This is a genomic window from Paracoccus sp. TD-10 (assembly GCF_048270675.1).
GTDB lineage: Bacteria > Pseudomonadota > Alphaproteobacteria > Rhodobacterales > Rhodobacteraceae > Paracoccus > Paracoccus pantotrophus.
On the sequence record NZ_CP182420.1, the window covers coordinates 111,571 to 556,922 of the forward strand.

Consider the following 445,352-nt stretch of genomic DNA (forward strand, 5'->3'; position numbering starts at 1 on the left):
GCCGCAAGACGGCGCAGTTCGAAACCGCGGCCCCCGACCCGGCGACGGGCGAGATGGTCAAGTCCACCACCGAAATGCCCTATGACTACCTGCATGTCATCCCGCCGCAGCGCGCGCCCGAGGTAATCCGGCAGTCGGGCCTGTCCTGGGCGGACAAATGGACCGACCAGGGCTGGGTCGAATGCGACATGAAGACCCTGCGCCATCTGCGCTACCCGGAAATCTTCGCGCTTGGCGACGTGGCGGGCGTGCCCAAGGGCAAGACCGCGGCCTCGGTGAAATGGCAGGTTCCGGTGATCGAGGACCACCTGATCGCCAGCCTGCAAGGGCGCGAGGGGACCGAGGTCTATGACGGCTATACCTCCTGCCCGCTCATCACCCGCGTCGGCCGCGCGATGCTGGTCGAGTTCGATTATCACAACAACCTGGTTCCCTCTTTCCCCGGCGTCATCGCGCCGCTGGAAGAGCTGTGGATCAGCTGGTTGATGAAGGAGGTGGCGCTGAAGGCCACCTATAACGCCATGCTGCGCGGCCGGGCCTGACAGGGGAAGCATCATGAAAGAACTGACATTCGGCACGGTGATCGCGGTCTTCGAGGAAATCTTCGGCCGCGGCCTGTTCTGGACCATGGTCCCGCTCGCCGTGCTGGTCACGCTGGCCTATTTTTACGTGCTGATTCGAGACCGGGCGATGTCGATGCGCAAATTCCTCTGGGCGCAGCTTTCCATGCCTTTCGGCGCGGTGCTGGCGGTGATCTTCGTCCAGCAGATGACGCATTCCGGCCTGCGCGACATCGGCGGACCGGTCGACGTGATCGTGCTTCTGGGCGTGGCGGTGCTGGGCGCGGTGGGCAGCGCCATCCTGATCTATACCATCCAGTCGCTGCTGCGGCCTTCGCGGTCTGGGCAGAATTCCTGATCCGGGACGCAAGTGCGGGGCGATCGCGCTTCGGGATCGCCCTGCGCCTGGCTTGTCAGCTGAAGGCCCGCGCCAGCATCCAGGCCACGGATAGCGCCAGGACCAGGGCCATGCCGCGGTTGAACGCCCGCAGCCGGCCCTGTCCGACCCTTGCCCCGCCCCAGGCCCATGCGGCAAGCGAAAGCCAGCAGATCGCGCCGAAAAGCGCCGCGAACGCCGCCAGCCCCGTCGCCGGATCGGCCAGCGGCATCACGAAGGTCGAGAGCGAGGACAAGACCGCCAGCCAGGCCTTGGGGTTCAGCCCCTGCACCAGGACGCCGGACCAGAAGCCGGGCGCGGCCGTCGCTGCCGGACCGCTCCACTCGACCCGGCCGTCGCCGCGCAGCAGCCGCCAGGCCAGCCACAGCAGATAGGCCGCGCCGGCCAGCGTCATGGGCCGGGACAGCGCCAGGATCCAGCCGGTTCCCGCCAGCAGCCCGGCACCAAAACCCAGCAGCAGCATCAGGAAGCCCGCGGTCGCCCCGCTGACGAAACCCAGTGCCCGGCGCGGACCGAACCGCGCGCCAATCATGGCGCCGATGATATTGACCGGCCCCGGCGTGGCCGAGGCCGCCAGGGCGAAACCGGCTATCGCCAGCAGGGCCTGCGGCTCGGCCATGGTCAGCGCAGTAGCGGCAGCCGGCCGCAGATCCGGTCCACCGCCTTGCGCGCGCCTGCCAGCAGGATGGCCTGCGGCGCGTGATCCGCCAGCGGCGCGGCGGCGATGCGGGCGGCATAGTCGGAATAGTCCCGCGCCTCGAAGGCGGCGCGCATATAGGCCAGCCGCAGCGGCAAGGTTTCGGCCTGGGCGAAAAGGCCGGGCAGCTCCGGCAACGGCGCGCCTAGCACCGGCAGGGGAACGGTGGTGATGCCCGGCAAGGCGATGCCGTCGCTCGTGGCGGTGGCCGCGCCCAGCAGGTCGGGACGCAGCCGGCCCAGGCTCATGCCCAGGACGGCGGCGAAATTGGCTTTGAGCCCCAACGGCAGGTCTGCGGCCAGGATGATGACGGGTTTCAATGGCATGGCGGTTCCTTTCCCGGTCTCCGTGCCATGGATCGAGCGGGCAAGGATTGGACGAAATCGACCTGCTAATGCCGCAGCAGCGCGCCGGGGGTGACGCCCAGGTGACGGCGGAATTGCCGGATCAGATGCGCCTGGTCGCAAAACCCCGCCGCGACCGCGGCCTCGGCGGCGGGCACGCCCTCCAGCAGCAGCCGGCGGGCATGGCCGATGCGGGCCTGCAGGACATGGGCATGCGGCGTCAGCCCGGTGGCCCGCCGCATGCTGCGGATCAGATAGGACGGGTTCAGCCCCACCCCGGCGGCCAGTTCGGCAAGGGTCAGCGCCTCGCCCGCCGCGACCCCGGCGGCGATCCGCGCCCGCACCGCCCGGATCGCCGCGGGCTCATCCCCTGCCGGGCGCAATTCGGCCCGGCCGTATTGGCCGAAGGCCAGCGCCAGGGCCCTATACGCGGCCTCCTCCGCCGCAAGGCGCCAGTCGGGGCCGGGCGGGGCATTCAGGCAATGGGCCAGATGCGCCAGGGCCCGGCCCAGCCGCGACCCGCGGTCGCGCGGGGCAATGGTGGCAAAGCCGCGCAAATGCCGCAGGCCCAGCACGGCGCGGACCGCCGCCTCGGAGGCGTAAAGCATGGTATAGCGCACCCGGTCGGCGGCGGCATGCCCGGTATGCGGTTCCTCGGGGTTCATCAGCGACAGGGTGCCGGCCGGCAGCACCATGGTCTCGCCCCGGCAGACATAGCCGCCCGCGCCTTCGGCGATGGCGCCGATGGCAAAGCCCTCATGCGCATGGCGGCCGAAGGTCTGGTGGCTGAAGGCGGCCTCGAACAGTTCGATGCCGTGATGCCAGCCAAGGTGGTGATAACGGTTTGCTTGCATGGCGTCTGTCGGGACAGGGAACGCGGTCGGACCCCCGCCGGGGAATAGGGCAACCATCCCGGCAAGGCCAGCCGCCGGCGCGGTGGCTCAGGTGCGGAACACCCGATAGACCGCCGGGATGACCAGAACCGTCAGCAGGGTCGAGGAGATCAGCCCGAAGAACAGCGAGATCGCCAGCCCCTGAAAAATCGGATCGGTCAGGATCACCGCCGCCCCGATCATCGCCGCCAGCGCCGTCAGCAGGATCGGCCGGAAGCGCACGGCGCCCGCATCGATCAGCACCTCGGTCAGCGGCCGGCCGGTGCTGTCGTGGCGGATGAAATCCACCAGCAGGATCGAATTGCGCACAATGATCCCGGCCAGCGCGATGAAGCCGATCATCGAGGGCGCCGAGAAGGGCGCGCCGAACAGCCAATGCCCGCCCAGGATTCCGATGAAGGTCAGGGGCACCGGCGTCAGGATCACCAGCGGCAGCCGGAAGCTGCCGAACTGCGCCACCACCAGGATATAGATGCCCAGCAGCGCCACCGCGAAGGCCCCGCCCATGTCGCGGAACGTGACCCAGGTCACTTCCCATTCGCCGTCCCACAGCAAGGTGCTGGCGCTGTCATCCTCGGGCTGGCCGCGCAGCCGGATCTCGGGCTTGGGCAGGCCGGCCCAGTCCTGCGCCTCCAGCGCATCCCTGACCGCCATCATGCCGTAAAGCGGCGCCTCGAAGTCGCCGGCGAGTTCCGCAGTCACCATCTCGGCTGGCCGGCCGTTGTGGCGGAACAGGATATGCGAGGCGTCCTCATCCTCGATCCGCACCACGTCGCCCAGTTCGACCACGCCGCGATTGCCGGGCAGCAGATCGGCCGGGATCGGCGTGGTCAGGAAATCCTCGCCCGGCACGCGCTGGTCGCGGGGCCGTTCGACCCGGATCGGGATCGGCGCCCGCCCCTCGCCCCGATGCGAATAGCCAACCGTGGTCGAGCCGTTCAGGATGGCGATGCTGTCGAAGACATCCGATTCCGCCACGCCGTAGAAATCCAGGTCGTCGGGCGAGATCAGCACCCGCAGCCGCGGCGCGGCATCACCCCAGGAATTGTCCACGTCGACGATGAAGGGGACCGAACGGAAGGCCGCCTCGACCTTTTCGCCCACCGCGCGGCGGGTTTCCGGGTCGGGACCATAGATCTCGGCCAGCAGCGTCGCCATCACCGGCGGGCCGGGCGGGGGTTCCACCACCTTCAGCACCGTGCCCTCGGGCAGCGGCAGCGCCTGGATGCGCGCGCGCAGGTCCAGCGCGATCTGGTGGCTCGAACGGTCGCGGTCGTGCTTGGCGGACAGGTTGACCGCCACCTCGCCCTGGTGCGGCTGGGTGCGATAGAAGGAATGCCGCACCAAGCCGTTGAAATTGAACGGCGCCGCGGCGGCGGCATGGGTCTGGACCGAGACCACTTCGGGCAGTTCCATCGCCACCCCGGCCACGGCCTGGGCCACGGCATCCGTGGTCTCGACCGCCGCGCCCTCGGGCAGGTCGATGGTCACGGACAGTTCCGACTTGTTGTCGAAGGGCAGCAGCTTCACCGTCACGTCGCGGGTATAGAACAGCGCGAGCGAGCCGAAGGTCAGCACGATCACCCCGCCCAGGAACAGCCAGGCCCGGCCCTTGCTGGCCAGCACCGGCCGGGCGATGGCGGCATAGGTCCGGCCCAGCCGGCCGCCCTGCCCCTCGGCCTCGTGATGCAGCGGCGCGCGGCCGGCGACCTTCAGCATCAGCCAGGGCGTGACCGTCACCGCGACGAAGAAGGAAAAGATCATCGCCACCGAGGCGTTCGAGGGGATCGGGCTCATGTAAGGCCCCATCATCCCCGAAACGAACAGCATCGGCAGCAGCGCCACCACCACGGTCAGCGTGGCGACAATGGTGGGGTTGCCGACCTCGATCACCGCCTCGATGGCGGTTTCGCGGCGGTCGGTGTCGCCCATGCCCCAATGCCGCGCGATGTTCTCGATCACCACGATGGCGTCGTCGACCAGGATGCCGATCGAGAAGATCAGCGCGAACAGGCTGACCCGGTTCAGCGTATAGCCCATGATCCAGGACGCGAACAGCGTCAGCAGGATCGTCACCGGGATCACCACCGCCACCACCAGCGCCTCGCGCCGGCCGATGGCCAGCCAGACCAGCGCGATGATCGACAGCGTCGCCAGGCCCAGGTGGTAAAGCAGCTCGTTGGCCTTTTCGTTGGCCGTCTCGCCATAGTCGCGGGTGATCTCGACCTGCATGTCGTCGGGGATCAGCGTGCCTTGCAGCGCCTCGGCGCGGTGCAGGATCGCCTCGGCCACGGTGACGGCATTGGCGCCGGCGCGCTTGGCCAGCGCCAGCGTCACCGCCGGACGCCGGCCGGAATCGCGGGTAAGGGTGGCGACCAGCGCCTCGGCCGTGTCGCCGACGAAGCCCAGATCAGCCACGTCGCGGACATAGACCGGGCGGCCGTCGCGGGCGGTCAGCACCAGGTTGCCGATCTCATCGGGGCTGCGTAGGGTCTCGCCCGCGACCAGCATCACCTGCCGGCCGTCCTCGCGGACCATCCCCGCCGGCAGGGCGCGGTTGGCGCCCTGGACCTTGCCGGCCAGCTGTTGCAGCGTGATGCCGTAAAGCGCCAGCCGGGCGGGATCGGGGGCGACGCGGATCGCCTCCTCGGTTTCGCCGATCAGATAGGTCAGGCCGACATCGTCGATCTTGGCCAGTTCGGTGCGCAATTCGCGGGCAATGCGGGTCAGTTCGGCCGCCGTCACCCGTTCCGCCGCATCGGGTCGGGCCGAAAGCGTCAGCGCCACGATGGCCACGTCGTCGATGCCTCGGCCCACCACCTGCGGCTCGGGGATGCCCTGGGGGATGCGGTCCATATTGGCGCGCAGCTTGTCATGCACGCGCAGCACCGCCGCATCCGAGGAGGTGCCGACCAGGAAGCGCGCCGTCACCAGCACGCCATCGTCCTGGGTCTGGGAATAGATATGCTCGACCCCGTCGATGCCCTTGACGATGGTCTCCAGCGGCTCGGTCACCAGCTTGACCGCATCCTCGGCCCTGAGGCCGGGGGCCTGGACGCGGATGTCCACCATGGGGACCGAGATCTGCGGCTCTTCCTCGCGCGGCAGGCTGATCAGCGCGATCAGCCCGAAGGCCAGCGCCGCGATCAGGAACAGCGGCGTCAAGGGCGAGGTGATGAAGCCACGCGTCAGCCAGCCGGCCAGGCCGGGGCTGCGGGGGGGATCGCCGGGGGTGTTCATGGAACGATCACCGTTTCCCCCGGCACAAGGCCGGTCAGGATCTCGACCATCTCCACGCCGTCCCGGACCAGGGTTTCGCCGGTCAGCACCGCCCGCCGCACCTCGCCCGAGACACCGGCCACGCTAACGAAATCGACGCCGGCGCGGGTCGTCACCGCCGCGGCCGGCACCAGCAGCGCCCGGCGCTGGCCCACCGGCAGCTCCACCGCGACGCGCGCGCCGACAAAGGCGTCGGGCAGACGGTCGACCTCGACATCGGCCTGCACCCGGCCGCCCTGGATCAGCGGATAGATCTTGGCCAGCCGGCCCGTGGCGGCCCTGCCGCCCGCGGCGATCTGGATCTCGGCCCCTTCGGCAAGGTAGGCGGCATGGCGCTCGGGCACCGACAGGCGCAGGAAAAAGCCGCCGCCGCCCAGGCTCGCCACCACCTCGCCCGGCATCACCACCGAGCCGCGCACCGCCGGCACGCCCAGCACCAGGCCCGAGACCGGGGCCAGCACCGCGCCCTCGGCCTGCTGCTGCTCGACCACCGCGCGCTCGGCCTCGGCCGCGGCGATCTGGCCGCGGATCACATCGACGGCGGTCTGCAACTGCTCGACCCGCTGCTGCGAGGCCGCGCCGCGCTGCACCAGCGACTGCCCGCGCGCAAGATCGGATTCCGATTCGGCCAGCTGCGCCCGCAAGGCCGCGATCCGCGAGCCGAAGGCCGCGATCTGGAAGGCGATCTTGTCGTCGCGGACGGTGGCAAGCGTGGCCCCGGCCTCGACGCGATCCCCCTCGCTGACCAGCAGTTCCACGACCGTGCCGCCGATGCGCGCCCGCGCCGGGATGGTGTCGCGGGCCTCGACCGTGCCGTAGACGGCCTTCATCTCGGGCACCGCGCTCCAGTCCAGGATCAGCGGCTCGGCCCGCGCCGGCCCGGTGGCGACAAGCGCGACAAGCAGCAGCAATCGCATGGGTCGAACTTTCAGAAGGCGCAGCCGGGTTTGATGCCGAGCTTGCGGAAGATCATGGCCGCCGGGCAGAAGCCGGTAAAGGCGGATTGCAGCAGGTTCGCGCCGACAAAGACCGTCAGCCAGACGAACAGGGGCGACACCCAGACGGTCAACACGACGGAAAGCAGGACCATGAACCCTGCAAAGGCAAGAATGATGCGGTCAAGTGTCATCGGAAAACTCCAGAACAGCCGATTGCCGATAGTATATACATATCTTCGTATAATACGTTTCAAGGGGAAAGTCCTTGCCGATGCCGCAGAATCGGCTGGCGGCCCCTGCGACATTTCGCCTTGGCGCCGGTTCAGGCCGCCGGCGCGCGCCATATGCGGCCATCTGCAGGATCAGATCAGCCGGCAGATCGCGCGGGCCCGGCCCCGGATGCAGGGGCTCCGCCACGGCAGGGCCCCTGCATCCGGATCATCTGCGCGGACCGACAAATGCTTGGGCGGCACCGCCGCGCATCCTAGAAATCCTTGGCGCGATAGCTGTCATGGCAGGCCTTGCAGGTCGCACCGACCTTGCCGACGGCGGGGGCAAGCGCCTCCTGCCCCTCGCCGGCGACGCCCTGCAGCGCGGCGACCGCCTCGCGGAAGGCCATGCCCTTGGCACGGTAATCCTCGGTCTGTTCCCAGATCGCCGGCAGGGCGCGGGTCTTGCCGGCCAGCTCGGCATTCGAGGTTCCCGGCATCAGCAGGTCGTCATGCAGATATTCCGACAGCAGCTTGAGATCGCCGGCCAGCGCCCGTGCCCGTTCGGCGTCATAGGGCGCCTTGCCCTGCGCCATGGCCGCCAGCCCGCCCATCTCCAGGTTGACCAGGCTGAAATAGCCGATGCGCGCGGCGGCAATATCGCCGGGCTCGGCAGCCTGGGCCAGGGCGGGAACGGACAGGGCGGCGGCGGCCAGAAGGATCTTGTGCATGAAAATCACCTTTTGCTTGCGTTTGAGGGCTTGCTGATGCGTTTTATGTAAATTGCCGTAACATTCGGATTTTCGAAGATTAATGCGGCAAACTGTCGCGATGCCGGCTACTGAAAGACCGATGGGGCGTGCATCTTGACCGTATATTCGCAATAATGTAGCTATGGTGCATGAGCGTCGATGTCAGCATAGATCCCGAAAGCATGCGCGCAGCCGCCGACGAGGCCAGCGACCTTCTGAAATCGCTTGGCAACCGTCATCGGCTGCTGATCCTGTGCCAGCTGGTAGAGGGCGAGAAATCCGTGGGCCAGCTTGCGGAATTCCTGGGCATCCGCGATTCCACCGTGTCGCAGCATCTGGCGCTTCTGCGCCGGGACAAGATCATCCTCGGCCGGCGCGAAGGGCAGACGATCTGGTATCGGATCGAAAGCCAGCCTGCCCGCAAGGTCATGGAAGTGCTCTACGACATCTTCTGCGGCACCCAGGACTGATCCGGCAGCCGCCGGGCCAGCACCCGATGCCGCGCAGCCTGCGGATAGCCCGGCGATGCGGGCTCGGCTTCGACTGCCCAGGCCCGGGCAATCTTCCTCGCGGGCGCCCGGCCCATTGCCATGCCGCGGGCCGGGCTCATGCCCTGCCGGCGGCCGGCTGCTGCCGGCACAGGGCATAGAATGCCCGCACCCGCATGCCCGAACGGCACCAGCCCAGCACCGGCCCCCCGGCCTCGGCCAGGATGCAACGGAACGCCGCGATCTGGCCGGCCGAAGGCTGGCCGGAAACCGGAATATGGCGCGCGGTCAGGCCAAGGCGCGCGGCCGCGGCAGCGATGGTGGCGAAATCGGGCTGGCCACGCTCCTCGCCATCGGGGCGAACGCAGACCAGCACCCGGAACCCCGCCCCCGCGACCGCCGGCAGGTCTTCGGGGCAAAGCTGGCCGGTGGCCGAGAACCGGTCGTCGATCTTGCGAATCCGCGGCTTGCCGCGCCGTCGAAAGGGCCACATTCATGCCCCCTGCCGATCGGCGGCAGAACGGGCCGCGGCCCATCGCTGCCCTGTTTTGACGATTGCGATTCCAGCGGCCATTGTTGCGGAGAAGAGGACGGGTTCTGGGCGGATGAGGCCGATGGCGGGGATGGCGCCGCCGGGGCAGAATCCCGAGAGCCCCCAGCCCAGGCCGAACAGCGCCGATCCGCCGACCAGGGCCGGGTCGATGTCGCGCCGCTCGGGCAGGTGGAAGCGCAGCGCCAGCACCGGCGCCGGCCGGCGCAGCACCAGCCGGTAGCCCGGCAGGGCCACCGCCAGCGCGCCGCCCATCACGAAGGCCAGGGACGGATCCCAGGCCCCGGCAATGTCGAAGAAATTCAGAACCTTCGCAGGGTTGGCCATGCCCGAGACCGCAATCCCCGCGCCAAAGACCAGCCCGATCAGCAAGGCCGACAGCAAGACCATCTCAGAACCCTCCCGCAAGATGGCGCGTGGCATAGACCGTGGCCCCGGTCGCCAGCATGAAGCTCAGCGTCGCCACCAGCGAGCGCGCCGACAGCCGCGCCAGCCCGCAGACCCCGTGGCCCGAGGTGCAGCCGCCGCCATAGCTGACCCCGATCCCGACCATGAGCCCGCTGAGCGCCGTCCAGCCCAGCGGCACCGGGCTGGAGAAATCCACCGCGACCCCGCCCAGCCGCACCAGCAGCAAGGGCGCCGCCACCGCGCCGGCCAGGAAGGCCAGCCGCCAGCCGCCGCCCGGCGCGAAGGCCCCGGCCAGGATCCCGGTCATGCCGGCGATGCGGCCGTGCAGCGCCATCAGCAGCACCGCCGCCAGCCCGACCAGCCCGCCGCCCAGCAGCGATTGCACAGGGGTGAACTCGGTGGTGAACGCGGTCATGCCCCGCCTCCGTCTTGATGATCCCCGTTCCCGCGGTCGCCAGCTTCGCGCCCCCCGCCTTCCAGGCCGCGGGTGATGCCCGGCAGCGCCCAGACCGGGCAGAAGCGCAGCGCCGCGGTCGCCAGCAGCACCAGCCCGGCCAGCGCCGCCGCCCCGCTCCATGCCGGCGACAGCCCGGCCAGCAAGGCCAAGAGCACCAGCCCGATGCCCAGCACCAGCCGCAGCGCCCGCTCGGCGGTTCCGATATTGATCCGCATCCTTCCTCCTCCGCCTCAGTCCCAGGGCGCCTGCAGCAGGTCCAGCGGGATCTTCAGGTAGCGCCGGCCGTTCGCCTCCGGCGCGGGCAGCCGGCCGGCATTGGTGTTGACCTGCAGCGCATGCAGGATCAGCTTGGGCATCGGCAGGGTGCGGTCGCGCGCCTGCCGCGCCGCCACGAACGCGGCCTCGGTGCGGTATCGCGCCATGTGGCTGTTCCTGGCCTTCTGCTCGGCCACGGTCGATTCCCAGGCCGGCGCCCGCCCGCCCTGGCAATAGTCGTGGCCGGTGAAGACCCGCGTCGCGTCCGGCAAGGCCAGGATCGCCTGGATCGAGCGCCACAGCGCATGCGCGTCGCCGCCGGGGAAATCCGCCCGCGCCGTGCCGCTGTCGGGCATGAACAGCGTGTCATGCACGAAGGCCGCGTCGCCGATCACATAGGAGATCGAGGCCAGGGTATGGCCGGGCGAGAACAGCACCCGCGCCGGGATCGAGCCGAGGCGGAAGGTCTCGCCCTCGGCGAAAAGCTTGTCCCATTGCGAGCCGTCGGCGGGAAAGTCCGGCCAGTTGTAGAATTCCTTCCACAGTTTCTGCACCTCGACCACCTTCTCGCCGATGGCGGTGGGGGCGCCGGTCCTGCGCCTGAGATAATCGGCGGCCGAGAAATGGTCGGCATGGGGATGGGTGTCGAGGATCCATTCCAGCGCGTAGCCCTTCTCGGCGATGAAGGCGAGGATGCGGTCGGCCTCGATGGTGGCGGTGGCGCCGGATTTCTCGTCATAGTCCAGCACCGGGTCGATGACCGCGCATTGGCCGGTCGCCGGATCGGCCACCACATATTGCACCGAGCCGGTGCGCGCCTCGTAGAAGCCGGTCACTTCGGGCGCGGGTGCCAGGGCCGCCGGGCCCGCATCGGAACCGGGTTCGGCCTGCGGTTCGGCCTGCGGTTCGGAACGGGTGGCGGGCCGGGTGTCGGAACCGGGATCGAGATCGAGATCGAGATCGGGTGTCGAGACCGGGCCGGCGGCCGAGGTCGGGGCATGGCGCATCGAATACTCCTCCTGCACGCAGATCGCGCGTCGCAATAAAGCATATTCAAGTATGCGAATATATGCAAGGCCGCCGGAGGGGGATGCGTCGTGTTGCCCCGCTGCATCCATGCGCTTCGTCATCCATGCATCCTTCCGAAGATAACGTGTCGCCTGATCCGACGCGAACCACAAAGACATCGCCATGTGCGAATCTGAACGGCCTTTGCGGCATCCGCCCTCGGCCAGCGGCGGGGGCGTCGGCCCTCCTGCCCGGCTTGCCTGCGCCCTGGCGGTGGCGGCCGCGCTTCTGTGGTTGCCCCCAGGCCGGCATCCTGGCCGTCGCGGTGGCCGGGATCGGCGCGGGAACCGGCGCGGCCTCGCTGGCGGGGCCGGCGCTCGGCGTGCTGGCGCTGGGGCGCCTGCGCGCGGGGCTCGAGGCGCTTGGCGGCAGGCTGGCCTGACGCGCGGCGCCGGCCCGGCTGTCGGAGCTGCGCGGCCGGGCGGTGGCGGCGCTTTCGGCGCGCTCGCCGCTCGATGCCGGGCGCATGCCCTCGGGCGAGGCGGCAAGCATCGTCACCGAACAGGCCGAGGCCGTCATGCCCTGGCTGGCGCGGTTTCGGCCCGCGCGGCTGAAGGCGGCGGTGCTGCCCCTGGTCATCCTCTTGGCGATCCTGCCCCTGTCCTGGACGGCGGTACTGGTGCTGCTGGTGGCGCTGCCGGTGTTTTCGGTCTTCATGGTGCTGGTCGGCTGGAAGGCCAAGGCGGCGAGCAAGGCGCAGATGGTCGAGGTCGGCGGCATGAACGCCTTCCTGCTGGACCGGCTCCGCGGCATGGCGACCATCCGCAGCCTGGGCGCCTTCGAGGCGACGGCGCTGCGCGTCAGGGCCGATGCGGAATCGCTGCGCGCGCGGATCATGGCGGTCTTGCGCATCGCCTTCCTGACCTCGGCGGCTGGAGCTTTTCGCGGCGCTCGGCGTGGCGATGGTCGCGGTCTATATCGGTTTTCACCTGCTGGGCGCCCTGCCCTTTGGCGCCTGGGGCGACAAGCTGACGCTGGCCGAGGGCCTGTTCATCCTGCTGCTGGCGCCGGCCTTTTTCGAGCCTTTGCGCGAATTGTCGGCGGCCTGGCACGACAAGGCGGCGGGCGAGGCCGGGATGGCCGCCTTGCAACGGGCGGCCGCGCCGGGGATGGCGCTGCCCGGCGCCGAGGCCGAGGCCGCCGCCCCGCCAACCGCCGCCGCCATGGCGCTGCGCCTCGAGGATCTGCGCTTTCGCCATGCCGGCGCGGCGGAACCCGGCGCCGCGCTCAGCCTGACCGTCGCGCCGGGCGAGCGCGTGGCGCTGGTCGGCCCCAGCGGCTCGGGCAAATCGACGCTGCTTTCGCTGATCGCCGGCCTAGCCGCGCCCGATTCGGGGCGGATCGAGATCGACGGCCGGCTGCTCGACACGTAAGCCGCCGCCGCATTGCGCGCCCGAATGGCCTGGATCGGCCAGGCTCCGCATATCTTCGCCGGCTCGCTGGCGCAGAATGTCACGCTGGGCCGGAGCCTGGACGCCCCCGACAGCCTGCCACAGGCGCTGCACATGGCCCGGCTGGACCAGGTCGCGGCCCGGCGCGGCAGCGCCCCGGTGGGCGAGGGCGGCACCGGCCTGTCCGGCGGACAGGCGCGGCGGCTGGCGCTGGCGCGGGTGGCCGCGACACCGCAGGCCGGGCTGATCCTGGCGGATGAGCCGACCGCGCATCTCGACGCTGCCACGGCGGCCGAGATCACCGAGGGGCTGCTGGCGTTGGCCCGGGGACACACGCTGATCGTGGCGACGCATGACCCGGAACTGGCGGCGCGGATGGACCGCATCATCCGGCTGGACGGCATCGGGATGGAGACGGCGGCATGAGGCGGCTGGTCCGAGACATGGCGCCGGTGCTGGCGCTGTTCGCCGCCGAAGGGCGGCGCCGGCTGTGGACGGGGCGGCGCCGGCGGCGGTAACGGTGCTGGCGGGCATCGCGCTTTTGGGCCTGTCGGGCTGGTTCATTACCGCCACCGCCATTGCCGGGCTGACCACGGCCACGGCGCTGGCCTTCGACGTGTTCATGCCCTCCTCGGGTATCCGGCTGCTGGCGCTGGGGCGCACGGCGGCGCGCTATGGCGAGCGGCTGGTGACGCATGACGCGACGCTGGCCGTGCTGGCGGGCCTGCGCGGCTGCTGTTCCGGCTGACCGTGGATATCGACGCGCTCGACGTGCTTTACCTGCGGGTGCTGGCGCCCCCGGCTGCGGCCTTGGCCACGGCGCTGGCGGTGGGGCTGGCCCTGGGGCTGATGCAGCCGCTGTTGGGGCTGGCGGTCTTTGCCTTCCTCGTCGCGGCCGGGATCGGGCTGGTGCTGGCCGCGGGCCATGCGGCCGGGCTGGGGATGCGCCGCCGCGCCCAGATGACCGAGACCCTGCGCGCCCGCACCATCGACCTGATGCAGGGCCAGACCGAACTGGTCATGGCCGCCCGGCTGGGCGCGCAGCGCCGGGCCATCGCCGATGCGGATGCGAGGCTGGCCGCGGCCGAGGACCGGCTGAACCGCATCGACAGCTGGGCGGGCTTCGGCTACCTGGCCTCGGAACACCAGAAGATGAAGCTCGCCGCCATCGAGGGCATGTGGGAAACCCAGCCGGCGCCGGCCTCCTTCACCCTGGTCGGCATCCCCGACATGGAGGAGCGGACCAACCACTACGCCATCCACATTCCCTGGGTGATGGGCCTGATCGGCACCCGCTCGCTGACGCAGGAAATTCCCGGCATCCTGGAGCTGGTGGACAAGGCCGAGGACCGCATCCGCAACGGCATCATCGCCTATGACGCCCTGCAGGACTATCGCGCCGCACCCTCGCGCGATGCGGTGCCGCCCGAATCGGTGCGGGCCTTCGAAGAGCATGGTGACGACATGGGCTATGCGCTGCTGCTGACCAAATATGTCGAGGATCCGCGCGGCGCGACCGAGGAACAGATCGCCCAGGCGGCCTGGGATACCGTGCCGCATGTGCCGACGCTGTTCTGGGCCTTCCGCATCATGGTGGGCATCGGCTTCGTCAACATGGCGCTGATGGCGGCCTTTGTGATGGTTTCGGCCCGCGGCACGATCACGCGCCGGCCCTGCCCTGGATCGCCGCCGAGGCCGGCTGGATCGTGGCCGAGTTCGGCCGCCAGCCCTGGAGCATCGAGGGCGTGTTGCCCACGGTCGCCGCCGCCTCGTCGCTGACGGTGCCGACAGTTCTGTTCACCATCGCCGGCTTCACCCTGCTCTATACGGTGCTGATCGTGATCGAGATGCGCCTGATGCTGGCCGCGATCCGCTAGGGGCCACAGCCCGACCATGGGCCCGAGGCGCCGCTTCCGCCCGCCCGTTTCGTTGCCGCGGAGTAAGACCATGATCCTGCACGAATTGCTGACCTATGAAACCCTGCGCGCGATCTGGTGGGTGCTGCTGATCGGCTTTGCCGCCACCGACGGCTTCGACCTGGGCGTGGGCATGCTCTTGCCCTTCGCCGGCCAGACCGACCCGGAGCGCCGCATCGTCATCAACACCATCGGCCCGGTCTGGGAGGGCAACCAGGTCTGGCTGGTCCTGGGCAGCGGCGCGATCCTTGCCGCCTGGCCGCCGCTTTACGCGGTGTCCTTTTCCGGCTTCTACCTCGCCATGTTCGCGATCCTCGCCGCGCTGATCCTGCGGCCGGTCGGGTTCAAGTATCGCTCGAAACGCGAAAGCGCGCGCTGGCGGCGCAACTGGGACTGGGCGCTGTTCATCGGCGGCTTCGTACCCTCGCTGATATTCGGCGTCGCGGTCGGGAACCTGCTGCTGGGGGTGCCCTTCCGGCTGGGCTCGGACCTGCGCATCTTCTACGACGGCGGCTTCTGCGGGCTGCCGTCGGTGGCGATGCTGGCCATGCATGGCGCGGCCTGGCTGGTGCTGAAGACCTCGGGCCCGGTCGCCGGGCGGGCGCGCCGCTTCGGCCGCTGGGCGGCCATGGCCACCGTGCTGCTTTACGCGGCGGGCGGGCTGGCGCTGTGGCTGTTCGTGGACGGCGATCGCATCGCCGGGGCCGTCGACCCGAACGGGCCGTCGAACCCGCTGGCCAAGACGGTCGAACTCGCGCCCGGCGCCTGGTTTGCCAATTACGCCGCGCATTCCTGGATGCTGGCAGCCCCGGCCTTCGGCTTCCTGGGCGCGCTTGGCGTGCTGTGGTCGCTGAAAACCGGGCGCGAGGTCCGCACGCTTTTGCTGAGCAAGCTGGCGATCTTCGGCATCATCTCCTCGGTGGGGCTGTCGATGTTCCCCTTCATCCTGCCCTCCTCGGTCATGCCGGGGGCGAGCCTCACGGTCTGGGACGCCTCGTCCAGCCACCTGACGCTGTTCATCATGCTGGTCTGCACCGGGATCTTCCTGCCGATCATCGCGACCTACGCCGCCTGGGCCTACAGGGTGCTGTGGGGCAAGGTCGAGGAAAAGGAACATCACCGGGGGCGGCCACGCTTACTGAAAGGACAACAACGCAATGTGGTATTTCGCATGGATCCTGGGCCCGCCGCTGGCCGTCACCTTCGCGGTGCTGAACGCGATGTGGTTCGAGATGATGGAGGACAAGGCCGCCGCCGGGCAGGACAGCGAAAGCGCCTGAACGGGAGATGAGCCTGGCCCGGACGCCGCGGCACGCGCGTCCGGGCCCCTTTCTCCGGGCCCCTTTCTCCGGGCCCCTTTCTCCGGGCCCCTTTCTCCGGGCCCCTTTCTCCGGGCCCCTTTCTCCGGGCCCCTTTCTCCGGGCCCCTTTCTCCGGGCCCCTTTCTCCGGGCCCCTTTCTCCGGGCCCCTTTCTCCGGGCCCCTTTCTCCGGGCCCCTTTCTCCGGGCCCCTTTCTCCGGGCCCCTGCGTCCGGGGCCCTGCGTCCGGGGCCCTGCGTCCGGGGCCCTGCGTCCGGGGCCCGTTATGATCGGCCCCCGTCCGGCAGCCCGGACTGCCCGCCCCTCCAGGGCCGCACAAACGACAAGGCCGCCCGGCAAGGGCGGCCTTTCCTTTCATGTCGCCCCGAGGCGGGATCAGAAGCTCAGCACCGTGGTGTTCTCGGCGATCAGTTCAGCGGCCATCGCATCGGGCTTGGCCGGCGTCACACCCTCCAGCAGCACCGAGGCATCCGCGCCCTTGCCGGGCAGGTAGATGGCGCAGACCTGCACCTTGACGCCGTTCTTCTCGATCATCTGCTGCATCAGGCCCTGCGGGCTGGCACCTTGCGGCGGCTGGCCGGCGGTCGCGGTCTCGGGCGCCTCCTTCAGCGCCATGTCGCCGGCGGGGCCGCATAGCAGGATCTGCGCCTCGGCCCCCTTGGCCACGGCGTTCATGGTCAGCACCATCGCCATCAGCTGGGTCTGCGGCTCGGGCGCGGTCAGGATGGTCACGAGCTTGCGCCCCTCCTGGGCCGAGGCGGGCAGCGCGGCCGCAAGGACAAGAGCGGAAGCGGCGAGCAGGGTTTTCATCGGATTCTCCTGATGCGAGGTGCAATAATACGCATTTTCGTATATTTCATCCGGCAATCCGCCGGGCAGCGGCTTATTGTCGCCCCACCCGCGGCCCGGATCGACCGATACCGGTCCGGCCACCGCACCGCGACCGCCGCCGACCCTGGCGATGCCCGCCACATGGGTTGCCCCGCCGTGCCGTGCCGCATTCGATGCCGGTCCCGCACGCCGGTTCCGCGCCGGACAGGCCGCGGTGCAAGAAACTGGCATGGCTCGCCCGCCGTGCTATGATCCGGGAACTTGCCGAGCCAGTTTGGGAACCATGCCATGTGCGAAGTCTTCTCCCGCCAGGATCCGCGCCGCTATCAGCCGACGACCCGCAAGCTGCGGCTGAACGGGCAAAGCACCTCGATCCGGCTGGAACAGGCCTTCTGGGACATCCTGGACGAGATCGCCGCCGGCGAGGGCATGGCCACGCCCGCCTTCCTGTCCACGCTGCAATCCGAAGTGCTGCAGCTGGGTGGCGAGCCGGTGAATTTCACCTCGCTTTTGCGCTGCGCCTGCCTGGTGCAGCTGGAGCTGCGCGGCCGCGGCGCGCAGGATTTTCGCAAGGCCGCGCAGCAGGTGGCGCAGGCCGCCTGATCGCGGCATCGCGCAAGAAATCCGCCGCGTGGTAGCATGATGCTACCCGCGGGGCCGGCGTCCTTCCGATACTGGTGCAAAGACCGGAAAGGAAAGCCGCATGGCCAAGATGATTCATTCGATGATCCGCGTGCTGGACGAGGCGCGCTCGCTGGCCTTCTACAAGGCCGCCTTCGGCCTGGAACCGGTCGAGCGGCTGGATTTCGACAGCTTCACCCTGGTCTACCTGGCCAATGCCGAAAGCAGCTTCGAGCTGGAGCTGACCATCAACAAGGGCCGCGAGCAGCCCTATGAGCTGGGCGACGGCTACGGCCATCTGGCCGTCTCGGTCGAGGATGTCGCGGCCGAACACCGGCGGCTGACCGATCTGGGCCTGGCCCCGCGCAAGCTGGTCGATTTCGCCCCCGGCGGCGAGGTCATCGCCCGCTTCTTCTTCATCAAGGATCCGGACGGCTACGAGATCGAGGTGCTGCAACGCGGCGGCCGGTACCTCTAGGCAGGCGGCCCGCCGGGAGGGGCGGGCCAACCAACTCAGGGAGGAGCAAATGACTGTCATCCACAAATCCCCCTCTGGCAGCGATGTCAGGGGGCTGACCCGGCGCGGCCTGCTGGCGCGCGCCATGGCGGCGGGGGCGACCTTCGTGGTCGGCTCGGGCTTCGTCGCCGCCCGCGACGCGGCCTGGGCGGTCGAGACCGCGGCGCTTAAGCCCGAGACCATGGCGGTGCTGATCCAGATGGCCCGCGACATCTATCCGCATGACCGCATCGCCGACCGCTTCTATGCCATCGCCGTCAAGACGCATGACAATCCCGAACAGGCGCCGATGATCGAGGAAGGCGTGGCGGGGCTGAACCTGGTCGCCCAGGCCCAGGGCTTCGACACCTACCTGGCCGCGGGCTGGGAAAAGGACCGCGTCGCCATGCTGCGCCTGATCGAGCACACGCCCTTCTTCCAGACCGTGCGCGCCGGGCTGGTGACGGGCCTATACAACCAGAAGGAGGTCTGGCCGGTCTTTGGCTATGAGGGCGAGAGCTTTTCGCAGGGCGGCTATATCGAGCGCGGCTTCAACGACATCGACTGGCTGTGAGGGAGGCGGAGATGGCTGACAATGTAGCGAAATTCGGACATGACGACGCCTCGGTCGTGGTGGTGATCGGCACCGGCTCGGGCGGCGGCGTGCTGGCCAACGAGCTGGCGCAAAGGGGCGTCAAGGTCGTGGCGCTGGAGGCGGGCGGGCGCTACCTGCCCGAGGATTACATCAACGACGAATGGGACAGTTTCGCGCAGCTGAGCTGGGGCGACATGCGCACCACCTCGGGCGACTGGCGGGTAGCGCGGGACTTTGCCAACCTGCCGGCCTGGATCGTCAAGGCGGTCGGCGGCACCTCGATCCACTGGGCCGGTGCATCGCTGCGCTTCCAGGAACACGAGTTCAAGGCGCTGACGACCTATGGCCCGGTCGATGGCGCCAGCCTGCTGGACTGGCCGATCACCCTGGCCGAGCTGGAGCCCTATTACGACCTGGCCGAGAAGAAGCTGGGCGTCACCCGCACCAACGACCTGCCCGGCCTGCCGGGGAACAACAATTACCTGGTGTTTGAAAAGGGCGCCAAGGCCCTGGGCTACAGCCAGGTCTCGACCGGCCGCATGGCGATCAATTCGGTCGATTACGACGACCGCATGGCCTGCCAGCAGACCGGCTTCTGCTTCCAGGGCTGCAAATGGGGCGCGAAATGGTCGGCGGCCTATACCGACATCCCGCGCGGCGAGGCGACCGGCAACCTAGAGGTCCGCGACCATTGCCACGCCACCCGGATCGAGCATGACGAGGACGGCAAGGTCACCGGCGTGCGCTATATCGACCGCGACGGGACCGAGCAGTTCCAGCGCGCCCGCATCGTCGCCGTCGCCGGCAACTCGATCGAAAGCCCGCGGCTGCTGCTGGCCTCGGCCTCGGAGCGGTTCCCGGACGGGCTGGCGAACAGTTCGGGCCAGGTCGGGCGCAACTACATGCGCCACACCACCGGCTCGGTCTATGCGATCTTCGAACGCCCGGTGCGGATGTGGCGCGGCACCACCATGGCCGGCATCGTCCAGGACGAGGCGCATCACGACCCCGCCCGCGGCTTCGTCGGCGGCTATGAGCTGGAGACGCTGTCGCTGGGCATCCCCTTCATGGCGGCCTTCATGGATCCCGGCGGCTGGGGACGCGAGTTCACCTCGGCGCTGGACAGCTATGAAAACATGGCCGGCATGTGGATCGTGGGCGAGGATCTGCCGCAGGAAACCAACCGCATCACCCTGAACCGCGGCGAAAAGGACCGATTCGGGCTGCCGGTGCCGAACGTGCATTACGACGACCACCCCAATGACATCGCCATGCGCAACCATGCCTATGCCGTGGGCGAGCGGATCTATCGCGCGGCGGGCGCAACGCGGATTCTGCCGACGCCGCCCTACCCGTCCACGCATAACCTGGGCACCAACCGCATGTCGGAAAACCCGCGCGACGGGGTGGTGAACAAATGGGGCCAGTCCCATGACATCCCGAACCTGTTCGTCTCGGACGGTTCGGTCTTTACCACCTCGGCAGCCGAGAACCCGACCCTGACCATCGTCGCGCTGGCGATCCGGCAAGCGGAACATATCGCCGCCGAGATGGAAAAGGGCGCGCTGTAAGCCCTGCGCCCCGCCCGCCAGGGGCGGGGCCTGTCGGCCTGCCTAGCTGGCGGGCCGCGCCTTCGCCGGGCTGGCATTGGGCAGCTCGATATTGATCTCGAGGCTGGACAGATCGTCGCTGCGCTCAAGCTTGATGTCGACCGCATCGCCGTCGATTTCCATGTGCCGGCGCACCACCTCGAGGATGTCGCGCTGCAACAACGGCAGAAAGTCCGGGCTGGTCGTCCCGCTGGAACGCTCATGCGCAAGCAGGATCTGCAGGCGCTCCTTGGCGGTTTGCGCCGAACTGGGCTTTCGCTGACGGAATGAGAAACCGAACATGTCAGGCCGTCCGTCCCAGAAGCCTCTGGAAGAAGCCGCGGCGCTGGTCGCCGGGGCTCACCCGCATCTCGATCTGCTCGCCGACCAGCCGGCCGACGGCGTCCAGATAGGACTTGCCCGCCGGCGACTTCTCGTCCAGCGAGACCGGCGTGCCCTCGTTCGAGGCCTTCAGGACCGAGGTGCTTTCCGGGATGATGCCCAGCAGCGGGATGGCCAGGATTTCCAGCACGTCCTCGACGCTCATCATGTCACCGTTGGCCGAGCGGGCCTGGTCGAAGCGGGTCAGCAGCAGCTGCGCCTTGACCGCGCTGCCGTCGCCCTTTTCGGCCAGCGCCGTCTTGGAGTTCAGCAGACCCAGCACCCGGTCGCTGTCGCGCACGGACGAGACCTCGGGGTTCGTCACCACCACGGCCTCGTCGGCGTAATACATCGCCAGATGCGCGCCACGCTCGATCCCCGCCGGGCTGTCGCAGACGATATAGTCGAACTCCTCGCGCAGCTCGTCCAGCACCGCCTTGACGCCTTCCTTGGTCAGCGCGTCCTTGTCGCGGGTCTGCGAGGTCGGCAGGACATACAGGTTTTCAAGCCGGCGGTCCTTGATCAGCGCCTGCTTCAGCTTGGCGTCGCCCTGGATGACGTTGATGAAGTCGAAGACCACGCGGCGTTCGCAGCCCATGATCATGTCCAGGTTGCGCAGGCCCACGTCGAAATCGATCACGGCCGTCTTGTGGCCGCGCATGGCAAGCCCCGCGGCGATGGCGGCAGAGGAGGTCGTCTTGCCGACGCCGCCCTTGCCGGAGGTGACTACGATAACCTTGCTCACGAGCGTTTCCTTTCTCATGGGTTATTTGAGGGACTCGATGCGCAGCACCTCGCCCTGAAGATAGACTTGGACGTATTGCCGCGGCGTGTCGGCCCCCAGGTTCTCGCTGGTGCGGTAAAGCCCGGCAATGGCCAGCAGCTCGGCATCAAGCGCATGGCAGAAGATGCGGGCCGAATCGTCGCCGTTGACGCCGGCCAGCGCCCTGCCGCGCAGCCGGCCATAGATGTGGATGTTGCCGGCCGCGATCACCTCGGCCCCGGAACTGACCGAGCCGACGACGATCAGGTCGCCGCGATCGGCAAAGACCGTCTGCCCCGAGCGCACGGGCTGCGAGATCAGGCGGTTCGCCGGCTCTTTCGGCGCCGGCGCGGGGGGCGGTTCGGGGCGGCTGCCCTGGCGCGAGACGCGCTCCAGCGCCGCGTCGCGCCCGCCGGGCAACGAGATCAGCCCGGCCTCGGCCGCGGCCTGCGCCTGCGCGGGCGTACCGCTCTGGATGCCAAAGACCGACAGCTTGCGCCGGCGCAGCTCGGCGGTCAGCTGCATCAGATCCTGGGCACGGTCCAGCCCCTCGGCCTGCTCCAGGTCGATGACCAGCGGCGCATTGTCGAAAAACAGCGGCGTCTGGTTCAGCCGCGCCTCCAGCGCCTCGAAAAAGGCACGGTCCGGCCGGCCGCTCAGATGCAGCGCGATGGCCGTGAAGGTGCGGCCGCGGATCTGTAAAGGCTTCACGGTCGCCACGGCCTGCACCGCGCTCTTGCCGGATTGCATCTGTCTGCTCGGTCCCGCTCTGTTCTTCGTATCGGACGGGCTTGACCCGCCCGTTCCCTGGGCCATCTTCCTAATACGTCCGGGCCGCAGCGTCCATCGGCATCTGCCGCGCCGGCCGCCTTCGGCGGAACCGTGCGCAGCGATGATGCAGCCACCACCCCTTTCCGGCCACGGGAACATTCCCCGGCGGCGGGAGGTTCGGTTCGCGGATAACGCATGGGAAAAAGGAAGGCGGGATGTTCGCAGATCGCACGGATGCCGGCAGACAGCTTGGCGCCGCATTGTCCGGGCACCGGGGCGAGCCGCTGCTGGTCCTGGCGCTGCCGCGCGGCGGGGTGCCGGTCGGGCTCGAGGTGGCAAGGGTGCTGGACGCGCCGCTGGACGTCATCCTGGTGCGCAAGCTCAGGGCGCCGGCGCATCCCGAACTGGCCATCGGCGCCATCGTGGACGGCGCGCCGCCGCAATTGCTGCTCGACGACCAGCTCGTCGCCGCGACCGGGGCGACGCAGGATCACATCGCCGCCGAAAAGGCCCGGCAGCTGCGCGAGATCGAGCGCCGGCGCCAGGCCTATCGCGGCGGCCGGCCGGCGCCCGAGACCTGGGGCCGGACGGTGATCGTCGTCGATGACGGCATCGCCACCGGCGCCACCATGCGCATCGCCCTGAAGGCGCTGGCGCGGTCCGGCGCGGCCAGGGTGATCGTCGCCGTCCCCGTCGCGCCGCCCGACGTGCTGGAGAAGATCCGCGCCGAGGCCGACGAGGTCGTCTGCCTGCGCACGCCCGAGCCGTTCCACGCCGTCGGCCTGCATTACCACGACTTCGACCAGACCAGCGACGAGGAGGTGGTCCGCGCCCTGGCCGAGGCCGACCGCAACCGGGCCTGAACCTCGCCCGCGCCGCCGCCGGCCGGCAGCGGGATTGCACATTGCCGTCATGTGGCGCTAAATCCCCGCCGGACAGCGGAAGGGATTCAGCATGAAACACGTCTTTGCCGCGGCGCTTCTCTGCGCCGCCGTCGCCGCGCCTTCGTTCGCGCAGGAGATCAAGATCGGCTACGCCCTGGCCGAGGACAGCCATTACGGCGCCGGCGCCAAGGCCTTCGAGGCCTCGCTCAAGGAAAGCCTGGGCGACCAGTTCAGCTTCCGCCACTTCCCGTCCTCGGGCCTGGGCGGCGAGCGCGAGGTGCTGGAGGGGCTGCAGCTCGGCACCGTCGAGATGACCATCGCCTCGGACGGCACGCTGACCAATTTCGTCCCCGAGGTCGGCGTCCTGGGCGTGCCCTTCCTGCTGCGCGACAAGGACCATGCCCGCAAGGTGCTGGACGGCGAGATCGGCCAGGAGATGCTGGCCAAGTTCGAGCCCGCCGGCCTGCACGCGCTGGCCTGGGGCGAGCAGGGCTTCCGCCACATCACCAGCAATCGCGGCGCGGTCGAGGCGCCCTCGGACCTGAACGGGCTCAAGATCCGCACCATGGAGAACCCGGTGCATATCGAGGCGTTCCGCGCCCTCGGTGCCGCCCCCACCCCCATGGCCTGGCCCGAGGTGATCGGCGCGCTGGAACAGGGCGCCATCGACGGGCAGGAAAACCCGCTCTCGGTGATCGTCTCGGCCAAGCTGAACGAGGTACAGAAATACCTGACCCTGGACGGCCACGTCTATTCCTCGACCATCATCCTGGTCTCGCCCGCGCTGTGGAACGGGCTGGACGACGCGCAGAAGGCGGCGTTCGAGAAGGCGGCGAAGGACGCGGTCGTCGCGATGCGCGCCTATGTCGACGAGGTCGATGCCTCGGGCGTTGCCGCGATGAAGGATGCCGGGATGCAGGTGAACGAGCTTTCGCCCGAGCAGAAGGCCGCCTTCCGCGAGGCGCTGGCCGGACCCTACCAGCAATATGAGGCCCAGTTCGGCAAGGAGCTGATGGACCGCATCCAGGCGGTCGAGTAAGCCGCGATGCGCCGGATCGAACGCGCCTTCGTCACGCTGAACGGTGCCGTGCTGGTGCTGGGACTGGCCGTCATGGCGGCCATCCTGGGCTGGAACGTCGCCGGTCGCTACCTGACCGGCAATTCGCTGACCTGGGCGGACGAGGTGGCGCGTTACTCGATGATCTGGCTGACCTTCCTGGGCAGCGGGCTGGCGCTGCGCCATGGCGCCCATGCCGCCATCACCAATGCCCAGGACGCGCTGCCCACGCGGGGCCAGCTTGCCCTGCGCGGGCTGATCCTGCTGGTGCTGTTCGGCTTTTTCGGCTTCATGGTCTGGGTCGGCATCGACTACATGAACCGCATGGCGATCCAGCGGTCAGCGGCCTTGCAGGTGCCGATGAAATGGATCTATGCCGCGATGCCCGCCGGCTTCGCGCTGATGATCGTCCATCTGGCCCTGATCGCGCCGCAATACCTGCGCGCCGGCCTGCAGCATTCCGACGAGGCCGCCCTTGGTTGAGATCCTGATCGCCGCCTTCCTGATCCTGATGGTCATGGGGGTGCCCATCGCCTTCGCGCTGGCGATGGCGGCCTTCGCGGCGGTGGGCCTTGCCGGCCGCTATCCGCTGGTCGTGGTGGTGAAGGAGATGTTCACCGGCCTCGACAGTTTCCCGCTGCTGGCCGTGCCCTTCTTCATCCTGGCGGCCGAGATCATGTCCACCGGGGCGATCTCGCGCATGCTCTTGCGCTTTGCCTCGCAATTCGTCGGCCACCTGCGCGGGGGGCTGGGTTACGCCAATATCCTGACCGGCACGCTGTTTGCCGGCATTTCCGGCTCGGCGCTGGCCTCGGCGGCGGGGCCGGGGGCGATGATGGCGCGGATGATGGAGCGCAGCGGCTATTCCAAGGCCTATGCCGGGGCGCTGACGATTTCCGTGGCGGTGATCGACCCGATCATCCCGCCTTCGATCACCATGATCATCTATGCGCTGCAGGACCGCAACACCTCGGTCGGTTCGCTGTTCATGGCCGGCATCCTGCCCGGCCTGCTGATCGCGGGGCTGCTGGCCGGGGTGAACTGGTGGATCAGCCGCAAGCGCGGCTATCGCAGCGCCGAGCCGCGCCCGCCAATGGGCCAGATGGTCCGCAACAGCTTTGCCGCCCTGCCGGCGCTGCTGCTGATCGTGCTGATCGTCGGCGGCATCCGCGGCGGGGTCTTCACCCCCACCGAGGCCTCGGTCGTGGCGGTGTTCTATGCCATCGTCACCAGCGCCTTCGTCTATCGCGGCTTCACGCTGGCGGACCTGTGGGGGGCGTTCCTGCGCTCGGCCATCATGTCGGTGGCGGTGCTGATGATCCTGGCCGCCGCCCGCGCCTTTGCCTGGGTGCTGATCATCGAGGGCGTGCCGCAGGCCATGGCCGATGCGGTGATCGCCATGGACCTGTCGCCCATCGCCTTCCTCTTGATGGTGAACCTGCTTCTGCTGGTCTTCGGCATGTTCATGGACCCGCTGCCGGGGGTGATGATCCTGGTGCCGATCCTGGCGCCCATCGCCCACAGCCTCGGCATCGCCGCGGATCATTTCGCCATCATCGTCATCGTGAACCTGACCTTCGGGCTGATGACGCCGCCGGTCGGCGGGCTGATCTTCGTCGTGGCCTCGGCGACCCGGCAGAAGCCCTCGGCGCTGATCCGGGAACTGCCGCCCTTCTTCCTGGCCGCCATGGCCTCGCTGCTGATCCTGACCTTCGTTCCGGCCCTGTCCACCTGGCTGCCGCAGATCAGCGGCTTCGCCCGTTAGCGCGCTCATGTCGCAGTCGGCCCGCAGGGGCCGATTCCGGCTTGACCCGCCGCTCGTTGTGCTCAAGCATACATAACGAATGACATTGGCCGGGGGACGCCATGCGCAGGAATCGAACGATACCGAAAACCCATCCGCCGGGTCTCGGCGGGCTGGTCGCGTCGATGCTGGTGATCGGCCTGACCTTGGCCGGGGCGCTTTACAGCCTCTAGGCCGGCGGCGGGGCACGGGCGAAAGCCCGGCCTATCTTACTGACGAGCAACCATTTTCAAGCGTCCGATGCGACCGCGCACGGATGGCTGGCCGGCCAGATGCCGCGCCGGGGCGAATTTTTCCGGGAACCTTCTTTGATTTTTCACAGTTCTGTGGAAGATTGGACTGAGACATTTTGTCGCACAGGTTGCCCAGAAATGATCGATTCCGCGAAAGAAACCGATCGTCCCAAGCACCGCAAGCGGGATGAAGTCATCGCCTTCCTGATCCTTGCCGTGGTGATCTGGCCGATCCTGTCGGTCGCGATCGTCGGCGGCTACGGCTTCCTGGTCTGGATGTCTCAGATCATCTTCGGACCCCCCGGACCCATGCATTAGATTTAGAGAGCGGCCATGCGCGAGCCAGACAGGACCCCCATCCAGCGACGCGACATTCTGACCGGAAAGCTGAAACAGGACAGCGGCGGGGAATCGCGTTTCCTGCACATCTCCAGCGCCATCGTCACCGCCCGGCCGGATCGCGCGGCCGACCTGGCCCGGCATTTCGCCACCCTGCCCGGAACCGAGGTCCATGCCGTCCAGGGCGCCAAGATCGTCCTGGTGCTGGAGGGCGCCTCGGTGGGCGAGATCGGCAGCCGCATGGCGGCAATCTCGGTGATGGAGGGCGTGTTCTCGGCCAACCTGGTCTTTGAACAGATCCTTCCCGCCGATGAGAAGGAGGCGCTGGCATGACCATTTCCCGGCGCGATCTGCTCAAGGCGCAGGCGGCGGGGATCGCCGCGATGGCCGCCAATATCCCGCTGTCCTCGCAGGCCCAGCCGGTGCCCGGCGGTGTCGAATCGCTGCAAATCACCTGGTCCAAGGCGCCCTGCCGCTTTTGCGGCACCGGCTGCGGCGTCATGGTGGGTGTCAAGGAGGGGCGCGTGGTCGCCACCCATGGCGACCTGCTGGCCGAGGTGAACCGCGGCCTGAACTGCGTCAAGGGCTATTTCCTGTCCAAGATCATGTATGGCGCCGACCGCCTGACCCAGCCGCTGCTGCGCAAGAAGGACGGCGTCTATGCCAAGGACGGCGAGTTCACCCCGGTCAGCTGGGAGGAGGCTTTCGACACCATGGCCGCCCAGGCCAAGCGGGTGCTGAAGGACAAGGGGCCGACCGCGCTCGGCATGTTCGGTTCCGGCCAGTGGACCATCTTCGAGGGCTATGCCGCGACCAAGCTGATGCGGGCGGGGTTCCGGTCGAACAACCTCGACCCCAATGCGCGGCATTGCATGGCCTCGGCGGCCTATGCCTTCATGCGCACCTTCGGCATGGACGAGCCGATGGGCTGCTATGACGATTTCGAGGCGGCGGACGCCTTTGTCCTCTGGGGCTCGAACATGGCCGAGATGCATCCGATCCTGTGGACGCGGGTGGCGGACCGGCGGCTGGGCCATCCGCATGTGAAGGTGGCGGTGCTGTCCACCTTTACCCATCGGAGCTCGGACCTGGCCGATATTCCCATCGTCTTCAAGCCCGGCACCGACCTGGCGATCCTGAACTACATCGCCAATCACATCATCCAGACCGGCCGGGTGAACCGCGATTTCGTCGATCGCCACACCACCTTCGTCGCCGGCGCGACCGGCATCGGCTACGGCCTGCGCGACGACGACCCACGCGAGATGGCTGCGCGCACGGCCGAGGATCCGGCGGCGACCACGCCCTCGACCTTCGAGGAATTCGCCGAGCTGGTCAGCGAATACACGCTGGACAAGGTCTCGGAACTCAGCGGCGTCGAGCCGGGCTTCCTGGAGCAGCTGGCCGAGCTTTACGCCGATCCCGACCGCAAGGTCATGTCCTTGTGGACCATGGGCTTCAACCAGCATGTGCGCGGCGTCTGGGCCAACCAGATGGTCTATAATCTCCATCTGCTGACCGGAAAGATCTCGGAACCGGGCAACAGCCCGTTCTCGCTGACCGGCCAGCCCTCGGCCTGCGGCACGGCGCGCGAGGTGGGCACCTTCGCCCATCGCCTGCCCGCCGACATGACCGTCACCAATCCCGAACACCGCAAGCATGCCGAGGAGATCTGGCGCATCCCCCATGGCGTGATCCCCGAGCAGCCGGGGCTGCATGCGGTGGCGCAGGACCGGGCGCTGCATGACGGCACGCTGAACTTCTACTGGATCCAGGTGAACAACAACCTGCAAGCCTCGCCCAACAACGACGGCGAGGCCTGGCCGGGCTATCGCAACCCGGACAATTTCATCGTTGTCTCGGATGCCTATCCCACGGTGACGGCCCTGGCCGCCGACCTGATCCTGCCCGCTGCCATGTGGGTCGAGAAGGAGGGCGCCTATGGCAATGCCGAGCGGCGCACCCATGTCTGGCATCAGCTGGTCGAGGCGCCGGGCGAGGCGCGCTCGGACCTGTGGCAGATGATGGAATTCTCGAAACGCTTCACCACCGAGGAAGTGTGGCCCGAGGAGATCCTGGCCGCCAACCCGAACTATCGGGGCCAGAGCCTGTTCGACGTGCTGTTCCGCAACGGCAGCGTGGACCGCTTCGACCTGTCGGAACTGAACCCCGATTACGCCAACCGCGAATCGAACGCATTCGGCTTCTACGTCCAGAAGGGCCTGTTCGAGGAATATGCCGCCTTCGGCCGCGGCCACGGCCACGACCTGGCCCCCTATGACACCTATCACGAGGTCCGCGGCCTGCGCTGGCCGGTGGTCGACGGCAAGGAAACGCTGTGGCGCTATCGCGAGGGGCTGGACCCCTATGTCGAGCCGGGCGCCGGCGTGCAGTTCTATGGCAACCCGGACGGCAAGGCGCGCATCATCGCCGTGCCCTACGAGCCACCGGCCGAACCGCCCGACGAGGAATACAACATCTGGCTGGTGACAGGCCGGGTGCTGGAGCATTGGCATTCCGGCTCGATGACCATGCGCGTGCCGGAACTTTACCGGGCCTTTCCCGGCGCCCGCTGCTTCATGAACCCCGAGGACGCCCGCGAGATGGGCTTCAACCAGGGGGCCGAGGTGCGCATCGTCTCGCGCCGGGGCGAGATCCGCTCGCGCATCGACACGCGCGGCAGGAACCGGATGCCGCGCGGCGTGGTCTTCGTGCCGTGGTTCGACGCCAGCCAGCTGATCAACAAGGTGACGCTGGACGCCACCGATCCCATTTCCAAACAGACGGATTTCAAGAAATGCGCGGTCAAGATCCTTCCCGTCTGATCCGGCCCGCCGCCATGGCCGGCCTTTTGCTGTTCGCGCTGGTCGGCGCCGCCCTGCCGCAGGCCGAGCCGGCGGTGCAGATCGTGCCGCCCTTGACCGGCTGGGCCGAGCCGATGTCCGAGGGCCAGATCCCGCCGCTCGGCCGGCCGATCACCGACGACGTGCGCCGGATGCGCAACTATCCCGAACAGCCGCCGGTGATCCCGCATTCCATCGACGGCTACCAGCTGACGGTGAACACCAACCGCTGCATGGATTGTCACAAGCCGCAGTTCACCGAGGGCTCGGGCGCGCCGATGATCAGCGTCACGCATTTCCAGGACCGCGACGGGCAGGTGCTGACCGACGTGACGCCGCGGCGCTATTTCTGCACCGCCTGCCACGTCCAGCAGACCGATGTGCAGCCGCTGGTGCCGAACCAGTTCCGCGACGGCTATCGCCACGCCGGGGGCCCGTGACATGGGCTGGATCAGGGCAAGCATCCGCTGGATCTGGGGCCGGGTCACCTGGTTCTGGCGCGTCATCAGCCGTCCCAGCAGCTTTCTCAGCATCGGCTTCCTGACGCTGGGCGGCTTCATCTGCGGCGTGATCTTCTGGGGCGGGTTCAATACCGCGCTGGAAATCACCAATACAGAGAAATTCTGCACCAGCTGCCACGAGATGCGCGACAACGTCTATCAGGAGCTGATGCCGACGGTGCATTTCTCGAACCGCTCGGGGGTCCGGGCCAGTTGTCCCGACTGCCACGTCCCGCATGAATGGACCGACAAGATCGCCCGCAAGATGCAGGCCTCCAAGGAGGTCTGGGGCAAGATCTTCGGCACCATCAGCACGCGCGAGAAATTCCTGGAAAAGCGGCTGGAACTGGCCAAGCACGAATGGGCGCGGCTCAAGGCCAACGATTCGCTGGAATGCCGCAACTGCCACGCGGCGGTGGCGATGGATTTCACCAAGCAGACCCGCCGCGCGGCCCAGATCCACGAGCGTTACCTGATCTCCGGCGAAAAGACCTGCATCGACTGCCACAAGGGCATCGCGCATCAGCTGCCCGACATGACCGGGATCGAGCCCGGCTGGCTGGAACCGCCCGAACTGCGCGGCGAAGAACAGGCCTGGCTGGGCGGCGGCCCCGAGGCCGTCCACAGCTATCTCGCCACCGTCGAGACGCGCTAGGGTCGGCTCGGGCGCCTGCCCCTCGGCCGCTGGGCCTGCCCGCGAAAGGGCGGCTGAAGCGGGACATCCGATCTGAAGCCCAGGGACATCAGATCCGGCAGGAAGTCTTTTCTGCCCGCTTGGGCCTCAATCCGCCGCCCCATCGTTATCGTTCGCCCCGAACGCGGCGGCGATCCCGGCCGTCGCACCACCGCCTTCGAAATTCCATTCGTGATAGCACGTGTTGCGATCCATCGGCCGATCCCGTAAGCGGCAGTTCTGATGTCGGGTAACAGCGGCACCTGCCGCTGCGACCGGTGAGGCCGCTCTCTCGACTCGGGGCGGCGGCGCGGCTAAAGTGGGGGCATGACCATGCGTATTCCCCTATGCAAGAGCCGGTGCGGCACCGGTTTGCTGCTGACGCGCCAGCTGCCCCGGACAGGGGCGCGCTTGCGCTGACCTCGCGTCCGGGGCTTTCCTGATCCAGAAATTCGACCGCTGCTCCGCCCCCCCCCGCGGCGGCCCCGGCGGGTCATGACATGACTGAAGGAGCCGACATGGCCAGAACATCGCGACCGCCAGTCACCATCGCCAGCGATACGCTCGACCGGCTCGAACGCCTTGCCGAAGGGGCGATGGCGCGCAATCCCGACCTTGCCGACCGGCTGCTGACCGAACTGGCCCGCGCCCGCGTCCTGCCGCCCGAGCGGATGCCCGAGGATGTCGCCGGCATCGGCAGCGCCGTCACCTTCCGCGACGAGACCACCGGGCGCGAGCAGACCGTGGTGCTGGCCTGGCCCGAGGATGCCGACATCGCCGCCGGCCGCGCCTCGGTGCTGACGCCCATCGGCGTGGCGCTGATCGGCCTGCGGGCCGGCGCGCGCTTTCCCTGGGACACCCGCGCGGGCGAAACGCGCGAACTGACCGTGCTGGCGGTCGGCCGCGCCGATCCGGTGACCCCGGCGGCATAGGGGCTTGGCGATGCGACGGGACCGGTTCTGCCCGGATCGCGGCCCTGCGCCGCGGCTCGGCCTGCCGCATCCCTCGGCGATCTTTCCGCTGCTGATCGGTTTCAGGGCCAACAATGTGCCGGGGTTGTCCGCGCGCTGAACGCCGGGCAACCCAAGGCCATTTTCCGAAACCGTCACGCAACCACCGGGGGGCCCTTCTGGCCTGCCCGATGTCGGGGATCGAACATGCCCATCTGGAATACCCTGGCCCGCGCCGGCACGGCGGCGGGCGATGAAATCCTGCTGCGCCAGCGCGGCGCAATTTACGAGATCCGCTTCAACGGCCTGGAGCTGATGTCCAACCTCAACCATCAGTCCGAGACCGTGCTGGCCGAGCGCAGCCTGCGCCTGCATGGCCGGCCCGGCGCCCGCGTGCTGATCGGCGGGCTCGGCATGGGCTTCACCCTGCGCGCGGCGCTGGAATTGCTGGGCCCCGCCGCGCAGGTCACGGTCTGCGAACTGATCCCCCAGATCGCCGGCTGGAACCGCGACCGCATCGGCCATCTGGCCGGCCACCCGCTGCGCGACCCGCGCGTCAGCCTGCGCATCGCGGATGTGATGGCGGTGCTGGCAGAGCCCCGCGCCGGTTTCGACGTGATCCTGATGGATACCGATAACGGGCCGGATTTCACCGTGCGCCCCGAAAACGGCCGACTTTACGGCAAAGGCGGCCTTGCGGTGCTGCGCCGGGCGCTGCGGCCGGACGGCATCGCCGCCTTCTGGTCGGCCACCGCCTCGGACCCGTTCGAGCGGGTGCTGGACGCCCAGCCCTGGCATTGGCGGCGCGACGACATCCAGCTGGTCGGCGGGCGGGTCGATGCCTTCCACCACATCTACCTGGCCTCGGCCGAGGCCGGGCGGATCGGCCTGCGGGCCCCGGCCCGCGCGCTGCCGGCGCTGGCGCTGTCCTGACCCTGGCCGCAGGGCATCCGGTCCGCCGCCAGCCGGATGCCCTGTTCGCGCAGCGCGGCGTCGATCAGGCTCACGACCTCGTTGCGGCAGGCCAGTTCGCGGTCGTGCTGCGGCACCCAGTATTTCACCCGATAGGTGATGCCGGCGGGACCGTAATCCGTCACCTGCACCTCGGGCGGCTTGCCGGCCGAGATCATGCGCGCCGCGGCGGCGGCCGCGGCGATCAACCGGCCGGCCTCGGCCACCGGCAGGTCTGCGGGCAGGGTCAGTTCGGCATGGTCGCGGTATTCCTGCCGCGGCGCGCTGAAATTGGTGATCCGCCGCGACGAGATCTGGCTGTTGGGCAGGATGACATAGGTGCTGTCGCGGCTGACGAGGCGCGTGGTGCGCCAGCCGATCTCCTGCACCTTGCCTTCGGCCAGGGTCTCGATGCGCACCCAGTCGCCGATGCGGAACGGCGCCTCGATCCCCATCGCCAGCCCCGAGAACACGTCGGCCACCGCATTGCGGATGGCAAAGCCCAGCACCGCCAGCACTAGGCCCGAGCCGGTCAGGATCCCCGACAGATCCTGGCGGAAGAACAGCGACAGGCTGGCCAGCGTGGCCACGGCCAGCAGCCCGAACCACAACAGGTCCAACAGCACCTTGGGCACCGGGCGCCGGCCCTTGCGGCGGCGCAGCAGGCGCCGGGCGGCCAGCCCATGCGCCAGGCGCGCCCCGGCAAAGCAGGCCACGGAAAAGCCCGCGTTGCGCAGCGGCCCCGCCCAAAGCTGTAAGGCGAAAAGGTCGGGATGGCGCCGCGCCAGCGGCTCGACCAGGGTGGCGGCGGCCAGCGCCAGGGCGACGACCACAGCCAACCGCCACAGCAGGCCCATGGCCGGGGCTTCATCTTTCGCCATCGTCGCCCCCCTTTGCGCCCTTGCGCCGCGGCAGGCGGCGCGGCTCGGGCACCGAGAACGGCAAGGGAAACGGAGCGCGGCAGATCGGACATCGCCGGGCGGCAGCCCTGGGAACATCCTCGCCGCAATGCGGGCAGATCGCCGGCAGAAGGGCGCGCAGCATGACGGAACCTCTTGGGAAAACGGGCTGGATTCAGCTTGACCCCGGCCAGCCGTCCACGCCTTGCGTGTCAACGGGGCCGGGGCAAGCCATGCGCCTGTTCAAGGCGCAGGGCGTATCTGTCCAAGCCGAAGCCCTGCAAGACGAAACCCCATGCGCAAAACCCAAGGGCCCCAAGGGGCCAGCCTAGACATGGCCTTTGTTTTCCTGCTTTCAAGCCTCTGGACGCAGGCACCCCGCCCGATGCCGGCCGCATCGCCGCGGCGCTGGCTCGGCCCCGCCGCGATCCGGGACCGCGGCGATCCGCGCATGGTCCGGGATGTCGCGCTGCGGCCGCAGCCGTCCCGCGGTCCCTGTCGCGCAACGGCCGGGGGTCGGCCTGAGGCAGCCATGTCACCGCGACGGGCGGGCGATGCCAGGCAGGCCGCATCGCGCCCGGGATGGGACCGCAACCACCGGGGATGCTGGCGATGACCGGCAGCCAGCGGGTCCACGCCTCGGAATATCCGGTCGCAGGCCGGCGCGCATCGGCTTCTGGTCGACCTGGACGGCGATGGCACGGCCGAGCTGACGATCCAGCTGGGCGGGCTGGAGCAGTTGAACGCCTCGGACCTGCTTCTCTAGCCTTGGCCGAGGCGAAGGTCCGCCCGATCCGGATGTTCCTCTCGGCAGACCAGACCTCCGACTATATCGGGACGCGGGCGCTCCTGTCGTCTATCCCACGGGCCGGGGCGCTGCTCGGGGAGCGGGGCTAGGATGCCGACGGGTTCCGCAACGCGCTGATCGAGACGGGCATTTCACCCTGCATCCCCTCCCGCACCGGTCGCAAGATACCAATCCCGCACAACGCCGACCTCTACCGCCAACGCCGCAGGATTGAGAACATGTTCGCCAGACTGAAGGACTGGCGGCGCAGCGCAGCCCGCTACGATCGCCGCCCCATCCTGTTTCTCTCGGCCTGCGCCCTCGCCGCGACCGTCATCTATTGGTTGTGAGGCCTGACCATAGGGACGAGCCCCCTTCCCGTTTGCCTTGGCATGCCGGGGATCCGTCCTTCTGTCCTGGCCTTCTGTTCCGGCCGCCCCGTCCGCTTGGGGCTTCACCTTTCGAGGAGCTTGCGGTGGTTTCTCTCGAGCAGGGCGAGGCCCGCCAGCATGAGGGCGAGGGCGAGGGCGACGACATAGGCCTGGCTGAGATAGCCGGCCTCGTAGGTGGGATAGAAGCCGCGCCGCATCAGCCCGGTGCAATGGATCAGCGGGTTGTACCACAGCAGGTTCTGCGCCTGGACCGGCATCATGTCGTAAAGGAAGATCACCCCCGAGATCAGGAACAGCGGCCGGGTCAGGATGTGCCAGACCCGCTCCCAGACCGGGAAGGCGTTCATCAGGTAGCAGTTCAGCACCCCCACCCCGGTGCCCAGCAGCGCCACCAGCAGCAGCGCCTCGAAGACCGAGGGCATGTCCACCGGCCCCGGCAGCTGATAGGCTAGGAAGATGCCGCCGATCACGATGGCGATCACCGCGACATGGGTCAGCGCGTTCAGCACCACCCGCGCCAGCAGCGCATCGAGGAAGGTCACGCTGGGATAGGCCAGCAAGGGCCGCGAGAAGCGGATCGAGGCGGCGGTCTTGTTGGCCAGGTCGGTGAACATGGCAAAGGGCAGGTAGCCGGTGGCATAGAACAGCGGGAAGTTCGAGCCGAGGCCGGGGCTGCGCAGCGCCATGCTGAACAGCACCGACAGAAGCGCCACGCCCAGCACCGGCTCGAGCACCGCCCAGACATAGCCGCCGGCCGAGCGGCCATAGCTGGTGGCCATCTCGCGCAGCATCAGCGCCACCACGGTGCGCGGCATGCGAAAGCGCGGCCCGTTGCGCGACGGGTGCTGCGGCCGGCGGACCCGCGGCGGGCGGGCTGCGCCGGCCTGGCCCTGGGGGCGGCGGATTTCTGGGGCGGTATCGGACATGTGAACGCAAACACTGGCCTGGACGGGCGGCAATATGTAACAACTGCGGCCGAAAGGTAAACCAGCGAAAGCGCAGCTGCCCGTGACCACCCCCTCCATACCGGCCGGCGACCAGGCCGGCCAGCCGGCCGAGCCGGCCAGCCGGGCGCCGGGCGCCGCCCCGCGGCCGGTCGAGGCCGCCGCGCCCCGGCCGGCCGCACCCGCATCGCAATCCACAACCCCGGCCGCAACCCCGGCCGCAACCCCGGCCGCATCCCAGCCTGCAATCCAGCCCGCCTCCCAGCCCGCCCCAGGCGCCCGGCCCCGGCCCGGCCCGGCCCCCCGCCCCTTCCAGGGCCAGCAGGGCCTGGGCGCCCAGGCACGGATCCAGGCGCATATCCAGGCCCAGGCCCAGCCACAGGCACAGGCCCAATCGCGGGGCCAGGGGCCGGGCGACGCCGCGGCGGCGGGGACGCAGCCGCAGGCGCGGCCGCAAGAGCCGCCGCCAAGGCCGGCGGCAGGCAGCAGGCCGGGCCGGCCGCCCGCCGCCCCGGCCGGCCCGCAACAAGGCCCGCAACAGGATGGGCCGCAGGAGCGGCCGCAGGATCGGCGGGGCTCGGGCGGAAAGCCGCCGAGCGGCAGCCCCGCCCGGCCATCCGGCCCGCAACAAGGCCCGCAACCCGGCCCGCAAGCCCAGATCCCCGAATCCCATACCCCCGAATCCCGGAGCGCGACGATGGACCAGGACCGGCCTTCCCAGGAACCCGCCGGCCCGGCCGGCCGGCAGCAGGGCCCAGGATCGGGCCAGGCGGCGCAGAAGCCGCCCGCCGCCCCGGCCGGCCCGCAACAAGGCCCGCAACAAGGCCAGCCATCGGGCCAGCAACCGGGCCAACCATCGGGGCAAGGCGGGCCGGCGGCGCAGGATCGCCAGCCGGCCCCGGCCGCCTCCCAGGCGCAGCCCCAATCCAGGGCCCCATCCCAGGCTCCATCCCAGGCCGGCCCCCAGCCGCAAGCCCAGGCCAGGCCGCCGGCGCTGCGCCCGCAAGGCCAGCCGATCCCGGTCCGGCCCATGCCGCCTGCCGCGCCCCCTGCCTCCCGGCCGCCCGCGCCGGCCCCCGCGCCGGCCCCCGCCCCCGCTCCGGCCCAGCCCCTGCGCCCGCCGGCCCGCATGGCCGAGCCCCGGCGCCGGCACTGGTTGATCCTGGGCTCCTTCCTGGCGCTGGTGGTGCTGCCCAGCCTCGCCTGGGCCGGCTATCTCTGGCTGCGCGCCGAGGACCAATATGTCTCGACCGTCGGCTTCTCGGTGCGCAAGGAACAGTCCACCTCCTCGATCGATCTCCTGGGCGGGCTGGCGCCGCTGACCGGCGCCGGCGGCAGCGCCTCGGATACCGACATCCTCTACGAATACATCCGCAGCCAGGACATGGTCGAAAGGATCGATGCCAGCCTCGACCTGCGCGCCCGCTTCTCGCGCGCCTGGCCGCATGACTTCGTCTTCGCCTTCGACCCCGAGGGCCATGTCGAGGATCTGACCGATTACTGGCAGCGCCAGGTCAAGGTGCTCTACGACAGCACCACCCAGCTGATCACCCTCAAGGTCAGCGCCTTCACCCCCGAGGACGCCCAGCAGATCGCCGCGGCGGTGTTCCAGGAAAGCTCGGACAAGATCAACCAGCTCTCGACCATCGCCCAGGACGACGCCACCCGCCTGGCCAAGGCCGAGCTCGACAAGGCCCGCGCCGAGCTGACCGAGACCCGCCAGGCCATGACCGCCTTCCGCATGCGCTCGCAGATCGTCGATCCCGAGGCCGATCTCGCCGGGCAGATGGGGGTGCTGAGCGGGCTGCAGGCGCAGCTGGCCGAGGCGCTGGTCGCCCATGACCTGCTTTTGGACAATGCCCAGCCCACCGACCACCGCGTCACCCAGTCCCAGCAGAAGATCGACGCGCTGCGCCGGCTGATCGAGGCCGAGCGCGCCAAGTTCGGCGCCGAGGGCCAGGGCCCGGCCGGCGAAAGCTATGCCCAGCTGATGGCGGAATACGAAAAGCTGGCCGTGGACCGCGAATTCGCCGAGGGCGCCTATCGCTCGGCCCGCATCGCCCATGAGACGGCGCTGGCCGAGGCGCAGCGCCAGGCCCGCTACCTGGCCGCCCATATCGAGCCCAAGGTGGCGCAAAGCCCGACCGAGCCGGACCGGCCCTGGCTCTGGGCGATGATCACCGGCATGCTGCTGGCCGGCTGGTCGATCCTGGTGCTGGTCTATTACAGCGTCCGCGACCGCCGCTAGCGCCATGATCCGGCTCGAGAACCTGACCAAGATCTACCGGCTCAACGGCCGCGAGACCCTGGTGGCGGACAATCTGAACGCCGAGTTCCCGACCGGGGCCTCGGTGGCGCTTCTGGGCCGCAACGGCGCCGGCAAGTCGACGCTCCTGCGCATCATCGCCGGCACCGTGCTGCCCACGGCCGGCCGGGTGCTGTCGGACGGCACGATTTCCTGGCCGGTGGGGTTCTCGGGCAGTTTCCACCCCGATCTGACCGGGGCGCAGAACGTGCGATTCGTGGCCCGCATCTACGGCGTGGACACCGACGAGCTGGTCGATTACGTCGCCGATTTCGCCGAGCTGGGCCAGCATTACCACCAGCCCTTCGGCAGCTATTCCTCGGGCATGCGCTCGCGGCTGGCCATGGGCACCTCGATGGGCATCCATTTCGACACCTATCTGGTCGACGAGGTCACCAGCGTCGGCGACGCCAATTTCCGCGCCAAGTCCCAGCGCGTCTTCGCCGAGCGCATGGCCCGATCATCCGCCATCGTCGTCAGCCATTCCATGCCCATGATCCGCAACATGTGCACCATGGGCGCCGTCCTGCACAACGCAAGCCTCACAATCTTCGACAACATCGACCAGGCCATCAAAAAACACGAGGAAATCCTCAGACTCCCACAGACAAAATAAAAAAGCATCCGCCAAAGGGCGGAGGTGACGCAGCCAAACAGGCGCTATCCGCCGAGAATCGGCCAGTGCGGCAAGCTGCGATCCGCCGTCTTCTGGTCTCCAGGGACGAGGGGATCGGACGATGCCGAAAGGCAGGAACCATGACGCGGGCTTCAAGGCTCGGGTGGCGCCGGAGGCCGCGAAGGGCGGGCGCACCGTGCCGGAGCTGGCCGCGGAATACCGCGTGCGCCCGACGATGATCCATCAATGGAAGAAGGCGCTGCTCGAAGGGGCATCGGACATCTTCGAACGCGGCGGGAAGAAGGCTGGGATCGATGAGGCCACGATGCGGTCGCTGCACGCCCGGATCGGGAAGCCGGCCGGCGCCAACGCTTCCTGTCCGGAAAGCCCAGGCCCTGGACCGGCCAGTGACGAGGGATCGAAGCCGCCACCGGTTCAAGGCCGATCCCGAACGCGATGATTGAACGCTCCCGTCCCGCGCTGTCGCTCGGGGCGCCATGCCGCCTGCTGTCGATCCCGCGGTCCTCGATCCCGCGGTCCGCGTCCTGTTGCGCAGCAAGGGACGAGACCGGGATGAACCTCGCCCCTATGCGGCTGATCGACCGGCAGTTTCCGGAAACGCCCTGCTACGGCGTGCAGCAGATGACGGCGTGCAGCAGATGACCCGGCCCCTGCACAACGAAGGCCATGCCGTGAACGTCACGCGCAGCCGGCGGCTGATGCGGCTCATGCGCTTGATGCCGATCCGCCGGAAACCCGCTGCCAGCAGGCCCGCGCCGGGGCGCAAGACCTATCCGCTGGGGGGGGGGGCGGGTCGAGCAACCCGACCAGGTCGGGTGCGCCGGCATCGCCGATCTGCCGATGCGGCGGGGCTGCCTCTGCCCGGTCGCCGTCATGGACCGGTTCCCCCGCAAGCTGCTGGCCTGGCGCATCTCGAACACGCCGGCGGCGGATTTCTGCGTTGCGGCCCGGAACGAGGCGGCCACCACTGTGGCCCACCCGAGATCATGAACGCGATCGAGCTTCGCAGTTCACGTCCTGCGCTTGGGTTGATCGGCTGAAACGGGCCGGCACCCGCATCTCGATGGATGGCAGGGGCGCTGTCTCGACACCGTCTTCATCGAGCGCCTCCGGCGATCCCTGATGCATGAATGCGCCTACCCGCACGCCTGGGAGACCGGCGCGCAGGCCAAGGCCGGCGCCGGCAGATGGATCGCCTTCTGCAGCCACCAGAGCGGCCTCGCGCCGCCCATGGCGGACAGCCGCCCGCCGCGGTCTGCGTCAACCAGAGCGAAACCGACCGGCAGAGCCAGAGAGCAGCTTCAATCACCCCAGAGCCCGCCCAATGATCGCGGAGTGGCTTGGCTCGGGCGCGGTCATCGGGTTCGCGGTCAGCCGCTGCAGGATCGCCCCCGCCCCGGCCAGCAGCGCCCCGGCCAAGGCCGACAAAACCCACCAGCCCGATCTCGGCCAGACCATGGCCGACAGCGCCACCGCCAGCAGCAGCGTGGCAAGGCGCAGCGGCGCCAACCGCAGGCCCAGCCCATGCGCCCTCGGGGCCCAGCGACATCACCATCAGCGGCCGGGCCAGCGCCGCCGCGGAGGCCAGCGCCGGCAGCAGCGCCAGCGCCATGTTCCGGCTGCCCGACCGGTCCACCTGCGCCAGCACCCCGCCGTTCCACATCACCCGCGACAAGAGGTAATGCCCCTGCGTCCGGGTCATCGCCGTCGCCAGGGCCGAGGCCATCAGCCCCACCAGCATCCCCGCGAACGTCACCGTCACCGGGGCAAAGCCGCGCCGCGCCCCCAGCGCCATGATCAGGAAGGTCGCCGCGCCCGCCGGGGTCAGCACCACCGGCAGGTTGCCCCCGGCCAGCCAGCCCGGCGCATGGATCGTGGCCGCGACGATGGCGAGCTGCGCGCCCGAGGCGGTGCCCGGCGTCGTCGGATCGGCCAGCGGGTTGCGCAGCACCGCCTGCATCAGCGCCCCGGCCAGCCCCAGCGCCGCGCCGGCCAGCAAGGCCAGGATCCCGCGCAGCATCAGCCCATAGGCCAGCAGGATCTGCCCGACCGACATCTCGTCAATCCGCCAGGGCAAGGCGGGCCATTCGGCCAGCGGCAGCGCCGCCACCGCGGCAATCATCCACAGGGCCAGCGCCGCCCCGGCCCCCCGGCAAGGGTCATGCGGTTCATCCCCCGGCCCTCCAGAGCGGCGACTAGCTCGTGGCCGAAGCGCAGCGCCGAGGGCATGCCGGCAAAGGGCCGCGGTTCCGGCAGGCGATGCACCCGCCCCGCCCTGACCGGCGGCAGGCTGTTCCACAGCGCCACCGAGCGCAGCGCGCACTCGACCTGCACCGGGATCGGACCCAGGCCGACCAGCCGGGCCTCGGGGAACGCAGCCAGCCGCTCCAGCGGGATGGGCGCGGCAAAGGCAAAGCGGGTGCGCCCGGTCCAGGCATTGCGCATCCCCATCGCCTCCAGCGCGCCGCCGAACAGGCTGTCGGTGCCGAAGACGCGGATATGGCGGGCATCGCCCAGTTCGAACAGCAGGCAGGCGCGCCCGGCATGGGGCGCGGCGCGGCCGGCCAGCATGGCAAACTCGGCGGCGGCGGCCTGGGTCCGCGTCCCGGCAGCGGGATCGCCCAGCCGCGCGGCCAGTTCCCCCAGCAGCGCCATCACCTTGGGAAAGGCCGGCTTGCCCGCGACGTAAAGCGCACGGGTAAAGACCGGCGCGATGCGCCAGCCGCGGCTCAATGGCGCTGTAATGGCTCGAGGACAGGATCAGCTCGGGCGCGACAAGGCTCAGCGCCTCGAGATTGGGCGCCCCGTGCAGGCCCAGGTCAACGGTGGCGGCGCGAAAGGCGATCAGCTCGGCCAGGGCGACCTGCGCCTGGCCAAGCGCCATCGCCGTCTCGGCCAGGGCCCAGTCCACCGCCGCCAGCCGCAGCCCCGGCGCCGCGCGGGCCGGCAGCCAGAAGGGCGCGTCGCATCAATCCCTTGCCGGACAGTGTCACCATTTACATGTCAAGCTTGCCTGCACGGTTCGTCCGTCGCCATAATAGCTGGAGTTCGGCCCGCCGGCCGAGATATAGGCCTCGTCCGTCACGTTGTTGATGTTCAGCCGGCCGATCACGCCGTTTTCCCATTCGTAGCTGGCGCCCAGATCGTAAGCGTGCGGGCTGACCGCTATCCGTTCCGACGCCATGGCAGCAGATCATCGACCTTGGTGATCCTGTAGTCGGGGATGCGGGCGATGGTATCTGCGAGCCAGGCTTGGGGATCGACGGCGTTGAGCTTGGCTGTCTCGATCAGGGTGCAGGCAATGGCGGCGGCCTTGCCGCCCGCCTCGGAGCCGACGAAGAGGTAGTTCTTCCGCCCGAGGGCGATGGCGCGCATGCCGCGTTCGGCATGGCAGATGCTCTCATTACTTCCGATACCTTCGTTCCTGTCCTCATGCCAGGCATGGCCTGCAAGATGATGGTCCGGGATGCGCCCGTCGAGGTGACGTTCACCCCGGCGCCTGTGCAGACCAGGGGCCTGGCCCTGTTTCCGGGGGATGTGCTGCCTATCGGGGCAGGGGATGCCATCCGCGCACGAAAGACCTCGGATTTCGCACCGACCCTGGTGTTTGAGGTGCTCGGCTGATGCGTTACCTCGGCATGCCCTTTCCGATCCTGAAAGCCGGGCTCAGGAGTTTCCTTGGCCTTCACGACGCTGCCGGCGGTCCTGGAGCGCCCGTCTATCCCAGGACCGCCTGCGACCCCAATGGCACGGTGCTGTTGGACTATGCGCCCAATGGCTCACCGGATAGCCGATGGCCTCGCCCCTGCGGGCCTTGTCCCAGGCCATGATGCCGGCGAAGAACAGGGCCGGTGCATCGGCAGCCCGCATCATGTGGTGGCTCGAGATTTTACGCGGATTCTCACACACCATTCGGATCAGGCTCTCGATATGGTCCTGGTTCGCATGCGAACCAGTTGAGGCGCTGATCCCGGTCCTGCTTGTCGAGACCGTAATTGGTGGCGATGTCGACCTTGCCCCCCAGTCATAAACCGGGGCCGCCACGCTTGGGAAGCGGGAAGGATTGGGCAACTGAAGAAGAGAGGGCGTCACACCCCGGTCAGGAGCATGTCCAGCGCGCCCGTGATCTCGGTATCGTGCTGTGCAAGGCTGCCTGCGAGTGTCTTCAGAATGGAAGCGGGAACCGCGGCCATGAACTGCGTCACCATCACATAGCGCTCGGACTGTATGTCAAAGATGGGGTTCAGCTGCTTGAGCACGGGCGGCGAAGCGCCCACCGGCATCATCGGCACCACAAGGCGCGTGCTCAGATTGTCCAGAAGGTCGGTCTGCACATCGAGAAGATACCCCGAACCATCCGGGCTGGCATAAACGTCATATCGCGCCATCAGAAGAGCCGGTATTTTTCAAGGGGCAGGCCGTTCTCTTCGACCCAACGGTTAACCCCTTCAATCGCCTTGGCGTTCTCACGCTTCCACGCCTCGGCTTTGGCTTCCCTGACCGCGCGACGCAAACCGGCCTCTGCGGCCTGCGACAGGTTTACTCCGAAGGACCGGGCTTCGCTGAGCAAGCCCTGATCCAGTGACAGATTGGTCGGTTTTTTGGGAACGGATTGTGTCTGCATCGGGCTACCTCCTGCATGTGCATAATATATGCGCATGACGCTGCAAATCAATCCCTGTCATCCAGCACCTCGCCTGCCCCCTCTTCCGGGCGGAAAACGATGCGCTGATGGCGGCGGCGACGCTGCGCGCGGCCTTCCGCACCGATGTCGTGTCAATCGGCACGCAACTTTGACCCCCTTTCGGCGCCCAATAATGACCCCGCTTGGTCAGCACGGGTAGCTGGCCCGATGCGGTGTAGCCTCCATACAGCGCAACCGGATCGGGCCAGCGGCGTCTCGGTCATTCCCGCGTCTTGAAGCGCCAGCTCTCGTTGCCGGTCTCGACGATGTCACAGTGATGGGTCAGTCGGTCGAGGAGCGCCGTTGTCATCTTCGCGTCTCCGAAGACGGTCGGCCATTCGCCGAAGTCGAGGTTCGTCGTCACGATGATCGAGGTGCGTTCGTAAAGGCGACTGATGAGGTGGAACAGGAGCTGGCCACCCGTCTGGGCGAACGGCAGATATCCCAACTCGTCGAGGATCAGGAAGTCGAGGCGGCACAGGAGATCCGCAGTGCGTCCCTGTCGGTCGGCGCGGGCTTCGGCGTCCAGCTTGTTCACCAGGTCCACGACGTTGAAGAAGCGGCCGCGCTTGCCACGGCGGATGCAGGCCCGGGCGATGCTGACGGCAAGGTGGGATTTGCCGGTCCCGGTGCCGCCGATGAGGACGACGTTACGCTGATGCTCGAGGAACTCTCCGGAGGCCAGATCGCGCACCAGCGTTTCGTTTACGGGCGTGTCTTCGAAGCTGAACTCGTCGACTTCCTTGGCCAAGGGCAGCTTGGCGATGGTCATCTGGTATTTGATCGAGCGAGCTTGTTTCTCGCTGATCTCGGCGTTCAGCAGGTCGCCCACGATTTGCTGCGGTTCGTGCTGTCGCTTCACCGCCGTGGCGATGATCTCATCGTAGGCGGCCTTCATGCCGTAGAGCTTCAACTGGCCCATCGCGTCCAGCACCTGTGATCTTTCCATGGCGGGGTCTCCTGAGGCTGTCGTAGCGTTTGCAGTCGGCCACGGGCTCGCAGGTCAGGCGCAACGCGTCCGGCGTGGCGATGGTCAACGGAGGTGGTGGCTCGCGATGTCGGGCCAGGATGTTCAGAACGACCGATGCCGCCGGGGCGCCTTCGGTCAGGGCCTCGACGCAGGCAGCCTCGACGGCTTCCAGTCCATCCGTTGGGATCATGCTCAGGATCTGGACCATCTGACGGTCACCGTTCGGCACGCGCCCCAGCTTACGCTGGACGCGTCGTATCGCCGGCGGCAGTTCCCATTCCTTGAAGGGAGCGCCGTTTCGAAGGGCGCCGGGCTTGCGGGCCAGCACCGGGATGTAGTGCAGCGGGTCATAGATGGCCTTGTCGCGCCCGAAGGCGCGGTCGTGCCGGCCGACGATCTTGCCGTCCTGCCAGACCTCGACCCGCTCGGCATAGGCGCGGATCTCGACCGGACGGCCGACGGCGCGACCATCGACCGAGTAGCGGTTCTTGTCGAACCTAACGAGGCAGGTCTTGGACACCGAGGCCGGCACGGCATGGAATCCGTCGAAAGGGCCGACGTAGGGCACCAGGCTCGCCCGCTCATCCTGGAACACGTCCCAGATTGTCCGATCACGCAATTCCTGGTGCGGATGGGCCTTGGCCCAGGCAATACAGCGATCCTGAAGCCAGGCGTTGAGTTCCGCGTAGCTCTTGAAGCGCGGCCGCGGCACGAAGAACCGCCGCCGGACAACGCCAACCTGGTTCTCTACTTGTCCCTTCTCCCAGCCGGACGCGGGGGTGCAGGCGACGGGATCGACAAGGTAGTGTCCGCACATCTGCTGGAACCGGCGATTATACGCGCGGTCGCGGCCGACGAAGATCGTGTCCACCGCCGTCTTCATGTTGTCGTAGATCCCACGCGCACAGGCGCCGCCGAAGAAGGCAAAGGCCTTGTCATGGGCATCGAACACCATTTCCTGCGTCTCTCGCGGGTAGGCCCGGACGAACAGCATCCGGCTATGACAAAGCCGGACGTGAGCCACCTTCACCGTGGTGGTCACGCCGTCGATCAGAACGACCTCGTGACTCCAGTCGAACTGGTAGGCTTCACCCGGATCGAAGCTCAGTGGCACATAGGCGGCGGCTGACGCTTCCTGCTCCGCCTGCGACCACGAAGCCGCATAGCGTCGGACCGCGTCGTAGCCGCCGTCATATCCGAGGGCCCTGAGCTCTTCGAAAATCCGGATGCGGGTCAGCCGCTCGCGCTTCGGCTTGCGCGCATTCGCCGCCAGCATCTCGTCGAGCTTGCCTTTCCAGGGACCGATCTTCGGCTGCGGTTGGACGGTTCGCTCGTAAGTCATCTCCGTTGCGCCGGACCGGATCACCTTCCGAACCGTGTTCCGCGATACCCGCAGCTCTCGGCAGATATGCTTGATCGACTTCTTGTCCTGGAAATACGCCCGGCGGATCTTCGCAATCGTCTCCACAACCAGCATCCCACACTGTGCCCCCCGATAGCCTCGGAGGCATCATGACCATCAGCGTAAGGGGGGTCATTTTTGGAAGCCGATTACCCCGTTACGGGGTCAATTTTGCACGCCGGTTCACAGTTTGACGTGGAATGACGGAGATCGCCGAGAGCAAGGGCCTGCCGTTTCGCGCCGCCACGGATGACGAGAATGTCAGTGGCAAGTTCGGCAATGCTGTCGTCACCGCGCAGGCCTTCGAGCACGATGCGGATCTTGTCCTCCGCCGAGAAGTGGCGCCGCGTCTGCCGCCGGATGTCCTTCACCAACTGCTCCGCAGGGGCCTTCGCCGATTTTTTCAAAGAGGATTTGGGCTTCATCTTCGTTCCTTCGTCACTACGAAGAAGCCCAAATCCTCAAATGCGATTCCCCTGGTCCTGGGACGGGCGGGCATCCTTGCATGAACGCCGCTCAGCGCAGGATCGTTTTCCCGGCATATTCGGCCGTGGCGCCCAGCATTTCCTCGATGCGGATCAGCTGGTTGTATTTCGCCAGCCGGTCGGACCGCGCCAGCGAGCCGGTTTTGATCTGGCCGCAATTGGTCGCCACCGCCAGGTCGGCGATGGTGGCGTCCGCGGTCTCGCCCGAGCGGTGCGACATCACCGATGTGAAGCCCGCCCGGTCGGCCATGCGCACCGCGTCCAGAGTCTCGGACAGCGTGCCGATCTGGTTGACCTTGACCAGCAGCGAATTGCCGCAGCCCTGCGCGATCCCCTCGGCCAGCCGCGCCGGGTTGGTCACGAACAGGTCGTCGCCGACCAGCTGCACCCGGCTGCCCAGCGTGTCGGTCAGCAGTTTCCAGCCGTCCCAGTCGTCCTCGGCGCAGCCGTCCTCGATCGACAGGATCGGGTAGTCGTTGCAGAGCGCGGCCAGGTAGTCGACATTCTCGGCCGGGCTCAGCGACTTGCCCTCGCCGGCCATCTCGTATTTGCCGCCCTTGAAATATTCGGTCGAGGCACAGTCCAGCGCCAGCATGATGTCGTCGCCGGGCTGGTAGCCGGCCTTCTCGATGGCCTTGAGGATGAAATCCAGCGCGTCGCGGGTGCTGGACAGGTTCGGTGCAAAGCCGCCCTCGTCGCCGACGCCGGTGGCCAGCCCCGCCGAGGATAGCTCCTTCTTCAGCGTGTGGAACACCTCGGATCCCATGCGCACCGCGTCGCGGATATTGCCGGCGCTGACCGGCATGATCATGAATTCCTGGATGTCGATCGGGTTGTCGGCATGTTCGCCGCCGTTGATGATGTTCATCATCGGCACCGGCAGCACGCGGGCACCGGCGCCGCCGACATAGCGGTAAAGCGGCTGCTGGCAGGCATCGGCCGCGGCCTTGGCGACGGCCAGCGACACGCCCAGGATCGCGTTGGCGCCCAGCCGGGCCTTGTTGGGGGTGCCGTCCAGCTCGATCATCAGCGCGTCGATGGCGCGCTGCTCGGTCGCGTCCTCGCCGATCAGGTTCTCGGCCAGCTCGCCATTGACGGCGGCCACCGCCTCCAGCACGCCCTTGCCCAGATAGCGCGCCTTGTCGCCGTCGCGCTTCTCGACCGCCTCATGGGCGCCCGTGGACGCGCCCGAGGGCACCGCCGCCCGGCCCATCGTGCCGTCTTCCAGCGTCACGTCGACCTCGACGGTCGGATTGCCGCGGCTGTCAAGGATCTCGCGGGCGAATATGTCGATGATGGCTGTCATCGTCTTCCTCCTCTTGCGATTGACGGTCAGTATTGGCCGAGCGGCGTGACCCGGATGCTGTTGGTGGTCCCCGGCACGCCGAAGGGGAAGCCGCAAACCACGACGATCTTGTCGCCCGGCTTGCCGATTCCCAGATCCAGCACCGCCTCCGCGGCATGGATCGGCACCGTGTCGTGGTCGCTGATCTCGGCCTCGTGCACCGAGCGCACGCCCCAGACCAGCGACATGCGGCGTGCGACGGCCTCGTCCCCGGTCAGCAGGACAGTCGTGCGCGGGGATCGGTGCGAGACGATCCGCCGTCCCGACGCGCCGGTCGAGGAGAAGGAGACGATGGCCGGGGACGAAAGCGCATCAGCCAGTTCGACCGCCGCGAAGGCGATGGCCTGTTCCGCCGTGTCGACATGGGGCGCGGCCGCCTGAAGCGAGGCGGAATAGAAGGGATGCGCCTCGGTGCGGCGGATGATGCGGTCCATCATGGCGACGGCCTCAACGGGATACTGCCCCGACGCGGTTTCCGCCGACAGCATCACCGCATCGGTGCCATCATAGACCGCCGTCGCCACGTCGGATGCCTCGGCCCGCGTGGGCGTCGGCGTGGTGATCATGGATTCCAGCATCTGCGTCGCGACGATCACCGGGCGGTCGGACTGGCGGCAGAGCCGGATGATCTCCTTCTGTCGTCCGGGCACATCCTCGGGCGGGATCTCGACGCCCAGGTCGCCGCGCGCGATCATCACGCCATCCGCCTCGGCCACAATCTGCGGCAGGCTGTCCAGCGCCGAGGGCTTCTCGATCTTGGCGATCAGCCCGGCACGGCCCCGGATCAGGGCCTTGGCCTCGACCAGGTCCTCGGGCCGCTGGACGAAGGACAGCGCCACCCGACTCTGTTGCACAAATCGGGTGATGGCCGAGGTTCCCCCTTCCCCGGACGGACTTATCCCACAGCTTCCGTGACGGGTATGCCGAGCGCGGTGTATCCGTTCAGGACGGCGATTCGGACCTGGAGTTCAGCGACCTGACGGTCGAAGTCCCGCGCCATGAGCCGCTGCCCCAGCAACTTCACACAATGCATCTTTGTCTCGACGCGGCTTCGGCGGTGGTATCCGCTCCATCGTCGCCAGAGCGCGCGGCCCAGGTATTTCGCCGCGCGCAGGGCCTCGTTTCGCGCCACGGCTCCAGCGGTGATCGTCTTCCAGGGCTTGGCGTTCTTGCGGGGCGGGATGACGGCATGGGCGCCGCGGTCGGCAATGGCGTCGTGGCATTTACGTGTGTCGTAGGCACCGTCGGCGGTGACGCTGCCGATCCGCTCGTCCGCCGGGATCTGACCGAGCAGGTCGGGTAGCACAGGGGCATCACCGATGTGGCTCCCGGTGATCTCGGCAGCGCGGACCTCCAGTGTTTCCTCATCGATTCCGAGATGGATCTTGCGCCAGACGCGCCGTTTGGGACCGCCATGCTTGCGGGCATGCCACTCGCCTTCCCCCTCGACCTTGATGCCGGTGCTATCGATCAGCAGGTGCAGTGGCCCCTTGGAGCCGCGGTAGGGGATGTTTACGGCCAAGGTCTTCTGGCGGCGAGATAGCGTGCTGAAGTCGGGCACCGTCCAGTCGAGACCAACCAGCTGCAACAAGCTCTCGACGAACCCGGTCGTCTGCCGGAGCGCCATGCCGAACAGCACCTTCATCGAGAGGCACGTCTGTATGGCGGCGTCGCTGTAGCTCTGCTGGCGGCCACGCCTGCCAGTTGGTGCGGCCTCCCAGCTCATCTCGGGATCGAACCAGATCGTCAGCGATCCGCGGCGCTTGAGCGCTTCATTGTAGGATGGCCAGTTCCTGGTCTTGTAGGTTGGAGGTGTGGGTCTGCTCATGGATTCCAGCTACCACGCTGGATTCATGAGATGAATCCCAAAAGGGATTTGTGCAACAGAGCCATTCACCCCGGTAATCAACGTCGGCTCGTAATGGAACCCCTCGGGCAGGTTGGCGAGCTTGCCGCCTGTTACCACGGTCGCCCCCTGCTCGCATGCCCGGTCGACGGCGCCCGCCACCTTGTCCAGACCGGCCCGATTGATCAGAGGGCCCATGTCCAGATCATCCGTGACCGAAGGATCACCATAGCGCGTTTCCTGAAACAAGGCCGCGAGCTTCTCGACCAGCGCATCGTGGACGGACCGTTCGACATAGACCCGCTCGGCACAATTGCAGACTTGCCCGGTGTTGATCACGCGCGAGGCATGAATCGCCTGCGCGGCCAGGTCGAGATCGGCGTCCTTCAGCACGATGGCCGGAGCCTTGCCGCCCAGTTCCAGATTGACCTTGGTCAGGTTTCGGCCCGCCGCCTGCATGATATGCGCACCCGTGCCGACGCTGCCGGTAAAGGTGATCAGGTCGACGCCGGGATGGGTCACCAATGCCTCGCCGGTTGTCGCGCCACGGCCGCCGATCAGGTTGAAAACCCCCTTCGGCAAGTCCGTTTCCGCCAGCAGTTCGGCGAATAGATAAGCGTTCAGCGGGGTTTCCTCGCTGGGTTTGACGACGATGGTATTGCCAGTCACCAGTGCGGGCGCCATCTTGCGGGCGATCAGGAAGAACGGGAAGTTCCAGGGCAGTATGCCCGCGACCACGCCGATGGGCTTGCGCAACAGCAACATGGTTTCATTCGGGCGATCGCTGGTCAGCACCTCACCCTCGATCCGGCGGGCCCATTCGGCCATGTAGTCGATGTAATCGGCGGTGAAATCGACCTCGACCTGGGCCAGGCCGCGCACTTTGCCCTGCTCCTTGACGATGACGTCGGCAAGCTCCAGGCGATGCTCGCGCAGCTTGGCCGAGACCTGGCGCAGATACCCCGCGCGCTCGATGGCGGGCAGCCTTTCCCAGCCGGCCTGCGCATGGCGGGCGGCCTTCACGGCAGCATCGACCTGGTCCGGCCCCGTGTCGGGGATTCGGCCCAGAAGCCTGCCGTTGGCGGGGTTCAGCACGTCAATCATTTCAGTGCCGCTCTCCACGAACGCGCCGTCGATATAGTTGCGGTAGTCCTGCGGCTCACCCTGGAAAGCCTTGGCGGGAATGCGGGTCATATCGGGTTCCTCCTCCGAAGTCATGAAATGGGTCAGGTAGCCGTCGCGCCATAGCGCGGGCGCAGGCGGCTGATGTCGAACACCTTGGCATCGACGCGGGTAGGCTCGCCGGTGATCAGGTCGGCCATCAACTGGCCCGCACCGGGGCCGATGCCGAAGCCGTGTCCCGAAAAGCCCGAGGCGACGTGCAGGCCGGGGACGGTATGGACGGGGCTGATGACCGGGATCGCGTCCGGCGTCGCGTCCATGACGCCCGCCCATTCGCGGCGGACGCGGGCATTCGCGAAGCGCGGAAAGGCACGGCCGAGATTCTTCAGCGCCTTGCGGGTAAAGCCGGGCACGGCAGGCGGGTCCATGACCCGGCAAGCCTCGAACGGGGTAGCCTCATCCGCTCGCCAGGATCGCCGGATCACCGCTTCCTGCAGGAAGATCCCGTTCAGGCGCAGGCTCAACTCGCGCCAGGTGGTCAGGAAGGTCGGGAAGAACTCGGTCAGCAACCGGAAATGATCCGGCGTCAGGGGGGCAAGGTTCTTGTTCCTGACCGCCACGGTGAACCCGCCATCCAGCCGCTTGCGATAGGCAAAGTCCCCTGCCCCGACCGGCATGTCCGTCAGCCCTTCGACCCCGTCTACGCAGGCCACCGGGCCGATCACCTTCAGTTGCGGAAAATCCAGCCCCATGTTGCCAAGGAACAGCCGCGACCAGATCCCCCCGGCGACGACCGCCGCCTGGCAACGGATCGTGCCCCGTTCGGTCACCACGGCGCTGACCCGACCGGCCGAGGTCTCGACCGTCCGCACCGCGCAGCCGGTCAGGATATGGGCGCCCTTTTCGCGCGCGGCCTCGGCGATGGCGGGAACTGCGATCCACGGTTCGGCCCGCCCGTCCGAGGCAGTATGCAGCACGCCCAGGATACCGCCATTGTTGCCCGGCAGCTTTTCGGCGATCTCGGCCTGCGACAGCATCCGCGCGTCCAGCCCGTGGCGGCGGCCGATCTCTTCCCAGGCCAGCCAGCCTTTCAGGTCGCGACGATTATAGGACAGGTAGCTGATGCCGGTGCGGCGCCAGCCGGTGTCGCCGCCGATGCGTTCGTTCATCTGCGACCACATCTCGACCGAATGCATGCAGAGCGGCAATTCGCGTTCATCCCGGCCCATCTGCCGCGTCCAGCCCCAGTTGCGGCTGGACTGTTCACCCGCGATCACCCCCTTTTCGCAAAGCGCGACCGAGATCCCGCGTTCGGCCAGTTCCAACGCGGTGGTGACTCCGATGATGCCCCCGCCGACGATCACCACATCGACCGCAGCAGGAAGGGTATCGTCACCTGGAAAGGGGGCGACGGGAATGGAAAGCGTGGACATGGATGTTGGCTCGCATCGTCAGAATGGGGACTGGCGTCATTGCCAGTCTTCCCCGGAATCGAGGACAAAATGATCGTCCGAGATTTCAAGATAGCGCCGGGCGGGGCGACGATAGTCCGGCGGGCGGACGGGGCTGCGCAGTTCAGTGACTACAGCTGCACCGCGCTGGTGACGCCGGGCCGGATCGGGCACCGGAACCGCGCCCAGCAATCGCCGCGTATAGGGATGGCGCGGATTCTCGAAAATGGCCGCGCGCGGGCCGATCTCGACGATCTCGCCCAGATACATCACCGCGATCCGGTGGCTGATGCGTTCGACCACCGCCATGTCATGGCTGATGAACACGAAGCCCAAGCCCATTTCCTGTTGCAGGTCCATCATCAGGTTGACGACCTGCGTCTTCATCGTCACGTCCAGCGCCGAAACCGCCTCATCGGCCACGATGACCTTGGGCTTCATCACCAGGGCCCGCGCGACGCAGATGCGCTGACGCTGGCCTCCCGAGAATTCATGCGGATAGCGCCCAGCCATTTCCGGCTGCAACCCGACGCGGGTCAGCAGCGATGCGGCAATCTCGCGTTGCTCGGTCGCGCTCGCCTTGCCGTGGATGCGCAACGGCTCGGTTATCGCCTCTCCGATGCGCAGGCGGGGGTTCAGGCTGGCATAAGGATCCTGGAAGATCATCTGGATGTCATGGGCGCGTTCGACCGCCGGGATGGCGCCCAACTCGCGCCCGGCCAGCACGACCCGGCCTTCGTCGCGGTCGTGCAGCCCGGTGATCAGCTTGCCGGTGGTCGATTTCCCGCAACCGGATTCGCCGACGATGGACAGCGTCTCTCCCTGTCGCAGGGTAAAGCTGACGCCTTCGACCGCATGAACGCGGGCGATGGTGCGCTTCAGAAGCTTGCTCTGGATGGCAAAGCGCTTGGAAAGGTCGCTGACCTGCAGCAGATAGGGCGGCCCCTCGCGCAGCGTGTTGGGACGGGGCCCGGGCTCACGCAGCTTGCCGCTGGCGATGTCGAAGACCGGATAGGGCGTCGGCATCGCATTGCCAGTCATCGAGCCCAGACGGGGCACGGCAGAAAGCAGCGCACTGGTATAAGCCTTGGCAGGGTGGCGGAAAATCTGCTCGGTCGTGCCGGATTCGATTACGTCGCCGTGATACATGACCAACGTGCGGTCCGAGACCTCGGCCACAACGCCCATGTCATGGGTGATGAAGATCACTCCCATGCCGCTTTCGGCCTGCAACTCCTTGATCAGGTCCAGGACCTGCGCCTGGATCGTCACGTCCAGTGCCGTCGTCGGTTCATCGGCGATCAGCAGATCGGGCTGGCAAGCCAGGGCGGCCGCGATCATGACCCGCTGCCTCATGCCGCCGGAAAACTGGTGCGGGAAATCGTCGTAGCGGCTTTTGGCCGAGGGAATGCGCACGCGATCCATCATCGCCAGCGCCTCGGCGCGGGCCTCGGCCTTGCCGATACGACGATGCGTCAGGATCGATTCCGCGATCTGCGCGCCGATGGTCATCACCGGGTTCAACGAGGTCATCGGCTCCTGGAAGATCATCGAGATCCGGTCGCCCCGGATGCGCTCCATCTGGCGTTCGTCCAATTGCAGCAGGTCGATGCCCCGGAACAGCGCCCGCCCCGAGATGCGCGAGTTGTCGCGCGGCAGCAGTTGCATCAGCGCCATCGAGGTCACGCTTTTGCCCGAGCCGGATTCACCGACGATGGCCAGCGTCTCGCCCCTGCTGACCGAGAAGCCGACATCGCGGATAACATCGTTCCATTGGCCGCCGCGGCGAAAGCCCACGGTCAGGCCCTGGACCTGCAGCAACGGATGTTCTGCGGATTGCGTCACCGTCATGTTCTCCCGATTGCGGCTCATGCGCCCGATTCCCGTCTGGGATCGAAGAGCTGCCGCAGGTGGTCGCAAAAGGCGTTCAGGACCAGCACCAGCACGATCAGCGACAGGCAGGGCGCCAGCAGCAGCCATGGTTCCTGCGCGAAGGTCGAGCGTGCGGTGCCGATCATCATGCCCAGGGACGGCTGTGGCGGCAGCACGCCAAGGCCCAGGAACGACAGGCCGGATTCCAGGATCACCGACATCACCACGACGAAGCTGAACTGCACGAACAGCGGTCCGACGATATTGGGCAGGATCGTGCGAAAGATGATGCGGGTCGCCGATGCACCCATCAGGCGCGTGGCGTCGACGTAATCCTGCCCGCGCACGGTCATCACGCTGGCATGGGCCACGCGGGTGAAGCTGGGCACGAAGACCAGGGCCAGCACCGGCACCAGCGTGGACGGGCCGGCACCGTAAAGCGTTGCGGCCAGCATCGCCAGCAGCAGCGGCGGAAAGCACAGGATCACATCCATGACGCGCATCGACAGCGCCTCGGAAAAGCCACGGACATACCCCGCGACCACGCCGACCGAGACACCGATCACCGCCGAGATCATCGCCGCGCCTCCCGAGATCAGGATGGCCGAGCGCAGCGCGTGGACCAGCCGCGACAGCAGGTCGCGCCCGTATTCGTCCTGTCCCAGCGGATGCGCTGCCGAGGGTCCGCCAAACCGCGCCGCCACATCCATGGCCAGAGGATCGGCCAGAGGCAGCAGCGGCCCGATAAAGGCTATGGCCAGGATCAGCGCCAGCAGGATGCCCGATGGACTTTGGAAAGCCTGTTTCATTTGCGCACCCTCGGGTCGGTGATGCCGTAGATGATGTCGACCAGCAGGTTCAGCCCGATATAGAAGGCCGAGACGACGACCAGCACGCCAGTGACCACCGGGTAGTCGCGCGCGTTCACGCCCGCGACCAGCATTCCCGACAGGCCGGGCCAGTTGAACACGGTCTCGACCAGCACCGTGCCGGCCAGGAGGCCACCCAGTTGCAGCGCGAACACGGTGATGACCGGCATCAGCGCATTGCGCAGGGCATGGCGGATGATCACCCGGCGGGCGGGAACCCCCTTGGCCCGCGCCGTGCGGATGAAATCCAGCGGCAGCACGTCCAGCATCGACGCCCTGGTGATGCGAAAGACGATGGCGGACAGGCCGATGGCGATGGTCGCGGCCGGCAGGACCAGCAGTTGCAGATGCTTGCCCGGATCGCGCGAAAACGGCACGAAGCCTCCCGCCGGCAGCCAACCCAGGACCTGGGCGAACAGGACCACGAGCAGCGTGCCCAGCACGAAGACCGGCACCGACTGCGCCGTCCCTGCCACCACCGCCGCACCCCGCGAGAAGCGGCCCCTGGGGCGCAGCGCCGACAGCACCCCCGCCGGAATGCCGATCAGGAGGCTGAGGATGCCCGCCGCCGCGATCAGTTCCAGCGTGCGCGGCAGGCGGCGCATCACCTCCTGGCCGACCGAGCTGCCATCGACCATCGAGGCGCCCAGATCGCCTCTCAGAATCCCCATGACGTTGTGGGAATACTGCTCGGGCAGCGGACGATCGAGGCCGAGCTGCTCGCGCAGCATCTGCACCATCAGGGGATCGGGCGAACCGCCGTCCTGCGCCAGCAGCAGTTCGGCCGGATCGCCCGGCACGAAATGGATGGACAGGAAGACCAAGGAAACAACCACCCAAAGCATGACGAGGCTTTGGGCCAATCGTCGGACAAACCACCCCATCAGGTCGCCTTTCGTCTGGTTATCGGACGCTGGACCGTTCAGCCCAGCTTCAGCTTGTCGAACAGCACCGAGGAGAACGGAGACAGTTGGTCGGGCAACATGGCGAGATCCTGCACGCTCGCCTTGGCGGCGAAACCCGTCGCGCGATAGCACAGGCCGCAGAAGGTGGTCGCCTCCAGCACCATCTGGTCGGCCCGGCGATAGATATCCACGCGCTTGGCTTCATCCATCTCGCTGCGCCCCTGCGCCAATGCCTCGCTGAGGCCCTCGACCTCGAAATTGCGGCTGCGCAGGTAAGTGGGCGACAGCGAGGGATCGATCAGCGTCGTGACCGCATCGGGGTCGAGGTTGTCCAGCCCGATGCCCTGCACCGCGAAATCGCCCGCGCCCTGGTTGCCAAGGTTCACCCGCGTCGCCCAATCGGGCATTGTCAGGTTGACGGTGATGCCGATCTCGGCCAGTTGCGCCTGCACCAGCACCGCCGTGTCGCGATGCATCGAATATTGCGACGTCGAAAGAAGCGAGACGGTCAAGCCGTTCTCGTGGCCGGCCTCTTTCAGCAACGCCTTGGCGCGTTCGGGGTCATAGCCCCAGAAGGCGGCCTGGTCGTCATGGCGGTAGGGGCTGCCGGCGGCGCGCGGCAGGCCCGTCATCTCGGCGCCGAAGCCGAAGAAGATCGACTTGACGAACTCGTGGCGGCGCAGGCCGAAGGCCACCGCCTGCCGCAGGCGCGGATCGGCAAAGACGCCGCCGCCGTTGAAGCTGAGATACATGAAGGCGCCCGCATCGACCTTGTGCAGAGCCAGCGCCGGATCGGCCTCGATCGCGGCCATTGCCGACCAGGGCACATAGTCGATCATGTCCACATCGCCCGCGTTCAGCGCCGCTACCCGGGCGCTTTCATCGACATAGGGCGTGATGGTGATGCCGGCCAAGGTGGGCAGGCCGGGCTTGAAGTAATGCTCGTTCGGCTCCAACTCGATCGAGACGCCCTTTTCCGCATAGGCGATGCGATAGGGACCGGCGCCGATCCCCTGATCCTCGGCATCGGTCGAACCGGCCTTGAGGATCGAGAGGAACGGAAACGTCATCAGCGCCGGCAGTGTGGCCAGCGGTTCATCCGTGGTCAGGCGGAAATTGCGCTCGTCTATGACCTCGAAGCCAGTGACGGGGCGCAGGGCGTCGAACATATAGGCGCCCGAACCGTCTGCCTGGATCTGCTGGAAGGTCCATTCCACATCCTGCGCCGTGACCGGGCTGCCGTCGTGGAAATGCGATTCGCGCAGGGTAAAGCGCCATGTCTCGGGCGTCTCGTTTTCCCAGCTTTCGGCCAGTTCGCCCACCAGTTGCCCCTGCTCGTCGTAGTTGATCAGGGTGCGATTGATCAGCGAACACAGCAGATGCCCCGAATAGCCGACATTCACCCAGGGGCGCAGATGTGGCGGATAGGTCGAAAGCCCGACCCGCAGGGTCTGCCCCCCTTGCGCCTGGGCGAAACGCCCGCCAAGCGCCAGCACCGCGCCTGACATCGTGGCGATCTTCAACAAGTTCCGTCTGTTCAATTGCATGACCTTGCTTCCCTGCTGTCGCCCCTGTGCCAGGGCGGTTTTCCAAGGCCCCTTCGACAGGTCCGCATGGGAGGTGCCGCCGGGCTTTCACTGATGGAAGGGTAGCGATTCATTTTTTCCTCGGTCAATTACATTCCATTTATCAGATGACAATTTATAATGTATTCCTATTAAAAGAATAATGCACAGCGCACTGCTCATCTTTTGGGCAGATTCCTGGGTTTCATATTCTTTTAATTCTTATAATCGGAATATATTATAGCTTTTATACCTGATTTAAGAATATGATTGACCATGCGAGCGCTCTGTCCTGATATGGCTCCATGTCAAACCAGGGCAGACGGGCCGGCGCCGAGGGGCTGCCGCGCCTGAACGCCTAGCAACGAATGCAGGAAAAAAACCCATGACTTGGCGTATCGGCGTGGATTCGGGCGGCACCTTCACGGATGTCTGCCTCTTCGATGACACCTCGGGCGAGGTAACGATCTGGAAAGTCTCATCGACCCCCGACGATCCGTCGCGCGGCATTACGCAAGGGGTAGCCGAAGGGCTGGAACAGGTTTCTGCCAGCGCCGAGACCATCAGCTTCCTGGGACATGGCACGACCGTTGCCACCAATGCGCTGATCCAGGGCCGCGGGGTCAAGACCGGCCTCATCACCACCGACGGCTTCCGCGACTTGCTGGAAATCGGCCGCCAGAAACGGCCCGACCTTTATGACCTGCAAGCCGACAAGCCCGAAACCCTGGTCACGCGCGACCTGAGGCTGGGCGTGGCCGAGCGCGTGCGCGCCGACGGCTCGGTCGAAGAGGCGCTGGACGAAGGCGCCTTCCGCGAAGCGGTGCGGGAACTGAAGGCGCAGGGGGTCAAATCGGTCGCGGTCAGTTTCCTCTACAGCTTTCTCAACGACGCGCATGAGCGCCGTGCGGCCAAGATCATCGCCGAGGAGTTCCCTGACGCCTTTACCGCGATCTCCTCCGATATCGCGCCCGAGTTCCGCGAATACGAGCGCCTGTCCACCACGGTCGTCAACGCCTATCTGGGCCCGGTGATGCAGGGCTATGTCCGCGCGCTGAAGAAGAAGCTGACCGATCTGGGCCTGAAGGTCGCGCCGCAACTGACGCAGTCGAACGGCGGCGTGATCGCCTTCGACACGGCGGCGGAAATGCCGGTGCGCACAGTGCTTTCCGGTCCCTCGACCGGCGTGGTCGCCGCGCAGGCCATCGGGCGGATGACCGGCATCGACAACCTGATCACCTTCGACATGGGCGGCACCAGTTCCGACGTCGCGCTGCTGTCGGGCGGCGAATGCCGCGTGGTCAACGAGGCCGTGGTCCATGGCTATCCCCTGAAGGTGCCGATGCTGGACATCCATACGGTGGGCGCAGGCGGCGGCTCGATCGCCTATGTCGACAACGGCGGGTTGCTGAAGGTCGGACCGAGAAGCGCAGGCGCCAATCCCGGCCCGGCCTGCTATGGGCTAGGCAATGACGAACCCACCGTCACCGACGCCAATGTGGTCTTGCAGACGCAGAACCCCGAATATCTGCTGAACGGGCGGATGAAGATCGACCGCACCCTGTCCGTGGCCGCGATCCAGAAGCTGGCCGACAGGCTGGGCATGGAGATGCTGGAGACCGCAAACGGCATCCTCGACATCGTCGTCGCCAACATGGCCAAGGCGATCCGGGTGATCTCGGTCCAGCGGGGACATGATCCGCGCGACTATACGCTGGTCGCTTTCGGCGGGGCGGGGCCGGTCCAGGCCGCGCGCCTGGCGCGCGAACTGGGCATGAGCCGGGTGCTGATCCCGCGCACGCCGGGCGTGCTATGCGCGCTGGGGCTGCTGATGACCGACCTGCGCAGCGATTTCTCGGCAACCAGCCTGATGCGACTGGACCAGGCGACGCCCGAACAGGTCCAGGCGATCTTCGATGACCTGCGCGCCCGCGCTCGCGCCTGGTTCGAGGCCGAAGGCATCGCGCATCCCGCCCGTGTCCTGAATCTTGCCGTCGACGTGCGCTATGCCGGACAGAACTATGAAATCGCCGTGGCTATTCCCGACGGCCCCGTCGACGCCGCAACCTTCGACACCATCCGCGAGGGTTTCCTGGCCGCGCATCGCCAGCTCTACGGTTTCGTGGCCGAGGGCGAGCCGATGCAGCTTGTCACTTTCCGCGCCGCCGCCAGCGGGCTGGTGCAAAAGGCCGATTTCGTGCCCCAGCCGCTGGAAGGCGACGATGCCCGCGCGGCCGTCACCGGCTCGCGGCCCGTCTGGATGCTCGAGGCGCGCGATTTCGTCGAGACCACTCTTTACGACCGCGCATTGCTGAAGCCGGGCAATGTCGTCCGCGGCCCGGCGATCATCGACCAGATGGATTCCACCAGCGTCGTTCCCCCCGGCATGGCCGCGACGGTCGATCCCTATCTGAACCTCATCCTGGAGGCAGCCAAGTGAACATGATCCCCCAAGTGAAACTGAACCCGATCACCGTCGAGGTCATCGGTTCGGCCTTCGCCTCGACGGTCGAGGAAATGGGCGAGGCGCTGGTGCGCGCCTCTTATTCCACCAATATCAAGGAGCGTCGCGACTGTTCGACAGCACTGTTCGACGCCGAGGGTCGGATGCTGTGCCAGGCCGAGCATATCCCCATGCATCTGGGCAGCTTCATCGGCTTCGTCCCCTATATCCTGCGCCATTTCGGGCAAGACGGGATCCAGCCGGGCGACGTGTTCATGGGCAACGACGCCTATGAAGGAGGAGGCACCCACCTGCCCGACATCGTCCTGGCCGAGCCGGTCTTCGTCGAGGGCAAGCTGGTCGCCTGGGCGATCAACACCGCGCATCATTCGGATTTCGCGGATCGCGGCCATGCACATATCTATCAGGAAGGGCTACGCATTCCGCCCGTGAAACTGTACCGGCGGGGCGAGCTGCAAGAGGACATACAGCGCCTGTTCCTGCTGAACTGCCAGGTTCCGGCAGAGCGCATCTCGGACCTGCGGGCACAGTTGGCCGCAAACCGGCTGGGCAATATCCGCATGACCGAGCTTTGCGGCAAATACGGGCTGGACACCGTGCTGGCCGCAGGTTCCGAATTGATGGACTACGCCGAGCGCAAGATGCGCGCCGGCATCAGCGCGATCCCCGACGGGCGCTATGCCTTCTCGGACGTCTTCGACAGCGAATCGCTGGAGACGCCATTGGAAATGTCTGTGACCATCGAGGTCAGGGGCGACGAGATCGCACTGGATTTCACCAGCCCGCCGCAGGTCCGCGCCGGCCTGAACGTCGTCTATACCGCACTGCTGGCGACGGTCTATTACGCGGTCAAGACCGTCGTGGACCCGACGGTCCTGCCGAATGCGGGCCTGGCCCGGCCGATCACCGTCACGGCCGGCGAAGGCACGCTGCTGCGCTGCGCCCATCCGGCGGCCGTCGATGGCCGCATCACCGCCTGCCAGCGGGTCGTGGACCTGATCCACGGCGCACTGGCCCCGGTCGTGCCCCACCGTGTCACCGCGGCCTCGAACGGCTCGGTCGCGGTCGCCAGCTTCGACGGGCGGCGCGAGGATGGCTCACTGTGGGTCTATCTGGAAACGATCGGCGGCGGGTTCGGCGCGCGCCACAACAAGGACGGACTGGACGGCGTGCATGTGCACATGACCAACACCTCGAACCTGCCGGTCGAGGCGCTCGAGAACGAATATCCCATCACGCTCCGGCGCTATGAACTGGTGGACGGCTCGGGCGGGAACGGGCAATTCGTCGGCGGCATGGGCCTGCGCCGCGTCTATCGCGCCGAAAAGCCCTGCCGCGTGCAGGTGATGGGCGCACGCCTGACCTCGCAGCCCTGGGGGCTGGACGGCGGAAATCCGGGCGCCAGCGGCTATTTCACCCTGAACGGCGCGCGCAGCGGGTTCGAGCGCGCGTCCGTGGACCTGGCGCCGGGCGACATCCTCGAGATCGTGACCCCCGGCGCGGGCGGCTATGGCGACCCGGCCCTGCGTGATGCGACATCCCGCGTGCGGGACTTGCGGGAAAAACGCTTTGCATAGAGGCGCAATGCTTGACTTGCCCGCCGTTCCGGCCAAACCCGGATGGCGGGCAGACCTCAGCTGGAGCGACATTTGGCCAGACAATCCTCTTCGAATGCCGGGCGGGCGGCGGAAATCCTGATCCTGCTGGGACAGGCCGACCGCAAGGGCATGGCGCTGGCGGCCCTGGCAGCCGCTACGGGCGAGGCGAAATCCTCGGTCCACCGGACACTGGTGGCATTGGCCGAATACGGGCTGGTCGTGCAAAACGGCAATCGCGGCAATTACATGCTGGGGCCGGCCACCTATGCGCTGGCTCATCGCAGCCTTGGCGTGAACGAGATCGTCGCCACATATCGCCCGGCCCTCATCGACATCACCGGGCGCACCCAATTCTCGACCTATCTCATGGTGCGTTCAGGGCTGGATACGATCTGCCTAGATTACCAGATGGGTCAGATCGTCGCGCAACCCTATGTCTCGGGCATCGGCGGACGGATCCCGATGGGGGTCGGCATCTCGGGTGTCTGCATTCTCGGCATGATGGACGCACGCAGCCGCGACCGCTGCCTGGACCTGCTGGAGGATCGCCTGGCCCAATGGGATCTGACCCGGCCGCAAATCGAAGCGGAAATAGCCGAGTTTCAGCGCCTGGGCTTCATGCGGGGCATCCGCCGCAGCGCGGGTATCGAAAGCCTGACGCTGACCGTGCCGATCAACAATGACCACCTGCGCGGGATGGAGACCGCGATTTCGCTTCTGGCACCGCTGAACGTCCTTGACGCCGCTGGCGAGCGGGCGGCGATCGCCGTCATGCACGACGCCATCTCGACGGCCGAGCGGCATGCCAGTTCCCCGACCCGCAGCGACGATATGTCTGGCAGATGACCCGATGGAAGAAAGCATGACGCGAACCGTGATGATTTCCGGCGCCTCGCGCGGGATTGGCGCCGCGATTGCGCAACGGATGCAGGCGGCGGGCTGGAATGTCAGCCTCGGCCTGCGCCGTCCCGAGACGGCAGACCCTGACACGCCGCAGCGCCTTGCCTGCCGCTATGACGCGCTGGAGCCGGATTCGGAGCGCGCCTGGATCCGCGCAACCATCGCCCGGTTCGGCCGGCTGGATGGGCTGGTGCTGAGCGCAGGCATCCACAGCCGCGCCACCGTGCTGGAGGCCGCCGACGAGGAATTCGATCAGTTGATCGCAGTGAACGTGAAATCGCCGATGCGGCTGGCCCGGCTTGCATGGCCGCATCTTGAAGCCCTGCCGGACGGCAAGCCGCATCCTGGCCGGATCGTGCTGATGTCCTCGCTGTCGGGCAAGCGGGTGAAATCGGCAGGTTCGGGCCTTTACGGCATTTCCAAGTTCGCGCTGATGGGGCTGGCGCAGGGCCTGCGACAATGCGGGCGCGACAATCGCGTGCGCACCACCGCGATCTGTCCCAGCTTTGTCGCGACGGACATGGCGGCAGGCGTCGTCCAGGACATGTCCAAACTGACCCGGCCCGAAGACATCGCCGCCATCGTGGAAACCGTCCTGGGCCTGCCTCCCACCGCCTCGGTCGCCGACATTCCCGTCCACTGGTCGGTCGAGGATTGCTATTGAGGAACATGGCCATGCGATCATCACCGCTGATCTTTGCCGCCGAGGCGCTGGCGGCGCCGGAAGGAACCGTCTTCGTCGACACCCGCCCCAGGGACGATTGGGCAAAGGCAACGATTCCCGGCGCCACCTGCCTGAACGTCTACGACTATTTCATCGCCCACAGCGACGAGAGGGGCATTGCCGCGATGGTGGCTGGCACCCGCGCGGCGTTCCGGCAGCTTGGCCTCGACCGGGCGCCGCTGGTCGTTTTCTTCGAAGAGCAGACGGGGATGCGGTCGCCGCGCGGGCTGTGGTTCCATGAGCTTTGCGGCTTCGACGGCGGCCGCATTCTCGACGGCGGGCTGGCTGCCTGGCGCGCGGCGGGCGGTGGGACCGCCGCCGGAGCCGGTGCGACCGGCAGGATCGGCGACGGCGATCCAGCACAGGCAGGCGCCTTTCGCAGCGAACTGGTCGCAGCCACCGAGGAATTGCTGGAGCCGGGTGCGCCGGAGTTGCATGTCCTGGACGCCCGCCGCCCTGCCGAATGGGACGGAAGCTATGTCCACGCCTGCTGCGCCCGCGCGGGCCGCATCCCCGGCGCGGACCTGCTGTTCTATGAAGACCTGTTGCAGGACGGCCGCTATCGCAGCCCCGACGAGATCCGCCGCATCGCCGCGGCGGCGGGCTTTGGGCCGGGCCAGCGCATCGTCACCTATTGCCACCGGGGCGCACGGGCGGCGACCACGCTTTACGGGCTGCGCTCGGCCGGCTTCGACAATGTCGCCATCCATCCCGGCAGTTGGCACGAATGGGCGGGCGAGCCCGACCTGCCCGCCGTCGAAGGAACCGGCGCCTTCGTCCACCGCTGAGGCGTGGAAGCACGAGGGGCGCCAGAAATACGGCACCCCCTCCCCGTCACGATGGCCGGGTCACAGCTTCGCAAGCTGCTCGGCATGGGGATAAAGCGCCGGCGAGCCGCCCGTGTGCAGGAACAGCACCCGCGCCCCCTTCGGAATCGTGCCGTCCTCGACCAGCCCCAGAAGGCCCGCCATGCCCTTGCCGGTATAGACCGGGTCCAGCAGCAGCCCCTCTTGCATGGCCAGACGCTTGATCGCGGCATTGCCCGCCTCGGAGGGCACGGCATAGGCCTCGCCGAAATAGCCGGTCTCGACATGGATCTCCTCGGGCCGCCACACCCGGTCCAGTCCAACCAGCTTGGCCCCCTCGGTCGCCATCGGCGCGATGCGGTCGGGAAAGGGGACGGCCGAGCCCGAAACAGCGATGCCGATTGCCTTGGTGCCGGGCCAGTATTGCGTCAGGCCGATCTCGATCCCGGCCAGCGTGCCGCCGGACCCGACAGCAGTGACGATGACATCCGGCGCAGGCAGGGCAAGGGCGGCGAATTGCTCGGCCAACTCGCGCACCGCGCTGGCATAACCCAGCGCGCCAAGCGGCGTCGCCCCGCCGACCGGCATGATATAGGGTTCCTGCCCCCGTTCGCGCGCACGGTCGGCATGGGCCTGCATCCGCGGCCCGATCAGGTCGAAATAGGCGTCGGGGTCCAGAAACTCGATCTCGGCCCCGAACAGCCGGTCGAGCAACAGGTTCCCCTGAAAGCCGGACGGTTCATTGCCGCGCAGCACCAGGACCGGGTGCATGCCGAAATGCCGCGCCGCCGCAGCCGTCATGCGGGCATGGTTCGACTGGTGCCCGCCCGTGGTGATCAACACCTTCACCCCCCGCGCCACGGCATCGGCCATCAGGTATTCCAGCTTGCGCACCTTGTTCCCGCCGCCACCGAAGCCGATGTAATCGTCGCGCTTGACGAACAGCTCGATCCCCAGATCCGCGCCCAGCCGCATCAGCCGCTCCACAGGCGTCGGTGCGAATGCAAGCGGGATCTTCGGGACATCTCCAAGTTTCATCGTGTCATCTTCCTGTGCAGATTGCGTCCTCTTGCGAGGACGTGGGCAAGGCAATGCGTCTTGGATGGAAAAACCTTGCATTGCCTCGGTTATGAATGAAGATATATCATATATTTCTATTGGCAAGCCGCTCCGGCCATCGCGTGCATCTCGGCGCGCATCGCCGCGGAGCACAGCCAGAAGACGCGAGGAGTGCCGATGACAGACCCCGTGCTTTCCGTCGCCGACCTGCGTGTGGCGTTTCGTGGCCGTCGCGGCTGGACAGAGGTCGTGCATGGCCTGGATTTCGACATCGCCCCCGGCGAAACGGTGGCGCTGGTCGGCGAAAGCGGCTCGGGCAAAAGCGTGACCTCGCTGGCGGTGATGCGGTTGCTGGACCCGGCCGCCAGCAGGATCACCGGCTCGGTCCGGCTGGAGGGGCGCGACCTGCTGTCCCTTTCCGAAGGCGCGATGCGCCGCATCCGGGGCGACCGGGTCGCGATGATCTTCCAGGAACCGATGACCTCGCTGAATCCGTCGATGAAGATCGGCGAGCAGATCGCCGAGGTTCTGACGACCCATCGCGGCATGGACCGGCAGAAGGCCATGGCGGAAACCGTTCGACTGCTGGAGCGGGTGCGCATCCCGGCGGCCAAGCGGCGAATGCTGGAATATCCGCACCAGTCCTCGGGCGGGATGCGGCAGCGCTTCATGATCGCCATGGCCCTGGCCTGCCGGCCGCGCCTGCTGATCGCGGACGAGCCGACCACCGCCCTCGACGTGACGGTGCAGGCGCAAATCCTGGAGCTGATCCGCGAATTGCAGGCCGAGGAGCAGATGGCGGTGCTGTTCATCACCCATGACATGGGCGTCGTGGCCGAGGTGGCGGATCGCACGCTGGTCATGCTGCGCGGCGATGCGGTCGAACAGGGGCTGACCGCCGCAATCTTTGCCCATCCACAGCAGCCTTATACCCGCGCGCTTCTGGCGGCCGTGCCCCGGCTCGGCTCGATGGCCGGAACCGGCCGGCCCGCGCGATTCCCGCTGGTCGATGCGGCAACCGGCGCGGCCAGTCCCGGAACCGAATTGCCCGACACCCTGCGCGGCACGGCGCCGCTGCTCGAGGTGCGCGGGCTGACCACCCGCTATGATGCCGGCACGGACCTCCTGGGCCGGACGCAGGCGCGCGTTCATGCGGTCGAGAACGTCTCTTTCGACATCCGCCAGGGAGAGACGCTGGCCCTGGTGGGCGAATCCGGTTGCGGCAAATCCTCGACCGGGCGCTCGATCCTGCGGCTGACGCAGCCCTTCTCGGGCTCGGTAAGACTGGACGGAACCGAGCTACTGGAGCTTGACCGCCCGGCCCTGCGCCGAATGCGGCGGCAGATGCAGATGATCTTCCAGGACCCCTTCGCCAGCCTCGATCCCCGTCGCCGGGTCGGCGATGCCATTGCCGAGCCGATGGTGACGCATGGCCTGGCGCGGGGATCGGAACTGAAGGACAGGGTCGCGGACCTGCTGGCGCAGGTCGGGCTTTCCCCCGACATGGCGCGGCGTTTCCCGAACGAGTTCTCGGGCGGGCAGCGGCAGCGCATCTGCATCGCCCGCGCCCTTGGCATCGCGCCGAAGCTGATCGTCGCGGACGAGGCGGTGTCCGCGCTGGACGTGACCGTCAAGGCACAGGTAGTGAACCTGATGCTGGATCTTCAGGCCGAGCTTGGCCTGTCCTATCTGTTCATCAGCCATGACATGGCGGTGGTCGAACGGATCAGCCACCGCGTCGGCGTGATGTATCTGGGCGAGATCGTCGAGATCGGCCCTCGCGAGGCGATCTTTGGAGCCCCTGCGCATCCCTATACCCAGCGACTGCTCCAGGCGATCCCGGTACCCGACCCCGCCTTTCGCGGCAACCGACTCGCCGGTGAGTTGCGCGAGTTGAAAAGCCCCTTGCATCCGGTGGGTTATCAGCCCCCGGCCCGCGAATGGCGCGAGGTCTCGCCCGGCCATCTGGTGCAGGTTGCCGGCCCGGAATGGCAGGCCGCCTGAGCGGGATCAGCCGGGCAGGCGCGTGCCGATTCCCTGCCCCGACGCGGCGCGCAGCAGCCGCGCCGCCAGCGCGATATCGAAGATGTTCAGCCCGAAGCTCGAAAAATAGACCGACTCGCCCGGCGCGGGCCGCCAGCCGTCGCAAAGGATGGCCGGCAGGTCGGCCGCGACCTGTGCGGGATCGAAAAGCCCCGCCCGATACATCTGGAACAGGCTTTTAGCACTGGTCCGGGCGAACTCGCCCCACAGGTCGCACGTCACCCGGTCGAAGGCGGCGATGCCCGCGAAGCTTATCTCGTGAAAGCCTATCTGAAGGACCAGCCGGCCGCCGGTCGCCGCTTCGGGACCAAGGAAGGGCTGAGGCGCGGAACTGCACATCAGCACCGCCTCGGCATTCGCGATGGCCTGCTCGGGATCTGGATGGACGGTGATCCCCGGCCCCAGCCGCTCGACCTCACGACCCGAGCGGCTCCAAACCGCGATCCGCTCAAGGTCCGGGAACAGGGCGCGCAGCATGGCGAGATGCGCCCGCGCCTGCGCACCCGCGCCCAGCAAGGCGATCCGCCGCAGACCGGGCCGCAATGCGCGCAGCACATGGGCCGAAACGGCGGCCGTCCGCACCCGCGTCAGCAGCGCCGCTTCCACCATGCCCAAGGGCCGGGCGGTGGCCAGATCCTCGATCAGCGTGGTCGACGTGATAGCCTCGCCGTCCTCGGGTGCAGCGGGCCGATGCACGGTCCATTTGATCCCGGCGGCGGCAAAGCGGCCCCCAAGCCGGGCCGGAAGCCCGTATGCCTTGGCGCGCGGATCATCGCCAAGCGGCAGCACGGATTCGGCAACCATCTCCGCATCGCCCCGACGCAACAGCCGCACAGCCTCGGCCACATCGTCCAGCGCGGCCTGCCAGTCCAGCGCGCCGGCGCGAAGCAGATCCTCGCGTCCCAGCCAGATCATGCCGCCATCCCTTGGATCCATGCCGAGACCGAGGCAATGAAACGGCCAAACCCCTCGATATGCAGGAACTCGTTGACGCCATGCGCATTGCCGCCCCGCCCCGAGCCACCGATCAGGAAGCTTTCGGTATGGCGGCCGAAGGCATAGGCCGGCGCGGCGCCGATCGCCCAGGGCCAGACCTGCGGCGCCGGACCACCGGCATAGGCATCGTGCAGGGCGCGGACGCCGACAGCGGACTCGAGAACCCGCGCGCCCGGATAGCTGTCATCGACGCGCAGCGCAGCCCCGGCAAAGACAGGCTCGGCGGCCAGCAGGTCGCGGATGCCCGCGACAAGTGCATCCGGTGCAAGGCTGGGCGGGGCGCGCAGATCGAACGCGGCCGTGGCCGCCGCGGGGATGACCGCGTCGCCGGCTACGGGATCGGTCGCCAAGGTGGCGATGTTGAAGGAAGCCGTGGTCAGGACATGGCGCAACAAAGCCTCGGGATCGAGGCAGCCGTATCGGGGCCGGGCGAAACAGGCTGCATGCCGGAAGCGCAGTTCGGCCGCAGGATCGAAATCCCGCGCCAGCGCCGCGACCACACGCGCAGCATCGGCATCCAGATCTATCTGCGCAAGCTCTCCGGTCTCGGGTCCGCCGATCCTTGCCAGCACATCGACCAGAACCCGTGCGGGATTGGCGATCCATGGCGCATTCGAGGAATGGATGGCCCGCGCAGGGCCGCCCCAGCCCCCCGCAGCCACCTCCAGCCTGCCCTTGGCCATGCCGGAAAACCCCAGATACAGCCGGGGCGGCCCGCCGCCATATTCGCAGAAGGACGGGAACAACGCCCCCACCGAAGGTCGCAGCGGGCAGTCCGGCGCCGCCAGCCAGCGGCGCAACGCGGGCGAGGCGCGCTCTTCCTGCCCGTCCAGCAGGATTTCGACATTGACGCGCAGCCGGCCGGAGCGCTTCAGGTCGCGCAGTGCGATCAGCATGCCGGCCAGCGGCCCCTTGTTGTTCTCGGCCCCCCGCGCGACGAAGGCACGGCCGATACCGGGCATATCCGCGATGCCGCCCGCCCAGGGGTCGTGCAGCCAGCCCTCGGGCGTGGCGGGCATGACGTCATACATGTTGTAAAGCAGCACCGTGCGGGCCGAGCCGCTGTCGATCCGCGCATGGATCACCGGTGCCGGCTCGGTTTCGGACGGGGAAGAGGACAGCAGCGCCGCGCCCAGTTCGCCGGACAGCCAGGATCGCAACTCGCGGGCCTGCCGCATCTGGCTGGCGGGATCGCCGGCGTGCGATGGGATCGCGCACCAGCGCGCCGTCAGGGCAAGGGCATCATCCAGCGCGCTCACAGCCGGATCCGCGGGTTGAGCCAGGTATAGGCGATATCGACCAGGAAATTGGCTATGACGAAAACGGCGGCGGTGAACAGCACCACCGCCTGCACGACGGGGAAATCGCGGTTCTGGATCGCCTCGACCGCCAGCCTTCCGATGCCCGGCCAGGCAAAGACGATCTCGGTCACCAGCGCCCCGCCCAGAAGCGCCGCGAAATACATGCCCTGCACGGTGATCACCGGGATCATGGCATTGCGCAACCCGTGCCGCACGACGATCCGCCACTGGCCAAGCCCCTTGGCGCGGGCGGTTCGGATATAGTTCTGGCCCAGCACCTCGATCAGCGAGGCGCGGACCAACCGGGTCATGGCCGACACATAATAGGCTCCCAGCGCGATGGACGGCATGACCAGATGCTGCCAGCCCCCCATCCCCGACGAGGGCAGCCACCGCAGGCGCAGCGAGAAGAGCAGGATCATCAGCAGCGCAAGCCAGAAGACCGGCACCGCCTGCCCCAGCAGGGCGATGACGCGGATGACGAAATCCAGCCCCGAATTCTTGCGCACGGCCGAGACGACCCCCAGCACCATGCCGATGGCCGAGGACCAGATGAGCGCCGAAAGAGCCAAAAGCGCGGTCGCCGGCAGGCGCTCCCACAAGAGATCGGTCGCCGGCCGCTGATAGCGCAGCGACAGGCCCAGATCGCCTTGAAGCAGATTGCCGAGAAAACGCAGATACTGCAGCCAGATCGGATCGTCGAAGCCCATGGCCCGGCGAAACGCTTCGATCTCGGCTTGGCTGGCGTCGGGCGACATCATCAGCGCGGCGGGATCGCCGGTCAGGAACAGCGCGAAAAAGACCAGCGCCGACACGCCCAGCATCACCACCAACCCCTGAAGCGCACGCGAAAGCAGAAAGCGCAGACCCTTCATGGCAGTTACGACATCTTCATATCGGCCCGGCGGACCAGCCAGTCGCCAAGCAGGTTGCAGCCGACCACCACCGCCCCGATCATCAGGCCAGGATACAGCACCAGCCAGTCGGCAATCAGGATGAAGGATCGCCCCTCGCCGATCAGGTTGCCAAGCGTGGGCCAGGGCGGCTGCACGCCGAGGCCCAGAAAGCCGACCGACGCCTCAAGGATGATGAGGCGCGGCAGGTCCAGCGTCAGCAGCACGGTCAGCGGGGCAACGATATTGGGCAGGACATGGCGGAGGATGATCGTGCCGTCGCTCTGGCCGATGGCGCGGGCGGCCTCGACATATTCCAGTTCGCGCACCGCCAGGGTCTGCCCCCGCGCGACGCGCGCGAATACCGCCCAACCTGTCAGCCCCAGGATCGCCACCAGGTTGGCGATGCTTGGCCCAAGGATCGCCACGAACAGCAGGATCAGAAGGATGAAGGGAATCGCCAGCTGGATGTCCACCAGCCGCATGATCAGCACGTCCATCCAGCCGCCGAAATAACCCGCAACCATGCCCAGGATCGTGCCCAGAACGACCGAGATCGCGGCCGAGGCCAGCACGATCCCCAGCGAGATCAGCGTGCCCAAGCCCAGCCGGGCCAACAGATCCCGGCCAAGCTGGTCGGTGCCAAGCGGATGCAGCCCCGCCTCGGTCATCGTCATCGGAGGCTTGAACGTGGCAGTCAGGGTGCCGCGCAGCGGGTCCAGGGGCCAGAACAGCGGCACAAGGATGCTGGCTGTCACGACCGCGACGATCAAAAGCACCGCAAACACGGCATCCTCGTTTCCCCGCAGCCTTGCCCCGGTCCACATCCCGTCAGTCCTTCGTGATGTCGAACAGGACGATGCGGGCATCCGGGCGGCCCTCGAAATGCACGTCCGACGCACGGCCCAGCAGTGCGTCCTCGCGGTAAAGCGAGATCAGCGGCACTTCCCTCGCGGCAAGTTCCTGCACCTCATGCAGCACTTTTTCGCGCGCTGCAGGATCGACGACCTGCCGGCTTTCGTCCAAGAGCCGGTCCAGTTCAGGTAAGGTCGCGCCGGAATAGGGCTCGCCCGAGCGCATGATGGCATAGATCGCTGCATCGGCATCCAGCGTCTGCGTCGAGCCCCAGCCCAGCATGTAGATCGGGCCGTCGAAGGGCTGCTTCTGCGTATAGACCGACCATTCCAGCACCTGCTGGTTCACCTTGACGCCGACATCGCCAAGCTGTTGGGCAATGGCCTGCGCCACCTCGTTGTTCTTCATATAACGGGTTGAGGATTGCATGGTGATCTCGAAACCGTCGGGAAGGCCCGCTTCGGCCAGCAGCTTGCGCGAAAGCTCGGGGTCGTAGGCCGGGACCGGCAGGTCAAGATAGCCGAAATCGCTCTTGCCGACCTGACCTCCGACCGGAGTTGCCATGCCTTGCAGCAGGTTGTCGGTGATCCCCTGGCGGTCGATCGCGTGATTCAGTGCCTGACGCACCTTCACGTCATCCAGTGGCTCCTTGTCCATGCGCAAGCCAAGATAGATCGTCAGGCCCCCATCCTTGACCTGGACAAGCTCCACATCGGGAGAAGCGGTCAGCATCGGCGCCAGATCCACCGGCACGTCCTCGATCAGGTCCACCTCGCCGGTGACGAGCGCGGTGATGCGGGCGGTGCTATCGGGAATCGGGCGCCAGGTCACTTCGTCCAGCGCCGGCTTGCCGCGCCAGTAGTTCTCGTTGGCCGCCAGCACCACCCGCTCATCGGGCACGAATTCCACGAACCGGTAGGCGCCGGTTCCCACCGGCTGCGAGGCGAACTTGGCATCGCCCATCTCCGCTACGTATTTCGGCGGCACGATGTAGGCGGGATAGCGGCTCATCCGGGTCGGCAGCAGGGGATCGGGCGCCGACGTCGTGATGCGCACGGTCAGCGGATCCACCACCTCGACCGACGCGACAGTGCGGATATAGGATATCGCCGGCGAGTTCGCCGCAGGGTCCAGCACGCGGTCGATGGTGAACTTGACCGCCTCGGCATCGAAGGGCTCGCCATTGTGGAAGGTGACGCCTTCCCGCAGCTTGAATTCCCAGGTCAGATCATCGACAGCGCGCCATTCGGTGGCCAGGCCGGGGACAAGGTTCATCTGCTTGTCGCGCATGACCAGCGTGTCGAAGATGTTGTCCACGATGGTCGCGGCCTCGCGCATGAAGCCTGGGTCCATCGCATTGGTCGAGACGGCGCGGCCGATGACCAGTTCCGTGTCCTGTGCAAGAGCGGGGATCGCAGGGATCGCAAGCGCGACCCCGAGTGTCAGAGCGGAAAGAAGACGCATCAGTTTTCTCCTGTTGGTGGGCCACCCCTTGCCTGACCATCATTCCGACGGAATCGCCTTTGCGCAAGTGAAAATATATCATATATTGTCATTCGACATGCGACTTCTGCGCTTGTGCTGATAGGATGTGCATTGTGTCACGCGAGGAATGGCATTGGATTTTGAAGCATTTGAACAGGTGCCCCGCCGCAGCCTGGTTTCGCATGTCGAGGCGCAGATCCGCGACGCATTGGTCGAAGGCAGGCTCGCACCCGGCACGCGGCTTGTGACGAAGGAACTGGCCGACAGGCTGGGAACGTCGATCACCCCGGCGCGCGAAGCGCTTGTGCGTTTCGCGGCTTCGGGCATTCTTGCGGCCGAGCCGGCTTCCTCCTTCCGGGTTCCAGAACTGACCGAGGAGCGGCACGAAGAAATCAGGCTGATCCGCAAGCGTGTCGAGGGGCTGGCGGCCGAGATGGCGGCGCAGCGCATCACCGGGGAAGGCATCGCCAGGCTGGAGACGCAGATCGCCGCATATACCGACCTACGGCACGGACCGGATCTTCACGCGGCCCTAAAAGCGAACAAGGAACTGCGCTTCGCCCTTTACAGGGCGGCCGAGATGCCGACTCTGCTTCAGGTCATCGAGACCCTTTGGCTTCGCGCGGGTCCCGGCTTTGCCTACCTGCCTCGCAGTATCGGCAGCGCGGGCGAGGATCACCAGAATTATACCCATCTTGTCCAGGCCCTTCGCGCACGCGATTCCCTCGCGGCCAGCTCTGCCATCATGCGGGCGATCGACGATGGGGCCGATCAAGTGCTGTTTGCGTTGCGCCGCCGACAGGAAGCATAAGCATCGGCGAACGTGCTCCGCCTGTGCGGATGAATAATCTGGCGCGCCATTGCACGATGCCCCAAGCTTGCAGGGCCAGTTCCATCACGTTGCCGGGGCGAAGGCAATTAAAGCCGGCACGTCGCAACGAGTGTGTGGTCATTCCGAAAGACGGGATAAGGGCAAGTCTGCGATGGTGATGGTGTCGCCGCAAAGTGCCACCAGTGGCCAGATGAAACGGGCAACCAATAGGAAAACTTTCCTAAGATTTTGTTATATTTGAATTATGAGTGATTTATGACAGCAGTGGTTGCGGGGGCAGGATTTGTAAACTGTTTCGCAATGTCCAAAGCGATCATCCCGCCCTGCCTCACAATAGCAGCCTGAGGCCTTGCACGCAACGCATACTCAACTGCGCGCCCTGCTCCGCCGAACCCAATCCGCCCCGCCGTAGCTTACCGCATAGATGAAGACCTCGCGCACGTCATCATCGACTGCGAACACCACGATGCCCTTTCGTCCGGCCGGGATCGCCCGAAGCCCCGGAGAGATCTCATCGCGTCTGCTCCCCTTGTGCGGGGTCAGCGCGAGACTGCGGATCACCTGTTCGATTTCATCAAGCTTGGCCGCAGCACTGGATGCTCCCGCATAGTCAGAGATCCATTCGGCAATCCAGTCGAGGTCGTCGGCTACCGAAGGATGGAAGCGAATGCGGTAGGTCACCTCTCACCAGATGCCAGGCGGGCGCGAGCCCGGGCGAATACCTCATCACCATCAACGAAGGCATCGCGTGGCGTCTGCAGCCTGCTTCGGATCTCGTCGGCGAAGACACCGAGCGCGATCTCGCGCTCCTCCTCGTCCTGGATCATCTGCTCCAGCGCAGCCGCGACGAGCGCAGATTGCGAGGCGAAGACACCTGCCCCGACCTTCTCCGTCAGGAAACGGTGATGGCGGTCCGTGAAACTCAGCGTGGTTTTAACTGTCATGAAAGCCCCCACAGTATGACTACATCATACCTGAAGCAGCTTCGGACTCAATCCATTTCGACGAGCAGCATACAGCATACAGATGGCTCTGTTGCACAAATCGGCTGATGGCCGGGGTTCCCCTTTCCCCGGACAGACTTATCCCACGGGCTCTGTGACAGGGATGCCGAGCGCGGTGTAGCCGTTCAGAACGGCGATACGGACCTGAAGCTCCGCGACCTGTCGGTCGAAGTCCCGCGCCATGAGGCGCTGCCCCAGCAGTTTCACACAGTGCATCTTCGTTTCGACGCGGCTTCGGCGGTGGTATCCGCTCCATCGTCGCCAGAGAGCACGACCGAGGTATTTCGATGCCCGCAGCGCTTCGTTTCGTGCGACCGCGCCGGCGGTGACGGTCTTCCACGGCTTGGCATTCTTGCGAGGCGGAATGACAGCGCGGGCGCCGCGGTCAGCGATTGCATCGTGGCATTTGCGGGTGTCGTAGGCACCGTCGGCAGTGACGCTGCTGATCTGCTCGTACGCTGGGATCTGGTTGAGCAGGTCGGGTAAGACCGGTGCATCGCCGATATGGCTCCCTGTGACCTCGACTGCGCGAACCTCCAGTGTTTCCTCGTCGATCCTGAGATGGATCTTGCGCCAGACGCGCCGTTTGGGTCCACCATGCTTGCGGGCGTGCCACTCGCCTTCGCCCTCGACTTTGATACCCGTGCTGTCGATCAGCAGGTGCAGCGGCCCCTTGGAGCCGCGATACGGGATGTTCACGGCCAGGGTCTTCTGGCGGCGGGACAGGGTGCTGAAGTCGGGCACCGCCCAGTCGAGGCCGACCAGCCGCAGTAGGCTTTCGACGAAGCCTGTCGTCTGCCGAAGCGCCATGCCGAACAGCACCTTCATCGAAAGGCATGTCTGGATGGCGGCATCGCTGTAGGTCTGCTGGCGGCCACGCCTACCTGTCGGCGCGGCATCCCAGCTCATCTCGGGATCGAACCAGATCGTCAGCGAGCCGCGGCGCTTGAGCGCTTCATTGTAGGCTGGCCAGTTCCTGGTCCTGTAGGTCGGGGGTGTAGGTCTGCTCATGTATCCCAGCTACCACGCTGGATTCATGAGATGAATCCCACACGGGATTTGTGCAACAGAGCCCCGGCTCCTGCGATGGCACGATGAAGTGCTCACCCTTGAGCTGCTGCCAGTCGAGCCGACCCTCCTGCGCGAGAGGATGGGCTTCGGGAAGCGCAACATGCACCCGTTCCTGCCAGAGCTCGATCTGATCGCAATCCTCGATCCGCCCGTTGCCGGTCAGGAAGACGATGTCGAGATCACGCGCCCGGATCGCCCGCAGATGTTCCCGGCGTCCGCCATCGCGGATCTGCAATCCCACCCCGTCGAAGGCGCCGCGCCAGGCCTCAACCAGATCACGCAGGAAGCCTCCGGCCAGAGTGGTCAGGATACCGACCCGCACCACACCGTCTTCAACCCGCCCTGCCGAACCTGCATGTTGAATGGCGGCCTCAATCTGGATTATCGCCGGCAGCACGTTGTCGAGGAAGCGCGCCCCGGCATCGGTAAGGCGCACTCCCATCGTGCTGCGTTGGAACAGCGAGACCCCTAGACTGTCCTCAAGATCCCGGATGCTACGGCTGACGGTGGAAACCCTTGCATCAAGAGCATATGCCACCTTGCTGAAACTGAGGAGTTCGGATGCGGCCAGCACATAGCGGACCGCTCTAAGATCGAATGGCAGACCACTTGCTGTCCATTGCACGGGGCGGTTCCACAAGGGAGTTTCTTCCCATTGTCTCATCTGATGCCCCCTAGGGCGTGTTGACAAAAGGGATTCACCGGGCGCGGTGATCGTGATTCAAGCTGGTATCTGCAATGGAGACCAGCGTGGCACGAAACCTGATGTCGAACGACGAGTGGGCGTTCTTTGAACGCTTCATCCTGGCTGTCCGTTCTCCGAACGGCCGCAAGCCCACGAACCATCGGCTTGTTCTGGATGGGATTTTCTGGATCGCCCGAACGGGGTCGCCCTGGCGCGACCTGCCGGAAGAGTTCGGCAAATGGTCGTCTGTCTATCGGCAGTTCCGGCGCTGGACGTTGGCGGGGCTGTGGGAACAGATCCTGGAGGCGCTGAACGAGAGCCGGATCGTGCCGGATGCGCTGCAGATGATCGACAGCACCGTGGTTCGCGCTCATCATCAGGCAGCGGGCGCAAAAGGGGGACTCCGCGCCAAGGTTTCGGCCGCTCGCGAGGTGGCTTCACGACCAAGATCCATCTGCGGGTCAATGCGGCAGGCCTGCCCATGAGAACCGAGATCACGGCCGGGCAGACATCGGACTACCTCGGCTTCGATCTGGTCATGGCTGACAACCTGCCCGAGCCAAGCGTTCTGCTCGCAGACCGCGGCTACGACTCCGACAACATCCGCAAGACCATGGAGGTGCGCGACGTGGTGCCGGTCATCCCCATGCGCAAAACCCGGAAGCTACGGGTCGCCGTTGACCGCAGGCTCTACCGCCTGCGCAATCTCGTTGAGCGGTGCTTCAACAAGCTCAACAATGCCCGTCGCGTCGCCACCCGCTACGACAAGACCGCCGAAAGCTTCCTGGGCTTCATCGACATCACGTCGATCCGCCTCTGGCTCCGCCATTTGTCAACATGACCTAAAGGCTTCCCAAAACCGTTCACAATCAAACCTGCATCACAATATGCTCAGGTCCGACGGTACGGAACCTCCTTGTCGCGGGGATAAAATCGACAGCTCTAACTGGACTGGGAATCTCGTCACTTGACAATTTGCGACGTTGGCGGCGTTGCGAAGGGTCGGGCAGCAGCACCGCCGACAGCAGCTTTTGCGTATAGGGATGCTGCGGGTTGCCGAAGATCGCCGAGCGCGGGCCGATCTCGACGATCTCGCCCAGATACATCACCGCGACGCGGTGGCTGATGCGTTCGACCACCGCCATGTCATGACTGATGAACAGGTAGCTGAGGCCCAGGTCGGCCTGCAATTCCAGCATCAGGTTGACGATCTGTGCCTTGACCGACACGTCCAGCGCCGAGACGGATTCGTCCGCCACGATCAGCTTGGGCCGCATCGCCAGCGCGCGGGCGATGCAGATGCGCTGGCGCTGGCCGCCCGAGAATTCATGCGGGAAGCGTTCGCGCACCGCCGGCGACAGGCCGACGCGGGTCAGCAAGCCGTCGACGATCTCGCGCGACTTGCCGGCATTAGCCAGGCCGTGGACCAGCAGCGGCTCGGCAATGGCGTCGCCGACGCTCTGACGCGGGTCGAGGCTGGCGAAAGGATCCTGAAAGATCATCTGCATCCGGCAGCGCTGCTTGCGCAATTCGGCCTCGGAGAGATCGGACAGGCGCTTGCCCTCGACCACCACCTCGCCGGCGACCGGCTTTTCCAGATGCAGCAGCGTGCGGCCGGTGGTGGACTTGCCGCAGCCGCTTTCGCCGACCAGCGCCAGCGTCTCGCCGGGGCGCAGGTCGAAGGACACGTTCTCGACCGCATGGACCCGGCCGCGCACCCGGCGCAGGATGCCGCCGCGAATGTCGAAGCGGGTGGTCAGGTTGCGGACCTGCAGGATCGGCGCCGCGCCGGGGTCGACCGTGCCGTCGGCCAGGTCGGGGGTGGTTTCCTGCCCGGCCTCGTCCATCACCGGGAAGGGCATCGGCTTGTCGGACGCCCCCATCGAGCCAAGCTGCGGCACGGCATGGATGAGGCTGCGAGTATAGGGATGCGCGGGGCGGGCAAAGATGTCGATGCAGCTGCCCTCTTCCAGCACGTCGCCGCGGCGCATGACCAATGCCCGGTCGGCCACATCCGCCACCACGCCCATGTCATGGGTGATAAACAGGACGCCCATGTTTTCCTCGTCCTGCAGCTCCTTGATCAGCTCCAGGATCTGCGCCTGCACGGTCACGTCCAGGGCCGTGGTCGGCTCGTCCGCGATCAGCAGCTTGGGCTTGCAGGCCAGCGCCATGGCGATCATCACCCGCTGCCGCATGCCCCCGGAAAACTGGTGCGGGAATTCGTGCAGCCGGCGGGCGGCGGCGGGGATGCGGACGCGTTCCAGCAGCGCCAGCGCCTCGCGCGTCGCGTCGGCCTGCGACATGCCGCGATGGATGCGCAGCGATTCGCCCAGTTGCTGCGCCACCGTCATGGTGGGGTTCAGCGAGGTCATCGGCTCCTGAAAGATCATCGCGATCTGTTCGCCGCGGATCGCCGCCATCTGGCGCTCGGTCTTCTGGGTCAGATCCTCGCCGTCGAACAGGATCTGGCCCTTGGCGATGCGGGCGCCGTAGGCCGGCAGCAGCCGCATGATCGACAGCGCCGTGACCGACTTGCCCGAGCCGGATTCGCCGACCACGGCGACCGTCTCGTTGCGGCGGATTTTCAGCGACAGGTCCTTGACCGCTGGGGTCCAGGCGCCGCCGACGCGGAACTCGGTGCGCAGGTTGCGGATGTCGAGGACGGGGTTCTGCGATTGGTCGGTCATCATGCCTGCCTTTTCACTCGACGCGGGTCTTGGGGTCGATGGCATCGCGCAAGGCGTCGCCCAGGATGTTCAGCGCCAGCACGGTCAGAAGGATCGCGATGCTGGGAAACACCGCCAGCCACCAGCTGTCCAGGATATTGTCGAAGCCTTCGCGGATCATGCTGCCCCAGGTCGGCGTCGGCGGCGCGACCCCCAGGCCGATGAAGCTGAGCGACGCCTCGGTGCGAATGGCGCTTGCCATCCACATCGAGCCCATGACCACGACTTCCGACACCATGTTCGGGAAGATGTGCCGCCCCATCAGCCGGCCACGGCTGAAGCCCATGGCGCGGCCGGCCTCGATGAAGTCGCGCTGTTTCAGCGAGATGGTCGGCGCGCGGGCGACGCGGGCAAAGGGCGCGATCTCGGTGATGGCGATGGCGATGATCAGGTTTTGAAAGCTGGCCCCCAGCATCGCCGCGACCATCAGGCCCAGCAGCAGCGTCGGAAAGGACAGCATCACGTCCAGCACGCTCATCACCACGCGGTCGAAGGTGCCGCCGATGAAGCCCGACAGGATGCCGATGGCCGAGCCGATGACCATGGCGATGGCGACCGCCACCAGACCGATCACCAGCGAGATGCGGGCGCCGTAAAGGATGCGCGACAGCACGTCGCGGCCATAGGTGTCGGTGCCCAGCCAGAACTCGGCCGATGGCGGCTGAAGCCGGTGGATGATGTTCTGCTTCAGCGGATCATAGGGCGCGATCAGCGGCGCGAATACCGCAGCGCCGACGATGATCAGCAGCAGGCCCAGGCCAATCCAGGACAGCCGGTTGCGGCTGAAGGCGGTCCAGAAGGCGCTGCGGCGGCGGGGGGCGGGAATGGTGTCGGTGACGGTCATCAGCTCAGCTTCACTCTGGGATCGACGAGGCCATAGGCGATGTCGGTGAGGGTGTTGACCAGGATCACAAAGGTCGCAAAGACCACCATCAGACCCTGAAGCAGCGAATAGTCGCGGGCGTTCAGCGCACCAAGGATCAGCTTGCCGAGGCCGGGCCGCGAAAAGACGATCTCGGTCAGCACCGAATTGCCGATCAGCGTGCCGAAATACAGGCCCACCAAGGTCACCACCGGGATCAGCGCATTGCGCAGCGCGTGGCGCATGATCAGCCGCATCGGGCGCACGCCCTTGGCGCGGGCGGTGCGGACGTAATCTTCGTTCAGCACGTTCAGCATCGATGCGCGGGTGGCGCGGGTGATATAGGCCATCATGATCAGGCCAAGGTTGATCGCGGGCAGCGCAAGGTTGCGCAGATGGTCGGCAAGCCCGCTTCCGCCCGAACCGATGACCGGGAACCATCGCAGATGCACGGCGAAAGCCAGCAGCATCAGGATGCCCGAGACGAAGGCCGGAAACGACAGCCCGACCAGCGACAGGATGCGGCTGAAATAGTCGGGCCAGAAGTTGCGATAGATCGCGGCGGTGGCGCCCAGCGGCACGCCCAGCACCACGCCCAGCAGCAGCGCGGCGGCGGTCAGCTCCAGCGTATAGGGCAGCACCAGCGCCACCTCTTGCAGCACGGTGCGGCCGCTGGTCAGCGAGATGCCGAAATTGCCCGTCGTCATGTCGGTGACGAAGTGCAGGTATTGGATATAGATCGGCTGGTCCAGCCCAAGCTGGGCACGCAGCACGCGCAGCGATTCCTCGGTCGCCTGGTCGCCCAGGATGGTCAGCGCCGGATCGCCCGGCACCAGCCGCACCAGCACGAAGACCACCGTCAGCATCAGCAGCAGCGTCGGGATCGCAAGCAGCAGGCGGCGGATCACATAGTTGAGCATTGCGCCCCTCTCCCTGTTCCTCGGTCAGCGGGTCGGGCCGCTGGCCCTGTCCGCAGCTTTCAGGGGGAACGGCGTCTTGCGCCAGCCCGATGGACCGGTTTTCGCCGGCGAAACGACAGACGCCGCAACGCGCGCGCAAATGCGGAAAACCCTCCGAGGGTCGCAGCCCTCCCCCTTTGATCTTGATGGAATAACGCCACAAGGGCTATGTAGCCAAAGACCGAATTTTCCCTTTGGTATTCATCCGGGTTATGCCTATGGCCAGCAAGCGAAGCTATCGCCAGCCAACGCTCAGACAGATCGAGGTTTTCAAGGCGGTGATCGAGGCCGGCACCGTCAGCCGGGCCGCCGAGCTGCTGCACATGTCGCAGCCTGCCGCCAGCAAGCTGTTGTCCAACCTCGAGGCCGACCTGGGCTTCAACCTGTTCGAGCGCCGCAAGGGCTTGCTGACGCCCAACGACCGGGCGGCGCGATTCTATCTTGAGGTGGACCGGATCTTTACCGGGCTGAACCAGATCGGCCGCATCGCCGAGAACCTGCGCCGCGAGGAACGCGGGCAATTGGTGATCGGGGTGCTGCCGGCGCTGTCGGGCCGCTTCATCTGCGCGGTGGTGGCCGAGTTCCGCCGCGCCTATCCCGATGTGGCGCTGACCATCCACGCCCGCAGCTCGCAGTTCCTGTTCGACTGGATGCGCGGCGGCCATCTGGATGTCGGCATCCTGACCGGCCATTTCGAGGATGACCATGTCGAGGCCGAGCGCATCCTGGACCTGCCGCTGGCCTGTTTCATGCCGCCCGACCATCCGCTGGCCGCGCAGGCGGTGGTGGCGATCGAGGATATCGGCGACACGCCCATCGTCTCGTTCATGTCGGGGGGCCATACCCGGCTGGTGCACGACCGGCTGTTCGAGGCTGGCGGCCTCACCCCGAATGTCTCGATCGAGGCCGCGACCGCCCAGACCCTGGGCGAGCTGGTCGCCGGCGGCATGGGCATCGCGATCATGCACCCGATCTATCGCGAATCGCTGGGCGACCGGGTGGTGATCCGCCCGCTGGCCGGGGCCGACCGCGGCGATTTCAAGCTGTGCCGGATGAAGGGCGGCCGCAATCGCAAGCTGGTCTCGGCCTTTCTCGACTGCGTGCGCCAGGTGTCGCGCGACTTCGAGGCCCGGGCCGTGGCCGGGGTTCCCCAGCCCCGAACCTGACCGAAAAGGGCCCCGGCAGTCGGAGTGACTGCCGGGGCCGGACCGCATGGTGTGGGGAGGGAGGTTGCGGCCCTATTCCGCCTTCAGCACGCTCGCCTCGGTGATCGGCGGCACCAGGTTCAGCGCGCCTTCCAGCTTGTAGCCCAGGTCCAGCTTGTCGCTTTGCAGCCAGACCTGCTGCAGGGTGAACAGGGGGATGGCGCAGATCTCCTGATGGATCAGCCGCTGCGCCTCGGACCAGTCGGCCAGCTGCTTGGTGGGATCCAGTTCCGCGCGCGCCGCCTCGATGGGCGCATCGGCCACCGCGCAATGCGAGAAATTGGTGATCGCGGTCGGCTTGCCGACGATGGCGGCGGAATCGAAGAACTCGGTCAGGAAGGTATCGGCGATCGGATAGCGGGCCGAGCCATAGAAGGTCACGCCGGACACATCCTTGCGGATCATGTCGTGATAGGTCGGGTGATCGACGACCTGCATGTCCAGCGTGATCCCGGCCTCGGCCAGCTGCGCCTGGATCACCTCCATGATCGGCAGCTGCGCGTTCAAACTCGAGACGACGGCCTTGACCGTCACCCCGTTCGGATGCCCGGCCTCGGCCAGCAGTGCCTTGGCCTTTTCAATGTCATAGGGGTAATCCCAGCCGGTGCAATCGGCGCCAAGGTAATTGGTCGGCACCACCGAGCAACCCTTCGGCCCGACGTCGGCGCCGACGAAGGCCACGATGTCATCGACGTTCACGGCCCGGGCGATGGCTTCGCGCACGCGGTGATCGTCCAGCGGCGGGATGGTCATGTTCAGGTGCAGCATCCGGTATTCGCCCGGCCCGAACACGTTGACGATGGCCCCGGGCTGCTGGCGCCAGCGTTCGACCCAGCGCTGTTCGCGCTTGCCGGCGATCAGGTCCAACTCGCCCGAGGAAAACGCCAGCTCACGGCTGGAATCCTGCGGGATCATGCGATAGTCGATCCGGTCGATCTTGGGCGCGCCGCGGAAATAGTCCGGGTTCTTTTCGAAGGTGACGTTCTGCTGGGTGGTGTGCTGGACGAATTCGAACGGCCCGGTGCCGACCGGCTTCTCACCGAAATCGGCGCCTTCGGCCTCGGCGGCCTTCTTGCTGACGATATTGCCGCCGTGATAATTGGCGACCAGGCCCAGAAAGCCCGGCACCGGATGGTCCAGCACGATGCGCACCGTCAGCGGATCGACCGCCTCGATGGTCTTGAACGCCTCGTAGCCGGCGGCAAAGGACGACCGTTCCGGGTCCTTGGCGCGCTGCAGCGAATAGACCACGTCATCGGCGGTGACATCGCCCCAGTCGCCGTGGAACTTGACGCCCGGCCGCAGCTTGAACACCCATTCCTTGCCATCGGGCGAGCTGGTCCAGCTTTCGGCCAGGTCCGGTTCCAGCTTTTCGGGATCGGCGCTGCCCGGCGGGAAACGCACGAGGCCGTTGAACAGCCAGCCGACCGGCCCCTTGTCATTGACCGTGGTGGCCCGGTGCGGGTCCAGCGTCACTATATCAGAGGCCTGCACCGCGACCCGCAGCACCGTGTCCTGCGCCAGGGCCGGCATCCCGCTCAGCGTCAAGGCGCAAAGGCTGCCCCAGAGCGCCGCTTTACCCGTCATCTTCATCCGTAGTTCCTCCCCTTGGCCGCGCATCGCCGCGGCGGGTTTCCTCGGCCCTTAAACAGGGCAGGAAGACCCATCATGTCAAATGCAGGTTGATTGGTGCGGTATCCGCCTGGGTTATACCGCGAGGGCCGCGGGTTGATATAACCGCGGCGAATAATGCACGAAAATTTCCCACTTTGCCTTCTAATCCGGCGCTGGCTAGCGTCCACCGGGAATTCGGGAGGACAGGGATGGAAACCGCTGAAATCATCATCGTCGGTGGCGGCGTCGTCGGTTCGGCCATTGCCTTCGGGCTGCTGCGCCGGGGCCATGACGTGCTGCTGATCGACGGCAACAACAACGATTTCCGCGCCTCCAAGGCCAATTTCGGCCTGGTCTGGGTGCAAAGCAAGGGGGCGGGCTTTCCGGAATACCAGGCGGTCAGCCGCGCCAGTGCGCTGGCCTGGGCCGATTTCGCGCAGGATGTCCGCGAAAGGTCCGGCCTGCCGCTGGATTACGAGCAAAAGGGCGGGCTGGTGTTCTGCCTGGGCGAGGCCGAATGGGAAAAGCGCAGCGCGCTGAACGACCGCATCGCCCGCGAAAGCGGCCACAGCAACCGCCATGCCGAGATGGTCGAGCGCCCCGCGCTCGAGCGGCTGCTGCCCGGCGTCACGCTGGGTCCGGAGGTGGTCGGCGCCAGCTTCGGCCATGACGAAGGCCATTCGAACCCGCTGCACCTGCTGGCCGATCTGCACGCCGCGGTCGGGCGGATGGGCGGGCGGCTGCGCTTTGCCGATCCGGTGCGCGGCATCGCACCGCTGGCCCAGGGCTTTGCCGTCGAGACCGGCGCGGCACGCTTCGAATGCCAGCGCGTCGTCGTTGCCGCCGGCCACGGCACCGCCTCGCTGGCCTTGCCGCTGGGGCTCCACATCCCGGTGCATGAGCAGCGCGGTCAGATCCTGGTGACCGAGCGCATGGCCCCGTTCCTGCCGCTGCCCGCCAGCGGCTTGCGCCAGACCCGCGAAGGCACGGTGATGATCGGCGCCACGCAAGAGGATGTCGGCTTCAACACCGACACCACCGCCGAGGCGACCGCCAAGCTGGCGACCCGCGCCACCCGCATCATTCCGGCGCTGGCCGACAAGGTGATCGTGCGACAATGGGCCGGGCTGCGGGTGCTGTCGCCCGACGAGGCGCCGGTCTATGCGCAATCCGACCGCCATCCGGGCGCCTTCGCGGTGATCTGCCATTCCGGCGTGACCCTGGCCGCCTTTCACGCCAACGAACTCGCCGAGGCGGTTTCGACCGGCATCATGGCCCCGGTGCTGCAACCCTTCGGGACGGAGCGATTCCATGTTCAAGCGCGTTCCTGACGCCGCCCCCCCCACGCTGGGCGTCACCGTGGACGGGACCCCCGCCGCCGCCTTTGCCGGCGAGACGGTCGCCAGCGTCCTGACCCGGCTCAGCCCCTATCGCGCCCGCTCGAACCCGGTCAGCGGAGAGGACCGCGCGCCCTATTGCATGATGGGCGTCTGCTTTGAATGCCTGGTCCGCATCGACGGATCGGCCGCCGTGCAATCCTGCCTGATCCCCGTCCAGGACGGGATGCGGATCGAGCGCCTGATATCGAGCGAACAGCCATGAGCCTGGATGCGACCCGGAATTACGACCTGATCGTCATCGGCGCCGGTCCCGCCGGCATGACCGCTGCGGCGACGGCGGCCGCGCAGGGCCTGGCCGTCTGCGTGATCGACGAACAAAAGGCCCTTGGCGGCCAGATCTGGCGCGGGATCGAGGGCAATGCCGGCACCGCCATCGGCCGCGCGCTGGGGCCGGATTACCTGAAGGGCGCCGCCACCGCCCAGGCGCTGCGCCAAAGCGGCGCGGAGCTGTGCCTTGGCGCGCAGGTCTGGCAGATCGAGCCGGGCTTTCGCGTCTTCCTGTCGCAAGACGGCCGCTCGCGCCGCATCGACGGCCATGCCCTGCTGCTAGCGACCGGCGCGCAGGAACGCCCGAACCCGTTTCCCGGCTGGACCCTGCCCGGAGTGATGACGGTCGGCGCGGCGCAGATCCTGCTGAAAACCGTGCAAAGCATCCCCGACGGCCCGGTCTGGGTCGCGGGTACCGGGCCGCTGCCGCTGCTTTATATGGCGCAGCTTCTGGATCAGGGCGGCCGCATCGCGGGCTTTATCGACACCGCGCCCGCCGCGAATTTCCGCCGCGCCCTGCCGATGGCGCCGTCGCTGCTGCGTTCGCCCAAGGGCTTGCTCAAGGGCCTGTCCTGGCTGCGCAAGCTGCGGCGGCATGGCGTGCCGCATTACAAGGCCGCGCATGGGCTTGAGGCGATCGGCGACGGCCGGCTGCAACGCCTGCGATTCACCACCGCCAAGGGCCAGCGGATCGAGGCCGAGGCCGCACTGCTGCTGGCGCATGAAGGCGTCGTGCCCTCGGTCCACATGGGCATGGCCTTGGGCTGCGCGCATGACTGGCGCGAGGATCAGGCCTGTTTCGTGCCGCGTCTGGACGCTTGGGGCGAAACCTCGGTGCCGGGCGTCTTCGTCGCCGGCGACGGCGGCGGCATCCTGGGCGCCGATGCGGCGGTGGAACTGGGCCGCATCGCCGGTCTGGGCATCGCCCGCAAGCTGGCGGCGCTGGACGGTGCCCGCGCCAATGATGCCGCCGCGCCGGCCCGCAAGGTGCTGCGCAAGCTGGCGGCGATGCGGCCTTTCCTGGACGCGCTCTATCGTCCGCGCCCCGAGGTGTTCCTGCCCGCCCCCGACACCGTGGTCTGCCGCTGCGAATGCCAAAGTGCCGGGGCGATCAGCGCCGCCGCCGCCCGTGGCGCGCGCGACCCGAACCAGGTCAAGATCGCCACCCGCGCCGGCATGGGCCCCTGCCAGGGCCGGCAATGCGGCTATACGGTCGCGGCACTGGTGGCGCAGGCGCATGGCCAGCCGATGGGCAGCGTCGGTTACCTCAACATCCGCGCGCCCTTGAAGCCGATCACGCTGGGCGAGGCGCGCGCCCTGGGCGAAGCATGAAGGAAGGACAGCGGATGCGGGTCGGGATCGTCGGCGCGGGCAATATCGCCAAGGCCTATCTGACTTATCTGACCCAGGCCGGCCACGACGCGCGCCTGTGGTCGCCCAGCGGCCGCAGCCTTGCCGCCTTCCAGGGGCAGGATGTGCTGCGCGTCAGCGGCGCCTTGCAGGGTGAATTCCCACTGCGCCGCGCCCGCGATGCCGCCGAACTGGCGCTAGCGCAGGTCATCGTGCTGGCCCTGCCCGCCAACGGCCACCGCATGGCGATGGACGCGCTGCTGCCGCATCTGACCGCGCAGCATACGGTGATCTTCAGCGGCCACCTGTCCTTTGCCTGCCTTTATCTTGCGCGCCGGCTGGCCGAACGCGGGCTGGAGATCCCGCTGATCGCCTGGAACACCACCGCGATGACCTGCAAGGCGCCCGACGCGCCGCATATCCGCATCGGCACGCTGCGGCCCAGGGTAGACATGGCGGTGATCCCGGCGGGCCAAGCCGAGGCGGCGCTGGCGACCTGCCGGACGCTGTTCGGCGACCGGTTCCGGCTGAAAGCCGATCTGCTGGAGATCGCGCTGTCGAACCTGAACCCGCAGGTGCATCTGGCGATGGTGCTGTGCAATCTGACCCGGATCGAGCGGGCCGAGACCTGGCACCAGAACAGCATGGTCACCGAGGGCGTCGGGCGGCTGATGGCGGCGCTGGACGCCGAGCGGCTGGCCATCGCCGCCGGTTTCGGCAAGGCGCTGGCACCGCAGCTTGATCCGGCATCTGGCCATGCCTCGGTCGAGGCGCTGTATCAGTCCCGCGTCGCCGCCGGCACCGACCCGCTGGGACCGAAAAGCGCCGACACCCGCTATGTCACCGAGGACGTACCCTTCGGCCTGGTCCCGACCGTGGCGCTGGCGCGGATTGCTGGCGTCCCGGCCCCGCTGCACGAAAGCGCCATCGCACTGATCGACGCCTGCTATGGCTGCGATTTCGCGGCGCAGAACGACATCCTGGATGATGTGGAGTTGCCAAAAGCGCCGGGCCAGCCAAGATAGCCGTTCCCCAAATCACCGCAATGGGCGACAAAAGCCGCATAGAAGCGATCCTTGGCAAAATTCTCGAGGCCGTCGGGCAGGCCGATGACCGCGGCAGGCCCGCCGATTACATCGAGCAACTGGCCTATGTCGACACGCGGTATTGCGCGCTGTCGGTCTGCGTAGCCAACGGCAGTCAGATCAGCGCGGGCGACCACGCCACGCCGTTTTCGATCCAGAGCATTTCGAAGGTATTCACGCTTGCCATCGCGCTGGGGCGGCATGGCAATCAGCTTTGGCACCGAGTCGGACGCGAGCCGTCCAACTATGTCTTCAATTCGGCACAGGCACTGGAAACCCGCGCAGGCATCCCGGCCAATCCTTTCGTGAACTCGGGCGCCATTGTCGTCACCGACAGTTTGCTGGTTTCGGGCTCGCCGCGCGAAACGCTGGCCGAGATCCTGCATTTCGTGCGCTACGCCGCATCGGACGACGACATTTTCATCGACGGCGCGGTGGCGGCCTCGGAAAAGCGTACCGGGCACAAGAATTTCTCACTGGCGCATCTGCTGCGCGCCTATGGCAACCTGACGCAGGAATGCGACGAGACGCTGGGCACCTATTTCCACCATTGCGCCATCGCGATGACCTGCGCGCAGCTGGCGCGCTCGGGGCGGTTTCTGGCCGGCGTCCAGCCCGGCGGTACGGTGATCGCGCCGACCCACCTGCGCAGCATCAATGCGCTGATGTCGACCTGCGGGCATTACAACGGCTCGGGCGAGTTTGCCTTTCGCGTTGGCATCCCGGCGAAAAGCGGGGTCGGCAGCAGCATCCTGGCCATCGTGCCGCGCAGGGCCTCGATCACGGTCTGGTCGCCGGGGCTGGATGATTACGGAAATTCGAAACTGGGGCTGGCCGCGTTGGAGATGCTGTCCGAGCGCGCCAAACTGTCCATGTTTGCGGTGGATTAAAGGGCTTGCGAATTCCCGACCCTGTCGGGCCGGGGACAAGCTATATTCATGTGTGCGTCAGACTAGTCCTGCGTATTCCTGCCCGATCACGTCCTCCAGCAGCGCCTCGTCGACAAGCCGGCCCTGATCCATCATCCGGCGGTGCACGTAGCCGACCAATTTGCTGCGGTTGCGCAGGTCGAAATCCAGTGCCCGTGAGGCCAGCTTGCGGCGCAGCTCGGTCGGCCAGACCTGATCCTGCCGGTGCCGTTCGTCGCAAAACGAGAACATAGGCTGGCCGGTGCCGGCGCGGCCCTGTCGCGCGGCGGCAGTGGCCTGGGCGTCGATGCTGCCATCCGCGGCAAAGACGATGCCGAAAACATCGGCCGCCCGGTCTTTCGACAGCATCCCCTCGTCGATTTCGACAGCCAGCGCCTTGATGGGCGTTGTTGCAGAAGTCAGTGTGTGAGCGCAGTTTCCCCTTTTCGCGTTGAGTTCATGCCACGCGTTTGATCTCGGCGGATCCGAGGGCATTGAAGCGGTTCATGAGGGCGATGCGGATATGGATTTCGGCGGTCTGGCGGTCCGGGTCTCGTGATGAGATGCGTTCACCGAAGGCCTTGAGGCAGCGCATCCTTGCCTCGATCCTGCTTCGGACGTGATAACCTGACCAGCGCTTCCATATGGCCCTGCCCAAGCGCTGGGTTGCCCGGAGGATCTCGTTGCGCGCCCTGGCGGCGGGGCAATCCTCCTTCCAGAGACGGCCATTCCGCCGGATCGGGATGATGGCGGTGCCGCCTCGATCCAGGATCGCGGTGTGGCAGCGTCGGGTGTCAAAGGCACCGTCGCCGGTGACGGTGCCGATCTGTTCATCCTCTGGGATCTGGTTGAGCAGGTCGGGCAGAACAGGGCTGTCGCCTTCACGGCTTGTGGTGAATTCGACGGCGCGGATGTCACCTGTAGCCGTGTCCATCGCCAGATGAACCTTACGATATTGGCGTCGGCGATGCGGGCCATGCTTGCGGGCAAGCCATTCCCCATCACCAAGAAACTTGATCCCGGTGCTGTCCACCAGCAGGTTCAGCGGCCCCGGCGCACGGCGGCTCGTGATCTGAACCGTGATGCGCTTCTGCCTGCGGCTCAGGGTCGAGAAATCGGGCACCCGCCAGTCGAGCCCGGCCATCGAAAGGATGCTCGCCACCATCCCTGTCGTTTGCCGGAGAGGCAGGCCGAACAGAACCTTCACCATCAAGCAGAACTGGATCGCGGCATCAGAGAAGACCGGCGGCCGACCATTGCATCCGGATTTGGGTGCGCGCCAAACCATGTCCTTGTCCAGCCAGATCAGAAGGGACCCGCGCCGCTTCAAGGCATCGTTGTAGGACTTCCAGTTCATCGTGCGGTAGCGGGTCGGCTAAGGCTTGCTCATACTCGCCCCTTAGCCCACTGGATTCGCAGTGTGAATCCCTCAGAAAACGGAGTTCTGCAACAACGCCGGTAGCTTGCCAAACGTGGAATGGCTGCTCGGGGACCGGGGCTATGACGCCGACTGGTTCAGAGACGCGTTGAAAGACAAAGGGATACGCACCTGCATCCCCGGCCGAAAGCAGCGCAAGACGCCCGTGAAATACGACAAGCGACGCTACAAACGGCGCAATCGCATCGAGATCATGTTCGGCAGGCTCAAGGATTGGCGACGTGTGGCGACCCGATACGACAGATGCCCAAAGGTCTTCCTCTCCGCCATCGCACTCGCGGCGCTCGTCATTTATTGGCTATGAGTCCTGAGCCTAGAGTCGAAGCGTCTCTGATTTCCGCTCCAGTTGACTGAAGGGCGACATCGGACGTGATGGGGTGGCAGTTTGGAAAGGGGGCACACAACCCGTCAATCCGCCTGCGGCCCGGGAATCCCGGCCGGAAGGTCGGGCGCGGCTCCGGTGACCGGCGCGGCCGCGCGGTTCAGGCGGCGACCGGCTGGGGTCTTCGGCGCAGACGAAGTCCGGCGAGGTCGTCGATCAGCGTGTAGAGCACCGGAATGACCAGCAGGCTGAGCAGCGTCGAGGTGATCAGTCCCCCGATCACCACGATGGCCATCGGCGCGCGGAAACTGGGATCGGCCCCCAGCCCCAGGGCGATGGGCAGCATTCCGACGCCCATCGCGAAAGTAGTCATCACGATGGGGCGTGCCCGCTTGCGGCAGGCGTCGAGCAGCGCGTCGAGCCGGCCAAGCCCCTCGTCGCGGCGCAGCGTGATCGCATATTCGACCAGCAGGATCGAGTTCTTCGTCGCGATCCCCATCAGCATCACCATGCCGATCATTGCCGGCATGCTGAGGTTGGTGCCGGTCAGGAACAGCGCCAGCAGGGCTCCGGGCACCGACAGGACCAGGGCGCCGAGGATGGTCAGGGGCTGCGCCCAGGCATGGAAGAGCAGCACGAGGACGATGTAGATGCAGGCCACGCCCGCGCCCATGGCCAGGGCGAAGCCGCGCCCCAGTTCGTTTGAGGTCTCTGCCTGTCCGCTTTCGCTGAGGATCATGCCTCTGGGCAGGTCGATCCCGGGCAGGATCTCGGCGACCCTGGCCTGCACCTCGCTCAGCGGCAGGCCGTTCAGGGCGATGACAAAGGTCACGTTGCGGCGCTGGTCGAGCCGGTTGATCTGTGCCGGGGCGCTGTCGAAGGCAAGCTCGGCGACTTCGTGCAGAAGCACCGGCCCCTTGGAGCCCGAGACCGGAATGCGGCCGACGGCCTCGATGTCGGAAGCCGCATCCTCTGTCATGCGAACGACCACCGGCACCTGGCGCTGGCCGAGGTTCAGCCTGGGCAGGAAGCGGTCGAGATCGCCCTGCGTGGCCACGCGCACCGCCTCGGCGATGGCTTCGGTGCTGACCCCGCGTTCCGCCGCCCGCAGGCTGTCGGGCCGGATGACGATTTCGGGGCGTTGCAGGCTGGCGCTGCTGGTGACGTTCCCGATGCCCGCCAGCCCGCGCAGGGCCTTTTCGACCACGGCGCCGTATTCCTCGAGCAGCCGGTTGTCCTCGCCCGAAAGCACAAGCGTGTAGGTCTCTTCCGACACCACGTCGATCCGGGCGCCCGCCACGTTCCGCACGGCCTCGCGCAGCTCGCGTTCGATGTCCTGCTGGGTCAGGCCGGGACGGTCGCCGCGCGGGGTCAGGCTGACGGTCAGCGTTGCCGTCCGCGCCTCCGGCACACCGGCCCCCGGGTCATCCGAGGCGCCGCCCGCGCCGATGGCCGTGAAGACGCCGACGACCTGCGGATGCCCGGCCACGGCGCTGCGCACCTCCTCTGCGGTCGCCAGGGTCTGGTCATAGGTGCTGCCCGGGGGAAGCTCGACCGTGATGCGGATCTGCGACAGGTCGCTGGCCGGCATGAAATCGCCCTGCGTCGCGCCCGAGAAGAGGGGCACGAAGCTGGCAAGGCCGAAGAGGCCGACCAGGGTCATGGTTGCCGCGCGGTGCCCCAGGCACCATCGGGCCAGGCGCAGATAGGGGGCGATCCAGACCGGCTCGCGATGCGTGTCGCGGGCCGGACGCAGCATGTAGGCCGCCATCATCGGTGTCAGCATCCGCGCCACGAGCAGCGACACCAGCACGGCCGCCGAAGAGGTCCAGCCGAACTGCACGAAGAACTTGCCCGGCAGGCCCGGCATGAAGGCGGTGGGCAGGAAGACCGCCACAAGCGTGAAGGTCGTGGCGATGACCGGCATGCCGATCTCGGCCGCGGCCTCGCGCGCGGCCTCGCGCGGGGTCTTGCCCAGCCGGAGGTGGCGCATGATGTTCTCGACCTCGACGATGGCATCGTCGACCAGAACGCCGATCACCAGCGACAGCGACAGCAGCGTGATGATGTTCAGCGTGTAGCCCATCCATTGCATGAACAGGAAGGTGGGCAGGATCGAGAGCGGCAGCGCCAGGGCGCAGATGAAGGTGGCGCGGAGATCGCGCAGGAACAGGCCCACGATCACGATCGTCAGCGCAATGCCTTCATAGAGCAGCGACATGCTGCCGTGATAGTTCTCCTTCACCGGCTCGACCGAATTGAAGGCCTCGACGAAGCGGATGTCGGGATAGGCCTCGGCCAGCTCGTCCACGGCCGCGCGCACGGCCTCGGCGACCTCGACATCGCCCGCGCCGATCGCCCGCAGGATCTGGAAGCCGACCACGGGCTTGCCGTCGAGAAGCGCGCCGCTGCGCCGCTCGGCCTCGCCGTCAGTGATGCTGCTGGCCAGCTGGTCCAGACGCAGGACCTGTCCGCCCGGCAGGGGAATGTCCAGCGCGCCGAGATCGGCCACCGTCCGGATGTCGAGCGTGGCGCGCAGGTTCTGCTCGCCCTCGCCAAGGCGCGCGCGGCCGCCCGGGGCATCGACCAGCAGCCCCGCGACATGGCGCGAGACCTCCGCCGCGCCCAGCCCCAGCGCCACCAGCCGGTCGGGATCGAGCTCGACCCGGGCTTCGCGCGAGACGCCGCCCAGCCGCGCGACCGAGCCGACCCCCGCCACGGCCATCAGCCGGCGCGTCACCTGCTCGTCCACGAAGCGCGACAGCGCCTCGTCATCCAGCCGGTCGGAGGCGACCGTGAAGGTCAGGATCGGGGTGTTGCGGAACTCGATCAGCCGGGCCACCGGGTCGGTCGCGGCGGCCGGCAGATCGCCACGGACCCGGGCCACGGCAGCGCGGGTGTCGTCCAGCGCCTCCTGCGAGGGCTTCTCCAGCCGGAACTCGGCCGAGACGATGGCGGCGCCGTCCTGGACGACGGTGTGAAGATGCCGCAGCCCCTGCATCGTGGCCATGGCGTTTTCCAGCCGAGCGGCGACCTCGGTTTCGACCTGTGCCGCGGCCATGCCCGGGACCGTGGTCGTGACCGAGACGAAGGGAAGGTCCACGTCGGGAAAGTTCTGCACGCGCGCATCGAGAAAGGCCAGCAGCCCGCCGATGGTCAGCAGGGCGAAAAGCAGGACCGAGGGAACGGGATTGCGGATCGACCAGTCGGAGATGTTCATCGCCCCCTCCGTTCAGCTGCCCGACCGGGCGGTGCCGCCCGGCGCAGGCACATGCACCGCCACGCCGTCCGCCAGGAAGCCGACGCCGCTTTCGACCACCTGCGCCCGGGGCGGCAGGCCCTGGCCGATCTCGACCCGACCGTCCCTTCGCGTGCCGGTCGTCACTTTCTGCATGCGGGCGATGCCGTCCTCGACCAGAAAGACGTAGGAATAGCCGTCGCGCAGCAGGACGGCGGTCTCGGGCAGGGTCAGGACCGCGCGCGATCCGATCTCGATCTCGCCGCGCGCGAAGATGCCGGCCAGCAGACCGGCCGTCGGCTGGAGATCGACATGCGCCGTCGCCATGCGCGAGGCGGCATCGATCTGGGGCGACAGGCTGCGCACCCGTCCCTCGGCCTGCATGCCCCGGCCCAGGAAAAGCCGCACCACCATTCCCGGCCTGACCCTCGGCACATCGGCAGCCGGCAGATCGGCCCGCCATTCCAGCCGCGCATCGCGATGCAGCCGCACGAGTTCCTGGCCCGGCTGGATCACCGTGCCCTCGAGCGCGCTGACCGCGCTGATCAGCCCGTCGTGCGGCGCCCGGATCGTGGCGAAGTCCAGGCGCATCCGGTCGGCCTCGACACGCGCCCGGGCCGCCTCGAGCCGCGCCGTCGCCATTTCGGCGGCCGCGAGCAGCTGGTCGCGGCTGGAGGCCGAGATCGTCTCGCCCGGCTTCAGGGCCAGGGCCCGGTCGGCCGCGCGCCGGGCCTCGGCCGCTGCGGCCTCGGCTTCCCGCAGCGCCGCCCGGCTGGCCAGCAGGTCCGCCGCGATCGTGCCGCCCGCAAGCTCGGCGACCACCTGTCCCGCCGTCACGCGATCCCCGGCCTCGACCAGCAGTCGCGCCAGGCGCAGGCCGCCGGTCTCGGCACCGATGCTGATCTCCTGCCAGGCAAGGACACTGCCCACCGCCGACAGGTGCTCGGGCCATTCTTCGATGCGCGGCTCGACCAGCCGGACGGTCAGAACCGGCGCCGGTCGGTCCTGCGGCTCTGCCTGGGGCGCTGGTTCGCCCCCGACCGAGCCGAGCGCCAGGCCGATCAGGGCCAGAAGCGATGCCGTCAGGGCGGCGGCCAGAGTCTTGCGATGCAGGATCATGACGGATGCTCCTTTCAGGATGCGCTGAACGGCTGCCGGGCCCGGTCAATCGGCCGCAGGCAGAGCGGGGGCCTCTCCGCCCAGGTCCTGGCGCAGGAAGGCGATCCCGACGAGATGGAAGGCATCTTCGCCGTGGGCCTCGGACAGGTCCTTGATGCTCTGCCAGGGCTGCGCGTCGATGCCGTGTCGCGCGTAGATCGCCAGCAGCACCTCGGTCGAAAGCCCCGCGACAGCCGCGACGGCAGTCAGCGGCGCCTCGACCAGCTTCTCGAAGACGGGCCATTTCAGCTGCGGCGCGGTGATCCGGCCGAAGGAAATCGGCGAGGCCAGAAGGACGAGGGCGAAGGCCGTGACGCTGACCGCCCCCCCGCGCGTCTTGAGATGCCGCTGGAAGGGCCGCAGGTTCACCGCGACATGGGCCACCACTCCCAGCAGGAACAGCCAGGAGGCCCATTCATGGGCAAAGCTGACATAGCCCGGCACGATGTCGAAGAACATCAGCACACCGGTGACGGCCATCAGCAGGAAGGACCCGATGGTCAGGGGCGTGGCCCAGCTGCGCAGGCCGATCGATCGGAAGGGGGGCATGGGGTTTCCTTTCGGGAAGCGGACGGACCAGCCGTCAGGGGGTGAAGACGATGCGGCCAGCCTCCGGGGCGGTCTCGTTCCAGACCTGTTCAACCGCGCTCAGCGGCATGGGCCGCACGTCGACGCGGAAGGTGCCGCGCGCGATCAGCCGGGCCAGTTCGGGCAGTTCGCGCAGGATCTCGCGCCCGGAGACCGCGCCGTGCCCGCTGCCCATGACCTGCAACCGGGCCGAGCGCAGCACTGCGCCGGGAAGGGGCGCGACATCGCCGGCCAGCGATCCGACATGGATCCAGTCCAGCGGCCGCGACGGGTCGGCGCGGTGCCGCAGCATGCGCTCCATCATCCGCGCCGCCGTCTCGCCCCAGACGAAATCGAGCACGACATCGGCGCCACGGGCGATCTCGCCCAGGGACTCGTCGTCGAGCGCCACGGCGTCGGTGGCCCCAAGCGCCGCCAGCCGGGCCAGCTTGGCGCGGTCGCGCCCGGCGGCGATCACCCGCGCGGCACCCAGATGCCGGGCGATCTGCACCGCCAGTTGCCCCGAAGCGCTGGTGGCGCCCAGAACCACGACCTGCCGTCGCCAGCCGACCGGCCATCGGCTGCGGAACGCGGGCAGGCGGCAGCGCAGGGCCAGCCAGGAGGCCATCGCCGGGTTCATCGCGCCGGCGATCAGCACCGGATCGCTGCCTTCGGGCAGGACGATGCTGTGATGCGGATCGATGACCGTGCGTTCGGCCATCGTGCCCGGCTCTCCGGGGCCCTGCACGAAATAGCGCAACCGGCCGTCCGGGCCGCGCCCGACCCCGTCCATGCCCGCGACGAAGGGCAGCTCGCCAGTGCCCGAGTAGTGCAGCCCCGCCGCCCGGCCGCGGGTGACATGATGCAGACCGGCGGCCAGGACCCTGACCGGCAGCCGGCCGCGCGGCCCGACCTCGGGCTCGGCGATCTCGAGGCAGGCAGGGGGACGGTCGAAGGCAGAGACAACAGCGGCTTTCATGCGCCCTTTCCTTTCGGTCACGGGGTTGATATGGTTCGTATGGTGAACTAAATAATTCGCAATACGAACCAAGTCAAGAGGATCTGCCATGCAGCATCACGCCCCGCCTCAGGACACTTCGGACAACGGTCAGGACAGCCCTCGGGACGCTCATCTGCTCGACGCCCTGGTCACGGCCGCCTTCATCGTCATGGCTGCCATCACCCGGATCGGAGCCGAACACGACCTGTCGCTGTCCCTGATGCGCGTCCTTGGCATTCTGTGGGACCGGCGGCTGCGGATGACGGACCTTGCCGACTATCTCGGGCTCGAGAAGCAGACGATGTCGGGCCTGATCGCCCGGGCCGAGAAGCGCGGCCTCGTGGCACGCGCGCCGAGCCGCGAGGACCGGCGGGCCACCGATGTCCATCTGACCGAAAGCGGCGCGCTGCTGGTCGCCGAGCTGCGCCGCCAGGGTCAGACGGCCCTGCGGCCGGTCATCGCCGGGCTGGGACCCGAGGACCGGCGCCATCTCGCCGACCTGCTGCAGGCGATGATCGCCGGAAGAGCAGGCTGAGTCGCAACTGCCGCGGCCGCGTCGGTTCCGAACGCCGCCGCCGTTCCCCAGCGGAACTGTCGGGATCGCATACTCGGACCGGGCCCACATCAAGTTTCCGGAGCGGATCGAACTCTGTCTCGGTCTGTTCCCGGATCCCGAGGCATTCAGGCCGAAGGGGCTCATCGTGCGCCAGATCCGACAGCGATGGGGGGCCATGTCGCCGGCGGGACGCCTGCTGCTGAACCCCCGTCTGGTGCAGGCGCCGGTCGATGCCATCGACTACGTGATCACCCACTAACTCTGCCACGTGGCCGAACCCGATCACGGGGCAGCCTTCTTCGATCTCCTCGACAAGGTGTTGCCCGACTGGGAGCGCCGGAAGCAGAGACTGGAACGGGCCATGGCCTGAGAACTGCCGAACCCGGTCGCGACAGACGCAAACGCGACCCCAATCCAAGCAATTCCGGCAGCATGGGTTTTTTCAGCAACTACATGCACTTATGAGAAATTTACCAAATCCGCGCAGTCAACAGGTCCGGAGAATATCGGCTCTGTTGCATAACTCAGGTGATGGGCGCGGTTACCCCCTCCCCGGACAGACTTATCCTACAGCTTCCGTGACCGGGATGCCGAGCGCGGTGTAGCCGTTCAGGACGGCGATGCGGATCTGGAACTCGGCGACCTGACGGTCGAAGTCCCTTGCCATGAGCCGCTGGCCCAGCAGTTTGACACAATGCATCTTCGTCTCGATGCGGCTCCGGCGGTGGTATCCACTCCATCGTCGCCACAGGGTGCGGCCGAGATACCTGGACGCCCGGAGGGCCTCGTTGCGCGCGACGGCTCCAGCGGTGATGGTCTTCCAGGTCTTCGCGTTCCTGCGCGGTGGGATGACGGCATGGGCTCCGCGATCTGCAATCGCATCGTGGCACTTGCGCGTGTCGTAGGCGCCATCTGCCGTGACGCTACCGATTTCCTGGTCCTCCGGGATCTGGTCGAGAAGGTCAGGTAGGATCGGCGCATCGCCGACGTTGCTCCCGGTGATCTCGACAGCCCGGATCTCTAGCGTTTCCTCGTCGATCCCAAGGTGGATCTTGCGCCAGACCCGCCGTTTGGGGCCACCATGCTTGCGAGCGTGCCACTCGCCTTCGCCCTCGACCTTGATTCCTGTGCTGTCGATCAGCAGGTGCAGCGGCCCTTTGGAGCCGCGATACGGGATGTTCACAGCCAAGGTCTTCTGGCGGCGGGACAGTGTGCTGAAGTCAGGCACCGTCCAGTCGAGGCCAACCAGACGCAGCAGGCTCTCGACGAACCCGGTCGTCTGCCGGAGCGCCATGCCGAATAGCACCTTCATCGTCAGGCAGCTCTGAATGGCAGTATCGCTGTAGGTCTGCTGGCGGCCACGCCTCCCCGTCGGCACGGCATCCCAGCTCATCTCGGGGTCGAACCAGATCGTCAGCGAGCCCCGGCGCTTGAGCGCTTCATTGTAGGCTGGCCAGTTTCTGGTCCTGTAGGTTGGCGGTGTGGGTCTGCTCATACATCACAGCTACCACCCTGGATTCACGATCTGAATCCCTGACGGGATTTGTGCAACAGAGCCGTTGAAACTCCAAAGTCGATTTCTAACTGAACTTTTCGCAGGGGTTCCCTGCTATCTGACATCGCTGTTTTGCGCAGGAGGTTTTGCCGGGCAAGGCCATCTCGCGTTCCGGAACCATGGTCCGGCGGATGGCAGTGATCTTGTATCACGACTGTCCGAATTCGAGATGCCAAATCCGGCGGTCATGCCCAGGCGGGGTGATCGTAGACGACCTTCTCGCATCCATTGTTGAGGCTTCGCTCAGAAGAGGAGGTTTTGCCGATGAAGATCGCACAGATCGCACCGCTGGAAGAAAGTTGCCCGCCGCGTCTCTATGGGGGAACAGAAAGGATCGTCTCCTATCTCACCGAAGAACTGGTCAGGCAGGGCCATGAAGTCACGCTGTTCGCCAGCGGCGACAGCCGGACCAAGGCCCACCTGGTCCCGTGCAGCAAGGAAGCGCTCCGGCTCGATCCGAACGTGAAGAACTCGCTGCCTTGGCACGTCGCCATGCTGGAGGAAGTCCGCTTGCGGGCCGATGAATTCGACGTGCTGCATTTTCACATCGACTTCCTGCACTATCCCATGGCGCGCGCATTCGCCGATCGCATGGTGACGACCATGCACGGCCGGCTCGACGGGCCTGATCTTCGTCCCTTCTATGCGACCTTCCCGAACTATCCGCTCGTTTCGATCTCGGACGATCAGCGCCGTCCGCTGCCCTTCGTGAACTGGGCAGGAACAGTTTATCACGGTCTTCCCAAGACTCTGCTGCCCTTCACCGAACGCCCGAACGGAGACTATCTTGCTTTCCTCGGACGGATTTCGCCGGAGAAACGCCCGGACCGCGCCATCGAAATTGCGGCGCGGGCGGGGATGCCACTGAAAATCGCCGCCAAGATAGGCGATGCGGATCGCAAGTATTGGGAAGAGATCATCGCGCCTATGGTCGACGCCCACGACAATGTCGAGTTCATCGGAGAGATCAACGAGAAGCAAAAGGCCGAATTTCTCGGGAACGCGCGGGCGCTGCTCTTCCCGGTCGACTGGCCCGAACCTTTCGGCTTGGTGATGATCGAGGCCATGGCCTGCGGCACGCCTGTAATCGCATGGGCGAATGGCTCAGTGCCCGAGATCGTGGAGCCAGGGCTGACCGGCTATGTCGTGCACTCGCTGGAGGACGCTGTCGCGGCCGTCAGCAAGCTGGACCGTATCAGCAGAGGAATCGTGCGCGAGACGTTCGAAGAACGCTTCACCGCAGATCGCATGGCGCGCGACTATGTCGAAATCTATCGCGGGCTGCCGGGCGTCGAGGCTGTTACGATGCCGCTCCCGCATATGCTCGGCGGCCATGGGGCCCATGTCCTGCATGCAGCGGAATGAGTGCGAAGGAGAGTAGGATGACCGAGGCGCTGCAACAGACGGCCTTGCGTGCGTCGCAACTGGTCGCGCCGCCGGCGCAATTCTTCATCCCGGCGGCAGCCTCCTTGCAGGAGCGGCGGCCACGAACCCTGAAGCACGGCGATACCTTCGCCGTGTTCGATCACAATGGCGATGTGCTCTCGGGGCCAGGCAGCCCCGAGGGCCTGTTCCATCGCGACACCAGGTATCTCTCGCATTACTATCTGACCATCGGGGGAGAGCGGCCCATGCTGCTCTCGTCCACATTGCGCGACGATAACGCCACGCTGACCTGCGATCTGACGAATCCCGATCTTTATGACGAAACCGGTCGCTGTCTGATTGCGCATGATCGCATCCACATGCGCCGGACGCGGTTTCTCTGGCAGGGCACGTGTTATGAGCGGCTGGCGGTACGCAATTTCGACGAGGCCCCACATGAGATTACCTTGGAAATCGCCTTTGAGGCCGATTTTGCGGATATTTTTGAGGTCCGTGGCCGGGTGCGGGCCCGCCGGGGAACGTCGCTCTTGCCGGAGGTGGATGGCTCGCACGTGCTCTTGTCGTACCGGGGGCTCGACCACAATCCACGTAGCACCGCTCTGCGTTTTGATCCTGCGCCTGCGCAGCTTGAGCCGGGGAAAGCCGTCTATCGTCTGAGCCTCGCCCCCGGCGAAACGCGTTCGCTCTTTATCGAGATCGGCTGCGACGTGAATGGGGCTGAGGATCCTCCGTCGCGCCTGTTTTTCCGCTCGTTGCGGGACGCGCGCCGCGCACTCAGACGTTCTTCTTCCCGCGCAGCCACGGTGCAAAGCTCCAACGAGATATTCAACGAGACCATGCGCCGTTCGGTCTCGGACCTCTACATGCTCATGACCGATACGGAGGAGGGGCCCTATCCCTATGCGGGCGTGCCCTGGTTCAGCACCGTGTTCGGGCGCGATGCTCTGATCACCGCCTGGGAAATGCTCTGGCTCGACCCGGCGGTCGCGCGGGGCGTTTTACTGCATCTTGCGGCCAACCAGGCGACGGAATTCGATCCGGATACCGATGCCGAGCCAGGCAAGATCCTTCATGAAGTGCGTTATGGCGAAATGGCGGAAACTGGCGAAGTTCCGTTCCGGCGCTATTACGGCAGCGTGGATTCGACACCGCTGTTCGTGATGCTCGCCGGGGCGTATTTCGAACGCACCGGCAATCGGGTGGTGCTGGAAACACTCTGGCCGCATGTCTGTGCGGCGCTCGACTGGATCGAGACCTATGGCGATCGGGACGGCGACGGTTTCGTGGAATACGGGAGGCGCAGCGACAAGGGGCTCGCCAACCAGGGGTGGAAGGACAGTCATGATGCGGTGTTTCACGCCGATGGGACGCTGGCCAAGGGGCCGATCGCGCTATGCGAGGTACAGGGCTACGTCTATGCTGCCCGGCTGGCTGCGTCCGAGATCGCACGGGAACTCGGTCATGACGGGATCGCGGAGGAACAGGCGCAAAAGGCCTCGGAATTGAAGTCCCGTTTTGACGCGGCGTTCTGGGACGATGAGCTTGGAACCTATGTGCTCGCCCTCGATGGTGACAAACGGCCCTGCCGAGTACGCAGTTCGAACGCGGGCCATCTGCTCTGGACGGGAATCGTCCCGGAGGAGCGCGCCGAAACGGTCGTTCGAGCCCTGATGGGGCCGTCGTCTTTCTGCGGATGGGGAGTGCGGACCATTGCCGCGGGTCAGGCACGGTACAATCCGATGAGCTATCACAACGGGTCGGTCTGGCCCCATGACAATGCGCTGATCGGGGCGGGGTTGGCGCGCTACGGGTTCCGTGAAGAGGCCGCACGGATTTTCGAGGGCATCTTCTCTGCGGCCACCTATATCGACCTGCGACGGTTGCCGGAGTTGTTCTGCGGCTTCCCGCGCCGCGAGACGCAAGGCCCCACCTTCTATCCGGTGGCCTGTACGCCGCAGGCCTGGGCGGCGGGAGCGCCGCTTTTGCTGCTTCAGGCCTGTCTCGGGCTGCGCTTCGACGCCGAGGCGCGGCAGGTGATCTTCGAGCAACCGATCCTTCCGGAGTTTCTGGGAGAGGTCGTGCTGCGCAATCTCCGCCTTGATGGTGGATCCGTCGATGTGGCTCTGCGCCGGTCTGGCACCCACGTGGTTGCCGATGTTCTGCGTCGCGACGGACCGGTTCGGGTTATTGTGACCACCTGAAGGGACGGGCTGGCGCCATCGTCTGCGCCAGCCCGATTTCTGCTACTGCAGATCATCTTCTTCCTGATCGGCTTCGAGCAATTCGACCAGCCGGGCGACCCGGCCCGATGGGAAGGGGCTATGGGCATCGACCTGCGCCTCGTCCGCCTCGACCCAGGCCTTGGCACAGGCAAGTTCGGAGGCGTCGGCGCCGGTGCGCAGAATATCAGACAGAAGCGTGGGGTCCGTGCCGGGACCCAGGATGCTTTTCACGTCGTTTTCGGTCATGATCTCCTCCTTTCGAATGCTACAAGGAAGCAAGAGAAATATAGGAGAGCTGTTCGTAGAAAAAAGTTTCCGAGCATCCTCTTGAAACCGTAAGGTGCTGTTCCAAATCACTTTATGCAGATCGCCCAGATGGGGATCGGCCATAAAGCGGGACATCGCTCCTGCGGTGCTCCCGATGTCTGTACCCATGTTGCTCAAAGGAGGATATGGCTATGGCAACGACACTTGATTTTGCACCTCTGTTCCGTTCGAGCGTTGGCTTCGACCGTATGCTCGACGCGCTCGAGACAGCCCGTCGAGTGGAGACGCTCGACAACTGGCCGCCTTATGACATCGTCAAGACCGGCGAGGACGACTATCGCATCGACATGGCGGTGGCGGGCTTTGCCGAAGACGATCTGACCCTGACCCAAGACAAGAACATGCTGATCGTGTCGGGCCGCAAGGAGACGCCCGAAGGTGACGGCGGTGTCAGCTATCTCTATCGTGGCATCGCCGGCCGGTCGTTTGAACGTCGGTTCGAACTGGCCGATCACGTCCGGGTCGAAGCGGCCACGCTGTCGAACGGCTTGCTGACCGTCGAGCTCAAGCGCGAGATCCCCGAGGAACTCAAACCGCGTCGGATCGAGATCGCGTCGGCTGAGGCGACCGAGGGTCTCGAGACCAGACAACTCGAGACAGCTCCAGAGCCGGAACCGGTCGCGGCCTGAACCAGCTTGGACCCAGAACGGGACGTTCCGGCCGCTCGGGTGGCGGCCGGACGCCCTTCCTGCAATCTGGAGGCTAAGAGATGAACGTGATCAGCGGAGATTTCACAGGACAATCACATGTATCACCCATTCTGAGTCAGGTCGGTTCGCGACCAGACTGGGACTCTTCTCTGCCGGACGATGCGGTCGCCCGGATATGGAAACCGTCGAAATCGGCGATGACCTCGGGGCGCACGCGTACGAAGGGCTGGAAGATGAGCTTTCCACGCCGGACCGGTCCTTGGCTCGAGCCTTTGATGGGCTGGACGGGTGGCGACGACACGATCCAACAGATAGACCTGAGCTTTCCGACGCTGGAAGCCGCTATTCGCCATGCAAAGCGTCTGGGGGTGGCTTACGAGGTGCATCTGCCGGCAGGCGAAGCCGCGCGCCGTGCCGCCCGGGCACGGGACAGGCAGGCCGAGCTGTGGTCCGATGCCACGCTCTCTCGGCTCGGACTGTCCGAGATGCGGCAAACCTATCGTGACGCGATGGCCGGCGCAAAACGGCGGGGCGATCCGAAAGGCGGCGATGATGGGCGTTCTCCCATTGAAGTTGCTTCGGACGCCAGCCTGTCGTTGGAGGCTCGCCGTTCTATCCTGATGAACTGGGCCTACACGGAGTATCTTCAGGATGTCGCCAGCACCGAAGGCATGCCGGAAAACCAGCGTGCATCGCAGTTTGCCGAGGTTGAACGAGCGCTGTTGGCGCTTGAAGCGGCGGTGGCCGCCGACGGATTGTATCCGTCCGTTGAGGAAGGGAGGGCGGCATGAATCCCTTCGTTGCAATTGATGCCCAGCAGGCGGTGCCCGATCGTTTCGCACTGGTCCTCGCCGCGAGCGCCCGCAGCCGGGCGCTGAGGGCCGGGGCAGAACCTCGGGTCGAACCTAAACGGCAAGCAACCGAAGAGCTTGCCTTGGAAGAGATCGCGACCGGTGCGATTTCGCAGGAGGAGCTGTTGCCCTTCCTGCCTGCGCCGGCGCCCAAGCGGCTGGCTCGGCCGTATTGAATCCCTGGTGAAGAGAAAGGAGGTAACACCATGAGCAAGACCTGGACCACGAACTATGACAAGCTTGGCGACGGCATCAGCCTTCTCGCGGGCCTAGGGTCAGGATTCATAACCAATAAATGACGGTTGCCGCGAGCGCGATGGCCGAGAGGAAGACCTTCGGGCATCTGTCGTATCGGGTTGCCACGCGCCGCCAGTCCTTGAGCCTGCCAAACATGATCTCGATGCGGTTGCGCCGCTTGTATCGGCGCTTGTCGTATTTGACCGGTGTCTTGCGCTGCTTTCGACGGCGTTGTTGCAGAAGTCAGTGTGTGAGCGCAGTTTTCCCTTTCCGCGTTGAGTTCATGCCACGCGTTTGATCTCGGCGGATCCGAGGGCATTGAAGCGGTTCATGAGGGCGATGCGGATATGGATTTCGGCGGTCTGGCGGTCCGGGTCTCGTGATGAGATGCGTTCACCGAAGGCCTTGAGGCAGCGCATCCTTGCCTCGATCCTGCTTCGGACGTGATAACCTGACCAGCGCTTCCATATGGCCCTGCCCAAGCGCTGGGTTGCCCGGAGGATCTCGTTGCGCGCCCTGGCTGCGGGGCAATCCTCCTTCCAGAGACGGCCATTCCTCCGGATCGGGATGATAGCGGTGCCGCCTCGATCCAGGATCGCGGTGTGGCAGCGTCGGGTGTCAAAGGCACCGTCGCCGGTGACGGTGCCGATCTGTTCATCCTCTGGGATCTGGTTGAGCAGGTCGGGCAGAACAGGGCTGTCGCCTTCACGGCTTGAGGTGAATTCGACGGCGCGGATGTCACCTGTAGCCGTGTCCATCGCCAGATGAACCTTACGATATTGGCGTCGGCGATGCGGGCCATGCTTGCGGGCAAGCCATTCCCCATCACCAAGAAACTTGATCCCGGTGCTGTCCACCAGCAGGTTCAGCGGCCCCGGCGCACGGCGGCTCGTGATCTGAACCGTGATGCGCTTCTGCCGTAAGCGCCGTCTCCGTCCCATTGGGATTTGGGGTGCGCTTGGGAGCGCGAGTTGGGTGCGTTGGGGGGCGAGTGCCGGTTAGTGAAGCTCACAATGAGCTCAGCCGGGAGTCCCGGATGTGCTCATTGTGAGGTCTTGGTCGCTGCCGCGTAGGCCCATGGCATCAAGGCGTCTATGTCCTTGTCGAGGTGGCCGGTGGCGATGCTTGTGAAGAGATCGCGCAGGTAGGCGTAAGGCTCCACGTCGTTCAGCTTGCAGGTGCCGATCAGGCTGGCGAAGCGGGCCCAGTTGCGGCCACCCTCGTCGTGGCCGGCGAAGAGCGCATTGCGGCGGTTCATGGCCGGGCTGCGGATGGCGTTCTCGACCAGGTTGGAGTCCATGTCGACATGGCCATCGTCGAGGAACAGCCGGAAGCCGTCCTGGCGGCGCAGCATGTAGTGCAGGGCCTTGCCGAGATCCGACTTGCGCGAGGTCCGGTCGGCCTGGGCGGCGAGCCAGGCGAAGAATTTATCGACCAGGGGGCGGGACTGCTCCTGCCGGATGGTGCGGCGCAGGCCGGCATCCTTGCCGCGGATGGCGGCCTCGATCCGATAGAGCGCGGCGATGCGCGCCAGCGCCTCGTCGACAATGGGCGAGCCGGCCTTCGGTCTGGCCGCGATGAGCTTCCTGCGGCCGTGCGACCAGCAGAACGCCAGCGCAAGCGGCTTGCCGCCCTTCCGGTCGGGCTTGGCCAGATGGGTGTAGCCGCCATAGGCGTCGACCTGAATCGTCCCGTCGAACCCGTCGAGGATCTCGTCGGCGTTCTCGCCGGCGCGGCCCGGGCGATAGTGGAACACCACGCCGGGCGGGGCGGGACCGCCCCAACCGCGATCGTCACGTAGCACCGCCCAGAGATATCCGGTCTTCGTCTTGCCGCGCCCTGGGTCCAGGACCGGGGCTGTGGTCTCGTCGACATAGAGGCGGGTGCCGCCGGTCTTCAGAAGCACCGTCATGCGCTCGACCACGGGCGCGATCAGCGCGCCGGTCCGGCCCATCCAGTCGGCCAGCACCGAGCGGTCGATGGGCACCCCGTGCCGGGCCATGACCAGCGACTGCCGGTTCAAGGGCATGTGTTCAGAATGCTTGGCGACCGCGATCTGCGCGAGCAGCGCCTCGGTAGGCCAGCTGCCTTCGAGCAGATGCGCCGGGGCTTTTGCCTGCACCACACCGGCCCGGCCCTTGGGGCAGGCGTATCTGGGTCGCACCGTGACGATCACCTGATACCGCGCGGGGATGCAATCCAGCCGCTTGCTGCGGTCCTCGCCGATCCGGACCATGTCGCCACAGCCACAAGGACAGGCGATGCTGTCGGGCTCGACCACCCGCTCCACATGCGGCAGGCCTTCGGGCAGCGCCCGGGCTTTGCGCGGTTTACGCCGAGCTTTCTTCTCGGGATCGAGCGTGCTGGCGGCGATCTTCTCTTCGACCGCAGCGATGCGCGCCTCGGTCTCGGCGATGGCAGTCTCGAGGTCTTCCAGTGCCAGGTCCAGCTGGGCGGGGTCCAGCTTCTCGGACTTCGGCCCGAACTTCGCGCGGCGATACTGCTGGATCTGGCCTTCCAGCGTCACCACCAGCTCCTTGAGCTCGGCGATGAACGCCTCCTTCTCGGCCACCACCGCTTGCTCGTGCTGGCGTGCCGCGCGTTCGACCGAGGCCTCGAACCGGGCGGCCTCCAGCGCCTCGTGCTGCGCTGCAAAGGCCGCCACCACCTCGGGCGGGAGGTCAGGAAAGCGGCTCAGATCGAGGGGCTGCGACATGGCCCTTTCTATCCGATCCCGGCAGGGAAGCCCAACAAAACAACGCCCGGAACGACGACCTGAGTCACCCCGCCGCAGTCGGCACCGTCACCCGCTGCGCCATCACCCGCCGCCAATCCAGGCCCTCGACCAGCGCCTCGCATTGCGCCCGTGACAGCCGCATCACCCCGTCCTGAACCTTCGGCCAGGCGAACTTGCCCTGCTCCAGGACCTTATACACCAGCACCATGCCGGTGCCGTCCCACACCAGGATCTTCAATCTGTCGCCGCGCTTCGATCGGAAGATCACCATCACCCCGGAATGCGGATCGAGCCGCAGCGTGTTCTGAACGATCAGTGCCAGCGCCTGATGACCGCAACGGAAGTCCACCGGTCGGGTCGCCACCAGGATCGGCAGCCGCTGCCCGGCGACGATCATGCCGACCTGCGCAGCGCACGCACAAGCGCCGCCGCCCGCTCCGCCGACACGTCGCCCGGCACGCGGACAATAATTCCGTCGCCAATCTCGATTCCGACGACCCCTTCGGCACCGCGCGCGGCATCAGGCGAGGCATCCACCTCGTCATCTACCGACACCGGCACGAACGCCGGCACCACGGTCGCGCCTACCGCCTCCATGGCATCCGCCGGCAGCGCCAGAAGCCCCTGTCGCGCCTGGCGCCGCCAGTCCGAGAGCTGATGCGGCGCAAGATCATGCCGCTGCGCGACATCCACAACTCGCACCCCGGGCTGGAAACTCTCCGCCACGATCCGGGCCTTCACCGCCTCAGGCCAGCGCCGATACCCCCGCGTCCGACGAACCACCTCGACACGACCAACGAACCCGTCGCCACCATCCGCCACCATCGCCCCCTTGCAGAAAACCACAAAGAGGCTCGCTCCTACGCAGCTCGCAGGAAACCCACGATATCAATGGGCTGGAGACGGCGCATACCTTCTGCCTGCGGCTCAGGGTCGAGAAATCGGGCACCCGCCAGTCGAGCCCGGCCATCGAAAGGATGCTCGCCACCATCCCTGTCGTTTGCCGCAGAGGCAGGCCGAACAGAACCTTCACCATCAAGCAGAACTGGATCGCGGCATCAGAGAAGACCGGCGGCCGACCATTGCATCCGGATTTGGGTGCGCGCCAAACCATGTCCTTGTCCAGCCAGATCAGAAGGGACCCGCGCCGCTTCAAGGCATCGTTGTAGGACTTCCAGTTCATCGTGCGGTAGCGGGTGGGCTCAGGCTTGCTCATACTCGCCCCTTAGCCCACTGGATTCACAGTGTGAATCCCTCAGAAAACGGAGTTCTGCAACAACGCCCTTGCGACCCCGTAGGCTCAGGACTCATAGCCAATAAATGACGAGCGCCGCGAGTGCGATGGCGGAGAGGAAGACCTTTGGGCATCTGTCGTATCGGGTCGCCACACGTCGCCAATCCTTGAGCCTGCCGAACATGATCTCGATGCGATTGCGCCGTTTGTAGCGTCGCTTGTCGTATTTCACGGGCGTCTTGCGCTGCTTTCGGCCGGGGATGCAGGTGCGTATCCCTTTGTCTTTCAACGCGTCTCTGAACCAGTCGGCGTCATAGCCCCGGTCCCCGAGCAGCCATTCCACGTTTGGCAAGCTACCCAGCAAAGCCCGTGCGCCGATGTAGTCGCTGACCTGCCCGGCGGTGACGAAAAGATTGAGTGGGCGTCCCTGACTGTCACAGACGGCGTGCAGCTTGGTGTTCATGCCGCCCTTCGTTCGGCCAATCAGGCGTCCACGCCCCCCTTTTTCGCGGCCATGCTGGTCGCGGTTCGGTGGGCTTTGAGATAAGTCGCGTCGATCATGACCGTCTTTTCCTCGCCGTGATCGGCTGCCAGGCCAGCCATCATCTGCGCAAAGATGCCCTTGTCGCTCCACCGCTTCCATCGGTTGTAGAGCGTCTTGTGGGGGCCGTATTCCGCAGGCGCATCGCGCCAACGCAACCCATTGCGATTGATGAAGATAATCCCGCTCAAGACACGCCGATCATCGACGCGGGGTTTGCCGTGGGACTTCGGAAAATAGGGCTCAAGACGCGCCATCTGGGCGTCGGTCAACCAGAAGAGATCAGACATGTTCACCGCTCGTTTTTCGAACCGTGAATCACGCAGCCTCGCAGAAATCAATGGGTCCTGACCCTAGGCATGGCTCGGCGACAAGACCTCTGTCGCCGGTATCGGCCCGCTCCTGACTGACCATGAATGGGACATGGCCATGGATTTCGTTTCCGTTCGCCGCCTATTGCTTGTCCCCCACCGAATTGGATGGTGGATGAGCATCTGCAGCTTGCGGGAATTCGCGCGCAGCAGATCAAGTGCGCTTGGTGAAAGCCAGAGTCCGGCGGGCGAAACTTTCCAGCTCGGTATCGTTGATCTGTTCAGTCTCGTAGGCCGGATTGGTGTCGTGATGAAACTTGTTCGCGTAGTCCAGTATCGCGCGCAGTTCAACCGTATCGGCCTTTGAGAGAATCTCGTTCTGTTCACCGATCCGCTGTCGGGACTTATCGACGAACGGGCCAAGCATGGAGCCGGGAGGGAAGTGCTCAGGGTAGGCGACCCTGACAAAGGCTTCGAGAATATGCCGGAGCGCCACGGCAACGTTCCTCTCCTGCGTGGCTGAGTAGCTGTTCAGGAACTCGGCAACAAGCCTGTGTCGCCGGTCATGCTCGGTGATGCAGTCGTCATTGACATTCCATTCGGCGAGTGTCGAGCCGTCTCCATTCCGCATGACCATTATAGCCGCGCGATTAATGCGGCTTGCCGCTTCCCACAGCCCACACAGAAACGGCTTTTCATGGGACATGACGATCACCTGAGTAACCCGGCCTGTCAGCGCGATGATTTCCTGCCGCGTAGTCAGTGAACGGTGCTCATCAAGGCTCGTCATCGGATCGTCGATCACAACGATCTTCGACGCCAGATCGGAATCCTGTTCCAACGATGCGAAGAAGAATGCGAGCGCCAGTGTATTCCTGTCTCCGGCGCTCAATGTGTTCCTGAATGAGGGGCCTGCATTGGCTGATAAGGAAACGGGAACATTGTTGATCAGAACCTTGTAATCACATGTCGCACCGGATCGGGTGTTTCGGGAGGAAACGCTGCCTAGCCGGTATCCCGCATGAAATTTGCCGAGATAAGTGTTGATCGCCGCTTCGTATCGGGGGAACACCTGCTGCTGATACTGGTTAAGGGCCTCGCGCGCAGCATCCCGTGCCCGTTCGGTTTTCTGTTTTTTCGCCGCTGCTTCGAGGTATTTGCGACAGATCTCATCGTAGGGATCGCTGTGGCGCACCTTGATGCGCTTTAGATTATCCAGATCGGTTTGCAGGGCCGAAAGATTTGAAGAAGCTGCCTGCTCCTTTATCAGCGCGATTTTGGCGTTCGCCTCCTCATACACGCGCATCGCCTCGATATGTTGCTGGCGAAGCGCATCATAAGCCCCGATCGCATTCAGGGTTTCCTCGCTGAGGGGCGCGATTTCAAACGGCGCCGCATGCTTTGCCAAAAGCTGTTGGCGCACGGCTTCGCGCGCCGCGTTTAAGGCGCGGACGGTGGCCGCCGTGTCGAATTCTTGCTCAGGGATATCGGCGAACCGGCCCCAGAAGTTACGGGATTCAGAGATAGCCGCAATGGCTCGTTCGTAGGCAGCGGCGATATCACCGCCAAAATCACGGGTGAGTGCTTTACCCGCCTCGGTCACGTCCTCGCGGAGCTTGGCATAAGCGTCGCTGAAATACGCCTGATAGTGGCGGATGACAGGGGACGCGTCCAGGCTCTGGGCGCAAAACGGGCAATCGTTCCGGTCTGTTGCCTCGGCCATCGCGGCGACACGCGGCAGCCCTTCGGCTACCCAGGTTTCTGCGTTGCGACCGGCATGGGACAGATGATCACGGACTCTTTGAGCGGCTTCCGCTTCCAGCTCCGGCAAGCCGCGGGACAAAAGCCCGTTGAGTCCGTCGATATCGAACTCGGGCAGCGCAAAGTTCTTGAACGACTCACGCTTCTGAACCTCGTCAGAAGCCTTGGCAGCATTGATCTTGCGTTCCGTTTCGGCGATCGCGGCATCAATGTCGTCGCGCTTTTCGAGCGCGCAGAATTGATCGACATTCATCGCGCCGCGCACGCTGGCCGGAATGTTACCGCCGAGCTTGCGTATCTCGGCATTGTGCTCTTCGATTTCCCTGATGTGCTGCTGGAGCGTTTCATTCAGGGCGACTCCCCGCGCACCGATAATCAGTTCGTGAAGATTCTTGCAGTGTTCGCTGGCAATCTCGATCCCGGAGCAAACATTCTGGGCAACGAAGTCATCGTCGAAAACAACGATCCGGTCATCTGATGCCGACCAGCCACCGTTCTGAAAGACATGCTGGTTGGCAGATCTCGCCACAACGACGTGAGGCGGGTGCTGCGCGCCCAGCCTGTGCCGCTGTTCGATAAGAAGCGGGTCATTCGTTGCCAGGGATTTGAGAATGGCGGAAAGGGTTGTCTTGCCACGCCCGTTCTCGCCGTAAAGCACGGTTAATTTCTGAAACGGAAGGTTGGCGCCTGCAGATACGGAGTCAAATCGGCCCACATTTCTGACGAGATTGATATGAGTCAGCATGTGGATCACTTGACCTCTTTCAGCGCGGCCTTGTTGGGGCTATCAATAAAGTCGCCGGTTGTTCCGTTCTCGATCTTCTTCACAGCCGCCTCCTATTCCCGCCGGTGTGACGCGACCAGGCCCGCCAACGTGGCGCTTTCGGTGATCGAGTCACCGGGAACCAGAAGATAACCCCACGACTTTCCACCGTTGGCCTCGGCATGTTCATTGGCGTATTTCACCCATTCGGCAGCGGCGCGGGCCTTTGCCAGGACAATCTCGTCGGTCATTTCGTTCCGCGCCTTGATCTCGACGATCAGCTTTTCCGTATCCGTCTCAACCACGAAATCCGGCTCGTAGGCTTGACCGGACGCATACTCGATCTGGAACTGCCGGGCGCCCGGCTTGATCCAACGGCGGACAGACTTCTCAAAGTCTCCGTCGATCAGAACGGCGAACCGGCGTTCGTCATCGGAATCGAATTTCTGGTATGGGTATCCGCATTTCTGCAAACCGTTGAATACATATTTCCTTGTGTCGGACCGGGGCGTCACACCGTTTTTCAGGTCGCGAATTCGGTCCACCCCCGAAACATTGAAGTTCTGCGCATTGAGGACGCGGAAGCCTCTGGTCACCTTCGCCCGATAGTCCGTAGGCATCTCCCAGTAGTGGTCCTTCATCTGCTGGAAGATGAAATCAGCCCATTCCTTGCCGTGATTCAACGCCACGTTCTCAACGTCATCTTCCGTACTCAGGTAGCTGCGCAGATGCCCAACCACCTGACCGGCGAGCTTGTACAGCAGGTCCGCATGACTATCGTAGTCGATGGTGTCGAACGCGATCAGGTGGCCCGCCAATGCGATCTCAGATTGGGCCGCCGCTGCCGCGGGGAAAATCAACGCAGCCAACAGAGTGGCGAGATATCGTTTCACAATGCCTCCTATTCGCCGGCCCGGTTCAGCCAGACCACACGCCGCGCGACGACATACTGGCCCTGGGCGGCACCCTCGATCTCAAGGATGGCGTAGATCGTGTCCATATCGACGGGCAGCATGCGCAGCGTCATGTCCATGACCGCCCCCGCCATGGCCACATGGCTCTGACCGATGAGACGGGGCAGATCCTCCTGATCGCAGTCTCCGGCCCACGCCAGCACGGCTTCGTCCGGCGTCAGTGCCGGCTCGGGGATCTCGGGATGGTTGGCCTCGATCACCCAACGGCCTTCGTCGGCAAGGGTGATAGCCATCGGCTCGGTCATCTCCGCATGGTCGAGCAGCAGATCCTCGCCCAATACCCAGATCGACATGGTCTCTGTTTCGGGGGAAGGCTCCATAGGGATGACCATCCTGCCGGCATGGACGTAGCCGGACAGGTGGTCAACGCGCCAGTCACCCACGAAGTGTTCCCGCAGCCCCTGCCACGTTGCCGGCGAGGACGTTCCGCAAAGGCCCGAAATGTCGCTCGCGCGCTGCGCCAGCGCGGGAACGGCGGCGCAGGACAAAATGGCTGTCAAAACGATGACCGGTCTCATTGGATTTGTCCTCCCTGCCGCAGAACGCTAGTGCCCGGTAGCAGTGATCCGGCCTCCATCCACATCCAGAACCAGCATTTGTCGTTCGCCGGCAGTTCGGCCTGACATCGGGTAGGCCATCAGACCTGCCTCGATCACGCCGGTGAAGTGAAGTGAACCGTCATTGTCGTGGTCGATGTCGAGCATTGCCTGGCCCCCGGCCTCGCTTGACAGTCCAAGAGCGGGATTTCCGTCTTCGTCCTCGAGCCGCAGTTCGAGAAGACTTGTGGTCCCATCGGCCACCATCACCATCAACCGAACGGAACCGATGCCCGATGGCACCTCCTGCGGTTCGGCAAGAATCCGCAGAGAGCCAATGCCTTCGCTCTCGAAATGGTATTCTGACCGCTCGGCGTCGATCCGCCATGAAACAGGCGTCTCTTCCAGAAACCCAGTCATATCCCCACCCGGCTGATCGGCCAACACAGGCGCGGACAGGCAGATCGCAATTAGGGAAAGCGCCGCGGTCCTCACTGCAACTCACCCAATACGGCTTCAAACGTCAGGCTAACGCTGAGAGTATCGTCGGGATCAGGATTTCGAAGGGCAATCCGGTCCACACTGGTTAGAACACCTTCCACCTGGCCCGCGATAGCCAGCACACCGCCTTGGTGCGAGGCGCTCGTAATTGTCAGGGAGAGTTCATCGTCCAGGTCCGCACGGTAAATGCGATACGGATCGGTATCGAGAATTGGGATATCGATTTCTGCGGAAAAGAAGTCACCATCGAGATCGCCAATCCACTCTGCGCCGAGGGACAAGCTGCCCAGGCCGCGCTCTCTCAGTGCCGGTGCTTGAAAATAGATCGAAAAACTTGAAGACGTGAAGTCGGACTGCTCTGTCCAGACCGACAGTTCTATCTCTTCGCCTGCGATCGTCCCTGACGCCGCTCCCCCCGGTTCTGCAGCGATGACGGGTACGACAAGGGCGAGAAAGCCAAATGCAGCGATGGCTGATCTGAGCATGGTCGTGAGTGCTCCCGATTCTTTGAAATTGTCGTAGTTCATTCGCCGAGCGTGATCATCGCGCGTCCGAGAACGCTCTGGCTTTGAAGGTCGAGAAACCGCACTTCGTATTGTCCCGGCTCGTCCGGGAGCTTGATTACCGTTTCGGTTTCGTCGCCCACGTGATCGACTGTAATCCAGGTAAAGTCGGGCGCATCAGCTCGTGCCAGCGCCACGCGCCGGTCGGCATCGCCAGCTTCGATTGTCCACGAAACTGTAACGATATCGCCCGGCCTTGCTGTACCAGGAACCATAAGCCCGGCACCCTCGTCTATCGGCGCATCCGCCGCCAGCACCTCGAGCGGTCGCCGGGCCATGACCCGATCGCCGCGGTCCAAATGGTAGCGGATTTCATAGGCACCAGGCTCCGCGGGTGCAGTGAACGTGGCCTGATCTTCGTCCTGAATACGGCGATAGCCACTTTGCTCGCCGTCCGGTGTGCCGCCGGGAACGATGGCTATGTAGTCGCGCGGATGTATGGCACCGGTCCAGGATAGCGTGATCTCGGCGCCGGCCCGCGCCCTGTCCGGTCCGTCAAGCGAAACATTACCATCCATCACCTCGACCGGGGTGCGGGCGAGCACACGATCCCCCGCGTCCAATTGCAGGCGCACCTCATAGAGGCCAGGCTCGGCAGGCGCGCGAAGCTCGCCTTCGCTCCGATCTTGCATGCGATCGTAGTCGGCATAGGTGCCGTCCGCCGAGCCGGCGGGAACGATCGTGACGTAGTCGCGCGGGTGCAGGCCCTCACCCTGCCAGGTGACCGGGAACGCCGAACCGACAACGACCTGGGCCGACGCGGAAACCGTGACCTCTGCATCGACCACCTCGACCGGGGTGCGGGCGAGCACGCGGTCCCCCGCGTCCAATTGCAGGCGCACCTCGTAGAGGCCGGGCTCGGCAGGCGCGCGAAGCTCGCCCTCGCTCCGACCTTGCATGCGATCGTAATCGGCATAGGTGCCGTCCGCCGAGCCGGCGGGAACGATCGTCACGTAGTCGCGCGGGTGCAGGCCCTCACCCTGCCAGGTGACCGGGAAAGCCGACCCGACAACGACCTGAGCCGGCGCGGAGACAGCAACCTCGGCATCGACCACCTCGACCGGGGTGCGGGCGAGCACGCGGTCCCCCACGTCCAATTGCAGGCGCACTTCGTAGAGGCCAGGCTCGGCAGGCGCCCGCAGCTCGCCCTCGCTCCGACCTTGCATGCGATCGTAGTCGGCATAGGTGCCGTCCGCCGAACCGGCGGGAACGATTGTCACGTAGTCGCGCGGGTGCAGGCCCTCGCCCTGCCAGGTGACCGGGAATGCCGACCCGACAACGACCTGGGCGGGTGCGGAGACCGTGACGTCGGCATCAACCACCTCGACCGGGGTGCGGGCGAGCACGCGGTTCCCCGCGTCCAATTGCAGACGCACTTCGTAGAGACCGGGCTCGGCAGGTGCACGAAGCTCGCCTTCGGTACGGTTCTCCAGCCGGTCATAGTCCGCATAGGCTCCGTCTTCGGCGTCGGCGGGGACAATTGTCACATAATCACGCGGAGCCAGACCCTCACCTTCCCAGCTCACCGTAAACGCGGAGCCAACCAAGGTTTGTGCAGGGCCGAAGACCTGGGCGGTGGGCTGTTGCGACGTGATGGGCGGGAAAATGGCGTGGACATTGCGCGCGCTGTCCAACGCCAAACTGGCCTCGGTCTGCGAGAAGTCGTCCTGCGCCGTCGAATGGACCGTCACGATATAGTCGCCGAACGGCAGATCCGTGATGAAGGGGTTCGCGGTGCCGGTCTGCACCATGTTGAACGAAGTATCCGATATCTCCCAGATCACCTCGCCGGACAGAAGCGGAAGCTCCAGTGGCGCTGCTGGCCGCTCCCAGATGGTCTCGTCGCCGATCTCCTCGCCTCCGAGATTTGCGGTGAAGGTGAAACTCCCTGAGGCCGGCGCGGCAGTGACCTCGCGCAAGGCTTGGTTGAGTTCCTGGGCATTGTCGGCAGTCAGGAAGCGGCCGCCGGTTTCCTCGGCGATGCATTGCATCTGCAACAGGGCGTCGGCTTCGCCCCGCACATCGAAGCCAATGACATGGGCGGTAAAATCTACGCCCGCTTCTTCCAATGCGCGGGCGGCGGCGCAGGGATCAGGATTGCAGGTCTCGATCCCATCGGAAACCAGGATCACCGTCGCCGCCTGTTCGGTGTGGCGCAACGCCTGAGCCGCGGTGACGACGGCATCGGTCATCGGGGTCATGCCCCGCGGGTTCAACCCTTCAACGATGCCGGCGATCTCTGCCGCAGTGCCGGGCGCGGGTTCGACCAAGGTTTCGATATCCGCGCATTGCCCGCGCTCGCGATGGCCATAGGTGACGAAACCGAGATTCTGATCGGCGGGGAAATCCGACACAATGTCCCCGACGACATCGCGCGCGATGGTGATTTTGTTTATCCCATCGATCTGCCCCCACATCGACCCCGAGGCGTCCAAAACAAGGATCGTGCTGGGGCGCTCCTGGGCAAGCGCCGCCGGCGCAAGGGCGGATGTCAGGGCGATAAGCCCGGCGGTCACAAGAGATCTCATGCGGCTTCTCCATCGCGCGCTGTCCCGAAGCGGGCATCGGCGCGCTCTTTCAGCTTGCGGAAATGTGAGGACATCTGCTCCAGCCGCGCATCCCACTCAGGGTCGGGCTCCTGGCCATCGGTGATCCTGAAATAGACCTGTATCAGGCAGGTGACGGCGAAGGGCTCGAGAAAGGCAGCCTTGACGCTCCAGGCGAACAGCAACGCGAAAACGAAGCCGCCCGCCGACCAGGCGCCGGGCATGACGTAGACCAGTGCCGCTGCCGGGGCGAGCATCACGAGGAAGATCAGGAAGGCGAGACCATAGGTGAAGAGCGTCAGCCAGGCGGCGTTCCGGAGCATCGCCTTCCAGTTCTGGCCATATAGCACCAGCGCCTCGCGTGCGGATCCCCAGGGATCGGTCGAGCGGGTGCGGATGGCATGGGCGAGGATCACCTCATCGATGAAGCCCACCGCCACGCGCAGGAAGGCCTGCACAATGCCCATCAACTGCCGGACATAGGGGATCGGCAGGATGGACAATACACCGCGCACAAGGCCGATGACGGCGCGAATGACTCCCTTGACCAGTTGGTCCAGCGCGAAGAGCAGTGAGGCCTGGCCGAAGCGCCCCTTCACCACGGCCGTTGCATGGGCGATCTGGCCGCGTCCTTCCGGCAGGGGCTTGCCGTCAATCAGTTCGACAAGAACCGCGACATGGCCTGCCTTGACGATGTAGAGAATGTATTCCCGAAGCCAGTACATTACAGCGCCGGTCAGGCCAAAGCCGGCAATGCCGCCCCAAGCCATCGCGGTCGCGCGGAACTCGTCATCCCCGAAGGCGCCAACGCCCCAGCCGACCCCGATACCGGCGCCGGTGGCCAGAATATAGGCCAGTGTGATTCCGAAATAGACGGCGGCACGCAGGAGCACGAAAGGCAATGTTCGGCCCAACAGTCCGAGAGCTTGTCCGATATTGAAATCCCACATGGCTCCGGTTCCTTTTGGGGCAATCAGCTTGAAGGTTGAGATGCGGGGGCAGTCTGTTCGCCCCCGAAATGGCGTCGCAGCCAGGCATTGATGTCATTGGCGACCTGCCCAGGTCCATCGCCCGATACGCCCCAACGTGACAACGGAACCCGTGTTGCCGGGCGGGTGTTGCGAAAAACCAGAACCACCTTCGAGGTGCTGCGGTCCTCTCGCGAGGTATGGCTGCGGTCAAGTTCGGCACTGTCGAGCGCCTCGAGCGGATAGTCCCGCTGACGCGTGCCGAGGCGCGATGTCCGGATGATGCTGACCAGCCCCGACCCTGCGTCCAACCTGAGCCGTGTGCGCTCGGACAGGGCGATATATCCCGCGAGAAAGGCCCCGTTCAGCCCGACCAGCAGCACCAGCGCGGTCAGGATTTCTCCCCCGATCAGATTGGCCAGCCCGATCAGGGTGATCGGCAGGACAGGCAGCATGACGAACCACAGGATAAAGCGCGGTATCGCCAGTTCCAGTTCCAGTCGTTCGGGCGTATTCGTCTCAATACTCATGACGGGTTTCCCTTTCCCTGGCGGGAAAGCCAGCCATTGACGACGCCCGTCAGATGCGCCACCTCTTCGGGATCCGGGCGGAACATGGGCACTATGATCTCGCGCCGCTCTGGTCCCGATCCGCAAATCAGCACCAGCCGGGTCTCATCGTTTCCTGCCGCCGTGCCATAGTGCGCGATGCTTTCCAGCTTGTGCAGGTCCGAGAGTGCGAATGTCTCTTCACGCCGCCCGCGCAATGTGGTCACACGCAGCCGGACAAGACCGGCATGCCTGTCCAGGCTCAGTTGAGTCAGCTGCACCAACTCGTGCATGTAGAGCCAACCGATCAGGCCCACCACGGCAAGCACGATGATCCCCGTTCCGGTCGCACCATCCCCGATGGCTGCCAGGCCCGCCGCGATCGCCACCAATATCACCGCCGCAGCAATCACCGCCCGCCGGACCGGACGATTCTCGATCTCCAGCACGCTGTCGGAGATTTGCGTCACGCGCAGCGGATCAGCCAGAAACTCGGCCAGTGTCATGGGCCTGCACCCAACGACGTGTCGATCCGCCCCTCGACGTCGCGACAGTCGTCCGGGGCATCCCGGCGGCATAGGGTTGCCGCAAAGCTGGCCTGGATGCGGCCTTCATCCTCAAGATCCAGCAGGTCGATCGACATCTGCGGCGGCTCTTCCTCGCTTTCCCAGACCGCGCCCGCCATCGCCCCGCGATCGGGCCGCATGTCGATGGTCAGACCGGCGGGCGGCGTATCTCCGGAAGGCTTGCCGTGAAAGATCAGGCCGATAGAAATGCTGCCGTCACCAAGTGCATGCAGTTCGATCATGGTCAGCGGGCCGATATCGGTGATCTGCACCATCGCCGAGCCATCATCCTGACGCATCACCTGCCAGTTCAGTTCTTCACCGTCCAAGTTTGCCCCGATCTCGCCGATGGCGTCCAATGCACCAGCGGGGGTTGCGATTCCGAGGGCCAGGACAAGCGGGACAAGCACCTTCATTGGCATTCCTATCGGCTGATCAGCTGTTCGCGGACGCCCCGCGCCGAATTGCGTTTTGTTCCCATCGCCTCATTGGCCGAGAAGAAACTGATGATCCCGTCCGAGCGCCGCGCACCGGTGCCGAATTGCCATTCGAATTGCGGCGCCGAGGCAATCTGGCAATCCTGAACCAACGCCCATTCCCAAGGCTCCGCGCCGGGCTCGGAACCCGTTGAAGTCAACATATAAAACTGCGGGTCCATTGCCTCGCCACGCACAAAGTCAAAGCGCAGCGGCTTGTTGCCACCTCGAACCGGCACCAGTTCGGTCTGAATGCCGTCCGAACCCAGATACAATCGGTTGCGGTTCCGATCATAAATGATCTCGAAGGTGCTCTCCTGAACGCCTATTGCCACACTCGTTCCGATGGCGGCTTCGGTCCACGTTCCCGCGATCAGCGGACCAATCTGTCGCAGGTCAAAATTACCGGCGCGATGGACGTCTGCGTGGCAGACCGGGTTGGACGGTTCACCGGCCAGTGCTGAGGTTGCCGTAGCGATCAGCAGCAGGGCCGCAGTTCGGGCAAAGGCGGGTCCAGCCATCTCAGTCAAGCTCTTCAAGCCGGGTGTCGAAGCTGAAGGTGACGGGCCGGGTTTCGGATGAGGGGCCGCCACTGACTTGCCCGGTGAGCGTGCCCTTCAAGGCGACAATCCCGTCGCCCGGCGTGAATTCCTCCAGGGTCAGTGTCAGGCTGTCCTGATCGCCGGTCCAATTCCGTCCCATGTCGCGCGCAAAGGTGATCGTCAGCGCCATTTCGCCGGGCGCGGGCAATTCGCCATTGATCGTCAGTTCCAGATTGACCGGCCCCTGATCGCCCTCCATCTGTGAGGCAAGCAAGGAGGCATCGGCATAGTTGCCGATGATCGTCGCGCCGGACAATTCGGGGGCAACAGTCAGCTCCAGCGGCTGATCGCCAAAACTGCCGGTAACCAGCCCTCCAGGCTCGTCGGCCAGCGCCGGCAGCGCCAGAAGACAGGCCAGAACAGGTATGCCCGCTCTTCGCATGGTCGAGAAGATGGTCAAGCGTAGATCCTCCTGCTGTTTGATTCCGAGTTTAGTTCTGCTCAAGACTGGCCGCCCCATTCGTTTGAACGGGGAACATGTAGTCTCCTGTGATAGAGTTCAGTCCGGAACCTGGTTTTCATTTTGGGTTGTGGTGATGAGCTTGCGGTATCACATCGTTCAGACCGCGTTGATGACGGCACTTGTGTTCATGGCCGTACCAGCGGCTGCCGAGGACGTCCTGCTGACCCTGACCGGCGCGGTCACGGACGGCAGAGTGGAGATGACGCGCGCGGATTTCGATACGATGGACTGGCATGAGTTTTCGACATCGACCAGCGTCACAGATGGCAGGCCGGAGTTCCGCGGTGTGCTGATGCGAGACGTCCTCGCCCATGCCGGAGCCGAGGGAAGTAGTGTGCGCGCGACAGCGTTGAACGACTATGTCGTCGATATACCTGTCGAGGATTTTCACCGGTTTGATGTTCTAGCCGCGCTTTACATGGATGACGTGCCTCTGACCCCGCGTGACAAGGGTCCAGTCTGGATCGTCTATCCGCGCGACAATCACGGCGTTCTGGCCGATATACGGTATGACATGCGATGGGTCTGGCAGCTTGTCGCGCTGCATGTGCAATGACCGGCACAGGCGGGCGGGCCCGCTATCTGTGGCTTGGTGGGCTGGTGGCGATCTGCCTGGGCCTGTTGGCGCTGGCTGCGTGGCAGCTTGTGGTGCTGGAACGCCAGATGCGCATTGCCGCAACCGAGAACATGATCTGGGTCTTTGGCCAGACGCAGATCGAGGCCTTGAACCTTGCGCTGGCGCTCTCGGATGAGGCAGCGCCACAACAGATCCAGACCCGTTTTGATATATTGGTTTCGCGGCTGACGCTGTTGGAAGATGGGCCGCAACGTCGCTTTCTCGAGAATGCGGGAGTGTCCGAAACACTTGCACGCTGGCGCAGTGGGCTTCTGGCGCTTGACCCCGCGCAAGGTGCCGATCCGGCCGCGCTGCGGGCACATGTCACGGCGCTGGTCGCTGCACTAAGGACCAAGGCGAGTCTGGTGATGTCCCATGAATGGCAGAGTCAGGCCACGCGCCTGGACAGCCTGAGGCACCTGCATTTGCTTGCGCTGATGTCAGTGCTGGGGGCTGCTGTAGCGGGATTGGGGCTGGTGGCAATCCTGATCGATCGTGAGAGGCGGCTGATGAGCGGACAGCTGGACCACCTGCGGGCTGAGAAGCTCGCCAGCGATCTGGAACGCGAACGCGAAACCTCCGAGAACCACCGCCGGTTCGCCGACCTGATTGCCCATCAGTTCCGCACGCCGCTAGCCGTAATCGACAGCGCGATGCACCGCCTGACGCGGCGCAGCGGCGGCCCGGTTCCACCAGAACTGATCTCGGAAAAGGCGGCGGTGTCCCGTGAGGCGGTCGCGCGGCTCGTGAAGTTGACAGATACCGCATTGATGATGTCCCGGCTGGAACGCGATGCGGTTCTTCCTAGCCTGCGCGCCCATGACCTAAACGATCTTGTATCTTCAGTCATTGATGACCTGATGGCGACGGCGTGGGACCGCGACCCGGCCCGTATTCGGCAGTCGGTGCAAACAGAACCAACTGTCGCGCTGTGCGATCCGATGCTGACCGCCGAAATCCTGTCCAACCTCCTGCGCAATGCGCTCTTGTATTCTCCGCCCGATTGCCGCGTCGATGTGAGTGTTTTTCAGTCGCGGGACTGCATCGTCTGTCGGATCGAGGACAGAGGGAGGGGTATGTCGCCCGAAGAGATTGAGTGTGCTTTTGACAGGTTCTACCGAGGCAGCGGGCACGAGACTTTGCCCGGCTCCGGATTGGGGCTGACGCTTGCGCGCGATCTGGCGCGAATACAGGGAGGAGACGTGACCTTGACGCAGCGTGACGGGGGAGGCCTGACAGCCGCGCTTTACCTGCCGAAGGATGACGTCGCATGACCGCGCCACTGATCCTGTGTGTCGAGGATGAACCATCCCTGCGCGACGACATCGCCTTCGAACTGCACGAGGCCGGTTACATCGTGAGCGCCGCCGGAGATGCGCGCGAGGCGCTGGCCTGTCTGGAAAGGCAGCGCCCCGATCTGATCCTCTGTGACATCCTGATGCCCGGCATGGACGGCAAGAGGTTCATGTCCCATTTGCGCCGGACGAGACCCGATCTTGATGACGTGCCCTTTGTCTTTCTGACTGCCCTGTCCTCGCGCCAGCAGGTAATCGATGGGCGCATGGCGGGGGCCGACGATTATGTGACCAAGCCCATTGATTACGACCTGCTTCGTGCCACCGTTGAAGCGCGCCTGAACCGGATGCAAAGGTTGCGCGCAATGCCGGGAGATCGATCTGGCCTGGCCGCCCTCGACCGCCTGGCTCTTGGCGTGGTGCTGCTCGATGCCAATGGCGGCGTGGTCCATGCCAATCCTCTGGCCCAAAGCTTGTCGGGCGCGGCCGGAATCTCGCTGAGTGGGCGTTTTGCCGCCAGCGGCGAAAATGGCCGGAAGCTGTCCGCGTTGATCGCAGGGTTGGCCCCGGGGAAAGGGATGGCGCCGACGGGGTTGCGCTTGGACGATGGGTGCCAGCTCATGATTATCGGGATGTCGCTGCCAGCGCACTCGCACCATGATGAGGCGGTCGCCATGCTGATACTGAGCGGCACAGACAGCAAACCTCCTATGGACACTGCGACGCTTGGCCAGTTGTTCGGCCTGACGCCGATGGAAGCCCAGGTCGCGTGTTTGTTGGCAGAAGGGCTGCGCCGCAGCCAGATTGCAGACCGGTTGGCGATCTCGGGCACGACCGTCGCATTCCATCTGCGAAACATCTTCTCCAAGACCGGCGTGCAAAGGCAGGCGGAACTGGTGGCGTTGATTCTGTCAGTACCACTGGCGCAGCCGGTGACCTGAGTGAAGCGGCGCATTGAATATCTGTAAGTGCCGTCTCCGCCCCATTGGGTTTTCGCTTGCGGTCGGGATCGCTCGGCGTATCCGGCTGCCGCTTTCGCCCTTGTGCGCGCTCAGAATGAGCGTAAGCTCCCGGTGAGGACCGTCTGACGCTGAAGGTGGGATGGATGTAGGAGGCTGAAGCTATGGACACCCATAGCTTCAGTTCCCAAGTCGAGGTTCTCTCGGTGACCGATAGTGGTCGGCGGCGTCGCTGGTCGGCTGCCGAGAAGATCCGTATCGTCGAGGAAAGCCTGTCGCGCCCGCGCAGCGTGGCGCTGACGGCGCGGCGTCACGATATCTCTCGCGCGTTGCTGACGCGCTGGCGGAAGGACTATCGCGAGGGCCTTCTCGGAAATGAGCCTGCCCTGACCTTTGCGCCGGTGATGATTGCTGCCGAACCTGTGCCTGTATCGGTATCACCTGCGGCAGAGCTGGAGATCTCCGATGCCGTCACAGTCGCGATCACACTGGTGAATGGCCGGCACCTCGTGGTTCCTGCGGGAATTGACCCGGTCATTCTGGCGCGGCTGCTTCCGGTGCTGGACAGCGCATGATCGCCTTTCCGGCGGGGGCGCGCGTGTGGATTGCAGGCGGGGTGACGGACATGCGGTGCGGGATGAACAGCCTGGCGCTGAAGGTCCAGCAGGGCCTGGGTCGCGATCCGCACGGTGGCGAGATCTTCTGCTTCCGGGGGCGCAAGGGTGACCTGATCAAGGTGTTGTGGCACGACGGGGTCGGCATGTCGCTGTATCTGAAGCGGCTGGAGGCGGGGAAGTTCATCTGGCCGGTGAGCCAGAATGGCTCAGCCGTTCCGGTTTCGGCGGCGCAGCTCGGCTATCTTCTGGAAGGAATCGACTGGCGCAATCCGCGCTGGACGCAGCGGCCTGCCTCGGCGGGTTGATAGCCAAAATACCCTTGTTTTATTGGACTATTCCGGGGTTTCGTGATAGGTCTTCGGCATGTCGGAGACCACCTCGGAGATCGCTGTTCTGCGCGCCGCACTCGCCGCGGCAGAGGCTCGCGCATCTGCCGCAGAGGACGCCTTGGTCGCCGCCAAGGGGGAGTTGACCCAGGTTCAGGCGATCGTCTCGGCCTCTGAAGACATGATCCGGCACCTCCGACTGCAGATCGCCAAACTCCGCCGCGAGCAATATGGCCATGGTGCCGAACGCCATGCCCGGCTGATCGAGCAACTGGAGATGCAGCTCGAAGACATCGAGACCGACATTGCCGATGACCGGGCCAAAGCCGAGGCGACGGGCCCGAGGGCGATGGTCGCGGCCTTCGAACGCCGCCGCCCAGCCCGCAAGCCGTTCCCCGGGCATTTGCCCCGCGAGCGCGTCGTGGTTAAGGCGCCGACTTCCTGCACTTGCTGCGGGTCCTCGCGCATCGTGAAGATGGGCGAAGACATCACCGAGACGCTGGAGGTGATCCCGCGGCAGTGGAAGGTCGTGCAAACCGTCCGCGAGAAGTTCACCTGCCGCGACTGCGAGAAGATCAGCCAGCCGCCAGCGCCGTTCCACCCGACACCCCGGGGCTGGGCCGGCCCGAACCTGCTGGCCATGGTGCTGTTCGAGAAGTTTGGCCAGCATCAGCCCCTGAACAGGCAGGCCGAGCGCTATGCGAAGGAGGGCGTCGAGATCAGCCTTTCCACCCTGGCCGATCAGGTCGGGGCCTGTGCCGTGGCGCTGCAGCCGATCCACGATCTGATCCGCGTCCATGTCCTTGCGGCAGAACGATTGCATGCCGATGACACAACCGTGCCGCTCATGGCCAAGGGCGGCACGCAGACGGCCCGGCTCTGGACCTATCTACGCGATGATCGGCCCTTCGCAGGCGAGGCGCCGCCAGCGGCCCTCTATTACTTCTCAACCGACCGACGGATGGAGCACCCGACACGGCACCTGGCGGACTGGACCGGCATTCTCCAAGCCGATGCCTATGGTGGCTACAACGGCGTTTACGACGCGGGCCACAAGCCTGCCCCGGTGCGCAGGGCACTGTGCTGGTCCCATGCCCGGCGCAAGTTCTTCGAACTGGCGGATATCAAAGCCACAGCCCGCAAGGGCAAAAAGGTGGCCGTAGAGATCTCGCCCATCGCGCTGGAGGCCGTCAAACGCTTCGACGCCATCTTCGATGCCGAGCGCGAGATCACCGGCCTGACCGCCGAGGCCCGCCATGACGCCCGTCAGCGGCTGGTGCGCCCGATGGTCCAGGATCTGCACAACTGGTTGCGGACCGAACGCGCCCGAATGTCGAAGCACAACCCCGTCGCCAAGGCGATCAACTACATGTTCGAGGAGGACGGCCGCTGGGACGCCTTCACCTGCTTCCTCGATGATGGCCGCATCTGCCTGACGAACAATGCGGCCGAACGTGCCCTCCGCGGCATTGCCCTCGGCCGCAAGGCTTGGCTCTTCGCCGGATCTCCGCGCGGTGGCGACCGCGCCGCCTTCATGTACTCCCTGATCGTCACGGCCAGGATGAATGACGTCGACCCGCAGGCCTGGCTGGCCGATGTCCTTGCCCGGCTGCCGGACATACCCCTGTCGCGCCTGCCGGAACTTCTTCCCTGGAACTGGTCGCAAATACCGCAAAGGAGGGCCGCATGACCCTGATCGCCCGCCTCCGGATCCTTCTGAACGACGTCGATCCTCAGCCGATGCGCCATATCGAGGTGCCGCTGAAGATCAGGCTCGACCGGCTGCATGAGGTGGTCCAGGCGGCGATGGGCTGGACGGACAGCCATCTCTACGAATTCCGGGCCGGTGGCGCCGGCTGGGGCGTGCCCGGTCCGGACGGATTCTACGACGGCCCGATGCCCGCGAAGAAGGCGACGCTGCAGAAGGTGCTCGAGGATACCGGCGTCAGGACGCTCCAGTATGTCTACGACTTCGGCGATGACTGGGACCACAGCATCCGGATCGAGCGGGTCACCGAGGCCAGCCCGGGCGTGACCTATCCAAGGCTTCTGAAGGCCAGCGGGGCCTGCCCGCCCGAGGATGTCGGCGGTGCTCCGGGCTACGAGGAATTCCTCGAAGCCCTCGCAGATCCGGACCACGAGCAGCACGACGACATGGTCGGCTGGTCAGGTGCATCCTTCGATCCCGAAGATGCCAGGATCGACAGGATCGTCGAACGCTTTGACCAACTCGCGAAGAAATGGTCCCCGCGGCCCGGCAAGCCCAAAGCACCCAAGCCCACTCCCTGAGCACGGACACCCGTCCGCGGCCTACGCCGGATGGTTACGAATGAGCTCACTGGGGACACCCGGATGAGCTCATTGTGAGGAGTGGGGCGCCGCGGCGTAGGCCCAGGGCATCAACGCATCAATGTCCTTGTCGAGATGGCCGTTGGCGAGCTTGGTGAAGAGATCGCGCAGGTAGGCGTAGGGCTCGACACCGTTCATCTTGCATGTGCCGATCAGGCTGGCGAAGCGTGCCCACGAGCGCCCGCCGTCGTCGTGCCCGGCGAACAGCGCGTTGCGGCGGTTCATGGCCGGGCTGCGGATCGCGTTCTCGACAAGGTTGGAGTCCATGTCGAAGGCCAGTAACCGACGGCTGAACCCCACATTGCTTGGCTGACGCGCTGCTGCGCAGTCTTTTCCCATCGACCGGTGGGAGTGCGTTTCGCAATGTGTGCCAAGAATTCGTTTCTCACGTCTCTGGGCGTCGAGATCTATGCATCGGGGCATCGCCGGTGGCCGACTGAGGTGAAGGCTTTGGTTGTCGCCGATACGCTTGAGCCGGGTGCCACGGTGAATGCTGTTGCAGATCGGTATGGTGTGCAGCCGAACCAGCTATCGGCGTGGCGGCGGCTGGCCAAGCAAGGCAAGCTGGTGCTGCCATCTGCACCAACCGACGAGCCGGTCTTTGCCCCGCTGGTGGTCTGCGATCCGGCGCCAGCACCACCTTCCTGCGACAGGCGGCCGGCTGAAGAGCAGATCCGGATCGTGATCGGCGAGGTGAGGCTCGAGTTGGCCGCGGACACGTCTGCCGTTCGGCTGGCCGAGATCGTCCGAGCCCTCGGAGCAGCGCCGTGCTGATGTCGTCGCAGGGCATGCGGATCCTGGTGGCGACCAAGCCGGTGGACTTCAGGAAGGGGCACGACGGATTGGCGGCACTGGCGCAGTCGATGTTGGCAGAGGATCCCTTCACCGGCACGATATTCGTGTTCCGCTCCAAACGCGCTGACAGATTGAAGATCCTGTTCTGGGACGGCAGTGGGCTGGTGATGGTCTACAAGCGCCTCGAGGCCGACAGCTTCACCTGGCCCGCCGTTCGGGACGGTGCCATGACCTTGAGCCGAACGCAGTTCGAGGCGCTTTTTGCCGGCCTCGACTGGCGCCGGGTCCGGCCTCTGGAAACGCCAAAGCCGGCCGTTGCAGAATGACTTAAACAATAGAAAAGACGGGCAATATCAAGTGGACCGAGCTATGATTGTGACATGTCCGCAGCCCCGTCCATCGACCTGTCCGCCATCCCTGAAAGCCAGCGTGCAGCTGTGCTGGCGGTGCTGCGCGAACGGGACGCGCTGCGGGAAAGCAACCGGCGGCTGGAGCATCTGATCGCCGAGTTGAACCAGGCCGTGCATGGCAAACGCTCGGAAAAGCTGAACGACGACGAGCGCCAGCTGGCCTTCGAGGATCTCGAAGCTGCCGTGGCCGAGGCCGAGAGCCGGCAGGATGCGGAGGCTGGCCCCCGCACGCCTTCGCGTAGAGCCGCACGCCGCACCGCGACGGCTGCCCGGTCTGCAATTCCGATTGGACTAGCGGTGCTGGTGACGTGACGCCGTTCCTCGACATGGTGGGCTAGCAGGTGAAGAACAGCATCGCGCGAATCCTGCGCTTCCTCGGGATCCTCCGGTTCGATCTACTCACCGAGAGTACGCCGATCCCCGTACCAAACGTAGTCCTCCTAATAAAACAACTTGTACCAGACGGTTTTGCAATTTTCAGAGTCGCGGCTTAGCGTCCATTAGACGAACTTACGTGTTGTCTTCCGTATTCACCGCGTCGCGGGCAGAGATAGGCCGGCCTCTATCTTGCCCACCTCGTTCCCGGTGTCGTGGCAATCAATGCATGCAGAAAATGACACCTCGTGATTGACGCATCGCAGGAGCCCGCCTAAGTATGTTTGTGACCGATCACTAACTAACGAGGTGCCCCGTGCGAAAGTCAGCGGAGCTTCGCAAGGCCGAGATCGTGGCCACCGTGCTCGACCTGGCCGACGGGATCGGGCCGGACCGGGTGACGACGGGGGCGGTCGCGTCGCAGATTGGCGTCACGCAGGCCGCGCTGTTCCGGCATTTCCCGACCAAGGACGCGCTGTGGCAGGCCGTGGCCGAGCATGTGGCCGAAGGGCTTGCATTGGCCTGGGATGGGGGCCTTGAACCTCGGCGACGGGCCGCTTGTCCGGCTGCGTGCGCTGATCGCCGCGCAGTTCGCGCAGATCGCCGCCACCCCCGCCCTGCCGATGCTGCTGTTTTCGCGTGAGTTGAATGTCACCAACGCTGAGCTGCGCGCCACCTTTCACGGTAGGCTCACGACCTTCCACGGCCTTCTGGCGACGGAGATCAGAACCGCGCAGGAAGCAGGGGTTCTGCGCGGCGACATGCCCGCAAACGATGCGGCGGTGCTGCTGACCTCGCTCGTGCAGGGCGTGGCGATCCGCTGGGCGCTCGGCGCCCGCGATTTCGATTTGCGAGCCGAGGGGCTGCGCCTGTTCGACGTACAGTGCCGGCTTCTGGCCGCGGAAGGAAAATAGACGATGCGGCGCATCTGGCTATCGGGTCTTCTTCTGGCGGCGGCTGTCGCTGCCGGCTTTCTGTTCTTCACCGAACGCCCCCTGACGGTGGCGATCGTTCAGCCCGAACATGATGTGGCCCTTCGCATCTACGGGCTCGGCACTGTCGAGGCGCGAATACTCAGCCGCGTCGGCTTCGAGGTGGGCGCCGCCCTGACCCGGCTTTCCGCCGATGCCGGGGACAGTGTGGCCAAGGGGCAGGAACTGGCCATCCTTCACTCTGCCGAACAGGAAGCGCGCGTTGCCCGCGCCGGCGCAGCGGTGACAGCCAACGAGGCCAATCTTGCCAAGGCCGATGCCGCGGTCGTGCGCGCCCGCGCCGTCCTGGCGCAGCGCGAGGCGGCGAACCGCCGCCAGCAGGGACTGGCGCTGCGCGATGTCGCCTCGGTCCAGCGCGCCGAGGAGGCGCAGCGCGACGAGGATGTGGCCCGCGCCGATCTGGCCGTGGCCGAGGCGGATGTGGCGGTGATCCGGGCACAGGGTCTTGATGCGGCGGCGGCGCTGCGGCAGGAGGAAGCCCTTCTCGCCCATCACCGGCTGGTCGCGCCCTATGACGCGCTGATCGTCGCCCGCCATGCCGAGCCGGGCACGGTGGTGAAGGCCGGCGATGCGATCTTCACCCTGATCGACCCGGCCACCGTCTGGATCCAGGCCTATGTCGACGAAGAACGCGCCGGTCAGCTTGCCCTTGGCCAACCCGGCACCATCCGGCTGCGCTCGCAGCCCGCGGCCGAGTTTCACGGCACCATTGCCCGCATCGGCATCGAAAGCGACCGGGTGAACGAGGAACGCCGCGTCTGGTTGACCTGCGCCGACTGCCCCGCCGAGATGTTTCTTGGCGAACAGGCCGAAGTGCGCATCCTGACCGGCACCCGCGCGAGCGCACTGATGGTGCCCGAGGTCGCCATCACCGGCTTCGACGGCCATCGCGGCACGGTCTGGACGGTGCAGGATAGCCGCCTTGCGCGGGTGGGGCTGACCTTCGGCGCCCGCGATGATCGCGGCCGCGTCGAGGTCACGGGCGGCCTGCCCGAAGGAGCCGCCATCGTCACCAGCCCGCCGAAGGGCGCCGCAGAGGGCCGGCGCGCCCGCGTCGGCGAGGCGCCATGAACCTCGCGCTCAAGGACATTCGCCATGGCCTGTTCCGCTTCGTGCTGACCTGTTTCGGGCTGGGGCTGTTGATGACGGTCGTGCTGGCGATGATCGGTATCTATAACGGCCTCGTCTCGGACGCGCTGGCGGTGGTGAAGGCGCCGGCGGCGGATGTCTGGGTGGTGGAGGCCGGCACCAAGGGACCGTTCGCGGAAGCCTCCAGCATTCCCGCCGACACGCGCGATGCAGTGGCGCGGATGCCCGGCGTGGCCGAGGCCGGCGCGGTGAACTACCAGAACGTCGAAGCGGCCCACACCGGGCAAACGCTGCGTCTCTACGTCATCGGATACGAGCCGGGGCGTCCGGGCGGGCCGCAGGCGATCGCCGAGGGGCGCGGCATCGGCGCCGGCCATTTCGAACTGGTGGCCGACCGCAAGACCGGCCTGCTGCCGGGCGAGACAATCCGGCTCGGGCGCGACCGCTTCACCGTGGTCGGGCTTGTGGAAGGCGCGATGAACTCGGGCGGCGATCCGGCAGTCTATGTGACGCTGGCCGACGCGATGGCGCTGCAAACCGAACTCGACCCGGCGGCCCAGCGGGTGCAGACCGCGCGTGGCGCAGTTTCCGTCAAGTCCGCCTCGGTCGCCACCATAATTGCCCGCATGTCGCCGGGCGCCGATGTCGATCTGCTGACCGCCACCGTGCGCCAGTGGAAGCACCTCGCCGCGATGACCCAGGTCGAACAGGAGGAGCTGCTGCTCGCCTCGGTGGTCGACAAGGCGCGCCGCCAGATCGGGCTGTTCCTCGGCATCCTGCTGTCCGTCAGCGCCGTGGTGATCGCCCTCATCATCTACACGATGACCATGGAGAAGCTGAAGCAGATCGCCACGCTGAAGCTGATCGGAGCCCCCGACCGCACCATCATCGCGCTGATCGTGCAGCAGGCGCTGATCCTTGGTGCCGCGGGCTGGGGGATCGGGCTGATGCTGATCCTGACGGTGAAGGACTACTTTCCCCGCCGCGTGGTGCTGGAGCCGTTCAACGTCATGGTCCTTGCCGGCATTATCGCCGCCGTCTGCCTTCTATCCTCGGCGCTCGGCGTGCGGGCGGCGATGAAGGTCGACCCGGCCACCGCGCTCGGAAGTTGACCGACATGGCGCTCGGCGACATCCTCATCAAGGTCTCGAACGTGGCCAAGCATTTCGGCGAGGGCGAAACCCGCGTCGATGCCCTGCGGGCGGTCGATCTGACCGTGCGGGCCGGCGAGGTGATCGCGCTGCTCGGCCCTTCCGGTTCGGGCAAGACGACGCTGCTCAACATCATCGGCTGCATTCTCGCCCCCTCGGGGGGACGGGTGGTGCTGGACGGTGAGCCGGTGTTCGACGGCAAATGGCTGCGGCGCGACCTGAGGCGGCTTCGTCTCGACAAGATCGGCTTCATCTTCCAGAGCCACAACCTGCTGCCCTTTCTGACAGCGCAGGAGAATGTCGCTGTCGTGCTCGATCTTGCCGGCCGCCCCACCGAGGAGGGCCGGGCGCGGGCGCGCGAACTGCTGGACTACCTGGAAGTCGGCCATCGCGCGATGGTCAAGCCGGCGCTGCTGTCGGGTGGCGAAGCGCAGCGCGTGGCGATTGCCCGCGCGCTGGCCAACCGTCCCCGCATCATCCTGGCCGACGAACCCACCGCCGCGCTCGACGGCGCGCGCGCCGGGCTGGTGATGGACCTCATGCGCAAGCTCGCGGTCGAACAGGAAGCCTGCATCGTGACAGTCACCCATGACGAAAAGATCTTCGACCGTTTCGACCGCCTGATATACCTGCGCGACGGCCGCCTCGCCGACGCCTGATCCGGAGACATCTCATGCCCGCAAGAACCCGCGCCCTGGCTATCGCCGCCGCCGTCGCAGTGATCTTCGGCCTGCTCACCCTCGTCTCGGGCGGCAGGGCGCTGTTCGGCGGCGTCGATATGGGCGCAGTGGTGCCATTCGTGCTGTGGTTCAATTTCGGCGCGGGCTTTGCCTATGTTCTGGCTGGGATCGGCCTGTGGCGCGGCGCGGGCTGGGCACCGATGCTGGCGATTGCCATTGCCACGGCCACGGTGGCCGTCTTCGCTGCCTTCCTGTGGCATGTCGGTGCCGGCGGCGCATGGGAAGCACGCACCATGGGCGCGATGATCCTGCGCAGCGCCATCTGGATAGCCATCGCGGCCTTTGCATTGCGGTGCCATAAGCCATCCGATTGATCCACTCACCCAGCCAGCGATGGCGGCTGCCAGCCGCGACCTCGTCCGCCAGGAGCCCGACATGAAGCGCTTTCCACCCGTTGACCTGTCACTGACCCTTTCGCTCGTCACCGTGCTCGGCATGGCGATGGCGGCAGCCGGCAGATGGCTGCCCAGCGGAGCTTTCGACGCTCTGGAGCTACCGGGGCTGGTGCTAGTCTATCTGGCTGGCGGCCTGCCCACCGGCTGGCGCGCGCTGTCGGAACTGTGGCGCGCGCGCGTGCTTGACATCGACCTGTTGATGATCGTCGCGGCAATCGCCGCCGCAATCGTCGGCGCCCCGTTCGAGGGTGCGGTGCTGCTGACGCTGTTCAGCATCTCGACCACGCTGGAGGAACGCGCGCTTGGCCGCGCCCGCCGCGCCATCGAGGCGCTGATGGCGCTGCGCCCCGAGACCGCCTTGCGCAAGACCGCCAACGGCGCTGTCGAGGAAGTTCCCGCCGAGGTGCTGGCCGTCGGCGATGTGGTGGTGCTGCGCCCCGGCGCCCGGGTGCCCAGTGATGGCGTGGTCGTCACCGGGCGCGGCGGCATCGACGAGGCCAACATCACCGGCGAATCCATGCCCGTGTCAAAAGAGGCCGGTGCGCAGGTGTTCGAGGCCACGATCAATCTGGACGGCGTGCTGGAGGTCGAGGTCACGCGCAGCGTCAGCGACAGCACCATCGCCCGCATGATCCGCCTGGTGACCGAGGCGCAGGCCGCCCGCGCACCCTCAGAGCGGTTCAGCGAATGGTTCGGCCAGCGCTACACGGTCGCGGTGCTGGCGGGTGCGGTGATCGCCTTTGCCACGTTCTGGTGGCTGGGCGGCGACTGGGAACTGGCGCTTTACCGCGCCGCCACGCTGCTGGTCGCCGCCAGCCCCTGCGCCATCGTCATTTCCGTCCCCGCCGCGATCCTGTCGGCCCTGTCGGCGGCGGCGCGCGGCGGTGTTCTGTTCAAGGGCGGCGGCGCGCTGGAGACGCTGGCCGAGGTCGATATCTTCGCCTTCGACAAGACCGGCACCCTGACCACCGGCCGCGCCGAGGTGACGGAAATCGTCGCGCTGGATGGCGACGAGGCCGGGTTCCTGTCGCTGCTGGCGGGGCTGGAGGCGCATTCCGAGCATCATATCGCCGCCGCGATCCGCCGGGAAGTTGCCGCGCGCGGGCTTGATCCAGCAATCGTTGCCGATGTGAACGCCCGGCCAGGCATCGGTATCGAAGGGGCCGATGCACTTGGCCCGGTTTGGGCGGGCAATGCCTATCTTGCCGAGGACATGAAGGCTGCAACGGATCACCCCGCGTTGCAGGCGCTGGCGGATGGCGCCAATACGGTCGTCTATCTGGGTCGCGGCGCCACCCTGCTGGGCGCCGTCAGCGTAGCGGACGAGGCACGGGCCAGTTCCGCAGGGGCGATCACGGCCCTGCGCGACAGTGGTGTCCGCCGCATCGTCATGATGACCGGGGATCGCAGGCCGGTGGCGCTGCGCATCGGCGCCCGGCTTGGGCTGAGGCCCGAAGAGACTCACGCCGAAATGCTGCCACAGGACAAGGTTCGCGCGGTTGGCGAACTGGCCGCAACCGGCCGCGTTGCCTTTGTCGGCGACGGCGTGAACGACGCCGCGGCGCTGGCCCGCGCCGATGTCGGCATCGCCATGGGCGCGGCCGGGTCCGAGGTGGCGCTTCAGGCCGCCGATGTGGCGCTGCTGTCCGAGGATATGGAGCGGCTTGCGGACGCGCACCGCCTGTCGCGCCGAACGTCAAGGGTGATCCGGCAGAACCTGACCTTCGCCATCGGCGCCATGGTGGTTCTGGTCATCGGCGGGCTGTTCTTCGATCTGCCGTTGCCGCTGGTGGTGATCGGCCATGAAGGCGGCACCGTGCTGGTGGTGCTGAACGGGCTGCGGTTGTTGTCGGACCCGATCCGCCGGCCGAAGGCGTCTGTTGCCGGACAGGCGCCGACGGGTGTCGCGCGGCCGGCCTGACCCGTGGGGATGCGCTCATCCCCGAAAGACGCGCTGATGCGGAAACGCGCCCTTTTCCAGATAGGCCTCCTCCTCGGGCGTCGATCTGCGGCCAAGGATGGCGTTGCGGTGCGGGTGGCGGCCAAAGCTGGCGATGATGCGGCGTACCTGCCCCGCTTGATCGACGAGCGAGGCATAGAGCGGCCGCAACGGCGCCGGCGCGCGGGTGGCGATGTCGCGGCGCAGGGCGATCAGCCGGTCGATGCGGGCCAGATGCTCCGGCCCTTCGGCATGGCCCAGCGGCTGCGTGAAGGTAATCTGGAACCAGGACAGGCCAAGCGCTGTCCAGTCGCCATTGTCCAGCCCGGCCTCGGCCTGCGCCAGCGCCTCCGTGTCTTGCGCCCAGGCCCGCGCGCTGCCCCGCCACAGCGAGCGCGGAAACTGGTCCAGCACCACGATCAGAGCCAGCCGGCCCTCGGGCGTGGCGGACCAGTGGTCCAGCCCACCCGCCGCGCCACGTTCGGTCAACGGGCCAAAGCGGGCCGCAATCGCCCCATCCGCACCGCCATGCATCCGCCAGCGCCACAGTTCGGCATGGCGGTCCGGGTCGATATCCAGCGCGCGGCCCTCGGGGAACCAGAAATCCAGAACCTCACCGATCTGTCTGGCATCATTGCTATCGGTCATGTCATCCCCCATGAAAACGCCCCCGCGCCATGGGCACGGGAGCGGAATTGTAGATGAGGCACAAGCGCCTAGGCGGTCGCGGGCACCGCTGCCGGCACAGGTCGGCGCCCGCCGAGCCCGCGCGGGACGCGCAGCAGGCGCATGGCGTTGGCGATCACCACCAACACCGAAAGCTGGTGGATCAGCATCCCTTCGGCCATATGCACGTCGCCGTTGAAGACCCCGAACAGCAACCCCGCCACCGTCAGCAGCGCGATGACAAGGTTCTGGCGCATGTTGCGCAGCGTCGCGCGAGAGATCGCCATGGCCTCGGGCAGCTTTTCCAGATCGTCACCCATCAGCGCGATGTCGGCGGTCTCGATCGCCACATCGGACCCCGCCGCGCCCATCGCGATGCTGGTGTCGGCAGCGGCCAGCGCCGGGGCGTCGTTGATGCCGTCGCCGATCATGGCGACATGGCGGCCCTCGGCCTGAAAGCCGCGGATCAGGTCCAGCTTGTCCTCGGGCAGCAGGCCGGCGTGGACTTCGGTGATGCCGATCTCGGCGGCGATGGCGCTTGCGGCCTGCGGCTGGTCGCCGGTCAGCATGGCGATGCGGCTGACGCCGATGTCGCGCAGCCGGGCGATGGCGCCCTTGGCCGAGGGCCGGGGCTGGTCGGAAAGGCCAAAGATGCCCGCGATCCGCCCGTCCAGCGCCACGATGATCGGCGTGCGCCCGCGTTCCAGAACCCCGGCCATGGCGGCCTCGGCCTCGGGCTCAAAGCCGATGCCCAGCTTGTCGAACAGGCGCCGGTTGCCGGCCGCGACCTGCCGGCCCTCATGGTTGACCACAAGGCCCATGCCGGCAACTTCCTCGACCGCCTCGGGTGCGGGAATGTCACCTTCGGCCCGGCCGGCGACGACGATGGCTCGGCCCGACGGTGTCACTTCATCTGCTGTATGTGGCTACGGGGCGTCTGTCCGGTTATTTGCTGGAAGTAGGTGGTGAAGGCGCTATCGCTGGCAAAATCCAGCTCGGAGGCGATTTCGGTGACCCTTCGCCCGCTTGCCAGCAGATCCACGGCGCACAGCAGCCGCCAGGTGCTGCGCCACAGTTGGTAGCCCATGAAGCCGCACTTTTCCAGAAGGCAGGGCAACGTCTTCGCCAGCACGTAGGTGGACAATTGGTCTCAGAACTGAGCTTCGAGGTCGCTGCGGCCAGCGGGCGTGCTAGGATGAAGTGCTGGGGGGCGCGGGCGTGATTCCGGGTTTTCGGGATCGGTCCGGCTCGATGCAGTTCTCAGCGCGAGGAATGAGGCCAAGTGCCGAAGCAGATGGACGAACCAAAGAAGCATCACTACATCCCGGCCTTCTACCTTCGGGGTTGGGAGCGACCCGAGACTGGGAAGCTGGTCGAGTTTCGGAAACTCCCCGGGAAGCTGGCCATCAAGGAGGTCACAGCCCAATATACCGGCTTCCAGAAGCTGCACTACAGCTATGCGTCCGATGACGACGCCGGCATGGACCACACGTTTGAGAGCGAATACCTAAGCTCCCTCGACAATGACGGCGCCAACGCTCTGAGAGCGATCAACGAACCGGATCCTCAATTTACAGACGAGGTGAAGGTGACCTGGTCGCGGCTGATGGTCTCGCTGATGACGCGATCGCCCGAGGACGTAGACGCTTTCAAGAAGTGCTTAGAATTCGTGCACGCAAATCCAAGCCCCTTGCGTCAGCGCCTCATCGCAAGCATGTGCGAGGAGTTGGATATTGATCCTCGGGAGTCGGAAGAGGTTATGGCGAGCCTCCGTCCTCACGACATGTCGTTCACCGCCTTAAAGGCCCTCGGACACTTGATGGAATGGAACAAGCTGATCCCTGTCCTTTGCGCGATGACTTGGCGAGTCCGAGACCTTCAAGGTGCGAAAAACACGCTCCTGATCTCCGACCGGCCAGTGCTCAACAACCAAGAGCTCGCTATGCCGTCGGGCCTGCTCGCAATGCCGGTGAGTCCAACCAGACTGCTAATCCTGCACGGGTCCAAGTCGTCCGACGCCGATCATCTGCGGTATTCCTCGGAAGATGTCGCCGCCCGAAGCTGCAACCAGTTGATTGTCGAAGCGGCGCGTCAATACGTCTGGTCGACGTCCCAGGATCAGGAACGCTTTGTCGGCAACAGAATTGGTAAGAAGAAGGAATTCAGCGTCAACGAAATCGCGCTGCTGGCGACGGAAAAGGTCGACGAGCCGCTGAGCATCCAAGACTTTCTGAAAGCGGCGAAACTTGCCGGCACGATGGGTTGACCGTCGGCGCAATAGGGCGAACCGGATCACGCGGACGACGGGCGACGCGTGATCATCATGGTTCTTATCCGAGCGGGCATCTGTCATGATCAGAAAGCATCAGCGCGACACCTCAAAGGCGGATGCCGCAGCCCCGCGCTCGCACAGGCCTAGAGGGTCAGGTGGTCGGGGAGATCGGATAACATGGCGCGGTTCTACCCCAGCATGATGCGTCGCGCCGCCGTTTTTCAGGCGTCTATTCTATTTCTCATCAGAGCGAACATTCATTTCGTCCGCATCGCAGACACTCCGCAGCTCGAAATGCTGCGCCCAGTCTCCAGTGGCCGGTTCGAGGAATGCCGCCGCGCAGCATCGGCGCGGCTCGACCGGCGGCTATGGGCCGAACGCGACTGAAGATTGGGGATGTGCTGTGGCGCGGGTGTGGCCTTCCGTGTCGCGGCGCGGCGACCTGGCTCGGACACACGCCAACAATGCAGGTGAATCTCTTCTGTGAGAGGCCGCCATGTGAAACAGAAAGCAAACCTTCCTGAAATTTCACACTGGCGCCCTATGAATCACCCAAAACCGCTCCCGTGAATCCGGAGATCATTGCATCAGCAAAAATATGCCAAAGTAGTGCTAACCTCCCTGCACATAGAGCTCGCGGAGCTTGAACCGGATGATCTTGCCGGATCCTGTTCGGGGGATGGTGTCGATTGCCTGTATCGCGTGAGGCAATTTGTAAGGCGCAAGCAGCGTGCGGCAATGTGCCAGGACGGCATCGGCGTCAGCCGACGAGGCTTCCCAGACCACATAGGCGACCGGCACCTCGCCGAGCGTTTCATGCGGTACGCCGACCACTGCGCAATCCCGCACGGCAGGATGTTCGATTAGCGCCTCCTCGACCTCGCCGGGGGATATGTTCTGACCGCCGCGGATCACAACCTCTTTCAGGCGTCCGGTGATGGTCAGGAACCCGTTTTCGTCGGAACGAGCCAGATCGCCGGTATGATACCAGCCGTTGCGCAAAACCTTCTCGGTTTCCTCGGGCTTGTTCAAATACCCCTGCATGACGTTGGGCCCGGAACAGATCAACTCTCCTTCCTCTCCCCGGGGCCGGTCAAGGCCGCTGACTGAGTCGATAATGCGCACGGCAACCCCGGGAAGCGGCAGTCCGCACGAGCCGGGGATCCGGTATCGGCCCGGCCGGTTCATGGTGACCATGGTCGAGGTCTCAGTAATGCCGTAGCCATCCAGCAGCTCGACGCCGAAATGCGCCTCGAAATCGCGGTTCAGTGCCGCCGGCAGGATCGCCCCTGCCGACAGGCAGATCCGCAACTTACCCAGCGAGGTCATACCCTTCTCGCGCGCGGCCAGCAGCAAGTAATGGAACATTGTCGGCACGCCCGGCAATACCGTAGCCTCACCCGCTTGCAACAACTCCAACGCACGGCTGGCAGAGAACCTCGACATGATCCGTTCGGTCGCGCCGGTGGCAAGGATGCCCAGAACCGCGATGTTGAGCGCGTAGGAATGGAACAGCGGCAACGGCGAAAGCACCACGTCATCGGCCGAGAGGCCCGCGATCGGAGCCCAGCAGGCCGCGCTGACCCACAGCATGCTGTGGACGGTCAGGACGACGCCCTTGGGTTTGCCCGTGGTGCCGGATGTATAGACAATGAATGCGGGGGCATGGATGTTCTCGTCCGGCAGCGCCGCTTCGGCCGAGGCCGGAACGGCCAACCCGCCGTCGCGCCAGATCAGCCGCGGCAGGGCGATTCCCTGACCGGCGACCTCGTCCAATACCGGCCGCAAGGACGCTTCGGCAAAGATCGCGGCGGCGGCGCAATCCTGAATGCGATAGGCCGCCTCATGCGCCGTGGCCTCGGCTGAGATCGGCACAGCAATACCACCGGCCCGCACCACCGCAAGAGTGGCCACCACCCAATCGACCGAATTTGCCAGCCAGATTGCGACGCTTTCCCCCTGTTGCAATCCACCCGCCAGCAAGTCGGCGGCGATGGCGGCCGTTTCGGATTGCAGCCCGGCCCAGGTGATGGCGCGGTCATCGTCGATATAGGCCGGCTTGTCGGGCGTGGCCTCGGCATGGCGTGCCATCAGCGCGCCGATGGTTTCGATCAGATCCAAGTGTATCATGTCATCCTCCCGGCGGCATCGGGCCGCCCGTTCCCTACTGCGGGTTTCAACATCCCCGGAATTGCGGCTGGCGTTTTTCGGCAAAGGCGGCGCGACCCTCGCGATAGTCTTCGCTGGCAGCGGCAGCGTCGATCAGCCGTTCCGCTTCGTCGGGATCGAACCCACCCATGGCGTTGCCATTCAGGATATACTTGGCCCCCCCAATGGTCAGCGGCGCCGATCCCGCGGCCAGGTCGCCCGCGAAACGGATCGCTTCCCCCAGTGGATCGACCGTGATGCGGTCGATCAGACCTACCTTGAACGCATGGCGAGCATCGAAGCGATGACCACCGTAAAGAATCCGCTTCGCTTCAGTGAGGCCCACAAGCGCCATGAGCTTGCGGGTGGCCTGGACGCCGTAAACGATCGAAAGCCGCGCGGCTGGAATCCCGAACTGCGCCTCTTGCGGTGCGAAACGGAAATCGGCCGACATGGCGACATGCATGCCGCCGCCCAAGGTATAGCCCTTGCAGGCGGCGATCACCGGTTTGGGGCATCGCAGGATGGCGTCGCAACCCAGATCCACGGCAACCTCATAGGCCCGCGCCTGATCGGCATCGTCTCGGATCGCGGCAAACTCTGCAATATCGGCCCCAGCAGTGAAATCCGTCCCCGCGCCGGTCAGCACGACCGCCTTGACCGACGGGTCCCGGCCCAGGTCGCCAAAGACCCTGTCCAGCCCGTTCCACATCGCATAGGTCAGCGCATTCCTTTGCGCCGGACGGTTCAGCGTGACCAGGGCCACGCCCTCTTCGATGTCGACAAGTATATCCGTCATTGCCCTGCACCTTGAAAAAAGGCGGGCGACGCCAACAGCGGGCGACGCCCGAGCGGATCAGTTCTTCCTCACCAGCGGGCAGGTGCTTTCCGACAGCGGCCGATAGGCCTCTTCGCCCGGAATGGTATTGACCAGCTTGTAGACGTCCCATTCGCCGGTGGATTCCTCGGGCGATTTGACCTGATAGACATACATGTCATGCACCATGCGGCCGTCCTCGCGAATCACGCCGCCCTTGGCGAAGAAATCGTTGACCGGGGTTTCGCGCATCTTCGCCATGACGGCATCGGCATCCGTGGAGCCAGCCGCCTCGACCGCCTTGAGGTAGTGCATGGTCGAGGAATAATCGCCTGCATCGCCCATATGCGGCGGACGCCCGACGCGTTCGGCGAAGCGGGCCGAGAAAGCGCGGGTCTCGTCGTCGCGGTCCCAGTAGAAGGCGTTCGTCAGGATCATCCCCTGCGCGGCCTGCAATCCCAGCGAATGCGTATCCGTCAACCAGACCAACAATCCTGCCACGGTCTTGCCGCTGGATGCGACGCCGAATTCGCCGGCTGACTTGACCGCGTTGATGAAGGTCGTCCCGGATCCGGCGATCGCCACGACATCGGCGGGCGACGCCATCGCCTGCAACATGAAGGAGCTGTGGTCGGTCGTCTCGATCGGATAGCGGATCGAACCCTCGACGGTGCCGCCCAGTGATTTGACGACGGCCGAGGCATCGGCCTCGAGCGCGTGTCCGAAAGCGTAGTCGGCCGTCAGGAAGAACCAGTTCTTGTGACCCTGGTTCGCCAGTTCCCGCGCCGTTCCCACGGCCAGGGCGTAGGTATCATAGGCATAGTGGATCGAATGCGGCGTGCAGCCCTCTCCGGTCAGCTTGGACGAGCCGGAGCCGTTGACGATGGCGATGCCGTTGTGCTCGGCCGCAACCCCGGCGACCGCCAGCGCGATGCCGGAGTTGATGAGGTTGGTGATCAGGCTGACCCCGCCGGATTCGTACCACTCCTGAGCGGTCGAGACGGCCAGTTCGGGCTTGTTCTGGTGATCCGACACCAGGACCTCGATCTTGCGCCCCAGGACTTCGCCGCCGAAATCCTCGACAGCCATCTTCACCGCCGCGACCGAGCCTTCGCCGGCCTCATGGCTGAACTGCCCGCTCATATCCGTCAGGACCCCGATTCGGACCGGGCTCTCTTGCGCCAGCGCCGGACTGTGATCCACGGACAGCAGCAATGCTGCGGCAAGCGCGGCCGGACCGGAAACCGCTGCCAGAAATCGCGTCATGTCTTCATCCTCCCAAATGAAGTGATACCGTTATTTTCAGTATCATTGCGGAACGCATTATTGATTGCACTAATGGACTTGATGCGTCAATAGCCAACTTATAGGCAATTTTTCTTCACTGCAACACAGGCAAGCACGTCACGCTTGACATGTATTATAGTTTCATAGTTAGACTTTACTCGACTGAATGAAACGATATGTGAACGTTTCCATCAGGGGAGCCGCCCGGCCAGGGCGGCAGGGAGGAGTCATTGTGAGCGAATCAGGTTGCATCCTCGAAGCGAGGGGGCTGCGAAAGTCGTTCGGCGGCTTCGTCGCCGTTTCCAACGTGGACCTGCAGGTCGAGACGGGACATATCCACGCGCTGATCGGCCCGAACGGCGCCGGCAAGTCCACGCTGTTCAACCTGCTGACCAAGTTCGTCCAGCCGACCGCGGGCGAGATCCGGTTCAAGGGGCAGGACATCACCCGCGCCTTGCCGGCGGCGATTGCGCGGCTGGGCATGGTGCGGTCGTTCCAGATCTCGTCGGTGTTCCCACACCTGACGGTCTACGAGAACATCCGCACCGCCCTGCAAGCCCATGACCGCGACACCTGGAGCTTCTGGAAATCCGGGCGCGGGCTGCATCGCTTCGACGAGCAGGTGCATGAGCTGGTCTGCCAGGTCGGGCTGGAGCCGCTGGTCTATACCCGCGCCGGCGACCTGCCCTATGGCCGCAAGCGCGCACTGGAACTGGCTACGACCCTGGCCCTGCGCCCCGAACTGATCCTGCTGGATGAGCCGATGGCCGGAATGGGCCAGGAGGACATCGAGCATACCTCGGCGCTGATCAAGTCGCTGGCGCGCCGCCACACGGTGCTGATGGTCGAGCACAACCTGAAGGTCGTGGCCGATATCTCGGACCGCATCACTGTGCTGCGCCGGGGCGAAAAGATTGCGGAAGGAAATTACCACGAGGTCGCCGCCAACGAGGAAGTGCGCTCGGCCTATATGGGAGGAGCGCATGGCTGAGACTCGACTGAAGGTCGACGCACTGGAGGGATGGTATGGTGAGAGCCATGTCCTGCACGGCGCCTCGTTCGAGGTGAAACGCGGCGAGGTCGTCACGCTTCTGGGCCGCAACGGCGCAGGAAAAACTTCGACCATGCGGGCGCTGGCCGGGGTCATGCGCAAGCGCAGGGGAAGCGCCCTTTTCGACGGCACCGAACTTCTGTCAACGCCGCCGCACCGGGTTGCGCAACTGGGGTTGGGCTTCGTGCCCGAGGAACGTGGGATCTTCTCGAGCCTGACGGTGCATGAGAACCTGATGCTGCCGCCGGTCGTGCGACCCGGCGGCTGGACGATCGCCGCGATCCACGAGCTGTTTCCCAACCTCAAGGGGCGCGACGGCACCATCGGCACCCGCCTGTCGGGCGGCGAGCAGCAGATGCTGGCCATGGCCCGCATCCTGCGCACCGGCTGCGACTTCATCCTGCTCGACGAGCCGACCGAGGGCCTGGCCCCGGTGATCGTCGAGCAGATCGGCGAGGCGCTGGTGCGGCTCAAGGAAAAGGGCTTCACCGTCCTGCTGGTCGAGCAGAACCTGAATTTCGCCCGCGGCGTGGCCGATCGTCACTATGTGATGGAACAGGGACGCATCATCGACGAAATCGCCAACGCCAGCCTGTCCGCGCAGATGGACAAGCTCAACCGTTTTCTCGGAATCTGAGGGGCAACATGACCGAATTCTTCGGAGTGCCGCTTGCCGTCCTGACCGGGCAGATGATGATCGGGCTGATCAACGGCTCGTTCTACGCCTTGCTGTCGCTGGGACTGGCGATCATCTTCGGCCTGCTGAACGTGATCAACTTCGCCCATGGGGCCTTCTACATGCTGGGGGCCTTCGTGTCCTGGTGGCTGCTGACCTATGCCGGGATCGGCTACTGGCCATCGCTGGTGCTGACACCGCTGATCGTGGGAGTCTTCGGCGCCGTGTTCGAGCGCACGATGCTGCGCCGCCTCTACGGCCTGGACCACCTGTTCAGCCTGCTGCTGACCTTCGGCCTGGCGCTGGCGCTCGAGGGCCTGTTCCGCTGGATCTATGGCGCCGGGGGCAAGTCCTATCCGGTTCCTGCCAGCCTGACCGGCGTCTACAACCTGGGCTTCATGGTGCTGCCGGTCTATCGGGCCTGGGTGATCCTGGCCTCGCTGGTCACTTGCCTGCTGGCATGGGTGGTGATCGAAAAGACGCCACTGGGCGCGCGCCTGCGCGCGGCGACCGAGAACCCCTATCTCGTCACGGCCTTCGGGATCAACGTGCCGCTGATGCTGACCCTGACCTATGCGGCCGGAGTCGGACTTGCGGGATTGGCTGGGGCGATGGCCGCGCCGATCTATCAGGTCAGCCCCAACATGGGATCGAGCCTGATCATCATCGTCTTCGCCGTCGTCGTGATTGGCGGCATGGGGTCGATCATGGGCTCGATCGTGACCGGTCTCATGCTCGGAGTGCTCGAAGCACTGACCAAGGTATTCTTCCCCACCGCCTCGGCGATCACCGTCTTCATCGTGATGATCCTCGTTCTCCTGCTGCGGCCGGCGGGGCTTTTTGGAAAGGACAGGTAGGATGGCCCATCGTTACAAGGACTTTCGTCCGCAGCTTCTTCCCGCCGGTGTCCGACTCGCGCTGCTGCTGGCGGTCGCGGCCATAGCGTTGCTGGCGCCGCTGACCATCTATCCGCTGTTTCTGGTCAAGGTGCTGTGCTTCATGCTGTTCGCGGCTGCGCTGAACCTGGTGCTGGGCTTCGCCGGCCTGCTGTCACTGGGCCATGCCGCCTTTTTCGGCGGCGCCGCCTATGCCTTTGCCCAATCGGCAAAGGTCTGGGGCTGGCCCTTCGAGGTCTCGCTGCTGTTCGGCGTGCTGGTCGGCGGCGCCCTCGGCCTCGTTTTCGGCCTGATCGCCATCCGCCGGCAGGGCATCTATTTCACCATGATCACGCTGGCGCTGGCGCAGATGGTCTACTTCCTTGCCGTTCAGGCCCCCTTCACCGGCGGCGAGGACGGCATCCAGAACGTGCCGCGCGGTTCGCTCTTGGGCCTGATCGACCTGCGCGACACCACCACGCTTTATTATGCGGCGCTGATCATCGTGACGGCCTGCCTGCTGCTGATCCGGCGCGTTGTGCATTCGCCCTTCGGCCATATCCTCGGCGCCATCCGGGAAAACGAGGCCCGCGTAACCTCGCTGGGGCTGGACGTCGATCGCTACAAGCTGCTGGCCTTCACGCTGTCGGCGGCGCTTTCGGGGCTGGCGGGCGCGCTCAAGGCCTCGGCCTTCCAGCTGGCGACGCTGGCCGACGTGTCCTGGCACATCTCGGGCGAAGTGGTGCTGATGGTGCTGATCGGCGGCATCGGGACGCTTTGGGGACCGTTGATCGGGGCAATCTTCGTGGTGATGATCGGCCATTTCCTGGCGACCTCGGGTCTGCCCGTCTCGCTGGTCGTCGGCGTGGTGTTCATGGCCTGCGTGATGCTATTCCGGCGCGGTTTTTACGGCGAAACCCTGGAATACCTGCGCCGCCGGCTGCTGCGCGACATCCCGGCCCGGACAGAAACGGCACCGTGAGTCCATGACGGAAAGCGAATCCGCCGGCGCGGCACGGCGGATTTGCACGTTCCGGCATAACGCCTTACAAGAGTCGCAGCGACATGCAGGTCTTTCAGCGCAATGAACCAGGCGACATCCAACCCATCGAATACGCCCGTGGTGATGCAGCGGCATTCTTCGGTCAGGAAAACCATCGACATCGTTCTGGACAGCTGGAACTTCCTGATCCTGCGCGAGGCATTCTTCGGCGTGCGCCGCTTCGACAAGTTCCAGTCGCGGCTCGGGATTCCGCGGCAGACACTGTCCTCGCGGCTGAACGTTCTGGTCGAGAAGCAGATCTTCGCCATCGGCCGCAAATCCGGAGAGCCGGGGCACCAGTATTTCCTGACAGAGCGGGGAAAGGATCTGTTCCCGGCCATGTTGTCACTGATGGAGTTCGGCGACACCTGGTTGACAGGGGGCGAGTTGCCGCCGCTCCAGATGATCCATACGAAATGCGGCAAGGAATGCCGGCCGCTGACCGTCTGCTCAAGCTGCCTTGAACCTGTCGAGGCGCGCGATGTCGCCCCGCGCGACGGTCCCGGCGCAGGCTATGAGCCGATGGAGGCCCGGCCCCGCTCGCGCCGCAGCGCGGATCCGACCTTGTTGCAACGCGTGCGTCCCTGTTCGGTCGCCCGAAGCTTGGCCATTATCGGCGACCGCTGGAGCTTCCTGATCCTGCGCGAGGGCTGGACCGGCGTGCGCCGGTTCGAGGAAATGCGCGAAAACCTAGGCATCGCCCCGAACATCCTGACAGACAGGCTGAACCGGCTGGTCGATGCCGGCGTCTTTCGCCGAGTGCCCTATGGCAACGGCGATCGCCAGGAATACCGCTTCACCGAAAAGGGGCTGGCGCTTTACAAGCCGATGATCGTGATGATGGCCTGGGGCGACAGGTGGCTGACCAATGGCAAGCCGCCGATGCGACTACGCCACAAGCCTTGCGGGCAGGATTTCACGCCGATCGTCGTCTGTTCCGAATGCAAGCAGCCGATCAACGCGCGCGACACGGATTACATCCTGCGCTACACGCTGCCCGAGTAAGGCAAGGCGGGCCCTCTCAGCCCGCGGCCTTGGCCGCCTGCACCAGCCGGAACAGCCGCTCCGGCGTGGCGGGCAGCTTGTCGATCCCGACGCCCAGCGGCGACAGCGCATCCGAAATCGCGTTGGCGATGGTCGCCGGCGCGCCGATGGTACCGCCCTCGCCCATGCCACGAAAACCGCCCACGTTGTTCGGCAATTCCGCTTCGATATGCACAATGTCGATGTCCGGCACGTCGGTCGCCACCGGCAACAGGTAGTCGGCAAGGCTGGCGGCGACGCTTTGTCCGTCGTCGTCGTGGATGACCTCTTCCAGCAGCGCAGCCCCGATGCCCTGCACCACCGCGCCATGGACCTGGCCGTCCACGATCATCGGGTTGATGATCCGTCCGCAATCCTCGGAAACGACATAGTTCAGGATCCTGACGCCATAGGTTCCGGGATCGACCTCGATCATGCACATATGAGTCGAGGAACAGGCGGTGCCCAGATAGGGATCATAGGTTTCCTGCACCACCAGGTCGACACGCTGGTCGCGCGGAATCCGGCCCATCTGGTTATAGACGGCCTTCGCCACCTCTTTCAGCGTCAGGCTCTGGTTCGAGTTGCGCGCGGTGATGATGCTGCCGTCCATCTCCAACTCGTCCGGTTTCGCCTCCATCAGGATGGCGGCCATCCCCAGCACCTTCGCCTTCAGCTGATGCGAAGCCAGCGTGGCGGCGCCGCCGCCAAGCACGGCGGAACGGCTGGCGAAGGTCCCGGTGCTCATCGGCACCAGCGAGCTGTCGCCATGCAGGACGACCACATCCTCCATGCTGCAGCCCAACTCGTCGCTGATGACCTGCGCCAATGTGGTCTCAAGCCCCTGCCCATGCGAAGCGACGCCGAAGGCCGCCGTCACCACGCCTGTCGCGTCGATCGAGATATTCGCGGTTTCCGTGCCGGTGTTGATCGGCATCCCTGGCGCGACCGAGATGCGCGACCCGATCCCGGTCAGTTCGGCATAGCTGGCCATGCCGATGCCCACCCAGCGCCCCTCGGCGCGCATGGCATCGCGCTTTTCCACCAACCGGGGATAGTCCAGCGCCTCGCAGGCCCCCTCCAGGCATTCCTGAAAGGCCGAGCGGTCCCAGATGATGCCCGGTGCCGTGCGATAGGGAAACTCGTCGTCCCGCACGAGGTTGCGGCGGCGAATGTCGGCCGGGTCCATGCCGAGCTTGCGCGCCGCCATGTCGACCAGCCGCTCCATGCCGAAGGTGGACGATGGCCGCCCCACGCCACGATACGGCCCGGTCGGTGGCTTGGGGGTCAGCACGCCACGAATACGCCCGCGATAGGCCTCGATCTTGTAGGGGCCGGGCAGGAAGCTGATGACCTGCACCGTTTCCAGCGCCGCCGTCCAGGGATAGATCGAGAACGCCCCGACATCGCCGATCACATCCGCCCGCAACCCCAGGAAATGCCCGTCGTCGTCCAGCGCCAGTTCGGCCTCGATCAACTCGTCGAAGCCCTGGCTCAGCGCGGCCAGATCCTCCAGCCGGTCCGCGACGTACTTCACCGGACGTTCCAGCTTGCGGGCCAGCAGGCAGACAAGCATTTCCTCGCCATAGAGCGAACCCTTGCCGCCGAAACTGCCGCCGACATCGGGGGCGATCACCCGCAACTGATGGCTGGACAGCCCCAGGCAATCCGACAACACATCGCGCACCACACCAGGGATATTGGACGAGGTATACAGCGTCAGCGACCGCCGCCGCTTTTCCCATTGCGCCATGTAGCTGCGGTTTTCCATCGGTGCGGCACATTTGCGCGTCATGCGGAAGGTGCCCCCGACCTTGTGCGGCGCGGTCCGGAACACCTCGTCCACATCGGCGCGCTCGAAGGTGCGGCGGATGATGACATTGGTGCCGGCCTCCTCGTGCAGCAAAGGGGCGTCGTCCTTGACCGCATCGACCTGGCGGATGGCGAAGGGCAGCGGCTCGTATTCGATCAGCACATGTTCCAACGCATCTTCCGCCACATAGCGGCTTTCGGCCACCACGGCCACGACCGGCTCGCCGACATAGCGGACCTTGCCGCGCGCCAGGGGCCAGGTCGGCGTGGCGTAGTAATCCTTCATCCGCGAGGTCGGGACCGCGGGTTGGCATTCGCCCTCGAAATCCGAGATGTCGAAGACGCCGACCACGCCGGGAATGTCGAAGGCCCCCGCCGCATCGACGGAAACGATCCGCGCATGCGGCTGGTCCGAGCGGCGGATCGCGACATGCAGCATCCCCGCCGCCTGCACATCATCGACATATTCCCCGGTGCCGGTCAGAAGGCGACGGTCCTCGGTCCGCTTGATGCGCTTGCCCACCATTTTCGGGCGCATGGTGACATCGGAATAGTCGGGCTTGCTCACCGGAAACCCTCCTCCCGCTGCGACAGTTCCTGCCATTGCGCATCGTCATGGCCGCAGATCACCGTGGCGCCGCGATCCTTCTGCGCCTTGATCTCGGCCAGCGACCTGACGGCCAGGTCCATGTCCCAGCTGTTCTTCGGCGCATAGCCCTGATCGACATGGCGCATCATCGGCGCGGCGTCCGAGGCCAGCAGGAACGCCCCGTCGCGATCCAGCTCGATCCGGGCACCGGTCAGGCCGGGGGAATGCCCCGGCAGCGGCAGCAGCACGATCCGGCCATCATCGAACAGGTCCCTTTCGCCGTCGATTTCGGAGTAGCCCTGCGGGATGTCCCATTCCTGCGGCAGGTAGCCCTGCTTTTCCGCCCCTTCGGCACGGGCGGCGGCAAGCTCGGCGGCATGGGCGATCACGGTCGCCCGGGCAAAGGCGGCATTGCAGCCGCAATGGTCGGGATGCAGATGCGAACAGATCACCACGTCAATGTCCTCCGCCGCCAGACCGTGCCGGGGCAGCTGGTTCACCACGGCATGCTGCGGGGCGAAAATCGGCTGCATCACCTTGGCCAGCCCGCCCCAACGCCCCGAAGGATCCTCGGCAGCCTGCGGCGCGCAGCCGGTATCGAACAGCACATTGCCGGAAGGATGGCGCAAAAGCACCGAGACGACCGGCAGTTCGACCATGTCCTCCTTGCTCTCGGCGGGCATGTAGATCGACTTGCGCATCTTCAGCCTGCCGCCGGACAGCACATCCATCCTCATTTCAACGGTCCTCTTTCGCGGGCCAGCTCGCGCACGGCCTCGATGATATGCACATAGCCGGTGCATCGGCAGATATTGCCTGACAGCCCCTCGCGGATCTGCTCGTCGGTCTCCAGCGGGTGGTGGGCCAGCAGATCGGCGATGGCCATGACCATGCCCGGCGTGCAGAAACCGCATTGCAGCCCGTGATGGTCCTGGAATGCCCTTTGGATGCGGGACAGATTGTCGGGCGTGCCCTGCGATTCGATCGTCTCGACCTCCTGCCCGTCGGCCATGACGGCCAGCGTCAGGCATGAACGTGCCGAGCGGCCGTTCAGCGAAATCGTGCAGGCGCCGCAGACGCCATGTTCGCAGCCAACATGGGTGCCGGTCAGGCCAAGTTCGTGCCGCAGAAAGTCGGACAGCAGCATGCGCGGCTCGACCTGGCGGGTGTGATTGATACCGTTCACCGTCACGGTGATTTCCGTCTTGCCGTCACTCATGGTCCTGCCCCTTTCCGGATGCCGCGCGGCGTTCGAGGACGCGGGCATGCGCCTTGCGCAGCGCACGGACCGCCAGCACGCCCGACAGGTTGCGGCGATAGTCGGCGCTGGCGTGGATATCCGCGTTCGGCGACAGATTGTCCGACAGCCAGGCCGCCACCTCGGCCTCCAGCGTTTCGTCCAGACGGCGGCCATCGACCAGCACCTCAAGATCGCGCATCCGCAGCGCGGTCTCACCCACGCCGGTCATGCCGATCCGGGCATCGCGGATGGCCTCCCCATCATCGACGCGGAACGTGACGGCAACCGCCGCCAGCGCGAAATCGCCGTGGCGGCGCGAGAATTCCTCGAACCCCCACCCCGCATCGGGGGAGGACGTGCCGATGCTAATGCCGGTGACCATTTCCTCGGGCTCCAGCGCATTGACCAGCGAGCCCACGAGAAACTCCGATGCCGGCAGCACCCGCACCCCCGAGGCCGAGGCGATCTCGACCCGACCGTCGAACATCTGCGCGATCATCGGCATTTCCGCCGCCGGGTCGGCATGGCAGACGCTGCCGCAGAACGTGCCGCGGTTGCGCACCGTCATATGCGCGACGTGGTGCATGACCTCATGCAGGATTGGAAGCCTGCGGCCAATCGCCCGGTCGCTTGCCGTCATGCGATGCCGGGCCAGCGCCCCCATGCGCAGCCGGTCGCCCTGCTCCTCGATCACCTCAAGACCCGGGATGTGGTTGATGTCGACCAGCACCGCCGGCTTGACCAACCGGAAGTTGATCATCGGCATCAGGCTTTGGCCGCCCGCGATGATCTTCGCCTCGCCGCCATGTTCGGCCAGCACCGCCAGCGCATGTTCCACGCTTTCCGCCCGGACGTAATCGAATCTTGCCGGCTTCACCCTGACCTCCCCCTGTCAGCAGGCCGTCCCTGCCCTTGCACCCCAAGGGTCGCCGGATATGGCGAACACAGGGGCAAGTCTGAAACTTTTCACTTGCTTTACTAGACTGAACTGGTGCATGTCAATGCTCAAGGACATGTCGGGCCGGCGCGGAGGACGCCGCCGTCCCGCACCAGCAGGAGGAGTGCGGCGCATGGAGATGTCGGGAAAGAAGCTGATTCCCGAATCGCGGGAGACAGTGTGGAAAGCGCTGAACGACCCCGAGATCTTGCGTAGCTGCATCCCGGGATGCCAGTCGCTTGAAAAGACCTCGGACACCGAGATGGTGGCCTCGGCGACGATCAAGGTCGGTCCGGTCTCAGCCAAGTTTGGCGGCAAGGTTTCACTTTCTGAACTGAACCCACCAATCAGCTATCGGATCACCGGTGAAGGTCAGGGGGGCGTCGCCGGCTTCGCCAAGGGCGGTGCGCACATCACCCTGGACGAGGCCGAGGGCGGCACGATACTGACCTATAGCGTCGATGCGCAGGTCGGCGGCAAGCTCGCGCAGCTGGGCGGGCGGCTGATCGACGCGACGGCACGGAAGATGTCCGAGGCGTTCTTCGAGAAATTCGCCGCCGAGATTCGCCGCCAGTATCATGGCGAGGGCGCCGCCGCCCCCGCCGGTGCCACTGCCAGCCAAGGCTCACCCTCGCCAGCGACCATCCCGGCGGCGGGCGTGGGGCAAATGCCCCATGTCTATCCGGTCCCGCCTCAGATGGGACATTGGCCCGCGCCCTATCCTTATCCGCCGGTGGCTCCGCCCCTCCCGCCGGCCGGCGGATCGCGGATCGCCACCTTGGCGGCCCTGGCCGTGGCGGCCGTTTTCGCCTTCCTGTGGCTGACCGAACGCCAGGGCGTCCCGGCACCCCTGGCAAGCCAGCCACTCTCACCCGAGTTCGGCACGGCGGTGCAACTCATTCTCATTGCAGCGGTCGGATATCTCTTCGGCCGTCTCTCGGATCGGCGCCAATAGGCGCGCCCACTTTCAAGGAGTTTTCCATGCAGCTTTCACTTCAGGGCAAGGTGGCGCTGGTCACCGGCGGCGGCCGCGACACGGGGGCCGAGATCGCGCGCGAACTGTCCGGCCTGGGCGCCACCATCGCCGTCAACTATCGCAACTCCCAGGCCGAAGCCGCCGGCCTGGTGGAGCTGATCACCGCGGCGGGCGGCAAGGCCAAGGCCTATCGGGCGGATATCTCGGACTATGCGCAGGTGCAGGCGATGATCGCGGCCATCGTCGCCGATCACGGCTCCATCGATGTCCTGGTGAACAACGCGGGCTATGTGAAATACCAGAAATTCGTCGACAGCACCCCCGCCGACTGGAAGGCGCAGATCGACACCTGCCTTTACGGCGCCCTGCATTGCTGCCACGCGGTCACGCCGCATTTCATCGCGCAGAACGGCGGACGGATCATCAATATCGTCGGCGACAGCTCACGCATCGGCGAGGCCAATCTGGCGCTGGCCGCCGCCGCCCGGGGTGCGACGGTCCAGCTTGGCAAATCGCTGGCCCGCGAGTTGGGCCGCAACCATGTCACGGTCAACACCGTCTCGCTAGGGCTGATCCAGACCTCGCACAGCGACCCGGACTTCCTGGCCAAGAACATGGACAAGATCGTCAAGGCCTATCCGCTGCGCCGCATCGGCCAGCCCGACGACGTGGCGCCGATGGTCGCCTTCCTTGCAACCGACGCCGCCTCCTGGGTGACCGGACAGGTCATCAGCGTGAATGGTGGCTTCTCGATGGTCTGACCGCTGCGGCGCGGCTGGCCCTGGCATGAACACGAGGCAGATATGAACCCCTTTGTCTTCAACACCACCCCGTCCATCGTCTTCAGGTCGGGGGCGGCCGACCAGATCGACCGGCATGTCGGCGCCCTGCTCGGCCCACGGGTGCTGCTGGTCACCGATCCGGGCCTGCGCAAGCTGGGCCTGTGCGACCCGGCCATCGCGGCGCTACGGAACGCGGGCCATGACCTGGCCATCTTCGATGCGGTCGAACCGGACCCATCGGTCGCCACGGTGATTGCCGCTGTGCAGGCCGGAATTGACGCGCGCGTCACCGGAGTCCTGGGCTTCGGCGGGGGATCGTCTCTTGATGTGGCCAAGGTCGCCGCGCTGCTCCTCGGCTCGGACCAGCCGCTGGACGAGGCCTGGGGCGTGAACAATGCGCAAGGCCCGCGCCTGCCGCTGGTGCTGGTGCCGACCACGGCAGGCACCGGCTCCGAGGTCACCCCCGTCGCCATCCTGACCGTCGGCGGCGAAGAAAAGCGCGGCGTCTCGTCGCCGGTAATCCTGCCCGACATCGCGCTGCTGGACGCGGGACTGACGCTGGACCTGCCGCCCTCGATCACCGCCGCGACGGGCGTGGACGCCATGGTCCATGCGATCGAGGCCTATGCCTCGGCCAGCGCGAACAACAACCCGCTGTCCCGGATGCTGGCGCGCGAGGCCCTGCGGCTGCTTGGCGCGAACATCGAAACCGCCGTCGCCGACGGCGCCGACCTTGCCGCGCGCGAGGCGATGCTGCTGGGTTCGATGCTGGCGGGCCAAGCCTTCGCCAACTCTCCGGTGGCGGCGGTCCATGCGCTGGCCTATCCGGTCGGCGGCATCTTCCATATTCCGCATGGGCTGTCGAATGCGCTGGTGCTGCCCGCCGTGCTGCGCTTCAATCTGCCCGCCGCCGCCGCGACCTATGCCGAGATCGCAGCCGACGCCTTCCCGCAGCTTGCCGACACCCCCGAAGACAGCCGGGCCGAGGCTTTCGTCGATGCGCTTAAAACCCTGATCGGGCGGTTGCAGATGCCGCCCCGGCTGCGGGACGTGAACATTCCGCAAGACGCCCTGCCCCGCATGGCCGCCGATGCCATGAAGCAACAGCGCCTGCTGGTGAACAATCCCCGGCCGGTCACCGAGGCGGATGCACTCGCGATCTATACGGAGGCCTGGTGAGATGCGCACGCCCCCCGGAACCCGCGCCGATTACGTCCATTTCCGCCAGCACAGCACGCGCTGGAACGACAATGACGTCTATGGCCACCTGAACAATACCATCCACTACCTGCTGTTCGATTCGACGGTGAACGAATGGCTGATCTCGAACCGGCTTCTGGACACGCGGAACAGCCCCGCCATCGGTCTCGTTGCGGAAACCGGCTGCCGTTATCACGGCGAGATGTCCTATCCCTCGCCCGTGACCGCCGGTTTAAGGGTCGCAAAGATCGGCACATCCTCGGTCCGTTACGAGATCGGCCTGTTCGCCGCCGACAGCGACACGGCGGCGGCCGAAGGGTTTTTCGTCCATGTCTATGTGGACACGGAAACCCGCCGCCCCTGCCCAATCCCCGACGACACCCGCACGGCCCTTGCAGGGCTGATGAAGGAGGCATGATGACACTATCGCTCAAGGACCCCGCGCTGCTGGAATCCCGCAACCTGATCGCGGGCGAATGGGTGGCCGCCGCAAGTGGCCGGACCATCGCCGTCACGAACCCCGCCACCGGGGCCGAAATCGGCGCCGTTCCATCGGTCGGCCGCGCCGAGGTCGCGGATGCCATCGCGGCGGCGCAGCAGGCGCAGGTTGCCTGGGCCGCGCGTCCCACCAAGGAACGCGCCGTCATCCTGCGTAGGTGGTTCGACCTGGTCACCGCCGCCACGGACGATCTGGCGTTGATCCTGACCAGCGAGCAAGGCAAGCCTCTGGCCGAGGCGAAGGGCGAGATCGCCTATGCGGCCTCCTATATCGAGTGGTTCGCCGAAGAGGCGAAGCGCGTCTATGGCGACACCATTCCCGGCCCCGCGCCCGACCGGCGCATCATCGTGCTGAAGCAGCCGGTCGGCGTGACGGCGGCGATCACACCCTGGAACTTCCCGGCGGCGATGATCACGCGCAAGATCGGCCCAGCGCTTGCCGCGGGTTGCGCCATGGTGCTGAAACCGGCCAGCCAGACCCCGCTGACCGCGTTGGCGCTGGCGGTGCTGGCGGATCGGGCCGGTTTCCCGAAGGGGCTGTTGTCGGTCGTGACCGGCTCGGCCCGCGAGATCGGCGCGGAACTGACGGCGAACCCGGTGATCCGCAAGCTGTCCTTCACCGGCTCGACCGAGGTCGGCAAGGAACTGATGAAGCAATGCGCCGATACGGTGAAACGGACCTCGATGGAGCTGGGCGGCAATGCCCCGTTCATCGTCTTCGACGACGCCGATATCGACGCGGCGGTCGAAGGCGCCATCGCCTCGAAATACCGCAATGCCGGGCAGACCTGCGTTTGCGCGAACCGGCTTTTCGTGCAGGCGGGCGTGCATGACGCCTTCGTCCAGCGCCTTTCCGAACGGGTCGCCGCCTTCAAGGTAGGCAACGGCACAGAGCCGGGCGTGGATATCGGCCCGCTGATCGACGATCACGCCACGGCCAAGGTGCGCGAACTGCTGGACGATGCCGTCGCCAAGGGCGCGACGGTCGCGATTGGCGGCAAGGCGCACGCGCTTGGCGGCAGTTTCTTCGAGCCCACCATCGTCACCGGGACCACCCGCGAGATGGCCTTCTTTTCCGAGGAAATCTTCGGCCCCGTCGCGCCGATCTTCCGCTTCGACACCGAGGACGAGGTGATCGCGCTGGCCAACGACACCCCCTTCGGCCTCGCCTCGTATTTCTATGGCCGCGACATCGGCCGGGTGTTCCGCGTCGCCGAAAAGCTGGAATACGGCATGGTCGGCATAAACACCGGCCTGATTTCGAACGAGGCCGCGCCCTTCGGGGGCGTCAAGGAAAGCGGGCAGGGCCGCGAGGGCTCGAAATACGGGATCGAGGGCTATCTCGAGGTGAAATATCTCTGCCTGCAACTCTAAGCGTCGCATGCAGCAAACACGAAGGTGAGGAAATGACCTCGCGTCTGATCATCGCTCAGGATCGCTCTCCACGGCATCCCGCCATGATGGATCCATGGCAGATGGCGGCGCAGTGGGGCGCCGGCACCGTCCTGGCGGTTCTGACCGCGACCCACGGCCCGGCCTATCGCAACCCCGGCGCGACAATGGCCATCGGTCCCGATGGCCGCTTCGCCGGGGCGATCACCTCGGGCTGCGTCGAGGCGGACATCATCCTGCGCGCCGAGGAGGTGCGTCGGACGGGACACCCGCAAAACCTGCGCTATGGCCAAGGCTCGCCCTTCTTCGATCTGCGCCTGCCCTGCGGCGGCGCGGTCGAGATCCGCCTTTTTCCGCTGCGCGATCCGCTCGTCCTCGCCGATCTGGCGCGCTGCCGCGCCCGCAGGCAACCGGCCTCGCTGACGGTATCGGCCGAAGGCCGGCTGTCGCTGCGCGACTGGCAGCCGACCGGATGCGATGGCACCGATTTCCGGCTTGGCTTCCGGCCCGCCCTGCGCTTCCTGGTGTTCGGAACCGGAGCCGAGGCCGCCGCCTTTACCGGACTGGTGCGCGGCATGGATTACGACCATATGCTGCTATCGCATGAGGAAGCGAGCCTCGCACCCGTGCGCGCCGCCGGCAGCCCGACCATGCTGATCGACGCTCGGTTCTCACCAGAAAGACTGGAGGCCGACGCTGACACCGCCGCCGTGCTGTTCTACCATGACCACGATTATGAGCCGACGATCCTGCGACATCTGGTCCGCACGCAGGCCTTTTATGTCGGCGCGCAGGGCAGTCGCGCGACGCAGGCAGGCCGCCTTGCACGGCTGCGCGAGTTGGGGCTTTCCGATGACGCGCTTGCACGCATCCGCGGGCCGATCGGCTTGATCCCGTCCCGTCGCGATCCGGGTTCACTGGCCATCTCGGTGCTGGCCGAGATTATCGGCCTGCATGGCCAGCGGACCGAGCGGGTAAAACCATGAAAACGCTGGGCGTCCTGCTGGCGGCCGGCGCATCGCGCCGCTTTGGCGCGGAAGACAAGCTGCTGGCGCCCTGGGAAGGCCGACCGCTGGTTGTGGCCGCCGCCCGAACGCTTGCACGGGCCGGCTGCGACCAACTGGCGGCGGTGGTGTCATCCGAGGCGGTAGCGGCCGTACTACCAGCCAACTTCCATGCCATTCATATCGAACCAGGACAGAACATGTCGACCTCGTTCCATGCAGCTTGCCTCTATGCCGAAGCAAAGGGGGCGGACCGGATGTTGATCGCCCTTGGTGACATGCCATCATTGCAGGTGGAGACCTTGATTCAACTGCTGGCCTCGACTTATGAGAGTTTGGCGTGCCATCTCAGTGGAGTCAGGATGCCACCTGCAGTGTTACATCGACAGGATTGGCAAAAAGCGGCTCCAGAAAAAGATGATTGCGGTGCCAGAGCTGTAATTTCCAATCTTCCGGCCTCTGCGCTCCTGGCACTTTCCCCAATTGAAGCGAAGGACATCGACACGAAAGGCGATCTCCAAAGCACGTGAACGTATTTCGATGGTGCCGGGGAGTTCCGTCTCGGACCATATCTACGCTCAGCAAATTCCTCACTCTCACGCTGTTGTCGTAGCTGAAGCTGCCGGGAAAGCCGAACTTGTCGAAACGGTAGCGGCTGGCGTTCAGTTCTATCGTCGTCTGGTCGGTCAGGTTGATGTCGAAGGCGCCGCTGATCAGCGAGCGATCCAGATCGCTGCCCTTCACATAGCCCTCTCCCTCTTCGCTCAGCACGTTGATGCGATAGCCGAGCATGCCGTCTGCCGCATGGCTGCCGAAATCGCCATGCGCCAGCCAGGTTCCCTGGCCGGTAAAGCCGGTGTTGATGCGATTATAGGGATCTTGCGTGGGCCGTTTGCGGGTGAAGTTGAAAAGTCCGCCGGGGTTTGCCGGACCAAAATAGGCGCCGGCGAGGCCGTGAATGACCTCGACCCTTTCATACATCTCGATGGGCTGCGCAGTGGTGGCGACGATGTTCATACCATCGAGGCGATTGTTGAAAACCGGCGTGCCCTGCATGCCGCGCGATTGCGGGCGCCCGACATCGCCGCCGCCGCGCGCCTCCATCTGCGTCGAGGGCATGTATTTCAGCAGATCGGGCAAGGTCGTCGCCTGCTGGTTTTCAATCAGGGTCTTGTCGATGACGCTGACCGAATAGGGCGTGTCCTTGATCTCGCGCCGGCCAAGCGGACCGATCGTCGCGGTTTTCGCGCGCACCCCGCTCTTGCCGCTGTCGTCGCCCCCCTGGATGACGACCTGGTCAAGAACGATGGCGTCCTGTCCGGGCAGCGTTTGCGCATGACCTGCTGTGGCCAGGCAGAAAAAAGAAATCGCTATCCCACCATTCGAAACTGCGCGACGCATGGCACCCTGGTCCCCCGTGATATCTGGATCGCGTGGTTCCACGCCACCGACAATCGTGAGGTACCATCACGATATGCTTGTGTAAACATATCGAATCGCGTCAAGATGCCGCGTGACGTGATTGCCAAGTTGTTATTCTGGGAGTTGTGGGGCGTATCAGATACTGCCGCTCCCATGGACATTCTCTTCCGTGCCGGTGCTCCAGCACCCGCTACCTTGGCGCGCCGACACCACTTGGGAACGTCCGGTCTATCTCCTACCTCTCGTCTGCAGCACCACCTGTAACGCAGCTTTCAGTGCCTATCCGCCTCGCACGGTATGATGCCTTTGGCTGATATGCGTCAGCATCGGCTGTTCCGACATCCGCTCGAGTCGGGTGCTGTTGGATACGATCGGTCGTTTCCGAAGGTCTGCCTCCCCTACCGATGCGCGTGTGCGCGATCCCAGTCCTCGCGCTTGGGCAGTTGCTCGAAGGTGTGCTCGGGCGGCGGCGAGGGCAGGGTCCATTCCAGCGTGTCGGCATGCTCGTTCCAGTAGTTCGGCACGTTCACGCGCTTGCCGGCGAAGAGCGTGTAGAACACGATGCCGATGAAGAACAGGAAGGACGCGAAGGAGATATAGGCGCCGATCGACGAGATGTTGTTCCAATAGGCGAACTCGACCGGATAGTCGATATAGCGCCGCGGCATGCCCTGGCGGCCCAGGAAGTGCTGCGGGAAGAAGATCAGGTTCGAACCGATGAACATCATCCAGAAATGCAGCTTGCCGGCCCATTCCGGGTATTGCCGCCCCGACATCTTGCCGATCCAGTAATAGACCCCGGCAAAGATCGCGAAGACCGCGCCAAGGCTCATCACATAATGGAAATGCGCCACGATATAGTAGGTGTCGTGATAAACGCGGTCCAAGGGCGCCTGAGCGATGACGACCCCGGTCACGCCGCCGACGGTGAACAGGAACAGGAAGCCGAAGGCCCAGAGCATCGGCGTCCTGAATTCGATCGAGCCGCCCCACATGGTGGCGATCCACGAAAAGACCTTGATGCCGGTGGGCACGGCGATGGTCATGGTCGCCATCTGGAAATAGGTCTGCTGGGTCAGGGACATGCCGGCGGTATACATGTGATGCGCCCAGACCACGAAGCCCAGGATGCCGATCGCCGCCATGGCCAGCACCATCGGCAGATAACCGAAGATCGGCTTCCTGGCGAAGGTCGAGACCACATGGCTGATGATGCCGAAGCCGGGCAGGATCAGCATGTAGACCTCGGGATGGCCGAAGAACCACAGGATATGCTGGTAAAGCACCGGGTCGCCACCGCCGGCCGGGTCGAAGAACTGGGTGCTGAAATTGCGGTCCATCAGCAGCATGGTGATCCCCCCGGCCAGCACCGGCAGCGACAAGAGGATCATCCAGGCGGTGATGAAGACCGCCCAGGCAAACAGCGGCACCTTGAACAGCGTCATCCCCAGTGCGCGCATGTTCAGGAAGGTGGTGATGATGTTGATCGCACCCAGGATCGAACTGGCGCCCGAGACATGGACGGAAAAGATCGCCAGGTCCATCGCATAGCCGGCCTCGGTCGTGGAGAGCGGCGGATAGAGCACCCAGCCCACGCCCGCGCCGGGCTGGTCGTTGCCGCCCGGCGACAGCAGCGAGGCGATGGCAAGAGAGACCCCGCAGACATAGAGCCAATACGACAGGTTGTTCAGCCGCGGGAAGGCCATGTCCGGGGCGCCGATGTGCAGCGGCATGAAATAATTGCCGAACCCCCCGAACAGTGCCGGAATGACGACGAAGAACATCATCAGGATGCCGTGATAGGTCACGACGACATTCCACAGATGGCCGTTGGGCGTGCATTCCGCCGAGGCGTCCGCGACCAGCCGCATCCCCTCCAGGCACATGTATTGCACGCCGGGATGCTGCAACTCCATCCGCATGTAGACGGTGAAGGTGACGGCGATCAGCCCGGCCGTCCCGGCGGTGAACAGGTAAAGGATGCCGATGTCCTTGTGGTTCGTCGACATGAACCAGCGGGTGAAGAAGCCCCGCTTCTCTTCGATGCTGTCGCTGATCTGGGCTGACATGGTCCTGTCCTTTATCTGTGCAGGCTCCGGTTTGCGGATACGCCGATGGTCGGGCGCGGCGGCAAGCCGACCTGGCCGGCCCTGCGGTTATCGGCAAGGCGAAGGGTGGCATCGAGCCTTGCGGTGATCCGCCGGGCTGCCGCCGCGCCCTTCATACAGGCCTCGACCCGTTGCCATGATTCCCAAGGGGCGGCAGCAGGGCATGGGCAGGCTTCACGCGCCATCGATCTGGTCCAGAACCGCAAGCACCTTGTTGGCATGGGCATAGGCGGCCCCGGCGCGCATCTCGGCCGCGACCCAGATCGCCTCCATGATCTGCTCGTTGGTGGCACCCTCGCGGCGGGCGCCCTTGACATGGCCCTCGATGCACCAGGGGCATTGCGTGACATGGGCCACGGCGACCGCGATCAGCTGCTTGGTGCGCTTGTCCAGCGCACCGTCGGCGAAGACCGCCTTCGACAGCGCCAAAAAGGCATCGTCGGTCCCCGGCGCCAGCGCGTGACGTTTCGCGCCAAGCGCGGCGCTGGCCCTGGGCATGGAGATGTCGGCCATGATCGTCCTTCCTTCAGGTTCATTCGCGCCAATAGTCGTTGGCCGCGGCGATGGTCGCGAACCAGGCCGCCGCCACGGCCGAGACGTCGATCAGGCTGGCCGCATCCTCGGCATAGCGTGACCGCTGCGCCTTCAGCATCGCGACATCGGGCTGGGTCGTCTTGACCGCCCGCCGCGCCATGACGATGGCCAGATCGAAGCCCTGCTGCGGCGTATCGACCTGCAGGGTCGGCAGCCACGTCTCTGCCACCGCTGCGCCCGTGGCAGACTGGCCGGTCTGGGCAAGGCTGGCAGGCGGCAGCAGCGCCAGCGAGGCGGCAAGGATGCAACTGGATCGGAACATGGAACCTCCTCCTCGATTGGATCACATGGGGCGGGCTTCGGGGCATTGGATGCGAGGCCGGCGGCAAGCGTCGCGGGATCGCATGAATAGCGGCCCAGCTTCCAGCAGCGGGCCTCATGTGGCCTTTTCAAAGCGCGGGAACAGCACGTTGTTTTCCAGATGGATATGCTCCATCAGGTCGGCCCGCAGCTGCGCGGTTCCGGCGTAAAGCGCCTGCCAGGTCCGGCAGGCGCCCTCGGGCAGGGTATGGTCCTGCGTCAGCCGCGCCAGCTCTGCCAGGAAGGCGCCGTGATCGTCGTGATCGTGCCGCATCTCGGCGATGGGGGCGGCGATCCGGTCCGCCGCCTGCCGGCGCATGGCCGGGAACAGGATCAGCTCTTCCTTCTTCATGTGCACCTCCAGTTCGCCCCATATCCGCTGCAGCAGGTCGGCCAGGCCGCCGGGCACCTCTGGATGGCCGGCATGGACCGCCTCGACCTTGCGCGAAAGCGCGATCAGCTCGGGGATCTGCCGGCGATGCGCCTGGTGATAGCGGGTCTGGATATGGTCGATCAGCGCCCCGGTCTCGCGTGGCGCATCGGGGATCGCCAGCGGGTCGAGGTCGCCCAGGACCGCCTCGAGCGCGCCAAGGTCCAGCTGGCGCCGATTGGCCGCCTCGGCCAGCGGCACCTCGCCGTGGCAGCAGAAGTCGATGCCGAAGCGGCGGAACACGCCGGACGCGCCGGGAAGCCGCGCGGCGATCTCGCCGACCGTCCGGTCGTGCAATGGGAATGTGGTCTGGGGCATGGCTGTCTCCATGAGCGGGGGGGTCTGACGGCGAGTCGGGCGCCGCGGGGCAGGAGGATGCGCGAAGCCCATATTCGGTACTTGCAATGCCGAATATCCGCCCACATAATCGGTATTGTCAATACCAATTCAGGAGAGCCGATGCGTCTTGCGACTTTTACCGACTACGGATTGCGGGTGCTGATGCGGCTGGCGGGGGCGCCGGAAAAGCCGATCTCGACCGGGCAGATCGCCAGGGAGTTCGCCATCTCGCAGCATCACCTGGCCAAGGTGGTCAGCGACCTGGGGCTTGGCGGCTTCGTGCGGTCCGAGCGCGGCAGGTCCGGCGGGCTGCGGCTGATGCGCCCGGCGCATGAGATCACGCTGGGGCAGGTGGTGCGCCATCTGGAGCGCAAGTTCGCCATCGTGGAATGTTTCCGCGCCGACGGCGGCGCATGCGTCCTGCGGCCGCGCTGCCGCCTGCGGCCGCAGCTTTCCGCGGCGCGCGAGGCCTTCATGGCCGAGCTGGACCGCACGACGCTGGAGGATTGCGCCTGGCCCGGAGCGGGTCCGGGAGGGCGCGTGGTGGCGGCCGAGTGAGGCCGGGAAAGAGAGGCGGCGATGCCTGGGATCGACTTGCAGCAGGACGGCGCCCGGATCGACGCGGCCGTCCTGGCCAGGGCGTTCGGGATCAGCGCCGACGATTTGCGGCAGGGCATGCGCGACGGCACGATCACCAGCCGGTTCGAGCGCGGCGCGGGCAAGGATGCCGGCACGGTCCGGCTGATCTTCTTTTCGTCCAGCCGCCGCATCCGGATCACGGCGGACGCAAGCGGCAGGATCCTGAGCTGCGGCGCGCTGGATTTCGCCCGATCGCCCGGCCCCGAAAGCCCAGGCGCGGAGGCCGGCGGGGATCACGAGGCACCAGAGAGCGGGCGGGATCCGGGACAGACAGCCCATATCGAGACGCTTCTCGACCTGGCGCTGCAAGGAACCTTCCCTGCCAGCGATCCCATCGCGATCAGCATCGACGCGCCGCGCCGGACATCCCGCCCACAAGGAAAGGCGCCATGATCGTCGGTCGCTCGGACGAGTTGCTGCGCCTGAAGCGGCCACAGCGCTTTCCTGGCCCGCGCCGAGGGTGCTGCGCGGATCGCAACGCTGCGCAGCCATCGCCTCGATCCCGACGGCATGGCCGGCCTGCGGCGGGATACGTTCCGCGACGATCTGGACGATTGCGGGCCGATACCGCTCGACGCGCTGATCTGGATAAAGAACAGGATCGACCCGACGCTCACTTTCGTCGTTCGCGCCGCAAAGGCGTATGCGGGTCATGCGTCATGACGATCGATGCCACGAACTGGACCGCTTGCACCTGGGCGATAGCCGATCGGGCCAAACCTGCGACGATCTTTCCGCTGGCCAACCTGCCAGCGATCAAGGAACTGGTGCCCGACCAGACCCATCTGCTCGCCCAATACGAAATGATCGAGCCTTGGCTGAACCCCGGCCGCGCCATCGCCGAGATCAAGAAGAAAATGATCGAGCGGCAAGGCTGACACGAAGGAAGCGCCATGTCTCACCGCCGTCCAAAATCACCCAACATGCAGAACTACCGGCCACAGCTGACCTCCGTCCTGTCGTTCGGGAACCGGCTTTCGGGCGTGGCGCAGAGCCTCGGCGCCCTCGGCCTCGCAGCCTGGCTGATGGCCGGCGCCTCGGGCCAGGATGCGTTCGGAAGCGCGCAGGCGCTGCTGCTGTCCGTGCCTGGGCGTATTGCGCTTTTTCTTGTAACGCTGGCGCTGTTTTACCACCTTTGCAACGGCGTCCGGCATCTGGTCTGGGACAGTGGCCGGGGCTTCGAATTGCGCGCGATCTATGCCGGCGGATGGACGGTGGTGGGGACAAGCCTGATCCTGACGCTGGCGTTGTGGACATGGGGGCTGGCATGACGATCCGCCATATCCCGCCATTTGCACGGGCACGCGGCCTTGGAGCAGCGGGGCATGGCACGGGTCATTGGTGGGCACAGCGGGTCTCGGCCGCGGGTCTGGTGCCGCTGGTCCTGTGGTTCGCCCTGGCGTTGGCCGGCGGCGCGGCCGCGGATCACGCGAAGCTGGTGGCCTGGTTGGCGGCACCGCTCAATTCCGGGCGCATGATCCTGCTGTTGATGGCCGGCTTTCATCATGCGGCGCTGGGGCTCCAGGTTCTGGCCGAGGACTACATTCATTCCGGCGCGCGGTTCGTCGCCGTGGCGGCGATCCAGCTGGCCTGCTTTGCAGGTGCCGTGTTCGGCATCGCTTCGGTGCTGCGCGTCGCGCTGATGCCATAGGAAGGAGTTCACGTGCTTATCCAGAAATTTCTGCCCACCGCGCGCCGGCACCTGCAATCGATCGATGTGAGCGCGGCGCTTCTGCAAGCGGCAAGGCGGCTTGGCGAAGGCTGCGATATGCTGCTGGTCTGCGATGCTGCCGGCCGACTGGCAGGCGTCCTGACCAAGACCGACGTGGTGCGCCAGACAGGTCGCTGTGCCGGCGCCAGCTGCACCGCACCTGTCATCGAGGCGATGACGCGCGACGTCACCACCGTGACCCCGGACGGTTGGTTGCAGGATGCCTGGGACATGATGAAGGCCCGCGGCTTCAAGAACATTCCGATCGTCGATGCAAACCGCCACCCGCTCGGCGTGCTGAATGCGCGCGATGTTCTTCAGACGCTGCTGCAGGAAGTGCGGGAGGAGGAAAACCTGCTGCATGATTATGTCATGAATATCGGCTACCGCTGAGCGGGCGCAAGGGAACGCCCATGTCTCTTGCATCAGCATGGGCCCTTCGCCGGCAATGGCGCAATGCACCCCTGCCTGGGATATGGTCAGGCGATGTTCCTTCCACACGCGCTGCCCGCGAATAACGCGGCTGACAGGACACCGCCTGGAAACACCGAGAACCGTGATCCGCCCTTGCCTCGATCGGCCTGTTCCCTTGCATCAGTCGTCCGGCGATGATCGCCCGCAAACCGGCACCGGAGCAGTAATCAGCGCAGGCAGGGGCTGCAGCACCGGCATGATCGAGTCTTCCCCAGCGCCCTGACGCGGCGACCTCCGGCTCCTGACGACGCATCATTGCATGATCGGGGGGTGTTGGAATCACGCCCGACCCGACCAGATCTTCGCCGCCTGCTGCGCCTCCCACATCGCGAGATAGCGGCCCGGCTGTGCGAGCAGCGCGGAATGCGTGCCAAGCTGGACGATGCGCCCGTCATCCACGACGGCGATCTGATCCGCGCCTGCGATGGTCGACAGCCGATGGGCGATCACGATGACCGTGCGGTCGCGCACGACGGCATCGATGGCGCGCTGAACGGCACGTTCGCTTTCGGTATCCAGCGCCGCGGTCGGCTCGTCCAGGATCAGGATCGGCGCGTCCTTCAAAAGCGCGCGCGCGATCGAGATGCGCTGACGCTCCCCGCCTGACAGGCGGCTGCCGATCTCGCCCAGGGGCGTGTCCCAGCCCAGCGGAAGTCGCTCGATGAAATCGAGGCATTGCGCGGCACGGGCAGCCTCGCGGACCTCGGCCTCGGTCGCATCCGGGCGGGCCATGCGGATATTGGCCATGACGGTGTCGTTGAACAGATGCACGTCTTGGAACACCACGGACAGCATCCCGCGCAGGGTGCTCTCGGGGATCTGGCGCAGATCCGCCCCGCCGATCAGGATGCGGCCCTTCTGGGGATCGGCATGGCGCAGGATCAGTCGCGCCAGCGTGGTCTTGCCCGATCCCGAGGGACCGACGAGTGCGGTCAGGCTGCCCTCGGGGATCGTCAGATCGACATCGCGCAGGGCCGGGGCATCGGCCCCTGCATAGGCAAAGCTGGCAGCTTCGAATCTGATGCCGCAGTGTGCCGGCGTTCGCGCGGGCAATGCCTGATCCAGGGGGGCAATGGCAAGCAGCGCCTTGATCCGGTCCAGGGCTGCCTCGACCAGTTCCAGGATCGCGGTATAGAGGATGAAGGTCGCCAGCGGCTCGGACAGCCGCACCACGATCACCAGAAGCGCGGCGAAAAGCGCGAGATCCATCGTCCCCGCGACCACGTAGGCCACGCCGAGCCCAAGCATCAGGACCAGCCCGACCTCGACGACGGTCGAGACGATGAGATTCGGCTTTTCTCCCTTGCGATGCCCGTAGATCTGGATCTCCTCGAGCTTGCGGAATGTCCGTTCAAGCCTGCCGGCGCGCGCTCCGGCCTGCAACGCGGCGCGCAACACGGGCAAGCCCTGCGTGTATTCCAGCACATCCGCATTCGCCTGCTGGTGGGCGGCGCCCAGAATGCGCTTGCCGCGTCCGATCGCGGGCCGGCGCCAGCGATACAAAGGCAGGATGGCGGGAAACACGACCAGGATCAGCAGCCCCGCCCGCCAGTCCAACGCCAACAGCGCCAGCCCCGTCACCAGCGGCGTGACGACCGAGATGAAGATCAGGTTGAGAATGGTCAGCGTGGTCAGAAGGTTTTCATCGACGTTGTTGATGACCACCGAGTTCAGCTCGCCGGTGCGGTGGCCGTGCAGCGTCTCCAGCGGCATGCGCCGCATCTGCTCGCCCAACCGCAGCCGGACACGATGCGTGGCCGCGGCCATGCGGCCGTTGAAGTCGAAGCCCTGCGCCCACCACCTTGTCGCCGTCGCCGCGATCATGAGGATCGTGCAGATCCCCAGCCAGCGCAGTGCACCCGGCCAGTCCCTGCCGTCGAAGGCGGCGACAATGACCGGCGCGATGGCCGCCAGCGCCAGCCCCTGCAGCGCTGCGGCAAGCAAGAGGCCGAGAATGGCCGCCCGCAAGCGCGGGGCGTCCTCGCCCACGCTGTCCTGCAACTGGCGCCAAGTCTCGCGGATCGCGGTTGGGCCGGGGCGGCCGGCCGGGATGGTGCGCCCGGTCATTCGGCGGCTCCCTTCCTCATGTGTCCCAGGGTCCATGCCTGCGCCTCGGCATGGCTGGCCCAAAGCCGTGCATAGCGCCCCGGCTGCGCCAGCAGGTCGTGGTGGCGACCCGTCTGGACAAGCCGGCCCGCATCGAAGACCAGGATCTGGTCGGCATGGACGATGCTTTGCAGGCGGTGGGTGACCGTGATCACCGTCTTGCCACGGGTGAGTTCGCCAAGCGCACGGATCAGCGCGGCCTCGTTTTCCGGATCTGCAAAGGCCGTCGCTTCGTCCAGAACGAGGACGGGCCGGTTCTGCAGAATCGCACGTGCGATGGTGATGCGCTGTCGCTGGCCGCCCGACAGCAGCGCGCCCCGCTCGGCGGCCGGCGTGTCGTAACCTTGGGGCAGTGCCGCGATGAAATCATGCGCCTGCGCGGCGCGGGCCGCGGCGATCACCTCTTCATCGGTCGCATCGGGACGACCGAGCCTGATATTCTCGGCGATGCTGTCGGAAAACAGGAAGGTATCCTGAAAGACGAAGGCCACCTGCCGCATGAGGTCGTCGGCGCCCATGTCGCGAATATCGACCCCGCCGATCAGGATGCGGCCGCCGGTCACGTCCCAGAACCGCGGGATCAGCCGCGCAACGGTGCTTTTGCCCGCGCCGGACGGTCCGACCAGCGCCGTCACGCTGCCGGGTGCGGCAACGAAACTGACATGGCGCAGCACCTCGGTCTCGTCGGGGCCATAGCGAAAGCTCACGTCGTCGAAGACCACGCTGGAATCCGCCGGCCGGCGCAAGTGGCCCTGCGCCGGGACCGGCAGCAGCGGCGCGGCCAGCACGTCATGGATGCGCGCGATCGACAGCCGCACCTTGTCGATCATGTGGCGCAGCATCATCATAGGCATGACCGACTCGGCCATCCCGGTGCATAGCAGAAGAATTGCCAGCCACCGCACCGCGTCGAGGTCGCCCTCCCGGACCCGCCAGAGCCCCAGCCACAGCACGACGGCCAGCGTCGGAAGCGGGCTGAGGATTGCCCAGGTCATGCGGACCGAACGGCCGGAAGCGCGATACCACCGCGCCAGCACCGCCAGATAGGCGTCAAGCGCCTGCTGATACCGGCCAAAGCTGGAGTGGCCGGTGTCGAAATTGCGGACCACCGGCATCGCCTGGACAAACTCGACCACCGCCGCGCTGACCTTCTCGCGCGCTTCGTTGTAAAGCCGCGCCATGTTGCGTCGGCGCTTCTGCGCGCCACGCATCGACAGGATGCCCAGGCCCAGAACCGCCAGCACCGCGAGCGCCATCCGCCAGTCGAGCCAGAACAGGATCGCCGCCGTGGCCAGCGGCGTGACATAGGCGCGGGCATAAAGCGGCGTGCTGTCAGCGACGAAGACGTGCAAAGCCTTGACGTCGTCATGGACTACCTTGGTCAGCCCGCCGGCACCCTGGGCCTGGATATAGCCCAGGGGAACCTCCGCCATCCGCTCGGCCAGACGGCTTCGCAGGATACGCTCCAGCCGGAAGGCGGCATAGTGGGATTGGTTGAACGCACCCAGCCGGGTCAGATAGCTGGCGACCGTCCCCACCAAAGCACCCAGCATCCAGACCCACGGCACCTGGCCCGGATGATCGCGCAGCGCCAGCACCGTCATCGCCAGGCAGATCATCGTAGCGAGGACCGCCAGCCCCGAGACCGCGCCCAACCCCATGGCAAGGCGGATCTGGCGACCTACGGGTTCCATGATGGCCCAGGCCCGGTCGTCGTCATCCCCGCGCTCTGGCCTTGCGGCATGGCTGGCAGCTCTCATGCGCCCTGCTCCCTTGGCATGCAGAGGGGCCGGATGAGGGCTATCCCGGCCCTTGGGGCAGACAGGTCAGAGCCCGTCGCCGGATCGCTTCCGCGGACCCGACGGTTGACCGTCCTGCGATATCGGGGGGCGTTCGTCGACAAGGTTGTGGGCACAGCCATGGACTCCATCCTGTTCGATGCCGTTCAGGTCAGGCGGGCGTCGGGGCCGTCCGTCCGAGCGAACGGTCAACCCGATCGCAGGTCGTGATCTAGGGCCGCCGCGCCTGGATCAGGCGCCACCAGCCCTCGATGCTGGGCTCCTGAAGCAGTTCCCGCGCGCTGACCGTGATGCCCGCCTGCTTCAGCTCGGCGACCAGCTTCAGCACCGACAGCGAATCCAGCCCCAGGAACAGCAGGTTTTCATCGGAACCAATCTCCGCCTCGTCGGGGACAAGCGCCTGCACACGTGTTTCCAGCCATGCCCGGCCGAGCGTTTCGATAGATCCGATGTCGTTCATTTCGATCCCGTCCTGTGCTGCGCGGCCAAGCCTTTCCTTGACACCGCCATTAGTTGAGTATTTTTATCAACCACTATCGCCAGACGCAAGGGGATGAACATGGACCTGACCGCCATGCAGGCAGCCTATTGGACCGGGCGCGATTGGAAGGGGCCGGGCGGCGGCGTATCCGCGCATCTGCATACCGAATTCCAGCCGCAAGGGCTGGAGCCGCAGCGGCTGGACCGCGCGGTGCGCGGGCTGTTCCGCCGGCACCCCATGCTGCGGCTGCGGGTCACGGCCGCAGGCCAGCAGGTGATCCAGCCGCTGGACGACCGCCACGCCCTGCGGGTCGAGGATCTGCGGGCGCTGGCGCCGGATGAGGCGCAGGCGCGGCTGGCCGCGACGCGGCGGCGGATGACGCATCAGCGGCTGGACATCGCCTCGGGCGAGGCGGCGGAATTCCTGCTGAGCCTGCTGCCGGGCGGCGAGCAGCGGCTGCATGTCGACCTGGACATGATCGCGGCCGACCCGTCCTGCTTCGGGCTGGTCATGGACGACCTGGCCCGGCTTTACGAGGATCCGGCCGGGCTTGGCGCGGTCGAGGAACCCGAAGGCTGCTATTTCGACTATCTGGGCCGGCTGCCCCCCGACCCGGCGGCCGAGGCGGCGGATCGGGACTGGTGGCGGGCACGGCTGCGCGACATGCCGCCGGCGCCCTCGCTGCCGCTGCGCGACGGGGCGGCCGCGCCGGAAAGCGCCCGGATCTCGGCCCTGCTGCCGCCGGCGCAGGCCGCGGCGCTGCGGGGGCTTGCGCGTGAATTGCGGGGCACGCAGACCGCGCTTTACCTGGCGGTCTTTGCCGCCGTGCTGGCGCGGGCGACGGGCGACCGGGCCTTTCGCCTGACGCTGCCGGGCTTCTTCCGCGCCCCGGTGATGCGCGGCGCCTCGCGGCTGGTCGGGGATTTCACCAATATCCTGCCACTCGGCCTGCGGGTCGGGCCCGAGGCCACGCTGGCCGGACTGGCGCGCGAGGCGGGGCGCGAGATCGCCGAGGCGCTGTCGCATCAGGCCTGCCCCGGCGTCGCCGTGCTGCGCGAGATGTCACGCGGCGGCCAGGACATGGAATCCGCGCCGGTGGTCTTTACCAGCGGGCTCGACCTGGACGGGGCGCAGCGCCAACTGCTGAGCCCTCGCGTCGGCCGGCTGTTCGGGCGACTGGTCTGGAGCGTCTCGCAGGCGCCGCAGGTTGCGCTGGACGTGCAGGTCGCATCGCTGGCCGAGGGCGTGCTGCTGAACTGGGACCTGCGGCTTGACGCGCTGCCCGGCGACTGGGTCCGCACCGCTTTCGATGCCTGCCACGCGGCGCTGTGCCGGCTGGCCGATGCGCCCGATCTGGCGGCGGCGCCGCTGTCGGACTGGCTGCCGGCACCGATGCGGATGCGGCGGCTGGGCGAGCTGCAAAAGGCCTATCTGCTGGGCCGCGAGGCCGAGCTGCCGCTGGGCCGCACCGCCATGCAGGAATATCGCTGCTATCGCGGCCCGCTGGATGCCGAAGCCCCGGCGCTTCGGGCCAAGGCGCTGATCGAGCGGCACGAGGCGCTGCGCTGCCGGCTCGACCCGGAGCATTCCGCGCTGCGCGTGCTGGACGAAGCCGAGCCGCCGCTGGAACGGATCGACCTTTCGGGACTGGCCGTCGATGAGGCCGAGGCGCAGCTCTCTGCCCTGCAGGACGAATTCGCCCGCGCACCGCTGCCGCTGGACGGGTTGCTGTGGCGGCTGGTGCTGGTGCAATTGCCCCGGCCCCGGGAACAGGCTTTGCTGGTCAAGATGGACGCGCTGGCGCTGGACGGCGCCGGGATCGCGCAGGTGATCGCCGAACTGCTGGCGCCCGGGTTGCCGCCGGCCTCCGCCCTGCCCGAGCCGCCGCCCGAACAATCCGACCGCGCCGCCGATGCCGACTGGTGGCGCGCGCGCCTGACCGGGGTCGAGGGGCCGCCGCGCCTGCCCTGGCGGCAACCGTCGGAGGGCATCGGCCGCCCGCGCTGGCGCCGCGACAGCCGCCGCATCCCGCGCGATCAGCTGGCGCGCCTGGCCCGGCTGGCGGCGGCGCGGAAACTGACCCGCAACAGCATCGCCATGGCCGTGGTGCTGGAGGTGCTGGCGCGCTGGACCCCGGACCTGGCGCCCTGTGTCGCGGTGCCGGTGGCGCCGCCGCCGGGCGGGGCGCTGGCCAACCGCTCGTCCTTCATCGCCGTCGACTATCGCGCCGACCGGGGCAGCTTCCTGGACCATGCCCGCCGGCTGCAGGAGGACCTGCTGGAGGGCATGGCGCATCCCGGTCTGTCGGGGGTCGGCCTCAGCCGGCTGCTGCTGGCGCAGAACGGCGGCCGGATCGCGCTGCCGGTGGTGCTGACCAACGGCATGGGCTGGGACCGGGTGCCCGCCGATGCCGGGCTGCGGCTGGTGGACGGGCTGGTGCAGACCCCGCAGGTCGCGCTGGACCTGCGGCTGGCGCTGGATGCGGATGGCGCGCTGCTGCTGCAAGCCGATCACGTCGAGCAGGCGCTGGAGCCTGCGGTCGTCGGCGCGTTGCTGGACGCCGCCGCCCGCGCCTTCGCCGCGCTGGCCGGACGGGACGAGCTGACCCTGGCCGGCGCCGATTTCCTGCCGCCGCCGCCCGCGGCCCCCGCCGGGGCGGAACATGCCGGCCCCGGCCATCTGGAGCGCATCGCGGCGCAGCTGTTCGACGGCGATCCCGACCGCACGGCGCTGATCTGCGACACCCGCAGCACCAGCTACGGCGCGCTTGGCCTGCGGGTGCGGCGCGTGATGGCCGGGCTGGCCGCGCGCGGGCTCGCACCGGGCGACGTGGTCGCGATCTGCTTGCCGCGCGGACCCGAGCATCTGGTGCTGACGCTGGCCTGCGCCTTCTCGGGGCTGGTCTGGGTGCCCATCGACGCCGCCGCGCCGCCCGAGCGGCGCGACTACCTGCTGCGCAATTCCGCGCCGCGGCTGGTCGTGGCCGCAACCGACCTGCCCGGCTGGCCGCTGGCCTCGCCCCGCACCCTCGAAGCGCATGACCCGGCCCCGATCCCGCAGGGGCTGGCCGCGCTGTCCCGCTCCGAGGCGGCCGCCTATTACCTTTACACCTCGGGCACCACCGGGCGGCCGAAATGCGTGGTGCTGAACAACCGCGCCACCGCGAATGTCATCGGCCATACGCTGGATGCCTGGGGGATCGGGGCCGAGGACGCGGTGATCTCGGTCACGCCGCTGCATCACGACATGTCGGTCTTCGACCTGTTCGGCACCCTGGCCGCCGGCGCGCGGCTGGTCATGCCCGCGCCGGCCGAGGAAAAGGACGCCCTTGCCTGGAACCGTCTGGTGCGCGACCACGGCGTGACCGTCTGGTGCTCGGTCCCCGCCATCGTCGAGATGCTGCTGGCCTGCGCGCCGGATGACGGGCTGACCTCGCTGCGGCTGGTGGCACAGGGCGGCGACTACATCAAGCCGGCGGTGATCGACCGGCTGCGCCGGCTGCGGCCCGATGCGGCGCTGTGGTCGCTGGGCGGCCCGACCGAGACCACGATCTGGAGCATCTGGCACCGGATCGGCCCCGAGGACGACCGCATCATCCCCTATGGCCGCGCCCTGCCCGGCAACCGCTACCTGCTGCTGAACCCGCAGGGCGAACCCTGCCCCGAGGGCGTGGCCGGCCGCATCCACACCACGGGCGTGAACCTGGCGCTCGGCTATCTGCGCGACGGCGCGCTGGAACAGACCGACTTCACCGAGGTCGAGGGCATCCGCGCCTTTCGCAGCGGCGACCTGGGTCGGCTGCGCGGCGACGGCACCATCCTGTTCGACAGCCGGGTGAACGGCTATGTCAAGGTGCGCGGCGTGCGCATCTCGCTGGCCGACGTCGAGGCGGAGCTGGCCGCCCATCCCGCCGTCGCGCAGGCCCTGGTCGTAGACATTCCCGACGCGCGGGGCGAGACGGTGCTGGCCGCGCTGGTCGCCGGCCGCGACCTGCCCGAACCGGCCGCGCTGCGCGCCTTCCTGCGCGAGCGGCTGCCGCAATCGCACCTTCCCGACCGCATCCTTGCAATCCCGGCGCTGCCGCTGTCGGCCAACGGCAAGCCCGACCGCCGCCGCGCGCGCCAGATCGCGGGCCAGCCCGGCCCCGGGCCGACCGCACCGCCAGAAGCGCCAGGTGCCGAGCCGGCGGACGCGCTGACGGGCCTGATCCTCGCCGCCTTCCGCGAGGCGCTCGGCGCGCCCGGAATGGGGCCCGAGGACGATTTCTTCGACCATGGCGGGCATTCGCTGGTCGCGACCCGGATCATCGGCAGGCTGCAGGCCGAGCATGGCATCGCCCTGCGCTTCACCGACATCTTCCGCCATCCGACCGCCCTCGCGCTGGCCGGGATCGCCACCCGCAGCGCGCCGGCCGCACCGATGCCCGCAGCCGGGGACGACGCGGCCGGGCCCCAGGCGGCGCCCCTGTCGCTGGCCCAGCAATCGCTGTGGAAGGCCTATGCCGCCTTCGGCCATGGCGGCATCTTCAATCTGCCCTTTGCCCTGCGTTTCCCGACCCCGGTGGACGAAGCGGTCTTCGGGCTGGCCTTCGGCGACCTGATCTGCCGCCATCCCGTGCTGCGCAGCCATTTCCGCGAGGAAAACGGCCAGCCGCTGCAAGAAGTGGTCCCGGTCGAGCGGCTGGGCAATTATCGCTGGTTCTGGACCAGCGCCGAGGCGGGCGAGGCAAACCGCCGGACCGAGGCCGGCCATGTCTTCGACCTTGCCCGCGAATTGCCGCTGCGGCTGCGCTTCTTCCGCGAGGGGGACGAGCAGGTGCTGTCCATGCTGTTCCACCATATCGTGCTGGACGAATGGTCGCTGAACCTGCTGATGGACCAGCTTGGCCACGCCTATCGCCAGCGCGCGGCGGGGCTGGCGCCGGATTGGCCCGACCAGCCGCCGGGCTTCCACCGCTTCGCCGCCGCGCAAAGGGCGGCGGATACGGACCGCGTGCATCTGGACTACTGGCTGGATCACCTGCGCGGCGCGCCGCGTGCCCGCCCGATCCTCGGCGCTGCGCCGGGCGGACAGGACCCGCAGGGCGGCTGGACCCGGATCGACCTGCCGGCCGAGGTCGCACGCGGGCTTTACGCCACGGCGCGGCGCAACGCGGCCTCGCTTTTCGCGACGGCCTATGCGGCGATCGGCGCGGCGCTGGGGCGGCTAGGCGGCATCGGCGACCTGGTGATCGGCACCTCGGCCTCGGGGCGCAACGATCCGGCCTGGTTCGACACGGTGGGCTATTTCACCACCATGACCGCGCATCGGCTGGCGCTGGGGGCGCAGGACACGCCCGCCGCCCTGATCGCGCAGGTGCGCGACCGAATCGCCCGCTCGCTGCCGCATTCCGAGGTCCCGCTGGACCTGGTGGGCGAGGCGCTGACCGGCAATCCCGTCACCCGGCTGGACGAGATGTTCGAGGTCTTCATCCAGATCCACGCCCGGAACCGGATGAACGGCGCCATCGCGCTGATGGACGGCAGCCGCGTCGAATACCGGCAGATCGACCCGGACAAGGCGGAATCGCTGCTGGGCCTGCAATTCGAGATCGTCGAGGACGTGGCGGACGAGACCGCCGGCCTGCGCATCATGCTGAGCCATCGCGCCGACCGCTACGGCCCCGCCGAAATCCGCCGGATCACCCAAGCGGTCGAGGCGATGCTGGCCCGCTTTGCACAGCCGCAGGACGATCAGCCGCTGGACGCCGGCGAAGCAAGCCCCAGATGCGCGGCCAGCGTCTCTCCGGCATAGGCGTGGCGAAAGCGCCGCGCCTCGGCCAGCGCCGGGACCAGTTCGGACAGCAGCAGGTCCAGCGATTCCCCGCTGCCGCCCGACAGGGCGATGAAGCCGTCCATGGCCCCGGCATCCGACCAGGCGGCGATCTCGGCCAGGGCCTCGGCCGGGGTGCCGACGAAGGTCCAGTGCCCGGAATTGGCCACCTCGGGGCGCAGCAGCAGGTCGCGCAGGGGCGGACTTTCCTGCCGGATCAGCCGCTGCAGCAGCCCCGAATGGGTGCGGCTGCGCAGCGCCGCGTCCCCGGCCGGCAGGTCCGCGTGGGTCAGGGGGCGGTCCTCGGGCCAGTCGCCCAGGTCGCGGCCGACCAGCGCCCCCAGCTTGGCCCGCAGCGCGGCAGGATCGCGGCGGGCCTGCGCCTCGCGGAACATCTCCTGCGCCTCGCTCCGGCTGGGCGCCAGATAGGCGTGAAAGCCCGGCAGCAGCCGCGGCGCGTCGTCGCGGCCGGCGGCGCGGGCCCGGCGCTGCAGGTCCGACCGCAGCTCTTGCCCCGCGGCAGGGTCGGGGACCGAGGCGAAGATCGCATCGGCGACCGAGGCGGCGAAGCCGCGGCCCTCGGCCGAGGCGCCGGCCTGGAACAGCGCGACGCGCGCGGGATGGCGCGGCACGTTCAGCGGCCCCTCGACCTGATAGAAGGCGCCGCAATGGTCGATGGCCGCCAGCCCTTCGGCACCGTGGCTGTCCCAAAGGCGGCGCACGACATCGGTGAACTCGGCCGCGCGGGCGTAACGCTCGGCCGCCGAGGGCATGGCGGCAAGGCCGAAATTCCGCTCTCCATCCAGCGCGATGACGATGTTCCAGCCCGCCCGGCCGTTGCTGAGCCAGTTCAGCGTCTGCAATTGCCGCGCGGCGACATAGGGCGGGTTGAAACTGGTCGAGACCGTCGTGACCAGCCCGATCCGCCGCGTCGCCCCAGCCACGGCGGTCAGCACCAGCGTCGGGTCCAGCATCGCCCGCGCGATGCGCGGCCCCGCCCCCTTCGGGTCGATGTAAAGGCTGTCTGGCTTGAAGACGAAATCCAGATGCGCGGCCTCGGCCCGGACCGCCAGCGCGCAATCCAGCGCCAGCGCCTGGTCCGGGGCCGGCGGCGGCCCCCAGGTCCGGGCAAGGGCCAGACCGATATGCAGCATCCGCGCCATCGCATGCTCCTCGTGAAATTGCGTCTGGATAATTCCGAGTGTTTTACTTTACGAACCGGAGGACGCGATTGCCAGCCGGAGTGAAAACGTGATCCGCATCCAGGGCCTGACGGTCGGCTATGGCCGAAAGCCGGTCATTCGCGGGCTGGACGCCAGCTTCGCGCCGGGGCGCTTCACCGCGCTGGTCGGGCCGAACGGCTGCGGCAAATCGACGCTGCTGAAGGCGGTGATGGGCTTTCTGCGTCCCCAGGCCGGCCGCGTCACGCTGGACGGCGTGCCCATGGCGCGCATCCCGCGCCGGGCGCTGGCACGGCGCATCGCCTGGCTGCCGCAAGAGAACCATTGCCCCGACTACCTGACCCTGGGCGAGTTGGTCGAGATGGGCGGCCATGCCCGGCAGGGGCTTTTCGCCGGGCCGGACGACCGCGACCGGCTGCTGTTTCGCGAGGCGCTGCGCACTGTCGGGCTGCAGGATCAGGCGCATCTGCCGGTCAACGCCCTGTCCGGCGGCCAGCGGCAGCGCGCCTTCATCGCCATGGTGCTGGCGCAGGACACGCCCGTCGTGCTGATGGACGAGCCGGTGAACCACCTGGACGTCACCTATCAATATGCCCTGCTGGGGCTGGTGCGCGACCTGACGCGGCGCCATGGCCGCACGGTGGTCTCGGTCCTGCACGACCTGAACCTGGCGCTGAGCTTCGCCGACGAGGTGGTGATGATGTCGGGGGGAGAGGCCCGCGCCTCGGGGCCGGTGGCCGAGGTCCTGAACGCCGCGAACCTGCGCGAGGTCTTCGACCTCGACGCGCAGGTCATCCGCCACGAGGGGCGGCGGATCTGCCTGCCCGCCCTGCCGGAGTCCAGCGCATGAGGCGCGGCTTTCCGGTCCTTGCGGCGCTGGCGCTGGCGCTTTGCCTGCTGCTGGCGCTGTCGGCGGGCGAAAGCTGGATCCCGCCCTCGGGGATATGGGCCGCGCTGGCCCGCTTTGACGAGACGCGGCAGGCGGATGTCATCGTGATCTACCAGCGCCTGCCGCGCGCGCTGATCGCCATGCTGGCCGGGGCGGCGCTGTCCATGTCGGGGGCGGTCCTGCAGGGCGTGCTGCGCAATCCCCTGGCCTCGCCCTCGCTGGTCGGGATCAATGCCGGGGCGGCGCTGGCGGTGGTGGCCGGCGCCTTCCTGCTGGGGCTGGAGCCGCGGGCGCAGGGATCGGCCGCGCTGGCGGGCGGCGGCCTGGGCTTTCTGGCCAGCCTCGGCGTCGCGCGGCTGGCCGGCCATGCGCATGATCCGCGCGGGCTGGCGCTGATCCTGTCCGGCGCGATCGTCTCGATGTTCCTGGGCGGGCTGACGCAGGCGCTGCTGCTGTCCGATCCGGCGCTGCGGCAGGATTACCTGGGCTGGCTGGGCGGCAATGTCAGCCATGTCCATGCCGAAAGGCTGGCGGATTTCTGGGGGTTGGCGGCGCTTGGCATGGCGGCGATGCTGCTGCTGGCCCGCCGGCTGTCGCTGCTGGCGCTGGGGGCCGAGAAGGCCGCCTCGCTGGGCATCGACGTGGCGCGCACGCAACTTCTGGCGCTGGGGGCGGCGGTGCTGGCCTCGGCCTCGGCTGTGGCGATCTGCGGACCGCTGGGATTTCTGGGACTGGTGGTGCCGCATCTGGTGCGGCCGCTGACCGGCGCGCGCTTCGGGGCGCTGCTGCCGGGCTGCGCCCTGGCCGGGGCCTGCCTGTGCCTGCTGGCCGACCTGATCGCGCGCATGGCGCTTGCCCCCCTGGCGCTGCATACCGGCGTCGTGCTGGAGCTTCTGGGCGGCATCGCCTTCATGCTGATGGTGCGCCGCTTCTACCTGCGCGGAGCCGAGGCATGAGCAGCCGCGCCCTGGACGGCCGCCGCGTGCTGCGCCTGCCGGGCGGGATGCAGATCGGACTGGCGAATCTGGCCGCCGCGCTGGCCCTGACGCTGGCGAGCCTGGGGCTGGGGGCGGTTTCGCTGTCCTGGGGCGAGACGCGGCTGGACCTGCTGGCGCCGCTGGATGCGGATCAGGCCTTTGCGCTTTATCAGGTGCGGCTGCCGCGCCTGCTTCTGGGCTTCATGGCGGGCTGGTCGGTGGCGCTGGCCGGCGCCATGTTGCAATCGCTGGCCCGCAATCCGCTGGCCGATCCGGGCCTGCTGGGCCTGTCGCAGGGCGCGATGGTGGCGATCATGGTCCTGACCGTGCTGGCCCCCGGCCTGCCGCCGGCCTGGCTGCCGGGCGCGGCGCTGCTGGGCGGCCTTGCGGTCGCGGCGCTGCTGCTGGCGCTGGTCCGCGGCCATGCCGGCGGGCTGGCCGTGCTGCTGATGGGCATTGCGCTGGAATCGACGCTTTCGGCGGTGACGGCGGTGCTGGTCCTCTATACCCCGCCCGAGACCTCGCATGCGCTGGCCGGCTGGATGGCCGGGTCGCTGGCGCTGGCCGACTGGCCGCGGGTGACGATGCTGGCGCCATGGTTCGCCGCCAGCCCGATCGCCATCCTGCTGCTTGGCCGGGCGCTGCGGCTGATCGACCTCGGCACGCCCATGGCGATGGCGCTGGGGCTGGATGCGGCACTGGCGCGGGTGGCGGTCCTGATCGTCGCGGTGCTGCTGAGCTCGGCCGCCTTGACGGCGGTGGGGCCGCTGATGTTCCTCGGGGTCATGGCACCGCAGCTGGCGGCGGCGCTGTCGCCCGCCTCGGGCCGGGCGCGCCTGGTGCTGGCGGCGCTGACCGGCGGGCTGCTGGTCACGGCGGCCGACATGCTGGCGCGCAACGCCGGCACCGATATCGGCCTGCCGGTCGGGCTGGTCCTGGTGACGCTGGGCGCGCCGCTTTTCGTGCTGGCGATGCGGATGCGGCTGTTCCTGCGGATGAGTTCAAGCTGAAAAGGAGGACGAGATGCGCCGATTGCTGATGACCGCCCTTGTGGCGCTGGCCGCCATCGGGACGGGACAGGCCGCCGAAGTGACCGACGACACGGGGCGGCAGGTGCGGATCCCCGACGACCCGCAGCGCGTCGTGGCGCTGCACGAGCCGGTGCTGGCGGTGCCGCTGATCGAGCTGGGCGTGCCGATCGTCGGAATCTACGGCCGGGGCGACGACGGCTCCAGCCTGACCGCGGTGGATTTCCTGCACGAGATGCTGGGACGTTCCAAGGATGCCGACCCGATCCCCGGGATCGGCCCGGTGGGCAGCATCAACCTGGAAAAGCTGCGCGCGCTGCGGCCCGACCTGATCATCGGCACCGATTACGATGCCGGCAAGGCCAAGGCCCTGTCTCAGGCGGCGCCGGTCTATCTACAGAACAGCAGCGCCGCGACCGCCCACGGCTTCAGCGTGCAGGAGGAGCTGGCGCGCGTCCTGCATCGCGAGGACCGCTTTCGCGAACTCAGGACCGCCTATCAGGCCCGGCTTGACGAATTGCGCGGCCGGTTTCCCGACCGCCTGCCCAAGGCGCCGGGGGAAAGGACCTATCTCATCGTCATGCTGACCGACCAGGCCAATGTCGTGGCCGGCATGTCCGGCGCGGTGCAGGCCCTGGAGGACCTGGGCTATCGCCGGGCCGAGATCGCCGGCGAGGGCTCGACCCGGCAGTCGCGCTCCATGCTGATCCTGCCCATCGGGGCCGAAAGCCTGGCCGGCCTGAACCCCGACCTGCTGCTGGTGATGACCAGCTTCGCCGCCCCGGCGCGGGACGAGGCGGCCGCGCGCGCGGCGCTGGACCGCCTTTCGCCCGGCTGGGACCGTTTCATGGCCCCGGCGCGCGAGGGGCGGGTGGTGTTCCTGGATTCCGCCAGGGTCACCAGCCCTTCAGTCGCCAGCGCCATGCACACGCTCGACGCGGTCGAGGGCTGGCTGGCCGGGGGGCCGCGCTGACGGCGACGGCGCCGGGGCCGACGACCGGCGGTCTGCGGCCGGCCGCTCTGCGCGGCAGGCCCGCCAATGCGCCACCTGCTGGCGGATGAACCATTCCGCCACCTGCCCGAACAGGGGGCCGATGAAATCGGGGGCGAGGCCCGCCTCGGCGGCCCAGGCCGCGCGTTCGTCCAGCATCTGCCGCACCCGCTCCGGCGCGGGGATCGAGGCGATGTCGGGCTTGAAGTCCGCCGCAGCCAGCACATAGCGCAGCCGCAGCCCCAGCAGCCCGACGATGCGGGCGTCGATCAGGTCGATGCCGCGCCGGACGTCGCCCAGCCCCGCCACCGCTTCCGGCGGGACCAGGTCCGGCGCCAGATCCTCGGGCGCCACGACGGCCGGGCTCATGCACGCTCCTCCTGCCGGGCGGCGACGGGATCGGGGAAATGCGCCTCGCGCAGTTGCTCGCGCAGCTGGCGCTTGTTGACCTTGCCGACGCCGGTTTGCGGAAAGCGATCCAGCACGATCACCTCGTCGGGGATCTTGAAGGCGGCAAGCCCGGCCTCGGCCAGATGGCGGCGCAACGCCCCCGGCCGGGGCGTGGTGCCCGGCGCGGCCAGCACGAAGGCGCAAAGCCTTTCGCCCATCAGCGCATCGGGCCGCCCCACCACCGCCGCATCCAGCACCGAGGCATGGGCGACCAGCAGATCCTCGACCTCGTCCACGCCGATCTTTTCGCCGCCCCGGTTCACCTGGTCCTTGGCCCGCCCCTCGACGGTGATCGCGCCGTCGGCATCGCGCCGCGCGATGTCGCCCGAGCGATAGAACCCGTCGGCGGTGAAGGCCTGGGCATTGTGCCCGGCCATGTCGTAATAGCCGCGGATCGTGTAGGGGCCGCGAACCTGCAGCTCGCCCGGCTCGCCGATGGCGGCCTCGCGCCCATCCGGGCGGATGATGCGCAGCTCGTCCCAGGGTGACATGGGCCGGCCCTGGGTGTTCACGATACGCTCCTCGCTGTCGGTCAGCGCGGTGAAGCAGACCAGCCCCTCGGCCATGCCGAAGACCTGCTGCAGCTGGCAGCCCAGCTCCGGCCGGATGCGCCGGGCGCTGGACGGGTTCAGCTTGGCGCCGCCGACCTGCAGCAGTTGCAGCGACGACAGGTCCGCCCCCAGCCCGGCCTGCGCATCCAGCCACAGCAGCGCCAGCGGCGGCACCAGCGCGATCATCGTGACGCGATGGCGGGCGATCAGGTCGAAGCAGATCCCGGCCTCGGGTTCGGGTGCGACGACCACCGTGCCCCCGGCCTGCAGCGTGCCCAGGAAACCCGGGCAGGCCATCGGGAAGTTGTGCATCATCGGCAGCACGCACAGATAGCGCGTATCGCCGTCCAGCCCGCTGGCCGCCACCGCCATGCGGATGTTGTAAAGATATTCCATGTGCCGGCGCGGGATCAGCTTGGGCACGCCGGTCGTCCCGCCCGAGATCTGGAAGCAGGCCACGTCCTCGGCATTGGGACCGGCCGGCAACGGGAGATCGGGACGGAACAGGCTGTCGAAGGGCGTCGCGTCCCGGCTGTCGCCCAGCACCACCACATGCCGGACCGAGGGAACCTTGGCCTGCACCCGCCGGGCCAGCGCCACCATGTCATACCCCCCGGGCTCCTGCGCCGTCAGGATCGCGCGGGCGCCGGTGAAATCGGCAAACTGGCCAAGCTCAAGGTCGCGATGCCCGGGCAAGGCCAGCACCGGCACGACGCCCAGCCGGCAGAGCGCGAAGAACAGCGTGACGAATTCCCCGCAATTGGGGAATTGCACCACCACCCGGTCGCCGCGGACCAGCCCCAGCGCCGAAAGCCCGCCCGCCAATGCCAGCGCATCGCGGTGCAACCGGTCGTAACCGATCTGCCGCGCACCGTCGATCAGGGCGATCCGCCGACCCAGCCGCCCGGCTTGCCGCGCCAGAAGGTCGAAGAATGTCTCGTATCGCCAGATCCCGGCCTCGCGGTAACGGTCAGCAACGTCCCGGGGCCAGAACGGGCAGCGGGCCTGCCAGTCCAGAGCGTGATCTGCCACAGCAATCTCCTTTCGCAATCCACTGACGAAGGGTGGGCAAATCTTCCTTGATAGGGAGGACCATGTCCGCTCCGCCGAAATCCCGACCGTGACGACTGGCGGAGGGCTGAACGCACGGTGTCTTACTTTTTTTATCGGATTACTGTTGCACAACCACAGTTGGGTGTAAAGTGACCCCGCGGCGCAGGTTGTGGCGCAGGGGTCACGCCCTGGATTCCCAGGCGGCGGTGCCCCTTGCCCCAAGCCTTGTCAACCGGTTAACCCGGCGCCGTCGCTCGGCGGTTTCCCGCCGGCGGAACGGAATCGCAAATGGCAGCCAGCATTCGCCAGCCCGCAGTAGATCTGGATAGGGTTTGGAGATGAATGGACGTAAAATCCCGGTGCTGCTTGGCACGGTCGCCATGCTGGCATTGGCCACGGCCCCCGCGCTGGCTCAGGACAATCAGGGCATGGCCGAGACGCTGCGGCTGGACGAAATCGTCCTGACCGGCGAAAAGCAGGCGCGCAGCATCAAGGATACCGCCTCTTCGGTGGCGGTCCTGACCACGCGCGACCTTGAGGAGAGCGGCGGGCAGGACAGCATCGCCGATGCGGCGACGGGCATCGCCAACGTGACCTATGTCGCCTCGGGCGGCCAAGGCGGCGCCCCCATCATCCGCGGGCAGGACAGCGAGGGTCCGAATTCCGGCGCGGTGGCCTTCTTCGGCGGCACGGCCCCGCGGCTGGCCTTCAATCTGGACGGGCATTATCTGGGCTATAACGAGATCGTCTGGGGCAGCCAGGCGCTTTGGGACGTCGAGTCGATCGAGGTCTTTCGCGGCCCGCAGACCGCGACCCAGGGCGCAAACTCGATCGCCGGGGCGATCATCGTCAAGACCAAGGATCCGACTTTCCAGCCCGAGGGCGCCGCGCAGCTGGAATATGGCAGCCACAGCCGCCGCCGCGCCAGCCTGATGGCCTCGGGGCCCTTGTCCGAGGATCTGGCCGGGCGCATCGCCGTCGACTACTGGGCGCGCGACAATTACATCGACTATACCAACCCCGCCTTCGCGGTGGGCTCGACCGACCAGAATCATGAATCCCGCACCATCCGCGCCAAGCTGCTGTGGCAGCCGCAGGAGATCCCGGGGCTCGAGGGCAAGCTGACCTTCTCGCACAGCCTGACCAACCGGCCGAACTGGGAAGCCGCGACCGAGCCCTATGAGGATCTGGAAAGCGCCACCGCCTCGAATCCCAGCTGGCGGCTGCGCACGAACACCACCATCCTTGATGTCAGCTATGAATTCGGCAATGGCTGGACGTTGTTCAACCAGCTGCAATATTCCGACATCTGGGTCAAACGCTCGACCGAGCCGGTCAGCGCGGGCACAGCGATCCTGGATCAGGACGTGACCTCGAACGAGACGCGCGTAACCTTCGGGACGCCCGAAGACCAGTTCAGCGGCGTAGCGGGACTGTTCGTCTCGCGCACCGATTCGGACGAGCTTCTGGATTACCGCGGCACCACCACCTATGACGACCGCAAGGACAGCCTGGGGATATTCGCCGAAACCACCTGGCGCCTTGCCGACCGCTGGAGCCTGACCGGCGGGCTGCGCTATCAGCGCGACGACATCACCCGGCGCGGCGTGTCGAGCTTTACCCCGAACGTGCTGGATTACGACGAAAGCTTCGACGCCTGGCTGCCCAGGATCGCGCTGGCCTATGACCTGGACGCATCGACCCGCATCGGCGCCATGATCAGCAAGGGTTACAACCCAGGCGGGGTGACGCTGAACCTGACCAGCGGGGAATACGTGCCCTTCGACGCCGAGACCTCGTGGAACTACGAGATCTTCGGCCGCACCCGGTTGCTCGACGACCGGCTGGAACTGACCGGCAACCTGTTCTACACCCAGCTCCATGATGCGCAGCGCTATGTCGTGACCAGCCTGCCCGAGAACATCGGCAGTTCGATCACCGTCAATGCCGAGCGCGCCAAGTCCTATGGCCTGGAACTGGGGATGGACTATCTGCTGCGCGACAATCTGCGGGTCAAGGCGGGGCTGGGCCTGTTGCATACCGAGATCAGCCGCTTCACCAGCGCGGCGGCGGATTACCAGGGCCATCGCTTCGGCCGGTCCCCGGACTATACGCTTTCGCTGGCGGCCGATTGGGACATCACCCCGGAATGGCGGCTCAGCGGCCAGCTGCGCCATACCGACGGCTATTATTCCGACGACAACGAGGACCGCGACACCTGGGTCGATTCCTATACCGTGGCCAATGCCCGGCTGACTTGGCAACCGCGCGAGAACCTGCAGGCCTTCGCCTATGTCAACAACCTGTTCGACGACCGCTCGGTGACCTATCTGCGGGCCAGCCGCTCGATCGGCGGCTTCGAGGCCACCGTGGTCGAGCCACGCGAGCTGGGTATCGGCCTGAAGATGACCTTCTGATGCGAACGAATGCCCCGACAAGGATCGGGGCATTCATCTTCTCTAAGAGCCTGCTGATCCATCGGGCCTGGACTGGCCGGTTCCGAATTGTACGACGCTCTACCACAAGCAGAAAATTTGCATGTACAAAACCGTATCGGCCTGCTTCAGGTCCGCTGCACCCGTTGTTGTGAGCGGTCTGACTTCCTCTCTTGGACAAAGTGTCGCAGGTCAATACAACATCTTGACGGATACGGCGCCTTAATCCCTATATGTAGGCATCACGGTTCTTTCGGGTCGATCCGGCCCGAAAGCGAAGAGGGAAGCCGGTGCGCCTTTCGGAGCAAGGCCGGCGCTGCCCCCGCAACTGTAAGCAGCGAGCCTGCGCCGGATCACGCCACTGGTGCCGCACGGCATTGGGAAGGCCGGCAAGGGCCGCGACCTGCGAGCCAGGAGACCTGCCGTGACGATGACGATGAACCACGGGCGGGGTGTCCCGGCGGTGCGCCTGGCAATGCGGCCTTGTCGCCGCAGGGCTCCATGCGTCCTGGCCTGCCCCGCCCACAGCAGCACGGGGAACAGATGCGGCCATTCTTCACCACCAGACCTGCCGAGGCCGGCGTCGCCGTCCGCAGCACCGCAAGGGCGGCAGCAAGCCGCAGGCAAGGGAGGGCGCGTTGATGCCGGCGCCGCTTACGCCCCCGCCCGCCGCGCCGGCAAGGGATGTCGCCGTCGATGTCGCCTCGTCGGTCAACGAATACTTGGACCGTGCCGATTGGCGGGTGAATGCCAACGCCAACCAGGACTATTCGCTCGGCGGGCTGATCCTGAACGTCTCGGGCAAGGTGGTGGCCAACTACTGGCTGTCGCATGTCTATCCGCTTGCCGTGGGCGAGGCGCACCGCCGGGGCGACCTGCATATCCACGACCTCGACATGCTGGCCGGCTATTGCGCCGGCTGGTCGCTGCGCACCTTGCTGACCGAGGGCTTCAACGGCGTCCCCGGCAAGGTCGAGGCCGGGCCGCCGAAACGCCTGTCCAGCGCCATCGGCCAGATCGTGAACTTCCTGGGAACGCTGCAAAACGAATGGGCCGGCGCGCAGGCCTTCAGTTCCTTCGACACCTATATGGCCCCCTTCATCCGCAAGGATGGCTTGGGCTATGCCGAGGTGCGGCAGGCCATGCAGGAGCTGATCTTCAACCTCAACGTCCCCTCGCGCTGGGGCACGCAGACCCCGTTCACCAACCTGACCTTCGACTGGGTCTGCCCCGAGGATCTGCGCGACCAGGTGCCCGTGATCGGCGGTCAGCCAATGAATTTCACCTATGGCGCCTTGCAGGCCGAGATGGACATGATCAACCGCGCCTATATCGAGGTGATGACGCGCGGCGACGAAAAGGGCCGGGTCTTCACCTTTCCGATCCCGACCTACAACATCACGCCGGACTTTCCCTGGGACAGCGAGAACGCCAAGCTGCTGTTCGCGATGACGGCGAAATACGGCCTGCCCTATTTCCAGAACTTCCTGAACTCGGACCTCAAGCCGAACATGGTGCGGTCCATGTGCTGCCGGCTGCAACTGGACCTGACCGAGCTGCTGAAACGCGGCAACGGCCTGTTCGGCAGCGCCGAGCAGACCGGCTCGCTGGGCGTCGTCACCGTCAACTGCGCGCGGCTGGGCCATCTGCACAAGGGCAACGAGGCCGGGCTCCGGCGTCGCCTGGACGAATTGCTCGACCTGGGCCGCGACAGCCTGGAGATCAAGCGCCGGGTGATCCAGCGGCTGATGGACGACGGGCTGTTTCCCTATAGCCGGCGCTACCTGGGCACGCTGCGCAACCATTTTTCGACCCTGGGCGTGAACGGCATCAACGAGATGATCCGCAACTTCACCGACGATGCACATGACATCACCACGAGCTGGGGCCATGGCTTCGCGCTGCGGCTGCTCGACCATCTGCGGGCGCGCATCACCGCCTTCCAGGAACAGACCGGACATCTCTATAACTTGGAGGCGACGCCGGCAGAGGGCACCACCTATCGCTTCGCCAAGGAGGACCGCAAGCGTTTCCCCGGCATTCTCCAGGCCGGCACCGAACACGAGCCTTACTACACAAACTCGAGCCAGCTTCCGGTCGGCTTTACCGACGACCCGTTCGAGGCGCTGGAACGGCAAGAGGCGCTGCAGCGCAAATACACCGGCGGCACGGTCTTGCATCTCTACATGGGCACGCAGCTGTCCTCGGCCGAGGCCTGCCGCAAGCTGGTGCGCCGGGCACTGGAGAACTTCGGCCTGCCCTACATCACCGTCACGCCGACATTCTCGGTCTGCCCCAGGCATGGCCATATCGCGGGCGAACACGCGTTCTGCCCGCGCTGCGACGAAGAGCTTATCGCGAAAAAGCGGCAATCGGCCGCGCATTGAGAAAGGAAAAGACCATGTTCGACGACCGGAAAACCGGACCGGAAGAGATCCTGCTGGCGGATGAGGAACGCCAGCCCTGCGAGATCTGGACGCGGGTGATGGGCTATCACCGCCCGGTATCCTCGTTCAACCGCGGCAAGAAGGGCGAATTCCGCGAGCGGCTGTATTTCAGCGAGCGGCAGGCCGATCTTGGCTGAGATCCGCATCGGCGGCCTGCAGCGCCTCTCCAGCTGCGACTGGCCGGGCGAGCTGGTCGCCACCCTTTTCCTGCAGGGCTGTCCCTGGGACTGCCCCTATTGCCACAACCCGCATCTCATCCCGCCCGAGGCCGAGGGGGCGCTGGATTGGCAAGAGATCCTGGGCTTTCTGGCGGGACGGCGCAGCCTGCTCGACGGCGTGGTGTTCTCGGGCGGGGAACCGACGCTTCAGCGCGGCCTGCCCCAGGCGATGCGGGCGGTCCGGGACCTGGGGTTCAGGACCGGCCTGCATACGGCCGGCCCTTACCCGGCCCGGCTTGCGGCGGTGCTGCCGCTTTGCGACTGGGTCGGCTTCGACGTGAAGGCGCCGTTTTCCGGCTATCGGCGGGTGACGGGCGCGGCCGGCAGCGGCGACAGGGCCAGGGAAAGCCTGCGGCTGCTGCTGGCCAGCGGCACGGCCCATCAGGTGCGCACGACGGTCGATCCCGAACTGATCGACGAGGCGGCACTGGCGCAGATGGGCGCGGAACTGGCGGCGCTGGGTGTCGCCGACCATGTCTTGCAGACCTGCCGCCACACCGGCGTGCGGCGGAGCCGACCCGTTCACCTGCGGGACTGAAGGTCCGGCCCCTTCCGCGCGGCCGGCATATCGCCGCGAAGCTGCTGGCGGATGGACCGGCGGAGCGGTAAGCGCTTGCGCCCTGCGCGGGCAGCACGCTGCGGGCGATGGATCGGTCCAGCGCCTCGAAGGCATTGAGCCCGATCGCGTCGTAAAGCTCGGCCCGGGGTCTGCATCTCGGGCAGCATGGCCGTCGTCGCGCCGTCGCGGGCCAGCGCGGCGTAAAGCCGCTCTTGCGCCTTGTTGGCCACCCGCAGCGACGAGACCGGCCAGATCACCATGTCATAGCCCAGCTCCTGGAACTCCTCGGCGGTCAGGGCGGGGGTGCGGCCAAACTCGGTCATGTTGGCCAGCAGCTTCACGCCGGGCAGGCGGGCGCGGACCTCGCGGAACATCTCGACCGAGGTCAGCCGCCCGGCGGGCAGGTCGTGCAGGCCTTGCACCGCGTCGAGGAAGCGGTGCTGCTCGGCGGTGGCGATGATGCCGTCCGACAGGGTCAGGAACTTCTGGACATAGTTTTCCCGCACGAAGGGGCGGGTGCCGTCGGGATGGGCGTCGGCCAGCGCCAGTTCGTCCTCGATCACCCGGCCGTCCCTGAGCGTGACCGCGACGCGGCCGCCGAACGCCTTTTCGCGCGGGTCGCGGGCGTGATAGCGCCGCGTCCATTCCGGGTCTTCGACGGTGGTGATCTTGTGCCACAGCGCCACGGTTTCGGGCCGGTTCGCGCGCTCGGGGGCATAGGAGCGTTCGTGGTGCCAGCCGCCATCCTCCAGCGCCACGGCAAAGATATACATGATGGAATGGTCCAGCGTCTCGCGCGAGGCCTTGGGGTCCAGCTTCTGCGGGTCGTTGGCGCCGGTGCCGATGACATGATGCGTATGGTGGCTGGTGTGGATCACGATTCTGTCCACCCGGGACAGGTCGCCGATCCTCGGCCCCAGCCGGCGGGCGAGATCGATCAGCGCCGCCAGCCCAAGGATCAGCCGCGACAGGCCCGGGGACCGTCGCCGGACAGGGACTGTCGCGGAAACGGTCATTCCCGCGCGCCACCGGCCTCGATGCCCGAGGGGATGCGGATCCCGGCATGGATCTGGTGGGCATCGACGATGATGATGCGCCGGTCCCGCACCGCCGACATCCTACTGGTGACCGGGTCGGCCTTCAGATATCGGCTGACGCAGTCCAACGTCCTGACTCAGGATCCCGACCCGCCGGCCAGCAACCCCTGGGCGCAGGTGCAGACCGGCGCGGTGCAGGTCCGCGGCTTCGAACTGGAAGGCAAGGCCAATCTGGCGGCCGGGTTCGATCTGGTCGCCTCCTACGCCTGGCAGGATTCCGAGATCACCCGGACCAACACCGCCGCGCAGCTGGGCAACCAGCTCCAGCTCGCGCCCGAGCATCAGGCCACGTTCTGGGCCTTTTACACCGTTCAGGGCGGCGCGCTTGAGGGCTTGGGCATCGGCGGCGGCTTGCGTCATGTGGGGCGCCGTTTCGGCGACCTGAACAACCAGATCGAGCTGCCCTCCTTTACCCTGGTCGATGCGGCGCTGAGCTATGATTTCGGCAAGAGGGATCCGTCGCTCGCGGGGCTGAAGTTCCGGCTGAACGCCAGCAACCTGTTCGACAAGCGCCACGTCACCTCCTGCGCCTCGCTGACATCAGGCAACTGCTATTACGGAGAAGGACGCTCGGTGATCGCCACGCTCGACTATCGGTGGTGATCAGGGGGCCGGCAATATGGTGAGGATAGTTAGCCCGAGGAATTGCGCAGAAGGCTTGCAACTGTGTTTGTGCCGCCGGGCTTGGGCATCATAGGAATCAGTTTCTACTGCACGCAGAACGAGAGGGCCTTATGACTGAAGGGCGCCGCCGAGTTGTCAGAAGTCCTTGCGCTCATTTCGAAAAGCCGAGCTTCCTTCGGGCATCCTGTGTTTCCAGTAGATGAGGATGTAGCAATTGCTGCGGCTGCAATACCCAGCCGTACGGAAATATGCACGCAATGCCCTTACGAGCCTTGCCCCCGTTTGCTGCCAGGCAGGTTTACAGAAACACGGATGAAACAATGCAATCCTCTTGCTCAGAGGAAAGCTGTTGTACCCGCCGTTCGCAACCAAATGCCGCCGAGGCTCTCACGTCGGCATGGACAGCCTTGCGCCCGATCGGTGCGTGATCCACGATCCAAGGAACAGGCGATTACCGTTGGGGTTGGCTTGCGTCTTGCCTCTAGTCCCAGCCATTCGGCTGGGACGTGGGATTTTCAAATCCGCCTTGATCAAAGTCAAGGCATTCGGCTGCCGGATATGCGAGCGGATCGGCAAAGGATGCTCCCATCCCTTCCGTCCCAGCGGATCGCTAGGTTTTCCCGAAATCTCTGAATGCACCCCGAGCGGGCAGAGAGGAACGCCATGTCGATCTCGCGATCTCCGGGCCCAATGACCCTTGGCCTCGTTCTTGTCCTGACCGGCCCAGTTCCGGCCTTTGCCCAGGACCAGCCGTTGGTGCTGGACACCATCACCCTGACCGCAACCGCACTGCCCACCGAATTGCTGAAAAGCCCAGCCTCGATCACCGTGATCGACCACGAGAAGATCACGGCCAGCACCCCGGTCTCGGTGGCCGGGCTACTGCGCGACGTGCCCGGCGTTCAGATCTCCGAAGAAGGGATCGAGCGCATCTCGATCCGCGGCGAAAGCTCGCGTCGGGTCGCTATCCTGATCGACGGGCAGAAGCTGACCGATCACACGAACTACGGCCAGCCGGTGCTGATCGACCCCGCCTCGATCGATCGGATCGAGATCGTGCGCGGCTCGTCCTCGGTGGTCTCGGGCAGCCAGGCCATCGGCGGCGTGATCAATATCATCACCAAGCGCGGCGCCGCCAAGCCGCTGGAGGTGACGACCGGCGCGGGCTGGATCTCGGCCACCGAGGGCTATCGGGCCTCGGCCAGTGCGGCGGGCACGGTCGCGGCTGGCGCGGGTGAGCTGGACTACCGGCTAACTGTGGGCCGCATGGACCAAGGCGACCGCCGGACGCCCGAAGGCGTGCTGGAGCAGTCCGACACGCAAGACCGGACCATCTCGGCCCATGTCGGCTATCGTCTCGGCGACCATTACTTCGGACTGAAGGCGCTGAACCATGATCTGGCGGCAAATGTGCATACGGGCGATCCGCTATTCGCCATCGAACTTCCCAAACGCGACCTGCGAAAACTCGGCCTGTTCTACGAAGGCACGGATCTGGCTCCTTGGCTGACCCGGCTGACTTTCGATCTTTACGGACAGACGGTCGACCGCGTGTTCCGCAACGAGGTAACGCAGTTCCCTGGTCCCATGCGCCTGAACGTCCTGTCGGATTCCCGCGACGAGCAGCTGACCTGGGGGGCGAACCTGCGCGCCGAGATGCAGTTCTCGACCAACAGCCGCACCGTCGTCGGCATCGAATACGAAGACGACCGGCTGAAGGCCGACAAGGTGACGGTCACCACGGTCAGCGGGCCGATGCTGCCCTTTCCCAGCGTCACCACGCGACTGCGCTATGACGATGCCGCCATCCGCACCGTCTCGGTCTTCGGCCAGCACGAGGTCGACCTATCCAGGGATATGACGCTGACCCTGGGCGGGCGCTGGTACGATGTGAAAGCGACCCATGATGTCTCGCGAGAGAATGGCACCGATCTGCCACGCAGTTCCAACGACGACAGCCTTGCGCTGTTCTCGGCCGGGCTGGTGTGGTCGCCGGACCACGGCTTCGCGCTACGCGCCAATGTCTCGCAGGGCTACATCCATCCCTCCCTGAGCCAGTTGTTCCTGTCCACGACTGCGGGCGGCGCAGGCACGCTGATCGGAAACCCCGACCTGAAGCCCGAGCGCGCCACGACCTACGAACTGGGAGCGCGCTATGACCGGAACGCGCTGCTACTGGATGCCACGCTGTTCTACAGCGACGCCACCGATTACATCGCTTCGGTGGTGATCGACCCGAGCGATCCGCGAAATCCGGTCAGCCAGTATCGCAACATCGACGCCGCACGAACCTGGGGGATCGAGTTGCATGCCGAGCGCCGCTTTGAGGCGGCCGGCCTGACGCCCTATATCACCGCCAGCGCGATGCAGCGCGAATTCACCTATGCCAACGGCTACCAGACCCGCGATAGCGGCACGCCGGCACTGGCCGGGCGCATGGGGCTGCGCAAGGACTGGTCCCTGGGCAAGGTCGCCGGGATCTTCGACCTGTTCCTGCGCGGTGAAAGCAGGGTCGAAATGCGCGCCGATACGGGCGAAGTGGTGGATGGTACCGGCGGATTCGCGACGCTGAACCTGCACACCTCGGCCGATCTTGCTGACGGCCTTGCGCTGACCGTCGAACTGAACAACCTCACCAACCGCTCGTATCGAGCCTATGGGCAGATGGAGGGCGCCGAGCGCTCGTTCAACCTGTTCCTGACCAGAACCTTCTAGGGGCAAGCCATGCTGGAAACCGCGCTGCTGATGCTGACGCTTACCGCCGACGGCGATCTGCGGGTCACGCTGTCGCCCGCTGCGGACGCGGCCGAATGCGAAATCGACCGCGAAACGGTGGTAGGCATCCTTACCGATGCCGGGCAGCCGCCACTGGTCGCGCTTTGCGGGCAGACGGCTCTGCGCCTGACACCTTTCGTCCACGGCGCTGGACCGGCCGAAGAAACCCACCGCTACCGGGTCGAACTGCCCTCGGCCGGCGGATACGCCATCACGCCCCTCGCCGAGGGAGAGGCTTGCACGACGAAGGAGCATGCGGAGCCGGCGATCTATTGCACGCGTTCGGCGCAGGCGGTCCTGCCGGATGGCTAGGCCCGCCCTCGTCGCGGCGCCGACGCATCGGCGCGAAAAGCCTCCAGCCGCGCCTGGAAGTGCTCCACCAACAGCGGAAAGAGCGTCGCTTGAAGACCTCTTTGCTGCGGAAAGCCCGCAACCGCTGGCCGACGCCTTTCCCGGAAAGCGCGCCGTCCATCCCTTCATCGGCATGGATCCGGTGCCCGAAGGAACTGTTCCTAGACACTGGGACGAAATTTACAGGAGCCCGCGAAGGAACCGTGGCGTCGCCTATATTCATGTTCCCTTCTGCGAGAACCACTGCCTGTTTTGCGGCTTCTACCAGAACCCGTGGTCCGCAAGCGTAGGGCCGCCCTATGTGGATGCGGTGATCGCACAGCTCGAGTCCTTCGCACGAAGCCCAGCACATGACGGCCCGCCGCTGCAGGCGGTCTATCTCGGCGGCGGTACGCCGACGGCGCTTGCCTCGCCCGACCTTGCGCGACTTGTCATGGCCATTCGCCGCTGTCTGCCGCTGGTACCCGATTGCGAGATCACCCTGGAGGGCCGCGTCCAGTCCTTCGACTGCGACAAGGCACTTGCCGCCTTCGATGCCGGCGTCAACCGCATCTCTGTCGGAGTCCAGAGCTTTTCGGAACGCATTCGCCGCCCCCTGGGACGGCGCGCGGGGACCGCGGGCGTCATTTCCTTGCTCGAGAGCCTCGTCGGCCTGGATCGCGGGGCCGTCGTCGTCGACCTGATCTATGGTCTGCCGCAGCAGAGCCCCGAGGACGTGGCCGGGGATGTCCGGCTTTGCGCACAACTGGGGCTTGACGGCCTGGATCTCTACTCGCTGAGTCTGATTGCGGGCACGCCCCTGCTGAGCGCGATCGAGAAGGGAAAGCTGCATCCGGCGGCCGGCTCCAGCCTGGGGACGTATTTCGCCGCCGGCGAGGAGGCAGCGATGGCCGAGGGCTGGTCCGCCATCTCGACCACCCACTGGCAGGGTAGCCTGCGCGAGCGCAACGTCTACAATCTCGCGGTCAAGACAGGGGCCGATTGCCTGCCCTTCGGCGCCGGGGCGGGAGGCTTCCTGGGTGGGTTCAACTATCGCATCACGGCAGACCTGCGCGATTTTGCCGCCCGTGCAGGATCCGGCACCTGCCTGACCGCGGCCATGATGCGCGCCACTCCCGCCGCCCCGATCCACAATGCGCTGAAATCCGGTATGGAGCGGGGACGCCTCGACACAGTCGCCGTAGACGCCGCGCTGGCAAGGGTCTGCGGATCGGAAGCCGCCAGCTTCTCGACCCATGCCGCCCCCCTGCTGGCGCAATGGAGCCGCGCTGGTCTTCTGGAGCCCTACCATCGCTTCCACCGCCTGACCCGGGCCGGCCGTTTCTGGCAAGTAGCCATGACCGGGCGGCTCATCACCTGGCTGCGCCAGCATCCTGACCTTGGAGACCGACATGGCAGACCTGACAGTTGACCCCATTCGCGCCGCGTTGGCCGAAACGCCCCATGCTGCACTCGAGGATATCGCCCGCAAGGCTGCCACTACACCGTTGGCCGTTCTGGACGCCCTGCCCGAAGGCGAGGTTGTCTCTCTGCCGGGCACCACACTGCCCGAGGTGCTGAAGGATATAGCCCGCTGGGGTGAGATCACCCTGATCGTCCACACCCCGACTGTGATCCTGGAAGTAAAGGCCCCGCTCGGCCACAGTGAAATCGGCAATGGCATGCTTAACCTTCACGGAAAGCCGATCGGGGGACATATCAAATATGAAGCCTGCGCTCGTGTGGCTTTTGTACGTCGAAAGCTATTCGGCATCGAAACACGTTCAGTACAATTCTACGCCAAGGACGGCCTCTGTATGTTTAAGATCTATTTGGGTCGCGACGAGGGCCGACAATTGAAGGCAGAGCAGATCAGCGCCTTCGACGCGCTTGAAGCGCGCCTCATATCTGCTTGAACCCGTGACGGCGAAGACTCTCGTAAGTTTTGGGACCGTCACGCTTTAATCGGCTCGCCTGTCTGCGTGTCAACTCACTGACCAGAGTTCCGCGAGCTGATGTCAAGCGCAAGGAGAAGTCAAATGAAGAAGTATATAAATAATGGCCATTTGAGACCGCCCCGATTACACAGGCGAGTAATCCACCTCAAATCGCCTCAATTAAACGTATCCCCCGCAAAGCCCCACACTATTGTTTTGCGACGAATGCCCGTTATATAAACAACACTACACTCAAAAATCTGGGAAACAAAGCTTACACTAGAAGGGAAGTCAGTCTCGATAAAATTTGATCTTCAACAGCTCAATAATTGACCCAGCCCAATGCTGTCAGTATCTTAGGTCATGTTGACAAATGGCGGAGCCAGAGGCGGATCGACGTGATGTCGATGAAGCCCAGGAAGCTTTCGGCGGTCTTGTCGTAGCGGGTGGCGACGCGACGGGCATTCTTGAGCTTGTTGAAGCACCGCTCAACGAGATTGCGCAGGCGGTAGAGCCTGCGGTCAACGGCGACCCGTAGCTTCCGGGTTTTGCGCATGGGGATGACCGGCACCACGTCGCGCACCTCCATGGTCTTGCGGATGTTGTCGGAGTCGTAGCCGCGGTCTGCGAGCAGAACGCTTGGCTCGGGCAGGTTGTCAGCCATGACCAGATCGAAGCCGAGGTAGTCCGATGTCTGCCCGGCCGTGATCTCGGTTCTCATGGGCAGGCCTGCCGCATTGACCCGCAGATGGATCTTGGTCGTGAAGCCACCTCGCGAGCGGCCGAAACCTTGGCGCGGAGTCCCCCTTTTGCGCCCGCTGCCTGATGATGAGCGCGAACCACGGTGCTGTCGATCATCTGCAGCGCATCCGGCACGATCCGGCTCTCGTTCAGCGCCTCCAGGATCTGTTCCCACAGCCCCGCCAACGTCCAGCGCCGGAACTGCCGATAGACAGACGACCATTTGCCGAACTCTTCCGGCAGGTCGCGCCAGGGCGACCCCGTTCGGGCGATCCAGAAAATCCCATCCAGAACAAGCCGATGGTTCGTGGGCTTGCGGCCGTTCGGAGAACGGACAGCCAGGATGAAGCGTTCAAAGAACGCCCACTCGTCGTTCGACATCAGGTTTCGTGCCACGCTGGTCTCCATTGCAGATACCAGCTTGAATCACGATCACCGCGCCCGGTGAATCCCTTTTGTCAACACGCCCTAATATAAACATATCCAACGGCGGGCCGGCGGAGTTTTTAATTATGGCCAACCGATATGAAAAATGGACCGACGACCAGCGAAAAAATCGGATAATGGAATTGCGCCACCTCCGCTATGTCATCGCAGCGGTGGAGCATGGCAGCTTCAGCGCGGCGGCGGGTGAACTCGGCGTGCGGGAATCCGCGATCAGCCGGCGCATCCGCGATCTCGAGGACGAGACCGGCGCAGCGCTCTTCATCCGCCACAAGCGCGGTGTGACATTGACCGATGCAGGGAGGAGGTTCCTGACGCATGCCCGGCGGGCGCTCAACGAGGTCGACCTGGCCGTCAAGGATGTCGGCGCGGCCGGCCGGGTCGAGCATGGCGTATTGCGGATCGGCATCTTCGCCTCGCTGGCCTCGGGCTTCCTCGCCGATCTGCTGCGCCGCTACAACGACGATCATCCCGGTGTGCGATGCGTGATCGTGGAAGGCAACCCGAGCGATCACATCGCCGCCGTGCGCCAGCATTGCATGGACGTGGCCTTCCTGACCGGCACACCCGAAGCGGCGGAATGCGATGTCGAGGTCTTCTGGCAGGAGCGGGTGTTCGTGGCGCTTCCGAAGGACGACGATCTGACGGTCCGAAAGCGGATCGCCTGGTCCGAATTGCGTGACCGGCATTTCGTCGTCAGCGAGGCCGGTCCGGGACCGGAGATCCACGACTATCTGGTCCGGTATCTGTCGGAACTGGGTCATCACCCCAGTGTCGAGCGCTGCCCAGTCTCCCGTGACACGCTGATGCAACTGGTCGCCCTGGGCAACGGGTTGACGCTCACCAGCGAAGCGACAACCGGCGCGACTTTTCCCGGCGTCGTCTTCCGGCCGCTCGCAACGGAGCCCCTGCCCTTCTGCGCGGTCTGGTCGCCACGCAACGACAATCCGGCCCTGCGCCGCTTGCTCAGCCTGACGCGGACCCTGTCGGCGCAAGACAGCAAGGCACGATGAGTCAGTCACCAGGTCGACGTCCAGCACTGACGCCCCGTTTTGCCTTAGCGAACCCGCGATCCGAGGCCAGAAACCGCTCCAGCATCGGCACGAGCAGTTTCTGCGGCGGGACCGCGGCACGCGTTCCGCCCGAGCCTGTGCGGCCCAGCAACTCGCCGTAAAGCACCAGATCCCTGTGCAGGCTGGCGGGCAGTTCGACGGTCAGCTTCACGGGCGTATCATCCGCGATTGGTCCCAGCTTCAGCTTCGTCATGGTGTCATCCTCCCGCATTCTCGAACACCAAATCTCGCCCCACAAGAATCCTGACCGGGAAGCCCGGCCGGATGGTCAACGTCGGGGCGACCTGCAGCTGGCGCTGGACGATCTTCTGGCCGGTCTGATTGACGGTGTCCTGGGCGCCGTCGCGGATGGCGCGGATCAACCGGTCCTCCTCGTCGCCGGCGGCGAGTTCGGTGCCCACCGCCAGCAGGGTCGAGAGACCGGCGGCCTTCATCAACTCTCCCCAGTGATAATCGACCCCGTCCTCGAGTCCGGCGTAACCGGCGGCATCGGCGCCCGGCAGGCGCTCCAGCACCAGCGAGCGGCCGTCGGGAAAGATCAGCCGGTTCCAGACCAGCAGCACGCGGCGCTGGCCGAAACGGACGCCATCGTCGTATTCGCCGATGATGCGGGTGCCCTGCGGGATCAGCAGGAACGAGCCGGTCGGGCTGTCGTAGACGGGTTGGGTGACCTGGGCGATGATCTGGCCGGGCAGGTCGGAGCGGATGCCGGTGATCAGCGCCGCCGGGATCACCGAGCCGGCCTGCAGGACGTAGGGCGAGGCCGGGGCTTCGACGCGATCCGGGGCAACGGTGATGCGATCTGCGGCGCCGCCCAGGAACGCCGCATGCGGATCCTGCGTGGCTGCGGCGCCGGGCTGTCCCATGGTACCAAGCGCGCCTGGGGTCTGACCGGCTGGCCCTGCGCCCATGTCCGACCCGCCCGCAGGCCGTGGCCCACCCTGAAAGAACACGCCGCTGAGCCGTGCGGCCTCCTCCTCGGCCAGCCGTTGCTGCTCGGCCGCGTCCATGGCGGGTGCGGCCTCGAGCGGCGCGGAGATGTCCGCTGCAGGCACCGGCGCGCCGCGGTTGCGGGCATCAAGGATCGGCTTGCCGAGATCGCCGGGCAGCGCCGGGCCGAGGGCGGGGCCGCTATAATCATGCGGCAGTTCCGCCAGCCCGTCGGCAGTGGCGCGGTTTTCGGTGGAGAACAGCTCCTCGCCGCCACGTTCCACATCTTTACTCTGCAGGGCGAAGATCAGCGCCGCACCGATGCCGAGCGCGGCAATGGCAGCCATCCCCGCCAGCACCTTGCGCGACAGCCGGGTGACGCGCGGCGGTTCGGCGCGCAGCCGCATCGGCGCGGCAGAGGTGTTCCTGTCGCTCATCAGGACGAGCCTTTCGTCGGTGCGCGGGTCGGTTGGGCGACCGCCCGTGTCTGTTCCATACGGATAATCCGCACCACCTGTTGGCGCTTGCCGGACCCGAGGCGCAGTTCGGCCACGCCGAAGAGCCGGTCCACGATCAGCACGTTGCCGTGGACGCGGCTGTTGACGATCTCGGGCGCACCGTCCGGGCCGATGACGAAGAGCGGCGGCATCTCGCCCTGCGCGATGCCGGGCGGAAAGACCACATGGACCCGGCGACCGTCGTCGAAGACCGAGACCGGCCGCCAGGGCGGGCTCGCGCCTTGGACCTGCAAGCCGTAGCGATGGTTGCGCGCCGATTTCCCAGGGATTACCGGTGCTGCAGGAGGCGCCTGTCGCTGCACCGCTGCCGAAGACGACGCGCTTTCCGGATAGTGCCAAGACACCGCCGGCATCCAGGTTTCTTCGTCGGCGCGCAGTTCCAGCATATAGCGGCGCCGGTCGGTGGCGATCACCAGATTGGTGCTGATCTCGGGCCGGGTCGGCTTGACCAGCACATGTACGCGGCGCGACGCGCCGCTGCCGCTCTCGGTCTCGCCGATGATCCAGCGGGCGGTGTCGCCGGCGGCGATGGGTCCGGTGCCGGTCAGGCGCTCGCCCGGCTCCAGCGCGATATCGGTGACCTGTCCGGGCGCGGCATAGACCTGATAGAGCGCGCCCTCAGACCAAGGATAAACCTGGATGGCATTATAGTAGCCCTCGCGGCGCGGCTCGACCCGCGCGGCGAGATTGGCGTTCGTCACCCGGCTTTCCGGGTTTTCCGCCGCGTTGCCGCCCTTTGCCGGGGTCCAGCCCGGCGGCACATGCAGCGGTTTCGGAGCTGGTTCTGCAACGGCGGCAGGAGGCGATGGCAGGGGCGGCACGGTGTCGTCATAGCTGAATTGAGGAGTCTTGCTGGTGGCGCAGCCCGCCAGCGCGGTGGCCGACAGCAGGACCACGGCCAGTACGGATCGGGGCAAGCTTCTCGCCCGGGCGCCGATCATTCCTTCGGTGAGAACAATTGTCATTAGCTCAACTCCCGCGACCATGAGATCGCATTGACATAGATGCCGAGCGGATTGGCGCGCAGGACCTCGGCGGTGCGGGGCGTCTGGATCACCACGGTCAGGATCGCGGTCCAGCGCTCGGTGGATGACAGCTGGCCGTTCTCATAGCGTTTCTCGGTCCAGGCGACCCGGAAGCTGTCGGGCGAGGCGCGGATGACCGAGGAGACCTCGACCGAGACCTGCCGCTCGCCCAGTTTCGAGAAGGGATCGTTACCGCGGGCATGGTCGTTCAGCGCCGCGGCGCCGCGATCGGTGGTCCAGTCATAGGCGCGGAGCCAGTTCTGCCGCAGGATCACCGGATCGGCAGGAATCGAACGGACCTGCTCGATGAAGCGGCCGAGATGCCAGGCGATCTGCGGATCGGTGGGGCGATAGTCGGCCGCGGCAGGCGCGACGGCCTGGGCCTGGCCGAGATCGTCGACCTGCACCACCCATGGCACGACGGTGCCGCGCGCCGATTGCCAGACCAGGACGCCGGCGAAACCGGCGGCGAGGATCAGGCAGGCGAAGGCCATCAGCCGCCAGTTCCGCGCCTGCACCCGGGCGGAGCCGATGCGCTCGTCCCAGACTTGCGCGGCCTTCTGGTAGGGCGTGACCGGTTCCGGCGTCTTGCCGTAATGCGTGGTCGGACGTCTGAACAGGTTCATGGCTTGTCGCTTTCGGAAAGGGAGACGGATGTCCCGGGACCATGGCTGTCGCCCGAGCGCACGGCATGGGCGGCAACGGTCGCGCCCCGGCCAAGGGACTGCCCGCGCATGCGCTGCGCCCAGGCGGGCGCATTGCCGCCGGCACTGGTGTTTGCGCCACCCGCATCAGCGGCGGGGCCACCGAGCGTGCCCTGCGTGGTCGATCCCCCGGTGCTGGTGAAACCGGCCTTCACGCCGGCTTCGCGCTTGGCCTTGAGACTGGCCGCCGCCCGACGCAGCGGGGTCATGGCAGCGATGCCCGCGCCCTTGCCGACGCCGGCGGCACCGGAGAGGGCGCCGTCGATCCCGGATTGTCCGGCCGAGTTCAGGGTATAGGCGGCGGAGGCGGCGCCCGCCGTGGCGGCCCCGCCGCGCGCGGTCGCGGCGATGCCCTTCGCGCCGAGCACCGTGGCGCCACCGGCGGCCATGGCCGCCCCGCCCACGGCCAGTCCTGTCCCCGCGACCGCCCCGGCGCCAAGCTGCGGACCGCCGGAGACCAGGCCGGTCGCGATGCCGGGGCCGAAGATGCCGAGGCCCAAGAGGGACAGCGCCGCCAGCACGATGGCCATGGCGTCGTCCACGGTCGGGGCGACGCCGCCGAAGCCGCTGGTGAACGCACCAAACAGCGTCGAGCCGATGCCGATGATCACCGCCAACACCAGAACCTTGATGCCCGACGAGACGACATTGCCCAGCACGCGCTCGGCCATGAAGGCGGTCTTGCCGAAGAGGCCGAAGGGGATCAGCACGAAGCCCGCCAGCGTGGTGAGCTTAAATTCGATCAGGGTGACGAAGAGCTGCACGGCGAGGATGAAGAAGGCGAGGATGACCAGCGCCCAGGCGAAGAACAGACAGAGGATCTGGAGGAGGTTCTCGAAGACCGCGACCCAGCCCATCAGGTCGGAGATCGATTCCAGCAGCGGCCGGCCGGCATCGAGCCCGGTCTGGGCGACGCGGCCGGGGCGCATGAGATCGCCGGCGGTGAAGCCGGTGCCGGAGGCCATCAGCCCGAGCCCGGCGAACGACTCAAAAACGATGCGGGCGAGGCTGTTCCAGTTGGTGATCAGCCAGGCGAAGACGCCGACGAAGATGGTCTTCTTGACCAGGCGCGCCAGAATGTCGTCCTCGGCGCCCCAGGCCCAGAACAGCGCGGCCAGGGTCACGTCGATGACGATCAGCGTGGTGGCGATGAAGGCGACCTCGCCGCCCAGCAGGCCGAAGCCGGAGTCGATATAGCTGGTGAAGACCGCCAGGAAATGGTCGATGACCCCAGACCCGCCCATGGATGATCACTCCGCTTCAGGGGAGACGGCAGGGCGGGATGGCTCGGGGCTGGGACTGCGCCCGAGGAAGCGATCGCGGGTTTCGGCCCAGATGTGTAGGCAGTCGGCATCGTCCGCCGCCGCTTCGCCCAACCGCTGGCAGCGGCGCTGGCCCTCGCGCAGCGGATCTTCCGGCTGCGACTGGCTCTGCTGCCCGGGAAGCGGCGGCAGATCGCCGGTCCGTTCCATCCGGATCAGGGTGACGGTCATGACGATCGCCAGGAACAGGATGGCAATGAGCCGGGCCATCGCCTTGCCTCCCATGATTGCGCCTCCTCGGGGCTTCAGTTGTTGAATATCCGGGCATTGCCGGGCTGGTAGCCGATGCCGGGCGTCAGGAAGCGTTCGCGCTGGATGCGGCCCTGTTCGGTGGCCGCCGCGCGCTCAGCCTCGGCGAGCGCCTCGGCGCGGCCGGTGGCGGCGAGGAGCGCGGTGAGATCGGAAAGCTGCTGCGATTGCAGGGCCAGCAGCTGGTTGCCGGCCTGGCTGGCCTGCAAGGCACCGGTGGCACCCTGGCTCTGTTCGACCAGCGTCGCCATCTCGGCCCGCTGCGCCTCGATGTTGTTGGTGACGCCGGCCTGGACGCGCATGGCGTCCTGCAACCCGCCCATGGTGTTGCTCCAGCGGGTCCGGGCATCGGCCAGGAGTTGTTGTTCGGACATCGAGAGATCGGGCGTGCCGTATTCCTGCTCGAACGCCTGGTCGACCTCTTGCACCTCGAAGGCGATGTTCTGGGCCTCGTCCAGCAGTTGCTGGGTGCGGGTGACATTTTGTTGCAGCTGCTGCAGCGAGCTATGCGGCAGGCTGGCGAGATCGCGGGCCTGGTTGATCAGCATCCGCGCCTCGTTCTGCAGCGAGGCGATCTGGTTGTTGATCTGCTCCAGCGTGCGCGCCGCGGTCAGCAGGTTCTCGGTATGGTTGGTCGGGTCGTAGACAATGCGACCGAAGCCGCCGAAGAAGGCTTGGGCTGGCGGAGTCAGGACCGGGGCCAGCGCCAGCGGTGCCGCCAGCGCAAGGACCAGTGCCGTGGTGCTGACGGAACGGGTGATCATGGATGGTCTGCGCGTCATGGCGCGGTCTCCTTATCTGTGCTTGTTTCTGGTCCTGCCTCTGCGAGGGTGGATGCTGCCTTGGCGTCGCCGGGCGCGACCGCGTCACCGGCAGGTCCTGTCTCCGCGTCGGTGAACCCGGCATCGTCCGGTCCCGCCCCGTGATCAGTGCGTGCCGTTTCTGAACTGATCGGTTCAGATACAGGCATGCCGGTGGCTTCCGGCGCCAGATTGGCGAGGTCCGGGATCAGCTCGGCCGCCCAGTCTACGCCGCGCGCCCGGAGCCAGGCGGAGAGGAAGCCGTCACGTCCATGTTCGGCGAGGACCTGACCGATCAGCGTTTGATCGGATTTGGCGGATGCGGCGCAGAGCGCGAGACCGACTTCGCTGAGGCCCAGCTCGAACAGCCGGTTGCCACGCCGGGACTGGCAATAATAATCCCGCTTGGGCGTCGCCCGCGCCAGGATCTCGATCTGGCGGTCGTTGAGGCCGAAGCGGCGATAGATCGCGGTGATCTGCGGCTCAACGGCACGCTCGTTGGGCAGCAGCAGCCGGGTCGGGCAGCTCTCGATGATCGCCGGGGCGATGGCGGAATTGTCGATATCCGACAGCGACTGCGTGGCGAAGACGACCGAGGCGTTCTTCTTCCTGAGCGTCTTCAGCCATTCGCGCAGCTGGCCGGAAAACCCCTCGTCGTCCAGCGCCAGCCAGCCCTCGTCGATGATCAGCAACGTGGGTCGCCCGTCCAGCCGGTCGCCGATGCGGTGAAAGAGATAGGACAGAACCGCCGGCGCGGCGCCGGTGCCGACCAGGCCCTCGATCTCGAAGGCCTGCACCGAGGCCGCGCCCAGATGCTCGCTCTCGGCGTCGAGCAGCCGGCCCCAAGGACCGCCGATGCAATAAGGGCGCAGCGCCTGCTTCAGATCGTTGGATTGCAGCAGCACCGCGAGGCCGGTGATGGTGCGTTCTCCGACCGGCGCCGAGGCCAGCGAGGTCAGCGCTGTCCAGAGATGCTCCTTCACCTCTGGGGTGATGGCGATGCCTTCGCGCATTAGGATGGCGGAAATCCAGTCCGCCGCCCATGCCCGTTCGGCCGCATCGTCGATGCGGGCCAGCGGCTGCAGGGCGACGGAATTCTCCGCATCCTCGGACAACCCGCCGCCGAGATCATGCCAGTCGCCGCCCATGGCCAGCGCCGCCGCCCGGATCGAGCCGCCGAAATCGAAGGCAAAGATCTGCGATCTTTCGTAGCGGCGGAACTGCAGCGCCATCAGCGCCAAGAGCACCGACTTGCCCGCCCCGGTCGGACCGACCACGAGGGTATGGCCGACATCGCCGACATGCAGCGAGAAGCGGAACGGCGTCGCGCCTTCGGTCTTTCCAAAGAGCAAAGGGGGTGCATCGAAATGCTCGTCCGACCCCTCGCCGGCCCAAACGGCGCTCAACGGCACCATATGGGCGAGATTCAAAGTGCTGATCGGCGGCTGGCGCACATTGGCATAGGCATGTCCCGGTAGCGAGCCGAGCCAGGCGTCCACCGAGTTCACAGTCTCGATCATCGCGGTGAAGTCGTGGCCCTGCACCAGTTTCTCGACCAGCCGCAGCTTCTCGTCGGCGATGCTGGCGTCCGCGTCCCAGACGGTGATCGTCGCGGTGACATAACCCATGCCGGCCACATCCGCGCCGAGTTCCTGCAAGGCCATGTCGGCGTCGGTGGCCTTGTTGGCGGCATCGGTATCGACCAGGGCCGCGGGCTCGCTGGTCATCACCTCCTTCAGGATGGCGGCGATGCTCTTGCGCTTGGCGAACCATTGCCGCCGGATCTTCGTCAGCAGTTTCGTCGCATCGGTCTTGTCGATAAGGATGGCGCGGGTCGACCAGCGGTACGGAAAGGCGATGCGGTTCAGCTCGTCGAGAATGCCGGGCGTCGTCGCGGTCGGAAAGCCGGTGATGGTCAGCACCCGCAGATGCTGCTCGCCGAGCCGCGGCTCCAGCCCGCCGGTCAGCGGCTGGTCGGCGAGCAGGGCGTCGAGATGCATCGGCACTTCCGGCACGCGCAGGCGCTGCCGGTTGGTGGAGATGGTGGAATGCAGATAGGTCAGCGTCTCTGGATCGTCGAGCCAGCGGCATTCCGGCATGAAGCCGTCGAGCAGCGCCAGCACCCGGTCGCTGCGGTCGATGAAACCGCGCAGCAGTTCCCAGGGATTCACCCCAGATGTCTCGCGGCCCTCGTAGAGCCAGCTTTCCGCGCGGGCCGCCTCTTCGGCCGGCGGCAGCCAGAGCAGGGTGAGAAAATAGTCCGAGACGAAATGGCTGCCTTCCTGCTCGAAATCGGCCTTGCGCTCGGCATCGACCAGCGCCGAGGCGGGATCGGGGAAGCGGCTGTCGGGATAGGTGGCGGCTTCGGACCGCTGCGCCTCGACGAAGATGGCCCAGCCCGAGCCGAGGCGGCGGAAGGCGTTGTTCAGCCGCCCCGCCACCGCGACCAGTTCGGCGGCCACGGCGGAATCCAGATCGGGGCCGCGGAATTTCGCCGTGCGCTGGAACGAACCGTCCTTGTTCAGCACCACGCCCGGCGCGACCAGCGCCGCCCAAGGCAGGAAGTCGGCGAGGCGGGAAGCGGTGCGGCGATACTCGGCGAGATTCATCATCGCATACCTCCGTCAGACCGAGAGATGGCCGGGGAGACGCAGGTGGCGGCGCCCAACCTCGACGAAGAGCGGGTCGCGCTTCGCCGCCCAGACGGCGGCGATGTGACCGACCGCCCAGATCAGGATGCCGGCCAGCCAGAGCTGGAGGCCGAGACCTACGGCGCCGGCCAGGGTGCCGTTCAGGATGGCGATGCTTCTCGGCGCGCCGCCGAGCAGGATCGGCTCGGTCAGGGCGCGATGCACCGGGACGGAAAAGCCCGGTACGTCGGAAAGCTGCTCGAAGCCCTGCGTCATCAGACCAAGGCCCCGCCGCCGAAGCTGAAGAAACTGAGGAAGAACGAACTGGCCGCGAAGGCGATGGAGATGCCGAAGACGATCTGGATCAGCCGGCGAAAGCCGCCGCCGGTATCGCCGAATGCCAGCGTCAGGCCGGTGACGATAATGATGATCACCGCCACGATCTTGGCCACCGGTCCCTCGACGGAATCGAGGATGGATTGCAGCGGCGCCTCCCAGGGCATCGAGGAACCGGCGGCATGGGCGGCGGGCGCCAATACAAGGCTGACATAGGCGAAGCTGGCGGATGCCGCGATACGGCGGGGAAGCTTCAATGCAGGTCGGATCATGGAGAATCTCCGATGTTTTGATGGGTGTCGGTCTCGGTGTCGGGAATCACGGGTGCGATGCGGTATTCGCCGTCCGGCCGAAGGCCCTCGACCCGGACCAGTTCGGTGAGACGGCGATTGCTGCCGCGTCCGGCCAGAACGGCGATCAGATCCACGGTCTCGGCGATCAGCGCCCGTGGCACGGTGACCACGGCCTCCTGGATCAGCTGTTCGAGGCGGCGCAGGGCTCCGATGCCCGATCCGGCATGGATGGTGCCGATCCCGCCGGGATGGCCGGTGCCCCAGGCCTTGAGCAGATCCAGCGCCTCGGCGCCGCGCACCTCGCCGATCGGGATGCGGTCGGGCCGCAATCGCAGCGATGAGCGGACCAGATCGGAAAGCGTCGCGACGCCGTCCTTTGTGCGCATCGCCACCAAATTCGGCGCGGCGCATTGCAGCTCGCGGGTATCCTCGATGATGACGACGCGGTCCAGCGTCTTCACCACCTCGGCCAGCAGCGCATTCGTCAGCGTGGTCTTGCCGGTGGAGGTGCCGCCGGCGACGAGGATATTGGCGCGGGTCACAACGCCAAGCCGCAGCGCCTCGGCCTGCATCCGGCTCATGATCCCGGCGGTGACATAGTCGTCGAGCGTGAACACGGCCACGGCGGGCTTGCGGATCGCGAAGGCCGGCGCGGCGACCACCGGCGGCAACAGGCCTTCGAAGCGTTCCCCTGTCTCGGGCAGTTCCGCCGAGACGCGTGGGGACCGGGCATGGACCTCGGCGCCGACATGATGCGCGACCAGTCGGATGATCCGCTCGCCGTCGGCAGGGGACAGCCGTTCGCCGGTGTCGTTCAGACCCTCGGAAAGCCGGTCGATCCAGAGCCGCCCGTCGGGGTTCAGCATCACCTCGACGATATCGGGATCCCGCAAGAGGGCGGAGATGGCAGGCCCGAGCGCGGTGCGGAGCATGCGGGCGCCGCGCTCCACCCTTGCCTCGATGTGGTCCGAACCTGCCATCCCGTCCCCCGTTCCACCGGGGCGGCGAGAGGAAAGCCCCGGATGGGGTCGACTAAAAGAGCCTCAAAACGAGAGAGTGCAACAGCTATTCAGCTGCCGTCGTAGTCTGGCGTAGAAAGACAGGGAAACGGCGGTTTTGCCCTTTCGGGAAAACCAGCGCAGGTGGCGGCAGGCTGACGAATCAACTCCGGTATGATCAGCATCACCAGCCACTAACCTTGACATCATTTTTTCAGTGACGATATCAATGATGTCAGTTTCCGGGAGTCGCAATCGCCATGCCCGCCATCACCATCCGCAATCTGTCCGCCGAGACGCATCGGGCGCTGAAGATGCGCGCGGCGCAGCATGGGCGCAGTACCGAGGCCGAAGTGCGCGACATCCTCGAACAGGCAGCGCGACCGCAGAACCGCGTCCGGCTGGGGTCGCTGCTGGCCGAGATCGGCCGCGAAGCGCGGATGAGCAAGGAAGAGCACGCCCTGTTCGAGACTGCGATCCGGCGTGACCGGACCCCTGCCCGACCGATCGATTTCGACGAATGATCCTGCTCGACACGAATGTGGTCTCCGAACCGATGCGGGACGCGCCGGATGCCGGAGTCGTCCGCTGGATCGATGAGCAGGCGATCGAGACTCTGCACCTTTCGGCCATCACCGTGGCCGAGATCCGGTTCGGCATTGCTGTGCTTCCCGACGGCAAGCGCAAGGCCCGCCTGCATTCCCGTTTCGAGAAAGAGATCCTGCCGCTGTTCGAGGACCGCATCCTGCCCTTCGGTCTCGCAGCCTCGGAATGCTACGCAAGCCTGATGGCGCAGGCGCGCGGCAGGGGAACGATCATCGGCCAGGCGGACGGCTTCATCGCCGCAATCGCCGCCGCCGTCGAGTTGACCGTCGCGACGCGCGATACCGCGCCGTTCCTGGCTGCCGGCATCACCGTCATCAATCCATGGGAGGAGGCGAGATGAACCCGGAAGCCGTATCGGGCCGCCATTTTCGTCAAATGCCGAATATTTCCGTCAGTTTTCTGACCTAAGGAACTCCCGTGAGGGCCGCTGGGAAAAGCCTTTAGCGGTCGCACGAATGAGGGAAAAAGCGACCTTGCCGATACCTCGGATGAGCCGGCGAACCGGAACCCTGGAGTGCGAGGCGTGGGAGAGTGCTTGTGGCAGTAAGTTGTTACCCGTGGATTTGACCGTTGCTAGCCTCTCGGAGGTTAGGGGCCTGCGGAAGAAATCAAGGGTTGCGCTCCGGCTGGCGTACCATACGCTGTCCGACCACGTTCGTTTTCTCAAGGGGAGCAGATGCCGCGATACCCGCACTGGACCGAAGCTGAGTTTCCGGCTGCGAAGACCTTCTGGGCGTCGATCGCAAAGATCGACGAGAAGATGAGGGAGGATCCATATCGCTGGACCCTTTCGAAGGAGGCAAGGCTTGGTCAGTATGCGGACTTCAAACCGGGAAAGCTTTCCCATTGGAAAAACATCATCCGGACTAGCGGCCAGGTCACGCCGACGGAACTGAGTCTCAGGGGCGGGGACGATTTCGACGTCATGGACGGCCGGCATAGGATCTATGCCCTCCACGAGGAGGGGTTCACGGACGTGCTTATCCAGGTCCTCCCGATGGAGCCGGGCGATGAGGGGAAAATTGATAGGCTAGCGGAACGTCTCGCGCCTTAACCATCCCCAATGGCAATAATTCCCCGCAAAACAAAGGCCTGTGTTGGCGGGAAGCGGCGAGCCCGCCATGGTGGGTGTTCGAGATGAAACGACACGCTCCCGCTCTTGATGCAATGATCCTCGAATAAGAATCCTCGCCATTTAACGGTCCTGGCTACCGCCCCGCCGGAACAGAAAGTGTTGTCATACGGCCCCTTCGGCAGGGTCGAGTTTGGCCGGCTCATCCCCCGCCCCCGCGACATCCTCCGGTATCTCCTTGAGAAAGCTCTCGCCGGATTGCAGCCTGCGGCCGAGGGTCTCGACGAAGCCCTCGAAGCGTTCGCGGCCCTTGGCCTGGGCGGCGGCGTAGCCCTCGGCCGGGACCGGCGGCGTGACGGTCAGCCAGAAGCGGACGAAGAGCGCCAGGGTTTCGGCGCAGAGGCCGACATCGCGTTCGAGCCGCATGATCTGGCGCGACATGCGGTCGAGCCGGCGGGTAAAGGCCGCCTCGCGCCGGTCGGCATCGTCGGGCGAGAGAAAGGAAGCGACGGCGGCCTCGACGATGGCCGAGCGCGAGACCTTCCTGCTGTCGGCGAGATCCGAGATCTGCCGCAGCAGTGCGGGCGGGAAATAGACGTTCAGTCGTTGGCGCATGTTTTTTGACTCCTTACATGGGAATATCGTCGCCGGGATCCATCGAGGCCTGCCGGGCGACACCAGCCATCTTGCGGCGCAGCGCCTGGCGCTGGCGCGCGGCATCCGCCTGATCGTCACCGAGCAGCTGCCTGAACTCGTCCTCCGGCGACGGTTCCTTCCGTTCGTGGACGATCTCGACATGCTCGGGCAGTTCCGGCTCGCGGCGCAGGCCGGAATTGGCCTTGTCCTGGCGTTTTGCCTTGGACGTTTCACCGGCCCCTGCCCGATCCGCCGCCTGCTTCGGCGGCTTCAGCCCGGTCCAGTCGTCTGGTCGCGGTGATGGAGCAACCTCGCGCGGATCGGGCGGGGCCAGCATCCGCTCCCTGAAGCGCGGATCGGCATAGTAGCGCGCCTTCCGGGCCCGGATCGGCGGAGTGCCCGCGACCATGACGATCTCGTCCTCCGGCGGCAGCTGCATCACCTCGCCCGGTGTGAGCAGCGGCCGGGCGGTCTCGGAGCGCGAGACCATGATATGGCCGAGCCAGGGCGCGAGGCGATGGCCGGCATAGTTCTTCATCGCCTTCATCTCGGTGGCGGTGCCGAGCGCTTCCGAGACCCGCTTCGCGGTGCGTTCGTCATTGGTGGCGAAGCTGACCCGGACATGGCAGTTGTCGAGGATCGAGTTGTTCGGGCCATAGGCCTTCTCGATCTGGTTCAGCGACTGCGCGATCAGGAAAGCCTTCAGCCCATAGCCGGCCATGAAGGCCAGGGCGGATTCGAAGAAGTCCAGCCGCCCCAGCGCCGGGAATTCGTCGAGCAGCATCAGCACCCGGTGCCCGCGGTCCTTCGCATGCAGATCCTCGGTCAGCCTGCGGCCGACCTGGTTCAGCACCAGCCGGATCAGCGGCTTGGTGCGCGAGATGTCGGAGGGCGGCACCACCAGATAGAGCGTCGAGGGCATCTCGCCCGCGATCAGATCGGCGATGCGCCAGTCACAATGCGATGTCACGGCCGCCACGACCGGGTCGCGATAAAGGCCGAGGAAGGACATCGCCGTGCTCAGCACGCCGGAGCGTTCGTTCTCGGATTTGTTCAGCAGTTCCCGTGCGGCGCTGGCGATGACCGGGTGCGGTCCGGCCTCGCCCAGATGCGGGGTCTTCATCATCGCCGCCAGGGTGGCCTCGATCGAGCGGCGCGGATCGGAGAGGAAGGCCGCGACGCGCGCGAGGGTCTTGTCCTCCTCGGCATAGAGCACATGCAGGATGACGCCGACCAGCAGCGCGTGGCTGGTCTTTTCCCAATGGTTGCGCTTTTCCAGCGAGCCCTCGGGATCGACCAGGATATCGGCGATGTTCTGGACGTCGCGCACCTCCCATTCGCCGCGGCGGACCTCCAGCAAGGGATTGTAGGCAGCCGAGGCCGCATTGGTAGGATCGAAGAGCAGCACCCGGCCATGCCTGGCCCTGAACCCGGCGGTCAGCTGCCAGTTCTCGCCCTTGATGTCATGGACGATGGCCGAGCCGGGCCAGGTCAGCAGCGTCGGCACCACCAGCCCGACGCCCTTGCCGGATCGGGTCGGCGCGAAGCAGAGCACATGCTCCGGCCCGTCATGGCGCAGGTAGCCCTGATCGTAGCGGCCCAGCACCACCCCATCGAGACCGAGCAGCCCTGCTCGTTCGATCTCGGCGCGGCCAGCCCAGCGCGCCGAGCCATAGGTGTCGACATCGGCAGCCTCGCGGGCCCGATAAACCGACATCAGGATGGCGATGCCGATGGCGAGGAACCCGCCCGAGGCGGCGATGATACCGCCCTCGACAAAAATGCGCGGGGCATAGGCGTCGTAGAAATACCACCACCAGAACAGGGCCGGCGGGTAATAGACCGGAATGCCCCAGACCTCGAACCAGGGCGGCCCGAGCTGGGGTTGGAAGCCGAGCCGCCAGGCCGTCCATTGCGTGCCGGACCAGACGAAGATCAGCACGATCAGGAAGACCACGCTGATCTGGCCCCAGAGGATCTTCGTGCCGGACATGGAAACACCTCCTTTCAACAAGGGTTCTTGCGTTACAGCCCGAGGTCGCGCCTGCGCCCCAGCGACCAGTCGATGCCGTCGCCCGGTTTCGCCACGCCGGAGACATGCCGGCCGATCTGGCCTTCGAGGTCGCGCGACCAGGGCACCAGCTGGAAGCTCAGACCGTCGTCGATGACGGCGAAGCGGCCCGACGAGAGGGACAGCTGCCGGCCACAGGTGCCGGCGACATTGTCGCCAGCTCTGGCTTGCACATGCCGCAGCCCGGTTTTCCGGGCGAGCTCGGCACCGACCGCATCGAGTTCGCGGCGGCGCAGGGTGGCGAGCAGATGGCGCCGCACCAGGATGCGCCCACCCTCGCGCCGGGCGAGGCCTTCCCCGACCAGATGCTCGGCGCGGGCATCCATCGCCTCGCGCACCTCCTTGCCGAAACCGCCCATGGCCAGCGGCATCGGCCGGCGCTCGACCAGACGGTGATCGAGCCAGGTGGCGCCCGGCGCGGCGATCTGGCTTTGCAGATCCAGATCGGAACGATGGGCGAGCCACAGCGTCGGGTTCGGATCCTCCGGCCCGCCGAAGCGGCGCAACTCGACGATGCCGCCGAGCGGCGGGGCCTGGTCGAAGGCCTCGATCCCGCGCAGGCGGATATGATGGGCGCGGCCGTCGGTGCCGTCGATCACCGCATAGGCCTCGCCGGTCAGCTCGTCATGCAACCCGAGATCGACCAGTCGGCCGATGACGGGCGCGCCGTCCCGGCCGCTGTCGGTGACATAGTCGAGAACAGCCCGTTCCTCGCCACGCCCGGCGAAGGCGCGGTGCATCCGGCTGACGATATCGCCGCGCCGGCCGAGGTCGCGCAAGGTGGATTCCGCCTCCAGCCCCAGCATCCATTCGCCGGGACCGGCCGAGGTGGCGAGGCCCATCTTCTCCAGATGCTGCAGCCGCCCGATCATCAGCCGCCGAGGTTCGGGACTCCGGCCCGCCGGTTCACCCTTGATCGGGGCGTCGGGGCGCAGGTCGATGAAGCCCAGCTCGTCGGCCTGGCGCCGGATCGCGGCATCGAGCCGGGTCCAGCGTTCCGCCGTCACCTCGCGTTCCAGGGCGGAGCGGATCTCGTACTCCTGCTTCGGGCCGAGTTCGAGGGAGACCAGTTCCTCGGCCCGCGAGCGCAGCCCGTAGCTGATATAGTCGCGCGAGATGACCAGATCCTTGCCGGCGTCGTCCTTGCCGCGCAGCAGCAGATGCACATGCGGGTTGTCGGTGTTCCAGTGATCGGCGGCGATCCAGTCGAGCTTCGTGCCGAGATCGGCCTCCATCTGCTTCACCAGATCGCGGGTGAAGGCGCGCAGGTCGGTCATGTCGGACGCATCCTCGGGGGAAACAATGAAGCGGAAATGATGCCGGTCGTCCTGGCAGCGCTCCGCGAAGGCGGGATCGTCGGCATCGTCGCTGCGGGCGTCGAACATCAGCCCGTCGCTGTCGTCGCGGTGGACGCCCTCGCGCTGGAGATAGGCGAGATGGGCCGTCATCGGCGCCGAACGGAAGGACCGGCCCCTGTGCCGGACCACCCGCGCCTTCACCACCACCCGGCGCTGCGGCGAGAACAGCCGCGAGCGGCTGAAGCCCGCCCGCCCGCGCCCGAAGGTGGAAGGACCGGTGCGGACGGGTCGCCCCGAGGACGACGAGCCCCCGGTCGGTGTCGCCTTTCGAACCGGCCCCGCCTTCCGTGCCGCGCGCAGCACCTGATTGACGAAGCTGCCGCTGCGCGGCGCCGGGGTCGAGCGCGGCCTGCCCGGGCGGATGCGGAACTCGCGGTCGTCATGGCTCATGCCGGACCTCCCTGCCCCGCGATCCGCGCAACAGTGCCGAAATCGGTGCTGAAATCGCGGCGAAACCCGGAAAAAGCGGCACCGCCGCCGACCGACCGCCCCCGGAAAAGACCCGCCATGTCAATGGCGTAGGTCTTGGACGGGCCGGGGCTTTTACCTTGCCATAGCCCCAAGGGCGGCGTGGCCCCAAGGGCCGCGCCGCCCGTTCCTTCGCTGGGATACGCTGCAGTGCGATTTCTGCGATCGGGGCTCATGACGGACCTCCCGGTCGGGATCGCCCCCGGCGGGCACTATCCGATGGCGGCGGGGTCGGCAGCGGATCCTCCGGCAGGGTGAACTTCCGCTGCCATGAGTGCCATGCCGCGGTGACGGCGCCGGTGCCGGGAAACAGGTCGTCGAGCGTGTCCTCGGGCCGCGCGGCGACCATCTCGAAGCACCAGTGACAGACGGCTTCCGGCTTGGCGCCGGTCAGGCCGCGACGCAGGGTGATGCTCTCCTGGATCCAGTCGCGCAGCACCAGCCGCTTGCTGACCACGGGTTTCCGGGCGGCTTTGACGATCACCGGCTCCCAGGCCCAGGCGACCGGCACATTGCGCTTGAAGGCGGCGAAGCCTTTCACCCAGGCCATCCAGCGCGCACCCGCCCGTTCGACCGAGGGCGCGAGAACAGCGATGGATCTGGGCGTCGCGGCGGCATGCAGGATCCAGCCGTCGTAGTCGCGTTCGAGCCGCTCGATCAGCGCCGTATGATCGACCTCGCCGGCGTAATCGGGCCGGTCACGGTAGAGATGCGCGCAGCCGATATAGAGCGGGTCGGCATAGGCGATTTTCATGGCTGCAGGCTCTTGTCTGCGCAGTCGGCGCAATATCTGGAATGATTTTTCATTGCGCTGTTCCCGCGTCGGATCGACGAATGAACAGACTGTCGGGCTGCGGTGCGAGGGCGTCTGAAGCGGTGTCGGGCGGTTCGGCAGACGGTTCCGGATCGGCAGCCAATGCCCCATCGGACTGCGCTGGTTCTGCATCGGACCGGTGCATGAACAGACCGCCGGGCTGCACTCGTTCTGCAGTCGGGCTGTCGATCCTGCTGCCGGCAAAGAGCGGCGCCTCGCGCCAGTCGGGCGACGGTTTCACGGCGGTGCCTCCACCGGGAAGCGGCGAGCCGCCGAGCAACGGCGCCAGCGTTGCAACATAGGCACGGGTCTCGGCCGGCAAGGCCCGGCCCGAGATCAGGTGTTCGTCGTAGCGCCCCGGCCCGGCATTGTAGGCTGCCAGCATGGCGGCGACGGTGCCGTAGCGGTCGTGCATCTCGCGCAGATAGGCGGCGCCCGCAAAAATGTTGTCGCGCGGATCGAACGGATCGTCGCCGAGAGCATGGCGCGCGCGCAGCGCCGCCCATGTCTCGGGCATGATCTGCATCAGCCCCATGGCGCCCTTGGGCGAGACGGCCTGCGGATTGCCGCGGCTTTCCACATGGCGCACGGCGCGGATCCAGCCGGGCGGAATGCCGAAGCGCAGCGAGGCTTCCGACACATGGACCGCGAAGGGGTCGCGGGTTTCCTGCACGGCCGGCTGCATCGGCTGCACGGTCTGCGCCAGCGGGCCGGCAGCCGGGAGGGCGACGAAAGCCAGGCCGGAAAGAAGAAGGATTGCGGCACGACGGGCGGTACCAGCCCGCCCGTCGGCACGTTGATGGAGGAAGACCGGCATCTCTCAGTCCCGCTCGTCGCGTTTTCTGGGGCGCGACCAGTGCAGCCCCCAGTTCCGGCCGGCTTCGTCGGACTGGAACAGCCGGGCGCGGATCGGCTGCACGAGCGTGGGATCGTCCAAGGCGACCGAGATATAGGTTCCGGCCTTCTCGCCGCTATGGGTCCAGCCGGCGCCGATTTCCGGGCCGTCCTCGCCGCCGAGATGGATCCGATAGTCGGGGGCGTTCTCGACATCGGCATTGTGGGTCGGCACGAAGACCAGTTGCAGGTCGAGGGTGACGGTGCAGATGCGGCCCTCGTAGCCCGATTGCGTGCGGATGAATTCTCCGATCTGTGGCATAGGTTTAACCTTTCGTTTGCGGCTGGATTGAAGTTCAGCGAGGTAGCGAGGCGGGTGTCTGGCGAGGTTCGCGGTGGCGATCACCGTCGCCGCGCAGCCAGAGCGGGATCACCCGGCCGATGACGGAAGTAGCTGGAAGCGGGCCGAAATAGCGGCCGTCGAGACTGTCCCCGATCTCCCGGTTCATGAGAAAGACCTCGCCCTCGGCGATCACCCGGCAGCCCTGCCAGGTGGGCAGCAGCCGGCCGAGGCGGTCGCGCTCGCGCGCCGCGCCGAGGATCTGGCCGTTGACGGTGATCGTGGTGGCCTCGCGGCAGACCCGCGCGCCGGGCAGCGCGGCGACGCGCTTCAACAGCGGCACGCCGGGGCCGACGTAGCCGCGCGCGGTGACGAACCGGGTGATCGGCTCTGGCGGATCGACCGCGACCAGATCGCCGAGGGCGAGGTGGGTCGGCGGTTCAAGGCGGTAGAGCCCAATGGAAAGGCTGGCGGACGCGTTCCAGATCAGCCGGGGCGCGATCTCGGCGACGGAGATGCCGACGATCACCAGCACGGCGAGAGCGGTTGCGGCGAGATAGCCGAAGCGGGTCCTGCGGGTCATGATGCACCTCCGCGACCCGCAGGATCGTCGAAGGGTGCATTGCCGTCGGCACCGTCGTCCGCCTGGTCGGCAGCATCCCCGCCGACAGCGGCATTGCCTGCACCGCAGCCTACGGATGCATTATTGCCAACGGTCGCGTCCCCCGACGACGCGCCGCCGAGGACCGCGTTCAGCGCGATCTCGATGCGCAGGATGGCGCGGCCGATGGCTTCGGGGATCTGCGGCACCACCGCATCGCCGAAAGCCTCCACGATCAGGCTGGCCGCAGACGTCCCCTTGCGACTGCCGAGCGCAATGCGCGTGCGAGCCAGCCAGGCGGAAAGCCCATCATCCAGGCATAGGTGATGGGCAATGCCGCCGTTCCAGTCAGGCCATGGCTCCGCAGGATCGCCGCCAGCGCCCGTGCCCCGGCCCATTTGTCCGGCGCCCGGTCGGTCATCGCCCCGTCCATCACCGCGTCCATGGTCGGCGATTTCCGGCGGTCGTAGGCCGGGCTCCAGCCGTCCATGCGGCTGTCCCGTTTCGTCGGCGTCGGCAGGATTTCCGGTGCTTTCGGATTGCTCGCGGTCATACCCGCATGGCGGCTGTTGTGGCCCTGCAACTGGCTCAGCAGATCGCCCCGGCCGCCGCGATCCGCATCCGTCTTGCGCGGCGTCGCCAGGATCATGCGCAGCGGATATGTCGATCCCGCGCCGCCGCCCGCGCCGTCCTTCATCCCGTCCGAGGCCATCGGCGTCGGCAGCGGCCGGTTGCGGAACAGGTCGGAGAGACCCGACTCCTTCATCGCCCGGCGTGCGCCCGATCCGCCTTCCATCCGCAATCCACCCTGCTGGGATTGCGACACGGGTGTCGGCAAGCTGGCCGGGGTCGCAGCCGATGAGCCAGGACCGCTTGCGGACGTGGTTGGCGCCGATATCCGCAGCGCCCACCACGCATGGCCAGCAGGCGTAGCCGAGCGCTTCCAACTCATCGAGCAGCCGGTCGGCGCCGCGAGTTCGGAGATTACTGCTGTTCTCAAAAGCGAACCAGCGAGGCCGGCATTCTCCGACCAGCCGGACGGCCTCGAGATAGAGGCCCGACCTTTCCCCTTCGATCCCCTTGCCCTTCGTGTTGGCGCTGCTGATGTCCTGGCAGGGCGGCGATCCGACGACGATGTCGGGCAGGCATCCGAGGTCGGAAACAAGTCGAGCTGCCGTGAGGTCGCGGACATCGGCGTAGAGTCTGACATGCGGGAAATTCTCCGAATAGAGGATGCGCCGCCATTCCACGATCTCGCAGGCGGCAACGGTGACGAGGCCGGCCCGGTGCAGGCCGAGCGACCAGCCGCCCGCGGCACCGCCGAACAGGTCGAGCACGCGCAACGGCAGGGACAGGAAGGCCTGTTCCGCGGTCATTCCGCTACCCTCCGGCGCTTCAGCCAGGCGGCGTGCTGGGCCCTGGTGTAGGTTCGGAACGGCTCGCCCGCCGTGAGGCGGTTGTGGACATGGCGCCAATGCTCCGGCGAGACCACGCAAGGATCGATGCCCAGCGCCTCGACGGCATCCACCGCCTGCAGCACCCGCTCGACCTTCGGCCAGCCGCTGACCCGCAGCAGGATCTCGGCGCCGGGACGGACGCAGGGCAGCGTCTGGAACGGTTCGCCACGCTCGACAGTCCGCAGGATGTCGAGACGCGAGACCACGGTACCGTAATCGTTGCCCGCCCAGCGCACGACGGCGAAGGTGCTGTCCGGTACGAAGCCAACAGTCCGGCGCTGACGGTCGATCCGCTGTTCGTGGCGGAAGCGCCCGAAGCGCAGCCAGTGCTCGACCCGCTTCTGCTGCCAGATCAGGTCGACCAGAGTGAGGGACGGGTTCCCGGCAGGGTCGGGGCCTTTTCCACCCAACGAAGCGATCCGGTCCGTCATGACGGCCACCGCGCCATCCGATCGGCGAAAGAGCGCATCGGGGCGGAGGATATCGTAGGTTCCCGCAGCGGATCGTGATACTGTCGAGAAAAGCGGATGCATGCTCCTGGCTGCGACGGGGGAAGCGCGTGCGGGGTCATTCGCCGCCCGCTTCCGGCCCGCGCCGGTTTCGCGAATGAGGGACCGTATCGGCGCCCGGGCGGGGGTTATCCACCGCCCGGCGTGCCCCTACTAGGTTAGAGTCTTTTAAGTTAGATAAGTTACGGGACGGATTCCGTTCGCCCGGCCAGAGACTTGACTGCCCCTGGCACGCCCGAAGTCCCGATAGTCGCACGCCTGAAGTCCCGATACCGTCCACATTTCCCACGCCCGAAGTCCCGATACCGTTCACCGAGTTATCCACAGGCTGTTGTGGATAACTGGCGGGATGAATCCGCAGCATCTCGACATGGCCTTGGCGCTCGATCCGCAGCCGGTATCCGGGCAGAGACTGCCGGGCGGCGATGCGGCGAATGTCGCAGGCAAAATCGGCGGGCTTGGCCAGACTCCCCGACTTCGCATGCAGATGCGGGATGTCGAAGCACCAGCCCGATGGCTGGCGACCCGCATGCTTGCGGGCGACGCGGTAGAGCCAGCGCTCGATGCCGCCCTTGAGCCGGAAATAGGCCGGGTCGATGGTCAGGACCAGCGAGCGGTCGAGCACGCCGCGATAGAACCATTCGGGCAGCACGAATTCCATGCCCTCGACCCGGCCGCCGGCCGTGGTCCTCTCCTCCCATTCGCCGATCCAGGAAAACTGGTGCCGCCGCCAATGCTCGCCATGGCGGATCGTGGTCCGGATCACCGTCGATTGCAGCCGCGCCAGCGCGCCTTTGAGCAGGCGATAGTCGCGCGCACCGGTCTGGCGACCGATGGCGGTGAGCAGCTGATAAGGGGTGAAGCGCAGGAAGCGCGAGGTCTTCAACCCGGCGTTCTCGGCATCGACGATCTGGCTGGCGGCCCAGATCAGCACGTCGGCATCCCAGATCGTGGCCATGCCGTGCTCGGGAAAGCCGTAGACCTCGACCCGGACACCCCCGGCCTCGTAGAGGATCGGGACCACCCGGCGGGTCTTGGCCAGCGAGAAGAACGGCCGTTCCATCAGGTCGCGCTGATCGCGCGGGCGGACCTCGCCGCCCGCGCCCGTCACCACGAAGGGGCTGAGGCGGCGGCGCTCGCCGGAAAGGCGGGGGCGGCGGGGCGTTCTCATCCCTGCCCCCCTCAGCGCCGGTAGCGGCCGGCATGGGCCGGCGGCGCGACGGCATGGCGCTTGGCGGGCAGCACCGTGCCGCGCGGATCGGAGGTCGAAGTGACCGCCCCGCGCTCGGCCCAGGCCTGCAGGTCATCGACGGCATAGACGACGCGACCGCCGAGCTTGTGGAAGACTGGGCCGGTGCCGAAGCTGCGGTGCTTTTCCAGCGTCCGGCCGGAGAGGCCGAGGAAATACGCGGCTTCCGGGGTGCGCAGAAAGCGCGGCGGCAGGTCGGTAAGATCGGGCTTCATCGTCGGGCCTCAGTGCGGTTCTCGAGGCCGCTGGCGGGCAGCGGCGTATGGAGGACAGGGTGACGGAGAAGAAACGGCAGCAGGGAGTGCGAAGTCAGGGGTGCTGAAATCTCACCCCCCTGCCCCGCTTCCGGACGCGGAAAACTTGACGCGAGACCACGTGCGCCTTACTTTTACCCTTACCGACAGAAAGGACCGATCCGATGCCGACGGCGACCATTACCTCGAAGGGCCAGATCACCATCCCGCAGAAGGTCCGGATCGACATGGGCCTGACGCCCGGCGACCGGGTGGATTTCGTGCGCATGGACGACGGCCATTACGCGGTCGTGCCCGCCTCGCATTCGATCCGCGCGCTGAAGGGCATCGTGCCCCGGCCCGACAAACCGGTGAGTCTGGAAGACATGCAGGCGGCGATCCTGGGCGAAGCGACCGGCGAATGATCGGCATCGATACCAATGTGCTGGTGCGCTATCTGGCGCAGGACGACGCCGCACAGGCGGCCATCGCCACGGAGATCGTCGAGGGCTTTACACCGGAGGAACCCGGCTTCGTCTCGCAGGTGGTGCTGGTGGAAACCGTCTGGGTGCTGACGCGTGCCTATCGGATGACGCGCGAGGCCATCGCCGATGCCGTGGAGGTGCTGCTGCGGTCGCGCGAGTTGATCGTGGAGCACACGGAGGCCGGTTATCTGGCGCTGGCCACCTATCGCGCCACCAAGGCGGATTTCGCCGATGCGCTGATCGCGCATGGCGGGCGGCTGGAAGGCTGCAGCGAGACCGTGACCTTCGACCGCGGCGCCGCGAGCCATGCCGGCATGCGGCTGCTGGGAGCGTGACGGGCAGCGGCAAGCCCAGCCGCCCCAACGAGCAGGGCATAGCCGCCAGCGGGTTCGTTCAAGCCAGAACTGCTTCGGATTGATCGCGCGAAGGCGCCTGCGGTAGACGGCGGGATCGCCGTCTACTTCCGCCGTCGCCGCCGCAACAACCGGCGATAGCCGCCGCCGATCATGGCGCGGGCATCCCTGACGAAGCCCATGACCGCGTCCCGCAGGGCCGAGGTTTTCCAGGACTCCTCGCCGACACGATCGGGGCCATAGAGCGCCTGGGCGATATCGCGGTAGCTCGCCCCACTCATGCGCCCGTCGACGGCCTGTAGCATCCGGCGGGCCCGTTGGCGCTGGCGTTCGGTCAGGCGACGATCCGGCGGAACGCTGCGCCGCATCAGGGCGCAGAGAAGGCGCGTCGCGGCCTCGATCCGGTCGAGACCGTCCGTGTCGAGCGGGATGACGACGGCCAGCGGAGCGCGCTCGGCGACACCCGCCAGCCGCAGGAGATGCAGGCTCCGGCCGCCGCCGATATCGCAACGGACGTACACGCCGTCAGCGGCGGCCTTGGCATCCATGACCGCGAGAAGGTCGGACAGGTTGCCCTCAGCAGGCAGAACGGAGGGTAGCGCATCCAGCACGATGCTGCCGGGATCGCGGGACGGCAGCCAGTAGACCGGCGTATCGACGCAGGAGAGTCCGGGCCGGACCGGGAAACGTAAGCCCCCAGCGATTCCGGAACCGAAGGACGGCGGGCGCATCCGTGGTCTCCTGCCGCGCGACGGCACGATAGTCCTGCTGATAGTCCTCGTTGCGCCGCAGCCATTCCCAGGCGAGATCGGGCGCTGCAACTTCGTCAACGAAATCGTAGCTCGGCGAGGATCGCCACTTCGACAGGTCGGGTTTCATGTCCATACCCCAAGGTTGAAGCCATTTCTCGCGCGTTCAGCCAAGGGTTGGAAGTTTTTGTCTGCGCTAATACCCCCTGCCGGGCAAGGGAGGGTGCGGCAGAGGCAAATCGGCGGATTTCTACCTGCGATCAGCGGCCGTCGCGCAGCAGAAGCTTGTAGCCGTCTTTTTTCATCCAGCGCGCACGGGCGAGATGGCTGTCGTAGATCCTGCGCGCCCGTTCCGGCTCGCAATTAGGATCTAGGCCGAAAAGGATCTGGACGGCTTCGCGCCAGTCGGCTCCGTCGTCAGCCGAATCATGCAGCCGCATGTAGAGCTTCTGGTGCCGGCGGTCGTAATCCGTCAGTTCAGGGCCGTTCGGCACATCCTCGAGATAGTCTTTCTCCGTCACATCCCCTCTCCCGTCCAGCCGGCGATCGCGATGTTTTCCCGCAGCGGCACTATCCCATGCCGGGCCGCGACTCACAACAATTCCCACCTTCGCGACCGGAAGCACCGATCAACTCCCGCCGCCTGGCATCAGCCGTCGCCGTTATTTCCTGGCCGGTTGCGGACATACATCACCCCTTCGCCCCTGTCCGTGCTCAGAAACAGAATGCCGTGGCTTTCAAGGGCCCGGCGCACGTCATCGCGCGTGCTCTCGTAGACCGCGAGTCCGCTTTCGGATTCGAGGCGCTTGAGAGCGGTCAACGATATGCGGGCCTTGTCGGCGAGCGTCTCCTGAGTCCATCCAAGCAATGCGCGCGCGGCCCGCGACTGTCGGGCGGTGATCATGAATGATCACCTCCTACAGACGCGAAGGTGCACGCCAGAACTACGACTATTTTAGTCGTTCCGTGTCAGGAAAACCACCCCCTCGTTGCCGCCATCACGGGTTTTTGCGGGTTGGGCGCCAAATGCTGATTCGCATTGGCCGAACTGGTCGAGAAGTTTCCGGAAGTGCGCGACCCTTCCGAGAGCAGGATGACTCCGAGGAAGGAGAGAACCGTCCCTTCCATTGGAAACGCGACCTTTGACGTGGACCGGGCTTCCTGCGGGAGTGAGCTTGCCGGGAACTGCGGGGCCGGTCCGATTTCCGCTCGCGGTATCAGGCGCTCTCGATCTCGCTCGGGGTGTCGAGGAGGAGATCGGCGGCCTCGGCCATCGCCTGCAGGAGGATGATCTGAGCCAGTTCCTCAAGCCGGTACGGGTCGCGACGGATCAGGGCATTGGCGGCTTCGGCGATCAGTTCGGTCACGGTGGTCGGGCGGTTCATGGTTGTTCTCCGGTCCGGTTGCGAGGTCTCCTTTTCCGCTGGCGGCGTCAGTCGCTGGCGAGGTCGGCCTCGTACTGCACGCGGCGCACGCGGAGGAATGCCTCGATTTCCGCTGCGGTGGTGGCGCCGTATTCGACCATCTGGCCGAGCAGTTCCAGGGCTTCGTGGATATCGTTGCGGTCGAAGCCGAATTCGCTTTCGGCATGGATCTTCGCGGCGAGGGCGGTGGTTTCGGTTTCGGAGGTCATGGTCGTTCTCCTGCCTGGGCGTGGCGCTGAACCGTTCAGCCTCTGCTACTGCCGCGAGCCCCGCGATGGCGGGGCCGGGCTGTTTCCGCCGGTGGCGGTTAGGCGATGGCATCGTGGACCAGCTGGGCCATGGTCGGCAGGTGCTCGATCTCGACTTCGACCTTGATGTCGCCGTTCCTTTTCCGTGAAAAAACTGCGTCGATCCTGCTTTCCAGCCATGCGGTCGAGCATGCGTCGACCGGCCAGCCCGCCTTTGTCGCGGCGGCGCGAGCGGCGGCGAAGGGGATGATGATCTTGGCGGTGGTCATGACGGTTCTCCTCGGCTTATGCGCGCGCCGTTCCTGGCGTTTCCGCTGGCGGATTCAGATCAGGCCCGCCTTCCGCAGCCAGTTGGCAGCGTCCGGGGCGTCTGTCGCTGCAACGCAAACCGTCAGGATCATGCTGTCGCGGCTGGCGCGGGCCTTGACCCCGGCATCGGCATCCATGCCCATCTCGATGTCCTCGAGGTTGATGCGGCCGGCCAGCGGGTTGCTGGGGATGTTGATCTCGAATGTCGCGGTATGCATGGGCTTGTCTCCGGCTTCCGGGGCCGATCCATCCGGCCCCTTCCACCACCCCGACCCCGCGTTGCGGGGAGCATGGCGCCGTCGGGTTTCGACCACCTCCACGCCTCAAGAATAGTCTAGCAAAAACAAGGCTCTAGTGCAAGCGGATTGTCGCGTTTTATCCATTATTTTCAGCTTGTTAGCGAGGCTCGTGACTCTTTTCCGTGGCCGTCGATCTCACTGCAGCCCTTTCGGCTTGGGCCGGCAGCTGCGTTTCCCGCCGCATGTCGCTCCCGACAGCCGACGTGCCCATCGGTGTCCACCCGTTTCGCTAGTGGACACCGGTTTCCCATTTCGCTCTGAAGCAAAATGCGCCGTTCCCGCCCACGCGCCGACGGTCATGCCAAACCCATCGGTGGCGCTGCTTCTATCCCCAGCCGCTTTTCTCAAGCCCGTGTTTTCCCTGTTCAGGGAGAGGGATGGGGTTTGGGGAAGGGAGGAGGGAACCGTCTCCCTTCCCCATGGGAGGGTTCAAGGGAGGGGTTTTCCCCTCCCTTGGGGTGGGGGTGTTTGAGGGGGCGGGGCTTGCCCTGCCCCTTCATGGGGTGAGATTGAGAGGGGGCGGCACGCCCCCTTTCATCAGCGCCGGCGGCCGGTCAATCCGGCCGCCGGCGCTTCGGCTGGCGGTGCGGAAGCGGAAGGCGGCCGGGGGCCGCCTCCTGCGGGGCTCAGTCGGTGTCCGGTCCCCAGAGCGGGTTGCGCGCCGGATCCTCGGCGAAGCGGGCCGTGCCGTCGAGTTCTCGGATGACGGCCCCGATGGCGTATCCGCCGATGCGGCTGCGGCCCTGGGCGGCGAGGATGCCGACGGCAGTCGGGTCGGCCTCGACGGCGCGGATCGCGGCTTCCAGGTCGTCGTGCGGCTCCAGGTTCTCGACCGCGATCACGTCGCCGTCCTCGTCGTAGCCGCCATGCAGGTACATCGGCGCCTCGGCGAGACGCTGCGCGGCCAGTTCGGCGTCGCGGATCAGGCGGAAGCCGCGCTGCCGGTCGCGCCAGTAGGCCGGGTTGCCGGGGTCGATGGGGCTGTGCGTGCGGGTGGTCATGTCGTGTCTCCTTTCGGTCTCTGACGGGAGGAGGCAGCACCGTCGCCGCAAGGTGTCGGGGATCGCGAAGCGACCGCCTTTGGCGGCGAGTGGGGGAACCGATTTCATGGCGCCGCCCCTGGGCGGCGGTTGGAAATTGGGGGGACCGCTCATCCTCGACTCCGCAGCGGCAGGTGCAAACCTCCGGACGACAGAGACCGAAAGGAGACATTTAAAACCGGGGAGGTCCGGAGGGGTGACCCCGCCGGAGGCTTCCCGGCCGGTCGATCCGGACGGGAAGCCTTCTCTTGCCCGCGCAGTCTCAGGGCGATCCGGTGCGGACATGGGAAAACCCGGCGGCTGCAACCGCCGGGCCTCTGGCCTCCCGCTCAGGAGGAAATGTCGTCTTCGTCGATGAACCGGCCTTCGTCCTCGTCGTCGCTATCGGTCTGCGGCGTCCGGCTGAGGAAATCCACCGTCTCGGCGACGATCTCGCAGCCGTAGCGGTCATTGCCGTCCGCATCCTGCCATTTCGTGTAGTGGATGCGGCCGCGCACCAGGACCTTCATGCCGGATTCGCAATACTGCCGGATGGTCCGGCCCAGGCCATTGAAGGCGACGACGCGGTGCCATTCCGCGTCCTCGACCCGATAGCCGTTCTCGTCGCGCACGATCCGGCCTTCCGAATAGCGCGGGCGCGCGGTGACCAGCTTGAAGCGGGTGACATCGGTGCCGGTGCGGGTGGTGCGGGTTTCGGGGGCCTGGCGGATGGTGCCGGCGAGGATGACGATGTTCTGCATTGTCTGTCTCCGTTGCTTCTCCGGAGGGACCATTCCCTCCGACGAGACCCGGGAAAGTCCGTCGGGAGGCACCTGCAACTGACGCCTCCTCGGGCGGCAGCTTGCCCGCAATGCTTCGGAGTGGGGCGGGCAGCCGCGCCCGGCGCGGCAACACGGTCCGGAGCCTTGGGGGTTGCCGGTGAAAACCGTACGGAGTTAGGGGATCGGACAGGCGGAGGAATTGGTGCGTCCGGGGGCATGACGGGGACAAATCGCAGAACGGCGGCGTTCTCGCCGGTGCCGTCCTGTCGGCAAAGGCCCCGGAATCCGCACCATCCGCGGCGGTGCCGCTTCGCTTTCCCTTGCTGGTCACCATCGCGACCGCCGCCGGAAGGCCGGGGCGTTCGGGACGGGAAGGATCAGGCTGTCGGGCCGGGGGCGCGGAATGGCATGGCTGCCACCTCATGGGTCCTGGGTTGGATCGTCGGGCGATATTGTGGGGCGGTCAGGAAGCCGGTCGTATCGCGGCGGCATTCACGGCACGGAATGGCAGGATGTGGGAGGCGAGAGCCGCTACGGCTGCGGGGTTCTCGGCGGGTCGGATTTCGGTGCCGGGCGCGGCAGGCCGGGAACGAAGACGACGGGGGCCGGTTCGTTGGCGACGACATTCCGCTTGCGGGGGCAAGAGGCCGGACGGTTGCAGCCGTTAGGTTTTCCGTGGGCGCGGCAGATCGCGGGCGCAAGGCGGGATACCGGCACCGTTGACCGCCTGTGGCACCCGGCCTATCATTTGCCGGTCTGAAACAGGTTAGGCTCGGGAAGGTTGGCCCGGGCCCCGCGCCCTGCGGGTCCTTCCGTTGCTGGCGACGGCCCAAGACTATCAAGGCCCTGCGCGGTGCAGGCGCCGATAGAAAGGGCATGACATGAAACCCAGGGTTTCCGTTCTGACACTCGGCGTCGCCGATCTCGAACGCTCGCTTTCCTTCTACCGCGACGGCCTTGGGCTGCCCACGAAAGGCATCATCGGCCAGGAATTCGAGCATGGCGCGGTGGCGTTCTTTGACCTTTCCGGCGGCCTGAAACTCGCGCTCTGGGCGCAGGCCGACATCTCCCACGATACCGGATTGCCGATGCGGCCGGTCAGTCCGACCGCCTTCACCATCGGCCACAATGTCATGCGGCGGGAAGAAGTCGATCAGATCATGGAGGCGGCGGTTCGGGCAGGCGCCGGGGTCGTCAAACCCGCGCAAAACACGTTCTACGGTGGCTATGCCGGCTATTTTCGCGATCCCGACGGACATCTGTGGGAAATCGTCTGGAATCCGGAGCTGCTTCCGACGGGCCATTGAGCATCCCCCCGGGAGCCGCTGGCCCCTGATTGGGACCAGTGGCCGCTCTGGATTCCTCGCGGCATCACTCGTCCTCGCCTCCGGCATGATCCGGCCGTGCTCCGATATATGGCGTCTCCGCCCGTCCGGATCATGCCGCGCCGTTCGCGCCTGCCGCATCAACCCTGTGCGCGTCTGCCGATGCCTTCGCCTTGTCTGGCGAGCCGGGCCATGCCCGGCGAGCGCGATTTTCTGCCGCGCCCTGCGCCTCGCACGCGCGACGGCCGCCGGTCCATCGGATCGGCGGCTATGCTGTTTCGGTCGGGGGACTGACCTATGGGCGCAGCGGCCACCATGGTTCATCCGTCCCGGCCCGGCGCCAGGTCAGCCGGCGGCAACGGAAGGTGGCCCAGGCGTAAAGCAGAGGTTCCATGCCGTGCCACCAGTCGGCCGCGATGTCACCGCACCGGCCCTCGAACAGTAGCTTGCCGCGCGCGGTATAAAGCCGGAACTCTACCGGCAGGGCGTCGCCATCTTCGGGGGTGCCGCGTGCGGGAGCGCCGTCGACATCCTCGCCGAGTCCGATGCAACCGCCGTGATGGTCCTTCGTGACAATCCAACGCATGTCGAAATCCTTTCGTTGAAGCTGTGGGGTGCGGCGCCCGCCTCGGGGACGGGCGCCCTTGGGTTGCGAGGCTGGCCTATGCCGCCGCCTTCCGGTCCCGCTCTTGCAAGGCCGCCATCCGCTTGCCGGTGGTGCGGTAATGCTCAACGTCCAACTCAACCCCGAGCCAATCGCGGCCCAGCAGATGCGCCGCCGCCAGGGTCGAGCCGCTGCCGCTGAACGGGTCCAGCACCAGATCGCCGGGCTTCGTGAAGGCCCCGATCAGCTTGCGCAACGCGGCAACCGGCTTCTGGGTCGGGTGCAGCTTGTTGCCGGTATAGGGGAAGTCCAGCACATCGGGGACCGGACGGGCGGGAAGCACCGGGTCGCCCTTCGCCAGCAGATAGGCCTGCTCATGCTCGTAGCGCAGGAACCGGGTGGATGAGGCGTAACGCTTGCGGAACACCAGATGCCCGACGATGCGGAAGCCCGCCGCCTTCCACGCCTCCACGAACAGATCCACCTTGTTCCAGCCGTAGAAGCTGACGCAGAAACCGCCCTGCTTCAGAACCCGGTGCATCTGGGCGAAGGCCGGGCGAAGGCCGGGCGCAGCCAGCGGGCGTTGTCGTCGTTGGCGACGGTGCGGCCCTGCCGGTCGCGGAAGCGGGTCACATAGGGCGGATCGGTCAGGATGAAATCCACCGAGCCGCTGCCGAAAGCCTGCATCGCTAGGGTGCAATCGGCGTTGATGACAAGGTTGCGGGGGGTGCTGGTCTTGCCGGTCATGTCTCTGTCCTTTCGGGTTCGGGGCGGAGGGTCCTTGCCCTGTTCCGCCGATGGGCCGCGCCTCGCCGGTCTGACTTCGGGAAACGCATGTTTCCCCGGAGGCAGAGCGGTGAGGGCGCAGCCCGACCCGCGGCCGCATGGCTGGCGGTCATGGGTCGGGGCGCAGGGGTGGGGCGGCCCGCAGCCGCAGGCGAGGACACGGCCCTGCGCCCCGACGACGCCCCCGGGCGGCGCCTGCCCTTTGACGGCCAGACAGGCGGATGCGTGGCGGACAAATCCAAGGAAACGGGAAAGTCTTCGGGCCGGGGGTGAGCCGGGCACAGCCCGGTCGAGCCCCCGGCACGGCTGATGGGCAGGCGCGATCCGCGCCCGGCGCGCGGATCACATTAGGTCAAAGCAAAATGGCCGGTGTCGGCTGAACGGGCTAGGAGGAAGTACTGACTTTCGAGGCCGATCCGGTGAACCCTGCCTTGCAGCAAGTGGCGGAACAATATCGCCAACAACCACCAAACAGCCTCGGATCAGGCTTGCGGCGCCAGTTCCCCGAAACCGTTCAGATTGATCAGCGCGGCGATGCCGGTGACCAGCCCAGCGGTGCCGCAAAGCAGCTTCAGCGCAATGACGGAGTCGATGGCGGTATGGGTGACTCCATGCACGAGAGCATAGCCAGCGATCATCGCCGGGATCACGAAGACGGCCCGGGCGGTCAGGCAGAGGAGCGGGCTCTTCGCCTTGAACAGCACCAGAAGCACCAGCCCCACGGAAAGCAGCGCGGCGGCAGCCGCGGCAAGGACGGAGAGCAGGAACCCGGTCTCAGCCGCGTGGATGAAGCTGAACGTCTCGACAAAAACCATCACCGGCAGCGCGTAGATGGCGAGATACCAGGCGATCACGCAGGCGACGGCGGTGAGCATGATGGCGAGCAGGATCAGGGTCATGGAGCCTCCGGACCAAGAGGATCGGGGATCGTGCACGACAGGCTGCCAGAAGATAATGCGCTCAGCCTGCGACCAGGGTTCATTACGCCGTTGCTGCGAAAAACAGCATTCCCAACACCCGGCGACGGGTCAAGCAGACAGGCGGAGAGCTTAGGAGATGATGCGGATAGCTGCCGAGAATGCCGGCTGGCCGGCGACAAGCCGCCGGGCCCTTCGCAGCGGCACCCCCGCCAGCGGCTGACTCAACTGTCCCGCAGGATCTTCTCCATCGGCTTCCCCTTGGCCAGTTCGTCGATCAGCTTGTCCAGATAGCGGATCTCCCGCATGAGCGGATTCTCGACCTCCTCCACGCGGACGCCACAGACCACACCCTTGATCCGCGAGCGCGCCGGGCTCATGCGCGGGGCATCGGCGAAGAAGGTCTCGAAATCCGTCCGGTCTGCCAACCGAGCCGCCAGTTCCTCCGGGCCGTAGCCGGTCAGCCACAGGATCAACGTGGCTGAATAGCGACCCGTTCGCCTTGTTTGTCCCGCGTATCACCACCCTGCCGTCGTATGGACGGCGACCATGTTCCGCAAACCCGATCGAGAGCCGATTCTTCAGCCGTCGGACGCCCCCATCGAGCAACCCTATGAAAGGACTTAACCGGGATCCAAAGCCGGACAGTTCTCGCGAATGAAAATGTCGAACGGCGTATGTTCGGTCTCGGAACCCTTTGGCTCAGCACGCTGAAAATGCCGTCCGAGCACCTCGATCGCCCGCAGAGCCTCCTGCCGGGGATTTTGATCGATGATCGCGTCGAGAACACCGTCTCGCAGCAGACGTCGCCGGGATGGTGTGAGTTCATGCGTTATCATCACGATTTTCTGGGCGAGGCCCATCTCCTCGATCGTCCCGGCTATAGCGACGTTTCCTGCCGAAACGTTGTAGATTCCCCGGATTTCCGGATGGCCTTTCAGGGCGGCCGCGACGACCTCGCCGGCGCGGGCGGGATCCTCGCCGCTCTCCAGCGAAAGCACGATGCGACAGTCGGGAAAGCGCTCGCGCAGCACCGAGCGGAATCCCATCTCACGCTCCTCATGCCCGCTGATCCGCTGCATCCCCAGAACGATGACGACATCTCCCCCGCCGGGACCGATGAAGCGCCCCATCAACTCGCCGACGACACGTCCCATCTGGCGGTTGTCCGGGCCGACATAGGCAATGCGCCCGCTGTTTGGCAGGTCCGTCACCAGGGTCACGACGGGCACGCGGCCGGAGATCAGCCGCAGCGCATCGGACAGGCGCGGGTCGTCCGGGCATGTCAGAATGATCCCGTCATAGGATTCGGCCACCTCCTCGATCTTCTTTCGGGTGGCAGGAATGTCGGTGACGTCGATGTAGTGCAGAAAACAGGTCAGGCTGAGATCGGCCAGCGTGGAGCTGAGGTCGGAGAATGCGTCGCGCATCGCTTGGTAAAACGGATTGTGCGGCGACTGCATAAGCACGGCAATGCGCAAGTTTCTTAGATGGCTGCGGAAGATCTTGCGATCCAGGTGCAGTTTGCTTGCCCATTCCAGAACTTTGGCCTCGGCTTTGGGGGAAACGCCGCCGCGCCTGTTCACCACCCGGTCGACGGTGGAAAGGCTGACACCTGCGGCCTCGGCGATCTTGATCAGTGTGGTTCGGTTGGTCATGGGAGCACTTTGAAGGTTTCCCTTCAAAATGCAACTGTATCGACTTCTACCCATCAGATAAGTTCTACTCATCAAGTTGGAGGAGGAACGAATGGGAGAGCAATCGCCGCTTTCGGCGACGTCATCCGTGCGTCTTGGTGTCAGCCCGCTGTCTTGGGTGAACGAGGTTCTTGACGATCTCGGCAAGGACACGACGGCCGAAACCTGTCTCACGCAGGCATCTGCTACGGGCTATGCAGGGGTGGAACTCAGCAGGATTTTCCCGAAGGAACCCGCCGCTCTGAAGGGCTTGCTGGGGGGCCACGGGCTTGATCTGGTATCTGGATGGCACAGCGGTTTTCTGGCCGACCGCACGGTCGAGGAAGAAATTGCAGCGGTGCGCGAGCACGCAAGCCTGCTGAAAGCATGCGGCGTGTCGATCATGGTCTATGGCGAATGCGGCCGGATGCCGGAGAAGGCGCTCGACATCGGAATGTCCAATCGGCTGCGGCTTGGAGCGGACGAATGGGCCGCCTATGGCGAACGGCTGACCCGCTTCGCCCAGGCGCTGCATGACGAATTCGGGCTCGGCATGGCCTATCACCATCACCTGATGATGGTGGCCGAAACTCTGGACGAGGTCCGCGCGGTCATGTCGGCCAGCGGGCCGGCCGTAGGACTGCTGCTGGATACCGGACATGCCTTCGCGGCGGGCTATGACTATGCGGTGCTGATCAAGGAATTTGGTCCCCGCATCAATCACATCCATCTGAAGGATGTGCGCGAGCAGATCCTCGCGGACGTCCGCACCGGCGATCTGTCCTTCAACGATGCGGTGCGCGCCGGATTGTTCACGGTGCCGGGCGACGGCGCGGTCGATTATGGTCCGCTGGCCGGCTTCCTGTCGGAAGGCGCCTATTCAGGCTGGCTCGTGGTCGAGGCCGAGCAGGATCCGCAAAAGGCTCCGCCGGCCGCGACGGTCGCCCGCGCATACCGCTTCGTCACCGAAACCATCCTGAAACCCGCCCTTGCCGGGGCCTGAGGACATTATGACCCGCAAGACATTGAACATCGGCCTGATCGGATCGGGCTTCATGGGACAGGCGCATGCCGACGCCTTCCGGCGCGCGGCCCTGCTCTATCGCGACCTTCCGGCGGTGCCAGTGCTGCATACGCTGGCCGATGCGACGCAAGAGCTGGCGGATGCGGCGGCGGCGCGCTTCGGCTTCGGATCGGCGACGGCCGACTGGCGCGCGATGATCGCCGATCCCGAAATCGACGTGGTGGATATCACCACGCCGAACGCCATGCATGTCGAGATGGCGATGGCGGCCATCGAGGCGGGCAAGCATGTCTATTGCGAAAAGCCCCTGACGGTGAAGCTCGAAGACGCGAAGGCCTTGGTCGAGGCGGCGGAAAAGCGCGGCGTCAAGACCATGGTGGCCTTCAACAACATCAAGACTCCGGCGGCTTTGCTGGCGAAGAAGCTGATCGAGCGCGGCGACATCGGCACGCCGACCCGGTTCCGCGGCTGGTTCGATCAGGGCTTCTTCAACGACCCGGACATGCCCTGGAGTTGGCGCTGCTCGCGCGATCAGGCGGGCTCGGGCTCGCTTGGCGATCTGGGCTCGCATGTCATCAGCGTGGCACAGTTCCTGATGGGCGATGTCGAAAGCGTCGCGGGGCAGGAACAGACCTTTTTCGCCACGCGCCCGGCGCCGGGCGGTGGCTCGGGCTATGGGGCCAGCCTGGATGCAAGCGGTCGGCGGCTCGATGTCGAGAACGAGGACCAGTTCCAGGCGCTGGTGCGCTTCGCCAACGGTGCGGGCGGAACGATTGAATCCTCGCGCATCGCGGCGGGCAAGATCTTCGGCGTCTATTGGGAGGTTTCGGGCACCGAGGGTGCCATCGTCATGGATGGCGAGCGGTTCAACGAACTCAAGATCGCCCGCTACAGCGATGAAAAGCACGACCGCGGCTTCAAGACGCTGCTGTCCGGCAGCCAGGTCGAGCAGTTCAACGGCTTCTTCGGCTTCGATTTTGCCGGCGGCGGCCTTGGCTATTTCGATGTCAAGGTGATCGAGGTGCACGACCTGATCCAGGGCATCCTGGGGCGGGACGGCTGCTTTCCCGATTTTCGCTTCGGCTACGACAACCAGCGGATCATCGCGGCAATGGAGCGCTCCGCCGCAGAGGATCGTCGCATCAACATCGGAGACATGGCATGACAGGCATCGCCATCATGGGGGCAGGACGCATGGCAAGGGTCCATGCCGCCTCGATCATCGGCGCGGATGCGCATATCGCCACGATCTACGACCCGGTCCTCGAGGCGGCAGAGGCGCTGGCCGCCTCCACCGGCGCGCGGGCGGCGCCCTCGGCGGTCGAGGCAATGGCCGATCCGGCGGTGGACGCGATCATGATCGCCACCTCCTCGGACACCCATGTCGAGTTGCTCTATGAGGCGGTAAAGACCGGCAAGCCGGTCCTGTGCGAAAAGCCGCTGGCCTCCAGCTATGACGCCAGCCGCGAATTCGTCGCGACCGTCGGCGAAGCAGCGGCGCGCAAGGTCTTTCTTGGTTTCAACCGCCGCTTCGACCGAGGTCATGCCTCTGTGCGCGACGGGGTGCATGCCGGCCGCATCGGCCGTCTGGAGCAACTGACCATCACCAGCCGCGATCCGTTTCCGCCACCGCTGGAATATGTGCCGCGCTCGGGCGGGTTGTTCCGCGACATGATGATCCACGATTTCGACATGGCGCGGTCCATCGTCGGCAAGGACATGGTCTCGGTTACGGCGCACGGATCATCCATCGTGGATCCCGAGATCGGCAGGCTGGGCGATGTCGATACGGCCAGCGTTACCATGCTGGCCGAAGACGGCACCATCGTCACCATCCTGAATTCACGCCGCTGCGCCTTTGGCTTCGACCAGCGCATCGAAGCCTTCGGGGCGGAAGGAATGCTGGTTTCGGACAATCCGCGCCAGTCCGGCTTCACGACCTATACCAAGGATGCGCCCGGCACCACGGCGCCGATCCTCGAATTCTTCCTCGAACGCTATGGCCCGTCCTATACTGCCGAGATCCGCCTGTTTCTCGACTGCGCACGCGAGGGCCGCGATATGCCGGTCAACGCTATCGACGGGCTGATGGCCGCCTATCTGGCCGAAGCGGCCACCGCCTCGTTGAAGCAGGGCAAGACCATCCATCTTACCGGCCCCGATCAGGAGTTCTGACATGTCGGATCTGAATACCCGCCACAGGGATACCGCGGCCGTCGTAACCGGTGGAGCACAGGGCGTCGGCCTTGCCATCGCGCGGCAATTGGTGGCCGAAGGCTGCCGCAAGGTGATGCTGGCCGGCCGCGATGCGGAGAAGGGTGCAAAGGCGGTGGCCGAACTGGCCGCGCTCGGCGCGGATGCCGCTTTCACCGCGATCGATCTGCAGGACACGCGGGCCTGCCTGGATCTGATTGATGCGGCAGTCGGGCGTTTCGGCACCGTGACGGCACTCGTCAATGCGGCGGCACTCGGTGCACGTGGCACCCTGACCGATACCTCGGTCGAACTCTGGGACCAGATGTTCGACACGAACGCCCGCGCACCCTTCTTCCTGATGCAGGGCTTCGTCAGGCATCGGCAGGCGCAGGGCGGCGGCGGCTCGATCGTCAACATTCTGTCGCAATGTGCCCATTGCGGGCAGTCCTATCTCGCCCCTTATTCGGCCTCGAAAGGCGCCTTGGCGACGCTGACCAAAAACGTCGCCAACGCCTATCGCTTCGACCGGATCCGCTGCAACGCGATCCTGCCGGGCTGGATGGATACGCCGGGCGAGGACATCACCCAACGCAAGTATCACGGCGCGACCGACGGCTGGCTGGAGCGGGCGGAGGCTACCCAGCCCATGGGCCAGCTGTGCAAGCCGCATCAGCTTGCGGGGCTCGCGAGCTATCTGCTCAGCCCGGATGCGGGCGTCATGACCGGCGCCCTGATCGACTACGACCAGAACATCGCGGGTTCCTATCCGGAATAGATCCGCATGTGACGCCCTTCGGGGCACCTCAAGACAGGGAGGAGAACCTTATGAGGAAAGTGCTTCTTGCGGCAACTGCGGTAACGGCCCTGGCCGCGGCCGCGCATGCCGAACGTTATGTCCTGATCACGCATACCCAGGGCACCGATCCGTTCTGGCCCGTGGTCGAGCGTGGAGCGCGTGACGCGGCGACGGCGGTCGGAGCCGAATTCGACCATCTCTTCGCACCGTCGGGCGATATGGCCGACATGGCGCGCCTGATCGAATCGGCCACGGCAAGCCAGCCGGACGGGCTGATCGTTTCGCTGCCGGACGCGGCGGCGCTTGGTCCCGCGATCAAAGCGGCCTCCGAAAGCGGTATTCCCGTCATCACGATCAATTCCGGCCTTGAGCATTATCAGGAGGTCGGCGCGCTCATGCATGTCGGACAGCCTGAGCGCCTTGCCGGAGAGGCGGCCGGCCAGAGGGCAAAGACGGAGGGCGCGAACAAGGCGCTGTGTCTCAATCACGAGGCGTTCAACACGCCGATGGTGGAACGCTGCGAGGGCTATTTCGAGGCGATCGGGCAGACGCTGAACATGATCGACGTTTCGAACGATGTCGCCCAGATCAAGACGCGCACCGCGGCCGCACTTCAGGCCGATCCCGAGATCGACGCGCTGCTCGCCGTCGGTCCGCATGTCTGCGAAGCCGCGGCCGACGCGGTGCGCGAAGTCGGTGCGGAAGTGCACCTGTCCTGCTTCGACCTGACGCCGGGTGTGATCAACCTGATCAAGGAGGGCCGAGCGGCCTACACGATCGACCAGCAGCAGTATCTGCAGGGATACATGCCGGTGACGTTGCTGCATGTCTACAACACCAACGCCCAGATGCTGCCGGGATCGAACATTCCTTCCGGACCCGGATTCGTCGATGCGTCCAACGCCGAGGCCGTCGAGGCCCTGGCGGGCGAAACGCGCTGAGCGCGGCAAGGCGGGGCAACGCTCTGGCGCTGCCCCTGCCAAACGGAGGAAGGAGAGCAATCCATGACACAGACACAAGCCGCCGCCGGCAGACGCGAAACCGACCGGCTGAACAAGGGTGGGACACTGCGGCGCCTGGCCAGACGGCCGGAGATCGGCGCTTTCGCGGTGATGATCCTGGTGGTCGCGGCGATCGCGATCGCAAGCGGCGGCACGGCGTTCAATCCGCTTGGCCTCAAGAACAATATGGCGGTCATCGCCCAGTTCGGCATCATCGCGACGGCCGCCTGCCTTCTGATGATCGCCGGCGAGTTCGATCTTTCCATCGGCTCGATGATCGGCTTCGCCGGCATGTCGATGACGATGATGCTCAAATGGGGGCTTCCGTTCGGCATGGGCGAGGCGACGCCCTTCACGGCCTTCGCGCTGACCCTGGTCATGACTCTCGGCATCGGCTGGCTGATCGGGACGATCGTCGTCAGGTCGGGCCTGTCCAGTTTCATCGTTACCCTCGCGTTCCTGTTCTTCCTGCGGGGCGTTACCGAAGTCGCCTTTCGCGTCATAAACAATTCGACGCAGATCTCGGGTCTGCCCGACTACAAGCAGACAAGCTGGTTCGCCGATCTGTTCGGGGGGCAGACATTCGGCTGGTTCTATGACGCCTGGTTCTGGCTGGGCGGCAACATCAATCGCGCCGGCGCACAATGGGTCACTGGCTTCGACGCACGCGTGATGTGGTGGATCGTCATCGCGCTTGCCGCATGGTTCGTGCTGGCGCGCACCCAGGCAGGCAACTGGATCTTCGCGACCGGCGACAATCGTGAAAGCGCCCGCGCCAATGGCGTGCCGGTCAACAAGGTGCGGATCGCTCTGTTCATGTTCACCGCTTTCGCCGCCACGATCTTCGCCGCCTGCCAGGTTTTCGAAACCAATACCGCCGATGCCTCCAAGGGCAATCTCAAGGAACTCGAGGCGATCGCCATCGCCGTGGTGGGAGGCACGCTGATGACCGGCGGCTTCGGCTCTGTGCTGGGCGTGGTCTTCGGTGCCATTACCTTCGGGTTGGTCGCGAATGCCGTCTTTTTCATTCCGGCCATCGACGGCAGCTATTATCGGGTCTTTGTCGGCGCGGTTCTGCTTCTGGCCGTATTCCTCAACGAGAACCTGCGCAAGCGCATCACCGGAGGGCTTTGAAATGAGGACTCCCGTCATTCGCACCGAACGGCTAGTCAAGCGTTTCGGTCCCTTTACCGCCCTCAACGGCATCGATCTGGAAGTCTACGCAGGCGAGGTCCACGCGCTTCTCGGAGACAATGGCGCCGGGAAATCCACGCTGATCCGTCTCCTGTCCGGTGTTCACCAGCCGACCGAGGGGCAGATCTACGTGGAGGGCGAGCCTGTCAGCTTCCGCTCGCCGCGCGATGCCAGCAAGGCGGGTATCGGCACGGTTTATCAGGATCTGGCGCTGAATCCGCTGATGAGCGTGACCCGCAACTTCTTCATGGGCCGCGAGCTTTACACCGGCCCCAGGCCTTTCGGGGCTTTGCGCATGGCCGACATGGATCGGATCACGCATGACGAGATGAACAAGATCGGCATCGATGTTTCCGACCCGCAGCAGGCCGTCGGCACCATGTCCGGCGGCCAGCGACAGACCCTCGCCATCGCCCGCGCCATCTATTTCGGTGCCAAGGTGCTGATCCTGGACGAGCCGACATCGGCGCTTGGCCAGAAACAGCAGATGGAAGTGCTGAAGACGATGATGCGGGTGCGCGCACGAGGCGACATCGCCATCATCTTCATCACTCATAACGAAGTTCATTCAAAACTGGTCGCGGACCGTTTCACCTTTCTGGCCCTGGGCGAGGTGATCGGGAAAGGCAGTCGGGACGAACTCGCGGGTGAGGATATCCGCCATCTGATGGCAGGGGGCGTCGAGATGCGCGATCTCGAAAAGGAACTGGCTGACATTCAGGCGATGTAAGCGGAATGCGACTGTCGGTCCGGGTGCGGCTCGGCCGCCGCCTGCAGCAGGAAGAAGCGGGAAACCGGCCATCGTGGTGCCGGGATCCTGCATCGAGGGATTTGAAATGACAAAAACGCTTGACGTCATCACGATAGGTCGTTCGTCGGTTGACCTCTACGGCCAGCAGGTCGGTGGCCGTCTGGAGGACATGGGGTCGTTTGCGAAGTATATCGGCGGGTCTCCGACCAACATCGCCTGCGGGACGGCGCGGCTGGGGTTGCGTTCCGCCGTCATCACGCGGGTGGGCGACGAGCATATGGGGCGGTTCATCCGCGAGCAGCTGGTCCGCGAGGGCGTGGATGTGCGCGGGGTAGCGACCGATCCCGAGCGGCTGACGGCGCTGGTCCTGCTAGGCATCCGCGACGAGGACAGCTTTCCGCTGATCTTCTACCGCGAGAACTGCGCCGACATGGCGCTGAGCGAGAACGACATCGACGAGGGCTTCATCGCCGAGGCGCGCTCGGTGCTGGCCACCGGCACGCATCTGTCGCATCCGCGCACCGAGGCGGCGGTGCTGAAAGCGCTGGATCTGGCGCGGAAGCACGGCGCCAGGACGGCGCTCGACATCGACTATCGCCCGAACCTCTGGGGCGTGGCCGGGCATGATGCGGGCGAGAGCCGCTTCGTGGAAAGCGCCGCGGTGACCGCCAAGCTGCAATCGACGCTGCATCTCTTCGACCTGATCGTCGGCACCGAGGAGGAATTCCATATCGCCGGCGGCTCCACGGATACGATCGAAGCGCTGCGCGCGGTGCGCGAGGTCTCGGGTGCCACGCTGGTCTGCAAGCGCGGCGCGGCCGGCGCGGTGGCCTTCGAAGGCGCGGTCCCCGGCAGCCTCGACGAGGGCCGGGCCGGGCCGGGCTTCCCGATCGAGGTGTTCAACGTGCTGGGTGCCGGCGACGGCTTCTTCTCGGGGCTGATGAAGGGCTGGCTGGATGGCGAGGACTGGCCGACCGCGCTGGAATATGCCAATGCCTGCGGGGCGTTTGCGGTTTCCCGCCACGGCTGCACCCCGGCCTATCCCAGCCTCGAAGAGCTGGAGTTCTTCCTGAAGCGCGGCGTGCTGCGGCCGGATCTGAGGAACGATGCCGAGCTGGAGCAGGTCCACCGGGCCACCAATCGCCGCAATCCGGGCGCAGGCGACTGGTCCACGATGCGTGTATTCGCCTTCGACCACCGGGCGCAGCTGGAGGAGATGGAAGGCTATACGCCGGCAAGGGGCGGGGCCTTCAAGGAGCTGTGCCTGCAGGCGGCGCTGCAGGTCGCCGACGGTCAGTCTGGTTACGGCATCCTCTGCGACGACCGGATCGGGCGGCGGGCGCTGCATCGGGCCTCGGGGACGGGGCTGTGGATCGGGCGGCCCTGCGAATGGCCGGGCTCTCGTCCGCTTCAACTGGAACCCGAGCTTGGCGCCGATTGCGGCACCCTGAACGAATGGGCGCGCGAGAACGTGGTCAAGGTGCTTTGCTTCTGCCATCCTGAGGACGACGCGGAAACGCGCGCCGCCCAGGAGGCAACCGTCAAGCGCCTCTACGCCGCCGCGCGGCGCAACGGGCTGGAATTCCTGCTGGAGGTGATCCCCTCGAAGGTCGGACCGGTCGATGACGACACCACGGCGACCCTGATCCGGCAGTTCTATGCCGTCGGGATCTTTCCCGACTGGTGGAAGCTGGAGCCGATGCAGACCCGGGCCGCCTGGGCCAATGCCATCGCCGCCATCGAGGAGAACGACCGCCACACCCGCGGCATCGTGGTGCTGGGGCTGGACGCGCCCGAAGAGGAGTTGCGCGCCAGCTTCCAGGTCGCCGCCGGTTTCGACCTGGTCAAGGGCTTTGCCGTCGGCCGCACAATCTTCGGCACGGTCGCGCGGCAATGGCTGACGGGCGAGGTCGGCGACGAGGCGGCCGTGGCCGAGATGGCCGACCGCTACCAGAGACTTTGCGCGGTCTGGGACCAGGCGCGGGAAAAGGCGCTGGCCGCGGCCTGAGCGGTGGGGCGCGAGCGGCGAGGCGGGGCTGGGGGCTCGCCCCCCCACGTCCGTCAGACCCCTCGACGGGGTCTGCCGGACGTCCCCCCGGGATATTTGGACACAAAAGAGAAAGCACGGGCGTGGACCCGGGAAGGTGCGAGATGAGCGGAACGGTTCGACTGACGGCGGCGCAGGCGATGGTGCGCTGGCTCTCGGTGCAGATGACGGAAGAAGGCGAGCGTTTCGTCGAGGGCTGTTGGGCTATCTTCGGCCATGGCAACGTCGCCGGGATCGGCGAGGCGCTGCATGGTATCGGCGCCGCCTTCCCGACCTGGCGCGGCCAGAACGAGCAGACCATGGCCCATGCCGCCATCGCCTATGCCAAGGGCAAGGCGCGCCGGCGGGCGCAGGCGGTGACCAGCTCCATCGGGCCGGGGGCCACCAACATGGTGACGGCGGCGGCGCTGGCGCATGTGAACCGGCTGCCGGTGCTGTTCATTGCCGGCGACGTCTTTGCCAACCGCCGGCCCGACCCGGTGCTGCAGCAGGTCGAGGATTTCGATGACGGCACCGTTTCGGCCAATGACTGCTTCCGCCCGGTGGTGCGCTATTTCGACCGCATCCAGCGCCCCGAGCAGTTGCTGAGCGCGCTGCCGCGCGCCCTGCGGGTGATGACCGATCCGGCCGATTGCGGGCCGGTCTGCCTGGCCTTCTGCCAGGACGTGCAGGCCGAGGCGTTCGACTGGCCCGAGGCCTTCTTTGCCGAGCGGGTCTGGAAGATCCGCCGGCCCGAGCCCGATGCGGCGGAACTGGCCGAGGTGGCGGCGCTGATCCGGGCGGCGAAGGCGCCGGTGATCGTCGCCGGCGGCGGGGTGATCTATTCCGGGGCCGAGGCGGCGCTGGCGGAATTCGCGACCCGCCACGGCATTCCGGTGGCCGAGACCCAGGCCGGCAAGTCGGCCCTGGCGCAGAGCCATGCGCTGAACCTGGGCGCTTCGGGCGTCGACGGCTCGGCGGCGGCGAACGCCGCGCTTGCCGCAGCCGACCTGGTGATCGGCGTCGGCACGCGCTTGCAGGATTTCACCACCGGTTCGCGCACGCTGTTCTCGGGCCGGCTGGTGTCGATCAACGTGCAGCCCTACGACGCGGCCAAGCATGGCGCGGTGAGCCTGGTCGCCGATGCCCGCGTGGCGCTGGAGCGGCTGACAGCGGCCCTGGGCGATCATCGCGTCTCTTTCGACGGCGCGGCGCGGGTCGAATGGCTGGCGGCGGTGGATGCGCATTGCGCCGCCTCGGCCGAGGGCAATGCGCTGCCGACCGACGCGCAGGTGATCGGCGCCGTGCAGCGCGCCGCCCCCGAGGCCATCGCCATGTGCGCCGCGGGCACCATGCCGGGCGCGCTGAAGCTGCTCTGGCAACCGGCGCAGGGCGGCTATCACATGGAATACGGCTATTCCTGCATGGGCTACGAGATCGCCGGCGCGCTGGGGCTGAAGCTGGCGCGGCCGGACCGCGAGGTGATCTGCTTCGTCGGCGACGGCAGCTACATGATGGCCAATAGCGAGCTGGCGACGGCGGTGATGCGGCGCGTGCCCTTCACCGTGGTGCTGACCGACAACCGCGGCTATGGCTGCATCAACCGCTTGCAACAGGGCTGCGGGGGCGAGCAGTTCAACAACCTCTATGCCCATTGCAACGTCGAGGCGCAGCCCGAGATCGACTTCGTGGCCCATGCCGCGTCGATGGGCGCCCATGCGGTCAAGGCCCAGGGCATCGCCGATCTGGAAGCCCGGATCGGCGAGGCGCGCAGCCGCGACATCCCCACCGTGATCGTCATCGACACCACCGCCGAGCCTGGCCCCGGCGACGGCCTCGAGGGCGCCGGGCACTGGTGGGACGTCGCCGTGCCCGAAAACGGCGAGAGCGGGAAACTGAAACGGGCTTACGCGCGCTATCTGGAAGCGGTCGCGAAGCAGAACCTTGTGAACTGAGAGCCACGCCATGATCCTTTACGGCACCAATCCCATCGCCTGGTCCAATGACGACGACCAGAGCATCGGCGCGCATCTGAGCCTTGACGATTGCCTGTCCGATTGCCGGCGCATCGGCTTCGACGGCATCGAGAAGGGCCACAAGATGCCCGGCGACGGCGCCGCGCTGAAGGCCGTGCTGGGCGACTATGGGCTGCGCTTCATCGGCGGCTGGCATTCGACCGCCATCCTGGCGCCGGGCCGGGGCCTGGACGAGGAAAAGGCGGCGCTGCACCGGCATATCGCCATGACCAAGGCCGCGGGCGGCGATCTGGCGATCATCTGCGAATGCTCGAACACGGTGCATGGCGACGACGCCGTGGCGGTCAACGACCGGCAGGTGCTGGACGATGCGGGCTGGGAGCGGTTCATGGCCGGGATTAATGCGCTGGCCGATCACGCGGCCGCGCAGGGCATGCGCTTCTGCTATCACCACCACATGGGCAGTGTGGTCGAGAGCGGGCCGGACATCGACCGCTTCATGGCGGCGGCGGGGCCGAATGTGCGGTTGCTGCTGGATACCGGCCATTGCACCTTCGGCGGCGCAGACCCGGCCGCGGTGGCGGCGAGATACATGGACCGCATCGGTCATATCCATTGCAAGAATGTCCGCCGCCCGGTGATGGAGCAGGTCCGCGCCGAGGGGCTGAGCTTCCTGGAGGGCGTGCGGTGCGGGGCCTTCACCGTGCCGGGCGATCCCGAGGGCTGCGTGGATTTCGCGCCGGTGCTGGAGGTGGCGGCCGGGCAGGGTTATCGCGGCTGGCTGGTGATCGAGGCCGAGCAGGACAGCCTGGTTCGCGATCCGTTCCGCTATCAGGACATGGGGCTCAGGGCGCTGAAAGCCATGGCGCGGCAGGCCGGGCTGGACCGGGTGGGCGCCTGAGGCGGCGGGCGGGACCTTGCCGGGGGCGGCGGCCGGGGGGCGCTGCCCCCCCATCCCTGCGGGATTCCCCCCGGGATATTTGGGCCAAGATGAAAGGCCCGTCGGGAAAGGAGACAGGAATGAGCCGGCTTCTGCGTAGACCCTTCGGCAGCCATGGCGAGGTGCATCGGATCACCCCCGCGGATGCGGGCTGGCGATATGTGGGGTTTTCGCTGTGGCGCCTGCGGGTGGGCGAAAGCGCCGCCGGGGCGACCGGCACCGATGAGGTGATTCTGGTCATGGTCGAGGGCAAGGCACGGATCAGCGGCGCCGGGCGGGACTGGGGCGTGCTGGGCGATCGCCTGGACGTCTTCGAGAAGACCCCGCCGCATTGTCTCTATCTGCCCGACGGCAGCGACTGGCGGGCCGAGGCCGAGAGCGATTGCGTGATCGCCGTCTGTGCCGCGCCGGGGAAAGGCGGGCACGAGGCGCGGCGCATCGGCCCCGAGGGGATCACCCTGACCCAGCGCGGCGAGGGCAGCAATGCCCGCTTCATCAACAATATCGCCATGGAGGCCGAGGACTGGTGCGATTCGCTGCTGGTCACCGAGGTCTTCACCCCCGCCGGCAACTGGTCGAGCTACCCCAGCCACCGCCATGACGAGGACGATTTCCCGCGCATCACCTATCTGGAGGAGACCTATTACCATCGCCTGAACCCCAAGGATGGCTGGGCGGTGCAGCGGGTCTATACCGATGACGGCAGCCTCGACGAGGTGATGGCGGTGAAGGACGGCGACGTGGTGCTGGTCCCGCGCGGCCATCACCCCTGCGGCGCGCCCCATGGCTTCGAGCTCTATTATCTCAACGTCATGGCGGGGCCGCGGCGGGCGTGGAGGTTCGTCCCTGCGCCGGAGGTCGAGCACATAATGCGGAAATAGTGCCGCCCGGAAATGCATGGCAAGTCTGTAAAGTGCATCTTCAGGTTGATTTACCAGCGTGCCGGTTTCGCTTCGGCATTGCCATCCAAGGGTGTATCGCGATGGAAACCGGCCCAGAACCGCTCGTCGGACGCACCCCATGCTGCGTGGCCGCATTCTCCGAAGCTGCCGCATGACTGGCGCCACGGCGAAATCCTGAACAGAATCGCCGCTCCATGGGACGGAACGGGCCTCAATGGCTGGTCTTGTGCAACCCCTTGTTTGCGTCCGGCCCTGCCTGCTGTCATTTCGCGTGATGGTGTCGTAGTGATGGCAAAACGATTCAGGTCAGGCAATGCGAACTCATTTTGCTGCTCTTCTCGCTCTCATGATCGCCACCGGATGCGCGGTCGGTTCTGGTGCAGTGGTCAAGGGCGTCGGGCCAGGCGATCTGCTGAAGCTGCGCGAAGGCCCTGGCCTTGACCACAACATCATCATCGGCCTGCCTGACGGAACGCGCCTCATCCGCCAGAACTGCGTCACGAATAACGGTAAGGTCTGGTGCAGAGTCTCGCTCGCCGACAGGCCTGGTATCTCGGGTTACGTTTCAGCGGACTATCTGGCACATCGCTGACAGCAACATGGTCGGCCCTTACCGGTCATTCGACCGGGGTGACTGCCGCGCTGCGGCTTTCACCAAAGCGGCCGCTCGATGCTCGTGCCAGGGTGAGAGTTGGCCTGCTTTGACGAAATTGCCATTCACGCGGCGCGGCGCCCCCATTTGTGTTGAAACGATTGCTATTGAGGGATTTCCTGCCCGCCAGAATTGGGGTCTTCTTTCAAAGCCCTGAAACCCAATATCAAATCCATCAAACGATCCGGGCGCCTGTAGGGGCCGTCATGCGTCACGCCCTCCATACGGACAAGCATCGCATTGCCCGAACATTCTGCGAGGCGCTCGGACATCATCGCCCATTGCACCAGCGTTTCGCCACCCAAGACCACCAATGTCGGCACCTCCAGATTGGCCAGATCATCGCAGCTGAGCGGTTCACCTCGCGCCATGGCGCCGAAGACAGGCAAGGTTCGACCGTTCTCTTTCCAATAGGTCGGGAACGGCTCGGCTTCATTGTCGGCCGCGCCTTCAGGCATCCGAAAGACGGATTCGATAATGCGCAAGGCAGCGGCCTCGACTTCGCCGGCTTCAAGTGCCGCGACCATCGGACCCAGCGTCGCACCGAATTGCGCGCGGGCAGCCTCGGCGCCGGGCAGGTCATCGATCAGCCGGTCGACATCCGGTTCGAAATGCACCATCGAGCGGAATAATTCGGGTCGCTGCAGCGCCGCATAGGTGGCGATCTCGCCGCTGTAGGACCATGTCACCAGATCGACCGGACCGGCATCCAACCTCTCGATGAACGCGATCAGGTCAGCGATATGCGTTTCGCGCGTGAAGCCCGCGCCGTTGTCCGGCCAGTCTGCAGTGCCGAAATAGCGCTGCGTGTAAGCGATGAACCGGCCTTCCGCGGAAATCCGGTCAGCATAGGCCTCCCAGACCCGCGCGTCGGATATCGCACCGTGGACAAAGACGATCGGCCCACCCTCGCCCTGTTCAATATAGCTCAGTTCGGCACCCTCCACCGGCATGGCACCGGTCTCGATCGACCATGCCGGAGACAGGCCCAACGCCATCGGCAATGCAGCGGCTGCAACGACTGTGAAGATCTTCATCGTCCATTCTCCCCTTTTTTTGATTCGCCAGATTCGGCTTCTGGTTTGGCCAGTATCCGGTCGAGGACGTCACGACAGCGTCACGCACCCCGTCACGCGGCAGTGCCAGAGGGGATATTTCGCGGATTTTGGGTGAATTTTTTGGGGTTGGACGGTCCTGTGCTAGGATATGGATCAGCGAACTGGTCTGACGATGACGATCCTGCGACTTTCCTTGCTGGGCGAACCATGCCTCACGATCCCCGACGGTCAGGCTTTGACGACGCCGGGGCCGAAGGCGATGGCGTTGCTCGCCTGTCTGGCAACAGCCCCCGATCTGCGGATCAGCCGGGCGACGCTGGTTGACTTGCTTTGGAGCGACGCCAGTTCGACCTCCGCCGCCCGTCATGCCCTTCGTCAGTGCCTTGTCCGGCTGAGGGCGCAGCTTGGCGATGCGTCGGGCGCCCTGATGGCCGATGCCGAGGTGGTATGGCTGAACGCGGATCTGGTCGCACTTGACGTGACCGAGCTGCGCGCCGCCTTGCTGGACGGGACGCGCCACTCGATCCTGTCACTTGCGATCCGGGGTCGGTTCTGCGCCGGGCTTGATGTCAGAGTTGCCGGTTTTGAGGCATGGTTGTCCGACCAGCGGCGCGAATATGACCAGCTTTGCGCGGAGCTGTGCGGAAAGGCGGCCTTGATCCTAGCTGGTGCCGGGGAAGAATTGCCTGCAATCGCGGCAGCACGGCGGCGGCTTGACTTCGAGCCCTTTCAGGACGACGCTCATGCCGCGCTGATCGCGCTTTGCGTCGGTTTCGGCCGGCGGCAGGAGGCAGCGCTTGCCCATGCCGCCTGTCACGATCTTTTCCGCAGTGAGCTTAGCATCGAACCGGCTCCGCAGGTTGATGCGGCGCTGCGGGTGAAAGTGCCGGCGCGCCGCCTACCTCTGCCGCTGCAGTTGCAGACCGCGCCGATTGCACCCCGCCGTCCCGTTTTCGGCGCTTTCGCGGCCGGCCTGGCCGCGGCTGCGACGCTGTTTCACCTTCTGGGCCCCTGGCCCGATGGCCAGACGACCGAGCCAAGCCGAAACCAGATGTCGATATGGGTTAGCCCCGCGTCGGCGGGTGCCGTTCAAGGGAAAGCAACCGGAACCTCTTTGACCAAGGCCGCACTAACGGCCTCCGATGACGCGCGAGGGAAGATCATCGGTGGCATTCCAGACGAGGAGACCGACTATGCGATGCTCTACCCCGCCGGTTGCTAACCGCTTTCGAAGGGCCGCCGCAGTCCTTGCGGTCCCGGCCGCCTTGCTGCCGCACCACGCGGCTCTCGGTCAATCCGTCGCGGGGGAAGGCAGCTTTGCGGCCAATTTTGTCGGCTATGCCACGAATGAGATCGAACCGCTGCAGACAGGTCCGGGCCGCATCTTCGGTCTGGTGGACTCGACCCTGACCGCGATGAATGCCGAGAACGCGGCCTTCCTGCACAACCAGACGGGCAGATGCTTGGGCAACTGGACCGTCGATGAGACGACAAATACCTTCGAGGAAATGGTTAACTGCACCTATACCGACGCCGACGGTGACCAGATCTTCGAAAGCGCGACCTTCGACCGGCAGCCCCTCGACGCACCTCATGTCGGCACCGGGCGATGGCTGGGCGGAACCGGCAAATATGAAGGACTGAGCGGGGTCTTCGAGATCAGAACACGGACACTGCGATCCGCCCGCGAAAATCTGGTCCAGTATGTGGGAACAAAGCAAGGGCAGTACAATCTTGCGCCCCTGGAATAGCTGTTCGAGGCCGACATCTATCCCAAGGTGACGAACAGTTCACTGCAGAGGGTCGGAAAACGGCCGAGGCTGTGTGGAGACGCGCCGGCAGGGGCTGTCGGCTGCTGGTTGGCCGCGCTGCTAGCTTTCAGCCGCCTCTGACACTCTTTGCGTGCGTGGCGGCCTGGTGATCTCTTTCAGGCAGGCGTGACGTCTGCGCTTGAGGCGCGACACTCCCCGATCAGGCGGCAATGGCCCGCATCAGGCCCCGAATGCCGATCAACGCGACCACCCGCTTGATATTGTAGGCAAGGACATTCAGCGCCATTTCGGTGCGGACGTTCTTCAGCCTCCGCGTCAGGAAATGGGTGTGCCCCATCCAGGCCTTGAGAGTACCGAACGGGTGTTCAACCGTGCAGCGGCGCAGGGTCATCGGATCGGCCTCTCCACCCAGTCTTTTGCGCATCGCATCGACCAAGCGCTCATGCTCCCAGCGAGTGATGCGGCGTTCCTTGCCGGTGGTGCAGCGCTGTTTGATAGGGCAATGCTGACATTCATTGGCCCAGTAACGGCCAACCCGCAGGCCGTCCTCTTCGCGCATGTAGCGGTAGGTCAGCTCTTCTCCTGCTGGGCAGATATAGACATCCCGGGCCGGGTTGTAGGCGAAGTCGGCCTTCACATACATGCCCTTGCCCCGATTGCCCGATGTCTCGGGGCGCGGCACGGTCGTGGTGATCCCTGCCTGATGGCAGGCCAGGATCTGAGACCCGCTGAAGTATCCCTTATCAGCGATGGCATGCAGGTCGTCGCGCCGAAGAGCCTTCCTGGCTGCCGCCGCCATCGGGCTCAGCTGGTCGCGGTCGAAGCCTTGATTGGTCACGGCATGCGCCACGATCAGATGCGTCTCGGTATCGACCGCGGTCTGGACGTTGTAGCCGACCATGCCGCTGTGTCGGGCGCTGGTCGCCATGGCGCGGGCATCTGGATCCGTCAGAGAGATCTGCCCGTCGGGCGTATCGACGAGGGCCTTCTCCATTGCCTTCAGCCGTGCGATCTCCTGCCGGATGCGCCCATAGCGGCGGGCGAGATGCGCGACCTTGTCAACCCGTGCTTCGCCCTTCTCCTGGCGGTCGATGCGGGCCATGTCATCGACATACCGTGAGACATCGACCTCCAGATGGTCCAGGCGGCTGGCGATCTTGTTCTTGGTGAAGTTGCGGTCGCGGCTGTTCACGGCCTTGAATTTGCTGCCATCGATGGCAACGCAATCGCCCCTCAGCACCCCAATCCGCCGGGACAGCTCCACGAACTGCGCGCAGGTCCTACGGATCGCTGCCGCGTTATCGCGCCGGAAATCGGCGATGGTCTTGTGATCGGGCACCAGGCGGCCGGTCAGCCACATCAGCTCGACATTGCGACCCGCTTCGCGCTCCAGGCGACGGCTCGAGGGTATGCGGTTCAGATAGCCGTAGATGAAGAGCTTCAGCAGAACAGCCGGATGGTAGCCCGGGCGACCGGTTCGGGCGGACACACACCGCTCGAAGCCGAGCGCCGGGAGATCGAGCTCCTCGACGAAGAGGTCGACGACACGGACCAGGTGATCCTCGCCAATCCAGTCCTCGAGACGATCAGGGAAAAGCGTGACCTGTTCCCGGTCAATGCCGTCGATGAAACCCGCCATCCCTGCCTCCCGCTACCTTGCTGAAGCTTACCACGGGACAGCATTTCCACACAGCCTCGGCCCTTTGCAGACGTTGGCGCGACGATCTGATGCTACGTCGCGGCTTCACCACTGCGGACATTCGGGGTGCCTGCAGCAATCTTCCTGTCCGAGCTTGAAGCAGGCTTCGCGCGGATTGCGGGTTGGCGTCGCGCAGAGTAAAAAATTCCGAGCAACACCGGGAGGTATTTATGGACCAGTCCGATCAGGAACTCGAGCGTCTCAGCGCGCTGTTGCATGCGCTGCCCATCGAGAACATGCCCATGACGCTCAGTGAACTTGATGGCTATGTAGTCGGTGTTCTTGCCTGCCCGGATATGATCCCGCCCTCGGAATGGATGTCCCATGTCTGGGGAGAGACAGGTGAGGCAAATTTTCCCGATCAGAAAACCGCCGAAGCCACGGTCGGTGCGGTCATGGCTCACTACAACTCGGTTGCGGAGGCGATGACCCGCTCACCTTGGATCGAACCCATCTACGAGGTTGACCCCAACAGTGATGAGGTGATGTGGGAGCCTTGGATCGATGGCTTCACTCGCGCTATGGGGCTAAGACCGGATGCTTGGGATCGACTGCTCGCTCAGGCCGACGAAGAGACGCGGACGACGATGATCTTCTTGATGGCGCTTCAGGAAATATACACTGGCCACAGCAAGTTCACGGATGAGGAGATTGACGAAATCGACCTTGAAGCACCCAATCTGATCCCGAACTGCGTTGCGACGATACTCTATCAGTCTCGTCCCGAGCTTTCCCGCATGGAGCCCGCAAATCGTTCCGAGATGCCGTTCAACGCCGGTCCCCGGCCCGGGCGGAACGCCCCATGCTCCTGTGGGTCGGGCCGCAAATACAAGCAATGTTGCGGTCGGAACTGACCGATCGCCCAAGTCTCTCACGGCCCACACCGGTCATTGGTGGGAGACGCAGCGAATGACTGATCTTAGCCCAGGGCCACACGCAACAGAAAAGCCTACTCTCTTGGAATGCGGGCGAGATCTATGCAATTAGTCGAACATGCTGGGCGTTGGAACAAGACCCAGCTCAGAGAGCATGAGGCATGGGTCACAACTACAAACCAACCGCAATCACAAGAGTTGGCTTTGCATACCAGGACTTGGTTGCTGCAGAGACGCTGCTTGATTTCTATCGCAACCCCAAAAAATATTCGTGGGTCAAGGTAGAAGCATCGGACCCGTCATTCCGGGCCGTGGATGACGTGGTTGCGTGCCTAGCTGACGGGCGGTTCGAAGTTACGCAGGTCAAGTTTGCTGTCGATCCGGAAAACCCAAAAACAGCCCTTGATTGGGAATGGCTCTTAGGCGCGAAACCCAAAGGAAAGTCTTTCCTTCAGCACTGGGCTGTGCCGGTCTTGAAGATGTTGGATGAGGGTTTTCTAGCGAATGCTCGTCTGATGACGGATCGAAAACCGGATTCGGAATTTTCTACATCCCTGAAGGGAAGCCGCGTCAATTATTCAAAAATTCCCTCGCCAATTCGTACGCGGATTGTCGCGCAGCTCGGATCGGCTGCCGCCGCTCAAAAGTTCTTTAAAAACTTTGACTTCATTCACTCACAGCCAATACTTGAGGACCTTGAAGCGACCCTCTGGGCGCGCATTGCATCTGATACGGACGGCGCTGGCTGGGCATTATTCCAGAAACAGCTCCAACTTTGGGCGACACAAAAAAATTGGCCGGGCCCTGATGGGCGTATCCGTTACGTCCATCTCCAGCAAGCTTTTTCCCCAGAAAGAGCCGTGCCCCTTCCCCAAGATTTCACTGTGCCAAAAGACTACCGCGTGCCGGACGAGAGCTTTTCCGACGATTTCTTTTCGCGGGTACTCAATGACGATGGTGTCACGGTTCTTTGGGCCCCTCCTGGACGTGGAAAAAGTACCTTTCTCAGCCACTTCAAATCGAAACTCGATACTAAAAAGGTTGTGTGTATACGGCACCACTACTTCCTTAGTCTCGATGACAGATCTGAGGGAAGGTTCCACTTCCAAGCTATTGCGCGTTCGCTTGAAGCCCAACTTCAAGAGGCGATGCCTGACCTGAGAGTGCGGAATCATAGTACTTTGGGCGAAACGATCGAACAAGCTGCCCGGAAAGTCGTCGCGGAAGGAAGGCGCCTTATCGTGATCATCGACGGCCTCGATCACGTCTGGCGAGAAGGCCGTGATCGCGAGCACGCCGAAGAACTCTTTAACGCGCTTATCCCCGCCGTACCGGGTACCCATCTGCTAGTTGGGACCCAGAAGATTGCGGAAAAGGACCTTCCAACAAGGATGCTGGTTGCAGCGCCTATGGAAGGCTGGGTCGAGCTTCCTCTTATGAGCCGCGCTGCTGTTGAAGGCTGGATTGAATCACAACACCGCGCAGGAAGGCTGAATCTCTTCCGCTGGCCTCACCAATCGAAAGCGAAGGCGCTCGCCGCGGTTTCTGATGCTTTCTTCGACATATCCAATGGCTTGCCTCTGCATCTGATTTATACATTCGAGGCCGTTGCCCGTGCTGGCAATGAAGTCACGCCAGACCTAGTTCGAGCGCAGCCGGGCTGCCCTAGTGGAGACATCCGGGATTACTACGTAGGGCTAATGTTGCAGCTTTCTCCACGCGGGAAGGCAATTCTGCACGTCCTGGCTGGTCTCGACTTCAGTCCGCCGCCATTTGCTCTCAACAACTGCTTCGGCGTGGACGATCAGAGCATCTTGGGGCTGGCGGAGATCGGTCATCTCCTCGACTTTCGAGAGATGGAAGTGCGCCCATTTCACGGTAGCTTGTTCGCCTTTCTTCGAGATGACCCCAGTCACTATTCAACTTTTATGGCCAATAGCGCGCCGACTTTGGCATGGCTGGAAACAGAAGCGCCTCCCTACTGGCGAGAGGCGTGGCTATGGATCACTCAGGCAACACGCGGGAACGCACAGAACCTAATCAAGGCACCTTCCCGTGAGTGGGCGTTGTCCTTCGTCACTGCGGGGTATCCGATCGACCGCTTGATCAATGTATTGAATCATGCCGAACAGGCCGCTTTCGAAGTATTCGATTTGGCAAGCGTCGCGCGTCACCGACTTGTAAAGATGCGTGCGATAAATGCCGATGAGCTGCAGCACGATGAACTGGCACAGGTTTGGTATGTCGCGGCGGCTTTAAGTGGCGATTCGTTTGTCCCAGCCATCCTTCGAGCCGACCTGAGTAACTTGCCAGCCTCACTAATCCCGGCCCTCGTCCATATGACCGATGAGAGTCAGCGAGATGCGCTTATCGATCTAGCGGTTGCGGAACTTAACGGACGCATCACCCAAAACCGTCGTGACGAATACATCAGCAATAACCAGCAAGGCGATTTTGCTCGGGCTGTGGTTTCAGTCGTTGCCGCAAGCAAGAAGAACGAGGTTGCTCGGGTGCTGCGTTTCGTGCGCAAATCTGGTCAAGCGGACCCTATCGTTGCCGCTTTCGCTCAGAGCGCGCGCCTCGTCGGGAATGTTAGAGCCGTCTTCCAAGCGGGCAAGAGTTTCACAGGCGTCGAGTTTGACCGCGAACTGTTCGCCTGCCTGTGTCTCGAAGGCCTGTCGCCTGCTAGCCAAACTCCGTTGAAAGCTGCAAAGCATCCCGCTATTCGCTGCTTTGGACTCGCCAAGGGTGACACAGTCAAAGGCAGTAACTCCGGCAAAGATTTGTCAGTGCTTTTCGCTGGCACTGACGGCCCGGAGGATCGCTACCAGACTGACATTCGAGGGATCGTCTACAATAACTTCATGTCCACACTAGCGGCTGCTCTGGCCGGCAAGCCAACAAGTGGGTGGACAAAGATTCCCGATCATGCATCGGAAAGCTGGCTCGCGGATGCAGTACGTGCGTTCGAAAAACTAGCACAACGCATCGCTGCACACTGGGCGAACACGAAGCGTTGGCCAACTCTCGGCGACGTATTCAGTTGGTATGATGGACAACTTTGCTACGAGCAAGGTTATGACGCTCAAAGCCGTTTCATTGCCGTGCGCCTTGCGTTTATCGACGCCGCCTTCGATCTCAGCCTCATCGGTCGAGGGCTTGATGCTGCATATCAAATCGACGATGCCGCCCTTTCTGAGGCACGTACATCAGCCTTCTGGCTCAACGAACTTTGGCTCGAAAAGCTGACAACACGCCGGGTCTCATTGCATGACGACGCAAGCGCCGAAACGTTCATCTCGACTTGCATGGACGAACTCGCTCGAACCGTGACTGAGTTCAACGAGCGAGCTTCCACGTTCGGCAAGCTGGCTCTTGCCGCGCACGACCACAACAAACCTCAGCTCGCAGCTCAGGCTCTGAGACATGCTGTCGATTGTTTGTTTGGGTATGGCTGGCGGAAGGATGCCTTCGCAGACGATGTTCTTACCGCGTTGGAAATGATGATCGAAGCAGGGGATCAGGACGCCAGGCAAACCCTCTTGGCTCTAGCTGGCGCGTTTCACCGCATCACCGACTACACCGACGGCGCCGGAACAAACCATATCCGCAGCGAATATTACACTGCTGTAGCAAGGCATTTTCCTGAACGTATCGCGCCCATGCTGAACGATCTAATCAGGGCTGAGGACTGGCGTTATGCCGAAGATTTGTACAAGGAGCTTCCCTCTCTCCCTTTGGCACAGAGCGTAGAAGGCGCTGCACTTTTTTCCACCTTCATCATGCCTAACGAACGGAGCGCCATAGAGAAAGCTAACCTAGGTCATGTTGACAAATGGCGGAGCCAGAGGCGGATCGACGTGATGTCGATGAAGCCCAGGAAGCTTTCGGCGGTCTTGTCGTAGCGGGTGGCGACGCGACGGGCATTCTTGAGCTTGTTGAAGCACCGCTCAACGAGATTGCGCAGGCGGTAGAGCCTGCGGTCAACGGCGACCCGTAGCTTCCGGGTTTTGCGCATGGGGATGACCGGCACCACGTCGCGCACCTCCATGGTCTTGCGGATGTTGTCGGAGTCGTAGCCGCGGTCTGCGAGCAGAACGCTTGGCTCGGGCAGGTTGTCAGCCATGACCAGATCGAAGCCGAGGTAGTCCGATGTCTGCCCGGCCGTGATCTCGGTTCTCATGGGCAGGCCTGCCGCATTGACCCGCAGATGGATCTTGGTCGTGAAGCCACCTCGCGAGCGGCCGAAACCTTGGCGCGGAGTCCCCCTTTTGCGCCCGCTGCCTGATGATGAGCGCGAACCACGGTGCTGTCGATCATCTGCAGCGCATCCGGCACGATCCGGCTCTCGTTCAGCGCCTCCAGGATCTGTTCCCACAGCCCCGCCAACGTCCAGCGCCGGAACTGCCGATAGACAGACGACCATTTGCCGAACTCTTCCGGCAGGTCGCGCCAGGGCGACCCCGTTCGGGCGATCCAGAAAATCCCATCCAGAACAAGCCGATGGTTCGTGGGCTTGCGGCCGTTCGGAGAACGGACAGCCAGGATGAAGCGTTCAAAGAACGCCCACTCGTCGTTCGACATCAGGTTTCGTGCCACGCTGGTCTCCATTGCAGATACCAGCTTGAATCACGATCACCGCGCCCGGTGAATCCCTTTTGTCAACACGCCCTAATCCACAGAGAAATCTTCCCTTAACCGGCCGTTCGCCCTTTCCGCAGCGAAGGTCAGCTTCCCGCCCTGTGTGGCGATCCACCTTCACAACAGCGGAGCACTTACCTTCCTTCGCCTGGGTCCGTATCCTGCACGGGCACGATGAGCCTGGATGGACGACAATGGATGATCACGGATATCGCCCCGGCCTCGCGGGCACTGCGCCCCGCACAGCTGCATCCTGACCTTTGTCCGGAAGGATTCCGATGACTTGGCTTTCTCCTGTCGACGCCTATTGCGAACGGACGGGCCCGGACTACTGGTCGGAGCCGATCAATGCGCTGACCAACCTCGCCTTCCTGATCGCCGCCCTTGTCCTCTGGCCGCGGCTTCGTGGGCCGGAAATGGCGATGGGCCGGGCGCTGGCGGCAATGTTGTTCGTGATCGGCATCGGCTCCTGGCTGTTCCACACCCATGCCAACCGGCTGACCGGGCTGATGGACGTGCTGCCGATCCTCGGCTTCATCCTGCTCTATGTCTTCGCCGCCACGCGGGACTATTTCGGGGCGCGTCCCTGGATCGCCGCCCTGGTGACGGCGGGCTTCGTCCCCTATGCCGCCGCGACGGTGCCGCTTTTCGCGATGATCCCCGGCCTCGGCTCCTCGGCCGGCTATGCGCCGGTGCCGCTGCTGATCCTGATCTATGCGGTGCTGCTGCGCAGACGCCTGCCCGAGACGGCACGCGGCCTCGCCATCGGCGCCGGGATTCTGATCGTGTCGCTGAGCTTCCGCACGCTCGACCAGCCGCTCTGCGGCGCCCTGCCCTTCGGCACGCATTTCCTGTGGCATGTGCTGAACGCGGTGATGCTGGGCTGGATGATCGAAGTCTGGCGCCGGCATCGGCTGCGCTGAGGCTCGATTCCGGCAAGTCTTTGCGCGACGCCCGAGCGCGCCGTTCTACGCCGCCCTACCCTGCCGCATCCCGGCCCATGCCATTCCCCGCCGATTATTCCATAGCGATTTCCATTGCTTAAGCGGATCTCTGTGCCGATGCTGGCGATTATGTCCTTGCCAGCTTCCCGAACCCAGGCCACGATGACGCGGAGCGAACGCGAGGCGCTGCTCGACGCCCTGCTGCTCGGCGAGCCGGAACTCGGCTTCACGCCCCGCGGCAATCCCGACCCGCGCCTCGTCGGGCTGGTGCGCCTGCTGGGCAGGCAGGCCGCCAGGGACAATTTCGAGGCGCAGCGGAAGGCAAGGGAACCCGGCGCCTCCTGATCCGACAGGGAGTGCCGCCATGAAGGTCGCCGTCTACGCCCGCTATTCCTCCGACCAGCAGCGCGATGCCTCGATCGCCGACCAGTTCCGCATGTGCCGGCTGCGCGCCGAGAAGGAAGGCTGGCGGGTGGTCGAGGAATATTCCGACCATTCCATCTCCGGCGCCAGCATGATCCAGCGGCCCGGCATCCAGGCGCTGGTCATGGATTCGACACGCGGCCGCTTCGATCTGGTGCTGGCCGAGGCGCTGGACCGGATCAGCCGCGACCAGGAGGACATCGCCGGCATCTACAAGCGCATGCGCTATGCCGACGTGAGGATGTTCACCCTGTCCGAGGGCGAGATCAGCGAATTGCATGTCGGCCTGAAGGGCACGATGAACGCCCTGTTCCTGAAGGACCTGGCCGACAAGACCCGGCGCGGCCAGCGCGGGCGCGTCGAGGCCGGCAAATCCGGCGGCGGCAACGCCTATGGCTACGATGTCGTCAAGAAACTGGACGGCAATGGCGAGCCGATCCGCGGCGACCGGGCGATCAACGCGGCGCAGGCCGAGGTGGTGCGCCGGATCTTCCGCAACTATGCCGCCGGCAAATCGGCCAAGGCCATCGCCGTCGCCCTGAACCGGGACGGCATCCCCGCCCCCTCGGGCGGAGATTGGGGCTTCAGCACCATCAACGGCAACCCGAGGCGCGGCAACGGCATCCTCAACAACGAGATGTATGTCGGCAGGATCGTCTGGAACCGCCAGCGCTTCATCAAGGATCCCGATACCGGCAAGCGCCAGGCCCGGCTCAACCCGGAAGAGGACTGGGTGATCCAGGAGGTGCCGGAACTGCGCATCCTCGACGACGATCTCTGGAACGCCGTGAAGGCGCGGCAGAAGACCAATACCGTCGCGCGGGACGCGCGCGGCAACGCCGACGTCCGCAAGGTGAACCACCGTCGGCGGCCCAAATACCTGTTCTCGGGGCTGACCAAGTGCGCCTGTTGCGGTGGCGGCTATTCGGCGATCTCGAAGGATCTGATCGGCTGCTCGACCGCGCGCAACAAGGGCACCTGCGACAACCGCGTCAACATCCGCCGCGACGCGCTGGAATCGCGGGTGCTGAACGCCCTGCGGACCCGCCTCGTCGACCCCGAACTCTTCGCGGAGTTCTGCGATGCTTATACGAGGGAGACCAACCGGCTGCGCATGGAAAGCGGCGCCGGCATCGACAAGGCCGAGGCCGAGTTGAAGCGGATCGCCCGCGAGGAAGAGAAGCTGATGGACCTCTATATGCGGGACGCCATCTCGATCGAGGCGGTGAAGGAGCGCGGCGACACGCTGCGCGCCCGCAAGGCGGAACTGCAAGATTTCCTGGCCAATGCCGACGAGCCCCCGCCCCTGCTGCATCCCTCGATGGCGCTGCAATACCGGGCACGGGTGCAGCAGCTCTACGAGACGCTGCAAGGCGACGACGAGGCGCAGCGCATTGAGGCGGCGGAGATCATCCGCTCGCTGATCGACCGGATCGTGCTGACGCCGGGGCAGGACCGGATCGAGATCGACGTTCAGGGCGATCTTGCCGGAATCCTTACGCTTTCCGCGCAACGCAAAAACCCCGCGGCGGATGCAGCGGGGGCGCAAGTAAAGATGGTTGCGGGGGCGCGCTTTGCACCATGTTGACCAGGCCCGCCGGCGATCCCGCCCCGTAAAACACCAAGGCCGGGCCACGCAGCACCTCGACCCGGTCCAGCCCGTAAAGCTCGAAGACCGGGGCGCTGGTCGGGAACTGGGTCGCGCGCATCAGCCGCAGCCCGTCCAGGAACTTGTCGTTCTCCAGGTTGAAGCCGCGCAGGAACAGGCTGTCGAATCGCGGATCGCCGCCATAATTCCCGGTCACGATGCCGGCGGAATAGCTCAGCGCCTCGGAAAGGTTCGTCGCGCCCTGCTCTTCGATCTGGGCGCGCGGCACGACCGAGACCGAGGATTGCGTCGCCAGGATCGGCCGGCCGGTCTTGGTGATGGCCAAGGAACGTACGACCCTGCCCGCCAGCGGCGCGCTGGGGGTTTTCAAACCCCGCGATGGCAACGGTGTCCAGCACGATCGCCCCCATGAAGGCCTGGCGGGGATCCTGCTGGTCCTGGGCGAAGGCGCTGGTCGGCGCGACGGCAAACACGCTGACACCGAGAAGGAGCGGTTGGGCTTTGTTCATCTTGACCTGTTCTGTCCGCGAAAGTTTCCGAGCTATGAACTCGGGTATTCCGCGGCTGTCTTGAACGGGACCACTGGGTTTTGTTCAGGAATCCTGCAATGCGATGCGGCGCCAGACCGAAGGGGGCATGCCATGGGCGGCGCGGAAGGCGCGCGACAGATGCGCTTGGTCGGCAAAGCCCGTCGCATAGGCGATGTCGGCCAGCGACAGGGCCGTATCGCGCATCATCTCGCAGGCCGCGTTCAGCCGCAGGCTGGCCTGCCAACGCTGCGGCGTCTCGTTGCACGATTGCTTGAAGGCGTGAAAGAACCGGCTTTCCGAAAGCCCGGCCATCCCGGCCACCGTGACATGGCGGTTCAGGTTCTGGTGCAGGTGGCGTTCCAGGGCGGCCATCCTGCGCAGGGAAAGCCCGCCGCTGACCGGGGCGGATGGCCCGGTTTCGGCTTCGGTGGCGAAGATCTCGCCCAAGGTGGCCGAAAGCAGCGCATCGATCAGCATGTCGCCCCGGCGCGGGGACCGGACCGCGTCGGCCGCCAGCTGGGCAAGGTCGGCCAGGCTGCCGCTTGCCCGATCAGCCGCGGCACGGACAGGTCCGGCCGGATGTTCGCGGCCGCCAGCCGCTGCTGCAAGGCACCGCTTTCCAGGTGAAAGCCCAGGTGCATCTTTTCATGCCGCGCCTCGATGCGGCTCCGCAGCGGAAGGCCGGCCGGGACATGCAGCGCCTGGATGCCGCGATGCTCGGCCTTGTCCGCGCCGGTGCGCAGCGCCAGCGGCGGCGGTGCCTCGCCCAGGAAGATCACGATGCGCGGGTCCGGCGCGATGTAGAGCCCGCCGCCGCCCGCCTCGCCCCGCACCGACCAGACATCGGCGATCGCGCCGCAAAAGCGGCGGAAGGACAGCGGCGCCAGGGTCCGCAACCCGTGGATGCGGGTCTCCATCCGGGGGCGAAACCCCTTATGGGGCGGCATCTTCTCCTGCCTGGATGCGTTGCTGGATATTGCCGGCACCGCCACGAGCCCGGCATCGCAAATTGTTGATTGGAAAACCCTGAATTGCAGGCCGGCCCGCCGGCCCGACGCGGCGGCACGCATCGCAAAGGCCCCCGTCCCGGCGAATCCGCCTTGCCGATCCAGGGGATCGAGGCATCGGCAGGATGCCGCCGCACGGAATCGCCGCCGCCCGTTACCGGCGCGGCTTGCCCAGGCTGGCGCGGTATTTGGCGACGGTGCGGCGCGCCAGCGGCATGCCGCGCCGCGCCAGGGCCGCGGCCAGCCGCGCATCCGACAGCGGCTCGGCCCTGGGCCAGTTCTCGATCAGCGCCGCCAGCAGGCGCAGGACGGCTTCGCGGCCCACGCCGGGCAGGCGCGGGCTGACCGGCGCGGGCAGCAGATCCCGCAAGGGCACGGTCCCGCGCGGCGCCCGGATCGCCACCCCGGCGACCGCGCGGCTGACGGTGCTCTTGTCCAGCCCCAGCCTTTCGGCCAGCGCGGTCATGGTCAGCGGATTCAGCCGCCCCCGGCCCAGCAGCCATGGCCCCTGCACCTCGGCCAGGGCCAGGCCGATGCGCCACAGGGTGCCCGCCCGGCCCTCGACCGCCGCGACCAGAGCCTGCGCGGCGATGCGGCCCGGCCCGTCCGCCGCGCCATCGCGCAGCGCCAGCCCGGTCGGCGCGATCCAGCGCAGCTCGCCCTCGTGCGTCAGCTCCAGTTCGGGCGGCGCCGGCGCCGGGTCGTCGGACAGCGGACAGGGGGCCAGCCGGCGCAGATCCTCCAGCATCCCCGCCGCATCCTCCAGGTCGCAGCCGCAATGGCCGGCGATGGCGGCAAGATCCGCCGCCGCCGCCAGGTCCAGCCGGTCCAGAAGCGTCGCGATCATCGGGTCATAGCGCCCGGCCGCCTCGAGCCCCAGCCGCAGATGCTCGGCCAGCGAGCGGGCAAAGACGCCGGGCGGCTCCAGCCCCTGCAGCCGGGGCAGCAGCGCCTCGATCGCCGCGGCGCTGCAGGACAGCCAGCCGGCGATCTCGGGCAACGGGTCGGCGATCCAGCCGCGCTCGTCCAGGCAATACACCAGGCCGCGGGCGATGCGCGCCTCCTCGGGGCCAAGGCGCATCAGCCCGACCTGCTCCAGCAGCGCCTGCCGGCCCGAGACGACCGCCGCAGGCTCGGGCCCCGCCGACAGGGCAAGCAAGGGATTGGCCGCCGCCTCGTGGCGCAGGCGCCGGCGCAGCCTGGCCCCGTCCATGCGCAGCACCTCCAGCGACAGCCGCATCTGCTGGCTCAGCGACAGGCCCCTGATCTGGCGCGGCTCTTGCCTTTGCATGGTCCTGCCTCCCTGCCCCGTGGCGCGACAGGTGTTGCAGCCGCTGCGACACCCGCGCCCCGCAATCCCCGGAAATCCCGCCTTGCAGACCCTGGCACGGTCGTTGCTTGCATGATGGTCAGGGAGGACGGACATGGTCAAGGTCGGCATCATCGCCAATCCGATTTCGGCCCGCGACATCCGGCGGGTGATCTCGCATGCGGGCAACCTGCCCATCAACGACCGCGCCAATATCGTGCTGCGCATGATGGCCGGGCTGGCCGCGGCCGGGGTCGAGGAAGTGCTGGTCATGCCGGAAAACGGCGGCATCCGCTTTCACCTGGAACGCAGCATCCGGCGCGAGGCGCGGCTGGGCCACGCCAATTTCCCGCAGCTGCGCTACCTGGACATGCCCGTCACCGCCACGCCCGAGGACAGCGCCCGCGCCGCCCGGATGATGGCGGCCGAAGGCGTCGCGGCCATCGTGGTGCTGGGCGGCGACGGCACCAACCGCGTCGTCGTGGGGGCCTGCGGCAGCGTGCCGGTGGCGGGCGTCTCGACCGGCACCAACAACGCCTTCCCGGAGCTACGCGAGCCGACGATCACCGGCCTGGCCGTGGGGCTGGCCGCGACCGGACAGGTGCCCCCGGACGTGGCGCTGCGCCCGAACAAATGGCTGGAGGTCGCGATGGGCGACCGGCGCGAGATCGCGCTGGTCGATGTCGCCGTGGTCGAGGACCGTTTCGTCGGCGCCCGCGCCATCTGGAAGACGACGGGCTTTCGCGACCTGTTCGTGACCTTCGGCCTGCCGCAGGCCATCGGCATGTCCGCGATCGCCGGGCTTTGCGACCCGGTGGACCGCGCCACGCCCGAGGGCCGCCATATCCGCCTGTCGCCCGACGCGCCGCGCCAGTTGCTTGCCCCCATCGCGCCGGGGCTGATCGACCGGCTGGGCATCGCCGGCGTCGCGCGGATGGCACCGGGCCGGGCGCATGCCCCCTCGATCCGCGCCGGCACGCTGGCCTTCGACGGCGAGCGCGAGCTGACATTCACCGAAGGCGACCGGGTCTCGGTGCGGCTGGTGCCCGACGCCTTCCGCACCATCGACGTGCCCGCCTGCATGGCCCATGCGGCCGCGGCCGGGCTGTTCATCCGCAACCCAGACTGAACCATAAGGGAGGAGTTCATGTCCAATCCGTTTCCGCTGCCGAAAGAGCAGCTTCTGGACGCCTATCGCAAGATGCGCACCATCCGCGATTTCGAGGAACGGCTGCATGTCGATTTCGCCCGCGGCGAGATCCCCGGCTTCGTCCACCTCTATGCCGGCGAAGAGGCGACGGCGGTCGGCATCATGATGCATCTGCACGACCGCGACCGCATCGCCTCGACCCATCGCGGCCATGGCCATTGCATCGCCAAGGGCGTCGACGTCAAGGCGATGATGGCCGAGATCTATGGCAAGGCCACCGGCTGCTGCGCCGGCAAGGGCGGCTCGATGCATATCGCCGACCTGTCCTTGGGAATGATGGGCGCGAACGGCATCCTGGGCGCCGGGGCGCCCTTGGTCTGCGGCGCGGCGCTGGCGGCGCAGAAGCTGGGCCATGACGGCGTCGGCATCACCTTCTTCGGCGACGGCGCCTCGAACCAGGGCACGGTGCTGGAAAGCATGAACCTGGCCGCGATCTGGAACCTGCCGGTGATCTTCGTGGTGGAAAACAACGGCTATGCCGAATCCACCTCGGTCGATTATGCCACCGCCTCGGACAGCTACGTGGACCGGGCGACCGGCTTCGGCATGCCGGGGATCACCGTGGACGGGCTGGATTTCTTCGCCGTCCACGAGGCGGCGGGCGAGGTCATCCGCCGCGCCCGCGAAGGCGCCGGGCCGACGCTCTTGGAATGCAAGAACGTGCGCTTCTTCGGCCATTTCGAAGGCGACGCCCAGACCTACAAGGCGCCGGGCGAGAACGAATACAACCGCGCCCACAACGATTGCCTGAAGCTGTTCCGCCAGAAAGTGACCGAGGCCGGGGTGATCTCGGATGCCGAGCTCGATGCCATCGACGCCGAGGTGGCGGCGCTGATCGACGAGGCCGTGGCCGAGGCCATCGCCGCGCCGCTGCCCGAGGCCGCGAAACTGACCGCCGACGTCTATGTGAGCTATTGAGGGAGGAATTACCATGGCACGCATCATCAGCATGAAGGACGCGGTGAACGAGGCGCTGGATCAGGAGATGAGCCGCGACCCCACCGTGATCATGATGGGCGAGGATATCGTCGGCGGCGCCGGCGCGCAGGGCGAGGATGACGCCTGGGGCGGCGTCCTGGGCGTCAGCAAGGGGCTTTACGCCAAGCACCCGAAGCAGATGATCGACACGCCGCTGTCGGAAAGCGCCTATGTCGGCGCCGCCATCGGCGCGGCGACGGCGGGGCTGCGGCCGGTGGCGGAACTGATGTTCGTCGATTTCATCGGCGTCTGCCTGGACCAGGTCTTCAACCAGGCGGCGAAATTCCGCTACATGTTCGGCGGCAAGGCGGAAACCCCGGTGGTGATCCGGGCGATGTGCGGCGCCGGCTTCCGCGCCGCCGCCCAGCACAGCCAGATGCTGACGCCGCTGTTCACCCATATCCCCGGCCTCAAGGTGGTCTGCCCCTCGAACGCCTATGACTGCAAGGGGCTGCTGATCCAGGCGATCCGCGACAACGACCCGGTGATCTTCCTCGAACACAAGAACCTCTACGCCAGCACGGCGGATGTGCCCGAGGAGCCCTATGCCATCCCCTTCGGCGAGGCGAACATCGTCCGCGAGGGCGGCGACGCCACCATCGTCACCTATGGCCAGATGGTCGGCCGCGCGCTGGAAGCCGCCGAGATGCTGAAGAAGGACGGCGTCGACGCCGAGGTGATCGACCTGCGCACGCTCTCGCCCATCGACATGGACACGGTGCTGGAAAGCGTCGAGGCGACCGGCCGGCTGGTCTGCGTGGACGAGGCGAACCCGCGCTGTTCCATCGCCGCCGACATCGCCGCCACCGTGGCGCAGGACGCCTTCGGCGCCCTCAAGGCACCGATCCAGATGGTGACGCCGCCGCATGCGCCGGTGCCCTTCTCGCCCTCGCTGGAGGACGCCTATGTGCCCTCGGCCGAGCGCATCGCCGCGGCCGTCCGCAAGACGCTGGAGAACTGACATGGCAGACATCACCCCGATCCTGATGCCGAAATGGGGGCTCTCGATGCGCGAGGGCAAGCTGGCGGCCTGGCACGTGGCCGAGGGCGCCGAGATCAAGCCCGGCGACGAGATCATGGATGTCGAGACCGACAAGATCGCCAATGTGGTCGAGGCCGCCGACGGGGGCCTCTTGCGCCGCCGCGTCGGCATCGAGGGCGAGACCTATCCGGTGCGCGCGCTGCTGGCGGTGATGGCGCCGGAATCGGTGCCGGACGCGGAAATCGACGCCTATGTCGCCGCCTATCAGGCGCCCTCGGCCGGCGACGAGGACGAAGATGCCGGACCCGCCTATCAATATGCCGACCTGCCCATGGGCCGCATCCGCTATGCCGAGCGGCCGGGCGAGGGCGCGCCGCTGGTGCTGATCCACGGCTTCGGCGGCGATCTGGACAACTGGCTGTTCAACATCGACGCGCTGGCGGAAGCCGCGCCGGTCTATGCGCTGGACCTGCCCGGCCATGGCCAGTCGGTGAAATCGGCGCGCCCGGCGGGGCTGGGGCTGATGGTGGAAACCGTCCTGGCCTTCCTCGACCATATCGGCGCGGACAGGGCGCATCTGGCCGGTCATTCCATGGGCGGGCTGGTCGCCGGCACGCTGGCGGCCCGGCACCCCGAACGCGCGGCCTCGGTCACGCTGATCTGTCCGGCGGGCCTCGGGTCCGAGATCAATGCCGATTACATCGACGGCTTCGTGAAGGCCACCGGGCGCAAGGATCTGAAGCCGGTGCTGGCGCATCTGTTCAGGGACCAGTCGCTGGTCAGCCGCGCGATGGTCGAGGATCTGCTGAAATACAAGCGCCTCGACGGCGTGCCGGATTTCCTGGCCGAACTGGCCGGAAACCTGTTCCGCGAGGGCCGGCAGGCCGAGCAACTGGCCGAGGCGCTGGCCGCCTCGGGCGTCCCCGCCCAGGTGATCTGGGGCGAGGCCGATGCGATCATCCCCGCCGCCCATGCCGAAAGCCTGCCGGGGGCGTCGCGCCATGTCATCCCGGACGCCGGCCACATGGTGCAGATGGAGCAATCGGCCGAGGTCAACCGCCTGATCCGCGACTTCATCGCCTGAACCGCCGGCCGTCCCCTCGGGGGCGGCCCCTTGCAATGGGAGGAGAGAGATGAGCAATTCCGTCGAAGGCCGCGTGGTCATCGTCACCGGCGCCGGCCGCGGCATCGGCCGCTCCATCGCCGAGGGGCTGGCGCAGGCCGGCGCCCGGGTGGTGATCGCCGACATCGCCGCCGATACCGCCGAAACCACCGCCGCCGAGATCCGCGAGGCGGGCGGGCAGGCCATCGGCCTTGCCGTCGATGTGACCGACCGCGCCAGCACGCGCGCGCTGATCGCCCGCACCGTCGCCGAACATGGCCGGCTGGATGCCATGTTCAACAATGCCGGCATCGCCCAGGTCAAGCCGTTCAACGACATCACCGAGGACGACTGGCACCGCGTCATGGACGTGAACGCCATGGGCGTGCTGATCGGCATCCAGGAGGCGGCACGGCAGTTCATCGCCCAGGGCGGCGGCGGCAAGATCGTCAACACCGCCTCGATCGCCGGCAAGCAGGGCTACGAGCCCTTGGCGCATTACTCGGCCAGCAAGTTCGCCGTGGTGGCGCTGACCCAGGCCGCGGCCCGCGCCTTCGGCAGGCACGGCATCTGCGTCAACGCCATCTGCCCCGGCGTGGTCGCCACCGACATGTGGAAGCTGATCGACAAGGGCTTCAAGGACGAGGGGCTGACCAGCCGCGACAACGAGGCTTTCGAGGGCTTTTCCGCCGACATCCTGCTGGGCCGCCCCTCGCGCCCTGAGGATCTGGCCGGCGTCTCGATCTTCCTCGCCTCGGCCGGGTCGGATTACATGACCGGGCAAAGCCTGGTCGTCGATGGAGGGATGGTTCTGGTATGAGCGCGAAACAGAAACTGGCCGAGATGAACGCCCGCGCCGCCGCGCTCTACAAGGCAGACGGCAAGACCATGTCCGCATTCCGCGGGCTGATGGCCGCCGCGAACCGCGAGGGCCGGATCGGCCCCGCCATGAAAGAGATGATCGCCATCGCCGTCGCCATCGGGCGCGGCTGCGAGGATTGCATCATCTTCCACACCGCCGAGGCCAAGGCCCATGGCGCCAGCCGCGACGAGTTCGTCGAGGTTCTTGCCATCGCCATCGAGATGTCCGGCGGGCCGGGCACGGTCTATGCCGCCAAGGCGCTGGCCGCCTATGACGAATTGTGAGGCATCCCCATGAAAGCATTGCGTTTCCACGCCGCCAGGGATCTGCGGATCGAGGACATCCCCGAACCGCCCCGGCCCGGCCCCGGCCAGGTGCTGATCCGAAACCGCTTCGTCGGCATCTGCGGCACCGACCTGCACGAATATGCCTCGGGCCCGATCTTCATCCCCACCCAGCCGCATCCCTATTCCGGCGCCCATGGCCCGCAGGTGCTGGGCCATGAATTCGGCGGCGAGGTCGTGGCGGTGGGCGAGGGCGTGACCAAGGTCGCGCCCGGCGACCGGGTGGCGGTGCAGCCGCTGATCATGCCGCGCGGCGGCGAATATTTCGCCGACCGGGGCTGGCACAACCTCTCGGGCAGCCTGGCGCTGGTCGGGCTGTCCTGGATCTCGGGCGGCATGGCCGAGATGGCGCTGCTCAACGACTACAATGTCGAGAAGATCCCCGACGGCATGACCGACGAAGAGGCCGCGCTGGTCGAGCCGACCGCCGTCTGCGTCTATGCCTGCGACCGCGGCCGGATCACGGCGGGGAACTCGGTGCTGGTCACGGGCGCCGGCCCCATCGGCATCCTGGCGCTGCTGACCGCGCGGGCCTTCGGCGCGACGCGGCTGTTCGTCTCGGACGTGAACGACACGCGGCTGGCGCTCGCCGCCGAGGTGGTGCCCGGTGTCGTCGCCATCAACCCGGCGCGCGAGGATGTGGGCGAGCGGGTGCGCGCCGGCACCGAAGGCGGCATCGGCTGCGACGTGGCGCTGGAATGCGTGGGCAACGAACGGGCGCTGCAATCCTGCCTCGACGCGCTGCGCAAGCAGGGGGTGATCGTGCAGACCGGGCTGCATCCGGGCAAGGGCAGCGTGGATTTCTTCCAGCTGACCTTCAAGGATGCCGAGATCCGCGGCTCCTGGTGCTATCCGACCCATGGCTGGCCGCGCACCATCGAGCTGATCGCCTCGGGCGCCATTCCGGCCAGCCGGGTTGTGACCAGGCGCATCGCGCTGGACCAGGCCGTGGCCGAGGGGTTCGAGGCGCTGCTGGACCCCGCCGGCACCCAGCTCAAGATCCTGATCGACCTGTCCCGCTGAGTCCCGCCGCCGCGGCAAAGTTTTCCACCCCGGCGCGGCCAAGCCGTGCTATCGTCGCGCCGGGCTTTGGGAGGAGCCGATGGGAGGAATGCAGGACACGGGGACGCATGTCCTTGAAATCTTTCGCGCGGCCGAAGGGCAATCCTCGCGCCGCGACCCGGATGTTCTGGCGTCCTGGCGGCGCTGCGTGAACGAACACCGGCTCGACCCGACCCGGCACCTGGGGCCGCGCATCGTCACCCAGGGCGAGCTGCGCCAGCACCGCCAGGAATCCGAGGAATTGCTGCGCATGGCCCGGCACGGGATGGAGGATCTCTATCGCCGGGTCAATTCGATGGGCTATGTGCTGCTGCTGGCCAATGCGCGGGGCGTGACCGTGGACGCCATCGGCGATGCGCAGTTGGATCGCGAATTGCGCCATGCCGGGCTGATCACCGGCTCGGAATGGCACGAGCGCGACGTCGGCACCAACGGGGTCGGCGCCTGCCTGGCCTCGGGCCAGGCGATCACCGTGCATCGCAGCGATCATTTCGACGTGACGCTGACGCCGCTGTCCTGCACGGCGGTACCGATCCACGACAGCCGCGGCAACCTGCTGGGCGTGCTGGATCTGTCGCATCTGCAAGCGCCGCAGGACAAGATCAGCCAGGCGCTGACGCTGGAGGTGATGAAATCCTGCGCCCGCCGCATCGAGATGGCCAACCTGGCCTGCAATCACCGCTCGGACTGGATCCTGCGCCTGCATCCCTCGCCCGAATTTCTGGACGTGGACCCGATGGCGGCGGTGGCGGTCGGGGCGGACGGCCGCATCACCGGCATGACGCATAACGCGCATGAGCTGGTAAGGGGCGATCTGATCGGCCGCCCCTTCAGCGATGTCTTTGCCCACGACTTCGAGGATCTGCCGGTGCTGTCGGCGGCCCAGGCCCCGGTCGAGGGGGTGCTGGAGATGCAGTCGGGCGGCATCCTCTTTGCCCGCGCCGTGCCGCCCGCCGCCCCGCCGCGCAGTACCGCCGCCACCGCCCTGCCCGCCCCCCTGCGCGCCATCCACGGCGGCGATCCCGCCATGCAGCACCTGGCCGAGCGCGCCGCCAAGGTGGTGGACCGCAAGATCAGCGTGATCCTGCGCGGCGAAACCGGGACCGGCAAGGAGTTCATCGCCCGCGCGATGCACCAGTCCTCGCGCCGCCGCGGCCCCTTCGTGGCCATCAACTGCGCCGCCCTGCCCGAGGCGCTGATCGAATCCGAGCTGTTCGGCTATGTCCCGAACGCCTTCACCGGCGCCCATGCCCGCGGCAAGAAGGGCCTGATCCGCGAGGCGCATGGCGGCACGCTTTTCCTGGACGAGATCGGCGACATGCCCCTGCCCCTGCAGGCCCGGCTGCTGCGCGTTCTGGCCGAGCACGAGGTGCTGCCGGTCGGCGGAACCCGCGTCGAGCCGGTGGACATCCGCGTCATCTCGGCCTCGCATCGCGACCTGGCCGCGCAGGTGGCCGAGGGCAGCTTCCGCCAGGATCTGTTCTATCGCCTGAACGGGCTGGTGCTGGACGTGCCCCCGGTGCGCGCGCGCCGCGACCTGGAATGGCTGATCGACCGCATCGCCGCCGCCACCGAGGAAAGGGTCGGCTTCACGCAAGCCGCCCGGCAGCGGCTGCTGGCCCATGACTGGCCGGGCAATGTGCGCGAGATCATCAATGTCTGCGAATTATGCGCGGCGCTTTGCGAAGGCCGGCCGGTCGAGCCGGACGACCTGCCCTGCCATATCGCCGGCCCCGCGGCGCAGCCCGACCCGCAATCCGGGCCCGAACTGCTGGCATTCCTGGAACGGTGCCGCGGCAATGTCTCGGCGGCGGCGCGGCTGGCCGGGATCGACCGCTCGACCTTCTACCGCAGGCTGCACCGCGCCGGCCTGATGGACCGCCGGCAAGGCTAGGCGCCGGCGCCGGAACGGCCCGCGCCAAGCCGCCCGGTCTATTTGTAGAAGCCCTCGCGCAGCTTGATGCCGTGTTCCAGCCATGCCTTCATCGCGCAAAGCATCCCGGTCCAGCCCTCGCAATTGCCCAGGCAGCCCCTTAGCCCGGCCTCGGTCTCGGGCCAGCCGTATTCGCTGATCCGCACCAGCGTGCGCCCGTCCTCCAGCGGGTGGAAGGCCATGGTCACGGTGGTCCAGATGCGCGGCTCGCCCTCGGCCTCCCATTGCAGGACGATGCGCTCGTTGGGCACCACCTCCTGCACCAGCACCGGAAAGGCGCCGGGATAATCGTGGAAATCCCAGCTCACCTCGGCCCTGGTGGCCAGCCGCCCCCTCGCCCCGCCGGTGGTGAAGAACTGCGACAGGCTGTCGGGGTTCACCACGGCCTCGAACACCTCGCCGACCGGCTTCGCGATCCGGCCGCTGACGGTGAATTTCAGTTCCATGCGACGATCCTCCTGGTTCTGTCCGCCCTTGTCCTGCATCCCATAATGTTATAGAACTATAACATGTCAACAGAAGATCAGGACGACGCGCTGTTCAAGGCGCTGGGGCACCGGGTGCGGCGGCAATTGCTCGACCGGCTCAAGGCGGGGCCGCAGACCACCGGCGGGCTGTGCGAGGCGATGCCGCAGCTGGACCGCTGCACGGTCATGCAGCACCTGCGGGTGCTGGAGGCGGCCGGGCTGGTCGTGGTCGAGCGCCGCGGCCGCGAAAGGTGGAACCACCTGGACGCGCTGCCGATCCAGGCCCTGCAGGACCGCTGGATCGGCCCCTATGCCGCCCATGCCGCCGCCATGCTGGCCGGGCTGAAACGCGCGGCAGAGGACGGCCAGCCGCAGGACCGCGACAAGGCCCTGCCGGGCTAGGCGCGGCCCTCAGACCTCGTCCAGCCCCTCCAGCAATCCGGGGGACATCTCCTCCCAGAAGGCGGCGATGCGGATGGCGTTCAGCGGCGACATCCAGCCGTGCTTCTCGAAATCCTCGCGCATGCGGGCATCGGACAGCTGCGCCAGGAACAGCCGCTTGTCGGCATCGCGCTGGGTTGGGGTGCGGGCCTTGACCGCGTCCAGGATGCGGCGCAGCCGCTCGGCCCGCGGATTGGGGGCCGCCTCCCCTGCCCGCTCGGCCGTCGCGCCGAAATTCCCCTCCAGCGCCGCGGTCAGGTAGCCCAGCTTGCTTTTCACGTTCTTGCGCGTCTCGACATAATCCAGCTTTTCCAGCACCTGCTCCTCGCCATGCGCGGTCAGCCATTGCCGCGCCAGCCGGTCGCTGACCCCCAGGCCGCGCAGCCGGGCATAGACGGCGCCGTGCCGCATCCCCTCGCCGTCGTCCATGTCCAGGATCGCCAGCTGCGGGTTCTCCGTGATGCGAAAGCGGATTTCCGTCACCACCCTGCCCTGCTTCCTCGTCTCGGGCGTGACCAGGATGTTGCTGGTGCGGTTCACCTCGTCCACGGCGGGCTTGATGACCTTGGCGTTCAGGTGCTTGAAGGTCTCGTAATAGGCCGAGCCCTCGACCCCCATCAGCCGCCGGAACAGGTCCAAGGGCCACCAGCCGGTCGAGCCGGTCCTGACGAAACGATAGCAATTCTCGTAAAGCGCCAGCGCATGGCCGCTGGTGAAGCGGCGCTGGATGTTCAGGTTGATCAGCGCAAAGACCTTGGGGTCGTGCAGCTTTTCCGCCAGCGCCGGGGAATAGGCATATTCGCAGATCCCGCCCTTCAGCTTGGCATAGCTCAGCAGGCTCGACACGCCCCATTCCTGCTGGCCCTTTTCGTCCAGCATGTCCCATTCGGCCACCGTCTCGGCCAGGCCGCGCAGGGATTGCTTCAGCGTCTCCATGTCGTTGCTGTTATAGCCGATCATCAGGCACAGCGTGCGCGCGTCGATCTGGTGGCGCGCGCGGCTGATCAGCGTGTCATAGGCATTGAGCAGCAGGACGTTGGACAGCTTGCGCTGCAATAGCGTCAGCTTGCCCGAGACATGGATCGCCGCCACATGCTTCTTGACCGCCCCCCGGCGCAGCGCGCCCGAAAGCTGGTCGCGAGGAATATCCCCCATCGCCCTGCCCTTCTTGTCGTTATGCGGATTATGCCCGATCAGGTACCTCGCCACAACAGTCATCCGGGTTCCCATGATCCGCGAAACGCCATCCCGAAGACGGGTGCCTTTGCCGCTTCCGGCCGCGAAAGGCACCCGTTTACAGGGCGCAGGAGTCGGGTCTTGGGGCCGAAACAGGCAGAAAACCGCGCCTTCCGGCCGATCCCGCATGTGGAAACCCGGTTTCCCGCGAATCGGTGCCCCACCTCCCGGATTCGGGTGCTCCTGGTCCCGCAAACAGGTGCCTTTGGACCTGTAAACGGGTGCCTTATCGTCCTTATCCCTATGAAAAACCGCGGATTCTTGACCCGCAAAGATTCTAAAGACCTGAAAGGAATCCAAACTTTACGCTGCTGCTTTTCCTGATTCCGGGGGAATTTCGCTGCGAAACCTCGCAGAACGATTCACTTGCGGCCGGGGATGTGTAATAGTTTCGCCAAAATATCCAACGAAGCAGCACATCGCAGAGGTAGCGGCATGTCTTCAGGCAAAGACCCCCTTCCCCCCTATTTCAACATCAGCCCGGCGAAGGCGGCCCAGCGTCTTTCCGAGCCTATCGACACGGCCCGATTCGCGAAAGCCGCCGCCTTCGCCGCCAAGGGCCGCCAGGATCTGGCCGAGCGCGGCTATGCCCCCGACGGCAGGAAGCGGCTGCGCCGCTTTTCCACCTGGGAGGTCTGCCGCTACCTGATCCCGGTGGCGCCGGCGCATTTCCGCCGCGTGCTGCTCAAGAACCCCGACCTGCCGCAGGGCCAGGGCGAGGGCAATTCGAAATGGTTCAGCCTCGACGACGTGCTGCGCCTGCGCGACCATTTCGCGACCGAGGGCGCGGCCGGCCGGGAATACCGCCCCTGGCGCCCCGAGGGCCTGCCGGCCAAGACCATCGCCGTGGCCAATTTCAAGGGCGGCGTCGGCAAGACCTCGACCGCCGCGCATCTGGCCATGTCGGCGGCGCTGGACGGCTACAAGGTGCTGGTGATCGACCTGGACAGCCAGGGCAGCATGACCTCGATCATGGGTGGCAAGGTGGCCGACGAATGGTCCACGGCCTTCCCGCTTCTGGCCAAGGACTATGCGCTGGCGCTTCAGGACGAGAACCGGGTGCGCGAGGCGGCGGGACAAACCCCCCTGCCCTTCGACGAGACCCTGACCGAGGCGCTGACGCTTTCTGCCACGGACCTGATCCAGAAGACGCATTGGCCCAATATCGACCTGCTCGGCGCGCAGCTGAACCTCTACTGGGCCGAATTCCAGGTGCCGGTCTGGCGCATGGGCCTGCGCGGCTGGCCGCTCTGGGATGCGCTCGGCAATGCGCTGGCCAATGACGGCATCCTGGAAAGCTATGACATCATCATCCTCGATACGCCCCCCGCGCTTGGCTACCTGACCATCAACGCGCTGGCGGCGGCCGACATCCTGCTGGTCCCGCTGGGCGCCTCGTTCCTGGAATTCGACTCGACCGGGCGCTTCTTCGACATGCTCTATTCGACCTTCGCCAGCGTCGAGGAAGGCGAGAACGCCGCCCGCCGCCGCGACGGGCTGCCCGAGATGCGCTTCGAATGGGACGCGGTGCGGGCCATCATCACCCGCTTCGACGCCGCCCAGCAGACCGACCTGGCGAATGTCATCCAGGCCTATTTCGGCGATTTCATGACCACCTATCGCCAGGAACTGACCGCCATGGTCGGCCAGGCCGGCGAACAGGTGAACGGCATCTACGAGGCCGATTACCGCGAGTTCAACCGCGAGACCTATGTCCGCGGCCGCGAGACATTCGACCGCACCTGGGCCGAGGTGAAGGAGTTGATCCTGGGCACCTGGTGGCGCGATCTTCAGATGCAGCAGGCCAACGAGGCGGCCGAGGTGAAGGAGCAGGCCCATGGCTAAGCGCAGAAGGCTGGAGACCCCCAGCAGCGCCGATCTGGACCGGATCGAGGCGCAGTTTCGCAGCGAAACCTTCGAGCGGCCCGCCCTGGGCCGCGGCATCGCCCCCCCCATCGCCCAGGTCGCGGCCGACAGCGCCGCCCTGGCCAGCGCCGAAAGCGTGGAAAGCCGCGCCGCCCGCGCCAGGGCCGATGCCGATGCCGCCCGGCTGCATGACGCGCAGGAGCGGGGGCTGCTGATCGTCGAGCTGCCGATCGAGCAGATCGACGAGGGCGCGATGATCCGCGACCGCATGGTGATGAGCGAGGAGGACATGCAGGAGCTGCGGCTGTCCATCGCCGCGCATGGGCTGCGGCTGCCGATCGAGGTCTTCGAGATCGACCGGCCCGAAGGGCAGGGGCCGCGCTACGGGCTGCTCTCGGGCTATCGCCGGCTGCATGCGGTGCGGGCGCTGCACGACCTGACCCAGGCCGAGAAGCATGCCACGATCCGCGCCCTGATCCGCCCCCGCACCGAGACCGACGAGGCTTTCGTCGCCATGGTCGAGGAGAACGAGGTCCGCGAGGAGCTGAGCCATTTCGAGCGCGGCCGCATCGCCGTGATCGCCGCCAACCAGGGCGCCTTCGCCAATACCGAGGACGCGGTGAACAAGCTTTTCGCCACCGGCTCCAAGGCCAAGCGGTCCAAGGTGCGCTCATTCGCGCTGATCTTCGAGGAGCTGGGCGACATGCTGCGCTTTCCCGAGGCGCTGACCGAAAGGCGCGGCCTGCGCCTGGCCACCGCCTTGCGCAACGGCGCCGAGGCCCGGCTGCGGCAATCCCTGTCCGTGCGGATTCCCGGCGATGCCGAGGAGGAATGGGCCCTGATCGAGCCGGTGCTGCAAGCTCTGGAGAGCAATCGCAGCGAGCTGGGCCGGGCGGGGCGTCCGCGCTCCAACGCGCCGCGCCAAGGCTGGAGCGAGGCCATGACCCGGCGCACCGCAGGCGGCGTCGAGATCCGCTGGGGCAGAGAGGGCAAGGCGCATATCCTGAGGCTGGAGGGCGGTCAGCTGGACGACGATCTCATGGAGCGGGTGGTGCGCGAGATCCAGGCGCTGCTGGACGGCTAGGGGTTTCGCAGCGAAACCTTGAGGATGAGCCCCAAGGCCGGGACCGGCATCACGCCCTGACGGTCCCGGCCTTGTTGCCAAAGCCTGCCAAGGAAGGTAGCAATAAGCAGAGGCCGGTCCTGGCGGCGGCTGGTTCCAACCTGCCCGGTCGCGGGGGATGGGCCGGCGAGTTCCAGGCTGTCCAAGGCGGTATCCGGCTTGGAGCGGCAGGTGCCCTGAAGCGGGGAAGGGGCGTCGCTTGGCGGGAATTGGGTGAGATAGGCCCCTCTGCTGTTATCCGCAAAATCTCGATCATATGCGGATAAATATGATAACCAACTGATTTTATGGCGGCCGAGATGGGTCCACGCTGGTTGCTTAAGTGCCTCCAGACGGCCCGGATACGCGCAATGGCCGCTGCCTTTGGGTCGCGGAAAGGGCAGGGGGCGTGGAGTGGCAGATCGGGGGCGGTGAAGTCTTGACGGCGCCGATGCGGGGTGGGCCTGCGGAAGCTGGTCGGGTGGAACCAGCGCGCCGGCGATCCCCGGCCTGTCGCCCTACCCGCCGCGTGGGATCCGATGAATGGATGCGGGCGGAGTGATCGGAAGGCTTTACCTCCTGCCCCGACATTGGACCACCGGGACGGTCGGCAATCCCCGGCCTTGGCGCTGTGCCTGCCGTGTGGAGTTCAGCGAATGGCGGCGGGCAGACTGAACCAAAAGGCTGCACTTTCGGCCCGGACATTGTCGGGAGGGCTGGCCGTGGACAATCGGGGCCGTGGACAATCGGGGCCGTGGACAATCGGGGCCGTGGACAATCGGGGCCGTGGACAATCGGGGCCGTGGACAATCGGGGCCGTGGACAATCGGGGCCGTGGACAATCGGGGCCGTGGACAATCGGGGCCGTGGACAATCGGGGCCGTGGACAATCGGGGCCGTGGACAATCGGGGCCGCGTCGCGGCAACCGCGGGGTTGCGCGACGCGGCCCAAGGGCGGCGACCGGGTCGGTGCGATGGGCGCATCGCGATGCGCCCATGCCGGTTTCAAAGCCGCTCAGGCCGCGGATCGTCCGCGAAACCCTCGGCATTGGGCATGCGGATCTGCGGCAGGCTTTCGCGGTCCAGCACCGTCGTCTCGTCCACGATCCCCGCGCGGCCCAGGATATAGGCGCTGACCGCATAGACCTCGTCCGGCGTGAGCGAGCCGGGCGCATCCATCGGCATGGCCCGGTGGATATAGTCGTAAAGCGTGCTGGCATGGGCCAGGTAGCTTTCCACCGTCTTGAGGGGCGTGTCGCTGGCCAGCGTGTCGCGGCCGCCGATCAGCGCCGGTCCGCCGGTTTCGGGGATGCCTTCCAGGTTCTCGCCATGGCAGGCCAGGCAACGCTCGTCGTAAAGCGCCTTGCCGTCGGCATAGCTGCCGCGGCCGTCGGGAAGCCCGTGCCCGTCGGGCGTCACGTCGATGTCGATCGCCGCGATCTCTTCCTCGGTCGCCGCCCTGCCGATGCCGAAATTCGCCTCCAGCCCCGGAGTCCCGGCGGCCTCCTGGTCCGCGACCGCAGGCGAGGGCGGCGTGGGTTCGCCGCTGTCGGGCAGTTCGGCCGGCAGCGGGGCGACGGTGCGGGGGGCGGCGGCGTCCTGGGCAAGCCCGCCCAGCGGAAGCAGCGCGCAAGCCAGCGCAAGGGCGCTGCGCAGGGGATATTGCCTAGACATGAACATTGGACACCTCGCCGTCCTGTGCAACGCGCCAGCTTTGGATCGCGTTCAGGTGATAGACCGACTTCGTGCCCCGCGCCTGGACCAGTTCGGCCAGGGTCGGCTGGCGATAGCCGGTATCGTCGGTGCAGCGGCTTTGCAGCACCGCCTCGGCCCCGTCCCAGATCCAGGGCAGGCGGAAGCGGGTGTGGCACTTGTCCAGCACCGGCTCTTGCAGCGCGGCCTGGGTCCAGCTCTGGCCGCCATCGGCCGAGACCTCGACCTCGGCGATGCGGCCGCGCCCCGACCAGGCCAGGCCGGTGATCTCGTAAAAGCCCGGGCGCGGCAGCCGCATCGCCCCCGAGGGGAAGGTGATGACCGATTTCGCGTCCATGGTCAGGGTGAACTGCCGGGCGGTGCCGTCGGCCAGCAGGTCGGTATATTTCAGCGTCTCCTCGCGGGTCATGAAGGGCTTGTCGCCGATCTCGAGCCGGCGCAGCCATTTGATCTGGGTGTTGCCCTCGTAGCCCGGCAGCAGCAGGCGCAGTGGATAGCCCTGTTCGGGGCGCAGCGCCTCGCCGTTCTGCGCATAGGCCAGGATGGCGTCGTCCATCGCCTTGTCGATGGGGATCGAGCGGGTCATGACCGCCGCATCCGCGCCCTCGGCCAGGATCCAGGCGGCACCGTCCTGCAGGCCGGCCTCGTTCAGCACGGTCGAGAGCCGCACCCCGGTCCATTCCGAGGTCGAGGTCAGCCCATGCGTGCCCTGCACGGTCCTGAGCGTGGGCTTTTCCCATTCCGTCAGCCCGTTGCCGGAACATTCGATGAACACGATCCGGCTGACCGAGGGCATCCGCTTGAGGTCGTCCATGGTCAGGCGCAGCGGCTTGTCCACCATGCCGTGCAGGATCAGGCTGTGGCGCTGCGGATCGATGTTCGGGATGCCGGCATGGTGGCGTTCGAAATGCAGGCCCGAGGGGGTGATGATCCCGTGGCCCGAGGCCAGCGGCGTCAGCGACCAGCTGGAATCCAGGCTGGCGGTCGGATAGCGCCAGCGGATCTCGTTCTCGAATTGCGACCGCGAGCCGTAGCCGCCGTCCTCCAGGATCACCCGGCCCTGTTCCCTGGTCGGGTCGGGCTGCACCGGGTATTCGATGGCGCCGGGCGGCGCCTCGGCGCGGGCAGGGCGGGCACCGAGCAGCGCGCCCCCAAGAAGCGCCCCGCCGAGCAGCATCCCGCGCCGGCTGAGACCGGGAAACATCCCCTCCCTGCAATCGCAATCGGGCGCCGGCCCGGGATGCAGGATGCGGTTTTCCAAGGTCACGAGCGCCTCGGCCATCTGCCTTTCGGCCGGGCCATAGCGTTCGGATGAGAATGGCAGATCTGGCATTGCGTTTCCTCCCCGTGGTTTCGCATACGCTGGATGGATGCCGCGGCGCCGCGTCCCGTTCGTCGCGCCGGGGTCGATGATAGCACCAAATCGCCCGCCTTTCGCGCCCCATGCGTCCCCGGCCCGCGGCGCGCGGCCGGCCCGGCCCCGGCGATAATGCGGCTTTCCGGCGGGGGTTCGGTTATTTCATCCAATCATGGATAAAACCTGCGATATTCGGGGAAAGGTCATCTGAACTGGCCTAATAATATACTCGCCCGGACGATTATGACTTTGGGGGAAATCCGAAACGTGTTATGCATGCAGGGTATTGGTTAAACATTGCGTGCGGAGTGGGGATGATGGTATCGACCAACATCCAGGGACGTTCTGTTGATTCCGTATCCAGCGAGAATGCGACGATCAGCCTTGCCGGCAATCAAGACGGCGCGCAAGGTTTCTTTTTGCTGGATCATAATCTTGGAACGGTAAAGGCTGTCCTGTTCCTGGTCAGAGACCAGCCTTTCAAATTGCAGGTCAATTCCTCGGGGCCGCGTGGTTTCATGGCTTGGCTGGAAATTGCCGACAATGCGGGGCAGGGCACGGAAATAACCAGCCGGATCGTCAATATTGCGCATAATTTCGATCCGTCCAGGCTGGATATTTCCGGAAACATTCTGCTGGACCGCTGGCAAGACGGCGATCGGGCGCTTGTTCCGGTTTCCAGGGAAAAGGTGCGGTTCAATGACGGGGTCAGTCCCGATCTGCGCAAGATCCTGACCTTGAAGATTGCGCCGCTGTCGGAGTTCGAGGCCGGCGGCGTGCGGTGGAGTTCCGACCGGCCCCGGTGCGACGCGCAGCGGTTCGGCGAGCTGGCCGCGCTGATGGCGACCTATGCGCCGGGAAAGATCCTGCGGGATTTTTCACCGGAAAAGCTGCCCGATATTCTGGCGGCGCTTCGCGAGTTGAAGACCACCGACGACATCGGTTCGGTTCCGGCCGCATTTACCAGCTCCGGCCGCGCGGTCGAGCAGATTTCACAGCGGGAGGTCGATGAGACCGCGAATCTATTCGAGGTTCCTTCGGATTTCTCCAAGCCGGGAAAGCCGCAATCGGCGCCGGTTGCGGGAAACGGGTCCAGCCCGCCGGCGGAATCCCCGCTTGCCATTGCGACCCCGGTTTCGACCGGAATCGGGCTTGATCCCGGTTTCGGCTATCTTGCCCATGGTCCGGCTTTGCCGGAAAACACAAGGCCCATACCGATCAAGCCGCTGAGGGATTCGAACGCCTTTGCCGAAAAGCTCGATCTGAAAATCGTGACATTGGGATCGGCGGAAGCCCTGGCAGAGGCGCGCAGGAAATTCGCATCGGATTAGGGTGATTATGAACCATTAGCCGAGGTGTTCATGATAAGCTTCATCCTCAGGTCACGCGATGGCACGTCGCGAACGGATGCCGCTGCCGAAAACGCAAGCCTTGCGGATCTGCGCAAGCTTTTCGTCTCGACCGGTGAAATGGACGCGTTCGACCAGTTCCGCACCGGCAAGAGCGCCGATGCCCTGACGCTTGTTCCCCAGGATCGCGAGACGGCAACCGCCGTCGCCGACAATATGGTGGTCGAGATCGTTCCCATTCGCCGACAGGTCAAGTTCAAGGATCGCAAGGGCAGGGAACACAAGGTCTATGTCCGCGCCGACGAAACCCTGGCACAATTCAGGACGCAGAATGACTCGCTGGTCGACAAGGACGATGTCTTTCGAATCGCGGGCGCGGATGTGGACAAGGCGGCCGAGGCCACGACCTATCTGCGGCGGCTGGACGAGCTTTCCGTCAAGCGCGAGGCAGAACCCGCGGCGGCCAAGAAATTCAAGCTTCTTTTCCTGGAGGATGGCGAAAAGCCGCGCCAGATCGACTGGCCCGATGGCGGCGAGAACAAGACGCTTGGCCAGCTGCGGGATTTCCTGAAGGGCTGCGACGGCATTCCCATGGGGCGCCCGTTCCTCGATTCCTCCGGCAAGCCGATTGCCGAGGACATGGAGCCCTACGAGATCGTCGGACGCCTGGGCAAGCCCGATGAAAAGCTGGGGCTGCTGCGGTTCCGCTTCGAAAGCCCGCGCAAGCGCGGCGGGGCGACACCGGCAGGCAGTTCCCCGGCATCCGCCCCGGCGAAGCCGAAGACCGAGACCGGCGGCGGCGCCCAGCCGGGGCTGATCCAGACCGAGGACATGCTGCAACAGGTGCTGGGGCGGCCGACCGCCCCGACCGGCGCCCCGCAGGACGTTTTCGACACGATGGATGGCGGCGAACGGCAAGTCATCCTGAATGCCCTGCGCCATCTTCATGGTCTGCGCTTCGTGTCGATCCCCGGCGGCAGCTTCGATCTTGACCGGCCGCCGCGCCCGGCGCTGGATGCCGAGGACGCGGCGGATTTCCTTTGTGTCGCGCGGCCGATCCGCTCGACCCGGTTTTCGGCTTCGGCGACGCAAAGCCGGACGCTGGACGCCATCGCCTCCTCGCTGTCCTGGAATGTCGGGGGCGATTTCGGCGTCGAGGGCAAGGCCGCCAGCCTTTCGATCAAGAGCGATTATACCGAAACCAAGACAAGCGATCACAAGGAGGCCAGCGCCGCCCTGCATCTGCGGATCGAATATCTGGTGGCCAGGGCCGAGATCGTGATCGACCCGCGCAATGTCACCCTGTCCAAGCCGCTGTATGACGAGGCATATGCCCTGGTGAATGCGCCCCCCGCGACGGCCGGGGAAAGGGCCGAGGCGCTTGCCGCCATCCTGGACAGCTACGGGACGCATTTTCCGCTGCGCACGCTTGTCGGCGGCAAGCTTATCTATCGCCAGGACCGGGAGACAAAGGCGGGCGAGGATGCACATAGCCTGGCTCGCAGCTTTTCCACCGAGGTTCAGGGCTCTTACAAGAAGGTGACGGCAAGCGCCCATGGCGGCTTCAAATCCGAATCCTCGTCGAAATCCTTGTGGGAAGAGTCCTTCCAGGACGTGGAGGTCACCAGCGCCGGCGGCAATCCGGCCCTGGCGCTTGACCCTTATGGATGGGCGACGACGCTGAGCCATGCGGGATGGTGGAGCGTCATCTCATTCGCGGATGTCGTGCCGATCATCTTCCTGCTGCCCGAGGCGCTGAGAAAACCGATCATCGATATTTTCGTGGAAGGCAGGATCGAGGAAAAGCTGCGCTCGCCGATCGACTGGGAGAAATACCGGACCCAGCTGCTTCATCACAGCGTGGCGACGGATCCCGGTTCGGAAAAGCTGACGATCGACGATCCCGCCGTGCCGCGGCATCGCGATGAAAAGGCTGCCGAAACGAAAGACGAAGGGCCGGCCGAAACAGAGGGCGACGAGCTGACGATCAGTTCCTGATCGGCCGCCATCCCGTTCATGCGTATCGACGTGGTTGATAAGGAAGGGAGCATCATCATGGATATCGAGAAATTCAGCCTGCGGAATGGCGGCGGTTTCGTTGCCAAGCTTCACGTGGTCGCGGCGCCGCCCGATGGCGGCAGCAGCCAGACCTATGAGGAGAACACCGACATTCCCCTGGGCCAGGAGAAAACCGTGGATCTGGGGTCGCTCAAGATCCCCGAGGGCTCGCGGGTGAAGCTGAAGGCTTTCGTCGTGTGGGGCAATGACAACGTGGCGCAGCAGGCCTTCGTCTATCGCAAGGGGACGAACAAGACCGCCAAGTATTCCATCACCGGCACGACGCTTGACAACCAGCTTGGCCTGATCGGCGTGCAGTGAACATGCGCCGGCAGAGGCGGAAAATCCGCGCGGCCTTTGCCGGCGCGCCAGCCGCGTTTCTGAACGAATATTCCTATGTGGAGGACAAGCAATGCCATGGAGTCATCAAGCCAACCTGGACATGCAGGAAATCCGGCGAATGACCGATGCCGATGATTCGGAAATGGAACAGCTCATGACCAGCATGGGGCAATGGGCGCGGGCCAATCTGAACGGCCGCCATTTCATCCCCTTCGGCAGGTTCCGGGATCACGGCGTTTCATTCGTCGTGGAGAATGGCGAGATCATGGGCGCGCAATATGGCGACACGCTATAGCCCGGCATGACTTCGTTTTCCATGCCGGCATGAGCGGACGCGCGTTCCCCGGGGGCGGCGACGCTTGCGGCCCCGGGGCGCGATGCCCGGTTTTGCCGCTTGCCCCTTGTTCCGCGGCGGATGGGGTCCGCGCCAGCCCGGCGGGATGCGCGCATTCCGCCGGCCGTCTTGGCCCGGATGCCTGCCTTGCGGGCAGGGGGCCGTCTATGCGCGGGGCCGTCCTGCCGGTCCCGCGATGCCCGATGCCCCATCCGCGCCGGCCTCGATTTCCTCGGCCACGAGTTTCTGGAGCGTCCAGATGTAGTCGTCATGGATGCCGTGTTCGGCCAGCCCCCGGACCGTGCGCAGCAGGTATTCCGCGCCCGAGCCCGCCGCCCCCGCGGCGCGGGCCAGCCGCCGTGCCTGTTCCGCGACCGTCAGCTCGGCGCGCTGCGTGCCGACCGGGTCGGCATAGAAGGTCAGGGCCGGCTCGCGGCCGCGCCGGGTCTCGACCTCGATCCAGCAGGCATTGGCAGAGAGTTCATGCGCGACAAGCTCGCGCCGCAGGATGGCGCGCAGCGATTCCGCCTCGCTGCCTTCGGCGATTTCCAGCACCAGCCCCTCGCAGCTGCCGCCCGAGGCCAGGGCCAGCATCAGCCCCGGCCGTTCGGGCGTGCCGCGGAAATGGTCGAGCGAGATCGAGAAGCTGCGATGCCAGCCGATCGCGGTGGCGCGGCGGCGCGCGCCCACGGCAAAGCCGGGATTCCAGATCAGCGACCCATAGGCGAAGACCGGGATCGGCCGCGGCCGATCCTGCGTCAGCCGCTGGGCCAGGCGGTCGAGATCGGCATCCTCGAGCATCCGCCAGCGCGGATCGTGCAGCGGCCCCTCGGCCGCGGCGACGCGGGCGACATGATCGTCGGACAGCACGATGGGACGGCAATTGGCCATGGGATTTCCTGCAGGCAAGGACTGGTTCACCCGCGCAGGGTTCCCGCCGGAGCGGCCGCGGGTCAACCCCCAAACGGGGCCGGGCGGGGGGACCGAGGGGGTGCCATCCCAAGCGCCGGCCTGTCCCGGCAGATGACCGGCAGCCGGGCGGGGCGGGGGGTTACAGGCGCCGTTCGCCGGAGCCCGCCGCCTGGTGATGCCAGGCCAGCGTCTGCGGCCGCACCCTGGCCAGTGCCTGCACCAGCATGCCGGTGATCGCCGCCTTCAGCAGATCGCCGGGAATGAAGACCGCGACCAGGGTGAAGGCTTCGAGCAGGCTTTTCTGCGCCACGATGGCAAGCCCGGTCGCGCCGAAGACATAAAGGACCGCGATCCCGCCGAAAACCGCGCCCAGCCCGGCCGCCAGCCCGGCCGAACGCAGCCGCACATGCTCGACGAACAGCCCGGTGGCAAAGGCCGCGACCGGAAAGCCGAGCGCAAAGCCTGCCGTCGGCGCGACGAAGGCGCCAAGCCCGCCGCGCCCGCCCGCCAGCAGCGGCAGGCCAAGCGCCACCAGCAGCAGGAACAGCGCCGCCGCCGCCGCGCCGCGCCGCGCGCCAAGCACCGCGCCGGCCAGCATGACGCCCAGCGTCTGCGCCGTGATCGGCACGCCGAAGCCGAGGGTGATCTGCGGCACCAGCCCCAGCGCCGCGATCATCGCGGCGAAAAGGGCGATCTGGGCGATATTGCGTTCCATGCTGCTACTCCTGTCCATGCGGTCCAAGCGGGCCGCCGCGCGCGCGCAAAGCTTCGCCGACATGATCGGCATCGTCCAGTGCCTGCAGGGTCAGCGGCAGGATCAGCCGCCAGCCGGGACGGCGGCGGGACCGGGCGCGCCAGGCCTCGGCCAGGGTCTCGGCGCGGGCGACCAGGACCGGGGTGAAGCGGATGACCAGCGGGATGGCGATCTCCAGCATCCCGGTCGGCAGGCCCAGCCGGCGCAGCGGCGCGGTCAGGCGGCGGACCAGCTCGACCAGATCCTCGAGCCCCGTGGTCATCGTCACCAGGTTGGCCAGCGCCACCAGCGTCACCATGCGCAGGGTGATGAGCAGCCCCAGGCGCATGTCGCCGGCCGCCGCGTGCCAGGCCAGCAGGACGGCGACAAAGGGCAGCACCACCCGCAGGCTGCGCAGCCCCGCGCGCAGAAAGACCGGCCCCGGCGCGGCGTAAAGCGCCAGCACCGCGACCAGCGCCGCGGCATGGACCGCGATGTCGCCCACCATGAACAGCGCGGTCGAGGCCAGGCACAGCCCCCCGAGCTTCGGCCCGGCCGGCCAGCGATGGGCGCGGGTCTCAACCGGCGAGGTCAGCGATATCATCAAGCTCTCCCAGCCGGATCATCTCGGCGGTGAAATCGGGCAGCAGCCGGGCCGGCGCGCCCTGCGCCACGATGCGGCCGCGGTCCAGCCAGAACAGTTCGTCGCAGCTCTCGAGGTCCGAGGGTTCGTGCGAGATGTGCAGCAGCCGCGTCTCGATCCGGTGCAGATAGCGGGCAAGCTGCCGCCGGGTCGGGATGTCGAGCCCGGCATAGGGCTCGTCCAGGATCAGCAGGCGCGGCCGCATGGCCAGCACCGCCATCATGCAGACCAGGTGCTTCTGGCCCTGCGACAGGGCCGAGATCGGCGCGTCCTTCCAATGCAGCTTGTCGAAGGAGCGCAGCACCGATTCGACCCGCGCGGCGGTCTGCGCCTTGTCCAGCCCCTGCTGGCGCGGGCCGAAGGCGATTTCCTCGGCGACGCGGGGAAAGATGATCTGGTGCTCGGGGTTCTGGAACAGGATGCCCACGGTTTCCAGCGCCGCGCGGCGGTCGCGGAACACGTCCCGGCCGCCGATGCGGAGCTGGCCGCGGGTCGGCGCGATCAGCCCGGCCAGCAGCCGCGCCAGCGTGCTTTTGCCCGAGCCGTTCCGGCCCACCACGCCGATGCGCCGGGCCGAGGAATGCAGGGTGACGCCGTCCAGCACCGGCCGCCCCGCGACCTCATAGCCCAGGTCGTCCAGCCGGATGGCGCATTGGGCCGTTTCACAGCGATGCAAGCGCAGTCTCCTTTTCTGGCCGCGTTCCCCGGCGTGCGGGCGGGTAGAAGCCCGGCGCCGCCGCTTGTGCCGGGTTTTGCCGCGAAAGCAATAGGCCAGCGGGCTGGGCCGGAGCAATGGCCCTGCATGCCTCGGGGCATGGGCGGGGGCCGGAAAAGGCCGGAGGGGCGGCCGGGCCGGGCCCGGTCCCGCGGCGCCTAGTTCGCGCCGGTGATGTCGCGTGCCACCAGATAGGCCATCGCAAGCCCCCGCCCCAGCGCGATGCCGCTGTTATAGCCGGTGCCGGTCACGGTCTGGGCGGTGCAGGAGCCGACGCCGTGCAATCCGGGGATCACTGCGCCTGCCTCGTCCAGCACCCGCCCCTCGCCATCGACATGGATGCCGCTGTTGCCGACCGCGGCCGCGACGAAGCGCAGGCGAAGCCCGTGGAACGGTGCTTGGGCGATGCTGCCCAGAACCGGGTTGGGCTGATGCGCCGGATCGCCATAGAAGCGGCGCACGAAGTCGCGCGTGCCGCGGCTGAAATCCTCGTCGATGCCGGTTTCGGCAAAGCGGTTGAAGCGTTCCGCCGTCGCCTCCAGCCCGTCGGGATCAATGCCCAGCTTGCTGGCCAGTTCGCGCAGGGTCGGCGCCGAAGTGACCAGCCCTTCGGGATAATCGGCGCCGGGCGGGGTCATGCCCAGCCCGTATTTGCGATGGTGCTGCTCGTCGAAGATCAGGAAGAAGGGCAGGTTTTCCGCCGTGTCGTCCATGGTGGCTTGCGCGATGTCCACCCAATAGGAATCGTCGCAATAGCGCCGGCCATGGCGGTTGACGATCATGGTATGGGGCATCGCCGTATCGGGACCGTAGGAAAAGCCCTCGTTATAGTCCGACTTCCAGCCGGGCTGCATCGTCTGCGCGCTAGGCGGCAGCTTCACCACCGCGCCGCCGACCGAACGGGCAAGCCTGATGCCGTCGCCGCGCAGGGTTTTCGGACCGACGCTGCCCCATTGCTCGGGGTCCAGCCCGACGATTTCGCGCACCAGGTCGGGATCGTTGTCGAAGGTGGAGGTGGCCAGCACCACCGGCCCGTCGAACTCGGCCATGCCGGCCTCGCAGGTGGCGACCACGCCGACGACCCGGCCCGAGGCGTCGCTTTTCAGCCGCGTGACGCGATGCCCGAGCAGGATGGTGATGCGCGGGTCGCGAATGGCGCGGGCCAGGAAACTGCCGACCACGCCGGGGCCGAAGGTCAGGACTTCCGGTCCGCCATCGAGGGCCGCGCGGCGTTCGGACTGGCCAAAGCCCTGGATGGGGCCGCCTTCGTCCTCATCGGCGGTTTCGTCGACGATGCTGATCCGGCGGCCGCGTTCGAACAGTTCGGCATAGGTCAGGCCGACCGGGAAATAGGGGCTGATCAGCAGCTTGTCGCGCCAGGCGCCCAGGGCGTCCCGCGTGATGGGCGCATTGGTCAGGTAGCGGCCGGCCGGCATCGCGCCCTCGGCCTCGTTGTGGTAATCGGCCAGGCCGGGGATCACCGCCCAGCGGATCGCGCCGGTTTCCTCCCAATAGCGCATCGCGTCGGGGGCGGTGTCGATCCAGCGCCGCATCGCCTGTTCGTCCAGATATTCGGGAAAGCGGTGGGCGATGGCGCGGATATAGCTTTCCGCGCGCTGCTTGCTGTCGCCCTCGATGCCTTCGCGCAGGGCGACATGATTTGCCCCCACCCAGACCTGGCCGCCGGAATAGGCGGCGGCGCCGCCCATCTTGGCACCCGCCTCCAGCAGGACGACAGGGCGCCCTCGATCGGCCAGAGCAATCGCGGTGGCGATGCCGCTGAGCCCACCCCCGACGACGACCACGCTGTCCGCCGCATCGGAATTTCCGCTCCTCATTTCCATACCTCCTCCATACCTCCCTGGTCACGGAAAATTTGTAGACATAAGATGGTTTATATGTATGCATAGAATCAACATAAAAATACAATTACCCAGCCAATCTAGGGAGAGAAAGATGAGAGGATTCAGGCCATGGCTTGCCGCGGCCGCGCTGTCGGCGCTTTGCGTTCCGCAGGCGGGCGCCGAGGAGCATACGATCGTCGCGCTGCAATCGCTGACCGGGGCCGCGGCCTTTGTCGGCATCCCGATCACCGAGGGCATGAAGCAGGCGGTGAGGGAATCGAACGCGGCGGGCGAGTTGGGCGAGGGCCGGCGCATCAACCTGGTGATTGCCGATGACGCGACCGACCGGACGCAGGCCACTACGCTGGTCACGCGCTATGGCCGCGATCCTTCGGTGCTGGCGATCCTGGGGCCGACCAGCGGCGCGGTGGCGCAGCTTGGCGCGCAGGTCGGCAACGAGTTGAAGGTGCCGGTCCTGACCACGACCAACAATCCCAAGATCCTGGAATACGGGCCCTGGTCCTATATCATGACGCAGACTCCGGCGGATTCGATCACCCATCTGGCGGATTATGCGGCGCAAAAGCTGAAGCTGAAGAACTGTGCGCTGATCGGCATTCAGAACATCGAGGTCTATGTGCAGCTTCTGCAAGAGTTCGAGCAGGGCATCACCGCGCAAGGGGTTGCCATCGGGGCGCGCGAAATGGTGCAAAGCACCGATACCGATTTCAGCTCGATCTCGACCAAGATCGCCTTTTCCGATGTCGATTGCGTCTTCATCGCCTCTTATGCGGCGCAGGGCGCGGGCATCGCGACGCAGCTGCGCCAGGCGGGTCTGGACCCCAAGGTCACGGTGATGGGGCTGAATATCTTCTCGTCGCCGGAATTCGTGAACATCGCCGGCGCCGCGGCCGAAGGCGTGCATTTCTATGGAGAATGGATCCCCGGCGGCTTCGACGACAGCAGCCGCGCCTTTGCCCAGCGGTTCGAGGCCGAAACCGGCGCGGCCCCCGACAGCTGGGCGGCGGTTGGCTATTCGATCATGCGGGTGCTGATCGAGGCGCTGGCCAAGGCCGGGCCCGAGCCGACGCGCGACGACCTGCGCGAGGCGCTGGATGCGACCAAGGACGTGCCGGTGCGGATCGGCTTCGGGCGCTATTCGCTGCTGGACGACCGCCGTCCGATCTATGGAACCTATGTTCTCAAGATCGAGAACGGCAGCTATGTCGCGGTGACGGACTGAGGACTGGCGCCGGGATCGGCGCGCGGATGGCCGGCTGCGCATCGCAGGGTTTGCCGATCCCGCCTTGTGCCTGTGGCGCGGCAGGATGCGGGCCCGGCGCCAGAAAAACGTTTCAACGAATCGCGCCGTATGTTAATTGATTAGTCAGTCAAATGGTGGTGGTTTGACATGGTATCGACTGCCGGGCCTTCGGGTCCGGCTTCTCTCGGTCCGGGGCCGGGCCAGTCGGGGCTCAGGCCAGGAAGCGGCGGAACTGCCGCAGCGCCAGCCAGAACAGAACGCCGCCGATCACTGCCAGCGCCAGGAGCTGCGGCCAGACCACCCCCAGCCCCGCGCCCCGGAACAGCACGCCCTGCGACAGGATGACGAAATGCGTGTTGGGCGCCAGCGACATCAGCGCCCGGATGATGTCGGGCATGCTTTCGCGCGGGGTCATGCCGCCCGACAGCACCTGGAGCGGGAACAGCACCAGCATCAGAAGCAGGCCGAATTGCGGCATCGACCCGGCCATGGTGGCCAGGAAGATGCCCATCGAGGTGGTCGCGAACAGCATCAAGGCCGCCGCGGCGATGAACAGCGGCACCGAGCCCGCCACCGGCACCTGCAAGGCCATCTGCACCACCACGGTGATGGCAAGGCTGGAGGCCAGCAGCACCACCAGCCCCATGGTCCAGATCTTGGACAGCATGATCTCGGCCGCAGTCACCGGCATGACCAGCAGGTGCTCGACGGTGCCATGTTCCTTTTCGCGGATCAGCGCGGCGCCGGTCAGGATGATCGACAGCATGGTCACGGCGTCGATGACGCTGTTGATCGCCCCGAACCAGCCCGCGTCCAGCGACGGATTGTAGCGCGCCCGCAGCGCCAGCTCGACCGGCGGGGCGGCGTCCCCGCGATGGCCGGCCAGGAACTCCGAGACCTCGGCCGTCACGATCTGCTGGACATAGCCGCTGCCGGTGAAGGCCTGGCTCATCCGGGTGGCGTCCACGTTCAGCTGGATCGCGGGATGGCGGCCGGCCAGCAGGTCGCGCTGGAAATCGGGCGGGATGTCCAGCGCGAAAGTGTCCAGCCCCTCGTCCATGCGGCGGTCCATCTGGGTGGTGGTGATCAGCCGCGGCGTGCCGAAATAGGGCGGGGTGAAGGCCGAAACCATGCGCTCGGAAAGCGCCGAGCGGTCCTCGTCCACCACGGCGATGGCGGCGTTGGACAGGCTTTCCGGCATCGCCTTGGATTCGGTATAGATCGACAGCGAGAAGGCATAGACGATCAGCAGCAGCATGGCCGGGTCGCGCCACAGCCCGCGCAACTCCTTGATGCCCAGGTTCCAGACGTTGCGCAGCTTCATTTGGCCTGTTTCCTCAGCAGGATCGCGCTGAGCCCCAGGATCAGCGGCCCCGCCGCCGCCAGCGCCGCGAAGGCCATGCCCAGGTCGTCGAAGCCCAGCCCCTTGGAGAAGGCCCCGCGCGAGGCGATGATGAAATGCGTGGTCGGATAGATCTCGCCGATGGCGCGGCCCACGCCTTGCAGCGACGAAACCGGGTCCAGCAGCCCGGAATATTGCGCGCCGGGGATCATGGTCAGCAGCACGGTCGCAAACAGCGCCGCCGCCTGGCTGCGCATGAACGAGGAAATCAGCAGCCCCATGGCCGTGGTGGCGCAGACGTAAAGCGCCGCGGCCAGCGAAAAGGCCGCCAGGCTGCCGGTGAAGGGCACCCGGAACGCAAAGACCGCGAAACCGGTCATCAGCGCGAAGTTCAGCATCGCCAGCGCCACATAGGGCAATTGCTTGCCGATCAGGAATTCCAGCCGCGTGACCGGGGTGACGTAGAAATTGATGATCGAGCCCAGTTCCTTTTCGCGCACCACGCTGAGCGTGGTCAGCACCGCCGGGATCAGCAGCAGAAGCAGCGGGATCACCGCCGGCACCATGGCGACGATGCTTTTCACGTCGGGATTGTAGCGAAAGCGCGTCACCAGTTCGAAGGCGCCCTGCACCGCCGCCTCGCCATGGGCCTCGCGCGTCTTGCGCATGATCCAGTCGGCATGCATGCCCTGGACATAGCCCCGCACGGTTTCGGCCCGCGTCGGGTTGGCGCCGTCGATCCAGGCGCCGACCTGCACCGCGCCGCCGCGCGCCACGTCGCGGGCAAAGCCGGGCGGGATCTCGATGGCCAGGGCAAGGTTGCCGCTGCGCATGCGGGCGTCCATGTCATCATAGCCCGCCAGCGGCGCGGTTTCGGTGAAATAGCGCGAGCCGGCGATGTCCAGCACATAGTCGCGCGAGGTCGCGGTCTGGTCGCGGTCGAGCACCGCAAAGCTGAGATCCTCGACATCCATGTTGATGCCGTAGCCGATGACGAACATCAGGATCAGGCTGCCCAGCAGCGCCAGGGTCAGCCGGATCGGGTCGCGCCGCAGTTGCAGCGATTCCAGCCGGGAATAGCTGAGCATCCGCCGCAGGCTGAACCAGCCGCCGGGCGGCGCCGGCGCCTCGGGCGCATCGGCAAGCGGCGCGGGCGGGGGCTCGTCGCCGATCGCCTCTTGCAGATAGGCGACGAAGGCGTCGTCCAGCGTCGCCGCGCCCTTGGCCTGCCTGATCGCCTGGGCCGTGTCGCTGACCAGCACCCGGCCGGCATGCATCAGCGAGATGCGGTCGCAAAGCTCGGCCTCGTTCATGAAATGGGTCGAGACGAAGATCGTCACCCCGTCCTGGCGCGACAGCTCGCCCAGCATGCGCCAGAAGGCGTCGCGCGCCACTGGATCGACGCCCGAGGTCGGCTCGTCCAGGATCAGGATCTCGGGGCCGTGGATCATCGCCACGGCCAGCGACAGGCGCTGGCGGATGCCGAGCGGCAGCGCGTCGGGCAGGTCGTCCGCGACGCCCGCCAGCCCGAAGCGGTCGATCATCCGCCGGACCCGGTCCGCGACCTGCCCCGCCTCCATGCCGAAAAGCCGCGCATGCAGGTCGAGGTTCTGCCGCACCGTCAGTTCGGAATAAAGCGAGAAGGACTGGCTCATGAAGCCGACCCGGCGCCGCACCGCCATGTCCGAGGGGTCGAGCGCGGCGCCGAACAGCTGCGCCGTGCCCTCGCTGGGCTGCAGAAGGCCGGTCAGCATCTTCATGGTCGTGGTCTTGCCGCAGCCGTTCGAGCCGAGAAAGCCGAAGATCTCGCCCTTTTCGATGCGGAAGCTGACGTCGTCGACGGCAGTGAAATCGCCGAAGCGCATGGTCAGGTGCCGCGCCTCGATGGCGGGCTCGCCGTCCTCGGCCCGGCGCGGCGGGATCGAGACCGGCTCGTGCCCGCGCCTTTCGCTGTCGGGCAGAAGCGCGATGAAGGCGCGGTCCAGATCCTCGGCCCCGGTGCGGTCGAGCAGCTCGGCCGGGCTGCCGGTGGCCAGCACCCGGCCCGCGTCCATCGCCACCAGCCAGTCGAAGCCGGCGGCTTCCTCCATATAGGCGGTGGCGGTGATGACGCTCATGCCCGGGCGGTCGCGGCGGATGCGGGCGATCAGCTCCCAGAACTGGCGGCGGGACAGCGGATCGACGCCGGTGGTCGGCTCGTCCAGGATCAGCAGGTCCGGGTCGTGGATCAGCGCGCAGCACAGGCCCAGCTTCTGCTTCATGCCGCCGGAAAGCTTGGCGGCGGGGCGGTCGCGGAACGGCGACATGCCGGTCGCGGCCAGCAGCGCGTCGATGCGGCGCGCGCGCTCGGCCGGGCCGTGGCCGAAAAGCCGGCCGAAGAAATCCAGGTTCTCGGCCACCGACAGCGTGGGATAAAGGTTCCGGCCCAGCCCCTGCGGCATATAGGCGATGCGCGGGCAGAGGCGGGCGCGCTGATGCGCGTCGCCCATGTCGCCGCCCAGCACCCGGACCCGGCCCTGCTGGATCACCCGCGCCCCGGCGATCAGCGACAAGAGGCTGGACTTGCCGACGCCGTCGGGGCCGATCAGCCCGACCATGCGCCCGGCGGGAACGGCCAGCGTGACCCTGTCCAGCGCCACGGCCTTGCGATAGCGCAGCGAGACGCCGGTGATCTCGGCCACCGGCGGGTCGTCGGAAGGGTCGGGCAGGACGGTCATTCTACCAGGTTGGACAACGTATCGGGCCAGGCGACCTCGGGGTCGATGCGGACATGGGCCATGCCGGGCAGGCCGGTCTTGACGTAATTGCTGTATTTGCGCAGCAATTCGGGATCGACCTGGGCGCGGACGCGGAACATCAGCTTTTCGCGCTCCTCGGCGGTCTCGACGGTCTTGGGCGTGAACTGCGCCACATCCGCGACATAGGAAATCCGCGCCGGGATCGCGTATTGCGGGGCGGCGTCCATGACCAGCCGCGCCTCGGCCCCGACCTCGACCCGGCCGGCCTGCGAGGTGGGCAGGAAGAAGGTCATGTAGACATCCTCGAGATCGACCAGGTTCAGGATGCGCCCGCCTGCCGCGACGATCTCGCCCTCTTGCGCGATGCGGTATTGCACCCGGCCGTCGCGCGGCGATTGCAGCGTGGCGTCGCCGATCTGCACCTCGATGGCCTCGATCGCGGCCTGGGCCGCGTCCACCGCCGCCTCGGCATCGACGACCTGGGCGCGGGCGGTGCCGATCCCGGCCTCGGCGGCGGCCAGGTTGGCCTCGGCCGAGGCCAAGGCAGCCTGCGTCTCGCGTCCCGAGGCCCGCACGTCGTCCAGCACCTGCTGCGAGGCGACATTGCTGCGCGCCAGGCTTTCGGTGCGCGCCAGTCGCGCCGCCGCCGCATCCGCCGCCGCCCGCGCCTGCTCGACCGTGGCCTCGGCGGCCTTGTGCTGCGCTTCGGCCTGCGTCACCAGGCTTTGCGCGGTCTCGACCCCGATGCGGGCGCGGCGCAGCTGCGCCTCGGCCTGGCGCTTCTGCGCGTCCAGTTGCAGGGTGTCCATCTGCACCAGCACCTCGCCCTTGCGCACGAACTGGCCCTCGGCCGCCTGGATGCGGGCGATGCGGCCGGCGGAGAGGGCCGAGATGTCGATCTCGGTCGCCTCGATCCGGCCATTGCCCGAGGCGATGCCGGCAAGCTGCCCGTCCTGGGCCCGGTTCTGCCAGGCCAGCCAGCCCAGCACGACCAGAACCGCGACAGCCGCCGCGCCGCCCCACCAGGATCTTGCCTTGCCCGCCATGCATGACCTCCGCGATCAGAAGACGCCGGGCCAGGGCCCGCGGCGCGAATCACCGCGCGAGGCCACCATAGCCGCCCCGGCCTTCGGTTTCCTTGACGAAAACGTCGCGGGCCGTGAGGTCATGTGCAACCATGGGGCGAACGGGGCCTTTGCCGCACGGCTGTGGCGACAATCTGCGCACCCTTGCGCAGAACGGCTGGCAAGGCCGCTAGTGGCTTTCCCTTCATGCCGTTCTCGATTACACCGCAGGCAAAAGGGAAAGCCCAGGCAGATGAGACGCGCAGCAGCATGACCAGCATGACCGCACTCGCCCCCGTCGGCGAGGATCCAGCCGAGCATATCCAGCGCGAGATCGCCGAGATCGTTTCCATCTATTCCCGCCTCTATCCCACGCAGAGGCTGCATTTCATCCTCTACGAGGGCAATGATCCGGTCTGGAGCGCGCCCAGCGTCATCGAGGGCCCCTTCACCTTCCAGCCCCAGCACGTAAATGCGCAGTTCCTGGGCCAGTTCGAGCGGCCCGGCACCCATCCCGGCGCTGCCAGCGTGACGATCACCCTGTCCATCCCCCGCAAGCCGCTGCCCGGCGAGGTCAAGCAGATGGACGCGCCCTGGGCGCCGATCAGGCGGCTGCGGGCCGTGCACCGGCTGGCGCCGCTGGTCTATGAGAAGATCCGCTATCAGGCGGAAATGCTGCGCAAGCGCCGCTCGGTCAAGCGCCATCCGCGGGTCTCGCTGTTGCGGGGCGACGGGTCTTCCCTGCTGCCGCCGCCGCGGCCGCCGGAAACCGGCAAGCGCCCGGCGATCCTGATCGGCATGCATTGGCTGGAGGTCGGCGGCGCCGAAAAGCTGGGCTTCGACACCATTCGCTGGGCGCAGCAGGCGGGGCTGCGGGTCTTTGTCGCGGCCGGCGTGCCCTCGATCCAGCGCCTGGCCGGGAAACTGCCCGACAGCCCGGACGTGACCTTCCTGCGCCTCGACCGCTATCTGCCCCATCACCTGTGGCCGCGCTATGTCGAGCAGCTGGCCCTGGCCGAGAACATCCGGCTGATCCATATCCATCACTGCCGGCCGCTTTACGAGTCGCTGCCGCAGATCCGCGCCAACCTGCCCTGGGTCGAGGTGATCGACAGCACGCATATCGTCGAATATGCCGATGGCGGCTTTCCGCGCAGCTCGGGCGTCTGGTCGAATTTCATCGACATCCACCACGTGATCAGCAAGGAGCTGGTCGATTACTATCGCGAGCATTTCCATGTCATCGGCAAGGTCCGGCTGGGTCGGATGCTGGATCGGTCCGGGCATCCCAAGGGCCTGCCCGAGCTGAACATGCAGCCCGGCAAGAAGCGGCTCCAGGTCGCCTTCGTGGGCCGGCTTTATTACCAGAAGCGCCCGGTCGTGGTGGCCGAAGCGTTTCGCGCGCTGGCCGCCTGGGCGAGGCGCAACGATGTCGAGCTGACCGGCAAGATCGTCGGCGAGGGGCCGTTCCTGGACACGGTCCGCGACTTGCTGCGCCGCTACGGGCTTGCCGATCGCGTCGCGCTGCTGCCCGCCGATGCGCCGGTGCCCGAGATCCTGCGGCAATCGGACATCCTGCTCTTGCCCTCGAACAACGAGGGGCTGGCGCTGGTCTGCTACGAGGCGGTGGAACAGGGCTGCATCCCCATCTCGACCGATGTCGGCTCGCAGGCCGAGATCGTGCCCCAGGATCTGCTGGTGCCGCTGGAGCCGCAGGCCTGCGTGAAGGGGATCGTCGCGGCGGTGGACCGGCTGTGGCGCGATGCCGCCTTCCTGTCCCGGCAGCGCGAGGCGCTGGTCCGCGCCTGGACCGGCTTGACGGCCGACCCCACCGCCGAGGAAATCCTGATGCCCGTCTATCAAAAGGCGGCCTCGGGCCAGCAGGAGTAGTTTTTCCGGATGAGCGCATTGAGCAAGACCGCCGCGGTGATCGTGACGTTCAACCGTTCGGCCAAGCTGATGAAGGTGCTGGATGCGCTGGACGGCCAGACGCGGCGGCCCGATGTCATCCTGGTGGTGGACAATGCCTCGACCGACGACACCCAGGCCCTGGTCGAGGCGCGTGCCCGCGACGACCTGAGCATCCGCTATCTGCGCCTGCCCAAGAACGTCGGCGGCGCCGGCGGCTTTCACGCGGGGCTCAAGGCCGCCTATGGGTTGGGGGCGCATTATTTCTGGGTTTCGGACGACGACGCCTATCCGCAGCCGGATGCGATCGAGCGGCTGGTCCATGCCATCACCGCCTTCGAGGCGCGGCACGAATGGCGGCCCAGCTTTGCCTGTTCGCGGGTGGAATGGATCGACGGCACGCTGTGCGAGATGAACACGCCGCGCCCGGTCTGGGACTGGCCGCGGTTCCTGCATCCCGAGGCGGCCTGGGCGCTGGTCGATTCCGCCTCGTTCGTGTCGATCCTGATTCCGCGTTGGGCGGTGGAAAAGCACGGGTTGCCGATCGCGGATTACTTCATCTGGTTCGACGATGCGGAATATACCCGGCGGCTGTCGCGGTCCTATCCGGGCATTTTCTGTCCCGAAAGCCGGGTGATCCACGACACGCCGGACAACCGCGGGGTGAATTTCGGCCTCGTGGACGAAAAGAGCCTGTGGAAGTTCAAATACGGCGCCCGCAACGAGGCCTCCTGGCGTCGGCGCGAGGCGGGCCTGATGGGCGTGCTGGCCTATGCCTATGGTGTGCATTTGCAGATGAAGGGCGGCAATGTGCCCTGGCGGATGCGGCGGGAGATCTTCCGGGCGATTGCGAGGGGGATGACCTTCCGGCCGAAGGTGGTGCCAGTCTGATTGCATTGCCAAGAGGTCGCCCAATCAATGGAGGGCGGCCCTTTTTAGTGCGTCAGCTTATTGTTCAGGACGGCACGAATCGCCGCTTCATCCAAAGGCTCGCTGAGCTTGTCGAACAGGGGCCGCAATGCCTGCGGATCGTTGGAGAACTGTTCATAGCGAATCAAGGCAGTAAAATCGGGATTCGCAGCATGGTACTCCGAAAATCGACGATCAGAGCCTTTTACAAGATTTACGACATCGCTTTCGTTCCAATCCTTCCACCAAGCAGATTTTGCCACCGCATCGACATCGCGCGTATTGAAAACGAAGAAAGCATCCTTGAAATGAAAGCGCATGAAATCCAAAACTTCATGCAGCCGATCACCAAATGCATTATAGCGGATCTCCTTGAAGCCAAAATAGCGGCAATCCCTTGGCGGACAAAGGACATGATTTGTAAAGGAGTCGATCATGCCGCGTGCAAACATTATCGGCTTTATCAGATCTGATCCATACCAGGGGTGGCTAGCGGGTTGCTCTGTCTTTCCCCAAGTCTGCTTGGTCATGCGGCAACGAATCGCGGCATTCCAGATGGACTCCATAGCGTTATGGTTCTCGCCACGTATAATGCAGCCTGGAATGGTCATCAGTAGATTCTGAAGCAGAGTCGAGCCTGAGCGCCCGTAAGTAACAATGAAGATATTTCGTTTGAGATTCGGAAAACGGGTATTAAGGTGATGATCGTCTGTGGCTTGCATCTTGGTCGTTCCCGCTTCTGATATGGTTTGAGCAGTCCTGAGGAGGTCTGCTCATGGCATTGTGGAGCCGTTGGCTGATACTAGAAAATCAGAACTTGTGAAAGGGCAAGAAAGCGGCCCCAGAGTCGATCTCCCGCCTAGTAGGCGCATTTTTGCAATGGAATACTCTGCCAAAAAATGCCGAACGCTCGGCACTCTGCATCGGCGACCGGAAATCCCGGCGAATTTCTAAGCATCTGCGGCATTTTCGTCGTGGAGCGCAGAGATTTTCTTGACCTACTCAACTGCCTCGGTGCGAGAGGCATTTTACACACGCTAGCAGGGTCGCTGAAATGTAAGGCTCTCTCTGCATTTATGCGGATACTTGCCCATGGGGCGCATTGCCTGCCGAACGCGGGAACCATCATGCTTACGCATTGTCCTTTCAAACTGCCCCATGAGTAGGGATCCTGCTTCTGGTAACCGTGAATTATATCGGTAATGTAACAAAACTGGGCATCGCCTTTGCCGCCCCCAAAAACACCGCCGCCGTGTCCAGCGCCTCGCGGATGGTCACGTCCATGTCGAGATAGCGATAGGTGCCCAGCCGGCCGACGAAGGTGACGCCCTTCTGCGCCTGCGCCAGATCGACATATTGCGCCAGAAGCGATTTCTCCTCGACCAGGCGGATCGGGTAATAGGGGATGTCGCCCGGCCCGGCGGCGCGCGAATATTCGCGATAACAGGTGCTGGCCTCGTGGCTTTCCCAGGGCGAGAAATGCTTGTGCTCGGTGATGCGCGTCCAGGGCACATCGCGGTCGCCATAGTTCATCACCGCGCAGCCCTGGTAATCGCCCTGATAGGTGAAACGCTCGAAATCCAGGGTGCGATAGCCCAGCCGGCCCAGGCTGTAGTCGAAGAACCCGTCCAGCGGTCCCGACCAGAACAGGTGGTCGGCCTGCTCGGCCATCTCGGGGCGATAGGGGGTCTCCAGCTCGACCGAGATGCGCGGATGATCCAGGATCGCCGCCACCATCGCCGTATAGCCGGCGCGCGGCATGCCCTGGAAGCGGTGGAAGAAATAATTGTCGTCATAGTTGAAACGCAGCGGCAGGCGCTTGAGGATCGAGGCCGGCAATTCGCGCGGCGAGCAGCCCCATTGCTTTTCGGTATAGCCCTTGAAGAACGCCTCGTAGAGTTCCGGGCCGACGAAGCGCAGCGCCTGTTCCTCGAAGCTCTGCGGCTCGGCGATCGAGCGGTCGGCGCGGCTTTCGATGAAGGCGCGCGCCTCGTCCGGGCGCAGGGTCTTGCCGAAGAACTGGTTGATGGTGTGCAGGTTCACCGGCAGCGAATAGACCGCGCCCTGCGAGGTGGTCTTGACCCGGTTCTGGAACGGCACGAATTCGGCGAAGCGGTTGACATAGTCCCAGACCCCCGCGTCGTCGGTATGGAAGATATGCGGGCCGTAAAGATGCAGCATGACGCCCGTCTCGGGGTCGCGCTCGGTATGGCAATTGCCGCCGATATGCGGGCGGCTGTCGATGATGCGGCAATCATGGCCGGCCTCGGCCAACTGGCGCCCGATCACCGCGCCCGACAGTCCCGCGCCCACAAGCAGTATCTTCATCTTCCCTCATTCCCGTTTCCCGCCGCGGCTGCGGAGGGCGCGGATCTTGTCATGGTTGTGCGGCGGAACAGCGTTGCGGTTCGCGCGCCACGGCCCATCTCGCAACGCCGCCCAAGGTCTATAGCATGGGTCGGGGCGATGGCAAAAGCCGGCGCGATGCCCCAATCGGGGGGGATTCGCGGGGGGAATCTTGCCGAGCGGGCCGCGCCAAGGCCAATCCGGCGGCATCCCGCCGCCCGGATGAGCGGTTCTTTGCGCTTTGCCGGCACAGCCAGAGCGCGAGCGGGCGAAACGCTTTGCAAGCCTGACACAAAGTAGCCTTAATACAACCGCATAGGATACCGTCCCGACCGTACCGCGTGCCTGGTTGCCATTCCGACGCAAATGTCGCAAAAACCGACGAGTTTAGTTTGCTTAGTGGGCCGTTTCGCCGCCCTGTCCCCTCATCCCCCACTGTGATCGCCATTCCCATGTCCAAACAATTTGCCTCAATTCTCGTAGCGCCCGAAGATTATGCCGAGGTCCGCGCCCTGTCTCTGCCGGTATCGCTGATCGTCGCATCCGGAACGCCAGACGATGTCGCGTTCAACGACGATGGCGGGCAGGCCCTGCCGCTGGACCAGGTGGCGCTGCGCGTCATCGGCCGCCTGCCGCTGTCGGACAGCGGCAAGGGCCATCTGGCCAAGCTGGCAAGCCTGTGGCGCAGCAAGCTGGATGCCGATGCGCCGGAAGAAATCCCGCTGGAGATGGCCGATACCGCGGATGCCCGCGCCAAGGTGCTGGAATGGCTGGTGGTGCAGATGACCAAGGCCCAGCAGCAAAGCGCGCAACGCTCGACCCGGTTCATGCGCGAACTGGGCCTCTTGCGCCAGCAGCACGAGGAGATCCAGGCCAGCTTCCAGAACCTGGAGCAATTCGTCTATCAGCACGGGCCGCAGCATCGCAAGCTGGAGACCACGCTGTCGCCGGTCTCGGGGCAATTGCCGATCACCCTGCGCAACGGCTCGCGGCTGGTGCAGCGGCTGCCGGGATCAAGCGTCGGGCTGAGCGACATCGCCATCCAGATCAGCAACGAGACGCCGCCGTCCGAGGGGGTGCTGAACGTCAGCCTGCTGAGCCCCGATACCAACGAGACCCTGGCGATCTGGGAGGTGCCGGCGGCGCGGCTGACCCAGGGCTGGCTGCGCTTTTCGCTGGACCGCGCGCTGGGGCCGGACACGATCAGCCTGATGCTGAACATCGCCTATCAGGGCCGGGATACGATCCGGCTGGCCAGCGCCGTCCAGCATCCCGAGCCGCGTTTCCACCCCGAGGTCGACGGCCAGCCGGTCGAGACCCTGCCGGCCTTGCAGATCTGGCGCTGGATCGCCGGGGCCAGGGCGCCGGTGCCGGCGAATGCCTTGATCCAGGTCGGCGGCAAGAACCGCCTGCGCCGGGTCGAGCGGGACACGCTGGCGACCGCGATCAGCCTGGACACGCTGCACGATACCGTGCCGCTGTTCCAGTCCGGCGATGCGCTGCTGGTCCATGTGCTGCCCGACCAGACCGCCTGCGGCATCCTGGCGGGGCTGGCCCTGCCGGGGGTGCGGCAGGTCTTTGCCACGCTTCTGACCCGCCATGCCGAGGCGCCGCCGGTCGAATACCAGCTGGCGCTGCTGCCGCAGGACCAGCGCCCGCACCAGCCCGGCCGCCTGCCGGCCTTTGACCCGGCGCTGGGTTCCGGCTGGATCAGGTTGCAGCCCGAGGAGGAAGGCCAGGCGCATGTCCTGCTGCCCGAATCGCTGGACAGGCCGCATGACATCTATCTGATGACGCGCCTGCCGCGGGGGCATTCCAGCAACCATTACGGCTGGTCCACCTTCTCGAACATCTGCCTGCAGTTCTGAGGGGGATAACGATGCAACAGGTTCTCCTGCGCCCCGATGACGCGGATACGGTGCCGGTGCAGATGCCGCGGCTGGCGGTGGTCGTGCCGATCTTTCGCCATTCGGTGCTGCTGGCCGAGGCGATCGAAAGCGTCCTGGCCCAGCGGGCGGATTTCCCGATCCGGCTGGTCCTGGTCAACGACGGCTGCCCGCATCGCGAGACCGACCTGGTCTGCCGGGAATATGCGCTGAGCTATCCCGACCGGATCACCTATCTGCGCAAGCCCAATGGCGGGCTCAGCGATGCGCGCAACCACGGCATCCGTCACGCGCTGGCGACCTGGCCTTCGGTCGAGGCGATCTACATGCTGGACGCCGACAACCGCCTGCGCCCCGATGCGATGGCCAATGCCATGGCGGCGCTGGCCGAGCATCCCGACGCCGGCTGGATCTATCCCAATATCGACATGTTCGGCCTCAGCTGGAACAGTGACTATGGCGGGGACTATTCGCTGCTGATCCATACCGTCATCAACATATGCGAGGCGGGAAGCCTGATCCGCCGCACGGTCTTCGACGCCGGGGTCTATTTCGACACCTCGTTCAAATCCGGTTTCGAGGACTGGGATTTCTTCCTGACCGCTGCCGAGGCGGGGTTTCGGGGCCACAACATCGACAATTTCGGCTTTCTCTATCGCAAGAGGGCCGAAAGCATGCTGGCCGACTCGGAGCGCGACGCCGAGGCGATCCGCAGCGAGATGCGCAAGAAGCACAAGAAGCTCTTCAATCCGCGTGGGCTGCTGGAACTGGAGCAGAAAGAGGCGCCGCGCTATGCCTTCTTCCTTGCAGATCGCAGCGAGGTTCTGCTGACGGTCGATCCAGACGCCCCGGATGCGCGCCGCCTTCCGATGGCCGAGTTCGAACAGCTCTGGTGGCGCACCCAGACCGACAACAGCCAGCATCACATCCCGCCGATCCTGGTGATGACGCATTCGGCGGTGCTGGACCAGTTGCGCCATGCGCGGCTGCTGCATGGCGTGTTGTGGACGATGGAGCGCCGGCTTGCCGACAAATGCTTCGCCGCGCTCGAGATAGAGCCGCGCGAGGCCGAGCGTATCGGTTGGCACGAGGAGGATGCGCAGGGTGCGACCGAACTTCGTGCTGCCATGGTGATGGTCCGTCCCGGACTGTTTTCCGAGGTGGTCCGTGACAGCTCGATCGCCTGGGTCTCCGGCCTGGCGGCGCGGCCCTGCAATATTCCCAGCGCGAAGCTTTCCCTTCAACTTCCGGAAGTCCTGTTCAACAAGGAAGAAGAACCCTATGTCGCGGCAGCGCATGACCTGGTTGCGCTGGCGGCCCGCTATCAGGCATCGCCATTCCGGGACGCTCTGTCCCGGCAATGGGACTGGCGGGTTCCGGGAATATCCTGGCGCTCCAGGACTCATGAGATCCCCCGGATGCCAACCCGGTCCAAGGCGGCCTATCCGCGTGTCGCGGCGGAGGGACGCCATGTCGGCTTTGCCCTGCCGCTGGTCGAGTTCGGAGGCGTCGAACGCGTTGCGCTGAATGTCGCAAAGGCGATGAAGGCCGAAGGCTGGATTCCGCATCTGTTCATCCTCGACGCCACGAACTGCAACTACAGCCACGAATGGCGGGAGATTTTCGACAGCGTCACCTTCCTGGCAGACCCCGGTTTCAAGATGTGGGAACCGGCCTCATCTTCCTATATCGGGACAGGCGTCCCGGACTGGTCGCGCTTTGGGGATCAAGGTGATGCGACCGCAATGTTCGCCTGGCTGGACATGCTGATCAACTTCCATGGCGGCGCGATTTCCGGCGTCATGGGGCCGCTGCGGCGCCTGGGCGTGAAGACGGCCGTCTCGCTGCATCTGAGCGACCTCAGCCCCTTCCGGCGCCACAATGGCAGTACCTACCTGGGCCTGGCCTTCGAACATGCCTATGATCTGATCCTGCCATGCTCGCACCAGCTTGCCGATTGGTGCCATGCCATGGGCATGCCGGCCGACAAGATCGTGCCGCTGCCGAATGCGCCCAGCTTCGGCCTGCCCGAGGGTGCGGCGGCGCGGATCGCGGCCAGGCGCGCGGATCGGGCGGCGGACGCGCCGCTGCGTGCCATCTATCTGGGACGGCTTGACCATCAGAAGGGGGTGGAACGGCTCGTTTCCATCGTCGAGACGGCCAAGGTGACGCGCCTGCCCATCGAATGGCGGCTGATCGGAAAGTCGGTGATGGCCGACATGTCCCTTGAGATGCCGCGCGACATCGCGACCATGTTGGAGCCGCCGCTGATCACACCCGAGGGGCTGGCGGAAGCCTTCGAATGGGCGGATGTCTTCCTCCTGCCGTCCTATTACGAGGGGCTGCCGCTGACGATCCTGGAGGCGATGCGCTCGGGCGTCATCCCGATCGCGACCGATACGGGTGCGGTGACCGAAGTGGTGCGGCAATGGGAGAACGGGATCGTCCTGTCGCAGGGCGAAACCATCGCCGAGGCGATGTCCGCGCTGACGCGCCTGGCCGGGGATCCCCAGCTGGTGCTGCGGCTTTCGGCGCAGGCGCGTGCCGATGTGCAGGGCCGCGACTGGACCAGCGCCGTGACACCCTTGCTCCGACGGCTGGAAATCATGCAGGCTGCGGAGAAGAAGAAAAAAGAACAAGAAGGGACTAAAGATGGACGCCAGCTTGTATCCTGATCTGCATGCCCCCAAGGACGGTTATGTTTTTGTCGTCACTTATGGGCGGTCGGGTTCGACCCTAACGCAAAGCCTGCTGAACTCCATCCCAGGGTATTGCATCCGAGGAGAGAACGGGAACCTTTTGTATCACTTTGCCCGGGCTGCCAATGTCGTACTGAATTGGGACAATTATACATGGCGTCAGGAACAAAAGGTAAAGCCCCCCGAGAGGCGACACATATCTTTGAGGGACACTCTGGGGACGCCCAAGGATCCCTGGTATGGCGCCGAGAATGTCGATGCTGATCATTTTTCGCGTGCAATGATGGATTTATTTGTAAGAGATGTGCTGAAGAACCCGGATGGCGTCAGGGTTTCCGGGTTCAAGGAGATACGATTTCACGAAGACAAGAAGTTTTTCCAGACATATCTTAGCATCATTAAAGAATATTTTCCCAAGGCAAGATTTATCTTTCAGACGCGAGACCATGAAGCGGTATCAAAATCTGGATGGTGGAAGAACGGGGAAAAGAGCGATGTAATTGCGATGGTGAAGGGTGCGAACAGCATGTATGACGAGTTCAGCAAGCGGAACCCGGACATATGCTACACCATAAAATATGAGAGATATGCAGAAGGCGCGCCTTACGTTTCTGAAATTTTCGACTTTCTTCAGGAGAAGCCTGATTGGGACAAGGTGTCGGCGATACTTGGAAAGAAGCTAACTCATTGCAATTGACGGCATCTTGGCGCGTGGGGTGGATGCGCTAGGGCAGGCATGAGTTAGTCAACTGAAAACGCAGAGAAGAAGAATGGCAATCATCATTGATAAGATAAACCTATCTTACTTTCCCGTGCCAAAGGTAGCTTGCACGTCGCTAAAGCATGTATTCTATTTCATAGAGAATGAAAGGGAATTCCATCCCTCTACCAAGAACGGTATGGTTTTCCACATACATAACTATTACCCTTCTGTACCTTTTCAGAACAATCCACATGATAGGTTGCGGCATCATCACAGAGTGTGTGTGGTGCGAGATCCGATCAGAAGATTTTTGTCAAGCTATAGCAACCGAGTTTGTTTTCATAAAGAACTTAGCGAAAAGCGCCTATCTCCAAATGCGATCTCGGCTGGTGCGGAACCAGATCCCGATCTTGAAGTTTTTGTGGAGAAACTGGAAATTTACAGGGAACATTCGAAATCTATCCGGGATCATACCGCGCCGCAGGTGTCTTATCTTGGGAGTGATAAAGATTACTATTCCAAGATATATCAAATGAGTGAACTGGATGATCTGGTGTTAGATCTTTCTGCGCGAGCAGGTAGCGATCTGGAGTTGCCCCACAAGCAAGCGGGTGGCCCCAAGATAAGTGCTGATAGCCTTTCGTCCAATGCTATTGAGAAGATAAAAAAGTTCTACGACGAGGACTATCAATCCTATGATTTTCTTTAAGAAGGAAGGGTTGTTCATGCGGGGGAGTCGTGCCCTTCATCCAGCATAACGGCAAGCGTATCCTCTTCATCCATATCCCGAAGGCGGGGGGCACCTCGGTCGAGAGCTGGATGAAGGGCATCGCCCCCCTGCGGCTGTTTTCCATGGGCATCCCCCATGCCAGCCGCTGCACGCCGCAGCATTATCGCGCGCAGGATATCGAGGCGCTGCTGGGCGAGGGTTTCTTCGACTACGCCTTTACCATCGTGCGCAACCCCTATCACCGGATCGAAAGCGAATACCGGATGCGGGCGCAGCTGGCCAAGGACAGTTTCTGGAAGGGCCTGCCCGCCTTTTCGCCCTGGGTCGAGGAAAACCTCGACCTGCAGCGCCGCGCCAAGTTCCATCTCGACAACCACCTGCGCCCGCAATGGGAGTTCCTGGGCAAGGATGTCGAGGTCTTCAAGCTGGAAGACGGCCTTGCCGCGCCGCTGGCGGCCGTGGCCGAGCGGCTGGGCGTGGCCCCGCCCCAGCAGAACCCGCATGAATTGCGCTCGGACCCGCTGGAGATCGAATGGAGCCCCGCCGACCGCATCCGCGTGCGCGACCATTACGCCCGCGATTTCGAAACCTTCGGCTACCAGCCCTAGCCCGTCAGCCCCGACGGGCGGCCGCCGTGCCGCTCAGAGCCGCGAGGCGATCTCATGGGCCTCCCGCGTCGCGGCAAGGATGCGGCCCGGCACATAGGCATCGCCCAGCAGCAGGGGTGCGATGGCCCCCTGCGCCTGCAGGGCCTCGGCCAGCGCGGTCTCGGGCTCGGCCCCGCAGGCAAGCACGACGCTGTCGAAACCTTCATGCAGCGATTCGACGCCGGAATAGACATTGCGCGTCGTCACCCGGCCGGGCGCGATGGCGGTGACGCGTTCCATGACGCGCAGCTCGGCGCCGGCGGCGGTCAGCCGGGCCATGATCGCACCGATGGAATATTTCCCCACCAGCGGCGCGACGGCCGGCGTCTGATAGAGCAGCCGGACATGCGCGCCGCGCTCGACCAGCGCCGAGGCCACGGTCAGGGGCTGCATGTGATCCTCGCGGGCGATGACCAGCGCGCTCCGGCCGGCCTGCGCCCGTCCCGCCAGCAGGTCGCGGCCTTCGATCACGAAGGGCAGCTCGGCGCCCGGAACCCGGTGCCGGCGCGGGCGCGAGCCGGTGGCCAGAAGCAGCACATCGGGCGAAAGCGCCAGGATCGCCGGCGGATCGGCCTCGATCCCCAGGCGGATGTCCACGCCGGCGGCACGCAGCCGGTCGTGCTGGCGGTCGATATAGGCCAGGAACTGCCGGTTCTCGGGCACGGCGGCGGCCAGCCGCATCTGCCCGCCCGGCGCCCCGGCCCGTTCCAGCAGCACCACCGCGTGACCGCGTTCGGCGGCGACTGCGGCGGCCTCCATCCCGGCCGGGCCGGCGCCGACCACGACGATCCGGCGCGGCTGGGCGGCGCGGGCAGGGGGCGGGTCGGCCTCGCGGCCCGCGCGGGGATTGACCGCACAGCCGAAGGGCAGCTTCTCGACCGAGACCGCGTGCAGGCAGTCGTTGCAGCCGATGCAGGGCACGATCTGCGCGCTGCGGCCCTGGCGCGCCTTGGCGACAAAGGCGGGATCGGCGAAAAAGCCGCGCGCGACGCCCACCACGTCGGCATGGCCGCGAGCCAGCACGGCCTCGGCCGCCTCGGGCGAATCGGCGCGGCCGCTATAGACCACGGGCACGGACAGGGCGGCGCGATAGCGGCCGGCCATCTCGGACCATTGCGCGACGCCGTAGAGATGCGGCTGGATATAGCTGGGCGCGCCCCAATTGTTGCCGATGACGCCGTGGAAGAAGTCGATATGCCCGGTCGCCTCGACGGCGCGGGCGATGGCGATGCCCTCGTCCAGATCGTAGCCGCCTTCGAAAAGCTCGTGCATGTTGAAGCGGATGCCAAGGGTCAGGTCGCGCCCCACCTCGGCGCGGATGGCGGCCAGCACGTCGATCAGCAGCTTCAGCCGGCCTTCGGCGCTGCCGCCGTATTCGTCCTGCCGGTGGTTGGTCGCGGGCGACAGGAACAGTTGCAGCACGTCCTCGTGGTTGGCGTGCAGCTCGATCCCGTCCAGCCCGCAATCGCGCACGGTACGGGCGATCAGGGCGTAATCCTCGATCATGCGGGCGATCTCGGGGCGGGTCAGGGCGTGGGTGCCGGCATTGTTGGTGTAATTCGCCAGCACGCCCGAGGCGGAATGCGGCATGGCGCCCTGGTTGATGATCTGGGCCGTGACCACGGCGCCATGGGCGTGGATGTCCTCGGCCAGCCGTGCCATCCGGTCGCGATAATGCGGGTTGTGGACGCTGCCGCGCAGGATGGCGCCCAGCCCCGAGGGCGCATAGCCGCGCGGCACGATGCGGTTGTCGATGAAGGTATTGACGCCATCGACCCAGCAAAGGCCGTTGCGCACCCGTTCGAGCCAATAGCCGGCAAAACGCTCGGCCTCTTTCGGCGAGGCCAGTGGATCGGCGATGATGCGGCCATGCGGCGGCGCCATGATCCGGTTGGAAAGCTGCATGTCCCCGATGCGCAGGGGGCGGAAGATATGCGGGAAATGCCGGGGCTCGGCCGCCATCGTGTTCACTCCATCTGGGTGGGGCGCGGCGATCTTGCCGCACCCTGCCGGGGTCATTCGGTATAAAGCACGGCGGCGCCGTTCCTGATCTGCACCACGTTGCTGCCGCTGACCGGCGAGCGGTCGTCGACATAGCTGTAGGAGCCGCTGCCGATCACCGAGGCCACGTCCCTGGTCGCGCTCAGCGCGTCGCGGATGGCGTCGCGCCCGCTTTCGGGCCCGGCGGCCTTCATCGCCTCGATGGCCACGCGGCCGATGGTATAGCCAAGCGCCGCCCAATTGTCCGGCGCCCGGCCGGCATGGGCTTCGAAGTTCCGCGCGAAGGCGACCGAGAAGTCGTTGAACCCGCCCGGCACCCAGTCGGACAGCATGTAGACGCCCTCGGTTGCGCCGCCGCCGGTCTGGGTGAACTCGGGCGAGGAAAAGGTGTTCATGCCGAAGATCTGGACCTCGTCGCCCAGCCCGGCCTCGCGAAGCTGGCGCACGATATTGCCGCCCTGCGCCGCCATGGCCGAGATGAACAGGCAGTCGATGTCCTGCCCGGCGATCTTGGTCGCCAGCGTCGAGAAGTCGATGTCCGAGGAGGACACCGATTCGCTGGACAGGACGGCGACGCCCTTGTCGCGGACCAGATCCTCGAAGGCGGCGCGCAGGGCGACATAGACCTCGATCTCCTTGATCGAGACGGTCGAGCATCTTTCGACCTTGCGGGTGTCGGCGGCGAAATCGGCCAGGTAGGACATCATCTGCCGCGGCGGCTGCGTGCTGATGAAGCCCCAGGGCCCGGCGGCGGGAATGTCCAGGTTGTTGGTCAGGGTGACGATGGGCAGTTCCAGCCGGTTGCCCAGCTCGGCCCCGGCGATGGCGACGGCGCCGCTGGTCGGGCCCAGGATCATCCTGACCTCCGGGGCATTGGCGTGGCGGGTGATCAGGGTCAACGCCTGGGTGCGGTCCGAGGCATCATCCTCGACCAGGACGCGGACGGATTTTCCGGCGCCGAACTCGGCCTTTTCATTCGCCTCGGCAAAGGCCATTTCCATGCCCTCGGACACGCCGGCGCCCATGAAGGCGGCCGGGCCGGTCAGGGACTGCATGATGACCACGGTCGGCTGCTCGGCGATTGCCGGCGTCGCAAGCGCGATCAGGGCCGCGCCGGTGGCGGCGATCATTCGTTTCATGATTCCTCCCTTGTATTTTTGTGCACATTTATGATATTTGTTTCATCAGTCAAATATATTTTTGATTTGTGCAAGTTTTGGCGCAAGCGGGACTTCTCTCCGTTTTGGCCACGCCGTGCGGCCAGATCTCCCGGATTTGCAGGCGGTAGCCCGGAATCTTGGCGTAAAATTGCATACGCAAACTGCCATCTAGTATTTTTAACTTGAGATGCCTGTGCGGATCGGTTCTTGTCGGCGAAGATGCTTTCCCGGCGCGGCCCGCCGGGATCGCCTTTTCCAGCGGAGGCCCCATGCAGCGAAGCCATCACCATGCAGTCGTCATCGTCGGGGCGGGGCAGGCCGCCTGCCAGTTGGCGATCAGCCTGCGGCAGAAGGACTATCCCGGTCCCATCGTCCTTGTGGGGGACGAGCCGTTCCTGCCCTACAGCCGCCCGCCGCTGTCCAAGACCTATTTCAACGAGGGCGAGCCCCAGCGCCTGCTGCTGCGCAAGGCCGAGTTCTATGAGATGAACGACATCGCCGTGCTGACCTCCAGCCGGGTGGAAAGGATCGAGCGCGCCCGACAGGCCGTCGTCCTGTCGGACGGCCGGCGACTGGGCTATGGGCACCTGGTTCTGGCCACCGGCGCCCGCAACCGGCTTCCCCCTATCGAGGGTGCGGACCTGCCGGGGGTGATGGCGCTGCGCGGCCTGGACGATGCCGACCGGATGCGCGGCCTGGCCGCCACCGCGCGGCATGTGGTGATCGTCGGCGGCGGCTTCATCGGGCTCGAGGCGGCGGCGGCGTTCGGTGCCGCCGGGCTGCGGGTCACGCTGCTTGAGGCGGCCGGGCGGTTGATGGCGCGGGCGGTTTCGCCGGCGGTATCGGACCATTTCCTGCGCGCGCATCGCGATGCGGGGGTCGAGATCCACCTGGACGTCGCGGTCCGGCGCATCCTGGCGCGGCCGGACGGTGCCGCCGGCGCGGTGGAGCTGGCGGATGGCCGGACGATTGCCGCGGATGCGGTGCTGATGGCGACCGGGGTGGTGCCAAACGCGGAACTGGCGCGCGAGGCCGGGCTTGCGGTGGAAAACGGCATCCTCGCCGATTGCTTCCTGGCGACCGCGGACCCGGCCATTTCGGCGATCGGCGATTGCGCCGCCGTGGCGCAGGGGCCGGGCGGGCCGCATCTGCGGCTGGAATCGGTGCAGGCCGCCGTGGATCAGGCGAAATGCCTGGCCGAGCGGCTGGCGGGCCAGCCCGTGCCCTTTGCCAGGACGCCCTGGTTCTGGAGCGACCAGGGTCCGCACAAGCTGCAAATCGCCGGATTGCGCGATGGCGCCGACCGGACCGAGGTCGAGCCCTCGTCCGATCCGACGCGGCTCCTGGTGCACAGTTATCGCGGCGAAAGGCTGGTCTGCGTCGAGACGGTGAACCTGCCGGCCGAACACATGCGCGCGCGCCGGGCGCTGGAAACCGAAACCGCCGCCGCATAGGGCACCGGAAGGGCAGGGCGGGTCAATGCCCGCCGGTGCCCAGGTAATGCGCGATCACGCCGTCGTCCTGTGCCAGCCTGCGGCTGGACCCCTGGGTCACGACACGGCCCTGTTCGATGACATAGGCGCGGTCCGAGACCTGCAGGGCCTTGCGCGCGTTCTGCTCTACCAGCAGGATCGTCATGCCGTCGCGGCGCAGCTGCGCCAGCGCCTCGAAGACCTGCTGCACGATGACCGGGGCAAGCCCCAGGCTGGGCTCGTCCAGAAGCAGCAGGCGCGGCCCGCCCATCAGCGCACGGCCGATGGCCAGCATCTGCTGCTGGCCCCCCGAAAGCGAGCCGGCCAGCTGCTCCTGCCGTTCCTGCAAGATCGGGAACAGCCGGAACACCGCCTCGATGTCATGGGTCGGCCGGCGGCCGTGCAGGGCATTGGCGCCGACCTGCAGGTTCTCCAGCACCGACATGTCGGGCAGCACCTGCCGCCCCTCGGGCGATTGCAGGATGCCCCTGCGCGCGATGGCCCAGGCGGGCTTGCGCGCCAGCTCGACCCCCTCGACCCGGATCTGGCCGGCGCCGGGCTGGACGATGCCGCTGATGCAGTTCAGCAGCGTCGATTTCCCGGCGCCGTTCGGCCCGATCAGCGCCACCATCTCGCCTTCGGCGACGTTCAGCGAAACGCCGGCCAGCGCGCGGATGCCGCTGTAGGAGGCATGGAGGTCCGTCACCGTCAGCAGCATCATTCCTCTCCCAGATAGGCGGTGATGACGGCGGGGTCGGCGACCACCTCGCGGGGCTTGCCCTCGGCGATCAGCCGGCCGCCGTCCAGCACATGGACATGGTCGCAAAGCTCCTGCACGAAGCGCATGTTGTGTTCGATCAGCAGGATCGCCTTGCCCTCGTCGGCAAGCTCGCGAAAGATCCGGCCCAGTTGCAGCGCCTCGACATCGTTCATGCCGGCGACCGGCTCGTCCAGCAGGATCAACTCGGGATCGGTGGCCAGCGCCCGCATCATTTCGACCTTGCGCTGGTGGCCATAGGCCAGGCTGCCCGCGGGGCTGTCCGCATGCCCGGCCATGCCGAACCGCCCGAGCAGCGCCATCGCCCTTTGCCGCAGCAGCGCATCCTCGCGCCGCGACGAGGGCAGGCCCAGGATCGCCGCGATCAGCGAGCAGGTCTCGTGCCGGTGAAAGCCGACCATGACATTGGCCAGCACGCTGGCCTCTTTCTGCAGGCGGATGTTCTGGAAGGTGCGGCCCATGCCGGCGCGCGCCACCTTGTCGGCCGGCTCGGCCGAGATGTCGCGGTCGCCGAACAGCACCTTGCCCGAACTGAGCGACAGCATGCCGGTGATCAGGTTGATCAGCGTGGTCTTGCCGGCCCCGTTCGGCCCGATCAGCCCGGTGATCCGCCCCGCCGGCACCCGCATGCTGACATCCTTCGCGGCGATGACGCCGCCGAAATTCTTGTGGACATGCTCAAGGACAAGATCGGTCATCCCTTCACCTCTGCCTGGCGGACCTCGGGGGTGACGGCGCGGCTGCGGCGGCGGGCGACCAGCGTGTCGACGATGCCGCGCGGCATGAAGTTCATCACCGCCATCAGGATCAGGCCATAGATCATGATCCGCGCATCGGCGAGCGGACGCGAGATCTCGGGCAGCGCGATCAGCAGGGCGACGCCCACCAGCGGCCCCCAGATGCTGCGCCGGCCGCCCAGCACGACATAGGACAGCACGACGATGATCAGGTGAAAGCCGAACTGGTTCGGCTCGACCGCATAGGAATGCAGCGCCTCGAGACTGCCGAAAAGCCCGGCGAGCAGGCCCGAGATCATATAGGCGACGGCCTGGGTGCGCGCGGCGTTGATGCCCAGCGACACCGCCATGCCCTCGTCCTCGCGCACGGCGTCGAAGGCCCGGCCCAGCCGCGAGCGCGAGATCGCCAGCATCACGTAGATCGTCGCCAGGGCACAGACCAGCAGCGTCCCGGTGCCGACCAGCTTGGGGATGCCGGAAAAGCCCATGGCGCCGCCGGTGATGTTCTCGGCGTAAAGATTGGCCGACAGCACGATCTGCACGAAGGCGAGCGAGGCGATGGCCTGGTAGACCCCGCGCAGCCGCGCCAGCGGGATCGCCAGCAGCGCGCCGAAGGCCAGGCCGGCAAAGGTGCCGGCCAGCAGCGTCACCGGCAGCGGCAGGCCGTAATTCACCGTCAGGATGGCCGCGGTATAGGCGCCGATGGCCGACAGGCCGACATTGCCGATGGAAAAGGCGCCGGCGCGCAGCACGATATATTGCGAATAGGCAAAGCCCAGGTGGATCAGGAACAGGTCGAACAGCGGGCGAAAGCTCAGCAGCATGTCCATCAGCGCCGCCCCCTCAGCACGCCCGCCTCGTCCTGCCCGAAAAGGCCGTTGGGGCGCAGCAGCAGCACCGCGAAGAGCAGGCCGAAGATGATGATGTCGGACAGCCGCGACGACAGATAGGCGACGCTCAGCGTTTGCAGCACCCCGAAGCCCAGCGAGGCGACCAGCGCCCCCGCGACCGAACCCAGCCCGCCCAGGATCACCACGACGAAGCCGCGCAGCAGGAACGGGTCGCCCATCATGAAATGGATCGAGTTGAAGGCCAGCCCGACCAGCACCCCCGCCGCCCCTGCCAGCATGCCCGACAGCATGAAGGTCTGGAAATAGATGACGCTGGGCCGGATGCCTGCCAGCAGCGCCGCGCGCTCGTTCTGCGCCACGGCGCGGACCTGGCGGCCAAAGCCGGTCCGGTAGAGATACCAGGACAGCCCCGCTACCAGCAGGATCGCCAGCACCGCCATGGCCAGCTGCAACGCCGAGACCCGCAGCCCCCAGAGCTTGAAGATCACCACCGGGAAAGTGTCGAAGGGAAAGCGCAGCACCTGGGTCTTGGACAGGATCTGCGCGATGGAGACCAGCACCAGGTTCGCCCCGATCGAGGAGATCAGGGCGCTGAACTCGACCTCGCCGCTTTGGCGCAGGCGGCGAAAGGCCGTGACCTCGATGATGACCGAGACGAGACCGGCGCCGACCATCGCCAGGATGAAGGCCAGCCACAGGGGCAGCCCGGCCTGGACCGAGTAAAGGCCGATGAAGGCCCCGGTCATGAAGATCCCGCCATGGGCCAGGTTCATGATCTTGTGGATGCCGAAGATCAGCGTGAAGCCAAGCGCGAACAGCGCATAGACCCCGCCGATCACCAGGCCGTTGACGAGTTGTTGCAGGAACACGAGCCTCTCCCTTCCCGGTCGGGGTTCTGCGGATTCTCCCGATCCATAATTCATAGACACATATTTTTGTATACAACAACTATAAATTTGTGTTCTTTTGCTGGCAGGCACGAATCAACCACTGCCCGCCGCTTCCCCGGTGCGGCCGTGTCGGGCGCCGGTTTCAACAGGGGCAGCCGGATCACGACGCCGGGCGCCCCAGGGAGGGAGAACGAATGTCACCGAGAATCCTGATGGGCACCGCGCTTGCCGTCTCTGCCGCCTTCGCGCCGATGGCCATGGCCAAGGAGGTCAAGGTGGCGATCATCCAGTCGCTGACCGGCAGTCCGGCCTTCATCGGCCGCGGCATCGCCGACGGCGCGGTCATGGCCATCGAGGAAATCAACGCCAAGGGCCTGGCGGGCGAGGGGGTCACGATCCGGTATACGCTGGACGACGACGCCGGCGACCGTGGTCAGGCGCTGGGTCTGATCGGCCGGCGCGCCGCCGATTCGGAAACCATCGCCATCATCGGCCCGACCACCGGCGCCATCGCCCCGGCGGCTGCGGCCGCGGCCAACGATCTGGGCATCCTGGCCTATATGCAGTCGAACAACGATGCCGTGCCGCTGGCCGGGCCCTGGTCCTTCCCGTTTTCGCAGCCGGCCGGGATCGCCACGCCGCCGATCGCCGATTATGCGGCCGAGAAGCGCGGCGTGCAGAATTGCGCGGTCATCACCGTTCTGGACAACGAAGCCTATGTCGCCATGGCGAATGTGTTCATGGAGCGGGTCAGGGAGCATGGGGTGAAGGCGCAGCTCGATGGGGTCAAGCTGTCCGACATCGACTTTTCGGCGCTGGCGGTGAAGGTGGCGCAAAGCGATGCCGATTGCCTGTTCATCGCCACCCCGGCCGCGCTTGGCGCCAATGTCATCATGCAGTTCAAGCAGGCGGGCCTTGACCCCGAGGTGCAGATCTTCGGCCTGCAATCGCTGGCCTCGCCCGAGTTCCTCAACACCGGCGGCAGCGCGGTCGAGGGCGTGACCGTGATCGGCGAATGGACGCCGGGCGGCTTCGACGAGCCTTCCCGCGCCTTTGCCGAAGCCTACAAGACCAGGCACGGGGTCGAGGCCGACAACTGGGTGCCGCAGGGCTATTCGACGATGATGGTCTTTGTCGATGCGCTGCGCCGCGCCGGTCCGGATGCGACGCGCGAGGAGCTGCGCGATGCCCTGGCCGGCATCAAGGACGTGCCGGTGATCGTGGGGCAGGGCGTCTACAATTTCACCCCGGAACGGGCCGCGACCTTCGGCATGGGCATCCTGACCGTCAAGGACGGCAGCTTCGTGCGCCCCGAGGATCTGTAAGGCACCGCAAGCGCGCGCCCAGGCAAGGGCGCGCCGCTGCGCCAAGGAGGACGCGATGCGTTTCGACAGCGAGTTCGACTTCATCGTCTCGGGCGCCGGTTCGGCAGGCTGCGCGGTGGCCGGGCGGCTGGCGGAATCGGGGAAATACCGTGTCCTGCTGCTGGAGGCGGGCCCCCGCGACAGCGCCTTCTGGATCAAGGTGCCGATGGGCTATCCCATGCTGTTCACCAATCCCAAGGTGAACTGGATGTTCGAATCCGAGCCCGAGCCGGAACTGAACGGGCGGCCGATGTACAACCCGCGCGGCAAGGTTCTGGGCGGCACCAGCTCGATCAACGGCATGCTGTATATCCGCGGCCATCCGACCGATTACGACACCTGGGCGCAGCTGGGCAATCCCGGCTGGAGCTGGCAGGAGGTGCTGCCCTGGTTCAAGAAGGCCGAGGACCAGGCCCGCGGCCCCGACGCCTATCACGGCACCGGCGGGCCGCTGGCCGTCTCGGACCAGCCCGACCCGTCGCCGGTGGCACTGGCGATCATCGAGGCCGCGAAACAGGCCGGCATCCCCGCAAACCCCGATTTCAACGGCGCCCGGCAAGAGGGGGCGGGGCTGTTCCAGACCACCACGCGCAACCGGCGGCGCTGCAACTCGGCCCGCGCTTATCTTTCGGCGGCGGGCCGCAACCTGCGCGTCGATACCGGCGCCCATGCCACCCGGCTGCTGTTCCAGGGCCGCAGGGCCGTCGGCATCGAATACCGCCGGGACGGGCGCATCCTGCGCGCGCGGGCGCGGCACGGGGTCGTGGTCTGTGGCGGGGCCTTCGGCTCGCCCCAGCTCTTGCAGCTTTCGGGGATCGGGCCGGCCGATCATCTGCGCGGGCAGGGCATCGAGGTGCTGCACGACCTGCCCGGCGTCGGCGCCAACCTGCGCGACCATTTCTATTGCTCGCTGATCTTTCGCTGCCGCGAGCCGGTGACGATCAACGAACTGGCGCGCAGCCCGCTGCGCAAGGCCATCGCCGGGGCGCAATATGTGCTGGCCCGGCGCGGGCCGCTGGCCGCGAACGGCATCTTTGCCGGCATCTTTACCCGCACGGACGAGACCAGGGACCGGCCCAATCTGCAGATCAACACCAATATCTGGTCGGTCGCCTCGCGCGACAGGCGGGGAATGCGGGTCCACGACTTTCCCGGCTTCACCATGAGCCCGGTGCATCTGGACCCGGTGGCGACCGGCGAGGTGCGGCTGCGCTCGGCCGACCCCTTTGCCGATCCGGTGATCCGGCACAATTTCTTTCGCGACGAGCTGGACCGGATGGCCATGGCCAATGCCGTCCGCATCACGCGCCACATCGCCGGCCAGCCGGCGCTGGCCCGCTATATGGCCGAGGAGATCCGCCCCGGCCCCGAACTGCGGACCCAGGCCGAGATCATCGACTGGCTGCGCGGCAACGGCATCGCCAACCTGCATCCCGTGGGCTCCTGCGCCATGCTGCCCCTGGCCGCGGGCGGCGTGGTCGATCACCGGCTGCGCGTGCATGGCATCGCCGGGCTGTATGTGGCGGATGCCTCGATCATGCCGCGGCTGCCGGCCGGGAACACCAACGCGCCCTCGATCATGATCGGCGAGAGATGCGCTGCCATGGTTCTGGAGGACATGGCCCAGGGCGTCGCACCGGGGATGAAGGGAGCAGCGTGATGGACAGGGATTACGACGTCATCGTGGTGGGCGCCGGCGGGGCCGGGCTTGCGGCGGCGCATATGGCGGCCCGGGCCGGCGCCCGCGTGCTGGTGGTCGAGGCGGGCGACAAGGCGGGCGGCTCGACCGCGCTGTCGGGGGGCGTGTTCTATGCGGCGGGCACCTCGCTCCAGCGCCGGGCGGGGATCGAGGACACGCCCGAGGCGCTTTACCGCTATTACCTGCATATCAACCAATACAAGCTCGACCCGGCGCTGGTCCGGCGGCTGTGCCATGACGCGACGCCGGCCTTCGAATGGCTGGTCGGGCTGGGCGTCGATTTCCCCGAGCAGAACCTGTATTGCTCGGGCGTGGACAAGATCCGGCGCGGCCATCGCGCCCGCGGCCACGGCGCCGAGATCGCCGAGGTGCTGGAGGGCTCGCTGAGCGGCCTTGCCGTGGACATGGCGCTGCGCAGCCGGGTGCAGGAGCTGTTGGTCGAGGACGGCCGCGTCGCCGGCATCCTGGTCGAGAGCGACCGGGTGACGGCGGGGGCGGTGGTGCTGGCCACCGGCGGCTTCGGCGCCAACCGGCAGTTGCTGGCCGAGCTTTACCCCACCGCTGCGGCGCAGGGCGAGCTGTCCTGGTATATCGGCTCGGCCCATTCCCAGGGCGACGGCATCCGCATCGGCCGCCGCCTGGGCGCCGGCATCACCCGTCCCGACCGCGGCCTGCTGCTGATGACGCCGGGCTGGGAAAAGGAGCTGGAGACCTATCTGCCGCCCTGGCTGATCCATGTCACGCATGAGGGGCGCCGCTTCGTCGACGAATCCTGCGAATATTCCATCCTGTCCGAACTGCTGAACGAACAGACCGCGCGCGAATGCTTCGCGATCTTCGACGAGGCGGCGCGGCGCGAGGCCCGCTCGGCCACCGCCCCGAACTGGTCCGCCGACCGGCTGGCGCATTTCGCCGCCCGCGGGCAGATCGCGCAGGCCGATACGCTGGAGGATCTGGCGGCGCAGCTTGGCATCGACGCGGCGACGCTGGCCACCACCGTCGCCGCCGCCAACCGCGCTGCCGAAACCGGGCGGGACGCGCATTTCTTCAAGCCGGCCGAGCATCTGAAGCCGATTGCGACCCCGCCCTTCTATGGCGCGCGCATCCGGCCGGCCATCGTCTGCTGGACCGGCACCGGGCTGCGGATCGACCCCGAGGCGCGGGTGCTGGACCAGGCCGACCGGCCGATTGCCGGCCTTTACGCCGCCGGAGAGACGACGGGCGGCATGTTCGGCCCCTGCTATGCCGGCGGCGGCGCCTCGATCGGCAATGCCATCGTCTTCGGCCGGGTGGCCGGCAGCAATGCGGCGGCCGAGGTGCGGCCGTGATCCTGGGCATCCACCACGCCGCCATCTCGACCCCGGACCTGGACCGGGCGCTGGATTTCTATTGCAACCTGCTCGGCTTCACCGTCGCCTCGCGCATGGAGTGGGGGCCGGGCACGGCGCTGCCCGACACGATCATGGGCCTCGGCGGATCGGCGGCGCGGCAGGCCAAGCTGCGCGCCGGCAACTGCTTCCTGGAGCTTTTCGAGTTTTCCAGCCCCGTTCCCAGCCGCCCCGAGCGCGGCATCCAGGACCACGGCATCACCCATCTTTGCCTGCATGTCCGCGACCTTGCGGCCGAGGTCGCCCGGCTCGAGGCGGCGGGCATCCGCTTTCGCTCGGTCCCGCAGCGCCGGCCGACGCATGTCTCGGTCTATGGCCAAGATCCCGATGGCAATGTGCTGGAACTGCTGGAGGTGATGGATGACGGCCATCCCTTTTCCTTCGCCACGCTGGGGCCGGGCCGGGACGAGCGGCCGTAGCGCCGCCGCGGCGCGGATCGCGGCAACCACCCGCCACCAAGGAGGACAAGCATGAGCCGCCATTACGGAACCCTGTTCCAGCACGGATATGTGGTCCCCGATGCCGATGCCGCCGCCCATGACTGGGCCGGGCGCATGGGGGTCGGGCCCTTCTTCGTCTATCCGGTGCCGATCCCGTTCCAGGTGCTGAAGATCTGGGGCGAGCCGGTCTCGGCCCAGGTCCACAAGCGGGTGCTGATGGGCTATACCGGCCCGGTGCAGATCGAACTGATCGAGCCGACCGATGCAGCCTCGCCCTATCGCGATTTTCTGGAACGGCGCGGCGCCGGGCTTCAGCATTTCGGCTTTCTCTGCGACGATTTCGAGGCGCAGCTGGCAGCGGCCGAGGCGCGCGGCATGATCCGCGCCATCGAGGGGCATCAGGCGCTGTCGCGTATGTGCTATCTGTGCGACCCCGCCGATCCCGATGCGCCGATGATCGAACTGGTCGATCTGAAACCCGAGCGGCGGCAGATGTTCGACCGCATGCGCCTGCCCTCGGTCGGCTGGGACGGGCGCGACGTGATCCGCGAACTCTAGAAAGGTGCGAGCATGGACTATCGCAAGCTGGGCCGTTCGGGCCTGACCGTCTCGGCGGTCGGGCTGGGCTGCAACAATTTCAACTGGACCACGGACGAGGCGCAATCGCGCCGGGTGGTCGATGCGGCACTGGATGCCGGGATCACCTTTTTCGACACCGCCAACATCTATGGCCGTTCCGGAGGGTCCGAGGAGTTCCTGGGCCGCGCCCTGGGCCCGCGGCGCGGCAAGGCCGTGGTGGCGACCAAGTTCGGCATGGAAATGGCCGATGGCAGCCGCGGCGCCGACCGCTCCTATATCATCCGCTGCGTCGAGGACAGCCTGCGCCGGCTGGGCACCGACTGGATCGACCTGTACCAGCTGCATGAATCGGACCCGACCACCCCCATCGAGGAAACGCTCGATGCGCTGGACCGGCTGATCGCGCAGGGCAAGGTCCGCTATATCGGCACCTCGAACATGGCGGATTGGGAAATCGCCCATGCCCACCATCTGGCGCGGGAACTGGGCGTGCAGCATTTCATCTCGCTCCAGGCGGAATATTCGCTGATCCGGCGCGGGGCCGAGGCGACGACGATCCCCTGCCTGAAGGCGCTGGGAATGGGGCTTTTGCCCTATTTCCCGCTGGCCTCGGGGCTGCTGACCGGGAAATACCGCGGCGGCGATCCGGGCGAGGGGCGTTTTGGCAAGATCGCGCGGCTGGCCGACCGTTACCTGACGCCCGAGAACCTGGCCCGCGTGGACCGCATCGCCGATTGGTGCGACCGCAACGGGCTGGTCCTGACCGAGGTCGCCTTTGCCTGGCTGCTTTCGAAGCCCGTCGTGGCCTCGGTCATGGCCGGGGCGACCAAGCCCGAACAGGTGACGGCGAACGCAAAGGCCGCCGAGTTGCGGCTGAACGAAACCCAGATCGGCGAGTTGGAGGCGCTGCTGCAAGATGAATGACCAGATGGACAAGGTCGCCGTGATCACCGGCGCGGGCTCGGGCCTGGGCGCGGCGACCGCGCGGCGCTTTCACCGCGACGGCTGGAGGCTGGTCCTGGGCGACCTGCGACCCGAGGGCGTGCAGGCCCTGGCCCAGGAGCTTGGCGCGACCGCCCTGGCCTGCGACGTGGCGGATGAGCATCAGGTCGAGGCGCTGGTGCAGACGGCGCTGGACCGGCATGGCCGGCTGGATTGCATGATCAACAATGCCGGCATCCTGGGCGCCATCGGCCCGATCGGAGAGACCGCCGCGCGCGATTTCAACCGCGTGCTGGAGGTCATGGTCAGCGGTGTTTTCCATGGCACCAAGCATGCCGCGAATGCCATGGGCGATCAGGGCGGGGCGATCCTGAACACCGCCAGCCTGGCCGGGGTCGGGGCCTGGGCCAACCATTCCTATACCACCGCCAAGCACGCGGTGGTGGGTCTGACGCGCTCGAGCGCGGTGGAGCTGGCGCCGCGCGCGATCCGGGTGAATGCGCTGGCGCCGGGCAACGTGGTGACGGGCATGACCAGCAGCCTCAGCGGCGGCGAGCAGGCGGCCTATGACCGGGCCCTGGCACGCAATCCCATCCCCTATGTCTGCACGGCCGAGGATATTGCCGATGCCTTCGCCTATCTGGCCGGCCCCTCGGCCCGCGGCATCACCGGGCAGGTGCTGGTGATCGACAGCGGGCTTGACGTCGCGGTGGTCCCGCCCGCCTATCACCAGGCGCCGGGGCGTTTCGTGGAATGAAGCAGGGCGCCGCGGCCGCTCAGGCCGTGGCCTCCTGCACCATGGCCTCGACCGCCTCGCGGATGATCTTGCCGCTGGTGCTGCGCGGGAACTGTTCGACCGGGACGAAGACCACCCCCTTGGGGCGCTTGTAGCCAGCGAGGCTGGCGCGGCACAGCGCGATCACCCCGGCCTCGTCCAGGCTGTCGTCGCAGCGCGCCACCACCGCCACCGGCACCTCGCCCCAATGCGGATCGGGGCGGCGCACCACGATGGCGTCGGCGACGCGCGGATCGGCCAGGATCACCCGCTCGATCTCGGCCGGATAGATGTTCTCGCCCCCGGACTTGATGAGATATTTCGAGCGCCCGGCAAATTCATAGCCCGCGGGCGTGCGGCGGAACAGGTCGCCCATGTGGAACCAGCCGCCGCTGAAAGTCTCGCGGTTGACCTGGTCGGCATTCCAGTAGCCGCTGAACAGCGTCGGGCCCCTGACCCAGGCTTCGCCGGTCTCGCCCTCGGCCACGTCGCGGCCGTCCGGGCCGACAAGGCGCAGCTCGGTCAGCACGCTAAGCTTCTTGGCAAGGCTGCGCGGCATCTCTCCGGGCCGGATCAGGTCGCCGGAGAGCGGCGGCATCCCGGTCTCGGTCGCGCCGAAGGAGTTGAGATAGGGCGCGTCCAAAAGCCGCGTCACCTCGTCGATGACCGCGGCCGGCGTCATGTCGGCCATGGCGCCGACCACGCGCACGCCCTTGATCCGGGGCCGGCGCGTCCGCAGCCGGGCCAGCAGCAGCTCGGTGGTGGCGGGCACGGTCATCAGCCAGCCGATGCGCTGCTGCTCCAGCGTGTCGATGATCCGGTCGGCGTCGAACCCGTCCATCACGGTGACGGCGCCGCCGATCAGCAGGGTCGAGAACAGATGCTCGGTGCCGCCCATGTGGAACATCGGCGCCCACGAGATATAGCCGTCCTCGCGCGCCAGTCCCAGGTCCAGCCGAAAGGCGCACATGCGCGCGATCTGTGCCCGCTGGCTGATGACGGCGGCCTTGGGCCGGCCGGTGGTGCCGGAGGTATAGATGATGATGAACCCGTCCTCGGGCCGGGCCAGATCCGGGGCCTCGCCCGCGCATCCCAGGCTGCGCAGATCCAGGGCCTGGCGGTCGGGGCAGGCGGCGCGGGCCAGGTCGCGGTGGCGGGCCGAACAAAGCACCAGCCGCGGCTGCACCAGCTCGATGCACCAGGCCAGTTCCGGCGCGACCAGCCGCCAGTTCAGGCAGGCGACCATCGCCCCCAGCTTGGCGCAGGCCAGCTGCGTCAGGCCGTATTCGATGCAGTTCTCGGACAGGATGGCCACGCGGTCGCCCCGCGTCACGCCCCGCGCCGCCAGGTCGGCGGCGATGCGGTCGGCGGCGGCGATCATGTCCGCATAGCTCAGCACCCGGCCGCCCTCGATCAGCGCCGGCGCTTCGGGCCGGTCATGGGCGCGCCCGGCGATCAGGCGCCAGACCGTCGTGCCGCTGGCCGTCAGGATATCCGACATCAGTCATGCTCCTTGAAGGTGAACTGGACCCGCAGGACCGGCGCGGCGCGCCCCTCGGCGTAAAGTGTGCCGCCGGGCCCGGGGGCGAGGGCGACCGCAAGCCGGTCGCCCTCGAAGACGTTGCCGGCGAAGAAGGCGGCGATCTCGGCGAACTCGGCCTGCGGATGGGCGGCCATGGCGGCGCTGATGACATAGGCCAGGTTGGCCGGGCCGGGATTGACGCGCCGGGGGCCGAAGCCCGCCGCCTCGGCGGCCTCGCGCCGCAGGTGGATGGCGTTGTCGTCGCGCAGAAGAGCGCACCATTGCGCCATCTCGGGGCCGCTGACCGGGCCGAAGCGCCAGCCGGCGCCGTTCTGTCTGTCAGCCATCATCCACCGCCGGGGTAATCATCTTGAATTGCAGCAGGCTGGCCGGGCCGGCCTGGTCCGACAGCGTGATGGCCAGCGCCAGATGGTCGGCCCGGCCAAAGCGGCGGCTGGCTTTGCGCGTCAGGTCCAGAACCTCGACCGTGGCGTCATAGGCTTGGCCGACCCGCAGCCGGCCGGGAAAGGACAGCCGGCATTCGCCCAGCACCGGCCCGGCATCGAAGGCCAGCCCCAGGTCGCGGCTGAAATCGCCGATGGGCGACGGCATCGCTGCCAGTCCGCCCAGATAGGCGTGGATCGGATGCGCCAGGTCGCCCTGCCGCGGCGGGGCGGCGCAAAGCGCGCGCACCCGGTCGTCCAGCGCCGCGGTCAGGTCGTATCGCCTGCCGGGGATGGGGCGCTGGCCTGCCATCAGCGGCCGATGCGCGCGAAGCGGCGCTCGATCTCGGGGCCGATGCGGTCGAAATAGGTGGTGTCGGCCAGCGCGTGCATCGCCATGACCTTGAAGAGCGCGCGGGCGTGCATCACCGGCCGGTCGCCGACGCTGCATCGCATCTGGGCAAAGACCAGGTTGCGGGTCTTGCGCGTCACCTCGATGTCGCCGCGCACCCAGTCGCCGGAATGGACGATGGACAGGAAGTCGATGTTCATCGAGATCGTGGGCACTACGGCTGCCTCGTAGCCGACCAGATGCTGCACGCCGTAAGCCTGCATGTCGGTAAAGGCCGCCAACGCCGCGCCGTGGCAATAGTGCGAGGGGTTCAGGTGGCGTTCCGTGCAGCGAAAGCCCACCGCGAATTGCCCCGGCCCGTCGCGCGTCGCATGCACGGGGCCGAAGGTGTCGCAGAATCCGCCGGGCGAGGGCAGCTCGATCCAGCCTTCGGGGGCGGGCGGGTTGCTTTCCGGGGCCTTGAAAGGGTGGAACGCGTCAAGGGTCATCAGCGGATCCCAATCTTGCTGCGCGGCATATTTATACACATAATATAAAACTATATAATGAATGCCGTGTCAATGTGTGCAATAATGGTTTTGTCGCTATAAGGGAGAGACAAGTTGACCGATCTGGAAACCCGGCTGGACCGCCTGGAATCGCGTGCCGAGATCCTGGCGCTGATTTCGCATTACTGCAAAGCCTGCGACGACCGCGACGTGCCCCTGTTGCGGTCGCTGTTTCGCGAGGAGTCCTGGGTGCGCTCCGCCGACGGGCGCATGAAGGGCGAGGGGCTCGAGGGCATCATGCAGATGTATCGCAAGCGCTTCGAGGTGCTGGGCCTGTCCGTCCACTGGACCCATGACACGGTCATCAATTTCGATCCCGCCGACCCCGACCGCGCCACCGGCGAGGTGTTCTGCCATGCCGAGGCGGTGCGCAACCAGCAGGTGCTGGTCGGCTCGCTGCGCTACGAGGACGAATACCGCCGCCGCGACGGGAAATGGTATTTCGCCTCGCGGCTGCTGAAGTTCCTGTATTACGTGCCGGTGCAGAGCTATGCCGAGGCGCTGGCCTCGCCCTTGCGCCAGCGCGGATACGAGGTGCCGATGCCCGGCGACTATCCCGAATCGCTGCCCAGCTGGACCGGCTGGGTGCAGCATTACCAGCCCGAGGAACAGCAGGCGTGATCCTGGGGGTTCATCACGCGGCGATCTCGACCCATGACATCGAAAGGCTGATCGGCTTCTATACCGAGATGCTGGGGTTCGAACTGGTCCACCGCCAGTCCTGGACCGCCGATGCCGAAGCCCAGAACGCGCTGCTGGGCGCCAGCGGCTCGGCCGCCCAACTGGCGATGCTGCGGCACCGGAACTGCTATCTGGAGCTGTTCCAGTTCGAGTCGCCGGCCCCGGAGCGGCGCGGCCCGCATCAGCGCCTGTTCGGGGCCGGGCTGACGCATCTTTGCCTGGCGGTGCAGGATCTGGACGCCGAATACGAACGGCTGCGGCAGAAGGGCGTGGTATTCCATTCCTCGCCCCTGACGCGGCCGACCTTCAACGCTGTCTATGGCCATGACCCGGACGGCAATGTCGTGGAGCTGCTTGAGCTTTACGATGCGTCCCATCCCTTCGCGGCGCATTGGCCAGTTCCCGAATAGGAAAAGGCCCCCGAAAAGGGGGCCTTCGCCGCGCCGGGAGGCCGGGTCACATCACCAGCGCCATCGGCGTCTCGATCCGGGCCTTCAGGGTGGAGAGGAACCGCGCGGCGACCGCGCCGTCGATGCCGCGGTGATCGGCCGAAAGCGTCAGAGTCGCGACGCTGGCGAAGCGCAGCCCGCCCTCGGCGGTCTCGCGCGCCTCGCGCCGGGGGGCGCCCACCGCCAGGATCGCGCCCTGGGGCGGGTTGATGATCGCGTCGAAGCTGCGCACGCCATACATGCCCAGGTTGGACAGGGTGAAGGTGCCGCCGCGCAGATCCTCGGCGGTCAGGCTGCGGTCGCGGGCGGCGGCGATCAGCCGGCCCGCCTCGGCCGCGATCTCGGTCAGGGATCGCTGCGCGGCATTGCGGATCACCGGCGTCACCAGCCCGGCGTCGATGGCCACGGCGACGCACAGGTCGACCTGGTCGAAGCGGGTGATGCCGCTGTCCGAGACGTGGATGTTCACCTCGGGATGGGCGGCCAGGGCCAGGGCGGCGGCGCGCAACAGGAAGTCGTTGACCGAGATCTTCGCCCCCTCGCGCCCGCTGTTGAACTGGCCGCGCAGGGCCATCAGCGCGTCCATCTCGACATCCATGGCGGTGTAGAAATGCGGCACGGTCTGCTTGGAATGGCGCAGCGCATTGGCGATGGATTTGCGCATCCCGGTAAAGGGCTGCTCGACCCCCTGCGCCGCGGCTGCCGGGGCCACAGCCGGCGCGGCGGGGATCGCAGCCGCCGGCGGCGACCACAGGCCGGCCGCCTGCACCGCCGCCTGCACATCGGCCAGCGAGATGCGGCCGCGGTAGCCGCTGGGTTTCAGCCCGGTCAGGTCGAAGCCAAGCGCATTGGCGAAATTCACCGCGACCGGGCTGGCATGGGCGCCCGTATTCCGCCTTGCCGCTTCGTCGGGGGCAAGCGCGGCAGGGCGCGACGGCAGATCGGCCTTTTTGATCTTGCCGCCCTGGCCCGAGCCCTGGACCCCGGCCAGGTCGATGCCGTCCTGTTCCGCGATGCGGCGCGCCAGGGGAGAGGCCTTCGGCCCGGCGCCGGCCTCGGCGGCGGGGGAGGGCTCGGGCGACGCGGATTTTGCCTCGTCCTTGGGCTCGAAGGAGGCATCGACGGGCACATAGGAGGCGATGAACGCGGCCAGCTCGGCCTCGCTGGCTTCCGCCTCGGCCAGCACGGCGATCAGCGCGCCGACCGGGGCGGTCTCGCCCTCGGGCACCAGGATGCGGCGCAGGATGCCGCCCCTGTCGGTGTCCAGCGTGTTGACGATCTTGTCGGTCTCGATGTCGACCAGCTCGGTGCCCGGCTCGACGCTGTCGCCCTCGGCGACGATCCAGCGCGAGATCTGGCCCTCGGACATTTCAAGGCCCCATTTCGGCAGGGTGACGGGATGGATCAGGGCCATGCTCACTCTCCTTTCACGGCTTTGCGGATGGCCGCTTCGATCCGGTCGGGACCGGGAACATACATGCGCTCCAACTCGCGGGCGAAGGGCACCGGCGTATGCGGCGCCGTGACCCGCACCACCGGCGCGCGCAGCGAGGCGAAGCCCTTCTCGGCCGCGATGGCGGCGATTTCCGAGGCGATCGAACAGACCGGATTCGATTCGTCCACGACCACCAGCCGCCCGGTCAGCGACAGGCTTTCCAGGATCATCTCTTCGTCGATGGGCGAGGTGGAGCGCAGGTCGATCAGATCGACGGTGATCCCGTCCCCGGCCAGCTTGGCCGCCGCCTTTGCGGCAAAGGAGACCATGCGGCCCAGCGTGACCACGGTCGCGTCCTTGCCCGATTGCACCAGGCTTGCGCCATGCAGCGGTGCCACATATTCGCCGTCCGGCACCTCGCCCTTGCTGGAATAAAGCGCCTTGTGTTCCAGAAAGATCACCGGGTCGTCGTCGCGGATCGCCGCGGCCAGCATGCCCTTGGCATCGGCCGGGTTCGACGGCACCACCACCTTCAGCCCCGGCACGGCCGACAGCATGGAATAGATGGTCTGGCTGTGCTGGGCAGCGGCGTTCATGCCGGCGCCCATGGACATGCGCACGACGATGGGCGCCTTGGCCTTGCCGCCGAACATATAGCGGAACTTGGCCATCTGGTTATAGATCTGGTCCATGGCGACGCCGACGAAATCGGCGAACATCAGCTCGGCCACCGGGCGCATGCCGGCCAGCGCCGCACCATTGGCCAGGCCGATGATGGCGCTTTCCGAGATCGGCGTGTCGATGACGCGCTTGTCGCCAAATTCGCCCATCAGCCCCTTGGTCACGCCGAAGATGCCCCCGGCCGCATCGCGGCTGCCCGACGACCCGCCGGCACCGCCCGACACGTCCTCGCCGATGACGATGACGCCGGGATCGCGGCGCATCTCCTGAAACAGCGCCTCGTTCAGCGCCTCTCGCATGGTTTTCACGGTCATGATGCGGTCCTAGTAATCGGCATAGACGTCAGAGAGCATGATCTCGGCCCCCGGTGCCGGCGCCTTGCGGGCCGAGGCCACGCAATCCTCGATGAAGGCCGCGATCTCGGCGTCGATGGCATCGAGCTCGGCGGCCTCGATCAGCTTGGCCTCGGTGACTTTCCGGCGGAAACGCAGCAGGGCGTCCCGGGTCTCGCGCAGGGTCTTGACCTCGTCCTTGGCGCGGTAGTTCTGGGGATCGCCCTCGAAATGGCCGAAATAGCGCGTCGCCTCGGCGATCAGGGCGCAGGGGCCCTTGCCGGCGCGCACATGCTCCAGCGCATCCGCCATCGCCTGGTGGACCGAGAAATAGTCGAACCCATCTGCCTCGAAGACCGGCAGGCCGAAGCCCCGCGTCCGCCCGGCCAGGTCCGAGCCGATGCCATAGCCTTCGCCGGTATGTTCGGAATAGCCGTTCAGTTCGAAGACGAAGATCTTGGGCAGCTTCAGCACGACGGCCATGTTCATCGCCTCGAAGACCGTGCCCTGGTTCGACGAGCCGCCGCCGCCGAAGGATACCGCCACGCTGCCGTCGCCGCGCGCCTGGCAGGCCAGGGCCGCGCCGACCGCGATGGGCGGCCCGCCGCCGACGATGCCGTTCGCGCCCAGCATGCCCTTGTCGATGTCGGCGATATGCATCGAGCCGCCGCGGCCCTTGCACAGCCCGTCGGCGCGGCCATAGATTTCGTGCATCATCAGCCGCGGGTCGCAACCCTTGGCGATGCAATGGCCATGCCCGCGATGGGTCGAGCTGATATAGTCGCGGTCGGTCAGATGCTCGCAGATGCCGACGGCGATCGCCTCTTGTCCCGCATACAGATGCGTGAAGCCGGCGATTTCGCCGCTGCGATTCTCGATATGCAGTCTTTCCTCGAAGTCCCGGATCATCCGCATCTGCCGATAGGCCTTCAGGATGTCGGTGCGGCTTTGTTGCATGGCCCTCTCCCGCTCGTCTTGCACCCGGAAACTGGTCGATTCTTGCGCGCGTGTCAATTTATATATGTTCAAAGCATAGGTCATATGTATACTAGATAAGCATTAAATGTATTTTTGGAGGAGAGGATGGATTTCCGGCTGACCGAGATCCAGCGTGACCTGCAAGAGGCGGCGCGCAAGTTCGCCCGCAGCGAGCTGGTGGATCTTGCCCGCGAGCTTGAGGAGAAGGCAGAGCCAGTCCCGCATGAATGGGTCAGGCGCTATGCCGAGCTGGGTTTCCTTGGCATCAACGTGGCCGAGGAATATGGCGGCATGGGGCTGGGCAATCTTGAGGCGCTGCTGGTCGTCGAGGAGTTCGCCAAGATCAGTTCCGCCGTGGCGTTTCCGGTCTTCGAATCCTGCGTCGGCCCGGTGCGCGCCATCGAGCATTTCGCGCCCGAAAGCCTGAAGGCACGCGTGATCCCCGCCGTTTGCCGCGGCGAAAAGGTGGTCGCCATCGGCATGTCCGAACCCGATGCCGGCTCGGCGCTGACCGACCTGAAGACCCGCGCCCGCATCGAATCGGACAGGGTCGTGCTGAACGGCTCGAAGCGCTGGTGTTCCGGCGGCGGCCATGCCGAGGGCTATCTGGTCTATGCCCGTTTCGACGACAGGCCGGGCGCGGGCTCGATCGGTGCGGTCTATGTGGAAAAGGGCATGCCCGGCTTCAGCTTCGGCCCGCAGGAGCGGCTGATGGGGTTCCGCGGCGTGCCGTCGAGCGACCTGTTCTTCGACAATGTCGAGCTGCCGCTGGAGCATGTCGTCGTGCCCGGCGGCGGCTTCAAGCGGCTGATGGAAGCCTTCGACCTGGAACGCTGCGGCAATGCCACCATGTCGCTGGGCCAGGCCTCCGGCGCGCTCGAGGACGTGCTGGACTATGTGCAGGAGCGCCACCAGTTCGGCCGGCCGCTGGTTGATTTCCAGGCGGTGCAGATCAAGCTGGCCGAGATGCGGTTGCGCGTCGATGCGGCGCGGCTGCTGATCCATCGCGCGGCGCAGAACGCCCAGGACGGGATGCCCTCGATCCTGGACAGCTCGCTGGCGAAATGCTTTGCCAACGAGATCTCGCGCGAAGTGACCGGCAATGCCGTGCAGCTGATGGGCGGTTACGGCTATTCCAAGGAATATCCGATGGAGCGCCGGCTGCGCGATTCCTGGGGCTGGGGCATCGCCGGCGGCGCGGTGGACATCCAGAAGGTGAACATCACCGCCGCCATGGTCGGGCGCCGTTTCAACCAGCGCCGTGCCTGATCCAGGTGCCGGGCCGGGTTGACCGGCCCGGCGTTTCCCCCGAAATCTGGCGGCAAGAAGGAAAGGGCAGGGAATGATCCCGAGAGGATTGGGCGCCGATGCCGAGGAATTCGTCGATGTCGGCGCGGTCATGCAGGTGCCAAGTGCCGGCCCCTGGTTCGTCACCGCCGGCGGGCGCGAGGTGATCCTGTGCCGCCGCGACGGCGAGATCGTCGCCTTTTCCGGCAATTGCACGCATAACTTCGCCCGCCTGTCCGAGGGCGAGGTCGAAGGCAACGTGGTGATCTGTCCCAAGCACGGCGCCCGGTTCGACTGCTCGACCGGCAAGGCCATGTCCTCGCTTTGCAGCGACCTGCCCAGGGTCGAGGTCAGGATTTCCGGCCGCCGCGTGCTGGTGCGGCGCGGCTGACGGCCGCGCCCTTCACAGCCGATAGCGCCGCAGCGCCCGTTTCAGCAGATGCGCGCGGGCGATGGGATCCAGCCCCTGTTTCTCAAGCCGCAGCATCGGCACCTCGACATCCAGCGGCAGGCCGGGATCGGTGGCGTCCAGCAGGGCTTGCAGCGGCAGCTCGCCCTCGCCCGGTATCGCGCGATCCTCGACCGCCTCGCGAAAGGCGTCCTCGGGCGCGGCCAGCATCGCGTCGCAGAATTGCAGCGCACCGATGGTGTCGGCGAGGGGGGCAAGCTGGGCCGGGCTGCCGCCGGTGCGCGCCAGGTGCAGCGGATCGACCAGCAGGCTCAGGTTCGCATGGCCGTTCTGGCGCACGAAATCTGCCGCCTCGCCCACCCTGGGCAACGAGGAAAACGCCATGAACTCGATGGACAGGGCGATGCCGCGCGCGGCAGCCGCGTCGCAGGTCTGCGACAGCCGGTCCGAGGCGCGGGCCAGGTCGCGGTCATAGATCAGCACGGTGGCGCGCCGCGCCCCGATCTCGGCGGCATGGTCCAGCACCGGCAGGTAGCCGGCGGGATCGGTGCGGCCGGAAAAGGGCAGGGCCTCGATATTGTGGACCTGCACGCCGTCCGCCTGTAGCGCCTGCACGAAGGCCCGTGTCGGAGGGCCGGGCAGCAGCCGCGGAAAGATGTCGAGCTGCGGCGCCGGCGGGTGCAGGAACACCGTGACGAAGGGAAAGCCCGTCGCCCCGGCGGTCTGGACCAGCGCCACCGGGTCGGTGTCGCGCAGGCTGAGCTGGTGCAGGGTCAGGATGCGTTCGGCCATGTCCGCTCAGGCGCCCAGATAGCTTTCGATCACCCGCTGGTCGCGCATCAGCATCTCCGATGCGCCCTCCATCACGATCCGGCCGCGATCCAGCACATAGGCCCGCTGCGTGCATTCCAGCGCGCGATAGGCGTTCTGCTCGACCAGCAGGATGGTCAGCCCCTCGCGGTTGAGCCGCGTCAGCGCGTCAAAGACCTGGTCGCTCATCAATGGCGACAGGCCCAGCGACGGCTCGTCCAGAAGCAGGATCTCGGGCGCCCCCATCAGCGCCCGGCCGATGGCCAGCATCTGCTGCTGGCCGCCCGACAGCGTGCCGGCGATCTGATCGGCACGCTCCTCCAGGATCGGGAAGAGCGCGTAGACCTGGTCCAGACTGTATCGCGCCGGCCGCTGGCCCAGGGCCAGCATGCCCAGTTGCAGGTTTTCCCAGACCGACATGTCGGCCAGCACCTGCCGCCCCTCGGGGACATGCAGCAGGCCCTGGCGCGAGACCTGGAAGGCGGCCATGCGGCCCAGATCCTTGCCGTCGAAGACGACCTGCCCCGCTTGCGGCACCACGGTCCGGCTCAGCGCGTTCAGAAGCGTCGATTTCCCCGCCCCGTTCGAGCCGACCAGCGCCACCATCTCGCCGCGGTTCACATGCAGGCTGACATCGCGCAGCGCCTGGATGCCCTTGTAGGAGACGCTCAGATTCCTGACTTCAAGCAGCATCGGCCTTGCCTCCGATATAGGCCTCGATGACCTTTGGATCACGGGTGACGGTTTCGGGCGGCCCCTCGGCGATCATGCGGCCGGAATCCAGCACATAGACCTGGCTGCACAGGCGCGAGACGAAGGCCACGTTATGCTCGATCAGCAACAGCCCCATGCCCGAGCGCGCCAGATCCTCGAAGATCTCGGCCATTTCGGCGGATTCGACCTCGTTCATGCCGGCCACCGGTTCGTCCAGCATGACGATGCGCGGCGCCGCGGCGATCGAGCGGGCCATCTCGACCCGGCGCTGGTGGCCATAGGGCAGGCTGCCCGCCTCGTAATCGGCATATTTCTGGATGCCGAAGCGGCCCAGCAGCTCCCAGGCCTGCTCGCGCAGGCGGCGGGTCTCGGCCAGGGCGACGGGCAGGCCCATCAGGCTGGCCATGACGCCGCTCTGCTGCTTGCGGAAATAGCCGATGACGACATTGTCGAGGACGCTTTCCTCGGGCAGCAGGCGGATGTTCTGGAAGGTGCGGGCGATGCCGCGGCGGGCGACCTCGTCCACATGCAGCCGGGTAAGCTGCTGGTCGTCCAGGTAGACCTCGCCCCTGGTCAGGCTGTAGACGCCCGAGATCATGTTGACGACGGTGCTTTTGCCGGCGCCGTTCGGGCCGATCAGCCCGGTGATCCGGCCGGCGGGGACGGTCATGTTGATGCCGTCGACGGCCTTCAGCCCGCCGAAATACTTGCAGGCGTTCTCAATCCGCAGCGACGACATCGGCCCCCTCCTTCCGCTTGGACATGGTTTTGGGCGCGCGGCGCAGGCGGCGGCGCAGCCAGTAGACCAGCTCATCGCCCACGCCGTTCGGCAGGAAGGTGATGACCAGGATCAGGATCACCCCGTTCAGGATGCCGCGGTTCTCGGCCAGCGGGCGCGCCAGTTCGGGCAGGATCGCCATGATCAGCGCCCCGGCGATGGGGCCCAGGAGCGTGTTGCGCCCGCCCAGCACCACCACGGTCAGGCTGGCCACCATGGCGTGAAAGCCGAAATCCACCGGCTCGATGTTGAAGACGTAAAGCGAACGCAGCGCCCCGAAGACCGCGCCGATCAGCCCCGACAACACGAAGGCCAGCGCGTAATAGGACTTGATCGGCACGCCAAGCGAGGCGGCGACGGAATCGTCCTGGCGCAGCGCGTTGAACACCCGGCCGACCGAGGTGCGGTTGATCGACCAGATCACGTAGATCGTGACCAGCACCGCCAGCAGCAGCCAGCCGGTATTCATCACCCGCGGGATGCCCGAGATGCCGATGGCGCCGCCGGTGAAGCTTTCGAAATACAAGAGCAGCGCGATCACCACCTGCACGAAGGCCAGCGTGGCGATGGCCTGGAAGGCGCCGCGCAACCGCGCCAGCGGCACCGACAGCACATAGCTGACCGCCATGCCCACCACGGCCGAGACCAGGATGGCCGCCGGCACCGGGACGCCGTATCGCGTCACCAGGATCGCCGTGGCATAGGCGCCAAGCGCCGAGAAACCCGCGGTGGCGATCGAGAACACGCCCGCGCGCAGCGCCAGCTGCTGGCTGTAGCCCAGCCCGACCGCGATCAGGAAGAAGTCGATGAGCGGCTGATAGGAATAGTAAAAGGACATCATCTGCGGCTTCCTCCTGCATAGTTGCCGGCGCGTCCGAACAGGCCGTTCGGAAAGAACAGCAGCGTGACGAACAGCAGCGCGAAGATGATCGCGGTGGACAGTTCGCTGGACAGATAGGCGATGGTCAGCGACTGGATGATCCCGATCAGGATGGCCGCGACCACCGCGCCCTGAAGCGAGCCGAGCCCGCCAATCACCACCACGACGAAGGCTTGCAGCAGGAAGGGCTCGCCCATCATGAAGTGGATCGAGTTGAAGGACAGCCCGATCAGCACCCCGGCCAGCCCCGCCAGCGCCCCGGCGATGAAGAAGGTCTGGCGATAGACCGCGCTGGCCGAGATGCCCAGCAGCGCCGAGGCATGCTCGTTGCTGGACACCGCGCGCACCTGGCGGCCGAAGCTGGTGCGGTTGATGTAATAGGCCAGGGCCAGCACCAGGACCAGCACCAGCCCCAGGATGGTCAGCTGCAACAGCGAGATGCGCATCCCCCAGAAGCTGAAGAACTTGACCGGGAAGGTGCCGAAGGGAAAGCTCAGCACCTTGGTGTTCGAGACCTGCTGGGCGATGTTCATCAGGATCAGGTCCACCCCGATCGAGGTGACGATGGCGGCGAATTCGGCATGGCCCGCTTTGCGCAATTGCCGGAAGGCCACGAAATCCACCACGACCGAGATCGCCCCGGTCGCGACGGTCGCCAGCAGCAGCGCGAACCAGAAGGGCAGCCCCTGCGCGGTCGCGTAATAGGCGATGAAGGCGCCGGCCATGAAGATCGCGCCATGGGCGAGGTTCAGCAGTTTCTGCACGCCGAAGATCAGCGTGAAGCCAAGCGCGAACAGGGCATAGATCGCGCCGGACACCGTTCCATTGAGTATCTGTTGCAGTAGCATCCCGGTGGTCCGTCCAAAAGGGTTGCGGCCATGGCGCTTGGCGCCCCGGCCCATGGCGCGCGGGCGTTCAGCGCGGAGCCTGGACGAAGGCGCCGTCCTGCACGGTCAGCACGTTCATGCCGACATGCGGAAAGCGTTTCTCGTCCAGCGTATAGCTGCCCTGGCCGGCGGCCACGCGGACCTCGCTGGTCTTGCCCAGCTGGTCGCGCAACGCCTCGCGCGTGGGTTCGGGCATGGATTTCAGCGCGTTGGCCATTACCAGCATTCCGCCATAGCCGACGGCGTTCCAGTTGTCGGCCTCGTGGCCGAATTTCTCGCTGAACTCGGTGGCGAAGGCCCTGGTGAAATCGTCATAGCCGCCCGGCACCCAGTCGGCGATGAAGGTGACGCCCTCGACGCCCGCGCCGCCGCGGTTCAGGAACTCGGGCGAGGCGAAGGCATTGTGGCCGAAGACCGGCGTCGCCGGGTCCAGCCCGGCCTGGCGCAGCTGGACGATGATGTTCGCCCCCTGCGAGGCCGAGGCCGAGACGAAGACGCAATCCTGCTGCGAGGTGGCGATCTTGGTCGCGACCGACGAGAAGTCGGAATCGGTGCCGCCGACCTGCTCGACGGTGGTGATCCTGACGCCCTTGTCCGCCATCAGCTTCTCGAACTGCTTTTGCAGCGCGACATAGGCCTCGATGTCGCGGATGCCGATGATGGCGCATTCCTTCACGCCTTTCACATCGGCCGCGTAATCCACCAGATAGGGGATGGTGATTTCCGGCGGCTGGGTCAGGATGAACGACCAGGGGCCCTGGTCCAGCACCTCGGGCGTGTTCGTCGTGGTGACGACCGGCACCTTGTACTGGTTGCCCGAGGACGCGCCGGCGATGGCAACCGCGCCGCTGGTCGGACCCAGAATGCCCAGGATCGAGGGATCGTTGGCATAGCGCGCGATCAGCGACATGGTCTGCGTGCGGTCGGTCGCGTCATCGGCATAGGTGACCTTGAGCGTGTTGCCCTCGCCCAGCAGGCCCTGCTCGTTGATCTGCTGCTCGGCCAGGCGCATGCCGTCGGCGACGGCGGTGCCGATGAAGGCGGCGGGACCGGTCAGGGCTTGCAGGACCACCACGTGATATTCGTCGGATTGGGCGGCCATGGCGGGCAGCAACGCCATTGCGGTGCAGGTGGCGAACAGATTGGACAGTTTCACGACGGTTTCCTCCCCAGGAATGTGAACGGCGGGTTGACCTGACGGTCGCCCGGTATCGGATCGCGTTCCTTCGCGATCCGTGACGGATTCTCGGCTTCCTCCACAATACTATGTATATCATAGATGGATATAAAAATATTGTAGATCGAAGTAAAAATACTTGTGATGGATTATTGGGCGGCGCAGCGATCCGCCGCCATCTCTTGCACCATGTCGCGCAGCTTGAATTTCTGGATCTTGCTGGCGGACATCGGCCATTCCGCGATGAAATGGACGTCGCGCGGCACCTTGAAGCTGGCGATGCGCGTCTTGCAATAGGCGATCAGCGCGGCCGGGTCCACGCTTTGCCCCGGCACCAGTTCCACGAAGGCCACCGGCACCTCTTGCAGCCGCGCGTCGGGCTTGCCGACGACCTGGCAGGTCTTGACCGCGGGATGCTGGGCCACGACCATCTCGATCTCCAGCGCGGCGACGTTTTCACCGCCCACCTTCAGCATGTCCTTGGCCCGGCCGTGGAACATCAGCGTGCCGGCCGCGTCGATCGAGCCCAGGTCGCCGGTATGGAACCAGCCGTCGCGCTTGGCCTCGGCGGTCTTTTCGGGATCGCCGTAATATTCGGTGAAGATCGAGAAGCCCTTGACGCAGATCTCGCCGATCTCGCCCGGTGCGGCCTCGGCACCGTCCTCGCGCGCGATGCGCACGGACAGCCCGTCGAAGGGGCGGCCGAGCCGGTTGAGGCGCTCGGCCTCGCTGTCGGCGGGGTCGCTGGTGGTCACGGTGCCGGCGGTTTCGGTCATGCCATAGGTGCCGACGAAGACCGCGTTGGGAAAGCTCTTGCGCATCAGCTCGCGGAACGGCTCCGGGCTCAGCGCCATCGAGCAATTGATGAGCCGCAGCGATGCCATGTCCTCGGCGCGGAAATCCGGGTGATAGACCATGTCCGACAGGAACAGGGCAAAGCTGGGATAGCCGATGGTCGGCCGCGTCTCGCGCACCAGCCGCAGTGCCGCGCCGGCGTCGAAATGCTGCATGCCGATATAGGTGGCGCCGGCATGATAGGCCGCGCATAGCGGGAAAAGCGCGCCGACATGGAACATGGGCAGCGGCGACCAGAAGGCGTCCTGGTCGGTCATCCCGTAACGCTCGGCCAGGCCCATGCCGGTGCGGACCAGGGCCTCGTGGCTGATCATGCAGCCTTTCGGATTCGAGGTCGTCCCCGAAGTATACAGCATCAGCGCCGTCTGCCGCAGCGTGACGGCCCGGCGCAGCCGGTCGATCAGCGCGTCCTCGACCTCGGCGGCGAAACCCTGCGACACGGATTGGCGCAGGCATCCGGCCGAGGGCTCGTCGGTCAGCAAGGTGATGCCGCGCAGGCGCGGGGCCTCGGGCAGGCTGACCGGCTGGTCTGCCGGCGCGTCGCGCAGGGCCGGGAAGGCCTGGTGCAGCCGCGCCCGGAAATCCAGCCCCTCGGCCACCTGTGTGGTCGAGACGATATGCACCAGATCCGCGTTGACGGTCTGGTAGCGCAGCTCGTGTTCGCGATAGCGGGCATTCATCGGCACCGAGACCGCGCCCAGATAGGCCAGCCCGAAATAATACTCCAGGTATTCGATGCAGCTGGGCAGGAAGATCCCGACATGGTCGCCAGGCCGCACGCCCAGGCCGTAAAGTTCGCGGGCCCGCAGCATGGCGGCCTGGTGCAACTGGCGAAAGCTGCGGTTCTGATCGGGAAACCGGATCGCGTCCTTGTCCGGCGTCCGTGCCGTTGCCCGGACCAGAAGATCGCCGACCGTGGTGGTGGCCGTGTAATTGAGCGTTGCTGACATCTTTCCCCCCGGCCCGTTGGTGCCGGGCCCCTTATTGCTGCGATGACGGCGGCTATTCCTCGGGCGCCAGCGTCACCTCGAGCCCGGCAAGGTCGTCGGTCACGGGGATCTGGCAGCTCAGCCGCGATGTTTCGCGATAGGTTTCCATGAATTCCAGCAGTTCCCGTTCGTCGGGCTGCTGCTCCGGCAGGCGGTCGAGCCAGTCGGGCGCGACATAGATGTGGCAGGTCGCGCAAGAACAGGAACCGCCGCAGATCGCAGCGATGTCGAGGCCTGCCCCATCGCGCAGGGCCTCCATCAGGCTGGTTCCGGGTGCTGCGTCGAACTCCTTCACGCTTCCGTCGCGGTCCGTGGCTGTGATTCGTGGCATCTGGCGTCCTTGTCTGTCGATCGGCTAGAGATAGCGGATGGGCCGGGAGCCGTCCCAATCGGCCGCCAGCGATTCCAGCCGCGCGAAGAATTTCTTCAGCCCGGCCGTGGGCTGCACGATCTCGATCACCCGGCCCTGGTCCAGCGGGTCGCTGTCCAGATAGGCAAAGGGAATGCCGGCCGCGGTGCGCCCGCCCATCAGCACCCCGACGCCCCTGGCCTGCCAGGCGGCAAGATCGGCGTCCAGATCCCCGGAAAGCAGGCAGAGGTGATGCAGGCCGCCGCCCCGCCGTGCGATGAAATCGGTGAACATCGAATCGTCGCCGCCGGTCTGCTGGATGATCTCGATCTGCATGCCGCCCCAGGAAGCCAGCGCCACCGCGTTCTCGACCTGGATCGGCCGGCCGCGATAATGCAGCGCGGCATAGTCGATTCGCGGGGTGACGAGGAACGGGCCAACGCCCAGCGTCTGCGTCCAATGCACCAGCGCGCGCTCCAGATCGGGCACGACATAGCCCATCTGGACGATGGCGCCCAGGCGCGAGCGGGCCTTGTTTCCCACGGGATCGAAGCTGTCCGGCATTGATCCTCCCCTCCGTGGCGACAGTGTTGTGTATTTTTCTCCGCATTTCAATATACAATTATCACCGGCATGAGATTTTCCTTGCCGCGGGCCGACGGAGTGCAAAACAGGGCTGCTTCCAGCCGATGCCGGTACCTGCCATGCGGCAACAGTATTGCAGAGCGACTCGGGCTTGGAATACGCTGGTGCTGAAGTGTAAGCATACAATCTGCTGCCACCTGGCGTATATGGGAAGCCTGTTTCGACCGGGTCAAGCTCATGGGCAGAGAAGGAGAAGAAAAATGGCACGATCTGCCGGAATGACGCATTCGGAGAAGGTTCGACTCGCGCTCGAACAGGACATCTTCTCGGGCGCCATCGCGCCGGGAAGCTCGCTGGACGAGGAGGAGCTTGCGCGCCGCTTCGAGGTCTCGCGTACCCCCGTGCGTGAGGCGATCCTGCAACTGATCGAGTCCGGCATCGTGGAAAAGCGTCCGCGCCAGGGTGCGGTCGTCACCATGACCGATGTCACCGACCTGATCCGGCAGTTCGAGGTGATGTCCGAACTGGAATCGATCTGCGCCAAATACTCGGCCCGGCGGATGACCCCGGAAGAGCGCGCGGCGCTGAAGGAGGTGCATGAACAGTCCGAACGCGCCTTCGCCGCCGGCGACCAGGACAGCTATTATGCGCTCAGCCGCAAGTTCCACCTGCTGGTGATCGACGGCACGCATAACAAGGAACTGATCGACATGACCAACAAGCTCGGCAGCAAGCTGGTGCCCTATCGCCGCTTCCAGCTGGGTTATCCGGGCCAGTCGCAGTCGAATCTGGAGGATCACCGCGCGATTCTGGAGGCGATCCTGGCCCAGGACGTCGAGCGGGCGGCCGAACAATTCCGCAAGCATACCAAGGTCCAAGGCGATATCCTGGCCGATTACATCGCCATGAACGAGGAGCGCGTCCGGGCCAGCTGATCTTCCTGCCGATTTCCAATCCACAAATTTTGTTCTTGCGTATGCAGTAATGATCTATAAAAATACAAATTAATCGGCCGGGTCGGATGCTGTTCCGCCCGTGGCCTGATCGTATCAGCGTCTTCTGGGGAGGAATGGCGATGAATCCGCAAGAAAAGCAGCGTATCCTGGATCAGCAGGCTTACGAAAGCGCGCGCGGGGGGCCGCCCGAGGGCTTCCCGCAATTTCCCGACCTGCCGGGCCTGCGCTATACCGATCCCGCCTTCTTCGCGCTGGAGATGGAGCATCTTTGGCGCAAGACCTGGCTCTATGCCGTCCATGCCGACGAATTGCCCGAGGTCGGCTCCTATATCCAGTGGTCGCGCCTGGGCGAGCCGCTGTTCTTCATCCGCGGCGAGGACCAGAAGGTCCGCTGCTTTTACAATACCTGCCGCCATCGCGGCGCGCCGGTCGTCACCGAACCTTCGGGCAAGTCGCGCGGCGTGTCCTGCAAGTATCACGGCTGGACCTACAACACGCGCGGCGAGCTGATCAACCTGCGCGACCGGCGGGATTTCGTCGGGCTGGATCTCAGCTGCCGCTCGCTGGTCGAGGTGCGCTGCGAGAATATCGGCAACCTGTATTTCGTGAACCTCGATGCCGACGCGATGCCGCTTCGGGACTATCTTGGCCCGGTGGCGCAGGCGCTGGACGAGATGAAGCCCGACACGCTGGCGCTGATCGACAAGTCGACGATCCAGGTGAAATGCAACGTCAAGATCCTGATCGACGCCTTCCTCGAGGTCTATCACCTGAAGTCGATCCACCAGAACACCGTGGACCGGTTCCTGGACCACCGCGGCTCGGCCATCACGCTTTACGAACACGGCCATTCCCGCATGGTCACGCCCTTCAAGCGCGAGGGCTGGAAAGACCCCGGCGTGCGCGGCCTGCCCGAGATCGAGGGCGTCGATCCCTGGTTCGGCGACACCAACCTGTCGCTGATGGCCTATCCCAACCTGGTCACGCCGGTTTCGCCCTGGGGGATCCCGGTCCTGGCCTTCTGGCCGGAAACCATCGACACCATGTCGATCGACGTCTACTGGTTCGCGCCGCATTGGGGCGAGGGGCCGCGTCCCGAGGTCTGGGACATGCGCATCCGCAACTTCGCCGCGATCCTGGAAGAAGACCTGCAATTCGCCGACAAGATCCAGATCGCCGCCATGTCCAGCGGGCTGCGGGATTTCCCGCTGAACTATCAGGAACGCCGGATCTATCACTGGCACGAGGAACTCGACCGCCGCATCGGAGCCGATCGCGTGCCCGAGGCGCTGCGCGTCAAGCCGCTGTTGCAGCCCTATTGGGACGAGAACTGGAAACCGGCCGAGGCGGCTGCGGAAACCGAGCAGGCCTGAGCCATGCCGGACCTGCCCGTCCTTCCTCCGACCGTTCGCTATGAACGGCGCGGCGCGGTGGCGATCATCCGCATCGACCGGCCCGAATTGCGCAACGCGGCTGATCGCGCCACCTCTTACGGCGTGCATCAGGCTTTGTGCCATGCCGAGGCCGATGACAGCGTCGGCGCCATCGTGCTGACCGGCACCGGCGAGCGCGCCTTCTGCGCCGGCATGGACCTGAAGGAGGCCGGTCAGGTCGGCTCGGGCACCGGGCTGGTTCCGGGCGCGGGCTTCCTGGGCGTGACCGAGCGGCGCTGCCCCAAGCCGCTGATCGCGGCCGTCAACGGCGCGGCCGTCGCCGGCGGATGCGAGGCGGCGCTGGCCTGCGACCTGGTGGTCGCCGCCGATCACGCGGTCTTCGGCCTGCCCGAGATCCGCCGCGGCATGGTCGCCTTTGCCGGCGGCGTGCAGCGGCTGGCGCAGATCCTGCCGCGGCAGAAGGCTTTCGAGGTGATCTTTTCGGGTGCCCATTATCCGGCGCAGGCATTCGCCGCGCTGGGGCTGGTCAATCGCGTCGTGCCGGGCGAGCGGGTGCTGGACGAGGCCGTCGCCCTGGCCGAGGAGGTCCTGGCCAATTCCTGGCACTGCCTGCGCCTTGCCAAGCAGCTTTACGAGGTGGCGCGGGACGAGACGCTGCAAGCCGCGATCGACTGGGGCCACCGGCACGGCCCCGCGCTGATGAACTCGGCCGACAGCCGCGAGGGGATCGCGGCCTTCAACCAGGGCCGGGACGCAAATTTCGCCAATGGGACACGGATATGAACGAAATGGCACAGCCCTCGGCGGCAGGCCCGCACGGATTTCAATGGTTCCTGACCGATGAGGAACTGGCAAGCCGCCCGACGATCTATGCCCCCGATCTTTTCGCGGGCAAGCGCTTCCTGATCACCGGCGGCGGCACCGGCATGGGCCGGGCGATGACCTTCCTGCTGGCGCGGCTGGGCGCCAGGGTCATGATCGCCGGCCGGCGCGAAGAGGTGCTGGCCGATGCGCAAGAGGCGGTCAAGCGCCTGACCGGCCGGCATGTCGATTACTTTTCGATGTCGATTCGCGATCCCGAGCAGGTCGATGCGCTGCTGGACCGGGTCTTCGGCGAATGGGGCGGGCTCGATACGCTGGTGAACAATGCCGGCGGCCAGTTCCCGCAGGACGCCATCGAGTTTTCGCGCAAGGGCTGGAACTCGGTCATCGACCTGAACCTGAACGGGACGTGGTGGATGATGCAGGGCGCCGCCCAACGCTGGCGCGACCGGGACGAGGCCGGCAACGTCATCTCGATCGTGGCCCATGTCGGGCGCGGCATGCCGCAGGCCGCGCATACCTGTGCGGCGCGGGCGGGGGTGATCTATCTCAGCCGGACGGTGGCGACGGAATGGGCGCCGCTGAACATCCGGGTGAACTGCATCGCGCCGGGCGCCATCGCCTCGGAAGGGCTGTCGAAATATCCAGAACATGCCACCGCGCGCTTTCGCAACGTCAACCCGCAGCGGCGCATGGGCAACGGCTGGGACATTGCCGAGGGCGTGGCCTACCTGTCCTCGGATGCAGGCAATTTCATCACCGGCGAGGTGCTGACCATCGACGGCGGCATGCAGATGTGGGGCACGGTCTGGCCCGCCGGCGTGCCCGAGCATTTCAACGTGGTATGACGGCAGGCGGGGCATGGGCGTGGACAGGGCGATAGGCACGGGCTTTCGGCTGGGCGAGCCGGCGATCGGCGGTGCCCTGGCGGGTGCATCCTGGGGCGACCTGCCCGCGCATGTCGCGGCAGGGGCCGAGACCAGCCACGCGGCGATGCGCGACCGTATCCTGCGCCTTGCTGCCGGTCTGCTTGCGGCCGAGCTTCGCCGCGGCCAGCGGGTCGGCGTCTCGATGCCGCCCTCGGCCGAGCGGACGGCGCTTTGCGCGGCGATCTGGTGGCTGGGCGGCGTGGTGGTGCCGCTGGAGCCCAGCCTGCCGCAAGCCCGGCTGACCATGGCGCTCCAGGGCTCGGGCCTGCGCCTGCTGGTGCATCGCCCGCAGGGCGCGGGCTGCGGCACGAACCTTGCGGCGGTGCGCCATCTGGGCTGCGAGGAGCTGCTGGCCCAGGGCGATGCGCCCGACCTTGGGCAATTGACCGAACGCGCCGGGCGGGTTCTGCCCGACCATCCCGCCGTCGTGCTTTACGGCGAGGGCCGGCAGGACACCGCGCGCGGCGTGGTGCTGAGCCACCGGGCGCTGCTTTGCGCCGCGCGGGGCCTGGCCGCGCGCTATGGGATGGGGCCGGGGTCGCGGCTGGCGGTGCCTCTGCCGCTGAACCATGCCGCCCGGCTGACGGCTGAACTGGCGGCGCTGCTTTCGGGGGCGGCGCTGTGCGACCTGCCGGCCTTTTCGGCGCCGGCAAGCCATCTGATCCTGGCCGATCTGCCGCCGCCCCTCGCCGAAAGCCCGCCCGCGCCCGAGATGCAGCCGGGCATGGTCCTGCTTAGCGGCGATGCGAGGCTGGTTCGCGGCTGGCAGCGCGCCCTGCCGCACAGCCACATCTTCAACAGCTATGTCCGCGCCGAGCTGGCGGGTATCGCCATCTGCTCGGACCCGCGCGACCCGCCGCATACCGCGCATGCCACCGCCGGCCGGCCGCTGCGCGGCGTCGAGGTGATGATCGTCGATCCCCGCACCTCGATGGACATGCTGCTTTACGAGATCGGCGAGATCTGGATTCGCGGCGCGCCGCTGATGCTGCGCTATCACGACGACCTGCGCGCCAGCCGCAAGGTGCTGGACCGCAGCGGTTTCTTCAAGACCGGGGACATGGGCTATCTCGATTCCGAGGGCCGCGTGATCATCTGCCGCGACGCCTTCGCGCAGATCTGAACCTGCCGGTTTTCTTTCCCTTGGCCGCTGCGCGAGGCGCGTGCAGCGGGCGGACAATCCATGAAGGAGGCAAGGATGACCCAGACAGAAACCTGCGACGTTCTGGTCATCGGCTCGGGGGCGGGGGCGCTGACCTCGGCCGTGACCTGCGCCAAGGCCGGGCTCAAGGTGCTTGTCACCGAAAAGGCCGGCCAGTTCGGCGGCACCACCGCGACCTCGGGCGGGGTGTTGTGGGTGCCGGGCAGCCGCCATGCCAAGGCGCTTGGCGCCCGGCTGGGGGTCGAGGACGATGGCGACCTGGTGCGGACCTATCTGCGCCACGAGGCCGGCAATTGCTATGACGAGGCCCGGATCGAGGCCTATCTGGAACATGCCCCGCGCATGGTCGAGTACCTGGAAGACCATACCGAGGTGAAATTCTATCCGATGGAGTTTCCCGACTATCACCCCGAGACCGAGGGCGGCTCGCGCATCCGCTCGGTCGGGACGATGGATTACGACGCGGCCAAGATGGGCGAGTTGATGAAGACGCTCAAGGGCGAGCTGCCGCAGACGCTGTTCCTGGGGCTGGCCATCGGCTCGACGCTGGAGATGAAGCAGTTCCTGGCGGCGGGCCGCTCGCCCAAGGCGATGGCCTATGTGATCCGCCGCATGGCGCGGCATTTCATGGACCTGGCGCTCAAGGGATCGTCGCAGCGCATCGTGCGCGGCCGGGCGCTGATCGCGCGGCTGGCGCGGACGGCGCATGACCTGGGCGTGCCGTTCTGGCTGAACGCCCCGGCAGAGCGGCTGATCCGCGAGGGCGACCGCGTCGTCGGGGCCGAGATCCTGCGCGACGGCAAGCCGGTGCGGGTGCTGGCGCGCCATGCCGTCGTGCTGGGGGCGGGGGGCTTTCCGCGCGACAAGGACCGCCGCGCCCGGCAATATCCCGGCCATGCCCGGACCATGGAGCCGGTGACGCCCGCGCCCGTCACCAATGTCGGCGACGGCATCCGCATGGCCGAGGAGGTCGGCGCGCAGTTCAATGCCGAGTTGCTGCAACCCGCCGCTTGGCTGCCGACCTCGCGCCTGCCGGGGGCGGTGGACCAGAACGGCGTCTGGCCGCACCTGACCGACCGCAACAAGCCGGGCTTCATCATGGTGCTGCCGGACGGCCGGCGCTTTGCCAATGAAAGCGCGCCCTATCACGACCTGGTGCCCGCCATGCTGGACGCCTTCGAAAGCCGCGGCGCCGACCGCGCCTTCCTGATCGGCGACGACCGGGCGATCCGCCGCTGGGGCATGGGCTTCGTCCGGCCCTTCCCGATTCCCAAGGGGCGTTACCTGCGCAACGGCTACCTGACGCGCGCCGCCACGCCCGAGGCGCTGGCGCGCAAGCTGGGCATCGACCCCGAGGCGCTGGCCCACACGATCCGCGATTTCTCGCGCCATGCCGCCGAGGGGCGCGACCCCGAGTTCCACCGGGGCGAATCCGCCTATGACCGTTATCAGGGCGACGAGAACCACGGCCCCAACCCGGCGCTGGGGCCGCTGGACAAGGGCCCCTATTACGCGGTGCGCATCTATCCGGGCGAGATCGGCACCTACAAGGGCCTGAAGACCGACGAACATTCGCGGGTGATCGGGCAGGGCGGCCGGCCCATCGCCGGGCTTTACGCGGCGGGCAACGACCAGTCGAACGTGTTCGGCGGCTCTTATCCCGGAGCGGGTGCGACCATCGGCCCGGCCGTCACCTTCGGCTGGATCGCCGCGCGCGACATCGCCCGGCAGGCGGGGCGCGAGGTGCCCGGCGGCGCCTGACGAAACCGCCGGGGCCAGGACGATCCGGGCCCCGGCTGTCGGCCGTCAGATGTTGATCGCCCGGCCCATGGCGGCGAGAACCGCCTCTTTCATCGTCTCGGAAAGGGTCGGGTGCGGAAAGACCGCCTCGGCCAGTTCGCGATCCGTGCCTTCCAGCTCCATGGCCAGGACGAAGCCCTGGATCATCTCGGTCACTTCGGCCCCGACCATATGCGCGCCCAGAAGCTCGCCGGTCTTGCGGTCGTGGATGACCTTGACCAGCCCTTGGTCGGCGCCAAGCGCGATGGCCTTGCCATTGGCGAGGAACGGGAACTTGCCGATCGCGACGTCGCGCCCCTCGGCCCGCGCCCGTTCCTCGGTCAACCCGACCGAGGCGATCTGCGGATCGCAATAGGTGCAGCCGGGAATGCGGTCGCGGTTCAGCGCATGGGGGTTCTGGCCGGCGATGGCCTCGACGCAGATCACCGCCTCATGCTCGGCCTTGTGCGCCAGCATCGGCCCGCCGGCCAGATCGCCGATGGCATGGATGCCCGCAACATTGCTGCGGCCCAGGGCGTCAGTGCGCACGAAGCCGCGCTCCAGCGCCACGCCGGCCTCGGCCAGGCCCAGATCCTCGCTGTTGGGCTCGACCCCCGCGGCGACCAGGACATGGCTGGCCTCGATGCTGCGCGTCTCGCCCTTGCCGCCCCGCAGCGTGGCGGTTACGCCGGCCGGGCCCCGGTCAAGCTGCGTCACCGTGCAGCCGGTATGAAAGGCGATGCCGCGCCGGGCGAATTGCTGGCGGGCGAAATCCGCGATCTCGGCATCTTCGGCCGGCAGGATGCGCGGCGCCGCCTCGACCACCGTCACCGGCGCGCCAAGCGCGGCGAAGAAAGACGCGAACTCGATGCCGATGGCGCCCGAGCCGACCACCAGCAGATGGCCGGGCAGGTCGGTCGCAGCCAGAGCCTCGAAATAGGTCCAGACGCGCCGGCCGTCGGGCTCCAGCCCCGGCAGGACGCGCGGGCGCGCCCCGGTGGCCAGGATGACATGCCGCGCGGTATAGCGGCCGGCCCCCAGCGCGCCCTTGGGCGGCTGGGCGCCGGCGTTGCGGGGATGGGGCGCGGCCGCCTCGACCGTCACGGCGCCCGGACCGTCCAGCCGCGCCTTGCCCCAGATCACGTCGATGCGGTTCTTGCGCATCAGCATGGCGACGCCACCGGCCATGCGGCCCGCGACCCCGCGCGAGCGTTCGACCATCGCCGCCAGATCGGCCGCGACCTCGCCCGTGACCCGGACGCCGTAATCGGCGGCGCGGCGGGCGGTTTCCAGCGCCTCGGCCGATTTCAGCAGCGCCTTGGTCGGGATGCAGCCCCAGTTCGAGCAGATGCCGCCCAGATGCTCGCGCTCCACGATGGCGGTTTTCAGGCCCAGCTGCGCTGCGCGGATCGCCGCGACATAGCCGCCCGGCCCGGCACCCACGACGATGACATCATAATCCTGCATGGCTTCCTCTGTTTCAGGCGATTCTGGGGCTTGTTATACAAAGAATGCCATAATTGTATATTGCAATTCCGCCCGATCCGGTGCAGTTTTGGCTTCATCTGCGGCGACCGGCCGGAATCGCGCCGGCCTGCCCCATTGGCGCGTATGCCCGTGGCGCGCGCGAAACCAAGGAGGAAAGCATGGATCTGGGACTGAAGGGCAAGCGCGCCATCGTGACGGGGGCGACCCGTGGCATCTGCCGCAGCCTGGTGGAAATCCTGGCTCAGGAAGGCGCCGATGTCGCCTTTTGCGCCCGCAAGCAGGACGAGGTCGATGCCACCGTCGAGGCACTGAAGCCCTACGGTACGCGGATCATCGGGGGAACCGCCAACGTCAAGGATGCCGAGGGTTACAAGACCTGGCTGCAACAGGCCGCCGAGGAACTGGGCGGCGTCGACATCTTCGTGCCCGGCGTTTCGGCCGGCGGCGGCATGGATGGCGAGAAAAGCTGGTACAAGGCCTTCGAGATCGACCTGATGGGCTGCGTGCGCGGCTTTGATGCGCTGTTCCCGACCTTCAAGGCGCAGGGCTCGGGCAATGTCGTCTTCATCTCGACCACGGCCGCGGTCGAGACCTTCATCGGCCCGATGGCCTATAACGCGCTGAAGGCCGCGCTGATCACCTATGGCAAGCAGCTGTCGCAGGCCCATGCCAAGCGCGGGCTGCGGGTGAACACGGTCTCGCCCGGCCCGATCATGATCGAGGGCGGCTCCTGGGACCAGGTGCGCCAGCAGGACGAGGCGTTCTTCCGTTCGATCCTGGCGCAGCAGCCCGACGGCCGCATGGGCGAGGCCGATGAGGTGGCCCGCGCCATCGCCTTCCTGGCCTCGGACGCGGCAAGCTGGATCAATGGCGTCAACCTGGTCGTGGACGGCGGCTTCACCAAGCGCGTCCAGTTCTGACGGCCCCGCCCATGCTGATCCGTTACGATGCCAAGGTGAGGCTTCTGGTGGTGACCAAGGGCCATCCCTATGATCGCACGGCCTTTTGCGCGCTTTTCGATTCGCTCAACGGCATCAGCTGGACGCATGTGGAACAGCCCGCCGCCGCGCGGCTGATCGCCTGCGGCGGCGGGCAGGACCATGACCTGATCCTGTTCTACGACGTGCCGGGCATCCAGTTCCGCACCCCGAACCCGCCCGACCTGATCGAGCCGGACGAGGGCTTCAAGGCCGGGTTCCGCGCCCTGCTGACCAGCGGCAAGCCCTTGCTGTTTCTGCACCATGCCATCGCGGGCTGGCCGCTTTGGGACGAATATGCCGAGGCCATCGGCGCGCGGTTCTTTTATCAGCCGGGGTGCTACAAGGGCCGGGCACATCCCGATTCCGGCTACCTGTTCCCCGTCACCTACCGGGCCGAGCCGGTGGGCGCGCATCCCGTGACCCGGGGGCTCGAGGATGGTTTCGAACTGACCGACGAGCTTTACCTTTTCGAGATGCTGGAAGAGGTGGTGCCGCTTTTGCGCGCCCGGGCCGATTTCGACCCGGCGCGGTTCCACTCTGCCAGGAATGCGCTTGCGGCGCGGATGTGGACCTCGGACGGCTGGACGCCGCCGCGGGGCACCGACCTGATCGGCTGGGCCAAGGTTTCCGGCCGGTCGCCCACGGTCACGCTGCAATGCGGCAACGACGGTGCGACCTTCGCCCATCCGGCATTCCGCAAGCTGCTGAGAAACGCCTTCGACTGGCTGCTGAGCCCTGCCGCGCGCGAATGGGCGGCCGGCGCGCCGGCCCAAGTTTAAGGAAAGACCATGTCGCAAAGCGAAACCACCCTGGCGCCCCCGGCCGAAGTCGAGGCCGCGGGGCAGCACACCAATGCGCGGGTGCTGGCGCAATCCGCAAGCCGCTGGCCCGACCGGCCGCTGCTGCTGCTGGACGGCGAGCGGCTGAGCTATGCGCAGATGCTGGCCGAGGCCGAACGCTATGCCGCGGCGCTTCTGGCCCAGGGGGCGGGGCCGGGCACGCGCATCGGCATCCTGGGGCCGAACTCGGTGGAATATGTCAAGCTGCTTTACGCGGCGGGCATGATCGGGGCTTGCGCCATCACGCTGAACGCCCGCTTCAAGGAGGCGGACCTGGTCTATGCGCTGGACCATGCCGAGGCCGGTTTCCTGTTCATCGGCGGCCAGGCCAAGTCCTTCATGGATTTCCGCGCCATGCTGGTGCGGATCTATCCCGAATTGCAGGGCTGGGACGGCAAGGCGCCGCTGTCGCTGGCCGCCGCGCCGCATCTGCGCCGCCTGTTCAACTTTGGCGACCCCGACGAGACGGTCTGGCCCGACGAGGCCGCCTTCCTGGCGGCCGCGACGCCCACGCATCTGGACCAGGCCCGGCGGCTGCGCGACGAGATCCCGTCGCAAAGCGATGCGCTGATCATCTATTCCTCGGGCACGACGGCGCATCCCAAGGCCTGCATCCTCAGCCACCGCAACCTGTCGCAGATCGGCATGTCCTTTGCCCGGCGCTTCCGGCTGGGCCCCGAGGACGTGGTCTACAACCCGATGCCGTTCTTCCACATGTCCTCGATGCTGCCGATGGCGGCCTGCCGGGCCGCGGGTGCGATGCAGATCTGTACCGGCCATTTCAAGCCGCAGGAGGCGCTGCGCCAGATGCAGGACGAGCGGGCGACATTCGCCTATGTGTCCTTCCCGACCATCGTCGGCGGCATCCTGAACGATCCGGGTTTTGCCGAGGCCGACCTGTCCTCGGTCCGGCTGCTGCATTGCGTGGGGCCGGCGGACCTGCTGCGGCGCTACAGCGAAAGCCTGCCGGGGGTGCGTTTCGTCAATGCCTACGGGCTGACCGAGGGCAGCGGCGTTCCGGTCTGGTCCGATCCCTGGGATCCGGCGGACGATCCCTTCACCCATTCCGGCAAGGCCTTCGACGGGCTCGAGATCGCCGCCTTCGACCCCGAGACCGACCGGCGCCTGCCGCCCGACACCCGCGGCGAATTGCGGCTGCGCGGCTTTTGCCGGTTCAGCGGCTATCTCAAGGACGAGGCGGCGACGGCGCAGGTGCTGCGCGCCGACGGCTGGCTTTGCACCGGCGATCTTGGCTATGTCGATGCCGGGGGGATCGTCACCTATGACGGCCGGCTCAAGGACATGCTGAAGATCGGCGGCGAGAATGTCGCGGCGCTGGAGATCGAAAGCTATCTCTGCACCCACCCGGACATCGAGCTGGCGCAGGTCATCGCCGTGCCCGACGGCCATCTGTTCGAGGTCGCGGCGGCCTATGTCGAGCTGCGGCCGGGCGCGCGGCTGACGGCGGCGGAGGTGGTGGATTACTGCCTGGGCCGCATCGCCAGCTACAAGGTGCCGCGCTATGTACGCTTCGTCACCGAATGGCCGATGTCCACCACCAAGATCCAGAAGTTCCGGCTGTCGCGCGAATTCGCGGCCGAGGAATATTTCGACATCAAGCAGATGATGGCCAAGCGCCGGGCGGTTTGCGCCTCCGGCTGACGGTCGCCCGCCCCAGCCCTGCGCATAAAAAAGGCCCCGGTCCAACGGATCGGGGCCTTGAAGTGCCGTCGGGCGTGGTCCGCCACCCGCCGGCGGAGGGAACTATTGCGCCGCGGCGCGGGCGGCTTTCGCGGCCCGCACGGCCTCGGCGATCTCGGCATTGGTGGGGTTTCGCCGCAGCGTCAGCCCGCCGTTGACCTGAAGGTTCTCGCCGGTCAGGAAACAGGCATCGGTGCAAAGCCAGGTGATCGCCTCGGCCGTGTCCTCCAGCGTGCCCACGCGGCCCAGCGGGTATTCCCGCGCGAATGCGCCGACCACCGCATCATTCCTTGCCGCGCGCCCGGTCATGGGCGAGGCGGTAAAGCCCGGCGAGACCGAATTGGCCCGGATGCCGCGCGCGCCGAACTCGTTGGCGATGCAGCGGATGACGTGGTCCATGCCGGCCTTGGTGCCCATATAGGCGGCGTGGTCGTCCATCATGATCCGCGCCGTGGCCGACGACACCTGCACGATCGACCCGCCGTCGGCCATGCGCCGCAGCATGGACTGGAAGAACTCGAACGGGCCGATGAATTGCAGCCGCGTCATTCGCTCAAGCTCGTCGCGGGTGGTGTCGAGAAACGGCACCAAGAGCCCCCAGCCGGTGCAGTTCACGGCGATGTCGATGCCGCCCATCCGCGCCAGGGCCGCCTCGGCCAGAGCCTCGTTATCCTCGGTCCGGGTGATGTCGGCGGTGACGGCATGGCCGCCGATCTCGGCCGCCAGTTCCGCCAGCACGTCCTGGTGGCGGCCGGCGACGGTGACTTGCGCGCGCTCGGCGGCAAAGCGGCGGGCCAGCACCTGGCCCAGATTGCCCTTGCCGGCGGCGCCGATGATGACGGCGCGCTTTCCCTCGAGTCTAGGCATTCGCTCTCCCCTGATTTGCGATGGCTGTTTCGCGATTGCGGACCAGATTCAGGAAACGGTCCAGATCGCCCGCGAATTGCGAGTTGTTGTCGCCGACGACCATGTGCCCGGCATCCTCGACATGCCAGACCAGCGCCCGAGGCGCGCTGCGGCGAAAGGCGGCCTCGGCCTCGTCCGTGACCAGGTTGCTGTCCAGCCCGCGCAGCAGCAGGACCGGGCAGGCGATGTTGCGCAGGTCGTGGTCCAGCCGCTGCGCCAGATCCGGCGTCAGCCGCCCGTGGCGCCGGCCGCGCACGAAGGCCGGATCCCAATGCCAGACCAGCCGGCCGTCGTCGCGCCTGCGCAGATAGCGTGCCAGCCCCGTGGCCTGGCCGGCCGGGCGCGGCGCCTGCTTGCGATAGGCCGAGACGGCGCGCGATGCCTCGTCCAGGTCGGCGAAACCCCGGTCCAGGTGGCTGCCCATGAAGCCCAGCACCTCGGCCACGCCGGTCTTGTCCACCTGCGGCACCACGTCGACCAGCACCAGCGCGCGGAACAGTTCGGGCGCATAGCGGCCGACCGCGGCCAGCGCCGCGTTTCCGCCCAGCGAGGCGCCGACGTGATGGATGCCGCCGCCCAATTGCCGCGCGACCTCGGCAATATCGCGGCCATAGCGTTCCAGGCCGTAGTCGCCGGCCGGATCCCAGTCGCTGGCGCCATGCCCGCGCAGGTCCAGCGCCACGGTACGCCAGCCCTTTTCCGCCTGCGCCTGCGCGACGCCGCGCCAGGAATAGCGGGTCTGCCCGCCGCCATGGGCCAGCAGGATCGTCGGTCCCGTGCCGTAGCTTTCCGCCTCCAGCCGCAGCCCGTCCGAGGTGTGGAATTCGAGGATCTCGGGCTTGGTCATGGCATGGTCTCCGGCAGGTCGCGGTCGAGCCAGGCGATGCCGCGCCGGATCAGCTGGTGGAATACCGGCAGGATCCAGGCGCCGCGCTCGACGAAGGGATAAGTCTCGGTCAGGGGCTGCATGTCATAGCGCCCCCTGGCATGGCCGGGGGTCAGATACAGAACCCCGCCCTGGCCGCGCGGGCGCAGGTAAAAGCTCTGGTGCTGTCCCTTGGGCCAGTCGCGGGTCTGAAACAGCGCCGTCTCGCCCTGGAATTCCGAGGCCAGCAGGACCAGGTTCCCCTCGGCATGGCGCTGGAGATAATGCTCGTCCTCCAGGAAGAATGCCTCGACCCCTTCGGTCAACGGATGGGCCTCGACCGGGCGGATGCGATAGCGGCCGGGCACGGGATGGGCCAGGAACTGGCTGCCCAGCAGGTCGAACAGCAGCGGCTCCATCGCCGGGGTCAGCACCTTGCCGTCGGGCCGGATCCGGATCGCCGAGTTCGTGCCGTGTAGCGCGAACCAGCGCCCGCCGCGCCCGACCCAGTCGGCCAGCGCCGCGGTCTGCGCCGCATCGGGCAAAAGTGCGGCGGTATAGGTGATCAGCGCATCGCAACGCTCCAGCGCGGCCAGGTCGGAATAATCGTGGCGCAGATCGACGCGCAGATGCTCGCGCCGGGCCAGATGCGCCAGCAGTTCCAGCCGGACGAAGTCGAAATCGTGGTAAAGCCCGCCGACCACCAGCAGAACCCGGCGCATGGGGCGCATCGCCTAAGCCCCCCGCCGATAGACCATGTCGGTCGAGACAAAGGAAAATACCGTCTCGCCGTCCTGGTTGGTCAGCGCGTGACGCAGCGTCGCCAGCCCCACCGCGGGCCGCGAGGCCGAGGGGCGCAGCGCCTCGATGCGGGAATGTGCCACGATCCGGTCGCCCGGCCGCACCGCGCGCGACCAGCGCACATCGTCCCAGGCGACGCCGCAGACCCAGGCGATGTCGCCATTCACCTCGTGATCCAGGATGCGCCACAGGCAGGCAGTGTAAAGCCCGCTGGCGATCACGCCGCCGAACAGCGACTGATCCGCAGTTTCCGGGTCCATGTGGAAGAATTGCGGGTCGTAGCGGGTGGCGAACGCGATCATCGGCTGTTCTTCCACCAGCATCTCGCGCGAGCGGGTTTCCTCGCCCAGGGCCAGGTCTTCCCAGCGGCGGGGCGGTTTCGCGTCACGATCCGACATAGGATTCCAGCACGTGATGGAAATGGCGGATGCGCAATTCCTGATCGCCGATCCATAGCCCGCCGAAACTGTCCGAGTTCATCCCCGCCTGCACCCCCGGCAGGTTGTAGGCGTCCTGGTCCAGCACCAGGCCCAGCGATTTCTCGCCATGCCTGAACTGTTCGTGGCGCGGCTTTTTCGGGCGCGGCTCGTCCTTCTTCAGCAGTTTGAAGATGAACAGGTCGAAGAACATCTTGTTGGGATCGGTCGGATGCGGGCGCTGGCGGAACAGCATCAGATCGTCGGCATGGGTGTTCAGCGTCAGGTTCGGGAAGATGTTGTAGTGGTAATCATCCGTCAGCTGGTCGTCGTTCAGGTCGCTGTAATCCAGCCCCATCTCGGGGCCGTGCTTGCGCTTGAAGGCCTGCAGCGCCTTGCGCACCTCGGTCACGCGGCCGTCGAAATCAGCCGGGTTCATCCCCGCCTCTTTCATCGCATGCTTGATGAGATGCGGGATCTCGGTGGTTTCCTCGACCCGGTGCGAGATGGTCGAGAAGGGCACCAGATAGCGGTTGTGCCGGCCGTAGCAGTCGATCTGGACGTCCTTGTCCTCGATGAAATACAGCAGTTCCGGGTGGATGCCCTGCACATGGTAGGATTCGTTGAAGGCATCGACCGAGGTCTTCCAGTTGCAATCCCATTCCACGGTCAGGTCCGTCACCTTGACCATGCGCTCGAAGTGATAGGGCTCCAGATGCTCGGGCAGGGGCGCAAGATAGTCCAGCAGCGGCTCGGCCTCGGGGTTCATCGAGAACCAGACGAAGCTGTTCCAGCTGTCGCATTTCACCTCGCGCAGGCCCTTGCAGGGCGGCGCGCCCTGCGGGAAGGTCTCGAGGTCGGGGATGTTCTCGAAGGCGCCGTCCAGCCCGTATTCCCAGAAGTGATACTGGCACTTGAAGCTGGTCGCATTGCCCTCGCCGACCATGATGCGGTTCCCGCGGTGCAGGCAGACATTGTAGAAGCCGCGCACCGACATGTCCTTTTGCCGGACCAGGATGATCTCTTCCTTGCCGATGGTGGTGACGTGATAGTCGCCGGGATTCGGGATGTCGTCCGTCCGGCAGCCCAAGAGCCAGACCTTGGTCCACATGCGCTCCCATTCCAGGCGCATGTATTCGGCCGAGGTATAGCGTTCCTTGGGGATCATCGCCGTCCCGAAATCGGGCTTCGCGGCCGGGGCGGCCGGCGTACGGGTGAAATCGGTCGGCTTGATGCGTTCGATGGCCATGAAAGGAACCTTCCTGAGATTCAAAACGGGACGCGCTTGGAAAAGCCGCCGTCCACCAGCAGATGCGATCCGTTGCACCAGGACGCGGCCGGGCTTGCCAGGAACACGGCCGAGCGCGCGATCTCCTCGGCGGTGCCCATGCGGCGGGTGGGCTGCTGGCGGACGGCGTTGTCATAGATGCGCGATCGCGCGACGCGGATCATTTCCCAGTTCGAGCCCTTGAACATGGTCGGGCCGGGCGACAGGCAGTTGACCCGGATGCCCTCGGGGGCAAGCTGCTGGGAAAGCTGCTTGGACCAGGTGACGAGCGCCGCCTTGATGGCGTTATAGGCCATGGGCGCGACGAAGGTTTCGGAGGCGGCCATGGTCGCCAGGATCAGGATCGAGGGGCTTTGCGACCGGCGCAGGGCGGGCAGCGCCTCCTCGACGCCGCGGACGGCGGACATCAGGTCGATCTCGAAATTGCGGTACCAGTAGCGCTCTTCGTCCGTGCCGCCGCCGGCGGACAGCGAGGCGATGAAGATGTCGAGCCCGTCCAGGGCCTCGATCGAGTTCCGCATCCAGTTGCGCACGGCCTCGCCGTCGCGCCCCTGGACGGTTTCGCCATGAAAGCGGACCCCGGCGTCATCCATCTGCCGGCGCAGCGATTCGATGCGCTCGGGCGCGCGGCCGCAGGTGGCAAGGGCGCAGCCTTCCTCGGCCAGGACATGCACGATGGCATTGCCGATTCCCCGCGTTCCCCCGGTCACCGCCGCCTTCAGGCCCCTCAACCGCAGATCCATCGTGCTCTCCGCTGACATTCTTTGCTTGCTGGCAGAATATTACACGCCCGCAAGAGAAAAACAATAACAATACTTTTCTTGTATAATGAATTATTGTTATTGTATATTCAGCCAAGCGGAGTTGCTTGGCATCAGCCTTAGGCAGAGGAACCATGACCCTACAGACAGACATGCAAGAACTCGACATAGGCGCCACGGATGCGGCGGGCGGCCAGGGCCGGATCGACTGCCGGGGCGTTCTTTCGGGCATCCGGGTGCTGGACCTGACGCGGGTCGTGGCCGGACCGTTGGCGGCGCAGACCCTGGCCGACCTGGGCGCCGATGTCATCAAGGTCGAGCGCGTGGGCGATGGCGACGACCTGCGCAGCCTGGGCCCGCCCTGGGTCGAGGGCCGGCCCGGCGCGCCCGAGCAATCGACCTATTTCCAGATGGTCAACCGCAACAAGCGTTCGATCGGGCTGGACTTCTCGCGTCCGCAAGGGGCCGAGCTTCTGCGCCGGCTTGCCGCCGAATCGGATGTTTTCATCGAGAACTTCCGCACCGGAACCCTGGCGCGATATGGGCTGGGCTATGAGGATCTGCGCAAGATCAATCCGCGGCTGATCTATTGCTCGATCACCGGTTTCGGGCAGACCGGGCCCTATAACGACCGCTCGGGCTACGATTACCTGGTGCAGGCCATGGGCGGGCAGATGGCCGTCACCGGCCAGCCCGAGGCGGATGGCGGCATCCCGACCCGCGTGGGCGTGCCCATCGCCGACATCACCGCCGGCAACAATGCCGCCATCGCCATCCTAGCGGCCTTGCTGCATCGCCAGAACGGCGGGCAGGGTCAGCATATCGACATCGCGCTGTTCGACAGCCAGGTGGCGCTGCTGATGAACAATATCGGCTCGTGGCTGAACGCGCGCGCGCCGCTGCCGCGCACCGGCAACGAACATCCGACCGCGGTGCCGAACGGCGTCTTCGAATGCGCGGACGGCTTCGTCCTGATCGCGACCTTCAACGACCGCGAGTTCGCCCGGCTGGCCGGCGCATTGGGCCACCCGGAATGGGCCGAGGATCCGCGCTTCCTGCGCTCGCGCGACCGGCTGGAGAACCGCGTGGCGCTGACGGCCGAGATGAACGCCGTGCTGTCCACCAACCTGCGCGCGCATTGGATGGAGAGGATCCTGGCCGCCAAGGTCTCTTGCGGGCCGATCAACGAGATGCCCGACATCGAAGAGGATCCCCAGCTTCAGGCGCGCGGCATGTTCGTGACCATGGAGCATCCCGTCACCGGCATCGTGCGCCTGGTCGGCAGCCCGCTGCGGCTGTCCGAGACGCCGGTGATCTATCGCTCGGCCCCGCCGCTTGCCGGCGAGCATAGCGACGAGGTGCTGCGGCAATGCCTCTCGCTTTCCGTCGAGGAGTTGGAGAAGCTGCGCGACGAAGCGATCATCTGAGGGGCCGGGCATGGCAGCATCATCCACAGCGTCTTTGGGCCCCGAGGCCGAATATCTGCAAGCCCTGCGCGACGGCCGCTTCTGCTATCAGCGCACGGCCGAGGGGCGGGCGGTCTTTCCGCCCCGCCTGGCCGCGCCCGGCGACGGGGCGGTGCTGGAATGGGCGCAATCCTCGGGCCGGGGCCGGGTCCATGCCGTGACCGAGCAGCCGCAAAAGCCGCCCGCGCCCAGCCGCATCATCGCCATCGTCGAGATGGACGAGGGTTTCCGCCTGCTGTCGCGGATCGAGGCCGGGGCGCCGGTCAGGATCGGCCAGCGCCTGCGCGCGGTGATCGCCGGCGAAAGCGATCCGCCGCATGTCTTCTTCGTGCCGGAAAGCGACCATGACCAGGGATGACGCCTTTCCGCGCGCCGCCTGCGCCATCGCCGGCGCCGCCACCTTCGGCATCGGCCTGTGCGAGGGCCACAGCGCGCTCGAGATGACCGCCAGGGCCGGGCTTCTGGCGCTTGAGGATGCGGGCCTCGGCCTTGCCGATGTGGACGGGCTTTTCACCTGCCTGCCCGAGGATCTGCTGGGCGGGCTGGCGGTGGCGGAATACCTGGGCGTCAAGGCCCGGTTCGTGGACAACAACCGCACCGGCGGCTCGTCCTTTCTGAACCACCTGATGACGGCCTGCTTCATGATCTCGGCCGGATACATGGACACGGCGCTGATCTGCTATGGCTCGAACCAGCGGTCGGCGGCGGGGCGGCTGGTCTCGGCCCTGCGCGGCTCGGTCTACGAGGCGCCGCATGGCGCGCGCATGCCCATCGGCGGCTATGCGCTGGCCGCCAGCCGCCACATGCACGATTATGGCACCACCAGAAAGCAGCTGGGCGCGGTGGCGCTGGCCGCGCGTGCCTGGGCGCGGCTGAACCCCGAGGCATTCCGGCGCGAGCCGCTGGACATGCAGGAATACCTGGCCGCGCGCATGGTTTCCTCGCCGCTGGGGGCCCTGGACTGCTGCCTGGTCACGGACGGGGCGGCGGCGGTGGTCGTGACCGCGCTGGACCGTGCCTGCGACCTGCGCAAGAAGCCGGTGGCGGTGCTGGGCGCCGGGGCCGAGACCACGCACAAGGAAATCGCCGCCATGCCCGACCTTTGCGTCACCGGCGCCAAGCTGTCGGGCCGGCGCGCCTATGCCGCGGCGGGCTACGGTCCCGCCGACATGGACATGGTGCAGCTCTACGACGCCTTTACCATCAACACGATCCTGTTCCTCGAAGACCTTGGCTTTTGCCCCAAGGGCGAGGGCGGGCGCTTCGTCCAGGACGGGGCCATTGCGCCGGGCGGTGCCCTGCCGGTCAACACCAATGGCGGGGGGCTCTCTTGCGTGCATCCGGGCATGTATGGGCTGTTCACGCTGGTCGAGGCCGTGCGCCAGATCCGCGGCGAGGCGGGCGAGCGCCAGCTGGCGGCGGCCGATCTTGCGCTGTGCCATGGCAATGGCGGGGTGCTGTCCTCGCAGACCAGCGTCATCCTGGGCAGCATGGATACGGTCTGAACCCTTGGCCCCGGCGCAAGGACAAGGCCCGCCGGCATGGCGGGCCTTGGTGTTTCAGAAGGTGAACTTCACCACGCCTTGCAGGCGGGTATTGTCGAAGCTCGCCCCGTCGAATTGCTCGCGCTCGACATAGGCCGCCTCGGCCGCCAGCATCACGGATTTCGTCGCGAAATAGCGATAGGTCACGTGGGTTGAGTTGATTTCCCTGGTATGGCTGCCCAGGGCGCCGGCAAAATCGTCGAACCGCTGGAAGCCATGCGCCAGCGACAGGTCGCTTTTCTCGCCCAGCTTCTGCGTGATGCCCAGCTTCACGCCCTTGGCCTTGACCGGGTCGCCCGCCGCATCGACGTCAAAGGCGTATTTGCCCGCGGCACCCACTTCCAGCCCCGAGAAGCCGGCATTGTTCAGCAGGGTCGAGATACCCTTGCCGCCGACATATTGCGCATGCAGCTTGCCGCCCTGCCAGGCCTCGTAATCGGCGCCGATGGCATAGCCGAAGCCGGTGACGTCGCCGAAGTTGCTGGTTTCCAGCCCGCGCGAGATCGCGCCCATGCCGATCTTCAGCGGCCCGTTGGCATAGCCCGCGAAACCGGACACGGCGACGCGCGAGGCGGTGCCGGGCGCGTAATCCTCTTCCAGCGCGACGGCGAAGCGCCACTGGTCGTTGGGCCGGAAGGTATAGCGGACCTGCGGCGTGCGGTAATAGCTGCCGCCCGCCAGGCCGTTGAAGTCCTGCACCGCGGCGGGGCCGCCTTCGGCCGGCACCCAGTTGGTCCAGGTCTGGCCCGCCAGCAGCGGCCCGACCTCGCCATAGGCGTGGCGCAGGCGGAAATTGCCGCCGCTGCCGAAGAAGTCCCCTTCGAGCGTAAGCTTCACCTCGCCGATATCGGTGTCGATGCTGGCGCGCAGGCCCAGCCGGCTTTCATAGGCATGGGCGTTCGAGCCCGACCCCTCCAGCGGGCTGCCGGCCGTCACCCCGGCCATGGCCCCGGTGGTCGCGCCCAGATCGTAGTCGTTGTCCGTGATGAGGTCGAGTTTCGTATACCCATAAAACGTCAGTTTTACACCCGGCGCCAGGGTCAGCTGGCCGCTTTCGGCCTGGCGGTTCTCCAGCGCGGAGATGCGCGCCTCCAGAGCCGTCAGATCCTGCGCGGCCGCCGCGCCTGTCCCTCCGATCAGGACTGCCGCGGCCATCTGGCCGACAGAGCCGATTTTTTCCTTGATTTTCATTCCATTCCTCCCAAACCGTCCTTGCCTGGACATGGCGGTGTCGTCGATCCGCTGGAACGGTCACGCCCGGATTGCGGGCGGTGCCCCTGTGTCGAATCCCCTCATTGCGCATACAAATATTCATACTGCGCATACTGAACCTGACAAAAATGTGTTCAGCGAGCAAGGATTATTTGCGGGATGAATCAGAATTATTAGTGTTATTTCAATTGGTTGTGCGATATGGAAACGACGGGGCAGGCCGCGTTTCCACGCAGCCTGCGTCAAGCTCCGGGGTCCGGTTTCGGGCCCTTCAGCTCATCTCGATGGCCAGGGCGATGCCCTGTCCGCCGCCGATGCACATCGTCACCAGGCCGCGACGCCCGCCGATGCGCTTGAGTTCGTTGATCGCCTTGACCAGCAGGATGCTGCCCGTGGCGCCGACCGGATGGCCCAGGGCGATGGCGCCGCCGTTGGGATTGACGCGGGCCGGGTCCAGATCCAGCGTCCGCGTCACCGCAACCGCCTGGGCAGCAAAGGCTTCGTTCGATTCGATCACGTCGAAATCCGCGGCCTTCAGCCCGGTGCGCTCAAGCAATTGCCGGACCGCCGGGACCGGGCCGATGCCCATCACCTCGGGCCGCACCCCGGCGATCGCATGGTCCAGGATGCGCGCGATCGGCGTCAGGCCCAGCCTTTCGGCCGCATCCGCGCGGGCCAGGACCAGGGCCGCCGCGCCGTCGTTGATGCCCGAGGCATTGCCGGCGGTGACCGAGCCGTCCTTGCGAAACACCGGCTTCAGCTGCTCCAGCGCGGCCAGCGAGGTTTCCTTGGGGTGTTCGTCGCGGTCGAACAGCTCCACCCCGCGCCGGCTCTGCAACTCGACCGGCACGATCTGGTCGCGGAAATGGCCCGCGGCGATGGCCCGTGCCGCGCGCTGCTGGCTTTCCAGTGCGAAAGCGTCCTGGTCGGCACGCGAGACACCATGTTCGGCGGCGACATTCTCGGCGGTGATGCCCATGTGCCCGGTGCCGAAAGGGCAGCTCAGCGTGCCGACCAGCATGTCCACCATCGCCGCATCGCCCATTTTCTGCCCAAAGCGCGCCGCCTGCACGGCATAGGGCGCGCGCGACATGCATTCCGCGCCGCCGGCCAGCGCGAAATCCGCCTCGCCCTGGCGCAGGGCCAGCGCGGCCGAGACCACCGCCTGCACACCCGAGCCGCAAAGCCGGTTCACGTTCATCGCCGGCGTGGTGTCGGGCACGCCCGCACCCATGGCGGCAAGGCGGGACAGGTACATGTCCCTGGGCTCGGTATTGATGACGTGGCCGAAAACGGTCGTGCCGATCCGGGCTGGCTCGATGCCGGCGCGCTCGATGGCGGCGCGGGCGGCGATAACGCCCAGCTCGTGTGGCGCAAGCCCCGAAAGCGATCCGCCGAAGCCGCCGATGGCGGTCCGAGCCCCGGACAGGATGACGATGTCGTTCATGGATGATCCCTTGTTGCGATCCTTCCGCAGCGATGCGGCAGGGCCTGCCGAAAATTGTGTACGTATCAGCTATCATAAGAATACATAATTTCAATAGAAAATATTATGATCCTATAGTGCCCGTGCCGCTGCCAGCATGGCGTCGCGCCTAAAATTGTATTTTTATGATTGCTTATTGTATATATATCTTGCCCAGCCCCGGCGTCCATGGCAATCAGGGCGCGGCAGGAGTGACTTTCCAGCCCGTCGACCATTGCGGGCTTTTGCAAGGAGTTGCGATGACCGAACCTCTTCGACTGCATCTTGACGCCGCGCTGGGGCGTATCGTCTTCGACCGGCCCCAGGCGCTCAATGCCATCGACCAGGCCACCGCGCGCGCCTTCGAGGCCGCCGTCGCCCAGGCCCTGGACGCGGGGGTGCGGGTGCTGACGCTTTCGGGCAATGGCCGGGCCTTCATGGCGGGGGGTGACCTTGCTGCCTTCCGCCGGGCCGAGGACCGCGCCGCCGAGGCCGAGGCGATCATCGGCCCGATGAACCGAGCCCTGGCGCGGCTGGCCGAATCGGATGCGCTGACCGTCGCGCTCCTGCACGGGCCGGTCGCGGGGGCGGGCCTCTCGCTGGCCCTGGCGGCCGATCTTGCGCTGGCCGCCGAATCGGCGGTGCTGAGCTTTGCCTATCTGGGGGTCGGCGCGCCGGCGGATTGCGGCATCACCTGGGCCTTGCCGCGCATCGTCGGGCTGCGCCGCGCCGCCTGGATCGCCTTGGAAGGCAGCGCCGTGCCGGCCGTGCAGGCGCTGGACTGGGGCCTGGTGAACCGCATCGTCCCCGACGCGGCGTTGCAAGACGAGGGCGCAAGGCTTGCCGCGCGTCTTGCCGGGCTTGCCCCCGGCGCTTCGGGCGCGCTCAAGCATCTGCTGCGCGACGGTTTCGGGCGGGATTACGCCGCGACGCTGGAGGCCGAGAAGCAGGCTTTCAAGACCTGTGCCGCAACCGCGGATTTCGCCGAGGCGCTTGCTGCCTTTTTCGAGAAACGGCCGGCCCGGTTCACCGGCAACTGAGGGGGAAACAGACATGACCAAGATGATGGCCAGCCAGGCGTTCTGGGCCGGGTTGCCGCGCGACATCGCCTGCGTCGCGGTGATCGGCGCCGGGGCGATGGGGGGCGGCATTGCCGCGCAATTCGCCAATGCCGGGCTGAAGGTCATATTGCTGGACATGCCGGGGCCCGAGGGCGATGCGCCAGACGCCCCCGCCCAGGCGGGACTGGCCCGGCAGGTCAGGATCCAGGGCTTCATGGGCCCGACCGGTCCGGGGCGCGTCGTCACCGGCAATACCGTCCGCGACCTGCCGCTTCTGGCCGAGGCCGACTGGATCGTCGAGGCGGTGATCGAGCGGCTGGACGTCAAGCGCGACCTTTACGCGCGCATCGAAATGCTGCGCAAACCGGGGTCGATCGTGTCCTCCAACACCTCGACCCTGCTGCATTCGCAACTGGTCGAGGGCATGTCCGACGCCTTCCGCCGCGACTTCCTGATCACGCATTTCTTCAACCCGCCGCGGCTGATGCCGCTGCTCGAGATCGTCTCGACCCCGGAAACCGATCCGGCGCTGCTGCAGCGGGCGCGGCAGGCGGCCCGGCAGGTGCTGGGCAAGACCGTCATCGACTGCCGCGACACGCCCGGCTTCGTGGCCAATCGCATCGGCTGCTTCTGGATGGCCGCGGCCGCGCTGCTGGCGCGCGAACACGGCCTGACCGTGGAAGAGGCCGATGCGGTGCATCAGGCCATGGGCATGCCGCGCACCGGCGTCTTCGGGCTGTTCGACCTGATCGGCATCGACCTGGTGCCGCAGGTCTGGCGCAGCCTGGTCGACGGGCTGCCGGCGACGGACCGCTTCCATCGCTATGACATCGCCGCCGATCCGCTGTTCCGCACGCTGGCCGATCAGGGCCGCTTCGGCCGCAAGTCGGGCGGCGGCTTCTTTCGCAAGACCGAGGCGGGGCTCGAGGCCAGCGACCTTGCCTCCGGTGCCTGGCGCCCCACCGTGCCCGTCGCGCCGGACGACCTGCCGGGCGGCGGCAAGGATCTGGCGGCGCTGCTGGCCGATCCGGGCCGGCATGGCGGCTATGCCCGCGCCGTGCTGGGCGAGGTGGTGGCCTATGCCGCCGATCACGCCCCCCGGATCGCCGCCGACCCGTCGGATGTCGATGCCGGCATGCGGCTGGGTTATGCTTGGCGGCAGGGCCCCTTCCTGCTGGCCGACAGGTGGGGGCTTGGCCGGGTGGCGGCGCATCTGCACGCGGCCGGCCTGCCCATCCCGGCCCTGCTGACCCAGGCGACCGAGAAGGGCGGCTTCTATCGCGACGGGCATTTTCTTGCCGCACCCGCACCCGCACCCGCCGCGGGCGCGGGGCGCGAGGTGCCGCTGACGGCCGCCGGGCTGCGGGCGCAGGGCAGGACCATCCTTGGCAACGGTTCGGCCTCGCTGCTGGATACCGGCGACGGCCTCGGCCTGTTGCAGGTCCACACCAAGATGAACAGCCTGCACCCCGAGGTGCTGGACGTGATCGAGGAGACGCTGCCCCTGCTGGGCAAGCGGCTGCGGGGGCTGGTGATCGGCAATGACGATCCGCGCGCCTTTTCGGCAGGGGCGGACCTGCGCTTCATCCTGTCGCTGATCAAGGGCGGGCGCCGTGCCGAGCTGGAGGCCTTCATCGACCGCGGCCAGCGCCTGTTCCTGGGCCTGCGCCACGCGCCGGTGCCGGTCGTCGCCGCGGTCCACGGCTTTGCGCTTGGCGGTGGCTGCGAGCTGGCGCTGCATGCCGACCGCATCCTCGCCCATGCCGAGGCGCATATGGGCCTGCCCGAGGTGCTGGTCGGCCTGATCCCGGCCTGGGGCGGCTGCACCAGCCTGCTGGCGCGCGGATTGCAGGCCGGGTTGGCCCCCGACGATGCGGCGCACCGGGCGGCGGCGACGATCTTCTCGGCATCGCAATCCGGCTCGGCGGAACAGGCGCTGGCGGCGGGCATCCTGCTGCCGCAGGACCGGCTGGTGATGAACCGCGACCTGCTGCTGGCCAGCGCGCATCGGATGGCGCTTCAGCTGGCCCAGGGCTACGCCCCGCCCACAAGGCAGGTGCTGACGTTGCCGCAGGGCCTGGACCTGTCCGATCTGGCCGCCGAGGGCTCGGATTACGACCGCCAGATGCTGCGGGGCCTGGCGCGCGTGCTGGGCGGCGGCGGCAGCCGCAGCGAGGCCGAGAACATGGCGGTCGAGCGGCAGGTGCTGTTCGACCTGATCGACCGGCCCGAGACGCGGGCGCGGATGGAACACATGCTCGGGACCGGCAAGCCGCTGCGGAACTGACCCGCCACGGGCAATGCGAAGGAAGGAAAGGAAATGACACCATGAAGATCCTTGTCCCCGTGAAGCGGGTGATCGACTACAACGTGAAGGCGCGGGTTCGCGCGGATGGCACGGGTGTCGATCTGGCGAATGTGAAGATGTCGATGAACCCGTTCGACGAGATCGCGGTGGAGGAGGCGATCCGTCTGAAGGAAGCCGGCCAGGCCGAGGAGGTGATCGCGGTCTCGATCGGCGTGAAGCAGGCGGCCGAGACGCTGCGCACCGCGCTGGCGATGGGCGCCGACCGGGCGATCCTGGTGGTGGCCGCGGACGACGTGCAGCAGGACATCGAGCCGCTGGCGGTGGCGAAGATTCTCGCCGCGGTGGCCAAGGCCGAAGGCACCGAACTCATCATCGCCGGCAAGCAGGCCATCGACAACGACATGAACGCCACCGGCCAGATGCTGGCGGCGATCCTGGGCTGGGCGCAGGCCACCTTCGCCTCGAAAGTCGAGATCGAAGGGGCCAAGGCCAAGGTGACGCGCGAGGTCGACGGCGGCCTCCAGACCATCGCGGTCAGCCTGCCGGCGGTGGTCACCGCCGACCTGCGGCTGAACGAGCCGCGCTATGCGAGCCTGCCGAACATCATGAAGGCCAAGAAGAAGCCCTTGGAGGAAAAGACCGCCGGCGATTACGGCGTCGACGTCGCGCCGCGTCTCGAGGTGGTCTCGGTGCGCGAGCCCGAGGGCCGCAAGGCCGGCATCAAGGTCGGCTCGGTGGACGAGCTGCTGGGCAAGCTGAAAGAAGCGGGGGTGATCTGATGGCTGTTCTGCTGCTTGGGGAAGTGACGAACGGGGTGCTGAACCGCGACGCGACGGCGAAGGCGGTGCAGGCGGTCAAGGCGCTTGGCGATGTCACGGTGCTCTGCGCCGGCGCGCAGGCCAAGGCGGCGGCCGCGGAGGCGGCGACGATCGCCGGCGTCGCGAAGGTGCTGGTGGCCGAGGCGCCGCTCTACGGCCACCGCCTGGCCGAGCCGACCGCGGCGCTGATCCTGGGCCTGGCCGGCGATTACGACCACATCGCCGCGCCGGCGACCACGGACGCCAAGAACGTCATGCCGCGGGTTGCGGCGCTTCTCGACGTGATGGTGCTGTCGGATGTCTCGGCCATCCTCGACGCGAACACGTTCGAGCGGCCGATCTATGCCGGCAACGCCATCCAGGTGGTGCGCTCGAAGGACGCGAAGAAGGTCTTCACCATCCGCACCGCCAGCTTCGACGCGGCGGGGATCGGCGGCAACGCCCCGGTCACCGAGGCCGCGCTGGCCGCCGATCCCGGCCTGTCCTCCTGGGTGGCCGACGAGGTGGCCGAGAGCGACCGTCCCGAGCTGACCTCGGCGAAACGCGTGGTCTCGGGCGGCCGCGGCCTCGGCTCGAAGGAGAGCTTCGCGATCATCGAAGAGCTGGCCGACAAGCTCGGCGCCGCGGTGGGCGCCTCCCGCGCGGCGGTGGACAGCGGCTATGCCCCGAACGACTGGCAGGTCGGCCAGACCGGCAAGGTGGTCGCCCCGGAACTCTATGTCGCGGTGGGCATCTCCGGCGCCATCCAGCACCTGGCGGGGATGAAGGACAGCAAGGTGATCGTGGCGATCAACAAGGACGAGGAGGCGCCGATCTTCCAGATCGCCGATTACGGCCTGGTGGGCGACCTGTTCTCCGTGGTGCCCGAACTCACCGGCAAGCTCTGAGCGCTTTCACCGTTTCCGCAAATACCCCGGGGGGAGCGACCCCGCGGCCCCGTCGAGGGGTGTCAAAAGGTTTGGGACTCGGCGATTTTTCGGGTGTGTAAAATCAATGGGTTACAGGGACGCGTATCAAAAGGTTTGAGCTTTTCGGCTCGAAACCTGCCATTTTCCCGAAATGTCAGAAATTCTGGCGCCGAAAAATCAATACGTTAGCTGAAAATGTGTGCGCTGACCAAGATCGTCGGCTGAACTGGGTATCCCTTCCTCTACGGCCATGCGAGACCAAGATTCGCAGCTCCGCTTAAAGTAGCCTCGGGGACGGGCAGGATGAGTGCTCTGCAACTCTATCTGCCGCATAAAGTCAAACATCGCCGTAGCCGCGACCTCATGGATTTCATCACCCATGATCCTGCCTTGCTCCGCGTCAATGGCATGTTGGGGGTCGCCCTTAACTGCAGCGAGAATCTTAACGAGAAGGTACACCACCGTAGATTGGCAAAAATCGCGTCGTCCTCTCACCCGAACTCGCCTGTCTCTGCCGGGTCACTCCTTCCGACCAGCCAGTCAATTGAGACGTCGACCTGACCTTCGCGATTCCGAAGAATGCGCGTGCAAAGATCGCTGAACGGGTCTTTGCCAGCCTCTCGTGCGGAGTCGATGACAGGCCGGAATTCAAGGGCGCCCACGCAAGTCATGCGCCCGGTGCCGCCCCGGCCGCGATATGGTACCCATCCCATTCTCGGTTATAGCAGTAGTCTATCGTCGTGAGATCGACCGTTACAACCGCGAAACTGGCCGCAAAGGCCAAGGCGCGGCGGGCCGGTCCTATGAACAGATTTTCCGCGCCGGCCTTGCCAATCGTATCGTTCGCAAGCCCACCGATATGCAGCTTTACTATGCCTACACGCCCGCCTCGGTGGACCGTTAGGGGCGTGTTCAGATCGATACCTGGATCTATGGCGGGCCGGAAACCCAGCAAGCCATGCTGAAATGGCACGGCAAGGGGCAGATCCTGATCGGCCGCGATCCCGATAACTTCGATGCGCCGGCAGGCGGTCGAGCAGGTCGAAGCGTCGCCCGGTCCAGTCGAAGACATTGCCGCCAAAGATCATTGGCGGCACCCTCCGCCCGGTCCGCAGCAAGGTGCTGCTGCCGGACGATCTGGCCGCGATCCTGCCCATTGCCGCCCCGGCCGGCCGGGGTCGACCGAGGGATGGACCGGCGAGCGCGACGTGACACGCCTGCCGCCGAACAGGCGCAACATCGGGCTGGTGCTCCAGTTCCATGCGCTGTTTGCGCATATGACGGTCCGCGAGAACCTCGCCCCTGGCCGGCACCGCAAGGACGAGCCCGGCAAGCCCCTGGAGGAGCGGGTGCATGCCGCGCAGGAGTGGCGTTGGTCGGCGATGCGGCGCGCGGTCAGTCCAGCGTCCGGCGGAACCGCAGCAGGGCCAGCGCGCCCAGCACCGCCACCATGACCGCCAGCGCCGCGAATTGCGGCGCGACATCGGCGAAGCCCGCGCCCTTCAGCATGACGGCGCGCACCAGACGCAGCAGATGCGTCACCGGCAGCACCTCGCCCAGGGCCTGCGCCCAGCCCGGCATGCCCCGGAACGGGAACATGAAGCCCGACAGCAGCACTGAGGGCAGGAAGATGAAGATCGCGATCTGCATCGCCTGCATCTGCGTGCGCGCCGCGGTCGAGATCAGATAGCCCAGCAGCACCAGCGCCAGCACAAAGACCATCACCCCGGCCAGCAGCAGCCCCAGCGAGCCCGCGAAAGGCACGTCGAAGATCGCCCAGGCCGCGCCCAGGATGACCAGAACCTGCACCGCGCCGACGGCCAGGAACGGGGTGATCTTGCCCAGCATGATCTCGGCCGGGGTGGCGGGCATGGCCAGCAGGTTCTCCATGGTGCCGCGTTCGATCTCGCGGGTCAGGGCCATGGCGGTCATCATCACCATGGTCATCTGCAGGATCACCCCCAGCAGGCCGGGGACGATGTTGTATTGCGTGACGGCCTCGGGGTTGTAGCGGCGATGCACGACGATTTCCGGCGCGCCCTGTGCAGACTCGGCCGGGCGGTCGCGGCGAAAGGCGCTGTCCGCAAGGCGCGGCAGCGCGGCGATGGCGCCGCTGGTCGCCGAGGGGTCCGAGCCGTCCGCCTCGACCAGGATCTGCGGCCGGTCGCCCTGCTGCATGCGCCGGCCGAAATCGGCGGGCACCGTCACGACAAAGGCAACCTCGCCGCGGGTGATCAGCCGCTCGGCCGCCGCGGCCGTCGCCGCGGGATGGGTGATGCGGTAATAGCCGCTGTTCTCCAGTGCCGCGGCAAAGCTGCGGCCGAAGCGGTCCTGCACCGGCGCGACCAGCGCCGTGGGCATGTCCCGCGGGTCGCTGTTGATCGCATAGCCGAACAGCAAAAGCTGCATGATCGGCACCCCCAGCATCATGGCGAAGGTCAGCCGGTCGCGGCGCATCTGGATGAATTCCTTGCGCAGCAGCGCCCGCAGCCGTGTCGGGGAAAAGCTCATCGCATGTTGTCCTCGGAGAGCTCCATCAGCCGGATGAACACGTCCTCGAGGCTGGTCTCGGCCGGCCGGCCCGTCACGCCCTCGGCGGCCAGCGCGGCTTCGAGCTGTGCGCGGTCGGTGCCGGTCACGTGCAGCGCGGTGCCGAAGGGCTCGACCTGCCCGACGCCCGGTGCCCGGCGCAGGCGCTCGGCCAGCTCGCCCGGCCGCGCCGATTGCACGGTCAGCGTCACCAGCCGCGCGCCTGCGATCACCTCGGCCACGGTGCCCGAGACCACCAGCCGGCCATAGGCGATGTAGTTGATGCGGTGGCAACGCTCGGCCTCGTCCATGTAATGGGTCGAGACCAGCACGGTCATGCCGCCCAATGCGCGGGCGTGGATCTCGTCCCAGAACTGCCGCCGGGCCTTGGGATCGACGCCGGCGGTCGGCTCGTCCAGCAGCAGAAGCCGCGGCTGGTGCATGATGCAGGCGGCCAGCGCCAGCCGCTGCTTCCAGCCGCCCGAGAGGCTGCCGGCCAGCTGGGTCCGGCGCGAGGTCAGGCCCAGATCCTCAAGCGTGTCGCGCACCGCCTGTCGCGGCAGGTGGTAGAGCCCGGCGACGAAGGCCAGGTTCTCCTCGATGGACAGATCCTCGTAGAAGGAGAATTTCTGCGTCATGTAGCCGACCTGCCGCCGGATCGCGCGCTGCTGGCGGCGCAGGTCCAGGCCCAGCACGCGGCCGCTGCCCGCGTCGGGCGTCAGCAGGCCGCAGATCATGCGGATGCAGGTGGTCTTGCCCGAGCCGTTCGGCCCCAGGAAGCCGGCGATCTCGCCCTCGGCCACTTGCAGCGCGACCTCATCGACCACCCGCCTGCCGCCGAAGGATTTCGTCAGCCCGGTCACGTCGATGGCGGTGGCTTGGGTCATGGCGCCTTCCAGACCTCGACGATCTGGCCGGGCTTCAGCGGGCTGCCGGGCTCGGGGCGGGCCTCGACCAGGTAGACCAGCTTCTGCCGCGTGTCGCGGGCATAGATGACCGGCGGGGTGAACTCGGCCTCGTCGGCGATGAAGGAGACCGTGGCGCCGGCCGGCGCGCAGCCGTCGCAGCCGACCGTCAGCCTGGCTCCCAGGGCAAGCGCGGCCAGATCGGCCTCGGCGACATAGAAGCGCAGTGTGACCGCGCCGTCCGGCAGATAGGTCAGGACCGGCGCCGAGGGGCCGGCGATCTCGCCCTCATGCCGCAGGATGTCGGTCACGGTGCCGGGCGTGGGGGCGGTCAGCCGGCGCTGCTGGAGCTGCCATTCCATCGCCTGCCGGTCGGCCTCGGCCTGGGCCAGGGCGGCGCGGGCGGCGGCGATGGCATCGGGGCGGGCGGGCAGGCGGGCGACGGCCAGCCGCGCCTCGGCCTCGCGCACCGCCGCCTCGGCCATCTCGGCGGCGGCGCGGGCGTCTTCCAGTTGCGCGGGCGCGCTGACGCGCTGCGCCAGCAGCCGCTCCTGCCGCGCCGCCTCGCGCGCCGCATGCTCGGCATGGGCGCGGGCCGAGGCCAGCGTCGCCTCGATGGCGGCGATTTCGGGGGCGCGGCCGCCTTTCTCCAGGTCGGCCAGGGTGCTGGCGGCGCGGGCATGGGCGGCCTCGGCCGCGGCCAGCGCCAGCGCGGCGTCGCGGCTCTCCAGCGTCGCCACGGGTTGCCCGGCCTCGACCCGGTCGCCGCGCTGCACCGCCAGCGCCTCGACCCGTGCCGTCGCCAGGGGGGCGATCTGGACATATTCGCCCTCGGCATAGCCGGTGCCCAGCGGCGGCGGCGGGCCGCAATGGGAAAACAGCGCGGCCAGAAAGCCCAGAGAACACAGGAAATCAGCCATCCCCGTCCCCGATCATCCGGTCCAGGTTGGCCAGCATCCGGCGCGTGATCGCCCGCGCCTCGGCCCGCCCGTAATGCCGCCAGCCCATGCGGCGCTGGACGATGGGCGCGGCGACGCGGAAATAGACCGCCTGGCCGACCAGGGAAAACACGGCCAGCTTCACCTCCTCGGCCTCTGCCGGCGCGCCGGTGGCGGCGGACCAGAGCGCGCAAAGCGCCCGGTGGCGCGGCTCGATCAGCGTCGCATAGAGCCGGTCCAGCACCGGGCTGTCCGGCTCGGCCAGCTCGCGCAGCACGAAGGCCACCGCGTCGCTGGCTCCGGGGCTGACGATCATGAAGGTGACGATCCGGCGCACCAGCCGCCGCAGCAGCAGCCGGGCGTGGCGCGGGTCCGGCCGGTCCTGCAAGCCGGGCAGGGGCCGGGCGACCTGCGCCACCCGTTCGGCCACCGCATCGGCGCAGGCGATGCGCAGCCCGTCCTTGCCGCCGAAGTGATAGGCGATCGAGGAGATGTTGGTCCCAGCCTGCGCGGCGATGGTCCGCGTCGATGCGGCCTCGAACCCGCCGCGGCCGAATTGCCGTATCGCGGCCTGGATCAGGGAAATGCGGGTCGGGTGCGCGTCCATGCCGATCCTGCCAGAGGTCAATCAATCAATCGATTGATACAGGATTTTCGGCTTGGAGTCGAGTCCGCAGGGGCGCGGGGCGGGGCCTCCGCCCGCCGCACCGGGCGGGTGATGGGATGCGGCCCGCGCGCAGGTCAGCCCCGCGCGACGGCCTCGCGCACCAAGGCGCCGCGATGGCGGATCACCACGCGGCTGAGATCATGTGCCCGGCGGATGGCGGCGGGGATGTCGGCGCCGTCCAGCCGCGCGGCCAGGTAGCCGGCATTGAAGCTGTCCCCGGCCGAGGTGGTGTCCACCGGCACCTCGCGCGGCAGGCCCTCGACCAGCCCCGCGCCCTCGCGCCCGCCATAGCGGATGGCGTCGCCGCCCGCCTTGACCACGACCTGCCCGGCCCCGCGCGCCAGATAGCGCGCCACCGTCGCCTGCGGATCGGCATCGCCGAAAAAGCCGCGCTCGTCGTCGAAGCTGGGCAGCACCAGGTCGGCGACGGCCGCCGCCGCCTCGATCTCGCGGCACATGGTCGGAATGTCCGGCCAGAGCTTGGGCCGCAGGTTGGGGTCGAAGACCACCTGCGTGCCTGCGCCGCGGGCGCCCTTCAGCGCCGCGATCAGCGCGGCGCGGCCGGCCGGGGGCAGGATGCCCAGGGTGATGCCCGAGAAATAGGCGATGCCCGCGCCCGCCAGTGCCGCGGCCAGCGCCGCCGGATCGTCGGCCAGCCCCCTGGCCGCCGAGGTGTCGCGCCAATAGCTGAAGCTGCGCTCGCCATCCTTCAGCGAGATGGCATAGAGCGCGATCTCGCGCTGCGGGTCGCGGGTGACATGGGTCGCGTCGATCCCCTCGGCGGCCAGGAAATCGACCATCTGCTGCGAGAACTCGCCCAGGCCCACGCGGCTGCAATAGGCGACGCGCCAGTCGGCCGGCAGCAGGCGGCGCAGATACCAGGCGGTGTTCAGCGTGTCGCCGGCGATGCCCAGCCGCCACAGCCCGTCCTGGCCCGAGGGCGACAGCTCGACCATCGCTTCGCCGATGGAAAGGATGGGCTTGCCGGTCATGATGCCAACTCCGTCGCCATGGCCGCGCGCAAGCCGTCGCGGCGGATATGGCTGACGGTCCGGCGCACCGCCTGGGTGAAACCGGCATCGCCGACCAGCGATGGCGGTACCAGACCCGGCAGCGCCAGGACCGAGCGCACCAGCGCCGCGTCGTCCTCGCCCGCCTTGCGGGCCAGCTCCAGCAGCGCCGCGCCGCGCGGATCGTCCGGGGCCTGCTGCTGCGTGGTCAGCCAGGCCAGCCAGGTCGCGGTGGCGAAGGCGAAGGGGCGGGCGTCGTTGCCGGCTTGCAGCGCCTCGGCCGCGGGGGCGAACCAGCGCTGCGGCAGTTTTTCGGTGCCGTCCATGGCGATCTGCCGGGTCTGGTGGGCGATGGCGGGGTTGGCAAAGCGTGCCAGCAGCGCCGCGGCATAGGCCTCGGGGTCGAGTCCGGCGCCCCGCGGCAGGGTCGCGCCTGCTGCCCGCATGTGGCGGCGGACCAGCGCCACCAGCGACGGATCGGCCATGGCGTCGCGGACATGGGGCAGGTCCAGCATCTGCCCGGCATAGGCGATCAGGGAATGGCTGCCGTTCAGCATGCGCAGCTTCATCGCCTCATGCGGGCGCACGTCCTGGACGAACAGCGCGCCGCCGGCCTCCCATACCGGGCGGCCCTGCGGGAAATGGTCCTCGATCACCCATTGGCTGAAGGGCTCGGTCTCGACCGCGGCCAGGTCGCGATACCCGGTCAGCGCCTCGGCATCGGCCAGGGTGCGTTCGGTCGTAGCCGGGGTGATGCGGTCCACCATGGTCGCCGGAAAGGCGACATGATCGGCGATCCAGCCGGCCAGACCGGGGTCGCGGCGGCGGGCAAAGCCCAGCACCCCGGCGCGCAGCAAGGCGCCGTTGTCGGGCAGGTTGTCGCAACTGAGCACCGTGAAGGGCGCGACCCCGGCCTCGCGCCGCGCCGCCAGGGCCGCGGTGATGATGCCCAGCACACCCTGCGGCGCCTGCGGCTGCGCCAGGTCGGCCGCGACCGCGTGATGGGCCGGATCGGCATCCATGGCGGCGCGGTCGATGCCGTAAGCCTTTTCCGAGACGGTCAGCGACAGGATGCGGATCGCCGGATCGCAGGCGGCGCGCAGGATCGCCGCTGCGTCGCCGCCGATGGCCGGGCCATGCGCGCCGATCACCCGCGCCCGGTCGCTGTCCGAACGCTCCAGCACGGTGAAAAGCCCGTCCTGCGCGTTCAGCGCCTCCGGGATCTCGCGGCTGCGCAGGTTGGCGCCGAGGATGCGCCAGTCGCCGCCCCCGGCCGCCAGCGCATCGTCGGTATGGACCGCCTGATGCGCGCGGTGAAAGGCGCCCAGCCCCAGATGCAGGATGCCGATGCCATGCGCCGCGCGGTCATAGCACGGCCGCGCGACTCCGGGCGGCAGATCGGCCAGTCCGGTCAGGCGCGGGCTCATGGCCGCGCCCCGTGGCTCAGCGCCAGTTCCACGCCGCGCAGCTCGGCCAGGCCCTTGAGCCGGCCGATGGCGGGATAGCCGGGCTGGCCGCCGCGGCCGATATCGTCCAGGATGTCCTGGCCGTGATCGGGGCGCATCGGGATCACGGCATCGGCGCGGCCGGCCTCGCGGCGGCGGGCTTCCTCGCGCAGCACCGCGGCGACCAGCGCCACCATGTCGGTCTGGCCGCCCAGATGTTCGTCCTCGAAGAACGAGCCGCGGATCGCATCCGTGTCGCGGCGCACGTTGCGCAGGTGCAGGAAATGCACCCGGTCGCCCAGCCGCGCCATCATGCCCGGCAGGTCGTTGTCCGGCCGCGCCCCCAGCGAGCCCGAGCAAAGCGTGATGCCGTTTGCCGGCAGGTCCACGGCGGCCATGCGCTCGGCGTAATCCGCCTCGGTGGACATCACCCGCGGCAGGCCCAGCAGCGGAAAGGGCGGGTCGTCGGGATGGCAGCAGAGCCGCACCCCGATCTCTTGCGCGACCGGGGCGACCTGTTCCAGGAAGTCGTGGAAATGCCGGCGCAGCACCGCGTCCGTCACCGGGGCATAGCTGTCCAGGAGCGCCCGCACGTCCTGCAGGGTGAAATGCTCGGCCGCGCCGGGCAGGCCGAAGACCACGTTGCCGGCCAGCTCTTCGCGCCGGGCCTCGTCCATCTGGGCGAAGCGGCGGGCGGCTTCCTCGCGGATCTCCTCGGGGAAATCCTCGGCCGCGCCGCGGCGCTGCAGGATATGGATGTCGAAGGCGGCGAAATCGGTGAAGTCGAAGCGCATGCAGCGCGCGCCGTTCGGGCGCCGCCAGGCCAGGTCGGTGCGGGTCCAGTCCAGAACCGGCATGAAATTGTAGCAGATGACCTCGATCCCGGCGTCCTTCAGGTTGCGCATCGAGGCGATCCAGTTCTCGACATGCGCCCGCCAGTCGCCGGTCTGGGTCTTGATCGCCTCGCTGACCGGCAGGCTTTCGACCACCTCCCATTTCAGGCCCGAGGGCGCGCCGTCCGTCATCAGCGCCAGTTCGGCCCGCCGGCGGGCGATTTCCCCGGGGGACCAGACGGTTCCGGTCGGGACGTGGTGCAGGGCGGTCACAACGCCCTGCACCCCCGCCTGCAGCATGTCGTCGATCGAGACCCGATCCTTGGGACCGAACCAGCGCCAGGTATGTCGCATTTCACGTTTCCTTGTTCCTCAGGCGGCATTGCCGCGGTCGTCGGGCCACAGGCAGCCGGGACCGAAATCCTTGATGTCGTTGACGCCGCATAGCGCCATGGTGATGTCCATTTCGCGGCGCAGGATGGCCAGCGCCGTCTCGACGCCCTTTTGCCCCATGGCGCCCAGCCCATAGGTGAAGGCGCGGCCGACAAAGACGCCGTTGGCGCCGCGGGCGATGGCCTTCAGCGCCTCCTGTCCCGACTGGACGCCGCTGTCGAGATAAAGCGGAAGCTCCGGCCCGACCGCGCGGCGGATCGCGGGCAGCGTGCGGATGGTCGAGGGGGCGCCGTCCAGCTGCCGCCCGCCATGGTTCGAGACCAGGATCGCGTCGCAGCCGGTATCCAGCGCGCGCCGCGCGTCCTCGGGGTCGTTGATGCCTTTCAGGATCACCGGCCCGCCCCATTTGCGGATGATCTGCTCGACCCGATTCCAGTCCAGCCGCTGGTCGAACTGGCGCGCGGTCCAGTCCATCAGGTCGCCCAGGCTTTCGACGCCCCGGGCATGGCCGACGATATTGCCGAAGCTGCGCCGGCGCGTGCCCAGCATCCCCAACGCCCAGCGGGGATGCAGGGCGATGTCGATCAGGTTCGGCAGCGTCAGCCGCGGCGGTGCGGTCATGCGGTTCTTCAGATCCTTGTGGCGCTGGCCCTGGATGGTCAGGTCCAGCGTCAGCACCAGCGCCGTCACCCCGGCGCGGCGGGCGCGGTCCAGGATATTGTCCAGGAACTCCTCGTCCCGCAGGGTATAGAGCTGGAACCAGAACGGCGCCCCCGTCGCGGCCGCCACGTCCTCCAGCGAGCACATCGACATGGTCGACAGCGTGAAGGGCACGCCGGCGGAATGCGCGGCGCGGGCGGCGAGGATCTCGCCATCCGGGTGCTGCATGCCCAAGAGCCCCACCGGGGCCAGAGCCAGCGGCATCGAGACCGGCTGGCCCAGCATGGTGGTGGCAAGGCTGCGGGCCTCGATGTTGCGGGCGACGCGCTGGCGCAGCAGGATGCGTTCGAAATCGGCGCGGTTGGCGCGATAGGTGCTGCCGGTCCAGGCGCCGACATCGACGTAATCGTAGAACATGCGCGGGACGCGCCGCCGGTGCAGGCGGCGCAGATCCTCGATCTCGGTGATGACCGGCATGATTCAGTCCCCGAAATCCAGCTGTACCTTGACCGCCTGCGCCCGGTCGCCGGCCAGGTCGAAGGCCCGCTGCGCCTCGGCCGCGGGCAGGACTTGCGTGACCATGGGCGACAGGTCGATCTGGCCCGCGCCGATCATGTGCGCGGCCTCGGCAAATTCGCGGTCGAAGCGGTGCGTGCCGAAAAGGCGCAACTCCTTGGCGACGATCAGGTTCAAGGGCAGGGGCAGGGTGCCGCCGACGCCGATCTGGACCATGGTGGCCTGCGGCCGCGCCAAGCCGATGGCCTGCGCGATGGCATGGGGATTGGCCGAGCATTCCAGCACCACGTCGATGCGGCCCTTGCCCTGGGCCAGGTCGGCCAGGGCGTCGGGATCTTCGGCCACGTTCACCGCCCGGTCGGCGCCCATGCGGCGGGCGATCTCCAGCGTGAAGTCCTGCACATCCGTCACCACGATCTCGGCCGCGCCGCGCAGGCGGGCCAGCGCGGTGCAGATGGCGCCGATGGGACCGGCGCCGGTGATCAGCACCCGCTGGCCGGACAGGTCGGGCGCCATGGTCAGGGCGTGCAGGCAGACGGCCAGCGGCTCGGCCCCGGCGGCGGCTTCGGCGCTGGTTCCTTCGGGCAGCGGCAGGCATTGGCCCAGCGGGTGATACAGCCGGTTGCGGAAGAAGCCGTCCTCATGCGGCATCCGCATGGCCGAGCCGTTGAAGCGCATGTCGAGGCAATGCCGCTCGGTCCCCGCGCGGCAATAGTCGCATTCGCCGCAGGGGCGCGAGGGCGACAGCGCCACCAGTTGGCCCGGCACCAGACCGGACCCCTCGGGCGCGCTTTCCACCACGCCGGCGGCTTCGTGGCCCAGCACGATGGGTTGGCGCACCCGGACCGGGCCGAAGCCGCCATCGTGATAGTAATGCAGGTCCGAGCCGCAGATGCCGCCGCGCAGCACGCGGATCAGGGCGGTGCCTGGGGCGGGTTGCGGTTCGGCCAGGGGCTCGATCCGCAGGTCATGGGCCGCGTGCAGGCGGCAGGCGATGTCGCGTGTCATGTCAGTTCCCCATCAGCGTCGTCGGCAGCCAGGTGGCGAAGGGCGGGTAATAGGAGACCAGCAGCAGCACCACGATGTTCGAGATCAGGAAGGGAATGACCGCGCTGATCACCTTGGCCAAGGGCTCGCGGGCGATGTTGCAGGCGACGAACAGGCAGACCCCCACCGGCGGCGTGGTCAGGCCGATCATCAGGTTCAAGACCGCGAAGGTGGCGAAATGCAGCGGCTCGATGCCGACGCTGGTCGCCAGCCCAAGCAAGGGCACGAACAGGATGATGAGGGCCGCGATGGTTTCCATGAACATGCCGATGCACAGCAGCAGCACGTTGATCAGCAGGATGACCAGGATCGGGTTGTCGGTGATCGCCAGCACGCTGCTGACCAGCATCTGCGGGATGCGCTCGGAGGCCAGGATCGAGCCGAAGACATTGGCGAAGCCCACCAGCGCCAGGATGCCGGCCGAGGAGATCGCGCTGTTGACGACGATGCGCGGCACCGCGCGGATCGGCAACTCGCGATAGACGAAGGCGCCGACGACAAAGGCGTAGAGGCAGGCGACGATGGCGGTCTCGGTCGGCGTCGCGATGCCGGTCAGCAGCCCGCCGATGATCAGCCCGGTCATGGCCAGCGCCCAGAAGGCGGCGAGGAAGGCCGCGATCAGCTCGCCGAAGCCCTGCCATTGCTGGCGCGGATAGTTGCGGCGCACGGCGAGGATATAGCAGGTGATCGCCATGCCGACGCCCATCAGAATGCCCGGCACCGCGCCGGCCAGGAACAGCTGCCCGACCGAGATGCCCGACAGGGCGCCGACGATGATCATCGGCACGCTGGGCGGCAGCATCGGCCCCACCGTGGCCGAGGCGGCGGTGATCGCGGCGGCGAAATCGCCGGGATAGCCGGATTTCTTCATGCCGGGGATCATCACCCCGCCGGTCGCGGCGACATCGGCGACCGCCGTGCCCGAGACGCCGCCGAACATCATCGAATCCGCGACATTGGCCATGGCCAGCCCGCCGCGCATCCAGCCCACCATGGCATTGGCCAGGCGGATGATGCGTTCGGTGATGCCGCCGAAGTTCATCAGGTTGCCGGCCAGGATGAAGCCGGGAATGCACAGCAGCACGAAGACGTCCATGCCCGCATACATGCGCTGCGGGATGATGACGACCGGCAGCCCCGCTGACAGGATATAGGCCAGCGAGGCCAGCCCCAGGCAGACCGCGACCGGCACGCCAAGCGCCAGCGTCACGATGAAGGTGGTCAGAAGCAGGAAAAGATCCATGGCTCAGGCTTCCTCGGCCAGATGGGGGCGCCCGTCATCGGTGCCGGCGATCATGCCGATCACCCGCAAAAGCGCGAACAGGAACAGCAGGACCGACAGCACCAGAACCGAAGCGTGGATGATGTCCATCGGCCAGCGCAGGCTGGGCGAGCGCTGGAAGGCGCCGATGGTGGTGAATTTCCAGGCCGGCCAGATCATCACCGCGCCAAGCGCCGCCGTGCAGATCGCCGCGATCAGCCGCATCCACCAGGCGCGGGCCTCCGAGACGGTTTCCTGCAGCAGGTCCACGTTCACCAGCTCGCCCGTCATCAGCGACAGGCCGATGCCGAAGGCGGTCATGTAGAGCAGCAGATAGCGCGACAGTTCCTCGGTCCAGACCGGCGAGGGCAGGCCGAAGGTCCGGGTGGCGATCTGAAGCGTGACCACCACGATCAGCGCGAAGAAGGCGATGCCCACCGCAAACCGGCTGGCCGCCGCGACGCCGCGTTGCAAGAGTGCCAGGTTTTTCATGGTTCCAAACCCTTGGGGAAGGCCCCGGCGCGGGCTGCGCGCCGGCTCCGTCCCGTTGCCGTTCAGTGGTTGAACAGATCCTCGACGATGGGCCTGATGCTTTCGTCGACGCTTTTGATCACCGCATCGCGCGAGCCCTCGGCGAATGCCTGCTGGTCGACCTCGACGAAGGTCATGCCCTTGGCCTCCAGATCGGCGCGGATGGCGTCCTCGTCCTGCAGGAACTGCTCGCGCTCGAACTCTTGCGCGATGCGGGCGGCCTCCAGCACATGGGCCTGGTCCTCTTCGGACAGGCGCTGCCAGACCTGCTCGGCGATGGTCAGGTAGATCCAGCTGCGCACATGCTCGGTCTGGTTCACATGGCTCTGCACCTCGTTCAGCGAGGCGGCCTGGATCAGCGCCAGCGGGTTTTCCTGCCCGCCGATGGTGCCGTTCTGCAGCGAGGTGAAGACCTCCGAGAAAGCCATCGGCGTCGGCTGGGCGCCGAGCGCGGTCCAGGTGTCGACGAAGAGCGGCACGTTGGGCACCCGCAGCCGCATGCGGTTCAGCTCGGCCGGGGTGGTGATGGGGTGGTTCGCGGTCAGGTTGCGCGGGCCGCGGGCGAAATAGGCGATGGGCCGGACCTGCGCGCGCTCGATGATCTGCGCCTCGATCTGCTGGCCGATCTCGCCGCCGGCGACCGCGTCCATGTGCTCAAGCGACTGATAGGCATAGGGAATGGCCAGCAGGGCCGCCATGGGCGCCCAGTTCTGAAGGCTTTCGCCGGTGATGGTCATCTCGACCGTGCCGAGCTGCATGCCGTTGATCAGGTCCATCTCGCGGCCCAGCGAGTCGTTCGGGAAGACCTCGACGGCGATGCGGCCCTCGGTCAGGCGGTCGAGCTCCTCGGCGAATTTCAGCGACGCCTTGTGCCAGGAGTTCTGCTCGTTCGCCAGATGGCCGAGCTTCAGCGTCAGTTCGGCGGCCGAGGCGCCCATGGCGGAAGCGGCGGTCATGCAGGCCACGGCCAGCGCCGCGAAGCGGCGACGGTTCAGGGTGATCATGGTTCTCCTCCGGGATGATGCGGGGTCAGGGTATGAAAAGTTCGGGGCGCGCGCGCGCGATCTCGGGCAGGTCGTTGAGCAATTCGCGCAGGTGGCGGCGCATGGCGGCTTCGGCCAGGCCGGGATCGTGGTTGCGCAGGCCCTCGACGATCTCGGCATGCTGGCCGATCAGCTTCTGGATGTCGAAGGTGCGCGCGGTGATGTAGCGCAGGCGGTTCATCTGCGATTTCAGCCCCTCCAGCACCTCCCAGACCGCCTCCTGCCCGGCGGCCACGGCCAGCAGCCGGTGGAAGCGGTCGTCCAGCCGCACGAAGGTTTCGGCATCGTTGCGGGCGACGGCCTGGGCCTGTTCCTCGATCTCGCGGTCCAGATGGGCCAGCAGCCGGTCGTCGGCCTGCTTGGCCAGCATGCGGATCAGATCGCTCTCGACCGCCTCGCGGATCAGCCGCGCCGACAGCACCGCCGAAACCGAGATGCGGCGGATATAGGTGCCGCGCTGGGGCCGGACCTCGGCCAGCCCGTCGGCGGTCAGGCGGATGAAGGCCTCGCGCACCGGCTGGCGGCTGACGCCGACCTGGGTGGCGATCTCGGTTTCGCTCAGCCGGGTGCCGGGCGGCAGCGCGCCGCGCAGGATCGCGTCCCGCAGCCAGTCATAGACCTGCGGCGCGGTTGAAAGCGTGAAGTCGATATTGGGCTGCATGGACATGATTCTTCCCCCTGGGCCGGATGTATTGCATACTTGCATACTAGTAAATAAAAAAGATGCATCATGTGGGCAGCGAAGGCGCGATCGCTTCGAGGCAGCGCGATCACGGGATGGGCCAGGGCAGCGGGCCGATCGACGGAAATCCCCCGCATCGCCGCATATCGCGGCTTTGACCGCTATCGCGTCCCGGTTTTCCGCACGGTTTCCCCGAAAGCGCGGCGATAGGCGCGTGCCAGCGTGGCGGGCGACGAGAACCCGGTACGCGAGGCGATCTCGCCCAGCGACAGCTTGGTTTCCAGCGCCAGCGCCCGGGCATGGGACAGCCGGATCTGCCGGTAATAGCCGCCGGCCGACAGGCCCAGATGGGCATGGAACAGCCGGTCCATGCTGCGCGGCGACAGCGCCGCGCGCTCGGCGATGCGGGGCAGGGGCAAGGGCTGTTCGGCGGTTTCGCGCATGGCGACGATGGCGCGCTGCAGCGCCGGTGGCAGGGCGCTGTCGGTCATGCGGCTGGGCAATTGCCATTCCACCGGATCGGTGCTGCGGCCCATGACCCGGCCGAACATGTTGGCCACGTCGAAGCGCAGCGCCTCGCCTGCCTGTGCGCCGATCAGGTCCAGCGACCAGCTGAGTACGCTTTGCGCGCCGCCGCAGGTGACGATATTGCCGTCCGCGACATAGGGGTCGGGCACCACGGTGATTTCCGGAAAGGCCTCGGCCAGCGCCTCGCGCTCCATCCAGTGGATCGCGGCACGGCGCCCGGCCAGCAGGCCCATCTGCGCCAGCAGCCACGCCCCGGTGTCGAGGCCGCCCAACACCGGCAGCCCGCGCGCCTTGCGCAGCACCGCCCGCATCGAGTCGCGCTGCAAATGGTCGCGCATGCCGTAGCCCGAGACCAGGATCAGCGCATCCGTCGCCCCCACCCGTTCCAGCGGCAGATCGACCGCGATCGCCAGCCGCGACGAGCTGGTGACCGCCCCGCCGTCCAGCGAGCTGACCTGCCAGGAAAACAGCCGCCGCCCCGACAGGTCGCGGGCCGCCCGCAGGGGCTCGATGGCGCTGGCCAGCACCATGTTCGAGAAGCCGTCGAACAGCAGGAAGGTCAGGTGCAGCGGCGATTTTGGCGACATGGGCAAAGATTATGGCGTAAACTGCACATCATGCCAGTCAAATAGCTGTCAGGCTGCGGTGAAATCACACATTGCCGGAGCCATGAATGAACCGTGACGTCTTCATCACCTGCGCGGTGACCGGATCGGGGCAGAGCCACAAGAAGTCCGACCTGGTGCCGATCACGCCCCGCCAGATCGCCGAAGCCTGCATCGAGGCGGCGAAGGCGGGTGCGGCCATCGCCCATGTGCATGTGCGCGATCCCGATACCGGCGCCCCATCGCGCGATCCGGCGCTGTATCGCGAAGTGGTGGAGCGGGTGCGTTCCGCGGGCACCGACGTGGTGCTGAACCTGACGGCGGGCATGGGCGGCGACATCGTGCTGGGCTCGGCCGAGGCGCCGCTGCCGCTGTCGCCGCAATCCGACCTGATCGGCGCCAGCGAGCGGCTGGTGCATGTCGAGGAACTGCTGCCCGAGATCTGCACCCTCGATTGCGGCACGATGAACTTCGCCGAGGCCGATTACGTCATGACCAACACCCCCGGCACGCTGCGCGCCATGGCGGCACGCATCCAGGCGGCGGGGGTGCGGCCCGAGATCGAGGTCTTCGACACCGGCCATCTGTGGCTGGCCAAGACGCTGGTGGAGGAGGGGCTGATCGACGATCCGGTGATGATCCAGCTGTGCATGGGCATCCCCTATGGTGCGCCGGCCGATCCGAACAGCCTGATGGCGATGGTGAACAACATCCCGCCCGGCTGGGTCTATTCCATGTTCTCTATCGGGCGGATGCAGCTTCCCTATGTCGCGCAGGCGGCGCTGGCCGGCGGCAATGTGCGCGTCGGGCTTGAGGACAATATCTGGCTGGACAAGGGCGTGCCGGCCCGCAACGGCGATCTGGTCGAGCGGGCGGCGACGATCCTGAACGCGATGGGCTGCCGCATCCTCGGTCCGCAGGAGGTGCGCGACACGCTGAAGCTGACCCGGCGCTGAGCCGCAGGCCGAACCAATCCATAACACAAGACAGGGGGTCCACCATGAGCATCAATCTGACGAGTCGGGGGCTGACGAGGCGGGGCTTGCTGGCCGGCGCGGCGGGCGTGGCGGCGGCGGGGCTGATCCTGCCGCGCGGCGCGCGGGCGCAAGAGGCCAGGCGCGGCGGCAGGCTGCGCATCGGCCATCTGGGCGGGGCGACCTCGGACACGCTGGACCCGGCGACCTATGCTGCCGGTCCGGTGGTGACGGCGATGCTGGCGGTCTGCAACAACCTGGTCGAGATCGACGCCAAGGGCCAGGCCGTGCCCGAACTGGCCGAGTTCGAGCCCGATGCCGAGGCCCGGATCTGGACCTTCCGCCTGAAGGATGGCGTCACCTTCTCGGACGGGCGCAAGGTCACGGCGCGGGATGTGATCGCCTCCTTCGACCACCATCGCGGCGCCGATACCAAGTCCGGCGCCAAGGGCTCGCTGGAACAGGTCAAGGAGATCCGCGCCGATGGCGACAATGTGGTGGTGTTCGAGCTGACCTCGGGCAATGCCGATTTCGCCTATCTGACTTCGGACTATCACTTCGTCATCATGCCGGCGAACGAGGACGGCACGCTGGACTGGCAGTCGGGCCTGGGCACCGGCGGCTATGTGCTGGAGAATTTCGAGCCGGGCGTGCGCATCACGCTCAAGCGCCGCGACGATTACTGGAAGCCCGACCGCGCCTGGTTCGACGAGGCGGTGCTGCTGACCATCAACGACGCCACCGCCCGGCAGAATGCGCTGATGACCGGCGAGGTCGATGTCATCAACTCGCCCGACCTCGCTACGTTGCACCTGTTGCAGCGCCGTCCGGGCCTGCAACTGGTCGAGGTGACGGGGACCGCGCATTACACCATGCCGATGTTCTGCGACCAGGCGCCCTTTACCGATCCGAACCTGCGGCTGGCGCTGAAATACGCCATCGACCGGCAGGAGGTGCTGGACAAGGTGCTGCGCGGCCATGGCCAGATCGCCAATGACAGTCCGATCGCGCCGGCGAACCGCTTCTTTGCCGCCGACCTGCCGCAGCGGGCCTATGACCCGGACAAGGCGAAACATTACCTGAAACAGGCCGGCATGGAGGGGCTGAAGGTCGAGATTTCCGCCTCGGACGCGGCCTCGGTCGGGGCGCTCGACATGGTGCAGCTGTTCCAGCAATCGGCCAAGGCGGCCGGGATCGAGCTGACCGTCAAGCGCGAGCCAGACGACGGCTATTGGTCCAATGTCTGGCTGAAGAAGCCCTTCTGCGTCAGCTACTGGAACGGCCGCCCGACCGAGGACGACATGTTCAGCCTGGTCTATGCCCGTGGCGCCGAGTGGAACGAGAGCCACTGGGACAACGAGCGCTTCAACGAGTTGCTGCTGAAGGCGCGGGCCGAACTGGACGACGGCCTGCGCGCCGAGATGTATCGCGAGATGCAGGGGCTGGTCTCCGAGGATGGCGGCACGATCATCCCGATCTTCGTGAACTATATCGACGTGGCCAATGACAAGGTGGCGCATGGCGAGGTGGCGTCGAACCGCTTCCTCGACGGCTGGAAGATCGTGGAACGGTGGTGGCAGGCATGAAGATCGCGGCAATCGGCGGCGGGGTCATCGGCGGCGGCTGGATCGCCCGTTTCATCCTCTCGGGGCATGACGTGGCGGTCCACGATCCCCACCCCGAGGCGCAGCGCATCGTCGGCGAGGTGCTGGCGAATGCCACCCGCGCCTGGGAAAGGCTGTTCCAGGCGCCGCTGCCCCGGCCGGGGCGCATCCTCTGGGCCGGCTCGCTGGCCGAGGCGGTCCGGGACGCCGACTATATCCAGGAAAGCGTGCCCGAGCGGCTGGAGCTGAAGCACCGCATCATCGCCGAGATCGAGGCCGCCGCGCCCGGGACGGCGCTGATCGGCTCCTCGACCTCGGGCTTCAAGCCCTCCGAGCTGCGGCAGGGGGCGCGGCATCCCGCCCGCATCCTCGTCGCCCATCCGTTCAACCCGGTCTACCTTCTGCCCGTGGTCGAGGTCGTGGGCGGCGGCGAGGCGGCCGGGCGCGCCTGCGAGATCCTGACCGAAATCGGCATGAAGCCGGTCCGGATCGCGCGCGAGATCGACGCCCATATCGGCGACCGCCTGCTGGAAGCCGTCTGGCGCGAGGCGCTGTGGCTGGTGCATGACGGCATCGCCACCACCGAGGAGATCGACGACATCATCCGCTTCGGCTTCGGCCTGCGTTGGGCGCAGATGGGCCTGTTCGAGACCTATCGCATCGCCGGCGGCGAGGCCGGGATGCGGCATTTCCTGGGCCAGTTCGGCCCGGCGCTGAAATGGCCCTGGACCAAGCTGATGGAGGTGCCCGACCTCGACGAGGCGCTGATCGACCGTATCGCCGGCCAGTCCGACGCGCAGTCGGGCCGGCATTCGATCCGCGAGCTGGAGCGGATCCGCGACGACAACCTGGTCGGCATCTTCCAGGCGCTCAAGGCGAACGATTGGGGTGTCGGCCAGACTGTGCGCGCGCAGGAGGACGGCTTCTATGCCCGCGCGCCCGTGCGGGCCGAGGGCTATCCGCTGCGCATCCATCAGGCCCGCGTGACCGGCGGCTGGGTCGATTACAACGGCCACATGACCGAGTTCCGCTATCTGCAGGTGCTGGGCGATGCGACCGACGCCTTCCTGATCCATATCGGGCTGGATGCCGATTACCGGGCGCAGGGCCGCTCGGCCTATACGGTCGAGACCCATATCCGCCACCTGGCCGAGGTGAGGGCGGGCGAGCTTTTGACCGTCGAGACCCGGCTGCTGGGCCATGACGCCAAACGCTTCCGCCTGCATCATGCCATCCTGCGCGAGGACGGGACCGAGGCCGCGACCGGCGAGCATATGCTGCTGCATGTCGATACCGGCGAGGGGCGCGCCATCCCGATGCCGTCCGCGCTGCTGGAGGCGCTGGACCGGGTGGCCGCGCAGGACGGCGCGCCGCATCCTGATCATGCCGGCGCCGGCATCCGCCCGATCCGCCAGAAGGAGGCCACCGCATGAGCGCCGCCGAGGCCCGGCGGCGGCCCATCCTGCGGATGATCGCGGGCCGGCTGGGCATCGGGGTCTTTACGCTCTTCGTCATCTCGGTGCTGATCTTCCTGGCCGTCAGCCTGCTGCCCGGCGACATCGCCCAGCAGGTGCTGGGCCAGTCCGCCACGCCCGAGACCGTCGCGGCCTTCCGGCGCGAGCTTGGGCTGGATCAGCCGCTGGCCTGGCGCTATCTCGACTGGGTCGGCGGGGTGTTGTCGGGCGATTTCGGCCGCTCGCTGGCCAATGGCCGGCCGGTGGCGGACCTGCTGGCCGCGCGGCTGGGCAACACGCTGTTTTTGGCCGCCTATGCGGCGGTGATCGCGGTGCCGCTGGCGGTGGGGCTGGGGCTGCTCGCCGCTTTGTGGCGCGGCAGCTGGTTCGACCGTATCGCCAATGTGGCGACGCTCTCGGCGATTTCCTTCCCGGAATTTTTCATCGCCTATATCCTGATGTTCTGGCTGTCGGTCAGGATGGGCTGGTTCCCCTCGATCGCCGATCCCGGCGCCTCGCCGCGGCTGGCCGAGATGCTGGGCCGCGCCTTCCTGCCCGCGATCACCCTGGTCCTGGTAGTCACCGCCCACATGATGCGGATGACGCGGGCGGCGGTCGTCAACGTGCTGGGCGCGCCCTATGTCACCATGGCGCGGCTGAAGGGCGTGTCGCGCTGGCGCGTCGTCACCCGCCACGCCCTGCCGAACGCGCTGGCCCCCATCGTCAACGTGGTGGCGCTGAACGTGGCCTGGCTGATCACCGGCGTCGTCATCGTCGAGGTTGTCTTCGTCTATCCCGGCCTCGGCCAGCTGATGGTGGACAGCGTCACCAACCGCGACATTCCGGTGGTGCAGGCCTGCGCGCTGATCTTTGCCGCGGTCTATATCCTGCTGAACCTGCTGGCCGACGTTCTGGCGATCGCCACGAACCCCCGCCTGCTGCATCCGAGGTAAGGCCATGATCCGGATGCTGAAAACCATGCCGCCGACCGCGATCCTTGGGGTTCTGGTCATCGCCGCCTATGCGGTGATCGCGCTGTTTGCGCCGCTGCTGGCCCCCCATGCCGAGGCGCAGATCGTCGGCGCCCAGTTCGAGCCGTGGAGCGCCGCCTATCCCCTTGGCACCGACACGCTGGGCCGGGACATGCTGTCGCGGCTGATCTGGGGCGCGCGCAATACCGTGGGCGTGGCGCTGATCACCACGGCGCTGGCCTTCGGCATCGGCGCCATCGCCGGTCTGCTGGCGGCGGCGCTTGGCGGCTGGGCCGATCTGGCGCTGTCGCGGCTCGTGGACGTGCTGATGGCGGTGCCGGCGCTGATCCTGACACTGCTGGCGCTGTCGGCGCTGGGGCCGGGGGTGGCGAACCTGATCGTCGTGGTGGCGATCCTCGATTCCACCCGGGTCTTTCGCCTGGCCCGTGCCACGGCGATGAACGTCATGGTGATGGACTATGTCGAGGCGGCGCAGCTGCGCGGCGAGGGCACCTGGTGGATCATCAGCCGCGAGGTGCTGCCGAACATCTCGGCGCCGCTGATCGCCGAGTTCGGGCTGCGCTTCTGCTTCGTGTTCCTGACCATCTCGGCGCTCAGCTTCCTGGGCCTCGGCCTGCCGCCGCCGATGGCGGACTGGGGCGCGATGGTGCGCGACAATGCGGCGCTGATCACCTTCGGCGACATCACGCCGCTTATGCCCGCCGCCTGCATCGCGGTGCTGACGGTCTCGGTCAATTTCGTGGTGGACTGGATGCTGCACCGCGCCTCGGGTCTGAAGGACTGAACCATGCTGCTGAACATCGAAAAGCTGAAGGTCGAGGCGCGGGGCGAGGAAGGCTGGACCCCGATCCTGCACGGCGTTGACCTGCAGGTCGCCCGGGGCGAAGTCGTCGGGCTGATCGGCGAATCCGGGGCCGGGAAGTCGACGCTGGGCCTTGCGGCGCTGGGTTTCGCGCAGGGCGGGCTGCGTTTCGCCGGCGGGCGGGTGATCTTCGACGGCACCGACCTGCTGCAATTGCCCGAGCGCCGGCGCCGCGCCTTTCGCGGCCGCCGGGTCGCCTATGTCGCGCAATCGGCGGCGGCAAGCTTCAACCCGGCATGGCGGCTTCTGGACCAGTTCTGCGAGGGGCCGGCGATCCACCACACGGCGGACCGCGCGGAATCCGAAGCCTTCGCGCGCCGGCTCTATGCCGCCATGCACCTGCCCGACCCGGAGCATTTCGGGCTGCGCTTTCCGCATCAGGTCTCGGGCGGGCAGTTGCAGCGGGCCATGGTCGCCATGGCCATGGCCTGCAAGCCCGACCTGATCGTCTTTGACGAGCCGACGACGGCGCTGGACGTGACCACGCAGATCGGCGTGCTGGCGGCGATCCGGCAGGCGGTCGAGACCACCGGCACGGCGGCGATCTACATTACCCACGACCTGGCCGTGGTCGCCCAGATGGCCGACCGCATCAAGGTCATGCGCCACGGCCGCGAGGTCGAGGACGCGCCGACCCGCCGGATGATCGAGGCGCCGGCGCAGGACTATACCCGCTCGCTCTGGGCGGTGTGCGCGTTCCGCCGGCCGCCGCGCGCCCTGCCGCAGGCCAGCGCGCCGACGATCAGCATCCGCGAGGTGACGGCGGGCTATTCGTCGCTGGACGTGCTCAGCGAGGTCAGCTTCGACATCCCGCGCGGCGCCACCGTGGCGGTGGTGGGCGAATCCGGCTCGGGCAAGTCCACCACGGCGCGGGCGATCACCGGGCTGCTGCCGCCGCGTGCGGGCAGCATCGCGCTGAACGGCACGCCCCTGCCGCCGCGCTTGGCGCAGCGCGGGCTGGAACAGAAGCGGGCGGTGCAGATGATCTACCAGATGGCCGACACGGCGCTGAACCCGCGCCAGACCATCCGGCAGATCCTGTCGCGGCCGCTGCAATTCTACCTGGGCCTGACCGGCCGGGCGCGCGAGGCGCGGCTCAACGCGCTGATGGAGCAGATCGAGCTGGAGCCGGCGCGGTTTCTCGACCGCCTGCCGGGCGAGCTGTCGGGCGGACAGAAGCAGCGCATCGGCATCGCCCGGGCGCTGGCCGCCGATCCCGAATTCATCATCTGCGACGAGGTGACCAGCGCGCTGGACCAACTGGTGGCCGAGGGCATCCTGCGGCTGCTCAGCAAGGTGCAGGACGAAACCGGCGTCAGCTACATGTTCATCACCCATGACATCGCCACCGTCCGCGCCATCGCCGACGAGGTGGTGGTGATGAGGGGCGGACGGGTCATGGACAAGGGCCTGAAGGCCGAGGTGCTGGACCCGCCGCGCCATGCCTATACGCGGGAATTGCTGGCCTCGGTGCCGCAGATGGACCCGGACTGGCTGACGCGTCGTATCGCCGAGGGCCGCATCGCCGAGGGCGCGGCATGATCCGCGATCCGCAGGTGCTGGACTTCATCGCCCGGACCGAGGCCGCCTATCCGCCCGAGGCGAACGGCGCCAGCGCCGCCGACAACCGCCGCTTCTACGATGCGATGTGCGCCGTCTTTCGCGCCCCGCGCCCGCCGGGCCTGAAGGTCGAGGATCGCCGCATCGGCGGCGTGCCCTGCCGGGTCTATGGCCCCGAGACCCCCGTGGCCGTGGCCTATGTGCATGGCGGTGGTTTCGTGGTCGGCGGGCTCGACAGCCATGACGATGTCTGCGCCGAGATCGCCGATGCCACCGGGTTGCAGGTCGTCGCGGTCGATTACCGGCTGGCGCCCGAGCATCGCTGGCCGGCGCAGATCGCGGATGTGCAGGCGGTCTGGGACGCGCTGGACCGTCCCGCCGTCATCGCGGGCGACAGCGCGGGCGGGCTGCTGGCCGCCGCGCTTTGCCTGTCGCGGCGCGGGGCGCGGCAGCCCTTGGGGCAGGTGCTGGTCTATCCCGGCCTGGGCGGCGACGGCAGCGCGCCCTCCTATCGCGAGAATGCCGAGGCGCCCCTGCTGCGCACCGAGGATCTGGCCGGCTATCACGCCGCGCTGCATGGCGAGGGGCCGGCCGATCCGCTGGCGCATCCCTTGCAGGCCGACAGCCTGGCCGGGCTGGCGCCGGCCTTCGTCGTCACCGCCGATGTCGATCCGCTGCGCGACGACGGGCGCGACTATGCGCGGCGGCTGCGGGCCGAGGGCGTCGCGGCGCATTGGCGCAACGAGCCGGAACTGCCCCACGGCTATCTGCGGGCCCGCCGCCACAGCGACCGCGCGCGGCGCAGCTTCCAGGCGATCCTGGCCGCGATCCAGCGGTTCGCCGGCCCGCCGCGCTGAGGGGCGATCCGCTGCGGGCTTGACATCCCGCCCCCCGGCACGAATGCCATGAGAGAGCCATGAGAGAGGGGGATCGCCATGCAGCGCAAACGGGTCACGCTGGACGAGGTCGCGCGGATCGCCGGCGTGTCGCGCGCCACCGTGTCGCTGGTGGTGCGCAAATCGCCCCTGGTCGCCGATCACACCCGCGAAAAGGTCGAGCAGGTCATGGCAGACCTGGACTATGTCCGCGACATCGGCGCCGCGCGGCTGCGCAACAACAGCAGCCGCACCGTTGGGGTGATCGTGCCGAATCTGGTGAACGCGTTCTTCACCGAGTTCCTGGCCGGGGTCGAGCGGGTGATGGGCGAGGACGACCGGGTCGTGCTGCTGGCCAACAGCCAGGACGATCCCCGGCGCCAGGAGGGCATCCTGCAACGCTTTCGCGGCCATGGTGTCGATGGGGTGATCCTGTGCCCGGCGGCGGGGACCGATCCGGGCCTGCCCGCGCGCATGCGCCGCTGGGGCCTGCCGATGGTGCAGTCGCTGCGCGAGATCGACCGGGGTGCCACCGATTACGCCGGCGCCGACTATATCGAGGGGGTGCGGCTGGCGGTGCAGCACCTGGTCGGCCTCGGCCGTCGCCGCATTGCCTTCCTGTCGGTCGGCGCCCGCACCTCGGCGCGCGAGGAGCGGCTGGCCGGCTTTGCCCGCGCCCTGGCCGAGACCGGCGCCGAGGATGCCGGTATCGTCGAGGCCGACCTGACCTGGGAGGGCGCGGCGCGCTCGGCCGCCGAGGTGCTGGCGCTGCAAAGCCGGCCCGAGGCGGTGCTGTGCTTCAACGATGTCCTTGCCGCCGGTCTGATGCTGGGCCTGCGCCGCGCCGGGCTGGAACCGGGGCGCGACCTGGGCGTGGTCGGCCTGGACGACCTGCCGCTGGCCGAGCTGACCTATCCGCCGCTGACCAGCGTCGCCATGGACCCGGCCGGGATCGGCGCTGCCGCGGCGCGCCTGCTGGCCCGGCGGCTGGCCGATGCCGGCGCGCCGGTCGAGCGCGCGATCCTGGCGCCGCGGCTGGTGATCCGGGAAAGCAGCGGGCGGGAAGCGGGTTGACTTTTGCATTTGCTTCTTTTAGATCGTTCTAAATAACAGGAATCGACGCATCCGCAGGGGAGGGCAGATGTATCAGTTCAATTTCCAGCCGGTTTTCGGCAATCTCGACTTGCTGCTTTACGGCGCCTGGCTGACGGTGCGGCTGTCGCTGATGGCCATGGTGCTGGGGCTGGTCGTCTCGGTCCTGGGCGCGGTGGCCAAGACCTCGGGCATCCGGCCGCTGCGCTGGCTGACCGATGTCTATGTCGAGGTGATCCGCAACACGCCGTTCCTGGTGCAGATCTTCTTCATCTTCTTCGGCCTGCCCGCTGCCGGTATCAGCCTGTCGCCGAACACCGCCGCGCTGGTGGCGCTGGTGGTCAATGTCGGCGCCTATGGCACCGAGATCATCCGGGCCGGCATCGAATCGATCCCCCGCGGCCAGATCGAGGCCGGCCGCGCGCTTGGCCTCGGCCCCGCCCAGATCTTTCGCTATGTCGTGATGATCCCGGCGCTGCGCAACATCTACCCCTCGCTGACCAGCCAGTTCATCTACCTGATGCTGACCTCCAGCGTGGTCTCGGTCATCTCGGCCAACGACCTTGCCTCGGCCGGGGCGGACCTGAACGCCCGCACCTTCGCCAGCTTCGAGATCTACCTGGTGCTGACGATCCTGTATTTCCTGCTGGCGCTGGGGTTCTCGACCCTGTTCGCCGCCATCCGCCGCGCCTTCTTCACCTATCCTGCGAGCCGCTGAGATGATCCGCGAATTTTCCTCTGCCGACATCCTGTTCATCGTCTCGGCCGTCCGCTGGACGCTGATCCTCTCGGCCATCGCCTTTCTTGGCGGTGCCATCGGCGGGCTGGCCGTCGCGCTGGCGCGGACCGCGCAGGGCCGGCTGCCGCGCCGGATCGCGGCGGGCTTCATCCAGGTCTTCCAGGGCACGCCGCTGCTGATGCAGCTGTTCCTGGTCTATTTCGGCCTTGCCGTCCTTGGCCTGCCCATCGACCCGCTGCTGGCCGCCGCCGTCGCGCTGACGCTGCATGCCAGCGCCTACCTGGGCGAGATCTGGCGCGGCGCCATCGAGGCGGTGCCGCCGGGCCAGACCGAGGCGGCGGTGGCGCTGTCGCTGTCCTACCGGGACCGGATGCGCCATGTCGTCCTGCCGCAGGCGCTGCGGCTGGCGACCGCGCCGACCGTGGGCTTCCTGGTGCAGCTGATCAAGGGCACCTCGCTGGCCTCGATCATCGGCTTCACCGAGCTGACCCGCGCCGGGCAGATCATCAACAACGCGACCTTCAAGCCGTTCCTGGTCTTCGGCACGGTGGCCGCGCTTTATTTCGTCCTGTGCTGGCCCCTGTCGCTTCTGGCCCGGCACATGGAGGCGCGCATGCGGCTGGCGATCACCCGCTAGAGCCCCGCGCAGAGGATTTCACGGAGGAGGAAACCATGAAACTGAACCGTCGCATCTTTACCGCCCTGGCCGCCGGCGCGCTGGCCATGGGGCTGGCCCCGCCCGCAAGCGCCGCCGATCTTGACGCAGTCAAGAATGCCGGCACCGTCAGGGTGGGCATGCTGGTCGATTTCCCGCCCTTCGGCATCCAGGACGCCTCGGGCAAGCCCGATGGCTATGATGCCGACGTGGCCAAGGCGCTTGGCGAATTCCTGGGCGTGCAGGCGCAGATCGTTCCGGTGACCGGGCCGAACCGCATCCCCTATCTGCTTTCGGGCCAGGTCGATGTACTGGTCGCCTCGCTGGGCATCACCGAGGAGCGGGCAGAGAAGGTCGACTTCTCGAAACCCTATGCCGGGATCAGCATCGCCGTCTATGGCGACAGCGGGCTGGAGATCGCCGCGCCCGAGGGGCTGGCGGGCCAGTCCCTCGCTGTCGCCCGCGCCTCGACCCAGGACACCGGCGTCAGCGCGGTTGCGCCGCAGGGCACCGACATCCGCCGCTTTGACGACGACGCCAGCGCGGTGCAGGCGCTGATGTCGGGGCAGGTCAGGCTGATCGGGCTGTCGAACGTGGTGTTCTCGCAGGTCTCGACCGTCGCGGGCGACCGTTTCGACAAGAAGTTCGACCTGTCGAGCCAGGTGCAGGGCATCGCCGTCGCGCCGGGGTCGGATGCGCTGCTGGAACAGGTCAACGCCTTCGTGGACCAGGCGAAATCCGACGGCACGCTGGACCAGATCCATCAGAAATGGCTGGGCGAGCCGCTGCCCGATTTCGTCAAGAACGCCCAGTGACGCGCGCCGCGCGGCCGTGCCCCGGCCGCGTGCCATCCCAGGGGAAAGCCACATGACCGAACATGCCATCATCATGCGTGCCGTGAACAAGTATTACGGTGCCTATCACGCCCTGGTCGACATCGACCTGACCGTGACGCGGGGCGAGCGCATCGTCATCTGCGGGCCCTCGGGCTCGGGCAAATCGACGCTGATCCGCACCATCAACCAGCTGGAGCCCATCGAATCCGGCACCATCATCGTGGACGGGGTGGAGCTGACCGCCGGCGGCGAGAACGTGGCCCGGGTGCGGCAGGATGTCGGCATGGTCTTCCAGTCCTTCAACCTGTTCCCGCACATGACCGTGCTGGAGAACTGCGTCCTGGCGCCGATGAAAACCCGCAAGATCCCGCGCGCCGAGGCCGAGGCGACGGCGCGCAAATACCTGGAGCGGGTGCGCATTCCCGAACAGGCCGACAAATATCCGGCCCAGCTTTCCGGCGGCCAGCAGCAGCGCGTCGCCATCGCCCGCGCGCTGTGCATGAAGCCGCGCATCATGCTGTTCGACGAACCGACCTCGGCGCTGGACCCGGAAATGGTCAAGGAGGTGCTGGACACCATGATCGACCTCGCGCGCGAGGGGATGACCATGCTTTGCGTCACCCATGAGATGGAGTTCGCCCGCGCCGTGGCCGACCGGGTGATCTTCATGGACAAGGGCGTGATCGTCGAGGAGAACGCGCCCGACCAGTTCTTCGGCAATCCCCAGAACGAACGGTTGCAGAACTTCCTGGGCCAGATCGCATGACCCGGCCGCGCATCCTGGCCCTGGCCGAGCTGAAGCCGCAGGACATGGCCGACCGGCTTGCCGCCGAATACCGGGTGATCCGCGACATCGGCGATGCGGCGGATGTCGAGGCGGTGCTGACCGCCGGCAATGTCGGGATCACGGCGGCGCAGATGGCGCGGCTGCCGGCGCTGCGGCTGATCGCGGTGAACGGCGTCGGCGTCGATGCCGTCGACCTGACCGAGGCGCGGCGTCGCGGCATCGCCGTCACCACCACCCCCGACGTGCTGTCGCTGGCCGTGGCCGAGATGGCGCTTGGCCTGGCGCTGGCGGCGGGGCGCCGGATCGCCGAGGGCGACCGTTTCGTGCGCGCCGGCCAATGGTCCTCGGGCGGCAAGCTGGGCCTCGGCCTTTCGGTGCTGGAGCGGCGGGCTGGCATCCTGGGCTATGGCCGCATCGGGCGCCGGCTGGCCGACCTGCTGCGCGGCATGGGGATGGCGGTGCTCTATACCGCCCGGCACGAAAGGCCGGACGCCCCGGACGGCTTCCGCCCCGATGCGCTGGCGCTGGCGCGGGATTGCGAGTTGCTTTTCGTCACCGCCGCCGGGGGCAAGGATACGCGCGGCCTGGTCGATGCCGGCGTGCTGGCGGCGCTCGGCCCCGATGGCGTCCTGGTCAATGTCGCTCGCGGCCCGGTGGTCGATGCCGGGGCGCTGGCCGCGGCGCTCCATGCGGGCGCCATCGCCGGGGCGGGGCTCGACGTTTTCGACGATGAGCCGAACGTGCCGCAGGCGCTGCTCGATGCCCCGAATTGCGTGCTGACCCCGCATATCGGCTCGGCCACGGCCGAGGCGCGGCGCGCGATGGCGCAGCTGGTGCTGGACAATATCGCCGCCCATTTCGCCGGCCGGCCGCTGCCCACCCCCTACGAGGCCTAGCATGCGCTATCTTTGCATCGGCGAGCCGCTGGTCGAGTTCACCGCCCGCCGCGATGCGCCCTCGACCTTCGACCGGCGCGCGGGCGGCGACACGCTGAACAGCGCCATCTATCTGGCGCGGCTCTTGCCCGCCGGCTCGGTCGGCTACCTGTCGCGACTCGGCGACGACGCGATGAGCGCCTGGCTGCGCGGCGTCATGGCCGGGGAGGGGGTGGCCGATCTGTGCGCCACCGAGCCGGGCGGCCGGCCCGGACTGAGCTTCATCTCGACCGATATGCGGGGCGAGCGCAGCTTTCTTTACTGGCGCGAGCAGGCGCCGGCGCGGCGCATGTTCGATGATGGCGACATGGCGCTGGGGGCCGTGGCCGAGGCCGGGACGGTGCTTCTGTCCGGCGTCACGCTGGCGATCCTTTTGCCCGAAAGCCGCGAGCGGCTGCTGGCCGCGCTGGAACGGCGGTTGGCGGCGGGGGGACGGATCGTGCTGGACACGAACTACCGCCCCGCCCTTTGGCCCGATGCCGCCACGGCGCGCGGGGTGATCGGCCGCGCGGCGGCGCTGGCGACGCTGGTCCTGCCCTCGCTGGACGACATGGCCGGTTGTTTCGGCATCGCGGACCCGGCCGGGGCGATGGCGGCCCTGGCCGGGCTGGGCGGGGCCGAGATCGTGCTGACCACCGGCGGGGGCAAGGTGCTGCGCCGCCCGCCCGGCCAGGACCGCATCGAGACCCATCCGCTGCCCCCGATGGTTGCCGCGGTCGATACCACCGGCGCCGGCGACAGCTTCAACGCCGGCTGGCTGGCCGCGCGCGATGCCGGCCTGCCGCCGGCCGAAGCCGTGGCCCTTGCCGCCCGCCTGGCCGCGGTCGTCGTCACCCATCCCGGTGCGGTCATCCCGCGCCCCGCCATGCCCGATCTGGGCCTGGGGGTGGCGACATGAGTGCCGCATTCGATCCCGAGGCCGCCGCCCGCGCCCTGCTGGCGGTCCATGGCGCTGCGCCGCGCCTGCCGGGCCTGGTCCCGCCGCCACCCGATCCCGACGCGGCCTATGCGGTGCAACGGGCGGTGATCCGTGCGCTTGGCGGCGGTGCCTGGAAAATGGCGTTGCTGGCCGGCCGCGACCGCCATGCCGGGGCGCTGCCGGGGCGGGGGGTCGTCCGCTCGGACGCCCTTTTGCCGCCGCTGCCGGCCGATGCTTGCATCGAGGTCGAGACCGCCCTGATCCTTGGCGCGGACCTGCCCGCCGGTGCGACAGCCGCTGCCGCGGCGGACGCCATTGCCGAGGTGCGGCTGGCCTTCGAACTGGTCGCCCCGCGGCTTGCCGACCGCGGGACGGCGCTGCCGCTGGAACTGATGGCCGATGGTTTCGGCTCGGCCGGGATCGTGCTGGGCGATGTTTTGCCCGATTGGCGCGACGGCATGACCGGCCCGCTGGGGATCGCGCTCTGGCTGGACGAGCGCCGGGTCGCGGTCCCGGAGACCGCGGCGAGCCTGGCCGAGGCGGTGGATTTCCTGGCCTGGCTGGCCGGTCACGCGGCGGCGCAGGATCTGCCGCTCTGCCAAGGCGACGTCATCATCACCGGCGCCCGGATCGGCCCGCTGCCACTGGACGGTGCGCGGACCGCGCGGGCCCGCGCCGGCGGGGCCGCGGTCTCGGCCCGGTTCGCCGGGCCCTGAATCAGCGCGTCAGGATGGGCGCGGGCCGGTAGCGCCCGTACAGATGGGCCGGCGCGGCGGCAGCCAGCCGCTCCAGCCGGTCCCGCACCCGCGCGCATCCCTGCGCGGCCAGGATCTCGAACGGGCCGCGCGGGAAGTTCAGGCCCAGTTTCAGAGCCGTGTCGATGCCCTCCTGCGTCGTGCCGCCCTCGGCCAGAAGCCAGCCGGCCTCGTTGACCAGCGTCGCCTCGATGCGCCGGACGATGGCCGCGGCATCCTCGGGGGCGGGGCCGGGCTTTTCCGGGTAAACGAAGCCCCGGCCGGTCTTGCGCCCCAGAGCGCCCGAGGCGACCTGCCGCCGCGCCGCCTCGAAGACGTGATAGCGCGGGTGGCCATCCATCGCCGCGGCAAGGCTTTCGGTCGCGGCCAGGTTGATGTCGGCGCCCACCAGGTCGATCAAGCCGAAGGGGCCCAGCCGATAGCCCGCCGCCAGCATCGCCGCGTCGATCTCGGCCGCGCTGCGGCCCTCCTCCAGCAGCGCCAGCGCCTCGCCGTAAAAGGGCCGGGCACAGCGGTTGACGATGAAGCCGGGCCGGTCTGGGCACGGGATCACGGTCTTGCCCGCCGCCTCGGTCAGGCGCCGGGCCCGCTCCAGCGCTGCCGTGCCGGTTCCGGGATGCGCCACCAGCTCGACCAGCCTCATCACCGGTGCCGGGTTGAAGAAATGCAGGCCCAGCAGGCGCTGGGGCTGCGAAAGCCCCTCGGCCATGGCGGCGACCGACAGCGACGAGGTATTGCTGGCCAGCACCGCATCGGGCGCCAGCACCGATTCCAGTGCCGCGAACAGGGCGCGCTTGGCCTCCATGCGCTCGACCACCGCCTCGATGGCCAGATCGGCGGCGCCCATGGCCTCGGGGCCCTCGACGACGGTGATGCGGGCCAGGGTCGCGTCCAGATCGGCTTGCGCCAGCTTGCCGGCCTGGACCCGAGGCGCAAGGCCGGCGCGCAGCCGCTCCAGCGCCGTTTTCCGCGCGTCCGCCGCGGCATCGGTCGCCAGCACGGCAAAGCCGGCGGCGGCATAGGTCTGGGCGATGCCGAGGCCCATCGTGCCCAGGCCGATGACGGCAATGGTGGTCATGTCGGAAACTCCGCGCTGCATCCTATGGACATCATGCCATCGGCAAGAATCATTTCAAGCTTGAAATTTTAAACTTGAAACGAATCCGATTCGCTGGCAGCTTTTCCCCAACAGGCCGAAAAGGCGCAGGGAGGTGAGCGATGAAGATCTTGTGTATGGGCGGTGGCCCGGCTGGACTGTACTTCGCCATTTCGATGAAGCTGCGCGATCCCTCGCACCAGATCACCGTGCTGGAACGCAACAAGGCCAACGACACCTTCGGCTGGGGCGTGGTGCTGTCGGACGACGCGCTGGGGCGGATGCAGCAGAACGACCCCGCCAGCACCGAGGCGATCCGCAGCCATTTCGCCTATTGGGACGATATTGCCGTGGTGCATGACGGGGTGCGCACCGTCTCGGGCGGGCATGGCTTCGCCGGCATCGGCCGCAAGCAGATGCTGGTCCTGCTGCAAGCCCGCGCGCGCGAGCTGGGGATCGACCTGCGGTTCGAGACGGTGTTCAGATCGGCCGAGGAATACCGCCGGGACTACGACCTGGTGGTGGGCTGCGACGGCATCAACAGCCTGGTGCGCAGCGAATATGCCCAGGTGTTCCAGCCCGATATCGACACCCGCCGCTGCAAGTTCGTCTGGCTGGGCACGCATCAGAAATTCGATGACGCCTTCACCTTCATCTTCGAGCGGACCGAGCATGGCTGGGTCTGGGCGCATGTCTACCAGTTCGACGGCGACACCGCGACCTTCATCGTCGAGACCCTGCCCGAGACCTGGGAGAAGCTGGGCTTTGCCGACATGTCCAAGGAGGAATCGGTCGAGACCTGCCGCAGGATCTTCGAGCGCCATCTGGGCGGCCACGCGCTGATGTCCAATGCCGCGCATCTGCGCGGCTCGGCGGTCTGGATCCAGTTCCCGCGGGTCATCTGCGAGCGTTGGTATCACGAGAATGTCGTGCTGATGGGCGATGCGGCGGCGACCGGGCATTTCTCGATCGGCTCGGGCTCGCGGCTGGCCTTCGACAGCGCCATCGCGCTGGCCGAATACCTGCATTCCGAACCGACCATGCAGCGCGCCTTCGAACGCTATCAGGAAGAACGCCGCGTCGAGGTGCTGCGCCTGCAATCGGCCGCCCGCAACAGCCTGGAATGGTTCGAGCAGGTCGAGCGTTACCTGGACATGGAGCCGCTGCAATTCGCCTATTCGCTGCTGACCCGTTCGCAGCGCATTAGCCATGAAAACCTGCGCCTGCGCGACCCCGAATGGCTGGGGCAGGCCGAGGACTGGTTCCAGGGACGCGCCGGCGGGCGCAAGGGCCGGCGGCCGATGTTCGCGCCCTTCCGGCTGCGCGACATGGAACTGGAAAACCGCATCGTCGTCTCGCCCATGGCGCAATACAAGGCCGTGGACGGCTGCCCGACCGACTGGCATTTCGTCCATTACGCCGAGCGCGCCAAGGGCGGCGCCGGGCTGGTCTATACCGAGATGACCTGCGTCTCGGCCGAGGGGCGGATCAGCCCCGGCTGTCCCGGCCTCTACGCGCCCGAACACGAGGCTGCCTGGAAGCGGATCGTCGATTTCACCCATGCCGAGACACGGGCCAAGATCTGCATGCAGATCGGCCATTCCGGCCGCAAGGGCTCGACCCAGCTGGGCTGGCAGGATGCCGACCGGCCGCTGGCCCAGGGCAACTGGCCGCTGATCTCGGCCAGCGCGATCCCGTGGCAGGACGGCAACGCGGTGCCGAAGGCCATGGACCGCGCCGACATGGACATGGTGCGCGACCAGTTCGTCGCCGCGACCCAGATGGCGGCGCGGGCGGGCTTCGACATGGTCGAGCTGCATGCGGCGCATGGCTATCTGATCTCCAGCTTCATCTCGCCGCTGTCGAACCGGCGCGAAGACGACTATGGCGGCAGCCTGGAAAACCGCATGCGCTATCCGCTGGAGGTGTTTCGGGCGATGCGCGCCGCCTGGCCGGCGCAAAAGCCGATGTCGGTGCGCATCTCGGCCAATGACTGGGTGGGCGACGAGGGCGTGACGCCCGAGGAGGCGGTCGAGATCGCCCGGATGTTCGCCGATGCCGGCGCCGACATCATCGACGTCTCGGCCGGGCAGACCAGCACCGGGGCGCGGCCCATCTATGGCCGGATGTTCCAGACCCCGTTCAGCGACCGCATCCGCAACGAGGCCGGGCTGGCGACCATGGCGGTGGGCAATATCACCGAGGCCGACCAGGTGAACGGCATCCTGCTGGCCGGCCGGGCCGATCTGGTCTGCCTGGCGCGGCCGCATCTGGCCGATCCCTATTGGACCTTGCACGCCGCCGTCGAGGCCGGGGACGAGGCCGCGGCCTGGCCCTTGCCCTATCTGGCCGGCCGCGACCAGGCGCTGCGGCTGCGCAGCCGCGCGCAGGAGGCGATCCGGGCATGACGGCGATGGCGGGCAAACGGGTGCTGATCACCGGGGGGGGCACGGGCACCGGCGCCGATCTGGCGCGCGCCTTTGCCGGGGCCGGGGCCGAGGTGGTGATCTGCGGCCGCCGCAAGGCACCGCTGGAGGCCGTGGCCGAACGGACCGGCGCCCGCGCCCTGACCGCCGACGTGACCGACGAGGCCAGCGTCAGGGCGCTGTTCGCCGAGGCCGGTCCCTGCGACATCGTCATCGCCAATGCCGGGGCGGCGGACAGCGCGCCGCTCAGCCGCACCACGCTGGAGCAGTGGAACGCCATGCTGGCGGTGAACCTGACCGGCACCTTCCTGACCTTCCGCGCGGGGCTGGCGCAATTGCCCGGCTGGGGCCGGCTGATCGCCGTGGCCTCGACCGCCGGCCTTCGCGGCTATGCCTATGTCGCGCCCTATGCGGCGGCCAAGCATGGCGTCGTGGGTCTGGTGCGCAGCCTGGCGCTGGAGGTGGCGCGGCGGCCGGTGACGGTCAACGCGCTGTGTCCCGGCTTTCTGGATACCGAGATGACGGCGCGTTCCATCGCCACCATCATGGACAAGACCGGCAAGAGCCGGGATCAGGCGCTGGCCGCGCTGACCGCGACCAATCCGCAGGGCCGGCTGATCCAGCCCGCCGAGGTCAGCGCCGCGGCGCTGTGGCTGTGCGGGCCGGGCTCCGAGGGGGTCAACGGCCAGGCCATCGGTATTTCGGGGGGCGAGGCATGAACGATCCGCTGTCCAAGCGCCGGCTGAAGCTGTGGATCCGCCTGCTGGGCGTCACCCGTGCCGCAGAGGGCCAGCTGCGCGAGTTCCTGCGGGTCAGGCACGACACGACGCTGCCGCGTTTCGACGTGATGGCCGCGCTCTATCGCCGGCGCGAGGGCGTCACCATGAGCGAGCTCAGCCGCATGTTGCTGGTCTCGAACGGCAATGCGACGGCGGTGGTGGACCGGCTGGAACGGGACGGGCTGGCGCGGCGCGAGCCCTCGGAAACCGATCGGCGCACCGTCTTCGTCAGCCTGACGCCCGAGGGGCTGGCGGCCTTCGAGGGTTTCGCCGCCGATCACGAGGCCGAGGTGAACCGCATCTTCGCCGGCCTGACCGAGGAGGACATCGAGTTGCTGACCGAGATCCTGAAACGCATGGGGGGCGCGAAATGACCGAGCTGGCCGGGCTGAAGCCGCAACATTTCATCTGGGAGGTGCGGGACCGCATCGCCACCATCCGCCTGAACCGCCCCGAGCGCAAGAACCCGCTGACCTTCGACAGCTATGCCGAGCTGCGCGACACCTTCCGCGCGCTGGTTTATGCCCGCGACGTGGATGTGGTAGTGCTGGCCTCGAACGGCAGCAATTTCTGCTCGGGCGGGGATGTGCATGACATCATCGGCCCGCTGGTCGGCATGGACATGAAGGGGCTTCTGGCCTTTACCCGCATGACCGGCGATCTGGTCAAGGCGATGATCGGCTGCGGCAAGCCGGTGATCGCGGCGGTGGACGGGATCTGCGTCGGCGCCGGCGCGATCCTGGCCATGGCCTCGGACCTGCGGCTGGCGACGGCGCAGGCGAAATGTGCCTTCCTGTTCACCCGCGTCGGGCTGGCCGGCTGCGATATGGGCGCCTGCGCCATGCTGCCGCGCATCATCGGCCAGGGGCGGGCGGCCGAACTGCTTTACACCGGTCGGGTGATGGGCGCAGAGGAGGGCCATGCCTGGGGTTTCTGGAACGCGCTGCATGACGCGGACGCGCTGGAGGCCGAGGCGCAGGCGCTGGCGCGGCGGCTGGCCGCGGGGCCGGTCTTTGCCCATGGCATCACCAAGACCCAGCTGAACCAGGAATGGAACATGGGGCTGGAACAGGCCATCGAGGCCGAGGCGCAGGCGCAGGCGATCTGCATGCAGACCCGTGATTTCGAGCGCGCCTATCGGGCCTTCGTCGCCAGGGAAAAGCCGGTGTTCGAGGGCGACTGAAGCCGGGGGCTGTCTGCCCCGTTGTCCATTGGTCCTCGGAGCAATGGCGGGCTCAATGGACAACCTCCGAGGATATTTGGACAAGGAAGATGGACAAGAGCTTTCTGGACTGGCCGTTTTTCGAGACCCGCCACCGCGAACTTTCGGCGGCGCTTGAGGATTGGTGCGCGGCGCATCTGCCGGTGGATCACGGCGATGTCGATGCCGCCTGCAAGGTGCTGGTCGCGGCGCTTGGGGCGGCGGGCTTCTTGCGTCATAGCGGCGCGGGCGCGGGCGAGGCGCTGGACGTGCGCAGCCTGTGCCTGATCCGCGAGACGCTGGCGCGGCACGATCCGCTGGCCGATTTCGCCTTTGCCATGCAGGGGCTGGGCATGGGGGCGGTGACGCTGTTCGGCACCCCCGGCCAGCGGGAATGGCTGGAGCAAACGCGCGCGGGCCGGGCGATCTCGGGTTTCGCGCTGACCGAGCCCGGCGCCGGTTCGGACGTGGCCAGCACCGCGACGCTGGCCGAGCGTGCCCCGGGCGGCTGGCGGCTGACGGGCGAAAAGACCTACATCTCGAACGGCGGCATCGCCGATCTCTATGTCGTCTTCGCCCGCACCGGCGAGGCACCGGGCGCGCGGGGCTTGTCGGCCTTCCTGATGCCGGCCGACAGCGCCGGGCTGACGATCGCCGAACGGATCGAGGTCATCGCCCCGCATCCCCTGGCCCGGCTGAAGCTGGACGGGGTGGTGCTGCCGGATGCGGCGCTGATCGGCCGGCCGGGCGAGGGGTTCAAGATCGCCATGTCGGTGCTGGACGTGTTCCGCCCCACGGTCGGGGCGGCGGCGCTTGGCATGGCCCGCCGTGCGCTGGACGAGGCCCTGGCGCGGGCGCGGCGGCCACGGGCCGGCGGCGGCACGCTGGCCGATCACCAGATCGTGCAGGGCCATCTGGCCGACATGGCGCTGAAGGTGGATGCGGCGGCGCTGCTGGTCTATCGCGCCGCCTGGACCAAGGACATGGGCGCGCCGCGCGTCACCCGCGAGGCGGCGATGGCCAAGCTCTATGCCACCGAGGCCGCGCAGGAGGTGATCGACGCCGCGCTGCAACTGCATGGCGGCGACGGCGTGCGCCACGGCAGCGCGGTCGAGGCGCTTTACCGCGACATCCGCGCCCTGCGCATCTACGAGGGCGCCAGCGACGTGCAGCGCGTGGTCATCGCCCGGAGCGTTCTGGCATGATCTACCGGCGCCGCATCCAGGTCGAGTTCAACCATTGCGACCCGGCGGGGATCGTCTTCTATCCCCGTTACTTCGAGATGCTAAACTCGGTGATCGAGAATTTCTTCGCCGAGGTGCTGGCCTATCCTTTCACCCGCATCCATGTCGAGGAGGATTGCGCGGTTCCGACCGTGCAGATCGAGGCCGGGTTTCGCGCGCCCTCGCGTCTGGGCGAGGTGCTGGATTTCGCGCTGGAGGTGCAGCATGTCGGCGGCTCCAGCGCGCGGCTGGTGCAGCGGGCCAGCGCCGGCGGGCAGTTGAAGCTGCAATGCGTCTCGACCCTGGTCTGGGTCACGCCGCAGGGGCGCGCCGCGCCCTGGCCCGAGGCGATCCGCCGCAAGATGATCGCGTTCATGGAGGCAAGCGATGGTGCATGAGGTTCTGCATCCGAGGAACTGGAAGGCGACGCCGGGCTATTCCAACGGCATCGCCGCCACCGGGCGGATGGTGTTCACCGGCGGCATGATCGGCTGGAACGACCAGCAGGAATTCGAGACCGACGATTTCGCCGGGCAGGTGCGCCAGGCGCTGCAATCCATCGTCGCCGTGCTGGCCGAAGCCGGCGCGCGGCCCGAACATCTGGTTCGCCTGACCTGGTATGTCACCGACAAGCGCGAATATCTGGGCGCGCTCAAGGACATCGGGCAAGCCTACAAGGAGATCATCGGCCGGCATTATCCGGCCATGGCGCTGGTGCAGGTCGTGGCCCTGGTCGAGGACCGCGCCAAGGTCGAGATCGAGGCAACCGCCGTGATCCCCGCCTGACGGGGGCGCGGCACAAGCGGGCCAAGGCACGACAAGATGCCGGCCCGCCCAACAGGGAGATTGAAGATGACGGGCAATCCGCCGCTTGGACCCTCGGCGCATGTCGATAGCTTCTCGCGCGACAACCTGCCGCCGGCCGAGCTTTGGCCGCGGCTGAAGCTGGACGGCTTCGCCTATCCCGAATACCTGAACGCCGCGGTCGAGCTGACCGACCGCATGGTCGAGAAGGGTTTCGGCGACCATATCGCGTTGATCGGCAACGGCCGCATCCGCAGCTACAAGGAACTGACCGACTGGACCAACCGCATCGCCCATGCGCTGGTCGAGACTTACGGCCTGCGGCCGGGCAACCGGGTGCTGATCCGCTCGGCCAACAACCCGGCCATGGTGGCCTGCTGGCTGGCCGCGACCAAGGCCGGGGCGGTGGTGGTCAACACCATGCCGATGCTGCGCGCGGGCGAACTGGCCAAGATCATCGACAAGGCCCAGGTCAGCCACGCGCTTTGCGACACAAGGCTGATGGACGAGCTGGCGCTGGCCGCCAAGGGCAGCCGGCACCTGAAGACCGTGATCGGCTTCGACGGCACGGCGAACCACGATGCCGAGCTGGACCGCGCCGCCCTGTCGCAGCCGGTGCGGTTTCAGGCGGTGCGCACGGGGCGCGACGACGTGGCGCTTCTGGGCTTCACCTCGGGCACCACGGGCGAGCCCAAGGCGACCATGCATTTCCACCGCGATATCCTGATCATCGCCGACGGCTATGCCCGCGAGGTGCTGGAGGTGCGGCCCGAGGATGTCTTCGTCGGCTCGCCGCCTTTGGCCTTTACCTTCGGGCTGGGCGGGCTGGCGGTGTTTCCGCTGCGCTTCGGCGCCTCGGCGGCGCTGCTGGAGAACGCCTCGCCGCCGAACATGGTCGAGATCATCCAGAAATACCGCGCCACCATCTGCTTCACCGCGCCGACCGCCTATCGGGTGATGATGCGGGCGATGGACGAGGGCGCCGACCTGTCCAGCCTGCGCGCCGCCGTCTCGGCCGGCGAGACGCTGCCCGGCCCGGTCTACGAGGAATGGATGGCCAAGACCGGCAAGCCGATGCTGGACGGCATCGGCTCGACCGAGATGCTGCACATCTTCCTGACCAACCGTTTCGGTGACAGCCGCCCGGCCTGCACCGGCCGCCCGGTCGCGGGCTACGAGGCGCGGATCATCGGCCCGGACGGGCGCGAATTGCCGCCGGGCGAGACCGGGCGGCTGGCAGTGCGCGGCCCGGTCGGCTGCCGCTATCTGGCCGACCCCGAGAAGCAGCGCGCCTATGTGCAGGACGGCTGGAACCTGACCGGCGACAGTTTCTGGCGCGACGAGCAGGGCTATTTCCACTTTGCCGCCCGCACCGACGGTATCATCGTCTCGGCCGGCTACAACATCGCCGGCCCCGAGGTCGAGGCGGCGCTGCTGGCCCATCCCGACGTGCTGGAATGCGCCGTGGTCGGCGCCCCGGACGAGGCGCGCGGCCAGATCGTCGAGGCGCATGTCGTGCTGCGCCCCGGTGCCGCGGCCGGCGAGGCCTTGGCCAAATGCTTGCAGGATCATGTCAAATCCGTCATCGCGCCCTTCAAATACCCGCGCCGCGTGGTCTTTGCCGAGGCGCTGCCCAAGACCGAAAGCGGCAAGATCCAGCGATTCCGTCTGCTGGAAGGGCGGGCGTGACCCTTGGGGTTGCGGACTGATGCGCGAAAGCCGTTGCAGCCCGCGACCGCATCATAAAAACATGCGACGACCAATCATCGCGCATTATTCAGGGAGTTCGACATGAAACTGAAAAGACTGCTGATCTGCGGCTCTGCCGCCCTGGCCCTGGCCGGGGCCGCCCAGGCCGAACCCGTCAAGGTGGGCATGATCACCACGCTGTCGGGCGGCGGGGCCGGGCTGGGCGTCGACACGCGCGATGGCTTCCTGCTGGCGCTGAAGAACGCCGGCGATGCCGGCAAGCAGGTCGAGCTGGTGATCGAGGACGACCAGCAGAAACCCGATGTCGCGGTGCAGATCGCCGACAAGATGATCCAGTCCGAACAGGTGGACGTGCTGACCGGCATCGTCTGGTCGAACCTCGCCATGGCGGTGGTGCCGGCGGCGGTGGCGCAGGACAAGTTCTATCTGTCCACCAATGCCGCGCCCTCGCAGCTGGCCGGGGCGGGCTGCAATCCGAAATACTTCTCGGTCTCCTACCAGAACGACAACCTGCACGAGGCGGCGGGCGCCCATGCCACGGATGCCGGCATCGGCAAGGTCTTCATCATGGCGCCGAACTATCCCGCCGGGCAGGATTCGCTGGCGGGCTTCAAGCGTTACTACAAGGGCGAGGTGGTCAGCGAGATCTATACCCAGGTCGGCCAGACCGATTACGCCGGCGAAATCGCCCAGATCCGCGCCAGCGACGCGGATGCGGTGTTCTTCTTCCTGCCCGGCGGCATGGGCATCGCCTTCATGAAGCAATATGCCGAATCCGGCGTCGGCAAGCCGGTGATCGGCCCGGCCTTCAGCTTCAGCCAGGACATCCTGCCCGCGGTGGGCGATGCCGCGCTGGGGGTCAGGAACACCGCGCAATGGTCCAAGGATCTGGACAATGAGGCCAACAAGGCTTTCGTCGAGACCTTCCAGGCCGAATACGGCCGGCTGCCCTCGCTTTACGCGGCGCAGGCCTATGACACGGCCAACCTGCTGCTCTCGGCCGTCGCCAAGGCGGATGTGGGCGATGCCGATGCCTTCCGCGCCGCGCTGGCCGAAGCGGATTTCCCCAGCGTGCGCGGCAAGTTCCGCTTTGGCCCGAACCAGCACCCGATCCAGGACTATTACGTGCGCGAGGTGGTCAGGGAAGGCGAGGTGCTGACCAACAAGATCATCGGCCCGGCCATGGCCGACCATGGCGACGCCTATGCCGAGCAGTGCAAGATGTAAGCCCTGCCGGGCCGGGTCGACAAAGCCCGGCCCCCTGGCAAATCGGGAGAGAAAGCGGTGATGCTTCTGGCCGAGCAGGCGCTGAACGGCCTGCAATACGGGATGATGCTGTTTCTGATGGCGGCCGGGCTGACGCTGGTCTTCGGCGTCATGGGGCTGATCAACCTTGCGCATGGCTCGCTCTACATGACCGGGGCCTTCGCCTGCGCGGCGGTGGCGGCGGCCACCGGCTCGTTCTGGCTGGGGCTGGTCGCCAGCCTGGCGGCCGCCGCCGCCGCGGGTGCGCTGGTCGAGATCGCGGTGATCCGCCGGCTTTACGCCCGCGACCACCTGGACCAGGTGCTGGCGACCTTCGCGCTGATCCTGGTGTTCTCCGAGGGCACGCGCTGGCTCTTCGGTTCCTTCCCGCTTTACCTCAAGCTGCCCGGCTCGCTTTCCGGCGCGGTGGTGCTGCCGGGCGGGCTGCATTACCCGCTGTTCCGGCTGGTGATCATCGGCTTCGGCGCGGCAGTGGCCCTGGGCCTGTGGTGGCTGATCACCCGCACCCGGCTGGGCATCCGCATCCGCGCCGGCGAGGCGGATCGCGAGATGATCGGCGCGCTGGGGGTGGACATCGCCCGGCTCTACACCATCGTCTTCGCGCTTGGCGCGGCGCTGGCGGGACTGGCGGGCGCGCTGGTCGGCACCATCCAGTCGGTGCAGGTCGGCATGGGCGAGCCGGTGCTGATCCTGGCCTTCGTCGTGGTGGTGATCGGCGGCATCGGCTCGATCAAGGGCGCCTTCATCGGCGCGCTGCTGGTCGGCATGACCGACACGCTGGGCAAGGCGCTGCTGCCGGGGCTGCTGTCGCGGGTGCTGGACGCGTCCAGCGCCAATACCGTGGGCGCTTCGCTGGCCTCGGTGCTGATCTATGTGCTGATGGCCGTGGTGCTGATCCTGCGGCCGCAGGGGCTTTTCGGGGCGAGGGCCTGAGTGATGCGAGAGACATTGAACCGCGACACCGCGATCAACCTGGCGATCCTGGCCCTGCTGGTCGCCACCGCCGTCGCCGCGCATCTGCTGGGCGAGGGCTTTGCCGTCACGCTGGCGACCAAGGCGGCGATCTTTGGCCTGGCGGGGGTGGGGCTGAACCTGGCGCTTGGCTATGGCGGGCTGATCTCGTTCGGCCATGCCGCCTTCTTCGGCATCGGCGGCTACGTGACCGCGATCCTGGCCAGCCATGCCGCGGCGGGCACGCCGGTCGCCACGCTGCCCTTCACCGTCATGGGCAGCAACGAGATGCTGGGCATCTGGCCCATGGCGATGCTGGCGGCGGGGCTGGCGGCGCTGGCCATCGGGGCGCTGTCCTTGCGCACCTCGGGCGTCTATTTCATCATGGTGACGCTGGCCTTCGCGCAGATGCTTTACTATTTCGCCATCAGCTGGCCGCGCTATGGCGGCGAGGACGGGCTGAGCTTCTATGTCCGCAACAGCTTTCCCGGCCTGAACACCTTTGCCCCGATCCAGTATTTCGCCGTCTGCGCCACATTGCTGGCCGTGGCGCTGGCCTTTACCGCGGTCGTTACCCAGTCGCGTTTCGGCCTGGCCTTGCAGGCGGCGCGGCAGAACAGCCAGCGCACCGTCGCCGTCGGCATCCGCCCCTATGCCATCCGGCTGACGGCTTTCGTGCTGTCGGGGATGATCGTCGGGCTGGCGGGGTCGCTTTACGCCGATCTGAACCGTTTCGTCAGCCCGGCCATGCTGTCCTGGCACATGTCGGGCGAGATCATGGTCTTCGTCATCCTGGGCGGTGTGGGGCGGCTTTGCGGCCCGGTCGCGGGTGCGGCGATCTTCATCCTGCTGGAGCATGTGCTGGGCGGCATCAGCGATTACTGGCAGGCGCTGCTGGGCCTTCTGCTGCTGGGGATCGTGCTGTTCGCGCCGGGCGGGCTGATCGGCATCGTCACGAAAAGGGGCCGCCATGCCTGAACCCAAGCTGAACGAACCCATCCTGGAGATCCGGGGCCTGCGCAAGTCCTTCGGCGCCTTGCTGGCGACCGACGATGTCAGCCTGGACCTGCGCCCGGGCGAGATCCACGCCCTGATCGGCCCGAACGGCGCCGGCAAGTCCACGCTGATCAAGCAGATCGTCGGCGAGATCCGACCCGACGCCGGCAGCATCCGCTTCGAGGGGCAGGTGATCGACGGGCTGGGCGCCGCGGCGCGGGCGCGGCTGGGGCTGGCGCGCAGCTTCCAGGTGTCCTCGGTGATCCCGGATTTCACCGTGCTGCAAAACGTCATGCTGGCGGTGGCCGGGGCCAGCGGCACGGTGTTCCGCTTTCACCTGCCGGCGCTGGCCGACCGCAAGCTGACCGAACCCGCCCTGTTCCATATCGAGCAGGCGGGCCTGGCCGGGCGGCAGCTGGTCCCGGCCGCGAGGCTTTCGCATGGCGAGCGCCGCAAGCTCGAGATTGCCATGGCGCTGGCCCTGCGCCCGCGCGCCTTCCTGCTGGACGAGCCGATGGCCGGCATGGGGCTGGAGGGCGGGCGACAGCTGACCGCGATCCTGTCGGAGCTGCGCAACGAGGCGCCGATCCTGCTGGTCGAACATGACATGGATGCGGTCTTTGCGCTGGCCGACCGCATCTCGGTGCTGGTCTATGGCCGCGTCATCGCCACCGGCAGCGTGGCCGAGATCCGCGCCAATCCCGAGGTGCGGCGCTCCTATCTGGGAGAGGATGCATGACCCGGCTTTTGGAACTGCGCGACGTGACCGCATCCTATGGCCCGGTGCAGGCGCTGTTTGGCATCACGCTGGATCTGGATCAGGGCGAGGTGGTGGCGCTGATGGGCCGCAACGGCATGGGAAAGACCACGACGATCCGCTGCATCAGCCGCCTGATGCCGCATTCCGGCGGCAGCCTGCGCCTTGCCGGCCGCGATGTCGCCGGGCTTTCCGCGCCCAAGGTGGCGCGGCTGGGCGTCGGGCTGGTTCCCGAGGGCCGGCGCTGCTTCGCGCCGCTGACCGTGGCCGAGAACCTGACCGTCGCCGCCCGTCCCGGCCCCTGGGACATGGCCCGGGTCTGCGCGCTGTTTCCCCGCCTGCAGGAACGCATGGGCCAGGTCGCGCGCACCCTGTCGGGGGGCGAGCAGCAGATGCTGGCCATCGGCCGGGCGCTGATGACCAATCCGCGCCTGCTGGTGCTGGACGAGGCGACCGAGGGTCTGGCCCCGGTCGTGCGGCAGGAGATCTGGGCCGGCGTGCGGCGGCTGAAATCCGAGGGGTTGTCGATCCTGCTGGTGGACAAGTCGCTCAGCGAGATCGCCTCGGTCGCCGACCGCGCCGTGATCGTGGAACGCGGCGCGACGGTCTGGCAGGGCGGCATCGCCGACCTGACCGCCGACCTGACCGACCGCTATCTGGGGGTGTGAATGGCGGTGGCGATTTACCGGGGGATGACCCGGCAGGAACTGGACGTGGCCTATAGCAACACTGGCAGGCTTGCGGATTTTCCGGGGCTGATGCGGGATTTCCGCGCCCGCAGCGACCGGTTCTACGCCGCGCATGACTGCCGGCGGGATCTGCGTTACGGCCCCGGCGCGCGCCAGACCTATGACTGGTTTCCCTGCGGCCGGCCGGATGCGCCGGTCTTCGTCTTCATCCACGGCGGCTATTGGCAAAGCTGCGTCAAGGAGGATTTCGCCTTCTGCGCCCAGGGCCCCATGGCGCGCGGCCATGACGTGATCCTGGCCGAACACACCTTGGCGCCCGAGACGTCGATGACGCAGATCGTGGCCGAGATCGGGCGCCTGCTCGACCATCTGGCGGCGGAGCTGGCCGGGCGGCCGCTCTGCCTGGCCGGGCATTCCGCCGGCGGGCATCTGGCGGCCATGCATCGCGGCCACCCGGCCGTGGCCTCGGTGCTGGCGATCAGCGGGCTGTTCGACCTGCTGCCGATCAGCCTCGGGCAGCTGAACGACAAGCTGCAGCTGACCGCGGCCGAGATCGCCGCCTGCAGCCCGCAGCGCAATATCGGCGCCGGCGCGCCCATGTTGATCGCTGTCGGCGCCGAGGAACTGCCGGAACTGATCCGCCAATCCGACGATTATGCCGGGGCCTGCCGGCTGGCGGGCGAGCGGGCGGCGCTGCTGCACGTTCCGGGCTGCGACCATTTCCAGGTGCTAGGCGATCTGGCGGACCCGGCCGGGATGCAATTGTCGGCCCTGGCGGCGCCGGACATGCGGCCCTGATCCGGGCGTGTGGCGCGGGGTTCAGCGATTGCTGTCGATCCAGCGCGACAGCAACTGGCGGTCGCGGAAGCATTCGTCGGGAACGGCGCGGCGCTTGAGCCGGGCGATGCGCTCGGCAAAGGCGACCTGTTTCGATGTCGGCAGTCCCGTGGCCGGCCGCATCCGCGCCTGCGCCTCGATCCAGGCGCTGAGCGTGCGGCGGTCCTGCTGCACATCCCAGGGCAGCAGCGTCTGGTTCCTCAGCGCCAGCGAGCGGGCATAGGCGATCTGGCGCGGCGTGGCCGGCAGGGCAAAGGTGGTGGCATCCATGGCGGATCTCCCTTGCGGATCATGGCCCCAACCTAGAACATATCGGGAACAAAATCAATCCGGGGGGAGCGATGCCGCCGCGGCTAGAGGGTCAGGCGGCGGGTCACGATCTTTTCGATCTCCAGGATGGCCATGGTCACGACGCCGGCCAGCACGATCACCAGCCCGTCGACAAAGGCCAGGGGCGCGCTGTCGAACAGGGCGTGCATGAAGGGCGCATAGGTGAACAGAAGCTGCGCCGCGACCACCACGGCAATCGCCCCCAGCACCGCGGGCGTGCCCATGGCGCCGATCAGGCTGAAGGATGTGCGATGCAGGTAGCGCACGTTGAACAGGTAGAAGATCTCCATCACCACCAGCATGTTGACCACCATGGTGCGGGCACCCTCGATCCCGTAGCCGCGATGCTGGGCATAGGCGAAGATGCCGAACACCCCCAGCATGAACAGCACCGAGACGAAGCCGATGCGCCAGACCAGGAAGCGCGACAGGATCGGCGCGTCGCGCGGGCGCGGCGGGCGGTTCATCACGTCGGGCTCGGGCGGCTCGAAGGCCAGCACCAGGCCCAGGGTGACGGTCAGGATCATGTTGATCCACAGGATCTGCACCGGCGTCATCGGCAGGGTCACGCCCAGGATGATGGCCAGGATCACGCAAAGCACCTCGCCGCCATTCGAGGGCAGCGTCCAGCCGATCACCTTGCGGATATTGTCGTAGACGGTGCGGCCCTCATGCACGGCGGCGACGATCGAGGCGAAGTTGTCGTCCAAGAGCACCATCTGCGCCGCCTCCTTGGCGGCTTCGGTGCCCTTGCGGCCCATGGCGACGCCGACATCGGCCTGCTTGACGGCGGGCGCGTCGTTCACCCCGTCGCCGGTCATGGCGACGATATGGCCGTTCGCCTGCAAGGCATTGACGATGCGCAGCTTGTGCTCGGGCGTGGCGCGGGCAAAGACACTGACCTCCTCGACCACCTGGCGCAGCCTTTCGTCGGGCATGCCGTCCAGCGTGGTGCCCTCCAGCACCTTCGGGTCGTCGGCGATGGCCAGCTGGCGGGCGATGGCCGCTGCCGTGCCCTTGTGGTCGCCGGTGATCATCTTGATCGCGATCCCGGCCGAGCGGCATTCGGCCACCGCGGCGATGGCCTCGTCGCGCGGCGGGTCGATGAAGCCGGCCAGGCCCAGGAATGTCAGCCCGCCCTCGACCATGGCGAAATCCAGCCGCTCTACCTCGGGGCCGGCGGCAAGGCTGGCAAAGCCCAGCACCCGCTCGCCGCCCTCGGCACAGGCGTCGATGCATTCCTGCCAATAGCCGGGATCGAGCGGCAGGGTGGTGCCGCCCACCGCCTGCGCGGCGCACATGGCCAGCACCCGTTCCGGCGCGCCCTTGACGAAGATGCGCCGCCCGCCCTGCGGGGTTTCGTGCAGCGTCGCCATGAAACGGTGCTGCGCGTCGAAGGGGATCTCGTCCAGCCGGTTCCAGGCGGCGCGTTCGGTTTCCGGGTGCAGGCCGGCCTTAGCGGCGGTGGCGACCAGCGCGCCTTCCATCGGGTCGCCCAGCACGGCCCAAAGCCCGTCGCGTTCGACCAGCAGGGCGTCGTTGCACAGAAGCCCGGCGCGGATCAGGGCGTCGCGCTCGGGGTCGGGCAGGGGCTCGGCGCCGTCGGGGCCGGAAAACCGCCCCTCGGGGGCATAGCCGGTGCCGGATACCGCGGTCAGGCTGGCGGCAGTCACCAGATGGCGCACGGTCATTTCGTTGCGGGTCAGCGTGCCGGTCTTGTCCGAGCAGATCACCGAGGTCGCGCCCAGCGTCTCGACCGCGGGCAGGCGGCGCACCACGGCATTGCGCGCGGCCATGCGGCGCACGCCGATGGCGAGCGTGATGGTGATCACGGCGGGCAGCCCCTCGGGGACCACGCCGACCGCCAGCGCCACCACCACCATCAGCGCATCCAGCGGGGCATAGCCCCGGAACAGCGTGGCAAAGGCGAACAGCAGCGCCGCGGTGGCGATGGCGAACCAGGTAAAGCGGGTGCCGAAGGCGTTGATCTGGCGCAGAAGCGGCGTGGTCAGGGTCTGCACCGCGCCGATCATGCCGGAAATGCGGCCGATCTCGGTTCGCGGGCCGGTCGCCACGGCCACGCCGATGCCCTGGCCGGTGGTAATCAGCGTGCCGGAATGCAGGATCGGCGCGCGGTCGCCAAGCGCGGCATCGGGCGTCACCGGCGGCTCGGTCTTTTCCGCCGGCACCGATTCGCCGGTCAGGAGCGCCTCGTCGGCGCTGAGCCCGCGGGCGCGCAGCAGGCGCAGGTCGGCGGGCACCTTGTCGCCGGCCTCGACCACCACGATGTCGCCGGGCACGATCTGCCGGGTGTCGAGGGTGTGCCGCTCGCCCTCGCGCAGCACCACGGCATGGGGGGCGATCATGTCGCGGATGGCGTCCAGCGCGCGTTCGGCCTTGCCCTCCTGGACAAAGCCGACGACGGCGTTGACCAGCACCACGACGACGATCACCGCGCCGTCGATGACATGCCCCAGCGCGATGGCCGCGACCGCCGCCGAAAGCAGGAAATAGATCAGCGCATTGTTGAACTGCGCGAGGAAGCGCAATGCCGGATGGGTGCGGGCGGCGGGCGGCAGCTCGTTCGGCCCGAAACGCTCCAGCCGCCGCGCGGCCTCGTCATGGGCCAGCCCGTCCAGGCTGGTCGCCAGCGCGGTGCAGACCTCCTCGCCGCTCTGGGCATGCCATGCGGACCCGTCCGGCACGATCTCGGCTGGCTTCATGGCGCTCTCCTTCGGCAGTCACCTGTCCCGGACCTGTTTGGCGGCATTCGTCCCTGCGTGCAATGCGCGGGGCCGGGCGCTAGCGTTGCAGCACATAGCTGCCGGGCGCATCGGCCAGCGGTGCATAGCCGGCCCTGCGGGCGCCCAGGGCCGGCGGCGGGACGTGCTTGGCCGAGGAATGCGCGGCCAGCCATCCGGTCCAGGCCTCCCACCAGGAACCCGGCCGCGCCTCGGCGGTCTCGGCCCAGCTGTCGGGGCTGGGGCAGCGTCCGCCGGCCGCGCGCAGCGCGATGCGATAGCGCCGGCGCGGCCGGCCCGGCTCGCTGACGATGCCGGCATTGTGGCCGCCGCTGGTCAGCACGAAGGTCAGCTCGGTATTGCTGAGGTAATGGATCTTGAAGACCGAGCGCCAGGGCGCGACATGGTCGCGCTCGGTGCCGACGACGAAGATCGGTACGCGGATGTTCTGGATCGCAGCGGGCCGGCCCTCGACCATGAAGCGTCCGGCGGCCAGTTCGTTGTCCAGGTAGAGCCGCTTGAGGTATTCGGCATGCATCCGGTAGGGCATGCGCGTCGAATCGGCGTTCCAGGCCATCAGGTCGATCATCGGCTTGCGCTCGCCCATCAGGTAGTCATGCACCATGCGCGACCAGATCAGGTCGTTCGAGCGCAGCAGCTGGAAGGCCCCGGCCATCTGGTCGGCGGACAAATAGCCCCGGTTCCACATTATGCTTTCCAGAAGGTTGACCTGGCTGTGGTCGATGAACAGCGCCAGCTCTCCCGGCTCGCTGAAATCGGTCTGCGCCGCCAGCAGGGTCAGGCTGGCCAGCCGGTCGTCGTCGCCATGCGCCATATCGGCGGCGGCGATCGACAGCAGCGTGCCGCCCAGGCAATAGCCGACAGCATGGACCTTGCGCTGCGGCAGGATGGCGCCGACCGCATCCAGCGCCGCCATCACCCCCAGCCGGCGATAGTCGTCCAGTGACAGGTCGCGATCCTCGGCCGTGGGATTGCGCCAGGAGATGCAGAAGACCGTATGCCCCTGCGCCACCAGGTGCCGGATCAGCGAGTTCTGCGGCGACAGGTCCAGGATATAGTATTTCATGATCCAGGCCGGCACGATCAGGACCGGCTCGGCCAGCACCGTTTCGGTCGTGGGGGCGTATTGGATCAGCTCGATCAGGTGGTTGCGATAGATCACCTTGCCGGGTGTCACCGCCACGTCCTTGCCGACCACGAAAGCCTCGGTCCCGACCGGGGGCTGGCCGGTGGCCTGGCGGATCACGTCCTCGGTCCAGTTGCGCATGCCGGCGACCAGGTTCATGCCGCCGGTCTTCATGGTGCGGGCGATCACCTCGGGATTGGTGAAGGGCAGGTTCGAGGGCGAGAACACGTCCAGCATCTGCCGCGCGGCGAAGGAGACGATCTCCTCGTGATGCGGGTTCACGCCGGGCACCTCATGCGTGGCATTGTGCCACCATTGCTGTTGCAGCAGGAAGGCCTGCGCCCAGATGCTGAAGGGCGGCTTCTTCCAGCCCTCGGCGGCAAAGCGATAATCGCCGGGCAGCGGGTCGATGCAGGCGGGCGTCTCGCGGTCCACGCCAAGCGCGGCCAGGTGGCACAACAGCCGCGCGGCCTTGCGGTTGGCCTTGTCGACCAGTTCCATCCGCTTGCCCGGCGCGGCGGCCAGGTGCATGGTCCAGTCCTGCAGGGCCAGCGTCAGCGCCGCCGGCGACAGCCCGCCGGTGAACTGCGCCGCCATTGCCTCGCGCATGCGGTCGAAGGTGCGGAAGGCTTCGCGCCCCAGCGTCTCGGGGCAGGGCACGGGCGGCAGGTCGGCGGATGCGGATGCGGCAGCGGGCTTCGGTGCGCTGGTCGGGGTCTTCATGGGCATCTCCTTGGCGGACGCGGGGGCGGGCACGCAGGGACCGGATGACGATGGGGCGCGGCTCGGTCCTTCCGACCTGGCGGCGCCAGCATCTTGCCCACCCTTGCGGATATCAAGCCGCCAGGACGTTGATTCAAGTCAAGTCGCGTGGGTTTTCCTGGGCCCTGGCCCCTTCGCGCCCGTCAGTCCCGCGCGCCCCGGCGCCGGGCCCAGAGCAGCCAGCCCGCCCAAAGCGCCGCCAGCGAGAACCAGGTCAGGGCATAGCCCAGGTGGCTGTTGCGGAAACGGACCACGGTCAGCCCGCCGATGGGCTGCGCCCCGCCGCCCTGGGCATCGGCGTCGAGAAACCAGGGCGCGACCGGGCCAAGCCCCTGCGCCGCGGCGATGGCGGCAGTGTCGCGGGAATACCAGCGCCCGGCCGCGGGATCGTTGCCGCGCAGGAAGGCGCCGCCGGGCTGGCTCATGCGCAGCAGGCCCGTCACCGTGACCTCGCCCTGGGGGAGGGGGCGGTCGTCGCGGGCGGTATCCGCGACGAAGCCGCGATTGACCAGCACGGTCCAGCCCTCGGGCGTTTGCAGCGGCGTCATCACCCAGAAGCCCGGCCCGCGTTCCGTCACCGCCTTGACCAGCGTGTCGCTGTCCGCGCGATAGGTTCCCGTCACCGCGATGCGGCGGTATTCGGCATCGCGCGCGTCCATCCCGGCCCATTCGGCAGGTCCGGGGGCGGGGACCGGGCCTGCCGCCAGCCGCGCCTCGACCCGCGCGATCAGGTCGGTCTTCCAGGCCAGCCGCTGCACCTGCCAGAGCCCCAGCGCCATCAGCGCCAGGAACACCGCCAGCGCCCCGGCCGGCGCCGCCAGCCGGCGCAGGGTCACGAACCGAAGCCCTGCATCAGCTCATGGTCCATCTGCGGCATCATGTTGGTGTTCATGTGATACATGACCCAGAGCGAGCCGGCCAGCAGGATGACCACCACCACCACGGTGAAGATGGTGGAGAGCATGGTCCAGCCCTCTTCCTGCCTGCCGTTCATGTGCAGGAAATAGACCATGTGGACCAGGATCTGCACCACGGCAAAGCCGATCACCGTGACGGCGGTCAGGGCGCGGCTTTCGAAGCCGCCGGCCATGACCAGGCCAAAGGGGATCGCGGTCAGGATCACCGAGAGCAGGAAGCCCTTGAGGTAAGAGGCATAGCTGCCATGGTCGTGGCCGTGATCGTCGTGATGCGCGGCATGGGCGTGTTCGGCGGACATCAGATCATCCCCAGCAGATAGACGAAGGTAAAGACGCCGATCCAGATGACGTCGAGGAAATGCCAGAACATCGACAGGCAGACCATGCGGCGCTGGTTCGCCGGGATCAGCCCGGTCCGGGTGATCTGCACCATCAGCGTCACCAGCCAGATCGAGCCGAAGGTGACATGCAGCCCATGCGTGCCGACAAGCGTGAAAAAGGCCGACAGGAACCCGGACCGCTGCGGCCCGGCGCCGATATGGATCAGGTGGTGGAACTCGTAAAGCTCGATGGCCAGGAAGCACAGGCCGAAGAACAGCGTCACCGCCAGCCAGCGCAGCGTGCCGCGCTGGTCGCCCTTGCCCATGGCCAGCATGGCGAAGCCGAAGGTGATCGAGGACAGCAGCAGCATGGCGGTGTTGACCGCCACCAGCTCCAGGTCGAACAGGTCCTTCGGCCCCGGCCCGGCGGCGAAGCTGGTGCCCAGCACGCCATAGACCGCGAAGAGCACTGCGAACATCAGGCAGTCGCTCATCAGGTAGACCCAGAAGCCCAGGCTGGTCGAGGCGCCCTCGGGGTGGTGATGGGGCTCAAGCTCCCAATAGCGGGCCATGGTATCGGTCGTCGCGTGGCTCATCTCTCAAACCCCCTGCGCAAGCTGGCGCGTCCGGGCATCCTCGGTCGCCTCGATATCCGAGACGGGGATGTAATAGTCGCGGTCGTAATTGAAGGTATGGGCGATCGACACGGCGATGATGCCCAGGAAGCTTGCCGCCGCCAGCCACCAGACATACCAGACCAGCGCCATGCCGCAGATGGTGGCCAGCGCGGCCAGGATCACGCCGGCGCCGGTGTTCTTGGGCATGTGGATCGGCATGTAGCCCCCGGTCGGACGCACGGCGCCCTGCTGCTTCATCTCCCACCAGCTGTCCAGCCCGTGCGAGATCGGGCTGAAGGCGAAGTTATAGGCCGGGGGCGGCGAGGAGGTCGCCCATTCCAGCGTCCGCCCGTCCCAGGGATCGCCGCTCACGTCGCGATAGTCCGGCCGGTTGCGGCGCAGGATCGAGACGCCGAACTGCACGAACATGGCCGCGATGCCGCAGGCGATCAGCACCGCGCCGAAGGCGGCGATGGCGAACCAGATCCGCAGGTCCGGGTCGTCGAAGACGCGCAGCCGCCGCGTGACGCCCATCAGGCCCAGGATGTAAAGCGGCATGAAGGCGGCCCAGAAGCCCACGACCCAGAACCAGAACGAGACCTTGCCCCAGAACACGTCCAGCTTGAAGCCGAAGGCTTTGGGCCACCAGAAGTTGATCGCCGCGAACAGGCCGAACAGCACGCCGCCGATGATCACGTTGTGGAAGTGGGCGATCAGGAACAGCGAGTTGTGCAGCACGAAATCCGCCGGCGGCACCGCCAGCAGCACGCCCGTCATGCCGCCGATCACGAAGGTCAGCATGAAGGCGATGGTCCACATCATCGGCAGCTCATAGCGGATGCGGCCGCGATACATGGTGAACAGCCAGTTGAAGAGCTTGGCCCCGGTCGGGATCGAGATGATCATCGTGGTGATCCCGAAGAACGAGTTCACCGAAGCGCCCGAGCCCATGGTGAAGAAATGGTGCAGCCAGACCAGATAGGACAGCACCGTGATGCAGACGGTCGCGTAGACCATCGAGGAATAGCCGAACAGCCGCTTGCCCGAGAAGGTCGAGGTGACCTCGGAAAACACGCCGAACAGCGGCAGGATCAGGATATAGACCTCGGGGTGGCCCCAGATCCAGATGAGGTTGATATACATCATCGGATTGCCGCCAAGGTCGTTGGTGAAGAAATTGGTGCCCACGTAGCGATCCAGCGTCAGCAGGATCAGCGTCATGGTCAGCACCGGGAACGAGGCGACGATCAGGATGTTGGCGCAGAACGAGGTCCAGGTGAAGACCGGCATCCGCATCATGGTCATGCCCGGCGCCCGCATCTTCAGGATCGTCACCAGCAGGTTGATCCCCGACAGCGTGGTGCCGACGCCGGCGACCTGCAACCCCCAGATGTAATAGTCCACCCCGACCCAGGGGCTGTAGCCGATACCCGACAGCGGCGGAAAGGCCAGCCAGCCGGTCTGCGCGAACTCGCCCAGAAACAGCGAGGCCATGGTGATGACCGCGCCCCCCACCGTCATCCAGAACGAGAAATTGTTGAGGAAGGGGAAGGACACGTCGCGCGCGCCGATCTGCAGCGGCACGATATAGTTCATCAGCCCGGTGATGAAGGGCATCGCCACGAAGAAGATCATGATCACGCCATGGGCCGTGAAGATCTGGTCGTAGTGATGCGCGTTCAGGTAGCCCTCGGAGCCGCCGAAGGCCCAGACCTGCTGCAACCGCATCATGATCGCATCGGCAAAGCCGCGCAGGAACATGACCAGCGCCAGCACGATATACATGATGCCGATCTTCTTGTGATCGACCGAGGTGAACCATTCGCGCCAGAGCCAGCCCCAGAGCCGGTATTTCGTCAGCGCGGCCAGCAGCGCGATGCCGCCCAGGGCGACGACGACGAAGGTGGCCCAGACGATCGGCTCCTTCGGGATCGCGTCCCAGTTCAGCCGGCCCAGAAGAAAGGTGGTCTCGTTGGAAAAGGTAGCCATGCTTTGCGTCCGATCAGAAGTTCCGCGCCCGGCCCTCGGCGGGGTCCAGCAGCGTGACGGCATTGTCTTGCGAGGGGGCGAAGGGCCCTTTCGGCGGCACCAGCGCATGGCCGCGCAGCGGGGCCGTGTCCAGCGGCGCGCGGGCCAGCTCGGGCGATTGGCCGAACATCAGCGCCGAATCCTCGGGCGTGCAGAACGAGGCGACCTGGAAGGGTTCCCAGCCCAGCACCGGCGCGCGGGTGCCGCGGCGCTGATGCTTGTCATAGGTCAGGGCCGTCACGTTCATCGTACCGGCCAGCCCGGTGCCGCCCTGCGCGTCCAGCGCCATCATCTCGGCCATGCAGATCTTGCCCGGCTCGACGCACATGTTGACGATGCGCTGGAACAGCTGCGGGTCGACCTCGGCAAAGGACATCGGCGGCACGTTCTCGCTGGGCGCCTCCAGTTCCAGGTAGCGCGGGCGGTCCAGCGTGCCGCCGGTGGCCCGCGCCTTTTCGACCCAGGCGTCGAAGCCGGCCTCGTCGGTGGCATGCGCCTTGAAATGCATCCCCGAGAAGCCGTGTCCCGAATAATGCGAGGCGATGCCCTTGTATTCGCCGGGATGGTTGAAGACGCCGTTCAGCTTGGTCTCCATCCCCGGCATGGCATAGATCATGCCGGCCATCGCGGGGATGTAGAAGGCGTTCATCACCGAGGTCGAGGTCAGCGTGAACGCGACCGGGCGATCCACCGGCACGGCCAGCTCGTTGACCGAGGCGATGCCCTGCTCGGGATAGATGAACAGCCATTTCCAGTCCATCGCCACCACCTGCACCGGCAGCGGCTCATGCGCCTCGGTCAGCGGGCGGTCGGCGCTGATGCGGTCCAGCGGCCGATAGGGATCCAGCAGATGCGTGCCGACCCAGGTCAGCGCGCCCAGGGTGATGATGATCAGAAGCGGCGCGGCCCAGATGACGAATTCCAGCTTGGTCGAATGATCCCAGTCCGGGCGATAGTCGGCGTCCTTGTTCCTTTCGCGATAGCGGCGGGCAAAGATCACGGTCAGCACCATCACCGGCACGATGATCAGCAGCATCAGCAGGGTCGAGATCACCAGCAGGTCGCGCTGCCGCGCGGCCACGTCCCCGGCGGGCGCCAGCACCTCGGCCCTGCAGGCGGCAAGCGGAATCAGCAAGGCAAGCCAGGGCAGGCGGGCGAATTTTCTTATGTAGGTCATTGGACTACCCGATGTCGGTGAGCGACGGGAACGGAGGGCTGAGTCGCGGGGCGCGACATGGCACGGGGCGAATTACCTTGATCTAGATCAAATCCGCCATGCGACGTTTTGTCCTATACAGTTCAGTTTTGGCTTGCGGCAGCTATGAGGCCGGAAACGCCGCGGCGGGTTGGCCCGTGCCCGGCACGAATCTGCATCGCATCGGATTCCTCGACACATGAGCACCACCTCCTCCACGCCCGCCGTGCAATCGGCCGCCCCGTCCTCGCATGGCCGCCACCGGGTTTCGCCCTCGGATGTCGCGGTGGGCGTCATCATCGGGCGCACCTCGGAATTCTTCGATTTCTTCGTCTTCGCCATCGCCTCGGTGATCGTCTTTCCGCAGCGGATCTTTCCCTTTGCCGATCCGCTGACCGGGACGCTCTTGTCCTTCGCGCTGCTGGCGCTGGCCTTCGTCGCCCGGCCGCTGGGCAGCGTGCTGTTCATGAGCATCGACCGCCGCCACGGCCGCGTGACCAAGCTGACCGCGGCGCTGTTCCTGATGGGGACCGCGACCGTCGCCATGGGCCTCATCCCCAGCTACGAGAACGTCGGCGGCTGGGCCGTGGCCATCCTGGCCGTGCTGCGTATCGCGCAGGGGCTGGCCCTGGGCGGCGCCTGGGACGGCATGCCCTCGCTGCTGGCGCTGACCGCGCCGCGCCATCGCCGCGGCTTTTACGCCATGGTGCCGCAGCTGGGCGCACCCATCGGGCTGATCGTGGCCAGCCTGCTGTTCGCCTATCTGGCGGCCAACCTGACGGCGCAGGATTTTCTGGACTGGGGCTGGCGCTATCCGTTCTTCGTCGCCTTCTCGGTCAATGTCGTGGCGCTGTTCGCGCGGCTGCGCATCGTCGCGACCGAGGAATTCGCCGAGCTGTTCGAATCGCGCGAACTTCAGCCGACCCGCATCGGCAAGACCCTGCGCGAGGACGGCGGCGCGATCCTGATCGGTATCTTCGTGCCCCTGGCCAGCTTTGCCATGTTCCACATGGTCACGGTCTATCCGCTGTCCTGGATCTATCTTTACACCGACGAGACGCTGCTGAGCTTCCTGATCATCGAGGCGGTGGCGGCGACCGGCGGCATCCTGGCCATCCTGCTGTCGGGCTGGCTGGCCGACCGCTTCGGCCGGCGCAACCTGCTGCTGGTGGGCGCGCTGCTGATCGGCGGCTTTGCCGCGCTGGCGCCGCTGCTGCTGTCCGGCGGCCAGACCGGCGAGCTGGTCTACATGATCGTCGGCTTCTTCATCCTCGGCCTCAGCTTCGGGCAAAGCTCGGGCGCGGTGGCCTCGCTGTTCGAGGCGCGCAACCGCTATACCGGCTCGGCCATCGTCTCGGACCTGGCCTGGATGTTCGGCGCGGGCTTTGCGCCGCTGACCGCGCTGTTGCTGTCCACCTGGCTGGGATTGCCCGCCGCGGGGCTTTATCTGCTGTCGGGCGCGGTCTGCTCGACCGTTGCCATCCTGCTTTCGGGCAAGCTGGAGTTCCGCGCCGTCGACCCCTGATCGCGGCCCTTCCGCACCCCCACCCGCGGCAAGGATGTTGTGCAAGCCCTGGGCTTAGGCTTATCAAGGTATTGCGAGCAGGAGGAAGGCCGGTATGGCGCCGGGCGCAGCCTTGAAAAGGTTGCGCCTGGTGCGGTTTCAAGGTTGGGAGGGGGCAGAGAATCCATGCGCGATTCCTCTGAAGCGGTGGCTTGGTGTCTGTTGGCCGGGCGGCGGGAAGGCCGGCGATGACGGCCGTCGAGCGCGCGCAGCGCCACGAGCAGCGCGAGATGGTGACGCTGGTTACCGCGCGGGTGGGCGACGCCATCCTGCGCAAGCCGCATTTCGTCGATGCCGAAACCGACCTGCTGACGCTGTGCCGCGAACTCGCGGCGCGCGGCATCACCGATGCGCTGGTGCGGGACGGCACGCGCCTGGGCATCTTCACCACCACCAACCTGGTGCAGGCGATCCTGCGCGAGACGCCCCCCGAGGCGCTGAAGGTGCGCGACTTCACCAGCTTCACGCCCTTTTCCGTCTCGATCGACGACGACCTTTTCGACGCGATGACGCTGATGCTGCGCCACCGCATCCACCGCGTGCTGGTGCGCGAGGGCGACGCGGTTGCCGGCATTCTCAGCCAGCTGGACCTGATGGGCTTCCTGGCCAACCAGTCGCACCTGGTCGCGGCCGAGATCGCGCGGGCGACCAGCCCGGCCGAACTGGCCCGGCCCGCCGCCCAGGTCGAGGTGCTGATCCGCGCCCTGCACGAGGACGGCGTGCGAATCGAGGTCATCGCCGGGCTGGTCGGCGGGCTGAACCGGCAGATCTTTCGCCGGCTGTGGCAGCTGCTGGCGCCGCAGGCGCTGCGCGACAACAGCTGCCTGATCGTCATGGGCAGCGAGGGGCGGTCGGAACAAATCATCCGCACCGACCAGGACAACGCCCTGATCCTGCGCGACGATTTCAGCTTCGACGGGCTCGACCGGGTGACGCAGGCCTTTACCGAGGCTTTGATCTCCTTCGGCTATCCGCCCTGTCCGGGCGGCATCATGCTGAGCCGGCCGCTGTGGTGCCAAAGCGTGCAGGGCTTCGGCGACACCATCCGCGACTGGGTCCATGGCGGCGATGCCGAGGGGCCGATGAACCTGGCGATCTTTCTCGATGCCGCGGCGGTGGCGGGCGACGAAGGGCTCTTGGTCGCGCTGCGGGACCGGTTGCGGCGCATCCTGACCGGCAGCGACAGTTTCCATGCCCGCTTCGCCGCCGCGATCCGGCAGTTCGACAGCGGCGCCGAGGGCGGCTGGTGGCGTCGCCTGCCGGGGATGCGCGGACCCGAGGCGGCCGAGATCGACCTCAAGAAGCTGGGCATCTTCCCGGTCGTGCATGGCACCCGCGCCCTGGCGCTGGAATATGGCATCGCTGCGACCGGCACCCGCGCCCGCTTGCAGGCGCTGGCGGCGGCGGGGCGCATCGATGCCGGGCTGGCGCGCGACCTGACCGACGCGCTGCATTGCATGATGGCGCTGAAGCTGGACGGCAACCTGGCGCAGATCGCGCGCGGGCAGGCGCCCGACAACAGCATCCGTCCCGCCGACCTGGGCCGGCTGGATCGCCAGGCCCTGCGCGATTCGCTGAACATCGTGCGCGATTTCAAGCAATGGCTGGGCCAGCATTACCGGCTGGACCTGCTATGAGGCGGCGCGACGGTCCCCGATCCGAGGTGCTGCTGGCGCTGTGCGGCGCCGGCTTCCTGCTGCTCAATTTCCCGCTGCTGCTGGTCTGGGACCAGCCGCTGACGGTGCTGGGGCTGCCGCTGCTGCCGGTGGCGCTGTTCGTGATCTGGATCGGGCTGATCGCCGCCCTGGCCTGGGTCAGCGCGCCGCGCACCGGCCGCGGCGGCAAGGAGCCGCGGGACGCCGGGGAGCGCGAGGGATGATCCAGCCTGCCCTGGTCCTTGCGGTTTCCTTTGGCTACCTGCTGCTCTTGGTGGCGGTGGCGGCGCATGGCGACCGCCGCGCCGGCCAGGGCCGCTCGCTGATCGACAACAGCCTGGTCTATGCGCTGTCCTGGGCGGTCTATTGCTCGGCCTGGACCTATTTCGGCAGCGTCGGGCGCGCCGCCTCGGGCGGGGTGTGGTTCCTGCCGATCTATCTGGGGCCGATGCTGGCCATGCTGCTGGCCTGGCTGGTGCTGCGCAAGATGGTGCGGATCGCCCGCAGCTACCGCATCACCTCGATCGCGGATTTCATCGCCAGCCGCTATGGCAAGAGCCCGCTGCTGGCGGCGCTGGTCACGCTGATCACCGTTGTCGGCATCCTGCCCTATATCGCCTTGCAATTGAAAGCGGTCTCGGCCGGCTACGAGGCGCTGACCGGCGGCCCCGGCCCGGCCGATGCGGCCTGGTGGCAGGACGGCACGCTTTACATGGCGCTGTCGCTGGCCGGTTTCGCCGTGGTCTTCGGCACCCGCCACCTGGACCTGTCCGAGCGGCACGAAGGCATGGTCGCCGCCATCGCCTTCGAATCGGCGGTCAAGCTGGCGGCCTTCCTGGCGGTGGGCATCTTCGTCACCTACGGGCTTTTCGGCGGCATGGGCGACATCTGGGCGCGGGCGCAGGCCCAGCCCGACATCGCCGCGTTGTTGCAACTGGGCGGGCAGGGGTTCCAGGGCTTCCAGGGCGCGCAATGGTTCACGCTGACGCTGCTGTCGATGCTGTCGGTGCTGCTGCTGCCGCGGCAGTTTCAGATGATGGTGGTCGAATGCGTGAACGAGCGGCACATCCTGCCCGCCTCGTGGCAGTTTCCGGCCTATCTGCTGCTGATCAACATCTTCGTGCTGCCCATCGCCATCGGCGGGATGCTGATCTTCGGCGACGGCGGGGCGGGGGCGGAAAGCTATGTGCTGACGCTGCCCTTGTCGCAGGGTGCGGAATGGCTGGCGCTGCTGGCCTATCTGGGCGGGCTTTCGGCGGCGACGGGCATGATCATCGTGGAAACCGTCGCGGTCTCGACCATGGTCTGCAACGACCTGGTGATGCCCGCCCTGCTGGGCAGCGGCCGCTTTGCCCGCACCGGGGGCGATCTGACGCAGCTTTTGCTGAACATCCGCCGGGCCGCGATCCTGCTGGTGCTGCTGCTGGGCTATCTTTATTTCCGCGTGGCGGGCGAGGCCTATGCGCTGGTCTCGATCGGGCTGATCAGCTTTGCCGCGGTGGCGCAATTCGCCCCGGCGCTCTTGGGCGGCATGTATTGGCGTGGCGCGACGAGGGCCGGCGCGCTTGGCGGGCTGATCGGCGGCTCGCTGGTCTGGGCCTATACCCTGATGCTGCCCTCGGTCGCGCGTTCGGGCTGGATTCCGGGCGGTTTCCTCGACGGTCCCTTCGGCCTGGCCTTCCTGGCACCGCAGCGCCTGTTCGGGCTGACCGGCTTTGACGAGCTGACCCATTCGCTGTTCTGGAGCCTTCTGGTCAATATCGGGCTTTATGTCGGCCTGTCGCTTCGGGGCCGCGCCTCGGCCCGCGAGGCCAGCCAGGCGCTGCTCTTCGTCGAGGTGTTCCAGCGCGGCCAGGCGCAGCCGGTCTTCTGGCGCGGCCGGGCGCGGCCCGAGGATCTGCGCCGGCTGGCCGGCCGTTTCCTGGGCGCGGCGCGGGCCGAGGCGCTGTTTCGCGACCACGCGCGCGAGACCGGAACCGCACTGGACAGCCTGACCGCCGACGCCCGGCTGGTGGAGCGGGTCGAGCGCCAGATCGCCGGCGCCATCGGCACCGCCTCGGCCCGTGTCATGGTGGAATCGGTGGCGCAAGAGGAACCGCTGAGCCTGGGCGACGTGCTGGAGATCATCGACGAGGCCTCGCAGGTGCGCACCTATGCCCGCGAGCTTGAGGAGGCGACGGTCGAGCTGCGCGCCGCCAATGAAAAGCTGAAAAGCCTCGATCAGCTCAAGGACGATTTCATGTCCTCGGTCACGCATGAATTGCGCACGCCGCTGACCTCGATCCGGGCGCTGACCGAACTGATGCTGGACACGCCCGATATCCAGCCCGCCGAGCGCGAGGAGTTCCTGGGCATCATCCTGTCGGAAAGCGAAAGGCTGAGCCGGCTGGTCAACCAGGTTCTGGACCTGGCCAAGATCGAATCCGGCATGGCCGAATGGCACAATACCGACGTGGACATGAAGGCGCTGATCGCGGCGGCCCTGCGTTCCACCGCCGAGCTGTTCCGCGAGCGTGGCGCCGAGGTGATGCTGGACCTGCCCGAGCAGGTGCCGATGGTGCTGGCCGATCCCGACCGGCTGACGCAGGTTCTGGTCAACCTTTTGTCGAATGCCGCGAAATTCGTCCCCGAGGGTCGCGGCCGGGTCGAGGTCGCCCTGCGCCATCAGGGCGACGAACTGGTGGTCATGGTGCGCGACAACGGTCCCGGCGTCGCGGCCGCGGACCAGGCCGCCGTCTTCGACAAGTTCCGTCAGGGCGGCGAGGCCGGCAACCGCCCGCCCGGCACCGGGCTCGGGCTTCCGATCAGCCGGCAGATCGTGGTTAATCTGGGCGGCAGGATGTGGCTGGACAGCCAGCCGGGGCAGGGGGCGTGTTTTGCCTTCAGCCTGCCGCTTTCGCAGCAAGGGAGGGTTGGATGACGGAGAGGGTGCTGATCGCGGATGACGAGCCGAATATCGTTGTCTCGCTGTCCTTCATGCTCAAGCGTGAGGGCTACGAGGTGCTGGTCGCGCCCGACGGTACCCAGGCGCTGGCGATGATCCGCGGCGAGCGACCGCGGCTGGTGCTGCTGGATGCGGCCATGCCGGGCATGAGCGGCTTCGAGGTCTGCGAGGCGGTGCGCGCCGATCCCGACCTTTCCGGCATCCGCATCCTGATGCTGACCGCCAAGGGCCGCGACACCGACATCGCCCGCGGCATGGGGGCGGGGGCGGATGCCTATGTGACCAAGCCCTTCTCGACCCGCGAACTGATCGTGCGCATCCGCGAGATGCTGGCATGAGGCCCGGGCCGCGCCGCCTGTTGCTTGCCGCCGCGCCGGGGCTGGCGCTGGCGCTTTGGGCGCTGCTGGGCGCGGGGCTGTTTTATGCCTCGCTGCCCCTGGGGCCGCGCGGGGGGCTGGGCGCCGCCTTGGCCCCGGCGCTGCAAGCCAGCGGCGCGATCCTGTTCGGCTGGTGGCTGGTGGGCGCGGCGCTGACGGGCTGGTGGGCGGCGCGGCTTCATGCCCGCCATGTCGAGGCACCGGCGCGGCTGGCCGATGCCGCGCGGCTCTTGGCCGGGAATGCCGACGCGCCGCGGCCGCAGGCGGATGGTGCGCTGGCCGGGCTGGCCGATGCGGTGAACCGGCTGGCCGACCAGCGCCAGACCCTGCAGACCGACATGGCCCGGCTGGTGGCCGAGGCGCAAGAGAAGGTGGCGCAGGAACGCGACCAGCTTGGCGCGCTGATGGCCGAGCTGCGCCAAAGCGTCGTGGTCTGCAATCTCGACGGCCGCATCCTGCTTTACAATGACCATGCCCGCGGGCTGTTCCATCGCGTCTCGGGCGGGCAGCTTGCCGGCGGGGCCGAGGCGATCGGGCTGGGCCGCTCGATCCACGCGGTGATCGACCGCGCGCTGATCGAGCATGCGCGCGAGACGGTGGACCGCCATATCGCGCGGGGCGACACGGCGGTTTCGGCGCAATTCGTCACCACCACCACCACCGGCAGCCTGCTGCATGTCGTGCTGGCGCCGGTGCGGCCGCAGGCGGGCGCGATCAGCGGCTATGTGCTGCTGCTTGACGACATCACCCAGGATTATGCCGCCCAGTCCCGCCGCGACCGCCGCCTGACCGAGCTGACCGAGGCCAGCCGCGCCTCGCTGGCCAATATGGGCGCGGCGCTGGACATGCTGGATTATCCCGACCTGGAGCCGGCCGAGCGCGACGGCTTCCACGCCATCGTCCGCGACGAGGTGGCGGCCATGGGCCAGCGGCTGGCGGCGATGACGGCCGATGCCTCGCAAGAGATCCTGACCCGCTGGCCCCTGCAGGAGATGCTGGGCGACGACCTGCTGGCGGCGGCGGCGCAGCATGTGCTGGCGCAGACCGGGCGGGTGGCCAAGGTGGAAAGCGCCGATGACGGTTTGTGGCTGCGACTGGACAGCTTTTCGCTGATCCAGGCGCTTGGCGCGCTGGCGGAATCGCTGTCGGGGCCGCAGGGCATGCCGTCCCTGACGCTGCGCCTTGCGCCTGCCGCGACGCCGGGCTGGGCGCATCTGGACCTGGTCTGGCCGCTCGATCCGGCCGCCCCGGCCGCGGGCGGCGATGGCGGTGCGCAGGCCGCCGCCCGCGACATCGCCGAGCGGCATGGCGGCGAATTGTGGCTGGAGCAGGACCGCCCGGCCGGCCTGTCCTTTTTCCGCTTCCTGCTGCCGACCGCCTCGGCCGGGCCCGAGGCCGAGGCGCTGGAGACGCGGCCGGAATTCTATGATTTCGACCTGTTCGCGGCCAGCGATTCCAGCCGCTCGCTGGACGACCAGCTGCTGGAGCGGCTGAGCTATACCGTCTTCGACACCGAGACGACCGGCCTGAACCCGGCGCAGGGCGACGAGATCATCCAGATCGGCGCGCTGCGCATCCTGAACGGCAAGATGCTGCGTGGCGAGCGTTTCGACCAGCTGGTCGATCCGGGCCGCGAGATTCCGCCCGAATCCATCCCCTATCACGGCATCCGCCCCGAGATGGTGCAGGGCCAGCCCCGCATCGCCGCGGTGCTGCCGGCCTTCCACGCCTATGCCGCGGACACGGTGCTGGTCGGCCACAACGTCGCCTTCGACATGCGCTTTTTGCAGATGAAAGAGGCGGCGACCGGGCTGCGCTTCGATCAGCCGGTGCTGGATACGCTGCTGCTGGCCAGCATCGCCCAGCCGCACGAGCCCTCGCATTCGCTGGAAGCCATCGCGGCGCGGCTGGGGGTCGAGATCACCCAGCGCCACAACGCGCTGAGCGATGCGCTGGTGACGGCCGAGGTGTTCCTGCGCCTGCTGCCGCTGCTGAAGGCGCGGGGCATCGTCACCCTGGGCCAGGCGCGCGCGGCGGCCGAGCATTCCTATTACGCCCGGCTGCGCTATTGACGGGCAGGGCCGGCGCCGGCCCTGCCCATGGCATCACAGCGCGCCAAGGTTCCAGAACAGCGTTTCGCCCGAACTGTCGTCCACGCCGTCATTGTCGGTCACCACCCAGGCGTCGCCCCGTGCGTCGAAGGCCAGCCCCTCGACCTTGTCCACGACATAGCCGTTGGTCAGCGCCCGCAGTTCCGGGATCAGGTCGCGGATTTCTTCCTTGGCGACGACCGGCAACTCGCCGTCCAGCGGGGCCGGCTGCAGGTCGGCCAGCGCCACGCGGAAGATCTTCTTCACCGCCGCCTTGTCGCCGATCAGGTTGTCGCGCTCGATGACATAGGCGTGCCCGCCCTTCACCGCGATTTCCGACAGGCCCATCCAGCCCTCGCCCTTCGGCTCCAGCGGATAGCGCACTGCGCCCCATTCCCCGGCATCGAGATCATAGGCCAGCAGCTTCACCTGCCCCTGCGGATCGTCGCTCCATTCGCGCTGCATCGCGACCCAAAGCGTGTTGCCCACCTTGGCGATGCCCTCGGCGCCGAAGCGGGTCTGATGCGCCAGCAATACGGCGGGCAGGGCGATTTCCTGCGTGATCTCGCCCGTCTCGTTCACATGCAGGATTGCGTGGGGCACCAGCTTGGCCGCATCGCCCTCGTTCGCCAGCCAGAAGCCGCCTTCGCCATCCGAGGTCAGCCCCTCGATGTCGAGCTTTTGCGCCGGATCGCCGCCGCGGGTGACGATGGTCTGCTTCACGATCCGCGCCGGTTTCGTGCCGGTGTCGATCTCGTAGATCGAGGGCATGGCGGAATAGACGCTGTCCGAGGCGGCGAACAGCCGGTCCTCGCGCCCGGGGGCCGAGGCCAGCGCGCCAAGCGCACCCCAGCCGATCAGCCCGTCGGCGCCGGCCGAGGTCAGCATGGGATAGGCCGGTTCCGCGATGCTGCGCTCGAAGATCATCACATGCGCCCGTGCCGCGCCATCCTCGCCCAGATCGGCCTCGTTGGCAGTGACGAACAGGTTGCGCGCCGGGATGGCGACCGCCCCTTCGGGCGAGATGCCCGAGGGCAGGATCTGGGTCAGTTGCGGCGCTGCCGGGTCGGTCAGGTCATAGACCGCCACGACCGAGGCACGCTCGGACAGCACGAACAGATAGGGCGTCTCGCCAAAGCGGGCGAACTCGACGCTTTCGATCTCGACCCCTTTGGATTTCGAGCGTTTTTCGGGATAGTGGCCGATCTCGGCGATGGCATGTTCCAGCGTGGCGCCGGATTCGGAAACGACCGTGCCGTCCTTGTTCCAGATGGTGAAGCCGCGCGAGCCGCCCTTCCAGTCGCCTTCGTTGGCGGTGACGAAATGGTCGGCGTCGATCCATTTCACCCCGTCGGGTTCGCGCGGGATCGGGTCGGTCTTGCCGGAAAAGTCCAGCATGCCATCGGTCCTGGTATCGACATTCTCCAGCGCCACGGCGCCGGCCGGGAAATGCGCGGCGACCCGGCTGTCGGCGCCGATGACGGCGATGTGGTTGTTTTCCTGAAGCGTGACGACGATCTCGCCCGCCTCGTTGATGTCGACGAATTCGGGTTCGGGGTCTTCGGGGGCGATGCCGGCCAGGCCGGTCAGGTCGATCCGCTCAAGCGCCGCGCAATCGGGCATGCCGTCGCGGATGGGCAGCTTGGCCAGGAAGCCGGCGGGCATCTGCGGCAAGCCGCCGTCGCCCGCCTCCTCGTCGCGCTCGTTCTCGATCGCCACGGCTAGGAAGCTGCCGTCCGGCGCCACCGCCACCGAATCCGGCTGGCCGCCCAGGTCGCAAGAGGCCACCTCGGCCGCGCTGTCCAGATCGACCACGGCAAGCCGGCCCGAGGGTTTGGCACGGCTTTCCGAGGTGTTCACGCCGACGAAAGCGTGCGTGCCGATGATATGGGCGGTCGTCGGCTCGCCCTGCAGCGCGACATTGCCCAGCGGTTTCGGCGCCCTGGGATCGCGGATGTCGATCAGCCCGACCACGCCCAACGGGCTGTCAGTATAGATCAGCGTCATGCCGTCGGGCGAGGCCGAGACGATCTCGGCCGAGGAAGCGCGCGCCCTGTCTTCGCCCTCGGCCATGTTGGCGATGACCGGGATGGAGGCGATGCGGTTGAAGCTTTCGGACAGGGCGGGGCCGGCAAGAAGCGCAAGCATCGAGGCGGCGGAAAGCAGGCGGGCGGTCATGGCAACTCCTGGGATGCGGGTCGCGCGGACGCTAGGGCCGGCATGCAACGGTTCGGCAACGGTTGGCGGACAGTTTGATGTCATTTCTCCGGCTGCGCGGGGCGAAACCTGGGGGCGGGACCGGGGGGCAGGACCGGGACGCCGGCGCAGCGTCGCGCTGGGAAACTGTCGCCGTGCCTTGCCGGGATTCATTGGCCGTCAAAATAATTTGCAATACAAATTATTTTGACATACATGTATCATCATGACCAATCATCCGACCCCTGCGCGCGGCGGTTTCGGCCGCTATTTCGTGACGCTCGGCCGCCAGTGGCGGCGGGCCGTCGAGCAGGCCCTGGCCCCGGCCGGGCTGACCGATGCGACCTGGGCGCCGCTCATCCATCTGGCCGAGGGCGGCGACGGCATCAGCCAGACCGAGCTTGCCGCAAGGCTGGCGCTGGACGGCTCGACGCTGGTGCGGCTGCTGGATCTGCTGGAGGGCCGCGGCCTGGTCGAGCGCCGGCCCGATCCCGCCGACCGCCGTGCCCGCCGCATCCTGCTGACCGCCGCCGGCCGGGACGAGGTGGCGCGCCTGCGCCGGCTGCTGGACCGGATCGAGGCGGAGCTGCTGGCCGATCTGGACGATGCCGCGCTGGACGAGATGCTGCGCCACCTGTCCCGGATCGAGGCGCGCATCGCCCACAGGCTGGCGGTCGGGCAGGAATGAGCGCGGACTGGCTGCTGCGGCGCGGCTTCGACGGGGGCAGGCTGTGCTTTGCCAGCCGCACGGCACTGGCCTGCTGCCTTGCGGTTCTGGTCGCCTGGGCCATGGGGCTGGAGCATCCGCAATGGTCTGGCATGTCGGTCTGGGCGGCGGCGCAGCCCTTGCGCGGGCAATTGCTCGAAAAGGCCTTCTTCCGCTTTGCCGGGACGCTGGTCGGCACGGGGGCGGGGGTGCTGCTGGTGCTGGGCGCGCCGCTGCATCCGGGGATCCTGGTGCTGGGGCTGGCGCTCTGGGTCGGGCTTTGCACCTGGGCCGGCAATCTCCAGCGCGGCTTTATCGCCTATGGCACGGTGCTGGCGGGCTATTCGGCCTCGATGGTGGCGCTGCTGGACACGGCGCATCCCGACCGGGTGCTGCATCTGGGCGCCGACCGGTTGGCGACGGTGCTGACCGGGGTCGTGGTGGCGACGCTGGCCGGCTATTTCCTGGCCGGGCAGGGCGGTGTCGCCGATCTGCGCGCCCGCATCGGCGGCCTGCTGGTCGATCTGCTGCGCCATCTGGCCGGAACGGTGCCGGCCGAGGGCCGGGCGCTGCTGTCGCGCATCGCCGCGCTGGAGGAGGGCCTCGATCCCCATGCCGCCGGTTCGCTGCGCTCGCGGCGCGAGGTGCGGGCCAGCCGGGCGGTGCTGCTTGCCGCCATGCCGCTGCTGCTGCGGGCCGAGGGCGCGGCGCCGGTGCCGGTGCCGCTGGCGCGGCGGCTGGCCGATGCGGCGGTGGCGCTGCATCGCGACTGGATCGGCGCACGCGAGGCCGGGTTGCGTGCCGGCGGGGCGATGCTGCTGTTCGGCCTGATCTGGCTGGCCACCGGCTGGAGCCTCGGCCCCTTCATGCTGCTGGGCCTGTCGGTGATGATCTCGCTGTTCTCGACCTTCGAGAACCCGGCCCAGATGATGCGCCACGTCAGCGCCGGGCAGGCGCTCGGCATGGTGGCGGCGATCCTGTGCCACTGGCTGCTCTGGCCCCTGGCCCGGACCGAATTGCAGCAGATCCTGATGCTGGTGCCCTTGCTGATGCTGGCGCCGCTTTTTGGCCGGACACCGCCGGACCATGCTGGCCGCCACGGATTACAGCATGATCCTGTTGCTGATGTCGCAGCCGCATCTGCCGCTGCAGGAAGGCTTGCCGGACCTGCTGCTGAAGGGGCTGGCGGTCCTGGCCGCGCCGCTGACGGCCTGGGCCGGTTATCGGCTGGTCTATCCGGTCAGCCTGCAACGCCGCCAGCGGCACCTGGTGCAGATGATGCTGCGCGATCTGGCCGCAATCGCCGACAACCCGGATGCGCTGGCGCGCCGCCGGGTCTGGCAGGCGCGGCTGTATCATCGTGCGCTGCGGCTGGTGCGGCTTTCCGAGCGGCTGGCCGGGGCGCGCGACCGGGCGCTGGCGCAAAGCCTTGCCATTCTGACCCTGGCCCATGCCGCGATGCGCTGCCACGCGCTGCTGGCCGCGCCCGACACGCCGGACCCGACCCGACGCGCGGCGGGGCTGGCCCGGCGGCGGCTGGCGCGCATCGCCCGCGACGCCGGCCGCGCCGGCCCCAGCCTCGACCGGCTGGCGCAGCGTCTGGACGGCGCCGAGGCGCAGGCCATCCGGCAGGCGGCCCGCGGTTTGCGGCATGTGGCGCCGGCCGCCTGACCGCGCGGCGCCGGCGCGGGCTTCCGCCCTGTCAGCCCGCCAGCGGGCTTTTTCGCGCCGTATGGGGCTGGACGAGGTCATAGGCATGGCCCAGTTCCAGCACCGCCCGGTCCGCGTGCGGCGGCCCCATGATCTGCAACCCCATCGGCAGGCCCTGCGCGCCGAAGCCCGCCGGCACCGCCAGCACGGGGATGCCGGCCATGCTGCCCGGTATCACCACCTCCATCCAGCGGTGATAGCTGTCCATCCTGCGCCCGGCGATCTCCTTCGGCCAGGGCTCGCCGGCGTCGAAGGGGAAAAGCTGCGCCGTGGGCAGCGCCAGGTAATCGTAGCGGTCGAACAGCCGCAGAACCTCCTGGTACCAGGCCGAGCGCGACACCGAAGCCTCGAAGACCTGGCTGCCGGTCAGCGCGCGGCCGGTCTCGATCTCCCAGATCGCCTCGGGCTTCAGCAATGCGCGGGTGCGGGGCAGGTCGTGGACCGCCCGCAGGCTGCCCGAGACCAGAAAGCTGCGCAGCACGACCCAGGCCGACCACAGCCGCGCCATGTCGAATTGCGGCAGGGCGGGCTCGACGGCGCAGCCCATCGCCTCGAAGATCCGCAGCGCGCTTTCGCAGGTGTCCAGCACGCCCGGCGCCATCGCCAGATGGCCGCCCAGATCGCCCAGCCAGCCGATCCGCTTGCCCCTGGCATCGCCGGCCAGCGGCGCGGCGAATTCCGCGCCGTCGCCCGCCAGCGACAGCGGCAGCCGCGGATCGCGGCCGGCCTGGGTCGCAAGCAGCATGGCAAGGTCGGCGACATTGCGCGCCATCGGCCCCTCGTGGCCGAGCTGCTGGAAGAACAGCTCGGGCGCCGGGCCGTTGGGCACCCGGCCCATCGAGGGGCGGAAGCCATAGACGTTGTTCCAGCCCGCCGGGTTGCGCAGCGAGCCCATCATGTCGCTGCCATCCGCGACCGGCAGCATGTGCAGCGCCAGCGCCACCGCCGCGCCGCCGGAACTGCCGCCCGCCGAAAGCGCCGGATCCCAGGCGTTCGGCGTGGTGCCGAACAGGGCGTTGTAGGTATGCGAGCCAAGGCCGAATTCCGGCGTGTTCGTCTTGCCGATCAGGATCGCGCCGGCCGCGCGGCTGCGCTCGACCAGCACGGAATCGGCCTTGGGCAGGTGGTCCCGGAGGCCGCGGAACCCCATGGTCGTGGGAATGCCGGCGGTCGCGGTCAGATCCTTGGGCGCCTGCGGGATGCCGTGCAGCCAGCCGCGCGACCGCCCCGCCGCCAGTTCCGCATCCGCCGCGCGGGCTTCGGCCAGCAGCGCCTCGCGCGGGCGCAGCGAGACGAGGGCGTTCGCTCTGGGATTCAGCGCCTCGATCCGGTCCAGGAAGGCCGTCATCACCTCGACGCAGCCCAGGTCGCGGGCCTGGATGGCGCGGCTGAGGTCCAGCGCCGAAAGCCCGGTGATCCCGGTCGCGGGCAGGGGGGTCGGGGAAGGGGTGCCGGTCGCCGGGGTCGGTTTCATCATCGCATGCGGATCAGGGGACAGGGTGGCCTGCCGGCGATGTTCGCCCGTCGCGCGGGCTGGCGCAACCCCGGTGCCTGTTCTGCGCCCGTCCTGCGCCCGATCCGGGCGGATCTGGTTCGATCGCAGTATGTCCGGGCCGCGTGACGCATATCGCAAGCCTCCTACCGCCCCTGTCGGCGTTCCGGGTCTTGGTGCTGCAGGCTAGGGCGCGCCGGCTTCCGTGCCGGCCAGCCGTGCCAGCGCCCTGTCGAGGGCCTCGGCCTCCGGCCCCAGCTCGGCGAGCAGCTCGGCCTGGAAGGCCTCGGCGATGCGCCCGAGCCGCGCCATCAGCGCGCGGCCCTCGGGCGTCAGCTCCAGCACCACCAGCCGGCGGTCGGCCGCGTTGCCCGATTTGCGCACCCAGCCCGCCTCTTGCAGCCGCGCGGCGGCGCGGCTGACCACCGACTTGTCCAGATGCACCCGCGCGTTGATGTCGCGCACGCTCACCGCGCCGGAATGGGCCAGATGCGCCAGAACCCGCCATTCGGGAATGCTCAGCCCGGCCTCGGCCGCGTAGCGGGCGGCAAAGCGGCGGCTGACCTGGGCGGCGGCGACCGACAGGCGATAGGGCAGGAACCGGTCCAGAGCGAATGACATGCGCTTCTCCTTGGCCGGCAGAACAGCAGAAAGCCGTTGCGCCTGCAACAAGGATCGGCCGGGCCGCAGATCCGCGTTGACATCGTTGCCAATGCAACGGCATATTCGTTGCAATAGCAATGATAACGACCGAGGAGGAGCGCCCATGACCCACGACCTGCCGCGCGGGATGACCCGCGCCACCGTCGCCACCGGCACGCATCCGGGCTACATGCCCGGCTTCGGCAACGATTTCGAGACCGAGGCCCTGCCCGGCGCCCTGCCGCAGGGCCAGAACAGCCCGCAGAAATGCGCCTACGGGCTTTATGCCGAGCAGCTGTCCGGCACCGCCTTCACCGCGCCGCGCGGCCAGAACGAGCGGACCTGGTGCTATCGCATCCGGCCCTCGGTCCGCCATACCGGCGATTTTGCGGCCATCGACCTGCCCCATTGGAAGACGGCGCCGAATGTGCGCGACGACATCGTCAGCCTGGGCCAGTATCGCTGGGATCCGATCCCGGTGCCGGAGGAGGAGCTGACCTGGATCACCGGCATGCGCACCATGACCACGGCCGGCGACGTGAACATCCAGGTCGGCATGGCCAGCCATGTCTACCTGGTGACGCAATCCATGCAGGATGAATACTTCTTCTCGGCCGACAGCGAATTGCTGGTCGTCCCGCAAGAGGGCCGGCTGCGCTTCTGCACGGAACTGGGCGTGATCGAGCTGGAGCCGAAGGAGATCGCCATCATCCCCCGCGGCCTCGTCTATCGCGTCGAGCTGCTGGAAGGCCCGGCCCGCGGCTTTGTCTGCGAGAATTACGGCCAGAAGTTCGACCTGCCGAACCGCGGCCCGATCGGCGCCAATTGCCTGGCCAATCCGCGCGACTTCAAATGCCCGGTCGCCGCCTTCGAGGATCGCGAGGCCCGCTCGCGCATGGTCATCAAGTGGTGCGGCCGGTTCCACGAGACCTGGATCGACCACAGCCCGCTGGACGTGGTGGCCTGGCACGGCAATTACTGCCCCTGCAAATACGACCTGCGGACCTATGCGCCGGTGGGTGCGGTGCTGTTCGACCATCCCGACCCGTCGATCTTCACCGTGCTGACCGCGCCCTCGGGGCAGGAGGGGACGGCGAATATCGACTTCGTGCTGTTCCGGGAACGCTGGCAGGTGGCCGAACACAGCTTCCGCCCGCCCTGGTATCACAAGAACATCATGTCCGAGCTGATGGGCAATATCCACGGCATCTATGACGCCAAGCCGCAGGGCTTCGCGCCGGGCGGCATCAGCCTGCACAATTGCATGCTGCCGCACGGCCCCGACCGCGACGCCTTCGAGGGGGCCTCCAACGCGGAACTGAAGCCCGAGAAGCTGGACGACACCATGTCCTTCATGTTCGAGACCCGCTTTCCCCAGCACCTGACCGAATTCGCCGCCCGCGAGGCCCCGATGCAGAAGGACTATATCGAGGTCTGGAAAAAGCTGGAGAAGAAGTTCGACGGCACGCCGGGCGGGAAGTGACGCGCACCGGGATCCGTGGCCCCCGGACCCGTGGCCCCCGGAGGCCGGGGGTTTCACACCCGTCGCCGGCTGGTTCCCGAACCAGTGGCGCACCAGCCGGCGACCTCCCGTGGGATATTTTCACAAGAAAGAAGGAAGATGCGCATGGCCTTGCTGCGGTCTCGGGTCGAAAGCGCCAATCGGCCGGATTGTCCCTTTCCCCTGAACAACCTGCCCTATGGGGTGTTCTCCGTGTCGGGCACTGCGCCGCGCTGCGGGGTGGCCATCGGCGACATGATCCTGGATCTGGCCGAATGCGAGGCGTGCGGGCTGGTCGATGCGGACGGCACCTTCGCGCAGCCGGCACTTAACAGCTTCATGGCGCTTGGCCGGGCGCGTTGGGACGCAGTGCGTGCGCGGCTGACCGAACTGCTCGCCGAGGGCGCGACGCCAGACCTGCCGCTGGTCGCCATGTCTGACGCGCAGATGCACCTGCCGATCCGGGTCACGGAATACACCGACTTCTATGCCTCGAAGAACCATGCCTTCAACGTCGGCGTGCTGTTTCGCGGTCCCGAGAACGCCCTGCCGCCGCAATGGACGCATATGCCCATCGGCTATAACGGCCGGGCCTCGTCGGTGGTGGTCTCGGGCACGCCGATCCGGCGGCCGATGGGGCAGGTCCGGGGCGAGGCCGGGCCGGAATGGGTGCCCTGCCGCCGGCTGGACCTGGAGCTGGAGCTGGGCGCCGTCGTCGGCGCGGACAGCGAGATGGGCAGCCGCGTCAGCGTCGATCAGGCCGAGGCGATGATCTTCGGCTATGTCCTGCTGAACGACTGGTCGGCGCGCGACATCCAGGCCTGGGAATACCAGCCGCTGGGGCCCTTCCAGTCCAAGGCGCTTGGCACCACCATCGGCGCCTGGATCGTGACCCAGGCGGCGCTGGAGCCGTTCCGTTGCGCAGGGGCCGAGAGGCTGAACCCGCTGCTGCCCTATCTGCACGAGCGGCGGCCGGGGCTTTACGACCTGGAGATCGGCTGGACCATGAACGGCCAGGTGATGGGACGGACGAATTACAACGTCATGTATTACTCCAGCGCCCAGCAGCTGGCGCATCACACCAGTTCCGGCTGTCCGATGCGGGTCGGCGACCTCCTGGGCTCGGGCACGATCTCGGGGCCGGGCCGCGACCAGGCCGGGGCGCTGCTGGAGATGACCGGGGGCGGCAAGGCGCCGGTCACGGTCAATGGCGCGCCCCGCACCTTCATCGAGGATGGCGACGAGATCGGGCTTTTCGCCCAGGCGCAGGGCGCGGGCTATCGCATCGGCTTCGGACCCTGCACCGGGCGCATCCTGCCGGCGCAGCCATGAGCGCGGCCCTGGCCGCGGCAAGGGGGCTGTCGCCGGTCCTGCTGCGGCATCGGCGCGCGCCCGAAACCCGCCCGGCCCGTTGATCGGCGCCGCGCGGTCGGGCAACATCGGCCAGGCGCGCGCTTGTCGACCAGGCGCCCAGCAGCCGGGCGCCGGCATGGAGAAGACATGGAGAAAAGGACCGAGTTCCACATCTGGTATTGGATCCTGGCCTTCCTGGCCGTGATCCTGGTCCAGGATCTGTTGTCGGGCGCGCGCGATGTCGCGCCGATCAGCTACAGCCAGTTCGAGGATTACCTGGAGCAGGGCCGCATCTCGTCGGTGGCGGTTGGCGGCGACCGCATCACCGGCAATTTCAATAGCCCGGTCGACGGCCGCAACCAGTTCGTCACCACCCTGGTCGATCCGGCCGTCCTGGAGCGCATCGACCAGGCCGGGGTCGAGATCAGCGGCGTGCCGCAGAACACCTGGCTTGGCGCGCTGCTGTCCTGGGTGGTGCCGGTGGTGCTGTTCCTGGCACTGTGGATGTTCGTCTTTCGCAAGTTCGCCGAGCGCCAGGGCCTGGGCGGCTTCATGCAGGTCGGCAAGAGCCGGGCCAAGGTCTATATGGAAAAGGAAACCGGCGTGACATTCGCCGATGTCGCCGGCGTGGACGAGGCCAAGGCCGAGCTGGAGGAGATCATCGCCTTCCTGCGCGACCCCGAGGGCTATGGCCGCCTGGGCGCGCGCATTCCCAAGGGGGTGCTGCTGGTCGGTCCGCCCGGCACCGGCAAGACGCTGCTGGCGCGGGCCGTGGCGGGCGAGGCGGGGGTGACCTTCCTGTCGATCTCGGGCTCGGAATTCGTCGAGCTGTTCGTCGGCGTCGGTGCCGCGCGGGTGCGCGACCTGTTCGAGCAGGCCCGCAAGAGCGCCCCGGCCATCATCTTCATCGACGAACTCGACGCGCTTGGCCGCGCCCGCAACTCGGGCCAGTTCACCGGCGGCAATGACGAGCGCGAGCAGACCCTGAACCAGCTGCTGTCCGAGCTGGACGGCTTTGACCCTTCGTCGGGCGTGGTGCTGCTGGCCGCGACCAACCGGCCCGAGATCCTGGACCCGGCGCTGCTGCGCGCCGGCCGCTTCGACCGGCAGGTGCTGGTGGACAAGCCCGACCGCAAGGGCCGCATCGACATCCTCAAGGTGCATATGAAAAAGGTGCGGCTGGCCCCGGATGTCGAGGTCGGGCAGGTCGCCGCGCTGACGCCGGGCTTTTCCGGCGCCGACCTGGCCAACCTGGTGAACGAGGCGGCACTGCTGGCCACCCGGCGCAGCGCCGATGCCGTTGCCATGGCCGATTTCAACCAGGCGGTCGAGCGTATCGTCGCCGGGCTGGAAAAGCGCAACCGCCTGCTGAACCCGCGCGAGCGCGAGATCGTCGCCTGCCACGAGATGGGCCATGCGCTGGTCGCCATGGCGCTGCCCGGCGTGGACGTGGTCCACAAGGTCTCGATCATCCCGCGCGGTATCGGCGCGCTTGGCTATACCATCCAGCGCCCGACCGAGGACCGCTTCCTGATGACCCGCGCCGAGCTGGAGGACAAGATCGCCGTCCTGCTGGGCGGGCGGGCGGCGGAAAGCGTGGTCTTCGGCCATCTCTCGACCGGCGCGGCCGACGATCTGGTCAAGGCGACCGACATTGCCCGCGCCATGGTCACGCGCTATGGCATGGACGACGATCTGGGCCATGTCAGCTATGACAGCGACCGCCCCGGCTTCCTGGGCACGAACGAGCAGGGCTCGTGGCTGAGCCGGCGTTATTCCGAGGCCACGGCGCAGCGGATCGACGCGGGGGTCAAGCAGATCACCGACAGGATCTTTGCCCGCACCGTGGCGCTGCTCGAGGCCAATCGCGACCTCCTGGAGCAATCCGCGCGCGAATTGCTGGTGCGCGAGACGCTGGAGGATGCCGAGCTGCGTGCCTTCGCGGCAAGGGTGCGGCCGGCGGCCGCGGCCGCCTGAGCCCAGCCCGGCCGGTCAGGCCAGCAGCGCCGCCATCCCGCGGACCTGCGCCAGGGCCGCGGCATTCAGCGTCCGCGCGGCCTCGTCGGTCCCGGCCTCGGTGTAAAGCCGCAGCTCCGGCGCGTTGCCGGACGGGCGCAGGTGGATGATCGCGCCGTCCGCGAAGGTCATGCGCAGCCCGTCGGTCTGGTCGATCCGCAACAACCCGCCGGCCAGCGGGCCGAATTGCGCCTCGATCCGGGCGCGGCTCTCCGCCTCGCTGCCCGCGGTCAGCCAGGCCAGGATCGCCTGGGAATCCCGGGTCGGGAAATCCTGCAGCCGGTCGCTGAAGGTCACGCGCCGCGGCAGGCCGGCGCAAAGCTCGGCCAGCGGCCGCGCCCTGGCCGCCGCCAGCACCGCGACCACCGGCAGGACCGCGTCGCGCGTCGGCAGCGCCGCCAGCCGCCGCCCGTCCCGCACGATCTCGCTGCCCAGCAGGAAGCCGCCGTTCGCCTCGTAGCCGCAGACCGGTCCCAGGGTCTCGCACGCCGCCTCGCTCATCGCCGCGATGACATAGGGCGAGCCGATGCGGGTGCGGATGGTGCGGGCGAAGGCCCCGCTCAGTTCCAGCGCGGTATTGCTGCTGACCGGGGTGACGACGCATTCGGCGCCCAGTTCGCGGGCGCAAAGCAGGCCCAGCAGGTCGCCGCGCAGCCATTCGCCGCGGTGGTCGGCCAGGAGCGGACGGTCGGAATCGCCGTCGGTCGAGACGATGGCGTCCAGCCGCTGCCCCGCCGCCCAGTCCCGCGCCAGGGCGATGTCCTCGGGCCGCAGCGCCTCGGTATCGACGGGGATGAAACGGTCCGAGCGGCCCAGCGGCAGAACCTCGGCGCCAAGCGCGCGCAGGATGCGGGCGATGAGGTCGCGGCCGACGGCGGAATGCTGGTAAAGCCCAAGCCGCAGCCCCGAAAGCGCGTCCTTGCCGAAGAAGTCCAGATAGCGGCGCAGATAGCCGTCCTCGATGTCCATGGGCTCGGGCAGGGGGGCGGCTTCGGCCAGCCCGCCGTCGGGGTCGAAGCGGGCGGGATCCGGCGCCAGCGCCTGCCGGGCCATGCCTTCCTCGTCCGGCTTCAGGATCTCGCCGCCGGGGCGGTGGAACTTGATGCCGTTGCGGTCGTCGGGAATATGGCTGCCCGTGACCATGAGCGAGGGGATGGCGCGGCCAAAGGCGTAATGCGCCAGCGCCGGCGTGGGCACATGGCCGCAGAACAGCGCCCGCCCGCCCGCGTCGCGGACCGCCTGGGCGCAGGCGCGCAGGATGCGCGGGGTCGAGGGGCGCAGGTCGCCCGCCAGCGCCACCTCGGTTCCGGGGGCGAACTCGCCGATCTCGCGCAGGTATTGCAGGAAGCCCTGGACGCAGCCATGGGCCACGCGGTCGGTCAGCGCGCTGGCCAATCCGCGCGCGCCGCTGGTGCCGAAGGCGACGCCGCTTTGCGCCATCAGCGTCCGGAGGGTGAGGGGGCCTGTCTCGGTCATGCTCGAAGCTCGCTCTTTGGAAAGCCGATCATGCAGGCGCGGCGGGCGGTTCGTCCAGAGCCGCCGTGCCGGGTCTCGCGGCTTCTCTGTTCCGAAAATACCCGAAATCCCGCGACGCCGGGCGCAAGCCGGGCCCGGATCGCGGCCACCTTGCGGCGCTGGCAAGCCGCTGAAACCGGTGGCAGAATGCGCCGATGGACCCGGATCAGATCCTCAGCCGCCTTGCCGTGTCGCTGGCCATCGGCCTGCTGGTCGGGCTCGAACGCGGCTGGCGCACCCGCGACGAGCGCGAGCATCAGCGCGCCGCCGGCCTGCGCACCTTCGCGCTGGCCGGGCTGACCGGCGGGGCGACCGGCGTCCTGGCGCTGCAATACGGCGGTCTGGTGATCGGCATCGTGTTCTGCGGCTTCGCGCTGGTCTTTGCCGCCTTCCAATGGCTGGAATCGCGGCTCGACCGGAATGTCAGCGCCACCTCGGCGGTGGCGGGGATGCTGGTCTTCCTGCTGGGCGCGCTGGCCGTCACCGGGCCGCTGGTCCCGGCCGTCGCCGCCGCCGTGGCGATGACGCTGCTTCTGGCGGGGCGCGAACACCTGCACCGCTGGGTCGCGGCGCTGAGCTGGGCCGAGATCCGGGCGATCCTGACGCTGGCGGCCATGTCCTTCCTGCTGCTGCCGGTCATCCCCGACCGCAGCGTCGATCCCTGGGGCGCGGTCAACCTGCGCGAGATCTGGCTGCTGGCGATCCTGATCGCCGGGATTTCCTTTGCCGGCTATGTCGCGGTCCGGGCCTTTGGCGACCGGCTGGGGATCGTGGTGATGGCGGCGGCCGGGGGGCTGGCCTCATCGACCGCGACCACGCTGGCCTTTGCCCGGCTGGGCAAGGCCCAGCCCGGCGCCGCCCGGCTGCTTGCCGCCGGCATCCTGATTTCCGGCATCGTCATGCTGGTCCGCGTCGGCGTGGTGACGGTCGGGTTGAACCGGGCGCTGCTGGCGCATCTGGCGCTGCCGCTGGCGGCGGGGGCGGCGGTGATGGCCGCGGCGGCGGCGCTTCTGCTGTGGCGGCGGCCGGCGCAGGCCGGACCGGCGCTGCCGATCAGCAACCCGCTGGCGGTGGGCACGGCGCTGAAGATCGCCGCCTTCATCGCCCTCGTGCTGCTGGCGGCCGAGATCCTGCGCCACCACTATGGCGATGTCGGCGTGCTGATCATCGCGGCGATCTCGGGCATCGGCGATGTGGATGCGGTGTCGATCTCGATGGCGCGGCTCGGCGGCGGCGACCTGGCCACCCCGGTCGCGGCGCGCGCGATCCTGGTCGCGGTGGCGGTGAATACCCTGTCCAAGGCGGCGATGGCGGCGCTGGTCGGCAACCGGCGGATCGGGCTGACCGTCGCCGGGATCAGCGCGCTGGCGCTTGCCGCCGGGCTGGCGGCGGTCTGGGCGCAGGCGGTGCTGGAGCGGGGATGAACGCCGCCCCTAGACCGGGCCGGAATCGCCGAAATCGATGCTGTCGAAGATCCGTGTGACCTTTTGCGCATAGTCCGGACTGTCCAGCCAGTCGGCCAGCTTGTCCATGGTGGCGATGAAGGCCTGCACCTCGGCCGGCGAGAGCGGCTCGAACACCGCCTCCAGCGCGCGGGCGGAGAGCAGGTCGGCGCGGTCGCGCACCCTCTGCCCGGCCTGGGTCACGAACAGGCCGAAGCGGCGGGCGTCGGCATCGTCGTTGCGCCGCTCGACATGGCCGCTGCGCACCAGATTCTGGATCAGCCGCGACACCAGGCTGCGCTCCAGCCCGGTCATCACCGTCAGTTCGGCAAAGGTCGTGCCGGGATTGTCGCCGATCAGCCGCAGCACCCGGATCGTGCGCACGTCCAGCCCGACCAGGGCGATGAAACGATCCTCGACCGAGCGGATCGATTCGGTCGCCAGCAGGTTCAGCTTGTAGATCGCGTTGCCCTGACGAAAGCTTCTCGACCAGGTTTTTCCCATGTTTCCGCCCATTTGTCCGTCCTTGGCCCGGGGCATAGCAAAGGTGAAATAATTCCTTTGCGCAATGATCTTATTATGCAACAATTTCATATCAAGACAGACAGGCGTGATTCGCAGGGAGGGAAGCATGGGTCTGATCGAGGATATCGTCGCGCAGGAAAGCACCTTCGTCGGTTGGCGCCGCGCGATGCACGAAAACCCGGGTATCGGCTTTCAGGAAACCTTTGCCGCCGAACTGGTCGCGCGCAGCCTGCGCGATTTCGGCTTTGACGAGGTGCATGCCGGCATCGGCGGCACCGGCGTGGTGGGGGTGCTGCGCGGCAAGCGGGAATCGAACCGCGCCATCGGGCTGCGGGCGGATATGGACGCGCTGCCGATCCAGGAGGAGACCGGCAAGCCCTATGCCTCGAAGGTTCCGGGCGTGATGCATGCCTGCGGCCATGACGGCCATACCGCGACGCTGCTGGCCGCGGCCTGGCACCTGGCGCGGACCCGCGACTTCGCCGGCACCGTGCATTTCATCTTCCAGCCCGCCGAGGAGGGGCTGGGCGGTGCGCTTGCGATGATCCGTGACGGGCTGCTGGAGCGTTTCCCCTGCGACCGGCTTTACGCCTATCACAATTTCCCCGGCATGGAGCAGGGCCATATCTACAGCAGCATCGGCCGGGCCATGGCGGGATGCAGTTTCTTCACCATCCGGGTGCAGGGGCGGGGCGGCCATGCCGCGCTGCCGCAGACCACCGTCGACGCGGCGCAGATCGCCGCCAATCTGGTGGTGACGGCGCAAAGCGTCGTGGCGCGCAACCTCGATCCGCTGGAAACCGGCATCCTGTCCTTTACCGATGTCTATGCCGGCACCAACAGCCATAACGTCATCCCCGACAAGGCCACGCTCAAGGGTTGCCTGCGCTATTTCGACAAGGCGGTCGGTGCGCTGATGAAGCGGCGGCTGGACGAGGTCGCCCAAGGCGTCGCCGCGACCTATGGCGGCGCGGCGCGCGTGGAATATGACGACAATTTCGTGCCGCTGGTCAACGATGCCGAGGCGACGGGTGTGGCCCTGGCCGTCGCGGCCCAGGTGGTCGGGCCGCAGCGGGTGCATGCCGATGCGCCGCCGCTGACCGGCAGCGAGGATTTCGCCTTCATGACCGAGCGCGTGCCGGGCAGCTATGTCCTGGTCGGCGCCGGCCCCGGCGCCATGCCGCACAATCCCGGCTATGACTTCAACGATGCGATCCTGACGGTGGCGGCCAGCTATTTCTGCCGCCTGGTCGAAACCGAACTGGCCTGAGCGCCCCCTGCCCGGCAGGGCTTGCAAGGATTACCCGCATGGAACATGTCTTCTCGGTGGCCAACGGCCCCGTGCTGTGGCTGCTTGCCGGCCTGATCGTCGGCACCGTCGTGGTGCAGGCATTGCTTTACCTGCGCATGACGCTGCGCCTCTCGAACGATTACGGCATCCTGACCCGCGACGAGCGCCTGCGGGTCTACAAGACCGCGACGATCAACTCGATCGGGCCGGCGATCGCGGTCTTCTTCGTCGCCGTCTCGCTGGTCGCCATGGTGGGCGGGCCGGTGACGCTGATGCGGGTCGGGGTGATCGGCTCGGCCATCTTCGAATTCGTCGCCGCCGAGATGGGCGCCAAGGCCGCGGGCGCGACGCTGGGCACCGACAGCTACACGCTGCAAGCCTTTACCGCCTCGGTCTGGGTGATGACGCTGGGCGGCATGGGCTGGCTGGTCAGCACCTTCCTGATGACGAAAAGCCTCGACCGCACGCGCGACAAGCTGTCGGTCGGCAATCCGCAGCTGATCCGGGCGCTTGGCAGCGCGACGCCGGTGGCGATCTTCCTGACGCTGGGGCTGGGCGCGGCCGTGGCCAAGACCGGGCTGGCGGAGATCGCCGTGGCCTGGGACGATCTGGCCGCGCTGCTGATCGGGGCCGGCACCATGCTGGTGCTGGGCCAGCTTGGCAAACGCTGGCTGTGGCTGCGCGAATGGGCCGTGGGCTTCGCGCTGATCGGCGGGCTCGCCGCCGGATATCTCGTCGGCCAGATCCTGGCCTGATCCCCAAGCATCAGGAGCGATCCATGACCAAGCAGAACCTCGAGACCCATTACCGGACCAGCTTCATCCCGCGGGCGCATCGCATCGGGCGCATCACGCTGCTGATCGCCATGGCGGTCTGCCTGCTGCCCGCGCTCTACCTGTCCTTCGTGCTGGGCGCCTGGCCCGGCGCCGGGGTGATCCTGACCGGCTTTCTGGCCGTGCTGGCCTTTGTCGGCATCATCTGGATCGTCGAGCCGATCTCGTATTTCCCGGTGCTGGGGGTGTGCGGCACCTATATGAGCTTCCTGTCGGGCAATATCGGCAACATGCGCATGCCGGTGGTGATCTCGTGCCAGCAGGCCGTCGAGGCCGAGACCGGCTCGCGCAAGGCCGAGGTCGCGGCGGTGCTGGGCATCGCCGTCTCGGTGCTGGTGAACCTGGTCTTCCTGGTGGCGCTGGTGGTGATCGGCCGGGCGCTGATCGACGCCATGCCCGCGCCGATGGCGCTGGCGGTCAAGGAATACACGCTGCCCGCGCTTTACGGCGCCGTGCTGGTCATGTTCATGAACAGCGCCACCCGCCGCAACGCGCTGACCGGCATTCTGTGCGGGCTTGCGATCTTCCTGTCGCCGATCCCCGGCGTTCTGGGCACGGCGGTCGCGGGCATCCTGGCGATCCTCGTCTGCTTCGCGACCAACCGCAGGCCCGCACGCCCGGCCGGCAGCGGCCAGTCCGCCTGACCATCCCCGCGGCTCGGGCTGTCCCGGGCGGCGCCGCCGGCCGGCTGTCCCGGAGCGGGGCCTCAGCGATCCGCTTCGGCCAGCCGCACCAGTTCCGCCACCCGTTCCGCATTCGAGGCGGCCGGGTGGCCATCCATGTTCAGCAGGTTGTTCTCGAACCCGATCCGCGCCTTGCCGCCCCGCCGCATCGCCGCCAGCAGGCATGCGGTCTCGGCCGGGCCGAAGGCGCAGGCCGCCCAGTCGGCGGCCAGCCCGGCGGCGCGCTGGCGGGCCAGGGGCGCGTCGAGCTCCGAGGGCTGCGAGATCTGGCCCGCCGCATAGCGGCCCAGCACATGCAGGATCTGCAGCCCCGCGGCCGGCACGGTGCCATCCGCCAGCAGGGCGGCGAGCCGGTCCACCTCCTCGGGCGCATAGAGGATATGCTGCACCGCGATCCCGGCCGCGGCGCAATCGTGGAAGAAGGCGCGGGTCAGCCGCGCATCCGGCTCGGCCGTGATCTCGCGCAAGGCGACCGAGACCGCGGCCGGGCGCAGCCGCGCCACCAGCGCGCGCTGCTCGGCGGGACTGTAGCGGCCCACCGCCTCGGTGGTGATCTGCACTGCCATATCGGGCACCGCGCGGGCCAGTTCGGCGATCAGCTCGGCATAGAGCCCGGCGTCCAGCACATGCCGGCCCTCGGCGTCCCGGACATGGGCATGGATGCCGCCTGCGCCAGCCGCATGGCACGCCCGCGCGCAGCCGACGATTTCGGGGATGGTGACGGGCAGGGCGGGGTGGTCCGCCTTGCCGCGCCGCGCGCCGTTCGGCGCGACCATGATCCGCGGCAGGCTCATGCCGCCAGCGCCCCGCGGATCGCGCCCGAAAGCTTGCCGACCAGCTCGTCGATCTGCGCGTCCTCGATGATGAAGGGCGGCGCCAGCAGGATGTGGTCGCCGCGCTGCCCGTCGATGGTACCGCCCATCGGATAGCAGATCAGCCCGGCCTCGAAGGCCAGTTTCTTGATCTGTGCATGCAGCTTGCGCGCCGGGTCGAAGGGGGTCTTGCCGGCGCGGTCCTCGACCAGTTCGATGCCGCGGAACAGCCCGCGGCCGCGGATGTCGCCGACATGCGGATGCTGGCCGAACTCGGCCCGCAGCGCCGCGTCGAGCTTGGCGCCCTGGTCGCGCACCCGCGCCAGCAGGCCGCGCCCCAGGATGGCGTCCAGCACCGCCCCGGCCGCCGCCGCCGCCATCGCATGGCCCATATAGGTATGGCCATGCTGGAAAAAGCCCGAACCCGCCGCGATGGCACCGTAGATGCGCCCCGAGGCCAGCAGCGCCCCGACCGGCTGGTAGCCGGCGCCCAGTCCCTTGGCGATGGTGATCATGTCGGGCGCGACGCCGTCCTCCTCGCAGGCGAAAAGATGGCCGGTCCGTCCCATGCCGCACATCACCTCGTCGAGGATCAGC

425 protein-coding genes, 19 pseudogenes and 1 riboswitch (2 of these 445 only partly in view) are annotated in these 445,352 nt (G+C 66.9%); of the genes and pseudogenes, 222 read left to right on the top strand and 222 right to left on the bottom strand.

What is annotated here, in order from left to right:
- Together ACNKFW_RS19225 and ACNKFW_RS19230 are read left to right on the top strand one after the other, a co-directional pair.
- Nucleotides 1-542 carry the 3' end of an NAD(P)/FAD-dependent oxidoreductase gene (locus ACNKFW_RS19225; protein WP_123130377.1) on the top strand. The gene continues 808 nt to the left of window position 1, outside the view, so only the last 542 of its 1,350 coding nucleotides appear in the window; its start codon lies beyond the left edge, outside the window; it ends in the stop codon at nt 540-542.
- A gap of 13 nt (nt 543-555) precedes the next feature.
- The gene (locus ACNKFW_RS19230) at nt 556-918 is read left to right on the top strand and encodes a DUF5368 domain-containing protein (protein ID WP_418025705.1); all 363 of its coding nucleotides are present in this window, start codon (nt 556-558) and stop codon (nt 916-918) included.
- 55 nt (nt 919-973) lie between these two features.
- Here ACNKFW_RS19230 and ACNKFW_RS19235 read toward each other — a convergent pair whose 3' ends face one another.
- The 7 genes from ACNKFW_RS19235 to ACNKFW_RS19265 all read right to left on the bottom strand — a co-directional run bounded on the left by ACNKFW_RS19235 (nt 974) and on the right by ACNKFW_RS19265 (nt 8,048).
- Nucleotides 974-1,576: a LysE family translocator gene (locus ACNKFW_RS19235; protein WP_074991081.1), complete on the bottom strand. Its 603-nt coding sequence runs from the start codon at nt 1,574-1,576 to the stop codon at nt 974-976.
- 2 nt (nt 1,577-1,578) lie between these two features.
- A complete protein-coding gene (locus ACNKFW_RS19240) occupies nt 1,579-1,980 on the bottom strand; it encodes a DUF2000 domain-containing protein (RefSeq protein WP_024845946.1) in 402 nt (133 codons plus the stop codon).
- 65 nt (nt 1,981-2,045) lie between these two features.
- Nucleotides 2,046-2,852: an AraC family transcriptional regulator gene (locus ACNKFW_RS19245; protein ID WP_418025707.1), complete on the bottom strand. Its 807-nt coding sequence runs from the start codon at nt 2,850-2,852 to the stop codon at nt 2,046-2,048.
- A gap of 87 nt (nt 2,853-2,939) precedes the next feature.
- Nucleotides 2,940-6,131: an efflux RND transporter permease subunit gene (locus ACNKFW_RS19250; protein ID WP_418025709.1), complete on the bottom strand. Its 3,192-nt coding sequence runs from the start codon at nt 6,129-6,131 to the stop codon at nt 2,940-2,942.
- Nucleotides 6,128-7,087, bottom strand: a complete 960-nt coding sequence (locus tag ACNKFW_RS19255) for an efflux RND transporter periplasmic adaptor subunit (protein ID WP_024845949.1) — start codon at nt 7,085-7,087, stop codon at nt 6,128-6,130. Before ACNKFW_RS19255 ends, ACNKFW_RS19250 begins: the two co-directional genes overlap by 4 nt.
- A gap of 11 nt (nt 7,088-7,098) precedes the next feature.
- Nucleotides 7,099-7,299 (bottom strand): YgaP family membrane protein, encoded by a 201-nt coding sequence (locus ACNKFW_RS19260; RefSeq protein WP_024845950.1) that lies wholly within the window; start codon nt 7,297-7,299, stop codon nt 7,099-7,101.
- Nucleotides 7,300-7,592: 293 nt separating this feature from the next.
- Nucleotides 7,593-8,048, bottom strand: a complete 456-nt coding sequence (locus ACNKFW_RS19265) for a c-type cytochrome (RefSeq protein ID WP_024845951.1) — start codon at nt 8,046-8,048, stop codon at nt 7,593-7,595.
- Between the two features lie 170 nt (nt 8,049-8,218).
- On the opposite strand from ACNKFW_RS19265, the gene ACNKFW_RS19270 reads away from it, so the two are divergent.
- A complete protein-coding gene (locus ACNKFW_RS19270; RefSeq protein ID WP_024845952.1) occupies nt 8,219-8,539 on the top strand; it encodes an ArsR/SmtB family transcription factor in 321 nt (106 codons plus the stop codon).
- Between the two features lie 136 nt (nt 8,540-8,675).
- Here ACNKFW_RS19270 and ACNKFW_RS19275 read toward each other — a convergent pair whose 3' ends face one another.
- Genes ACNKFW_RS19275 through ACNKFW_RS19295 form a run of 5 tightly spaced genes read right to left on the bottom strand, consistent with a single transcriptional unit; the run spans nt 8,676 to nt 11,081 of the window.
- A complete protein-coding gene (locus ACNKFW_RS19275) occupies nt 8,676-9,050 on the bottom strand; it encodes a TIGR01244 family sulfur transferase (RefSeq protein ID WP_036748473.1) in 375 nt (124 codons plus the stop codon).
- A complete protein-coding gene (locus tag ACNKFW_RS19280; protein WP_418025711.1) occupies nt 9,051-9,497 on the bottom strand; it encodes a DUF6691 family protein in 447 nt (148 codons plus the stop codon). It lies immediately after the preceding gene.
- Nucleotide 9,498: 1 nt separating this feature from the next.
- Complete coding sequence (locus ACNKFW_RS19285) at nt 9,499-9,930, bottom strand: YeeE/YedE family protein (protein WP_024845605.1); 432 nt, start codon at nt 9,928-9,930, stop codon at nt 9,499-9,501.
- The gene (locus tag ACNKFW_RS19290) at nt 9,927-10,187 is read right to left on the bottom strand and encodes a YgaP-like transmembrane domain (RefSeq protein ID WP_147428413.1); all 261 of its coding nucleotides are present in this window, start codon (nt 10,185-10,187) and stop codon (nt 9,927-9,929) included. The genes ACNKFW_RS19285 and ACNKFW_RS19290 overlap by 4 nt, the downstream gene beginning before the upstream one ends.
- Before the next feature lie 15 nt (nt 10,188-10,202).
- Nucleotides 10,203-11,081 carry an MBL fold metallo-hydrolase gene (locus ACNKFW_RS19295; RefSeq protein ID WP_024845607.1) on the bottom strand — a complete coding sequence of 293 codons (879 nt, stop codon included), beginning with the start codon at nt 11,079-11,081 and terminating at the stop codon, nt 10,203-10,205.
- A 337-nt stretch (nt 11,082-11,418) separates the two neighbouring features.
- Here ACNKFW_RS19295 and cydD point away from each other — a divergent pair.
- The 4 genes and pseudogenes from cydD to cydX all read left to right on the top strand — a co-directional run bounded on the left by cydD (nt 11,419) and on the right by cydX (nt 15,882).
- Nucleotides 11,419-13,112 (top strand): annotated as a pseudogene (cydD, locus tag ACNKFW_RS19300) (thiol reductant ABC exporter subunit CydD).
- Between the two features lie 17 nt (nt 13,113-13,129).
- Nucleotides 13,130-14,629: pseudogene (locus ACNKFW_RS19305) on the top strand (cytochrome ubiquinol oxidase subunit I).
- Nucleotides 14,630-14,633: 4 nt separating this feature from the next.
- Nucleotides 14,634-15,744, top strand: a pseudogene (gene cydB / locus ACNKFW_RS19310) (cytochrome d ubiquinol oxidase subunit II).
- A 15-nt stretch (nt 15,745-15,759) separates the two neighbouring features.
- Nucleotides 15,760-15,882 carry a cytochrome bd-I oxidase subunit CydX gene (cydX, locus tag ACNKFW_RS19315; protein ID WP_074991057.1) on the top strand — a complete coding sequence of 41 codons (123 nt, stop codon included), beginning with the start codon at nt 15,760-15,762 and terminating at the stop codon, nt 15,880-15,882.
- 414 nt (nt 15,883-16,296) lie between these two features.
- On the opposite strand, the gene ACNKFW_RS19320 is transcribed toward cydX, so the two are convergent.
- Complete coding sequence (locus tag ACNKFW_RS19320) at nt 16,297-16,731, bottom strand: hypothetical protein (RefSeq protein WP_024845614.1); 435 nt, start codon at nt 16,729-16,731, stop codon at nt 16,297-16,299.
- Between the two features lie 309 nt (nt 16,732-17,040).
- On the opposite strand from ACNKFW_RS19320, the gene ACNKFW_RS19325 reads away from it, so the two are divergent.
- The 4 genes from ACNKFW_RS19325 to ACNKFW_RS19340 all read left to right on the top strand — a co-directional run bounded on the left by ACNKFW_RS19325 (nt 17,041) and on the right by ACNKFW_RS19340 (nt 20,035).
- Entirely contained in the window at nt 17,041-17,355 is a 315-nt protein-coding gene (locus ACNKFW_RS19325) for a ribbon-helix-helix domain-containing protein (protein WP_024845615.1), read from the top strand.
- Nucleotides 17,356-17,455: 100 nt separating this feature from the next.
- On the top strand, nt 17,456-17,851 hold the full coding sequence (locus ACNKFW_RS19330; RefSeq protein ID WP_024845616.1) for a VOC family protein: 396 nt from the start codon (nt 17,456-17,458) through the stop codon (nt 17,849-17,851).
- Between the two features lie 49 nt (nt 17,852-17,900).
- Nucleotides 17,901-18,443 (top strand): twin-arginine translocation pathway signal, encoded by a 543-nt coding sequence (locus ACNKFW_RS19335; protein ID WP_024845617.1) that lies wholly within the window; start codon nt 17,901-17,903, stop codon nt 18,441-18,443.
- 11 nt (nt 18,444-18,454) lie between these two features.
- Nucleotides 18,455-20,035, top strand: a complete 1,581-nt coding sequence (locus ACNKFW_RS19340) for a GMC family oxidoreductase (RefSeq protein WP_024845618.1) — start codon at nt 18,455-18,457, stop codon at nt 20,033-20,035.
- Between the two features lie 42 nt (nt 20,036-20,077).
- On the opposite strand, the gene minE is transcribed toward ACNKFW_RS19340, so the two are convergent.
- Genes minE through minC form a run of 3 tightly spaced genes read right to left on the bottom strand, consistent with a single transcriptional unit; the run spans nt 20,078 to nt 21,947 of the window.
- Nucleotides 20,078-20,356: a cell division topological specificity factor MinE gene (gene minE / locus ACNKFW_RS19345; protein WP_024845619.1), complete on the bottom strand. Its 279-nt coding sequence runs from the start codon at nt 20,354-20,356 to the stop codon at nt 20,078-20,080.
- A 1-nt stretch (nt 20,357) separates the two neighbouring features.
- Entirely contained in the window at nt 20,358-21,179 is an 822-nt protein-coding gene (minD, locus tag ACNKFW_RS19350) for a septum site-determining protein MinD (protein ID WP_024845620.1), read from the bottom strand.
- 21 nt (nt 21,180-21,200) lie between these two features.
- Nucleotides 21,201-21,947 carry a septum site-determining protein MinC gene (minC, locus tag ACNKFW_RS19355; protein WP_024845621.1) on the bottom strand — a complete coding sequence of 249 codons (747 nt, stop codon included), beginning with the start codon at nt 21,945-21,947 and terminating at the stop codon, nt 21,201-21,203.
- Nucleotides 21,948-22,183: 236 nt separating this feature from the next.
- On the opposite strand from minC, the gene ACNKFW_RS19360 reads away from it, so the two are divergent.
- From ACNKFW_RS19360 to ACNKFW_RS19410, 11 genes are all read left to right on the top strand, one after another.
- The gene (locus ACNKFW_RS19360) at nt 22,184-22,831 is read left to right on the top strand and encodes a phosphoribosyltransferase (RefSeq protein WP_036748218.1); all 648 of its coding nucleotides are present in this window, start codon (nt 22,184-22,186) and stop codon (nt 22,829-22,831) included.
- Nucleotides 22,832-22,922: 91 nt separating this feature from the next.
- The gene (locus ACNKFW_RS19365) at nt 22,923-23,891 is read left to right on the top strand and encodes a TRAP transporter substrate-binding protein (RefSeq protein ID WP_024845623.1); all 969 of its coding nucleotides are present in this window, start codon (nt 22,923-22,925) and stop codon (nt 23,889-23,891) included.
- A 6-nt stretch (nt 23,892-23,897) separates the two neighbouring features.
- On the top strand, nt 23,898-24,392 hold the full coding sequence (locus ACNKFW_RS19370; RefSeq protein WP_024845624.1) for a TRAP transporter small permease: 495 nt from the start codon (nt 23,898-23,900) through the stop codon (nt 24,390-24,392).
- Entirely contained in the window at nt 24,385-25,674 is a 1,290-nt protein-coding gene (locus ACNKFW_RS19375) for a TRAP transporter large permease (RefSeq protein ID WP_024845625.1), read from the top strand. Before ACNKFW_RS19370 ends, ACNKFW_RS19375 begins: the two co-directional genes overlap by 8 nt.
- A 410-nt stretch (nt 25,675-26,084) precedes the next feature.
- On the top strand, nt 26,085-26,264 hold the full coding sequence (napE, locus tag ACNKFW_RS19380; RefSeq protein WP_024845626.1) for a periplasmic nitrate reductase, NapE protein: 180 nt from the start codon (nt 26,085-26,087) through the stop codon (nt 26,262-26,264).
- A gap of 15 nt (nt 26,265-26,279) precedes the next feature.
- Nucleotides 26,280-26,618 carry a chaperone NapD gene (locus ACNKFW_RS19385; protein WP_024845627.1) on the top strand — a complete coding sequence of 113 codons (339 nt, stop codon included), beginning with the start codon at nt 26,280-26,282 and terminating at the stop codon, nt 26,616-26,618.
- Nucleotides 26,615-29,110 (top strand): periplasmic nitrate reductase subunit alpha, encoded by a 2,496-nt coding sequence (gene napA / locus ACNKFW_RS19390; protein ID WP_024845628.1) that lies wholly within the window; start codon nt 26,615-26,617, stop codon nt 29,108-29,110. The genes ACNKFW_RS19385 and napA overlap by 4 nt, the downstream gene beginning before the upstream one ends.
- A complete protein-coding gene (locus tag ACNKFW_RS19395) occupies nt 29,083-29,568 on the top strand; it encodes a nitrate reductase cytochrome c-type subunit (RefSeq protein WP_024845629.1) in 486 nt (161 codons plus the stop codon). Before napA ends, ACNKFW_RS19395 begins: the two co-directional genes overlap by 28 nt.
- A 1-nt stretch (nt 29,569) precedes the next feature.
- Entirely contained in the window at nt 29,570-30,283 is a 714-nt protein-coding gene (locus ACNKFW_RS19400; RefSeq protein WP_024845630.1) for a cytochrome c3 family protein, read from the top strand.
- A gap of 536 nt (nt 30,284-30,819) precedes the next feature.
- On the top strand, nt 30,820-31,233 hold the full coding sequence (gene rnk, locus ACNKFW_RS19405; protein WP_024845631.1) for a nucleoside diphosphate kinase regulator: 414 nt from the start codon (nt 30,820-30,822) through the stop codon (nt 31,231-31,233).
- Between the two features lie 225 nt (nt 31,234-31,458).
- On the top strand, nt 31,459-32,184 hold the full coding sequence (locus ACNKFW_RS19410; RefSeq protein WP_024845632.1) for a hypothetical protein: 726 nt from the start codon (nt 31,459-31,461) through the stop codon (nt 32,182-32,184).
- Here ACNKFW_RS19410 and ACNKFW_RS19415 read toward each other — a convergent pair.
- Nucleotides 32,106-33,083 (bottom strand): mechanosensitive ion channel family protein, encoded by a 978-nt coding sequence (locus ACNKFW_RS19415; protein WP_024845633.1) that lies wholly within the window; start codon nt 33,081-33,083, stop codon nt 32,106-32,108. The two genes, ACNKFW_RS19410 and ACNKFW_RS19415, sit on opposite strands and share 79 nt — an antisense overlap.
- Before the next feature lie 801 nt (nt 33,084-33,884).
- On the opposite strand from ACNKFW_RS19415, the pseudogene ACNKFW_RS19420 reads away from it, so the two are divergent.
- A pseudogene (locus ACNKFW_RS19420) lies at nt 33,885-34,238 on the top strand (transposase); the annotation flags it as partial.
- 104 nt (nt 34,239-34,342) lie between these two features.
- Here the strand turns inward: ACNKFW_RS19420 and ACNKFW_RS19425 are convergent.
- The gene (locus ACNKFW_RS19425) at nt 34,343-35,095 is read right to left on the bottom strand and encodes an ABC transporter permease (protein ID WP_024845634.1); all 753 of its coding nucleotides are present in this window, start codon (nt 35,093-35,095) and stop codon (nt 34,343-34,345) included.
- Between the two features lie 1,258 nt (nt 35,096-36,353).
- On the opposite strand from ACNKFW_RS19425, the gene ACNKFW_RS19430 reads away from it, so the two are divergent.
- The 3 genes from ACNKFW_RS19430 to ACNKFW_RS19440 all read left to right on the top strand — a co-directional run bounded on the left by ACNKFW_RS19430 (nt 36,354) and on the right by ACNKFW_RS19440 (nt 38,605).
- A complete protein-coding gene (locus tag ACNKFW_RS19430; protein WP_036764947.1) occupies nt 36,354-37,472 on the top strand; it encodes a capsule biosynthesis protein in 1,119 nt (372 codons plus the stop codon).
- 4 nt (nt 37,473-37,476) lie between these two features.
- Nucleotides 37,477-38,145, top strand: a complete 669-nt coding sequence (locus ACNKFW_RS19435; protein ID WP_024844137.1) for an ABC transporter ATP-binding protein — start codon at nt 37,477-37,479, stop codon at nt 38,143-38,145.
- A 121-nt stretch (nt 38,146-38,266) separates the two neighbouring features.
- The gene (locus ACNKFW_RS19440) at nt 38,267-38,605 is read left to right on the top strand and encodes a hypothetical protein (protein WP_281029368.1); all 339 of its coding nucleotides are present in this window, start codon (nt 38,267-38,269) and stop codon (nt 38,603-38,605) included.
- A 657-nt stretch (nt 38,606-39,262) separates the two neighbouring features.
- On the opposite strand, the gene ACNKFW_RS19445 is transcribed toward ACNKFW_RS19440, so the two are convergent.
- The 4 genes and pseudogenes from ACNKFW_RS19445 to ACNKFW_RS19460 form a co-directional block, all read right to left on the bottom strand.
- Nucleotides 39,263-40,288: an iron chelate uptake ABC transporter family permease subunit gene (locus tag ACNKFW_RS19445; RefSeq protein WP_179922270.1), complete on the bottom strand. Its 1,026-nt coding sequence runs from the start codon at nt 40,286-40,288 to the stop codon at nt 39,263-39,265.
- Entirely contained in the window at nt 40,285-40,899 is a 615-nt protein-coding gene (locus ACNKFW_RS19450; RefSeq protein WP_231487003.1) for a hypothetical protein, read from the bottom strand. Before ACNKFW_RS19450 ends, ACNKFW_RS19445 begins: the two co-directional genes overlap by 4 nt.
- 256 nt (nt 40,900-41,155) lie before the next feature.
- Nucleotides 41,156-41,350 carry a TonB-dependent receptor gene (locus ACNKFW_RS19455; protein ID WP_024846179.1) on the bottom strand — a complete coding sequence of 65 codons (195 nt, stop codon included), beginning with the start codon at nt 41,348-41,350 and terminating at the stop codon, nt 41,156-41,158.
- Nucleotides 41,332-41,553 (bottom strand): annotated as a pseudogene (locus ACNKFW_RS19460) (transposase domain-containing protein); the annotation flags it as partial. The gene ACNKFW_RS19455 and the pseudogene ACNKFW_RS19460, both read right to left, overlap by 19 nt.
- On the opposite strand from ACNKFW_RS19460, the gene ACNKFW_RS19465 reads away from it, so the two are divergent.
- Nucleotides 41,554-41,790: a hypothetical protein gene (locus ACNKFW_RS19465; RefSeq protein WP_024846181.1), complete on the top strand. Its 237-nt coding sequence runs from the start codon at nt 41,554-41,556 to the stop codon at nt 41,788-41,790.
- Nucleotides 41,791-42,254: 464 nt separating this feature from the next.
- Here ACNKFW_RS19465 and ACNKFW_RS19470 read toward each other — a convergent pair whose 3' ends face one another.
- From ACNKFW_RS19470 to ACNKFW_RS19535, 14 genes and pseudogenes are all read right to left on the bottom strand, one after another.
- Nucleotides 42,255-42,554 (bottom strand): CcdB family protein, encoded by a 300-nt coding sequence (locus ACNKFW_RS19470; protein WP_024846182.1) that lies wholly within the window; start codon nt 42,552-42,554, stop codon nt 42,255-42,257.
- The gene (locus tag ACNKFW_RS19475) at nt 42,554-42,790 is read right to left on the bottom strand and encodes a type II toxin-antitoxin system CcdA family antitoxin (protein ID WP_028711008.1); all 237 of its coding nucleotides are present in this window, start codon (nt 42,788-42,790) and stop codon (nt 42,554-42,556) included. Before ACNKFW_RS19475 ends, ACNKFW_RS19470 begins: the two co-directional genes overlap by 1 nt.
- 280 nt (nt 42,791-43,070) lie before the next feature.
- A complete protein-coding gene (gene istB / locus ACNKFW_RS19480) occupies nt 43,071-43,799 on the bottom strand; it encodes an IS21-like element ISPkr1 family helper ATPase IstB (protein WP_024843951.1) in 729 nt (242 codons plus the stop codon).
- On the bottom strand, nt 43,729-45,297 hold the full coding sequence (istA, locus tag ACNKFW_RS19485; protein ID WP_028717560.1) for an IS21 family transposase: 1,569 nt from the start codon (nt 45,295-45,297) through the stop codon (nt 43,729-43,731). Before istA ends, istB begins: the two co-directional genes overlap by 71 nt.
- A 194-nt stretch (nt 45,298-45,491) precedes the next feature.
- A pseudogene (locus ACNKFW_RS19490) lies at nt 45,492-45,647 on the bottom strand (IS3 family transposase); the annotation flags it as partial.
- A 91-nt stretch (nt 45,648-45,738) separates the two neighbouring features.
- Nucleotides 45,739-47,013, bottom strand: a complete 1,275-nt coding sequence (eno, locus tag ACNKFW_RS19495; RefSeq protein WP_179922272.1) for a phosphopyruvate hydratase — start codon at nt 47,011-47,013, stop codon at nt 45,739-45,741.
- Nucleotides 47,014-47,039: 26 nt separating this feature from the next.
- Nucleotides 47,040-47,891 (bottom strand): pyruvate kinase, encoded by an 852-nt coding sequence (locus ACNKFW_RS19500; RefSeq protein ID WP_418025719.1) that lies wholly within the window; start codon nt 47,889-47,891, stop codon nt 47,040-47,042.
- Between the two features lie 56 nt (nt 47,892-47,947).
- Entirely contained in the window at nt 47,948-48,880 is a 933-nt protein-coding gene (locus tag ACNKFW_RS19505; RefSeq protein ID WP_418025721.1) for an IS5 family transposase, read from the bottom strand.
- Nucleotides 48,881-48,949: 69 nt separating this feature from the next.
- Nucleotides 48,950-50,092 (bottom strand): annotated as a pseudogene (gene aldA, locus ACNKFW_RS19510) (aldehyde dehydrogenase); the annotation flags it as partial.
- 32 nt (nt 50,093-50,124) lie between these two features.
- The gene (locus ACNKFW_RS19515) at nt 50,125-51,453 is read right to left on the bottom strand and encodes an NAD(P)/FAD-dependent oxidoreductase (protein WP_143091264.1); all 1,329 of its coding nucleotides are present in this window, start codon (nt 51,451-51,453) and stop codon (nt 50,125-50,127) included.
- 36 nt (nt 51,454-51,489) lie between these two features.
- Nucleotides 51,490-53,343, bottom strand: a complete 1,854-nt coding sequence (locus ACNKFW_RS19520; protein ID WP_256233562.1) for an ABC transporter ATP-binding protein — start codon at nt 53,341-53,343, stop codon at nt 51,490-51,492.
- Nucleotides 53,340-54,152, bottom strand: coding sequence for an ABC transporter permease (locus ACNKFW_RS19525; protein ID WP_036752903.1), 813 nt, complete (start codon nt 54,150-54,152; stop codon nt 53,340-53,342). The genes ACNKFW_RS19520 and ACNKFW_RS19525 overlap by 4 nt, the downstream gene beginning before the upstream one ends.
- Entirely contained in the window at nt 54,149-55,096 is a 948-nt protein-coding gene (locus ACNKFW_RS19530; protein ID WP_036752900.1) for an ABC transporter permease, read from the bottom strand. Before ACNKFW_RS19530 ends, ACNKFW_RS19525 begins: the two co-directional genes overlap by 4 nt.
- 38 nt (nt 55,097-55,134) lie before the next feature.
- Nucleotides 55,135-56,664, bottom strand: a complete 1,530-nt coding sequence (locus ACNKFW_RS19535) for an ABC transporter substrate-binding protein (RefSeq protein WP_074990756.1) — start codon at nt 56,662-56,664, stop codon at nt 55,135-55,137.
- Between the two features lie 403 nt (nt 56,665-57,067).
- On the opposite strand from ACNKFW_RS19535, the gene ACNKFW_RS19540 reads away from it, so the two are divergent.
- From ACNKFW_RS19540 to ACNKFW_RS19560, 5 genes are all read left to right on the top strand, one after another.
- Nucleotides 57,068-59,122, top strand: a complete 2,055-nt coding sequence (locus ACNKFW_RS19540; RefSeq protein ID WP_074990754.1) for a hydantoinase/oxoprolinase family protein — start codon at nt 57,068-57,070, stop codon at nt 59,120-59,122.
- A 2-nt stretch (nt 59,123-59,124) separates the two neighbouring features.
- Entirely contained in the window at nt 59,125-60,723 is a 1,599-nt protein-coding gene (locus tag ACNKFW_RS19545) for a hydantoinase B/oxoprolinase family protein (RefSeq protein ID WP_074990752.1), read from the top strand.
- A 72-nt stretch (nt 60,724-60,795) separates the two neighbouring features.
- Complete coding sequence (locus tag ACNKFW_RS19550; RefSeq protein WP_074990750.1) at nt 60,796-61,590, top strand: helix-turn-helix domain-containing protein; 795 nt, start codon at nt 60,796-60,798, stop codon at nt 61,588-61,590.
- A 16-nt stretch (nt 61,591-61,606) separates the two neighbouring features.
- Nucleotides 61,607-62,308, top strand: coding sequence for an SDR family NAD(P)-dependent oxidoreductase (locus tag ACNKFW_RS19555; RefSeq protein ID WP_218152316.1), 702 nt, complete (start codon nt 61,607-61,609; stop codon nt 62,306-62,308).
- An 11-nt stretch (nt 62,309-62,319) separates the two neighbouring features.
- Nucleotides 62,320-63,156 (top strand): sulfurtransferase, encoded by an 837-nt coding sequence (locus ACNKFW_RS19560; protein WP_074990767.1) that lies wholly within the window; start codon nt 62,320-62,322, stop codon nt 63,154-63,156.
- A gap of 60 nt (nt 63,157-63,216) precedes the next feature.
- Here the strand turns inward: ACNKFW_RS19560 and ACNKFW_RS19565 are convergent, their stop codons facing one another.
- Nucleotides 63,217-64,212: a 1-aminocyclopropane-1-carboxylate deaminase/D-cysteine desulfhydrase gene (locus ACNKFW_RS19565; RefSeq protein WP_074990747.1), complete on the bottom strand. Its 996-nt coding sequence runs from the start codon at nt 64,210-64,212 to the stop codon at nt 63,217-63,219.
- A gap of 198 nt (nt 64,213-64,410) precedes the next feature.
- Here ACNKFW_RS19565 and ACNKFW_RS19570 point away from each other — a divergent pair, with 198 nt between their 5' ends.
- Nucleotides 64,411-66,237 carry an ABC transporter ATP-binding protein gene (locus ACNKFW_RS19570; protein ID WP_074990746.1) on the top strand — a complete coding sequence of 609 codons (1,827 nt, stop codon included), beginning with the start codon at nt 64,411-64,413 and terminating at the stop codon, nt 66,235-66,237.
- 6 nt (nt 66,238-66,243) lie between these two features.
- On the opposite strand, the gene ACNKFW_RS19575 is transcribed toward ACNKFW_RS19570, so the two are convergent.
- From ACNKFW_RS19575 to ACNKFW_RS19595, 5 genes are read right to left on the bottom strand one after another with little or no spacing between them, the layout of a single operon-like run.
- Nucleotides 66,244-67,191 (bottom strand): hypothetical protein, encoded by a 948-nt coding sequence (locus tag ACNKFW_RS19575; RefSeq protein WP_074990744.1) that lies wholly within the window; start codon nt 67,189-67,191, stop codon nt 66,244-66,246.
- Nucleotides 67,188-68,531 carry a M20 family metallopeptidase gene (locus tag ACNKFW_RS19580; RefSeq protein WP_074990743.1) on the bottom strand — a complete coding sequence of 448 codons (1,344 nt, stop codon included), beginning with the start codon at nt 68,529-68,531 and terminating at the stop codon, nt 67,188-67,190. Before ACNKFW_RS19580 ends, ACNKFW_RS19575 begins: the two co-directional genes overlap by 4 nt.
- Nucleotides 68,528-69,448 (bottom strand): ABC transporter permease, encoded by a 921-nt coding sequence (locus ACNKFW_RS19585; protein WP_036752876.1) that lies wholly within the window; start codon nt 69,446-69,448, stop codon nt 68,528-68,530. Before ACNKFW_RS19585 ends, ACNKFW_RS19580 begins: the two co-directional genes overlap by 4 nt.
- Nucleotides 69,449-69,453: 5 nt before the next feature.
- The gene (locus tag ACNKFW_RS19590; protein WP_074990741.1) at nt 69,454-70,293 is read right to left on the bottom strand and encodes an ABC transporter permease; all 840 of its coding nucleotides are present in this window, start codon (nt 70,291-70,293) and stop codon (nt 69,454-69,456) included.
- Between the two features lie 4 nt (nt 70,294-70,297).
- The gene (locus tag ACNKFW_RS19595; protein ID WP_074990738.1) at nt 70,298-71,785 is read right to left on the bottom strand and encodes an ABC transporter substrate-binding protein; all 1,488 of its coding nucleotides are present in this window, start codon (nt 71,783-71,785) and stop codon (nt 70,298-70,300) included.
- 154 nt (nt 71,786-71,939) lie between these two features.
- Between ACNKFW_RS19595 and ACNKFW_RS19600 the strand changes: the two genes are divergently transcribed.
- Nucleotides 71,940-72,617, top strand: coding sequence for an FCD domain-containing protein (locus ACNKFW_RS19600; RefSeq protein WP_218152314.1), 678 nt, complete (start codon nt 71,940-71,942; stop codon nt 72,615-72,617).
- A gap of 387 nt (nt 72,618-73,004) precedes the next feature.
- Here ACNKFW_RS19600 and ACNKFW_RS19605 read toward each other — a convergent pair whose 3' ends face one another.
- The 4 genes from ACNKFW_RS19605 to ACNKFW_RS19620 form a co-directional block, all read right to left on the bottom strand.
- Nucleotides 73,005-73,319 carry a type II toxin-antitoxin system RelE/ParE family toxin gene (locus tag ACNKFW_RS19605; RefSeq protein WP_085502597.1) on the bottom strand — a complete coding sequence of 105 codons (315 nt, stop codon included), beginning with the start codon at nt 73,317-73,319 and terminating at the stop codon, nt 73,005-73,007.
- Nucleotides 73,316-73,582, bottom strand: coding sequence for a hypothetical protein (locus tag ACNKFW_RS19610; RefSeq protein WP_220185190.1), 267 nt, complete (start codon nt 73,580-73,582; stop codon nt 73,316-73,318). The genes ACNKFW_RS19605 and ACNKFW_RS19610 overlap by 4 nt, the downstream gene beginning before the upstream one ends.
- A gap of 138 nt (nt 73,583-73,720) precedes the next feature.
- Nucleotides 73,721-74,653 (bottom strand): IS5-like element ISPko1 family transposase, encoded by a 933-nt coding sequence (locus ACNKFW_RS19615; RefSeq protein ID WP_418025726.1) that lies wholly within the window; start codon nt 74,651-74,653, stop codon nt 73,721-73,723.
- Nucleotides 74,598-75,377 (bottom strand): LysR family transcriptional regulator, encoded by a 780-nt coding sequence (locus ACNKFW_RS19620; RefSeq protein ID WP_114669507.1) that lies wholly within the window; start codon nt 75,375-75,377, stop codon nt 74,598-74,600. Before ACNKFW_RS19620 ends, ACNKFW_RS19615 begins: the two co-directional genes overlap by 56 nt.
- A gap of 101 nt (nt 75,378-75,478) precedes the next feature.
- Between ACNKFW_RS19620 and ACNKFW_RS19625 the strand changes: the two are divergent.
- Nucleotides 75,479-76,239: pseudogene (locus tag ACNKFW_RS19625) on the top strand (IS5 family transposase).
- Between the two features lie 28 nt (nt 76,240-76,267).
- On the opposite strand, the gene ACNKFW_RS19630 reads toward ACNKFW_RS19625, so the two are convergent.
- From ACNKFW_RS19630 to ACNKFW_RS19640, 3 genes are read right to left on the bottom strand one after another with little or no spacing between them, the layout of a single operon-like run.
- Nucleotides 76,268-78,091, bottom strand: coding sequence for an ABC transporter ATP-binding protein (locus tag ACNKFW_RS19630; protein WP_010400221.1), 1,824 nt, complete (start codon nt 78,089-78,091; stop codon nt 76,268-76,270).
- 10 nt (nt 78,092-78,101) lie between these two features.
- Nucleotides 78,102-78,971: an ABC transporter permease gene (locus tag ACNKFW_RS19635; protein WP_010400220.1), complete on the bottom strand. Its 870-nt coding sequence runs from the start codon at nt 78,969-78,971 to the stop codon at nt 78,102-78,104.
- Nucleotides 78,971-79,909, bottom strand: a complete 939-nt coding sequence (locus ACNKFW_RS19640; RefSeq protein WP_010400219.1) for an ABC transporter permease — start codon at nt 79,907-79,909, stop codon at nt 78,971-78,973. Before ACNKFW_RS19640 ends, ACNKFW_RS19635 begins: the two co-directional genes overlap by 1 nt.
- Nucleotides 79,910-80,166: 257 nt before the next feature.
- Here ACNKFW_RS19640 and ACNKFW_RS19645 point away from each other — a divergent pair, with 257 nt between their 5' ends.
- Complete coding sequence (locus ACNKFW_RS19645; RefSeq protein WP_010400218.1) at nt 80,167-81,114, top strand: LysR family transcriptional regulator; 948 nt, start codon at nt 80,167-80,169, stop codon at nt 81,112-81,114.
- A gap of 72 nt (nt 81,115-81,186) precedes the next feature.
- Here ACNKFW_RS19645 and ACNKFW_RS19650 read toward each other — a convergent pair whose 3' ends face one another.
- Nucleotides 81,187-82,746, bottom strand: a complete 1,560-nt coding sequence (locus tag ACNKFW_RS19650; RefSeq protein WP_010400217.1) for an ABC transporter substrate-binding protein — start codon at nt 82,744-82,746, stop codon at nt 81,187-81,189.
- Between the two features lie 230 nt (nt 82,747-82,976).
- On the opposite strand from ACNKFW_RS19650, the gene ACNKFW_RS19655 reads away from it, so the two are divergent.
- From ACNKFW_RS19655 to ACNKFW_RS19675, 5 genes are read left to right on the top strand one after another with little or no spacing between them, the layout of a single operon-like run.
- The gene (locus ACNKFW_RS19655) at nt 82,977-84,098 is read left to right on the top strand and encodes an NAD(P)/FAD-dependent oxidoreductase (protein WP_010400216.1); all 1,122 of its coding nucleotides are present in this window, start codon (nt 82,977-82,979) and stop codon (nt 84,096-84,098) included.
- The gene (locus ACNKFW_RS19660) at nt 84,079-84,369 is read left to right on the top strand and encodes a (2Fe-2S)-binding protein (protein ID WP_010400215.1); all 291 of its coding nucleotides are present in this window, start codon (nt 84,079-84,081) and stop codon (nt 84,367-84,369) included. The genes ACNKFW_RS19655 and ACNKFW_RS19660 overlap by 20 nt, the downstream gene beginning before the upstream one ends.
- Nucleotides 84,366-85,766: an FAD-dependent oxidoreductase gene (locus tag ACNKFW_RS19665; RefSeq protein ID WP_114669504.1), complete on the top strand. Its 1,401-nt coding sequence runs from the start codon at nt 84,366-84,368 to the stop codon at nt 85,764-85,766. The genes ACNKFW_RS19660 and ACNKFW_RS19665 overlap by 4 nt, the downstream gene beginning before the upstream one ends.
- Nucleotides 85,767-85,780: 14 nt before the next feature.
- On the top strand, nt 85,781-86,809 hold the full coding sequence (locus ACNKFW_RS19670; RefSeq protein ID WP_418025730.1) for an NAD/NADP octopine/nopaline dehydrogenase family protein: 1,029 nt from the start codon (nt 85,781-85,783) through the stop codon (nt 86,807-86,809).
- Between the two features lie 20 nt (nt 86,810-86,829).
- Entirely contained in the window at nt 86,830-87,759 is a 930-nt protein-coding gene (locus ACNKFW_RS19675) for a glutaminase (RefSeq protein ID WP_418025732.1), read from the top strand.
- Nucleotides 87,760-87,816: 57 nt separating this feature from the next.
- Here ACNKFW_RS19675 and ACNKFW_RS19680 read toward each other — a convergent pair whose 3' ends face one another.
- On the bottom strand, nt 87,817-88,272 hold the full coding sequence (locus ACNKFW_RS19680) for a hypothetical protein (protein ID WP_418025734.1): 456 nt from the start codon (nt 88,270-88,272) through the stop codon (nt 87,817-87,819).
- Nucleotides 88,235-89,134, bottom strand: coding sequence for an IS5-like element ISPpa3 family transposase (locus ACNKFW_RS19685; RefSeq protein ID WP_418025736.1), 900 nt, complete (start codon nt 89,132-89,134; stop codon nt 88,235-88,237). Before ACNKFW_RS19685 ends, ACNKFW_RS19680 begins: the two co-directional genes overlap by 38 nt.
- Nucleotides 89,135-89,237: 103 nt before the next feature.
- On the opposite strand from ACNKFW_RS19685, the pseudogene ACNKFW_RS19690 reads away from it, so the two are divergent.
- A pseudogene (locus ACNKFW_RS19690) lies at nt 89,238-89,519 on the top strand (transposase); the annotation flags it as partial.
- A gap of 178 nt (nt 89,520-89,697) precedes the next feature.
- Here ACNKFW_RS19690 and ACNKFW_RS19695 read toward each other — a convergent pair.
- From ACNKFW_RS19695 to ACNKFW_RS19710, 4 genes are read right to left on the bottom strand one after another with little or no spacing between them, the layout of a single operon-like run.
- Nucleotides 89,698-92,757 carry an efflux RND transporter permease subunit gene (locus ACNKFW_RS19695; protein ID WP_418025738.1) on the bottom strand — a complete coding sequence of 1,020 codons (3,060 nt, stop codon included), beginning with the start codon at nt 92,755-92,757 and terminating at the stop codon, nt 89,698-89,700.
- A 12-nt stretch (nt 92,758-92,769) separates the two neighbouring features.
- Nucleotides 92,770-93,894 (bottom strand): efflux RND transporter periplasmic adaptor subunit, encoded by a 1,125-nt coding sequence (locus ACNKFW_RS19700; RefSeq protein WP_074991430.1) that lies wholly within the window; start codon nt 93,892-93,894, stop codon nt 92,770-92,772.
- A gap of 45 nt (nt 93,895-93,939) precedes the next feature.
- Nucleotides 93,940-94,482 carry a DUF4405 domain-containing protein gene (locus ACNKFW_RS19705; protein WP_409928740.1) on the bottom strand — a complete coding sequence of 181 codons (543 nt, stop codon included), beginning with the start codon at nt 94,480-94,482 and terminating at the stop codon, nt 93,940-93,942.
- A gap of 34 nt (nt 94,483-94,516) precedes the next feature.
- Nucleotides 94,517-95,479: a quinone oxidoreductase family protein gene (locus tag ACNKFW_RS19710; RefSeq protein ID WP_074991433.1), complete on the bottom strand. Its 963-nt coding sequence runs from the start codon at nt 95,477-95,479 to the stop codon at nt 94,517-94,519.
- Between the two features lie 88 nt (nt 95,480-95,567).
- On the opposite strand from ACNKFW_RS19710, the gene ACNKFW_RS19715 reads away from it, so the two are divergent.
- Nucleotides 95,568-96,035, top strand: a complete 468-nt coding sequence (locus ACNKFW_RS19715) for a MarR family winged helix-turn-helix transcriptional regulator (RefSeq protein WP_074991435.1) — start codon at nt 95,568-95,570, stop codon at nt 96,033-96,035.
- Nucleotides 96,036-96,159: 124 nt separating this feature from the next.
- Nucleotides 96,160-96,426: pseudogene (locus ACNKFW_RS19720) on the top strand (M48 family metallopeptidase).
- A gap of 192 nt (nt 96,427-96,618) precedes the next feature.
- Here ACNKFW_RS19720 and ACNKFW_RS19725 read toward each other — a convergent pair.
- Complete coding sequence (locus ACNKFW_RS19725) at nt 96,619-97,551, bottom strand: IS5 family transposase (RefSeq protein WP_179921185.1); 933 nt, start codon at nt 97,549-97,551, stop codon at nt 96,619-96,621.
- Between the two features lie 324 nt (nt 97,552-97,875).
- Between ACNKFW_RS19725 and ACNKFW_RS19730 the strand changes: the two genes are divergently transcribed.
- On the top strand, nt 97,876-98,976 hold the full coding sequence (locus ACNKFW_RS19730; RefSeq protein WP_043869996.1) for a glycosyltransferase family 4 protein: 1,101 nt from the start codon (nt 97,876-97,878) through the stop codon (nt 98,974-98,976).
- A gap of 17 nt (nt 98,977-98,993) precedes the next feature.
- A complete protein-coding gene (locus ACNKFW_RS19735; protein WP_043869995.1) occupies nt 98,994-101,198 on the top strand; it encodes an amylo-alpha-1,6-glucosidase in 2,205 nt (734 codons plus the stop codon).
- A 42-nt stretch (nt 101,199-101,240) separates the two neighbouring features.
- On the opposite strand, the gene ACNKFW_RS19740 is transcribed toward ACNKFW_RS19735, so the two are convergent.
- Nucleotides 101,241-101,465, bottom strand: coding sequence for a hypothetical protein (locus ACNKFW_RS19740; RefSeq protein WP_043869994.1), 225 nt, complete (start codon nt 101,463-101,465; stop codon nt 101,241-101,243).
- A 212-nt stretch (nt 101,466-101,677) separates the two neighbouring features.
- On the opposite strand from ACNKFW_RS19740, the gene ACNKFW_RS19745 reads away from it, so the two are divergent.
- From ACNKFW_RS19745 to rpoZ, 3 genes are all read left to right on the top strand, one after another.
- A complete protein-coding gene (locus ACNKFW_RS19745; protein WP_043869993.1) occupies nt 101,678-102,175 on the top strand; it encodes an Hsp20 family protein in 498 nt (165 codons plus the stop codon).
- Nucleotides 102,176-102,255: 80 nt separating this feature from the next.
- Nucleotides 102,256-102,987 (top strand): NADH dehydrogenase ubiquinone Fe-S protein 4, encoded by a 732-nt coding sequence (locus tag ACNKFW_RS19750; RefSeq protein ID WP_418025742.1) that lies wholly within the window; start codon nt 102,256-102,258, stop codon nt 102,985-102,987.
- Nucleotides 102,984-103,223 (top strand): DNA-directed RNA polymerase subunit omega, encoded by a 240-nt coding sequence (rpoZ, locus tag ACNKFW_RS19755; RefSeq protein WP_281029390.1) that lies wholly within the window; start codon nt 102,984-102,986, stop codon nt 103,221-103,223. The genes ACNKFW_RS19750 and rpoZ overlap by 4 nt, the downstream gene beginning before the upstream one ends.
- 106 nt (nt 103,224-103,329) lie before the next feature.
- Here rpoZ and ACNKFW_RS19760 read toward each other — a convergent pair.
- The 19 genes and pseudogenes from ACNKFW_RS19760 to ACNKFW_RS19850 all read right to left on the bottom strand — a co-directional run.
- Nucleotides 103,330-103,509: pseudogene (locus tag ACNKFW_RS19760) on the bottom strand (transposase); the annotation flags it as partial.
- Between the two features lie 56 nt (nt 103,510-103,565).
- Nucleotides 103,566-104,204: pseudogene (locus ACNKFW_RS19765) on the bottom strand (IS5-like element ISPpa3 family transposase); the annotation flags it as partial.
- Nucleotides 104,205-104,326: 122 nt separating this feature from the next.
- Nucleotides 104,327-106,000 carry an IS66-like element ISPpa7 family transposase gene (locus ACNKFW_RS19770; protein ID WP_024844429.1) on the bottom strand — a complete coding sequence of 558 codons (1,674 nt, stop codon included), beginning with the start codon at nt 105,998-106,000 and terminating at the stop codon, nt 104,327-104,329.
- Nucleotides 106,001-106,064: 64 nt separating this feature from the next.
- Nucleotides 106,065-106,418 (bottom strand): IS66 family insertion sequence element accessory protein TnpB, encoded by a 354-nt coding sequence (gene tnpB / locus ACNKFW_RS19775; protein WP_028710877.1) that lies wholly within the window; start codon nt 106,416-106,418, stop codon nt 106,065-106,067.
- The gene (gene tnpA / locus ACNKFW_RS19780; protein WP_143091340.1) at nt 106,415-106,846 is read right to left on the bottom strand and encodes an IS66-like element accessory protein TnpA; all 432 of its coding nucleotides are present in this window, start codon (nt 106,844-106,846) and stop codon (nt 106,415-106,417) included. The genes tnpB (ACNKFW_RS19775) and tnpA (ACNKFW_RS19780) overlap by 4 nt, the downstream gene beginning before the upstream one ends.
- A gap of 76 nt (nt 106,847-106,922) precedes the next feature.
- Nucleotides 106,923-107,237, bottom strand: a pseudogene (locus ACNKFW_RS19785) (transposase); the annotation flags it as partial.
- 91 nt (nt 107,238-107,328) lie between these two features.
- Nucleotides 107,329-108,086 (bottom strand): IS5 family transposase gene (locus ACNKFW_RS19790; RefSeq protein ID WP_114669055.1). Its coding sequence is split into 2 segments (ribosomal slippage): nt 107,329-107,762 and nt 107,762-108,086, totalling 759 coding nucleotides; the frame shifts between segments, so codons are not numbered across the junction.
- 235 nt (nt 108,087-108,321) lie between these two features.
- Nucleotides 108,322-110,613, bottom strand: coding sequence for an AAA family ATPase (locus ACNKFW_RS19795; RefSeq protein WP_418025876.1), 2,292 nt, complete (start codon nt 110,611-110,613; stop codon nt 108,322-108,324).
- A gap of 92 nt (nt 110,614-110,705) precedes the next feature.
- Complete coding sequence (locus tag ACNKFW_RS19800) at nt 110,706-111,524, bottom strand: type III restriction enzyme, res subunit (protein WP_011749585.1); 819 nt, start codon at nt 111,522-111,524, stop codon at nt 110,706-110,708.
- Nucleotides 111,525-111,532: 8 nt separating this feature from the next.
- Entirely contained in the window at nt 111,533-112,123 is a 591-nt protein-coding gene (locus tag ACNKFW_RS19805; RefSeq protein WP_011749584.1) for a hypothetical protein, read from the bottom strand.
- A gap of 27 nt (nt 112,124-112,150) precedes the next feature.
- Nucleotides 112,151-112,561, bottom strand: a complete 411-nt coding sequence (locus ACNKFW_RS19810; RefSeq protein WP_128493044.1) for a hypothetical protein — start codon at nt 112,559-112,561, stop codon at nt 112,151-112,153.
- Between the two features lie 71 nt (nt 112,562-112,632).
- Nucleotides 112,633-113,169, bottom strand: a complete 537-nt coding sequence (locus ACNKFW_RS19815; RefSeq protein ID WP_011749582.1) for a hypothetical protein — start codon at nt 113,167-113,169, stop codon at nt 112,633-112,635.
- Complete coding sequence (locus tag ACNKFW_RS19820; RefSeq protein ID WP_353430116.1) at nt 113,166-115,733, bottom strand: vWA domain-containing protein; 2,568 nt, start codon at nt 115,731-115,733, stop codon at nt 113,166-113,168. The genes ACNKFW_RS19815 and ACNKFW_RS19820 overlap by 4 nt, the downstream gene beginning before the upstream one ends.
- Nucleotides 115,730-116,701, bottom strand: a complete 972-nt coding sequence (locus tag ACNKFW_RS19825; RefSeq protein WP_231000334.1) for a hypothetical protein — start codon at nt 116,699-116,701, stop codon at nt 115,730-115,732. Before ACNKFW_RS19825 ends, ACNKFW_RS19820 begins: the two co-directional genes overlap by 4 nt.
- A 23-nt stretch (nt 116,702-116,724) precedes the next feature.
- Nucleotides 116,725-117,249 carry a hypothetical protein gene (locus tag ACNKFW_RS19830; RefSeq protein ID WP_011749579.1) on the bottom strand — a complete coding sequence of 175 codons (525 nt, stop codon included), beginning with the start codon at nt 117,247-117,249 and terminating at the stop codon, nt 116,725-116,727.
- Nucleotides 117,246-117,773 carry a hypothetical protein gene (locus tag ACNKFW_RS19835; protein WP_011749578.1) on the bottom strand — a complete coding sequence of 176 codons (528 nt, stop codon included), beginning with the start codon at nt 117,771-117,773 and terminating at the stop codon, nt 117,246-117,248. The genes ACNKFW_RS19830 and ACNKFW_RS19835 overlap by 4 nt, the downstream gene beginning before the upstream one ends.
- On the bottom strand, nt 117,770-118,249 hold the full coding sequence (locus tag ACNKFW_RS19840) for a hypothetical protein (RefSeq protein ID WP_011749577.1): 480 nt from the start codon (nt 118,247-118,249) through the stop codon (nt 117,770-117,772). Before ACNKFW_RS19840 ends, ACNKFW_RS19835 begins: the two co-directional genes overlap by 4 nt.
- 8 nt (nt 118,250-118,257) lie before the next feature.
- Nucleotides 118,258-118,830, bottom strand: a complete 573-nt coding sequence (locus ACNKFW_RS19845) for a hypothetical protein (RefSeq protein WP_011749576.1) — start codon at nt 118,828-118,830, stop codon at nt 118,258-118,260.
- Between the two features lies 1 nt (nt 118,831).
- Nucleotides 118,832-119,311 carry a hypothetical protein gene (locus tag ACNKFW_RS19850; protein ID WP_011749575.1) on the bottom strand — a complete coding sequence of 160 codons (480 nt, stop codon included), beginning with the start codon at nt 119,309-119,311 and terminating at the stop codon, nt 118,832-118,834.
- A gap of 136 nt (nt 119,312-119,447) precedes the next feature.
- Here ACNKFW_RS19850 and ACNKFW_RS19855 point away from each other — a divergent pair, with 136 nt between their 5' ends.
- The 7 genes from ACNKFW_RS19855 to ACNKFW_RS19885 all read left to right on the top strand — a co-directional run bounded on the left by ACNKFW_RS19855 (nt 119,448) and on the right by ACNKFW_RS19885 (nt 125,476).
- Nucleotides 119,448-119,930 (top strand): molybdopterin-dependent oxidoreductase, encoded by a 483-nt coding sequence (locus tag ACNKFW_RS19855; protein WP_083539298.1) that lies wholly within the window; start codon nt 119,448-119,450, stop codon nt 119,928-119,930.
- Nucleotides 119,927-121,264, top strand: coding sequence for a sensor histidine kinase (locus tag ACNKFW_RS19860; protein WP_188128711.1), 1,338 nt, complete (start codon nt 119,927-119,929; stop codon nt 121,262-121,264). The genes ACNKFW_RS19855 and ACNKFW_RS19860 overlap by 4 nt, the downstream gene beginning before the upstream one ends.
- Entirely contained in the window at nt 121,261-122,226 is a 966-nt protein-coding gene (locus tag ACNKFW_RS19865) for a response regulator (protein ID WP_072463932.1), read from the top strand. The genes ACNKFW_RS19860 and ACNKFW_RS19865 overlap by 4 nt, the downstream gene beginning before the upstream one ends.
- 182 nt (nt 122,227-122,408) lie before the next feature.
- A complete protein-coding gene (gene tnpA / locus ACNKFW_RS19870) occupies nt 122,409-122,819 on the top strand; it encodes an IS66-like element accessory protein TnpA (RefSeq protein WP_120441954.1) in 411 nt (136 codons plus the stop codon).
- Entirely contained in the window at nt 122,816-123,166 is a 351-nt protein-coding gene (gene tnpB / locus ACNKFW_RS19875) for an IS66 family insertion sequence element accessory protein TnpB (RefSeq protein WP_112312267.1), read from the top strand. Before tnpA (ACNKFW_RS19870) ends, tnpB (ACNKFW_RS19875) begins: the two co-directional genes overlap by 4 nt.
- 58 nt (nt 123,167-123,224) lie before the next feature.
- Complete coding sequence (gene tnpC, locus ACNKFW_RS19880) at nt 123,225-124,877, top strand: IS66 family transposase (protein WP_418024717.1); 1,653 nt, start codon at nt 123,225-123,227, stop codon at nt 124,875-124,877.
- On the top strand, nt 124,874-125,476 hold the full coding sequence (locus tag ACNKFW_RS19885; protein ID WP_418024716.1) for a plasmid pRiA4b ORF-3 family protein: 603 nt from the start codon (nt 124,874-124,876) through the stop codon (nt 125,474-125,476). The genes tnpC and ACNKFW_RS19885 overlap by 4 nt, the downstream gene beginning before the upstream one ends.
- Before the next feature lie 69 nt (nt 125,477-125,545).
- Here the strand turns inward: ACNKFW_RS19885 and ACNKFW_RS19890 are convergent.
- Nucleotides 125,546-125,806, bottom strand: a pseudogene (locus ACNKFW_RS19890) (transposase domain-containing protein); the annotation flags it as partial.
- Nucleotides 125,807-125,899: 93 nt separating this feature from the next.
- Here ACNKFW_RS19890 and tnpA (ACNKFW_RS19895) point away from each other — a divergent pair.
- The 10 genes from tnpA (ACNKFW_RS19895) (at nt 125,900) to ACNKFW_RS19940 (ending at nt 133,404) form a co-directional block, all read left to right on the top strand.
- Entirely contained in the window at nt 125,900-126,310 is a 411-nt protein-coding gene (gene tnpA, locus ACNKFW_RS19895; protein WP_041530340.1) for an IS66-like element accessory protein TnpA, read from the top strand.
- Complete coding sequence (gene tnpB, locus ACNKFW_RS19900) at nt 126,310-126,657, top strand: IS66 family insertion sequence element accessory protein TnpB (RefSeq protein ID WP_074810654.1); 348 nt, start codon at nt 126,310-126,312, stop codon at nt 126,655-126,657. The genes tnpA (ACNKFW_RS19895) and tnpB (ACNKFW_RS19900) overlap by 1 nt, the downstream gene beginning before the upstream one ends.
- Nucleotides 126,658-126,711: 54 nt before the next feature.
- Entirely contained in the window at nt 126,712-127,053 is a 342-nt protein-coding gene (locus ACNKFW_RS19905; RefSeq protein WP_418025749.1) for a transposase domain-containing protein, read from the top strand.
- 460 nt (nt 127,054-127,513) lie between these two features.
- Nucleotides 127,514-127,759 (top strand): TetR family transcriptional regulator, encoded by a 246-nt coding sequence (locus tag ACNKFW_RS19910; protein ID WP_418025878.1) that lies wholly within the window; start codon nt 127,514-127,516, stop codon nt 127,757-127,759.
- The gene (locus ACNKFW_RS19915) at nt 127,653-128,030 is read left to right on the top strand and encodes a TetR family transcriptional regulator C-terminal domain-containing protein (RefSeq protein ID WP_418025751.1); all 378 of its coding nucleotides are present in this window, start codon (nt 127,653-127,655) and stop codon (nt 128,028-128,030) included. Before ACNKFW_RS19910 ends, ACNKFW_RS19915 begins: the two co-directional genes overlap by 107 nt.
- 3 nt (nt 128,031-128,033) lie before the next feature.
- A complete protein-coding gene (locus tag ACNKFW_RS19920) occupies nt 128,034-129,179 on the top strand; it encodes an efflux RND transporter periplasmic adaptor subunit (protein WP_011749564.1) in 1,146 nt (381 codons plus the stop codon).
- Complete coding sequence (locus ACNKFW_RS19925) at nt 129,176-130,309, top strand: ABC transporter permease (protein WP_011749563.1); 1,134 nt, start codon at nt 129,176-129,178, stop codon at nt 130,307-130,309. The genes ACNKFW_RS19920 and ACNKFW_RS19925 overlap by 4 nt, the downstream gene beginning before the upstream one ends.
- 5 nt (nt 130,310-130,314) lie before the next feature.
- Nucleotides 130,315-131,007 carry an ABC transporter ATP-binding protein gene (locus tag ACNKFW_RS19930; RefSeq protein WP_011749562.1) on the top strand — a complete coding sequence of 231 codons (693 nt, stop codon included), beginning with the start codon at nt 130,315-130,317 and terminating at the stop codon, nt 131,005-131,007.
- Between the two features lie 14 nt (nt 131,008-131,021).
- Nucleotides 131,022-131,402 (top strand): hypothetical protein, encoded by a 381-nt coding sequence (locus tag ACNKFW_RS19935; RefSeq protein WP_011749561.1) that lies wholly within the window; start codon nt 131,022-131,024, stop codon nt 131,400-131,402.
- A 61-nt stretch (nt 131,403-131,463) separates the two neighbouring features.
- The gene (locus ACNKFW_RS19940) at nt 131,464-133,404 is read left to right on the top strand and encodes a heavy metal translocating P-type ATPase (protein WP_073067838.1); all 1,941 of its coding nucleotides are present in this window, start codon (nt 131,464-131,466) and stop codon (nt 133,402-133,404) included.
- Nucleotides 133,405-133,419: 15 nt separating this feature from the next.
- Here the strand turns inward: ACNKFW_RS19940 and ACNKFW_RS19945 are convergent, their stop codons facing one another.
- The 3 genes from ACNKFW_RS19945 to ACNKFW_RS19955 all read right to left on the bottom strand — a co-directional run bounded on the left by ACNKFW_RS19945 (nt 133,420) and on the right by ACNKFW_RS19955 (nt 135,232).
- Nucleotides 133,420-134,070: a DUF924 family protein gene (locus ACNKFW_RS19945; protein ID WP_128493043.1), complete on the bottom strand. Its 651-nt coding sequence runs from the start codon at nt 134,068-134,070 to the stop codon at nt 133,420-133,422.
- Between the two features lie 68 nt (nt 134,071-134,138).
- Nucleotides 134,139-134,996, bottom strand: a complete 858-nt coding sequence (locus tag ACNKFW_RS19950) for a heavy metal translocating P-type ATPase (RefSeq protein ID WP_418025754.1) — start codon at nt 134,994-134,996, stop codon at nt 134,139-134,141.
- Nucleotides 134,993-135,232, bottom strand: coding sequence for a helix-turn-helix domain-containing protein (locus tag ACNKFW_RS19955; protein WP_418025756.1), 240 nt, complete (start codon nt 135,230-135,232; stop codon nt 134,993-134,995). Before ACNKFW_RS19955 ends, ACNKFW_RS19950 begins: the two co-directional genes overlap by 4 nt.
- A gap of 138 nt (nt 135,233-135,370) precedes the next feature.
- Between ACNKFW_RS19955 and ACNKFW_RS19960 the strand changes: the two genes are divergently transcribed.
- Entirely contained in the window at nt 135,371-136,354 is a 984-nt protein-coding gene (locus tag ACNKFW_RS19960) for a DUF4238 domain-containing protein (RefSeq protein WP_418025758.1), read from the top strand.
- A gap of 183 nt (nt 136,355-136,537) precedes the next feature.
- Nucleotides 136,538-136,747 carry a hypothetical protein gene (locus ACNKFW_RS19965; RefSeq protein ID WP_418025760.1) on the top strand — a complete coding sequence of 70 codons (210 nt, stop codon included), beginning with the start codon at nt 136,538-136,540 and terminating at the stop codon, nt 136,745-136,747.
- Between the two features lie 225 nt (nt 136,748-136,972).
- Here the strand turns inward: ACNKFW_RS19965 and ACNKFW_RS19970 are convergent, their stop codons facing one another.
- Genes ACNKFW_RS19970 through ACNKFW_RS19980 form a run of 3 tightly spaced genes read right to left on the bottom strand, consistent with a single transcriptional unit; the run spans nt 136,973 to nt 140,591 of the window.
- The gene (locus ACNKFW_RS19970; protein WP_418025762.1) at nt 136,973-138,490 is read right to left on the bottom strand and encodes a class I adenylate-forming enzyme family protein; all 1,518 of its coding nucleotides are present in this window, start codon (nt 138,488-138,490) and stop codon (nt 136,973-136,975) included.
- 46 nt (nt 138,491-138,536) lie between these two features.
- Nucleotides 138,537-139,307: an enoyl-CoA hydratase-related protein gene (locus ACNKFW_RS19975; protein ID WP_231000328.1), complete on the bottom strand. Its 771-nt coding sequence runs from the start codon at nt 139,305-139,307 to the stop codon at nt 138,537-138,539.
- Between the two features lie 57 nt (nt 139,308-139,364).
- Nucleotides 139,365-140,591 carry an ABC transporter substrate-binding protein gene (locus tag ACNKFW_RS19980; RefSeq protein ID WP_231000327.1) on the bottom strand — a complete coding sequence of 409 codons (1,227 nt, stop codon included), beginning with the start codon at nt 140,589-140,591 and terminating at the stop codon, nt 139,365-139,367.
- Nucleotides 140,592-140,844: 253 nt separating this feature from the next.
- On the opposite strand from ACNKFW_RS19980, the gene ACNKFW_RS19985 reads away from it, so the two are divergent.
- From ACNKFW_RS19985 to ACNKFW_RS20005, 5 genes are all read left to right on the top strand, one after another.
- Complete coding sequence (locus ACNKFW_RS19985) at nt 140,845-141,603, top strand: ABC transporter ATP-binding protein (protein ID WP_231000326.1); 759 nt, start codon at nt 140,845-140,847, stop codon at nt 141,601-141,603.
- Nucleotides 141,596-142,300, top strand: coding sequence for an ABC transporter ATP-binding protein (locus tag ACNKFW_RS19990; RefSeq protein WP_231000325.1), 705 nt, complete (start codon nt 141,596-141,598; stop codon nt 142,298-142,300). Before ACNKFW_RS19985 ends, ACNKFW_RS19990 begins: the two co-directional genes overlap by 8 nt.
- Before the next feature lie 8 nt (nt 142,301-142,308).
- On the top strand, nt 142,309-143,196 hold the full coding sequence (locus tag ACNKFW_RS19995; protein WP_276243011.1) for a branched-chain amino acid ABC transporter permease: 888 nt from the start codon (nt 142,309-142,311) through the stop codon (nt 143,194-143,196).
- Between the two features lies 1 nt (nt 143,197).
- Nucleotides 143,198-144,196: a branched-chain amino acid ABC transporter permease gene (locus ACNKFW_RS20000; protein ID WP_276243012.1), complete on the top strand. Its 999-nt coding sequence runs from the start codon at nt 143,198-143,200 to the stop codon at nt 144,194-144,196.
- A gap of 144 nt (nt 144,197-144,340) precedes the next feature.
- Nucleotides 144,341-145,261 (top strand): winged helix-turn-helix transcriptional regulator, encoded by a 921-nt coding sequence (locus ACNKFW_RS20005; RefSeq protein ID WP_276243013.1) that lies wholly within the window; start codon nt 144,341-144,343, stop codon nt 145,259-145,261.
- 16 nt (nt 145,262-145,277) lie between these two features.
- Here ACNKFW_RS20005 and ACNKFW_RS20010 read toward each other — a convergent pair whose 3' ends face one another.
- Genes ACNKFW_RS20010 through ACNKFW_RS20025 form a run of 4 tightly spaced genes read right to left on the bottom strand, consistent with a single transcriptional unit; the run spans nt 145,278 to nt 149,797 of the window.
- Nucleotides 145,278-147,629 (bottom strand): xanthine dehydrogenase family protein molybdopterin-binding subunit, encoded by a 2,352-nt coding sequence (locus tag ACNKFW_RS20010; RefSeq protein ID WP_418025880.1) that lies wholly within the window; start codon nt 147,627-147,629, stop codon nt 145,278-145,280.
- A gap of 26 nt (nt 147,630-147,655) precedes the next feature.
- On the bottom strand, nt 147,656-148,417 hold the full coding sequence (locus tag ACNKFW_RS20015) for an N-acyl homoserine lactonase family protein (RefSeq protein WP_231000320.1): 762 nt from the start codon (nt 148,415-148,417) through the stop codon (nt 147,656-147,658).
- Nucleotides 148,414-148,899, bottom strand: coding sequence for a (2Fe-2S)-binding protein (locus ACNKFW_RS20020; protein WP_231000319.1), 486 nt, complete (start codon nt 148,897-148,899; stop codon nt 148,414-148,416). The genes ACNKFW_RS20015 and ACNKFW_RS20020 overlap by 4 nt, the downstream gene beginning before the upstream one ends.
- Nucleotides 148,892-149,797: an FAD binding domain-containing protein gene (locus ACNKFW_RS20025; RefSeq protein WP_231000318.1), complete on the bottom strand. Its 906-nt coding sequence runs from the start codon at nt 149,795-149,797 to the stop codon at nt 148,892-148,894. Before ACNKFW_RS20025 ends, ACNKFW_RS20020 begins: the two co-directional genes overlap by 8 nt.
- Before the next feature lie 193 nt (nt 149,798-149,990).
- Here ACNKFW_RS20025 and ACNKFW_RS20030 point away from each other — a divergent pair, with 193 nt between their 5' ends.
- The 7 genes from ACNKFW_RS20030 to ACNKFW_RS20060 all read left to right on the top strand — a co-directional run bounded on the left by ACNKFW_RS20030 (nt 149,991) and on the right by ACNKFW_RS20060 (nt 156,239).
- Nucleotides 149,991-150,812 carry an SRPBCC family protein gene (locus ACNKFW_RS20030; RefSeq protein ID WP_331000905.1) on the top strand — a complete coding sequence of 274 codons (822 nt, stop codon included), beginning with the start codon at nt 149,991-149,993 and terminating at the stop codon, nt 150,810-150,812.
- Between the two features lie 26 nt (nt 150,813-150,838).
- Nucleotides 150,839-151,594 (top strand): SDR family NAD(P)-dependent oxidoreductase, encoded by a 756-nt coding sequence (locus tag ACNKFW_RS20035; protein WP_231000317.1) that lies wholly within the window; start codon nt 150,839-150,841, stop codon nt 151,592-151,594.
- Between the two features lie 42 nt (nt 151,595-151,636).
- Nucleotides 151,637-152,794 (top strand): iron-containing alcohol dehydrogenase, encoded by a 1,158-nt coding sequence (locus tag ACNKFW_RS20040; protein ID WP_231000316.1) that lies wholly within the window; start codon nt 151,637-151,639, stop codon nt 152,792-152,794.
- A 1-nt stretch (nt 152,795) separates the two neighbouring features.
- Entirely contained in the window at nt 152,796-153,233 is a 438-nt protein-coding gene (locus tag ACNKFW_RS20045) for an acyl-CoA thioesterase (RefSeq protein ID WP_231000315.1), read from the top strand.
- Nucleotides 153,233-154,687, top strand: a complete 1,455-nt coding sequence (locus ACNKFW_RS20050; RefSeq protein WP_418025881.1) for an NAD-dependent succinate-semialdehyde dehydrogenase — start codon at nt 153,233-153,235, stop codon at nt 154,685-154,687. Before ACNKFW_RS20045 ends, ACNKFW_RS20050 begins: the two co-directional genes overlap by 1 nt.
- An 83-nt stretch (nt 154,688-154,770) precedes the next feature.
- Complete coding sequence (locus ACNKFW_RS20055; protein WP_418025768.1) at nt 154,771-155,691, top strand: XdhC family protein; 921 nt, start codon at nt 154,771-154,773, stop codon at nt 155,689-155,691.
- Nucleotides 155,688-156,239: a nucleotidyltransferase family protein gene (locus ACNKFW_RS20060; protein WP_231000313.1), complete on the top strand. Its 552-nt coding sequence runs from the start codon at nt 155,688-155,690 to the stop codon at nt 156,237-156,239. The genes ACNKFW_RS20055 and ACNKFW_RS20060 overlap by 4 nt, the downstream gene beginning before the upstream one ends.
- A gap of 442 nt (nt 156,240-156,681) precedes the next feature.
- Here ACNKFW_RS20060 and ACNKFW_RS20065 read toward each other — a convergent pair.
- From ACNKFW_RS20065 to ric, 5 genes and pseudogenes are all read right to left on the bottom strand, one after another.
- Nucleotides 156,682-157,110: pseudogene (locus ACNKFW_RS20065) on the bottom strand (TonB-dependent receptor plug domain-containing protein); the annotation flags it as partial.
- 419 nt (nt 157,111-157,529) lie between these two features.
- Complete coding sequence (locus ACNKFW_RS20070; protein WP_074990930.1) at nt 157,530-159,200, bottom strand: cytochrome c oxidase subunit I; 1,671 nt, start codon at nt 159,198-159,200, stop codon at nt 157,530-157,532.
- Nucleotides 159,201-159,413: 213 nt separating this feature from the next.
- A complete protein-coding gene (locus tag ACNKFW_RS20075) occupies nt 159,414-159,752 on the bottom strand; it encodes a carboxymuconolactone decarboxylase family protein (RefSeq protein ID WP_287883373.1) in 339 nt (112 codons plus the stop codon).
- A 19-nt stretch (nt 159,753-159,771) separates the two neighbouring features.
- Nucleotides 159,772-160,095: a hexameric tyrosine-coordinated heme protein gene (locus ACNKFW_RS20080; protein ID WP_287883374.1), complete on the bottom strand. Its 324-nt coding sequence runs from the start codon at nt 160,093-160,095 to the stop codon at nt 159,772-159,774.
- A gap of 114 nt (nt 160,096-160,209) precedes the next feature.
- Nucleotides 160,210-160,881 (bottom strand): iron-sulfur cluster repair di-iron protein, encoded by a 672-nt coding sequence (gene ric, locus ACNKFW_RS20085; RefSeq protein WP_074990928.1) that lies wholly within the window; start codon nt 160,879-160,881, stop codon nt 160,210-160,212.
- Between the two features lie 141 nt (nt 160,882-161,022).
- Here ric and ACNKFW_RS20090 point away from each other — a divergent pair, with 141 nt between their 5' ends.
- Genes ACNKFW_RS20090 through ACNKFW_RS20115 form a run of 6 tightly spaced genes read left to right on the top strand, consistent with a single transcriptional unit; the run spans nt 161,023 to nt 163,645 of the window.
- Nucleotides 161,023-161,460, top strand: a complete 438-nt coding sequence (locus tag ACNKFW_RS20090) for an RrF2 family transcriptional regulator (protein ID WP_036761398.1) — start codon at nt 161,023-161,025, stop codon at nt 161,458-161,460.
- Between the two features lie 21 nt (nt 161,461-161,481).
- The gene (locus ACNKFW_RS20095) at nt 161,482-161,934 is read left to right on the top strand and encodes a DUF6522 family protein (RefSeq protein ID WP_231000299.1); all 453 of its coding nucleotides are present in this window, start codon (nt 161,482-161,484) and stop codon (nt 161,932-161,934) included.
- A complete protein-coding gene (locus ACNKFW_RS20100) occupies nt 161,931-162,419 on the top strand; it encodes a 2Fe-2S iron-sulfur cluster-binding protein (protein ID WP_083413874.1) in 489 nt (162 codons plus the stop codon). The genes ACNKFW_RS20095 and ACNKFW_RS20100 overlap by 4 nt, the downstream gene beginning before the upstream one ends.
- A gap of 15 nt (nt 162,420-162,434) precedes the next feature.
- Nucleotides 162,435-162,812 carry a succinate dehydrogenase, cytochrome b556 subunit gene (gene sdhC, locus ACNKFW_RS20105; protein WP_074990921.1) on the top strand — a complete coding sequence of 126 codons (378 nt, stop codon included), beginning with the start codon at nt 162,435-162,437 and terminating at the stop codon, nt 162,810-162,812.
- On the top strand, nt 162,809-163,192 hold the full coding sequence (sdhD, locus tag ACNKFW_RS20110) for a succinate dehydrogenase, hydrophobic membrane anchor protein (RefSeq protein ID WP_418025772.1): 384 nt from the start codon (nt 162,809-162,811) through the stop codon (nt 163,190-163,192). The genes sdhC and sdhD overlap by 4 nt, the downstream gene beginning before the upstream one ends.
- Before the next feature lie 12 nt (nt 163,193-163,204).
- A complete protein-coding gene (locus ACNKFW_RS20115) occupies nt 163,205-163,645 on the top strand; it encodes a cyclic nucleotide-binding/CBS domain-containing protein (RefSeq protein WP_083413870.1) in 441 nt (146 codons plus the stop codon).
- 360 nt (nt 163,646-164,005) lie between these two features.
- Here the strand turns inward: ACNKFW_RS20115 and ACNKFW_RS20120 are convergent, their stop codons facing one another.
- The 3 genes from ACNKFW_RS20120 to ACNKFW_RS20130 form a co-directional block, all read right to left on the bottom strand.
- Nucleotides 164,006-165,793, bottom strand: a complete 1,788-nt coding sequence (locus ACNKFW_RS20120) for an ABC transporter ATP-binding protein (RefSeq protein WP_104494130.1) — start codon at nt 165,791-165,793, stop codon at nt 164,006-164,008.
- A complete protein-coding gene (locus ACNKFW_RS20125) occupies nt 165,790-167,592 on the bottom strand; it encodes an ABC transporter ATP-binding protein (protein ID WP_104494131.1) in 1,803 nt (600 codons plus the stop codon). The genes ACNKFW_RS20120 and ACNKFW_RS20125 overlap by 4 nt, the downstream gene beginning before the upstream one ends.
- A 250-nt stretch (nt 167,593-167,842) precedes the next feature.
- Complete coding sequence (locus ACNKFW_RS20130) at nt 167,843-168,091, bottom strand: phosphopantetheine-binding protein (protein ID WP_036697886.1); 249 nt, start codon at nt 168,089-168,091, stop codon at nt 167,843-167,845.
- 99 nt (nt 168,092-168,190) lie between these two features.
- Here ACNKFW_RS20130 and ACNKFW_RS20135 point away from each other — a divergent pair, with 99 nt between their 5' ends.
- Nucleotides 168,191-173,905, top strand: coding sequence for an amino acid adenylation domain-containing protein (locus ACNKFW_RS20135; RefSeq protein WP_418025776.1), 5,715 nt, complete (start codon nt 168,191-168,193; stop codon nt 173,903-173,905).
- Here the strand turns inward: ACNKFW_RS20135 and ACNKFW_RS20140 are convergent.
- Nucleotides 173,845-175,086 carry an LLM class flavin-dependent oxidoreductase gene (locus ACNKFW_RS20140; protein ID WP_104494133.1) on the bottom strand — a complete coding sequence of 414 codons (1,242 nt, stop codon included), beginning with the start codon at nt 175,084-175,086 and terminating at the stop codon, nt 173,845-173,847. The two genes, ACNKFW_RS20135 and ACNKFW_RS20140, sit on opposite strands and share 61 nt — an antisense overlap.
- An 88-nt stretch (nt 175,087-175,174) precedes the next feature.
- On the opposite strand from ACNKFW_RS20140, the gene ACNKFW_RS20145 reads away from it, so the two are divergent.
- Genes ACNKFW_RS20145 through ACNKFW_RS20160 form a run of 4 tightly spaced genes read left to right on the top strand, consistent with a single transcriptional unit; the run spans nt 175,175 to nt 178,971 of the window.
- On the top strand, nt 175,175-175,954 hold the full coding sequence (locus tag ACNKFW_RS20145; protein ID WP_024845257.1) for an ABC transporter ATP-binding protein: 780 nt from the start codon (nt 175,175-175,177) through the stop codon (nt 175,952-175,954).
- The gene (locus ACNKFW_RS20150) at nt 175,951-176,949 is read left to right on the top strand and encodes a FecCD family ABC transporter permease (RefSeq protein WP_024845256.1); all 999 of its coding nucleotides are present in this window, start codon (nt 175,951-175,953) and stop codon (nt 176,947-176,949) included. Before ACNKFW_RS20145 ends, ACNKFW_RS20150 begins: the two co-directional genes overlap by 4 nt.
- Complete coding sequence (locus ACNKFW_RS20155) at nt 176,946-177,980, top strand: iron ABC transporter permease (RefSeq protein ID WP_104494134.1); 1,035 nt, start codon at nt 176,946-176,948, stop codon at nt 177,978-177,980. The genes ACNKFW_RS20150 and ACNKFW_RS20155 overlap by 4 nt, the downstream gene beginning before the upstream one ends.
- Nucleotides 177,981-177,993: 13 nt before the next feature.
- Nucleotides 177,994-178,971, top strand: coding sequence for an ABC transporter substrate-binding protein (locus tag ACNKFW_RS20160; RefSeq protein WP_074990907.1), 978 nt, complete (start codon nt 177,994-177,996; stop codon nt 178,969-178,971).
- On the opposite strand, the gene ACNKFW_RS20165 is transcribed toward ACNKFW_RS20160, so the two are convergent.
- Nucleotides 178,906-179,358 carry a chorismate mutase gene (locus tag ACNKFW_RS20165; RefSeq protein ID WP_074990905.1) on the bottom strand — a complete coding sequence of 151 codons (453 nt, stop codon included), beginning with the start codon at nt 179,356-179,358 and terminating at the stop codon, nt 178,906-178,908. The genes ACNKFW_RS20160 and ACNKFW_RS20165 overlap by 66 nt on opposite strands.
- The gene (locus ACNKFW_RS20170) at nt 179,355-181,022 is read right to left on the bottom strand and encodes a (2,3-dihydroxybenzoyl)adenylate synthase (RefSeq protein ID WP_104494135.1); all 1,668 of its coding nucleotides are present in this window, start codon (nt 181,020-181,022) and stop codon (nt 179,355-179,357) included. Before ACNKFW_RS20170 ends, ACNKFW_RS20165 begins: the two co-directional genes overlap by 4 nt.
- A 359-nt stretch (nt 181,023-181,381) precedes the next feature.
- Between ACNKFW_RS20170 and ACNKFW_RS20175 the strand changes: the two genes are divergently transcribed.
- From ACNKFW_RS20175 to ACNKFW_RS20190, 4 genes are all read left to right on the top strand, one after another.
- A complete protein-coding gene (locus ACNKFW_RS20175) occupies nt 181,382-183,460 on the top strand; it encodes a TonB-dependent receptor (RefSeq protein WP_074990902.1) in 2,079 nt (692 codons plus the stop codon).
- A gap of 246 nt (nt 183,461-183,706) precedes the next feature.
- A riboswitch (cobalamin riboswitch) is annotated at nt 183,707-183,920 on the top strand.
- A 199-nt stretch (nt 183,921-184,119) separates the two neighbouring features.
- Nucleotides 184,120-185,865, top strand: coding sequence for a ribonucleoside triphosphate reductase (locus ACNKFW_RS20180; protein ID WP_104494137.1), 1,746 nt, complete (start codon nt 184,120-184,122; stop codon nt 185,863-185,865).
- Between the two features lie 14 nt (nt 185,866-185,879).
- Nucleotides 185,880-186,062: an anaerobic ribonucleoside-triphosphate reductase gene (gene nrdD, locus ACNKFW_RS20185; protein WP_072462921.1), complete on the top strand. Its 183-nt coding sequence runs from the start codon at nt 185,880-185,882 to the stop codon at nt 186,060-186,062.
- Complete coding sequence (locus ACNKFW_RS20190; RefSeq protein WP_072462922.1) at nt 186,055-186,681, top strand: anaerobic ribonucleoside-triphosphate reductase activating protein; 627 nt, start codon at nt 186,055-186,057, stop codon at nt 186,679-186,681. Before nrdD ends, ACNKFW_RS20190 begins: the two co-directional genes overlap by 8 nt.
- A 407-nt stretch (nt 186,682-187,088) precedes the next feature.
- On the opposite strand, the pseudogene ACNKFW_RS20195 reads toward ACNKFW_RS20190, so the two are convergent.
- Nucleotides 187,089-187,646: pseudogene (locus ACNKFW_RS20195) on the bottom strand (MmgE/PrpD family protein); the annotation flags it as partial.
- 180 nt (nt 187,647-187,826) lie between these two features.
- Between ACNKFW_RS20195 and ACNKFW_RS20200 the strand changes: the two are divergent.
- The 5 genes from ACNKFW_RS20200 to hutX all read left to right on the top strand — a co-directional run bounded on the left by ACNKFW_RS20200 (nt 187,827) and on the right by hutX (nt 193,444).
- Nucleotides 187,827-188,402: a TonB-dependent siderophore receptor gene (locus ACNKFW_RS20200; RefSeq protein ID WP_418025780.1), complete on the top strand. Its 576-nt coding sequence runs from the start codon at nt 187,827-187,829 to the stop codon at nt 188,400-188,402.
- A gap of 684 nt (nt 188,403-189,086) precedes the next feature.
- Nucleotides 189,087-191,138: a TonB-dependent receptor gene (locus tag ACNKFW_RS20205; RefSeq protein ID WP_418025782.1), complete on the top strand. Its 2,052-nt coding sequence runs from the start codon at nt 189,087-189,089 to the stop codon at nt 191,136-191,138.
- A gap of 9 nt (nt 191,139-191,147) precedes the next feature.
- Complete coding sequence (locus ACNKFW_RS20210) at nt 191,148-191,510, top strand: hypothetical protein (RefSeq protein WP_072462925.1); 363 nt, start codon at nt 191,148-191,150, stop codon at nt 191,508-191,510.
- Nucleotides 191,503-192,960, top strand: coding sequence for a heme anaerobic degradation radical SAM methyltransferase ChuW/HutW (gene hutW / locus ACNKFW_RS20215; RefSeq protein ID WP_218152326.1), 1,458 nt, complete (start codon nt 191,503-191,505; stop codon nt 192,958-192,960). Before ACNKFW_RS20210 ends, hutW begins: the two co-directional genes overlap by 8 nt.
- Nucleotides 192,941-193,444, top strand: coding sequence for a heme utilization cystosolic carrier protein HutX (hutX, locus tag ACNKFW_RS20220; protein WP_072462926.1), 504 nt, complete (start codon nt 192,941-192,943; stop codon nt 193,442-193,444). The genes hutW and hutX overlap by 20 nt, the downstream gene beginning before the upstream one ends.
- 382 nt (nt 193,445-193,826) lie before the next feature.
- Here the strand turns inward: hutX and ACNKFW_RS20225 are convergent.
- Nucleotides 193,827-194,614 (bottom strand): IS5-like element ISPme2 family transposase gene (locus ACNKFW_RS20225; RefSeq protein ID WP_088238952.1). Its coding sequence is split into 2 segments (ribosomal slippage): nt 193,827-194,278 and nt 194,278-194,614, totalling 789 coding nucleotides; the frame shifts between segments, so codons are not numbered across the junction.
- Nucleotides 194,615-194,769: 155 nt separating this feature from the next.
- Between ACNKFW_RS20225 and ACNKFW_RS20230 the strand changes: the two genes are divergently transcribed.
- Nucleotides 194,770-195,663 (top strand): LysR family transcriptional regulator, encoded by an 894-nt coding sequence (locus ACNKFW_RS20230; RefSeq protein WP_256233578.1) that lies wholly within the window; start codon nt 194,770-194,772, stop codon nt 195,661-195,663.
- 1 nt (nt 195,664) lies between these two features.
- Here ACNKFW_RS20230 and ACNKFW_RS20235 read toward each other — a convergent pair whose 3' ends face one another.
- The 11 genes from ACNKFW_RS20235 to trbB are packed head-to-tail and all read right to left on the bottom strand — an operon-like array spanning nt 195,665 to nt 205,510.
- Complete coding sequence (locus tag ACNKFW_RS20235) at nt 195,665-195,916, bottom strand: DUF2274 domain-containing protein (protein WP_072462955.1); 252 nt, start codon at nt 195,914-195,916, stop codon at nt 195,665-195,667.
- 4 nt (nt 195,917-195,920) lie between these two features.
- The gene (locus ACNKFW_RS20240) at nt 195,921-197,090 is read right to left on the bottom strand and encodes a TrbI/VirB10 family protein (protein WP_072462928.1); all 1,170 of its coding nucleotides are present in this window, start codon (nt 197,088-197,090) and stop codon (nt 195,921-195,923) included.
- Entirely contained in the window at nt 197,090-198,112 is a 1,023-nt protein-coding gene (trbG, locus tag ACNKFW_RS20245) for a P-type conjugative transfer protein TrbG (RefSeq protein ID WP_072462929.1), read from the bottom strand. Before trbG ends, ACNKFW_RS20240 begins: the two co-directional genes overlap by 1 nt.
- A 23-nt stretch (nt 198,113-198,135) precedes the next feature.
- Nucleotides 198,136-198,822 (bottom strand): conjugal transfer protein TrbF, encoded by a 687-nt coding sequence (gene trbF, locus ACNKFW_RS20250; protein WP_285049680.1) that lies wholly within the window; start codon nt 198,820-198,822, stop codon nt 198,136-198,138.
- Entirely contained in the window at nt 198,819-200,144 is a 1,326-nt protein-coding gene (gene trbL, locus ACNKFW_RS20255; protein WP_072462931.1) for a P-type conjugative transfer protein TrbL, read from the bottom strand. The genes trbF and trbL overlap by 4 nt, the downstream gene beginning before the upstream one ends.
- A gap of 6 nt (nt 200,145-200,150) precedes the next feature.
- A complete protein-coding gene (gene trbK-alt / locus ACNKFW_RS20260; protein ID WP_072462932.1) occupies nt 200,151-200,447 on the bottom strand; it encodes a putative entry exclusion protein TrbK-alt in 297 nt (98 codons plus the stop codon).
- Nucleotides 200,448-200,467: 20 nt separating this feature from the next.
- Nucleotides 200,468-201,253: a P-type conjugative transfer protein TrbJ gene (trbJ, locus tag ACNKFW_RS20265; protein WP_166435567.1), complete on the bottom strand. Its 786-nt coding sequence runs from the start codon at nt 201,251-201,253 to the stop codon at nt 200,468-200,470.
- Nucleotides 201,250-203,883 carry a conjugal transfer protein TrbE gene (gene trbE, locus ACNKFW_RS20270; protein ID WP_418025786.1) on the bottom strand — a complete coding sequence of 878 codons (2,634 nt, stop codon included), beginning with the start codon at nt 203,881-203,883 and terminating at the stop codon, nt 201,250-201,252. Before trbE ends, trbJ begins: the two co-directional genes overlap by 4 nt.
- 12 nt (nt 203,884-203,895) lie before the next feature.
- Nucleotides 203,896-204,177 (bottom strand): VirB3 family type IV secretion system protein, encoded by a 282-nt coding sequence (locus ACNKFW_RS20275; RefSeq protein WP_072462935.1) that lies wholly within the window; start codon nt 204,175-204,177, stop codon nt 203,896-203,898.
- Nucleotides 204,177-204,509, bottom strand: a complete 333-nt coding sequence (locus ACNKFW_RS20280; protein ID WP_072462936.1) for a TrbC/VirB2 family protein — start codon at nt 204,507-204,509, stop codon at nt 204,177-204,179. The genes ACNKFW_RS20275 and ACNKFW_RS20280 overlap by 1 nt, the downstream gene beginning before the upstream one ends.
- On the bottom strand, nt 204,506-205,510 hold the full coding sequence (trbB, locus tag ACNKFW_RS20285; protein WP_074991011.1) for a P-type conjugative transfer ATPase TrbB: 1,005 nt from the start codon (nt 205,508-205,510) through the stop codon (nt 204,506-204,508). Before trbB ends, ACNKFW_RS20280 begins: the two co-directional genes overlap by 4 nt.
- Before the next feature lie 278 nt (nt 205,511-205,788).
- Between trbB and ACNKFW_RS20290 the strand changes: the two genes are divergently transcribed.
- From ACNKFW_RS20290 to ACNKFW_RS20300, 3 genes are all read left to right on the top strand, one after another.
- On the top strand, nt 205,789-206,052 hold the full coding sequence (locus ACNKFW_RS20290) for a FitA-like ribbon-helix-helix domain-containing protein (RefSeq protein ID WP_072462938.1): 264 nt from the start codon (nt 205,789-205,791) through the stop codon (nt 206,050-206,052).
- A complete protein-coding gene (locus ACNKFW_RS20295; protein WP_072462939.1) occupies nt 206,049-206,474 on the top strand; it encodes a type II toxin-antitoxin system VapC family toxin in 426 nt (141 codons plus the stop codon). Before ACNKFW_RS20290 ends, ACNKFW_RS20295 begins: the two co-directional genes overlap by 4 nt.
- Before the next feature lie 336 nt (nt 206,475-206,810).
- On the top strand, nt 206,811-207,188 hold the full coding sequence (locus ACNKFW_RS20300; protein ID WP_072462940.1) for a hypothetical protein: 378 nt from the start codon (nt 206,811-206,813) through the stop codon (nt 207,186-207,188).
- Between the two features lie 183 nt (nt 207,189-207,371).
- Here ACNKFW_RS20300 and ACNKFW_RS20305 read toward each other — a convergent pair whose 3' ends face one another.
- The 12 genes from ACNKFW_RS20305 to ACNKFW_RS20360 form a co-directional block, all read right to left on the bottom strand.
- Nucleotides 207,372-207,821 carry a CopG family transcriptional regulator gene (locus ACNKFW_RS20305; protein ID WP_017998408.1) on the bottom strand — a complete coding sequence of 150 codons (450 nt, stop codon included), beginning with the start codon at nt 207,819-207,821 and terminating at the stop codon, nt 207,372-207,374.
- 13 nt (nt 207,822-207,834) lie between these two features.
- Nucleotides 207,835-209,835, bottom strand: coding sequence for a conjugal transfer protein TraG (locus ACNKFW_RS20310; RefSeq protein ID WP_418025791.1), 2,001 nt, complete (start codon nt 209,833-209,835; stop codon nt 207,835-207,837).
- Between the two features lie 32 nt (nt 209,836-209,867).
- Nucleotides 209,868-211,661 carry a relaxase/mobilization nuclease domain-containing protein gene (locus ACNKFW_RS20315; RefSeq protein WP_418025793.1) on the bottom strand — a complete coding sequence of 598 codons (1,794 nt, stop codon included), beginning with the start codon at nt 211,659-211,661 and terminating at the stop codon, nt 209,868-209,870.
- Nucleotides 211,658-211,915 (bottom strand): hypothetical protein, encoded by a 258-nt coding sequence (locus tag ACNKFW_RS20320; RefSeq protein WP_418025795.1) that lies wholly within the window; start codon nt 211,913-211,915, stop codon nt 211,658-211,660. Before ACNKFW_RS20320 ends, ACNKFW_RS20315 begins: the two co-directional genes overlap by 4 nt.
- The gene (locus ACNKFW_RS20325; RefSeq protein ID WP_418025797.1) at nt 211,912-212,493 is read right to left on the bottom strand and encodes a hypothetical protein; all 582 of its coding nucleotides are present in this window, start codon (nt 212,491-212,493) and stop codon (nt 211,912-211,914) included. The genes ACNKFW_RS20320 and ACNKFW_RS20325 overlap by 4 nt, the downstream gene beginning before the upstream one ends.
- Before the next feature lie 49 nt (nt 212,494-212,542).
- The gene (locus ACNKFW_RS20330) at nt 212,543-213,370 is read right to left on the bottom strand and encodes a lytic transglycosylase domain-containing protein (RefSeq protein ID WP_418025799.1); all 828 of its coding nucleotides are present in this window, start codon (nt 213,368-213,370) and stop codon (nt 212,543-212,545) included.
- A 3-nt stretch (nt 213,371-213,373) separates the two neighbouring features.
- Entirely contained in the window at nt 213,374-213,709 is a 336-nt protein-coding gene (locus ACNKFW_RS20335; RefSeq protein ID WP_418025801.1) for a DUF736 domain-containing protein, read from the bottom strand.
- A gap of 34 nt (nt 213,710-213,743) precedes the next feature.
- Nucleotides 213,744-214,310 (bottom strand): S26 family signal peptidase, encoded by a 567-nt coding sequence (locus ACNKFW_RS20340; RefSeq protein ID WP_418025803.1) that lies wholly within the window; start codon nt 214,308-214,310, stop codon nt 213,744-213,746.
- Entirely contained in the window at nt 214,307-215,704 is a 1,398-nt protein-coding gene (locus ACNKFW_RS20345) for a DNA cytosine methyltransferase (RefSeq protein WP_418025805.1), read from the bottom strand. The genes ACNKFW_RS20340 and ACNKFW_RS20345 overlap by 4 nt, the downstream gene beginning before the upstream one ends.
- Nucleotides 215,701-216,216: a DUF2840 domain-containing protein gene (locus ACNKFW_RS20350; protein WP_418025807.1), complete on the bottom strand. Its 516-nt coding sequence runs from the start codon at nt 216,214-216,216 to the stop codon at nt 215,701-215,703. Before ACNKFW_RS20350 ends, ACNKFW_RS20345 begins: the two co-directional genes overlap by 4 nt.
- Before the next feature lie 136 nt (nt 216,217-216,352).
- A complete protein-coding gene (locus ACNKFW_RS20355; RefSeq protein WP_418025809.1) occupies nt 216,353-217,465 on the bottom strand; it encodes a replication initiator protein A in 1,113 nt (370 codons plus the stop codon).
- 11 nt (nt 217,466-217,476) lie between these two features.
- The gene (locus ACNKFW_RS20360) at nt 217,477-217,758 is read right to left on the bottom strand and encodes a helix-turn-helix transcriptional regulator (RefSeq protein ID WP_011749445.1); all 282 of its coding nucleotides are present in this window, start codon (nt 217,756-217,758) and stop codon (nt 217,477-217,479) included.
- Nucleotides 217,759-217,961: 203 nt separating this feature from the next.
- Between ACNKFW_RS20360 and ACNKFW_RS20365 the strand changes: the two genes are divergently transcribed.
- The gene (locus ACNKFW_RS20365; protein WP_418025812.1) at nt 217,962-218,201 is read left to right on the top strand and encodes an AbrB/MazE/SpoVT family DNA-binding domain-containing protein; all 240 of its coding nucleotides are present in this window, start codon (nt 217,962-217,964) and stop codon (nt 218,199-218,201) included.
- On the top strand, nt 218,198-218,596 hold the full coding sequence (locus ACNKFW_RS20370) for a PIN domain-containing protein (protein ID WP_418025814.1): 399 nt from the start codon (nt 218,198-218,200) through the stop codon (nt 218,594-218,596). The genes ACNKFW_RS20365 and ACNKFW_RS20370 overlap by 4 nt, the downstream gene beginning before the upstream one ends.
- Nucleotides 218,597-218,718: 122 nt before the next feature.
- Here ACNKFW_RS20370 and ACNKFW_RS20375 read toward each other — a convergent pair whose 3' ends face one another.
- The 10 genes from ACNKFW_RS20375 to ACNKFW_RS20420 all read right to left on the bottom strand — a co-directional run bounded on the left by ACNKFW_RS20375 (nt 218,719) and on the right by ACNKFW_RS20420 (nt 223,423).
- Nucleotides 218,719-219,225: a DUF2285 domain-containing protein gene (locus ACNKFW_RS20375; RefSeq protein WP_418025816.1), complete on the bottom strand. Its 507-nt coding sequence runs from the start codon at nt 219,223-219,225 to the stop codon at nt 218,719-218,721.
- On the bottom strand, nt 219,191-219,499 hold the full coding sequence (locus ACNKFW_RS20380; RefSeq protein ID WP_418025817.1) for a transcriptional regulator domain-containing protein: 309 nt from the start codon (nt 219,497-219,499) through the stop codon (nt 219,191-219,193). Before ACNKFW_RS20380 ends, ACNKFW_RS20375 begins: the two co-directional genes overlap by 35 nt.
- A gap of 124 nt (nt 219,500-219,623) precedes the next feature.
- On the bottom strand, nt 219,624-219,884 hold the full coding sequence (locus ACNKFW_RS20385; RefSeq protein ID WP_418025819.1) for a DUF2285 domain-containing protein: 261 nt from the start codon (nt 219,882-219,884) through the stop codon (nt 219,624-219,626).
- Between the two features lie 128 nt (nt 219,885-220,012).
- Nucleotides 220,013-220,267: a helix-turn-helix domain-containing protein gene (locus tag ACNKFW_RS20390; protein WP_418025821.1), complete on the bottom strand. Its 255-nt coding sequence runs from the start codon at nt 220,265-220,267 to the stop codon at nt 220,013-220,015.
- A gap of 313 nt (nt 220,268-220,580) precedes the next feature.
- On the bottom strand, nt 220,581-220,748 hold the full coding sequence (locus ACNKFW_RS20395) for a hypothetical protein (RefSeq protein WP_418025823.1): 168 nt from the start codon (nt 220,746-220,748) through the stop codon (nt 220,581-220,583).
- A 47-nt stretch (nt 220,749-220,795) separates the two neighbouring features.
- A complete protein-coding gene (locus ACNKFW_RS20400; protein ID WP_418025825.1) occupies nt 220,796-220,996 on the bottom strand; it encodes a hypothetical protein in 201 nt (66 codons plus the stop codon).
- A 98-nt stretch (nt 220,997-221,094) separates the two neighbouring features.
- A complete protein-coding gene (locus ACNKFW_RS20405) occupies nt 221,095-221,304 on the bottom strand; it encodes a hypothetical protein (RefSeq protein ID WP_418025827.1) in 210 nt (69 codons plus the stop codon).
- Between the two features lie 54 nt (nt 221,305-221,358).
- Nucleotides 221,359-221,562 carry a hypothetical protein gene (locus tag ACNKFW_RS20410; protein ID WP_418025828.1) on the bottom strand — a complete coding sequence of 68 codons (204 nt, stop codon included), beginning with the start codon at nt 221,560-221,562 and terminating at the stop codon, nt 221,359-221,361.
- 707 nt (nt 221,563-222,269) lie between these two features.
- Nucleotides 222,270-222,644, bottom strand: a complete 375-nt coding sequence (locus ACNKFW_RS20415) for a hypothetical protein (RefSeq protein ID WP_418025830.1) — start codon at nt 222,642-222,644, stop codon at nt 222,270-222,272.
- Between the two features lie 368 nt (nt 222,645-223,012).
- On the bottom strand, nt 223,013-223,423 hold the full coding sequence (locus tag ACNKFW_RS20420; protein WP_418025832.1) for a single-stranded DNA-binding protein: 411 nt from the start codon (nt 223,421-223,423) through the stop codon (nt 223,013-223,015).
- 902 nt (nt 223,424-224,325) lie between these two features.
- On the opposite strand from ACNKFW_RS20420, the gene ACNKFW_RS20425 reads away from it, so the two are divergent.
- The gene (locus ACNKFW_RS20425) at nt 224,326-224,751 is read left to right on the top strand and encodes a VOC family protein (RefSeq protein ID WP_333484226.1); all 426 of its coding nucleotides are present in this window, start codon (nt 224,326-224,328) and stop codon (nt 224,749-224,751) included.
- Between the two features lie 313 nt (nt 224,752-225,064).
- Here ACNKFW_RS20425 and ACNKFW_RS20430 read toward each other — a convergent pair whose 3' ends face one another.
- The 5 genes and pseudogenes from ACNKFW_RS20430 to ACNKFW_RS20450 all read right to left on the bottom strand — a co-directional run bounded on the left by ACNKFW_RS20430 (nt 225,065) and on the right by ACNKFW_RS20450 (nt 228,734).
- Nucleotides 225,065-225,355, bottom strand: coding sequence for a hypothetical protein (locus tag ACNKFW_RS20430; protein WP_333484227.1), 291 nt, complete (start codon nt 225,353-225,355; stop codon nt 225,065-225,067).
- Between the two features lie 76 nt (nt 225,356-225,431).
- A pseudogene (locus tag ACNKFW_RS20435) lies at nt 225,432-226,120 on the bottom strand (DNA methyltransferase).
- Between the two features lie 521 nt (nt 226,121-226,641).
- On the bottom strand, nt 226,642-227,058 hold the full coding sequence (locus tag ACNKFW_RS20440; RefSeq protein ID WP_024845695.1) for a hypothetical protein: 417 nt from the start codon (nt 227,056-227,058) through the stop codon (nt 226,642-226,644).
- A 242-nt stretch (nt 227,059-227,300) separates the two neighbouring features.
- Nucleotides 227,301-227,552: pseudogene (locus ACNKFW_RS20445) on the bottom strand (DUF2200 family protein); the annotation flags it as partial.
- A 147-nt stretch (nt 227,553-227,699) separates the two neighbouring features.
- A complete protein-coding gene (locus ACNKFW_RS20450; protein WP_418025835.1) occupies nt 227,700-228,734 on the bottom strand; it encodes a LacI family DNA-binding transcriptional regulator in 1,035 nt (344 codons plus the stop codon).
- Nucleotides 228,735-228,825: 91 nt separating this feature from the next.
- On the opposite strand from ACNKFW_RS20450, the gene iolE (ACNKFW_RS20455) reads away from it, so the two are divergent.
- The 12 genes from iolE (ACNKFW_RS20455) to ACNKFW_RS20510 all read left to right on the top strand — a co-directional run bounded on the left by iolE (ACNKFW_RS20455) (nt 228,826) and on the right by ACNKFW_RS20510 (nt 242,150).
- A complete protein-coding gene (iolE, locus tag ACNKFW_RS20455; RefSeq protein ID WP_231000284.1) occupies nt 228,826-229,755 on the top strand; it encodes a myo-inosose-2 dehydratase in 930 nt (309 codons plus the stop codon).
- Nucleotides 229,756-229,762: 7 nt separating this feature from the next.
- Nucleotides 229,763-230,941, top strand: a complete 1,179-nt coding sequence (locus tag ACNKFW_RS20460; RefSeq protein ID WP_024845699.1) for a Gfo/Idh/MocA family protein — start codon at nt 229,763-229,765, stop codon at nt 230,939-230,941.
- Complete coding sequence (gene iolG, locus ACNKFW_RS20465; RefSeq protein ID WP_418025837.1) at nt 230,938-231,951, top strand: inositol 2-dehydrogenase; 1,014 nt, start codon at nt 230,938-230,940, stop codon at nt 231,949-231,951. The genes ACNKFW_RS20460 and iolG overlap by 4 nt, the downstream gene beginning before the upstream one ends.
- A gap of 1 nt (nt 231,952) precedes the next feature.
- On the top strand, nt 231,953-232,747 hold the full coding sequence (locus tag ACNKFW_RS20470) for an SDR family oxidoreductase (RefSeq protein WP_418025839.1): 795 nt from the start codon (nt 231,953-231,955) through the stop codon (nt 232,745-232,747).
- Nucleotides 232,748-232,797: 50 nt separating this feature from the next.
- A complete protein-coding gene (locus ACNKFW_RS20475; protein ID WP_024845702.1) occupies nt 232,798-233,709 on the top strand; it encodes a sugar ABC transporter substrate-binding protein in 912 nt (303 codons plus the stop codon).
- Between the two features lie 63 nt (nt 233,710-233,772).
- Nucleotides 233,773-234,903, top strand: a complete 1,131-nt coding sequence (locus tag ACNKFW_RS20480; protein WP_024845703.1) for an ABC transporter permease — start codon at nt 233,773-233,775, stop codon at nt 234,901-234,903.
- A gap of 1 nt (nt 234,904) precedes the next feature.
- Entirely contained in the window at nt 234,905-235,693 is a 789-nt protein-coding gene (locus ACNKFW_RS20485; RefSeq protein WP_024845704.1) for an ATP-binding cassette domain-containing protein, read from the top strand.
- A gap of 106 nt (nt 235,694-235,799) precedes the next feature.
- Nucleotides 235,800-237,722, top strand: coding sequence for a bifunctional 5-dehydro-2-deoxygluconokinase/5-dehydro-2-deoxyphosphogluconate aldolase (locus ACNKFW_RS20490; protein WP_418025842.1), 1,923 nt, complete (start codon nt 235,800-235,802; stop codon nt 237,720-237,722).
- Nucleotides 237,723-237,865: 143 nt separating this feature from the next.
- Entirely contained in the window at nt 237,866-239,695 is a 1,830-nt protein-coding gene (iolD, locus tag ACNKFW_RS20495) for a 3D-(3,5/4)-trihydroxycyclohexane-1,2-dione acylhydrolase (decyclizing) (RefSeq protein ID WP_418025844.1), read from the top strand.
- 10 nt (nt 239,696-239,705) lie between these two features.
- The gene (gene iolE, locus ACNKFW_RS20500) at nt 239,706-240,617 is read left to right on the top strand and encodes a myo-inosose-2 dehydratase (protein ID WP_418025846.1); all 912 of its coding nucleotides are present in this window, start codon (nt 239,706-239,708) and stop codon (nt 240,615-240,617) included.
- A 119-nt stretch (nt 240,618-240,736) separates the two neighbouring features.
- Nucleotides 240,737-241,537 (top strand): 5-deoxy-glucuronate isomerase, encoded by an 801-nt coding sequence (gene iolB, locus ACNKFW_RS20505; protein WP_418025848.1) that lies wholly within the window; start codon nt 240,737-240,739, stop codon nt 241,535-241,537.
- Between the two features lie 334 nt (nt 241,538-241,871).
- Nucleotides 241,872-242,150, top strand: a complete 279-nt coding sequence (locus ACNKFW_RS20510; protein WP_081762261.1) for an SH3 domain-containing protein — start codon at nt 241,872-241,874, stop codon at nt 242,148-242,150.
- Between the two features lie 164 nt (nt 242,151-242,314).
- Here the strand turns inward: ACNKFW_RS20510 and ACNKFW_RS20515 are convergent, their stop codons facing one another.
- Nucleotides 242,315-243,247 carry an alpha/beta fold hydrolase gene (locus ACNKFW_RS20515; protein ID WP_418025850.1) on the bottom strand — a complete coding sequence of 311 codons (933 nt, stop codon included), beginning with the start codon at nt 243,245-243,247 and terminating at the stop codon, nt 242,315-242,317.
- 193 nt (nt 243,248-243,440) lie between these two features.
- On the opposite strand from ACNKFW_RS20515, the gene ACNKFW_RS20520 reads away from it, so the two are divergent.
- Complete coding sequence (locus ACNKFW_RS20520; RefSeq protein ID WP_418025852.1) at nt 243,441-244,490, top strand: AfsR/SARP family transcriptional regulator; 1,050 nt, start codon at nt 243,441-243,443, stop codon at nt 244,488-244,490.
- Nucleotides 244,462-245,019, top strand: coding sequence for a hypothetical protein (locus ACNKFW_RS20525; protein ID WP_418025854.1), 558 nt, complete (start codon nt 244,462-244,464; stop codon nt 245,017-245,019). Before ACNKFW_RS20520 ends, ACNKFW_RS20525 begins: the two co-directional genes overlap by 29 nt.
- Nucleotides 245,020-245,239: 220 nt before the next feature.
- On the opposite strand, the gene ACNKFW_RS20530 is transcribed toward ACNKFW_RS20525, so the two are convergent.
- Nucleotides 245,240-246,679, bottom strand: coding sequence for an IS1182 family transposase (locus ACNKFW_RS20530; RefSeq protein ID WP_418025856.1), 1,440 nt, complete (start codon nt 246,677-246,679; stop codon nt 245,240-245,242).
- 230 nt (nt 246,680-246,909) lie between these two features.
- Between ACNKFW_RS20530 and ACNKFW_RS20535 the strand changes: the two genes are divergently transcribed.
- Together ACNKFW_RS20535 and ACNKFW_RS20540 are read left to right on the top strand one after the other, a co-directional pair.
- Nucleotides 246,910-247,593: a UPF0149 family protein gene (locus tag ACNKFW_RS20535; RefSeq protein WP_323032350.1), complete on the top strand. Its 684-nt coding sequence runs from the start codon at nt 246,910-246,912 to the stop codon at nt 247,591-247,593.
- A 182-nt stretch (nt 247,594-247,775) separates the two neighbouring features.
- Nucleotides 247,776-251,519, top strand: a complete 3,744-nt coding sequence (locus tag ACNKFW_RS20540; protein WP_418025859.1) for an NACHT domain-containing protein — start codon at nt 247,776-247,778, stop codon at nt 251,517-251,519.
- Here the strand turns inward: ACNKFW_RS20540 and ACNKFW_RS20545 are convergent.
- Nucleotides 251,438-252,225 (bottom strand): IS5-like element ISPme2 family transposase gene (locus ACNKFW_RS20545; RefSeq protein ID WP_088238952.1). Its coding sequence is split into 2 segments (ribosomal slippage): nt 251,438-251,889 and nt 251,889-252,225, totalling 789 coding nucleotides; the frame shifts between segments, so codons are not numbered across the junction. The two genes, ACNKFW_RS20540 and ACNKFW_RS20545, sit on opposite strands and share 82 nt — an antisense overlap.
- Nucleotides 252,226-252,533: 308 nt before the next feature.
- Here ACNKFW_RS20545 and ACNKFW_RS20550 point away from each other — a divergent pair.
- The 3 genes from ACNKFW_RS20550 (at nt 252,534) to ACNKFW_RS20560 (ending at nt 255,210) form a co-directional block, all read left to right on the top strand.
- Nucleotides 252,534-253,178 (top strand): ceramidase domain-containing protein, encoded by a 645-nt coding sequence (locus ACNKFW_RS20550; protein ID WP_333484066.1) that lies wholly within the window; start codon nt 252,534-252,536, stop codon nt 253,176-253,178.
- A 183-nt stretch (nt 253,179-253,361) separates the two neighbouring features.
- Nucleotides 253,362-253,544: a hypothetical protein gene (locus ACNKFW_RS20555; protein WP_333484067.1), complete on the top strand. Its 183-nt coding sequence runs from the start codon at nt 253,362-253,364 to the stop codon at nt 253,542-253,544.
- A 19-nt stretch (nt 253,545-253,563) separates the two neighbouring features.
- Entirely contained in the window at nt 253,564-255,210 is a 1,647-nt protein-coding gene (locus ACNKFW_RS20560; RefSeq protein ID WP_418025561.1) for a recombinase family protein, read from the top strand.
- Here the strand turns inward: ACNKFW_RS20560 and ACNKFW_RS20565 are convergent.
- The 4 genes from ACNKFW_RS20565 to ACNKFW_RS20580 form a co-directional block, all read right to left on the bottom strand.
- Nucleotides 255,119-255,556, bottom strand: coding sequence for a TonB-dependent receptor plug domain-containing protein (locus ACNKFW_RS20565; protein WP_418025563.1), 438 nt, complete (start codon nt 255,554-255,556; stop codon nt 255,119-255,121). The genes ACNKFW_RS20560 and ACNKFW_RS20565 overlap by 92 nt on opposite strands.
- A gap of 268 nt (nt 255,557-255,824) precedes the next feature.
- Nucleotides 255,825-256,238 carry a helix-turn-helix domain-containing protein gene (locus ACNKFW_RS20570; protein ID WP_231486932.1) on the bottom strand — a complete coding sequence of 138 codons (414 nt, stop codon included), beginning with the start codon at nt 256,236-256,238 and terminating at the stop codon, nt 255,825-255,827.
- Complete coding sequence (locus ACNKFW_RS20575; protein WP_231486930.1) at nt 256,232-256,678, bottom strand: hypothetical protein; 447 nt, start codon at nt 256,676-256,678, stop codon at nt 256,232-256,234. Before ACNKFW_RS20575 ends, ACNKFW_RS20570 begins: the two co-directional genes overlap by 7 nt.
- Nucleotides 256,679-256,922: 244 nt before the next feature.
- A complete protein-coding gene (locus ACNKFW_RS20580) occupies nt 256,923-258,059 on the bottom strand; it encodes a hypothetical protein (RefSeq protein WP_024845821.1) in 1,137 nt (378 codons plus the stop codon).
- Between the two features lie 133 nt (nt 258,060-258,192).
- Here ACNKFW_RS20580 and ACNKFW_RS20585 point away from each other — a divergent pair, with 133 nt between their 5' ends.
- From ACNKFW_RS20585 to ACNKFW_RS20620, 8 genes are all read left to right on the top strand, one after another.
- Complete coding sequence (locus tag ACNKFW_RS20585) at nt 258,193-259,206, top strand: ATP-NAD kinase family protein (protein WP_024845820.1); 1,014 nt, start codon at nt 258,193-258,195, stop codon at nt 259,204-259,206.
- Nucleotides 259,207-259,224: 18 nt separating this feature from the next.
- A complete protein-coding gene (locus tag ACNKFW_RS20590) occupies nt 259,225-260,205 on the top strand; it encodes a thiamine pyrophosphate-dependent dehydrogenase E1 component subunit alpha (protein WP_028710366.1) in 981 nt (326 codons plus the stop codon).
- A 13-nt stretch (nt 260,206-260,218) separates the two neighbouring features.
- Complete coding sequence (locus ACNKFW_RS20595) at nt 260,219-261,226, top strand: alpha-ketoacid dehydrogenase subunit beta (RefSeq protein ID WP_024845818.1); 1,008 nt, start codon at nt 260,219-260,221, stop codon at nt 261,224-261,226.
- A gap of 1 nt (nt 261,227) precedes the next feature.
- The gene (locus tag ACNKFW_RS20600) at nt 261,228-262,331 is read left to right on the top strand and encodes an acetoin dehydrogenase dihydrolipoyllysine-residue acetyltransferase subunit (RefSeq protein ID WP_074990734.1); all 1,104 of its coding nucleotides are present in this window, start codon (nt 261,228-261,230) and stop codon (nt 262,329-262,331) included.
- 49 nt (nt 262,332-262,380) lie between these two features.
- On the top strand, nt 262,381-263,169 hold the full coding sequence (locus ACNKFW_RS20605; protein ID WP_024845816.1) for a glucose 1-dehydrogenase: 789 nt from the start codon (nt 262,381-262,383) through the stop codon (nt 263,167-263,169).
- Nucleotides 263,166-263,495, top strand: coding sequence for a carboxymuconolactone decarboxylase family protein (locus tag ACNKFW_RS20610; protein WP_024845815.1), 330 nt, complete (start codon nt 263,166-263,168; stop codon nt 263,493-263,495). Before ACNKFW_RS20605 ends, ACNKFW_RS20610 begins: the two co-directional genes overlap by 4 nt.
- Nucleotides 263,496-263,504: 9 nt before the next feature.
- Nucleotides 263,505-264,578, top strand: a complete 1,074-nt coding sequence (locus ACNKFW_RS20615) for a 2,3-butanediol dehydrogenase (RefSeq protein ID WP_024845814.1) — start codon at nt 263,505-263,507, stop codon at nt 264,576-264,578.
- A gap of 79 nt (nt 264,579-264,657) precedes the next feature.
- Complete coding sequence (locus ACNKFW_RS20620) at nt 264,658-266,511, top strand: sigma-54-dependent Fis family transcriptional regulator (protein WP_083413838.1); 1,854 nt, start codon at nt 264,658-264,660, stop codon at nt 266,509-266,511.
- Between the two features lie 38 nt (nt 266,512-266,549).
- On the opposite strand, the gene ACNKFW_RS20625 is transcribed toward ACNKFW_RS20620, so the two are convergent.
- Complete coding sequence (locus ACNKFW_RS20625; RefSeq protein WP_028710371.1) at nt 266,550-266,996, bottom strand: SRPBCC family protein; 447 nt, start codon at nt 266,994-266,996, stop codon at nt 266,550-266,552.
- A gap of 63 nt (nt 266,997-267,059) precedes the next feature.
- On the opposite strand from ACNKFW_RS20625, the gene ACNKFW_RS20630 reads away from it, so the two are divergent.
- A complete protein-coding gene (locus tag ACNKFW_RS20630; RefSeq protein ID WP_028710372.1) occupies nt 267,060-267,419 on the top strand; it encodes an ArsR/SmtB family transcription factor in 360 nt (119 codons plus the stop codon).
- 9 nt (nt 267,420-267,428) lie between these two features.
- Here the strand turns inward: ACNKFW_RS20630 and ACNKFW_RS20635 are convergent, their stop codons facing one another.
- Nucleotides 267,429-268,613, bottom strand: a complete 1,185-nt coding sequence (locus ACNKFW_RS20635; RefSeq protein ID WP_143091263.1) for a replication initiation protein — start codon at nt 268,611-268,613, stop codon at nt 267,429-267,431.
- 516 nt (nt 268,614-269,129) lie between these two features.
- Here ACNKFW_RS20635 and ACNKFW_RS20640 point away from each other — a divergent pair.
- Nucleotides 269,130-270,539: an AAA family ATPase gene (locus tag ACNKFW_RS20640; RefSeq protein ID WP_333484172.1), complete on the top strand. Its 1,410-nt coding sequence runs from the start codon at nt 269,130-269,132 to the stop codon at nt 270,537-270,539.
- Nucleotides 270,532-271,644 carry a ParB/RepB/Spo0J family partition protein gene (locus tag ACNKFW_RS20645; protein ID WP_028710375.1) on the top strand — a complete coding sequence of 371 codons (1,113 nt, stop codon included), beginning with the start codon at nt 270,532-270,534 and terminating at the stop codon, nt 271,642-271,644. Before ACNKFW_RS20640 ends, ACNKFW_RS20645 begins: the two co-directional genes overlap by 8 nt.
- Before the next feature lie 1,023 nt (nt 271,645-272,667).
- Here the strand turns inward: ACNKFW_RS20645 and ACNKFW_RS20650 are convergent.
- Nucleotides 272,668-273,336 carry a c-type cytochrome gene (locus ACNKFW_RS20650; RefSeq protein ID WP_333484408.1) on the bottom strand — a complete coding sequence of 223 codons (669 nt, stop codon included), beginning with the start codon at nt 273,334-273,336 and terminating at the stop codon, nt 272,668-272,670.
- Nucleotides 273,329-274,579, bottom strand: a complete 1,251-nt coding sequence (gene soxC / locus ACNKFW_RS20655) for a sulfite dehydrogenase (protein ID WP_123130437.1) — start codon at nt 274,577-274,579, stop codon at nt 273,329-273,331. The genes ACNKFW_RS20650 and soxC overlap by 8 nt, the downstream gene beginning before the upstream one ends.
- 467 nt (nt 274,580-275,046) lie before the next feature.
- Here soxC and ACNKFW_RS20660 point away from each other — a divergent pair, with 467 nt between their 5' ends.
- From ACNKFW_RS20660 to ACNKFW_RS20675, 4 genes are all read left to right on the top strand, one after another.
- Entirely contained in the window at nt 275,047-276,063 is a 1,017-nt protein-coding gene (locus ACNKFW_RS20660) for a hypothetical protein (protein ID WP_333484410.1), read from the top strand.
- A 30-nt stretch (nt 276,064-276,093) separates the two neighbouring features.
- Nucleotides 276,094-278,079, top strand: coding sequence for an MAC/perforin domain-containing protein (locus tag ACNKFW_RS20665; protein ID WP_024846035.1), 1,986 nt, complete (start codon nt 276,094-276,096; stop codon nt 278,077-278,079).
- 57 nt (nt 278,080-278,136) lie between these two features.
- Complete coding sequence (locus tag ACNKFW_RS20670) at nt 278,137-278,460, top strand: hypothetical protein (RefSeq protein WP_028710177.1); 324 nt, start codon at nt 278,137-278,139, stop codon at nt 278,458-278,460.
- Between the two features lie 139 nt (nt 278,461-278,599).
- Nucleotides 278,600-278,776 (top strand): hypothetical protein, encoded by a 177-nt coding sequence (locus ACNKFW_RS20675; RefSeq protein WP_155984397.1) that lies wholly within the window; start codon nt 278,600-278,602, stop codon nt 278,774-278,776.
- 204 nt (nt 278,777-278,980) lie between these two features.
- Here the strand turns inward: ACNKFW_RS20675 and ACNKFW_RS20680 are convergent, their stop codons facing one another.
- From ACNKFW_RS20680 to ACNKFW_RS20700, 5 genes are all read right to left on the bottom strand, one after another.
- Complete coding sequence (locus ACNKFW_RS20680; RefSeq protein WP_333484411.1) at nt 278,981-279,706, bottom strand: gamma-glutamylcyclotransferase; 726 nt, start codon at nt 279,704-279,706, stop codon at nt 278,981-278,983.
- A 160-nt stretch (nt 279,707-279,866) separates the two neighbouring features.
- Complete coding sequence (locus ACNKFW_RS20685) at nt 279,867-280,514, bottom strand: biotin transporter BioY (protein ID WP_418025571.1); 648 nt, start codon at nt 280,512-280,514, stop codon at nt 279,867-279,869.
- Complete coding sequence (locus ACNKFW_RS20690) at nt 280,447-281,064, bottom strand: energy-coupling factor transporter transmembrane component T family protein (RefSeq protein WP_028710178.1); 618 nt, start codon at nt 281,062-281,064, stop codon at nt 280,447-280,449. The genes ACNKFW_RS20685 and ACNKFW_RS20690 overlap by 68 nt, the downstream gene beginning before the upstream one ends.
- Complete coding sequence (locus ACNKFW_RS20695) at nt 281,039-281,779, bottom strand: energy-coupling factor ABC transporter ATP-binding protein (RefSeq protein WP_024846040.1); 741 nt, start codon at nt 281,777-281,779, stop codon at nt 281,039-281,041. The genes ACNKFW_RS20690 and ACNKFW_RS20695 overlap by 26 nt, the downstream gene beginning before the upstream one ends.
- A 197-nt stretch (nt 281,780-281,976) precedes the next feature.
- Nucleotides 281,977-283,656 carry an FAD-dependent oxidoreductase gene (locus tag ACNKFW_RS20700; RefSeq protein WP_197025592.1) on the bottom strand — a complete coding sequence of 560 codons (1,680 nt, stop codon included), beginning with the start codon at nt 283,654-283,656 and terminating at the stop codon, nt 281,977-281,979.
- A 118-nt stretch (nt 283,657-283,774) separates the two neighbouring features.
- On the opposite strand from ACNKFW_RS20700, the gene ACNKFW_RS20705 reads away from it, so the two are divergent.
- Nucleotides 283,775-284,905: an ABC transporter substrate-binding protein gene (locus ACNKFW_RS20705; RefSeq protein WP_028710180.1), complete on the top strand. Its 1,131-nt coding sequence runs from the start codon at nt 283,775-283,777 to the stop codon at nt 284,903-284,905.
- A 232-nt stretch (nt 284,906-285,137) separates the two neighbouring features.
- Here the strand turns inward: ACNKFW_RS20705 and ACNKFW_RS20710 are convergent, their stop codons facing one another.
- From ACNKFW_RS20710 to ACNKFW_RS20720, 3 genes are read right to left on the bottom strand one after another with little or no spacing between them, the layout of a single operon-like run.
- Entirely contained in the window at nt 285,138-286,250 is a 1,113-nt protein-coding gene (locus ACNKFW_RS20710) for an ABC transporter permease (protein ID WP_333484414.1), read from the bottom strand.
- Nucleotides 286,247-288,985, bottom strand: coding sequence for a ribosome-associated ATPase/putative transporter RbbA (rbbA, locus tag ACNKFW_RS20715; RefSeq protein ID WP_333484415.1), 2,739 nt, complete (start codon nt 288,983-288,985; stop codon nt 286,247-286,249). Before rbbA ends, ACNKFW_RS20710 begins: the two co-directional genes overlap by 4 nt.
- Entirely contained in the window at nt 288,982-290,052 is a 1,071-nt protein-coding gene (locus ACNKFW_RS20720) for an HlyD family secretion protein (RefSeq protein WP_028710183.1), read from the bottom strand. The genes rbbA and ACNKFW_RS20720 overlap by 4 nt, the downstream gene beginning before the upstream one ends.
- Before the next feature lie 297 nt (nt 290,053-290,349).
- On the opposite strand from ACNKFW_RS20720, the gene ACNKFW_RS20725 reads away from it, so the two are divergent.
- Complete coding sequence (locus ACNKFW_RS20725) at nt 290,350-291,960, top strand: glycosyltransferase (RefSeq protein ID WP_418025574.1); 1,611 nt, start codon at nt 290,350-290,352, stop codon at nt 291,958-291,960.
- A gap of 9 nt (nt 291,961-291,969) precedes the next feature.
- Entirely contained in the window at nt 291,970-292,869 is a 900-nt protein-coding gene (locus tag ACNKFW_RS20730) for a glycosyltransferase family 2 protein (RefSeq protein WP_051419567.1), read from the top strand.
- A 44-nt stretch (nt 292,870-292,913) separates the two neighbouring features.
- Here the strand turns inward: ACNKFW_RS20730 and ACNKFW_RS20735 are convergent, their stop codons facing one another.
- Entirely contained in the window at nt 292,914-293,609 is a 696-nt protein-coding gene (locus tag ACNKFW_RS20735) for a sulfotransferase (protein ID WP_074990646.1), read from the bottom strand.
- A gap of 469 nt (nt 293,610-294,078) precedes the next feature.
- Entirely contained in the window at nt 294,079-295,215 is a 1,137-nt protein-coding gene (locus tag ACNKFW_RS20740; protein ID WP_418025576.1) for a UDP-galactopyranose mutase, read from the bottom strand.
- Nucleotides 295,216-295,685: 470 nt separating this feature from the next.
- Between ACNKFW_RS20740 and ACNKFW_RS20745 the strand changes: the two genes are divergently transcribed.
- From ACNKFW_RS20745 to ACNKFW_RS20765, 5 genes are all read left to right on the top strand, one after another.
- Nucleotides 295,686-297,101: a DUF6212 domain-containing protein gene (locus ACNKFW_RS20745; protein ID WP_028710187.1), complete on the top strand. Its 1,416-nt coding sequence runs from the start codon at nt 295,686-295,688 to the stop codon at nt 297,099-297,101.
- Nucleotides 297,102-297,112: 11 nt separating this feature from the next.
- Entirely contained in the window at nt 297,113-299,794 is a 2,682-nt protein-coding gene (locus ACNKFW_RS20750) for a glycosyltransferase (protein WP_333484418.1), read from the top strand.
- Nucleotides 299,772-300,515, top strand: coding sequence for a sulfotransferase (locus ACNKFW_RS20755; protein ID WP_333484419.1), 744 nt, complete (start codon nt 299,772-299,774; stop codon nt 300,513-300,515). Before ACNKFW_RS20750 ends, ACNKFW_RS20755 begins: the two co-directional genes overlap by 23 nt.
- A gap of 73 nt (nt 300,516-300,588) precedes the next feature.
- Nucleotides 300,589-301,230: a sulfotransferase family 2 domain-containing protein gene (locus ACNKFW_RS20760; RefSeq protein ID WP_333484420.1), complete on the top strand. Its 642-nt coding sequence runs from the start codon at nt 300,589-300,591 to the stop codon at nt 301,228-301,230.
- A 29-nt stretch (nt 301,231-301,259) separates the two neighbouring features.
- A complete protein-coding gene (locus ACNKFW_RS20765; RefSeq protein WP_028710188.1) occupies nt 301,260-301,859 on the top strand; it encodes a sulfotransferase family 2 domain-containing protein in 600 nt (199 codons plus the stop codon).
- Between the two features lie 33 nt (nt 301,860-301,892).
- Here ACNKFW_RS20765 and ACNKFW_RS20770 read toward each other — a convergent pair whose 3' ends face one another.
- The gene (locus tag ACNKFW_RS20770; protein ID WP_333484421.1) at nt 301,893-303,860 is read right to left on the bottom strand and encodes an FAD-dependent oxidoreductase; all 1,968 of its coding nucleotides are present in this window, start codon (nt 303,858-303,860) and stop codon (nt 301,893-301,895) included.
- Between the two features lie 53 nt (nt 303,861-303,913).
- On the bottom strand, nt 303,914-305,038 hold the full coding sequence (locus ACNKFW_RS20775; protein ID WP_081762201.1) for an ABC transporter substrate-binding protein: 1,125 nt from the start codon (nt 305,036-305,038) through the stop codon (nt 303,914-303,916).
- Between the two features lie 290 nt (nt 305,039-305,328).
- On the opposite strand from ACNKFW_RS20775, the gene ACNKFW_RS20780 reads away from it, so the two are divergent.
- The gene (locus ACNKFW_RS20780; RefSeq protein WP_333484422.1) at nt 305,329-306,513 is read left to right on the top strand and encodes an NAD(P)/FAD-dependent oxidoreductase; all 1,185 of its coding nucleotides are present in this window, start codon (nt 305,329-305,331) and stop codon (nt 306,511-306,513) included.
- 22 nt (nt 306,514-306,535) lie between these two features.
- On the opposite strand, the gene ACNKFW_RS20785 is transcribed toward ACNKFW_RS20780, so the two are convergent.
- The 4 genes from ACNKFW_RS20785 to ACNKFW_RS20800 are packed head-to-tail and all read right to left on the bottom strand — an operon-like array spanning nt 306,536 to nt 309,766.
- Nucleotides 306,536-307,246, bottom strand: a complete 711-nt coding sequence (locus ACNKFW_RS20785) for an ABC transporter ATP-binding protein (RefSeq protein ID WP_418025861.1) — start codon at nt 307,244-307,246, stop codon at nt 306,536-306,538.
- Nucleotides 307,247-307,248: 2 nt separating this feature from the next.
- Complete coding sequence (locus ACNKFW_RS20790; protein ID WP_028710192.1) at nt 307,249-308,007, bottom strand: ABC transporter ATP-binding protein; 759 nt, start codon at nt 308,005-308,007, stop codon at nt 307,249-307,251.
- A complete protein-coding gene (locus ACNKFW_RS20795) occupies nt 308,004-308,876 on the bottom strand; it encodes a branched-chain amino acid ABC transporter permease (protein WP_333484425.1) in 873 nt (290 codons plus the stop codon). Before ACNKFW_RS20795 ends, ACNKFW_RS20790 begins: the two co-directional genes overlap by 4 nt.
- A complete protein-coding gene (locus tag ACNKFW_RS20800) occupies nt 308,876-309,766 on the bottom strand; it encodes a branched-chain amino acid ABC transporter permease (protein ID WP_024844810.1) in 891 nt (296 codons plus the stop codon). Before ACNKFW_RS20800 ends, ACNKFW_RS20795 begins: the two co-directional genes overlap by 1 nt.
- Before the next feature lie 215 nt (nt 309,767-309,981).
- Between ACNKFW_RS20800 and ACNKFW_RS20805 the strand changes: the two genes are divergently transcribed.
- From ACNKFW_RS20805 to ACNKFW_RS20835, 7 genes are read left to right on the top strand one after another with little or no spacing between them, the layout of a single operon-like run.
- The gene (locus ACNKFW_RS20805) at nt 309,982-311,112 is read left to right on the top strand and encodes an ABC transporter substrate-binding protein (RefSeq protein ID WP_333484427.1); all 1,131 of its coding nucleotides are present in this window, start codon (nt 309,982-309,984) and stop codon (nt 311,110-311,112) included.
- Nucleotides 311,113-311,167: 55 nt separating this feature from the next.
- Complete coding sequence (locus tag ACNKFW_RS20810) at nt 311,168-312,811, top strand: GMC family oxidoreductase (protein ID WP_333484428.1); 1,644 nt, start codon at nt 311,168-311,170, stop codon at nt 312,809-312,811.
- Nucleotides 312,811-314,178 (top strand): FAD-dependent oxidoreductase, encoded by a 1,368-nt coding sequence (locus ACNKFW_RS20815; RefSeq protein ID WP_333484430.1) that lies wholly within the window; start codon nt 312,811-312,813, stop codon nt 314,176-314,178. The genes ACNKFW_RS20810 and ACNKFW_RS20815 overlap by 1 nt, the downstream gene beginning before the upstream one ends.
- A complete protein-coding gene (locus ACNKFW_RS20820; RefSeq protein WP_051419571.1) occupies nt 314,175-314,657 on the top strand; it encodes a VOC family protein in 483 nt (160 codons plus the stop codon). Before ACNKFW_RS20815 ends, ACNKFW_RS20820 begins: the two co-directional genes overlap by 4 nt.
- Before the next feature lie 51 nt (nt 314,658-314,708).
- Nucleotides 314,709-315,236, top strand: a complete 528-nt coding sequence (locus tag ACNKFW_RS20825; RefSeq protein WP_147429392.1) for a VOC family protein — start codon at nt 314,709-314,711, stop codon at nt 315,234-315,236.
- A gap of 12 nt (nt 315,237-315,248) precedes the next feature.
- Nucleotides 315,249-316,181: an aldo/keto reductase gene (locus tag ACNKFW_RS20830; RefSeq protein ID WP_074990654.1), complete on the top strand. Its 933-nt coding sequence runs from the start codon at nt 315,249-315,251 to the stop codon at nt 316,179-316,181.
- 4 nt (nt 316,182-316,185) lie between these two features.
- Entirely contained in the window at nt 316,186-316,956 is a 771-nt protein-coding gene (locus ACNKFW_RS20835; RefSeq protein ID WP_167521735.1) for an SDR family NAD(P)-dependent oxidoreductase, read from the top strand.
- 19 nt (nt 316,957-316,975) lie between these two features.
- Here the strand turns inward: ACNKFW_RS20835 and ACNKFW_RS20840 are convergent, their stop codons facing one another.
- Genes ACNKFW_RS20840 through ACNKFW_RS20855 form a run of 4 tightly spaced genes read right to left on the bottom strand, consistent with a single transcriptional unit; the run spans nt 316,976 to nt 319,779 of the window.
- Entirely contained in the window at nt 316,976-318,475 is a 1,500-nt protein-coding gene (locus ACNKFW_RS20840; RefSeq protein WP_333484431.1) for a class I adenylate-forming enzyme family protein, read from the bottom strand.
- Nucleotides 318,475-318,843 (bottom strand): MaoC/PaaZ C-terminal domain-containing protein, encoded by a 369-nt coding sequence (locus ACNKFW_RS20845; protein WP_024844819.1) that lies wholly within the window; start codon nt 318,841-318,843, stop codon nt 318,475-318,477. Before ACNKFW_RS20845 ends, ACNKFW_RS20840 begins: the two co-directional genes overlap by 1 nt.
- Nucleotides 318,836-319,252 (bottom strand): hypothetical protein, encoded by a 417-nt coding sequence (locus tag ACNKFW_RS20850; RefSeq protein WP_333484432.1) that lies wholly within the window; start codon nt 319,250-319,252, stop codon nt 318,836-318,838. Before ACNKFW_RS20850 ends, ACNKFW_RS20845 begins: the two co-directional genes overlap by 8 nt.
- A complete protein-coding gene (locus ACNKFW_RS20855) occupies nt 319,252-319,779 on the bottom strand; it encodes a PaaI family thioesterase (RefSeq protein WP_333484434.1) in 528 nt (175 codons plus the stop codon). Before ACNKFW_RS20855 ends, ACNKFW_RS20850 begins: the two co-directional genes overlap by 1 nt.
- 114 nt (nt 319,780-319,893) lie before the next feature.
- Here ACNKFW_RS20855 and ACNKFW_RS20860 point away from each other — a divergent pair, with 114 nt between their 5' ends.
- Together ACNKFW_RS20860 and ACNKFW_RS20865 are read left to right on the top strand one after the other, a co-directional pair.
- Nucleotides 319,894-320,460 carry a nuclear transport factor 2 family protein gene (locus ACNKFW_RS20860; RefSeq protein ID WP_028710199.1) on the top strand — a complete coding sequence of 189 codons (567 nt, stop codon included), beginning with the start codon at nt 319,894-319,896 and terminating at the stop codon, nt 320,458-320,460.
- Nucleotides 320,457-320,930 carry a VOC family protein gene (locus tag ACNKFW_RS20865; protein WP_333484435.1) on the top strand — a complete coding sequence of 158 codons (474 nt, stop codon included), beginning with the start codon at nt 320,457-320,459 and terminating at the stop codon, nt 320,928-320,930. Before ACNKFW_RS20860 ends, ACNKFW_RS20865 begins: the two co-directional genes overlap by 4 nt.
- A gap of 46 nt (nt 320,931-320,976) precedes the next feature.
- Here the strand turns inward: ACNKFW_RS20865 and ACNKFW_RS20870 are convergent, their stop codons facing one another.
- The 3 genes from ACNKFW_RS20870 to ACNKFW_RS20880 are packed head-to-tail and all read right to left on the bottom strand — an operon-like array spanning nt 320,977 to nt 324,374.
- The gene (locus tag ACNKFW_RS20870) at nt 320,977-322,383 is read right to left on the bottom strand and encodes a 2-oxo acid dehydrogenase subunit E2 (protein WP_333484437.1); all 1,407 of its coding nucleotides are present in this window, start codon (nt 322,381-322,383) and stop codon (nt 320,977-320,979) included.
- Between the two features lie 2 nt (nt 322,384-322,385).
- Nucleotides 322,386-323,399, bottom strand: coding sequence for an alpha-ketoacid dehydrogenase subunit beta (locus tag ACNKFW_RS20875; protein WP_024844825.1), 1,014 nt, complete (start codon nt 323,397-323,399; stop codon nt 322,386-322,388).
- A 9-nt stretch (nt 323,400-323,408) separates the two neighbouring features.
- Nucleotides 323,409-324,374, bottom strand: a complete 966-nt coding sequence (locus tag ACNKFW_RS20880; protein WP_333484440.1) for a thiamine pyrophosphate-dependent dehydrogenase E1 component subunit alpha — start codon at nt 324,372-324,374, stop codon at nt 323,409-323,411.
- 126 nt (nt 324,375-324,500) lie between these two features.
- Here ACNKFW_RS20880 and ACNKFW_RS20885 point away from each other — a divergent pair, with 126 nt between their 5' ends.
- Together ACNKFW_RS20885 and ACNKFW_RS20890 are read left to right on the top strand one after the other, a co-directional pair.
- The gene (locus tag ACNKFW_RS20885) at nt 324,501-325,664 is read left to right on the top strand and encodes an acyl-CoA dehydrogenase family protein (protein WP_024844827.1); all 1,164 of its coding nucleotides are present in this window, start codon (nt 324,501-324,503) and stop codon (nt 325,662-325,664) included.
- 73 nt (nt 325,665-325,737) lie between these two features.
- Entirely contained in the window at nt 325,738-326,073 is a 336-nt protein-coding gene (locus ACNKFW_RS20890; RefSeq protein WP_028710201.1) for a Rieske (2Fe-2S) protein, read from the top strand.
- Nucleotides 326,074-326,085: 12 nt separating this feature from the next.
- Here ACNKFW_RS20890 and ACNKFW_RS20895 read toward each other — a convergent pair whose 3' ends face one another.
- The 9 genes from ACNKFW_RS20895 to ACNKFW_RS20935 form a co-directional block, all read right to left on the bottom strand.
- Nucleotides 326,086-326,883 carry a sugar phosphate isomerase/epimerase family protein gene (locus tag ACNKFW_RS20895; RefSeq protein WP_024844829.1) on the bottom strand — a complete coding sequence of 266 codons (798 nt, stop codon included), beginning with the start codon at nt 326,881-326,883 and terminating at the stop codon, nt 326,086-326,088.
- Nucleotides 326,884-326,889: 6 nt separating this feature from the next.
- Nucleotides 326,890-327,594, bottom strand: coding sequence for an ABC transporter ATP-binding protein (locus ACNKFW_RS20900; protein WP_036747717.1), 705 nt, complete (start codon nt 327,592-327,594; stop codon nt 326,890-326,892).
- The gene (locus ACNKFW_RS20905) at nt 327,584-328,354 is read right to left on the bottom strand and encodes an ABC transporter ATP-binding protein (protein WP_028710202.1); all 771 of its coding nucleotides are present in this window, start codon (nt 328,352-328,354) and stop codon (nt 327,584-327,586) included. Before ACNKFW_RS20905 ends, ACNKFW_RS20900 begins: the two co-directional genes overlap by 11 nt.
- Nucleotides 328,335-329,234: a branched-chain amino acid ABC transporter permease gene (locus ACNKFW_RS20910; RefSeq protein WP_024844832.1), complete on the bottom strand. Its 900-nt coding sequence runs from the start codon at nt 329,232-329,234 to the stop codon at nt 328,335-328,337. The genes ACNKFW_RS20905 and ACNKFW_RS20910 overlap by 20 nt, the downstream gene beginning before the upstream one ends.
- Nucleotides 329,231-330,121, bottom strand: coding sequence for a branched-chain amino acid ABC transporter permease (locus ACNKFW_RS20915; RefSeq protein ID WP_024844833.1), 891 nt, complete (start codon nt 330,119-330,121; stop codon nt 329,231-329,233). Before ACNKFW_RS20915 ends, ACNKFW_RS20910 begins: the two co-directional genes overlap by 4 nt.
- 67 nt (nt 330,122-330,188) lie before the next feature.
- The gene (locus ACNKFW_RS20920) at nt 330,189-331,316 is read right to left on the bottom strand and encodes an ABC transporter substrate-binding protein (RefSeq protein ID WP_147429402.1); all 1,128 of its coding nucleotides are present in this window, start codon (nt 331,314-331,316) and stop codon (nt 330,189-330,191) included.
- Nucleotides 331,317-331,486: 170 nt separating this feature from the next.
- A complete protein-coding gene (locus ACNKFW_RS20925; protein WP_024844835.1) occupies nt 331,487-333,142 on the bottom strand; it encodes a class I adenylate-forming enzyme family protein in 1,656 nt (551 codons plus the stop codon).
- 52 nt (nt 333,143-333,194) lie between these two features.
- Nucleotides 333,195-333,512: a 2Fe-2S iron-sulfur cluster-binding protein gene (locus ACNKFW_RS20930; RefSeq protein ID WP_024844836.1), complete on the bottom strand. Its 318-nt coding sequence runs from the start codon at nt 333,510-333,512 to the stop codon at nt 333,195-333,197.
- Between the two features lie 24 nt (nt 333,513-333,536).
- Complete coding sequence (locus ACNKFW_RS20935; RefSeq protein WP_333484441.1) at nt 333,537-334,094, bottom strand: VOC family protein; 558 nt, start codon at nt 334,092-334,094, stop codon at nt 333,537-333,539.
- A gap of 281 nt (nt 334,095-334,375) precedes the next feature.
- Between ACNKFW_RS20935 and ACNKFW_RS20940 the strand changes: the two genes are divergently transcribed.
- From ACNKFW_RS20940 to ACNKFW_RS20965, 6 genes are all read left to right on the top strand, one after another.
- On the top strand, nt 334,376-335,050 hold the full coding sequence (locus tag ACNKFW_RS20940; protein WP_024844838.1) for a GntR family transcriptional regulator: 675 nt from the start codon (nt 334,376-334,378) through the stop codon (nt 335,048-335,050).
- Nucleotides 335,051-335,190: 140 nt separating this feature from the next.
- Nucleotides 335,191-336,444: an aromatic ring-hydroxylating oxygenase subunit alpha gene (locus ACNKFW_RS20945; RefSeq protein ID WP_123130438.1), complete on the top strand. Its 1,254-nt coding sequence runs from the start codon at nt 335,191-335,193 to the stop codon at nt 336,442-336,444.
- Between the two features lie 3 nt (nt 336,445-336,447).
- A complete protein-coding gene (locus ACNKFW_RS20950; RefSeq protein WP_333484442.1) occupies nt 336,448-337,248 on the top strand; it encodes an enoyl-CoA hydratase/isomerase family protein in 801 nt (266 codons plus the stop codon).
- Complete coding sequence (locus ACNKFW_RS20955; RefSeq protein ID WP_147429404.1) at nt 337,245-338,135, top strand: SDR family oxidoreductase; 891 nt, start codon at nt 337,245-337,247, stop codon at nt 338,133-338,135. Before ACNKFW_RS20950 ends, ACNKFW_RS20955 begins: the two co-directional genes overlap by 4 nt.
- A gap of 19 nt (nt 338,136-338,154) precedes the next feature.
- Nucleotides 338,155-339,339: a class I adenylate-forming enzyme family protein gene (locus tag ACNKFW_RS20960; RefSeq protein ID WP_333484443.1), complete on the top strand. Its 1,185-nt coding sequence runs from the start codon at nt 338,155-338,157 to the stop codon at nt 339,337-339,339.
- A gap of 75 nt (nt 339,340-339,414) precedes the next feature.
- Nucleotides 339,415-341,139, top strand: coding sequence for an FAD-dependent oxidoreductase (locus ACNKFW_RS20965; protein WP_123130426.1), 1,725 nt, complete (start codon nt 339,415-339,417; stop codon nt 341,137-341,139).
- Nucleotides 341,140-341,184: 45 nt separating this feature from the next.
- On the opposite strand, the gene lpdA is transcribed toward ACNKFW_RS20965, so the two are convergent.
- A complete protein-coding gene (gene lpdA / locus ACNKFW_RS20970; RefSeq protein WP_333484444.1) occupies nt 341,185-342,624 on the bottom strand; it encodes a dihydrolipoyl dehydrogenase in 1,440 nt (479 codons plus the stop codon).
- Nucleotides 342,625-342,803: 179 nt separating this feature from the next.
- On the opposite strand from lpdA, the gene ACNKFW_RS20975 reads away from it, so the two are divergent.
- From ACNKFW_RS20975 to ACNKFW_RS20985, 3 genes are read left to right on the top strand one after another with little or no spacing between them, the layout of a single operon-like run.
- A complete protein-coding gene (locus tag ACNKFW_RS20975) occupies nt 342,804-343,565 on the top strand; it encodes an SDR family NAD(P)-dependent oxidoreductase (RefSeq protein WP_024844845.1) in 762 nt (253 codons plus the stop codon).
- An 11-nt stretch (nt 343,566-343,576) separates the two neighbouring features.
- Nucleotides 343,577-344,404 carry a ThuA domain-containing protein gene (locus ACNKFW_RS20980; RefSeq protein ID WP_333484446.1) on the top strand — a complete coding sequence of 276 codons (828 nt, stop codon included), beginning with the start codon at nt 343,577-343,579 and terminating at the stop codon, nt 344,402-344,404.
- Nucleotides 344,405-344,413: 9 nt separating this feature from the next.
- Nucleotides 344,414-346,126, top strand: coding sequence for a class I adenylate-forming enzyme family protein (locus tag ACNKFW_RS20985; protein ID WP_333484447.1), 1,713 nt, complete (start codon nt 344,414-344,416; stop codon nt 346,124-346,126).
- Between the two features lie 102 nt (nt 346,127-346,228).
- On the opposite strand, the gene ACNKFW_RS20990 is transcribed toward ACNKFW_RS20985, so the two are convergent.
- Genes ACNKFW_RS20990 through ACNKFW_RS21015 form a run of 6 tightly spaced genes read right to left on the bottom strand, consistent with a single transcriptional unit; the run spans nt 346,229 to nt 351,184 of the window.
- Nucleotides 346,229-347,032: an SDR family NAD(P)-dependent oxidoreductase gene (locus tag ACNKFW_RS20990; protein ID WP_024844848.1), complete on the bottom strand. Its 804-nt coding sequence runs from the start codon at nt 347,030-347,032 to the stop codon at nt 346,229-346,231.
- Entirely contained in the window at nt 347,025-347,918 is an 894-nt protein-coding gene (locus ACNKFW_RS20995; RefSeq protein ID WP_074990685.1) for an alpha/beta fold hydrolase, read from the bottom strand. Before ACNKFW_RS20995 ends, ACNKFW_RS20990 begins: the two co-directional genes overlap by 8 nt.
- Complete coding sequence (locus ACNKFW_RS21000) at nt 347,915-348,658, bottom strand: ThuA domain-containing protein (RefSeq protein ID WP_333484448.1); 744 nt, start codon at nt 348,656-348,658, stop codon at nt 347,915-347,917. The genes ACNKFW_RS20995 and ACNKFW_RS21000 overlap by 4 nt, the downstream gene beginning before the upstream one ends.
- Nucleotides 348,659-348,670: 12 nt before the next feature.
- Nucleotides 348,671-349,135 carry a MaoC/PaaZ C-terminal domain-containing protein gene (locus ACNKFW_RS21005; RefSeq protein ID WP_147429411.1) on the bottom strand — a complete coding sequence of 155 codons (465 nt, stop codon included), beginning with the start codon at nt 349,133-349,135 and terminating at the stop codon, nt 348,671-348,673.
- Complete coding sequence (locus tag ACNKFW_RS21010; RefSeq protein WP_177209331.1) at nt 349,122-350,402, bottom strand: aromatic ring-hydroxylating oxygenase subunit alpha; 1,281 nt, start codon at nt 350,400-350,402, stop codon at nt 349,122-349,124. The genes ACNKFW_RS21005 and ACNKFW_RS21010 overlap by 14 nt, the downstream gene beginning before the upstream one ends.
- 20 nt (nt 350,403-350,422) lie before the next feature.
- Entirely contained in the window at nt 350,423-351,184 is a 762-nt protein-coding gene (locus ACNKFW_RS21015; RefSeq protein ID WP_024844853.1) for an SDR family NAD(P)-dependent oxidoreductase, read from the bottom strand.
- 152 nt (nt 351,185-351,336) lie between these two features.
- Between ACNKFW_RS21015 and ACNKFW_RS21020 the strand changes: the two genes are divergently transcribed.
- The 3 genes from ACNKFW_RS21020 to ACNKFW_RS21030 are packed head-to-tail and all read left to right on the top strand — an operon-like array spanning nt 351,337 to nt 354,173.
- Nucleotides 351,337-352,629, top strand: a complete 1,293-nt coding sequence (locus ACNKFW_RS21020) for a CoA transferase (RefSeq protein WP_333484449.1) — start codon at nt 351,337-351,339, stop codon at nt 352,627-352,629.
- 10 nt (nt 352,630-352,639) lie between these two features.
- Entirely contained in the window at nt 352,640-353,026 is a 387-nt protein-coding gene (locus ACNKFW_RS21025; protein ID WP_074990691.1) for a Zn-ribbon domain-containing OB-fold protein, read from the top strand.
- The gene (locus ACNKFW_RS21030; RefSeq protein ID WP_333484450.1) at nt 353,013-354,173 is read left to right on the top strand and encodes an acetyl-CoA acetyltransferase; all 1,161 of its coding nucleotides are present in this window, start codon (nt 353,013-353,015) and stop codon (nt 354,171-354,173) included. Before ACNKFW_RS21025 ends, ACNKFW_RS21030 begins: the two co-directional genes overlap by 14 nt.
- Before the next feature lie 54 nt (nt 354,174-354,227).
- Here the strand turns inward: ACNKFW_RS21030 and ACNKFW_RS21035 are convergent, their stop codons facing one another.
- The gene (locus tag ACNKFW_RS21035; RefSeq protein WP_333484451.1) at nt 354,228-355,403 is read right to left on the bottom strand and encodes a DcaP family trimeric outer membrane transporter; all 1,176 of its coding nucleotides are present in this window, start codon (nt 355,401-355,403) and stop codon (nt 354,228-354,230) included.
- A 292-nt stretch (nt 355,404-355,695) separates the two neighbouring features.
- Nucleotides 355,696-356,871, bottom strand: a complete 1,176-nt coding sequence (gene bktB / locus ACNKFW_RS21040; RefSeq protein ID WP_147429415.1) for a beta-ketothiolase BktB — start codon at nt 356,869-356,871, stop codon at nt 355,696-355,698.
- 278 nt (nt 356,872-357,149) lie between these two features.
- Between bktB and ACNKFW_RS21045 the strand changes: the two genes are divergently transcribed.
- The 4 genes from ACNKFW_RS21045 to ACNKFW_RS21060 are packed head-to-tail and all read left to right on the top strand — an operon-like array spanning nt 357,150 to nt 361,963.
- Nucleotides 357,150-357,929, top strand: coding sequence for an enoyl-CoA hydratase/isomerase family protein (locus tag ACNKFW_RS21045; RefSeq protein WP_114669069.1), 780 nt, complete (start codon nt 357,150-357,152; stop codon nt 357,927-357,929).
- Between the two features lie 13 nt (nt 357,930-357,942).
- Complete coding sequence (locus ACNKFW_RS21050) at nt 357,943-360,237, top strand: 3-hydroxyacyl-CoA dehydrogenase NAD-binding domain-containing protein (RefSeq protein ID WP_418025590.1); 2,295 nt, start codon at nt 357,943-357,945, stop codon at nt 360,235-360,237.
- Nucleotides 360,238-360,278: 41 nt separating this feature from the next.
- The gene (locus ACNKFW_RS21055) at nt 360,279-361,037 is read left to right on the top strand and encodes an electron transfer flavoprotein subunit beta/FixA family protein (RefSeq protein ID WP_418025592.1); all 759 of its coding nucleotides are present in this window, start codon (nt 360,279-360,281) and stop codon (nt 361,035-361,037) included.
- Nucleotides 361,037-361,963: an electron transfer flavoprotein subunit alpha/FixB family protein gene (locus ACNKFW_RS21060; RefSeq protein WP_418024277.1), complete on the top strand. Its 927-nt coding sequence runs from the start codon at nt 361,037-361,039 to the stop codon at nt 361,961-361,963. Before ACNKFW_RS21055 ends, ACNKFW_RS21060 begins: the two co-directional genes overlap by 1 nt.
- Before the next feature lie 688 nt (nt 361,964-362,651).
- On the opposite strand, the gene ACNKFW_RS21065 is transcribed toward ACNKFW_RS21060, so the two are convergent.
- The 15 genes from ACNKFW_RS21065 to ACNKFW_RS21135 all read right to left on the bottom strand — a co-directional run bounded on the left by ACNKFW_RS21065 (nt 362,652) and on the right by ACNKFW_RS21135 (nt 377,559).
- The gene (locus ACNKFW_RS21065) at nt 362,652-363,056 is read right to left on the bottom strand and encodes a hypothetical protein (RefSeq protein WP_418025594.1); all 405 of its coding nucleotides are present in this window, start codon (nt 363,054-363,056) and stop codon (nt 362,652-362,654) included.
- A gap of 323 nt (nt 363,057-363,379) precedes the next feature.
- Nucleotides 363,380-364,495 (bottom strand): ABC transporter permease, encoded by a 1,116-nt coding sequence (locus ACNKFW_RS21070; protein WP_333483872.1) that lies wholly within the window; start codon nt 364,493-364,495, stop codon nt 363,380-363,382.
- The gene (locus ACNKFW_RS21075; RefSeq protein WP_333483871.1) at nt 364,492-365,400 is read right to left on the bottom strand and encodes an ABC transporter ATP-binding protein; all 909 of its coding nucleotides are present in this window, start codon (nt 365,398-365,400) and stop codon (nt 364,492-364,494) included. Before ACNKFW_RS21075 ends, ACNKFW_RS21070 begins: the two co-directional genes overlap by 4 nt.
- On the bottom strand, nt 365,397-366,338 hold the full coding sequence (locus tag ACNKFW_RS21080) for an HlyD family secretion protein (RefSeq protein WP_333483870.1): 942 nt from the start codon (nt 366,336-366,338) through the stop codon (nt 365,397-365,399). The genes ACNKFW_RS21075 and ACNKFW_RS21080 overlap by 4 nt, the downstream gene beginning before the upstream one ends.
- The gene (locus tag ACNKFW_RS21085; RefSeq protein WP_074990613.1) at nt 366,331-366,963 is read right to left on the bottom strand and encodes a CerR family C-terminal domain-containing protein; all 633 of its coding nucleotides are present in this window, start codon (nt 366,961-366,963) and stop codon (nt 366,331-366,333) included. Before ACNKFW_RS21085 ends, ACNKFW_RS21080 begins: the two co-directional genes overlap by 8 nt.
- Before the next feature lie 134 nt (nt 366,964-367,097).
- Nucleotides 367,098-368,015 carry a sugar kinase gene (locus ACNKFW_RS21090; RefSeq protein ID WP_333483869.1) on the bottom strand — a complete coding sequence of 306 codons (918 nt, stop codon included), beginning with the start codon at nt 368,013-368,015 and terminating at the stop codon, nt 367,098-367,100.
- On the bottom strand, nt 368,012-369,460 hold the full coding sequence (locus tag ACNKFW_RS21095; protein WP_333483868.1) for a mannitol dehydrogenase family protein: 1,449 nt from the start codon (nt 369,458-369,460) through the stop codon (nt 368,012-368,014). Before ACNKFW_RS21095 ends, ACNKFW_RS21090 begins: the two co-directional genes overlap by 4 nt.
- Entirely contained in the window at nt 369,457-370,665 is a 1,209-nt protein-coding gene (gene uxuA / locus ACNKFW_RS21100; RefSeq protein ID WP_333483867.1) for a mannonate dehydratase, read from the bottom strand. Before uxuA ends, ACNKFW_RS21095 begins: the two co-directional genes overlap by 4 nt.
- An 18-nt stretch (nt 370,666-370,683) precedes the next feature.
- Nucleotides 370,684-371,841 carry an alpha-hydroxy acid oxidase gene (locus ACNKFW_RS21105; RefSeq protein WP_333483866.1) on the bottom strand — a complete coding sequence of 386 codons (1,158 nt, stop codon included), beginning with the start codon at nt 371,839-371,841 and terminating at the stop codon, nt 370,684-370,686.
- 3 nt (nt 371,842-371,844) lie between these two features.
- Nucleotides 371,845-372,888, bottom strand: a complete 1,044-nt coding sequence (locus ACNKFW_RS21110; RefSeq protein ID WP_333483865.1) for an L-idonate 5-dehydrogenase — start codon at nt 372,886-372,888, stop codon at nt 371,845-371,847.
- 1 nt (nt 372,889) lies between these two features.
- Nucleotides 372,890-374,170, bottom strand: a complete 1,281-nt coding sequence (locus ACNKFW_RS21115; protein ID WP_074990604.1) for a TRAP transporter large permease — start codon at nt 374,168-374,170, stop codon at nt 372,890-372,892.
- Between the two features lie 3 nt (nt 374,171-374,173).
- The gene (locus tag ACNKFW_RS21120; RefSeq protein ID WP_147429427.1) at nt 374,174-374,680 is read right to left on the bottom strand and encodes a TRAP transporter small permease; all 507 of its coding nucleotides are present in this window, start codon (nt 374,678-374,680) and stop codon (nt 374,174-374,176) included.
- Nucleotides 374,681-374,742: 62 nt separating this feature from the next.
- Complete coding sequence (locus ACNKFW_RS21125) at nt 374,743-375,723, bottom strand: TRAP transporter substrate-binding protein (RefSeq protein WP_024843794.1); 981 nt, start codon at nt 375,721-375,723, stop codon at nt 374,743-374,745.
- A 25-nt stretch (nt 375,724-375,748) separates the two neighbouring features.
- A complete protein-coding gene (locus ACNKFW_RS21130) occupies nt 375,749-376,429 on the bottom strand; it encodes a GntR family transcriptional regulator (RefSeq protein ID WP_051419604.1) in 681 nt (226 codons plus the stop codon).
- Nucleotides 376,430-376,605: 176 nt separating this feature from the next.
- Entirely contained in the window at nt 376,606-377,559 is a 954-nt protein-coding gene (locus ACNKFW_RS21135; RefSeq protein WP_024843792.1) for a GlxA family transcriptional regulator, read from the bottom strand.
- Between the two features lie 86 nt (nt 377,560-377,645).
- Here ACNKFW_RS21135 and ACNKFW_RS21140 point away from each other — a divergent pair, with 86 nt between their 5' ends.
- The 15 genes from ACNKFW_RS21140 to ACNKFW_RS21210 all read left to right on the top strand — a co-directional run bounded on the left by ACNKFW_RS21140 (nt 377,646) and on the right by ACNKFW_RS21210 (nt 392,577).
- Nucleotides 377,646-378,533 carry a 3-keto-5-aminohexanoate cleavage protein gene (locus ACNKFW_RS21140; RefSeq protein WP_333483864.1) on the top strand — a complete coding sequence of 296 codons (888 nt, stop codon included), beginning with the start codon at nt 377,646-377,648 and terminating at the stop codon, nt 378,531-378,533.
- 44 nt (nt 378,534-378,577) lie between these two features.
- Nucleotides 378,578-380,137, top strand: a complete 1,560-nt coding sequence (locus ACNKFW_RS21145; protein WP_028710254.1) for an ABC transporter substrate-binding protein — start codon at nt 378,578-378,580, stop codon at nt 380,135-380,137.
- A complete protein-coding gene (locus ACNKFW_RS21150; protein ID WP_333483863.1) occupies nt 380,134-381,588 on the top strand; it encodes a carnitine 3-dehydrogenase in 1,455 nt (484 codons plus the stop codon). The genes ACNKFW_RS21145 and ACNKFW_RS21150 overlap by 4 nt, the downstream gene beginning before the upstream one ends.
- Complete coding sequence (locus ACNKFW_RS21155) at nt 381,585-382,562, top strand: ABC transporter permease (RefSeq protein WP_011751292.1); 978 nt, start codon at nt 381,585-381,587, stop codon at nt 382,560-382,562. Before ACNKFW_RS21150 ends, ACNKFW_RS21155 begins: the two co-directional genes overlap by 4 nt.
- Before the next feature lie 4 nt (nt 382,563-382,566).
- On the top strand, nt 382,567-383,385 hold the full coding sequence (locus ACNKFW_RS21160) for an ABC transporter permease (protein ID WP_333483862.1): 819 nt from the start codon (nt 382,567-382,569) through the stop codon (nt 383,383-383,385).
- A gap of 3 nt (nt 383,386-383,388) precedes the next feature.
- Entirely contained in the window at nt 383,389-385,005 is a 1,617-nt protein-coding gene (locus ACNKFW_RS21165; protein ID WP_333483861.1) for an ABC transporter ATP-binding protein, read from the top strand.
- Complete coding sequence (locus ACNKFW_RS21170; protein ID WP_333483860.1) at nt 385,002-385,880, top strand: alpha/beta hydrolase; 879 nt, start codon at nt 385,002-385,004, stop codon at nt 385,878-385,880. The genes ACNKFW_RS21165 and ACNKFW_RS21170 overlap by 4 nt, the downstream gene beginning before the upstream one ends.
- Before the next feature lie 78 nt (nt 385,881-385,958).
- The gene (locus ACNKFW_RS21175) at nt 385,959-386,972 is read left to right on the top strand and encodes a LacI family DNA-binding transcriptional regulator (protein WP_051419605.1); all 1,014 of its coding nucleotides are present in this window, start codon (nt 385,959-385,961) and stop codon (nt 386,970-386,972) included.
- 67 nt (nt 386,973-387,039) lie between these two features.
- Nucleotides 387,040-387,708, top strand: a complete 669-nt coding sequence (locus ACNKFW_RS21180) for an amino acid ABC transporter permease (protein WP_024843783.1) — start codon at nt 387,040-387,042, stop codon at nt 387,706-387,708.
- A 1-nt stretch (nt 387,709) separates the two neighbouring features.
- Nucleotides 387,710-388,366 (top strand): amino acid ABC transporter permease, encoded by a 657-nt coding sequence (locus ACNKFW_RS21185; RefSeq protein WP_024843782.1) that lies wholly within the window; start codon nt 387,710-387,712, stop codon nt 388,364-388,366.
- 35 nt (nt 388,367-388,401) lie between these two features.
- The gene (locus ACNKFW_RS21190; RefSeq protein ID WP_024843781.1) at nt 388,402-389,199 is read left to right on the top strand and encodes a transporter substrate-binding domain-containing protein; all 798 of its coding nucleotides are present in this window, start codon (nt 388,402-388,404) and stop codon (nt 389,197-389,199) included.
- 52 nt (nt 389,200-389,251) lie between these two features.
- Complete coding sequence (locus ACNKFW_RS21195; protein WP_114669251.1) at nt 389,252-389,986, top strand: amino acid ABC transporter ATP-binding protein; 735 nt, start codon at nt 389,252-389,254, stop codon at nt 389,984-389,986.
- Nucleotides 389,983-390,903, top strand: coding sequence for an NAD(P)-dependent oxidoreductase (locus tag ACNKFW_RS21200; protein WP_333483858.1), 921 nt, complete (start codon nt 389,983-389,985; stop codon nt 390,901-390,903). The genes ACNKFW_RS21195 and ACNKFW_RS21200 overlap by 4 nt, the downstream gene beginning before the upstream one ends.
- Nucleotide 390,904: 1 nt before the next feature.
- The gene (locus tag ACNKFW_RS21205) at nt 390,905-391,840 is read left to right on the top strand and encodes a sugar kinase (RefSeq protein ID WP_333483857.1); all 936 of its coding nucleotides are present in this window, start codon (nt 390,905-390,907) and stop codon (nt 391,838-391,840) included.
- Nucleotides 391,837-392,577, top strand: a complete 741-nt coding sequence (locus ACNKFW_RS21210) for a fumarylacetoacetate hydrolase family protein (RefSeq protein WP_333483856.1) — start codon at nt 391,837-391,839, stop codon at nt 392,575-392,577. Before ACNKFW_RS21205 ends, ACNKFW_RS21210 begins: the two co-directional genes overlap by 4 nt.
- 1 nt (nt 392,578) lies before the next feature.
- Here ACNKFW_RS21210 and ACNKFW_RS21215 read toward each other — a convergent pair whose 3' ends face one another.
- Nucleotides 392,579-393,694 carry a 3-hydroxyacyl-CoA dehydrogenase gene (locus ACNKFW_RS21215; protein ID WP_333483855.1) on the bottom strand — a complete coding sequence of 372 codons (1,116 nt, stop codon included), beginning with the start codon at nt 393,692-393,694 and terminating at the stop codon, nt 392,579-392,581.
- A 140-nt stretch (nt 393,695-393,834) separates the two neighbouring features.
- On the opposite strand from ACNKFW_RS21215, the gene ACNKFW_RS21220 reads away from it, so the two are divergent.
- The 14 genes from ACNKFW_RS21220 (at nt 393,835) to ACNKFW_RS21285 (ending at nt 407,312) form a co-directional block, all read left to right on the top strand.
- A complete protein-coding gene (locus ACNKFW_RS21220) occupies nt 393,835-396,120 on the top strand; it encodes a bifunctional salicylyl-CoA 5-hydroxylase/oxidoreductase (RefSeq protein ID WP_333483854.1) in 2,286 nt (761 codons plus the stop codon).
- Nucleotides 396,117-396,857: an SDR family NAD(P)-dependent oxidoreductase gene (locus tag ACNKFW_RS21225; RefSeq protein WP_114669246.1), complete on the top strand. Its 741-nt coding sequence runs from the start codon at nt 396,117-396,119 to the stop codon at nt 396,855-396,857. Before ACNKFW_RS21220 ends, ACNKFW_RS21225 begins: the two co-directional genes overlap by 4 nt.
- Nucleotides 396,854-397,291: a MarR family winged helix-turn-helix transcriptional regulator gene (locus tag ACNKFW_RS21230; protein ID WP_147429212.1), complete on the top strand. Its 438-nt coding sequence runs from the start codon at nt 396,854-396,856 to the stop codon at nt 397,289-397,291. Before ACNKFW_RS21225 ends, ACNKFW_RS21230 begins: the two co-directional genes overlap by 4 nt.
- Entirely contained in the window at nt 397,288-398,100 is an 813-nt protein-coding gene (locus tag ACNKFW_RS21235) for an enoyl-CoA hydratase family protein (RefSeq protein ID WP_333483853.1), read from the top strand. Before ACNKFW_RS21230 ends, ACNKFW_RS21235 begins: the two co-directional genes overlap by 4 nt.
- 89 nt (nt 398,101-398,189) lie before the next feature.
- A complete protein-coding gene (locus ACNKFW_RS21240) occupies nt 398,190-399,323 on the top strand; it encodes an acyl-CoA dehydrogenase family protein (protein WP_147429213.1) in 1,134 nt (377 codons plus the stop codon).
- The gene (locus tag ACNKFW_RS21245) at nt 399,320-399,739 is read left to right on the top strand and encodes an acyl-CoA thioesterase (protein ID WP_024843845.1); all 420 of its coding nucleotides are present in this window, start codon (nt 399,320-399,322) and stop codon (nt 399,737-399,739) included. The genes ACNKFW_RS21240 and ACNKFW_RS21245 overlap by 4 nt, the downstream gene beginning before the upstream one ends.
- Nucleotides 399,732-400,127, top strand: a complete 396-nt coding sequence (locus ACNKFW_RS21250; protein WP_024843844.1) for a RidA family protein — start codon at nt 399,732-399,734, stop codon at nt 400,125-400,127. Before ACNKFW_RS21245 ends, ACNKFW_RS21250 begins: the two co-directional genes overlap by 8 nt.
- A 66-nt stretch (nt 400,128-400,193) precedes the next feature.
- Nucleotides 400,194-401,834: an AMP-binding protein gene (locus tag ACNKFW_RS21255; protein ID WP_333483852.1), complete on the top strand. Its 1,641-nt coding sequence runs from the start codon at nt 400,194-400,196 to the stop codon at nt 401,832-401,834.
- Between the two features lie 102 nt (nt 401,835-401,936).
- Nucleotides 401,937-403,082 carry an ABC transporter substrate-binding protein gene (locus ACNKFW_RS21260; RefSeq protein WP_028710263.1) on the top strand — a complete coding sequence of 382 codons (1,146 nt, stop codon included), beginning with the start codon at nt 401,937-401,939 and terminating at the stop codon, nt 403,080-403,082.
- 60 nt (nt 403,083-403,142) lie between these two features.
- On the top strand, nt 403,143-404,054 hold the full coding sequence (locus tag ACNKFW_RS21265) for a branched-chain amino acid ABC transporter permease (RefSeq protein ID WP_114669241.1): 912 nt from the start codon (nt 403,143-403,145) through the stop codon (nt 404,052-404,054).
- A 3-nt stretch (nt 404,055-404,057) separates the two neighbouring features.
- Complete coding sequence (locus tag ACNKFW_RS21270; RefSeq protein WP_333483851.1) at nt 404,058-405,050, top strand: branched-chain amino acid ABC transporter permease; 993 nt, start codon at nt 404,058-404,060, stop codon at nt 405,048-405,050.
- Nucleotides 405,043-405,807 carry an ABC transporter ATP-binding protein gene (locus ACNKFW_RS21275; RefSeq protein ID WP_333483850.1) on the top strand — a complete coding sequence of 255 codons (765 nt, stop codon included), beginning with the start codon at nt 405,043-405,045 and terminating at the stop codon, nt 405,805-405,807. Before ACNKFW_RS21270 ends, ACNKFW_RS21275 begins: the two co-directional genes overlap by 8 nt.
- Nucleotides 405,804-406,493, top strand: a complete 690-nt coding sequence (locus ACNKFW_RS21280; RefSeq protein ID WP_024843838.1) for an ABC transporter ATP-binding protein — start codon at nt 405,804-405,806, stop codon at nt 406,491-406,493. Before ACNKFW_RS21275 ends, ACNKFW_RS21280 begins: the two co-directional genes overlap by 4 nt.
- Nucleotides 406,494-407,312 carry an alpha/beta hydrolase gene (locus ACNKFW_RS21285; protein WP_333483849.1) on the top strand — a complete coding sequence of 273 codons (819 nt, stop codon included), beginning with the start codon at nt 406,494-406,496 and terminating at the stop codon, nt 407,310-407,312. It begins immediately after the preceding gene.
- Between the two features lie 21 nt (nt 407,313-407,333).
- Here the strand turns inward: ACNKFW_RS21285 and ACNKFW_RS21290 are convergent, their stop codons facing one another.
- The 8 genes from ACNKFW_RS21290 to cyoA all read right to left on the bottom strand — a co-directional run bounded on the left by ACNKFW_RS21290 (nt 407,334) and on the right by cyoA (nt 417,390).
- Nucleotides 407,334-407,621 carry a hypothetical protein gene (locus ACNKFW_RS21290; protein ID WP_024843836.1) on the bottom strand — a complete coding sequence of 96 codons (288 nt, stop codon included), beginning with the start codon at nt 407,619-407,621 and terminating at the stop codon, nt 407,334-407,336.
- 83 nt (nt 407,622-407,704) lie between these two features.
- Nucleotides 407,705-410,404, bottom strand: a complete 2,700-nt coding sequence (locus ACNKFW_RS21295; RefSeq protein ID WP_333483848.1) for a cation-transporting P-type ATPase — start codon at nt 410,402-410,404, stop codon at nt 407,705-407,707.
- A 79-nt stretch (nt 410,405-410,483) separates the two neighbouring features.
- Nucleotides 410,484-412,292: a PHA/PHB synthase family protein gene (locus tag ACNKFW_RS21300; protein ID WP_333483847.1), complete on the bottom strand. Its 1,809-nt coding sequence runs from the start codon at nt 412,290-412,292 to the stop codon at nt 410,484-410,486.
- 182 nt (nt 412,293-412,474) lie between these two features.
- Nucleotides 412,475-413,167 (bottom strand): SURF1 family protein, encoded by a 693-nt coding sequence (locus ACNKFW_RS21305; RefSeq protein WP_114669401.1) that lies wholly within the window; start codon nt 413,165-413,167, stop codon nt 412,475-412,477.
- Nucleotides 413,164-413,547, bottom strand: coding sequence for a cytochrome o ubiquinol oxidase subunit IV (gene cyoD / locus ACNKFW_RS21310; RefSeq protein ID WP_024843832.1), 384 nt, complete (start codon nt 413,545-413,547; stop codon nt 413,164-413,166). The genes ACNKFW_RS21305 and cyoD overlap by 4 nt, the downstream gene beginning before the upstream one ends.
- Nucleotides 413,547-414,164 carry a cytochrome o ubiquinol oxidase subunit III gene (gene cyoC, locus ACNKFW_RS21315; RefSeq protein WP_114669402.1) on the bottom strand — a complete coding sequence of 206 codons (618 nt, stop codon included), beginning with the start codon at nt 414,162-414,164 and terminating at the stop codon, nt 413,547-413,549. Before cyoC ends, cyoD begins: the two co-directional genes overlap by 1 nt.
- A 3-nt stretch (nt 414,165-414,167) precedes the next feature.
- The gene (gene cyoB, locus ACNKFW_RS21320) at nt 414,168-416,174 is read right to left on the bottom strand and encodes a cytochrome o ubiquinol oxidase subunit I (protein ID WP_114669403.1); all 2,007 of its coding nucleotides are present in this window, start codon (nt 416,172-416,174) and stop codon (nt 414,168-414,170) included.
- A gap of 13 nt (nt 416,175-416,187) precedes the next feature.
- Nucleotides 416,188-417,390, bottom strand: a complete 1,203-nt coding sequence (gene cyoA / locus ACNKFW_RS21325; protein ID WP_114669404.1) for a ubiquinol oxidase subunit II — start codon at nt 417,388-417,390, stop codon at nt 416,188-416,190.
- 217 nt (nt 417,391-417,607) lie between these two features.
- On the opposite strand from cyoA, the gene ACNKFW_RS21330 reads away from it, so the two are divergent.
- The 6 genes from ACNKFW_RS21330 to ACNKFW_RS21355 all read left to right on the top strand — a co-directional run bounded on the left by ACNKFW_RS21330 (nt 417,608) and on the right by ACNKFW_RS21355 (nt 426,020).
- Complete coding sequence (locus ACNKFW_RS21330) at nt 417,608-418,933, top strand: MFS transporter (protein ID WP_024843829.1); 1,326 nt, start codon at nt 417,608-417,610, stop codon at nt 418,931-418,933.
- 227 nt (nt 418,934-419,160) lie between these two features.
- Nucleotides 419,161-420,609 carry a putative nucleotidyltransferase substrate binding domain-containing protein gene (locus ACNKFW_RS21335; RefSeq protein WP_114669405.1) on the top strand — a complete coding sequence of 483 codons (1,449 nt, stop codon included), beginning with the start codon at nt 419,161-419,163 and terminating at the stop codon, nt 420,607-420,609.
- Nucleotides 420,606-420,851, top strand: coding sequence for a hypothetical protein (locus ACNKFW_RS21340; RefSeq protein ID WP_024843827.1), 246 nt, complete (start codon nt 420,606-420,608; stop codon nt 420,849-420,851). Before ACNKFW_RS21335 ends, ACNKFW_RS21340 begins: the two co-directional genes overlap by 4 nt.
- Nucleotides 420,848-423,547: an ATP-binding protein gene (locus tag ACNKFW_RS21345; RefSeq protein ID WP_028710268.1), complete on the top strand. Its 2,700-nt coding sequence runs from the start codon at nt 420,848-420,850 to the stop codon at nt 423,545-423,547. Before ACNKFW_RS21340 ends, ACNKFW_RS21345 begins: the two co-directional genes overlap by 4 nt.
- A complete protein-coding gene (locus tag ACNKFW_RS21350; protein ID WP_024843825.1) occupies nt 423,544-423,909 on the top strand; it encodes a response regulator transcription factor in 366 nt (121 codons plus the stop codon). The genes ACNKFW_RS21345 and ACNKFW_RS21350 overlap by 4 nt, the downstream gene beginning before the upstream one ends.
- Nucleotides 423,906-426,020, top strand: a complete 2,115-nt coding sequence (locus tag ACNKFW_RS21355; protein WP_024843824.1) for an exonuclease domain-containing protein — start codon at nt 423,906-423,908, stop codon at nt 426,018-426,020. Before ACNKFW_RS21350 ends, ACNKFW_RS21355 begins: the two co-directional genes overlap by 4 nt.
- Nucleotides 426,021-426,053: 33 nt before the next feature.
- Here ACNKFW_RS21355 and ACNKFW_RS21360 read toward each other — a convergent pair whose 3' ends face one another.
- Nucleotides 426,054-428,216 (bottom strand): esterase-like activity of phytase family protein, encoded by a 2,163-nt coding sequence (locus ACNKFW_RS21360; RefSeq protein WP_333483846.1) that lies wholly within the window; start codon nt 428,214-428,216, stop codon nt 426,054-426,056.
- Nucleotides 428,217-428,460: 244 nt separating this feature from the next.
- Between ACNKFW_RS21360 and ACNKFW_RS21365 the strand changes: the two genes are divergently transcribed.
- From ACNKFW_RS21365 to ACNKFW_RS21375, 3 genes and pseudogenes are all read left to right on the top strand, one after another.
- On the top strand, nt 428,461-428,922 hold the full coding sequence (locus ACNKFW_RS21365; protein WP_024843822.1) for a MarR family winged helix-turn-helix transcriptional regulator: 462 nt from the start codon (nt 428,461-428,463) through the stop codon (nt 428,920-428,922).
- A 101-nt stretch (nt 428,923-429,023) separates the two neighbouring features.
- A pseudogene (locus ACNKFW_RS21370) lies at nt 429,024-429,941 on the top strand (FUSC family protein); the annotation flags it as partial.
- 109 nt (nt 429,942-430,050) lie between these two features.
- Nucleotides 430,051-430,611: an FUSC family protein gene (locus tag ACNKFW_RS21375; RefSeq protein WP_418025863.1), complete on the top strand. Its 561-nt coding sequence runs from the start codon at nt 430,051-430,053 to the stop codon at nt 430,609-430,611.
- A 31-nt stretch (nt 430,612-430,642) separates the two neighbouring features.
- On the opposite strand, the gene ACNKFW_RS21380 is transcribed toward ACNKFW_RS21375, so the two are convergent.
- Nucleotides 430,643-432,127, bottom strand: coding sequence for an amidase (locus tag ACNKFW_RS21380; RefSeq protein ID WP_418025609.1), 1,485 nt, complete (start codon nt 432,125-432,127; stop codon nt 430,643-430,645).
- Nucleotides 432,128-432,328: 201 nt separating this feature from the next.
- The gene (locus ACNKFW_RS21385) at nt 432,329-432,763 is read right to left on the bottom strand and encodes a MarR family winged helix-turn-helix transcriptional regulator (protein ID WP_114669620.1); all 435 of its coding nucleotides are present in this window, start codon (nt 432,761-432,763) and stop codon (nt 432,329-432,331) included.
- Nucleotides 432,764-432,908: 145 nt separating this feature from the next.
- Here ACNKFW_RS21385 and hmgA point away from each other — a divergent pair, with 145 nt between their 5' ends.
- From hmgA to ftsH, 3 genes are all read left to right on the top strand, one after another.
- Nucleotides 432,909-434,267, top strand: coding sequence for a homogentisate 1,2-dioxygenase (hmgA, locus tag ACNKFW_RS21390; RefSeq protein WP_418025611.1), 1,359 nt, complete (start codon nt 432,909-432,911; stop codon nt 434,265-434,267).
- Between the two features lie 144 nt (nt 434,268-434,411).
- A complete protein-coding gene (gene fahA / locus ACNKFW_RS21395; RefSeq protein WP_333484245.1) occupies nt 434,412-435,617 on the top strand; it encodes a fumarylacetoacetase in 1,206 nt (401 codons plus the stop codon).
- A 168-nt stretch (nt 435,618-435,785) separates the two neighbouring features.
- Entirely contained in the window at nt 435,786-437,615 is a 1,830-nt protein-coding gene (ftsH, locus tag ACNKFW_RS21400; RefSeq protein ID WP_333484246.1) for an ATP-dependent zinc metalloprotease FtsH, read from the top strand.
- Nucleotides 437,616-437,630: 15 nt separating this feature from the next.
- Here the strand turns inward: ftsH and ACNKFW_RS21405 are convergent, their stop codons facing one another.
- Nucleotides 437,631-439,130 carry a phosphomannomutase gene (locus tag ACNKFW_RS21405; RefSeq protein WP_333484247.1) on the bottom strand — a complete coding sequence of 500 codons (1,500 nt, stop codon included), beginning with the start codon at nt 439,128-439,130 and terminating at the stop codon, nt 437,631-437,633.
- A 194-nt stretch (nt 439,131-439,324) separates the two neighbouring features.
- Between ACNKFW_RS21405 and ACNKFW_RS21410 the strand changes: the two genes are divergently transcribed.
- Nucleotides 439,325-440,593 (top strand): MgtC/SapB family protein, encoded by a 1,269-nt coding sequence (locus ACNKFW_RS21410; RefSeq protein ID WP_028710273.1) that lies wholly within the window; start codon nt 439,325-439,327, stop codon nt 440,591-440,593.
- Between the two features lie 9 nt (nt 440,594-440,602).
- Here the strand turns inward: ACNKFW_RS21410 and ACNKFW_RS21415 are convergent, their stop codons facing one another.
- A complete protein-coding gene (locus tag ACNKFW_RS21415) occupies nt 440,603-441,115 on the bottom strand; it encodes a MarR family winged helix-turn-helix transcriptional regulator (protein ID WP_418025614.1) in 513 nt (170 codons plus the stop codon).
- 127 nt (nt 441,116-441,242) lie between these two features.
- Between ACNKFW_RS21415 and ACNKFW_RS21420 the strand changes: the two genes are divergently transcribed.
- From ACNKFW_RS21420 to ACNKFW_RS21430, 3 genes are read left to right on the top strand one after another with little or no spacing between them, the layout of a single operon-like run.
- Nucleotides 441,243-442,406 carry an amidohydrolase gene (locus ACNKFW_RS21420; protein ID WP_333484249.1) on the top strand — a complete coding sequence of 388 codons (1,164 nt, stop codon included), beginning with the start codon at nt 441,243-441,245 and terminating at the stop codon, nt 442,404-442,406.
- A gap of 38 nt (nt 442,407-442,444) precedes the next feature.
- Complete coding sequence (locus ACNKFW_RS21425; RefSeq protein ID WP_024843445.1) at nt 442,445-443,182, top strand: DUF5058 family protein; 738 nt, start codon at nt 442,445-442,447, stop codon at nt 443,180-443,182.
- Between the two features lie 23 nt (nt 443,183-443,205).
- Nucleotides 443,206-443,904, top strand: a complete 699-nt coding sequence (locus tag ACNKFW_RS21430) for a hypothetical protein (RefSeq protein WP_024843444.1) — start codon at nt 443,206-443,208, stop codon at nt 443,902-443,904.
- A gap of 62 nt (nt 443,905-443,966) precedes the next feature.
- Here ACNKFW_RS21430 and ACNKFW_RS21435 read toward each other — a convergent pair whose 3' ends face one another.
- The gene (locus ACNKFW_RS21435) at nt 443,967-444,737 is read right to left on the bottom strand and encodes a 3-keto-5-aminohexanoate cleavage protein (RefSeq protein ID WP_333484250.1); all 771 of its coding nucleotides are present in this window, start codon (nt 444,735-444,737) and stop codon (nt 443,967-443,969) included.
- Nucleotides 444,734-445,352, bottom strand: partial view of an aspartate aminotransferase family protein gene (locus ACNKFW_RS21440; RefSeq protein ID WP_333484251.1) — the 3' end only. The gene runs 710 nt beyond the window's last position; 619 of the gene's 1,329 nt are visible here — the last part of the coding sequence; its start codon lies off the right edge, out of view; its stop codon occupies nt 444,734-444,736. Before ACNKFW_RS21440 ends, ACNKFW_RS21435 begins: the two co-directional genes overlap by 4 nt.

Coding starts and splice junctions, on each gene's coding strand:
- ACNKFW_RS19365 (WP_024845623.1), top strand. CDS start 22,923: ATGAAACACGTCTTTGCCGCGGCGCTTCTCTGCGCCGCCGTCGCCGCG.
- ACNKFW_RS20150 (WP_024845256.1), top strand. CDS start 175,951: ATGAGGCGCGGCTTTCCGGTCCTTGCGGCGCTGGCGCTGGCGCTTTGC.
- ACNKFW_RS19940 (WP_073067838.1), top strand. CDS start 131,464: ATGAAGCGCTTTCCACCCGTTGACCTGTCACTGACCCTTTCGCTCGTC.
- ACNKFW_RS20890 (WP_028710201.1), top strand. CDS start 325,738: ATGATCCCGAGAGGATTGGGCGCCGATGCCGAGGAATTCGTCGATGTC.
- ACNKFW_RS19825 (WP_231000334.1), bottom strand. CDS start 116,701: ATGTGGGATTTCAATATCGGACAAGCTCTCGGACTGTTGGGCCGAACA.
- rpoZ (WP_281029390.1), top strand. CDS start 102,984: ATGAATCCCTTCGTTGCAATTGATGCCCAGCAGGCGGTGCCCGATCGT.
- ACNKFW_RS19240 (WP_024845946.1), bottom strand. CDS start 1,980: ATGCCATTGAAACCCGTCATCATCCTGGCCGCAGACCTGCCGTTGGGG.
- ACNKFW_RS20275 (WP_072462935.1), bottom strand. CDS start 204,177: ATGACGCAGGGCTTCGAGCAGCTTTCCGACGTACCGGGCTTTTCCGTC.
- ACNKFW_RS21385 (WP_114669620.1), bottom strand. CDS start 432,763: ATGTCATTCGCTCTGGACCGGTTCCTGCCCTATCGCCTGTCGGTCGCC.
- ACNKFW_RS19285 (WP_024845605.1), bottom strand. CDS start 9,930: ATGACCGCGTTCACCACCGAGTTCACCCCTGTGCAATCGCTGCTGGGC.
- ACNKFW_RS20725 (WP_418025574.1), top strand. CDS start 290,350: ATGACCGCACTCGCCCCCGTCGGCGAGGATCCAGCCGAGCATATCCAG.
- ACNKFW_RS21180 (WP_024843783.1), top strand. CDS start 387,040: ATGTATCAGTTCAATTTCCAGCCGGTTTTCGGCAATCTCGACTTGCTG.
- ACNKFW_RS20535 (WP_323032350.1), top strand. CDS start 246,910: ATGGACCAGTCCGATCAGGAACTCGAGCGTCTCAGCGCGCTGTTGCAT.
- ACNKFW_RS19885 (WP_418024716.1), top strand. CDS start 124,874: ATGACCCTGATCGCCCGCCTCCGGATCCTTCTGAACGACGTCGATCCT.
- istB (WP_024843951.1), bottom strand. CDS start 43,799: ATGGAAAGATCACAGGTGCTGGACGCGATGGGCCAGTTGAAGCTCTAC.
- ACNKFW_RS19770 (WP_024844429.1), bottom strand. CDS start 106,000: ATGTCGCAGCCCCTCGATCTGAGCCGCTTTCCTGACCTCCCGCCCGAG.
- ACNKFW_RS20340 (WP_418025803.1), bottom strand. CDS start 214,310: ATGACCCGCAGGACCCGCTTCGGCTATCTCGCCGCAACCGCTCTCGCC.
- ACNKFW_RS19560 (WP_074990767.1), top strand. CDS start 62,320: ATGCGATCATCACCGCTGATCTTTGCCGCCGAGGCGCTGGCGGCGCCG.
- rnk (WP_024845631.1), top strand. CDS start 30,820: ATGGCCAGAACATCGCGACCGCCAGTCACCATCGCCAGCGATACGCTC.
- ACNKFW_RS20640 (WP_333484172.1), top strand. CDS start 269,130: ATGTCTTCAGGCAAAGACCCCCTTCCCCCCTATTTCAACATCAGCCCG.
- ACNKFW_RS20235 (WP_072462955.1), bottom strand. CDS start 195,916: ATGACGAAGCTGAAGCTGGGACCAATCGCGGATGATACGCCCGTGAAG.
- ACNKFW_RS19245 (WP_418025707.1), bottom strand. CDS start 2,852: ATGCAAGCAAACCGTTATCACCACCTTGGCTGGCATCACGGCATCGAA.
- soxC (WP_123130437.1), bottom strand. CDS start 274,579: ATGTTTCCCGGTCTCAGCCGGCGCGGGATGCTGCTCGGCGGGGCGCTT.
- ACNKFW_RS19540 (WP_074990754.1), top strand. CDS start 57,068: ATGACTTGGCGTATCGGCGTGGATTCGGGCGGCACCTTCACGGATGTC.
- ACNKFW_RS21035 (WP_333484451.1), bottom strand. CDS start 355,403: ATGAAAATCAAGGAAAAAATCGGCTCTGTCGGCCAGATGGCCGCGGCA.
- ACNKFW_RS19250 (WP_418025709.1), bottom strand. CDS start 6,131: ATGAACACCCCCGGCGATCCCCCCCGCAGCCCCGGCCTGGCCGGCTGG.
- nrdD (WP_072462921.1), top strand. CDS start 185,880: ATGTTCGACGACCGGAAAACCGGACCGGAAGAGATCCTGCTGGCGGAT.
- ACNKFW_RS20980 (WP_333484446.1), top strand. CDS start 343,577: ATGCTGATCCGTTACGATGCCAAGGTGAGGCTTCTGGTGGTGACCAAG.
- ACNKFW_RS20325 (WP_418025797.1), bottom strand. CDS start 212,493: ATGAAAATCGCCTATGCCGACCCGCTCTATATCGGCTGCGCGCATCTC.
- ACNKFW_RS19670 (WP_418025730.1), top strand. CDS start 85,781: ATGCGGGTCGGGATCGTCGGCGCGGGCAATATCGCCAAGGCCTATCTG.
- ACNKFW_RS21405 (WP_333484247.1), bottom strand. CDS start 439,130: ATGACCGAGACAGGCCCCCTCACCCTCCGGACGCTGATGGCGCAAAGC.
- ACNKFW_RS21435 (WP_333484250.1), bottom strand. CDS start 444,737: ATGAGCCTGCCGCGGATCATGGTCGCGCCGAACGGCGCGCGGCGCGGC.
- ACNKFW_RS19435 (WP_024844137.1), top strand. CDS start 37,477: ATGATCCGGCTCGAGAACCTGACCAAGATCTACCGGCTCAACGGCCGC.
- tnpA (WP_143091340.1), bottom strand. CDS start 106,846: ATGGTGGCGGATGGTGGCGACGGGTTCGTTGGTCGTGTCGAGGTGGTT.
- ACNKFW_RS20570 (WP_231486932.1), bottom strand. CDS start 256,238: ATGCTGATCGATGCGCTGCTTTCGGCCACCTTGGGCGAGATCTTCGCC.
- ACNKFW_RS20940 (WP_024844838.1), top strand. CDS start 334,376: ATGGCACGATCTGCCGGAATGACGCATTCGGAGAAGGTTCGACTCGCG.
- ACNKFW_RS20415 (WP_418025830.1), bottom strand. CDS start 222,644: ATGACCACCCGCACGCACAGCCCCATCGACCCCGGCAACCCGGCCTAC.
- ACNKFW_RS20995 (WP_074990685.1), bottom strand. CDS start 347,918: ATGACCAAGCCCGAGATCCTCGAATTCCACACCTCGGACGGGCTGCGG.
- ACNKFW_RS19400 (WP_024845630.1), top strand. CDS start 29,570: ATGGGCTGGATCAGGGCAAGCATCCGCTGGATCTGGGGCCGGGTCACC.
- ACNKFW_RS21280 (WP_024843838.1), top strand. CDS start 405,804: ATGACCCGGCTTTTGGAACTGCGCGACGTGACCGCATCCTATGGCCCG.
- ACNKFW_RS19745 (WP_043869993.1), top strand. CDS start 101,678: ATGGCAACGACACTTGATTTTGCACCTCTGTTCCGTTCGAGCGTTGGC.
- ACNKFW_RS21195 (WP_114669251.1), top strand. CDS start 389,252: ATGACCGAACATGCCATCATCATGCGTGCCGTGAACAAGTATTACGGT.
- ACNKFW_RS21010 (WP_177209331.1), bottom strand. CDS start 350,402: ATGGCCATCGAACGCATCAAGCCGACCGATTTCACCCGTACGCCGGCC.
- ACNKFW_RS20705 (WP_028710180.1), top strand. CDS start 283,775: ATGAGAGGATTCAGGCCATGGCTTGCCGCGGCCGCGCTGTCGGCGCTT.
- ACNKFW_RS19385 (WP_024845627.1), top strand. CDS start 26,280: ATGCGCGAGCCAGACAGGACCCCCATCCAGCGACGCGACATTCTGACC.
- ACNKFW_RS20575 (WP_231486930.1), bottom strand. CDS start 256,678: ATGGAGACCCGCATCCACGGGTTGCGGACCCTGGCGCCGCTGTCCTTC.
- ACNKFW_RS19920 (WP_011749564.1), top strand. CDS start 128,034: ATGCGGCGCATCTGGCTATCGGGTCTTCTTCTGGCGGCGGCTGTCGCT.
- ACNKFW_RS20355 (WP_418025809.1), bottom strand. CDS start 217,465: ATGAGAACGCCCCGCCGCCCCCGCCTTTCCGGCGAGCGCCGCCGCCTC.
- ACNKFW_RS20230 (WP_256233578.1), top strand. CDS start 194,770: ATGGAATTGCGCCACCTCCGCTATGTCATCGCAGCGGTGGAGCATGGC.
- ACNKFW_RS19715 (WP_074991435.1), top strand. CDS start 95,568: ATGCAGCATCACGCCCCGCCTCAGGACACTTCGGACAACGGTCAGGAC.
- ACNKFW_RS20630 (WP_028710372.1), top strand. CDS start 267,060: ATGTCAACAGAAGATCAGGACGACGCGCTGTTCAAGGCGCTGGGGCAC.
- ACNKFW_RS19545 (WP_074990752.1), top strand. CDS start 59,125: ATGATCCCCCAAGTGAAACTGAACCCGATCACCGTCGAGGTCATCGGT.
- ACNKFW_RS19650 (WP_010400217.1), bottom strand. CDS start 82,746: ATGAAGATGACGGGTAAAGCGGCGCTCTGGGGCAGCCTTTGCGCCTTG.
- ACNKFW_RS19535 (WP_074990756.1), bottom strand. CDS start 56,664: ATGCAATTGAACAGACGGAACTTGTTGAAGATCGCCACGATGTCAGGC.
- ACNKFW_RS21230 (WP_147429212.1), top strand. CDS start 396,854: ATGAACGATCCGCTGTCCAAGCGCCGGCTGAAGCTGTGGATCCGCCTG.
- minE (WP_024845619.1), bottom strand. CDS start 20,356: ATGTTCGGTTTCTCATTCCGTCAGCGAAAGCCCAGTTCGGCGCAAACC.
- ACNKFW_RS19340 (WP_024845618.1), top strand. CDS start 18,455: ATGGCTGACAATGTAGCGAAATTCGGACATGACGACGCCTCGGTCGTG.
- ACNKFW_RS20305 (WP_017998408.1), bottom strand. CDS start 207,821: ATGCGCCAACGACTGAACGTCTATTTCCCGCCCGCACTGCTGCGGCAG.
- istA (WP_028717560.1), bottom strand. CDS start 45,297: ATGCTGGTTGTGGAGACGATTGCGAAGATCCGCCGGGCGTATTTCCAG.
- ACNKFW_RS19425 (WP_024845634.1), bottom strand. CDS start 35,095: ATGCCGCGCACCGTGGTGGCGCTGATGCTGCGCGAGATGGCCACCAGC.
- trbJ (WP_166435567.1), bottom strand. CDS start 201,253: ATGACGCGCAGACCATCCATGATCACCCGTTCCGTCAGCACCACGGCA.
- ACNKFW_RS21115 (WP_074990604.1), bottom strand. CDS start 374,170: ATGGATCTTTTCCTGCTTCTGACCACCTTCATCGTGACGCTGGCGCTT.
- ACNKFW_RS21235 (WP_333483853.1), top strand. CDS start 397,288: ATGACCGAGCTGGCCGGGCTGAAGCCGCAACATTTCATCTGGGAGGTG.
- ACNKFW_RS20130 (WP_036697886.1), bottom strand. CDS start 168,091: ATGAACGACATCGGATCTATCGAAACGCTCGGCCGGGCATGGCTGGAA.
- ACNKFW_RS19270 (WP_024845952.1), top strand. CDS start 8,219: ATGAGCGTCGATGTCAGCATAGATCCCGAAAGCATGCGCGCAGCCGCC.
- ACNKFW_RS20035 (WP_231000317.1), top strand. CDS start 150,839: ATGCAGCTTTCACTTCAGGGCAAGGTGGCGCTGGTCACCGGCGGCGGC.
- ACNKFW_RS20480 (WP_024845703.1), top strand. CDS start 233,773: ATGACACAGACACAAGCCGCCGCCGGCAGACGCGAAACCGACCGGCTG.
- ACNKFW_RS21190 (WP_024843781.1), top strand. CDS start 388,402: ATGAAACTGAACCGTCGCATCTTTACCGCCCTGGCCGCCGGCGCGCTG.
- trbG (WP_072462929.1), bottom strand. CDS start 198,112: ATGATCGGCGCCCGGGCGAGAAGCTTGCCCCGATCCGTACTGGCCGTG.
- ACNKFW_RS19805 (WP_011749584.1), bottom strand. CDS start 112,123: ATGAGACCGGTCATCGTTTTGACAGCCATTTTGTCCTGCGCCGCCGTT.
- iolE (WP_418025846.1), top strand. CDS start 239,706: ATGATCCTTTACGGCACCAATCCCATCGCCTGGTCCAATGACGACGAC.
- ACNKFW_RS20290 (WP_072462938.1), top strand. CDS start 205,789: ATGCCCGCCATCACCATCCGCAATCTGTCCGCCGAGACGCATCGGGCG.
- ACNKFW_RS19965 (WP_418025760.1), top strand. CDS start 136,538: ATGGCGCGGTTCTACCCCAGCATGATGCGTCGCGCCGCCGTTTTTCAG.
- ACNKFW_RS20830 (WP_074990654.1), top strand. CDS start 315,249: ATGGACTATCGCAAGCTGGGCCGTTCGGGCCTGACCGTCTCGGCGGTC.
- ACNKFW_RS21075 (WP_333483871.1), bottom strand. CDS start 365,400: ATGACCCAAGCCACCGCCATCGACGTGACCGGGCTGACGAAATCCTTC.
- ACNKFW_RS21020 (WP_333484449.1), top strand. CDS start 351,337: ATGACCCTACAGACAGACATGCAAGAACTCGACATAGGCGCCACGGAT.
- ACNKFW_RS19445 (WP_179922270.1), bottom strand. CDS start 40,288: ATGATTGCCGCGGTGGCGGCGCTGCCGCTGGCCGAATGGCCCGCCTTG.
- ACNKFW_RS19235 (WP_074991081.1), bottom strand. CDS start 1,576: ATGGCCGAGCCGCAGGCCCTGCTGGCGATAGCCGGTTTCGCCCTGGCG.
- ACNKFW_RS20675 (WP_155984397.1), top strand. CDS start 278,600: ATGACCGATGCCGATGATTCGGAAATGGAACAGCTCATGACCAGCATG.
- ACNKFW_RS20030 (WP_331000905.1), top strand. CDS start 149,991: ATGGAGATGTCGGGAAAGAAGCTGATTCCCGAATCGCGGGAGACAGTG.
- iolD (WP_418025844.1), top strand. CDS start 237,866: ATGAGCGGAACGGTTCGACTGACGGCGGCGCAGGCGATGGTGCGCTGG.
- ACNKFW_RS19990 (WP_231000325.1), top strand. CDS start 141,596: ATGGCTGAGACTCGACTGAAGGTCGACGCACTGGAGGGATGGTATGGT.
- ACNKFW_RS20070 (WP_074990930.1), bottom strand. CDS start 159,200: ATGTCAGCCCAGATCAGCGACAGCATCGAAGAGAAGCGGGGCTTCTTC.
- ACNKFW_RS20935 (WP_333484441.1), bottom strand. CDS start 334,094: ATGCCGGACAGCTTCGATCCCGTGGGAAACAAGGCCCGCTCGCGCCTG.
- lpdA (WP_333484444.1), bottom strand. CDS start 342,624: ATGCAGGATTATGATGTCATCGTCGTGGGTGCCGGGCCGGGCGGCTAT.
- ACNKFW_RS21105 (WP_333483866.1), bottom strand. CDS start 371,841: ATGCCGGTCATCACCGAGATCGAGGATCTGCGCCGCCTGCACCGGCGG.
- ACNKFW_RS21335 (WP_114669405.1), top strand. CDS start 419,161: ATGACGGCCGTCGAGCGCGCGCAGCGCCACGAGCAGCGCGAGATGGTG.
- ACNKFW_RS20345 (WP_418025805.1), bottom strand. CDS start 215,704: ATGACCGCGGAACAGGCCTTCCTGTCCCTGCCGTTGCGCGTGCTCGAC.
- ACNKFW_RS20795 (WP_333484425.1), bottom strand. CDS start 308,876: ATGGACATGCTGCTGAGCTTTCGCCCGCTGTTCGACCTGTTCCTGATC.
- ACNKFW_RS19610 (WP_220185190.1), bottom strand. CDS start 73,582: ATGACAGTTAAAACCACGCTGAGTTTCACGGACCGCCATCACCGTTTC.
- ACNKFW_RS19815 (WP_011749582.1), bottom strand. CDS start 113,169: ATGAACTACGACAATTTCAAAGAATCGGGAGCACTCACGACCATGCTC.
- ACNKFW_RS19440 (WP_281029368.1), top strand. CDS start 38,267: ATGCCGAAAGGCAGGAACCATGACGCGGGCTTCAAGGCTCGGGTGGCG.
- ACNKFW_RS19525 (WP_036752903.1), bottom strand. CDS start 54,152: ATGAAACAGGCTTTCCAAAGTCCATCGGGCATCCTGCTGGCGCTGATC.
- ACNKFW_RS20180 (WP_104494137.1), top strand. CDS start 184,120: ATGCCGGCGCCGCTTACGCCCCCGCCCGCCGCGCCGGCAAGGGATGTC.
- iolB (WP_418025848.1), top strand. CDS start 240,737: ATGAGCCGGCTTCTGCGTAGACCCTTCGGCAGCCATGGCGAGGTGCAT.
- ACNKFW_RS19845 (WP_011749576.1), bottom strand. CDS start 118,830: ATGGCTGGACCCGCCTTTGCCCGAACTGCGGCCCTGCTGCTGATCGCT.
- ACNKFW_RS19565 (WP_074990747.1), bottom strand. CDS start 64,212: ATGAAACTTGGAGATGTCCCGAAGATCCCGCTTGCATTCGCACCGACG.
- ACNKFW_RS20610 (WP_024845815.1), top strand. CDS start 263,166: ATGAGCGCGAAACAGAAACTGGCCGAGATGAACGCCCGCGCCGCCGCG.
- ACNKFW_RS20755 (WP_333484419.1), top strand. CDS start 299,772: ATGGACGCCAGCTTGTATCCTGATCTGCATGCCCCCAAGGACGGTTAT.
- ACNKFW_RS19795 (WP_418025876.1), bottom strand. CDS start 110,613: ATGCTGACTCATATCAATCTCGTCAGAAATGTGGGCCGATTTGACTCC.
- ACNKFW_RS20885 (WP_024844827.1), top strand. CDS start 324,501: ATGGATTTCCGGCTGACCGAGATCCAGCGTGACCTGCAAGAGGCGGCG.
- ric (WP_074990928.1), bottom strand. CDS start 160,881: ATGCCCCAGACCACATTCCCATTGCACGACCGGACGGTCGGCGAGATC.
- tnpB (WP_112312267.1), top strand. CDS start 122,816: ATGATCGCCTTTCCGGCGGGGGCGCGCGTGTGGATTGCAGGCGGGGTG.
- ACNKFW_RS21260 (WP_028710263.1), top strand. CDS start 401,937: ATGAAACTGAAAAGACTGCTGATCTGCGGCTCTGCCGCCCTGGCCCTG.
- ACNKFW_RS20650 (WP_333484408.1), bottom strand. CDS start 273,336: ATGTCTAGGCAATATCCCCTGCGCAGCGCCCTTGCGCTGGCTTGCGCG.
- ACNKFW_RS19710 (WP_074991433.1), bottom strand. CDS start 95,479: ATGAAAGCCGCTGTTGTCTCTGCCTTCGACCGTCCCCCTGCCTGCCTC.
- ACNKFW_RS21410 (WP_028710273.1), top strand. CDS start 439,325: ATGGACCCGGATCAGATCCTCAGCCGCCTTGCCGTGTCGCTGGCCATC.
- hmgA (WP_418025611.1), top strand. CDS start 432,909: ATGACCCACGACCTGCCGCGCGGGATGACCCGCGCCACCGTCGCCACC.
- ACNKFW_RS20240 (WP_072462928.1), bottom strand. CDS start 197,090: ATGAGCGACAGGAACACCTCTGCCGCGCCGATGCGGCTGCGCGCCGAA.
- ACNKFW_RS20620 (WP_083413838.1), top strand. CDS start 264,658: ATGGGAGGAATGCAGGACACGGGGACGCATGTCCTTGAAATCTTTCGC.
- ACNKFW_RS19840 (WP_011749577.1), bottom strand. CDS start 118,249: ATGAAGGTGCTTGTCCCGCTTGTCCTGGCCCTCGGAATCGCAACCCCC.
- ACNKFW_RS20080 (WP_287883374.1), bottom strand. CDS start 160,095: ATGTTCCGATCCAGTTGCATCCTTGCCGCCTCGCTGGCGCTGCTGCCG.
- ACNKFW_RS20750 (WP_333484418.1), top strand. CDS start 297,113: ATGCAACAGGTTCTCCTGCGCCCCGATGACGCGGATACGGTGCCGGTG.
- ACNKFW_RS19455 (WP_024846179.1), bottom strand. CDS start 41,350: ATGGCGTCGGAACGGATAGCGGTCAGCCCGCACGCTTACGATCTGGGC.
- ACNKFW_RS19530 (WP_036752900.1), bottom strand. CDS start 55,096: ATGGGGTGGTTTGTCCGACGATTGGCCCAAAGCCTCGTCATGCTTTGG.
- ACNKFW_RS21300 (WP_333483847.1), bottom strand. CDS start 412,292: ATGAAGACCCCGACCAGCGCACCGAAGCCCGCTGCCGCATCCGCATCC.
- ACNKFW_RS20915 (WP_024844833.1), bottom strand. CDS start 330,121: ATGCTACTGCAACAGATACTCAATGGAACGGTGTCCGGCGCGATCTAT.
- ACNKFW_RS20370 (WP_418025814.1), top strand. CDS start 218,198: ATGATCGGCATCGATACCAATGTGCTGGTGCGCTATCTGGCGCAGGAC.
- ACNKFW_RS19430 (WP_036764947.1), top strand. CDS start 36,354: ATGGCCGAGCCCCGGCGCCGGCACTGGTTGATCCTGGGCTCCTTCCTG.
- ACNKFW_RS20730 (WP_051419567.1), top strand. CDS start 291,970: ATGAGCGCATTGAGCAAGACCGCCGCGGTGATCGTGACGTTCAACCGT.
- minC (WP_024845621.1), bottom strand. CDS start 21,947: ATGCAATCCGGCAAGAGCGCGGTGCAGGCCGTGGCGACCGTGAAGCCT.
- ACNKFW_RS19395 (WP_024845629.1), top strand. CDS start 29,083: ATGCGCGGTCAAGATCCTTCCCGTCTGATCCGGCCCGCCGCCATGGCC.
- ACNKFW_RS20015 (WP_231000320.1), bottom strand. CDS start 148,417: ATGAGGATGGATGTGCTGTCCGGCGGCAGGCTGAAGATGCGCAAGTCG.
- ACNKFW_RS21140 (WP_333483864.1), top strand. CDS start 377,646: ATGAACCGTGACGTCTTCATCACCTGCGCGGTGACCGGATCGGGGCAG.
- ACNKFW_RS19810 (WP_128493044.1), bottom strand. CDS start 112,561: ATGACTGGGTTTCTGGAAGAGACGCCTGTTTCATGGCGGATCGACGCC.
- ACNKFW_RS20780 (WP_333484422.1), top strand. CDS start 305,329: ATGCAGCGAAGCCATCACCATGCAGTCGTCATCGTCGGGGCGGGGCAG.
- ACNKFW_RS21175 (WP_051419605.1), top strand. CDS start 385,959: ATGCAGCGCAAACGGGTCACGCTGGACGAGGTCGCGCGGATCGCCGGC.
- ACNKFW_RS20775 (WP_081762201.1), bottom strand. CDS start 305,038: ATGAAACGAATGATCGCCGCCACCGGCGCGGCCCTGATCGCGCTTGCG.
- tnpA (WP_120441954.1), top strand. CDS start 122,409: ATGGACACCCATAGCTTCAGTTCCCAAGTCGAGGTTCTCTCGGTGACC.
- hutW (WP_218152326.1), top strand. CDS start 191,503: ATGGCTAGGCCCGCCCTCGTCGCGGCGCCGACGCATCGGCGCGAAAAG.
- ACNKFW_RS19980 (WP_231000327.1), bottom strand. CDS start 140,591: ATGACGCGATTTCTGGCAGCGGTTTCCGGTCCGGCCGCGCTTGCCGCA.
- ACNKFW_RS20735 (WP_074990646.1), bottom strand. CDS start 293,609: ATGCAAGCCACAGACGATCATCACCTTAATACCCGTTTTCCGAATCTC.
- ACNKFW_RS20330 (WP_418025799.1), bottom strand. CDS start 213,370: ATGCCGGTCTTCCTCCATCAACGTGCCGACGGGCGGGCTGGTACCGCC.
- ACNKFW_RS19995 (WP_276243011.1), top strand. CDS start 142,309: ATGACCGAATTCTTCGGAGTGCCGCTTGCCGTCCTGACCGGGCAGATG.
- ACNKFW_RS19705 (WP_409928740.1), bottom strand. CDS start 94,482: ATGCCCCCCTTCCGATCGATCGGCCTGCGCAGCTGGGCCACGCCCCTG.
- ACNKFW_RS19360 (WP_036748218.1), top strand. CDS start 22,184: ATGTTCGCAGATCGCACGGATGCCGGCAGACAGCTTGGCGCCGCATTG.
- ACNKFW_RS19555 (WP_218152316.1), top strand. CDS start 61,607: ATGACGCGAACCGTGATGATTTCCGGCGCCTCGCGCGGGATTGGCGCC.
- ACNKFW_RS21205 (WP_333483857.1), top strand. CDS start 390,905: ATGCGCTATCTTTGCATCGGCGAGCCGCTGGTCGAGTTCACCGCCCGC.
- ACNKFW_RS19475 (WP_028711008.1), bottom strand. CDS start 42,790: ATGCAGACACAATCCGTTCCCAAAAAACCGACCAATCTGTCACTGGAT.
- ACNKFW_RS21015 (WP_024844853.1), bottom strand. CDS start 351,184: ATGGATCTGCGGTTGAGGGGCCTGAAGGCGGCGGTGACCGGGGGAACG.
- ACNKFW_RS20135 (WP_418025776.1), top strand. CDS start 168,191: ATGGACCTGACCGCCATGCAGGCAGCCTATTGGACCGGGCGCGATTGG.
- ACNKFW_RS21060 (WP_418024277.1), top strand. CDS start 361,037: ATGGCTGTTCTGCTGCTTGGGGAAGTGACGAACGGGGTGCTGAACCGC.
- ACNKFW_RS19230 (WP_418025705.1), top strand. CDS start 556: ATGAAAGAACTGACATTCGGCACGGTGATCGCGGTCTTCGAGGAAATC.
- ACNKFW_RS19655 (WP_010400216.1), top strand. CDS start 82,977: ATGGAAACCGCTGAAATCATCATCGTCGGTGGCGGCGTCGTCGGTTCG.
- ACNKFW_RS19370 (WP_024845624.1), top strand. CDS start 23,898: ATGCGCCGGATCGAACGCGCCTTCGTCACGCTGAACGGTGCCGTGCTG.
- ACNKFW_RS20905 (WP_028710202.1), bottom strand. CDS start 328,354: ATGTCGTCGCTGCGGATTGAGAACGCCTGCAAGTATTTCGGCGGGCTG.
- ACNKFW_RS19615 (WP_418025726.1), bottom strand. CDS start 74,653: ATGAGCAGACCTACACCCCCGACCTACAGGACCAGGAACTGGCCAGCC.
- ACNKFW_RS20515 (WP_418025850.1), bottom strand. CDS start 243,247: ATGAAGATCTTCACAGTCGTTGCAGCCGCTGCATTGCCGATGGCGTTG.
- ACNKFW_RS19275 (WP_036748473.1), bottom strand. CDS start 9,050: ATGTGGCCCTTTCGACGGCGCGGCAAGCCGCGGATTCGCAAGATCGAC.
- ACNKFW_RS19905 (WP_418025749.1), top strand. CDS start 126,712: ATGTCCGCAGCCCCGTCCATCGACCTGTCCGCCATCCCTGAAAGCCAG.
- ACNKFW_RS21365 (WP_024843822.1), top strand. CDS start 428,461: ATGACCAATCATCCGACCCCTGCGCGCGGCGGTTTCGGCCGCTATTTC.
- ACNKFW_RS20875 (WP_024844825.1), bottom strand. CDS start 323,399: ATGACCGTGAAAACCATGCGAGAGGCGCTGAACGAGGCGCTGTTTCAG.
- ACNKFW_RS21430 (WP_024843444.1), top strand. CDS start 443,206: ATGACCAAGCAGAACCTCGAGACCCATTACCGGACCAGCTTCATCCCG.
- ACNKFW_RS20300 (WP_072462940.1), top strand. CDS start 206,811: ATGCCGCGATACCCGCACTGGACCGAAGCTGAGTTTCCGGCTGCGAAG.
- ACNKFW_RS19930 (WP_011749562.1), top strand. CDS start 130,315: ATGGCGCTCGGCGACATCCTCATCAAGGTCTCGAACGTGGCCAAGCAT.
- ACNKFW_RS20840 (WP_333484431.1), bottom strand. CDS start 318,475: ATGTCGGATATCCTGACGGCCAGCGGCACGACGGTCTGGCGCCTGATC.
- ACNKFW_RS20335 (WP_418025801.1), bottom strand. CDS start 213,709: ATGCCACAGATCGGAGAATTCATCCGCACGCAATCGGGCTACGAGGGC.
- ACNKFW_RS20320 (WP_418025795.1), bottom strand. CDS start 211,915: ATGAGCCCCGATCGCAGAAATCGCACTGCAGCGTATCCCAGCGAAGGA.
- ACNKFW_RS21005 (WP_147429411.1), bottom strand. CDS start 349,135: ATGTCGGATCGTGACGCGAAACCGCCCCGCCGCTGGGAAGACCTGGCC.
- trbL (WP_072462931.1), bottom strand. CDS start 200,144: ATGGGCGGGTCTGGGGTCATCGACCATTTCCTGGCGGTCTTCACCAGC.
- ACNKFW_RS19335 (WP_024845617.1), top strand. CDS start 17,901: ATGACTGTCATCCACAAATCCCCCTCTGGCAGCGATGTCAGGGGGCTG.
- ACNKFW_RS20625 (WP_028710371.1), bottom strand. CDS start 266,996: ATGGAACTGAAATTCACCGTCAGCGGCCGGATCGCGAAGCCGGTCGGC.
- ACNKFW_RS20670 (WP_028710177.1), top strand. CDS start 278,137: ATGGATATCGAGAAATTCAGCCTGCGGAATGGCGGCGGTTTCGTTGCC.
- hutX (WP_072462926.1), top strand. CDS start 192,941: ATGGCAGACCTGACAGTTGACCCCATTCGCGCCGCGTTGGCCGAAACG.
- ACNKFW_RS20310 (WP_418025791.1), bottom strand. CDS start 209,835: ATGTCCGGCACGAAGATCCTCTGGGGCCAGATCAGCGTGGTCTTCCTG.
- ACNKFW_RS19255 (WP_024845949.1), bottom strand. CDS start 7,087: ATGCGATTGCTGCTGCTTGTCGCGCTTGTCGCCACCGGGCCGGCGCGG.
- ACNKFW_RS20520 (WP_418025852.1), top strand. CDS start 243,441: ATGACGATCCTGCGACTTTCCTTGCTGGGCGAACCATGCCTCACGATC.
- ACNKFW_RS21145 (WP_028710254.1), top strand. CDS start 378,578: ATGAGCATCAATCTGACGAGTCGGGGGCTGACGAGGCGGGGCTTGCTG.
- ACNKFW_RS21110 (WP_333483865.1), bottom strand. CDS start 372,888: ATGACACGCGACATCGCCTGCCGCCTGCACGCGGCCCATGACCTGCGG.
- ACNKFW_RS20555 (WP_333484067.1), top strand. CDS start 253,362: ATGACGCGGAGCGAACGCGAGGCGCTGCTCGACGCCCTGCTGCTCGGC.
- ACNKFW_RS19515 (WP_143091264.1), bottom strand. CDS start 51,453: ATGTCCACGCTTTCCATTCCCGTCGCCCCCTTTCCAGGTGACGATACC.
- ACNKFW_RS21200 (WP_333483858.1), top strand. CDS start 389,983: ATGACCCGGCCGCGCATCCTGGCCCTGGCCGAGCTGAAGCCGCAGGAC.
- ACNKFW_RS20475 (WP_024845702.1), top strand. CDS start 232,798: ATGAGGAAAGTGCTTCTTGCGGCAACTGCGGTAACGGCCCTGGCCGCG.
- ACNKFW_RS21285 (WP_333483849.1), top strand. CDS start 406,494: ATGGCGGTGGCGATTTACCGGGGGATGACCCGGCAGGAACTGGACGTG.
- ACNKFW_RS20450 (WP_418025835.1), bottom strand. CDS start 228,734: ATGACCAACCGAACCACACTGATCAAGATCGCCGAGGCCGCAGGTGTC.
- ACNKFW_RS21270 (WP_333483851.1), top strand. CDS start 404,058: ATGCGAGAGACATTGAACCGCGACACCGCGATCAACCTGGCGATCCTG.
- ACNKFW_RS20075 (WP_287883373.1), bottom strand. CDS start 159,752: ATGGCCGACATCTCCATGCCCAGGGCCAGCGCCGCGCTTGGCGCGAAA.
- ACNKFW_RS19330 (WP_024845616.1), top strand. CDS start 17,456: ATGGCCAAGATGATTCATTCGATGATCCGCGTGCTGGACGAGGCGCGC.
- ACNKFW_RS20990 (WP_024844848.1), bottom strand. CDS start 347,032: ATGCCTAGACTCGAGGGAAAGCGCGCCGTCATCATCGGCGCCGCCGGC.
- ACNKFW_RS21240 (WP_147429213.1), top strand. CDS start 398,190: ATGGACAAGAGCTTTCTGGACTGGCCGTTTTTCGAGACCCGCCACCGC.
- ACNKFW_RS20175 (WP_074990902.1), top strand. CDS start 181,382: ATGAATGGACGTAAAATCCCGGTGCTGCTTGGCACGGTCGCCATGCTG.
- ACNKFW_RS20550 (WP_333484066.1), top strand. CDS start 252,534: ATGACTTGGCTTTCTCCTGTCGACGCCTATTGCGAACGGACGGGCCCG.
- ACNKFW_RS20880 (WP_333484440.1), bottom strand. CDS start 324,374: ATGCAACAAAGCCGCACCGACATCCTGAAGGCCTATCGGCAGATGCGG.
- ACNKFW_RS20390 (WP_418025821.1), bottom strand. CDS start 220,267: ATGATCACCGCCCGACAGTCGCGGGCCGCGCGCGCATTGCTTGGATGG.
- ACNKFW_RS20635 (WP_143091263.1), bottom strand. CDS start 268,613: ATGGGGGATATTCCTCGCGACCAGCTTTCGGGCGCGCTGCGCCGGGGG.
- ACNKFW_RS20000 (WP_276243012.1), top strand. CDS start 143,198: ATGGCCCATCGTTACAAGGACTTTCGTCCGCAGCTTCTTCCCGCCGGT.
- ACNKFW_RS19665 (WP_114669504.1), top strand. CDS start 84,366: ATGAGCCTGGATGCGACCCGGAATTACGACCTGATCGTCATCGGCGCC.
- ACNKFW_RS19970 (WP_418025762.1), bottom strand. CDS start 138,490: ATGATACACTTGGATCTGATCGAAACCATCGGCGCGCTGATGGCACGC.
- ACNKFW_RS20760 (WP_333484420.1), top strand. CDS start 300,589: ATGGCAATCATCATTGATAAGATAAACCTATCTTACTTTCCCGTGCCA.
- ACNKFW_RS21245 (WP_024843845.1), top strand. CDS start 399,320: ATGATCTACCGGCGCCGCATCCAGGTCGAGTTCAACCATTGCGACCCG.
- ACNKFW_RS20690 (WP_028710178.1), bottom strand. CDS start 281,064: ATGATATCGCTGACCTCGCCGGTTGAGACCCGCGCCCATCGCTGGCCG.
- ACNKFW_RS20740 (WP_418025576.1), bottom strand. CDS start 295,215: ATGAAGATACTGCTTGTGGGCGCGGGACTGTCGGGCGCGGTGATCGGG.
- rbbA (WP_333484415.1), bottom strand. CDS start 288,985: ATGACCGTCCTGCCCGACCCTTCCGACGACCCGCCGGTGGCCGAGATC.
- ACNKFW_RS20205 (WP_418025782.1), top strand. CDS start 189,087: ATGTCGATCTCGCGATCTCCGGGCCCAATGACCCTTGGCCTCGTTCTT.
- ACNKFW_RS20095 (WP_231000299.1), top strand. CDS start 161,482: ATGCCTGGGATCGACTTGCAGCAGGACGGCGCCCGGATCGACGCGGCC.
- ACNKFW_RS19570 (WP_074990746.1), top strand. CDS start 64,411: ATGACAGACCCCGTGCTTTCCGTCGCCGACCTGCGTGTGGCGTTTCGT.
- ACNKFW_RS20005 (WP_276243013.1), top strand. CDS start 144,341: ATGCAGCGGCATTCTTCGGTCAGGAAAACCATCGACATCGTTCTGGAC.
- ACNKFW_RS20930 (WP_024844836.1), bottom strand. CDS start 333,512: ATGCCACGAATCACAGCCACGGACCGCGACGGAAGCGTGAAGGAGTTC.
- ACNKFW_RS21025 (WP_074990691.1), top strand. CDS start 352,640: ATGGCAGCATCATCCACAGCGTCTTTGGGCCCCGAGGCCGAATATCTG.
- cyoD (WP_024843832.1), bottom strand. CDS start 413,547: ATGTCCGCCGAACACGCCCATGCCGCGCATCACGACGATCACGGCCAC.
- ACNKFW_RS21170 (WP_333483860.1), top strand. CDS start 385,002: ATGATCCGCGATCCGCAGGTGCTGGACTTCATCGCCCGGACCGAGGCC.
- ACNKFW_RS20060 (WP_231000313.1), top strand. CDS start 155,688: ATGAAAACGCTGGGCGTCCTGCTGGCGGCCGGCGCATCGCGCCGCTTT.
- ACNKFW_RS21375 (WP_418025863.1), top strand. CDS start 430,051: ATGATCCTGTTGCTGATGTCGCAGCCGCATCTGCCGCTGCAGGAAGGC.
- ACNKFW_RS20925 (WP_024844835.1), bottom strand. CDS start 333,142: ATGTCAGCAACGCTCAATTACACGGCCACCACCACGGTCGGCGATCTT.
- ACNKFW_RS20140 (WP_104494133.1), bottom strand. CDS start 175,086: ATGGCGCGGATGCTGCATATCGGTCTGGCCCTTGCCCGGACCTGGGGG.
- ACNKFW_RS20810 (WP_333484428.1), top strand. CDS start 311,168: ATGCGTTTCGACAGCGAGTTCGACTTCATCGTCTCGGGCGCCGGTTCG.
- ACNKFW_RS20470 (WP_418025839.1), top strand. CDS start 231,953: ATGTCGGATCTGAATACCCGCCACAGGGATACCGCGGCCGTCGTAACC.
- ACNKFW_RS19865 (WP_072463932.1), top strand. CDS start 121,261: ATGACCGCGCCACTGATCCTGTGTGTCGAGGATGAACCATCCCTGCGC.
- ACNKFW_RS21030 (WP_333484450.1), top strand. CDS start 353,013: ATGACCAGGGATGACGCCTTTCCGCGCGCCGCCTGCGCCATCGCCGGC.
- cydX (WP_074991057.1), top strand. CDS start 15,760: ATGTGGTATTTCGCATGGATCCTGGGCCCGCCGCTGGCCGTCACCTTC.
- ACNKFW_RS20900 (WP_036747717.1), bottom strand. CDS start 327,594: ATGCTGCTTGAAGTCAGGAATCTGAGCGTCTCCTACAAGGGCATCCAG.
- ACNKFW_RS20770 (WP_333484421.1), bottom strand. CDS start 303,860: ATGGCGGCCGAGCCCCGGCATTTCCCGCATATCTTCCGCCCCCTGCGC.
- ACNKFW_RS20580 (WP_024845821.1), bottom strand. CDS start 258,059: ATGCAAAGGCAAGAGCCGCGCCAGATCAGGGGCCTGTCGCTGAGCCAG.
- ACNKFW_RS19695 (WP_418025738.1), bottom strand. CDS start 92,757: ATGAACATCTCCGACTGGTCGATCCGCAATCCCGTTCCCTCGGTCCTG.
- ACNKFW_RS19470 (WP_024846182.1), bottom strand. CDS start 42,554: ATGGCGCGATATGACGTTTATGCCAGCCCGGATGGTTCGGGGTATCTT.
- ACNKFW_RS20460 (WP_024845699.1), top strand. CDS start 229,763: ATGACCCGCAAGACATTGAACATCGGCCTGATCGGATCGGGCTTCATG.
- ACNKFW_RS19635 (WP_010400220.1), bottom strand. CDS start 78,971: ATGACCGTCACCGACACCATTCCCGCCCCCCGCCGCCGCAGCGCCTTC.
- ACNKFW_RS20790 (WP_028710192.1), bottom strand. CDS start 308,007: ATGACCGATCTTGTCCTTGAGCATGTCCACAAGAATTTCGGCGGCGTC.
- ACNKFW_RS20745 (WP_028710187.1), top strand. CDS start 295,686: ATGTCCAAACAATTTGCCTCAATTCTCGTAGCGCCCGAAGATTATGCC.
- ACNKFW_RS20585 (WP_024845820.1), top strand. CDS start 258,193: ATGGTCAAGGTCGGCATCATCGCCAATCCGATTTCGGCCCGCGACATC.
- ACNKFW_RS20120 (WP_104494130.1), bottom strand. CDS start 165,793: ATGACCGGGCGCACCATCCCGGCCGGCCGCCCCGGCCCAACCGCGATC.
- ACNKFW_RS20400 (WP_418025825.1), bottom strand. CDS start 220,996: ATGACCTCCGAAACCGAAACCACCGCCCTCGCCGCGAAGATCCATGCC.
- bktB (WP_147429415.1), bottom strand. CDS start 356,871: ATGAACGACATCGTCATCCTGTCCGGGGCTCGGACCGCCATCGGCGGC.
- ACNKFW_RS20825 (WP_147429392.1), top strand. CDS start 314,709: ATGAGCCGCCATTACGGAACCCTGTTCCAGCACGGATATGTGGTCCCC.
- ACNKFW_RS19860 (WP_188128711.1), top strand. CDS start 119,927: ATGACCGGCACAGGCGGGCGGGCCCGCTATCTGTGGCTTGGTGGGCTG.
- tnpB (WP_074810654.1), top strand. CDS start 126,310: ATGTCGTCGCAGGGCATGCGGATCCTGGTGGCGACCAAGCCGGTGGAC.
- ACNKFW_RS19725 (WP_179921185.1), bottom strand. CDS start 97,551: ATGAGCAGACCCACACCGCCAACCTACAGGACCAGAAACTGGCCAGCC.
- ACNKFW_RS20525 (WP_418025854.1), top strand. CDS start 244,462: ATGCGATGCTCTACCCCGCCGGTTGCTAACCGCTTTCGAAGGGCCGCC.
- ACNKFW_RS21215 (WP_333483855.1), bottom strand. CDS start 393,694: ATGACCACCATTGCCGTCATCGGCCTGGGCACGATGGGCCTCGGCATC.
- ACNKFW_RS21070 (WP_333483872.1), bottom strand. CDS start 364,495: ATGAGCTTTTCCCCGACACGGCTGCGGGCGCTGCTGCGCAAGGAATTC.
- ACNKFW_RS21065 (WP_418025594.1), bottom strand. CDS start 363,056: ATGTCTTCGACTGGACCGGGCGACGCTTCGACCTGCTCGACCGCCTGC.
- ACNKFW_RS19645 (WP_010400218.1), top strand. CDS start 80,167: ATGGCCAGCAAGCGAAGCTATCGCCAGCCAACGCTCAGACAGATCGAG.
- ACNKFW_RS21380 (WP_418025609.1), bottom strand. CDS start 432,127: ATGATGAAACCGACCCCGGCGACCGGCACCCCTTCCCCGACCCCCCTG.
- ACNKFW_RS19520 (WP_256233562.1), bottom strand. CDS start 53,343: ATGAGCCGCAATCGGGAGAACATGACGGTGACGCAATCCGCAGAACAT.
- ACNKFW_RS21255 (WP_333483852.1), top strand. CDS start 400,194: ATGACGGGCAATCCGCCGCTTGGACCCTCGGCGCATGTCGATAGCTTC.
- ACNKFW_RS19415 (WP_024845633.1), bottom strand. CDS start 33,083: ATGGCGAAAGATGAAGCCCCGGCCATGGGCCTGCTGTGGCGGTTGGCT.
- cyoB (WP_114669403.1), bottom strand. CDS start 416,174: ATGGCTACCTTTTCCAACGAGACCACCTTTCTTCTGGGCCGGCTGAAC.
- ACNKFW_RS19945 (WP_128493043.1), bottom strand. CDS start 134,070: ATGACCGATAGCAATGATGCCAGACAGATCGGTGAGGTTCTGGATTTC.
- ACNKFW_RS20945 (WP_123130438.1), top strand. CDS start 335,191: ATGAATCCGCAAGAAAAGCAGCGTATCCTGGATCAGCAGGCTTACGAA.
- ACNKFW_RS20405 (WP_418025827.1), bottom strand. CDS start 221,304: ATGACCACCGCCAAGATCATCATCCCCTTCGCCGCCGCTCGCGCCGCC.
- ACNKFW_RS21095 (WP_333483868.1), bottom strand. CDS start 369,460: ATGAGCCCGCGCCTGACCGGACTGGCCGATCTGCCGCCCGGAGTCGCG.
- sdhC (WP_074990921.1), top strand. CDS start 162,435: ATGTCTCACCGCCGTCCAAAATCACCCAACATGCAGAACTACCGGCCA.
- ACNKFW_RS19680 (WP_418025734.1), bottom strand. CDS start 88,272: ATGCCCTCGGATCCGCCGAGATCAAACGCGTGGCATGAACTCAACGCG.
- ACNKFW_RS19640 (WP_010400219.1), bottom strand. CDS start 79,909: ATGCTCAACTATGTGATCCGCCGCCTGCTGCTTGCGATCCCGACGCTG.
- ACNKFW_RS20430 (WP_333484227.1), bottom strand. CDS start 225,355: ATGCGTTGGATTGTCACGAAGGACCATCACGGCGGTTGCATCGGACTC.
- ACNKFW_RS21225 (WP_114669246.1), top strand. CDS start 396,117: ATGACGGCGATGGCGGGCAAACGGGTGCTGATCACCGGGGGGGGCACG.
- ACNKFW_RS19975 (WP_231000328.1), bottom strand. CDS start 139,307: ATGACGGATATACTTGTCGACATCGAAGAGGGCGTGGCCCTGGTCACG.
- ACNKFW_RS20910 (WP_024844832.1), bottom strand. CDS start 329,234: ATGATGTCCTTTTACTATTCCTATCAGCCGCTCATCGACTTCTTCCTG.
- ACNKFW_RS20020 (WP_231000319.1), bottom strand. CDS start 148,899: ATGAGTGACGGCAAGACGGAAATCACCGTGACGGTGAACGGTATCAAT.
- ACNKFW_RS19290 (WP_147428413.1), bottom strand. CDS start 10,187: ATGCGGATCAATATCGGAACCGCCGAGCGGGCGCTGCGGCTGGTGCTG.
- ACNKFW_RS20360 (WP_011749445.1), bottom strand. CDS start 217,758: ATGAAGCCCGATCTTACCGACCTGCCGCCGCGCTTTCTGCGCACCCCG.
- ACNKFW_RS21355 (WP_024843824.1), top strand. CDS start 423,906: ATGAGGCCCGGGCCGCGCCGCCTGTTGCTTGCCGCCGCGCCGGGGCTG.
- ACNKFW_RS19260 (WP_024845950.1), bottom strand. CDS start 7,299: ATGACACTTGACCGCATCATTCTTGCCTTTGCAGGGTTCATGGTCCTG.
- ACNKFW_RS21415 (WP_418025614.1), bottom strand. CDS start 441,115: ATGGGAAAAACCTGGTCGAGAAGCTTTCGTCAGGGCAACGCGATCTAC.
- ACNKFW_RS20975 (WP_024844845.1), top strand. CDS start 342,804: ATGGATCTGGGACTGAAGGGCAAGCGCGCCATCGTGACGGGGGCGACC.
- ACNKFW_RS20050 (WP_418025881.1), top strand. CDS start 153,233: ATGACACTATCGCTCAAGGACCCCGCGCTGCTGGAATCCCGCAACCTG.
- ACNKFW_RS21090 (WP_333483869.1), bottom strand. CDS start 368,015: ATGACCGGCAAGCCCATCCTTTCCATCGGCGAAGCGATGGTCGAGCTG.
- ACNKFW_RS20700 (WP_197025592.1), bottom strand. CDS start 283,656: ATGAGGAGCGGAAATTCCGATGCGGCGGACAGCGTGGTCGTCGTCGGG.
- ACNKFW_RS19675 (WP_418025732.1), top strand. CDS start 86,830: ATGGGCGACAAAAGCCGCATAGAAGCGATCCTTGGCAAAATTCTCGAG.
- ACNKFW_RS19575 (WP_074990744.1), bottom strand. CDS start 67,191: ATGATCTGGCTGGGACGCGAGGATCTGCTTCGCGCCGGCGCGCTGGAC.
- ACNKFW_RS20870 (WP_333484437.1), bottom strand. CDS start 322,383: ATGGCCCTGATCCATCCCGTCACCCTGCCGAAATGGGGCCTTGAAATG.
- ACNKFW_RS21210 (WP_333483856.1), top strand. CDS start 391,837: ATGAGTGCCGCATTCGATCCCGAGGCCGCCGCCCGCGCCCTGCTGGCG.
- ACNKFW_RS20040 (WP_231000316.1), top strand. CDS start 151,637: ATGAACCCCTTTGTCTTCAACACCACCCCGTCCATCGTCTTCAGGTCG.
- ACNKFW_RS21160 (WP_333483862.1), top strand. CDS start 382,567: ATGATCCGGATGCTGAAAACCATGCCGCCGACCGCGATCCTTGGGGTT.
- ACNKFW_RS20805 (WP_333484427.1), top strand. CDS start 309,982: ATGTCACCGAGAATCCTGATGGGCACCGCGCTTGCCGTCTCTGCCGCC.
- ACNKFW_RS20595 (WP_024845818.1), top strand. CDS start 260,219: ATGGCACGCATCATCAGCATGAAGGACGCGGTGAACGAGGCGCTGGAT.
- ACNKFW_RS19730 (WP_043869996.1), top strand. CDS start 97,876: ATGAAGATCGCACAGATCGCACCGCTGGAAGAAAGTTGCCCGCCGCGT.
- ACNKFW_RS21290 (WP_024843836.1), bottom strand. CDS start 407,621: ATGGATGCCACCACCTTTGCCCTGCCGGCCACGCCGCGCCAGATCGCC.
- tnpA (WP_041530340.1), top strand. CDS start 125,900: ATGTGTGCCAAGAATTCGTTTCTCACGTCTCTGGGCGTCGAGATCTAT.
- ACNKFW_RS20985 (WP_333484447.1), top strand. CDS start 344,414: ATGTCGCAAAGCGAAACCACCCTGGCGCCCCCGGCCGAAGTCGAGGCC.
- iolE (WP_231000284.1), top strand. CDS start 228,826: ATGGGAGAGCAATCGCCGCTTTCGGCGACGTCATCCGTGCGTCTTGGT.
- ACNKFW_RS21350 (WP_024843825.1), top strand. CDS start 423,544: ATGACGGAGAGGGTGCTGATCGCGGATGACGAGCCGAATATCGTTGTC.
- ACNKFW_RS21185 (WP_024843782.1), top strand. CDS start 387,710: ATGATCCGCGAATTTTCCTCTGCCGACATCCTGTTCATCGTCTCGGCC.
- ACNKFW_RS19320 (WP_024845614.1), bottom strand. CDS start 16,731: ATGAAAACCCTGCTCGCCGCTTCCGCTCTTGTCCTTGCGGCCGCGCTG.
- ACNKFW_RS20440 (WP_024845695.1), bottom strand. CDS start 227,058: ATGACCCTGATCCTGCTCGCCATCATGCTCACCGCCGTCGCCTGCGTG.
- sdhD (WP_418025772.1), top strand. CDS start 162,809: ATGACGATCCGCCATATCCCGCCATTTGCACGGGCACGCGGCCTTGGA.
- ACNKFW_RS20210 (WP_072462925.1), top strand. CDS start 191,148: ATGCTGGAAACCGCGCTGCTGATGCTGACGCTTACCGCCGACGGCGAT.
- ACNKFW_RS21085 (WP_074990613.1), bottom strand. CDS start 366,963: ATGGACGCGCACCCGACCCGCATTTCCCTGATCCAGGCCGCGATACGG.
- ACNKFW_RS20600 (WP_074990734.1), top strand. CDS start 261,228: ATGGCAGACATCACCCCGATCCTGATGCCGAAATGGGGGCTCTCGATG.
- ACNKFW_RS21265 (WP_114669241.1), top strand. CDS start 403,143: ATGCTTCTGGCCGAGCAGGCGCTGAACGGCCTGCAATACGGGATGATG.
- ACNKFW_RS20605 (WP_024845816.1), top strand. CDS start 262,381: ATGAGCAATTCCGTCGAAGGCCGCGTGGTCATCGTCACCGGCGCCGGC.
- ACNKFW_RS19660 (WP_010400215.1), top strand. CDS start 84,079: ATGTTCAAGCGCGTTCCTGACGCCGCCCCCCCCACGCTGGGCGTCACC.
- ACNKFW_RS21420 (WP_333484249.1), top strand. CDS start 441,243: ATGGGTCTGATCGAGGATATCGTCGCGCAGGAAAGCACCTTCGTCGGT.
- ACNKFW_RS20855 (WP_333484434.1), bottom strand. CDS start 319,779: ATGACCCTTGACGCGTTCCACCCTTTCAAGGCCCCGGAAAGCAACCCG.
- ACNKFW_RS21120 (WP_147429427.1), bottom strand. CDS start 374,680: ATGAAAAACCTGGCACTCTTGCAACGCGGCGTCGCGGCGGCCAGCCGG.
- ACNKFW_RS19925 (WP_011749563.1), top strand. CDS start 129,176: ATGAACCTCGCGCTCAAGGACATTCGCCATGGCCTGTTCCGCTTCGTG.
- cyoA (WP_114669404.1), bottom strand. CDS start 417,390: ATGACCTACATAAGAAAATTCGCCCGCCTGCCCTGGCTTGCCTTGCTG.
- ACNKFW_RS20895 (WP_024844829.1), bottom strand. CDS start 326,883: ATGGCCGAACGCATCCTGACCCTGCACCAGCTCAGCCTGCGCGACACC.
- ACNKFW_RS19630 (WP_010400221.1), bottom strand. CDS start 78,091: ATGATGACCGACCAATCGCAGAACCCCGTCCTCGACATCCGCAACCTG.
- ACNKFW_RS20560 (WP_418025561.1), top strand. CDS start 253,564: ATGAAGGTCGCCGTCTACGCCCGCTATTCCTCCGACCAGCAGCGCGAT.
- ACNKFW_RS19595 (WP_074990738.1), bottom strand. CDS start 71,785: ATGCGTCTTCTTTCCGCTCTGACACTCGGGGTCGCGCTTGCGATCCCT.
- ACNKFW_RS19685 (WP_418025736.1), bottom strand. CDS start 89,134: ATGAACTGGAAGTCCTACAACGATGCCTTGAAGCGGCGCGGGTCCCTT.
- ACNKFW_RS20425 (WP_333484226.1), top strand. CDS start 224,326: ATGAAACCCAGGGTTTCCGTTCTGACACTCGGCGTCGCCGATCTCGAA.
- ACNKFW_RS21330 (WP_024843829.1), top strand. CDS start 417,608: ATGAGCACCACCTCCTCCACGCCCGCCGTGCAATCGGCCGCCCCGTCC.
- uxuA (WP_333483867.1), bottom strand. CDS start 370,665: ATGCGACATACCTGGCGCTGGTTCGGTCCCAAGGATCGGGTCTCGATC.
- eno (WP_179922272.1), bottom strand. CDS start 47,013: ATGACAGCCATCATCGACATATTCGCCCGCGAGATCCTTGACAGCCGC.
- ACNKFW_RS19855 (WP_083539298.1), top strand. CDS start 119,448: ATGAGCTTGCGGTATCACATCGTTCAGACCGCGTTGATGACGGCACTT.
- ACNKFW_RS20090 (WP_036761398.1), top strand. CDS start 161,023: ATGCGTCTTGCGACTTTTACCGACTACGGATTGCGGGTGCTGATGCGG.
- ACNKFW_RS20125 (WP_104494131.1), bottom strand. CDS start 167,592: ATGAGAGCTGCCAGCCATGCCGCAAGGCCAGAGCGCGGGGATGACGAC.
- ACNKFW_RS20645 (WP_028710375.1), top strand. CDS start 270,532: ATGGCTAAGCGCAGAAGGCTGGAGACCCCCAGCAGCGCCGATCTGGAC.
- ACNKFW_RS19700 (WP_074991430.1), bottom strand. CDS start 93,894: ATGATCCTGCATCGCAAGACTCTGGCCGCCGCCCTGACGGCATCGCTT.
- ACNKFW_RS21295 (WP_333483848.1), bottom strand. CDS start 410,404: ATGAAGCCAGCCGAGATCGTGCCGGACGGGTCCGCATGGCATGCCCAG.
- ACNKFW_RS20295 (WP_072462939.1), top strand. CDS start 206,049: ATGATCCTGCTCGACACGAATGTGGTCTCCGAACCGATGCGGGACGCG.
- ACNKFW_RS20835 (WP_167521735.1), top strand. CDS start 316,186: ATGGACAAGGTCGCCGTGATCACCGGCGCGGGCTCGGGCCTGGGCGCG.
- ACNKFW_RS20815 (WP_333484430.1), top strand. CDS start 312,811: ATGGACAGGGATTACGACGTCATCGTGGTGGGCGCCGGCGGGGCCGGG.
- ACNKFW_RS20845 (WP_024844819.1), bottom strand. CDS start 318,843: ATGGCTGACAGACAGAACGGCGCCGGCTGGCGCTTCGGCCCGGTCAGC.
- ACNKFW_RS20955 (WP_147429404.1), top strand. CDS start 337,245: ATGAACGAAATGGCACAGCCCTCGGCGGCAGGCCCGCACGGATTTCAA.
- ACNKFW_RS20100 (WP_083413874.1), top strand. CDS start 161,931: ATGATCGTCGGTCGCTCGGACGAGTTGCTGCGCCTGAAGCGGCCACAG.
- ACNKFW_RS20045 (WP_231000315.1), top strand. CDS start 152,796: ATGCGCACGCCCCCCGGAACCCGCGCCGATTACGTCCATTTCCGCCAG.
- ACNKFW_RS21155 (WP_011751292.1), top strand. CDS start 381,585: ATGAGCGCCGCCGAGGCCCGGCGGCGGCCCATCCTGCGGATGATCGCG.
- ACNKFW_RS20540 (WP_418025859.1), top strand. CDS start 247,776: ATGGGTCACAACTACAAACCAACCGCAATCACAAGAGTTGGCTTTGCA.
- ACNKFW_RS21000 (WP_333484448.1), bottom strand. CDS start 348,658: ATGCGCCGGGTTCTGCTGGTGGTCGGCGGGCTTTACCACGATTTCGAC.
- ACNKFW_RS19820 (WP_353430116.1), bottom strand. CDS start 115,733: ATGAGATCTCTTGTGACCGCCGGGCTTATCGCCCTGACATCCGCCCTT.
- ACNKFW_RS19740 (WP_043869994.1), bottom strand. CDS start 101,465: ATGACCGAAAACGACGTGAAAAGCATCCTGGGTCCCGGCACGGACCCC.
- iolG (WP_418025837.1), top strand. CDS start 230,938: ATGACAGGCATCGCCATCATGGGGGCAGGACGCATGGCAAGGGTCCAT.
- tnpB (WP_028710877.1), bottom strand. CDS start 106,418: ATGATCGTCGCCGGGCAGCGGCTGCCGATCCTGGTGGCGACCCGACCG.
- ACNKFW_RS20010 (WP_418025880.1), bottom strand. CDS start 147,629: ATGCGCCCGAAAATGGTGGGCAAGCGCATCAAGCGGACCGAGGACCGT.
- ACNKFW_RS21055 (WP_418025592.1), top strand. CDS start 360,279: ATGAAGATCCTTGTCCCCGTGAAGCGGGTGATCGACTACAACGTGAAG.
- ACNKFW_RS20160 (WP_074990907.1), top strand. CDS start 177,994: ATGCGCCGATTGCTGATGACCGCCCTTGTGGCGCTGGCCGCCATCGGG.
- ACNKFW_RS20615 (WP_024845814.1), top strand. CDS start 263,505: ATGAAAGCATTGCGTTTCCACGCCGCCAGGGATCTGCGGATCGAGGAC.
- fahA (WP_333484245.1), top strand. CDS start 434,412: ATGGCCTTGCTGCGGTCTCGGGTCGAAAGCGCCAATCGGCCGGATTGT.
- napE (WP_024845626.1), top strand. CDS start 26,085: ATGATCGATTCCGCGAAAGAAACCGATCGTCCCAAGCACCGCAAGCGG.
- ACNKFW_RS21080 (WP_333483870.1), bottom strand. CDS start 366,338: ATGGCTGATTTCCTGTGTTCTCTGGGCTTTCTGGCCGCGCTGTTTTCC.
- ACNKFW_RS20485 (WP_024845704.1), top strand. CDS start 234,905: ATGAGGACTCCCGTCATTCGCACCGAACGGCTAGTCAAGCGTTTCGGT.
- tnpC (WP_418024717.1), top strand. CDS start 123,225: ATGTCGGAGACCACCTCGGAGATCGCTGTTCTGCGCGCCGCACTCGCC.
- ACNKFW_RS19590 (WP_074990741.1), bottom strand. CDS start 70,293: ATGTGGACCGGGGCAAGGCTGCGGGGAAACGAGGATGCCGTGTTTGCG.
- ACNKFW_RS20720 (WP_028710183.1), bottom strand. CDS start 290,052: ATGGCGGGCAAGGCAAGATCCTGGTGGGGCGGCGCGGCGGCTGTCGCG.
- ACNKFW_RS20710 (WP_333484414.1), bottom strand. CDS start 286,250: ATGAAGCTGCGCAACGTCTGGAACCTGGGCATCAAGGAGTTGCGCGGG.
- ACNKFW_RS19585 (WP_036752876.1), bottom strand. CDS start 69,448: ATGAAGGGTCTGCGCTTTCTGCTTTCGCGTGCGCTTCAGGGGTTGGTG.
- ACNKFW_RS19620 (WP_114669507.1), bottom strand. CDS start 75,377: ATGAGACAATGGGAAGAAACTCCCTTGTGGAACCGCCCCGTGCAATGG.
- ACNKFW_RS20680 (WP_333484411.1), bottom strand. CDS start 279,706: ATGGCCAATTGCCGTCCCATCGTGCTGTCCGACGATCATGTCGCCCGC.
- ACNKFW_RS19505 (WP_418025721.1), bottom strand. CDS start 48,880: ATGAGCAGACCCACACCTCCAACCTACAAGACCAGGAACTGGCCATCC.
- cyoC (WP_114669402.1), bottom strand. CDS start 414,164: ATGAGCCACGCGACGACCGATACCATGGCCCGCTATTGGGAGCTTGAG.
- ACNKFW_RS20490 (WP_418025842.1), top strand. CDS start 235,800: ATGACAAAAACGCTTGACGTCATCACGATAGGTCGTTCGTCGGTTGAC.
- ACNKFW_RS20350 (WP_418025807.1), bottom strand. CDS start 216,216: ATGACGGACCGGATCGCTTCGTTGGGTGGAAAAGGCCCCGACCCTGCC.
- ACNKFW_RS21425 (WP_024843445.1), top strand. CDS start 442,445: ATGGAACATGTCTTCTCGGTGGCCAACGGCCCCGTGCTGTGGCTGCTT.
- ACNKFW_RS19935 (WP_011749561.1), top strand. CDS start 131,022: ATGCCCGCAAGAACCCGCGCCCTGGCTATCGCCGCCGCCGTCGCAGTG.
- ACNKFW_RS21165 (WP_333483861.1), top strand. CDS start 383,389: ATGCTGCTGAACATCGAAAAGCTGAAGGTCGAGGCGCGGGGCGAGGAA.
- ACNKFW_RS20530 (WP_418025856.1), bottom strand. CDS start 246,679: ATGGCGGGTTTCATCGACGGCATTGACCGGGAACAGGTCACGCTTTTC.
- ACNKFW_RS20660 (WP_333484410.1), top strand. CDS start 275,047: ATGATGGTATCGACCAACATCCAGGGACGTTCTGTTGATTCCGTATCC.
- ACNKFW_RS20055 (WP_418025768.1), top strand. CDS start 154,771: ATGATGGATCCATGGCAGATGGCGGCGCAGTGGGGCGCCGGCACCGTC.
- ACNKFW_RS20410 (WP_418025828.1), bottom strand. CDS start 221,562: ATGCATACCGCGACATTCGAGATCAACATCCCCAGCAACCCGCTGGCC.
- ACNKFW_RS19325 (WP_024845615.1), top strand. CDS start 17,041: ATGTGCGAAGTCTTCTCCCGCCAGGATCCGCGCCGCTATCAGCCGACG.
- ACNKFW_RS21050 (WP_418025590.1), top strand. CDS start 357,943: ATGACCAAGATGATGGCCAGCCAGGCGTTCTGGGCCGGGTTGCCGCGC.
- ACNKFW_RS21125 (WP_024843794.1), bottom strand. CDS start 375,723: ATGATCACCCTGAACCGTCGCCGCTTCGCGGCGCTGGCCGTGGCCTGC.
- ACNKFW_RS21345 (WP_028710268.1), top strand. CDS start 420,848: ATGATCCAGCCTGCCCTGGTCCTTGCGGTTTCCTTTGGCTACCTGCTG.
- ACNKFW_RS20315 (WP_418025793.1), bottom strand. CDS start 211,661: ATGAGCCATGACGACCGCGAGTTCCGCATCCGCCCGGGCAGGCCGCGC.
- ACNKFW_RS20685 (WP_418025571.1), bottom strand. CDS start 280,514: ATGCCGATCATGTCGGCGAAGCTTTGCGCGCGCGCGGCGGCCCGCTTG.
- ACNKFW_RS21135 (WP_024843792.1), bottom strand. CDS start 377,559: ATGTCGCCAAAATCGCCGCTGCACCTGACCTTCCTGCTGTTCGACGGC.
- trbE (WP_418025786.1), bottom strand. CDS start 203,883: ATGATGAATCTCGCCGAGTATCGCCGCACCGCTTCCCGCCTCGCCGAC.
- ACNKFW_RS21360 (WP_333483846.1), bottom strand. CDS start 428,216: ATGACCGCCCGCCTGCTTTCCGCCGCCTCGATGCTTGCGCTTCTTGCC.
- ACNKFW_RS19280 (WP_418025711.1), bottom strand. CDS start 9,497: ATGGTCTTGCTGTCGGCCTTGCTGATCGGGCTGGTCTTTGGCGCGGGG.
- ACNKFW_RS20365 (WP_418025812.1), top strand. CDS start 217,962: ATGCCGACGGCGACCATTACCTCGAAGGGCCAGATCACCATCCCGCAG.
- trbF (WP_285049680.1), bottom strand. CDS start 198,822: ATGAACCTGTTCAGACGTCCGACCACGCATTACGGCAAGACGCCGGAA.
- ACNKFW_RS20420 (WP_418025832.1), bottom strand. CDS start 223,423: ATGCAGAACATCGTCATCCTCGCCGGCACCATCCGCCAGGCCCCCGAA.
- ftsH (WP_333484246.1), top strand. CDS start 435,786: ATGGAGAAAAGGACCGAGTTCCACATCTGGTATTGGATCCTGGCCTTC.
- ACNKFW_RS19735 (WP_043869995.1), top strand. CDS start 98,994: ATGACCGAGGCGCTGCAACAGACGGCCTTGCGTGCGTCGCAACTGGTC.
- ACNKFW_RS21340 (WP_024843827.1), top strand. CDS start 420,606: ATGAGGCGGCGCGACGGTCCCCGATCCGAGGTGCTGCTGGCGCTGTGC.
- ACNKFW_RS20280 (WP_072462936.1), bottom strand. CDS start 204,509: ATGATCCGACCTGCATTGAAGCTTCCCCGCCGTATCGCGGCATCCGCC.
- ACNKFW_RS19265 (WP_024845951.1), bottom strand. CDS start 8,048: ATGCACAAGATCCTTCTGGCCGCCGCCGCCCTGTCCGTTCCCGCCCTG.
- ACNKFW_RS19465 (WP_024846181.1), top strand. CDS start 41,554: ATGGCAGATGCTCTCATTACTTCCGATACCTTCGTTCCTGTCCTCATG.
- ACNKFW_RS19750 (WP_418025742.1), top strand. CDS start 102,256: ATGAACGTGATCAGCGGAGATTTCACAGGACAATCACATGTATCACCC.
- ACNKFW_RS20950 (WP_333484442.1), top strand. CDS start 336,448: ATGCCGGACCTGCCCGTCCTTCCTCCGACCGTTCGCTATGAACGGCGC.
- ACNKFW_RS19410 (WP_024845632.1), top strand. CDS start 31,459: ATGCCCATCTGGAATACCCTGGCCCGCGCCGGCACGGCGGCGGGCGAT.
- ACNKFW_RS19830 (WP_011749579.1), bottom strand. CDS start 117,249: ATGAGTATTGAGACGAATACGCCCGAACGACTGGAACTGGAACTGGCG.
- ACNKFW_RS21130 (WP_051419604.1), bottom strand. CDS start 376,429: ATGTCCATGCAGCCCAATATCGACTTCACGCTTTCAACCGCGCCGCAG.
- ACNKFW_RS20965 (WP_123130426.1), top strand. CDS start 339,415: ATGACCCAGACAGAAACCTGCGACGTTCTGGTCATCGGCTCGGGGGCG.
- napA (WP_024845628.1), top strand. CDS start 26,615: ATGACCATTTCCCGGCGCGATCTGCTCAAGGCGCAGGCGGCGGGGATC.
- ACNKFW_RS20395 (WP_418025823.1), bottom strand. CDS start 220,748: ATGAACCGCCCGACCACCGTGACCGAACTGATCGCCGAAGCCGCCAAT.
- ACNKFW_RS20165 (WP_074990905.1), bottom strand. CDS start 179,358: ATGAGCCCGGCCGTCGTGGCGCCCGAGGATCTGGCGCCGGACCTGGTC.
- ACNKFW_RS21045 (WP_114669069.1), top strand. CDS start 357,150: ATGACCGAACCTCTTCGACTGCATCTTGACGCCGCGCTGGGGCGTATC.
- ACNKFW_RS20380 (WP_418025817.1), bottom strand. CDS start 219,499: ATGGACATGAAACCCGACCTGTCGAAGTGGCGATCCTCGCCGAGCTAC.
- ACNKFW_RS20155 (WP_104494134.1), top strand. CDS start 176,946: ATGAGCAGCCGCGCCCTGGACGGCCGCCGCGTGCTGCGCCTGCCGGGC.
- ACNKFW_RS20510 (WP_081762261.1), top strand. CDS start 241,872: ATGCGAACTCATTTTGCTGCTCTTCTCGCTCTCATGATCGCCACCGGA.
- ACNKFW_RS20850 (WP_333484432.1), bottom strand. CDS start 319,252: ATGGCAGGCCAGCGCCCCATCCCCGGCAGGCGATACGACCTGACCGCG.
- ACNKFW_RS20590 (WP_028710366.1), top strand. CDS start 259,225: ATGTCCAATCCGTTTCCGCTGCCGAAAGAGCAGCTTCTGGACGCCTAT.
- ACNKFW_RS20665 (WP_024846035.1), top strand. CDS start 276,094: ATGATAAGCTTCATCCTCAGGTCACGCGATGGCACGTCGCGAACGGAT.
- ACNKFW_RS21275 (WP_333483850.1), top strand. CDS start 405,043: ATGCCTGAACCCAAGCTGAACGAACCCATCCTGGAGATCCGGGGCCTG.
- trbK-alt (WP_072462932.1), bottom strand. CDS start 200,447: ATGGGAGGCAAGGCGATGGCCCGGCTCATTGCCATCCTGTTCCTGGCG.
- ACNKFW_RS19835 (WP_011749578.1), bottom strand. CDS start 117,773: ATGACACTGGCCGAGTTTCTGGCTGATCCGCTGCGCGTGACGCAAATC.
- ACNKFW_RS21150 (WP_333483863.1), top strand. CDS start 380,134: ATGAAGATCGCGGCAATCGGCGGCGGGGTCATCGGCGGCGGCTGGATC.
- trbB (WP_074991011.1), bottom strand. CDS start 205,510: ATGGCAGGTTCGGACCACATCGAGGCAAGGGTGGAGCGCGGCGCCCGC.
- ACNKFW_RS21220 (WP_333483854.1), top strand. CDS start 393,835: ATGAAGATCTTGTGTATGGGCGGTGGCCCGGCTGGACTGTACTTCGCC.